Origin of the sequence: Trichocoleus desertorum ATA4-8-CV12 (genome assembly GCA_019358975.1) — a bacterium.
Taxonomy (GTDB): domain Bacteria; phylum Cyanobacteriota; class Cyanobacteriia; order FACHB-46; family FACHB-46; genus Trichocoleus; species Trichocoleus desertorum_A.
Genome location: JAHHIL010000001.1, coordinates 229918 through 568850, shown reverse-complemented (window position 1 = coordinate 568850; position 338933 = coordinate 229918). Strand labels below are relative to the sequence as shown.

287 protein-coding genes, 1 tRNA gene, 1 other RNA gene and 1 pseudogene (1 of these 290 running past the window's edge) are annotated in these 338933 nt (G+C 50.0%); 116 read left to right on the top strand and 174 right to left on the bottom strand.

Annotation, left to right across the window (positions count from 1 at the left end):
* Positions 1-184 precede the first annotated feature (184 nt).
* Both KME12_02550 and KME12_02545 read right to left on the bottom strand, forming a co-directional pair.
* Positions 185-745, bottom strand: coding sequence for a glutathione S-transferase family protein (locus KME12_02550; protein ID MBW4486650.1), 561 nt, complete (start codon positions 743-745; stop codon positions 185-187).
* A 94-nt stretch (positions 746-839) separates the two neighbouring features.
* Positions 840-2447, bottom strand: coding sequence for a pentapeptide repeat-containing protein (locus KME12_02545; GenBank protein ID MBW4486649.1), 1608 nt, complete (start codon positions 2445-2447; stop codon positions 840-842).
* 507 nt (positions 2448-2954) lie between these two features.
* Between KME12_02545 and pheT the strand changes: the two genes are divergently transcribed.
* Positions 2955-5387, top strand: a complete 2433-nt coding sequence (gene pheT / locus KME12_02540) for a phenylalanine--tRNA ligase subunit beta (protein MBW4486648.1) — start codon at positions 2955-2957, stop codon at positions 5385-5387.
* Between the two features lie 6 nt (positions 5388-5393).
* Positions 5394-5663, top strand: coding sequence for a YciI family protein (locus KME12_02535; GenBank protein MBW4486647.1), 270 nt, complete (start codon positions 5394-5396; stop codon positions 5661-5663).
* 171 nt (positions 5664-5834) lie between these two features.
* Here KME12_02535 and KME12_02530 read toward each other — a convergent pair whose 3' ends face one another.
* The 3 genes from KME12_02530 to KME12_02520 all read right to left on the bottom strand — a co-directional run bounded on the left by KME12_02530 (position 5835) and on the right by KME12_02520 (position 7747).
* Positions 5835-6701 (bottom strand): precorrin-6A/cobalt-precorrin-6A reductase, encoded by an 867-nt coding sequence (locus tag KME12_02530; GenBank protein ID MBW4486646.1) that lies wholly within the window; start codon positions 6699-6701, stop codon positions 5835-5837.
* Between the two features lie 64 nt (positions 6702-6765).
* Positions 6766-7515: a class I SAM-dependent methyltransferase gene (locus KME12_02525; protein MBW4486645.1), complete on the bottom strand. Its 750-nt coding sequence runs from the start codon at positions 7513-7515 to the stop codon at positions 6766-6768.
* 52 nt (positions 7516-7567) lie between these two features.
* The gene (locus KME12_02520) at positions 7568-7747 is read right to left on the bottom strand and encodes a hypothetical protein (GenBank protein MBW4486644.1); all 180 of its coding nucleotides are present in this window, start codon (positions 7745-7747) and stop codon (positions 7568-7570) included.
* A 513-nt stretch (positions 7748-8260) separates the two neighbouring features.
* On the opposite strand from KME12_02520, the gene KME12_02515 reads away from it, so the two are divergent.
* Positions 8261-10813, top strand: a complete 2553-nt coding sequence (locus KME12_02515; protein MBW4486643.1) for a mannose-1-phosphate guanyltransferase — start codon at positions 8261-8263, stop codon at positions 10811-10813.
* A gap of 199 nt (positions 10814-11012) precedes the next feature.
* Positions 11013-11531 carry a single-stranded DNA-binding protein gene (locus tag KME12_02510; protein MBW4486642.1) on the top strand — a complete coding sequence of 173 codons (519 nt, stop codon included), beginning with the start codon at positions 11013-11015 and terminating at the stop codon, positions 11529-11531.
* Between the two features lie 98 nt (positions 11532-11629).
* On the opposite strand, the gene KME12_02505 is transcribed toward KME12_02510, so the two are convergent.
* From KME12_02505 to lipB, 3 genes are all read right to left on the bottom strand, one after another.
* A complete protein-coding gene (locus tag KME12_02505) occupies positions 11630-12100 on the bottom strand; it encodes a hypothetical protein (GenBank protein MBW4486641.1) in 471 nt (156 codons plus the stop codon).
* A 398-nt stretch (positions 12101-12498) separates the two neighbouring features.
* Positions 12499-13287 carry an acyltransferase family protein gene (locus KME12_02500; GenBank protein ID MBW4486640.1) on the bottom strand — a complete coding sequence of 263 codons (789 nt, stop codon included), beginning with the start codon at positions 13285-13287 and terminating at the stop codon, positions 12499-12501.
* A 159-nt stretch (positions 13288-13446) separates the two neighbouring features.
* Positions 13447-14187 (bottom strand): lipoyl(octanoyl) transferase LipB, encoded by a 741-nt coding sequence (gene lipB, locus KME12_02495; protein MBW4486639.1) that lies wholly within the window; start codon positions 14185-14187, stop codon positions 13447-13449.
* Between the two features lie 159 nt (positions 14188-14346).
* On the opposite strand from lipB, the gene raiA reads away from it, so the two are divergent.
* Complete coding sequence (raiA, locus tag KME12_02490; GenBank protein MBW4486638.1) at positions 14347-15006, top strand: ribosome-associated translation inhibitor RaiA; 660 nt, start codon at positions 14347-14349, stop codon at positions 15004-15006.
* Between the two features lie 133 nt (positions 15007-15139).
* Here the strand turns inward: raiA and KME12_02485 are convergent, their stop codons facing one another.
* The 3 genes from KME12_02485 to KME12_02475 all read right to left on the bottom strand — a co-directional run bounded on the left by KME12_02485 (position 15140) and on the right by KME12_02475 (position 17359).
* A complete protein-coding gene (locus tag KME12_02485; protein MBW4486637.1) occupies positions 15140-15625 on the bottom strand; it encodes a peroxiredoxin in 486 nt (161 codons plus the stop codon).
* Positions 15626-15725: 100 nt separating this feature from the next.
* Positions 15726-16616: a metal ABC transporter permease gene (locus KME12_02480; protein ID MBW4486636.1), complete on the bottom strand. Its 891-nt coding sequence runs from the start codon at positions 16614-16616 to the stop codon at positions 15726-15728.
* The gene (locus KME12_02475; GenBank protein ID MBW4486635.1) at positions 16616-17359 is read right to left on the bottom strand and encodes a metal ABC transporter ATP-binding protein; all 744 of its coding nucleotides are present in this window, start codon (positions 17357-17359) and stop codon (positions 16616-16618) included. The genes KME12_02480 and KME12_02475 overlap by 1 nt, the downstream gene beginning before the upstream one ends.
* 149 nt (positions 17360-17508) lie before the next feature.
* Between KME12_02475 and KME12_02470 the strand changes: the two genes are divergently transcribed.
* Positions 17509-18552, top strand: a complete 1044-nt coding sequence (locus KME12_02470; GenBank protein MBW4486634.1) for a metal ABC transporter substrate-binding protein — start codon at positions 17509-17511, stop codon at positions 18550-18552.
* 69 nt (positions 18553-18621) lie between these two features.
* On the opposite strand, the gene KME12_02465 is transcribed toward KME12_02470, so the two are convergent.
* Positions 18622-19182 carry a Rieske 2Fe-2S domain-containing protein gene (locus tag KME12_02465; protein MBW4486633.1) on the bottom strand — a complete coding sequence of 187 codons (561 nt, stop codon included), beginning with the start codon at positions 19180-19182 and terminating at the stop codon, positions 18622-18624.
* Between the two features lie 228 nt (positions 19183-19410).
* On the opposite strand from KME12_02465, the gene deoC reads away from it, so the two are divergent.
* The 4 genes from deoC to KME12_02445 all read left to right on the top strand — a co-directional run bounded on the left by deoC (position 19411) and on the right by KME12_02445 (position 24140).
* The gene (gene deoC / locus KME12_02460; protein ID MBW4486632.1) at positions 19411-20115 is read left to right on the top strand and encodes a deoxyribose-phosphate aldolase; all 705 of its coding nucleotides are present in this window, start codon (positions 19411-19413) and stop codon (positions 20113-20115) included.
* Positions 20116-20171: 56 nt separating this feature from the next.
* On the top strand, positions 20172-21218 hold the full coding sequence (gene recO, locus KME12_02455) for a DNA repair protein RecO (GenBank protein MBW4486631.1): 1047 nt from the start codon (positions 20172-20174) through the stop codon (positions 21216-21218).
* Between the two features lie 80 nt (positions 21219-21298).
* Positions 21299-22951 (top strand): MFS transporter, encoded by a 1653-nt coding sequence (locus KME12_02450; protein ID MBW4486630.1) that lies wholly within the window; start codon positions 21299-21301, stop codon positions 22949-22951.
* 16 nt (positions 22952-22967) lie between these two features.
* Entirely contained in the window at positions 22968-24140 is a 1173-nt protein-coding gene (locus KME12_02445) for a glycosyltransferase family 4 protein (GenBank protein ID MBW4486629.1), read from the top strand.
* Between the two features lie 192 nt (positions 24141-24332).
* Here KME12_02445 and KME12_02440 read toward each other — a convergent pair whose 3' ends face one another.
* The 41 genes from KME12_02440 to KME12_02240 all read right to left on the bottom strand — a co-directional run bounded on the left by KME12_02440 (position 24333) and on the right by KME12_02240 (position 53765).
* Positions 24333-25067 carry a peptidase gene (locus tag KME12_02440; protein MBW4486628.1) on the bottom strand — a complete coding sequence of 245 codons (735 nt, stop codon included), beginning with the start codon at positions 25065-25067 and terminating at the stop codon, positions 24333-24335.
* 167 nt (positions 25068-25234) lie between these two features.
* On the bottom strand, positions 25235-25468 hold the full coding sequence (gene secG, locus KME12_02435; protein MBW4486627.1) for a preprotein translocase subunit SecG: 234 nt from the start codon (positions 25466-25468) through the stop codon (positions 25235-25237).
* Positions 25469-25510: 42 nt separating this feature from the next.
* A complete protein-coding gene (gene gpmI, locus KME12_02430; GenBank protein ID MBW4486626.1) occupies positions 25511-27109 on the bottom strand; it encodes a 2,3-bisphosphoglycerate-independent phosphoglycerate mutase in 1599 nt (532 codons plus the stop codon).
* Positions 27110-27207: 98 nt separating this feature from the next.
* Positions 27208-28926 (bottom strand): ATP-binding cassette domain-containing protein, encoded by a 1719-nt coding sequence (locus tag KME12_02425; GenBank protein ID MBW4486625.1) that lies wholly within the window; start codon positions 28924-28926, stop codon positions 27208-27210.
* A 701-nt stretch (positions 28927-29627) separates the two neighbouring features.
* The gene (gene prfA / locus KME12_02420; GenBank protein MBW4486624.1) at positions 29628-30731 is read right to left on the bottom strand and encodes a peptide chain release factor 1; all 1104 of its coding nucleotides are present in this window, start codon (positions 30729-30731) and stop codon (positions 29628-29630) included.
* Positions 30732-30825: 94 nt separating this feature from the next.
* Positions 30826-31074 carry a 50S ribosomal protein L31 gene (rpmE, locus tag KME12_02415; protein ID MBW4486623.1) on the bottom strand — a complete coding sequence of 83 codons (249 nt, stop codon included), beginning with the start codon at positions 31072-31074 and terminating at the stop codon, positions 30826-30828.
* 138 nt (positions 31075-31212) lie between these two features.
* Entirely contained in the window at positions 31213-31626 is a 414-nt protein-coding gene (gene rpsI, locus KME12_02410; protein MBW4486622.1) for a 30S ribosomal protein S9, read from the bottom strand.
* Positions 31626-32081: a 50S ribosomal protein L13 gene (rplM, locus tag KME12_02405; protein MBW4486621.1), complete on the bottom strand. Its 456-nt coding sequence runs from the start codon at positions 32079-32081 to the stop codon at positions 31626-31628. Before rplM ends, rpsI begins: the two co-directional genes overlap by 1 nt.
* 59 nt (positions 32082-32140) lie before the next feature.
* On the bottom strand, positions 32141-33037 hold the full coding sequence (gene truA, locus KME12_02400) for a tRNA pseudouridine(38-40) synthase TruA (GenBank protein MBW4486620.1): 897 nt from the start codon (positions 33035-33037) through the stop codon (positions 32141-32143).
* Between the two features lie 19 nt (positions 33038-33056).
* Entirely contained in the window at positions 33057-33407 is a 351-nt protein-coding gene (rplQ, locus tag KME12_02395; protein ID MBW4486619.1) for a 50S ribosomal protein L17, read from the bottom strand.
* A 110-nt stretch (positions 33408-33517) separates the two neighbouring features.
* The gene (locus tag KME12_02390; protein ID MBW4486618.1) at positions 33518-34465 is read right to left on the bottom strand and encodes a DNA-directed RNA polymerase subunit alpha; all 948 of its coding nucleotides are present in this window, start codon (positions 34463-34465) and stop codon (positions 33518-33520) included.
* Between the two features lie 141 nt (positions 34466-34606).
* A complete protein-coding gene (gene rpsK, locus KME12_02385; GenBank protein ID MBW4486617.1) occupies positions 34607-35002 on the bottom strand; it encodes a 30S ribosomal protein S11 in 396 nt (131 codons plus the stop codon).
* Between the two features lie 84 nt (positions 35003-35086).
* On the bottom strand, positions 35087-35470 hold the full coding sequence (gene rpsM / locus KME12_02380; GenBank protein MBW4486616.1) for a 30S ribosomal protein S13: 384 nt from the start codon (positions 35468-35470) through the stop codon (positions 35087-35089).
* Positions 35471-35557: 87 nt separating this feature from the next.
* Positions 35558-35671, bottom strand: a complete 114-nt coding sequence (gene rpmJ, locus KME12_02375) for a 50S ribosomal protein L36 (protein ID MBW4486615.1) — start codon at positions 35669-35671, stop codon at positions 35558-35560.
* Between the two features lie 107 nt (positions 35672-35778).
* Complete coding sequence (gene infA, locus KME12_02370) at positions 35779-36006, bottom strand: translation initiation factor IF-1 (GenBank protein MBW4486614.1); 228 nt, start codon at positions 36004-36006, stop codon at positions 35779-35781.
* Positions 36007-36234: 228 nt separating this feature from the next.
* Positions 36235-36789: an adenylate kinase gene (locus tag KME12_02365; protein ID MBW4486613.1), complete on the bottom strand. Its 555-nt coding sequence runs from the start codon at positions 36787-36789 to the stop codon at positions 36235-36237.
* Positions 36789-38093, bottom strand: a complete 1305-nt coding sequence (secY, locus tag KME12_02360) for a preprotein translocase subunit SecY (GenBank protein MBW4486612.1) — start codon at positions 38091-38093, stop codon at positions 36789-36791. The genes KME12_02365 and secY overlap by 1 nt, the downstream gene beginning before the upstream one ends.
* Before the next feature lie 80 nt (positions 38094-38173).
* Positions 38174-38626, bottom strand: a complete 453-nt coding sequence (gene rplO, locus KME12_02355) for a 50S ribosomal protein L15 (protein MBW4486611.1) — start codon at positions 38624-38626, stop codon at positions 38174-38176.
* A gap of 81 nt (positions 38627-38707) precedes the next feature.
* On the bottom strand, positions 38708-39229 hold the full coding sequence (rpsE, locus tag KME12_02350) for a 30S ribosomal protein S5 (GenBank protein MBW4486610.1): 522 nt from the start codon (positions 39227-39229) through the stop codon (positions 38708-38710).
* Positions 39230-39339: 110 nt separating this feature from the next.
* On the bottom strand, positions 39340-39702 hold the full coding sequence (gene rplR / locus KME12_02345; GenBank protein MBW4486609.1) for a 50S ribosomal protein L18: 363 nt from the start codon (positions 39700-39702) through the stop codon (positions 39340-39342).
* Positions 39703-39704: 2 nt separating this feature from the next.
* The gene (gene rplF, locus KME12_02340; GenBank protein MBW4486608.1) at positions 39705-40244 is read right to left on the bottom strand and encodes a 50S ribosomal protein L6; all 540 of its coding nucleotides are present in this window, start codon (positions 40242-40244) and stop codon (positions 39705-39707) included.
* 83 nt (positions 40245-40327) lie between these two features.
* Positions 40328-40729, bottom strand: a complete 402-nt coding sequence (rpsH, locus tag KME12_02335) for a 30S ribosomal protein S8 (protein MBW4486607.1) — start codon at positions 40727-40729, stop codon at positions 40328-40330.
* Positions 40730-40760: 31 nt separating this feature from the next.
* Positions 40761-41303 (bottom strand): 50S ribosomal protein L5, encoded by a 543-nt coding sequence (gene rplE, locus KME12_02330; GenBank protein ID MBW4486606.1) that lies wholly within the window; start codon positions 41301-41303, stop codon positions 40761-40763.
* A gap of 77 nt (positions 41304-41380) precedes the next feature.
* Positions 41381-41734, bottom strand: coding sequence for a 50S ribosomal protein L24 (gene rplX, locus KME12_02325; protein MBW4486605.1), 354 nt, complete (start codon positions 41732-41734; stop codon positions 41381-41383).
* On the bottom strand, positions 41734-42099 hold the full coding sequence (gene rplN / locus KME12_02320) for a 50S ribosomal protein L14 (GenBank protein MBW4486604.1): 366 nt from the start codon (positions 42097-42099) through the stop codon (positions 41734-41736). Before rplN ends, rplX begins: the two co-directional genes overlap by 1 nt.
* A gap of 17 nt (positions 42100-42116) precedes the next feature.
* Entirely contained in the window at positions 42117-42368 is a 252-nt protein-coding gene (gene rpsQ, locus KME12_02315; GenBank protein MBW4486603.1) for a 30S ribosomal protein S17, read from the bottom strand.
* A 7-nt stretch (positions 42369-42375) separates the two neighbouring features.
* The gene (rpmC, locus tag KME12_02310; protein ID MBW4486602.1) at positions 42376-42612 is read right to left on the bottom strand and encodes a 50S ribosomal protein L29; all 237 of its coding nucleotides are present in this window, start codon (positions 42610-42612) and stop codon (positions 42376-42378) included.
* A gap of 3 nt (positions 42613-42615) precedes the next feature.
* Positions 42616-43059 (bottom strand): 50S ribosomal protein L16, encoded by a 444-nt coding sequence (gene rplP, locus KME12_02305; GenBank protein MBW4486601.1) that lies wholly within the window; start codon positions 43057-43059, stop codon positions 42616-42618.
* 76 nt (positions 43060-43135) lie between these two features.
* Positions 43136-43867 carry a 30S ribosomal protein S3 gene (rpsC, locus tag KME12_02300; GenBank protein MBW4486600.1) on the bottom strand — a complete coding sequence of 244 codons (732 nt, stop codon included), beginning with the start codon at positions 43865-43867 and terminating at the stop codon, positions 43136-43138.
* A 72-nt stretch (positions 43868-43939) separates the two neighbouring features.
* Positions 43940-44296, bottom strand: coding sequence for a 50S ribosomal protein L22 (rplV, locus tag KME12_02295; GenBank protein ID MBW4486599.1), 357 nt, complete (start codon positions 44294-44296; stop codon positions 43940-43942).
* A gap of 97 nt (positions 44297-44393) precedes the next feature.
* Complete coding sequence (gene rpsS / locus KME12_02290) at positions 44394-44672, bottom strand: 30S ribosomal protein S19 (protein ID MBW4486598.1); 279 nt, start codon at positions 44670-44672, stop codon at positions 44394-44396.
* Between the two features lie 90 nt (positions 44673-44762).
* The gene (gene rplB / locus KME12_02285) at positions 44763-45626 is read right to left on the bottom strand and encodes a 50S ribosomal protein L2 (protein MBW4486597.1); all 864 of its coding nucleotides are present in this window, start codon (positions 45624-45626) and stop codon (positions 44763-44765) included.
* Between the two features lie 95 nt (positions 45627-45721).
* Positions 45722-46024: a 50S ribosomal protein L23 gene (locus tag KME12_02280; protein MBW4486596.1), complete on the bottom strand. Its 303-nt coding sequence runs from the start codon at positions 46022-46024 to the stop codon at positions 45722-45724.
* Positions 46017-46649 carry a 50S ribosomal protein L4 gene (gene rplD / locus KME12_02275; protein MBW4486595.1) on the bottom strand — a complete coding sequence of 211 codons (633 nt, stop codon included), beginning with the start codon at positions 46647-46649 and terminating at the stop codon, positions 46017-46019. Before rplD ends, KME12_02280 begins: the two co-directional genes overlap by 8 nt.
* A gap of 83 nt (positions 46650-46732) precedes the next feature.
* Positions 46733-47374: a 50S ribosomal protein L3 gene (rplC, locus tag KME12_02270; protein MBW4486594.1), complete on the bottom strand. Its 642-nt coding sequence runs from the start codon at positions 47372-47374 to the stop codon at positions 46733-46735.
* A 537-nt stretch (positions 47375-47911) separates the two neighbouring features.
* Entirely contained in the window at positions 47912-49687 is a 1776-nt protein-coding gene (locus KME12_02265; protein ID MBW4486593.1) for an ABC transporter permease subunit, read from the bottom strand.
* A gap of 10 nt (positions 49688-49697) precedes the next feature.
* Positions 49698-50459 carry a phosphonate ABC transporter ATP-binding protein gene (locus tag KME12_02260; protein MBW4486592.1) on the bottom strand — a complete coding sequence of 254 codons (762 nt, stop codon included), beginning with the start codon at positions 50457-50459 and terminating at the stop codon, positions 49698-49700.
* Positions 50456-51373 carry a putative selenate ABC transporter substrate-binding protein gene (locus tag KME12_02255; GenBank protein MBW4486591.1) on the bottom strand — a complete coding sequence of 306 codons (918 nt, stop codon included), beginning with the start codon at positions 51371-51373 and terminating at the stop codon, positions 50456-50458. Before KME12_02255 ends, KME12_02260 begins: the two co-directional genes overlap by 4 nt.
* A 104-nt stretch (positions 51374-51477) precedes the next feature.
* Positions 51478-52695, bottom strand: coding sequence for a bifunctional phosphopantothenoylcysteine decarboxylase/phosphopantothenate--cysteine ligase CoaBC (gene coaBC / locus KME12_02250; GenBank protein ID MBW4486590.1), 1218 nt, complete (start codon positions 52693-52695; stop codon positions 51478-51480).
* Positions 52696-52795: 100 nt separating this feature from the next.
* Positions 52796-53008, bottom strand: coding sequence for a DUF2555 domain-containing protein (locus KME12_02245; GenBank protein ID MBW4486589.1), 213 nt, complete (start codon positions 53006-53008; stop codon positions 52796-52798).
* Between the two features lie 91 nt (positions 53009-53099).
* Positions 53100-53765 carry an alpha/beta hydrolase gene (locus KME12_02240; protein MBW4486588.1) on the bottom strand — a complete coding sequence of 222 codons (666 nt, stop codon included), beginning with the start codon at positions 53763-53765 and terminating at the stop codon, positions 53100-53102.
* 135 nt (positions 53766-53900) lie between these two features.
* Here KME12_02240 and purH point away from each other — a divergent pair, with 135 nt between their 5' ends.
* Complete coding sequence (gene purH, locus KME12_02235) at positions 53901-55463, top strand: bifunctional phosphoribosylaminoimidazolecarboxamide formyltransferase/IMP cyclohydrolase (protein ID MBW4486587.1); 1563 nt, start codon at positions 53901-53903, stop codon at positions 55461-55463.
* Between the two features lie 115 nt (positions 55464-55578).
* Here the strand turns inward: purH and KME12_02230 are convergent, their stop codons facing one another.
* Entirely contained in the window at positions 55579-57057 is a 1479-nt protein-coding gene (locus KME12_02230; GenBank protein ID MBW4486586.1) for an ankyrin repeat domain-containing protein, read from the bottom strand.
* A 110-nt stretch (positions 57058-57167) separates the two neighbouring features.
* On the opposite strand from KME12_02230, the gene KME12_02225 reads away from it, so the two are divergent.
* Positions 57168-57644 (top strand): DUF4079 domain-containing protein, encoded by a 477-nt coding sequence (locus tag KME12_02225; protein MBW4486585.1) that lies wholly within the window; start codon positions 57168-57170, stop codon positions 57642-57644.
* Between the two features lie 91 nt (positions 57645-57735).
* On the opposite strand, the gene KME12_02220 is transcribed toward KME12_02225, so the two are convergent.
* Entirely contained in the window at positions 57736-58404 is a 669-nt protein-coding gene (locus KME12_02220) for a DUF1997 domain-containing protein (GenBank protein MBW4486584.1), read from the bottom strand.
* A 616-nt stretch (positions 58405-59020) separates the two neighbouring features.
* Here KME12_02220 and KME12_02215 point away from each other — a divergent pair.
* Positions 59021-59680, top strand: a complete 660-nt coding sequence (locus tag KME12_02215) for an SDR family oxidoreductase (GenBank protein MBW4486583.1) — start codon at positions 59021-59023, stop codon at positions 59678-59680.
* A gap of 225 nt (positions 59681-59905) precedes the next feature.
* Entirely contained in the window at positions 59906-60508 is a 603-nt protein-coding gene (locus KME12_02210; protein ID MBW4486582.1) for a glycoside hydrolase family protein, read from the top strand.
* On the opposite strand, the gene KME12_02205 is transcribed toward KME12_02210, so the two are convergent.
* The 7 genes from KME12_02205 to KME12_02175 all read right to left on the bottom strand — a co-directional run bounded on the left by KME12_02205 (position 60476) and on the right by KME12_02175 (position 73305).
* Positions 60476-60841 (bottom strand): metal-sensitive transcriptional regulator, encoded by a 366-nt coding sequence (locus KME12_02205; GenBank protein ID MBW4486581.1) that lies wholly within the window; start codon positions 60839-60841, stop codon positions 60476-60478. The genes KME12_02210 and KME12_02205 overlap by 33 nt on opposite strands.
* A 96-nt stretch (positions 60842-60937) precedes the next feature.
* Entirely contained in the window at positions 60938-61414 is a 477-nt protein-coding gene (locus KME12_02200) for a hypothetical protein (GenBank protein MBW4486580.1), read from the bottom strand.
* Positions 61415-61626: 212 nt separating this feature from the next.
* Positions 61627-64215 (bottom strand): UDP-forming cellulose synthase catalytic subunit, encoded by a 2589-nt coding sequence (bcsA, locus tag KME12_02195; protein ID MBW4486579.1) that lies wholly within the window; start codon positions 64213-64215, stop codon positions 61627-61629.
* The gene (locus KME12_02190) at positions 64216-66771 is read right to left on the bottom strand and encodes a cellulose biosynthesis cyclic di-GMP-binding regulatory protein BcsB (GenBank protein MBW4486578.1); all 2556 of its coding nucleotides are present in this window, start codon (positions 66769-66771) and stop codon (positions 64216-64218) included.
* A gap of 27 nt (positions 66772-66798) precedes the next feature.
* Positions 66799-68106: a glycosyl hydrolase gene (locus tag KME12_02185; protein ID MBW4486577.1), complete on the bottom strand. Its 1308-nt coding sequence runs from the start codon at positions 68104-68106 to the stop codon at positions 66799-66801.
* Between the two features lie 79 nt (positions 68107-68185).
* Positions 68186-70525 carry a tetratricopeptide repeat protein gene (locus KME12_02180; protein MBW4486576.1) on the bottom strand — a complete coding sequence of 780 codons (2340 nt, stop codon included), beginning with the start codon at positions 70523-70525 and terminating at the stop codon, positions 68186-68188.
* A complete protein-coding gene (locus tag KME12_02175) occupies positions 70522-73305 on the bottom strand; it encodes a hypothetical protein (GenBank protein MBW4486575.1) in 2784 nt (927 codons plus the stop codon). The genes KME12_02180 and KME12_02175 overlap by 4 nt, the downstream gene beginning before the upstream one ends.
* A 454-nt stretch (positions 73306-73759) precedes the next feature.
* On the opposite strand from KME12_02175, the gene KME12_02170 reads away from it, so the two are divergent.
* Positions 73760-74545 (top strand): hypothetical protein, encoded by a 786-nt coding sequence (locus tag KME12_02170; protein ID MBW4486574.1) that lies wholly within the window; start codon positions 73760-73762, stop codon positions 74543-74545.
* Between the two features lie 112 nt (positions 74546-74657).
* Here the strand turns inward: KME12_02170 and KME12_02165 are convergent, their stop codons facing one another.
* Positions 74658-75485: a hypothetical protein gene (locus tag KME12_02165; GenBank protein ID MBW4486573.1), complete on the bottom strand. Its 828-nt coding sequence runs from the start codon at positions 75483-75485 to the stop codon at positions 74658-74660.
* Positions 75486-76095: 610 nt separating this feature from the next.
* On the opposite strand from KME12_02165, the gene KME12_02160 reads away from it, so the two are divergent.
* Positions 76096-77817: a cellulase family glycosylhydrolase gene (locus tag KME12_02160; GenBank protein ID MBW4486572.1), complete on the top strand. Its 1722-nt coding sequence runs from the start codon at positions 76096-76098 to the stop codon at positions 77815-77817.
* Between the two features lie 110 nt (positions 77818-77927).
* Here the strand turns inward: KME12_02160 and KME12_02155 are convergent, their stop codons facing one another.
* From KME12_02155 to rpsT, 5 genes are all read right to left on the bottom strand, one after another.
* The gene (locus KME12_02155) at positions 77928-81920 is read right to left on the bottom strand and encodes a DNA-directed RNA polymerase subunit beta' (GenBank protein MBW4486571.1); all 3993 of its coding nucleotides are present in this window, start codon (positions 81918-81920) and stop codon (positions 77928-77930) included.
* A gap of 124 nt (positions 81921-82044) precedes the next feature.
* Positions 82045-83919 carry a DNA-directed RNA polymerase subunit gamma gene (locus KME12_02150; protein MBW4486570.1) on the bottom strand — a complete coding sequence of 625 codons (1875 nt, stop codon included), beginning with the start codon at positions 83917-83919 and terminating at the stop codon, positions 82045-82047.
* A 124-nt stretch (positions 83920-84043) separates the two neighbouring features.
* Positions 84044-87343 (bottom strand): DNA-directed RNA polymerase subunit beta, encoded by a 3300-nt coding sequence (gene rpoB / locus KME12_02145; GenBank protein ID MBW4486569.1) that lies wholly within the window; start codon positions 87341-87343, stop codon positions 84044-84046.
* Between the two features lie 397 nt (positions 87344-87740).
* On the bottom strand, positions 87741-88565 hold the full coding sequence (locus tag KME12_02140) for a TatD family hydrolase (protein MBW4486568.1): 825 nt from the start codon (positions 88563-88565) through the stop codon (positions 87741-87743).
* A gap of 182 nt (positions 88566-88747) precedes the next feature.
* Positions 88748-89053: a 30S ribosomal protein S20 gene (gene rpsT, locus KME12_02135; protein ID MBW4486567.1), complete on the bottom strand. Its 306-nt coding sequence runs from the start codon at positions 89051-89053 to the stop codon at positions 88748-88750.
* Positions 89054-89236: 183 nt separating this feature from the next.
* Between rpsT and hisD the strand changes: the two genes are divergently transcribed.
* The 4 genes from hisD (at position 89237) to KME12_02115 (ending at position 94801) form a co-directional block, all read left to right on the top strand.
* Complete coding sequence (hisD, locus tag KME12_02130; GenBank protein ID MBW4486566.1) at positions 89237-90553, top strand: histidinol dehydrogenase; 1317 nt, start codon at positions 89237-89239, stop codon at positions 90551-90553.
* Positions 90554-90708: 155 nt separating this feature from the next.
* Positions 90709-91137: a universal stress protein gene (locus KME12_02125; protein ID MBW4486565.1), complete on the top strand. Its 429-nt coding sequence runs from the start codon at positions 90709-90711 to the stop codon at positions 91135-91137.
* A gap of 267 nt (positions 91138-91404) precedes the next feature.
* Positions 91405-92367 (top strand): glycosyltransferase family 2 protein, encoded by a 963-nt coding sequence (locus KME12_02120; protein ID MBW4486564.1) that lies wholly within the window; start codon positions 91405-91407, stop codon positions 92365-92367.
* 109 nt (positions 92368-92476) lie between these two features.
* Positions 92477-94801: an ABC transporter substrate-binding protein gene (locus tag KME12_02115; protein ID MBW4486563.1), complete on the top strand. Its 2325-nt coding sequence runs from the start codon at positions 92477-92479 to the stop codon at positions 94799-94801.
* Positions 94802-94826: 25 nt separating this feature from the next.
* On the opposite strand, the gene KME12_02110 is transcribed toward KME12_02115, so the two are convergent.
* The 5 genes from KME12_02110 to KME12_02090 all read right to left on the bottom strand — a co-directional run bounded on the left by KME12_02110 (position 94827) and on the right by KME12_02090 (position 99559).
* Entirely contained in the window at positions 94827-95240 is a 414-nt protein-coding gene (locus tag KME12_02110; GenBank protein ID MBW4486562.1) for a hypothetical protein, read from the bottom strand.
* Positions 95241-95432: 192 nt separating this feature from the next.
* Positions 95433-96347, bottom strand: a complete 915-nt coding sequence (locus KME12_02105) for an ABC transporter permease (GenBank protein ID MBW4486561.1) — start codon at positions 96345-96347, stop codon at positions 95433-95435.
* Between the two features lie 53 nt (positions 96348-96400).
* Positions 96401-97420, bottom strand: coding sequence for an ATP-binding cassette domain-containing protein (locus tag KME12_02100; GenBank protein MBW4486560.1), 1020 nt, complete (start codon positions 97418-97420; stop codon positions 96401-96403).
* A 58-nt stretch (positions 97421-97478) separates the two neighbouring features.
* A complete protein-coding gene (locus KME12_02095; protein ID MBW4486559.1) occupies positions 97479-98474 on the bottom strand; it encodes a heme o synthase in 996 nt (331 codons plus the stop codon).
* 107 nt (positions 98475-98581) lie between these two features.
* Entirely contained in the window at positions 98582-99559 is a 978-nt protein-coding gene (locus KME12_02090) for a heme A synthase (protein ID MBW4486558.1), read from the bottom strand.
* Positions 99560-100059: 500 nt separating this feature from the next.
* On the opposite strand from KME12_02090, the gene KME12_02085 reads away from it, so the two are divergent.
* The 8 genes from KME12_02085 to KME12_02050 all read left to right on the top strand — a co-directional run bounded on the left by KME12_02085 (position 100060) and on the right by KME12_02050 (position 111379).
* Positions 100060-101187, top strand: a complete 1128-nt coding sequence (locus tag KME12_02085) for a cytochrome c oxidase subunit II (GenBank protein MBW4486557.1) — start codon at positions 100060-100062, stop codon at positions 101185-101187.
* An 89-nt stretch (positions 101188-101276) separates the two neighbouring features.
* Positions 101277-103043 (top strand): cytochrome c oxidase subunit I, encoded by a 1767-nt coding sequence (gene ctaD / locus KME12_02080; protein ID MBW4486556.1) that lies wholly within the window; start codon positions 101277-101279, stop codon positions 103041-103043.
* A 49-nt stretch (positions 103044-103092) separates the two neighbouring features.
* Positions 103093-103725, top strand: coding sequence for a heme-copper oxidase subunit III (locus KME12_02075; protein MBW4486555.1), 633 nt, complete (start codon positions 103093-103095; stop codon positions 103723-103725).
* A gap of 148 nt (positions 103726-103873) precedes the next feature.
* Positions 103874-105043: an esterase-like activity of phytase family protein gene (locus KME12_02070; GenBank protein ID MBW4486554.1), complete on the top strand. Its 1170-nt coding sequence runs from the start codon at positions 103874-103876 to the stop codon at positions 105041-105043.
* Between the two features lie 98 nt (positions 105044-105141).
* A complete protein-coding gene (locus tag KME12_02065; protein ID MBW4486553.1) occupies positions 105142-105732 on the top strand; it encodes a chromophore lyase CpcT/CpeT in 591 nt (196 codons plus the stop codon).
* 182 nt (positions 105733-105914) lie between these two features.
* Complete coding sequence (locus KME12_02060) at positions 105915-107066, top strand: NAD-dependent epimerase/dehydratase family protein (protein MBW4486552.1); 1152 nt, start codon at positions 105915-105917, stop codon at positions 107064-107066.
* 95 nt (positions 107067-107161) lie between these two features.
* Positions 107162-108295 (top strand): glycosyltransferase family 1 protein, encoded by a 1134-nt coding sequence (locus KME12_02055; GenBank protein ID MBW4486551.1) that lies wholly within the window; start codon positions 107162-107164, stop codon positions 108293-108295.
* A 453-nt stretch (positions 108296-108748) separates the two neighbouring features.
* Complete coding sequence (locus KME12_02050; GenBank protein ID MBW4486550.1) at positions 108749-111379, top strand: GAF domain-containing protein; 2631 nt, start codon at positions 108749-108751, stop codon at positions 111377-111379.
* A 77-nt stretch (positions 111380-111456) separates the two neighbouring features.
* Here KME12_02050 and KME12_02045 read toward each other — a convergent pair whose 3' ends face one another.
* The gene (locus KME12_02045; protein MBW4486549.1) at positions 111457-111714 is read right to left on the bottom strand and encodes a hypothetical protein; all 258 of its coding nucleotides are present in this window, start codon (positions 111712-111714) and stop codon (positions 111457-111459) included.
* Between the two features lie 626 nt (positions 111715-112340).
* Here KME12_02045 and KME12_02040 point away from each other — a divergent pair.
* From KME12_02040 to KME12_01995, 10 genes are all read left to right on the top strand, one after another.
* Positions 112341-112529 carry a DUF4089 domain-containing protein gene (locus tag KME12_02040; protein MBW4486548.1) on the top strand — a complete coding sequence of 63 codons (189 nt, stop codon included), beginning with the start codon at positions 112341-112343 and terminating at the stop codon, positions 112527-112529.
* A complete protein-coding gene (locus KME12_02035; protein MBW4486547.1) occupies positions 112526-113929 on the top strand; it encodes an AtzE family amidohydrolase in 1404 nt (467 codons plus the stop codon). The genes KME12_02040 and KME12_02035 overlap by 4 nt, the downstream gene beginning before the upstream one ends.
* Before the next feature lie 22 nt (positions 113930-113951).
* Positions 113952-115130: an FAD-binding oxidoreductase gene (locus KME12_02030; GenBank protein ID MBW4486546.1), complete on the top strand. Its 1179-nt coding sequence runs from the start codon at positions 113952-113954 to the stop codon at positions 115128-115130.
* Positions 115131-115365: 235 nt separating this feature from the next.
* Entirely contained in the window at positions 115366-116040 is a 675-nt protein-coding gene (locus KME12_02025) for a DUF305 domain-containing protein (protein ID MBW4486545.1), read from the top strand.
* 128 nt (positions 116041-116168) lie between these two features.
* Positions 116169-117800, top strand: coding sequence for an efflux RND transporter periplasmic adaptor subunit (locus KME12_02020; GenBank protein MBW4486544.1), 1632 nt, complete (start codon positions 116169-116171; stop codon positions 117798-117800).
* 19 nt (positions 117801-117819) lie between these two features.
* Positions 117820-120930, top strand: a complete 3111-nt coding sequence (locus tag KME12_02015; GenBank protein MBW4486543.1) for a CusA/CzcA family heavy metal efflux RND transporter — start codon at positions 117820-117822, stop codon at positions 120928-120930.
* The gene (locus tag KME12_02010; protein MBW4486542.1) at positions 120914-121390 is read left to right on the top strand and encodes a hypothetical protein; all 477 of its coding nucleotides are present in this window, start codon (positions 120914-120916) and stop codon (positions 121388-121390) included. The genes KME12_02015 and KME12_02010 overlap by 17 nt, the downstream gene beginning before the upstream one ends.
* A 25-nt stretch (positions 121391-121415) precedes the next feature.
* On the top strand, positions 121416-122129 hold the full coding sequence (locus KME12_02005; protein ID MBW4486541.1) for a response regulator transcription factor: 714 nt from the start codon (positions 121416-121418) through the stop codon (positions 122127-122129).
* Positions 122107-123444, top strand: coding sequence for a two-component sensor histidine kinase (locus tag KME12_02000; protein ID MBW4486540.1), 1338 nt, complete (start codon positions 122107-122109; stop codon positions 123442-123444). Before KME12_02005 ends, KME12_02000 begins: the two co-directional genes overlap by 23 nt.
* Positions 123445-123784: 340 nt before the next feature.
* Complete coding sequence (locus KME12_01995; protein MBW4486539.1) at positions 123785-125974, top strand: sensor histidine kinase; 2190 nt, start codon at positions 123785-123787, stop codon at positions 125972-125974.
* Positions 125975-126016: 42 nt separating this feature from the next.
* Here KME12_01995 and KME12_01990 read toward each other — a convergent pair whose 3' ends face one another.
* The 10 genes from KME12_01990 to rimI all read right to left on the bottom strand — a co-directional run bounded on the left by KME12_01990 (position 126017) and on the right by rimI (position 137528).
* The gene (locus KME12_01990) at positions 126017-127090 is read right to left on the bottom strand and encodes a Gfo/Idh/MocA family oxidoreductase (protein ID MBW4486538.1); all 1074 of its coding nucleotides are present in this window, start codon (positions 127088-127090) and stop codon (positions 126017-126019) included.
* Between the two features lie 41 nt (positions 127091-127131).
* Positions 127132-127863 (bottom strand): ribonuclease III, encoded by a 732-nt coding sequence (gene rnc / locus KME12_01985; GenBank protein MBW4486537.1) that lies wholly within the window; start codon positions 127861-127863, stop codon positions 127132-127134.
* Positions 127864-127950: 87 nt separating this feature from the next.
* Positions 127951-128541, bottom strand: a complete 591-nt coding sequence (locus KME12_01980; GenBank protein ID MBW4486536.1) for a hypothetical protein — start codon at positions 128539-128541, stop codon at positions 127951-127953.
* Between the two features lie 331 nt (positions 128542-128872).
* An RNA gene (gene rnpB / locus KME12_01975) (RNase P RNA component class A) lies at positions 128873-129327 on the bottom strand.
* Between the two features lie 59 nt (positions 129328-129386).
* A complete protein-coding gene (locus tag KME12_01970) occupies positions 129387-130028 on the bottom strand; it encodes a hypothetical protein (GenBank protein MBW4486535.1) in 642 nt (213 codons plus the stop codon).
* 3 nt (positions 130029-130031) lie between these two features.
* The gene (corA, locus tag KME12_01965) at positions 130032-131231 is read right to left on the bottom strand and encodes a magnesium/cobalt transporter CorA (protein ID MBW4486534.1); all 1200 of its coding nucleotides are present in this window, start codon (positions 131229-131231) and stop codon (positions 130032-130034) included.
* Between the two features lie 157 nt (positions 131232-131388).
* Positions 131389-133083, bottom strand: coding sequence for a chaperonin GroEL (gene groL, locus KME12_01960; GenBank protein ID MBW4486533.1), 1695 nt, complete (start codon positions 133081-133083; stop codon positions 131389-131391).
* 151 nt (positions 133084-133234) lie between these two features.
* Positions 133235-134131, bottom strand: a complete 897-nt coding sequence (locus tag KME12_01955) for an SDR family oxidoreductase (GenBank protein MBW4486532.1) — start codon at positions 134129-134131, stop codon at positions 133235-133237.
* Between the two features lie 96 nt (positions 134132-134227).
* Positions 134228-136696, bottom strand: a complete 2469-nt coding sequence (locus tag KME12_01950; protein ID MBW4486531.1) for an ATP-dependent Clp protease ATP-binding subunit — start codon at positions 136694-136696, stop codon at positions 134228-134230.
* 223 nt (positions 136697-136919) lie between these two features.
* Positions 136920-137528: a ribosomal protein S18-alanine N-acetyltransferase gene (gene rimI, locus KME12_01945; protein ID MBW4486530.1), complete on the bottom strand. Its 609-nt coding sequence runs from the start codon at positions 137526-137528 to the stop codon at positions 136920-136922.
* A 103-nt stretch (positions 137529-137631) separates the two neighbouring features.
* Here rimI and lysA point away from each other — a divergent pair, with 103 nt between their 5' ends.
* The 3 genes from lysA (at position 137632) to KME12_01930 (ending at position 140881) form a co-directional block, all read left to right on the top strand.
* The gene (lysA, locus tag KME12_01940; GenBank protein ID MBW4486529.1) at positions 137632-139038 is read left to right on the top strand and encodes a diaminopimelate decarboxylase; all 1407 of its coding nucleotides are present in this window, start codon (positions 137632-137634) and stop codon (positions 139036-139038) included.
* A gap of 173 nt (positions 139039-139211) precedes the next feature.
* Complete coding sequence (gene cdaA, locus KME12_01935) at positions 139212-140135, top strand: diadenylate cyclase CdaA (protein MBW4486528.1); 924 nt, start codon at positions 139212-139214, stop codon at positions 140133-140135.
* Positions 140132-140881, top strand: coding sequence for an isoprenyl transferase (locus tag KME12_01930; protein MBW4486527.1), 750 nt, complete (start codon positions 140132-140134; stop codon positions 140879-140881). Before cdaA ends, KME12_01930 begins: the two co-directional genes overlap by 4 nt.
* 35 nt (positions 140882-140916) lie before the next feature.
* On the opposite strand, the gene KME12_01925 is transcribed toward KME12_01930, so the two are convergent.
* From KME12_01925 to KME12_01910, 4 genes are all read right to left on the bottom strand, one after another.
* On the bottom strand, positions 140917-141180 hold the full coding sequence (locus KME12_01925; GenBank protein ID MBW4486526.1) for a DUF3143 domain-containing protein: 264 nt from the start codon (positions 141178-141180) through the stop codon (positions 140917-140919).
* 62 nt (positions 141181-141242) lie between these two features.
* Positions 141243-141842 (bottom strand): J domain-containing protein, encoded by a 600-nt coding sequence (locus KME12_01920; GenBank protein ID MBW4486525.1) that lies wholly within the window; start codon positions 141840-141842, stop codon positions 141243-141245.
* A 75-nt stretch (positions 141843-141917) separates the two neighbouring features.
* Positions 141918-143339, bottom strand: a complete 1422-nt coding sequence (locus KME12_01915) for an O-antigen ligase family protein (GenBank protein ID MBW4486524.1) — start codon at positions 143337-143339, stop codon at positions 141918-141920.
* A 9-nt stretch (positions 143340-143348) separates the two neighbouring features.
* Entirely contained in the window at positions 143349-144206 is an 858-nt protein-coding gene (locus KME12_01910; GenBank protein ID MBW4486523.1) for a hypothetical protein, read from the bottom strand.
* Positions 144207-144324: 118 nt separating this feature from the next.
* Here KME12_01910 and KME12_01905 point away from each other — a divergent pair, with 118 nt between their 5' ends.
* Both KME12_01905 and KME12_01900 read left to right on the top strand, forming a co-directional pair.
* On the top strand, positions 144325-144453 hold the full coding sequence (locus KME12_01905) for an FAD-dependent oxidoreductase (protein ID MBW4486522.1): 129 nt from the start codon (positions 144325-144327) through the stop codon (positions 144451-144453).
* Between the two features lie 38 nt (positions 144454-144491).
* On the top strand, positions 144492-144863 hold the full coding sequence (locus KME12_01900; GenBank protein ID MBW4486521.1) for a hypothetical protein: 372 nt from the start codon (positions 144492-144494) through the stop codon (positions 144861-144863).
* Positions 144864-144961: 98 nt separating this feature from the next.
* On the opposite strand, the gene KME12_01895 is transcribed toward KME12_01900, so the two are convergent.
* Both KME12_01895 and KME12_01890 read right to left on the bottom strand, forming a co-directional pair.
* On the bottom strand, positions 144962-145144 hold the full coding sequence (locus tag KME12_01895; protein MBW4486520.1) for a hypothetical protein: 183 nt from the start codon (positions 145142-145144) through the stop codon (positions 144962-144964).
* A gap of 244 nt (positions 145145-145388) precedes the next feature.
* The gene (locus tag KME12_01890; GenBank protein ID MBW4486519.1) at positions 145389-146762 is read right to left on the bottom strand and encodes a CCA tRNA nucleotidyltransferase; all 1374 of its coding nucleotides are present in this window, start codon (positions 146760-146762) and stop codon (positions 145389-145391) included.
* A gap of 116 nt (positions 146763-146878) precedes the next feature.
* On the opposite strand from KME12_01890, the gene KME12_01885 reads away from it, so the two are divergent.
* From KME12_01885 to tsaB, 3 genes are all read left to right on the top strand, one after another.
* Positions 146879-147127: a Ycf34 family protein gene (locus tag KME12_01885; GenBank protein ID MBW4486518.1), complete on the top strand. Its 249-nt coding sequence runs from the start codon at positions 146879-146881 to the stop codon at positions 147125-147127.
* Between the two features lie 114 nt (positions 147128-147241).
* Entirely contained in the window at positions 147242-149140 is a 1899-nt protein-coding gene (locus KME12_01880) for a serine/threonine protein kinase (protein MBW4486517.1), read from the top strand.
* Between the two features lie 34 nt (positions 149141-149174).
* Complete coding sequence (gene tsaB, locus KME12_01875; GenBank protein ID MBW4486516.1) at positions 149175-149843, top strand: tRNA (adenosine(37)-N6)-threonylcarbamoyltransferase complex dimerization subunit type 1 TsaB; 669 nt, start codon at positions 149175-149177, stop codon at positions 149841-149843.
* A 676-nt stretch (positions 149844-150519) separates the two neighbouring features.
* Here tsaB and KME12_01870 read toward each other — a convergent pair.
* From KME12_01870 to KME12_01860, 3 genes are read right to left on the bottom strand one after another with little or no spacing between them, the layout of a single operon-like run.
* The gene (locus KME12_01870; GenBank protein MBW4486515.1) at positions 150520-151584 is read right to left on the bottom strand and encodes an ABC transporter permease; all 1065 of its coding nucleotides are present in this window, start codon (positions 151582-151584) and stop codon (positions 150520-150522) included.
* A 53-nt stretch (positions 151585-151637) separates the two neighbouring features.
* On the bottom strand, positions 151638-152831 hold the full coding sequence (locus KME12_01865) for an AI-2E family transporter (protein ID MBW4486514.1): 1194 nt from the start codon (positions 152829-152831) through the stop codon (positions 151638-151640).
* Positions 152832-152856: 25 nt separating this feature from the next.
* Positions 152857-153699 (bottom strand): metal-dependent phosphohydrolase, encoded by an 843-nt coding sequence (locus KME12_01860; protein ID MBW4486513.1) that lies wholly within the window; start codon positions 153697-153699, stop codon positions 152857-152859.
* Positions 153700-154132: 433 nt separating this feature from the next.
* Between KME12_01860 and KME12_01855 the strand changes: the two genes are divergently transcribed.
* From KME12_01855 to KME12_01830, 6 genes are all read left to right on the top strand, one after another.
* The gene (locus KME12_01855; protein MBW4486512.1) at positions 154133-154852 is read left to right on the top strand and encodes a tetratricopeptide repeat protein; all 720 of its coding nucleotides are present in this window, start codon (positions 154133-154135) and stop codon (positions 154850-154852) included.
* 88 nt (positions 154853-154940) lie between these two features.
* A tRNA-Gly gene (locus tag KME12_01850) sits at positions 154941-155012 on the top strand.
* Positions 155013-155036: 24 nt separating this feature from the next.
* Positions 155037-155342, top strand: a complete 306-nt coding sequence (locus KME12_01845; protein MBW4486511.1) for a nucleotidyltransferase family protein — start codon at positions 155037-155039, stop codon at positions 155340-155342.
* On the top strand, positions 155332-155670 hold the full coding sequence (locus tag KME12_01840; protein ID MBW4486510.1) for a DUF86 domain-containing protein: 339 nt from the start codon (positions 155332-155334) through the stop codon (positions 155668-155670). The genes KME12_01845 and KME12_01840 overlap by 11 nt, the downstream gene beginning before the upstream one ends.
* A gap of 316 nt (positions 155671-155986) precedes the next feature.
* Entirely contained in the window at positions 155987-156469 is a 483-nt protein-coding gene (locus KME12_01835) for a hypothetical protein (protein ID MBW4486509.1), read from the top strand.
* Positions 156470-156660: 191 nt separating this feature from the next.
* Entirely contained in the window at positions 156661-157215 is a 555-nt protein-coding gene (locus tag KME12_01830; GenBank protein MBW4486508.1) for a Uma2 family endonuclease, read from the top strand.
* Between the two features lie 82 nt (positions 157216-157297).
* Here the strand turns inward: KME12_01830 and KME12_01825 are convergent, their stop codons facing one another.
* Positions 157298-157456 carry a hypothetical protein gene (locus KME12_01825; protein MBW4486507.1) on the bottom strand — a complete coding sequence of 53 codons (159 nt, stop codon included), beginning with the start codon at positions 157454-157456 and terminating at the stop codon, positions 157298-157300.
* A gap of 461 nt (positions 157457-157917) precedes the next feature.
* Between KME12_01825 and KME12_01820 the strand changes: the two genes are divergently transcribed.
* The 4 genes from KME12_01820 (at position 157918) to KME12_01805 (ending at position 163590) form a co-directional block, all read left to right on the top strand.
* Entirely contained in the window at positions 157918-161043 is a 3126-nt protein-coding gene (locus tag KME12_01820) for a PAS domain S-box protein (protein MBW4486506.1), read from the top strand.
* A 409-nt stretch (positions 161044-161452) separates the two neighbouring features.
* Entirely contained in the window at positions 161453-161788 is a 336-nt protein-coding gene (locus KME12_01815; GenBank protein MBW4486505.1) for a hypothetical protein, read from the top strand.
* Positions 161781-162869, top strand: coding sequence for a helix-turn-helix domain-containing protein (locus KME12_01810; protein MBW4486504.1), 1089 nt, complete (start codon positions 161781-161783; stop codon positions 162867-162869). Before KME12_01815 ends, KME12_01810 begins: the two co-directional genes overlap by 8 nt.
* A 184-nt stretch (positions 162870-163053) precedes the next feature.
* Positions 163054-163590, top strand: a complete 537-nt coding sequence (locus KME12_01805; GenBank protein ID MBW4486503.1) for a cysteine hydrolase — start codon at positions 163054-163056, stop codon at positions 163588-163590.
* On the opposite strand, the gene KME12_01800 is transcribed toward KME12_01805, so the two are convergent.
* The 3 genes from KME12_01800 to glyS all read right to left on the bottom strand — a co-directional run bounded on the left by KME12_01800 (position 163587) and on the right by glyS (position 167567).
* Positions 163587-164951: a UDP-N-acetylmuramoyl-L-alanine--D-glutamate ligase gene (locus KME12_01800; protein ID MBW4486502.1), complete on the bottom strand. Its 1365-nt coding sequence runs from the start codon at positions 164949-164951 to the stop codon at positions 163587-163589. The genes KME12_01805 and KME12_01800 overlap by 4 nt on opposite strands.
* An 84-nt stretch (positions 164952-165035) precedes the next feature.
* Complete coding sequence (locus KME12_01795; GenBank protein MBW4486501.1) at positions 165036-165260, bottom strand: hypothetical protein; 225 nt, start codon at positions 165258-165260, stop codon at positions 165036-165038.
* A 132-nt stretch (positions 165261-165392) separates the two neighbouring features.
* The gene (gene glyS, locus KME12_01790; protein ID MBW4486500.1) at positions 165393-167567 is read right to left on the bottom strand and encodes a glycine--tRNA ligase subunit beta; all 2175 of its coding nucleotides are present in this window, start codon (positions 167565-167567) and stop codon (positions 165393-165395) included.
* 553 nt (positions 167568-168120) lie between these two features.
* On the opposite strand from glyS, the gene KME12_01785 reads away from it, so the two are divergent.
* Both KME12_01785 and KME12_01780 read left to right on the top strand, forming a co-directional pair.
* Positions 168121-168279: a hypothetical protein gene (locus tag KME12_01785; protein ID MBW4486499.1), complete on the top strand. Its 159-nt coding sequence runs from the start codon at positions 168121-168123 to the stop codon at positions 168277-168279.
* A 487-nt stretch (positions 168280-168766) separates the two neighbouring features.
* Positions 168767-169891 carry a helix-turn-helix domain-containing protein gene (locus tag KME12_01780; GenBank protein MBW4486498.1) on the top strand — a complete coding sequence of 375 codons (1125 nt, stop codon included), beginning with the start codon at positions 168767-168769 and terminating at the stop codon, positions 169889-169891.
* Between the two features lie 105 nt (positions 169892-169996).
* Here the strand turns inward: KME12_01780 and proB are convergent, their stop codons facing one another.
* The 7 genes from proB to KME12_01745 form a co-directional block, all read right to left on the bottom strand.
* Positions 169997-171169 carry a glutamate 5-kinase gene (gene proB / locus KME12_01775; protein ID MBW4486497.1) on the bottom strand — a complete coding sequence of 391 codons (1173 nt, stop codon included), beginning with the start codon at positions 171167-171169 and terminating at the stop codon, positions 169997-169999.
* Between the two features lie 245 nt (positions 171170-171414).
* Positions 171415-171936 carry a YqeG family HAD IIIA-type phosphatase gene (locus KME12_01770; protein MBW4486496.1) on the bottom strand — a complete coding sequence of 174 codons (522 nt, stop codon included), beginning with the start codon at positions 171934-171936 and terminating at the stop codon, positions 171415-171417.
* A gap of 127 nt (positions 171937-172063) precedes the next feature.
* Positions 172064-173194, bottom strand: coding sequence for an endolytic transglycosylase MltG (mltG, locus tag KME12_01765; protein ID MBW4486495.1), 1131 nt, complete (start codon positions 173192-173194; stop codon positions 172064-172066).
* 56 nt (positions 173195-173250) lie between these two features.
* Positions 173251-173802 (bottom strand): DUF3727 domain-containing protein, encoded by a 552-nt coding sequence (locus tag KME12_01760; protein ID MBW4486494.1) that lies wholly within the window; start codon positions 173800-173802, stop codon positions 173251-173253.
* Between the two features lie 201 nt (positions 173803-174003).
* Positions 174004-174474, bottom strand: a complete 471-nt coding sequence (gene ruvX, locus KME12_01755) for a Holliday junction resolvase RuvX (GenBank protein MBW4486493.1) — start codon at positions 174472-174474, stop codon at positions 174004-174006.
* A gap of 65 nt (positions 174475-174539) precedes the next feature.
* Positions 174540-175934: a GNAT family N-acetyltransferase gene (locus KME12_01750; protein ID MBW4486492.1), complete on the bottom strand. Its 1395-nt coding sequence runs from the start codon at positions 175932-175934 to the stop codon at positions 174540-174542.
* A 156-nt stretch (positions 175935-176090) separates the two neighbouring features.
* Positions 176091-177290, bottom strand: a complete 1200-nt coding sequence (locus KME12_01745; GenBank protein MBW4486491.1) for a F420-0:Gamma-glutamyl ligase — start codon at positions 177288-177290, stop codon at positions 176091-176093.
* 481 nt (positions 177291-177771) lie between these two features.
* On the opposite strand from KME12_01745, the gene KME12_01740 reads away from it, so the two are divergent.
* Both KME12_01740 and KME12_01735 read left to right on the top strand, forming a co-directional pair.
* Positions 177772-178740, top strand: coding sequence for a carotenoid biosynthesis protein (locus KME12_01740; GenBank protein ID MBW4486490.1), 969 nt, complete (start codon positions 177772-177774; stop codon positions 178738-178740).
* A 29-nt stretch (positions 178741-178769) separates the two neighbouring features.
* On the top strand, positions 178770-179984 hold the full coding sequence (locus tag KME12_01735; protein ID MBW4486489.1) for a glycosyltransferase: 1215 nt from the start codon (positions 178770-178772) through the stop codon (positions 179982-179984).
* A gap of 171 nt (positions 179985-180155) precedes the next feature.
* On the opposite strand, the gene cimA is transcribed toward KME12_01735, so the two are convergent.
* Positions 180156-181820 (bottom strand): citramalate synthase, encoded by a 1665-nt coding sequence (cimA, locus tag KME12_01730; protein ID MBW4486488.1) that lies wholly within the window; start codon positions 181818-181820, stop codon positions 180156-180158.
* A gap of 108 nt (positions 181821-181928) precedes the next feature.
* Here cimA and KME12_01725 point away from each other — a divergent pair, with 108 nt between their 5' ends.
* From KME12_01725 to KME12_01705, 5 genes are all read left to right on the top strand, one after another.
* On the top strand, positions 181929-182267 hold the full coding sequence (locus tag KME12_01725) for a (2Fe-2S)-binding protein (protein ID MBW4486487.1): 339 nt from the start codon (positions 181929-181931) through the stop codon (positions 182265-182267).
* 32 nt (positions 182268-182299) lie between these two features.
* Positions 182300-182713, top strand: coding sequence for a hypothetical protein (locus KME12_01720; GenBank protein MBW4486486.1), 414 nt, complete (start codon positions 182300-182302; stop codon positions 182711-182713).
* Positions 182714-182753: 40 nt separating this feature from the next.
* Positions 182754-184787: a glycine oxidase ThiO gene (gene thiO, locus KME12_01715; GenBank protein ID MBW4486485.1), complete on the top strand. Its 2034-nt coding sequence runs from the start codon at positions 182754-182756 to the stop codon at positions 184785-184787.
* Between the two features lie 113 nt (positions 184788-184900).
* A complete protein-coding gene (locus KME12_01710; protein ID MBW4486484.1) occupies positions 184901-185080 on the top strand; it encodes a ssl1498 family light-harvesting-like protein in 180 nt (59 codons plus the stop codon).
* A 264-nt stretch (positions 185081-185344) separates the two neighbouring features.
* Positions 185345-187837, top strand: coding sequence for a tetratricopeptide repeat protein (locus KME12_01705; GenBank protein MBW4486483.1), 2493 nt, complete (start codon positions 185345-185347; stop codon positions 187835-187837).
* Between the two features lie 12 nt (positions 187838-187849).
* Here KME12_01705 and KME12_01700 read toward each other — a convergent pair whose 3' ends face one another.
* Positions 187850-188701 (bottom strand): universal stress protein, encoded by an 852-nt coding sequence (locus KME12_01700; GenBank protein ID MBW4486482.1) that lies wholly within the window; start codon positions 188699-188701, stop codon positions 187850-187852.
* Between the two features lie 829 nt (positions 188702-189530).
* Between KME12_01700 and KME12_01695 the strand changes: the two genes are divergently transcribed.
* Both KME12_01695 and KME12_01690 read left to right on the top strand, forming a co-directional pair.
* Positions 189531-192188, top strand: coding sequence for an RNA helicase (locus KME12_01695; GenBank protein ID MBW4486481.1), 2658 nt, complete (start codon positions 189531-189533; stop codon positions 192186-192188).
* Positions 192189-192491: 303 nt separating this feature from the next.
* Positions 192492-195437, top strand: coding sequence for a family 10 glycosylhydrolase (locus tag KME12_01690; protein MBW4486480.1), 2946 nt, complete (start codon positions 192492-192494; stop codon positions 195435-195437).
* 13 nt (positions 195438-195450) lie between these two features.
* Here KME12_01690 and KME12_01685 read toward each other — a convergent pair whose 3' ends face one another.
* A complete protein-coding gene (locus tag KME12_01685; GenBank protein ID MBW4486479.1) occupies positions 195451-196755 on the bottom strand; it encodes a response regulator in 1305 nt (434 codons plus the stop codon).
* Between the two features lie 86 nt (positions 196756-196841).
* Entirely contained in the window at positions 196842-199670 is a 2829-nt protein-coding gene (locus tag KME12_01680) for a response regulator (protein MBW4486478.1), read from the bottom strand.
* A 159-nt stretch (positions 199671-199829) separates the two neighbouring features.
* Here KME12_01680 and KME12_01675 point away from each other — a divergent pair, with 159 nt between their 5' ends.
* Entirely contained in the window at positions 199830-200444 is a 615-nt protein-coding gene (locus KME12_01675) for a lipase (protein ID MBW4486477.1), read from the top strand.
* Positions 200445-200566: 122 nt separating this feature from the next.
* Here KME12_01675 and KME12_01670 read toward each other — a convergent pair whose 3' ends face one another.
* Positions 200567-201268 carry a response regulator transcription factor gene (locus tag KME12_01670; GenBank protein ID MBW4486476.1) on the bottom strand — a complete coding sequence of 234 codons (702 nt, stop codon included), beginning with the start codon at positions 201266-201268 and terminating at the stop codon, positions 200567-200569.
* A 74-nt stretch (positions 201269-201342) separates the two neighbouring features.
* Here KME12_01670 and KME12_01665 point away from each other — a divergent pair, with 74 nt between their 5' ends.
* On the top strand, positions 201343-201987 hold the full coding sequence (locus KME12_01665; protein ID MBW4486475.1) for an ATP phosphoribosyltransferase: 645 nt from the start codon (positions 201343-201345) through the stop codon (positions 201985-201987).
* Positions 201988-202084: 97 nt separating this feature from the next.
* Positions 202085-203896, top strand: a complete 1812-nt coding sequence (locus KME12_01660; GenBank protein ID MBW4486474.1) for an ABC transporter ATP-binding protein/permease — start codon at positions 202085-202087, stop codon at positions 203894-203896.
* A gap of 2 nt (positions 203897-203898) precedes the next feature.
* On the opposite strand, the gene KME12_01655 is transcribed toward KME12_01660, so the two are convergent.
* From KME12_01655 to rfbF, 9 genes are all read right to left on the bottom strand, one after another.
* Positions 203899-204384 (bottom strand): hypothetical protein, encoded by a 486-nt coding sequence (locus KME12_01655; GenBank protein MBW4486473.1) that lies wholly within the window; start codon positions 204382-204384, stop codon positions 203899-203901.
* 383 nt (positions 204385-204767) lie between these two features.
* On the bottom strand, positions 204768-204920 hold the full coding sequence (locus KME12_01650) for a hypothetical protein (protein ID MBW4486472.1): 153 nt from the start codon (positions 204918-204920) through the stop codon (positions 204768-204770).
* A gap of 287 nt (positions 204921-205207) precedes the next feature.
* Positions 205208-205858 (bottom strand): rhomboid family intramembrane serine protease, encoded by a 651-nt coding sequence (locus KME12_01645; GenBank protein MBW4486471.1) that lies wholly within the window; start codon positions 205856-205858, stop codon positions 205208-205210.
* 1028 nt (positions 205859-206886) lie between these two features.
* A complete protein-coding gene (locus KME12_01640) occupies positions 206887-207834 on the bottom strand; it encodes a glycosyltransferase family 2 protein (protein MBW4486470.1) in 948 nt (315 codons plus the stop codon).
* Positions 207835-208044: 210 nt separating this feature from the next.
* Positions 208045-209367, bottom strand: coding sequence for a Gfo/Idh/MocA family oxidoreductase (locus tag KME12_01635; protein ID MBW4486469.1), 1323 nt, complete (start codon positions 209365-209367; stop codon positions 208045-208047).
* Complete coding sequence (rfbC, locus tag KME12_01630; GenBank protein ID MBW4486468.1) at positions 209364-209915, bottom strand: dTDP-4-dehydrorhamnose 3,5-epimerase; 552 nt, start codon at positions 209913-209915, stop codon at positions 209364-209366. The genes KME12_01635 and rfbC overlap by 4 nt, the downstream gene beginning before the upstream one ends.
* Positions 209915-210940, bottom strand: a complete 1026-nt coding sequence (locus tag KME12_01625; protein ID MBW4486467.1) for an SDR family oxidoreductase — start codon at positions 210938-210940, stop codon at positions 209915-209917. Before KME12_01625 ends, rfbC begins: the two co-directional genes overlap by 1 nt.
* 13 nt (positions 210941-210953) lie before the next feature.
* Complete coding sequence (gene lhgO / locus KME12_01620) at positions 210954-212168, bottom strand: L-2-hydroxyglutarate oxidase (protein ID MBW4486466.1); 1215 nt, start codon at positions 212166-212168, stop codon at positions 210954-210956.
* A 58-nt stretch (positions 212169-212226) separates the two neighbouring features.
* The gene (rfbF, locus tag KME12_01615) at positions 212227-213000 is read right to left on the bottom strand and encodes a glucose-1-phosphate cytidylyltransferase (GenBank protein ID MBW4486465.1); all 774 of its coding nucleotides are present in this window, start codon (positions 212998-213000) and stop codon (positions 212227-212229) included.
* Positions 213001-213270: 270 nt separating this feature from the next.
* Between rfbF and KME12_01610 the strand changes: the two genes are divergently transcribed.
* The gene (locus KME12_01610; GenBank protein MBW4486464.1) at positions 213271-214938 is read left to right on the top strand and encodes a GMC family oxidoreductase; all 1668 of its coding nucleotides are present in this window, start codon (positions 213271-213273) and stop codon (positions 214936-214938) included.
* A 163-nt stretch (positions 214939-215101) separates the two neighbouring features.
* Positions 215102-215872 carry a hypothetical protein gene (locus KME12_01605; GenBank protein MBW4486463.1) on the top strand — a complete coding sequence of 257 codons (771 nt, stop codon included), beginning with the start codon at positions 215102-215104 and terminating at the stop codon, positions 215870-215872.
* Positions 215873-215882: 10 nt separating this feature from the next.
* Here KME12_01605 and KME12_01600 read toward each other — a convergent pair whose 3' ends face one another.
* From KME12_01600 to KME12_01590, 3 genes are all read right to left on the bottom strand, one after another.
* A complete protein-coding gene (locus KME12_01600; protein ID MBW4486462.1) occupies positions 215883-216596 on the bottom strand; it encodes an acyltransferase in 714 nt (237 codons plus the stop codon).
* A 65-nt stretch (positions 216597-216661) separates the two neighbouring features.
* Positions 216662-217663: a glycosyltransferase family 2 protein gene (locus KME12_01595; protein MBW4486461.1), complete on the bottom strand. Its 1002-nt coding sequence runs from the start codon at positions 217661-217663 to the stop codon at positions 216662-216664.
* Between the two features lie 124 nt (positions 217664-217787).
* A complete protein-coding gene (locus KME12_01590; protein ID MBW4486460.1) occupies positions 217788-218972 on the bottom strand; it encodes a glycosyltransferase in 1185 nt (394 codons plus the stop codon).
* Between the two features lie 64 nt (positions 218973-219036).
* Here KME12_01590 and KME12_01585 point away from each other — a divergent pair, with 64 nt between their 5' ends.
* Positions 219037-219237: a hypothetical protein gene (locus KME12_01585; GenBank protein MBW4486459.1), complete on the top strand. Its 201-nt coding sequence runs from the start codon at positions 219037-219039 to the stop codon at positions 219235-219237.
* Here the strand turns inward: KME12_01585 and hpsE are convergent.
* Positions 219234-220223: a hormogonium polysaccharide biosynthesis glycosyltransferase HpsE gene (gene hpsE / locus KME12_01580; GenBank protein MBW4486458.1), complete on the bottom strand. Its 990-nt coding sequence runs from the start codon at positions 220221-220223 to the stop codon at positions 219234-219236. The two genes, KME12_01585 and hpsE, sit on opposite strands and share 4 nt — an antisense overlap.
* A 615-nt stretch (positions 220224-220838) precedes the next feature.
* Entirely contained in the window at positions 220839-222311 is a 1473-nt protein-coding gene (locus tag KME12_01575) for a leucyl aminopeptidase (protein ID MBW4486457.1), read from the bottom strand.
* Between the two features lie 249 nt (positions 222312-222560).
* Here KME12_01575 and KME12_01570 point away from each other — a divergent pair, with 249 nt between their 5' ends.
* A complete protein-coding gene (locus KME12_01570) occupies positions 222561-224771 on the top strand; it encodes a transglycosylase SLT domain-containing protein (protein ID MBW4486456.1) in 2211 nt (736 codons plus the stop codon).
* Positions 224772-224861: 90 nt separating this feature from the next.
* Here the strand turns inward: KME12_01570 and KME12_01565 are convergent, their stop codons facing one another.
* Together KME12_01565 and KME12_01560 are read right to left on the bottom strand one after the other, a co-directional pair.
* Positions 224862-225842 (bottom strand): apocytochrome f, encoded by a 981-nt coding sequence (locus tag KME12_01565; protein MBW4486455.1) that lies wholly within the window; start codon positions 225840-225842, stop codon positions 224862-224864.
* An 88-nt stretch (positions 225843-225930) separates the two neighbouring features.
* The gene (locus tag KME12_01560; GenBank protein MBW4486454.1) at positions 225931-226470 is read right to left on the bottom strand and encodes a cytochrome b6-f complex iron-sulfur subunit; all 540 of its coding nucleotides are present in this window, start codon (positions 226468-226470) and stop codon (positions 225931-225933) included.
* Positions 226471-226764: 294 nt separating this feature from the next.
* Here KME12_01560 and KME12_01555 point away from each other — a divergent pair, with 294 nt between their 5' ends.
* Entirely contained in the window at positions 226765-227082 is a 318-nt protein-coding gene (locus KME12_01555) for a DUF3067 family protein (protein MBW4486453.1), read from the top strand.
* Between the two features lie 849 nt (positions 227083-227931).
* The gene (locus KME12_01550; protein MBW4486452.1) at positions 227932-228147 is read left to right on the top strand and encodes a hypothetical protein; all 216 of its coding nucleotides are present in this window, start codon (positions 227932-227934) and stop codon (positions 228145-228147) included.
* Between the two features lie 96 nt (positions 228148-228243).
* On the opposite strand, the gene tatC is transcribed toward KME12_01550, so the two are convergent.
* Entirely contained in the window at positions 228244-229083 is an 840-nt protein-coding gene (tatC, locus tag KME12_01545; protein MBW4486451.1) for a twin-arginine translocase subunit TatC, read from the bottom strand.
* 304 nt (positions 229084-229387) lie between these two features.
* Positions 229388-230218 carry an MBL fold metallo-hydrolase gene (locus KME12_01540; GenBank protein MBW4486450.1) on the bottom strand — a complete coding sequence of 277 codons (831 nt, stop codon included), beginning with the start codon at positions 230216-230218 and terminating at the stop codon, positions 229388-229390.
* Between the two features lie 167 nt (positions 230219-230385).
* Here KME12_01540 and KME12_01535 point away from each other — a divergent pair, with 167 nt between their 5' ends.
* Complete coding sequence (locus tag KME12_01535; protein MBW4486449.1) at positions 230386-233433, top strand: SMC family ATPase; 3048 nt, start codon at positions 230386-230388, stop codon at positions 233431-233433.
* 68 nt (positions 233434-233501) lie between these two features.
* Here KME12_01535 and KME12_01530 read toward each other — a convergent pair whose 3' ends face one another.
* The 4 genes from KME12_01530 to KME12_01515 form a co-directional block, all read right to left on the bottom strand.
* Entirely contained in the window at positions 233502-233645 is a 144-nt protein-coding gene (locus tag KME12_01530) for a DUF952 domain-containing protein (protein MBW4486448.1), read from the bottom strand.
* A gap of 30 nt (positions 233646-233675) precedes the next feature.
* Positions 233676-233828 (bottom strand): hypothetical protein, encoded by a 153-nt coding sequence (locus tag KME12_01525; protein MBW4486447.1) that lies wholly within the window; start codon positions 233826-233828, stop codon positions 233676-233678.
* A 106-nt stretch (positions 233829-233934) separates the two neighbouring features.
* The gene (locus tag KME12_01520; protein MBW4486446.1) at positions 233935-234447 is read right to left on the bottom strand and encodes a hypothetical protein; all 513 of its coding nucleotides are present in this window, start codon (positions 234445-234447) and stop codon (positions 233935-233937) included.
* Between the two features lie 99 nt (positions 234448-234546).
* Entirely contained in the window at positions 234547-235386 is an 840-nt protein-coding gene (locus tag KME12_01515; GenBank protein MBW4486445.1) for an SDR family oxidoreductase, read from the bottom strand.
* 171 nt (positions 235387-235557) lie between these two features.
* Here KME12_01515 and KME12_01510 point away from each other — a divergent pair.
* Positions 235558-235958 (top strand): annotated as a pseudogene (locus tag KME12_01510) (Uma2 family endonuclease).
* A 10-nt stretch (positions 235959-235968) separates the two neighbouring features.
* Here the strand turns inward: KME12_01510 and KME12_01505 are convergent.
* From KME12_01505 to KME12_01495, 3 genes are all read right to left on the bottom strand, one after another.
* Entirely contained in the window at positions 235969-237573 is a 1605-nt protein-coding gene (locus KME12_01505) for a CocE/NonD family hydrolase (GenBank protein MBW4486444.1), read from the bottom strand.
* An 81-nt stretch (positions 237574-237654) separates the two neighbouring features.
* On the bottom strand, positions 237655-238113 hold the full coding sequence (locus tag KME12_01500) for a cupin domain-containing protein (protein ID MBW4486443.1): 459 nt from the start codon (positions 238111-238113) through the stop codon (positions 237655-237657).
* A 41-nt stretch (positions 238114-238154) separates the two neighbouring features.
* Positions 238155-238934: a cysteine hydrolase gene (locus KME12_01495; protein MBW4486442.1), complete on the bottom strand. Its 780-nt coding sequence runs from the start codon at positions 238932-238934 to the stop codon at positions 238155-238157.
* 299 nt (positions 238935-239233) lie between these two features.
* Between KME12_01495 and KME12_01490 the strand changes: the two genes are divergently transcribed.
* From KME12_01490 to KME12_01475, 4 genes are all read left to right on the top strand, one after another.
* Complete coding sequence (locus tag KME12_01490; GenBank protein MBW4486441.1) at positions 239234-240655, top strand: amidohydrolase; 1422 nt, start codon at positions 239234-239236, stop codon at positions 240653-240655.
* 671 nt (positions 240656-241326) lie between these two features.
* A complete protein-coding gene (locus KME12_01485) occupies positions 241327-242007 on the top strand; it encodes an FHA domain-containing protein (GenBank protein MBW4486440.1) in 681 nt (226 codons plus the stop codon).
* 121 nt (positions 242008-242128) lie between these two features.
* Positions 242129-244246: a serine/threonine phosphatase gene (locus KME12_01480; protein ID MBW4486439.1), complete on the top strand. Its 2118-nt coding sequence runs from the start codon at positions 242129-242131 to the stop codon at positions 244244-244246.
* Positions 244247-244323: 77 nt separating this feature from the next.
* The gene (locus KME12_01475; GenBank protein ID MBW4486438.1) at positions 244324-245556 is read left to right on the top strand and encodes a protein kinase; all 1233 of its coding nucleotides are present in this window, start codon (positions 244324-244326) and stop codon (positions 245554-245556) included.
* A 19-nt stretch (positions 245557-245575) separates the two neighbouring features.
* On the opposite strand, the gene KME12_01470 is transcribed toward KME12_01475, so the two are convergent.
* The 3 genes from KME12_01470 to rnhA form a co-directional block, all read right to left on the bottom strand.
* Positions 245576-245794 carry a DUF4327 family protein gene (locus KME12_01470; GenBank protein ID MBW4486437.1) on the bottom strand — a complete coding sequence of 73 codons (219 nt, stop codon included), beginning with the start codon at positions 245792-245794 and terminating at the stop codon, positions 245576-245578.
* 187 nt (positions 245795-245981) lie between these two features.
* Positions 245982-246899: a hypothetical protein gene (locus KME12_01465; protein ID MBW4486436.1), complete on the bottom strand. Its 918-nt coding sequence runs from the start codon at positions 246897-246899 to the stop codon at positions 245982-245984.
* A gap of 31 nt (positions 246900-246930) precedes the next feature.
* Entirely contained in the window at positions 246931-247872 is a 942-nt protein-coding gene (gene rnhA / locus KME12_01460) for a ribonuclease HI (GenBank protein MBW4486435.1), read from the bottom strand.
* 167 nt (positions 247873-248039) lie between these two features.
* On the opposite strand from rnhA, the gene KME12_01455 reads away from it, so the two are divergent.
* Complete coding sequence (locus KME12_01455) at positions 248040-248654, top strand: Uma2 family endonuclease (protein ID MBW4486434.1); 615 nt, start codon at positions 248040-248042, stop codon at positions 248652-248654.
* A gap of 233 nt (positions 248655-248887) precedes the next feature.
* On the top strand, positions 248888-252385 hold the full coding sequence (locus KME12_01450) for a class I SAM-dependent DNA methyltransferase (GenBank protein ID MBW4486433.1): 3498 nt from the start codon (positions 248888-248890) through the stop codon (positions 252383-252385).
* A gap of 48 nt (positions 252386-252433) precedes the next feature.
* Here KME12_01450 and KME12_01445 read toward each other — a convergent pair whose 3' ends face one another.
* Complete coding sequence (locus KME12_01445) at positions 252434-255286, bottom strand: amino acid permease (protein MBW4486432.1); 2853 nt, start codon at positions 255284-255286, stop codon at positions 252434-252436.
* A 364-nt stretch (positions 255287-255650) separates the two neighbouring features.
* Between KME12_01445 and dnaX the strand changes: the two genes are divergently transcribed.
* Positions 255651-259415, top strand: coding sequence for a DNA polymerase III subunit gamma/tau (dnaX, locus tag KME12_01440; GenBank protein MBW4486431.1), 3765 nt, complete (start codon positions 255651-255653; stop codon positions 259413-259415).
* A gap of 81 nt (positions 259416-259496) precedes the next feature.
* Here dnaX and KME12_01435 read toward each other — a convergent pair whose 3' ends face one another.
* Together KME12_01435 and KME12_01430 are read right to left on the bottom strand one after the other, a co-directional pair.
* Positions 259497-260963, bottom strand: a complete 1467-nt coding sequence (locus KME12_01435; protein MBW4486430.1) for a glycosyltransferase family 2 protein — start codon at positions 260961-260963, stop codon at positions 259497-259499.
* The gene (locus KME12_01430) at positions 260917-261891 is read right to left on the bottom strand and encodes a radical SAM protein (GenBank protein ID MBW4486429.1); all 975 of its coding nucleotides are present in this window, start codon (positions 261889-261891) and stop codon (positions 260917-260919) included. Before KME12_01430 ends, KME12_01435 begins: the two co-directional genes overlap by 47 nt.
* Positions 261892-262270: 379 nt before the next feature.
* Here KME12_01430 and KME12_01425 point away from each other — a divergent pair, with 379 nt between their 5' ends.
* Positions 262271-262645: a hypothetical protein gene (locus KME12_01425; GenBank protein ID MBW4486428.1), complete on the top strand. Its 375-nt coding sequence runs from the start codon at positions 262271-262273 to the stop codon at positions 262643-262645.
* A gap of 86 nt (positions 262646-262731) precedes the next feature.
* Positions 262732-263823 carry a phosphotransacetylase family protein gene (locus KME12_01420; protein MBW4486427.1) on the top strand — a complete coding sequence of 364 codons (1092 nt, stop codon included), beginning with the start codon at positions 262732-262734 and terminating at the stop codon, positions 263821-263823.
* Positions 263824-263832: 9 nt separating this feature from the next.
* On the opposite strand, the gene KME12_01415 is transcribed toward KME12_01420, so the two are convergent.
* Positions 263833-265293: a carotenoid oxygenase family protein gene (locus KME12_01415; GenBank protein MBW4486426.1), complete on the bottom strand. Its 1461-nt coding sequence runs from the start codon at positions 265291-265293 to the stop codon at positions 263833-263835.
* A 272-nt stretch (positions 265294-265565) separates the two neighbouring features.
* On the opposite strand from KME12_01415, the gene KME12_01410 reads away from it, so the two are divergent.
* From KME12_01410 to KME12_01400, 3 genes are read left to right on the top strand one after another with little or no spacing between them, the layout of a single operon-like run.
* Complete coding sequence (locus KME12_01410) at positions 265566-266069, top strand: DNA recombination-mediator protein A (protein MBW4486425.1); 504 nt, start codon at positions 265566-265568, stop codon at positions 266067-266069.
* A gap of 19 nt (positions 266070-266088) precedes the next feature.
* Positions 266089-266502 carry an MAPEG family protein gene (locus tag KME12_01405; GenBank protein ID MBW4486424.1) on the top strand — a complete coding sequence of 138 codons (414 nt, stop codon included), beginning with the start codon at positions 266089-266091 and terminating at the stop codon, positions 266500-266502.
* A gap of 35 nt (positions 266503-266537) precedes the next feature.
* Entirely contained in the window at positions 266538-267029 is a 492-nt protein-coding gene (locus tag KME12_01400) for a YajQ family cyclic di-GMP-binding protein (GenBank protein MBW4486423.1), read from the top strand.
* Positions 267030-267149: 120 nt separating this feature from the next.
* Here the strand turns inward: KME12_01400 and KME12_01395 are convergent, their stop codons facing one another.
* Together KME12_01395 and KME12_01390 are read right to left on the bottom strand one after the other, a co-directional pair.
* Positions 267150-268007 (bottom strand): slipin family protein, encoded by an 858-nt coding sequence (locus KME12_01395; protein ID MBW4486422.1) that lies wholly within the window; start codon positions 268005-268007, stop codon positions 267150-267152.
* Between the two features lie 90 nt (positions 268008-268097).
* The gene (locus KME12_01390; protein ID MBW4486421.1) at positions 268098-268481 is read right to left on the bottom strand and encodes a hypothetical protein; all 384 of its coding nucleotides are present in this window, start codon (positions 268479-268481) and stop codon (positions 268098-268100) included.
* Between the two features lie 161 nt (positions 268482-268642).
* Here KME12_01390 and KME12_01385 point away from each other — a divergent pair, with 161 nt between their 5' ends.
* Entirely contained in the window at positions 268643-269029 is a 387-nt protein-coding gene (locus KME12_01385; protein ID MBW4486420.1) for a VOC family protein, read from the top strand.
* Here the strand turns inward: KME12_01385 and KME12_01380 are convergent.
* Both KME12_01380 and KME12_01375 read right to left on the bottom strand, forming a co-directional pair.
* On the bottom strand, positions 269026-270363 hold the full coding sequence (locus KME12_01380) for a hypothetical protein (protein ID MBW4486419.1): 1338 nt from the start codon (positions 270361-270363) through the stop codon (positions 269026-269028). The genes KME12_01385 and KME12_01380 overlap by 4 nt on opposite strands.
* Positions 270364-270502: 139 nt before the next feature.
* The gene (locus tag KME12_01375; protein ID MBW4486418.1) at positions 270503-271222 is read right to left on the bottom strand and encodes a hypothetical protein; all 720 of its coding nucleotides are present in this window, start codon (positions 271220-271222) and stop codon (positions 270503-270505) included.
* A gap of 226 nt (positions 271223-271448) precedes the next feature.
* On the opposite strand from KME12_01375, the gene KME12_01370 reads away from it, so the two are divergent.
* The 4 genes from KME12_01370 (at position 271449) to KME12_01355 (ending at position 276645) form a co-directional block, all read left to right on the top strand.
* The gene (locus KME12_01370; GenBank protein ID MBW4486417.1) at positions 271449-273038 is read left to right on the top strand and encodes a glycoside hydrolase family 57 protein; all 1590 of its coding nucleotides are present in this window, start codon (positions 271449-271451) and stop codon (positions 273036-273038) included.
* A gap of 248 nt (positions 273039-273286) precedes the next feature.
* Entirely contained in the window at positions 273287-274567 is a 1281-nt protein-coding gene (locus tag KME12_01365) for an ARC6/PARC6 family protein (GenBank protein ID MBW4486416.1), read from the top strand.
* Between the two features lie 29 nt (positions 274568-274596).
* Positions 274597-275022, top strand: coding sequence for a hypothetical protein (locus tag KME12_01360; protein ID MBW4486415.1), 426 nt, complete (start codon positions 274597-274599; stop codon positions 275020-275022).
* Between the two features lie 363 nt (positions 275023-275385).
* Positions 275386-276645: an S-layer homology domain-containing protein gene (locus KME12_01355; protein ID MBW4486414.1), complete on the top strand. Its 1260-nt coding sequence runs from the start codon at positions 275386-275388 to the stop codon at positions 276643-276645.
* Between the two features lie 112 nt (positions 276646-276757).
* Here KME12_01355 and KME12_01350 read toward each other — a convergent pair whose 3' ends face one another.
* On the bottom strand, positions 276758-277633 hold the full coding sequence (locus KME12_01350) for an ATP-binding protein (protein MBW4486413.1): 876 nt from the start codon (positions 277631-277633) through the stop codon (positions 276758-276760).
* A gap of 964 nt (positions 277634-278597) precedes the next feature.
* Here KME12_01350 and KME12_01345 point away from each other — a divergent pair.
* Positions 278598-278915, top strand: a complete 318-nt coding sequence (locus KME12_01345; GenBank protein ID MBW4486412.1) for a DUF3155 domain-containing protein — start codon at positions 278598-278600, stop codon at positions 278913-278915.
* Positions 278916-279112: 197 nt separating this feature from the next.
* On the opposite strand, the gene KME12_01340 is transcribed toward KME12_01345, so the two are convergent.
* Entirely contained in the window at positions 279113-279646 is a 534-nt protein-coding gene (locus tag KME12_01340; GenBank protein ID MBW4486411.1) for a cofactor assembly of complex C subunit B, read from the bottom strand.
* 157 nt (positions 279647-279803) lie between these two features.
* On the bottom strand, positions 279804-280166 hold the full coding sequence (locus KME12_01335) for a PadR family transcriptional regulator (GenBank protein ID MBW4486410.1): 363 nt from the start codon (positions 280164-280166) through the stop codon (positions 279804-279806).
* 568 nt (positions 280167-280734) lie between these two features.
* On the opposite strand from KME12_01335, the gene KME12_01330 reads away from it, so the two are divergent.
* On the top strand, positions 280735-281313 hold the full coding sequence (locus KME12_01330) for a DUF3611 family protein (GenBank protein ID MBW4486409.1): 579 nt from the start codon (positions 280735-280737) through the stop codon (positions 281311-281313).
* On the opposite strand, the gene KME12_01325 is transcribed toward KME12_01330, so the two are convergent.
* The 3 genes from KME12_01325 to KME12_01315 are packed head-to-tail and all read right to left on the bottom strand — an operon-like array spanning position 281303 to position 283827.
* On the bottom strand, positions 281303-282232 hold the full coding sequence (locus KME12_01325; GenBank protein MBW4486408.1) for a fructosamine kinase family protein: 930 nt from the start codon (positions 282230-282232) through the stop codon (positions 281303-281305). The two genes, KME12_01330 and KME12_01325, sit on opposite strands and share 11 nt — an antisense overlap.
* A 20-nt stretch (positions 282233-282252) precedes the next feature.
* A complete protein-coding gene (locus KME12_01320) occupies positions 282253-283560 on the bottom strand; it encodes an insulinase family protein (protein MBW4486407.1) in 1308 nt (435 codons plus the stop codon).
* Positions 283561-283584: 24 nt separating this feature from the next.
* Complete coding sequence (locus KME12_01315; protein ID MBW4486406.1) at positions 283585-283827, bottom strand: hypothetical protein; 243 nt, start codon at positions 283825-283827, stop codon at positions 283585-283587.
* A gap of 249 nt (positions 283828-284076) precedes the next feature.
* On the opposite strand from KME12_01315, the gene crtD reads away from it, so the two are divergent.
* The 4 genes from crtD to KME12_01295 all read left to right on the top strand — a co-directional run bounded on the left by crtD (position 284077) and on the right by KME12_01295 (position 296197).
* Complete coding sequence (gene crtD, locus KME12_01310) at positions 284077-285603, top strand: C-3',4' desaturase CrtD (GenBank protein ID MBW4486405.1); 1527 nt, start codon at positions 284077-284079, stop codon at positions 285601-285603.
* 35 nt (positions 285604-285638) lie between these two features.
* Positions 285639-287966, top strand: a complete 2328-nt coding sequence (locus KME12_01305) for a tetratricopeptide repeat protein (GenBank protein MBW4486404.1) — start codon at positions 285639-285641, stop codon at positions 287964-287966.
* A gap of 63 nt (positions 287967-288029) precedes the next feature.
* Complete coding sequence (locus KME12_01300; GenBank protein ID MBW4486403.1) at positions 288030-290276, top strand: tetratricopeptide repeat protein; 2247 nt, start codon at positions 288030-288032, stop codon at positions 290274-290276.
* Positions 290273-296197: a glycosyltransferase gene (locus KME12_01295; protein ID MBW4486402.1), complete on the top strand. Its 5925-nt coding sequence runs from the start codon at positions 290273-290275 to the stop codon at positions 296195-296197. The genes KME12_01300 and KME12_01295 overlap by 4 nt, the downstream gene beginning before the upstream one ends.
* A gap of 20 nt (positions 296198-296217) precedes the next feature.
* Here KME12_01295 and KME12_01290 read toward each other — a convergent pair whose 3' ends face one another.
* Together KME12_01290 and hslO are read right to left on the bottom strand one after the other, a co-directional pair.
* Positions 296218-298311 (bottom strand): chromosome segregation ATPase, encoded by a 2094-nt coding sequence (locus KME12_01290; GenBank protein MBW4486401.1) that lies wholly within the window; start codon positions 298309-298311, stop codon positions 296218-296220.
* 207 nt (positions 298312-298518) lie between these two features.
* The gene (gene hslO, locus KME12_01285) at positions 298519-299415 is read right to left on the bottom strand and encodes an Hsp33 family molecular chaperone HslO (GenBank protein ID MBW4486400.1); all 897 of its coding nucleotides are present in this window, start codon (positions 299413-299415) and stop codon (positions 298519-298521) included.
* 190 nt (positions 299416-299605) lie between these two features.
* Here hslO and KME12_01280 point away from each other — a divergent pair, with 190 nt between their 5' ends.
* Together KME12_01280 and KME12_01275 are read left to right on the top strand one after the other, a co-directional pair.
* The gene (locus KME12_01280; GenBank protein ID MBW4486399.1) at positions 299606-299995 is read left to right on the top strand and encodes a hypothetical protein; all 390 of its coding nucleotides are present in this window, start codon (positions 299606-299608) and stop codon (positions 299993-299995) included.
* 53 nt (positions 299996-300048) lie between these two features.
* Positions 300049-300624 (top strand): GNAT family N-acetyltransferase, encoded by a 576-nt coding sequence (locus KME12_01275; protein ID MBW4486398.1) that lies wholly within the window; start codon positions 300049-300051, stop codon positions 300622-300624.
* A gap of 15 nt (positions 300625-300639) precedes the next feature.
* On the opposite strand, the gene KME12_01270 is transcribed toward KME12_01275, so the two are convergent.
* The 10 genes from KME12_01270 to KME12_01225 all read right to left on the bottom strand — a co-directional run bounded on the left by KME12_01270 (position 300640) and on the right by KME12_01225 (position 311400).
* A complete protein-coding gene (locus KME12_01270; protein MBW4486397.1) occupies positions 300640-303972 on the bottom strand; it encodes a PAS domain S-box protein in 3333 nt (1110 codons plus the stop codon).
* A gap of 143 nt (positions 303973-304115) precedes the next feature.
* Positions 304116-304508, bottom strand: a complete 393-nt coding sequence (locus KME12_01265) for an S-adenosylmethionine decarboxylase (GenBank protein MBW4486396.1) — start codon at positions 304506-304508, stop codon at positions 304116-304118.
* A gap of 34 nt (positions 304509-304542) precedes the next feature.
* Positions 304543-305136 carry a DUF4178 domain-containing protein gene (locus KME12_01260; protein ID MBW4486395.1) on the bottom strand — a complete coding sequence of 198 codons (594 nt, stop codon included), beginning with the start codon at positions 305134-305136 and terminating at the stop codon, positions 304543-304545.
* A gap of 16 nt (positions 305137-305152) precedes the next feature.
* The gene (locus tag KME12_01255; GenBank protein MBW4486394.1) at positions 305153-306769 is read right to left on the bottom strand and encodes a polyamine aminopropyltransferase; all 1617 of its coding nucleotides are present in this window, start codon (positions 306767-306769) and stop codon (positions 305153-305155) included.
* 1 nt (position 306770) lies between these two features.
* Positions 306771-307001 carry a hypothetical protein gene (locus KME12_01250; GenBank protein ID MBW4486393.1) on the bottom strand — a complete coding sequence of 77 codons (231 nt, stop codon included), beginning with the start codon at positions 306999-307001 and terminating at the stop codon, positions 306771-306773.
* Between the two features lie 41 nt (positions 307002-307042).
* Positions 307043-308032 carry a hypothetical protein gene (locus tag KME12_01245; protein ID MBW4486392.1) on the bottom strand — a complete coding sequence of 330 codons (990 nt, stop codon included), beginning with the start codon at positions 308030-308032 and terminating at the stop codon, positions 307043-307045.
* 175 nt (positions 308033-308207) lie between these two features.
* Entirely contained in the window at positions 308208-308951 is a 744-nt protein-coding gene (locus KME12_01240) for a Crp/Fnr family transcriptional regulator (protein ID MBW4486391.1), read from the bottom strand.
* A gap of 217 nt (positions 308952-309168) precedes the next feature.
* Positions 309169-309534 carry a VOC family protein gene (locus KME12_01235; GenBank protein ID MBW4486390.1) on the bottom strand — a complete coding sequence of 122 codons (366 nt, stop codon included), beginning with the start codon at positions 309532-309534 and terminating at the stop codon, positions 309169-309171.
* A gap of 224 nt (positions 309535-309758) precedes the next feature.
* Positions 309759-310286 (bottom strand): hemerythrin domain-containing protein, encoded by a 528-nt coding sequence (locus KME12_01230; protein ID MBW4486389.1) that lies wholly within the window; start codon positions 310284-310286, stop codon positions 309759-309761.
* Positions 310287-310356: 70 nt separating this feature from the next.
* Positions 310357-311400 (bottom strand): hemerythrin domain-containing protein, encoded by a 1044-nt coding sequence (locus tag KME12_01225; protein ID MBW4486388.1) that lies wholly within the window; start codon positions 311398-311400, stop codon positions 310357-310359.
* Positions 311401-312162: 762 nt separating this feature from the next.
* Here KME12_01225 and KME12_01220 point away from each other — a divergent pair.
* The 4 genes from KME12_01220 (at position 312163) to KME12_01205 (ending at position 316058) form a co-directional block, all read left to right on the top strand.
* On the top strand, positions 312163-313857 hold the full coding sequence (locus KME12_01220) for an NAD(P)/FAD-dependent oxidoreductase (protein ID MBW4486387.1): 1695 nt from the start codon (positions 312163-312165) through the stop codon (positions 313855-313857).
* A 154-nt stretch (positions 313858-314011) separates the two neighbouring features.
* Positions 314012-315127, top strand: a complete 1116-nt coding sequence (locus KME12_01215; protein ID MBW4486386.1) for a saccharopine dehydrogenase NADP-binding domain-containing protein — start codon at positions 314012-314014, stop codon at positions 315125-315127.
* Between the two features lie 120 nt (positions 315128-315247).
* Positions 315248-315616 (top strand): hypothetical protein, encoded by a 369-nt coding sequence (locus KME12_01210; GenBank protein ID MBW4486385.1) that lies wholly within the window; start codon positions 315248-315250, stop codon positions 315614-315616.
* Between the two features lie 145 nt (positions 315617-315761).
* On the top strand, positions 315762-316058 hold the full coding sequence (locus KME12_01205) for a hypothetical protein (protein MBW4486384.1): 297 nt from the start codon (positions 315762-315764) through the stop codon (positions 316056-316058).
* On the opposite strand, the gene plsY is transcribed toward KME12_01205, so the two are convergent.
* The 4 genes from plsY to KME12_01185 form a co-directional block, all read right to left on the bottom strand.
* The gene (gene plsY / locus KME12_01200; protein MBW4486383.1) at positions 316055-316753 is read right to left on the bottom strand and encodes a glycerol-3-phosphate 1-O-acyltransferase PlsY; all 699 of its coding nucleotides are present in this window, start codon (positions 316751-316753) and stop codon (positions 316055-316057) included. The genes KME12_01205 and plsY overlap by 4 nt on opposite strands.
* Positions 316754-316898: 145 nt before the next feature.
* On the bottom strand, positions 316899-317978 hold the full coding sequence (locus KME12_01195) for a DUF3086 domain-containing protein (protein MBW4486382.1): 1080 nt from the start codon (positions 317976-317978) through the stop codon (positions 316899-316901).
* Positions 317979-318093: 115 nt separating this feature from the next.
* The gene (locus tag KME12_01190) at positions 318094-318528 is read right to left on the bottom strand and encodes a DUF3119 family protein (GenBank protein ID MBW4486381.1); all 435 of its coding nucleotides are present in this window, start codon (positions 318526-318528) and stop codon (positions 318094-318096) included.
* Between the two features lie 23 nt (positions 318529-318551).
* Positions 318552-319349, bottom strand: coding sequence for an MlaE family lipid ABC transporter permease subunit (locus KME12_01185; GenBank protein MBW4486380.1), 798 nt, complete (start codon positions 319347-319349; stop codon positions 318552-318554).
* 333 nt (positions 319350-319682) lie between these two features.
* On the opposite strand from KME12_01185, the gene KME12_01180 reads away from it, so the two are divergent.
* From KME12_01180 to KME12_01165, 4 genes are all read left to right on the top strand, one after another.
* On the top strand, positions 319683-319976 hold the full coding sequence (locus tag KME12_01180) for a hypothetical protein (GenBank protein MBW4486379.1): 294 nt from the start codon (positions 319683-319685) through the stop codon (positions 319974-319976).
* Positions 319977-320377: 401 nt separating this feature from the next.
* Complete coding sequence (locus KME12_01175; protein MBW4486378.1) at positions 320378-321901, top strand: insulinase family protein; 1524 nt, start codon at positions 320378-320380, stop codon at positions 321899-321901.
* Between the two features lie 96 nt (positions 321902-321997).
* Positions 321998-323476, top strand: coding sequence for an insulinase family protein (locus tag KME12_01170; GenBank protein ID MBW4486377.1), 1479 nt, complete (start codon positions 321998-322000; stop codon positions 323474-323476).
* Positions 323477-323813: 337 nt separating this feature from the next.
* Positions 323814-324560 (top strand): tetratricopeptide repeat protein, encoded by a 747-nt coding sequence (locus KME12_01165; protein MBW4486376.1) that lies wholly within the window; start codon positions 323814-323816, stop codon positions 324558-324560.
* Between the two features lie 31 nt (positions 324561-324591).
* Here the strand turns inward: KME12_01165 and KME12_01160 are convergent, their stop codons facing one another.
* Positions 324592-325707 (bottom strand): EndoU domain-containing protein, encoded by a 1116-nt coding sequence (locus KME12_01160; protein ID MBW4486375.1) that lies wholly within the window; start codon positions 325705-325707, stop codon positions 324592-324594.
* Positions 325708-326094: 387 nt separating this feature from the next.
* Here KME12_01160 and KME12_01155 point away from each other — a divergent pair, with 387 nt between their 5' ends.
* Both KME12_01155 and KME12_01150 read left to right on the top strand, forming a co-directional pair.
* On the top strand, positions 326095-326526 hold the full coding sequence (locus KME12_01155) for a MarR family transcriptional regulator (GenBank protein ID MBW4486374.1): 432 nt from the start codon (positions 326095-326097) through the stop codon (positions 326524-326526).
* 172 nt (positions 326527-326698) lie between these two features.
* Positions 326699-328048 (top strand): efflux RND transporter periplasmic adaptor subunit, encoded by a 1350-nt coding sequence (locus KME12_01150; GenBank protein ID MBW4486373.1) that lies wholly within the window; start codon positions 326699-326701, stop codon positions 328046-328048.
* Positions 328049-328071: 23 nt separating this feature from the next.
* Here the strand turns inward: KME12_01150 and KME12_01145 are convergent, their stop codons facing one another.
* Positions 328072-329064: an AEC family transporter gene (locus KME12_01145; protein ID MBW4486372.1), complete on the bottom strand. Its 993-nt coding sequence runs from the start codon at positions 329062-329064 to the stop codon at positions 328072-328074.
* A gap of 69 nt (positions 329065-329133) precedes the next feature.
* A complete protein-coding gene (locus KME12_01140) occupies positions 329134-330420 on the bottom strand; it encodes a trypsin-like peptidase domain-containing protein (GenBank protein MBW4486371.1) in 1287 nt (428 codons plus the stop codon).
* Positions 330421-330800: 380 nt separating this feature from the next.
* On the opposite strand from KME12_01140, the gene KME12_01135 reads away from it, so the two are divergent.
* Positions 330801-331550, top strand: coding sequence for a plastoquinol terminal oxidase (locus KME12_01135; protein ID MBW4486370.1), 750 nt, complete (start codon positions 330801-330803; stop codon positions 331548-331550).
* 2 nt (positions 331551-331552) lie between these two features.
* Here KME12_01135 and dusA read toward each other — a convergent pair whose 3' ends face one another.
* Together dusA and KME12_01125 are read right to left on the bottom strand one after the other, a co-directional pair.
* The gene (dusA, locus tag KME12_01130) at positions 331553-332602 is read right to left on the bottom strand and encodes a tRNA dihydrouridine(20/20a) synthase DusA (GenBank protein ID MBW4486369.1); all 1050 of its coding nucleotides are present in this window, start codon (positions 332600-332602) and stop codon (positions 331553-331555) included.
* A 330-nt stretch (positions 332603-332932) separates the two neighbouring features.
* Positions 332933-333415: a hypothetical protein gene (locus KME12_01125; protein MBW4486368.1), complete on the bottom strand. Its 483-nt coding sequence runs from the start codon at positions 333413-333415 to the stop codon at positions 332933-332935.
* Positions 333416-333649: 234 nt separating this feature from the next.
* Here KME12_01125 and KME12_01120 point away from each other — a divergent pair, with 234 nt between their 5' ends.
* Positions 333650-334081 (top strand): S-layer homology domain-containing protein, encoded by a 432-nt coding sequence (locus tag KME12_01120; GenBank protein ID MBW4486367.1) that lies wholly within the window; start codon positions 333650-333652, stop codon positions 334079-334081.
* Between the two features lie 97 nt (positions 334082-334178).
* On the opposite strand, the gene map is transcribed toward KME12_01120, so the two are convergent.
* Together map and KME12_01110 are read right to left on the bottom strand one after the other, a co-directional pair.
* Positions 334179-335003, bottom strand: coding sequence for a type I methionyl aminopeptidase (gene map / locus KME12_01115; protein ID MBW4486366.1), 825 nt, complete (start codon positions 335001-335003; stop codon positions 334179-334181).
* A 105-nt stretch (positions 335004-335108) separates the two neighbouring features.
* Positions 335109-337796 carry an insulinase family protein gene (locus KME12_01110; GenBank protein MBW4486365.1) on the bottom strand — a complete coding sequence of 896 codons (2688 nt, stop codon included), beginning with the start codon at positions 337794-337796 and terminating at the stop codon, positions 335109-335111.
* A 533-nt stretch (positions 337797-338329) separates the two neighbouring features.
* Here KME12_01110 and KME12_01105 point away from each other — a divergent pair.
* Positions 338330-338933: the 5' portion of a metal ABC transporter substrate-binding protein gene (locus tag KME12_01105; protein MBW4486364.1), read on the top strand. It continues 467 nt past the right edge of the window; the window shows 604 of its 1071 coding nt (coding positions 1-604); the start codon lies at positions 338330-338332; its stop codon lies beyond the right edge, outside the window.

Sequence of the window (338933 nt, the reverse complement as noted above, 5' to 3'; positions counted from 1 at the left end):
CCTCTACGTCTAATCCCCAGGCAACTGGAGGATGGAAGCAAGCGTGGGAGAAGAAACGTCAAAAACACCGCAGCTTGGAGGACTCAGGGTTAGAAACCCCGTCCTCCTGTGAGGCGGGGTAGTTCATTTGCTTTTCTTGAATTTTAATGAGAAACCCTGGGAACGTGCGTGATTTCACCCAAGCTTAGGCTGCGCGAGCAGACATCACCTTTTGGTAGGCGGGTCTTTCTGTAACTCGCTTCAGATAGTCTTGGATGCCAGGATAAGCATTGAAATCTAGCTTCAGCATCATGGGCATATAAGCCAACATTGACCCCACCGCCACATCGGCCACACTAAAGTCGTTGCCAACCAGGAAGGGGCGTTGCTCAAAAATTTGATTTAATGCTGGAAATAGACGGGCAGATTCCCGTTCTCGGCTCGACTCGACAAAGATTCCTGGCCCTAGCGTCGCATTAGCAAACAAAATCCATTGAGCAATCTCACCTCGCTGTTCCGGTGAGATAGGTGTCTGGCTATATTTCTCAGCTAAGTACAGCAAGATTGCACCAGATTCCCAAAGTTTATAGTCTCCATCCACGATCGCTGGCACTTTCCCCATCGGGTTGATCGCCAAAAAATCGGGCTGCAAATGAGCCCCTGCTGGCATATCCAGCAAGATGAATTCGTAGGGAATGCTAATTTCTTCTAAGTACCATTGCACAATGGATGCCCGACTGCGGGCTCCACCATAAAGCTTCAGCATGAACTGACTCCTCATCTGATCACAGGGCGATCGCGGCCCATCTCAAATACAGCCGGATCTACCCCAAATCAGACTTTACCTCAGTTTCAGTTTGTTACCAAAGACCTTTTCGGCCACCTGGGCGTATCGTTGCCCAATTAGTCCGAGCCGCCGACAGTTGCTCCTCTGTCACTTTCGCGCCCGTCAAGTTAGCGCCGCAGAGATTAGCACCTCGCAAGTTGGCATTGGCGAGATAGGCGTGGCTCAAATCGGCTCCCCGCAAGTCAGCTCCTTCCAGGTCAGCATGGCTCAAATAAGCTCTAGAGAGGTTCGCATCTCGAAGATTCACACCGTTTAAGCTCGCTCGCCCAAAATCGGCGTTGAACAAGTTAGCACCTTGAAAGTTGGAGCTATCTAGCTTGGACTGATGAAAAATTGCTCCGACTAAGTTGGCACGCTGTAAGTTGATGGAACTCAAGTCGTACGCTGCAAAGTCACGTCGGCCCTTGGAGTAGGCTAATTGTAGAGCTTGTGTATCTAGTTTAGGGGGTGCTTTTGCCCGCTCACCCGTCGATCCTTTAGTACGTAAGACGGTCATGGATGCGGGTTTGGCAACTAACACTCGGTTACGAGCGGTTCCTGATTGCAGACTGGTGGAATCTGATTTTGCTTGCCGTGCTCGGATGGCCATTGCGACCCGTGCCGCTGGAGAGGCAGTGACAGAGCTACCCGTTTCATCCGTGCGATCGCCAGAGTGGGGCCGAGTCGGATTTTGCGGATTCCCCTGATTCTGGCTCGACATCCCCTTAGCAAGACTATCTAGGTAAGGTTCGAGATCTAGCGCTCTCAAGATTTCAGCCGCAGATTGAAAACGATGGCGCACCGAGACTTCTAGGATTTTTTTGAGCACACCCGCAAAGTGCTCACTCACATGCACATGCTTTTCCCAAAGCAACTCGCCTGTAGCAGGGTCATAGTCAAGATCTTTGGGTGACTTTCCGGTTAGCAGATAAATGCAAGTCACCCCGATCGCGTAAATATCACTGGCATAGACCGGACGCATTGCCATTTGTTCGGGCGGGGCATAGCCTGGAGTACCAATCGCGTAGGCAGTCAGTGCCGTTTGTTCGGACACACTCATTGAGGTTTGGCTGACTTGATCTTTCACAGCCCCAAAGTCAATCAGCACCAGTTTGGCATCCTGGCTCCGCCGAATTAAGTTGGCAGGCTTAATATCCCGGTGAATCACCTGCTGGCTGTGGATATATTGCAAAACAGGCAATAGCTCACTCAAAAATTGCTTAACCCCTGCTTCACTCAAGGGGCCTGCTTTTTTGACTTCCTGTTGTAGGGTTGAGCCGCTAATGTACTCCTGAACTAAGTAAAACTCTTGATTCGCCTCAAAGTAATCAAGTAAGCGAGGCACTTGTGGGTGGCTACCGATTTTACCGAGGGTTTTTGCTTCCCGTCGAAATAATTCCCGTGCCATTTGCAAGACATGAGGGGCAGTTGACGTGGGACGTAACTGCTTCAACACGCAACTGGGTTCGCCTGGTAGGGATTCGTCAATGGCTAAAAAGGTAGCTCCAAAACCACCTTGTCCTAGCGCATGACTAATGCGATAGCGATCGCGAAGCAATAGCTTAGAGCCACAAGCCTGACACGATTCAGTGTGGGTTATATTCTCAGGATTAGGACAGGCTGGATTTATGCAGTAGCTCATTCAGCATCACCCACTACAACTTCGCTCACTTAGGAATATTGCTACTCCACTTCAATTATCTGGTTAGAAACGACGAAGCGTAGTGTAGGTCATGCGGGAAAACCCTTGAAGACTTGCTAAAGATACTTGGTTGTTTTTTAAAGCATCTGTAAATCCCCAAGTATCCACGGTCATCGTCGTTACTTCAACCATGCATTCTGACTAAAGAATGCCCTGAATTGGCTGGCAAGCAACTCACAATTCACGTAAATTAGCCGTTCCTACCTTGATGTGGCATTTTAGTTGTCAGTTACTTAGCTTCAGACTTACCTGAGAAGCGCGATCGCTCCTAACCCTACCAGCTAATTGGTAACTTGCATCCCAGCAAAACTATTCACGCTTGAGTCAGTTCTAACAAATTTTGTCACGATTTCTTCTAAACTGACAATCGCAACGACAGGCATTGTCATCCTTGAGCGCTACAATAATCTGGCTGACATCGGTTGACATAAGTATTTAAGCAGGGCAATGCGTATTTCTCTGAACTGGCTGCGGGAACTGGTGGACATTACAATGACCCCAGAGGAACTGGCTGAAGCCCTGACAATGGCTGGGTTTGAGGTTGAAGACATTGAGGACCGCCGAACTTGGGCAGACGGGGTGGTCGTGGGCAAAGTTTTGGAGTGCCAACCTCACCCCAATGCTGACAAATTGAGGGTTTGCCAAGTCGATATTGGTGCAGATGAGCCTTCTAATATTGTCTGCGGGGCGGCGAATGTCCGAGCTGACGCTTATGTACCAGTAGCAACCTTAGGCACTTACCTCCCTAATATTGACCTGAAAATCCGTCCAGCCAAATTGCGGGGTGTGCCTTCTGTAGGCATGATTTGTTCACTAACGGAGTTGGGTCTCGCTAAAGAATCGGAAGGGATTCACATCTTTACCCAAGCAGACTTGAAGCCTGGTAGCGACGTACGACCGTTGTTGGGCTTGGAAGATGTCATTTTAGATGTTACTTCGACTGCTAACCGAGCGGATGCCTTGAGTCTGGTGGGCATTGCGCGGGAGATTGCGGCTATTACTGGAGCGACGCTGCGGTTGCCAGAGTCTGCTGATATTTCAATACCAACGAGTCAGACTCAATTAGCACTCAGAATTTCTGAGCCTCAAGCTTGCCCAACCTACATCGGTACGGTGATTGAGCAAGTTAAGATTGCACCGTCCCCAGCTTGGTTGCAGCAACGACTTCAGGCATCGGGGGTACGCCCGATTAACAACGTGGTGGATGTGACTAACTACGTCTTGTTGGAGTGGGGCCAACCTTTGCACGCCTTCGATCGCGATCGCTTACAGGCGATCGCTGGAGATTCTAACCTCACTATCGGGGTTCGATTCGCGCAATCAGGGGAATCGCTTAAGACCCTAGATGGTCAGCCACGCACGCTCCAAGAACAAACGCTGTTAATTACGGCCAACGATCGCCCTGTGGCTTTAGCAGGGGTCATGGGTGGAGAGTCAACTGAAGTCCATGAAGGCACCCAGAACTTAGTGCTGGAAGCAGCGCTATTTGATCCAGGCGCAATTAGGCGATCGGCTCGGAGCCAAGGGTTACGCACCGAAGCTTCGGCTCGTTATGAGCGAGGAGTTAACCAAGCCGAGCTTACGGTTGCTTGCCGTCGCGCTTTGCAGTTACTCACAGAGTTGGCTCAAGGTACAGTCGTTGCTCAAGAAACAGAAACGCGAGCGGATCAGTCTTGGACCCGTTCGATTGAGCTGCGTTTAGATCGCGTCAATCAGATTTTAGGCCCAATTGATGCTGGAGATGACGTCGCTGATCTGCCTGCATCTGAGGTGGAACGGACTTTAACTAGTCTGGGATGCAGCTTAACTCCAGCTGCTGAGCCCGGTGTGTGGACAGTAACCGTACCCCCCTATCGCTACCGCGACTTAGAGCGAGAAATTGACCTGATTGAGGAAGTGGCCCGCCTTTACGGCTATAACAAGTTCTGTGACACGCTGCCCAACAAGACCGAGCCTGGATATCTCTCAGCAGATCAAGTCCTGACTCGCAGAATCCGCGAAAGCCTACGAGGAGCTGGTCTAACTGAGCTGATCCAGTACTCTCTCGTTAAGCCGGGTGACGATCGACAGGTTGCGATCGCCAATCCTCTGTTCACGGAGTATTCAGCCCTTCGCACGGATTTGATGGCTGGCTTAATTGATGCGTTTCAGTACAACCTGGAGCAGGGTAACGGTCCCCTAAATGGCTTTGAAATTGGTCGCATCTTCTGGAAAGAAGAGGACGGATTAGCAGAGGCCGATGCGCTGGGCGGTATCCTCGGTGGTGACCCCAAGGAGGGCAAGTGGCTCCAAAGTGGGCGGGATCTACCCCTATCTTGGTTCGAAGCCAAGGGGATTCTAGACAGCATTTTCCAACGCCTAGATGTTGCGGTGGAATATCAACCGGATCGGCGTGATTCTCGCCTCCATCCTGGGCGTACTGCCTCACTATGGATTAAGGGCAACCGTTTAGGAACGTTTGGCCAACTGCATCCCCAACTACGGCAAGAGCGAGGCTTACCTGAGTCTGTCTATGCCTTTGAGTTGACGCTGGATGTGCTGTTAAACGAACTAGACCAAGACGAGAATATTACTCCTGTCTTCCGACCGTTCTCGACGTATCCGCCTTCGGATCGCGATATTGCTTTCTTTGCTCCAGTGCAAGTCTCTGTAGCCGAGTTGCAACGCACGATTATTAAGGCAGGTGGAGCGCTCCTCGATCGCATTGAACTTTTTGATGAGTACCGAGGTGAGAGTGTACCGACTGGGCAACGCAGTTTGGCTTTCCGTTTGGTGTATCGGGCTAGCGATCGCACTTTGACGGATGCGGATATTGAGCCTGTACATCAGAAAGTCCGGGAAGATTTGGTAGAAAAGTTCCGCGTTGAGTTGAGGAGTTAATCGTTTATGCCTAAATATGTGATGCAGGGGCGTTACTGTGAGAATGTCCTAGAGAAGCGCGCTCCTTTTCGCCAAGCTCATTTAGATGGTCTTGCGGCTCAAAAAGAGTCTGGGACTTTGATTACAATTGGGCCAACGAAGGATTTGACTCAGTGCTTTGGTATTTACGAAGCGGAGGATGAGCAGGCGGTTCGTCAGTTGGTTGAGGCTGATCCTTATTGGCAAAATGGGGTTTGGACGGAGTACAACGTTTATGAGTGGATTCAGGCGGTTTAACGCTTGTTGCTAACTGTTTGGATCGCTGGTCTTAGATCGCTGGTCATAGTGTCGCTCTTGAAATCCGAGCCTTGGGGGATATCCCCCAAACCCCCTTGATGGAGGACGGTTGCGTCCTCCAAACCTCCTCCAAAAGGGCGCTGGGGCCTAAGATTCGCTCTCTTCAAAGATTTAAGAGCTACGACTAAGGTGCTGTTGGCAGAATTCTAGGGCTGTTGTTAGGTCGCTTGTTTGTTGCGGGTAGGTGATTGGGGGACGGGCGATCGCAATCAAAGGGATACCTAATTCCATTGCGACTTGTCGCTTTACGTCTTCTCCACCAGCAATGCCGGAGGATTTGGTCACGACTAATGAGATTTGCCAATGTTGCCACAACGCTTTCTCTAGGTCAGGGGAAAGGGGGGGTCGCATGGCGAACAGGCGGTCGGGGGTGAAACCTGCGGCGATCGCGGCTTCTAGGGCTGTGACGGAGGGAAGCAAACGCGCAAATAAGGTGGCACGGTCTTGCCAGGGCTGGAAAAGGGTTAGGGGCCGATAGCCCACAATCAACAACACCCGCTGCCCCTGAAGGATATCTGTCGCCACAAGCTCTGCAAAACTCTGCAAAACTAATCCTTTCTCTTTCTTTTCTCTTTCATCCCACCCTACAGGAACGTCAGAGGCGTATATCTCTCCTCCTTCATCCCTCATCCTTCCTCCTTCATCCTTCCCTCTTGCCTCCTTCCAATCTGGCCGCTCAAACCGAAGATAGGGAATACCTAACTGGGTGGTGATGGCGATCGCAAGTTGCGAAATCTCTACGGCATAGGGATGGGAGGCATCCAATACTGCCACAATTTGTTGCTGTTGCAGGAAGGATGCGGCTGTCTCTGGGGTTAATCGTCCGACCCAAACTCTTAGGGGCGCATGGTTCTCTGCCTTTTGTACAGAGAAAACATAGAGCTGTTTGGCGGTTTCTGTTGTGACTGAGACGGTGCAAGCAAGCTGAGCTTCAGCGATCGCAACGGCTAACTGAGCACTTTCTTGGGTGCCGCCGATCAACCAAATTCGTCCTTTTGCCTTCACTCAATTTGCTTATCTTTTAGGAAGTCAGATGGAGGGCTCAAAACTGCACTTTGTAGAGTTGAAATAATTCACCAGCTTGGGTTTTAGTGATTTTTCCACCTGCCGCTTGAATCGTTTTTTTCCAATCCTCTAGCGATTCTAAGAATACTTCTGCGCCTAAATAGGTTTCTAGAATGGCCCAGTTTTCTGCTAGAGGTGTGTCTGGATTTAATACGTCGAAGACAAAGGAGGCTCCTGGTTTGAGGACTCGCTTGACTGCGGTCATGACGGCTTGCCAGTAATCTAACGGGTAGTAGCAACTGAAGCCAGTGGCGATCGCTAGGTCAAAGAAGGCAGGCTCGTACTTGAGCTGATGTGCGGGAGCCAGTTCTACCCCTTTGAACAGCTTGGAGTTAAGTTGCGGCCCACGAGCAATCAGCGTATCGCGGGCAAAGCTGCTCATCTCCTGCCCATAAAATAAAGCGCCCCAATCACGCCAGGGATAAATCAAAAAGCTCACACCGCAACCTAAATCCAAACAGCGTTGATTTTTCTGGGGTTGAGCAATTTTCCAAAACGGAGAAGCAGTTTTTGTTTGCAGGGTTCCTGCGGTCCATTCTTGAAAGATAGGCATTGCTTCTACAGCTTCTGGCAACTCAAAGGCTTCTCGGCGATATTCACGATCGAAGCGCTGGACAACCCCAGCGATCTGAGCTTGCCAGTTGCCGCTAGATGGACTCAACACATTAGAGAGCAGGTCGCCTGATGAAAACGCTTTGGATGAATGGTTACTACGTTTCTCAGACATTACCTAGTTCCTCTAATAGGGCTGAATTTCTGTAAAACACTACGCTTAATTTTTAACCCTTCAAGGCTTTGGTAAAGTTTTGGCGATAAGACTTGTTGACGATCAGCACTGGCCAGAGTAGCCCTAAGTAGATTCGTCCCTGGCTAAAGTTCGTCCGCCGAAAACCGCTCCAGAACTTCCAAAGCCCACCTGCGTAAGTACCTAATAACAACAAGCTAAGCAGTGTAGTCATGTATCCATCTCTCCGATTCACACATCAACTTTAGCTGAGTGCCCACTCTACATCCAATGTAACTTCGATTTGCTGGAAACGTAAGTTCTACTACTAACCTGACTCGGCCTGACTTGGCGATCGCCAGAAAACTTAATGAATTAAGAAGTTTATGCAGCAGCAAATCGAAGATTTCAGTATTCTGTAAGAGCATAGATGCTGTCTAAAGATGCCACTCCAATCGCAAGCAGAATCTAAACTGCTTTTCTCTCTGCTATTAGTTAGTTTCTAATGCTTGAGTTGATCAACCATCACAGTCCACAAGATGGTTGATGCAAAGATGGTTGATGCAAGGGCACCCAGGTAGTGCCCAGATGATTTTGTTGGTTTCTTTGTCTAGGTGGATGGCGCTAAGCCCCATGAAGCTTACCTTCTGGAGGATACACGCAGTCCTGCTGCCATAGGAGACTAGAGAGCACGAGTCGTTTGACGACTGAGTACAGCGCGCAAGTAGAAAACTAGGAAGGAGGATTTATGCGAGCAGTGCTGATGGCCGGAGGATCAGGGACGCGGCTCAGACCGCTAACCTGTGACCTTCCTAAACCCATGGTGCCGATCCTAAATCGACCGATCGCTGAGCACATTGTTAATTTATTAAAGCGGCATCGGATTACTGAGATTATTGCGACGCTGCATTATTTACCTGATGTAATGCGAGATTACTTCCAAGACGGCAGTGATTTTGGCGTACAGATGACTTATGCCGTGGAAGAAGATCAGCCGCTAGGAACCGCAGGCTGCGTTAAAAATATTTCTGAATTACTTGATCAAACATTCTTAGTCATTAGTGGTGATAGTGTCACCGATTTTGATTTAACGGCTGCCATTGAATTTCATAAACAAAAGCGATCGAAAGCCACTTTAGTATTGACTCGTGTGCCCAACCCAATTGAGTTTGGGGTTGTCATTACTGATGAACAAGCTCGCATTCGGCGCTTTTTAGAAAAACCTTCAACCAGTGAAATTTTCTCGGACACTGTTAATACTGGCATCTACATTTTGGAGCCAGAAGTTTTAGATTACCTGCCTGACAATCAAGAGTCTGACTTCTCTAAAGAGCTGTTTCCCCTCTTACTCGAAAAAGACGAGCCGATGTATGGCTATATCGCTGAGGGATATTGGTGCGATGTCGGTCACTTGGAAGCTTATCGAGACGCGCAATATGATGGTTTGCAGCAACGGGTCAAGCTTGATTATGCCTATGAAGAGCGATCGCCTGGTGTCTGGATTGGTCAAAATACTCACATTGACTCCACTACCAAAATTGAAGCGCCTGTTCTAATTGGGCATAACTGCCGGATTGGGTCTAGAGTTCAGATTAGCGCTGGCACGGTGATTGGCGACAATGTCACAGTGGGAGCCGACGCTGACCTGAAGCGGCCTATTATCTGGAATGGGGCGATCGTTGGAGAAGAAGCTCATCTGCGGGCTTGCTGTATTGGCCGTGGCACTAGGGTGGATCGTCGCGCTCATGTGCTGGAAGGAGCGGTGATTGGTTCGCTCTCCATCATTGGGGAAGAAGCTCAGGTCAGCCCTAACGTCCGCATTTGGCCCAGCAAGAAGGTTGAGTCCGGAGCGACTCTCAACATCAACTTAATTTGGGGGCATGCGGCTCAGCGCAATTTATTTGGGCAACGGGGTGTTTCTGGTTTAGCCAATGTCGATATTACGCCAGAGTTTGCGGTGAAACTGGGTGCAGCCTATGGTTCTACCTTGAAATCAGGCGCACAAGTCACGGTTTCTCGCGACCAGCGCAGCATTTCTCGGATGGTGTCGCGATCGCTGATTGCTGGCTTGATGTCTGTCGGCGTCAATGTCCAAAACCTAGAAGCAACTGCCATTCCAGTGGCTCGGACAGCGGTTCCTACCTTATCGGTGCGGGGTGGCATTCATGTGCGCGTGCATCCAGAGCGGGCAGACCACATCTTGATTGAGTTCTTTGATCAAAAAGGCATCAACATTTCTAAGGCGCAAGAGAAGAAAATTGAAGGCGCTTATTTCAAAGAAGATTTTCGGCGTGCCTTAATTCACGAAATTGGGAATGTCGTCTACCCCAGCCAAATTATCGACATCTACAGCACTGCCTTTGAGAAGCACATCAACATTGAAGCGGTGCGGCACAGCAGTTCCAAAGTCGTAATCGACTACGTGTATGCCGTATCTGGCGCAGTTTTACCACAGTTGTTGGGCAAGTTTGGCTGCGATGCGGTGGTGCTGAATGCCAGCCTCAGTCAGAATTCACCAACTACAGCCGATCGCGAGGGCTTGTTAAACCAGTTAGGTCATGTAGTAGAAGCATTACGGGCTACCTTTGGTGTCCAAGTTTCGGCCAATGGCGAGCAGATGATTTTGGTGGATGAAGCAGGCATTCCAATTCGAGGAGAAATGCTCACGGCCTTGATGGTAGACATGATGCTGACCAGCAATCCACGCGGCACAGTAGTCGTGCCAGTTCATGCCTCCAGCGCCGTTGAGCAAATTGCGCGTCGTCACGATGGCAAGGTCATCCGCACCAAGGCTAACCCGACCGCTCTCATGGAAGCCTGCCATACCAACTCTCATGTCATCCTGGGTGGGAGTGGCGAGATGGGCTTTATCTTCCCGCAACTGCATCCTGGCTTTGATGCCATGTTCTGCATTGCTAAAATGATTGAGCTATTGACTTTACAGGAGCGCTCCATTAGTCAAATTCGGGCCGACTTGCCCCGGGTTTGTCATCGCACTTATACCGTTCGTTGCCCCTGGACGGCCAAAGGAGCACTGATGCGGCACTTGGTAGAAACCCATTCAGCCGAAAACTTAGAGCTGGTAGATGGTGTCAAAATCTTTAACAATCAGCACGAAAGCTGGGTTCTGATTTTGCCAGACGCTGGGGAACCATTAGTCCATATTTTTGCCAACAGCGATGACCGGGGTTGGGTAGACGAAATTCTGCGCGAGTACCGTGGGCGAGTTCAAGACTTTGTCGATCGCGAGGAAGGAATGGAGGATTCTAAAGCCGAATCTTACAGCCTCTTGCAAATGTAGAACCCCAATCCAAGTACGAATGTACTAAAATTAAGATTAGAGAACTGGTAGCTGAGATTGAGAAGAAGCTGTGTCTAAGCCCCAAACCATCACTTAACTCTTAGGATGTAGATCTACTAGGGTAAAGCATGAGTCACGATTGATATCACAGTTCCTGTCGCCCTAAACTTACTCCCTGGGATTAGGAGAATTTTGATTTATGAATAGCTGTATCTTGATGGCAGAAATTATCCAAGACCCTCAGCTGCGCTACACATCTGATACTCAAACTCCGATCACGGAAATGATAGTGCAGTTTTCTGGGTTGCGGCCAGATGACCCCCCAGCCACCCTTAAAGTTGTGGGGTGGGGTAATCTCGCTCAGGAAATTCAAGAGCGTTATCACCAAGGCGATCGCGTGGTGATTGAAGGTCGTTTGAATATGAATACAATTGAGCGGCCCGAAGGCTTTAAGGAAAAACGTGCTGAACTAACGGTACAGCGCATCCACAGCCTAGATGGCACTTCTAGTAGCGCTGCTGTTCCTGCCGCAGCCACAGCCGCTAGAGTAGCCTCTGCTCCCGCTGCTGCCCGTACGCCTGCTACTCCTGCGACCCAAACTGCGCCTGCCATGAGCACAGCTGACGCTGCCCGTACGCCTGCTACTCCTGCCGCGACCCGCTCTAAGCCTCCAGCTCCTCCAGCGGTAGAACCAGACTACGATGACATTCCGTTCTAGCAACCCCTAGAACCATCAACCCTAGAACCATCAAACAGTTCTGTTCAGAGCATCAGTTGTATTTCTGGTGCTTATTTTGCTTTGTCTATTTTGTTTCCTCAGAGGAACTCTTGCAGAAACTCAAAGGGGTCATCATCCCAGCAGGGTTCTGGCCAACGGGTGAGCAGATTGCGGATGATATCTGTCTCAACGTCGTGAATATCGTCTCGCTCAAATAGACCCCCAAGAGCCGTTAAATCTCGTTCTCGCATGGGCGCTAAAGGAGCCGCGTAGCTATCGATCAGGCTAGAAAAACCGTATCCTGCCTCGGACTCAGGCGATCGCCGATTTCTTGCTTCTGAGGTTTGGGCAGGCACAAGCCCTAACGGCCCCAATCGCTCTGAAGCAACGGATGAGGTGGACTGGCTATCTCCAAATCTTGATTTAACAGCGTTCAGTCGTCGAGCGGGGCTAGAACGAGCCGCTTGAGCACGTAAGAGATTTAACTCTGCCGGAAACGAAGTCGCATCGTCCGTGGGTGAAGGATTAAACATGGAGTGCACCAAATAGCCGCCTGAATGCAGTCGCACCGTCGAGCGGAGGAGAAATTCACTGAAGCATGGCTTACAGGTCTAGGCACTAGAGGTTAACCAGGTGCAGCCATGTTGCGTTTTTTCAGTAGATGCACAACCCTAATTACTGTTACAGCGTCTTGACTAAGCTCACACCCAAATTTTGTTTAAGTCAGTTGTGCAGGTTTAGCGCTGTGATGGCTTGATTGATTTCGTACTTACCCTGTTCTCAACCTTACATCCCCTTACTGGGGTGTAATCAACCAAAATTTACGTTTTTTCACGCGTTCTGGTTGACAAGGCTGTTACCAGGCATTGTAGTAGTCCTACTAGGTAAACTGGCTAGGGCTGCGGCAAAAGCATTAGATTCAAGCTTAATTGAGAACCCAGAGCAGTGAACTCTGTCTAAAGTAGAGCTACTTCTGAGGCGATCGCTTAGCTGCTGCGACTTCTGCCACCAAGTGGTCTAGCTCCGTCTGCATCTGATGACAAACTTGCTGGTAACAAACTTCTACGTAAGCGCGATCGCTAGCAGCGGCTCGACCAGAGCGCTCAAACACAATGGGCGCACAAATACGAGTGTGAATTTGTATGGGGAGCGGAATGTGGGGCAAAGGCCCAATTCCTAATCCCCAAGGCAATCCTAAGTACAGGGGAAACACCACCGGATCAATCCCTAGTAACCAGGGCATCCCCCACTCGTGTAATTGCTGAGCCTGCTCGTAAAAATCGCCGAGGACGAAGAAGGTATCATGTGCCCCTTCCGAAATCACCGGAACCATGGGTACACCTTCGCGCAGGGCTAATTTTATAAAGCCTCGTCGTCCAGCAAACTGGATTTGGTGGCGTTGGCTATGAGGCCGAAAGACATCTTGCGGTCCGCCAGGATAAACCAGCACCGCAGCCTCCCGACGTAAAGCAGCGATCGCCATTTGCGGGTGGGCAATCACAGCCCCAATCTGAGCCGCAGCTTGAGCCACCCAGGGAAGAGGTGCTTGCCAAACACTGGGATGCATCAGGCCATAGGCTAAGCGCTCTGGGCCAAAGCGTTGCACCCAGTCATACAAAAGCATAAACATATCCGGGGCAACCAACCCGCCATTATGAGAGCCCACAATGAGCATTGGGCCTTGCTGAGGCACGTGCTGCCAACCGTCTGTTTGAACTTGGAAATAGTGATGGTATAGCCAACCCCAAATCGGCATCCAAGCTTGAAGAACTTGTGGATCGCGTGCTGCTAAAGACCAACCATCAAAGCGATGGGTAGCATTTAGGCGATCGCCTGAGGGACGGTAAAGAAAAGGGTTTAAATCGGGAAACAATGGCTTCTAACTGCTCTATGGAATCAAATTGCGTTCTTTAGCCTAGTCTAGGGTCGCACCCGTTGCCAAATCCAAATGAGTGCGGTCATCGGCAGCAGATTGGACTAGCGTCACCCCAAACACCTGAGCAAATGCGATCGCGACCTGTTGTTGCACTTGCTCTAGCTTCACGTCAGGCACAAACTCAGCCAAACTGCCCACAGGTTTGTCAACGATGCCACAGGGCACAATGTGTTGAAAACCAGATAAGTCAGGACAAACGTTGAAGGCAAAGCCATGCATCGTAATCCAACGGCTGACTTTAATCCCAATCGCTGCCAGTTTGCGGCCTTCCACCCAAACTCCTGTCAACCCAGCATAGCGCTCTCCCTGCAATCCATACGCTGCCAGCACTTGCAGCAACACTTCTTCTAGCTGCCGTAGATACCAATGCAAGTCTTTGCGATAGCGGTTCAGGTTCAAAATGGGATAGCCCACCACCTGTCCTGGGCAGTGATAAGTGACTTCTCCGCCCCGCTCCACTCGACACAATTGGAAATCGCTTTGGGCAGGATTAAACTTGAGAAAATCTAAACTAGCACCTTGGCCGAGGGTATAAACGGGGGGGTGTTCTAACAGCAGCAACACGTCGCTGAGTTCTGGGTTTTCGCGCCGTTGAGCGACGAGCGATCGCTGCCAACCCCAAGCCACCTCGTAAGGTACCAACCCCGGTGTGTAGAGCCGACAGTCAGCAGGGGTCAGATCTGGTACGGAGACCTTGAATGGGGGTGTACTCAATTCCATTAACAAAATCAAGCGAAATTTAACGCAATTTCAGGATTTATGTGACGTAGCGAAATCAAGAATTATCAATAGATGCAAAAGATTTTAAAGGCCCCTGTTCTCCAGAATACAAAGTGCTAGGGTGAAACTAACACCCAAATTCCAAGGGAAGGAAGCTTTATGAAGCTTGTTATCCAGGGCAAAAACATTGAAATCACCGATGCGATTCATGAGTATGTGCATCAGAAGATTGAAAAGGCGGTTAACCACTTTCAGAATTTAACGACCGAAGTTGACGTGCATCTGTCTGTGGCCCGCAACCCTCGGATAAACCCTACCAAACAAACCGCAGAAGTCACAATTTACGCCAACGGGACTGTGATTCGGGCTGAGGAGAGCAGCGAAAACCTCTACGCAAGCATTGACCTAGTTGCTGACAAAATCGCCCGCCAACTCCGCAAGTTCAAAGAAAAGCGGCAAGACAAGAATCAAGTCCAAATCCGTACAGGCGTTGTAGTAGAGCAGCGACCTGTGGAGACTTTGATTGGCGATCGCACGCCAGAACTCCCAGAAGACGTAGTGCGAACCAAGTATTTCGCCATGCCACCGATGACCATTCACGAAGCACGGGAGCAGTTAGAGTTAGTCGATCATGACTTCTATATGTTCCGGAATGCTGAGACGGGTGAAATCAACGTGGTTTACGAACGGAATCACGGTGGCTACGGGGTGATTCAGCCTCGCAACCCTAACGGCCAGACCGCTACGAATGGCAAAAATGGTAAGACTGCCCATAGTGATCATGCTGCGGTAGAAAAGCTGAATTCTGTGAAGCTATAACCTGCCTCTACTAGCTAACTAGTTCCCATACCAAAACCAGGAGGGAGGATGAAGTCACCATCTTTCCTCCTTTTTGCTATTCCCCTATGTTGGTTGTTCTGGTTAAGGTTTTGTGCCCCACAAATACGGCTGATTAGGCTTTTTGGCTGTCTGTGGGCAGTTGTCGCAAGGCTTTTAGAGACTCCTCAACATGAGCCTGGAAGTTGAGTTGAGAGTTAAAAATATGGCGCACAATGCCTTGGCGATCGATTACATAAGTCACACGACCAGGCAGTAAACCCAACGTAGCAGGCACACCGTAGAGCTTTCTAGCCTGAGAGCCACTGTCACTCAGCAAGGTAAAAGGCAGTTGGTACTTCGCTGCAAATTGTTGATGAGATTCGGGAGAATCAGCGCTAATACCGATCACCTCTGCGCCTGCGTCTTGAAACACAGTGTAGCTATCCCGAAACGCGCAGGATTCTTTGGTACAGCCAGGAGTGTCGTCTTTGGGGTAGAAGTACAGCACAATGTTCTTCTGGCCGATCAAGTCTTTGAGGTTGACGGGTGCTCCGGTTTGGTCAGGTAGCGTAAAATCGGGAGCGACACTACCTACTTCAACTTTGCCTTTGGTTTGCATCACTTTAAAGGGGCGATCGCGATAACTTTATTCACGTGTCTTCACAATTTGCAAGACACTTTTGTTATCCTATCGCGACCCAGGTCATCGACAGCTGACACTATCCGCGCAATAAGCCCTTCAACTCCCGCCATAACAGCGGTTCTCCTTGTTTGGCAGCGGGATACGTGAACACCCCTTGCGTGGGACTAAACAGTAGAGCCAACAAAAACAGCCCCGACACCACCAAAACAATCGCAGGCCCAGAAGGCACATTGTAGAAATAGCTGAGATACATGCCACTGACACTGGCCGTAATGCCAATGCCCGCCCCCAATAACATGACGTGGTGTAGCCGCTGCACTAGCAGATAAGCTGTAGCTCCCGGCGTAATCAAGAGCGCCAAGACTAGAATGACACCCACTGTTTTCATGCTGGCGACAATCGTCAGGGCAATTAGCACCATCAGCCCAAAGTTGAGGAGATTGACAGGTAAGCCTGCGGCTTGCGCTCCTAAGGGGTCGAAAGTGTAAAACAGTAATTCTTTGTAAAGTAGGACGACGACTAGTAAAACAAAAGCTGAGATCAAAGCTGTGTCTAATACTTCCTGTCGGGTTACGCCCAAAATATTGCCAAACAGAAAGTGATTCAGGTCAATCTTGTTATCTTTCTGAATCAGCGTAATCAGCGTGACTCCGAGGGCAAAAAAGGCCGAGAACACAATCCCCATCGCTGCATCTTCTTTAATCGGCGATCGCGCTCGAATCCAAGCGATCGCCATCGTACTTGAGACACCCGCAATAAACGCTCCGACAAAAATATTGGCTCCCACTATAAACGCGATCGCCAAACCAGGCAGCACCGAATGACTAATCGCGTCTCCTAGCAGGGCCAAGCGTTGCACCATCAAGTAGCTGCCCACGACCGCGCAGATCAGCCCGACCAAAATCGCAATCACCAGCGATCGCTGCATAAACTCGTACTGCAAAGGCTCTAGCAGTGCTTGCAACATTAGGCGGCTGCTCCAGCATGGAATACAACTTTGCCACCATAAGCTCGGTAAAGGTTTTCGCTGCTGAGCACTTGTTCGCGAGGACCACTGGCAATTAATTCTGTGTTGAGCAAAATCAAGTCATCGAAATGGGTAATCGATTCGCCCAAGTCGTGATTAATCACCACCACCATTTTGCCTGCATGGGCTAGCTCATGAAAAATCTGGAAAATTACATCCTGCGTTTTTTGGTCAATACCCACGAAGGGCTCATCGAAGCAATAAATGTCTGCTTCCTGGGCTAGCGATCGCGCCAAAAAGACTCGCTGTTGCTGCCCCCCGGAAAGCTGACCAATCGGACGATGCCGATAAGCGCTCATCCCCACCCGCTCTAGAGCTGCTGCTGCTAAATGACGACTCGTGGCCGAAAAGCGGCGGAACCAGCCTGTTTTACGCACACGGCCCATCATCACCACATCCCAGACAGTGGCAGGGTAAGTCCCGTCAATCTGCGATCGCTGGGGCACATAAGCGACTCGTGCCAATTGATCGGCTAGCGGCTGATTGCCTAATAAAACCGTACCGTGGTTGCTAGGAAGCAAGCCCAACATCGCTTGCAGCAGCGTGCTTTTACCTGCGCCGTTCGGACCAATAATCCCGACTAACCGCCCAGGCTTAATCATGAAGTTGATATTTCTGAGTGCCTGCACCGCTCGGTACTGCACCGCCAACTGACGCACCGAAATTGTGTCATTGCCATTCATATAGACTATTTGCGCATCTGATCTCTGGGTTGAACCTATATCAAAAGGCGGGGGTTGCGTCTTCATGGCAAGATCTCCAATGGCCTGAGCAAAAATGAAAGGAATATGAAATTAGGGTAACTTAAAAAGTGAAAGAAATATGAAAACATATGTCAATTCTTGCTATAGCCTCCACTTCATCCCCCGCCTCAGGTCTTGATAAACAGGGTTATCGATATCGACAGGCGATCGCTGGCTTCTTGCTTAGTTTTCTTTTAGGTGGCTGTGCTCTAGAGTCCCCGTCTACCCCGAATCGCTCTACTGCCAATAGCACGGCTAAGCCTAGCGTGGTTTCTACCAGCACTATCCTCACAGACTTAACCGCTCAAATTGCTGAAGACGAAATCCAGCTAACTGGCATTCTCGAGCCTGGAGCCGATCCTCACGTTTATGAACCTGTGCCAGCCGACAGCCGAGAATTAGAAAAAGCCGACCTGATTCTCTACAACGGCTACAACCTGGAGCCTAGCCTGATTAAGCTGATGAATGCTGCTGGGGGAGGTGCGCGGAAAGTGGCAGTGGGCGAAGTTGTGAAACCGCTACAGCTCCAAAAAGGAGAACGAGAAACAGTCCCCGATCCGCATGTTTGGGGCAGTGTCAAAAATGTGATTCAAATGGTCGCAGCGATTCGAGATGCCTTAATTGAACTCTCCCCCGACGATCGCGATCGCTTTACCCAAAATGCCACTCAACTTACCACCCAGCTCCAAGAATTAGATGCCTGGATTGCTCAACAAATCCAAACCATTCCACCAGAGAAACGGCGCTTAGTCACCACTCACGATGCCTTCCAGTACTATGCCCGCACTTACGACCTCGACATTATTGGTACCCTAATCGGCATCAGCACCGAAGAACAGCCCAGCGCTCAGACTGTGCAGCGGCTAGTCGAGGCGGTGAAGTCCGCTCAAGTGCCTGCTATTTTTGCCGAAACCACAATTAATTCAGCTCTGATCAAAACCGTGGCTCAAGAAGCAGGCGTCCAGCTTGCCCCGCGATCGCTCTACTCAGACTCGATTGGTGCTCCTGGAAGTGACGGTGACTCCTACATCAACATGATGGTGATCAATACCCGCACTATTGTCGAAGCGTTAGGTGGCAAGGTAACACCGTTTCAGCCAAGTCGCCCATCTCAAAGCACCCCGCAAAAGTAGAACGTAGAGCAGGCATCCTGTCCACTCTTCAAATGTTTTAGATCAGCGGTTCCACTAGCTAGCTTTGCCCTAACGTGAACTTGCAGGTTGGCAATCTGCAAGGCGTACTTGGTTGCCAGTAATAGCCACGGTGACAAGAGGTAGAGCCGCCTTTGCAGGCCCTTTAAGTACGCGCCCCTTCGCGTCAAACTCGGAATCATGGCAAGGGCAGAAAAAACGATTTTGTTGAGGTTGCCAATCGACTACACAACCTCGGTGAGGACAAACAGGCTTAATCGCATAGGCTGCGATTTGAGCTTGCTCATTGATCACTAGATAGGCTGTGGCTTGCTTAGGCAATCCTTTGACCGGAATGCGGCTACCTGGCTTGGCACTACTTAGTAGCGATTTCACTTGAAGGGGTTGCCCTTTGCGATCCAATGCGACTTGACTAGGCGAGGTACTGGAACAAGCTGGAGTCATAGCAGTGGTTAGATCATGCTGATGCCCTTCATGCCCCTGCGCCAAGGGAGGACGCAAGTAACCCAAAGTGACTGAGGCGATCGCACTGCCAGCCAAGTACTTCAGAAAATGCCGTCGATTGCCTAACTCAGTCCAAGTTTGCGAGTTTTGGGATGCACGGCCTGTCATAGAAGCACCTAAAATACAGTTTTATTTACAAATCTTCACACCATTTCAACATAGCTAAGCTCAAAGAATTGGGCAACAATACTGAGACTCAATTAGAGCGAATATTGATGAAGTTTGCATAAACTCACCTACCGATCGCGAAACTTTCTCCACTCAAGTCCTAAACCTGAGCGAATGGCTTAACTTTCTGATACAAGTGGAGGATAAGCTGCTAGTGAAGAACCAATAATGGCTGCATCTGATATAGATATTGACCTTGCGCCGTTTATTGACCACACCCTTCTCAGCCCCATCGCCAGCCCAGAGAAGGTTGAGCAGTGGTGCGATGAGGCCATACGCTTTAAGTTTGCGGCGGTTTGCGTCTCTCCCATTTTCGTGCGTCAAGCGACCCATCTTCTCCACAACCAGCGACCCAAAGTTTGCACCGTCATTGGCTTTCCCACAGGCGCTACCACCTCTGCTGTCAAGCTCTACGAAGCTCAAGAGGCCGCAGAAAATGGAGCCACTGAATTGGATGTGGTGCTGAATCTAAACTGGCTCAAAACTGGAAAAACCAATGAGCTGTTTCAGGAAATTGCCGCCATCCGAGAAGCGACTGATCAAACAATCAAGGTCATCTTAGAAACCACCCTCCTCACCCCTGCCGAAAAGCAGTTAGCGGCGGAGATTTGCATGGACGCTGGAGCGGCATTTCTCAAAACGAGCACCGGATGGCATGGGGGAGCAACGGTTGACGATGTCCGCCTATTAAAAGAAATAACGCGGGACCGAGTAGGGATCAAGGCATCGGGGGGCATTCGTACTGCTGATCAAGCCCTAGATTTAATTGTGGCAGGGGCAACTCGCTTGGGTACGTCCCACAGCGTCGATCTCCTACGTCAACGCGATACCCTAGAAAGGGTGAGAGGTACGGGGCAAGAAGCTGATGGGTAGCGACCCCAACTTTTTGTTGCTGCTCTCTTGCCTGTAACCCTTGCCTTGACTTCTGTATGAGTCGAACTTATAAAGCCACTGGAATTAATCTCAAGGGTGCCCCTCTCGGCGAGTCCGATCGCTTGCTCACCATCTTGACGCGGGAACATGGATTGATTCGGGTTGTGGCACCAGGGGCACGCAAGCACCACTCCAAACTGGGGGGGCGGAGCGGCCTGTTTGTCGTCAATGAACTACTGATTTCAAAGGGGCGATCGCTCGATAAAATTAGCCAAGCAGAAACCTTGGAATCTTACCCAGGGTTAAGCCAAGACTTAGCTAAGTTAACTGCCAGCCAGTACTTAGCAGAGTTGGTTCTCTGTCAGGCGCTGAGCGATCAACCCCAAGAAGAGTTATTTTGCCTATTCAATGAACACTTGTGTCGCTTGGAGAGCTTATCTAGTAGCAGTGCGGGTAAGGGTTTAGCATCGTTTGGTGTTTTGGCCCGTTTAACTCAAGCGATCTTCCACCTACTCGCTTTGGCAGGGGTCGCACCCCAGGTACAAATCTGCTGCATCACTCAACGTCCTCTCACTCCAGCCTTGAACGATGACAACTGGCGGATTGGCTTCAATATAGCAGCAGGGGGTGCGATCGATTTGGCAGAACTAGAGCGCTTAGGAGAACGAACTGGATCACCGTCTCGCGATAAAAATGCTGGATTTTATTCTGCTAGAGGCACGCAGGACAGCCCTGCAAAACCGATCCTGCGCGATCGCCACTCCTCTACTGTGACTGCTATTGCTCCATCTACAGGTCAGGCGATCGCTGCTGCTGCCAACTATCACATCGTGAACCATCAGCAAAAACCTGCTGTTGCCAGTCTCCAACTCAACGCAGTTGAACTATCTCTTTTGCAACAACTTGCTCAACCTGAACTCCTTCAGTTAGATGCGTTTTCTGTAGAATTTGAGCAAAATGCGTTTAATACCTTGGCTTACCAAGCTGCATGGCTCAAGGTCGAGCGGATTCTACGCCAGTGTGCCCAATATCATTTCGAGCGTCCGATTCGCTCCGCTGCCTTGATTGATACCTGTTTCCTGTCTGTGCCAACTGCTCCCTAACTGCCTCAACTATGATGCGATTGTCGGATTCTGATTTGCAACTGCTGGCTTTGCCATCCCTCAACCATGCCAACTCTGGGATGGAAGTTGGTAACCGCTATCATTCCCACTCCAACGGCGATCGCGACGCCTTTGCGGGAGAAGATCAAGCTAGATTTAATCCAGCCACTAGTCGCCTTTCTCAAGAAGATTTAGCTGAGGTCGTTAAAGCAGAGCAGCACAAGGAAGTGGCAGACGAAACTTCTCAATTTTCTGCGACAGAAGATGAGCGATCGCCAACCGTCGATCATCATAATGGCCCTAGCAATAGTGGCCCTAGCACCTTAGCAGGTTTAGCCCCTGCCCCTGGAAACAGCCATTTAACGCCTAGCAATGGCAATGGCACTACTCTCCACAGCGAACCTCCCGATGTAGAGCCAGACTTTGAGCAGGGGTTTCTGCCAGTTCTCAAAAATCGTAATTTTCTAGCCTTGTGGAGCGGCCAAGTTTTTTCGCAATTGGCCGACAAAGTTTACTTAGTGCTAATGATCGCGCTGATCGCGACTCGCTTCCAAGCGGAAGACCAAACGATTAGCGGCTGGGTCTCTTCGATCATGATTGCCTTTACGATTCCAGCCGTTTTGTTTGGCTCTGTCGCCGGAGCGCTAGTCGATCGCTGGCCGAAGAAGCCTGTGCTGGTCATTACAAATTTGTTGCGGGGTGGTTTGGTCTTAACCTTGCCCCCACTGCTCTGGATTTCTCAAGGTTGGGCACCGCTCGGAGGCTTCCCCATCGGCTTTGGCCTCTTACTAGGCGTGACTTTTCTAGTCTCAACCTTGACTCAGTTTTTTGCCCCAGCGGAACAATCTGCCATTCCCTTGATGGTAGAGCGACGGCATTTGTTGTCAGCCAATTCCCTCTATACAACCACCATGATGGCTTCTGTAATTATTGGCTTTGCCGTGGGGGAGCCGCTACTAGCGATCGCTGACCACATCATGACGCAAATCAGTGGCGGTCTCAGTATTGGCAAAGAGCTTGTGGTAGGCGGTGGCTATGCGATCGCGGGTTTAATTTTGCTATTGCTGAAAACTAATGAAAAAGTAACCGTCACTCAAGAAGAATCTCCCCACATCTGGCAAGACGTGCGTGAGGGACTGGACTACTTGAGGCAGCATACCCGGGTCCGCAGCGCTCTGATACAACTGGTAATTCTATTCTCAATTTTTGCCGCTCTAGCAGTGTTGGCAGTTCGTTTGGCAGAAGTCATTCCAGGGATAAAATCTTCGCAGTTTGGCTTCCTACTGGCTGCTGGTGGTGTCGGCATGGCGGGTGGAGCGGCTGTTTTAGGGCAATTCGGTCAACGTTTTTCTCACAATCAGCTGAGCCTGATTGGCTCGATTGGCATGACAGGTTCTCTACTCGGACTCGCGGTGTTTACCCATCAGCTTTGGCCTGTATTGCTACTACTTACCGCCCTAGGTGGCTTTGCCGCCATTATTGGGGTGCCCATGCAAACCACGATCCAAGAAGAAACCCCGGAAGAAATGCGAGGGAAGATCTTTGGTTTGCAAAATAATGCCATTAATATTGCTTTGAGTTTGCCCTTGGCTTTAGCGGGTGTGGCTGAGACATTTCTGGGTTTGCGGGCTGTATTTGTCAGCTTGGCACTGTTGGCGATCGCAGGAGGGCTCCTGACCTGGTATATTTCCCGTACAGGATCAAATCCGTTAGCCAACACTGACAAATCATAAGTTGACACTCATCTGAATGCACATTGCTTGGCTTGGAAAAAAATCGCCCTTTTGCGGCAACGTTACTTATAGCCGGGAAGTTACCAACAATCTGCTAGATCGGGGATACCAGGTTAGCTTTCTCCACTTTGCCCAGGAAGAAGACACCGCAGCAGCCTGGTCAGACTATCAGGAAGTCTCCATTCCCTTTCTTTACAAATCTCAGGTTTACACCATTCCCACCCTCAAATCCAGCAAAGTTCTGGCGCAGGCGCTCCGGGAACTCAAGCCTGATATTGTCCACGCTTCCTTAACGCTATCGCCCCTCGACTTTTTACTGCCAGAGATTTGTGCTGAGCTAGATTTGCCCTTGGTGGCTACCTTTCATCCTGCTTTCGATCGCAGGCGTAGGCTAACTTCGAGTACTCAGCACTTGACGTACCAGCTCTACGCACCTTTTCTCGCCAACTACGATAGTGTCATTGTCTTTTCTGATATTCAACGAGATTTGTTGGTACGCTTAGGCGTTTCTCCGGACAGAGTGGCGGTGATTCCGAACGGAGTTGATGTTCAAAAATATTCTCCAGGTTCTTCCCGTCTCAAAGCGGAGTTAGATGCCCAACAAGTCTATGTTTATCAAGGCCGCATTGCTTTAGAGAAAAACGTTGAGTCTTTACTACGTGGCTGGAAACAGGCGAATATGGGACCGGACTGCAAGCTAGTCATTGTGGGAGACGGCCCCCTGAGACCCTCACTAGAACCGTTTTATGGCTCAGATGCAGGCATTCTATGGTTAGGGTTTGAAGCCAACGAGCAGCGCCGCATCGAGATTTTGTGCGGTTCAGATGTATTTATCTTGCCTTCTTTTGTAGAGGGGTTATCGTTGTCTCTGTTAGAGGCAATGGCCTGTGGCGTTGCTTGTATCGCGACCGACGCTGGGGCAGACGGGGAAGTTTTAGCGGGAAGTGGAGTCAGTGGGGATGCGGGCGTCATTTTGAAGCCCCAAGGCGTGCATGGTCAATTACGCCACATTTTGCCCATGTTCCGTAACTTACCGGAACTGGCGGCTTTGTTAGGCCAAAAGGCCCGCCAACGAGTTCTAGAACGCTACACCCTGAATGGCAACATCACACAGATAGAAGAGCTTTACGCCCAGGTATTACAACGAGGGCGGGTTCAAGTTGGTAGCCGAGTTGAATCAGCCTATTAGAGGGCAGGGCTGTTTCATACAACGAAAGCGTTCCGAACCAGGCCCCCCTAGCCCCCCAAATTTGGGGGGAACAAGACTCAAAGTCCCACAGAATTGGGGGATTTAGGGGGCAGTGCAGGGAGTTGAACCACATTTCAATTTTCCTCTTGTAACATGAAACAGCCCTGCTATTAGAGGGGGTTGGTTCTCAGCTCAGGGTATTGCCGCAGAAGGTAGAGGCCAACCTAGACGGGTGGGCTGCTGATAAACTCGCTTCAAGGTGTTGACATCTCTCGGAGAAATAGCGGCTGGATTGCGCACTTGCGAAAAATAAAGGGCGTCAGTTTGCAGAGGGCTATGGCCCCAAAGACCCAAGGCGTGACCTAGTTCGTGGCGAGCTGCGGCCTGGATGTATTGAGGAGTTTGGCTAGGACGCAACCAAATTGTGCAGTAGTGAAGTAGAACAGGTAACGCATTACCCGCTTGCTTGGTGTAAAGTTCGTAGCGGGTTTCGGCGGAGCGGACTCGGTAATTGCGATCGCCAGGTTTCGATCCCCCTTTGGTTAAAGGAGGCGGCGATCGCCAAATCGTAATATCTGCTTGCTCCGAGTGTTCAACTAATTGCAAGGGTAGGTAAGCTTGCCATTCCACCACTGCTTGTTTCACTGCCTGCGTCCAAACCTGAGCTTGAGCATTTAGTTTTGCTACTCCTAGCGTCGATGCTGTAGCAATCGGTGACTCAACATAAACCTTGACAGGAAACTGGGACCAAATTAAGCCCCCTACGGGCAGCGGTTGCATTTGATCAAAGTAGCCACCCTGATTTGAGCGATCGCGCCAGTCGGCCAGTGCCCTCGGCAAAGGGTGAACTTGGAGAGGCGGTAACTCTAGGCTAGATGAGGGGCTAGACGGAGCGGCGCTGACCCAAAGCGCAATAGTCACAACCATCCCAATGGTGCCTAAAACCAACCCTAAACTGCGAAGCTGCTTCAGTTGGCGATCGCACGACCTCTGACCATTTTTTGTATACGAAAAAGGCGATCGGTTTCTACCCAGCAGTAGCAGCGATCGCCTCTGTAACCAATGCATGACCTTCAACAAAATGCCAGACAATTCTATCGATTAAACCATCCAGCACTAAGACCCACCGTTAAGGACATAAAGACCACCACCAAAGTCCAGGTGACTCGGTTCAATGTGGTTTCAGCACTCTTGGTGCTCGTGAAGAGTTGGGCTTGCCCACCAATACCACCAAGGCCATCTCCCTTAGGACTGTGTAGCAGAACTAGGACAATCAGGCCCAGCGCTGACAAGGCCCATATTACTTGAATGATCGTAGTCAGTGTCATTGCAGCCAGCTCAATTGCAGTAGGTTTAACGAAATAGAAATTCTACAGAGACACCCGGACAGGGGTTCGATTCGCCCGCACATCAAGAGTAGCTGGCTGAATCATGGAACGACCTGTCATTTCCGGTGGCTGCGGTAGTTTCAGAATATCCAAAATTGTTGGGGCAATGTCTGCCAAACAACCATCCGAGCGCAGGGAAACATCGGTTCCATGACCCGGAATTTTCAGCCCTTCCCCTTCTACCAGAATAAAAGGAACTGGATTAGTCGTGTGGGCTGTCCAAGCGCTACCCCGCTCATCCCGCATATACTCGGCGTTGCCGTGGTCAGCCGTAATCAAGGCGGTGCCGCCAGCTTTGCCAATACTCTCTAACAAGCGGCCCAAACATCGGTCCACTGTTTGCAGCGCCTGCACTGTCGCTTCAATCTGTCCCGTATGCCCCACCATGTCGGGGTTGGCATAGTTGATCACAATCAGTGAGTAAATCTGCTTTTCAATTGCGGCGATCGCCACATTTGTCACTGCTTCGGCTGACATGGCAGGGGCGCGATCGTAAGTAGCCACCATCGGACTGGGAACAAGCTCTCGGTCTTCCCCAGCAAATGGTTCTTCAATCCCGCCGTTGAAGAAGTAGGTGACGTGAGCGTACTTTTCCGTTTCAGCGGTGCGGAACTGGTTTAAGCCATGACTTGCAATAACTTCGCCTAAGATATTGCTAAGGTTCTGCGGCTCAAACGCTACTAAGACGGGCAGATTTGAGTCGTATTGCGTGAAGGTAGCAAAGGTTAACGGTTGAACTTGCTCTCGCTCAAACCCCTTAAAGTTGGGATCGACAAAAGCTTGAGTAAGTTGACGAGCCCGATCGGGACGGAAGTTGAAGAAGATCACGCCATCTCCCGGTGCGATCGCGCCTGGCGCAATCCGAGTAGGGAGTAGAAACTCATCCGTTGTGCCTTCTGTGTAAGCAGCCAGCAGCACTTCCAGAGCCGAGCGACCATCTCCAGAGCCATCCGTTGTCATTACGTCATAGACCCGTTGTACCCGATCCCAACGGTGATCGCGGTCCATACTGTAATAGCGACCACAAAGAGTGGCAATACGACCCACACCAATGTGATCGATGTAGGCTTGGAGGCTAAGAAGGGTCTCCTTACCATCGTTCGGTTGGGTGTCCCGACCATCGGTGATGGCATGGATACAGACATCCGCGATCGCTTGGTGCTTAGCTAAGTCCAGTAGCCCAAACAGATGGCTGAGATGAGAGTGAACTCCACCTTCGGAGCAAAGTCCGACCAAGTGCAGCTTAGTACCTCGCTGCTTCACCTCTTGACAAACCTTAACTAGAGCGGGATTGCTGAGCAGGGTACCGTCTTCTACTGCATCGGAAATTCGCACCAACTCTTGCGGCACAATTCGCCCCGCTCCAATGTTGAGATGGCCGACTTCAGAGTTTCCCATCTGACCTTCAGGCAAACCCACATCCTTGCCCGAGGTCCGAATCAAAGTTTTAGGATAAACGGCCCAAAGGCTATTCATCACGGGTGTTTTGGCGGCGGCAATGGCATTGCCATCAGTTTCTTCCCGGTATCCCCAACCATCTAAGATGACTAGCACCACCGGAGAAACAGGTGCTTGCGCCATACTAAGTTGCCCTTTCATTCAGTGATTTCTCCGCAATCATACCATCGAGTTCTAAATCTAAAATTGCTGATATTACGAGAATCTTAAGTAAGGCTGGATTAAGCTTGCGCTTGGGTCTTTTTAGATTTCTCTTTTTCGCGTTGTTTTTCGCGTTTCGCCGCTACTTTAGCCGCCTTCTCAGCTTCTATAGCAGCCAGCTTAGCTTTTTCTTTTTCTTCAGCAACCTTCTCTAAATAGTAATGATAATCTCCCAAATAAACTCGGAATTCTCCATCTCGAATTTCCACAATTTTATTAGCGACCTGAGAAATAAAATAGCGATCATGGGAGACGATAATTGCTGTTCCATCATAATTTTGGAGCGCTTCTTCCAGCATTTCTTTGGCTGGAATATCCAAATGGTTGGTAGGCTCATCCAGAATCAAGAGGTTAGCGGGCTGGAGCAGCATTTTAGCTAGAGCTAGACGGGCTTTCTCGCCCCCACTCAGTGCTTCTACACGCTTATAAACGGTATCGCCGCTAAACAAAAATCGTCCTAATAATGTCCGGACTTCCTCATTTTTCCAGTCAGGCACCTCATCATGAATTGTCTCCATGACGGTCTTATTGAGATCCAAAGCTTCGGCTTGATTTTGCTCGAAGTAGCTAGGAATGACGTTATGATCCCCTAACTTAACGCTGCCCTCGGTCGCTTGCTCCATGCCCATAATTAAGCGGAGAACAGTCGATTTGCCAGCTCCATTCGGACCTAGAAAAGCCACGCGATCGCCACGCTCAATTAAAAGCTCTGCCCCTAAAAACAGAATCTTCTCGTCGTAGGTATGAACCAAATTTTCGATCATCACCACTTCCCGACCACTCCGGGGGGCAGGGGGAAAGCGGAAGTGTAGGGTGCGGACATCCCCGATAGGAGCTTCAATTCGCTCAACTTTTTCTAGCTGCTTTTCACGGCTCTTAGCCTGGGTACTGCGAGTTGCGCTAGCGCGGAAACGATCTACAAAAGCTTGTTGCTTATCGAGTTCTTTTTGCTGCCGTTCGTAGGCACTAAGTTGGGCATCGCGCAGCTCAGACTTCTGTTGCAGATAGGCTGAGTAGTTGCCTAGGTAGGTGGTCGAAACTCCACGCTCGGTCTCTACAATTTGGGTGCAAAGGCGATCTAAAAATTCTCGGTCATGGGAGACAATCACCAGAGGGGTGGTCAATCCTTTGAGATAGGTTTCCAGCCACTCGATCGTTTCTAGATCTAGGTGGTTCGTCGGCTCGTCGAGCAACAGAAGATCAGGGGACTGGAGCAAAATTTTGCCCAAACTCATCCGCATCTGCCAACCCCCACTAAAGGCGCTGACTAAGCGATCGCTATCTTCAGGTTCAAAACCAATTTCTGGCAAGATCTTTTCAATCTGCGCTTCTAATCCATACCCATCTAAAGCCTCAAACTGCCGCTGGAAGCGATCCATCTTGCGGATGAGAACGTCTAATTCTGCGGGAGTAGCAGTTTCCATTTGCCGATGGATTTCTGACAAGGCGATATGCGCTTGGTTCGCCTCTTCAAAGGCTTGCCACATCTCTTCTCGGACAGTCCGAGTTGGATCTACATCAAACTCCTGAGTTAAATGGGCGATCCGCAAGCTCGCAGGTCGAATCACCTCGCCCGCCGTTGGCTCGATCTCTCCCACAATAATCTTTAGCTGGGTCGATTTCCCTGCCCCGTTTACCCCGACTAAACCAATGCGATCGCCTGGTTTGACTTCCCAGCTGACATCTTTTAGAACTTCGCCAGTGGGGTAAATTTTGCTAATACGCTCTAACCGTAGCATTCAGAGCCTCCGAGGCAGGTAGGGTGGGGAGAGTTGGCACAAGGCAGGAATGCAGTTTTTCTAGCGATCGCCAAGCGCTGAATCTGCAACAAAATTTAATTATAGTTGGCGGTCAACGATCCTTATCAGAACCTTGGGTCTAAAACCCCGTCCTTCTAGGACGGCTTTTGATAGAATTGTGCTAGCTGCCAAGGTGAAACTCCTTTGCCATCGTGAAACGGTTAAGACACACTTTTAGGCATAAAGTAGGGGCACCGAGCGTCGAAAACTCGTTAAACAGGCAGGGAAAGCCACGTCTTCCCACGACAGAGAAAACCAAATACTTAGTTGCCCAGAAACGTAAGGCGGGGCACGCCTTAACGCTAGGCTCGTATCCTAGGACGCTTGGGGAGACAGGCCCCTCTGGGGTGGACCAAGTTAAGCTCGTCAATTCGTGTACTCACGGTTGGTTGGTTTAAGGATTGCCGCAAGGATGGTTTGCTTTAAGGTTTGTCGAAGATCCAAGAATCCCCGTGCGTTCACGCCGGGGAGTGTCAAACATCTGTAAGTTTGATCCCTCTAAGACTCAATCATCAGACGTTGACAGTCACCGCCTGCGCGACACTTTTGTTAGCAAATCAAAAAACTAAACGCCTGCACCGTTTCCTTACTAACAGTACAGGCGTAGATGCGCCACTCGTACCTTTGACGACTTAGCCCACTTAGGCAGGCGCAGAAGTTGAAGCTGCCAACTCCTCCAAGCGCTCCTGCTGATCCTGACCAATGCAGGTCTGAATCAACAACTCCAGATCTCCTTCCAGAACTGGTGTCAAGGTAAAGTTTTGGCCGAGACGATGGTCTGTGATTCGATTGTCTTTGTAGTTGTAGGTGCGGATTTTTTCGGAACGAGAGCCAGTCCCGACTTGAGAACGGCGCATTGAAGTTACCGCTTCTTGCTGTTCTCGCAACTTCATCTCATACAACTTCGCTCGTAGAATTTGCATGGCTCGTTCGCGATTTTGCAGCTGCGATCGCTCCTCTGTACAAAAAATGCGAATTCCTGTTGGTTTGTGAAACAGGTCAACCGCTGTTTCCACCTTGTTGACGTTTTGTCCGCCTGCTCCCCCAGAACGAGCCGTCGTCAGCTCAATCTCTTTGGGATCAATATGAACTTCTACTTCATCGACTTCTGGCATAATAGCCACCGTTGCAGTCGAGGTATGCACACGGCCCGAAGCTTCTGTCAAAGGCACCCGTTGAACTCGGTGCACTCCTGCTTCAAACTTTAGCTTGCTGTAAACTTGTTCGCCTTGAATTTCCAGAACGGCTTCCTTGAAGCCTCCCATATCTGCGGTAGACTCGCTCACTAGCTTGACTCGCCAATTTTGGCCTTCTGCATAGCGCGAGTACATCCGGACCAAATCACCTGCCCAGATACTAGCCTCATCACCCCCAGTACCCGCTCGGATCTCTAACATGATGTTTTTATCATCATTGGGATCGCGGGGTAGCAACAAAATTTTTAGGCGACGCTCTAGCTGTTCAGTTTTTGCTTCTAGTTCTGCCACCTCCAAAGATGCCATTTCTTGCAACTCCGGATCACTCGCCGTTTCTTTCCAAACTTGACGAGCCCCTACCAACTCCTCTTGAGTCGCCTTCCAATCGTCATAGGTATTGACTACCTCTTCCATTGATGAGCGTGCTCTGGCCACCCGCTGAAACTCGTTCGGGTCAGTCGCAACATCTGGGTCCGCCAATCGACGAGTTAATTCATTGAAGGTTTGCTCAACGGATCTTAGTTTGTCTAACAGGTAGGTCTCAGCCATAGAACAGCTTCCGCGTTACTCAAAAGTAGAGGTGTTGAGAAAAAAGTTAAACGCCCTAGCAGCTCATCCAGGGCGATACCAGCCAACCACCTATCTACTTCTTCTTTTTCGTCTGAGCTGCATCTTCTGGTTGGCCGTCCATCATGCCGTACTTCCGTAGGAAGCGCTCAACGCGACCCTCGGTATCAATAATTTTTTGGGTTCCGGTGTAAAACGGGTGGTTACCAGACCAAACATCGACGTGCAACTCTGGCTTGGTAGAACCCACTGTCATCACCACTTCCCCGTTGCAGTACACTTTGGCTTCTGGGTACCACTCAGGATGAATCTCCGACTTAGGCATGACTCTTTCTCTCTGAAACTTGGCTATCTCTCTACAAATTTTAGCTTTTAGTTCTACAGCTTTGGCCAGTAAAAACTAAAGCTAGGAATTAACTACACTTCTTTCTCTAACAGTCTCTTGGCTAAAAGACTGAGGTGATTAACGCTTGGAGAACTGAGGAGCTTTCCGAGCTTTGCGCAAACCATACTTCTTCCGCTCTTTAGCGCGGGGATCGCGGGTCATATAGCCTTCGATTTTCAAAGGCTTCCGGTTTTCTGGATCGAGCTGGCACAGGGCACGGGCTACACCCAAGCGAATAGAGTCAGCTTGACCTGTCAAACCGCCACCTTCGGCGTTGACGAGAATGTCATATTCGTTCTCCAAACCCAAAGTCTCCAAGGGAGCCTTGGCAGCTGACAAATAGGCTGCATTAAATTGCAGATACAAGTCGCCAGGTTTGCCGTTGATCGTCAACTTGCCATTGCCTGGAACCAGACGCACACGGGCAATAGCAGACTTGCGGCGGCCTGTACCCCAATAGACAACGCGATCGCTTTGGTCAGTTGCTTGCATTACTTCTGTCCTCCGGGAATAGTTTGAATTTCTAGTACTTGGGGCTGCTGGGCGGCATGGGGATGATCTGGCCCTGCGTATACTTTAAGCTTTGTGAACAGCTGACGACCCAAAGTATTCTTTGGCAACATACCTTTCACTGCCTGCTCCAGAATTCTTTCCGGCAAACGGGCTTGCAACTTGGCAAAGGTTTCCGTTTTCATACCGCCTGGGCGACCGGAGTGACGACGATACAGCTTTTGGGTCCGCTTCTTGCCAGTAACAGCAATTTTTTCAGCGTTGACAATGATGACGAAATCGCCAGTATCCATAGAAGGGGTGTAGGTCGGTTTATTCTTACCGCGCAACACCATCGCCACTTCAGTGGCTAGTCGGCCTAATCGCTTGTCAGTAGCATCTACGACATACCACTTGCGATCCAAGTCATCCTGAGGAGGAAGATAAGTTTTGTTCATAACGGTCTTTGTATCCTTGACAAAGGGTTGAGTCTACAGCGGTTGTGCAGCAATTTAGCTCAAAGTGAGCAGGGTTCTGAAACAGCCATAGCTGGCAAAACCAGCTTAGGTTGAGTGTCGAACCAAATATCCGGTGGAAAGGGATGATCTGGATATCCCACTCTCAACAGGCAGAGCCCTTGAGGGGGTGCAGCATACTTCACTTGGTCTCGACGCTCAGATTGCCAGAGTTCGGTGAATTCTTCTGGCGATCGCATTCCCGTACCTACTTGCACCAACAAGCCCATCAGTAAGCGCACCATGCCATACAAGAAACCACTCGCTTGAATCTCCATATGGACAAATGGTCCTTGGCGCTGGCAAATAACATCCTGAACCTCAACCCAGGAGTGAGCCCGCTTAGATCCAGCTCGGTGAAAAGCAGCTAAATGATGTCTTCCGAGCAGCGGATCGAGAGCCGACTGCATCAGTACATCATCCAAGGGAGCGTAGTAGTAGTGCCAAGCTAATGGCTGCACAAACAGGTTGGGAACTGCATCGGTGTACAGGGTATAGCGATAGCGCCGCCAGGCCGCTGAAAATCGAGCATGCCAATCAACACCCACTGCCGTTGAGGCACGAATCAAAACATCTTTGGGCAAACGTGAATTGAGAATAGTAGCCCAACGGTAAGCAGGAATCGATGAGCCTGGAGCATCAAAGTGCGCGACTTGAGCAGCCGCATGCACTCCTGCATCGGTCCTACCTGCTCCCGAAAGAGCGACAGGGTAACCTAGTACTGATTCCAGTGCCTTTTCTATCTCTTCCTGCACGGTTCGATGATGGGCCTGTCGCTGCCAACCATGAAAATGAGTGCCCAAGTATTGAATTACCAGGGCGACTCGCTGAGATGAGCTTGACTTGAGTTCAACAACTGAATCAAGCGCATCAGATGGCAGAGGCAGTACAGAGGACATCAGAAGTAGGTTAGTCCGATCAAGTCAGCTCAATGATTGCCATATCGGCGTTATCTCCCCGACGAGACACAGTACGCAAAATCCGAGTGTAACCACCCTGGCGATCGCCGTACCGAGTACTCGCCTGTTCAAATAACGCATGAACTAACTGCTTGTCATACAGATAGCCCATAGCTTGACGTCGAGCTGCTAAGGATCCATCCTTAGCCAAGGTGATCATGTGTTCCACCTCAGAGCGGACAGCTTTAGCCCGAGTTTTAGTAGTTGTAATCCGACCATTCCGGATGACTTCAGTCGCGAGCGCTCTCAATAAAGCTCGACGTTGATCGGCAGGTTTGCCAAGTTGATGAACACGACAACGGTGACGCATGACATTCTGTAAAAAGTAAACAGCCTAACTAATTTCAGACCTCAGCTTTTAGCTTCCAGAGCCTGATTGCAAATGAGGTCAACCAGACACTGGAAGACAGTGGCGGCCTCTTAACTAGTCTTTGCAGACTTTTCTTGGGGCAGAGTAATCCCCAAACGTTGCTGCAGGGCTTCAATCACCTCCTCAGCAGATTTTTGGCCGAAGTTTTTGATCTCCAGCAAATCTTCTTGGCTGTAATCGAGCAAGTCCGCAACAGAGTTAATTTGAGCCCGCTTCAGACAGTTGTAAGCCCGTACTGAAAGCTGTAGTTCTTCAATAGGAATCTGACTAATGGGATCCTCATCTGGAAACTCATCCTTGTCCATGGGCTCGAAGGTGATGTCCTTCAGAGGATTAAACAGATCCACCAAAATATTTGCAGCTTGGCTCAGCGCCTCTTGGGGCGTTAAACTGCCATCCGTCCAGACCTCCATGATTAGTCGGTCTTTCTCTAGTGAACCACCTACACGAGCATCTTCGATACTGTAGTTCACCTTGCGAACAGGCATAAAAACTGCATCAATGTGGAGAAAATCTAGCGCAGCCGCTTCATCACGCCCACGATCAACAGCCCGGTAACCTTTACCACGCTCAGCTCTAAACTCCATTTCTAGAGTTGCTCCTGCAGACAGCGTGGCAACATACTGATCAGGATTCACCAACTCTAATTCAGAGGGTAGATCAAATTGAGCAGCTGTAACTGTCGCAGGACCATGCACTAGTAACCTGCCCAGCTGGGGTTGAGAAGAATAGCTTTTCAGAACAATCTGCTTCATATTGAGCAGAATATCTAGCACATCTTCTCGTACACCTGGAATGGTGGCAAATTCGTGGTTCACACCAGCAATACGAACAGCTGTGACTGCTGACCCTTCCAAGTTAGATAGCAAAACTCGTCTAAGGGCGTTCCCAACGGTAGTTCCTTGACCACGATCTAGTGGCTCCAGAACAAACCTGCTGTACTGACTCTGATCGTTTTCAGTATTAGACTCTACACATTCAACCTGAAACTGCGCCACGGAGCGACCTCCCTTCTCCATATCCCCGGAAGGCATAACCTTCCCAATCCAAAACCCTGCACGAATTCTCAGTCATCAGTACGGAGTCAAAACATTTCAGCTGAACTGAGAGCTGAAGTTCCTTAACGACTCAACTCGAAATTAGACTCGGCGACGCTTGGGCGGACGGCAACCGTTATGAGGAATTGGAGTTACATCTCGAATGAGAGTAATTTCCAGCCCAGCAGCTTGGAGAGCACGAATCGCGGTTTCGCGTCCAGCTCCAGGGCCACTGACCATCACCTCAATTTGGCGCATTCCTTGGTCGGTAGCACGACGAGCTGCACTTTCAGCTGCAGTTTGAGCTGCAAATGGAGTGCCTTTTTTAGCTCCTTTGAAGCCGCTTGAGCCAGAAGATGCCCAAGAGATCACCTCACCCACTGTGTCTGTAATGGTAACAATGGTGTTATTGAACGTTGATTGGATATGAGCCATACCACTGGGCACATTGCGCTTTTGTTTACGAGGCCCAGTTTTTTTGGTCGGTTGTCGCGCCATATGAGTTTCTTGGATTGAAGTGTTGACTTGCTGAATGAATTACGACATGGGGAGAAGTGCGTCGCGACGCACTTCATAGGGTCACTATTTCTTGCTAGGTGCCTTCTTCTTACCTGCAACAGTGCGACGGCCACCCCGACGAGTACGAGCATTAGTACGAGTTCTTTGACCGCGTACTGGCAAGCCCATACGATGACGACGTCCTCTATAGGTGCCAATGTCCATCAAGCGCTTGATCGACATTGCTTCGAGCCGTCTCAGGTCTCCCTCAATTTCGTAGTTGGTTTCTACGTTTTCTCTAAGGGCAGCAACATCAGCGTCGCTCAAATCCTTGACTCGCGTATCAGGGTTTACACCTGTCGCAGCTAAGACTTCCTTTGAGCGCGTTAACCCAATCCCATAAATGTAAGTCAGACCAATCTCAACGCGTTTGTCGCGAGGAAGGTCTACCCCGGCAATCCGTGCCACGTCTTCTACTCCCTAATTTTGCTTTCCTGCTGTGATCTTCAACAACAAAGATGCTGGTTGGCATCTGTACTGTATAAGATGAATCAATTAGCCTTGGCGCTGCTTGTGTTTTGGATTGGAGCAGATCACCATCACTCGACCGCGACGGCGAATCACGCGGCACTTCTCACAAATTTTCCGGACAGATGCTCGAACTTTCATGCCTTAGTCTCGGCAGCACTACAAAAGTGATATTATATCAAATTTCTATAATTTGCGTCAAACAAATTATCTTAGCAACCGCTAACTTCTAGGGAAGTTATGATTACTTACTTCTTGTTACGCAGACGATAAGTAATTCGACCTTTAGTGAGGTCATAAGGGGTCAGTTCAACTTTGACGCGATCGCCTGGCAAAATTTTGATGTAGTTGCGACGAATCTTCCCAGAGATATGGGCTAGGACGTTGAATCCATTGTCTAAGTCAACGCGAAACATAGCATTAGGCAAGGATTCTGTAACAGTTCCTTCCATTTCGATCAGATCTTGTTTAGACAATTCACTTCTCCTAAAAACTTGGATTGTTTTAGATCCACAGACACAAAGATAGGTTAATTGCCTACCCCAGAAAGGAAACATCCTGAGCATAGATAATTAACCTTTCATTCCCAGGCTATCAAATCTAGAACAGAGCTGTTGGAAGTTGCAGTCCTACCAACTCTACCTACCATGCTGCGCTATACCTAATCGGCGATCACCCTAGTAATTGCGGTAACAGCGATAAGATCATGGCTTCACAGCTGCCTGCAAAGCGTTAGTAACTGCTTCCATTGATTGATTGCCATCCACTGAAACCAGTTGCTGGCGATCGCGATAGAAGCTGATTAGAGGAGCTGTTTGCTCGTGGTAAACAGCCAGACGATGCCGAATCACAGCTTCTGTATCGTCCTTACGGAGCCGCTTTAGCAAACGCTCGACTAAAACTTCATCTGGAACTTCTAGACTTATTACCCGATCGTAGGACAAACCGATCTTTGTGAGTAGTTCGTCTAGAAATACGGCCTGTGCTACGTTGCGAGGAAAACCATCTAAGATCCAACCTGATGACGCATCCTCTTGACTTAATCTTGCCTGGATCATGTCAAGAATTAGTTGATCGGGAACTAACTCTCCTTGGTCCATGTATGACTGGGCTTTTTGACCGAGATCGGTCTGCCGAGTCACATTATCTCGCAAAATATCGCCTGTAGAGATATGAGGAATTTGCAGAAGATTGGCCAAGACTTGAGCTTGAGTCCCCTTACCAGCTCCTGGTGGACCCAGGAAGATCAATCGCGTCACTATTGCTTCACCATTCCTTCGTATCGCTGAGAGATGACGTAAGTTTGAATTTGTTTCGCCGTGTCGATCGCCACGCCTACTAAGATCAGCAGAGAAGTTGCTCCTAACCCTCGAAAGGTAGGAACTCGAGTTGCGCTTTCAACCGCAGTAGGAATAGTCGCTACCAAACCTAAGAAGATTGCTCCTAGGAAAGTTAAACGGTTAATAACTCGTTCCACATACTCACTAGTAGCCCTGCCAGGACGAATACCTGGAATGCTAGCGCCCATCTTCTTTAGGTTCTGAGCCATGTCAACAGGGTTGACGATCAAGGAAGAGTAGAAATAGCTAAAGAAAACAATGAGCACCAGATACAGAACTACATGCAACCAAGAGGTGGGACTGAGATAGGTGGTAATAAACTGACTAAAAGCCTGGTTCTTTATAACCTGAGTCAAGAAAGCAGGTAGAGTCAAAACGGCGGATGCAAAAATAATTGGCATAACACCGCCCTGATTGAGACGCAGCGGCAAATAGCTACTCTTCTCTAAGTACATCCGGCGGCCTACTTGGCGACGAGCTGAGATGATTGGAATTCGGCGTGTTCCTTCTTGCACGAACACAATTCCCACAATCATCGCCAGGAAGACCAGGAGCAAGATAATGACACCGCCGACAATGTTGCGATCGCCACCTTGAGCTAGCTCAATCGTCTGCCCTAAAGATCTAGGTAAGCCAGAGACAATATTAAGGAAGATCAAGAGAGAGGCGCCGTTACCAATGCCCCGCTCTGTAATCACCTCACCCGCCCACATCACAAACATCGATCCTGCGGTCAAAGCTAGGACTGTTTGAACCACAAACAGGGGACCCCAGTTTTCTGCATAAGGTCGAATCAGACCAACTGTGATGCCAACACTTTGAATAATGGCCCAACCTAAAGCCACGTAGCGAGTAATCTGAGAGATTTTGCGTCGCCCAGCTTCGCCTTCGTTTTTCTGTAAATCTTCTAAAGCAGGAATTGCTGCCGTCAGCAATTGCAAAATGATAGAAGCATTAATGAAAGGTAGAATACCTAACGCAAAGATACCAAGCGCCATCAGTCCGCCCCCGGCGAACAAGTCTAGAAATCCTAGCGCTTGGTTATTCTGAATATTTTGAGCAAATGCGACTCGATCGATTCCTGGTATTGGAAGAAAGATGCCCAAGCGAACTAAGATTAACAAGCCAATAGTTAAAAGCAGCCGACTTCTCAGGCCAGCAGCTTGAGCCATTTGGGCAAAAGTTTCTTGGGCGCTTGGAGTTTTGTCCCGACTAACAACCATGAAGGGCTCCCTCTACAAAGCTAAATGCAATGCGGCAGAAGCAACTCTGGCTCGAATTACTTCTGCACTCATGCTAAACCTTATTCTGCCTCTAATGCCTCGCAGCTGCCACCTGCAGCTTCAATCTTTGCTTTCGCAGATTGTGTAAAGGCTGCAGCCTGAACTCTCAGGGAAACATTCAGTTCGCCATCCCCTAATACCTTCAGAGGACCATCATCGGATGTTAGCAAACCTACTTCCAGCAAAGAAGACAAACTAACTTCTGTGTTTGCTGGCAAAGATGCCAGCTTGCTAACATTGATGGTGGTATATTGCTTACGATTGATTACAGTAAAGTGCTTCAACTTAGGCAAGCGGCGATAGAGAGGCATTTGCCCCCCTTCAAAACCAGGGCGCGTACTGCTTCCTGATCTGGACTTTTGACCGCGCATGCCAAATCCACCGCTTGCACCCTGTCCAGCAGCAATCCCTCGCCCGATACGACGACGGCGCTTCTTAGAGCCCTGCTGGGGATGAGCATCTTCTAGTCTCATGATTTTAAACCCGTTAACAAGTTGTATAAACGCGATCGCGCCGCGTGCCTACAGCAGCTAAACCGTTCGTTAAAGTCCGGCTTAAGCGTAGAGATTTTCGATGGGAATGCCCCGCTCTTCGGCCACTTCTGAGAAGGTTCGTAGAGTACCCAAAGCTTCAACAGCAGCTCTAGCATTGCTGAGTGGGTTACCAGATCCTAGCTGTTTCGCCAGGATATTACGAACGCCTGCCAGCTCTAGTACTGTCCGTACAGCACCCCCAGCAATTACCCCAGTACCAGGTGCAGCAGGACGCATCATGACCTTAGCTCCACCACCCTCGCCAGTTGCGGGGTGAGGAATAGAGTTGGCCTTGGTGAGAGGTACCTCAACAATGTGCTTCTTCCCATCAGCGACACCCTTCTTGACTGCGCCGATCACGTCGCTGGCCTTACCGACACCAACACCCACTTGGCCTCGTTCGTTACCAACAACGACGATCGCACGAAAACTGAGTTTTTTACCACCTTTGACTACTTTAGTCACGCGGCGGATTTGCACAACTCGCTCTTGCCAGTCGGCCTCTTTTTCACGAGTGCGGTTGCTTTTACGACGATTCGCCATGTTTCTGTCCTGAGTTTTGATAACCTGAAGCGATATCTAATTTTGAGCTTTCTACTTGTAACCTAGCAGACTATTGTTGGCCTTCAGCTCTAACAGCAATGACAGGATCTTTAGAAGTCCAGACCACCTTCGCGAGCTGCATCTGCTAACGACTTCACGCGACCGTGGTACAGATTCCCACCCCGATCAAAAACTACTTGCTTAATGCCTTGCTCTAGCGATCGCTGAGCAATTAGTCTACCGACTTCAATAGAAGCATCACAAGTAGAGCTAGACGACAACTTCGTCTTCAGGTCTGGTTCCAAAGTTGAAGCAGATGCTAGGGTACGTTGCTTACTATCATCAATAACTTGGGCATAGATATGTTGATGGGAGCGGAAAATTGACAGCCGAGGGCGCTCTGCTGTACCTACTACATCTCGCCGGATTCGACGATGCCGACGACGTGTTGACTCTTTACGATTAAGCTTCATATCTATTTCTTCCCTGCCTTGCCAGCCTTGCGTCTGACGAACTCACCTGCGTAGCGAATACCCTTACCCTTGTAAGGCTCCGGCGGACGAACAGCACGGATGCGTGCTGCAATGTTACCAACGATCTCTTTATCGATACCGCTCACAATCACGTTAGTGTTGTTTTCTACGGCCATTTGAACCCCATCGGGAGGCTCAATTTGAACGGGATGGCTATAGCCAACGCTCAGAATCAAGTTTCGGCCTTGAACTTGAGCGCGGTATCCAACCCCTTGAATTTCGAGACGACGCTGGAACCCTTGAGAAACACCCTCTACCATGTTGGATACTAGGGTGCGGGATAAGCCATGACGCTGACGAGCCGCACGGGATTCATCACGACGCTTCACTAGCAGGGTTTCACCTTCCTGCTCTACAATCACTTCATTCGGTAGAGTCCTAGAAAGTTCACCTTTTGGGCCTTGAACGGCAACTTGTTGCCCCTCAATTGTGACAGTCACTTTCTGAGGAATACTAATGGGACGCTTACCAATGCGAGACATGACTGAATACTCCTGGTTGATGTAGATGAACAGGATCTAGGGTTTCCCGTACATCTCGACAAGATTCTGCTTGGTAGATTGGCTTACCAAACATAGCAAAGCACTTCGCCGCCAACACCACTACGACGTGCCTCACGATCCGTCATAATGCCGCTTGAAGTAGAAATGATCGCAATGCCAATGCCGCCTAGCACTCGCGGTAGTTCTCTACGATTGGAGTAGACACGCAAACCTGGCTTGCTAACCCGTCTTAAGCCTGTAATAATCGGTCGACGATTTTTTCCTTTATATTTCAGGGCAATGACTAAATGTCGCTGAACCCCGTCACCAACTTCTTCGAAGTCAGAGATGAAACCTTCACTTTTGAGGACTTTGGCAATATTTTGAGTCATTCTAGTTGCCGGAACCTCTGTAGTCTGATGCCGCGCTAGATTTGCATTCCGAATACGCGTCAGCATGTCTGCAATTGTGTCGTTAGCCGCCATAGTTCCCTCTTTATGAAACCGTCTGCCTTAATTACTCCCGAAAGGGCATTCCCATTTCTTTCAGTAAGGCGCGGCCCTCCTCATCATTGTTTGCAGTTGTAATGATTGAAATATCCATCCCACGAATCTGATCGATGCTGTCATAGCTAATCTCTGGGAAGATGAGTTGCTCGCGCACGCCCAGAGTGTAGTTACCACGACCATCAAAACTCTTGGGACTAATGCCACGAAAGTCACGAATTCGGGGCAGTGACAGATTAATAAGCCGTTCTAGGAAGGAATACATGCGATCGCCCCGTAGGGTAACCATGACACCGACAGGCATTCCTTCGCGAATTTTGAAACCAGCGATCGCCTTCTTGGCTCTCGTCACAACTGGCTTTTGACCTGTAATGACTGCGACTTCATTGACAGAAGCCTCAAGTGCTTTCGCATTTTGAGAAGCTTCTCCCAGACCGCGGTTAATAGTGACTTTCACTAGTTTCGGCACTTGATGGATGTTTGTATAACCAAACTGATCCATCAACTTCGGTACGATTTGTTCTTGATAAGTGGTTTTTAGCTTTCCCGCCATGATTTCGTCCTTTGCCCCTGGGCTTTGTCAGGGAAATGAAGCCTAGTGATTTACCTGGAGTTAAAACTTGACTCTATCTAGTCAATAATCTCGCCAGTTTTCTTGAGCATCCGTACTTTACGACCGCTGTCGTCAAAGGTATAGCAGATGCGGCTAGCAACTTTTTGCTTGGTCGAATAGAGCATGACGTTAGAGCTATGGATGGGGGCTTCAGTCGTCACAATTCGGCCTGATTCACCTTCTTGCTGAGGCTTAACGTGCTTGGTCTTGACGTTGACCCCTTGAACCACCACCTTGCTGAGCTTGGGATAGGTCTTTAAGACTTCACCAATCGTTCCTTTCTCTTTGCCAGCGATAATTTGAACTGTGTCGCCTTTCTTCACATGCATTCTGTGACGAACTGGCGTGGTTACTTGATTTTTGCTTGCCATTACAGCACCTCCGGAGCCAGAGAAACAATTTTGGTAAAGTTTTTGTCGCGTAGTTCACGGGCTACGGGGCCAAATACGCGAGTTCCCCTGGGGTTGCCGTCAGCGTTAATAATGACAGCTGCATTATCATCAAAGCGAATGCTCATGCCGCTATCGCGTCTCAGTCCTTTCTTGGTTCGAACAATCACAGCTCGAACTACATCGGACTTTTTGACTCCCATGTTAGGAATTGCATCCTTAACGACAGCGATAATGACATCGCCAACACCACCGTAACGGCGGTTACCCCCTAAAACGCGGATACACATCAGTTTGCGCGCACCGCTATTGTCAGCCACATTAAGGTAAGACTCTTGTTGAATCACGTCTGGTCTCCCTGGTTCTAGACTTGTGAAGCACTATTAAGGATGTCACTGACAATCCAGCGCTTGGTGCGGCTGAGAGGTCGAGTTTCACGAATGCGGACGCGATCGCCCACATGACATTTGTTCTCTTCATCATGGGCTTTGTAACGCTTGGTGCGTACCATGATCTTGCCGTATTTGGAGTGAGGTGCTCTATTCTCTACCGCCACGACTACTGTCTTGTCCATTTTGTCGCTGACAACCAAGCCAACTCTTTCTTTAACTGCCATTGATTGCCTACTCCTGTTCTGTGGCTGACTGCGTGGTTGAGGATGCAGCTATCTGGCGCGCTCTTTCCACTGTCATAAGTTGAGCCAGCTGGTGCCGAGCATGCTTAAACTGATGTGACTTATCCAACTGTCGAGTTGCTTTTTGCATGCGCAATTCAAACAACTGACGCTTTACAGCCAGAATTCTGTCATTGAGTTCTTCATCACTGAGGTTTCTTACCTCATCAATCTTAGGAAGAGACATAGCCTAGGACTCCTGAGCGGGCGCTTCTGCTTCTGCCGCTACTTCACGAACAATTACTTTAGTCTTAATAGGTAGCTTGAAGGAAGCCAAGCGCATCGCCTCACGAGCGGTTGCTTCTGGCACCCCACCAATCTCAAATAAGATTCGACCTGGCTTCACAACAGCCACCCAAAATTCAGGGTTACCTTTACCAGAACCCATCCGGGTTTCAGCAGGACGCATCGTTACAGGCTTATCAGGGAAAATCCGAATCCAGATTTTACCGCCCCGGCGAATGTAGCGAGTCATGGCTCGACGACTAGCCTCAATTTGGCGGGAGGTAATCCAAGAGGGTTCCAACGCTTGCAACCCGAAATCACCGAAGTTGAGCGTATTCCCTTTAGTCGCCATACCGCGCATTCGACCGCGCTGTTGCTTTCTAAATTTAGTTCTTCTGGGACTTAACATGATTCGATTCCAATCTGTAGGCGATCAACTTAAAGCTGATGTTTAGCAATCCTATGTCTATGCTCAGACTTCGCAATCAACCTTCATTAGAGCGGTCTTCAAATTGCTGACGGCGGCGTTGCTGACGACGACGAGGCTGAGTGTTTCCTGCGGGAGCGGGTTCTTCTTGCCCAGGGATGATTTCACCCTTGAACACCCAAACTTTGATCCCTAACACTCCATAGATGGTTTGAGCGGTGCGATAGGAATAATCAATATCGGCACGTAGGGTATGAAGGGGAACTCTACCTTCACGAGTCCACTCAGGACGAGCAATTTCTGCTCCATTCAAGCGACCGCTCACTTGAATTCTGATCCCTTCAATCCCAGCTCGTTGCGCTCTTTGGATTGCTTGACGCACTACTCGTCGGAAAGAGACCCGACGCTCTAGCTGTTGAGCAATATATTCAGCGATCAGAGCTGCGTCGGCATCTACACGAGCAACTTCTACAACGTTGATGCGGATTTGGCGATCGCTGCTGCCCAGTGCTGCTTGTAGCCCAGCGCGCAGAGATTCGATCCCAGTACCACCACGTCCTACAACGACGCCAGGACGAGCAGTACGAATTTCTAGGTCAATTTGATCGGCTTTGCGCTCGACTCGAATTTCAGAGATGCCAGCATTGTTCAGATTTTTCTGGACAAACTGACGAATTTTGTAATCTTCCTGCAAAAGCTCTGGGTAACGGTTAGGTTCAGCGAACCAACGGGAGCGGTGTTCTTGGGTTGTACCCAAACGAAAACCAACTGGATGAATTTTCTGTCCCACGAATACGTCCTCAATAAAAGCAGTAAAGGGCTAGCTAAGTTAAGGGGATAGAGATACGAAGAAGCGTCCTATCTATGCATCCCCTTGAGGCGCAACCGCTACAGTAATGTGGCAGGTAGGTTTACGAATTTGATAGGCGCGACCCTGAGCCCGAGGTCTGAAGCGCTTTAAGGTAGAACCTTGGTCAGCAAAGGCTTGGCTAACCACCAAGGTAGCTGGGTCGAGTCCAGCATTGTGCTCAGCATTAGCAACAGCAGAGCGTAAAACTTTAAGTACAGGCTCACAAGCCCGATAGGGCATAAATTCCAGAATAATCAGCGCTTCTCGATAAGACCGACCCCGGATTTGATCTAGAACCCGCCGAACCTTGTGGGGGGACATGCGGATGTAGCGTGCGATCGCTTTTACTTCAGTTGTATCAACAGCCATAAATTTACCCTTCTATCCCTCTGGCTAGCAGCCTGCAAAATAGGTTTCCAATCTCCAACTCACAGGCTGAAGCAAACGGCTAAACCCTCACATCTTTTTACCGACGAGCCTTCTTGTCACTCTTAGAGTGACCGCGAAATGTGCGAGTCGGAGCAAACTCTCCTAGTTTGTGACCCACCATTTGCTCGGTCAAATATACAGGAACATGTTGACGACCATTGTGAACCGCCACGGTATGACCAATCATTTGCGGCAGAATGGTGGAGGCTCTAGACCAAGTTTTGATAACTTGCTTTTCGCCCCTAGCATTCAATGCTTCAATCTTGCTCATTAAGTGGTCAGCAACAAAAGGGCCTTTTTTTAAGGAACGAGACATAGCTCAGTCAACCTATCGGTGATTACAAATCGTTCTAATCAAGAGTCGATGCAGACCCAGCTTGAGAGCCTACATCAGAAGCCAAGAGATTTAGGACTCCCGACCGCCACGACCCCGCTTGGAAGACTTACGACGGCGACGGACAATCAAGGCATCGCTTAGTTTCCGCTTCTTGCGAGTCTTGTATCCCAGAGTTGGCTTACCCCAAGGAGTAACAGGCCCGCTTCTACCAATGGGAGCGCGACCTTCACCACCACCGTGAGGGTGATCCACTGGGTTCATGACGCTGCCTCGCACTTCCGGTCTACGTCCTAGGTGGCGCTTACGGCCTGCTTTACCCAAGCTGATATTTCTAGCTTCGGCATTGCCCACCTGACCAATCGTGGCGTAGCACTCTCGGCGAATCAAGCGAACTTCACCAGAAGGCAGCTTCAGGGTGACAAAAGCCCCTTCTTTAGCGACAACCTGAGCACTAGCTCCGGCAGCCCGGACAATTTGTCCGCCTTTCCCTGGTGCCAACTCAACGTTATGTACGGCAGTACCTAAGGGGATGTTGCTCAGGGGCAGCGCATTACCAACTTCAATCGGGGAATCAGGGCCAGCAACTATTACAGTGTCAACTTTAAGACCTAGGGGATGAAGAATGTAACGCTTTTCGCCATCGCGATAATGGAGAAGGGCGATGCGAGCATTGCGATTGGGATCGTATTCGATCGATACAACCCGCGCCTGAATGCTGCGCTTGTCACGACGAAAGTCAATAATACGGTAGAGGCGTTTGTGACCACCACCCCGATGGCGAGTGGTAATTACACCCCGGTTGTTCCGACCTTTAGCGCGGTGAACTGAAACTGTTAAAGATTTTTCTGGCTCGCTACGTGTAATCTCATCGAAGTCTGAGACGGTACGCTGACGAGTTCCAGGGGTATATGGCCGATAAGAACGGATGCCCATAACTCAAACTCTTGGTTGACTAGTAGACCATTCAACAATGTCGCTAGTACGGGCTATATCAAAATACGCCCCTACCGACAGTACAAGGAAGAACTCTAAACTTCAGGGAACAGAGTAATAGAATCCCCTGCTGCTAGAGTTACGATCGCCCGCTTGTACTGGGGGCGATGACCCATAAACTTGCCAACTCGACGCTGCTTTAAAGGAGGTCTTTGGGTGTTGACACCAATGACGCGGACTTCAAATAGTTCTTGGATCGCCGCTTTGATTTGTGGCTTAGTAGCTTGAGGAGCAACTTCAAAGGTGTATTTGTTGTCCTCTAGCAGTCGGGTTGCCTTCTCAGTTACCAGAGGACGGCGAATCAAGTCTGCTAGGGAGCGAGGATTAGCCTTAGTCACCGTAGACCTCCTGGATTTTCGTAAGAGCAGATGCTGTGGTCACAATCTGGTCCGCAGCAAGGATGTCGAAGACATTCAAGTTGGATGCAGAGATGAGTCTCAGGTTAGGGATGTTGCGAGCTGAGAGATAAATAGTTTCGGCACGCTCAGGCAAGATCAGCAGAACTTTAGCGGCTGGATCAACTCCCCAACGAGCGATCGCGGATACCAATTCCTTAGTTTTTGGCCGAGGCAGTTGATCAGCAAAATCTTGCACAATCACCAAATCTTCGAACCGACTTTGTAGAGCAGTTCTCAAAGCCAAACGACGCTCTTTCCGATTCATCTTGATCGAGTAATCTCTTGGCTTCGGACCAAAGATTACACCGCCACCCCGCCATAGGGGGGAACGGTTCGAACCAGCACGAGCACGACCTGTACCTTTTTGGCGCCAGGGCTTACGACCCCCTCCACTCACCTCTGCACGGGTTTTGGTACTCGCAGTTCCTTGACGAGCATTCGCCAGTTGACGAACCAAGGCTCGGTGAACTACGTGAGAGGCTGTCCCTTCTTTTGCAACGCGGAGCTCTAGGGGAGCCTCTCCGACTTCCTTTCCTTCCCAGTCTCGAACTACACAGTTAACCATATCTCTCTTTAATCCCTGTCCTGTAGCCTCTTGTCTGCGATGGCCTGCGAGCAAAGTCAGCCAGCATAACGCCTACAGAGCTTTTACTTTGAACGACCTACTTGCTTAGCAGGAACGATGCTCAGCAACGCACCCGGCTTACCAGGAACCGCCCCTTGGATCAGCAGTAGATTGCGCTCAGCATCTACGCGAACCACTGTCAATTTACGAATCGTGACTTGCGAGCCACCCAAACGCCCAGCCATCCGCTTTCCTGGATAAACGCGTCCTGGCGTAGTACCAGCTCCGGTAGAACCCGGTGCGCGGTGGTTTTTAGAACCGTGGGCCATAGGACCACGAGCAAAGTTGTGACGCTTTTGATAGCCAGCGAAGCCACGGCCAATGCTGGTGCCAATCACATCAACAATTTGACCAGCCGAGAAAATATCAGCATTGATTTGCTGACCCAGCTCAAATTCACTGGTGCTGTCTAACCGATACTCCTGTAGATGGCGTAGCGGCGCAGCATTTGATTTAGCCAAGTGGCCTAGTTCAGGTCTATTTAGCGCTTTTTGGCTCACTTCGCCAAAGCCGACCTGAATAGCAGAGTAGCCATCGGTTGAGGCTGTTTTAATCTGCGTAATAGAGCATGGACCCGCTTGAACGACAGTCACAGGAATTGCTTTACCTGTTTCGTCGAAAATTTGAGTCATGCCAAGTTTGGTGCCGAGAATACCCACAGACACAGCAACTGGTCTCCCTTTTGTACACACTACAAAGGAGCTGAATCAAAAATGATTCATAACTCCGATGAACCTTAGTCAGAGACCAGCCAAGAGTTGAACCTGAATGAACAGAATCTTTCTCTTGGAAGTCCTGCAATACTTGAGGCTAGCTTTGTTCAATGCCAAACCGATGATGGTTCGACGCTGCCTACTTTCGCCGGGACTTAAGCAAAATAGCTCAGTATCCATAGGGCACAAATCAAGCTATTGCCCGAAGCTCATGTTAACACGCTTTGCTTCAGCCAATGTCAGCTTAACCTCAACTCTCGATTAACCGACCCAGAAACCACGTTTCTTCGCTTGAGTTATCAACTCTAAGGCAAAGACAGCAAAGCTTTCGCTTTATCTAGAATTCTGGGGAGAATTTGTTAGCCCGGTTTTTTGGCGACAATAAAACATCTTAGACAATTTGTTTGGACTTGTCTAGTCAATTTCTAAAATTAATTAATCTAAGATTCAATTTACTATTCTTTAGCCCCAACCAACCTGTCACAGAGCCTAACGCAGAGCTTTGCGGAGGGTGGCGCTAATTAAATCAACCAGGAAGGTTAGGCCAATAAAGCAACTCAACGTAACTAGTAATCCTGGATAATCGAAGCTGCTGAGTTGTTCTGTTAGTAATCGACCGAGGCCGCCTGCGCCCACCAAGCCCACAATCACAGTTTCTCGGATACAGACTTCCCAGCGATACAGGATATAAGCGACAAAGCGAGGCAGGGTGGGCGGCAAAACCCCATATAAAAAGATTGGAGTGGCTGCGGCACCTTGAGCTTTGAGCGCTTTTAAGGGACGCTCATCCAAATTTTCTGTCACCTCAGCCATCAATCGGCCCAAGATACCCAGATTGTGTAGGCCGAGAGCGATCGCACCTGGAAGAATGCCAGGAAACAAGATAAACAGCCACATCAAAGCCCAAATGGGAGCTGGAATGGCTCGACTAACGAGCAAGCAGAAGCGAGTGAGTAATAAACCAGCGGTACTCCAGAATTTGGCGGCTTGACTGGTTTTGCTGGGATTGAGCAAGCCACCGGGCAAAAAGAAGTTATGAGCGGCTGGGAAGGAAAGTAAGATACCACCAACTCCAGCGATCGCCATTGCCAAGATCGACATGGCTAAAGTTTGCGTTGCTAGTTCCCAGAGCTGAGTGACAGAAATGCCAGTTAAGTGAGGTGGCCAAGCAGTCCGAGACACGTCACTCAGAAGTTGCAGAGTCCGAGGTTGCCACAGCTTACTCACATCGGCTTGGACATACCAAAACGAAAACGGTAGCAACAGCGCTACGCCCAACCAAGAACCGACTACTACTGGAGCATGCTGGTGGAGAGAAGGGCGTTGAGCCAAATTAAGAGTATTGAGATCAAGCCGATTCGCTAAACCTAAGCGGTGGCGCAGGAGAGCACTCCAAAAGTCAATCGAGCCATTGAGCAGAAACAGAGCGAAGAATAATGTCCACAATTGCTCGTAGCGCAGCGATTGCAGACTCAGTAGGATTTGGTAGCCTAGACCGCCAGCGCCAATAATTCCTAGCACAGCCGCAGAACGAATCGAGCATTCAAAGCGGTAAAACGTATAGGAGAGTAGATTGGGAAACGCTTGAGGAATCAAGCCATAAGTCAATGCTGACAGCGGTGCAACTCCACTGTTCAGAAGCGCTAACAGGGGTTGACGCGGCGTTTCATCCAGAATTTCGGAGAAGACTTTGGCGGTAATTGCCCCAAAGGGAATGGCGATCGCGAGAACGGCTGTGAGCGGGTCTAAACCGAAAATGTTGACGAAAAACAGTCCCCAAATAATTTCATGAATCGCCCGTGGCACTGATAAAGCGGCTCTAATACTGAGCCAAGGCCAGCGATCGCCCTGGGGGAATGATACTCGGTGCAATTTTTTGCGCCAGAACTGGAATTGAACTGTCTGACGCTTAGAGGGAAAAACGGATTGCCACCAAACCTCAGAAGCCAGGACACCTCCTATTACACCAACCACCACACTGAGGCTTGTCCCACAAACTGCATAAGCCAGGGTTGTCAGTGTCGAGCGCCAGGTGAGCCAAAGAAATTCTGGACTGAGATCCGGGTGTAGGCTGGCTGCGAGAAAACGCTTTACCAAAGCCCAACCATCTGGATTAAACAGACTGCGACTAAAAATGCCAGTTTGCTGCACAGACCAAGCGATCGCGGCAAGACAGATCACCCCCCACAGTGTTTGTTGATTTAGAAGCGAGGGGCGAGGAGGTAAGTTTGTAGAGGCTTTAGAGGAGCGATCGCGACTAGGCAGCACAGCAAGCTTAATTTAATGGCTCAATTCGGTATAACGCCGCAATCATGGCAGGGGAGATAGTGGTTGCAGGGGCATCAAAAATCATGCGGCCTTGTCTCAAGCCAATGATGCGATCGCAGTGGCTCTGAGCCAGCTCAATCGAGTGCAAGCTCATCACTAGGGTTTTGCCTGTGCTTTGGCTGAGATGGCGCAACAAATCCATGATTTCTCGACTGCGCTCTGGGTCGAGGCTAGCGATCGGCTCATCCGCCAAAATCACCGCTGGATCTTGCACCAAGACACGGGCTAAAGCGACACGTTGTTGTTGCCCGCCAGAAAGTTGGTCGGTGCGATCGTAAAGCTTTTCGGGAATGCCAACTTGAGTTAAAGCTTTCGCAGCACCTTTCACTTCCAGAGGCCAGAGGAGAGAAATTGCTGCCTTCAACCAAGACCAGTGGCCTAAATGTCCTGCGTTGACGTTATGTACCACTCGCAGATTATCAACCAGATGAAACTGTTGATAGACAGTGCCAATCTGTTGCTGCACTCGGCGCAAAGTACGAGGGGGAAGTGTAGCTAAATTGCGACCAATCGCCCAAACTTCCCCTTGGCTAGGAAACAGGGTGCCATTGAGCAAGCTGATTAAGGTACTTTTGCCCGCCCCACTAGGGCCAACCAGAGCCACCCGCTCTCCCGTTTGAATTTGCAAGTTGATGTCAGCCAAGGCAGGAAACGCACCAAACCATTGGCTAACTTGTTTCAACTCCAAAATCGGGACAGCCACACTCATCTAATCTTGCCAATCTCACGACCCACGGCTTCAATTTTGGCGTAGTTACCGTTTTGAGTGGCAATAAACTTCTGCGCCCCGAACAAATCCAAAATTTCCTTTTGCTCTGGCACCTTGGAATCTAGCTTCAACAAAGCTGCTTGCACCTTCTGCGGAAAGTCCTCGCCATAACGCTGCTTGACCTGGGGATTCACCACCCAGTGATAGTCGTAGTAAGTAGGGGTTTGCCACAACACCACAACCTTATCTAGATTGACTTCTCCCGCCTTAACGCGATCGCGCCAGACTTGCTCATTCAACACGCCAGCGTCGTAAGTTCCCGCCTCTACCAATTTGATCGTGGCATCGTGAGAGCTAGAAAACCCTGGTTGGCCTTGGAAGTCATTTAGAGTGATGCCAGCTTGCTGGAGGAAATATTGCGGCATCAATCGCCCCGACGTGGAAGATTCACTACCAAAGGTGAACGTGTGCCCCTTCAACGCTGTTAAGCCCTTTTCGTCTTGAATGGGAGTTAGACCGCTGGATTTATTGGCAATAAAGATGCTGTGAAACTTTTCGTCAATGTCGCGTTGGGCGATCGCTTCCGCCCCTGGCACTTGTAAGCGAGCTTGGACCCCTGTCAGCCCCCCAAACCAAACCAGGTCTAAATCACCCACCTTAAAAGCGGTTACGGCTGCGGTGTAATCGGTCACAGGCTTGTATTGGACGGGGACACTTAGCTCTTTAGTTAAGTAATCTGCTAGCTTGCCATACAGCCGTTGTAACTTCTCTGGATCTTGATCTGGGATGGCCCCTGCTATTAACGGCTGCACCTTACTAGTCGCATTCGGTGTGGATGTTGTCGAGTTGGTCTGGGGTGAGCAAGCCACTAGGGGCAGTAACAAAAGGCATAAACCAACCAAACCAGTTTTCATACGAGCTTCCATCTTTTCTAAATCACACCAGACCAGAGAAGATAATAATCTGAATCCACAACCAAGCTGACTGTTGCGGATGTAGTTTTTAGTGGAGAGTAGTTTTAGGCAGACGGCATTGTTTGTACGAAGTCGAATAGACGGTGAGCCATTTCCAACTTGCTGCACTGGGGAACGGGAACTCGACGACCGTTGACATCCAGCAACACTGCTTGATTGGTATCTGTGCCAAAACCGCTATCCGGTTGATCAACCGGGTTGGCCGCGATCGCATCTAGTTTCTTGCGCCGCAATTTATCTAAAGCAGGGGTGATAATATCTCCGGTTTGGGCTGCAAAACCGATCAGACGCTGGTGCGGTTGTTTGAGGGTGCCAATTTCAGCGGCAATGTCCGGAACTGAAGCTAACAGTAGAGTAGACGGGAGCGATCGCTTTGGCAGTTTTTCCGCGTGATATTCAGCAGGTTTGACATCGGCTACTGCGGCTGACATCACAATCCAATCTGCATCTGGTAGGCATTCCAGCAAAGCTTGGCGCATTTCCTCAGCACTAACAACTGGGAACGATCGCACTCCCGCAAAACCTCCCCCAACCCCAAGCAAAGGGGCATGCACCAGTGTAACCTGAGCACCTCGATGGAGTGCCGCCTGGGCTAAAGCCAAGCCCATTTTGCCAGTGGAAGGATTGCCAATAAAACGAACGGGATCAAGATGCTCACGAGTACCACCCGCGCTAATTAATATCTGCTTACCAGCTAAATCTCGTTGGCCTTGCGTATGCAACAAGGAGAGCAAGTGCGGCAAAATTTCCCCTGGTTCTGCCATGCGGCCTGCCCCAACGCGATCGCAAGCTAACAGCCCTGCTCCTGGCCCAACTGTGTGATAGCGGGAGTCAGCTTGAACTTGCTGCCAATTTCGCTGAACTGCCTGCTGTTCCCACATATCTGTGTTCATCGCTGGAGCTAGCAGGACTGGGCAGGTAGAAGCCAGAACCGTATTGGTGAGTAGATTGTCTGCTAACCCATAAACCAACTTAGCTAAAGTGTTGGCGGTGAGGGGAGCCAATAGCAGCACTTCAGCCCATTCCCCCAACTCAATATGAAGGGGGCGACCGTGGACTGGTTGCCAAAAATCTTGATCATTATAGGCAGGATGACGAGATAACGTGGCAAATGTCAGGGGACTAACGAATGCCTGCGCCGACTGCGTCACAATTACCCTGACTTCTGCACCTGCTTTAGCGAGGCTAGAAACCACCTCACAAATTTTGTAAGCAGCAATGCCCCCACTAATACCGATTAAAACTCGTTTACCTTGAAGCATGAAGCGATTGACTTGAGCGGACCTCTCCCCCATCCCCTCTCTTAGCAGGAGAGGGGTGCCATAGGCGGGGTGAGGTTTGGATTTGAGTTAAATCACAATTCTAGGCTTCGTCGTAAGCTTCTAGGTCTAGTAGGTGCATGTAAGGTTCAACTAATTCAGGACGTTGAAAAGCGATCGCCCGGAGGAGATGCCAATCATTCAACCCATCGAACGGGTTAGTGTAGTTGTCCTGCTCTAGACGTGTTGCCAAATCTGCAACATCAGACTCAGTCAACGCTTCAATTTGTTGGCTCGAAATACTCAATGTGGTCATAGCTCGCCCCTCCCATCAGCAGCACCAACATGTAGTCGATTGGCTTGATCCAACTACCCCTCTATACTACTGAGTTCAAGTAGTTTCCCTGTCAAACTTTATAAGAAGTTTTTGCCTGATTTTGTGACAGGACTTGAAGCACAAATGTCCGCATGAGCTGCAACACTTCTGGTCGAATATCATGCCCCATCTGGAATTCTTGGTATTGCACTGAGACTCCCAGCGCCAATAGCCGATCTCTGGCATCTCGTGCAGCACTGAGAGGGACTACGGTATCTTCTAAACCATGTGCCATAAACACAGGTGGAAAGGGATCATTTTTGGGTTGGGCCGATTGATGCCAATAACCACTCAGAGAAACCAAACCTGCCAGCGGCAAGTTAAGCCCCACATCCAACGTCATCGCCCCACCTTGAGAGAAACCACCGAGAACAGTTCGTGATAGGGGGACTCCTGTCTTCGCTTCTAGAGACTGGAGCCAATCGGTGAGCAGTTTGCGGCTTTCTTCCAGACCAGTCCCTGCCCCAACTGGAAAGGTTGGCGTTTGACCAAAGCTATACCACATACGCCCAGAAGATGGGTTATAGGGATGAAGCAACGGCCCATCCGGACAGAGAAATTGATAATTGGGCAAGTTCAGCAGAGGCAGTAAAGATGCTACATCTTGAGCATTTGCCCCCCAGCCGTGTAACACCACAACTAGTCCTTCGGGAGCTTGACCTGTTGTGGGTGGAATCGAGATGGCCTGTAGACTCAAAGCGGCTCCTTCTAAGATTGCGATAAATTGCGATCGCTGCCTTGACCATCATAATTACGCATCGGTGCAAATTCCCTTTATCCTGAGTAAGGCAAGTTTTCTGACTATTTGTGCACTAGGGGAGATTTCGGCGTCATGGCGCGTCTAGCACTGCTGAGTACATCGGATAAAACAGGTCTGATTGACCTAGCTCGCAGCTTAGTAGAAGAATTTGGGTTTGACCTAATCAGCAGTGGGGGTACCGCTCAAGCACTGAAAGACGCTGGGCTACCTGTCACTAAAGTGTCAGATTACACCGGGTTTCCGGAGATTTTGGGTGGGCGGGTAAAAACACTGCAACCTAGAATTCATGGGGGCATTTTGGCACGGCGAGATGTGCCCCAAGATTTAGCTGACTTGGAGGCGCACCAGATTCGCCCCATTGATCTGGTGGTGGTGAATCTCTATGCGTTCGAGCAAACGATCGCGAAACCAGGGGTGACTTTAGCCGAAGCGATCGAGCAGATTGATATTGGCGGGCCTGCCATGTTGCGAGCCTCCGCTAAGAACCACGCGCACCTGACCGTACTCTGCGCTCCTGCTCAATACAATACTTATCTACAAGAGCTACGCCAAAACAACGGCGAAGCGTCTCTCGAATTCCGTCGGGCTTGCGCTTTGCAGACCTTCCGACATACCGCCGCTTATGACCAAGCGATCGCTACTTATTTGAGTCAATCGGGTTCGGTTCAGGGTGAGTCAGCGGATCTGCCCCAGCAATTCTCCCTCTCTGGCCAGCAGTTGCAGCCGCTACGTTATGGAGAAAACCCCCACCAACCCGCAGCTTGGTACCAAACTGGAGCCACTGCAACCGGATGGGCCGCAGCAACTAAACTCCAAGGCAAAGAGCTGAGCTACAACAACTTAGTTGATCTAGAAGCGGCGCGGCGGATTATTGCCGAATTTGCCGACGCTCAAAGTCCTGCTGCTGCCACCATTATTAAGCACAACAATCCTTGTGGGACTGCGTTGGGTAACAGCCTGGTGGAAGCCTATCAAAAAGCCTTCAATGCTGATTCCACTTCTGCGTTTGGTGGCATTGTGGCCCTGAACCGACCCATTGATGCGGCGACTGCTACCGAGCTAACCAAAACTTTCTTGGAATGCGTAGTTGCGCCAGGTTGCGATGTGGAAGCTCAGGAAATTCTGGGCGCTAAATCGAAAGTTCGGGTTCTAACCCTGCCTGATTTGCGGAGCGGTGCCAAAGATAACGTCAAAGCGATCGCTGGAGGCTTCTTAGTCCAAGCGTCAGATGATGCGGTGGAAGATCCTGCTCAGTGGCAAGTGGTGACAGAACGCAAACCCACCGATGAACAGTTAGAAGAACTCCTATTTGCTTGGAAAGTCTGTAAGCACGTCAAATCCAACGCCATTGTGGTGACACGCGATCGCGCCACATTAGGAGTTGGGGCAGGCCAAATGAACCGAGTGGGTTCCGTCAAGATTGCCCTAGAGCAAGCAGGCGAAAAAGTTCAAGGAGCGACCCTAGCCAGTGATGGCTTCTTCCCCTTCGATGACTCCGTGCGAACCGCTGCCGCTGCTGGCATTGTGGCGATCGCTCAACCAGGCGGCAGTATGCGGGATCAGGATTCTATTCAAGCAGCTAACGAACTAGGCATCATCATGGTACTAACAGGCGTGCGCCACTTCCTCCACTAAGCACCAACTTCTAGCACTTACCTCTACTTCCCCTCCCCTGGCCTCGTGCATATCCGCACATCCTTTGAATCTGGCTCCCCTTCCCTGGCAGGGAAGGGGTTGGGGGTTAGGTTTCTCATTCTTTTGCCCCTGCTTGCTTCAGAAGCTGCACCACCTGATCAAACCCATTAAATTCAGCAATCATCAGCGCTGTGTAGCCACCTCGATTCCTGAGGTTAACCTCTGTTCCAGCCTTAAGTAATGTCTGCACTGCTTCAACTCGCCCTCGATGAGCTGCCCACATTAAAGCAGTGGCTCCTACCTGATCCTGAAGATTGGCATCAGCTCCCGCTTGCAAAAGTTCCTGCATAATGTCTACATAATCGCGATCGCAAGCCTTCATCAATGGGGTTTTGCCATCATCACCTTGGGTATTGGCATCAGCACCATGAGCCAGCAAGACTTGCACAACAAGCGTATGGCCTCGCATAGTAGCAATGCTCAAAGCCGTTTCCCCGAAGTTTCTTGCTGCCGCATCCGCTCCATGACGCAGTAGAACGATCGCAATCTCGCGGTAACCGTGAATCGCCGCCACCATCAACGGCGTATCGCCTAAACGATTACGGGTTTGGCAGTCTGCACCCCGAGTTAGCAGCAACTTCACCATGTCGGTATGCCCCTCAACCACTGCTAGATTCAAAGCTGTCTCGGACTCTTGATCTTTGGCGTTGATGTCAGCTCCAAAGTTGAGTAAAGCCGTGGCGATCGCGGTTTCTCCACCAGCAGCTACAGCCATTAAAGCGGTACTACCATCGCGATTCTTAGCATTCACCTCTGTACCCTGAGCTAGCAGGGCTTGAACCACTGGCAAATGTCCTTGATCAGCCGCCAAGGTCAGAGCTGTTTCTCCCTCTCGATCTTGAGCATTGACATTGGCACCTTGGGCTAGCAGCACTTGCACCACATCTACAAAACCTAATTCCGCTGCTTGCATCAGGGCAGTTCTACCGTCTTGAGTTTGGCCGTCTATCGCCGCTCCCTGCTCCACCAAAACTCTCACAATCTCTCCCTGGGCTTCACTGGCAGCCAAAGTCAGAGCGGTCTCACCGTAACTCGTTTGGTTGGTACCAGCGCCAGCAGCTAACAACGCTCGGACAACTGCCGTGTGTCCCTGGACAACTGCTAAATTGAGTGCAGTGTCCTCATCTTGATCCTGGACATCAACCTCGGCTCCCGCTTCCAGCAGAAGTTGCACAACATTGATATGCCCCTTCAGCGCTGCTGCCATTAGTGCTGTACTGCCATCATCATTACGGGCATTCACATTCGCACCATAAGCCAACAACGCTTGCACCACGTCTCTTTGATTGTTTGCCGCTGCCAACATCAAAGCCGTAATTCCAAAGACTTTCCGTGCAGCACTGGCGTTGGCTCCTGCTTCTAGTAAGAGCTTCACAATTTCTGTGTAGCCACTTTGAGCCGCAAACATTAAAGCTGTCGTGCCATCTTTATCTTTGGCATCAGCAGTCACGCCATCCACTAGCAAAGCTTGGACTTGATGGACATCCCCCCGTCTAACCGCCTGAAGAAATGCAAGATTGTTAGCAGCGGTCATTTTTTGGCATTACCCCGTTCAAAACGTAAATTTTCTATCAGTAGAGAGTTGACTATTATGCTAACTTTTATGAAGTCCCTAGCCAATCCTTAGATTCCCCTGAGCACACTATGAGCTTTGAGATTCCTGCATCGACAAAATTCTGGCTCAACTTTCTACATCCCGTCATGATGTGGGTTCTGTTAGCGATCGCCTTTTACGCAACCTATTTAGGCTTCCAGTGGCGGCGGGCGCGTAAAGCCGAAGGGGACGAGAAAAAAGAATTACTCAAAGGTCGGTTCAACACTCGTCACCACCAGTTCGGTGCGCTGTTGCTGGCTGTTATGGTGGTTGGAATGCTCGGCGGTATGGGTGTCACCTATATTAACAATGGCAAACTATTCGTCGGACCTCACCTTCTAGCAGGTTTAGGTATGACAGGAATGATTGCGGTCTCTGCGGCTCTCACCCCGCTGATGCAGAAAGGCAATGATCTTGCTCGTTATACTCATATTGCTATTAACATCGTGCTCCTAGGACTGTTCAGCTGGCAAGCAATTACTGGCATGCAAATTGTTCAACGCATCTTGAACCCTGCTGAAACTTAGTCAAAGACTTAGTCAAACCTGATCTCAAAAAATAACCAAAAAGAAGGGGCGCAAGTTGCACCCCTTTTTCATGCCTGTTTGCCCAATTAACTTAAACCGATTTCCGCTTGAAGTGTTTTGGAAACGGAACGCCAATCTCATTATGAAAATCTTCTTGCACTTTATAAGTAAGGCGACGAGAAATTTGCTTGACCACTTGATAAAGCAAGCGATCGCCTGTGCTCTGAATAATATGTTGCGGTAGCGTTTGAACAAACTTAGGAAACTGTAGCGATACTACTAGATCGAGTTGCCACTCTACTCGCGTCATGACTGGGGGTAGATTAGAGAGCAGCGATCGTTTGATTTTCATTGTCTCAACGACTTGATCGGTTGGCACTTCTACCAACTCCAACTCAGCTTGGAAATCTACGTCGTAGCCCTGGGGTACATAGTCAGGGACAGGAATGGTTTTGATGCGGTAAACCCCTTGGTCTTGAGGTAGCAAATCTAGACCCACTCTTGGCTCTACTTGATAGCCAAACGAGCCATAGGGTCCCAAGATTAAGGCGTAGCCGTTTTCACCTAAAGCTTCAACTTTAATCGGATGAGCACAGCGGCGAAACCAACCGTGATGAGTATCTAGATAGTTAGCAACGGTGGCTTGGTCAGCCAACATTTCCATGCAGTCGATAAACCGACTCTGAAATTGAGTCGTTTCCGTCTGGCCCTGAGCGGTATCTTCTGAATTCAAATAAGTCGGCTCTATAAACCCTGTCATTGGATGCAAAATAGCCTCAGCGGGATCAGCAGGTGGATGTTCAACAAAATTTGACTGCATAGCAAGCGTTCCTGCACTAGTTGCCCATCGCTCAACTCTAAGACTCGCAAAAAGTTATTGGTCTTTCCCATTCTATGGAGAACTCGTAAAAACCAACCTTACTTTATCGAAGATTGAATCTTGGCGTGGGAGGTAGATGTGTGAGTTTCAGCATGATTGTCCCCTCAGCATAACGCCCACTATTCTGGCTCAACATGCCTAATGCTACGGATTAAAATTTGGACTTGTGCGCTGAATCACTCCTAAATTTAGGTATTTTCCAGTTTAGTTGCTTTACTTCTAGTTAACGAAGCCGCCGATCACATCTGGGATGAGATCAAGATCAACCTGGGCCAAAAATCTACCTTGAGCTATCTGGCTACTCCACAGCTTGCATTGAATAGAAAACCCTTAATTATACACCGGGGATCAATTCATTCCACAGAAGGGTAAGGAACTACAGAAGTTCCACTATAATCGTGTAGGTTTGTCATCAGTCTGTCTCAAGCGATCGCGCCTTTATAGACAGCCTGACGCTGAAAAGTCTACGTAACTAACAAGGAAAGTAGAAACAGCAATGAAAGCGTTTGTAGCTGGAGCCACAGGCAAAACAGGTCGCAGGATTGTAGAAGAACTACTCAAGCGCAACATTCCCGTCCGGGCATTAGTTCGCGATGTTGCCGCAGCTCGTGACAGTTTTTCATCTGAAGTCGAGTTAGTGGTGGGGGACGTATTGAAGCCTGATACCTTATCCACTGCTTTAGGAGACAGCACGGTGATCTTATGTGCCACAGGTGCCAGACCCAGCTTCGACTTGACAGGCCCCTATAAAGTGGACTACGAAGGTACTCGCAATTTAGTAGAAGCTGCTAAAGCCCAGAGAATCGAGCACTTTGTCTTTGTCTCCTCTCTGGGTGTCTCGAAATTCTTCCACCCTCTAAATTTGTTTGGTCTGATTTTGGTTTGGAAGCAAAAGGCAGAGCAGTATTTGCAACAAAGTGGTCTCACTTACACAATTGTGCGACCAGGGGGGCTAACGGAAGCAGAAGATTCTAATGCCGTGGTGATGAAGCCAGCAGACACTTTGTTTGATGGCAGCATTCCCCGCCGTCAGGTTGCTCAGGTTTGTGTTGAAGCGTTGTTTCAACCCAGCGCTCGCAACCAGATTGTGGAAGTGATTGCTGAGGCAGCCGCACCAGCAAAAGCGGTTGAGGAACTGTTTACCAGTGTGGCCTAATTGAACGAAAGCAATACTATCCGGCGATCGCCACGTCGCACTCGTCGCCTAGCTTCAGTAGTTGTTCAGCAGAGAAAACGCCAAAACCGGAGAGTTAAGGCTATACAAAGGTTTCTAGCTACCTGTCTGGCTCTGGTGGGGCTGCTATTGGCTCTCTCGCATTGGCCCACGCGATCGCCACTGCCACAACAGCCCCAAGTTCTGAGCAACTTGCCACCTTTAGCCATGCAGGGGGGAGATCCTTACATTCGAGCTTTGATGCGAACCATCTCTGCTAGCGAGTCGAATGATGACTCTCCTTATTCGTTGCTTTATGGCGGTCGGCACATTTCCGACCTGAGTAAGCATCCAGACCTCTGTATTAAAATCGTCAACGGCCCTAACAAAGGTAACTGCACGACAGCAGCAGGTCGCTATCAGTTCCTGACTACCACTTGGGCCGAAAAGTCTCACCTGTATCATCCCCAACCAACACGATTTCTGCTTTGGGAGGCTTATAGCTTTGAGCCGCAGTATCAGGATGAGGTTGTTTATGGTTGGCTGTATGACGCTCAAGCTTGGGGGGTAGATATCCCAACCTTGTTACGAGCAGGTGAGTTGAATCAGGTGCTGCAACTTTTATCGGGCACTTGGACGAGTCTCGGTCATGGCATCGAAGACAATGTCATGACAGAAGTCTTGCCAGAGATTTATCAAGAAATGCTCCAAGAAGAACTACAAGCCATCAGCCTCTCGCGTTATAGCCAAGCTAGGCCCGTACTGCATTGGTCTGTTTGGAACTCGATCAGTCAGTCCCTAGGGCAAGAAGCGATCCAGAGCAGCTTTTAGTTCTTCAATTTCAACTTCAATGTTGCCTTCTAAGGCAGCACGAGCCACACATTGTGTCAAATGCTCATCTAAAATCATCCGGGCCACTCGATCCACAGCTCCTCGAACTGCGGCCAGCTGTACCAATACATCTGGGCATGGGCGGCTTTCTTGAACCATGACTTTAACACCACGTACATGGCCTTCAATACGGGAGAGGCGATTGACGATGCGACGCAACGACTCTTCACTATGTACATGGGGATGATCTGCTAAGCCGTTTGCATCATGGGAGTGATCGCCATGAGCTACATCCTTAAAGATCAGGTTGTTTGTCCCTGGTGAGGACAGCATTTCATTAGGATGGGGCTCAGATTTAGTCATTGTGCTCAACAAGGACAGCAGAGGTATGTTTCATTCTAGCTTAGGGTGGATCTTCTAAGGGTCTGGTTAGGGGTTCGCTTCTACACTTGGATTGTTGACAGAGGATGGTTTGTAACCTGACAGAGCCGCCAATTCTAAAAGCGATCGCGTCCCTGGATAAAAATAACCTTCAATCTCCCAAGTGGGATACCCTTCAATTTGTTTGGCTTGGCACAAATCTGGCTGCGGTTTTTCTCCCTTCGGGTCGCATTCTACATAAGGCACCGCAGTCACCGCAGACTCAAACAAGGCTTTTTGATCAGCACAATGAGGGCACCAGTAAGCACCATACATCTTGGCTCCTGTCTGTTGCAGGTGTTGAGCTAAGCTTTGCTCGAAGGCGATCGTTTCAGGCAAGGCGAGAGGATTAGCCGCCGTTAAATCGTCACATCCTCCTAAAAAAATGGCCAAGCTGAGGGCGATCGCGACACTCCACACTTTTGCTTGTTTGAGTAATGCTACTGAGTTCCAACCATGCTGAGCGTTTTTTTGGCTGAACCACATCTCCTTACTTCTCCTCTGGTACATCAAACAAAGCTTGCCATCAAACCAAGCCTAGGAAGCATCTTACTACCCGCGATCGCCCCTTGACATGCCTGCCAAAAGAACAATTGGCGCTTAAGACAAATGCCACAAAATCCCTTTTCCAAAGATGGAATAAAAGGCTTTTGTGGCATTCATTGATAGGGTTGGCAGAATCTCTGAACTAGTCCGAACTAGAGTGTTGCCAAAAGTTGCTTGATGCGACCTTCTTGGCGTTCTTGTAGTTGTTCAGGAAAGCTCAATTCGACCACAGCACTAGCAGCTCCTTCACTGCCTGGAGCAGCTAACGGTTCTATAGTTCGCACCACTGCTAGTAGGCGTTTCGGTAAGGGATGCCCATCTTCTAGCAACACACCGACGACGGGTTGATCGCGTTGCAGCGATTCCAAAGCATGAATCGGTTCGTTAAATTCTAACCGCAGGCTGCGGACTCCCATTTCAGTTGCAGTGGCTGTATAGAAATGACCTTCCCAATACAACTGAGCAGGGGCTTGAATTCGTTTGCGCACCTTCTGGCCTTGCATGGGCGTTGCCTCTTGGAAAGACCGGGTCAAGGTAGTCGCAATAAAGCGTAGAGAATCCAAGGGGTCATCTAGTTCTTGGCGATTTTGCGAATACCACTCTCGCACATCGGAGTAAAGCACGATCGCGAGAGCATCTAGCTCGGATTGGCTGGGGTTAATAAAGTCAACCACTAAAATGGTTTGAGCATCATTCAGTGGTACCCCTCGCACGATCCGGGCTTTAAGAAACGCTCTGGCTCCGTAGTCACCCACCAGCTCCAGTTCGATCTCGTCCGGTAAATTGGGCCAGGAATCTAGAACAATTCGCGCCCCAGATTCACTGACATCCTCAGTTTTGCCTCTCCAGGTTTGGTCTGGACCATAAATAACGGCGGTTAGCTTGCGGTTGAGGCGGTGAGTTCGTCGCAATTGCGGCTGCTCAAAGGCCACCAGAATTGCGGCCACAATTAGCACCAAGTTAAAAATGCCCCATAGCATGTTTACGAGGACAGCTTCGGTGTCTTCTGGCCGCAAAATCAACCAAAATGGCACCGCTAACAACGACAGCGCCACGAGAACTGCTACCGCTACCAATGGACGAGCTGATTCCCAGTCAAAGTCTCGCTTAGTGACCGACAACCCTTTATCGGTGACGTTGAAAGACCCCATTTTAGGGTTGATCAAGGCCATGAACGTCACTGCACCTGCATAGAACGACATGGCAAATTCATAGATTTCGTTCCAGAATGAAAAGCGCACATTCTTGTACGTGATGAAGTTGGCGTACATCGACAAGAGAATGTGGGGCAGAGCGTAGGCTAGAGTTTCTAATCCCAATCCTCGAATCGGGTTAATGCTAAACAGCAGAAACAGAGTCGGGGCGATCGCGTACATTAAACGCGGAAAGCCAAAGAAAAAGTGCGAAGTGGCCGAAAAATAGCAAATTCGTTGCGGGATCGTCAGGTTGAGCTTGCGGTTGAGGAGCGGGTTTTCTAGGCGCAGAATTTGGGCCATGCCTCTAGCCCAGCGCACCTGCTGACCAATGTAGGAAGAGAATTTCTCTGGGGCTAACCCCGCTACCATAATCTGGTCGTAATATACCGACTTGTAACCCAAGGAGTGTAGCCGGAAAGCAGTGTGGCAATCTTCTGTAACCGTTTCTGTAGCAATGCCGCCAATTTGTAGGGCATAGTCTTTGCGGATTACCGCCGCAGAACCGCAGAAAAAGGCCGCATTCCAAAAGTCATTGCCTTTTTGCAATACCTTATAGAAAAGTTCGTTGCCTACAGGCACTTTGCCACGAGTGAGCAAGTTACGCTCGAATGGGTCTGGGTTATAGAACCAGTGAGGTGTCTGTACAAATGCCACCTTTGGGTCCAGAAAAAAGCCCACCGTGGTTTGCAAAATCGGTCGGGCTGGAATGTGGTCACAGTCTAGAATCAAGACCAAGTCGCCATCAGTGCGGTTAAAGGCTGTGTTAATGTTGCCCGCTTTGGCATGGTCGTTATTGTCGCGAGTCAGCAAGGTGCAGCCAAGTTCCTCGCACATCTTGCGCAGAGACTCCCGTCGGTCTTTATACTTCTCAGCCCGACCGTCATCCAAAATATAAACCCGCTTTTTGTCCGCAGGATAATCGATTGCCAAAGCTCCCAATACCGTTTTGCGAACAATTTCCACATCCTCGTTGTAGGTAGGAATGTAGACATCTACCTTAAACAGGCGATCGCTAGGAATGGTAGACAGGTCAATCGGTTGGCGCTCTTTGATTTTGAGGGTTTGAAAGTAGGCCAGAAACAGGGTGATGATCGCGTATAGCTCTGCCCCATACAGCACCACCGAAAAAAAACCGTTGAGCCAACCGTCAAAGTTAAAGGTATAGGCAGTGCGATAGTACAGGTAACGAGCCGTCGTCACCGAACTTAACCACACTAAAAACAGATGCAAATACTCGCTGGTCTGCGCGTCGTTGCGCTGTTGCTCAATGCGTACAACCAACCAACCAATCAGCATCAACAACACAGCAACTACGCCTTGTTGCCAAATCTTCAGCGGTGTAGTGATTAAGGGCAAGGACAACCCGAACAGGAGTAAAGCCAGCAACCAAAGCTGACGGCGGTTGAGGGAGTCTAAAACCCGATCAAACCAACTGGGAACTCGATCGACTAACCAATCGGTCAGTTTATCCAGGGGCGATCGCCGCCTTGCTACAGTCGCTAAGGACTCTGGATCTGGCCGTAACGGGGGAGAGGGATTGGCCATTTATTTATCCTGCTTTGCTACACGCTTTAGATAAAGCTGAGTCACACCGTAGAGACCCAGAGCGAACACGACGATTCCAGTAGGCAACACGAACCAATTGTCTTGGAGAAAGCGAGAAACTTTACTAAAAGGATTGCTGTTATCCAACCGCCGCGGGGAGCTTTGCTGGAGAAACTCTAAATTGTAAGCATCCGGATCATAGCCAGAAGCCCCTGCTTGGTTCGCACTGACCAGCGCTGTATCACCATTGAGCTGGAAGAACAATGGATCTTGGTTGAGCACATTCTGGACTTGTTGCAAGCCTGTCTCCGTTTGAGCACTCAAAGCCAGCAGGACGCGATTGGGGTTCCAAGGAGAAATCACTTCTTTAATCACCCCTTCAGCATCCGGCAAAGCTTGAATTTGGCTTTGATTCCACTTGCGAGAGAACAGATCTTTAAGGACAAAGCCGCTTGCTTGGAAGGCTTCTGGGAAAGGGAATTGCGATCGCTCTCCAATTGCCACTAGGTTTTGCTGTTCCCTTACATCTTCAGGTAGAGTATCGACCGTGTAGGCTGCCACCTTCACCGTATCCGCTTGGCTCAATCGGCCTAGGCGCTCACTAAACTCCAGGAAGGTACTCAAGGCGGTGATCGATGGGGTAGTAGGTAGAACGATCGCGGTGGTCGAGAGGTCTTGAGGGGCCGTAAAGGGATATCCCGTAGACAGCAACTTCAAGTCAGGAATTTGGACGACGTTCTGCCGCTTGAGGTTAAACCGGGTATCGGCATGGACTTTCCCCCACAACTGCTGGTCATTGACCCGACCACAGTTAGCAGGTTCGCGGGGGCTGAGATTAAACACCACCTGAATTTTGGAGTCCGGTTTAATCAAATCAGCCGGGAGGTTGACGTTTAAGGTCTCTCGGGTAGCTCCTTGCTCTGCGGTCAACCGCTTACCGCCAATCGGCGCACCATCCAGACGCACTTCTACCGTAGAGAGTCGAGGATTAACCTGCGGGCCATGGCTATACACCAAGTTCATCGAGCTACCGCGCGTAAACTGATCGTCTGGCAAAGCTCGGAAGTTCACTTCCACCGGTGGGGCATAGGCACCTCGAACGGTCACATCCTGAAATGGCTGATCGTCCGCAGTTTTCAGGTCACTGAGCTGGAAGGAATTCTTATCTGGGAGATAACCGGGCCATTGTCTAGGAGATGGCGTGGGTACAGGCGTAATGTCATTGACCACGACATAGTAGCCAGTGCTAATCTGACGGTCTTGCGGCTGTACTAAAAACTGCACAGCTTTGTTGACACCTTCAGGCCCGTTACCTGTGGCAATCAACACGGGCACCCCATTACTCCGAGTAGTGGCTAGCATCAAAATGCCTGCATCTGGAGGCAATGGGTTGCGATTGCCGTCTAAGACTTGATTGCCTGCGATCGCCAGCGGCAGTTTGAGTGCCTTCAGCCCAGGTTGTGCTTCGGGAGTCCCGATCATGACCAAGCGCTCATCAGCTCTCGCCTGATTAATATTTTTAACCAGTCGAGTTTCTAGGGGTCGAAACTCTGCTAAGCGTCCTAGCGAGGCTTGGAAACGAGCCGCAGAGGTCAACCAGTTACTGTCTACCTGGTTAGGTAACAGATACGTCACTCGGTTAGGGTCAAGGCTGAGATTGTCAAAGAAAGGATAGGGATACCGAGCAAAGTCCAACTTGACGGGTTTGGGTTGGTAATTAAACAGCAGCTTGGAATCAGGTAAGATTTCTGTCCACAAAGTTGGGTCAGCGGGATCAGTACAAGTCGCTGAATTATTCTGCTGAGCCACCAATGACACTTCATTAAAGTCTTGAATTAAGTTAGGCGGTACATTGAGCAGAACTTGACCAATTTCAGACTGCTTGCGGTTCAGTGGCACACTGCCGATACTGGTGCCATTGACTCGAACGGTTAGGTTAGAACGATTCGCTAAGAGGGCGGGCGAGTGCTGAAATCGTACCAATACTTTAGCGGAGCGCAGGTTCCAGTTCCGGGGCCGCGTAAAACCTAAGCGAGCATCAGAAAATACACCTTGTAGTCGTAACCGATTCCCTACCACAGGGCTGCGATTGAATTCCATTACATAAGGAATGGTTGGGCCTGCGCTAACAGGTGTATCGGGTGGGGGGCTGGCGCTTGGAGCCGTAGTTGGCTCTGACGGGGTAGAACTAGTAGGTTCTGGGGCCGCTGGAGCGGGAGCAGGCTCAGGATCAGGCTCTGGGGCAGGCTGATAGGGGGCAGGTTCTCTAGGAGCTGGAGCTTCTACTGGGCCAGGATCAGGGGCTGGGGCGGGCGCGGGTTGGTATACCGGAGCTTGCGGGGGCGGCTCTGGCAGCGTGAACTCCTCAATGATCTGATTTTCTGCTTCTTTAATATCGCGATCGCTCTGTTGGGCTACGGCTAAGCTTGCCGTCACCCCAATGGCTGTGCCCGCAAAGCTGAGCAATAAAAGCCAGATCATAGGGCGCTGTTGGCGGCTCCCTGGGCGGGACTGGCGGCGGGAAGATGGAAGAAAGGGACGGAAGATGCGTGGCATGGATGAGTAGGTTTAGCGGGTGGGGCTTTAACGAGATTGCAACAGTTGAGAAGAAATGGTGTCGGGCGGCAGCAAGCCTAACCAAGCCAGGTTTTGCACATAATAAGCGGAGTTGTTATCCCAAAAACCACCACGGTATCGGAACTGCAACTTCTGCTGCCAAATTTGCTCAGCGATCGCAGGTTCGTGCAGTCGCCAAGCAGGATACAACATGGCATATTGAGCGGTAGCTTCATAGCTCACGGTGGGTGCCCCTGAAAGATCGAAAATGGCGGGAATTTTTTGTTGCGATCGCCATTGTTTTTGTAAAAATCCTAAATGCTTTTGCAGATACGCTTTAGCAGGTGCAGAGTCAAATAACTCAGCGTCCCACGCCACCCGCCACCAAACCCGGTAAGCATCAAAACTGTACCGACTTTGCAGTGGCCCAGAGAGCGGTAATGGTTGAAACTCCCCTGTAGTCGTATCCAGCGCCACCCAATCACTCGGCAAGCCAACAGCCGAAAGCTTGGCTGAATTTTCCAACACTTGATAACTACTATCTACCAAGCTCAGCCAATCGTGGTTGGGGTCTACTTGAGCGAAAAGACGAAACGAATAAGGCGCGAAGTAGGACGGATTCAGTTGAATTACGCTCTGCTGCTGAAAGGCTGCGGCTGGCCCTGGCAGTAAATAGCGCTGCCCACCCGCGGCTACGGTGGAAAATCGCCACAAGTCCTGCAGCTTGACTTGCGCTAACTTCAGGTATTCTGGTTTCTGCCAACGCCGGGAGGCCCAGATCAGAGCCGTAATGGCATCTACATCGGCGTCACTGGCAAAGTTGGGGTCGATCGCACCCCATTTTGCTGGCTGGTTAGGGCTTTGTTCGAGACGGCCCCACTTCCACACCCAGAGCTGGTCAGTCCGCTTGCCGTTGGCTTGACGTTGCAGATTGTTTTCTGACCACTCCAAGGTTTTGGCGAAGGTGGTGGGATCATCAATTAGTACGGCTCGTAGCATGGCATAGGCTTGCCCTTCTGAGGTGGAGCGATCGCCCGCTTCCCGGTCAATCACCCGCCCATCGGCTTGGATAAAGCGTTGTCGATAGGCAGCCCAACTTTGTTCTAAAAGCTGCTCAGTGGGAATTGCTGCCGTGGTTGAACTTGTGGTCGGGGAGGAATGGGTAGCAGGTGCCGTTGTGGCTGGAGGGGTGGCTGGCGGAGATTGCCTCGCGTCACTCGAAAAATTAGAGCATCCGACCAAACCCATCGCACCGCTCAGACTAACCGATGCTGCTACCCGACTCCACCAGGACCACGAGTACTTTTTTCGTTTAGTTTCGGGGTACCGTAACATCTCAATTGGCCCTGCACAAGGTAGTAAAGCTAGAGGCACAAAATTGAACCGCATGGCGACAACACCATCCCTTTGGCAGTTAGTAACGTTCCCACGGAGGTTGAAACCCTCGCTGTCTTAATAGATCTTCCTTAATCTGCTGCACCCTGCGAGACAAACTACTATCCGGGGTTCCGGTGGTCGCTTGCTGTACCTGAAGTTGCTCAAGTTGCTGTAAAGCGGTCAGAGGCATCCCTTGAGCCGCCATCAGCTCAGCCAGCGATCGCTGCGCCCCCACATCAGTCGGATTGAACGCCAGCACTTGTGAATACAACTCTTCTGCCGCTCCAAAGCGACGTTGTTGGAACCGCACCCCGCCCAAAGCAGACAGCGCTTCAGCATTATTCGGTTGTAGCTGTAAAAGCCGCTGGTAAGCATCGCTGGCTTGATCCAAATCTCCTAATGCTTGGGCTACCTGGCCTTGCAGTTGGTAAGCACTCGGATTGTTGGGGTTACGAGCGACCAGTTGGGCGGCGATCGCTCTGGCTTGGGCAGGGCTCCGAGCCGCAATCACTTGGATCGAGCGCAACTGCAAAACAGAATTGTTCGGATCAACTTGCAGCAGCGCGTTGTAAAGCGGTTCGCGGCGGGGATCAGGGGGTAAGACTCCCACCAAAGTCACCAATTCCGGAGGCGTATCGCTGGGGGGGCGGGTTTGCAGCCAAGTATTCAAAACCGCTTCCGCCTCTGCCAAAGAAATCCGTTGAGCCTGATAAGCCAAAGCGGCTCGACCCAGCTGAATTTGTAAATCTTGCGGATTTAGAGCCACTAACTGGTTATAAATCGCGATCGCCTCATCTGTGCGTCCCTGAGTTTGGCGGACACTAGCTAAGCCTTGCAAGGCATTATTGATAATGTCGCGATCGCTGGGGTTACTGGCCAAAATCGCTTGATAGCGTTGTGCACTCGCGTCCAAATTACCTTCACGCCGTTCAATTTCAGCTAGCAGCAGTTCTGTGGCTCGGTCTTGAGTCCCCGCCGGAGTATTCGCATAGGCAGCCAAGGCACTTCTGGCCGCTGGCAAATTATTTTGCTGAATGAAGATTTGAGCAATGCGGAAGTTAAGGAAAGGAACACTCACTCCTGCTTGCAGCAGTGTTTGGTAAACCGGAAATAGTTCGGGGTCAGCATCTATAGCCGATAGCGCTTGGGCCAGTTGCTGTAGCTCAACCGGATTGGTGGGGAGCGGTTGCAAAACAGTTCTCAGTCGTTGCCGCACTTCAGCTTGGGAAATCACCCCTAACTGACTCTCCAAGGCTAATTGCTTCAGCGCCAAAATTTGACTATTGGGTTGCTGCTGCGTCAGTTGCCGATACAGTTGCAGCGCATAAGGACGCTCGGCAGGAATACCGCTGAGCACATCGGCCACTTCTTGCACCAAGGTAGGAGTGGGATTAGTTTGGCGTTGGAGTTCTTGACGGTAAAGTGCTGCTGCTTCTTGGGTTAGGGTCGGAGCATTAGCTTTACGGCCTAACTCGTTAAGTGCCCGCGCCAAAGGCAATACCGCTTCAGGACGGCCTCGGAGCGGATCTAACGCTGCTAGCGCTTCGGCAGATTGCTGGTTGGCCAAATAAGCTTGAGACAGTTCCGAGCGGGCCTGAATTGCGGTGTCGTCTAGCTGGCGAGAGGCTTGCAGTTGCGTTTGCAGGATGGCGATCGCTTGCGTTGGATTGCCCGTTTCTCGCAGGGCACGGGCATAGGCGATCGCGGCATTTCCTGTAATCGATCTGCCTAAAGCACGGTAACGGTTGAAAAGGGCTAGCCCTTGTTGAGCATTTCCGGTGTAAGTATAGATTTGCGCTGCTCCCAGAATCGCATCCGGGGGGGGATTGTTCTGGAGGACAACTTGGTAGTCAGCCAAGGATTCGGCAAAGCGGCCTCGGTAGCCTAGCAAAAGCGCCCGCTGTGCCCGCGCCTCCAAATCGTTCGGATCCAAAGTTAGAAAGGTGGTTAAGGCGATAATGCCTCGTTCTTGCCACTCAGCGCGGTAAGCTCCCAGCAAACCCAGCGTTTTCAGCGCCAAACGGTTGTTGGGGTCTTGCTCCACCACGCGCTCATACGCTTGAAAGGCATCAGCATCTCGTCCCGCTCGTCGATAGGCGATCGCCAAACCCAACTTGGCTTCGATCGATTGGGGAGAACTGCGAATGGCTCGCTGAAAAGCCGCGATCGCATCATCGACCAAGCCACGATTGAGCAAAGTATAAGCTTGTCGCACCGCAGCAGGCACCGTCTGCGCTTGAACAGTGGGAATTTCCCACTGCCAGAGGTCTATCATCAAGCCACCACTCAACCCCAAAGCCAGCAAGCAAGAGCATCCTAAGCGCTTCAGCCTCACTCCTTTGCAGGCATTTTTACAGGTGTCATGCCGTTGGTTCATTGCAGCCTACCCTTCGGTGTGACATCAAATTCAGTTTTGAGGCGGAATCCCGCAATCGTCTCCGAGAAACCATTCAACTCCTGCAAGGTAAAACCTAGCCGCAAGTTGGGCAAAAAGCGAAAATCGTAGTACAGCTCTAGAACATCTGGGTTGCGATCGCCCTGCTCACGACGCAAAGCCGCATTAGACAGTTGACGACCATAAGCTAGACCCAAGCGATCGTCAGGAGCAAACACATCTAAAGCGGTAACTCCCACGTTGTAAGTATTACCCTGCTCGCCGATGCCTCGGTTGTTGTACTCACCGTAGCGACCAAACAAACCCATATTGAGGCTAGGGATAAAGACTTCTGCGTTAATGCCAAAGCCTTCCTCGCGATCGCCCCGTTGAGGCCCAGTTATCCCATCACCTCGATTCACCTGAAAGATTTCTCGGAAGCCATCGCCTGCACCAGTTTCTCGACCCGTAGTGTAGGTAGCCCGAATAATGGCGTTGCCGTAGCGCAGTCCCAGTTCACCCGCAAAGCCATCCAAGCTGAAATCTCCGATACTCCGGGCGGAAGAAAAGGCCGCAAATCTCGCTTCGATGTTGTCAGTCAAAGACCAATTAACCAGCGCTCCAGGCCGAGAGCCGATTCCTGTGGCCGTTAAAGCGGAGTTGGTCTGAAACACGGGGTTAAAGAAGTGGCTGGCTCCATCCTTGGCAAAACTGTTGCGATCGAAATAGGACGTTAAGTCCAATTGCCCCACCACAAACCGCAAGTTTGGCAAGTCCCGGGGAGAGGTAGCAACAAACAGCTCATTCAAGCTCAGACCTTCTTGCTGAGAATCTGCCAACCCTTGGCCCGTGGTCAAATCCAACGTTCCACCAAACAGAATATTCGGTGTCAAGGGGTAAGCTGCTGATAAGCGAGCCCTAGCAGATGAGTCATCTCCTTGATACAGATATACGCCTTGCAGTTGCACAGCGGGTTGGCTTAAAGCCGTACTTCGCAAAAGTGGTCTAGAGGTTTCTGGCTGAGTTTCCAAAGCAGCAGCGGGCGCTAAGTTACTCGGAGGCATCGTGGTGCTTTGAGGCGCTGTCGGGGTTGGTGTGTTTTGGAATGGTGGAAAAGCTGTCGGCTGCCCCGCTGGATAACCACTGCCATAGGGACTTGGAGCACCATAGGGACTTGGAGCACCATAGGGACTCGGAGCACCGGAGGGGACGTAGGGTGCACTGGGATAAGGGCTGCTGGGAGCAGGGTTTCCAGAATAATTGGGCGCAGCGTTGTAAAAGTTACCAGGATAGGTTGGAGGCGGGGCTGCAAAATTGCTGGGATAACCCGGAGCGGGTGGGTAGGCACTAGCAGGGTAAGGAATAGCAGGATACCCTACCGTAGGCCCAGGAAAATTAACGGGGTAGCCAGGATTGTTGGGATAAAAATTGCTCGGATAACCAGGAACTGGCGTATAGGAATTATTGGGATAAGCAGTACCGGGATAACCTACCATAGGCCCAGGAAAATTACTGGGATAACCTGGATTTTGGTTATAAATGTTACCTGGATAACCAGGTGGGATAGGGCTAGAGAAATTAGTCGGATAACCTGGATTTTGGTTATAGAAATTAGTCGGATAGTTAGGGGCTCCATTCGAGAAATTGTTTGGGTAATTCGGCGCTCCTTGATAAAAATTACTGGGATAGCTAGGCGCTCCTTGATAAAAATTTTGCTCTACAGGTGGCGCACTCAAATTAGGCATTGAGGGCGTAGCTACAGGCGCTGAATTAGGAGAGGGGGATGGAGCAAATCGATTGTAGAAATAGACATTATTCGAGCTATTAGAAGGGTTAGAACCGCTACCGGGAGCCATTGGAGCGGGCATCGGCGCAGGAAGTGACTGCCCCATCGGGTAGAAACCACCATTGGGATTCCAACCATAAGGACTCCCATAAGGATTCCATCCTCCAGGTGGTGGCATAGGTGATGGCTGAACAGGAGGCAACTGCCCAACTGCATAGGGATAGGGGTAAGCATTACCATAAGCATTACCATTGGCAACTCCCCACCCTGGCGCGGGTACAGGCACTCCAGACATCCAGGGCAATTGCTGAGGAGAAAAATTACTGCTGGATGCTTCTGAGCGAACCGTAGGCAATGGAGTTGGAACTGGCAGCGGTTGTTCGGTGGTAGAAAGCGTGGGTAAATTTCTACCCTGCCCTAGGGGTTGGGGCCAACTATTGCAATTATCTCCGCACATTCCAGGGCCATAGGGTCCAGTTACACCTAAACCCGTACCGTTCATCTGCCAGTAATTATCAGCCGTCTGGATAGGAGCAGTAGGGGAGATGCTAACAGGAGCGGTAGGAACCGATGTGGCTTGAGCAGAAAGCGATCGCTCAGGAGCAGTAGAGGTGGCCGATCGCTCAGGAGGGGCACTAATTTCCAGATCAGTAGTTTTTAGCTCAAGCGGCTGAGTTAGATCCACTTCAGCCGTAGACAAACTTTTAGGGGCATTGAGGGGAGCGGCCATAGCCACCCCGGAGCGAGCCTGAGGTGTAGCGTTTTTGCCTCTGATCTTTTTCCTTTCTTTTCTTTCTGGGTCAGCTTGTCTCTGAGTACCTGGGGCTGGATTCGGAGAGGTTGCTTGAGGCGTTGGCTCTTGCTGACGGCGAGAGTTTGCCAAGCTAGGCTTTGCCTGAATTAACCCAGCAGCCAAAAACAATGAGATTGAGCCAGATGCCAGGACTCTAACAGAGAATAAATAGCTACGAAAGATAGACCAACGAGAATCAAGCATGATATGGCTCACACCTACTGTGCTGTCTGATGCGGTCTAGCGAATATTGAAGCTAAGACTGTCGAAAACACTGAGACTGCTGAAAACTTTAGCAGAAGCAGCGGTCATAAGGAAAATAAAAATCTTATTTAACTGCTTCATCTAAACGCTTCGCTGATATTTGGATCTGAATTCATCCAAATGCTGATTAGAATCAAAATGGAAGTCAAATAACTTAGACAGCACCCACCCCTTGAACGGCCTCAAAAAGGCCTATCTAAGGAAATACAATACTTCGAGATCTAGTGGTACAACAATCTGCTGAAATTCATTAATTTTTCACACAAAAAACCCGAATATTAAAATACTATTTTTATCAGGAATATCAGGCTCAATAGTAGTTGATGCTATTCTAATTTTGCTTTCATCAACTAATAGGATTTGTTATTTTATTAACAACTTACTCGCGATCGCCATGCCACATCAGTTTCTAGATCTCACCTTCCAAGCCAAGCAGGTTTGGCAGAAAGCGCTACCCTATTGCCTGAGCGTCCTAGCTCTTGCTGGCACTGGTTGCTCGGAGGCAAAAGCTCCTGTCGCTGATTTGAGCTTCCAAGTAAAACCCGCCGGGCGATCGGGGGTCTATGCCGTCTCAGGCAGCACCAATCTACCCGACCAAAGCCAGATCACCGTTGCTGCCATTCGCTATCTTTCTGCCAGCAACACAGCACCCATAGCCGCTGGGCACTTGTCATCAGAACTCTCATCTCAGCTAACTTATACAGTCTTGAGTCGGCAAAACGTTGCAGTCAACCAAGGCAAATGGCAAACCTCGCTGAATCTTTGGCAAGTTGCACCCAATGGTCAAGTTCGTGAAGGATGGCAACTCAATCAACCGGAACTCAAACTTCCCATGACTCCCGCGCCTGATGTCGTCTTCTTAGCAACCTTCGAGCCTGCGAATCAACCAGCTACTATTTCCCAAAAATTACAAGAGCAAGGCCTGCAACTAGAAGGTAACTTAGCCCGCTTTACCACAGATGGTCAACGTTACTTGCAAGTGAGTCAAGCATTACCCGTAGCCCTGCCAACAGGTAAAACAGTTCCTCCAGCCATTACCGCAGCTGATATCAACGGTGGATGGGGCGATCGCGCTGGGAGCACCCCTCAACAATCAAACACAGAAGATCTCAAACCAGCAGCCAGCGCCAATATTAGCCAAACTACTGCCCCACTCTCACCCGACCAGCAACTTCGCTAGTAGATACCCATCTGAAACCGGATCTACAATATCGAGTCCAGTGGGATCAAGGGTTTGAGGAAGCAGTAGTTAAGATTGCCAATGCCATCAGTACAAAAGCAAAACTTGTAGCTCAGGAAGCCACTCGCTGTTGTACGTGGACAGGCTCCACCTTTTGTGAGCGAGGCTGATGGCTCATATTGGAATGAAATCGATTGAGGCTAGTAGCTCGTCCAGCATCTAATTGAGGTAAATCTTGGAAGGCTCCTTGCAACACTTCTAACTGAGACATAATTTGTTTCAGTTGAGTTTGTAACTCATCTACTTGGGCATGAGCTGCGGTGGCTTGCAACTGTGCTGCCTCAGTCGTTGCCCCTGCTTGAGCAAAGCTGAGGAAAGCTTGAGCGGGATGCAAAGCAGAAACGGCAGCTTGCATCGACATCGAACGAGGTGCATCAGTTTTTACCTCGACCGTTGGAGTCGAAACTGTTGCAACTTCAGCTGCGCCTGCATCTGAAGCGGTAATTACTACAGGTTGAGCTACATTAACGACAGTTGCTGTCACAGCCTGTGCAGGTTTGTCATGCAGAAAATCAGAGAGTCCCGTAGCTGCCAAGCGAACTTCAGATAACTTCAGCTCTTCTAGCTGGATCTCTTTTACTTGCAAATTCTCTTTGAGGCTAGACAGTTGTTCCTCGGCTTGAGCAGATTTACGAGAAGAGTGCCGCCAACCCGTTACCGCGATACTTGCAATTCCTGCACCCAAGCTCAGCGCCGCTGCAAACCCTAAATAGGGAGCTGCTACATCTTTTAGCTGACCACTAAAAACAGGTTCTTGTTGCATCCGAATATCAACTGGTTGTGAACCCAACACAACTAGTGGCAACGTCAAGCTAGAAAACACCGTGCTAGAGAGAAGAACAGCAGGTAGTAAAAAGCTCTTAAGTGGCGATACAGGCATATTTTGAACTCCAAGCAAATACGGGTTTCAAAGGTCGTTAGTTTCGTCGTGGAAATGATGTTTACTGTTTTCATTTCCCTGGCTCTTCTATAACTCAGGGCTAAAAAAAAGCAGCGGCTGACTGGGTGAGCAGAGAATTAACCCTAGAAAACTTAAGTGGAGTAACTGCTCTTCTTTATAAACATTAATAGGTATCTCAGTAATTTCCGTATAGACCTGATAAAGACACCCCTAGACGCTGATGAAGATGATGTAAATTTTGCCTTAGACCCTCTAAGCTCAAGCATCTACCTACGTCTATCCCCTTAGAGATAAGCTGCGCCTTCATGGAGTTAGGCAACTCCAAAAAGTAAATAACTCAAAAGGTATACTTTTTCTAGTAACAGGTCTGGACTGCAAGAAGTTTAGATAAAGCTGACTGATGAAATTGTGAATTTTTCGATAAAAAGACACTTTCGGCTTGGGTCGGCGTCGTAGGGCGTAGTTTTTACTACCTGCTTGTTACGGTCGAATCCCTCGGAACTATTTATTAGCTCAATGACCATTAAGCTGCTATTTCCAGCAATTTCTTCAATGAGTTTGATAGCCAAACGAAGCATTGACTAAAAATATGAGCGAATTCTTCCAGCAAGTCTCAATTTTTTTTGGACGGCATTACCAAAGAGTGGTTCATGTCCGGAACTACTGGCGATCGCGTCCTTTACTCCAGTGGTTAGCCTTAGCTCTGGTTGGCTTATGTCTCAGTTTGGGACTACAGTTCTATCCAAGCTTAGAGCCAGCGAATGCTACCCCCGCGATCGCTTTCCCCCTAATGACCAGAGGTGCTCAAATTATTGATGGCAGAGGTCGGCCAGTCTTACTGCGGGGGGTGAATTGGTTCGGCATAGAGACAGAACTGCACGCTCCTCACGGTTTATGGGCTCGTGACTACCGTGAGATGTTGGCGCAAATCAAGGGTTTAGGCTACAACATCATTCGCCTTCCTTTCTCAGTACAAGCCCTACGCTCTGCTGAGGTGAGCGGGATTGATTTTAGTATTGGCGCAAATCAAGCCTTGGAGGGTAAATCGCCTCTAGAAATTATGGATGCTGTGATTCAAGCAGCGGGGCAACAAGGATTGCTGATTTTGTTGGATTGTCACCAGCTTAACGATCAACGCATTCCGGAGCTTTGGTATGGTGATGGCTTTACCGAAGCAGATTGGATCGACACCTGGAAAATGTTAGCAACTCGCTACAAAAACCAGCCGCATGTGATTGGAGCCGATCTTAAAAATGAGCCGCATGGTCGCGCCAGTTGGGGCACAAATAACTCAGCGACGGATTGGCGACTGGCGGCTGAGCGAGCAGGCAATGCCATTTTGGCGGTGAATCCTAACTGGCTAATTGTGGTCGAGGGAGTCGAAAACAATGTACCAGGGCAGAAGCTAGCAGTTCACTGGCAAGGTGGCAACTTAGAAGGTGTCAAGCGTTTCCCTGTTCGCTTAGCGCTCAAGCATAAATTAGTTTACTCGCCCCATGAATATGGCCCCGGTGTTTACGACCAACCTTGGTTTTCAGGAGCAGCTTTTCCTAAAAACCTTTATAGTCGCTGGGAAACTGGATTTCATTACATTGCCACTCAGAAACTAGCGCCTATCTTGATTGGAGAGTTTGGGGGGCGACAGGTAGACCGCAACTCCCCTGAGGGAATTTGGCAACGGCAGCTGGTTGACTTTATTCGGCAGAAACAACTGAGCTTTACTTACTGGAGCTGGAACCCCAACAGTAAAGATACTGGAGGCGTCTTACAAGATGATTGGCGCACGGTGGAACGTAACAAGCAAGCACTCCTCAGCCAGCTCTTACCCAAGCCTAATTCTCCGGCAGTTTCTTTCCCGACTAACCGTGTTACTTCTCCCTCCAGAACTCAACCAACTCCGAGAGGTCAACGTCCAAGCTCGCGATCGCCCGCCACATCACCTACCGCATCTTTACCTGCTCCGTCTTCACCTGCTTCATCTGCAACCACAACAACTCGACCGACTAACGCTCAGCTGCAAGTGAAGACAGCGATCGAGTCAGATTGGGCTACTGGCTTTTGTACCAGGTTCTTAGTGACGAATTCCGGTAAGATTGCAGCCCAGAATTGGCAGTTGGCTTTTCGGATGAACCAAGCCAGCATTAACAACAGCTGGAATGGTAGCTTCAATCGTCAAGGTCTACAGTATCGAGTCACCCCACCTGATTGGGGAAAGATATTACAGCCGAATCAAACTATGGATCTGGGCTTTTGCGCTACTAAGTCAGGCTCCGATTACCGCCCCCAGCAAGTTTCTATTTCCAGTCCTTAAATTTTCATTAGAAAAGAAAAACCGGAGGTGCAGATATTTCTGGAGCCTCCGGTTTCACTTAAGCCGTAACGTGAGCCTTAATGCGGATTGAACACCGTGATTAGAGGAAATTAATCTTCATCGTCATCATCCACGACATCACTAAACTCATCATCAATCAGTTCATCATCGTCCAAAATGGCAGATGTAGGTTTCTCCTCTCCAGGAACAGGCACGGTGAAACTTTCAAAACTGAAGTTGGGGCGATCGTCAAACGCACCATCCAAGCCGTAGCTACGGGCTGTGCGATCGTCTAAGACCACATCCCGCAGGTCTGCATCTTCGTCAAAGACATTGGTGCTATCAAAGCTGAGGTCAATGTCCGGACTGCCAACTTCTTCATAAGCATTGAAACCAGTACCCGCTGGAATCAGGCGTCCGATGATCACGTTTTCCTTCAGACCTCTCAGCCAGTCAGACTTACCTTCGATCGCAGCTTCTGTGAGAACCCTGGTGGTTTCCTGGAAACTAGCCGCCGAGATAAAGCTGTCTGTGTTGAGCGATGCTTTGGTGATACCCAAGAGCACAGGTGTATACTCAGCGGGAGCCCCACCCGTAATCGCCATTGCCTCGTTGACCTGCTGAACTTGATAGAGTTCAACCAATTCACCAGGCAACATGGTAGTGTCACCCCCATCGTCAACGCGAGCCTTAGAAGTCATCTGACGCACAATCACTTCAATGTGCTTGTCGGAAATATCAATTCCCTGAGACTGATATACAGATTGGACTTCGTTCACTAAGAAGGTTTGTACCTTCTGCAAACTGATGAGAGATGCGTCATGAACTCCCAGTGTTTCTCGGTTGACCTTGAAGACGATTTCTAGGATTTCGTGAGGATTGGATGGACCATCCGTCAGGGGTTCTGATGCGCCAACTTCCTGACCATCAGACACAATCACATTCTGACCAGGGCCAAGAGGGTAATCTGTCATCACCCCGTCCGCTTCGATGACTTTGACTTCCGCCACATCATCGTCACTGTAGACCACTTGAGCCGTGCCAGGACGTTCTGACAAGACGCAGGCTTCCTTAGGTTTGCGAGCTTCCAGCAATTCTTCAATTCTGGGCAAACCTTGGATAATGTCTCCAGTTTTCGTGCGCTCAAACACCAGCAGCACTAGGTTGTCACCCCGCTGCACCAGATCGCCATCATCAATGTGCAGCACTGCTCCAGGAGATACCCGATAAGGACGGGCAATGCGCAAAGTGACTTCAGAATCAGCCACGCCAACCACTTGACCAGAGTCTTCTAGTTTGGTGCCAGCAGCGATTTCGGTTCCAGCAATTAGCAAGTCACCTTCTTGCACCTTGGGAGCCTTACCTTGAGTGCTAATGACCACTCGGTCAGCATCCCTCACTACCAGCACTCGGCGAATTGCCTCAGCACCTTCGCGAATCCCTCGAACTTCACCCGCCTCTTTACACTGAATCTCAGTCCGCGCGACCACAGCACCTGGAGCAATTTGCTCGCCGTCTTTGACCAAAAGCCGAGTATGCGTACTCCCCTGAGTGGTGTCTGCGGCAATGTCACGACGAATGACCAAAGACTCCAGAATCACGAGTTGGAGACGCATGATTTCTGGGTCAGTTTCGTCTGGAATTAGCTCAATATCGGCAGCTAACTGAGGTGCATCTTGATCAATTTCTAGCACGAGCTGGGTGCGGAGCAACTCTAAGCCTTCAACAGACTTGACCCGCTCTCCATCCTTGTAGGGTAGGCGCTGTACCGCTCGTAGCTGAATGGTACGGCCCGATTCTTCGCTAGTGGAAGCTTGGCTCGGCACAGAAGGTTCATCAGGAACGACGAATTCAGTCACAGGTCGCAACAGCACCGCTGGACCTTCGGGTGTCTCCACATACTCCATGTAGCGCAGTTCGCTGAGCGTCAAGCCAGGAAGCACTTCTTGCCCAGGATTAGCCAGAGTGGGTTCTTTACCCATGAATTCTTCGGGGTTATCAATCATGTGCAAGTCCCCTGGCTTGATCACGATTTCCCGTAGAATGTCATTCTTCTGGATCACTTCGACCACACCATTGCTTTGGCAGAAGATGTCCTTAACGACTTCAGTTCCTGCCTCGACGTACTGTCCGTCCTCCACAAGGAGCAAAGAAATATCTTTGTTCACTTCGTGCGCTTCTTCTGGAATCCAAAGCAGCGTACCGCCTTGAACCACTTCGTAGCCTTGCTTAGCTTTGCCTCGCTTCGCTACTTCAACGCCAGAGTAACGGATGATCCCGCCTGTTTGAGTCCGGTAGCGATCGTCGATCAGCTCTGCGACGACTTGGTTGTTCGTTACTTTAGTACCAGGCGTTGCTTTGAGGGAGAACGACTGGTTGTGGTTGGTTTCAACTAAGTAGTGATCGCGGCCTTGATAACTTTCTACCCGCACCCGCGCTTCATCTAGCAGCACAGAAGCTGTGATGATTTCAACTTCACGGCCTCCCTTGCCTTCAGCTTCTTGCTGAGGTAGACGCACGGTTCCACCATGCTCTGTGATCAGCCTAGTTTCAGCTAGGACGCTATTAGCATCCACGCGATCGCCGTTCTTCACGATCGGTTCAGCACCCGGCGGCAAGTTGTAAACTTCACCCGACAGAATCCAGATCAAACCACCCCTTTGAGCGATCCGAGTGGTATTGCCCTGACGGTCTTTCTTCTCTTCGGGCACAATGTCTGCAAACTTGACTTCTCCAGCCAAGTCTGAAGCCACATCTTTACTAGCCTTCTCAGTTGTGCGCCGAGTCCGACCCGCAAGGGGAACTTCTGCCAAGAATTGATCCTTCTTGACATGCTCACCATCTTTAACCAATAAGGTGGAGCCTTGAGGAATCGCAAAGGATTCTTTCTTAGAACCCGACTCTAGGGTCAGGTCAGTATTGCTTTCCGCAATTAAAGCTTCATCTCCATGACGGGTCCGGTAGGGACGAGTCCGAAAACGCTTAGCGTAACGAATGGTGCCTTCAAAGGTAGCCCGCACTTGGCGCGCCATTTCCCCTGTGAATACCCCTCCTGTGTGGAAGGTCCGCATGGTTAGCTGCGTTCCAGGCTCACCAATGGATTGCGCGGCAATAATACCTACTGCTTCACCCAAGTCAACCATGTGAGCGTGAGCCAAGCTCCAGCCGTAGCAGTGCTGACAGACGGAACGAGTTGCTTCACAAGTCAGGGGCGATCGCACCACGACTGTTGGGACGCCCGATTGACCAATAAGTTGGCAGAGGTCATCTGAGAGGTCTTGGTTCCGGGCTGCAATCACCTCACCAGTTTGAGGATGCACCACATCTTCTGCCACCACCCGACCAAACAAGCGGTCTTTTAGGGGAATCAAGACGCGATCACCATCGGTCATGCTACGCACTGGGATACCCCGTTGGGTGCCACAGTCAATTTCACGAATGATTACATCCTGGGCCACGTCAACCAGACGACGGGTGAGGTATCCAGAGTCTGCGGTTCTAAGGGCGGTATCTACCAATCCCTTCCGGGCTCCGTAGGAGGAAATGATGTACTCAGTGACAGTCAAACCTTCTCGGAAGTTGGTTTTGATCGGCAAGTCAATAATTTCACCTTGCGGATCGGCCATCAGTCCACGCATACCAACCAGCTGGCGAACCTGGGAGATATTTCCTCTAGCCCCAGAGAAGGCCATCATGTAAACCGAGTTCAACGGATTGGTGGTTTTGAAGTGCCGAACCACCTCGTCCTTCAGTTCCTCACTCGTACCATTCCAGGTGTCGATAACCTTCTGAAAACGCTCTACTTCAGTAATCTCACCACGGGTATAACGGGTTTCAGTGTCTCGAATCTCTTCTTCCGCTGCGTCCAATAGCGCTCGCTTGGTCGGAGGTACTTGTAGGTCGTCTACACTAATTGAAACCCCTGCCTTGGTAGCGTAGCGAAAGCCCAGATCCTTCAATAAGTCAGCCACCTGGGCGGTCCGAGCCGTACCGTAGTTGGTAAAAGACCAAGAAATTAGTTTCTTGAGCTGTCCTTTATCAACCACTCGATTCCGAAAAATCACTGCTTCTTCAGGCTTCTGGTTTGAATTTTGCTCTGCCATTGTTGCTCTCTGTCCCTCTTTTAATGCAGGAAGAGACGCGTATAGACGCGACTGGGAAGTCGCGCCTACTCATCACGTCTGTATAGGCTTACGCCATAAAGTTGCAGCTTCTACCGTCATGAAGCTAGTTAGTCAAGGCGTCTTGAATCGTCTTGTTGTAGATAATTCGTCCCGGAGTCGTTCGAATGTACTGCGAGATCAAATTCCCTTCATTGTCCTCACGAGTTCTGCGGAACTTATAAACTTTGGTGACCGTACCATCTGTGGACTCTTGGACTTCTACAGGTTCCGTATCCGGTTCGTTAGATTCGACAGCGCCATCGAATCGCACCCAAACATAAGCATGGAGGTCAACCTGTTGCTGTTCATAGGCAGTAATGGCATCATCCAAATTGGCAAAATAGCCACCTGACCCCTTCTGGTGAGTCGGATTCTCAGCCGTCAAGTAATAGCAACCCAATACCATGTCTTGGCTCGGTGTCACAATTGGGCGACCTGTCGCTGGCGACAAGATATTGTTAGAAGCTAACATCAACAGCCGAGCCTCTGCTTGTGATTCTAGCGAGAGTGGCACGTGAACCGCCATTTGGTCACCATCAAAGTCAGCGTTAAACGCAGGGCAAACCAATGGGTGCAATTGAATCGCGCGGCCTTCTACTAGGATCGGCTCAAACGCCTGAATCCCCAAGCGGTGGAGGGTTGGCGCTCGGTTTAGTAGCACCGGGTGACCATCAATCACTTCCTGGAGGACATCCCAAACGCTCGGATCGCCCCGTTGAATCAGCTTCTTGGCAGCCTTGATGTTGTTCACTAACCCTTGGCGAATCAACCGATGAATCACGAAAGGTTGGAACAGCTCGATCGCCATTTCCCGTGGCAGACCACATTGGTGAATCTTGAGCTTAGGGCCTACCACAATGACAGAACGGCCAGAGTAGTCTACCCGCTTACCCAATAGGTTTTGACGGAATCGCCCTTGCTTACCTTCAATGATGTCTGACAGTGACTTCAAAGGACGGTTATTAGCCCCGACGACCGTTCGGCCCCGACGACCATTGTCAATCAGGGCATCCACTGCTTCCTGAAGCATTCGCTTCTCGTTACGAACGATAATCTCAGGAGCCAGGATTTCTTGCAGACGCGCTAGACGATTATTCCGGTTAATGACCCGCCGATACAAGTCATTCAGGTCAGAGGTTGCGAATCGGCCCCCATCTAGCTGCACCATCGGGCGTAAATCCGGCGGAATCACCGGAATCACCGACAGCACCATCCATTCTGCTTGAGCACCCGTCGCAATAAAGTTATCAATCACGCGCAGACGCTTAATCAGCTTGGCCCGCTTCTGACCTTTAGAGGTAGCAATTTCCTCTCGCAGCTGCTCAGCCTCTGTTTCTAGGTTGATGTCTTGCAGCAACCGTTGCAACGCTTCGGCTCCAATGCCAACCTCAACCCCTTCTAGAGGCGAATCTTCGCTGTAAATTTGGTCTTCAATCTCAATCCATTGGTCTTCTGTCAGCAGTTGCTTATAGGTTAAGTTTTCTGCATTGCCCGGATTGAGCACTACATAGGCGTTAAAGTAAACAATCTGCTCCACATCCCGCAAAGGCATATCGAGTAAGATCGCCATGTAGCTCGGAATACCCTTGAGGTACCAAACATGAGCGACAGGAGCCGCCAGTTTGATATAGCCCATGCGATGCCGACGCACCCGCGATTCTGTGACTTCAACGCCACAGCGCTCACAGACAATTCCGCGATGCCGAACTCGCTTGTATTTACCGCAATGGCATTCCCAATCTTTAGCTGGGCCAAAGATCCGCTCACAGAACAAACCATCCATTTCTGGCTTTAGCGTCCGGTAGTTGATGGTTTCCGGTTTGGTCACTTCACCAACCACCTGCCCATTAGGTAGAGTCCGCTCCCCCCATTGGCGAATTCGATCCGGAGATGCCAGACCAATTTTGACGTAGTCAAATCGCTGTTCTAGCTTTGGCATCGCTTGCAGCTTCCTTAGTGTCTATTGTTGAGATCTGTTGTTGGGCTTAGTTTCTGGTTGATGGGCTGCTAGCTGTCAGCTTAGTTAACTGACTATTGACTCTAGCAACCCATCTTGCATTAACTTAGGCGTCTTCTTCTTCCAGTTCTTCTCTGGAGATAGATTCGTAGGTGGGCCGAGAGGGAGCTCGACGGCTATTAACATCTGCCATCAGGTCTACCTCTACGTCTCGGCTAGTTCCATCCTCCTTCGTCTCTACCTTATGGACTGCAATATCTAGGCAGAGGGACTGCAATTCTCGCATCAGTACCTTGAAGGATTCTGGCGTTCCCGGACGAGGAATGGCTTTTCCTTTGACGATCGCATTGAGGGCTTCATTCCGACCCTGCATGTCATCCGACTTCACAGTCAATAACTCTTGCAAGGTGTAGGCAGCACCAAAGGCTTCCAACGCCCACACTTCCATCTCTCCGAAGCGCTGGCCCCCTTGTTGAGCTTTACCACCCAAGGGTTGCTGCGTTACGAGCGAGTAAGGTCCAGTAGAACGAGCGTGAATCTTGTCATCAACCAAGTGAACCAGCTTCAGCATATAAGCTTTACCGATGGTCACAGGTTGATCAAAGGGTTCGCCAGTACGACCATCGAACACTTGAATCTTGCCAGCATTATCCGGGTCAAATAGCCAATCTTGGCCCTTCTTCTTACTGGCTTCTAGAAGCTTGCCATGCACGGTTTCACGAGACTTCTCCGCTCCATGCATTTCGTCAAAAGGGACCACCTTGAAGCGGGCATCCAGATTCTCTCCAGCCCAAGCTAAGAGACATTCAAAGACTTGGCCGACGTTCATCCGGGAAGGCACACCCAAGGGATTGAGCACAATATCCACGGGACGGCCATCTGGCAAGTAAGGCATGTCTTCAATCGGCAGAATCCGGGAAATAATCCCTTTATTACCGTGGCGACCTGCCATCTTGTCACCCACTTGGATCTTGCGCTTCTGGGCTACATACACCCGCACAACCATGTTGGCACCCGGGGGCAGTTCATCCCCTTGTTCACGAGTAAAGACTCGGACATCCACAACTCGGCCTTTTTCACCGTTGGGGACGCGCAGGGAGTTATCGCGAACATCTCTAGCTTTTTCACCAAAGATGGCTCGTAGCAGCTTTTCTTCCGGAGGCTGATCTGATTCCCCTTTGGGAGTCACTTTCCCAACCAGGATGTCTCCTGCTTCTACCCAAGCACCAATCCGAATAATGCCGCTTTCGTCGAGTTGACGAAGGGAATCTTCACCCACGTTAGGAATTTCACGGGTGATTTCTTCGGGTCCGAGTTTGGTCTGACGCGCTTCAATTTCGTATTTTTCAACGTGAATTGAAGTGTACACATCATCAGAAACTAGGCGCTCGCTGATCAGGATCGCGTCCTCGTAGTTGTAGCCTTCCCAAGGCATGTAGGCTACCAGAACGTTTTGTCCTAGGGCCAGTTCTCCGCCTTCGGTGGCTGAGCCGTCAGCTAGGACTTGACCTGCCACGACGCGATCGCCCACAAAAACGATGGGGCGTTGATTCAAGCAGGTATCTTGGTTAGACCGCTGATACTTCTGCATGGGATACTCAATTTCGCGACCTTGAGGATCTCTGACTCGCAGCTTATCAGCCGCCACATAAGTCACTTCACCAGCGGTTCGGCTGACCACAACCATACCGGAGTCACGCGCCGCCTGAGCTTCCAAACCTGTCCCTACCAAAGGCCGCTCTGGCCGCAATAGAGGTACAGCCTGACGTTGCATGTTGGAACCCATCAAAGCTCGGTTCGCATCGTCATGTTCCAGGAAAGGAATCAACGAAGCTGCCACCGAAATGATTTGTACCGGAGAGACAGCCACGTAGTCTACTTGGTCAGGCGTAGTAGTCGTGAAGTCCTGACGGTAACGCACTGGAACGGTCACACCTTGAATGAAGCCTTCCTCATCCATCGGGATGTCACCTGGAGCAACTCGCAGATCGTCCTCTTCATCTGCGGTCATATAGATGGGCGGCTGGTCCTTCAAGACTCGTCCCATCTCAACCGGATAAAAAGGAGTCTCAATGAAACCGTAGGAATTGACACGGGCATGAGTTGCCAAAGAGCCGATCAAGCCAGCGTTAGGGCCTTCTGGAGTTTCAATCGGGCAAATCCGTCCATAGTGGCTAGGGTGAATATCCCGCACCGCAAAGCCCGCCCTCTCCCTGGTTAAACCCCCAGGGCCTAAGGCACTGAGACGACGCTTGTGGGTCAACTCAGCCAGAGGATTGGTTTGGTCCATGAACTGAGACAGTTGGCTAGAACCAAAGAACTCTTTAATCGCGGCAACCAAAGGTTTGGGGTTCACCAAAGACGCAGGTGTCAAAGAATCTGCATCCGAAACCGTCATCCGTTCCCGAATGATTCGCTCTAAACGGTTGAGGCCAACTCTGACTTGGTTTTGCAGCAACTCACCGACAGAGCGCACCCGACGGTTACCCAAGTGGTCGATATCATCAATGCTGCCAATATCAAATTCCAGGTTGATCAGATAATCAATGGCAGCCAAGATATCCTGAGCCGTCAAAACTCGAACGGTATCCGCCACATTGAGTCTGAGCTTCTTGTTGAGCTTGTAGCGACCCACTCGACCCAAGTCATAGCGCTTAGGATCAAAGAAGCGAGAATCCAACAGTTGCTGTCCACCAGAAACAGTCGGAGGCTCACCTGGACGCAGTTTGCGATAAAGCTCCATCAAAGCTTCTTCTTCGCTAAACTGGCCTTCTTTCTCAATTGTTTTCTGAAAGTACTCTGGGTGACGTAGCGCATCAAAAATTTCGTTGTCGCTGAGACCTAATGCCTTCAACAGCACCTGAGCAGACAGCTTGCGGGTTTTGTCGATCCGCACCCACACCAAGTCATTTTTATCAGTCTCAAACTTGAGCCAAGCGCCTCGGTTGGGAATCAAGCTGGCATTGTAGGTACGACGACCATTTTTGTCAGTTTCAGATTTATAGTAGACGCCAGGGCTACGAACAATCTGATTGACGATAACCCGCTCAGCACCGTTAATAATGAAGGTACCGCGATCGGTCATCAAAGGCAGGTCACCGATGAACACTTCCTGCTCTTTAATTTCACCCGTCTCTTTATTGATTAGGCGAGTGGGGACATACATCTGAACAGCGTAGGTACCATCCCGGCGCTTCGCTTCATCAACGTCGTACTTGGGCCGCTTCAGTTTGTAATTCTTACCTAAGAAATGTAGCTCCAGTTTGCCTGTGTAATCGGTAATAGGCGAAAAGCTCTCTAGCTCTTCGATGAGTCCCTCTTCTAAGAACCAGCGAAAACTGGATCGCTGAATCTCAACTAAATCTGGAAGGGTGAAGGCCAGTGCAGTTTGAGTCTGATTAGTCATGCGTCTCCTCAGGAGGGTCACGCCCAGCGCGAGTCCCAGATGTTATGCGATCTGCACAAAAATGTCAATAGAAAACTTTGGACCCTGACGAGAAGGACCCAAAGGCGTAGTCTAGCGAATTAAATGGGCAGTTGAGAGATTTAAGGTAGTCTCCAATGGGCTGTTTAGCTAAGCAGCTGAAATTTTTTAGTTAAGGTGAGGAAAACTGTCAGCACCTTCCAAAATCAAGGAAGAGGCAGGAGCAGTTTCCCAATAGCGTCTACTCAAGGGGTTGTTAACTGACGCCACAAAATCGCTACTGTTGACACTCCTACCATTATGACGTAAGCAGAGGCAATTTGTGGGCTGTAGTTTTGTACATAGCCATCAAATTCTAAAGCTTACTTATGAGTAAGGGTTAGGAGTAAGGGATAGCAGGGGCTCCAGTTGCTTTCGGCGGCAGTTGAGGCAAACCAAAAAGCTGACAAGCGTTCTGCGTCGTCTGTGCTGCTAGCACTTCTAGAGGCACAGACCGCAACTGCGCAACTTGCTCCGCCACATAGCGCACGTAAGCAGGTTCATTTCGTCGCTCTCCTCGCTTGGGAACAGGAGCCAAAAATGGGCAATCTGTTTCTACTAGGAGGCGATCGCTGGGCACCATACGGGCAGAGGCTTGAATCCCAGCCGCATTTTTGAAAGTCACCGTACCACTAAAACTGATATAGAACCCTAATTCTAGGAACCACTCAGTTTCGGTCGGTGTCCCTCCCCAACAGTGCATCACGCCGCGAACAGGACCTTGGTCTTGCCAGAAATCCCTTAACAACTGAGCCATTTCTGGTGCAGCATCTCGACAATGAATAATCACTGGCAAGCTTAACTCTTGAGCGATCGCAAGTTGACCTTGAAATGCTGCTATCTGCTGTTGCCGATTATCTGCTTTGTAGAAGTCTAAGCCTGTTTCACCAATCGCCACCACTCGCGAATCAGAAGAGGCCAGCTCTAAGATTTGAGCGCGAGAATTAGGTGTCCATTTGTCTGCATCCAGTGGGTGCAAACCCACCGCAAAAGACAACTCAGGAAAGCGATCGGCGATCGCTTGAATACTGCTAAACTCCGTTGGCTCTACGCAAGAGTGAATCAAACGAACCACTCCAGCCTCCCGCCACCGTTGAGCTACAGCCTCCAAGTCAGGCTGAAACGTTTTAAAGTTGATATGGACGTGCGTATCAATCAACTGCATAAGCAAGCCGCTGATTGGTTCTAATGGGAACAATCTCACTAAATGAGGTTAAAGCAGAATGCGGAATTGTATCTATCAAGCTTACAACCCCCTAGCAGCAAAATTGTCTGGCGCTCAGGCACCAGACTACCGCTACCCAAAGTTCAGTTGTCAGCAACGAACCTCAGCCCTTAGGCTACCAACTAGGAGGCAGCAGAAACGGGAGAGTTCTTGCTTTTTAGCACTTTAGCCAGATTCGACTTTTTGCGAGCGCCATTATTAGGATGCAGCACGCCTCGCTTCACAGCTTTATCAATTTTGCTGTAAGCGTTGGCCATGTGCTTTTGTACTTCTTGCATTAGCTCAGGGCTAGGATCGGCTGCATAGGTGTCTACAGCTGCTAAGTACTTTTTCATCAGGGTTTTAACCGCTGATTTGTAGGTTTTGTTGCGCAAACGGTTGCGTTCTGCGATCTTGACGCGTTTGATAGCGGACTTAATATTCGCCACAGCCAGTCCTAAGGAAACTCTCTACAACTACTTGGAAAGAAATAAAATACCAGAAAAACTAATATAGCATCTCCTTACCGTATTCCGATCCTTCAAAAATCCAGGTTAAGCTAGAGAGGCGAGTACGGGTTTGTCAAACCCGCTCTCCGACGGGTAATTCCTAAGAGACTGCATTCTGACTCCATGCTGCGAATTATTACTCAGCGAACTGAGGCACGAACCGAACTACGGCGTATTTGCGATCGCACTCACGATGACCAAGTGTTTCACAAAGAAGCCACGGTTCGCGAAGTGTTACAAGCTGTGAAGCGTCAAGGCGATCGAGCCCTGTTACACTACACAGCCGAATTTGATCAACAAGAATTAAAACCTGAAGAATTACGTGTTAGTGGCTCAGAGTTAGATGCTGCCTATCAGCAGGTATCGAAGGAGTTACTAGATGCGATTCGTCTGGCTCGTAAACAAATTGAAGCGTTTCATCGGCAACGAGTCCCCAAAAGCTGGGTGCAGTTTGGTGAAGATGAGGTCGTTCTAGGAAAGCGCTACACACCAGTCGATCGAGCGGGCCTTTACGTACCAGGGGGTCGAGGGGCTTATCCCAGTACAGTTTTGATGAACGCGATCCCGGCGATGGTGGCTCAGGTGCCTAGAATCGCGATCGTGACCCCACCAGGACCAGAAAAATCGGTCAACCCAGCCGTACTGGTGGCGGCTCAAGAGGCAGGCGTTCAAGAGATTTATCGAGTGGGGGGAGCACAGGCGATCGCCGCTTTAGCGTTTGGCACCGAAACCATTCCCAAAGTAGACGTGATCACTGGCCCCGGCAATATCTATGTGACTCTCGCTAAGAAGTTGGTTTACGGCACTGTTGGCATTGACTCCTTAGCGGGTCCCTCCGAAGTATTGGTGATCGCAGACGAAACTGCCAACCCAGTCTATGTAGCGGCTGATCTGCTAGCTCAGGCAGAACATGACCCAATGGCAGCGGCGATTTTAATTACTACAGACTCTTCTCTAGCTTTAAAAGTGGTCGCAGAAGTAGAGCAACAACTAATCGACCACCCCAGACGTACCCCCACAGAGAAGGCGATCGCTCACTACGGCTTGATCATCGTGGTCGATTCTCTGGAAACTGCAGCCGAGTTGTCTAATGAGTTCGCGCCAGAACACTTAGAGCTAGAAATCGCAGACCCGTGGGCCTTGATTGATCAGATTCGTCACGCTGGTGCTATTTTCTTAGGGTCCTCGACCCCAGAAGCAGTAGGAGACTACTTAGCAGGCCCAAACCACACCCTACCCACCTCTGGCTCGGCTCGCTATGCTTCCGCCCTCGGTGTCGAGACCTTTATGAAGCACTCCAGCCTGATTCAGTACAGCCCAACAGCGCTGCAAAAAGTTTCCGCAGCCATAGATGTTTTAGCGACCGCAGAAGGGCTAACTTCCCATGCCGACTCAGTTCGCCTCAGAACCCAACCCAAGCAGATAGATCCACAATCCTAAAAAAAGCAAAATTTAGCCACTAACGCTGGAAAGACCGCTAAGCTAGCTGAAAGCGCTTCTCGTACCCACTGCAAGCTAGCTCTTTTCAGCGTTAGAAGTTTATGCCTAACAGTAGGGCATGACCAAGGCTGCTTTGCATTGTTAGGAGGCCCGTTGTGTTGAAAACAATTGTGATCGCCCTAGATAGTTCGGGATTAGCTGAGCAAGTCATGCAAGCTTTGCAAGCATTAGTACTGCAACCTTCGACCAAAATCGTCTTAGCTCATGTTATTTCTCCTCCAGAAGAGGAAACAGAATTAGCCGCTGATCAGCCTCATCCAAACTTTGAACCACTTCCCTACCGTAATTTAGAGAAGCAATTACAGTCCTATCAAGTGACTCTGACTTGTCCTAGTGAACTAGAAATTGTTAGCGGCGACCCTGCCGAAGAAATCGTGCGGCTTGCCAATATCTATGAAGCAGACTTGATCATAATCGGCAGTCGAGGTCTGACAGGCTTAAACCGGATCATTCAGGGATCGGTAAGCAGCCAGGTAGTAGAAAGCGCTCCCTGCTCAGTCTGGGTCGTAAAGCCTAAATTCTAGTAGTTGGCTAGTAATGGGTAGAAAACCTAAACCCGATGACGGCAGGTTTAACCTTGCATGTCAAACTTTCTCATTCCTTCAAGAAAGGTCAGGCTTGATGAATTTTATGCTTGACTCTGCTCGCGCAGCGATCGCAGGAGGTACTTACACAGTAGACAGGTCAGGGCTTTTGGAGTCAGACTGTGAAAACTTGCTCAGGTTGCGGAGTCATCCTGAACTCTAATACACTCCTAGCCAAGACCAGTCATCGTTACCTTACCCCTTGCCATGTTTGCAAGTTCAGACAATCCTGAACTCTCTATCGTTATTCCTTTCTATAACGAGGCGCTCAACATTGATCACCTGTTTGAGCGGTTGCTCTCGGTACTCGATCAACTTCAAGTTCAGTACGAAGTTATTTGCATCAATGATGGCAGCCAAGATGACACGCTGAAGTGCTTAGTGGAGCATCACCAGCGTCGTCCTGAAATTAAGGTGATTAACTTATCCCGTAATTTTGGTAAGGAAGTGGCCCTCACCGCAGGTCTAGATTTTAGCCAAGGGGCCGCTGTCGTTCCGATTGATGCTGATTTACAAGATCCGCCCGAATTAATTGGAGATTTGATGGCGAAGTGGCGGGAAGGCTACGATGTTGTGTTTGCAACACGGCGATCGCGTCAGGGAGAAAGTTGGCTCAAGCGCTGGACTGCGGATGTGTTTTATCGCATTATCGGACGCATGAGCCAAGTTCCGATTCCCCGAAACACCGGAGACTTCCGCTTGCTCGATCGCCGTGTCATTGATGCCCTCAAGCAAATGCCAGAAAGAACTCGCTTTATGAAAGGGCTATTTGCTTGGGTCGGCTTTAAACAAGCAGCGGTGTTTTACGATCGCCCCCAACGCTACAAAGGCACAACAACCTGGAACTACTGGCGCTTGTGGAACTTTGCCGTAGATGGCATTACTTCTTTTAGCTTCTTACCCCTTAAAGTTTGGAGCTATTTGGGTCTATCTCTCTCTATTCCCTCATTTTGCTACGCTACTTTTCTAGTTGTGCGGACTTTAATCTTCGGAATTGATGTGCCTGGTTATGCCTCTTTAATGGTGGTTGTCTTGTTTTTAGGTGGCATCCAACTCATCACGCTCGGCATCATTGGTGAATACCTAGGTCGAGTTTACGAAGAAGTCAAGCGAAGACCACTTTATTTAGTCCGCGAAGCCTATGGCTTTAAGACCACTAACCCCGAATAGCTTCATTTAACTTTTTCAGCAGCGATTGACAACGAATACAATGCCAATATCGTGACTCCTATATTTTGGAGCTAGCGATAGGTAGACTCTGCTGTATTCTATGAATGCAATGCTAGGAAGACTGTTAGGGACGCGCTACAAAGTTATACAAGCTCTAGGCTCAGGCGGGTTTGGTCAGACCTACATTGCAGAGGACATGCAGCGACCTGGAAATCCTCCCTGTGTGCTAAAACACCTCAATTTTTCGACACATCATCTACAGGTGTTGCAGCAGGTGAGGCGCTTGTTTTATGCAGAAGCAGAAACTTTAGAAAAGCTAGGGAAACACCATGACCAAATTCCTCAACTCCTAGCTTACTTTGAGGAAGAGCAAGAGTTTTATTTGGTGCAAGAATTTATACCTGGAAATCCTTTAAGTGTGGAATTACCTGGGGGCACCAAGCTATCAGAAGCCCAAGTCATTGCCATCTTGGAAGATATTTTAGGAGTCTTGGCTTACATCCACTCTCAAGGAGTTATTCACCGAGATATCAAGCCAGACAATTTGATTCGGCGACAACAAGACAGCAAGTTAGTTTTAATTGATTTTGGTGCGGTCAAAACCATTACCAACCAAGTTGTCGAAACGACAGGCCAAACCCAGTTAAGTGTACCGATTTACACCTCTGGTTACGGAGCCAGTGAGCAATGTTTAGGGAAGCCTCAATTTAGCAGCGATATTTATGCGTTAGGCGTGATTGCGATTCAGGCCCTAACGGGAATGCGGCCTTCCCAGTTTCCTCTCGACCCAGAAAGCAGTGAAATCGTTTGGCACGATCAAGCTCGTGTCAGCCCTCATTTGCGAAACATCATCGACAAGATGGTGCGCTATCACTTCAGCCAGCGTTACCAGTCGGCAGCAACAGTTTTACAAGACCTCCAACAAATTGCTGATTCGCCTGTTGCTACTAGCGATCCTGTTAAACCTGCGGCAACTCCCATCGCAACTCCCATCAGACCTGTTAAAAGCGATCGCTTTCGTCGTTTATGGCCAGTTTTAGTTGGAGTTGGCGTTGCTGCAATTGCTAGCTTCGGGGTCGCGGCTCTGTTTAGAAAGCCTTTGCCTCAACTTTTCATTGATGCGGCTGTAGAAACCCCAACAGAAGCCCTCAACCCAGTACCTAGCTCTGATTCCGCGATCGCGACCACCAATATGAGCTGGGGCGAGAAAATTCTGACGCCGGGAGTCGCCCCACCTACTAAGCAGAAAGGAGTGGATGCGTTTGCCGCTAGTGCTTATCCTCAAGCAGTGACAGCTCTAGAAGCCGCACGTCAGGCAGAGCGTAACGATCCCGAAACACTGATCTATCTCAACAATGCTCGGATTGGGACAACTCCTGCTCATGCGATCGCAGTGGTCGTTCCTTTGGGCGACACCCTTTACTCATCCTTAGAAATTTTACGAGGGGTGGCCCACGCTCAAGCACAGGTAAACCAGAAGGGAGGGATTAATGGCGTACCACTCAAAGTTGCGATCGCCAATGACAGCAATCAAGCTGAAACGGCTCAAGCGATTGCTAGCACTTTGGTCAATCGCTCCGAAGTTCTAGGAGTTGTAGGGCATGGCACTAGCGATACCACCTTAGCAGCGGGTCAGGTGTATCAGACAGCCGAATTAGTCATGGTGGCTCCAATCAGTTCTGCCGTTCAACTCTCAACGCTGGGCAACTATATTTTTCGCGTGATGCCCAGCGATCGCTTCACTGCCCGTGCCCTCTGCAACTACATGCTGACTAAACTGCAAAAAAAACGAGTCGCGATCTTTTTCAGCTCTGGAAGTAGCTACAGCGAATCTTTAAGCAGTGAATTTAAGAACGCTTTGTTTTACGGAAATCAAGGCCAGGTTGTAGGGGAATTTGACTTGGCTGGCCCTGACTTCAACGCTTACGAAACAGTTGAGCAAGCAATTGAGCAGAAAGCAGAAGTGATTATGCTGGCAGCACCCAGTCAGGTAAGCGATCGCGCCTTGCAGGTGGTACAAATGAACCGTAGACGGCTTCCCGTTCTAGCCGGGGACAGCATCTATACCAAGAAGACTTTACAGGTAGGGGGAGAGGCAGCAGTCGGCATGGTCGTGGCTGTTCCTTCCAATGTTTTGGGGAATACTCGCCTACCCTTTCAACAGCAAGCCCAGAAGTTATGGGGGCATGAAATCGACTGGCGCACGGCTCTTGCCTATGACTCAACCCAGACTTTAGTCGCAGGAATCCAACGCGATCCCTCTCGTCGCGGAGTTAGACAGACCTTAGAAACACCTAATTTTGCTGCGACTGGTGCCCTAGGTGCCGTGTCTTTTTCTCTGACAGGCGATCGCGAAGGGGCAGTGCAGCTAGTTCAAGCCGCGCCTGTTTCTAAACAGCAACCTCAGGTTTATCGGTTCAAGCCAATCAATTAGTCCTGAGCGCTAGCAAGCATCTTGCCTACTTAGCAGGAGAAATTTCCAGAATAGTTGCAGGAGCAGAAGTTGAACTAGCGGGAGTACTGGGTTGCTGCTTCAGGCGCTTCAATTGCAGTTCCCGAAATTGAGCTGCGGCATCATTCAAATTTTGTTGTTGCTCAGCTCCGTAGTCATCTGCACTCCGCATGCCGCTAAAAGCAGCCCGGTGCATTAGATTAAACAAGCTGGAGGCACCGTTGCCAGAACGATCAGAAAAGAGATCGGTACCTCCATCCTTATTTTGAAAATCCTCTAATGGCTGCACAGCCCCAGCGGTTTGAGCCAAGGTCACTTGAGGCAATAGCCAAGGAGCGAGAGCAACCCCGACTAGCAGACCCAGGGCGAGCCGAGCCTGGAAATGAGGAGAAGCTAATTTAGTCTGAGGCTGCATCTTCATAAGCCGTTCCGAATTCGATATTTACTAAACTTTGACTGAGATTTAAGACGCTAGCAAAATAGAAAAGCTCCCACACCAGAGCATGAGCCGATATTGCTTTCTAGTTTGACAGGTTCATTTCACTGACCTAGAGACAGTCTAACCTTGCCGCCCTGCCCTCGCAACGGCCCCAAGAAGCGACCCCAAGATTAGTTAAGCAAAGGTGCGCCGGAGCAGAGGTTGAATACTCAATAGAGCGACGAGATCAAAAGCAAAGAGCACCAGTAAGGCTCCACCCAAGCTGACTGCTCCCCAAGGCGCTTGCATCACCACACTATTTAAGGCCCAGTCGTTGTGTAGATAGAGATAGCGAATTGGCTCGATCGCATAGCTGAGGGGATTGAGCGTCGCTACAACCTGCAACCAGCGGGGCATAAAAGACAGAGGAGCTAGGGCTGTGCTAGCAAACAACAGCGGTAGATTGGTGACAAAAATTACAGCAATTAGCTCAACATGTCCAGGTAAGGCAAAGGCCAACCCTAAGCTTAAGCCTGTGACGCCCAAAACTAAGGCAAACACAATTAAGGTGACAACACCCAAACCGAGGAGATTAGGTAAGCCAGCGCCCAAAAATGCGATCGCGCTGACAATCACCGCCGTCTGAATCAAGCTGAGCGTGGTGATAAAAATCGCTGAGGCTACCACAATCGAAAAGCGAGAGGCCAGAGGAGCCACTAACAGACGATTTAAGAAACCAAACTCGCGATCGAACATCACGGGGAGCCCTGCATTCAACGCCCCACCAAAAGCCGTGAAGACAATAATGCCCGCACCTAAAAACTGACCATAACTCTGGCTATCCCCAAACAAACCCTGCGGCACATTTTGAAACAAAGCGCCAAATAGAACCAGCCACATCAACGGCTGGATAATGCCAGCAATCAATGTAGAAGGACGGCGTTGTAACTGAATAAATAGGCGACGGGTAAGCGCTAAAGTTTCTTGAACAAAGTCACTCAAAGCGCTGGTCTGAGGCAATGCTGGTTTTGCAGCGAGTCCAACGGCATGACTAGGTACTGTATTCTCAGAAGGTACGCTGGGTTTCGGGGGAGTTACACTACGGCTCATTCAACTGTCCTTAGTTAGCTTAGAAATTAGGGCTCAGGAATTAACGCTCAGGGTTAGCGCATATTTTGTTTACGTTCAGCCTTGGGATCACGACTGCCTGCCGCTGCCAGTTCCGCGTCTACGAGGGTACAACCTGTCGCCGCTAGGTAAACATCATCTAAGCTGGGACGGGCTTGAGCAATGCCAAAGGTGGGTAAACCCGCCTCTTTGAGGGCTTGCTGTACCGTATTGAGTGCTTCGCTTTGGGAGGCCACCACCAGATTGAGCGAATTGCCTTGAGCCTCGTTGATGATCACTTCCTGCACAGTCGGCAGGCTTTCTAACATTGCTCTGGCTGTTTCGGCTTCTTCGAGTGGCGTAAACTCGCGAATTCGGAGGGTAATGCGATCGCCCCCGACTTGATCCTTGAGATCTGACGGAGTCCCTGTGGCAATCACCAACCCGCGATCGATAATGGCAACGCGATCGGCTAGGGCATCGATTTCTTCTAAATAATGGCTGGTAATGAGAACTGCGGTTCCTGCGGCTCGCAACTGGCGGAGAAAGTTCCAGACTGCTACGCGACTCTCAATATCCAAGCCTACGGTAGGCTCATCCAAAACCAAGACATCCGGCTGGTGCAGCAAGCCCGCTGCCAGATCTAACCGCTTGCGGAGACCGCCAGAATAGGTACCTGTCTTTTTGTCGGCCCATTCTGCTAAGCCCAGTAATTCGATCGCTGTAGCAATTCGTGCTTTGGCGATCGCACGAGGCAAATGATACAGCGCCGCTTGCAGTTGCAGCAGTTCCCGTCCCGTCAAAACCTTATCCAGCGCCACCTCTTGAGCTACATAGCCCAGCAACTGTCGAGCTGCCCTGGGATTTTCAGTCACGGAAACACCAGACACCTCGACCTTGCCAGCATCCGGTTGCGCCAGAGTGCAAAGGCAGCGAATTGTAGTGGTTTTACCCGCACCATTCGGTCCTAGGAGACCAAAAATTTCTCCTGGTTCCACCTGAAACGAAACGTCTTTAACCGCTTCAACCTGACCGTAGTGCTTCTGGAGATGTTGAATCAGAACAGCGGGAGGCATAGCGATCAATATTCCTTGGCAATTTATAACTAAAGTTTAAGCAGCATCTCCTTTTATTCTAAACAGTTAGGCTTTGCAGCATTGGAACTGCACTGATCAAAGACTGGAGATGTTCGGTACAAAAGCTCAGCAATTGATGGGTCAAAGGCAGACTATCTAGTACCATGCCAGCACAGAGCAACATCAGATAGAGGATGGAGTACTTGAACAGCGATCGCGCCTGATCTAAGTCAGCCGGAGCTTGCATAAGTTGCCATGCTCTCTGAGCAAAGACACCGCCCAATAGCAAGGCTACAGCCGCGTACACCGCTCCCATCACATGTAAGGGATAGACCAACAAAAGGGTCACGGGGATCAAGAGCAGGGTATACCACCAAATTTGCCGTGCCGTTTCTGCTTCTCCAGCGACCACGGGCAACATTGGCACACCTACACTGGCGTAGTCTTTACGAATCATCAAGGCTAAGGCCCAGAAATGAGGGGGCGTCCAGAAAAAGACGATCGCAAACAACACCCAAGCTGCCCAACTTAGATCACCTGTCACCGCCGCCCAACCCACTAAGGGTGGGATCGCACCTGCCGCACCACCAATCACAATATTTTGGGTACTATGCCGTTTGAGCCAGTGGGTATAGACCAAGACATAGACCACAATGCCCGACATCGCCAGCAAGGCACTGAGCAAATTGGCGAAGACCACCAATAAAGAAAAGGAAACTGAAGCCAGGGCGATCGCAAAAATCAGCGCGTCACGAGGATGCACCCGACCCGAAGGCAAGGGGCGATGCCGCGTCCGCTCCATGATGTAGTCAATATCGCGATCGTATAAACAGTTGATCGTGTTGGCAGAGGCCGCAGCCAGAGCACCACCTGTCAACGTTACCAGCAGCAGCAGCGGATTCACTTGGCCTTCTGCCGCAATCCACATCCCGCCTGCGGTGGTAATCAGCAGCAGCAAGATAATGCGGGGTTTAGTGAGTTGGTAATAGCTCTGAATAACTTGAACTAAGTTTTGGTTTCGGCGGGGGGCTTGAGTCCAAAGCGTTTCTTGCATTATTTAGTTCCTATAAAACTTGCAGGCTACAGCAGCGGGGACACGACCCTACTTATCGTTAGCCATTCATGGCCTTATTAGGCTCTACAGTCTTACCTGAAGCGGGGCTAGGCAGGTTCAGAGTGAATGCTAGGCGAGGGTTGTACCAATAAAGTAGAGGTTGGCTCAGCCGCTTTAATCGTGGAGCGATCGCGCCAAGCTATTACGGTGAATGCCACCAAGGTTCCGAGTAAGGCCGCACCAATGGCTTGATGAGCCACGGTCAGCGGTTCCACCTGTAGGTGTAAACGAAATGTAGCGATCCCCAAGGCAACTTGCAACACGAGCAGACCTGCAATCCAGTTGGCAAACTGGCGCAGAAGCGAGCTTAGGGCAGGAGTTCGCCAAGCCAACCAGACAGTTGCGATCGTCGCTAAGCTAGCTGGCAGCACTCCAGCAATATGGCTATTCATCACTTGGCAGAGTTGAGCGGTTCCTAAGCATTGGTGTAACGCCCACTGAGAGCCAACTAACGCCCCTAAAATGCTTTGAGCATAAACAAAGATAGCCGCACTCAGACTAACCCAAGGTAGCTTTCCGACAGTGCCAGTGCCTTGATAAGGCACCAACGCCATGCGAATCACGAGCAACGTCGTGAAATACAGCAATGCCGTTCCTAGGTGAGCCGTGACAATGTCGAAGCGTAGAAGTTCAGTGACTGTCAGCCCTCCCAAGGCTCCTTGAAACACAATCAAGCCTACAACTAGCGTGGCGGCCCAAGGCAACCAAGTCGGCAATTGGCGGCGATTCCACCAAGTAACGCCAAATAAAGCGATCGAAGACAAACCCAGCAGGGCGGCATCTAAGCGGTGAAACCACTCTAAGAAAACTTGCAGATTCATCTGCTGGCGGGGCACCAACTCGCCATAGCACAAGGGCCAGTCAGGGCAGGCTAATCCAGCATTCATCACACGGGTAGCACTGCCAATCGCCATCAACAGCAACGTCGCGATCGCCATCCGCATCACAAACCGTGAGATCCATTGAGCTAGCTGGGAGGTCTCCGTCGCTGATTCAGGGTGGCGAGGTAAGACAGAATCTGTCATAAGCGGTACCCTAACAAAAATCAAAATTTACTGAGATTTGGGCCAACTCTCATCCTCACCCTAGCACTGGATTTCCAGGATGAAGGGGTCTACTTACTACTTTAAGGACGCTATCCTTAGAGAGAGGTAGGTTTAGGAATTTCTTCGGATTGTCAAGTAGGCTGCGAGTTATCACATTTGGCTTTCAAAAGTTAAACCAGTGTAAAAATTCAGACATAGGATAAACACTTCCAGCGCTTGATTCATCTCTCTTCGGTGCGATCCCGAAGAAATTCCTAAAGATATACAATGACGACCGATCTCCCTAACTCCCTGCTTTACCTTAGTAGGTAGATCGAACTGATAAAGCTTCGTGATCCTATTTGCATTTAGCAAATTAATTCAATTTTGTGGGAATCCTTTGAGCTGAATTTCCTAAGTTAATGAGATCTCAACTCATTAAAAAGCATTAATTGCCACTTAATCTCAAAGTTAGTTTTGATAGGAAGCTCTAACTAGCCGTGAAAATCCCAAGCGCTATTTCAGCCATGATTGCTGGCATCCTACTGACACTTGTGAGTGTTTGGTACGGCCAAAATCATGATTTGTTGCCAATTGCAGCTTCTGAAGAGGCTCCTCTTGTAGACGGACTGTTCAATGTCATGATGACCATCGGAACTGGCATTTTTTTGCTAGTTCAAGGAATCATCATTATTTCCATTATTCGATTCCGTCGTCGTGAGGGGGACGATACAGACGGGCCTCCCATCCACGGCAATATCCCCCTCGAAATTCTTTGGACTGCGATCCCTGCCATCATTGTTTTAGGTATTTCGGTCTATAGCTTCGAAGTTTATCTACGCGAAGGCGGCGTTGATCCGATGAATCACGCGGCTGCCCATGCCCCTAAAGCCGAACGAATGGCTCAAATGCCTGGAGCGGCGATCGCGGCCACTCTGACTGAGACGCCTGCCACCAAAAATCGCAATCAACTGGAGCAAGAGCAAGCGCTGCAAGATCCAGCGACGGCTGCGGTCCGGAATGAAACCATTCCCCAGCGCAAGGATGCTCCGGGTGAAGGCGTTACCGCAGGTCGGTTAGGACCCACCCCTGATAAGCAAGGCAAAGCTCCCGAAATAGTGGTGAATGTCACAGGTCTGCAATTTGCCTGGATCTTTACCTACCCCGATAGCGGCGTGGTTGCGGCTGAGTTGCACGTTCCCAATGGCCGCGAAGTCAAGCTCAATATTTCGGCCAATGATGTGATTCATGCCTTCTGGGTACCAGAATTTCGCTTGAAGCAAGATGCGGTGCCAGGGTTGCAAAGTGAACTGCGCTTCACCCCTAATCGAATTGGAGAATACCCGCTGATTTGCGCCGAACTTTGTGGGGCTTATCATGGCGCGATGAAAACTAAAGTTTTAGTGCAAGCTCCTCAAGACTTTGACAATTGGATTCAAAGTCAGAAGGTGGCGACAGCCGAAGACTTGACCCAGGCGATCGCGGCTAACCCAGCCAATCTCTCTACTGATGAATTTTTAGCGCCTTACACCCAAGATTTAGGCATCAGCGCAGCAGCCCTTCAGGAACTCCCCCATAGCATGCATCAGATGCATCATGCAGATCCTGTCAGCAGTACTGCTAGCTAAATCACGCTTAAACTAAGGTCCAGTTGAGTTTTGCTTTCAGAGAAATTTAGAGACTGTCACTTGGCATCTCTCTGTTGTGAGAATTGGCTATGACACAAGCACAGCTTCAAGAAACTGCTAACATCCCCGCCCACGGCTCTGAGCCTAAAGTGACCCATTGGCGCGAATATTTTGGCTTTAGTACTGACCACAAGGTGATTGGGATTCAGTACCTGGTCACTACGTTTATCTTCTATTTAATTGGTGGTGTCCTGGCGACTGCCGTCCGCACCGAACTGGCAACTCCAGAAGTTGATTTTGTCAGCCGTGAGGTTTACAACAGCTTATTTACGGTCCACGCCACGATCATGATCTTCTTGTGGATCGTACCTGCCGGAACGGGTGGGTTTGGCAACTTCTTGATCCCGCTGCTGATCGGGGCTAGAGACATGGCCTTCCCCCGGCTGAACGCGATCGCCTTCTGGATCATTCCCCCCGCAGGCTTATTGCTGCTCAGTAGTTTCTTAGTTGGGGCACCGGGTGCAGGTTGGACCTCCTATCCACCGCTAAGCACGATGAGTGCGGGCAAGGCTGGAGAGGCGATTTGGATCATGAGCGTGCTACTGCTCGGAACCTCTTCGATCCTGGCAGCAGTGAACTTCATCGTCACGATTGTGAAGATGCGGACCCCCGGCATGGGTTATAACCAAATGCCCCTGTTCTGCTGGGCCATGCTCTCGACTTCAGCCTTAGCGCTGATCGCGACTCCGGTTTTAGCAGGCGCACTCATTCTCCTGGCCTTTGACCTGCTGGCAGGTACAGCATTTTTTAACCCGACAGGTGGCGGTGACCCGATTGTTTACCAGCATTTATTCTGGTTCTACTCCCACCCCGCCGTTTACATCATGATCTTGCCCTTCTTCGGCATGATCTCGGAAATTTTGCCCGTCCATGCTCGCAAGCCAATTTTTGGTTATAAGGCGATCGCTTACTCCAGCTTGGCAATTAGCTTCCTGGGCCTGATCGTGTGGGCACACCACATGTTTACCAGCGGCACCCCCGCTTGGCTCCGCATGTTCTTCATGATCACGACAATGGTGATTGCGGTTCCCACGGGGATCAAGGTCTTCAGTTGGCTAGCTACCATTTGGGGCGGAAAGCTACGGCTCAACAGCGCCATGCTGTTTGCAATGGGCTTTGTCTCCATGTTTGTCATCGGTGGCATCAGCGGCGTTATGGTGGCGGCTGTCCCCTTTGATATTCATGTTCACGACACCTACTTTGTCGTCGCCCACCTGCACTACGTCCTGTTTGGCGGCAGTGTCTTCGGCATCTACGCTGGCTTCTATCACTGGTTTCCCAAAATGACGGGGCGGATGCTGAATGAGACCTGGGGCAAAATTCACTTTGCCATGATGCTAGTTGGCTTCAACATTACTTTCATGCCCATGCACAAGCTAGGCATGGAAGGGATGAACCGACGCATTGCTGAGTATGACCCCAAGTTCGCTACCCTGAACTTAATTTGTTCGGTCGGTGCCTATTTGCTGGCTCTCTCTACGATCCCCTTCATTGTGAATGCTTGCTGGAGTTGGATAGCGGGTCCAAAAGCACCGGACAACCCCTGGCAAGGTCTCACCTTAGAGTGGATGACGACTTCCCCACCTCCTGTGGAAAACTTTGAGAGTGATCCCGTCTTGGCTACAGGCCCCTATGACTATGGAATGGGCAGTCGCGCCACTCAGGTAGATGTGCCCTTCTCGGATGCCCGCGATCCAGCTTTATCGGCGGGTCCCAGTTCCGCGCTCAGAGCTGAGCCTGATCCGGCGGTTGCGGTCCATCCTGACGATCGCCAAGGCGAAAGCCATAACCGCTGATCAACCCAGATCAACGCACTTGTCGTTGCGCTAAAGGCATTAGAGATTCATGCAAGGTTCCACGATTGATCCGTCAAAAGCTGAGCTAAATTACCATCACGAAGCCGAAGTGTCAGAAGTTTCGGCACATGGAGTTGAGCATCACGACTATCGCCTCCTAGGTGTGATTGTGTTCCTGATTGCTGAGGGCATGATCTTCTTGGGCTTGTTTACGGCTTATTTAACCTTCCGGGCCGTAGCTCCGAGTTGGCCCCCCGCAGGGACACCCAAGTTGGAGTTACTTTTGCCCAGCATCAACACGGTCATTCTGATTGCTAGCAGTTTTGTCATTCACCAGGCAGACACCGCCGTCAAAAAAGACGATGTTAAGGGATTGCGTACTTGGTTTGGTGTCACCGCTTTGATGGGAGCCATCTTCCTGTGCGGTCAGATTTACGAGTACAAGCACCTAGAATTTGGCCTCACTTCAAACTTGTTTGGCAGCACCTTCTATGTCTTGACTGGCTTCCACGGTTTACACGTTTGCTTTGGCTTATTGCTGATGCTGGGTGTACTGTGGCGATCGCTCAAGCCGAACCACTACTCGAAGGAGCATCACTTTGGCGTCGAAGCTGCCGAATTGTATTGGCACTTTGTCGATGTGATCTGGGTTTTGCTCTTTCTCTTGCTCTACTTGCTCTAAAACGGGCGACCCATTCGTGATTTTTACCCCCTCCCTAGGGGGTTTTTAATTGCCAGCAACTGTAGATAATGCGTTGTATAGGAGCCGAGGGTTGGCAGTGAAGTACGATAAATCTTTTCTTCCAGAAGTTTTTCCAGAAGTTCTTTCAGTGGTGGGGGCACGTTTTGGGACTTACCGTCGAGCTTTGGGTGCACTAGTTTTAATCATCCCTCTCCTGCTCACTGCTTGCGGTGTGCCTAGAATTTCTGCTGAATCTAGGCTGTTTTTGGACCGTTCCCTGGAGTTTCTGGGGGAGTATCAACTGCCGCAGTTTACGTACAACAACACTCCTGTAGGAGGTCTGTCAGCCCTAACTTACGATCGGCAGCGCGATCGCTTTTATGCCGTTTCTAATGATACTAGTCAGCAAGCACCTGCTAGGTTTTACACCTTCAAGCTCAGTGTTGATACGAGTGATCCGGAAGCTCCCAAAATCCAGCAGCTAGAAGTTGAGCAAGTCACCATCCTGAAACAGGACAACGGTCAACCCTATCCGCCTAATACGATCGCTCCTGCTGGCATTGGTCTGTCTCCACAAAATTCTGTCTTCATTGCAAGCGACAACTTAGATGCGGCGGGTACCACGCCTTTAGTCGGCGAGTTTGATCTAGCCACTGGTAAGTTACGGCAACGGCTACCGATCCCAAATCGATTCTTACCCAATACGGGTACACCGGAAGAACCTGTCGGAGTTCAAGCGCATGGAGCATTCTCAGCCCTGACCCTTAGCGCTCCTAGTGTCAGTCCTGCCAATTTAGAACCGTTTCGCATCTTCGCCGCCACTCAATCAGCCTTAGTGCAAGACCGAGAGACAGAAAACCAAACTGCTAATAATCGCTTACTTCACTATCTGATCGGAGACGGCCCCCCAGTGCTGATTGCAGAGCATGTGTATCCCATCAAAGCTCCTCCCGTCGGAGCGATCGCCCCGCAACTGACAGAACTAATGGTGCTCGACCAAGGTGGGCATTTCTTGAGCTTGGAGGAAACCCTAGATGACTCCAACCCCTCTGCGGAAATTTTTCAACTAGCAATGGGCAGCGCTACAGACACTTCCAGTTTGGCCAGCCTCCAAGGGGCAGAAGGAATTCAACCGATTCGTAAGCGATCGCTATTGGATTTGAACAAGCTCGGAATTCCACTGGGTGACTTAGCCGGAATGACCTTGGGGCCACAATTACCAGACGGTTCTCAGAGTTTATTGCTGGTCAGCAACAACCATCTGCAAGCCGAACAACCAACTCAAGTGCTCTTATTTCGTCTCAAAAACACGGATTAAGTCACGTGAATCAACCTCAGAAAAACTCGCGGCTAAAAATCAGCTAGATCCTAGACAATAATGGGGATCACTTTTAGATATGCGGTTTTAATTTTTCCATGACTCACGCGACTGATGTTGGCACCTTGGCCCGCTGGATGGCAGCAGACTTTAGCAACCAAGAACAAGCATTTGAGAACCCACCCTTCTTCGCCCATATCCGGGTTTGTATGCGTCCCATTCCCCAACAAATTCTATCTGGCGTCAGCCTGCTGGTTGAGCAAGCCTATGATTATCAGCTGAATGATCCCTATCGGGTGCGAATACTCAATTTGGTGGTGCAGGGCGATCGCATTGAAATTGAGAACTACACTGTCCGGGAAGAAGCGCGGTTTTATGGAGCCTCGCGAGACCTAGAGTGCCTCAAAACCCTCCAAGCTGAGGATCTAGAAAAATTACCCGGATGCAACATGATTGCCGAGTGGACAGGCAACAGCTTTAAGGGCTATGTAGAACCCGGCAAAGGCTGCATCGTCTTTCGCAAAGGCCAAAGTACCTATCTCGATAGCACATTTGAGATAGACGGCGAAAGATTTATTAGCCACGATCGCGGTCGAGATCCCGAAACCGACGAGCACATTTGGGGTTCTGTTGCAGGCCCTTTTTACTTCGTACGCTGGGCCAATTTTGCCGAAGAAGTGAGAGTTTGAAATTTCTGTTCCAGAGGGAGGTTCAATGACCCCTATTCCTGGTACGGTTGGTAGAAGGTTCTCGAAGTTCATTCCAGCCTTGGGCTGACAGTGAACTTAGAACTTAGTCTAGTCTGTCCCCAGGCGGAAAAGCTCTAGACCTGATGGATTCAGCGAACACTACTCGTGCAAGATTCAGCAAGATGAAAGTCCTGGTTATTGGCGGCGATGGTTACTGCGGTTGGGCAACTGCGCTCTACCTCTCCAATCGAGGTTATGAAGTCGGCATTCTGGACAGCATGGTGCGCCGACACTGGGATACGGAACTTTGCATCGAAACCCTAACCCCAATTGCACCGATTCAGCAACGTTTGCAGCGTTGGAAAGATTTAACCGGAAAGTCCATAGACCTCTTTGTTGGTGACATTACCAATTACGAGTTCTTAAGCAAGGCACTTCATACCTTCGAGCCAGAAGCAATTGTGCACTTTGGGGAACAGCGTTCTGCCCCCTTCTCCATGATTGACCGCGAGCACGCTGTCCTGACTCAGGTCAACAATGTGGTCGGAACGCTGAATCTGCTTTACGTGATGCGTGAAAGCTTCCCAGACTGCCATCTCGTCAAGCTGGGCACGATGGGTGAGTATGGCACACCCAATATTGATATTGAAGAAGGCTATATCACGATCGAGCACAACGGTCGTAAAGATACCCTGCCCTATCCCAAGCAACCTGGCTCGTTCTACCATCTCAGCAAAGTTCACGATAGTCACAACATTCACTTTGCTTGCCGGGTTTGGGGTCTGCGTGCTACCGACTTGAACCAAGGCGTTGTCTATGGCGTCCTCACCGAAGAAACCGGAATGGACGAGTTGTTGATCAACCGCCTAGACTACGATGGCATTTTTGGTACAGCACTGAACCGTTTCTGTATCCAAGCTGCCACTGGGCATCCAATCACGGTTTATGGCAAGGGTGGTCAGACTCGCGGCTTCCTAGATATCCGGGATACGGTCCGCTGTGTGGAGTTGGCGATCGCGAACCCTGCTGATCCGGGTCAATTCCGAGTCTTTAACCAATTCACCGAACTCTTCAGCATTGGCGACCTAGCCACAATGGTGAAGCAAGCAAGCGCTTCCCTGGGGCTGAATGTGGAAGTCAACCACATCGACAACCCCCGGGTCGAGCTAGAAGAGCATTACTTTAATGCCAAAAACACCAACTTGCTCAGCCTCGGACTCCAGCCTCACTTCCTCTCTGATTCCTTGCTCGATTCCTTGCTGAACTTTGCCGTGAAGTATCAGGATCGCGTGGACCAAAATCAGATTCTACCCAAAGTTTCTTGGCGTCGATAACCATCTCAAGCAGAGCTGCTTCTATCTGCTTCTAGGGGGGCTCTGCTTTTTTCAACCCTAAAAAAGTTGTCAGCAATTAAATATTTCTAGACTTTATGCGAATTGCTCTATTCACTGAAACCTTTTTGCCCAAGGTTGATGGAATTGTCACGCGCCTACGCCATACGGTTGAGCATTTACAGCGTGCTGGCGACCAAGTACTCATTTTTTCTCCAGATGGAGGATTGACGGAGTACAAAGGTGCCAAAATTTATGGGGTACCAGGAATTCCACTGCCGCTGTACCCGGAGCTGAAGCTGGCTTTTCCTCGTCCTTCGATTGGGGAAGCCTTAGAGCGATTTCGGCCAGATCTGGTTCATATCGTCAATCCGGCTGTCCTAGGATTGGCAGGTCTCTACTATAGTAAAACGCTAAAAATTCCGTTAGTTGCTTCTTACCATACCCATCTCCCCAAATACTTAGAGCACTACGGCTTGGGCATGCTAGAAGGTTTGCTGTGGGAATTGCTCAAAGCGGGGCACAACCAAGCTCAACTAAATTTATGTACCTCCACCGCCATGGTGGAAGAATTAACCGCCCACGGGATTGAACGGGTGGACCTCTGGCAACGAGGCGTAGACACAGAAACCTTCCAGCCTGATTTGGCAAGTCAGGAAATGCGATCGCGTCTCAGTCAAGGCCATCCAGAAGCACCGTTATTGCTCTATGTCGGTCGTCTTTCCGCTGAAAAAGAAATCGATCGGATCAAACCCATCCTAGAAGCAATTCCTAACGCTCGCTTGGCTTTAGTGGGAGATGGCCCCTATCGCCAAGAACTAGAAAAGCATTTTGCTGGCACCCCCACCCACTTCGTTGGTTATCTCGGAGGCAAAGAGCTAGCCAGTGCCTTTGCCTCTGCTGATGCCTTTGTCTTTCCTTCTCGAACTGAAACTTTAGGGCTAGTGCTTTTAGAAGCAATGGCCGCAGGGTGCCCCGTAGTTGCGGCTCGCTCCGGCGGTATTCCTGACATTGTGACCGATGGCGTCAATGGCTACCTGTTTGATCCCAGCAATGAGCAAGGGGCGATCGCGGCGACCCGAACTTTGTTAGATCAAGTGGAGCAACGCGAAACTCTCCGGCACAATGCTCGTCTGGAAGCAGAACGTTGGGGTTGGGCAGCAGCGACCCGTCAACTTCAAAGTTATTATCGCGCTGTAGTTACCTCCCAAGCCCTGCCTTCAGCCGCTTAGCAACTGAGACCTACCCCCCGCCCTTGCCTAGTAGGGAAGGCGAACTAGAGGCACAACTACAGTTTTGTATAAGCTGCTGCTTGTTGGACTGTAAACAACCAGTTACATTCGTAGTGGTTCTGTTATTGCCAAGTATTGTGAGGGGATACTAACCTTGACTAAAACAGCGGCCTGTTTTAGCGAGACTGCTCTCTTGATTAATCGGTGATACCTCACGACACTATAGATATAAACCAATCAAAGAATCTGAGAGAGTTTTGCCATGCCAACAACTCGACCAAGTTTTCTGACTGGCTCTCTGTGGCATCACCTAGACTAGAGCAAGCTACGCTAATCAACAGAAGATGGGCTTTAGTGTAGTGTCTATAAAAACATCTAATCCTCCTGCGATCGCCTCGCTCAGAATCCATCTACCAAGCATGGGCTTCCCTGCCCCTTTTATCGGTCATGACTATGACACTCCATAATTCTGGCGCTGTGCCTCAATCGGGTGGCATGCTGGCTACCCTGACTCAAGCCAATAACCGCAAAGGTAGCCTCACTCATCGCGTCAAGGATTTACCGATTCCGCAATTCATTGATTTGCTGGAGCAGATTACTCGTGAGTTTGAGCACTTTTTACGGGCGATCGATTTAATTAATAACGAAACTCTAGAGACACTACTAGAGCAGATTCTAGAGGCATTCACCTTAAAAATTGGCCAAATTCTCCAGGCCGATCGCACTACCATTTTTTTAGTAGATGAAGAAAAAGCGCAACTTTGGGCCAAAATTGCTCAGAGTGATGACGGCAAGTCTCCTGAGATTCGGATTCCGATTGATAAAGGCATTGCAGGGCACGTTGCTACGACCGGAGAGTGCCTGAATATTCCCGATGCCTACAGCCATCCTCTCTTTAATAAAGAAGTGGATAAGCAAACGGGCTACCACACTGAGAACATCCTTTGCATGCCCATTTTCAATAAGCATGAGCGAGTGGTGGCAGTCGTTCAGTTGCTGAACAAGATGGGCGGGATGCCATTCGACGCTACAGATGAGCAACATTTTCGGGAATTTGCTTCTTCTATTGGCATCATCCTAGAGAGTTGTAATACGTTCTACATTGCCGCCCGCAACCAGCGTGGGGTAGCAGCGTTACTAGAAGCGACCAAGATGTTGGGGCGCAGCTTAGATCTAGAAACCACCCTGCGGGCTGTGATGAATCAAGCCCGTGACTTGATGCAAGCCGATCGCAGTACTTTATTCCTATTGAGCCGGGAAACCAATGAGCTGTGGACCAAAGTTGCCGCCGCAGACGAAAAAACAATTCTAGAAATTCGTATTCCTGCCAATAAAGGCATTGCTGGGTACGTCGCCTCTACGGGTGAGACGCTGAACATTCCTAACGCTTACGAAGACCCACGCTTTGATCCCAGTACTGACAAGAAAACAGGCTATCACACCCGCAATATCCTTTGCATGCCTGTGTTTAACTCGGGTAGCGATTTAATTGGAGTGACGCAGTTAATTAACAAGCATCAAGGCAGCTTTACCAACTCTGACGAAGAGTTTATGCGGGCCTTTAACATTCAGGCAGGCATTGCTTTAGAAAATGCCCAACTGTTTGAGAATGTGCTGCTGGAGAAACAGTATCAGAAAGACATGCTACAGAGCTTGTCGGATGCGGTGATCTCCACCGACATGCAAGGCAGAATCGTCACTATTAATGATGCTGCGATCGAGTTGCTCGGTTGCCCAGTTCGCAAAGCCAGTGGCAAGGTGAATAAATTGCACTGGCAAGACAAGCTAGTCGGGCGCTATGTCTGGGACATTATTCCGATCGAAAACTTGCAAATGCGCTTGCAAGACAGCTTGAAAACTGCTGCTAAACACTATGTACCAGAGCAGAGCTTAACCGTGGGGCTGCATATTGCCACGACTGCTGTGGGTGAGGGCATGCTGGAGGATGACGGCAACACCGTATATACCTTGGCGATTAGCGATCGCACTGAGGCCAAATGCTACATTGCTTGGAATGAAGTCCCAACGCCACCCGAAGCTGACACTAGTAATGGCAACCATGGGGCAGTGCCAACCTATTTCACCAAAGACCAAATCCGCGAAATTGAGCGCAGTATCAATCTCACCGTAAACCCCCTCACCAACCCAGAAGGCGGCGTGCGGGGTGGCTTGGTGGTGTTAGAAGACATCAGCCAAGAAAAACGGATGAAGACGACCATGTATCGCTACATGACCCCTGGGGTGGCAGAGCGAGTCATGGCTTTGGGCGAAGATGGCCTCATGGTGGGTGAGCGTAAGGAAGTTACGATTCTGTTCTCGGATATTCGCGGCTACACCACGTTGACGGAAAACTTAGAAGCGACCAAAGTCGTCGAGTTGCTGAATCAGTACTTTGAAACGATGGTGGAAGCGATCTTCAACTATGAAGGCACCCTGGATAAGTTCATTGGGGATGCAATCATGGCGGTCTTTGGGGCACCGCTTCCGCTAAACGAAAACCACGCCTGGATGTCAGTGCAATCAGCGCTGGATATGCGGCGACGGTTGAAGGAGTTTAACGAGTCCCGGCGGATGGAATCGCAACCCCAAATTCACATCGGGATTGGGATTAGTTCTGGAGAAGTAGTTTCTGGCAACATCGGCTCCCAGAAGCGCATGGACTACACCGTGATCGGGGATGGTGTGAACCTCAGCTCTCGCTTAGAAAGTGTGACCAAGGAATACGGCTGCGATATTGTGCTGAGCGAGTTCACCTACGAACTCTGCCGCGATCGCATCTGGGTGCGAGAACTCGACAAAATTCGCGTCAAGGGCAAGAACAGACCTGTCAGCATTTTTGAGTTGATTGGCGATCGCCGAGAGGCTTTACCCGCCGACAGTGAGGAATTTCTAGATCTATATATAGCTGGACGCACCGCGTACAAACAAATGGAGTTTCAGCAAGCTCTCCAGTACTTCAATGCCGCCCAAGAGCTGCGGGACACAGATCAAGCAGTAGAAGTGCATCTCCGTCGCATTCAAGACTACTTAACCAATCCGCCCCCAGAAGATTGGGATGGTGTGCACACCATGACAAGCAAATAGCACGAGTAAATAGCAAAAGAGGGGCAGCAAGCCTACCCCCCGACATTGATAAATATAAAAACTGAGAGTTGAAACTGCTAAAGACCTTCTTCCGGCTGATGAAAAGGTTTCTGACCGATTCCCAGTTGCTTTTTGGTCCGCTTTAGCTGCTTCCAAAGCGCTTTTACCTTTTTGTAGGATTCCTCTGGCGTGAGTTTGCCACCTGTTTCTAAGCAACAGATATAGGTAACTTGCTGAGAGAATTCTTGCAAATTGGCGTTGAAAACTAGATTCTCTGGCTTAACTTCGCCGTGGTAGCGACTACGCGGATAGAGAAAGTTAGAGCGTTCTGTCACGGTTTCCTCCCTGAGATTGTTAAATTGTTATCTTTTCTAAGTGATGAACCCTGTAGCGTCAAATACAAGTTCCTGCCGCGATCGCTGGCTTCAGGTCTGAACAGATTGACGAAACCAAGAGTTCTGTTAAAGGACTAGCAAGGGCTTTAATTGCTTATTAACCAGATCTTAACCAAAAAGTGTTTTAGCTCCAGCAGTCCTCAACATATATATTTAAGTTTCTCTGCAATACCAGCCAAAGACAGTGATCCGTAGCAGGATTCATTAGAATAACAAAGTTTTGCTGTGGTTAAGACAGGATTAAGAAAAGCAAGTCCCACTGAGATCACTCATCACCAGCTTGAGCTTTTTCAGTAGCAATTGGCACCTATCGCAGGAGAGATTACGGGCAAGCAATTGAACCTGAAGCGTGGGTTAAATGGCCCAGAAGACTTGAACGAAAAACTCGCGCTGACAGTTCTGCTCCCTTAACTCTTTTGCCGATTTTGGCAGTAGAGGCGCTCTTTAAAGGATATTAAGGGAGCTGGCCTCTTCGTTGAACTCGTCACGGGCCAGAACCGGAATTTGCATCCCCTGTAGCGGAATCTTTCAGAGAAAATATAGTTTCAAGTAGCATCCTGCCAGGCATGTCAAACTCAACCATTGACCCTACTGATTACGTTCATGCTGCTGCTAGCCTGATTGATTTGCCCCTCGACCCCGATGGCATTCCTAGCATCGTCACCAACTTCGCCCGCATTGAAGCGATCGCAGAGCTAGTTCTAGAGTTTCCGCTGCCCGATAATATTGAAGCTGCGCCTATTTTTGAACCATGAGCCAATGGCAAGCAGATGCAACCAGCATTGCAGCGGTGATTCGAGGGCAAGAAGTCACGGCCAAAGCAGTTATGGCAGCGACTCTAGCGCGAATTGCTGAGTTCAACCAGTCCCTCAACTGCTTTACAGCCGTGATGGCCGAGACCGCTTTAGCAACTGCTGAGCAAATTGACCAAGCGATCGCCCAAGGACAAGATCCTGGCCCTCTAGCAGGCGTGCCCTTTGCAGTCAAAAATCTGTTTGATGTTGAGGGGTTAACCACCTTAGCGGGTTCCAAGATTAACGCGGAACATCCCCCAGCCACCCAAGATGCAACAGCCGTGGCAAAGCTGCGGCAAGCAGGAGCCATTTTGCTCGGTACGCTCAATATGGATGAGTATGCCTATGGCTTCGTGACGGAGAATAGCCATTACGGTCCTACACACAACCCCCATGACTTAGCTCGGATTGCGGGAGGTTCCTCTGGTGGCTCGGCAGCAGCAGTAGCAGCGGGTCTCGTCCCCTTAACCTTGGGTTCTGATACTAACGGCTCGATCCGAGTCCCTGCGGCCTTATGTGGCGTGTTCGGTCTCAAACCCACTTATGGGCGTTTGTCACGAGCTGGCGCAGTGCTGTTTTCTAGTAGCTTTGACCACATCGGCCCTTTCGCCCGTTCGGTGCGAGATCTGGCCACAGTTTTTGATTTGTTGCAAGGCTCTGACCCCCGTGACCCCATTAGTAGCAATCGCCTCCCTGATCTGTGCCTACCCCAGCTAAACCAAGGCATTGACGGGGTGAGAATCGCGATCGCAGACGAGTACTTTGCTCAAGGGGCCGAACCAGAAGTGCTAGCAGCGGTCGAGCAAGTTGCCACAGCTTTAGGCGCAACTCAGCGCGTCACCATCCCAGAAGCCCATCGAGCCAGAGCTGCCGCTTTTGTGATTACAGCCGCAGAAGGTGCCAATTTCCACTGGGCCAATTTGCGATCGCGGTCTCAAGACTTTGACCCTGCCACTCGCGATCGGTTTCTGGCTGGTGCTTTGATCCCTGCTCATTGGTATCTCCAAGCCCAACGCTTCCGCCAATGGTTTCAGCAGCAGGTGCGCGAGATCTTCCAAACTGTCGATCTGATCTTGGCTCCCACCACTCCTTACCCTGCTTCACTGATTGGTCAGCAAACGATCGCGATCGATGGTGAAGAGATCCTGATTCGACCTAATTTGGGGTTATATACTCAGCCGTTATCCTTTATCGGGTTGCCAGTAGTATCAGTACCGCTTCAGCGATCGGGCCAATTGCCGCTTGGCGTACAACTCATCGCCGCACCCTATAATGAAGCCTTGATTCTGCGGGCGGCGGCATTTCTAGAACAAGCTGGAGTTGTGTCTGCGCCCATTGTTCAACCACAGCTTGGGGCCTGAACTTGGGGTATAAATTGAGGGCATGAGTACATACGACTGGATTGTAATTGGCGGCGGTGTGACCGGAGCAGCCTTAAGCTACGAACTGGCCCAGAAACAGTTTTCGGTGCTGCTGATTGAGCAATCTGCCACAATACAAGGCGCAACTCGTTTCAGCTACGGCGGCATTGCCTATTGGTCTGGTACGACTGAGTTAACTCAGCAGCTTTGTCAAGAAGGCAAGCAGCGTTATCCTCACTTGGCCGCAGAGTTAGGCGCAGAAATTCACTTTCGAGAACTAGACTTGTTGCTCACGGTCGCTGCCGATCGCGACCCTGCTACTATCGCACCTAGTTATGCCAATTACGCCATTTCTCCGCATTTACTGAGCGTCACTGAAGCTTGCGAGTTGGAGCCTTTGCTCAATCCTGAAGCGATCGCTGGAGCTTTTACCGTTCGCCACGGTCAAGTAGACCCAGAAGCCCTAACTCAAGCCTATCGCCAAGCCTTTGTGCGATCGGGTGGCAACATTGTGATCGATCAGGTGACAGGATTGCAGCGACAAAACCAGCGAGTCACAGGAGCGATCGCCACTCAACAAACTTACCCCGCTGGCAATGTAGTGGTTTGTGCGGGTGGCTGGAGTCGAGATTTGCTAGCAGCAGGATTACCCGTGCCCCTCTACTTTACCCAGGCTGAACTGGTTGAAACGCTACCCGTAGAGGTCAAGTTACGGACGCTAGTGATGACGGCAGAGATGCAGCGCTTTCAGCTAGAGGCACAAGCAAGCACAGCAGCTAAAGAGCAAGAGTGGCAGGAGCCTGGCTTAGAGATAGTGCCTTGGATCTTGGATGCGGGGGCGGTGCAATTAGCAAATGGCAGTCTGCGGTTGGGACAAATTAGCCGAGTTCTGAGCGATCCGCAAGCGGTAGTTGACGCGATCGCCAGTGAAACAGCGATTCGGAAGGCGGTAGGCCAGGTGTTACCCGCACTGCAAAACTTGCCTGGTCAATGGCAGCAATGCTTAGTAGCCTTTAGCCGCGATCGCTTACCTTTAATTGGCCCTGTTCCAGACACAAGCGGATTGTCCGTTTTCTCTGGCTTTAGTAACCCCTTCGCGATCATGCCGCCTTTAGCCCAACGATTTGCTCAAGCTGCCTCAGGCCCAACAGACCCAATCTTGGAACAACTTTCACCAGCTCGCTTCTCCGCGATCGCTTAGTAAGAGCGCCACAACACAATTTCCTGCCTGAAGGTTAGGGCTATTTCATCCTGATTTCATAACTGCATGCCACCCTGAATGGTTGAGCAGCGCCGATTTCTACAGATGCAAAGCGGCTGCTCTAACGGATTTCGTTTGCCTAGTTGACACTCCAGTTCACAGGAGACTTCAGAATAGCGACATAGACCTCTGCAACTTTCCGAAGGCACGAAGACTTATGACCCGCATATTTTGGATGAGAACTCGTTCTATTGCTTTATTACTAGGGGCGATCGCCACAGCTAGTTTGCTCAATGCCTGCTCTACACCTAGCCAAACCCAGGCTGAAGCTCCTAGCCCCACCACCACATCCGGGATGGATCATGGCAACGCGCATCATGGCGGCATGATGAACCACAGCACCAGCATGGAGTTAGGCCCAGCCGATGCCGACTTTGACTTGCGATTTGTGGATGCCATGACTCCACATCATGAGGGAGCAGTGACGATGGCGCAAGAGGCTCTCAGCAAGTCCAAGCGCCCCGAAATTCAAAAACTGGCTCAAGACATTATCGCGGCCCAAAACAAAGAAATTGGAGAACTGAAACAGTGGCGGCAAGCCTGGTATCCCAAGGCCAGTGCTCAACCCGTCGCTTGGAATCCTCAGATGGGTCATGCTATGCCTATGTCACCGGATCAAAGAAAAGGCATGGCAATGGAGATGGACTTAGGCGCAGCCGATGCCGAATTTGACCTGCGCTTCATCAATGCCATGATTCCGCACCATGAGGGAGCAGTGACGATGGCACAAGAGGCTCTCAGCAAGTCCAAGCGCCCCGAAATTCAAAAACTGGCTCAAGACATCATTAAGTCCCAAGAAGCTGAAATTCAGCAGATGCAGCAATGGCGACAAGCTTGGTACCAACGCTGAAAACAAGTTGGTACCAAAACTGCATTTTGCCTGACTTAGTAAAAGCCTAGCGATCGCCCCCAGATCGCCACAGGATAGCCCCCAAGCGAGAATTGCCCTCCAGCAAGCGCTGTACTCAGGAAACCGCCATGACTCCCCTACCTCAATTGTCTATTTTTCAGCTTACAAGCACTCTCCTAACCGTGCTGCTGTTGAGTGCTCCCATCCAGAGCTTGGCGCATAAGGGGCATGGAGACAACGAATTTCAGGGCGGTAGCCAAGCAACGCAAGCGGCTGGGGCAATTCCAGTCGATGCGAAGACAGCTCAGCTAATGGGGCTAAAAGTAGAGCCTGTGACTCGTCAGCGGTTGGCCTTTGGCCTCAAAACTACGGGCCAAATTGAACCTTTGCCCAATCAGCAGGTAGAGGTAACAACTCCCGTAAAAGGTACCGTAACTCGGCTGCTCGTCAGTCCCGGCGATCGCGTCAAAGCGGGGCAGACGGTGGCAGTGATGACGAGTCCGGAACTGGCGGAACTGCGAACTACAGCCCTCGATCGGCGTTCTGAGGCGATCGCTTCGGTGCAACAAGCCCAGGCAGATTTGCAACTGGCGCAACAGAACTATGCTCAGCAACAAAAAATCGCGGCTACCGAGCTGGCTCAAGTTCGCAGTGAAGTCAGTTTTGCTCAAGAGCGTTTTGACAAAGATCAGGAGCTATTGGCTAACGGCGCGATCGCCAGACGGACGTTTCTAGAGTCAGAAACAAAACTGGCTCAAGCCCAAGCAGCGCTGACCAAAGCTGAAAGCCGCTTAGAAGTTTCTGAAGCCACCTCCCAACTGAGACATGCTGAATCAGCAGTGCAGGTGGCTCAGTCGCGGGTCAATCTGAGCGAAGAAACTTATCAAACCCGATTGCGACAACTAGGCGCGAATGCCAATGGCGATGGCGCGATTACCATTACGGCTCCAATTGCAGGAACCGTGGCCGATCGCGAGACCACTCTGGGCGAATCAGGCGAGGACGCAGGCAAAAAGGTGATGACAATCATCAACGATAGCAGCGTGCAGGTCAGCGCCAATATCTACGAAAAAGACTTAGATCGGATTCAGACGGGGCAAAGAGTGCAAGTGAAAGTGGCGAGTCTAAGCGATCGTAGCTTTACAGGTCGCATCAGTGTGATTGGCGCGGTCGTACAAGGGGAGACGCGTATTGTGCCTGTCAAAGCTGAGTTGGACAACCCTGACGGGCTCTTGAAATCGGGGATGTTTGCAGAATTAGAGGTTCTAACCGATCGCACCTCAGCCGCTGTGCTAGCTATTCCCAAGTCGGCGTTGGTGGAAACTAATGACAAAAAGCAGATTATCTTTGTGCAAAACGGCGATGCCTTCCAACCGACCGAAGTGACCCTGGGTCAAGCCTCCGGGGAATTAGTGGAGGTCAAAAACGGACTCTTTGATGGCGATCGCATTGTCACTCAACGCGCCATGCAACTCTATGCCCAATCGCTACGTGGCGGCAGCAACACTGCTGAGGATCACGAGCATGGGGAGACAGTTACCACAACTTCCCAACCCGCAATCCCTTGGTGGCTGGTAATTCCGGCGGGAGGGGCGATCGCGGCGGGTACGTTCGGAGCAGGTGTGTACTGGGCCAATCGCCGTCATCGCCAAGGTTTCAGCGTCCCTCAGGATTATGGCTTACAGGATATTCAGGAGCATGACACGACTCGTGTTCCTGTAGCTTCACACGATTCAAAGTCGGATCGTTCTCTTCGTTAGCGACGTTGAGCCAACTTTTATGCTAAGTGCCATCATTAAATGGGCGATCGCCCGACGCTGGCTGGTGATTCTAGGCGCGATCGTCATCACGATTTGGATTTTTCGGACGATCATCCAAATGCCATTGGATGTGTTTCCCCCCTTTGCACCACCCCAAGTCGAAATTCAAACCGAAGCGCCTGGACTAGCGCCAGAAGAAGTCGAGACATTAGTCACATTGCCAATCGAGAGTGCAATCAATGGGACTCCAGGGGTTGCTACGGTTCGCTCCTCCAGTGCGGCCAGTATTTCCGTGGTACGAGTGATTTTCAACTGGGGCACCGATATCTATCAAGCCAGGCAGTTGGTCACAGAGCGCTTGCAATCGGCTCAAAGCAAGTTACCGGAAGGCGTGGAAACCCCGGAAGTTGCTCCGATTAGTTCTCCGATTGGCACCATTGTCACTTATGCCTTTACCTCCCAAACCATAGATTTAATGCAAGTGCGACGGCTGGTAGATTGGCAAGTCACCAATCGTCTCCTCGCCGTACCCGGAGTCGCTCAAGTCATCATCTTTGGTGGAGATGTGCGGCAGTACCAGGTCTTAGTAGCACCGGAAAAGCTCCAAGCTTTTAATGTCTCTTTGCAGGATGTCACGGAGGCAGTAGCAGCGGCTAATGTGAACGCACCGGGAGGATATTTAATTACTCCCGATCGCGAAAAACTGATTCGCGGGATTGGCCGCATTGAAGATATTGAAGCGTTGAAGCAGTCGGTGATTACGGCTCGCAATGGCACTCCAGTCAGAATCACAGAAGTCGCCGAGGTCAAAATTGGTGCAGCGGTAAAGCGAGGGGATGCCAGCGTCAATGGGCAAAAAGCGGTCGTGGCGATCGTGAACAAACAGCCTGCTGCTGACACGCCCACCGTAACTCGTGCAGTTGAAGCGGCAATGGCAGAGGTAAAGGCGGGTTTGCCATCGGATATTCAAGTGGCGACGACCTTTCGGCAAGAAACCTATATTGATGCCTCAATCGAAAACGTCCGCGAAGCTCTGCTAGAAGGCAGCATTATCGTCGCCCTAATCTTGATTCCGTTCCTGATGAATTGGCGCAATCTAGCCGTCTGTTTAGCCGCTCTGCCGCTCTCCTTACTCATCGGGATCTTGGCACTGAATTGGTTAGGGCAAGGCTTGAACACGATGACCTTAGGCGGCTTAGCCGTTGCCATCGGTTCTGCGGTCGATGATGCGATCGTCGATGCCGAGAATGTCTACCGTTGTCTGCGCGAGAACAAATATTCTCCCAACCCCCGTCCCGTTCTAGAAGTCGTGTTTGAAGGTTGCCAGGAAGTGCGGGATTCGGTATTTGGAGCCACGATCATCACCGTTGTCGTCTTCTCTCCCATCTTTGCGCTAACGGGAGTCGAAGGCAGTATTTTTATCCCGATGGGGTTGGGTTACTTAGTGGCAGTACTGGCCTCTAGTGTGGTTGCCTTAACCGTTACTCCAGCTCTATGCGCGATTTTGCTGCCCTATGGTCGCTTACCAGAACGGGAACCTTGGGTGGCTCGCTTTTTCAAAGGACTCTATCTGCCGCTCCTGACGTTCTCCATGCGACGATCGCCCTTAATTCTAGGCTTGGCGATCGCCAGTTTGGTCGCTACCACAATTATCGTGCCGTCGTTTGGGCGGATCTTCTTACCGGAGTTTCAAGAGCAATCGCTGGTAAACACGCTGCTGCTCTACCCTGGCTCCTCTCTAGAAGCGACGAACAGCGCCGCCTCAGTATTAGAGCATCAGCTCAGGGATGACCCTAGATTTGCTTCCATTCAGGTGCGGGCGGGACGGGCTGAGGGGGATGCTGATGCTGCTGGTGTGAATCTGGCCCATATCGATGTGGAGCTGAGTCCGGAGGGTATGCAAAATCGCCCAGCCGCAGTGGAAGCATTGCGCCAAGAATTCAATCAGGTTCCGGGAGCGGCTCCCAATGTGGGTGGCTTTATCTCTCATCGTATGGATGAGGTGCTATCAGGGGTAAGAAGTGCGATCGCCGTCAAAATCTTTGGCTCAGATCTGGAAGAACTCCGCACCCTGGGTCAGCAGGTGAATGACGTGATGCGATCGGTTGAAGGCATCGTGGATTTGCAACTAGAACCACAAATCCCGGTGGAGCAGATCCAAATCCAATTTGATCGGGGGACAGCGGCGAGATACGGCTTGAGCATGGGGCAGCTCTCAGAAACGATTGAAACGGCGCTGAATGGACGAGTCGTTTCTCAAGTTTTAGAACAGCAGCAAACCTTTGATTTGGTGGTTTGGCTCAACCCAGCAGCCCGCCAAAGCATAGATGCGATCGCTAACTTAAGGGTCGATACGCCCAATGGCAATAAAATTCCGCTGGCTCAAGTGGCAACAATTCAGGAAGGCACAGGCCCAAACACCATTAACCGGGAGAATGTCTCGCGCCTGATCGTGGTGGCTGCCAACGCTCAAGGAAGAGCCTTGCGATCGGTCGTGAATGACATTCAGGCTCAAGTGCAGCAACAAGTTCAGTTACCACCCGGCTATTACATCCAGTACGCAGGGCAGTTTGAAGCCGAAGAACGCGCCAGTCAAAACATTCTCATCTTCAGCGCGATCGCCTTTGTGGTGATTACGATCATCATGTATCTCTCCGTGAAGTCGATTCCTTCCACTGCCGCGATCATGATTAATTTGCCGCTGGCTTTGGTGGGAGGGGTAATTGCCGTCGCTCTAACCGGAGGAACTTTATCGATCGCGTCGTTGGTGGGCTTCGTCACCCTATTTGGAGTCGCAACCCGGAATGGTCTGCTGCTGGTGGATAACTACAACAGCAAGTTTGCCGAAGGGATGCCACTCAAAGACATTTTGATCAAAGGTTCAATGGAGCGGCTAAACGCCATTCTGATGACCGCGTTTACTTCAGCGTTGGGGTTGGCTCCCTTAGTCGTGGCAGGCGGACCCGGAAAGGAGATTTTGCAACCTCTAGCGATCGTGGTTTTAGGCGGGTTATTCACCTCTACAGCTTTAACCCTCCTGGTCTTGCCTGCTCTCTATGCCAAGTTTGGCAAGCATTTGTTTCCTAACCTCTCTACCAAACAGGAGAAAAATTATGCAGCTCAAAGTTAGTGCGATCGCGACTGTCACCCTCGGACTTCTCTTTTTGGGGGCTTGCAGCAGTGGTAATCAGACCAGTAATCAAGCCACCAATTCAACCAGTAGCCCTGCTGCCTCTACAGCCACCAGTCCCAGCTCTGCCCCAGCAGGTGCTCACGGAGGGCAAGGAGGACAAGTGGTTGAGTCTGGCCCTTATCATTTGGAACTCGTGACCGCCAAAGAAGCGGCAGGGACTCACATCGACTTCTTCTTGCAGAAGGGAGACAATCATGAGCCTGTTGCTAATGCTAAAGTCACCGCTCAAGTGCAGTTACCCGATGGCACTCAGAAATCCTTAGACATGAAGTATGACGCGCAAGGTCAGCATTACGCCGCCATTCTGCCTGAGACTAGCACTGGAGAATATAAGGTCGCCGTCCTGTCTGACATCAGCGGCGAAAAGGTGAATGGTCGCTTCACATTCAACCAGTAGGATACGAGGCTAGAGCTATAAGCCAATGCGAATTCTACTAGTGGAGGATGAACTCGATCTGGGTAAAGCGATTCAGCGTGTCTTAAACCGAGAAAAATATGTAGTGGATTGGGTACAAGATGGCACTACCGCTTGGGAATACCTGAACACTCAGTGGGTCGAATATACTCTGGCAATCTTTGACTGGATGCTCCCAGGCTTATCTGGCGTGGAACTGTGTCAACGGCTCCGTGCCCACAAACAGGCTCTTCCGGTCTTACTGCTAACGGCTAAAGATCGCATGGAAGATAAAATTGTAGGCTTAGATGCGGGTGCAGATGATTATTTAGTCAAACCATTTGGCATGGCAGAACTTTTGGCCCGAATGCGAGCCTTGCAACGGCGATCGCCCCAAATCCAACCGTCGCAACTGCAAGCGGGGCATCTGGTGCTAGATTACGGGACGCATCAAGTGTTTCTTCAGGTTGCTAACGGAGAACCAAAGGCGATCGCTTTAACTGCCAAGGAATTTCAAACGCTGGAATACTTCATGCGGCATCCTAACCAAGTGGTTACTAGCCAACAGTTAATGGATCAACTTTGGGAAGTAGGAGCGGAACCCACTAGCAATGTGGTAGCGGCCCAGATCCGTCTGCTCCGGCGTAAGCTGACAGAGGTAGGCTGTCATGGCTTGATTGAGACGGTTCATGGTCTTGGCTACCGATTCCACATATCTGATGCATCAGAATCAGCTATTTAATCGCACTCGCGTCCAGCTTGCGGGGTGCTACGCCGGGGTTATGGGCCTCATTCTCAGCATCAGTGGCTTGGTTGCGTATGAAATGTTGGCATATACCCACTGGCAAGCAGTAGAACAAGAACTCCAATCGATTTCAGGCACGCTACACGACACCCTAGAACCTAAACTGCAACAACCCAATCGCCTAGAACCTGTGGTGAAGCAAGTTCTGCCAGGGCTATGTGTGGTTGGCACTGGCTGCTCCCAAGACTCGCGATCGCGGCATGTTCTGGGCATTGTGCAAACAGGCAACTACTACGTGCGCTTCTTTGACCAGTCGGGGCAAATATTGGCTCAACTCAGCTCACCACGGCCAGGACTACCACAACCAACGACTCAGGAAGGCTGGCAAACGGTTCACGATCACAACGACATCCGCTACCGCCAAGTCACCTTGTTGCTGAAAACAGCGACAGGCGCTCCTTGGAGTTACATGCAGATTGGGCGATCGCTCCAAGAATTTGATGACCATCTCGCCACCCTGAGATTATTGCTAGCAGTCGGATTACCACTCTTGATGTTGATGGTGGGAGGCGCAAGTTGGTGGCTCGCAGGATTAGCTATGCAGCCTGTTTTCCGCTCCTACGCCCAAATGCAGCAGTTCACCGCTGATGCTGCCCACGAATTACGCACCCCGATCGCCGCTATTAGAGCCACGGTAGAAGCGGCAGATGCTACTGATATCTCCCCTGAGGAAGTCCAGGAAACCCTAAGCGCGATCGATCGCCAAAACCACCGACTAGCAACACTGGTTCAGGATCTCCTGCTGATCTCTCGAATGGATCAAACAAAGTTAACGCAACGCCAGTCCTGCTGTCTCAACGACTTGATCAGCGACCTCGTGGAGGGTCTATTAGTCCTTGAGATTGCCGCTGCGATCCAGTTAACCACACAGATTCGAGGAAGCGAACTCTTGTACGTCACAGGCGATGAAAATCAGCTCAGTCGCTCGATCTCTAATCTGATTGTCAACGCCCTGCAATATACCCCTAGCGGCGGAAGGGTGACGGTCACTCTAGAGCGAATAGACTCCCAAGCCCTGATTCATGTCCAAGATACAGGAATTGGCATTGCTCCAGAAAACCAATTACATATCTTTGAGCGCTTCTATCGCGTCAGTGGCGATCGCTCTCGTCAAACGGGAGGGGCTGGATTAGGGCTAGCGATCGCCAAGGCCATTGTCGAAGCACATCAAGGCAGCTTGAAAGTACAAAGCAAATTAGGCAAAGGTAGCATATTTACCATCCGCTTACCTCTGAAGGAAAGAGGCTCTTAGGTGAAAAACCTCCTACAGCAAAGAATTCCCTACGGGCAAAAGTTCGGCACCCTAGCTTGAGCCAAGAATTGCTAACACAGTAGCCCCCGCTTAAATCGAGTTCCTTTAGAATGGGTGATTATACCAATCACTGCTTTGTCTGACTAACGTTCTGCAACTACTTGATTGTGTTACTTCTACTCAGTTAGTCCACTGGTAGTTTCACTGGCATCATCCATTTTGTAGCATAGGTATAGATCCTTAATTTACATCTATCCTGTAAAGCACCTTTATCGCTTTTGCATCTATCCTGCAAAGCACCTTCATCGCTGGGTCTTTCACCTCAGGTTAAAGATTTCCTATGGCTAAGCTAGGTCAATCCTCTTTCCGCCGTGTTTTGCTGTCATGTATTTTGCTGCTCAGCGTCCCAGTGCTGTTATTAGGGGAAGTTGTGACCTATCGCAAAGCCCGCTCTAGTCTCCTAGAAACAGCTCGCCGCAATCTTACCGAAAGTGCTGTCAGAAAAGGGAACGACATCAAGGATTCCATTAAAGCGTTACAGGCAAACTTAATTATTGCGAGTGAAACATCAGCTCTACAGTCAAACTCCCTGGAACAGGCGCGGCGATCGCTATTGCAGTTGCAGCGCACACTTCCGACTCAGGTTCAGTGCATCCAGCTGACAGATCTCCAAATCCAGCGACTAGCAGTGAGTACCTGTGGCAACCAATTGCAGCTACTATCCGCTGCCGCACTCTCCACCTCGACCCAGTTTGACCAGCCTAGCTCTAACACTGCTCCAGGCACTTCCAATGCTGCCGCTAGTGCCTCCGGGTTGTGGCCGCGCGCTCAAAGCCAGTTAAGCTCTGATCAATCCCTAGTTTATGTCACACCTGCGAGCCAGATTGACCCAGTCAGTCATCCTCAAGGACAACTCAGCTTGGTTTTAAGTGTCCCTGTCTATAGCGCTACAGGCCAGCTCAAGTATGCTCTGAGTGTCCAAACAGCGCTCCACCAGAAAGAGAGCGATAAACCTGGTTCCCTCTCTGGTTATACCGTTGTGGTCGATCAAGACGGCACCATCCTAGCCCATCCCGATCCAGCGCGAATTGGGAGGAATATCCGCCAGGAGGCAGATTCTACCCGTTTAGTCGATATTGTGCGCAATGCGATCGTGAGTGGCAACTCGGATGTACGACACCTGTTTGGCTTTGTGGAAAACGGCACTGAGTGGTTAGCAGGGTACAGCCCGATCCAGGTTCCCTTTACCCAATCAGCAAACCATACTTGGGTCGTGCTAGCGGTCACCCGCATTGATAATGCTCTCTATGGTCTGGTTGAAATTAAGCAAATCCTGGTAGTCCTGACCTTGGGACTCGTGGCAGCCAATTTGCTAGCGACTTTATATGTAGCGAGAGAATTATCACGACCGCTAGAGGAATTAGGCAACTATGCTCTGCATATTCAGCAACGGCATACTGCTTTGGATTCTCCACAGACGGATGCAGCGATCGCTCCTGCTACGACTGCATCCAATTCCAGTACAACAGATGCCTCTTCTGAGAGTTTGAGTAGGGGCGAGAACATCAGCACCGCCTCAGTTGTCACTACAGCCTTAAGCATTAGCGATCGCGCTCCCACCGATTTTCGCATTCGCGAACTTAATCAACTAGCTAAAGCTCTGAACAGTATGGTGGAGCGGCTAGAAGAACGGGCTGAGGAGTTAGAAGCAACTTGGCGAGAAGCAGAAGCTGCCAATCGTCTCAAAAGCGAATTTTTGGCTAATACTTCCCACGAGCTACGCACTCCCCTAAACGCCATTATTGGCTGCATTCGCCTAGTCCGGGATGGCTGCTGTGACGATCGCGAAGAAGAATTTGACTTTCTACAACGGGCCGACGATGCAGCCATTCATTTGCTCGATGTGATCAACGATTTGCTAGATATTGCCAAAATTGAGGCAGGTACCCTTTCAGTCGATCTGCAACCCCTCGATTTACGCAACACTCTGCATGAGGTGATCGATCTGCAAACCGTTCCCATCCAACAAAAAGGGTTGGAGCTAGATTTCCCTCAACTCAAAGAACCTCTTGCTGTTTACGCAGACCCCGCCAAACTGAAGCAAGTGCTGCTCAATGTAGTCTGCAATGCAACTAAGTTTACAGAGGAAGGCAAGATTGCGATCGAGCTTCGAACTGAACCGACTACAGGTAGCCAAAATGGGTATCGAGGCACACGAGTGATCATTACCATCCGGGACACAGGAATTGGCATAGAACCCAATCAGCTACCCAAGCTCTTCCGCCCGTTTGTCATGGCTGATGGCACTACAACCCGACGATTTGAGGGTACAGGTCTGGGACTGGCTATTTCGCGTAACTTTATGGAACTGATGGGAGGCAATATTACCTTAGATAGCGCTGGGCCTGACCAAGGCACCACGGTCGAAATCACCTTGCCTATGATTGATGTGGCCCAACTCCCCATTCAGAACTTTAAGGAACCGAGCCATAAACTCAGCATTGCTAAAGCCGCAGATACCTTCCGCTAACGCTTGTAATCTTGGGAACTTGTGAGATTAGGAAGAAAAGCGTCAGGATAAGTTAATCGGTTGGCCTGACTGATTGAGAGACTCAGTTAGAGCATTCAGCACCCGTACCAATTCAGTCCCCACGCGGCCCGACGAAATGGGTGAAGGGGTGTTGTCGCGTACGCAGTGTAGAAAATGAGTGCAAACTTGTTGTAAAGGTTCACCAGGTTCTAGGCTTAGCACTTCATGACGCTGCTCTATCGGTGTGTAATAGATTGGCTCAGCCGTTGCTTCGTTCGATTGGCTATTGGCAGTAGGTTGCAGTTGCCCATGTTGAATCGTCAGGGAAGCCTCAGGCGATAATTCATCAAAGACTAAAGTCCCTTGAGTGCCCACCACACCCAGCCGTCGCTGCTTATCTGGATTCAGCCAACATAAATGTACTACAGCCTGAAACCCACTTGGGTAGAGCAATGTTACCCAGACTAAATCTGCCAAGCCTTGCGGAAAGTAATGGTGATCGGGCGATCGCGTTTGCAGCCAGATTTTACCTTGCGTCTGGACTTGAGCGGGGGTTTCTCCCAGCCAGGAATTAAAGATGGCAATGTCATGGATGGCTAAATCCCAAAGGGCATCGACATCGGGGCGCACAGGTCCAAGATGAGTGCGAGCTGCATAACCGTACCTCAATCCACCCAATTCACCCGATTGCACAACTGCTCGACCCCGTTGCACCGCCGGATGAAATAAGTAGGTATGGTCAACAACCAACTGCCGTTGTTGGGCGGCAGCTAAGCGACAGAGTTCTTGCGATTCAGCAACGGCTAGAGTTAGGGGTTTCTCTGCTAAGACATGGTAGCCCTGCTTTAGAGCAGTCGTAATCAGTGAATAATGGGTGGTCGCAGGAGTCGCGATCGCTAACGCCTCAATTACGGGTGGCGGAGGCAGAGCAGACCAGTCAGTAGCCAAGATCACTTGCTCGTCGAAATCAAACCGTTGCTTTAAGCTAGCCAAGCGTTCTGGGTCAGGATCGATCACAGCCACCAAGCGAGCCTGGGGATGCTCCAAGAAATTCCGCACCAGATGCACGCCCCAACGTCCAGCCCCTATGACAGCAATTCCGATCTGATTTGTCATTCCAATAATCCTTTTTCGTTAGCCCAGCGTTCAAACGCGACTTAATCCTCTTGAACAGAGGCAGGCTGCGTTAGCTGCAAAAACGCTACCTGTGCGGCGGCTTGTTCCGCAGCTTTAATAGAACGACCCATTCCTTGTCCCAGAAGTTGTCCTTGCAACCAAACTTCAGCCGTAAAGCGATGGGGATCGCCATGCGTCCAGCCAACCTCTTGCGTGCGATAAGTTGGTAGACTTTTATGCTGAGCTTGCGTCCATTCCTGCAAAGCTGCTTTGTAATTTTGACGCGCCGGATCAGTCCGAATCTCGATCGCGAATTCCTTGAAGTGAGAGTCGAGCCACGGGCGAACTAGGGCCAGAGTATGAGTACTCAAGTAGAGAGCGCCAACCAAGGCTTCCAGTGCCTCCGCTAAGCGAGATTCCTCCCCAGCCTTGTCTCCCATAGCACTACCCGCCACCAAAAGATACCGTTCTAGCCCGTAGGATTGGGCAATGCGGGCCAGAGAGCGATCGCTCACCAGCATCGACCGAATTGCCGCAAACTCGCCTACAGGACAGTCAGGATAGGTTTCAAATAGAAGTTCAGATGCCGCCAATCGAACTACGGCATCCCCGACAAATTCCAGTTGTTCGTAATTGGCAGCGGCTGAAATTGTGGGATGCGTTAGTGCTAAATCCAGCAGTGACCACTGCACAGGGGCTGTTTCAGGTAGAGCCAATTTTCGCAGAAGGCTTTGGAGCTGCTGCTGACGATGAGGATAGCCCAAGGTTGTCATTTCAAACTCAATCAATTACTGAAGCGCACTTGCTACTCCCAATTGCAGGGAGTGATCTAAGTATGTGGCTAAAGGGGTGAGACCCCCTTAGGCAGAGCAAGGCAGCTGTTGAATACTCTGATTGAAATTGTAAACGCTCAAATAGGGGCTTGTGGAGTCAGAAAAACAATAATTAGTCACAGGACTAACCAGTTCAGGATGCGATCGCGAAACGAGCGCTTGCTTGGGCAACTGCTTCCAGCTAGACGCTTGCTGTTTATGATGGGCATACCACAAACCATATTGTTGTAGTCGCACTGCATTAACTGTTTGAGGCAGCACTCCCACTAATAGCGCCAATACTTCATCGGGTAACTCAATGACTACTTGGCGGCTAAAAAACGCTTCAAATCCAGCTAGCAGCTTCTCAACTCTGACAATTGGGTCAGGATAGCTAGTAATTCTTTCTAGCCACCGCATCCATTGAATTCGCCGTCCATAAGCTTTGTAGCGCTCCCCAAAGGTTTCCACCGGAATTAATTCGGGTGAACCAATTGCAATGACAACGTTATAACCTTGCTCATCTCGGCTACCCACAGCGGCACCAGGCCCAGCGAAGTCAGCATGATAAGTTTTGCAGAGGATCAGTCCACATTTTTTTTGTTCACTCACAGCGAGGACGGGGTTGCAGTGTGGCACAGGTTTTGATCCACCTCATTAAAACTAGGGCTGATAGGTCACATGTCCGTATGGGGAGAACAGCCATGTGTCCATGCAAACATTCCTAAGCCAGAATGCCTTTATCGTAGAGCAGAGATAAATCCTTGCCTAGCAACGCAACCCAGACTTCTAGTAATCTACACAATGGCTTGGTAAATCTAAAAAATCCGTAAACTCCCAAGCCAAAGGCTTTGAGATTGAATCGTTCTAATAGCGAGGAAGCTACACAACTTCACAAAACACACAAGCTTCATCAGAAATCGATACACCTTAACTCAATCACAAGCCCAGCAGACAAGCTTTTAAGAAGCGGAAGAGTTGGACATAAGCCGGGTTCTGTTTTCCTCAGCGCCATGCACCTCAGAAGGCGGTTATCTATCTGGGACGTTTGTTACCAAACGCCTCAAGCGGTATTTGCATTGGGAACTGGAAAAAGACCAACCCTTGTTCCCGCGACCTTGCTCCCAACCGGGGTTTACCGAGCCAGCACCTCTCGATGCTGCTGGTGCGCTCTTACCGCACCCTTGCACCCTTACCTGTGATTTCTTTTATTTTTGGTGAACAAGTCCACCAAAAATAAATAGATCTCCATTGGCGGTATGTTTCTGTGGCACTTTCCTCACGGTCGCCCGCACTGGGCGTTACCCAGCAAGTCTGGTCTTTGGGGAGCCCGGACTTTCCTCAGACTGGCTTTAAGCGTGATGCCTTAGCACGCTGGCCTGATCTCTCAGGCCCACCAAGTCCGCAACCACCTACACCAACTCTTCCGTACAATTCAGTTTACCAACCAGCGGAGCCAGCAAAACCATCTTCCTGTTTTCGGGTCATGTTTTCAGGTGCTTCCAAGGGAGGGCATCTGTCCAGGGCAACCGTCTAGCGGCGAATTTACACGACAGCGAATGAAAGCGATCGCCCCCACCACCGCCAACGGGATCAAACACTCGGAGGACTAATCTCAAGGAAAATTCTTTTTTATCAGCGGCAGTCTTTAAACTTCCTAGATTCACTAAAGGGCCACCAATTTTTACGGCATCTGATTCTCGCTTCAGAGCATCTTCTGCGGTCACGGCTTCTTGGAGCGTCTTACCTGGAGCAATGACGCTAAAGACTTGGGGCTGAAATAAATCAGTCGTTAATCCTGGCATCAACCGGATCACCCGTCGCGATCGCCCACCAAAGTCTGTGAAGGAGCTATGGTCCCAATCCACATAAATAGAGTAGCGGCTAGAACGATTACTAATGATGATAGGCAGCTTTTGCAGTTCATCTGGCTTGGTATAACGCGAAGCCAAGCCAAAACCAACCCCGATAGTGTCTTGTAAATTTTGGTCTTGCAGTTGCTGCTTCAAATCATCTGACTCAAATCGCACGGTGAATCGGGCATCCAGCGATTTGATCGCCTCGTTGATCACATAGGTGACACAAATGATATAAATCGCCAAAATCAGCAGATCAAACTGATTCATTGCTTAATCATCTTTAAGCGTAGAAATATTTTCGAACCAGCCTCTTTTCCAGAAAAAGGTACAAAGGCCCGCTGTAATCGCAACCATTAAAGCTAAACAAAGCGGATACCCCCAATACCAATTCAATTCAGGCATATTCCAAGGTGATCTCTCTGTGTTGAAATTCATGCCATAAATCCCAGCCACAAAGGTCAGGGGAATAAAAATGGCTGAAATCACAGTGAGGGTTTTCATGATTTCGTTCATGCGGTTGCTGACCGAGGACAGATAGACATCCATCAAGCTAGAGGCTAGTTCTCGATAGGTTTCTACCATGTCCAGTACCTGAACTGTATGGTCATAGCAGTCCCGTAAGTAAATCTGCACATCCTGGCTAATGAGATCACTACCATCACGAATCAACATGTTGACGGCATCTCGTTGAGGCCAAATGGAGCGGCGCAAGGTCAGCAGTTCTCGCTTGATACCATGAATTTTCTCCAGGGTCTGTCGCGTAGGGTTAGAAACAACTTCGTCTTCTAATTCCTCAATTCGTTCTCCATAGGCTTCTAAAACGGGGAAGAATCCATCAATAATCGAGTCAAGCAGGGCATAAGTGAGGTAGTCAGACTTTTGCTTACGAATACTTCCTTTATTGCAACGAATCCGCTCCCGGACTGGCCCGAAGGAGTCATGCTCTGGTTCCTCTTGTACAGTCAGCAGATAATGCTTTCCTAAGATAAAGCTCACCTGCTCACTGACAAAGCTTTGCTTGTTTGCTTGCAGCGTTACCATCCGAGCCACAATCAACAGTTGGTCTTCGTACTCTTCAACTTTGGGGCGCTGCGGCACATTCACAATATCTTCTAGGACGAGCGGATGCAGATTAAATACCTGGCCTAACCGCTTTAAGATATCCTCACTTCCCAGTCCTTTCACATCTACCCAAGACACCGATTCAGTATCTAAGTAGGCTTCACAGCTTTCCGGCGTTTCAAGCTCTACCTTTGTGGCCTTGGTTTCGCTGTAGTCGATCAAAATAATCACCGAAGGCGGTGCATCGGCCTCAATTTTGAGTGTTCCTGGCATACTGCCAGGCTGGTCATAGAAGTAGTCAATATAGGACGGTTCGTCTGCTAAAGCACTTGCTTCAGACAGGTCGAGGGTGTTTTTAGGAGTTTGAGGATTGAAACCATGCAATGGCTGACTCGACTGGCTAGGCATAGGAAGTTTTGAGCAAGACGCGCACCGCCATCTTAAGCAATTCAACAGTGATTGAGTACTCTTTAAAGCTAAAAAAAGCAGCAGCTTGTGATAGCTACTGCTCTCCAATTAGTTCGGATTAGTTCAGATGGTTCAAATTAGGGTTGTGGCAGCAGGCTTACATCATGCCCATGCCACCCATGCCACCCATACCGCCCATGCCACCCATACCGCCCATGCCGCCCATGCCACCCATGCCGCCCATATCGGGAGCACCAGCCGGGGGATTCTTCTCAGGTCTCTCGACAATCACAGCTTCTGTGGTCAAGACCATGCTGGCTACAGAAGCCGCATCTAGCAACGCCGATCGCACGACTTTAGCGGGGTCAATCACTCCAGCTGCAATCATGTCCTCGAATTGCTCAGAAATGACGTTGTAGCCCATGTTGAAGTCCATGTCCCGCACTTTTTCCACGATGACAGAACCTTCAACCCCTGCGTTGTCAGCGATTTGACGCAAAGGTGCTTCCAAGGCTTTAATTACGATATCTGCCCCAATTTTCTCTTCATCATTCAACTGGGCTTTGATTTCTTCCACCTTTTTAGTCAAGTGGATTAAGGTAGCACCACCACCGGGTACTGTGCCTTCTTCCACGGCTGCTTTGGTAGCGTTCAAAGCATCTTCGATCCGCAGCTTCCGGTCTTTTAGCTCGGTTTCAGTAGCGGCCCCAACTTTGATCACAGCCACGCCACCTGCTAACTTAGCAAGGCGCTCTTGCAGCTTTTCTTTGTCATAGTCAGAGTCGGTTCTTTCTAGCTCTTGGCGAATTTGGCTGACCCGCTTTTCAATGTCAGCTTTGGTGCGATCGCTAACCTCAGCCACAATGGTGGTGTTGTCCTTGGTGATCGTTACTTTCCGAGCCGTGCCCAACATCTCTAGAGAGACGGCATCCAAGGTCAGACCGACATCTTCAGAAACCATCTGACCACCAGTTACCACGGCAATATCTTGCAACATGGCTTTGCGGCGTTCACCAAAGCTGGGGGCTTTTACAGCAGCAGCATTCAAGACACCCCGCATTTTGTTGACTACCAAGGTAGCGAGGGCTTCTCCCTCAATGTCCTCAGCAATAATCAATAGCGGCTGACCAGAGCGAGCAACTTTCTCCAGAACAGGCACTAGCTCTTGGATGGAACCAATTTTCTTGTCTGTGATCAAAATGCGGGCGTTTTCATAGTCCACCAGCATCCGTTCGCCATCGGTGACGAAGTAGGGAGAAATGTAGCCCCGGTCGAACTGCATCCCTTCTACGACTTCCAGCTCGGTAGACAGAGACTTAGATTCTTCTACGGTGATGACGCCATCTTTGCCCACCCGGTTCATGGCTTCGGCAATCATGGCTCCGACTTCTTCATCACCCCCCGAAGAAACAGTGGCGACTTGAGCGATCGCGTCTCCTTCGACTGGTTTCGCGACCGCTTTGATTTCTTCTGCTAAGCGAGCGACTACTTTTTCGATACCCCGACGGAGGCTCACCGGATTAGACCCAGCTGCCACGTTCTTTAAGCCTTCTCTAATCAGGGCTTGAGCCAGCACTGTGGCAGTAGTGGTGCCATCTCCAGCAATATCCTTGGTTTTAGAAGCCACTTCCCGAATTAGTTGGGCTCCCGTTTGCTCTAGGGGATCTTCAAGTTCAATTTCTTTCGCGATCGTGACACCGTCATTGACGATCTGAGGTGCCCCATACTTTTTCTCTAGCACCACGTTGCGGCCTTTGGGTCCTAGAGTGATCCGAACGGCATCTGCTAACGCATTCACACCTCGTTCTAACGCTCGCCGAGATTCTTCGCTGAATGCAACAATTTTTGCCATATTTCGTTCCCTACGCTTCCAACTAGAATTTAGCACTCTATCGGAATGAGTGCTAAATCGATCGCGTTCTTTGTGAGGTTAAACCAACCATTTCTCAATGAACCTACAGACTGAAGCCTGAGGTTACAGATACCAAGCCCACCTTCGCGGGCTACACTTGCAGCTCTGGATAAATAAATTGATATCCGGCGGATTTCAGTTTTTGGTTAGATACCTTGGCATTGTAGGGGCGGGCACTGGGTTGCGATTCGTCCCAATTCACAGGGGCTAGGTTGTAGCGCTGACACACCTGCTCAATCAGTTCTCGACTGGTTAGCGTCACTTCTTGCACCAGATTATAAATTCCCTGGAGTTGGTGCTCTTGGGCAAAAGCGATCGCGCCCACAATGTCATCCAGGTGAATCCAGTTACTCGGTTCTGCCCCTGTTCCTGGTCTTGTGGTGCCCGCAGCTCGCCCAAAAATTCGCTGGAGTTCTCGTCCTGGGCCATAGATGCCACCCAACCGCAAGACACACACCTTGACAGCACTTGTCGCCCCCCTAGCCCCCCAATTTTGGGGGGAACCAGAATTTTCAGGGGCAACAGATTCCTGTGAGAACGGCTGTAACTGAGCATTCAGCAATACTTGTTCAGTTTCGGCCAAAATTTCACCGTTGCGGTTAGCAGGTTTAACGGGTGAGGTTTCATCTACCCAATTGCCCTGCTGGTCACCATAAACCGCATAGCTGCCTGTATAGATAAGTTGTTGCACGCTCGGTGTTTGAGCTAGAACCTTCACTAAAGTTTTGGCTGTTTGTAGATAGGTTTCTTCGTAACTGCTAGGGCTACGCGCCCCCACACTCAGCAACACGACTTGTTGATCCGCTAAAGCCTCAGCTAGTGAGGTTTCATCATTGCCTTGGGCTAAAACGGCATGGTCTGCGATCGCTTCTAGTTCTGACAAGCGCGGCACGCTAGTTGTGGTAGCGGTAACGGTGCAACCTGCTTGTCGCCAGCATCGAGCGGTTGCCATGCCGACATATCCACAGCCAATAATTGCAACTTTCACAGATCCTCCTTGCTTCTTCCTTCAGCAAAAACAAAAAAACGGTAGAGGATTTAACGCTCTACCGCTTAACTATTAATTATTTCTCGGAACTAGAAGTTACTCAGCTGCTTGAGGCAACAACTCGCGCTTTTCACCTTTCAACACCTTCACCTGACCTTCATCCACATCCATAATGGCAGTGTCGCCATCCTGGACGCGGCCAGAGAGGATTTCCTCAGCAAGGCTGTCTTCCAACAACCGCATGATGGCTCGACGTAATGGTCGGGCACCATAGCTGGGGTTGTAGCCTTCTTCCACTAACCGATCCTTGAACCGCTCAGTGACTTCCAGCGTGATGCCTTGCTCGCCGAGACGACGGAAGACCTCGTTCAGCATGATGTCGGCGATTTCCTTGACCTCGTCCTTCGTCAGTTGACGGAAGACAATAATCTCGTCGAGACGGTTGAGGAACTCTGGGCGGAAGTACTGCTTCAGTTCTTCGTTGACCAGAGAGCGGATGCGGTTGTATTGGGAATCAGCTTGGCTCTCGGCAGAGAACTCGAAGCCAAGACCACCACCACCCTTCTCAATCACCTTGGAACCGATGTTGGAAGTCATGATCAGCAGCGTGTTCTTGAAGTCTACTGTGCGGCCCTTGGCATCGGTCAGGCGACCATCTTCCAAGATTTGCAACAGCATATTGAACACGTCGGGGTGGGCTTTCTCGATTTCATCGAAGAGCACCACGGTATAAGGCCGACGACGCACTGCTTCAGTCAACTGACCGCCTTCGTTGTAGCCAACGTAGCCCGGAGGCGAACCGATCAGCTTGGAAACGGTGTGCCGCTCCATGTATTCCGACATGTCAAGCCGGATCATGGCATCCTCGGAACCGAAGAAGTAAGCCGCCAACGACTTAGTCAACTCAGTTTTACCTACCCCAGTAGGACCAGAGAAAATAAAGCTGGCGATCGGACGGTTGGGGTTCTTCAAGCCAACCCGTGCCCGACGAATGGCACGAGACACGGCCTTAACCGCTTCATCCTGACCAATCAAGCGCCCATGCAAGGTGTCTTCCATGTGGAGCAGCTTTTCAGACTCAGATTCGGTGAGCTTATTAACAGGGACACCTGTCCAAGAAGCGACGATATGAGCAATGTCTTCTTCATCCACCATTGGAGAAGCGTCTTCATTGCCAGGTTCGGCCTTCTTGGTTTGAGCGATCGCCCGGATTTCAGTTTTGATTTCCATTTCGCGATCGCGCAACTCACCCGCCCGATCAAAGTCCTGTGCCCGCACTGCATCATCTTTCTCTTTCAGAACTTGACGAAGTTCTTTATCGAGTTCTTTAGCAGCAGGAGGTAATTGCGAGTTAAGTAAACGAACCCGAGAGCCCGCTTCATCAATCAAGTCAATTGCCTTGTCAGGCAGGAAGCGATCGGAAATGTAGCGATCCGACAGCTTAGCCGCAGCATCTAGGGCAGCATCAGAAATTTTTAGCTTATGGTGCTGTTCGTAGCGCTCACGCAAACCGCGCAGAATTTCGATGGTCTCATCCACGCTGGGTTCACCCACCATCACAGGCTGGAAGCGACGCTCTAGCGCTGCATCCCGCTCAATGTGCTTGCGGTATTCATCCAAAGTGGTGGCACCAATACATTGCAGCTCACCTCTTGCCAAGGCAGGTTTGAGGATGTTGGCTGCGTCGATCGCGCCTTCAGCCGCCCCTGCGCCAATCAAGGTGTGAACTTCGTCGATCACCAGGATGACATTTCCGGCAGAACGGATTTCATCCATGATTTTCTTCAAGCGTTCTTCAAACTCACCTCGATACTTGGTGCCTGCTACCAGCAAACCAATATCGAGCGTGACCACGCGCTTGTCTTCCAGAATGTCTGGAATATCGTTGTTAGCAATGCGCTGGGCCAAACCTTCAGCGATCGCCGTCTTACCGACCCCTGGCTCCCCAATCAAGACTGGGTTGTTTTTGGTCCGACGACCCAAGATTTGGATGACGCGCTCAATCTCTTTCTGACGACCCACAACGGGATCAAGCTTCCCTTCCGCCGCCATTTGGGTCAGGTTAGAGCCAAATTCATCCAGGGTAGGAGTCTTGGTGCGACCGCCCCCTGGCGTGGTGGAAACCTCTGCGGTTTCACCCAGCATGCGAATGACTTGAGTCCGTACCTTGGAGAGGTCAACTCCAAGATTTTCCAGCACTCTAGCTGCAACGCCTTCGCCCTCCCGAATCAGACCTAAGAGCAGGTGTTCAGTGCCAATGTAGTTGTGTCCCAACTGCCGAGCTTCTTCCAAGGACAGTTCCAAGACACGTTTGGCGCGAGGAGTGAACGGAATTTCTACAGCAACGAAGCCAGAACCTCGACCAATGATTTTCTCTACTTCAATCCGAGCGTCTTTGAGATTGACACCCATAGACTTGAGTACTTTGGCGGCGACGCCGGTCCCTTCTCCAATTAGACCCAGGAGGATCTGTTCTGTACCTACAAAGTTGTGCCCAAGGCGGCGAGCCTCTTCTTGGGCCAACATGATTACCTTAATGGCCTTCTCTGTAAAGCGTTCAAACATGGCGTGTATCCATCACCTGCTGCGTTGCCGGTACGCTGATTTTAGCATAGGGAAATTTTGCTGCTATCATCCGCAAGATAGCAGCAATACAGACAGAGCGATCCCGAATCAGGGTTGCGATCGCCTAAATTTTTGAATATCTACATCCGAGGGGAGATTTTCGACAAAAATCTACTGCAAAGTCAAGCCACAAAGCCAAGAGTTAAGCTCAAACTCCCTAACTTCAAGAGTTGCCAGATTCAGACAGGCACCAACCCGCTTGGTTCAATCGGGCTTGAACTTGGTGTTGCCAATTCGTTAGCGCTTGATCAAACTCAGGTGATTGTAGCCTACCTCGCCACAAAATCAAGGCATCTTCCCCGGTATCTTCGTAATAACGCCGCCGCCGCCCCGCTTCTCGGAAACCAAACTTCTCATAAAGTAACAATGCAGGTTGGTTAGAAGCGCGGACTTCTAAAGTGGCCCGCTCTAAGCCACGCTGCTGGGCCTTTTGCAGCAACGCATAGAGGAGTGCTTGCCCCAATCCTTGGCCTTGAAAGTCGGGATGCACCGCCAGGATAGTAATGTGAGCTTCATCCACGATCGCCCAAAAGCAGCCCAAACCGACTAGCGGAGCGGTGGGATCAACGGTAGGTATCAGTTCTACTGGCTGTCCCCCCAGTCTGTTGGGTTTAGTTGGCCTAGTTTGTAAAACTAACAATTCACTATTCGGGCTATCTAATTCTCTTTGGTAACCCTCTAAGGTCCACAAGCCCCCAAAGCACAACTGGTCGAGGGCTAAGGTGGCAGGTAGCAATTCTGGAGTTAAAGTTTTGAGATCCAGGAAATTCACAAGAAGTCTGGGTTGAAAGCTCTGGATGCACAGCCCTCAATTGTACACTGAGAGACAGGACGCACTCATGCCTGTCAACTAAGCCAAGGACAACTACTAAGCAATGGTATCGACTTACTCTGTGGAGGTTCAGAACTCTGGCCGTCAGTATTTACCTGCCCCTGGAGATGCTGCGGCTACCCGATCCCCCAACCAATTTCTTCTGCCCCTCACGGCTCAAGTCAACGAGCAAGATCACCTGGAAATTGGGGGTTGTGATGTTACAAACTTGGTGCAGCAATTTGGCTCGCCACTTTACATCGTGGACGAAGAAACGCTGCGGGCAACTTGCCGTCAATACCGCGAGGCTTTTAAGCAATACTACCCTGGTGAGTCTCAGGTTCTTTATGCCTCCAAAGCTTGGAGTTGTCTAGCTATCTGCGCGATCGCGGCCAGCGAAGGATTGGGCATTGATGTGGTTTCTGGCGGTGAGCTGTACACAGCGCTGCAAGCAGGAGTCAGCCCTGACAAAATTTATTTTCATGGCAACAACAAATCCGTGGCAGAACTAGAGTTTGCCGTGGATTCCGGCTGCAACATTGTGGTTGATAACTGGCTAGAGTTGCAAACCCTCGCAGGCATGCCTGCTAGAGAAACACCCATCCGCATTTTGTTGCGCTTGACCCCTGGAATCGAGTGCCACACTCACGAATACATTCGCACTGGACATCTAGACAGCAAGTTCGGCTTTGATCCTAACCAACTGGATGAAGTATTCACCTTTGTCAGCCAGCAACCCACCCTAAATTGTGCTGGTTTGCATGCTCATATTGGCTCCCAAATTTTTGAACTGCAACCTCACCAAGATTTAGCAGGGGTGATGGTGCAATGGCTGAGCAAAGCCGCAGGTTACGGTCTCTCCATTCAAGAACTCAATATTGGGGGTGGTTTAGGCATTCGCTACACCGAATCGGATGATCCCCCCAGCATCAGTGCCTGGGTAAAAGTGATTAGTGAGGCGATCGCGGCGGCTTGCCAAGCGCAAAATATCGCTCTACCCAAATTGCTTTCCGAACCAGGGCGATCGCTCGTTGGCCCAACCTGCGTCACCGCTTACACAATGGGTAGCCAAAAGACTGTGCCCGATATTCGCACCTATGTCACCGTAGATGGTGGCATGTCTGACAACCCCCGCCCCATTACGTACCAATCGGTTTACCGAGCTGTGGTTGCGAACAAAATGTCAGCAGCGATGTCTGAGACAGTGGCGATCGCAGGGAAGCACTGCGAATCAGGCGATATCTTGATCAAGGAAGCCCGCCTTCCCCAAACAGAACCCGGTGACACTCTCGTCGTAATGGGCACAGGAGCCTACAATTACAGCATGGCTTCTAACTACAATCGGTTGCCCCGTCCGGCAGCAGTTTTAGTGAGAGCTGGAGAAGCCAACCTGATCCTGCAGCGGGAAACTTACCAAGATTTAATTCGACAGGATCGCCTACCAGAGCGCCTAGGCGGATTGACGGCCTAACCCCGCAAACCTGATTGGGAGCTAGCTTGTTGGCTAGTTCTTCCACTCTCAGGAGACCACGCAGTGAGTTACACAAGGCTCAACCGAGATATTCTTGACTGGCAACTGGGAGGCTAGAAGACTGCAAGCCTCTCAGTTCTCCACGTTGAGGCACAAGCGTCATTCAGGTTCTGATGGGACAATTGTGGAAGCGATGGCTGGCTGATCCAAGTTGGACTCAGTCTTTGCTGCTTCAAATTATTGATATTGGATTAGTACTCGTCCTGACGTATATGGTGCTCATCATTATTGGCGAGCGCCGGACACTCTGGATGGTACGGGGATTCATTATCCTCATGCTAGCCGCAGCCGTCAGTGCCAACTTGAAGCTCAAGCTCTTGAGTTTCGTTTTAAACAGTTTGGTGATTGGCTCTGCTGTCTCGATGGCATTTATTCTGCAAGCAGAATTTCGCCGTCTCCTCGAACAGTTGGGGCGGGGTGAAATTCTGCAATTATTTCAGCCCTCACGTCGGGCCATTCCCAAACCTGACAACGTGATTGATGAAATTGTGGATGCTGTGAAGGAGCTGTCTCAGAGCCGTATTGGTGCCTTACTGATTCTAGAAACCAGCGGCCCCATCGATGAGCGTGATTTCTCAGTACCAGGGGTGAGGCTGAACGCCGAAGTCTCGAAAGAACTGATCCAAACTCTATTTCAACCCACCACCCTGCTCCACGATGGTGCCGTTTTAATCCGAGCCTCTCGCATCGTCGCAGCGGGTGTCATTTTGCCAATTTCTGAACGCACTGCTTCCCGGCAGTTGGGGACACGCCACCGAGCTGCAATGGGGATCACAGAGCGGATCGAAAATTGTATGTGTATTGTTGTATCTGAAGAAACAGGTTCAATTTCGTTAGCGGAACGGGGAACACTGAATCGGCCTCTGACCAGCAGTAAACTGAAAGAATTATTAGAAGCGAGCTTCTCTCCCTCAGTTGATCGTGAAGCAGTCGCCTCAGATTTACGCAACTTTGGTCGCCAAATCAGGTCTCAAGGATTGGCCATCATTTCACGTTTATTTCGTCTGCCCTCGTCGGCTCCTCGGGAGAAAAAATGACTGCAAAGCCAACCATCTTACAAGATCTGCCCACTGATCTAGAGCGAGAGCGGCTACCTAAGCATGTCGCTGTGATTATGGATGGTAATGGTCGCTGGGCCAAGCGCCAGGGCCTACCGCGCATTATGGGGCACCGCCGAGGAGTTGACGCGCTGAAGGATCTGCTGCGCTGCTGTCGAGATTGGGGGGTGCAAGGTCTCACAGCTTATGCCTTTTCTACCGAGAATTGGGGACGCCCGTTCGAGGAAGTTGACTTCTTAATGACGCTGTTTGAGCGGGTGCTGCGGCAAGAACTCCGCGAAATGATGGAAGAAAACGTGCGGATTACCTTTGTGGGTAATTTGGACGCTCTGCCGCAGTCTTTGCGCACCGAAATTGAGCGCTCTATGACTGAAACCCTGCATAATTCGGGAATTCACTTTACAGTCGCCACTAATTACGGAGGGCGGCAGGAAATTGTGCAAGCTTGTCGGGCGATCGCCACTCAAGTCCAGCAGGGACACTTGCAACCAGAAGATATTGATGAGGCGGTGTTTGAGCGCCACCTTTATACGGCAGGAGTCGGTGATCCTGACTTGCTGATTCGAACCAGCGGCGAGATGAGGTTGAGCAATTTTCTGCTCTGGCAAATGGCGTACTCTGAGCTTTACGTGACAGAGACACTCTGGCCTGACTTCGATCGCGCCGAGTTTCACCAAGCTTTATGTGCCTACCAGCAACGACATCGCCGCTTTGGTAAGGTCTAAATTGCTAGCCTCAATCAACCGGAGTTTTGATCTCCCTAGGGCCCAGAGAAAACAGCATCTTCAATATCTTGCCGACTGAGCAAATATTTGAAGGAGCGCTGAATCTCTTCTCCTTCGGTCAAGTAGCGCACTGTCAGTTGGTCTACGTCTAAACACAACTCCGCTTTCCAAGCAGGTCTTGCTAGACGCCAGCAGTGGAGTTCTGCGGGGTCTTGTTTGCAACCCTGTTCAGTCAGCCAAGTCTCAATATCGGGTAGGGAGTGGTTATAAAGAGGAGTGTCACTAGAGGGAAGAGGCATAAATCTCAAAGATTGCGTAAACCAAAAGTTTGCACTGAGAGTAGCTTAAAAATCAGCCATCACTATACAGGGGGAATCAGCTTAGGTTTAGAGACAAAATCTGCTGCGGATTCTTGATTGGTGTCAGAATCTAAAACCTTAGCAGATGGGGCAACCTGTTGTGATCTAACCACCTCAACTCGCTCAATGGGAGCGGTCTGGGTCTGTAATTTCAAGGGTTGAAAGGCAGCATCTCCTCTGGTTAAACCAATCGCGATCGCCAACACTAAACAAGCCACAAATGTGACGCCCAAAATAAACAAGGCAAAGATTTCTCCAGGGGATAGGGGCCGATCTGTGGGGTCCAAATAGGCAGAGGAGGAATAACGCCGAGATTGGGAGACGGGGCCGTTGAGATCAGCAGGGGCTTGCATCACATGCAAACGCGAATAGCCGATTTTGCGATCGTAAGCGAGACGACGCTCCGGATTACTGACGACAGCGTAGGCTTCATTGAGTTGCTGGAATTTCGCAGTCGCGATCGCGGGAGGCAGGGTCGTGGTATCGGGATGAAGCACCTTACTGAGTTCTCGATAGGCGCGACGGATCTGTTGGGGAGATGCCGAAGGATGTAGCCCTAGCAGAGCATAGTAGTTTGGAGCCGCAGACTTAAGAGGGGGCACTCCTGAATTAGCTTGATGTGGCGTTGCTCCGTCTTGAGTCACGCGAGTTCCTACTTTACCTAGCTTTTGATTATTTTAACCAGGTTCCTCGCTAAAATTCTTAGATCCCGATTGCTGCCGCTCTACCAAGCCACAAATTGCAGCTAATAGCAACCAGCCAAGAACGTTGATGCGGATATCAAACAAAGTCACATCAAATAAGTTGAATAAGCTACAACCTAAAAATGCCACTAGGTAGGTGAATAAGATCAAGCGATCGCTTTCTTGTAAAGGTTCTGAGGCAGGAGTCCAAGACTGCAATAACCGGACGCCACGATAGACTATCCAGCCCACCAGACCTACGAATAGCAATGTGGCGGGTAATCCTGTCTCTGCGATCAACATCAACGGCAAGTTGTGAGGATGCCCCATAAAAACTTGCCACTTGGCTTGATACAGCGGCGTAAAGTTGCGTAAGCCCCAACCCGTGAGAGGACGCTGCTCAGCTAAAGACCAAGCAAATTGCCACTGAGTCGCGCGGAGGGTAGCTACGGGGCGATTGGGATATGACTCATCGGATAACCTCGCCCAAAAAAATGCTGGAACGATCAGCCTGAGTGGAGCTTTCACAATTGCAGGGCCAAACGCCGCTCCAGCGATACCTGCTCCCACCGCTCCAACCGCAATCACCAGCCAGCGCCAACCAAGATATAAAGCGTAGGTTAGGCAAGCCAAGCCCGCTACAACCCAAGCATTGCGAGAGTTTGTCAGGAGAAGTGCGATCGCATTCCCCAGCACTACCACAGTTAAAAACCACCAACGCCACCATGTTTGAGTTGAGGCCCTAGGAGAAGTGGGTAGAGCGTTAAGAGCAAGCTTAGAATCAGAAGATGTTTCTACCGCTATCCCTTCTACACCCTGATGCAACGGGCTGCGGCGACCTGAAAACGCTTCCATCCAGAGGCCCAGCCCCAAAATAAATACAATTACCAGGTAATTAGCCAGGACGTTGGCATAGGTAAAGATCGAAGACATCCGACCTAATGGATTGCCACCTCGTTCTAGGGCTAGATCAACCACAATTCCCAGCAGGCGTAGATGCCCTGCCCAACCCCAAAACTGCTGCCCCAGGCCAATGATGACTACAGGCACCGAGGTCAAAACTAGGAGCCAAGCCAGTTGCCGTAGCTGAGCAGGAGTTTGAATCAGCACACTCAGGGCGGCAAACAAAAAGAATAGCGGCAGAAAGTTAGCTAAGCCCAAAAGTGCAGCGGTGCGATCGTAGGCTAGAAAAGCTGACACCAGAAACCACAGGCTCAGAATTGCCAAGCCTTGATTAAACCGACGCCGCTTAATCCAGGCAGCTCGTTTAACCCAAGTGGCGATCGCCGCCCCCAACAAGCTCAGACCACCCACTAAAGGGCTGAATGGAAACAGGAACAAACCAATTTGAACCCAAACCCAAGGCGTTTGCAGAGACCGTTGGGGATGTGACTGCAACTGAAAAAACCTGTTCAAAATCGCTCCCTACACTGGTTCCCAAGCAGCTTCGAGACAATCTGCACGAGTCAGGCGAATTTGTGCCAAAGCAAACACCGTGGGAATGACTCGGCCATAGTTAGTCGCGATCGCCCGCCAGCCTAAATCCGCAAAAAACAACGCCCACATGGCTGGTCCCACAAAAGCTAAAATACTGCGAGTCACGCCATAGCGAGCTGTACTGAGAGCCATGCCACGTTTTGCGGTTTGTAGTGCCACATAACCCTGAAACTGAGTTGCTGCTACCGCTCCACCCTGAGCGATCGCTTGCTTGGCTACTTGGTAAGTTGCAAAGTGGTAGGCAAACTGTCGCGCGATCAATTGCAGGAGCATCGGACGCACAATCGAGCTCATTGCTAAAGCGCTACCTCCCTTAACCAACAATCCCATTGGATCTTGCTGCACCGCTAGAGGTAACTGCTCCCGAATGTCCGAGCAAGCCAGCGATTGTTGCACCCGCAGAGTTAGAGCCCCTTTTTCTTTAGTTGATAGTTGTTTCCAAGCACGACCTAGCAAATTGAGAAAGATTTCTGCTTCCAGGTCAGTGGTCGAAAATTCTTGGGAGTAATGAATTTTCAAATAGCGGCAGACTTGAATTAAGCACTGACGATAGGTAACGCGATCGGCTTGCCCTTGCAAAACTGTGATGCCATCTGCGGCTAAAAACCGAAAGCGTTGCTCTAAGGCATCTAGCCAAGCTTTTCGCCCTTGGCTTTGCACATCCACTGGGTCGGGGGTGTACAGGTAATCGATTGGGTTAAACTTACGGCGAAACAAAATTTCAGTTAGCTCCCCCAATTCTTCTTCGGTTGCTAACTCTAAGGCTGCTCTTAGCTCGTCCGCCATAAATCCCTCCACAACTGCACGATTAACCCCGCTGTCCCATATTCTACTCTTAGCGATCGGCTGTGCGCTGTGGCTTTGTTCGCTGTTAGCCCGATGCAGTATTGGAGACCCAACATTCGTGTTCGATGTGGCTGTGATTGGAGCTGGCATTGCAGGGATTAGTTGCGCTCAGCAGTTGCGGCAGTTGGGCTATCGTGTTGTTGTAGTAGCTGCCCTAAGAACCCAATTCTCGATTGGATCAGCCTAGAGAATAGCAAAAGCCCAGAACAGCCGCCACCTACTTTTGTGTTCCAAAGCAATGCTAGCTTTGCCCAGAAAAACCTAGAAACTTCTGATTTACCAGCGATAGGGCGTCAACTCTTAGACTACACGGCTCAAATGTTTTGGCCCTGGCTCGACGCCCCCGACTGGTTACAAGTTCACCGTTGGAGTTATGCGCTTCCTGATCAGTTTTGGCCAGCACCTTGTTTGATTGCTCCAACCACTCCACCACTCGTTTGCAGTGGCGATTGGTGTGGGGGGATGCAAATCGAGAGTGCCTTGGACTCTGGGCTGGCAGCAGCAGCCGAAATTAATCGTCAGCTTCGGAATCTACCCCTGCCAGAAACCAGTTTTTGGCATACCATTTCCAGCCGCTCTGTCGATTTCACAGGCTGAAGCAACATTCAGCCATGACCCGGAATGTCTTGCCACCAGCCACTCATGCCTAGGCTGTCAGCAATCTTGACTGCATCGCAATGGGAAACCCTGGGAGACTAGTCTGTAGCTTCAGCGCCGTCTCTTGCGCCCTCTTGATCGGTTTCAGTTTCTTCAGCCCGGTTGTCATTACCGTAGCGTCTCTTGCCAAAACGGCCCTTGTTAGTGCGCTTACGGAATTTGCGAGCGTAAGCTTCGTTACGGAGAGCTTTTTCTTTTTTTAAGTTGCGGCGTTTAGCCATGTTTACCTCGTTGAATCTATCTGCCACGCGAAAAGCGATCGCTTTCCCAAATTTTTAAGAGAAGCGATCTCAAACAAGCGATCTAAAAACCAGAACGCCTAGAAAAATTGGTCAGATGTTTACTCTAACCTAATCTGTGACTCTCGCCCAAGCAGCTCTGCCTTAAATTTAGCTGGATTGCTGCTGGATTGCGGTTAACAGAGCTGTTGGCAAAAAGTACCCAAGCTTTCAAAGCCAAGCACTGTTACAGTTTGGCAATTTTGGCAGCCCATTCTAGTGCATCGGTGGGAGTGGTGATCCATCCCTCAGCCCTCGCCAATTGAATTTCAGCTAGAAGTTGCCCAATTTGAGGGCCAGCAGCTAATTTCAGGCGTGTCATCAGGTCTTGACCGCTGACGAGAGGCACAGGATGCGCCACCGGATCATCAGGGGTTAGAAAACGCTCGATCAGCGCTGACAGCACTGATATCGGCACACCTGCGGCTAAAGCTCGCACCATCAGGGCTGGAAATACCGGACCCACTGATTGAAACAGAAAATACTGCTCTCGACAAGACAAACCTGTCATCGGTCTGACAGCTTGCAACTGAGGCAAAAACTTGAGGATTGTTAATGCAGCTTGAATCTCAGCTCGACTGTATTTCAAGTTCAATAACTCTAACTCAGCCTGCGCTAGGTCTGGAGATAACAAACTAGCCAACTTGGCCACCGTAATCCAGGTGCGATGATCACCTGCGAGTTTGGCTTTAGCAACTCCAGCCTCAGCACTACAGTTGCTGGTAGCAGACTTGTTTCCTGTAGTGCCAGATGAGTTTTTACCGCCTTTACGGCTAGCTTTGGTTGTGTGCCGTAGCGAAGCATAAAGTTCAGCCTTAAAACTTGGACAAGCTGCTACCAAACTGAACACCGACTGATCAATCGCAGCGACTTGAGCCAAACTTTGGGCCGTGGCGTAGGGAAACCAAGCTCGCAGCAGCCCATCTTGCCAAGCGGCAGTCAACCACGGAGTTCCTTGAGCGCTGCCAAACAAATAGTTAAGTTCTGACTGGATACGTTCGGCAGCGACTTGGCTTAAATAAGGAGAAAACTGGCGAATCACAGCCCGCGTCTCCGCATCGAGAGTAAAGCTCAATTGGGCTGCTTGGCGATAAGCCCGCAACAGACGTAAGGGGTCTTCCCGTAAGTTTTCGGAAGCCACCATACGAATTGAGCTTTGTTTCAAGTCCACAAAGCCTTGTAATGGATCGATCAACTCTTCCGTATGTGGGTTGTAAGCGATCGCATTCACTGTGAAGTCCCGCCGCTGTAGGTCGATTTCTAGGCTAGACCCCATTTGCTGAGCAAAATCTGCTGTGGCTTGCTCAAACACTACCCGCGCAATTTGGCGCTCCGAATCTAATAAAACAAAGCCTGCCTTATGGTGGTGAGCGATCGCCTGAGCCGTTTCCACTGCCTTTTCGGGCATGACAAAGTCGAGGTCTAGGTAGTCGGCATGGCGACCGAGCAGCGCGTCACGGACGATACCCCCCACCAAATAAGCAGGCTGTGGCAACCACTGCAAACCAAAAGGCCAAGTTTGGGGCGATAAAACAGATAAAGAAATTGAAGAAGCGTGCATGGAAACAAAAATCAATCGAGCGGCTAGCCAAGAATTGACTCGCCTAAGCTAGAGTAACAGAAAGACATGCGGGGTCTGGTAAACCCACCTTGTCAACCTACGGAGAGGTTCTGATCATGTGCATTTGTGTGAACTGCCACTACGTAGATCGCTGCACTACTTATCATGCAGTCGAAGGGCAGCATCAACAGCCTCACCTGACAAATACACCAGATTTTGAAGCGGTTGAACCAACTATCAATGTAAATATCCGTTCATCAGAGGATGAAATCCAGATGGAATGGGATGTGGTTGGCTGTCAAAGCTTTAAGCAAGAAACAGGCAAGTGGGCTAAATTGCGCCCCGGTGAGTTAGTCCCAACTTAACTTGGCAGCTTAAATTTTGCGCTCAGTTTAATTTTTTGCTAACGCAAAAGCTCATTCAGCTACTAGGAAATCTAGGGGGACGGCGTAGGATAAACTCAATGGACTTGGGTTCCTATGGGTATGCGCTACTGCCTCAATCCGGTTTGTCGAAACCCGCAAAATGCAGAATCCGCTAAGTTCTGCGAAGCTTGCGGCTTTAAGTTGGTGCTGGGCGATCGCTACTGCGCCATCGAACCCATTGGGCAGGGAGGTTTTGGCAGAACTTTTCTGGCTTTAGACGACTACAAGCCTTCCAAGCCGCGCTGTGTAATCAAGCAGTGCTTTCCTCTGCCCCAAAGCATTCGCAACCCCATTAAAGCCGCCCAGCTATTTCGCTTAGAAGCAGTTCGGCTAGAAGAATTAGGCCACCATCCGCAAATTCCAGAGTTGCTGGCGTACTTTCAGCAAGACCAGTTTCAGTATTTGATTCAAGAGTTGATTGATGGAGCCACTCTGGAGCAAGAACTGGCTCAAAACGGTGTGTTTAGTGAAATGCAAATTCGCCAGTTGCTGAGTGATTTGTTACCAGTGCTGCAATTTGTCCACGAACACCATGTCATCCACCGCGACATCAAACCCACCAATATTATTCGTCGTCGCCTTGACCAGCAATTAGTGTTGGTAGATTTTGGGGCGGCAAAGTCAGCTAGCAGCGCTGATCTCTCTCGCACGGGTACAAGCATTGGTAGCCCTGCGTTTGTGGCTCCAGAGCAAGCAATGGGTAAAGCTATCTTTGCTAGCGATCTCTACAGTCTGGGGGTCACTTGTATTTATTTGTTGACTCATACCCATCCGTCAGATTTATTTGACACCGAAGAAGGCATCTGGCTGTGGCAACCCCACCTCAAACACCCCATTAGTGGTAATTTGGGCCAAATTCTCGATCGCTTGCTTCAGAGTGCGACCAAGAAACGCTATCAATCTGCGATTGCCGCCTTGCAGGACTTACAGGCTCCAGCATTATCACTAACACCAGCTCCGATCGTAGCGATCGTAACCCAACAGACAGACTCAATACCACCTAAAATTCCAGCCCAAACCATACCTAGCGCTCCAACATCCCCTGGCTGGCGTTGTGTGCAAACTCTGACTGGACATTCTCGCTGGGTGCGATCGCTAGCCATTAGTCCCGATAGCCGAGTAATGGTGAGTGGCAGCGGAGACCGTACCGTCAAGATTTGGGACTTAACCACTGGACAGTTGCTGCACACTTTATTGGGTCATGAGCACTGGGTGCGATCGGTGGCGATTAGTCCGGATGGTCAATTAGTCGCCAGTGGCAGCAATGACAAAACAGTAAAAATTTGGCAACTCAGCACTGGAACCTTATTAAAAACACTGAGCGGCCACACCGACTGGGTTCGAGCCGTAACCTTTAGCCTCGACAGCCAGTATCTAGCCAGTGGTAGTCAAGATAAAAGCGTCAAGCTGTGGCAGATTACAACAGGTCAACTGCTCCAGACGTTGGTGGGACATGAGCACTGGGTACTAGCGATCGCCCTAGCAACAGGAACAGAGAATTCACCCACTACCAAACCACCTTTACTGATCAGTGGTAGCCGCGACACCACGATCAAGATTTGGCGGCTCGAAACAGGAACAGTGCTCCACACTCTGACAGGGCATGCTGCGGCGATCAACTCTCTGGCGCTTAGCTCTGACGGAAAACTGCTGGTGAGCGGTAGCCAAGACAAGACCCTCAAGATTTGGCAACTCAAAACCGGAGATGTACTGCATACCCTAACTGGTCATGCAGACGCCGTTAATGCTGTCGCTATCAGCCCTGATGGACAGCTACTAGTGAGTGGCAGCCAAGACAAAACCCTCAAAATTTGGCAACTTGAAACCGGAAGCCTACTGGAAACATTGGTGGGGCATGTGGCTTGGATTTGGTCAGTCACGATCAGCGCCGATGGCCAAGCTATTGCCAGTGCTTGTGATGATGGCAGCATCAAGATTTGGCGGCGTGATTAAATGACTATTGGCACTTGTGATTCCTGAACTAACTTTGACTCCTAAGCTTTCCTCCGCTTCTACCGCCCCATACGGCTTAGCACTACATACCAGCACCCCAGAATTGGGTCTAGCTTTAGGCAACTTCACAGGCGATCGCCGCCATCAAGTTTGGAGTTTAGACCGTGGGCTATCTACTCACCTACATCACTATCTCGGTGAGTTCATGCCACCACAAACTTGGTCAGATTTAGCTTTTATTGCAGTAGCACGGGGACCCGGTGGCTTTACAGGTACCCGCATCGGCATGGTCACGGCTCGTACCTTGGCACAGCAGCTCGACCTTCCCCTATTTGCAGTTTCGTCACTTGCTGCCTCCGCTTGGGTTTCTGCCTACCAGCACCCTCAACTTGCCCTTGAGCCACAGGTGATTGCTGTGCAAATGCCAGCCCAGCGGGGGGAAGTGTACGGGGCTATCTATCAAGTAGACCCAGAGACTGGTTTAACGACTCTCTTGGCAGATGACATCCAGTCCCTAGCCGATTGGGAAGCAACTTTAGCTAGCTGGCCCACGACCTATGAGTTAGTCAAAGCAGAGGGGGGGCTTGGTGAATCGGTTTTAGGAGTTTTAGCACTGGCTGAACAGGATTGGAATCAAGGGGTGCGATCGCACTGGTCAGCAGCACTGCCTTTTTATGGTCAACACCCAGTCACTAACCCATAAAAAAGACAGGAAGTGCCTGCTTCCTGCCTTTGTTGTTCACCCAGTATTTGCCCTATCAGTCAGCTCACGAATTGCAACCCAGTAGTATTTCTGGGACGCTTTGCATGACCGATACAGTCACATAGAGAATATACTGAGCTAATTCTAGAAGAGCCGGGAAAATAAAAGTCAAAAATGTGACAAAAATCAAGATAAGGCAGATCTTTACAGAGATCGCCGTAAAGCCCACATGCTTTAGCCGTGGGATATAAGGCGGTGAGCCGGAGGCGAACAAATGAACCATGTGTTCTGATAGAATTCAAGCAAGTTCTTCAACATACTTGGGTTTCGGCGGGTTCTGAACAGAAGTTGTTCGGGTAAAGACTCAAACGTACCGCAGGAATGTAGACTTGGCAGTTTAATTGGAAAACTCGAATCGCTAGGGGTAAAATCCAGGATAAGCCTTCGGCACGCTTCGCTACGCATTGTCTGTCAGTCCTAAAGAGAGAAAACCAATTCTGGTTGTTTGGAGCAATCCAACTAGGCAGGGCGTTGTCTAGAGCGAGAGAGCAAGTCAGACGGGGTTCGCCTCGCATTGTTCGCTAGTATCGCTGAATCCCACGTGCTTTAGCCGTGGGAGTGCGTCAAGTGGATCTTCTGAATTCAGCTCAGGAAAATTACTGCCCCTACCCCCTGACTATCGCTGTAAACTCCGAGGATCGAGGGCATCCCGTAAACCGTCGCCCAGGACGTTAAACGACAGCACCGTCAGAATAATCAGCAGCGCTGGAGGCCAGACCAACCAAGGTTGCAGCACCAAGATAGAAGCATTAGTCGCAGCAGAGAGCATGTTGCCCCAAGAGGGGTCAGGCTGCTGAATTCCTAAGCCAATCAAGCTCAGCACCGACTCCGCCACAATAAAGCTAGGAATGGCGAGCGTGGCTGAAATGATTACGTAGGTCGCGGTTTGCGGCAAAATGTGACGCACAATAATGTAGAAAGGTTGACCGCCCATTGCTGTAGCAGCTTGGACAAATTCCCGTTGTTTGATAGAGAGCACTTGCCCTCGAATCACCCGCGCTAAACCTGCCCAGCTAATGAACGACGTAATCAACACAATCAAGAGAAATCGTTGAGCACTAGTCAGTCCAGGCGGTAACACTGCCGCGAGTGCCACCAACAAATAAATGCTGGGAATCGTCATCAACACTTCTACAAGACGCATCAAGAAGCTGTCAGCCAAGCCCCCAAAGAACCCAGAAATGCCGCCGACTAACATGCCCAGGGGAAAAGAAATTGCGACTCCCACCAGACCAATGCTGAGGCTAATACGTCCGCCATATAGCAACCGACTAAACTGATCGCGCGCTTGCTCATCAGTGCCGAGTAGATTGAATTTGGCTGGCCCGACTGCGCCGAAGAGATGCCGCCTCAACTCCAGCCCCAAGATCTTGTAAGGATGACCTGCGACGAAGGGGCGCAACGGTGATGGCTGGCTACGGTCAATCACTAGCTGGCGATCGCCCGTATTCAAATCCACCGGACCCTGAACCGTGGGATAAACGTGAGGCCCAATAAATTGACCTGTCTGATTGCGCCAGTAAATTTGAGTCGGGGGTAGCAACGCTCCATCCGGTTGTGAAGCATAGGGGTCATAGGGGGCAACAAAATCAGCAGCGAGCACCGCGAGATAGAAAACCAACAGCACTAAAGCCCCAAATCGAGCCAAAGGATTCTTTTTAAGTTTCTGCCACCAATCCATAACACTGCTACCTAATGCGAACTGACGAAAACTCCAGTATTGAGCGATAGAACTTAGCGATCGCGCTGGGTTCCTACGGAACTCACCATAACAGGAGCCGCTTCCCCATCACCAACTCCAGCCACATCTACCACAGAGTCTGAGTTAGCCAATTCTAGCGTTGGAGCAACAAGCGGATCAGGGTTGAGAGGATTGTAGAAAAATGAACCCGTTTGCGGCGGCAGGGTTGGGTCTAGAACCACCTCAGCAATACTTTTCACAACTCCCGTCAAGGGAATCGCCAAAATCACCCCCAATAGGCCCGCCACCTTCGCACCAAGTAGCAACGACGTAAAGATAATCACTGGGCTTAAACCCGTTAAATTGCCCATCAATCGGGGAGCTAGCAAGTTGTCTTTTATCTGTTGCGTCGCGATCGCCACCCCCAAGACTTGCAGCGCCAGCCACCAATCAATAAATGCCACTACTACACTCACCGTGGCAATGCCCAAGGTCGCCCCGATAAACGGGATCACTTCCATCACCCCAATAAACACGGCAAACAACAAGAAAAATGGCACTCGCAGCCACAAAAAGGCCAGGGACAGCACCACAGCCATAAACAACCCTAGCAGGAGTTGCCCCGCAAAAAATTGCCGCAGATTTCGTCGTAACGAATCGGTTAAGCAAGTTCGGATCTGAGGCGAAAACAGGCTGACCAGTCCTCGCCACACCCGCTCTCCATCCAAGAGCATATAAAACGAAATCACCAAGATCAAAACTAGATCCAGCGTCCAGTTGACTGTTCCTAGGACTAAGCCAAACCCTTGAGCTGCGATCGCCTGCGCCCGCTCTCTCACTTCTGCCGACAACTGCTGCTCTAAAATCTGGACGTCAAAGGGTAGATTGTGAGCCTCACTCCAAAACTGGAACTGATCTAACTGATTGCGTCCCGATTCCAGCAAGCTAGGAAAATTAGTTGCCAGTTGCCGCGCTTGCTCAGAGACAGGGGGCGCGATCGTCAGGCCAATCAACGTAACCCCAACCCCTGCCGCCAAGTAGACCAATGCTGCGGCTAAACCTCGTGGTAAGAAAGCTTGCAGCTTAGCCACCGCGTAATTCAGCAAAAAGGCAATTAAACCTGCTGTCACCAAAATACTAATTAGATCGCCAAAATAATTAAGAGCGTTGAGTGTAACCCAACCCGCAGCTAGTACCAGTAACCAGGTGATTAGGAGTTGTTGCACAGGAGAAAAAACTCGATTCATGGGTGTTAGAGCTATCTCGTTTCTACTAGCCGACCGGAACCGGGTCTTCGTGTTCTACCACAAAGACATTAGAGTACAGGTTGGCAATAATCTGCTTACCTTGCTGAGTTAATGACAAATAGTGCAAGGCATCTTTGACATAAGGATGGACTCCATGCCAATAGAATTTGGGATAGTTTTTGCGTAGGTCAGCAGGATTGCGATAGCCCAAGGCTTTGTTAACCCCTGTCTCTTCAAACTCGTAGTAGAGCGCACAAATTTTCTTCAAATAACGGGGGTCGCTGAGTTGCCCAATCAAGTCAGAGGCTCGGATTAAGCCTGGGTAGTTGACTGTATCTTGATGATCTTCCACCGAAGGCACCGGGAAACGAGTCAGCTCAATGTTGTACTTGATCACATCGGCATCGATCAGCTTATGCCCACCAAAGCGCTCATCTATGAATAGTTTGGCGCGATCGACATGATAGGGGGTCAGACCCGCATCCGAAGATCCAGGTGCTAAGGGCACCATTGCTCCATCTTTACCCGTGGCATAATAGCCGTCTTTATCTTGGCGACAGACTCCTTTAACGTAACCAATGTCGTGGCAGACCAGCGAGATAATGAAGTGCAGCCAATCTTCACAAGAAACACCTCCCTCCCGAATATGCCTACCTCGCAAGATTTCCTGACCCACTAAAGTCACGAGGATGGTGTGCTCGACGTTGTGATAGAGGGCATCACTGTTGGCAATATTCTCCAAGGCCATGCTGCCTGCCCAACCAATAATGTCTTCGTAGTCTGGCTTCCACCCGCCATAGGTCCGTCGATAGCCTTCTTTAAGTCTTTGAACAAAATTATCGATCAGGATTTCAGTGGCATTAAACATGCTAGATACTCGCTTTTACTGCCTTGCAGGGTAAGAGGGGTGAAGTGGGGTGGTCAGGACATCACGAATGCTTATTTTTTCTAGAGCAATACACTTAAACCAGTAATGTAACTGTGCCGATTTTTGATGAAATTGTCACCTATAGCAATCCTAAATGGATTGGAAACAGGGGGTGGGGCGAAGCCCCTACGCAAGGGTTTTACCCCTGCACCCCATTCAAGAATCAAAAAGGATTGCTATAGATAGATTAATTAAATAGACCAATCCCAAGCTGGGCATGAGTGAAGATTACAAAATCTTGAGCCAGCTGCTCGATTCATAAATATCTATAATCCGCTGGACATCACCTCTAGCTTTCCCGGTTATGGTGGTGGCATACGAGTCTTAGTACAGACTTTTTCTATTTATTTCCACTCAAGAGTAGGTAATCCCCATGAGGCACGCCCCAGTTCGTTACGCTAGGCAACTGCTTACTGTGGGGATAGCAAGCTTGGTTTGGGCCACCGCGATAGAACCAACTTTCGCTGCACAAGACAGTTCTAAACCCAATCAAAACCAAAGCGTCCCATTGGATTCTAACAATGCTGCTTCTTACTATCAGCAAGGAAACGAACTTTATCACCAAGGAAAGCTAGCTGAAGCGATCGCCGCTTATCGCCAAGCAATCAAACTAAATGCGAAGTATGTGGAAGCTTATGTCGGTTTAGGCAATGCCTTGGATGACAACGGAGATACAGAACAAGCGATCGCTGCTTATCAACAAGCCCTACGCCTACGCCCTAAAGATGCGATCGCCCATTACAACTTGGGTGTCACTCACTACCGTCTCAACAATTATGCTGAAGCCGTAACCGCTTTTGAAAAAACCACCCAACTTGCTCCACAGTTTGTCTCAGGTTTCATCAGTCTGGGCAACGCTTTAGACGATCTCGGAAAATTTCCACCCGCGATTGCAGCGTATCAAAAAGCGATTGAACTAGAACCCAACAATGCCAGTGCTTATCTGAATATGGGCATTGCCTACGCTCGGCAAAAGCAAACTAAAGCGGCGATCGCAGCCTTGCAAAAAGCCAAAACCCTCTACCAAACCGAAGGCAATCTAGAAGCAGTTCAACAAATTGAGCAGATGTTGCAGCAACTCACGACCTCCTAGCCACCACCTCAGATTCCTCCCACCTCTAGCATCCTCTCGCGCGATCGGTCTATAATAAGCGTTCAGCAATTAATTAGCTGAGCCTGTTGCGGGTGTAGTTCAGTGGTAGAACGTCAGCTTCCCAAGCTGAATGTCGTGGGTTCGAGTCCCATCACCCGCTTTTAAGAGAGCTAGAGCAAAAACCATGATGGCTCAACCTTCTTACCGTCAAGTGGTACTTAAGCAACTACGCGATCGCCTAGATACCATTCGTGGGTTTGGTGTGCAGTCTCTTGCTCTCTTTGGTTCGGTTGCTCGTGATGAAGCTAGCGAAATCAGCGATCTCGACTTTCTGGTGGAATTTGAAGGCGCTGCTACGTTCGATCGCTACATGGATCTGAAGTTTTTTCTAGAAGATCTATTTGGCAAACCTGTCGATCTCGTTACTAAGCGATCGCTCAAACCACAAATTAGCCAGACTGTCTTAGAAGAAGCGATTGATGTCACGTAATATTGCCCTTTACTTGGATGACATCCTCAACAGCATCAGCAAGATTGAACGTTACACCGATAACCTCACACGAGAAAGCTTTGCTGCCGATGAGCGGACTTTTGATGCGGTGGCCTATAACCTACAAATGATTGGCGAAGCGGTCAAGAATATTCCAGATGGACTGCGCGATCGCTACCCTCAAATAGAATGGCGCAAAATTGCTGGCTTACGAGATATTCTCGCTCATGCTTATTTTTTGGTTGATGATGAGATTATTTGGGATATTGTCCAAACGAAGCTGGCTAGACTGCACGATTGCATCACGGCACTGAAAGCAGATCTCTGAGCTAATCAATCATCATTGACCAATCTGGATACATCTCCGGCCCCACGCTTCGATTACCATTCTCTGCTGTAACCTAAAATTCCCGATCGTCCCCTGCATTCAACTCCATCTCTGCTGAGCGATCGCCCTTTGCCAAATAGGGCTGAGTGTGGGAAGAGCGATCGCAAATTTTACCGCTGTACGAAATGAGGCAATGAGTTGTGTAGTTCTTATCAGCGACTAACAGCTCTGGCTAATTCCCGAAGTGGGGTTGAGCTATGAGCTGATGTTCTTGTCGTTGAACCAAACACTTCAGCATTGCCATCAAGGACTCACTATGCAAAAAAAGCTTGCAACCATTACGCTCTCCCTAACCTGCGCTCTATTAGGCTTAGGTGCCAACCTTGCCTTAGCCATACCTGCACCTAACCAACAAGGAGACTACCCAGCCCCGGTTCAAAGACAGCGAGGGGCTAGGCATGTCAATTGGCAAGTTGTCGATTCAGACCCCAGGGGACTCAACTGCCGAATGGCTAGACAATTTCAAGGCATCTCAGTAGATGGCTCCGATGCTCCACCAGAATTGTATACACGCAACAAATACAATATCTCGCAGTGGTCTGTGGTATTTGCCTTTAAGCGAGGTCAGCGCTTGCAAGCAGTGACTGGCAATATGGACAATCACATCACGTTGACCGACCAACAAGGCAAACCTTGGATGGCTGTCTACACTAGCAAGGGCCATTGCTTCGTCCGTGCCAACAGCAATTTTGTTAAGCCGCTTCGAGAAGATCCTGTGACCCTCAAGCCGCTTGAGTAACTTTGCAATTTGGCCATAAAGCTCGCATTTACTGCCTGATCTTTTAGCTTTGAGAGCTTGCGTTAAGGGCGATCGCGAGCTAAGAGATCAAACCGCTTCTATCAACGCTAACTGTCCGGCTGTAAAAAACAATAGCTTTGCCATCTGGTCATAGGTAAAATCGACGTAAGGTAATTTGTTGAAGGGATGCCATGAGCACGCTCGCCCAACCCATGACTCTGGAAGCGTTTCTGCAACTACCAGAAACCCAACCCGCCTCAGAGTTTATCGACGGAGCTGTGATTCAAAAGCCAATGCCACAAGGGGAACATAGCCGAATTCAAAGTAAATTCTGCGCAGAGGTCAACCAGGTAACAGAATCACAGAAAATTGCCTACGCCTTCCCAGAGTTGCGCTGTGTGTTTGGTGGTGATGCGATCGTTCCAGATGTTGCTGTGTTTCGTTGGGAGCGTATTCCCCGCACAACATCTGGGCGCATCGCCAACCGTTTTGAGCTGCATCCCGACTGGGCTATTGAAATCCTTTCACCTGAACAAAGCCAAACCAAGGTGCTAGGCAAACTGCTACATTGCTCCCAACACGGAACAGAGTTAGGCTGGCTGATTGATCCAGAAGACGAAAGCATCCTGGTTATCTTGCCGCAACAAAGAGTCCAGATCTTGCAAGGAGAAAGCCAGCTACCAATTCTCAGCGGCATTGGATTGGAGCTGAAGGTGAATCAGATATTTGATTGGCTAACCCTTTAAATATGCTTGAGGTCGTGTTTAAGCATATGCGGAAGGACTTGATGAGCTGCGATCGCAACATTTACGAAACTCGAAATTAGATTCATTCAATTTCGTCTGGGTTTACTCCTCGTTTTCGCAATGAAGCTAGCATTTGCTGCCTGACTTGAGCGGCCCAAGAGTCAAAGCCGATCTTTTCTACATTGCTATCTGCCACTGCCTCGTCGGGAGGAGTTTGCGGTTTCTTAGTTTTGGTTTCCATGGAAATCGGTGCCTGGAGAACTGACAAAGAGCGTGCAGCGAACTACTCACCCTGTCCACATCTTAAAAGGGTTAGCCAAGAAGCTCCACCCGGAAATGCGCTAAGTACATTAGATCCTTGCAGTTCCTGAATCAGAACCTTGAAGCTGTTATTTAGATAACAATTAGGCCGCTTGACTTTTAATCATGCTTGACTTCTGACAATGGCAGTGCAACTTGCGATCGCCAGTATCGCTTCCCAGACGATCACAGTTACAACATCCAAAAAAATTAAAATTTGTCAATTTTCCCCCTCTAGACGCCCGCTTCGCTAGTTTAAAGAGGCGCTTCAGGGTGTAACTACTTTAACAAAAGGGAACTTTATAGTTAAGAAGTGACAGGTAAGAAGCTGCGAGCTTCTCAGGCTTCTTCATTAGAGTTAAGAGAACGAAAAAGTCATTACAGAAACTTGCTTGAAGCACCATGAATCATGGCTTGACTGGCAGCTATAGCTTCAGCCTAGTTGCGCTTTCGTTCGCGATCGCCGTCTTTGCTTCCTACACAGCACTCGACCTGTCTGGACGAGTACGGCCAACCGCAAGACCGACCCACTGGATTTGGTTGTTGGGTGGAGCTGTGGCAATGGGCACTGGCATTTGGTCGATGCACTTTGTGGCTATTCTAGCTTTTCACCTCTCTGTGGTCGTTGGCTACGATCTCCTGAGCACCTTGGTTTCGCTGCTCTATGCCATTATTGCTTCTGGCATTGCTTTGTGGCTCTGGAGCCGTCCTGATTCAAAGCTACCGTTACTACTGTGCGGCGGTGTTTGCATGGGCGCTGCGATCGCTTGGATGCACTACACAGGGATGTCCGCAATGCGACTTCCAGCCAAGATTGAGTATCACTCTGGCTTAGTGGGTGTATCAGTAGCAGTTGCCATCTTTACTTCTCTCACAGCTCTTTGGCTAGCCTTTCGACTACAAAACAAATCCCTCCAAGCACCCTTCTGGCAGAAGTTAGGCAGTGCTTTTGTCATGGGAATCGGCATTAGCAGTATGCACTACACTGGCATGGCCGCGACATGCTTTGTGCCCGAACCCGTATTTGCTAGCGGCAATTCTTCTTCCACAGTTCACGCTTCCTCGGTGGCGATCGCCGTTGTCATTGGCACGCTATTTGTTCTGAGCTTGAGCTTGATTGCGTCTTTGGTTGATCAACAATTTACAATTCAACTGAACCGCCAACAAGCGTTGCTAGAGAGCGAAAAGCGGTTTCGAACTCTAATTCGGGAGATGCAGGTGGGTGTGCTGTTCTTGAATGCTGATGCAGAAATTCTCATCAGTAATCAAGCCGCGATCGCACTTCTGCACTTGGAGCAATTGGAGCAAAGCGATGATTCCCCGTCTGTATTTGGGACTAGCCAGCGTTGGCTGCGCGAAGACGGCACTTGCTTCGCCACGGCAGAACTACCTGTACAGCAGGCGATCGCTCAATGCCAACCGATCCGGAATGTGGTGATGGGCATTGAGCAGACCCAGGATTCCGAGCGCACTTGGATGCTAGTCAATGCCGATCCGCAGTTTACAGAAAATGGAACTCTAGAACGAATTGTCTGTACGTTTAGCGATATTACTCAACAAAAGCAAGCGGAAGAAGACTTTCAGCAAAGCCAAGACCAATTTGCCAAAGCTTTTCACTCCAACCCTGTCGCGAGTTGTATCACGACTGTCGCCGAAGGCCGCTTTGTCGATGCCAACAGCAGTTTTCTCAAGTTGTTTGGTTACACGCGCGAACATTTGATTGGCTGCACTTCGAGGGAGTTACAGATATGGGCCGATCTCAAAGACCGCGATCGCGTGATTCAAATGCTGCAACGCGATCGCTCAGCTCAAATGGTAGACGCCCCCTTTCGCACTAGTTCAGGCGAAATCCGGGAAGGACTCTGTTCGTTTGAAATGATCGAAGTGAGAGAGGAAGCTTGTCTCCTCAGCATCGTTAACGACATCACTGAGCGCAAGCGGGCCGAGGAAGCTTTACAACAGGCCAAAGAAGCAGCAGATCAGGCAAACCGAGCCAAAAGTGAGTTTCTGGCCAACATGAGCCATGAGTTACGCACGCCCCTCAATGCCATTCTTGGCTTCACCCAACTCATGAGTGGCGACACTGATCTGTCAGCTCAAAATCAGGAGCATCTCAGCATCATCAATCGGAGTGGCGAACATCTGTTGCGGTTGATCAATGACATTTTAGAGATGTCGAAAATTGAAGCAGGACGCTCGATGCTCAATGACAACGACTTCGATCTCCATCGTCTGCTGCAAAACCTCCAAGAGATGTTGCAACTTGCCGCCACCGCTAAAAGCTTGAAGCTGATCTACGACTGCGATCCTCAAGTCCCTCAGTACATCAGAGCTGATGAGAGCAAACTGCGTCAGGTCTTGATCAATCTTTTAGGCAATGCCATCAAGTTTACGCAGCAAGGGAGTGTGACCTTGCGAGTCAAGAGAGCAGGGAGACAGGAAGTTAGAATCAGGAGCCAGGATTTAGAAGGCAGAAGTCAAGACACTGAAGCCACGTCCCTCATGAACTCAGGCGGCGGGAATGCTAGCAGCGAGCAACCCCTAGCGCTCTCTTTTGAAATCATCGATACAGGCCCTGGGATAGGGTCTAGCGAACTGAACAATTTGTTCACAGCTTTTGCCCAAACCACTACTGGCCTAAAATCCCAGCAGGGAACGGGTTTAGGCTTGGCTATTAGTCAGAAATTTGTGCAACTCATGGGCGGAGAAATTACCATTAGTAGCACGATCGCTCAGGGTTCTCAGTTCTGCTTTACATTGCCTGTGTATCTAGTACGAGCCGATCAGGTAGCTATCTCTCATCGGACTCCTCATAAAGTCATTGGCATTGCACCCGATCAGCCCACTTACCGCATTCTAATTGCTGAGGATCAGCGCACCAATCGGCTTCTGCTCAGCAGGCTCCTCAGTGCTGTAGGGTTTGAGGTCAGGGAAGCGACTAACGGCCAAGAAGCGATCGCTCTATGGGAAAGCTGGGCTCCACATCTGATCTGGATGGATATGCGGATGCCAGTGATGAGTGGCTATGAAGCCACTCAATGTATCCGGGCTTCGCTGAAAGGAGAAGCAACGATAATCATTGCCTTGACTGCCAGTGCATTTGAGGAACAGCGTCAGTCAATCTTATTGGCTGGATGCGATGACTTTATGGGCAAACCTTTCAATCGAGAAGAGTTATTAGCCAAAATCAGCCAATATCTAGGCGTGCAATACATCTACGCGAACCCTGCGGATAGCCATTCTGTAGTAGCTTTTCCTCGCACTACTCAGGCAGATGGATCTGTCATTCACTTAGCTTCGGGACAACTCAGCCTAAATAGCCTCAAAATGATGCCGCCAGATTGGGTAGAACAATTACATCTTGCGGCTTTGCAAGGAAGCGATCTCCTCGTCCTGAAACTCATTCAGCAAATTCCTGGAGAGCATGCTGCTCTTAGCTGTACTTTAGCTGAGTTGGTTTCAGATTTTCGCTTCGACCAAATCGTTAAACTAGCGCGATCGCTCCACAGCGAAACCAGCCAGGGCTAGAGAACCTATAAGCGTTACGGTAGCCACGGGAAAGTAGATATCCTCGCTGTACAAATTACTCCAGATAACATTCGCCACTAGATCAGGGCGCAGAATTTGCCGGTGCTATTCCAGCACACCAGTTTGGAGTAACGCCACTACTGCCAATTTGCGAAAACCCTATTAGGTTGTATCAAAATTTACGCAGAAATCCGAGTTCCCAAAGGCCCAAGTTTCGATTCATCAAGAACTTAAGATAATTTAGCCGTAGCCTATCAAAACTTGGAAGAAACGAACTCACATATCTAGCGTTTAACTCTAAATTTCCTAGCTTAAAACACTAAATATACATTTTTTACTTCAGAGATTAGTTGTGCTACGAAAAATCTGTTAACCTTATGGGTTAATAATACTAGCTCGCCCTGGTAAAATGGATATAGTATTTAAAGACAGTAAATTTGAGGAGGAGTGTAACAATCAGAATCTCCTAGAAAAACGGCATGGTCAAAATCGCGCTAAACGAATTCGGCGACGGCTTGATGATCTCCGTGCTGCTACTGTGCTTGAGGATATGCGATATCTGCCAGGGCGCTGCCATGAACTGAAATATGATCGTGCAGGGCAATTATCACTGGATTTAGATCATCCCTATCGGCTGATCTTCGAACCAGCAGATGAGCCTATTCCAACTAAGCCAGATGGAGGTCTTGATTGGACGAAGGTAACTGCCGTCACAATTTTGGGCATAGAGGATACCCATGAGTAAAGCAGTACAAAATAGGTACACACCAGATTATGTTTCCCCTCCGGGTGAAACATTGTTAGAGATTTTAGAAGAGCAAGGAATGACTCAAGCTGAACTGTCAGAACGAACAGGTCGGCCTAGGAAAACTATCAACGAGATTATCAAAGGTAAAGCAGCCCTCACTCCTGAAACAGCAATTCAATTAGAGCGAGTTTTAGGCATACCAGCTCAATTTTGGAATAAGCGTGAACAGCAGTATCGAGAAGCTTTAGCAAAGAAGGAGGAGCAGGAACGCCTCAAAAGTAAAGTGGAATGGCTCAGACAAATCCCATTGCAAGAAATGATTACGAGGGGTTGGATTGACTCTAACAAAGACAATATTGCTCAGTTAGAAATTGTCCTAACTTTCTTTGGAGTTGCTTCACCAGAGCAATGGCAGGAATTTTGGAGTACCAGAACAGTTGAGTTTCGTAAATCTGCTGCCTTTGAAAGTGATCCTGGCGCTCTTTCTGCATGGTTACGTAAAGGAGAGCTAGAAGCACAAAAAATCAACTGTGCTTCCTATCAAGCAGACCAATTCAGGCAAGCTCTACATCAAATCAGAAATTTAACTATTGAGCCACCAGAACTTTTTCAACCAATAATGGTTCAGCTATGTTCAGAGGCTGGTGTTGCTTTAGTTTTCGTACCTCAATTACCTAAAACTAGAGCAAGTGGAGCAACTCGATGGCTAACGCCAGATAAAGCACTTATTCAGCTCAGCCTACGTTACAAGTCAGATGACCACTTGTGGTTTTCCTTTTTTCACGAGGCAGGTCATATTCTTTTGCATGGTAAAAAGGAAATTTTCCTTGAACTGAACAACAAGGCAGGAAAGTTAGATAAAGAGGAAGAGGCAAACCGATTTGCCGCAGATTTTTTAGTTCCTCCAGCGGAATTGAAACGATTTGTTGAGTTAGGTCAGCGCAGCAAGCTAGCTATTCAAAAATTTGCAAGCGAAATTGGAATCACTCCCGGAATTGTGGTGGGACGACTTCAGCACGAAGGAATTCTTCCTCAAAACTACTGCAATGACCTAAAGAAATGGTTTGAGTGGGCGTAAAAGACTAGCTACATCTGGCAACAATTCTGTCCCCTTTTCTGAAACAAAAATTCGGAATGGGGGCTTTCTATTTTGGATGATCAAAAACTTCTAGAGACTGGCTACCATAACTCATCTCCTGACTGATGTATCACCCCAACCTCAGCAGTAGGTTGATTGGTAGTTAGTTCAGCAGGGTTTCACCATGTCCGTGCCATTACTTGTCGTTGATGTGCAGCAAGGGTTTATCAACGAATTTACACACCATATTCCGCAGCGTGTCGCTCGCTTGATTAAGCAAGGAGATTATGCGCCCATCCTGTTTACTCGGTTTGTGAATCAAGCTGATGGGCCTTACTCTCAGTTACTAAACTGGCATAATTGCGATCGCGAACCCGAAACCAGCTTGGTTCCAGAGTTGCAACCTTACACCAAACCAGAATGTGTTTACACAAAACCGGGGCTTTGTGGCTTGCCCAATAACCTGATTCAATGCTTGGAGCAGCGCCAGATCCAACGGATCAATGTGGTGGGCATCGACACCGATATGTGCGTGCTGAAGATTGCAATGGATTTGTTCGATCGCGGCATTGAGCCAATTGTCCTTACCGATTGCTGTGCTAGTACCGCCGGATTGCAAGCTCATCTCGCAGGATTGGCGGTGCTGAGTCGTAACATCGGAGCCCAAAGACTTTGTGATGCGGGTCTGAGTGAAGGCATGTTAGCGGCTCCATCTGCTTAGGCTGCGGGATGTTCTGCCACAAAAGTTTCACAGAGCTGGCGGAAGTGGTCGCCACGTTGCTCAAAGTTAGCGTATTGGTCAAAACTGGCACAGGCAGGTGAGAGTAATACGACTTTGGCTTGATATTTTTGAGCTAGCTCTGCGCCTCGCACCACCGCCCGATCCATCGTTTCCACAATTTCAAATTGGGTATAACCCACTTGCTCCAAGCGCTGAGCAAACGTAGGGGCAGCAGTACCAATTAGCAGCACAGCCACCGCCTTCGTTTGGATGACTCGCAACCAACCTTTGTCCTCACCTTCTTTAGCTTCGCCACCTGCGATCAAAATAGCGGGACTCTCCACTGAAGCTAGCCCTACCTCAGCCGCATCATAGTTCGTGGCTTTACTGTCATTGATAAATTCAATACCCCGCCAATCACAAATATGTTCTAAGCGGTGGGAGACACCAGGGAAGTTAGCGATCGCCTGAGTAATGGCCTCTTTGCCAATGCCTGCTAGCCGAGCCGCCGCTACCGCCATCAACAGATTTTGCTGATTATGCGCTCCGGGCATCCGTAGAGTGTGAGCAGGGAGAATCGGTTCTCCTTGGGCAATTACCCAGCCATCCTCAATATAGGTACCTAGAGCTAGATCGCCAATCAAGTCAACCTTCCCGCTCACACTTGTCCAACCCGCATTGGGCCACTGACTAGGCCCAATCTGCCTCAGAAAAGGATCATCCCCGTTAAACACTTGATGCTGAGACTGGCGCAATAGATGAGCCTTGATGTTGTAGTAGTTCTCCAGAGTCTTATGGCGGGCTAGATGGTCAGGGGTGAATGTCGTCCAAACACCGATCCGAGGAGCCACAGCGGGAGAAGACTCAATTTGGTAACTGCTCAACTCAGCGATCGCCCAATCAGGTTGCGGATCAGCGATCGCCACCTCACAGGCTGCATAGCCAATATTGCCAAACGCAGGTGCATTAAACCCAGCCGCCTGAAAAATCGCTGCAATCAGGGCCGTCGTTGTCGTTTTGCCATTGGTGCCCGTGATACAGACCCAAGGCTGTGGCAGATAGCGCCAAGCCAACTCAATTTCACCAATCGTATCAATCCCCAGCGCTCTCGCCCGCACCAATCCAGGCACATCCCAAGGAACTCCAGGGCTGACCACCACCAACTCAGGAGTCACAGCATCTGGATCAAAACTGCTCCCTAACTCAACCGCAATCCCCTCACTGACAAGAGCTTGCCGCTGCTGTTGTAAATCCGAAGAATTGCCGCGATCGCTTACCGTTACCTGCCAACCTTCCCGCTGTAAAAGCTTTGCTGAAGCAATCCCCGATTTTCCCAAACCAATCACATAAGCGTTAGGCATATTGGCAGTAGGTCAGCATTCCTAAAAGAGCAACCCTTATGGTACTGCGGAACGGAACCCCCAGGGAGAGCTACAACATCCCCCTCAATCTTCCGCTTTCCGCTGAGGCAAACCCGCCATTGAAGCAGCCCGATAGCGACGCACTTGATAAAGACCCAAGCCAATCAGCGCCCCCAACAAAACCAACTTCGAGTCCGTCAAAGCGATCGCCCCAGGCACCAGCACCCCACTGCCCACAATTAACAACCACAACCGCCACCGCGATCGCCTTCTACCCTCAAACTCAGAACCACCCATAAACCTACCCATAACTCGCCCTATCCTTCACCTCCAACCCTCAATCCCCTTTTGGAGGAGGTCTGGAGGACGCAACCGTCCTTCAGCGGGGGTTTGGGGGCGAGTGCCCCCAAGGCTCGGTTCTTGGCAGCAAAGTAGAACCCCCTACCCCTTCACAATCGCCCCAAAATCCGCCAACACCCGCGCATGATTCCGCAGCAAACCCAATAGATTCAGCCGATTCCGCTTAATCTCAGGGTCAGGGTCCATCACCAAAACACTCTCCGGGCCATCAAAAAAATTGCTAACCGTCGGCGCAATTTGGCTTAACCCCGCCACCAACTTCTGGTAATCTCGCTCCACCTGAGCCGTTTGAGTTTGCGGTACAAGCTGCACCAACGCTTGATAAAACGCCTGCTCAGAAGGTTGCTTGAACAAACCAGAATTAACTAGAGATGCTGGATCTAACGACTTCGTATCTAGATCTCCCTGAGCTGCCAAACGCGAAGCCCGATTTACTGTCTCGTAAATCTTGGCCAGCGTGCCATCGTTGCGAAGAGATTGCAAGAAGAGGGCGCGATCGCGGACATCCAGCAAATCTTTCAAGGCCCGCTCTGTATATTCGGGGTCATTTTCTCCCAGCACCGCATTCACCAAGTCGTAATCGATGTGGCGGTCTTCTTGCAGCAGCGTCCGAATCCGTTGCAAGAAAAAGTCCTTGAGCTGTTGAAAGAGTTCTGGTGCTGTCACCTTCAAAACCGCTGTATGACTGGCGGCAAAATCAGTGGTAACTTGCTCTAGTAATTGCAGCAAATTCAAAGGTAAGCTAGCCGCCCAAGTAATGTTCACCACCGCATTGGCAGCTCGACGCAGGGCAAAGGGGTCAGAGGAACCACTGGGCATCATTCCCAAGCTAAAAATGCCTACCAGCGTATCCAAGCGATCGGCCAAACCCACCACTTGACCCGCCAGAGATTGCGGCAAGCGATCGCCTGCTCCCTTGGGTAAGTAATGCTCCACAATCGCCGTCGCCACTGCTTCAGGTTCACCGCTGGCTAGGGCATATTTTTCGCCCATCACCCCTTGCAGTTCCGGGAATTCGCCCACCATCTGAGTTACCAAATCTGCCTTACACAGAAGCGCTGCTCGCTGGATTTGGCTGCGATCGCTTTCCTGCACCTGCAACTGCTCGGCAATGCGATCGGCAATCTGACAAATTCGCGTGACTTTATCCCGGACTGAACCCAACGCTTCTTGAAAAGTGACGGTTTCCAGACGTAGCAGATAACTCTCTAAAGGATTGGCGCGGTCGGCATCAAAGAAGAATTTGCCATCAGAGAGCCGCGCCCGAATCACCCGCTGATTCCCCGCCGCGATAATATCAGCTTTGGCAGGGTCACCATTAGAAGCAGTGATGAAATACGGCAGGAGTTTGGACGAACCTTCACTTTGAAACACCGGGAAGTAGCGCTGATGGCTCTCCATTTCGGTGATACTCACTTCCGAGGGTAGCTCCAAAAACTCCGCATCAAACTTCCCGACCACAGCGGAAGGCCATTCCACTAAATTCGTCACTTCTGTCAATAGACTGGGCGAGATTGAGGCCCAACCGCCAACCTTTTGGGCTGCTGCTTGCACCTGTGATTGAATTGTCGCTCGACGCTGTTCTGGATCAGGCTCCACCGAAGCAGCCCGCATCGTGGCTAAATAATCTCCAGGCTGCTGAATCGTTACAGGTTGGGGATGCAACACCCGATGACCACGCGAAACGCGATCGCTCGTCACCGCTTCTGAACCACTTACAATTTGGAGAGGTAATACAGTTTCATCTAGCAAAGTCACCAGCCAGCGAATCGGGCGGGGAAACTTTAGGTCACCATCTCCCCAGCGCATAAATCGCTTACCTTCGAGACTGTTGATCCAGCGCAGCACTAGTTCTGTTAGCAGATCAGCCGTGGGTCGTCCTGGAATCACCTTCTGGACAAAAACAAATTCTCCCTTCTCCGTCGCCCGGATTTCCAGCGCTTCTAGAGACACCCCTTGCTTCTGGGCAAAACCTTCTGCGGCTTTGGTGGGCTTGCCATCCTTAAAAGCTGCCTGAACCGGAGGGCCTTTTACTTCTTCTTCTTGGTCCGGTTGTTGAGTCGGTAAACCTTTAATCAACACAGCTAAGCGCCGGGGTGTGCCATAGACCTCAACCGCTTCAGTCGCTAAGTCTTTAGTTAATAAGTGGCGCTCAGTCAGGCTTTGAGGAATCCGCGATCGCCACTGCTCCAAAGCTGAATCCACAAAACTTGCAGGCAACTCCTCCGTGCCTACTTCTAACAAAAACGTCGCCATAGCGCCCCATTTCAAACGTCAAGCGGCCAAGTACCAGCCAATTTCACCAGTTTACCCTGGGAAGAATCCGGGCGGACGCATCCCAAACGGATTTGAGGAAATCCCTACTTTGGCGCTACAGCGATCGCTGCCCCTTGCCACATCCTCAACTACATAAAGAAATCTTTTTTAAATGCATTTAAACATCGACTTTTCATCTATAACAGTGCGGATTAGCTCTTACCATTGCGGAATCTAAAGATAGAGATCTGGTTTTGATTCCTTCGGAGCGATTTATGAAATAGAACTCTCACAGCATGACTACAGACAGCCCATTTAGTGCAGTTCAACAGCATTACCCACCACCGATATTTCAGTATTGTCGCGTTCTTTACCTCGTGAAAATACGGAGCCTGAAAAAATAGCCTCTAAGATTCCGCAATCCTCACTAGGAAATTTAGTAGTGACTTCTGGCATGTTAATAACAACACCAAACAGCGCGGCAGAATAAAACGTCGGTATCTTCTGACACCTGCTTCCTTACCTCCGCCCTACACCTCAAGAGCACAACCCCATGAAAATGAGTTTCCCCTTCTGGCAATTCCTCAATCAGCCCGTCTTCTCCTCCAGCCATAAAGTAATTTTGAACCCCCAGCGTTTCTGGCATGTGCATAAAGTTGAAGTGCTAGAGCGCTGCTGGTCTAGAGCTTATGAACCAGAAGGCCGTCGTTAGAAGGGTTTGCTCTCAGGAACTGATCATTTTTCCGAGCAGCCATAATTTTTTACTTATGATTAAAATCGCCGCATCTGCCAGATTTTGATTGTCATCATTCATACACTCCCTAAACTAGGGATGCGGTTTATAAATACAGAAATGCGAGTTCTGAGTCTTAGTGATCTCAGGGCTCGCATTTTGCTAGGTCGCGATCGCCAAACTTCACAGCTAAATCTCACAGCTAAATCCACAACTGATAATAATCTCAAGGCTTGTCCGGAATTAGTACCAGCTGAGCGAAGAAATGATTGGATAGAGGGTCGATGCACTGACACCTGTGACTGATTGAATCAACCTTTTGCCAAGATTGATTGTTCCCCTGCAAATATCTTCTGCAAAAAGTTAATCAACAGGACCAACACACGGGGGCTGAGTCCCTTGCTGCATCCTGATCGCTTAGTCAGTTCAGCCCTATCTCTACTTAAGCAAGGAGATTCGAGACATCGTGGTACTAAAACCTGTGTATTGCTCAGACGCTACTGGAAATATCGCAATTGAGATTTCCCAAGAAGAATTGCGAACCATCCTCAGCCAAATAGAGTCCGAACTCTATCACAGTGAAGTCTATCGTCGAGTGTTAGCTGGCCTACAGACCATGCTGGGCGAAACTGCTGGCGGGGCACAGACCCTCGTCAAAGCAGTGAGCAGAGAAGCCATTCGACTTGCATTCCGGCAATTTTTTAAGCAATATCGAGCCATTTCTGCTTCGCTCAAGCAAGACGACGCGATTCCAGATGAAGCCGCAGGCGCAGTAAGTGACTTACCCTCTACAGTTGCCTCTACTGACCCTATTGCCAACCCTATGGAACTTGAAGCCTTAGCAACTTCTACCACCACTGACGAGAACGCCACTCACCAGGACACGATTGTGGTCGTAGAGGACGCTCCTCTAGAAGCAGCCCCAATTGAAAGCATTAAATCGACTCCCGTAGAAGAGCCACCCATCCTTTTAGGAATGATGGGTAAGCCAGCGAAGAAACTTACCAAGGCAGAGTTGGCAGCGCAGAAGTTTGCTCAAGAGAGAGAGGAAAGCCTGCGCCAAGTTGGCCACGATATTCGGACGGCTCGACAGGCGCGATCGCTCTCGCTGCACCAACTCCACAACCTAACATTGGTACCGATTCATCAACTTCAAGCCCTCGAAGCAGGTGATATTGATCGTTTGCCCGAAGATGTCTATGTCCGGGGCTTCATCCGGCGCATTGGCAACGCCTTAGGCTTAGATGGCAATAATCTTGTAGCTGCAATCCCAGCCCCTGATCCCGTCAAGGCAGTTTTACCATCTTGGTATCATCCGGAAGCTGAGTCCGGCGGATTATGCCTGCGTCCAGTGCACTTATATGTGGGTTATGCAGCCCTCATGGCGGGTGCAGTGGGTGGCTTAACCTGGCTGTCGCACCAAAATGCCCCAGAAGCGGCTATTGACACCACTCAGGTCTTTCCAGAACAAGCTTCAGTGACGCCTTCCGCTCGTCAGCAAACGCCTAAGACTACTCCTGGTCTAAAAGCGAGCAAGATTGGGGCTGTGGCTGGACCAGATATTGCCCCACCCGAAGCGTTCTCTAACTGATACTCAGCAGCACTCAGCACAGGGCTATGGAGGGGCGGATCACCATTCGCCCTTTGTCACATCTTCTTCGTCGCATTTTATAGAGGTGAGAGGTAACCTAATTCGCTAAAGGGTAATATCCGGTTCTTCGACCAGCGAACTAAGCGAAGGAGAGCGATCGCTGGGTTGTCCACTCAGCACTAAGTTGTCTCGATGCACCACAGTCTCCGGTGCATCGTAGCCCAAAATGCCAGGAATCGCTTCGGAACGACAGCCCCGAATTTGTTGTAGTTCTGTGCTGTTGTAGTTGACAAGCCCTCTAGCGATTTCACGGCCATTGCGATCGCACAACTGCACCGCGTCTTGACTCTGAAACTCCCCTTCCACCTCCACAATCCCAGCGGCGAGTAGAGATTTGCCTGACTGACGGATCACCTTGACGGCACCATCGTCTAAATAGAGCTTGCCTGCGGGCAATAAACCGTGAGCAATCCAACGCTTGCGAGCACTGGCCGCTTGAGGCTGAGGCTCGAAATGGGTGCCAATCGGTTCTCCCTGCAAAATTTTGAGTAGATTCTGGGGCGATCGCCCTTCTGTAATCACCGTCCGTACTCCTGCGCCTGTGGCAATACGGGCTGCTGTGATCTTGGTGACCATCCCCCCTGTTCCCCAACGAGAGCCGCGATCGCCGACTTGCACCTGTAGCGCTTCTAGTTGTTCGATCGATTGCACCAAACTAATCGGTTGGGCATCTGGATTGCTACGGGGATCAGCTGAGTACAAGCGATCGACATCGGTTAACAAAAACAGCCAATCTGCTTCTACCAAGCTAGCGACTAAAGCAGACAGCGTATCATTGTCGCCAAACTTCAACTCGTCCACGGCGACGGTGTCATTTTCGTTGACTATCGGAATCACGCCCAACCGCAGCAGTTCTTGGAAAGTGCCGTAAGCATTCAGGTAGCGACTGCGCTGCACTAAGTCAGTCCGAGTCAGCAGCACTTGAGCGATAGGCTGTTGTAGAGAGGTGAAAAAGTCATCATAAACCCGCATCAATCGGCCCTGACCTACGGCAGCGACTGCTTGCTTGAGCGCGATCGTGCGGGGTCTCTCGGTCATCCCTAAGCGCGCACAGCCAACTCCAACAGCTCCCGAAGATACCAAAATCACGGAGTGGCCCAGTTGCCGTAATTGGCTTAACGTTTCGACCAAAGCCGCGATCGTAGACAGAGCTAAATACCCAGTATCGGGATTCGTCAAGCTCGAAGTTCCAATTTTGATAACTAGGGTTTGAGGCATGGAAGCAGACGGGATTTCGCAGGCATCACTAGAGAAAGTGTAAAGCGCCAGGTCCTCTATTCATGAGGCTGGCGCTCTACATAATTATTCACAGGGATTTATGGATTAGGGTCTTTATCTTCGCTGACCCCAATTGAACTTTATATAGAATGCCAGAACTTTTTAGCAGAGCTCGGATCTCATAATATTTTCTTTATATTTTTGATTTATTAGATTTATCACGCTCTACAAAGATTTGTGGACAGCTATTGTTTCGACGCTAGAGAAGCACCGAGCGCTTGCGAAAGCCAAACTTCAAACGTACGCACAGGATGACGACGGACAACTTGAGTAGGGTCCACCATCGGTTCTACCAAAATGGTAAACATCCCAAATCGATTCCCTGCTAGAACATCGGTGAACAAGCGATCGCCCACCATTGCCACCTGTTCTACAGGCAGATCCATCGCGGTCACAGCTTGCCTCAACTTGCGACGAGAGGGTTTGCCCGCTCCAAACAGGTAGGGCAATTTCAGCGATTGAGCAATGCCACGAATGCGACTCTCACTCAGGTTATTGCTTACCAGCCAAAGCGTGGTGACTTCTTGGATATCTTCTACCCAACTCAGCAATTCTGTCGAAGCTTGCGTCATTCTGAACGGCACGAGAGTCTCATCCACATCCAGAATCAAACCTTTCAGGCTGTACTGCTGCACAATTTGCGGTGTCAGCGTCAAAATCGAGCCTTCCAAAACCAAATCAGGCTGTAACAGGGAACCCCAGGACATAAATCAAAACAGGATAGCGCTAACTAAAATACAGATATTAAAAGTGAAAGAGTAGGCTGACAGATCTTAATCAGCGCTTGACTCGCTCTAACCCAACTGACGGCGTGTGAGAAGGCTACTCACGGCTCTAGGGTGTTTTCGAGGGGTTTTCTGCCTCGGCATTACGTGCAGCAGCCCGCCCATCCTGAATTTGAGCTTGGGCAGCCTCATGCTCTGCTAACGTACGGCTGAACACATGCGTGCCATCATAGCGAGCCACGAAGTAGAGATACTCCGTTTTTTCAGGCTTCAGAGTTGCCTCTAGACTTGCTAGGCCAGGACTGCCGATGGGTGTGGGTGGTAGTCCTGCATTGAGGTAAGTGTTGTAGGGCGACGCTGTATTGACTTGAGCTAGCGTCAGGGGCTGGTCAGGTGTTTGTTGAATTCCCAAGCCGTATTCCACCGTTGGATCAGCGCCTAGGGGAATGCCTTGTTGCAGACGCTGAGTAAATACCCCAGAAATCCGGGGCCGTTCGGCAGGAATCACTGCTTCTCGTTCCACAATGCTGGCTAAAGTTACCCACTCCAGCAAACTCAGTTTGGTTTGTTGCTGAGTTCCTTGGTAAAGGGGTAAGGCAGCTTGCTCAAAACGGTTGAGCATCTGTTCCAACACAGCTTGAGGCGTAATTTGGTCGTCCGACAACTGATAGGTGTCAGGGTACAAAAAGCCTTCCAAGTGGGGCAACCCTACTGGCAACCAAGGATATTGATTTTGGGGAATTTGGCTAGCAGCGGTGAGAAATTCTTGAGCTTTGAAAAAACCCTGCGATTCAAAGTAAGCAGCCATTTGTTGGAGCGACCAGCCTTCAGGAATGGTAAAGCTAGCTTGTACTACCTCCCCAGCCCAAATTTTGTCGGCGATCGCGGGCAAAGGCTGTGCAGGCGACAGCTCATAGGTTCCTGCTTGAAAGCCACCCTGACGATTTTGGAAAGATAACCAGCGCGTCCATAAATCCCAAGCAGTGGCCGAACGAATTAATCCTGCCCCCTCTAAGTCGCGGCCAATTTGTTGCGCTGGCGTGCCAGGTGGAATTTGAATTCGAACCGCTTTATTACCTTCTACAGCTGTGGTCGAAGTTGGGGTTGAGGCCGTCACCTTCAAGGGCGGGGCGCTGGCCCAACTCCACCAGGCCCACCCCTGCCAGGCAGACAAACCTAGAACTGCAGGCAGGAGTAATAAGTAAAATGACCACTTGGAAATACGTTGGACTGCTTTCATGGTTTGGTTGAGTGAATCACGTTTCCCGGTAGGTGCGTGCAAGGCTCAACTCAGCCTTATTCCATCTCATCAAAGAGTTGATCTTCGATCATGGGCAACATCGGTTCAATCTTGCTTAATTCTTCTGGAGAGAGTAATTTGGGCTGCCCTTCGGCATCCATCTTAGCCAGAATAAAAAATGGGTCAAGCGGTGCATAAATGGCATACTCTTGCTCTTCATCATAGAAGCTAGCAAGCAGCTGCAACTCTTCGTGCTCACCCGAATCCCCTTCGTCAGCCACCTCTACATCTTCCTCATTGAGTTCGGGCAAATCTCCCTCAACCGTAAGAGTGACGGCAGTCCGCTTGAGTTCCAAGTTCTGCTCTTGCAAAACCGCACGGGCGATGGGAAAAATTCGCTCGATTTCTGCCTCGTCTTCGACTGGAATGGCTTCTTCCTCATCTCCTTCTTCTTGCCAAGCAAAAATTTCGACGGGAGAGTCAATGGGGAGAAGAAATACGTACTCTTGTTCCTCAATATCGATCGAATGCTCGATATAGCAGTTTAGCGATCGCCCGGTGTCATCTGTGAGAACGACAGTAGGAGCATCAAAATCTTCTTCGGGCATGCCTGCGCCTTCTCGATCCATATTTGACTCAGTCATCGGATTTCTCCTGCAATTATTCGCGCTTTCCTCTGAAAAGTATCGCCTACGCAGACACTTTGCAGCATGGTTGACCGCCATTGAGCCGCCAGCATTTTAAGTCCAACCCTATGAATGAGGTTGAAAAACCAAGTACTGCAACGTAGAAGTGGCGAAGCCAGCATACTACATCAGTGCAGAGTTTGGGGTTGTCATGGCAGAATCCAGGAATTTTTGGGAGCGGCGCTGATCTAACCATTGTTGCAGAATTATGGCCGCAGCTTTGCGATCGATTAATGCTTTATTCCGCGATGGGGAAATATTTTCAGCCTGCAACAACTGCTCCGCTTGGAATGACGTGAGTCGTTCATCCATATATTCCACTGGCAGTTGCAGAGCAGCCGTGAGCCGTTTGGCAAACTTTTGCACCTGCTTGGCTTGAAAACCCAAGCTTCCATCCATCGAATAGGGCAAACCTACAACTAAAACTTCTACCTGACGCTGCTGGATTAAGTCTCTCAGCTGGTCTAATACCTGAGCAAAGGATTTGTACTCAATCGTCGTTAGCCCAGTTGCAATCAGCCCCGTGCCATCACAACCCGCCACGCCAATGCGTTTTCTACCGACATCTAAACCTAGAGCTGAAATCCTCGCCATGCTTGGTTAATTCCTAGGGCAGCCTTAGCGATTTGGCTGGAGTGAACTGCATCAACTCAGCCAGCTTAGCACCAGGAATCATTTTGATGTCCCTGAGGAAAATGAATTTCTGGCACCGGGTTGAGCTTTAGCTCTTTTTTGCTAGTGAAGATGCGGCGTTTGCCCCAAAAGTTTCGACCGATCGAAAAGCCTAACTTGCGGGCAGGTGCTTCTGGAACAGGTGGAGATGGAGGTGTTACGGCAGATAGCTCTGGTGTAGAAAGCGATCGCGCTGCGGTTTCAGCGTCAGGAGTCTCGCTGTAAGCTAAAGGAGCTTCGGCTGGATCAGCAGTTTTGTCGCTTTGCCACAGGTTGGGGAGAGACATCCGACCAGGCACAGGCTTACGCGCAGGTTGAAAGCCTTGCAAAACATCGGATAGCTGCAACCCTTCTAGTGAGACTGGTTTAGCTTCTCGCAATTTGTGCCAGACAGAACGCGACATCATCAGCGTATGCTCGGTGCGAGTTGCGCCAATCCGCTCTAAATATTCTTCGCGTTCGGGTTGGTAGTCAGCCGAAGACAAGAGCAACGCTTGCGCCGGAAAATCTTGGGCAATCCGGGCCATCTGAGATAATAGCTCTGGATACAGCCAGGTGTAGGCGGGATGAACAGTTAACTGCCCCTGGTGGTTTTGGGAACTATCGCGACACAGTTGAATTTGGAAATAACCAATCGCAGCTTTGCGCTGGGGTTCAAATACGTAACCGCTGACCACTTCAGTCTGATTAACCCATTGCTTGACGCCTTCTAGCAGCGCCCCAAACAAGCTGGTTTTGAAGTCGTGTAGGTGGCGATCGAACACCTGTCGTACCAAAGGTGGCATTGCTGCTGTATCAAGTTGGTACAGCAACTGCGCATCAGCATTACTCACAGGTAGCAAGTTAGGTAGATCCGGTTCGCGCTCAGCTAGCTCTTGCAGTAACTCTGGCGCGATCGCCCAGTGAGTCAGTTGAGCCAACGGCTGAAACCCATTTTGGCGATAGAGGGCTAAAGCCGTTTTGTTATTGACGTTGACTTCTAGCAGCCAAGTTCGCGCTTCCCAAATCGCCTCAAAGCAAGACCGCAGCAGTTGGGAGCCTGTCCCTTGAGTCTGAGATTCCGTCTCCACCACTCCCACTCGCTCTACCCGCCAAGTGCTACGAGTGCGATTAAACGGCGACACTTGAATGGCACCTCGCACTTGATGATCTTGCTCCGCCACATAGGTAAAGAAACGATATTGAAACGGATTGGGAAACAAGCTGAGAAATTTGAACAGCCCATACCAACGCCGCACTTGCTGCAAACGTCGCTGCACGGCATCCAAGTTGCTGTGATTGTCTGCGATCGCAGCCTCCACAAACAACGGCTCAACAATATCCAGGTCTTGGTGCTGGACTGGACGAATCACAGAGTTGGAGTTTTGGGAGACTGAAGTCATGACAGGTAAGGCTACAGTTAAGCCTAGGGTAACAGCTAAGGCCCGAAGTCTTCATCTACCCCTGTAGAGCTTTTTCATCAACCCAAACTCACGGCTCTAAGTCGCCGAGACAACCAGACTGAACGAATAGAAGCAGTCAAAGAGCCATCAATTGACTCAGCTAACTGCTGGCTTGACGCTTCCGTTGGCATCAGTGGGTCGAATCAAAACGATGGGCGTTTGTTCGTCAGAATTTCCGGCGGGATTACTGATTAATGCCTGCTCCAAAAAGGTTTGAGTTAGGCCAGGGGATGCTGCCAATATCTTAACTGCTTTTAAATCGTTCACGTCTACGATCGCAGCCAGTAACCCTGTTTCCCGGTAGATCTCGTCAACCACTTGCTGCGGGTTTTCTGGCCCCATGACAATAAATTGGTCGTAAGGAGGCAGAGTGCCCGTTACATCGTCGATCAGGCGAGCTTGCTCCCCAGCCAGTTGGTAAAACATCCCCGGTTTACCAAAGATTTTGGCGATCGCGCCCACCACAAACGCAAAGACCACTCGCCCAGGCCCCACAATATCCACCAAGGCTTGCAACCCACAAGCAGTCGCCAAGCTAGAAGTGGGCAAGAAGAAGTAACACAATCGCTTAGCAACCCAACCAGGCTTAACTTGTGTGGGGTGTCGAAATCGCCCTTGCATAATTGCCACTGGGCTTTCTCCGAGGGTAACCACATCTCCGGGTTGCGAGTAAGGCGCGACGTAGCGCTTGATCACCTCAACCGGATCATCTAAGTGGGTCAGAAGATGCGTACGGATGGGTAACACATCGGCATTGGTGGCAGGTCGCCAGCGCGAGGGAGCGGTTTCAGGGGTCGGGAATTGCAGAGGCACAATCACATGCCGCACTTTAGGAATGCGTCCCTCTGGACCATAGGTGACGTAGCGAATTTGAATCCAGGCAACTTGAAGGGGTGTTAGGTCTTCACCTTGCATCTCCACAACAACTTGCAGACGGGTAGACTTGCCAATTTTAACGATGTAGCCAAACCAGTAGTCATCAGGCCTAGCGGGGACATCCGCATGATTGGGCACCACCCTTGTGGTGTAGGTCACGCCCTCTAGGCTCGCCTTGGACAGCAATTTCACCTGAGCCTGAACTTCTGGCACCATAATTTCTAAGCTGCGAGTACGATTGCACAGCTCCAACTCACCAACCAGAACATACCGTTGAGGTTCGTACACCTCTAGTTGCCAGTTGCCTGAGGTCAGATCTAGGTCATTTCCAGGACGACGACGGTATTGACTCTCTAGCGCTAAGCCTCCCAGGCCAACGAGTAGCGCTGCTGCTCCTAAACCAATTCCGATACTCCCCACAGTCGCCCAACCCTCGATCAATTAACTAAATCAATTAACTAAAACTAACTAGTGCAAATTGGTTGCAATCAAACCACTTTAAGGCAGCCTGAGATCTAACCAAGGCCACGAACTCAAGCAATGCGTCTTTAAGTCTATAGAACAAATGAGTTCTTGACAGTGGGAAAAATCGCAATCTTTGGCAAGTTTCCCCCTAGACTGAAGCCTTTAGCGGATAGCCTCATTATTCAAGCCAGTATCAGATGTTCCGAAACGAACAGCTTTTTTCTCGCCTTAGGTTTACAAAACTTATTATGATGAGTGAATCAAGTTTGAGCGGCTGGAGATTGCTATAACTAGCAGAGCTTGGAGTTGATCCAAATTTGTCCGTATAGCTTCTGTGCTGGCTCGAACCTGGCGAACTGAGTCGATAGATTTTTCTTAAACGTTTGTAAACTTTTAGGATGCACTCACAGAGTGCTTTGGTTTCTGAGGAGTCTGTATGAAGCAACTTGTGACTGCTGAGCGCTCCAGTTTAATTGCCCATGTCGTAGCCATGGCCTTTGGACTAGCTGGATTGCTCTTGGTTTTACCCCACCCAGAGTTTGTTCTGATGTTACCTCCGGCAGGGCAAACCCTGTTTCAGTGGAGTATGGCTGGGGGCGGCGTAGTTTACATTCTGCTAGGAGCGATCGCCGTTGCCATCTACACCTATCGGACCTTGGGCTGGCAGCGTTGGCTGGCGTTTATGGTGCCTTCTGTCTGCATTTCTCTTTCTAGTGAGCTTTTGGGCACTAGCACTGGTTTCCCCTTTGGTGACTACGGTTATCTGAGCGGTTTAGGTTACAAGATTGCGGGCTTGGTGCCGTTCACGATTCCTTTGTCTTGGTTTTACCTCGGTTGCGCTTCTTATTTATTGGCCCGCGTGGGTTTGGAAGCCAGCCAACAGACCAAGTTACCCAGATGGGTACGGAGTGGGTTAGCGATCGCCCTAGGTGCCTTGCTGCTTACCTCTTGGGACTTTGTGCTAGACCCTGCCATGAGCCAAACGGCAGTTCCTTTCTGGGAATGGAAGCAACCGGGCGCGTTCTTTGGCATGCCTTACCAAAACTTTGCGGGTTGGTGGGGAACTGGAGCGGTCTTCATGAGTGTGGCAGCTCTACTGTGGGGTAAAGCTCCCATCGCCTTGAATCGGCAACAGTTACAGCTACCTTTGGCTATTTACCTCAGCAATTTCGCCTTCGCGATGATTATGAGCTTGGCCGCAGGCATCTGGATTCCAGTGCTATTAGGCTTGGCGCTTGGCGTAGCTCCAGCATTGATTCTATGGCGCATGGCCCCCGCTACTAGCATTGCCCAGCTTGGGGATACGACAGAGGCAGTGCTACCTTTTGTCGGCGAAGTCAGCGAACCAGCGATTAGTCTGGCAAGTGACTTGTCTGTTGCGCCTATGGAACTCGGCTCGAAGTGAATCTCAGTTTCGTTTTGTATGGATTCGCTTTGACTCCGGTAGCGTTCAGTGGACAAGGAGATGGTTCTGTTACCGGAGCGATCGCCCTTGTCCTGCTACTGCTACAAGTTCCTGCTGTCGCGATTTTGCTGTCCCGTTTGCTGCGCGGTCCCAATCGTCACCCTCCCTTACAGCCTCAGAAACCTAGTCCAGAACTGCTGGGAAAGGTCAGCATTGTCGTTCCTACGCTCAACGAAGCAGAACGAATTGGGCCTTGTCTCGCCAGTTTGAGCCAGCAAAGCTATGAAGTGCGAGAAGTTTTGGTGGTGGACAGCCGTTCTCAAGATGGCACTCCAGATCTGGTTAAACGAGCGGGTCAAGCAGATCCGCGCTTCCGGTTGCTGACGGATGATCCGTTACCTCCGGGTTGGGTAGGGCGGCCTTGGGCTTTACATACGGGCTTCGTCCAAAGCTCGGAACAAAGCGATTGGGTAGTAGGGATAGATGCTGATACTCACCTAAACCCTGGCTTAGTTAGCAGTTTGGTGAAGACCGCGATCGCGGAAGGCTACGACATTCTTTCCTTGGCACCCCAATTCATCTTGAAGTATCCGGGAGAGCTGTGGCTGCAACCCGCTCTATTGATGACGTTGGTGTATCGCTTTGGTCCTGCCGGAGAAACTAACAATTCAGCCGAGCGAGTCATGGCGAATGGGCAATGCTTCCTGAGCCGTCGATCGGTTTTGGCAGCGCTAGGCGGTTACAGTAGTGCTCGCAACTCCTTCTGTGATGATGTCACGCTGGCTCGTTATGCGGCTGCCCAAGGCGCCAAGGTGGGATTCTTTGATGGCTCCAAGTTGCTGAAGGTACGAATGTACGAAGGAGCAGCGGAGACTTGGCGCGAATGGGGGCGATCGCTCGACCTCAAGGATGCAGCAGCCCGTGGTCAGATTTGGGGTGACCTATGGCTACTCGCCGCTGTGCAGGGATTACCAGTGCCCTTAACGCTGATTTTGCTGAGCTGGGTCAGTCTGGGAATTGGTTCTTTACCTGTGGTTGCGGCTTTAGGCTTAAACCTGGGCTTGCTAGTCATGCGGGTTGGATTGCTCTGGGCGATCGCACCTTCTTACGATTTCACCCAGGCTAAAGCAGCTTGGCTATTCTGGCTCTCTCCCTTAGCCGACCCCTTGGCAGTGCTCCGCATTTGGTTGTCGTCTACCCAAACCTCAATTCAGTGGCGCGGGCGGACTTACAGTCAAACGTAGCCGACTTCCTTGAGTTCCTCTAGCTTTACTGCCATGCTCCAAAGCCTAAAGCCTCGCTCAACTGCCTGTGTTTTATTTGGGAGTGCTCGGTAGCCTTGTAGCGGGGCTAGCACCAGGGGTTGGAGCCTTTCCGATTTTGTTTCTCAACGAAGTTACCACTACTTCACCCCGTTAGATTTGTGGGGCTGTGGGGAGCGCTAGCTTAGCGGGGCATTGCAGTAGCAGGCCGTACTCTAACCCTTCCACCACAGCCTGGTAAGACGCTTGCAGAATATTGGTCGAGACGCCGACCGTCGTCCAGCGTTGATAGCCGTTGCTCGATTCAATCAGCACGCGAGTTTTGGCAGACGTGCCCGACCCGCCATCCAAAATCCGCACCTTGTAATCGGTGAGGTAAAAACTCTCAATTTCTGGGTAAAAGTTCACCAAGGCTTTACGCAGAGCGGTATCGAGAGCTGACACTGGACCATTTCCCTCTGCTGCTTCTAGGATATCTTGGCCATCTACTGCTAATTTCACCGTCGCCAGAGACAAACTTTGAGCGGGATCGGTGTCAGGCATCATGTGGTAGTGAACTTGCCAACTCTTTAGTTGAAATGGCTGCTGTCGTTGGCCTAGCGCTTCCCGCATCAATAGCTCAAAGCTGGCTTCGGCGGCTTCAAATTGATAGCCTTCATGCTCCAAATTTTTCAGGTGTTGCAGAATTTGGCGATAGGTGGGGTCTTGAGGGTCAAGTTCAATGCTGAGGCTCCGGGCCTTCGCCAAAATATTGCTCAGCCCTGCTTGGTCAGAGATGACAATCCGGCGGTTGTTGCCGACTAACTCTGGCTGGATATGCTCGTAAGTGATGGGATTGCGCTCTACGGCGCTGACATGCAAGCCCCCTTTATGGGCAAAGGCAGACAGTCCTACATAAGGAGCATGGTCATCGGGAGCCAAGTTCACCACTTCACTGACAAACCGACTCATCTGAGCCAAAGTTGCCAGTTTTTCCGGTGCTAGGCAGGAGTAGCCCAGTTTCAGTTGCAGGTTAGGAATCAGAGAGCAAAGGTTGGCATTACCGCAGCGTTCGCCATAGCCGTTGATCGTACCCTGTACCATCTGTGCCCCTTCCATCACTGCTGCGATCGCATTGGCTACGGCCATCTCTGTATCGTTGTGGGTATGAATGCCCAAAGGGGGTAAGGGAGCATTAACACCTTGGCCACTAGCGACCTGCCGTTCCCTTAAGCGCTGTTTGACCTCTCGCAAAGTTTGACTAATTTCGTGGGGCAAGCTTCCACCGTTGGTGTCACACAAAACCAACCACTCAGCCCCCGCCGCGATCGCTGTTTCTAGAGTTTCTAGGGCATAGTCGGGGTTGTGCTTATAGCCATCAAACCAGTGCTCCGCATCGTAGATCACTCGTCGCTCTTGGCTGCGGAGGTAGGCGATCGTGTCCTGGATCATCGCTAGATTTTCTTCTAGCGTCGTTTTTAGCCCTTCAGTCACATGCAGATCCCAGGATTTGCCCACAATCGTCACCCAGTGAGTGCCTGCGGCTAGCAAGGGTTGCAGCATCGGGTCAGTGGCCGCAGTTTTTCCGGGACGACGGGTAAAACAAAACGCCACCACTTCCGCTTGAGCCAGTGGTGTTTCTTTGATTTGCCAGAAGAACTGCACATCCTTGGGATTCGCTCCGGGCCATCCTCCCTCAATAAACGGCACTCCTAGTTGGTCGAGTTGGCGGGCAATGCGGAGTTTATCTTCTAAGGATAGAGATAGCCCTTCGCGTTGAGCCCCATCTCGCAAGGTAGTGTCGTAGATCCAAAGCTGGGGAGAAGATGGTGAGGTCATGGAAGAAGCCAAAGCTGAGGAAGGATGGAATTAAAATGTTTCAAAAAGCGTAGAGAAATTTAAACTTTAAAGCTGTAAGGTGATCGTTGGTTCACGTAGCTCAAAATTATGCCGCAGATTACAGCTCAAGGGAAAACATTTATCTGCGATCGCGGAGCCAATCTCCGTCAGGTTTTGCTTCAAAATAACGTTGCTTTGCATAATGGCAACGCCAGCTTCATCAACTGTCATGGTTTAGGTAGCTGCGGTACTTGTGCCGTTGAGGTTGAGGGCGAGGTTGCGGAACCCAACTGGCGCGATCGCACTCGGCGGTCTTTGCCACCCCATGACACTAGCCAAAATCGCCGACTGGCCTGTCAAACCAAAGTGCTAGGGGATATTCGAGTCACCAAGTTTGATGGATTTTGGGGCCAAGGCACTCAACCGCTGTGGACTCCAGAAGGATAGACTGAAGAAAGGTTTGGGGAAGGAAAACACCAATGAATGACTTACTAAAAGCGGTAATTGGACTGATAGTTTTTGCTATCTTGCTGGGAGCATTCATTGCCTTGCGCTCTCGCAACTCGGCTCAACAGATTGGAGGGCCAGCCGATCCTTCTTCCAGTGCTGCTCCTGCGGGTCAAGTGCGGAGTGTGGGCCAAACTACTCAAGGTTCAACGAATCAACCCACCCGATCAGTCCCTGCCAGCCAAACAGGTACTTCTAATACAGGTGCTTCTGGTACCGCTGCTTCTGGTACAGGTACTTCTGGCACCACAACCACCACAACGACCACCCAACCCAGTGGTACATCCGCTACAGGCACCACCGGATCGAGTGCTGGTGGCGGCACTACTACAACCGCTCCTAGGGCTGTAGGTGCAGGTAGTAAGCCAGTTCCAGCGCTTTGGTAATCCTAACTTGGTTAATTGTGACTCAATTTCAGCTTGTTGCATGAATACAACCAGTGACGTTCTTATCATTGGCGGCGGCATCGTTGGCCTTGCGATCGCGATTGAGCTGAAATTGCGGGGAGCAACGGTGACAATTCTCAGCCGTGACTTTAAGCAAGCCGCCGCTCACGCCGCTGCGGGGATGTTAGCACCTCAAGCCGAAGGCATTCCTCCAGGGGCAATGCTGGAGTTGTGCTTGCGATCGCGCCAACTTTACCCAGAGTGGATTCGCAAGCTGGAGGAACTGACGGGTGCCAAGACAGGCTATTGGCCTTGTGGCATTTTGGCTCCCGTCTACGCAACAGATGCCAGAGCAGCTCTAAGAGAGGCCGCTGCGATCGCCCAAGCCTCCGGAACCGAAGCGCAATGGCTAGATCAAGCTGTAATTCACCAATACCAGGCAGGTTTAGGCTCAGAGGTAGTGGGCGGTTGGTGGTTTCCAGAAGATGCCCAAGTCGATAACCGCGCCCTCACCCAAACTTTGTGGATTGCCGCCCAAACCCTCGGCGTGAATATTCAGGATGGCGTCAGCGTCCAAGCCATTCAGCAGCAACAGCGCCAAGTCGTCAGCGTCCAAACTTCTGTAGGAGATTGGCAAGCCAAACATTACGTCTTAGCCACAGGGGCTTGGTCGAATGAACTACTGCCGATTCCAGTGCAGCCTCGCAAAGGCCAAATGTTAGCGGTAAAGTCACCTGACTCACCTCAGGGCTTAGCATTACGACGAGTTCTGTTTGGCTCCGATCTTTACATCGTGCCGCGCCAAGATGGTCGCATTATTATTGGAGCTACCAGTGAAGAGGTTGGTTTTACTCCCAACAATACCCCCGCAGGCATTCAGCAGCTACTTGCACAAGCCATCCGACTGTATCCAGCCTTACAAGAGTTCGCCTTACAAGAGTTGTGGTGGGGTTTTCGGCCCGCAACGCCTGATGAGCTGCCAATTTTAGGAACCAGTGGTTGCGCTAACCTGCTACTTGCCACAGGGCAATACCGGAATGGTATTTTATTAGCCCCAATCACCGCTCAACTGATTGCCGATGCGATCGCCCAACAACTCGATCCATTGCTGGAGCATTTTAGTTGGCAGCGCTTTCATCAAACGAAACCCTCGACTCCCCCTGTTTCGTTAGCAGCTTTAACTCCTGCTGCCCTTAGTTCTTCTACCCACGTTCTCCCAAGGTCTAATTCTGTGTTAACTCACGCTGCTCCTCCTTTACCCCAAGCCGATATCACGACGCTAGATAGCCCCTTAGTAATTGCTGGGCGATCCTTTCGCTCCCGACTGATGACGGGGACTGGCAAATATCGCAGCATTGCCGACATGCAGCAGAGTGTCGTGGCGAGTGGTTGTGAAATTGTGACGGTGGCAGTGCGACGAGTGCAAACTAAAGCCCCAGGCCATGAAGGCTTAGCCGAAGCACTGGACTGGAGCAAAATCTGGATGTTGCCCAACACTGCAGGCTGCAAAACGGCAGAGGAAGCGATTCGGGTCGCCCGTTTAGGCCGAGAAATGGCAAAACTCTTGGGCCAGGAAGATAATAATTTTGTCAAATTGGAAGTGATTCCAGATACCAAATACCTGCTACCCGACCCCATTGGCACTCTAGAAGCGGCAGAGCAACTGGTCAAAGAAGGGTTTGCCGTGTTGCCCTACATCAACGCTGACCCCCTTTTGGCTAAACGGTTGGAAGAAGTAGGCTGTGCCACGGTAATGCCTTTAGGTTCCCCAATTGGCTCTGGGCAAGGCATCAAAAATGCTGCCAATATCCAGATCATTATTGAGAACGCCCAAGTGCCTGTCGTGGTAGATGCAGGTTTAGGCGCACCTAGCGAAGCCGCTCAGGCAATGGAAATGGGAGCTTCAGCTTTATTGATTAACACCGCGATCGCCGAAGCGCAAAATCCGGTAGCAATGGCGAGAGGCATGGGATTAGCAGCGGAAGCAGGTCGGTTAGCTTACCTAGCAGGCCGTATTCCGGTGAAAAGCTACGCCAGCGCTAGCTCACCTCTCACAGGCACCATTACTCAGTAGATCTGAAGTAAATTTGAGCATTTTTCAGTTTCTAACTCTTTCTAACTTAGGAGCGAGAGTATTTTCCTAATTTTTGTTACAGTTAGTTAATACAAAAACTGAGGGTTCTATTCATGCGTTATACGACCGAGGAAGGTGGACGCTTAAATAACTTCGCCGTTGAGCCAAAGATGTATCAAGCAGAACCCCCAACTAAAACCCAGCAAAGAAACTTCTTTATTTTGGGAGTTGTAGGAGCGGTGTTAGTTAGTGGGTTAATCTTCGTCGCCTTCTCTGTATCCAACCTAAGTTAGTAAAAAACTAAGCTTCAAAGCTTACATAAAATATAAAGATAGGTCAGGTATTGCTTATTTTGGGCGACCTGGCTTTTTGCTATGGGTTGCCACCCCAAGTTTATTGATTATTGCGATCGCATTACGTTAAAACTTCGTCAAAATCAAGCTTTAGTCCTGAATCGAGCTTGAGGAATTTGAAGAGTGTTATACCTCCAGATTTCCTCGCCACGATTAAGGGTATTGTTGGTGCAACTAGCTGATCGCCACTCCCCATTGCTCCGCATGACTGGGCCGAATCAAACCAGTTCACATTTGAATCGGCAAAGTTATCAGCGTTTAAAGCGAGCGCTGAGTTTACACTTACGCCGTCAAATTTTTGTGGCGGTCTGCGATGATCTAGCCCTACGGAATCGCTTAGCAGCTCGGCTCCATGCTGAACTCGCCTATCCTGCTGCCTCGGCAACCGCACGTCACCCTGTAGAGGCTGGGCCTGCTTCAGATTACCCTCAACTCGTCACGCTCAACCTCAACCTCAACGACCCCAATCCGATCGCTCAGGTGGGTCAGTGGTTAGCTCGTCATCCGTTACCGAAAGGATCGGGAACAGAGTCATTGACCCCCAGCTTCCAGATTTTGGGGACTGAGCGCCTGACGCGACAATCGGCTGCGGTACAGCGGCTGTTTCTCAGCTACCTCCAAGGGTGCGATCGCAGCTTACCCACTTTGGAAGCCAGCTTGTTGCTGTGGGTGCCTCATCCCTGGTTTCGAGCAATTCAACAGTCTGCTCCAGAATTTTGGGGTTGGCGTACTGGCGTATTTGAGTTTGTCGGAGAACCCACACCGCTTTCAGTCATTGCTTCCCAACCCAAACACAGTCATTCAGGCCAGTCAGCCACTCTCCCCGCTCAGCCCACTCCAAAGCGCTCCCAACCCGCGATCGCAGCTCCCGCTACGCCTCTTTCGGTCACACCTGCCAACCAGCAGCCCGCAGATGCACCAATTAGTTTACGGGATTTATTGGCGGAAGAGTTAGCCTTTGGCAACTTGGGGGACGAGTCGGATGCAGCCCCAGAGGCAACGACAGGAGAAACGACAAACGATCGTTTAGCTACTGCTCCAGTCTCTTCTGCACCCAACTCTTGGAGCGTTCATGTTTCTAGTGGTGCCACGCCGACGAGCCAGTTCACAGTCAACAACCTACCCGCTCGCTCTGGGTTCCACTCAGAACCACCCGCTTCAGAACCGCAGCCAGTTCCTACGGTTGCACCGGAGCCTAAATCTCAAGCGTCTGTTGCCCCGACAGCAAGCCCAATACCAAGCCCAACAGCAAACCAATCAGAGTTAACCAATTCCGCGCCGGAGGGTCTGCTCCCAGCGATTGCCACCGAACTTGTCAATTTGATTCTGACAGCGGCGATCCAAGAGATAGGGGGAACGGCAGCGCTACCAGCCAATACTCCAGTTCCCTCTCTCTCCCGCCTCCACACTACTTTACCTGCTCCCTTAGTTGCCGCTTTAGAAGACTTTCCACCTTTACGGATGTTGCGGCATCTAGAGCAATTACATCAGCAGCAAGCTGAAACTACCGCACTAGCCGTTAACTATCGCACTCTGGGTAATTTTTATCGCGATCGCATTGAGCAAGGACACAATTCTCCCCAACAGTTGGCGATCGCAATTCAAGCCTACGAACAAGCTTTAATTCATTTGGAAGAATCTTCGGCTTTAGTTCCCGATATTCTCAATGACCTAGGCAATCTCTATTGGATGTTGTCTCGGTTTCCTCCCACCCCCGAACAACGGTTGCTTTATTTGGAGCAAGGCATTGCTGCTTACCACTTAGCGCTGACTCACATTAGTTCGGAGCAGCAGCCGCAATCCTACGCCATGATTCAGAACAACCTAGGGGCAGCCTATGGAGACTTAGCCCGCTACCGAGAACCAATCGAGAATTTGCAATGCTCGATTACCGCCTACGAGGAAGCACTGCGCCATCGCAAGCCAGAGTCAGAACCGTCAAAGTATGCTTCAACCCAAAATAATCTGGGTACGGCTTACTGGCACTTGGCGCAACACCATCAACCCGCCTTGCATCTCAAGCAAGCCATTGTCGCCTACAACGAATCGCTCAGCTTCTACAATCCAGAGCAAGAGCCATTGCACTACGCCATGATCCAAAACAATTTGGGCACGGCTTACTGGAATTTGGCCCAGCACGAGCAACCGGAAGAGTTTCTCAATTTGGCTATTAGTTGCTACCGCATTGCCCTGATTTATCGCACTGCCGAGGTAAATCCCGCCGCCTATGCTGCGACACAAAACAATTTAGGCACAGCTTACTGGCACCTCGCTAACCGCTCTAAAGACCAACCTGAAGCTTATCAGGCAGCATTACGATCGGCGATCGCAGCTTATGAAACCGCTTTAAGCACCGTAGAACAACTGAACCAAACTCCTCAGGGCGCTGGCACTAAGCTCACGTTTGATTTGTATGCCACTCACAACAATCTGGGTTTAGCCCACTACCAAGTGGCGACTAACCAAGCAGGTGCTATCCCTGTCCCTGCTCGGTCTGCTCATTTAGAAGCATCTCTGCGCCACCATCTCCAAGCCTTACAGGGATGGCAGCAACAACCTGAGTTTCACCAGACAGCGCTAGGCTATGTTCTACAAACAGTACGGGCTTTTTACAGCGAGTGCGGTCTGCAAGGCCAGAACTTAGCGCTATCTCTATTGCCAGGTCATTTGCTACCCGAAATTCTGCCACGACTGTAGATACCAATCAGCTTAGGCATCAAAGTAGCGATCGCGGTGGAGTGCAGGTGGCACCCCTAGCACCGGGCAAGGGCTGTTAGCACTTAGAGTCCGCACGATAGGATTCTTGGGGGAATCACAACCTAACCACAACAGCACTGCCGATTCTGCTTTCGCGACACTCCGCAACTCTTGAGCGACCTGCCCAAAGCGCAGGTGCGTTTTGAGGGAACCGCGCCACTCATTGGCGAGACAGCGAGCTTGCCACAAAATCTGGTCTGCCTGCTCAAATTGCTGCGCCTGACCCATTGGGTACTTGCTCAGGGGTAGCCCAGCATCCTCTAGGGTTGGTTCATTCAAAGTAGCGATCGCTCCGACGCGAGCCAAAGTTGCACTATCACTATAAGTATCGGAATAGGTATCGGATTCCACCGCTAGGCCAGACCCTAAGGTAGGCATTTGGGCAGCACGTTTGGCAGCAGATTTTTTGCTAGCTCTGACTTGACGAAAATCAGTCGTAGTGGGAATACTATCTAAACAATCGGCGGGGTTGATGACGTAAACCACCTGAACTGTCACTTGCCGACGAGTTGCTAAGCGGGTTTGGTGAGCGATCCAAAGGGTCAAGTCCAGAGCTGTCTGACTCTTGGGAGAGCTGTTATAGCCCACCACTAAATTAATTTCGGCATCGGCTCCAGAGACTACTTCTGTAGCGTGGTTGGCTTGTACGTGTCGTTTGGCAGCACGCCGAGTTCGGCCTGGGAGATGCAGCTTACTAGAGGAGCGATCGCCTTTGGGTCGCTGAGGCAAAAGCAAAATTTGATCGATTAAGTCAGTTGAACCCAGTGCGCCTTGGAGCCGCACCAACATTGGCATAATATTCACGATGAAAACCTCTCCAGACTACTTGTTTCGAGAGGTGGGCCAGGAAACAGACATCATCAACTTCCAGAGAAATCTGACATCTGCTAGGAGACCGCAACGACCATTGCTATCAAAAGCCTGCGTCCTAGGTACTCCTCCCACTGCCGACGGAGTTAGCTGACGGGCTAAGACTGGAAGGTGTCTCTCTCAAATTGAATTTTGAGATTAGCCCCAAAAATCGGTTCCTCCGTTCCAGACCAAACTGCACCAGGTTTTCACCCTAACGCCTTTTGATCCGGATTAGGCTACCCACTGAATGTTTTAATCAACGCCCTTTTGATGGGGAAAATGTCATCAAAAGACGGTTCGATTTCAGAGCAAAGATGATGTTTGAGTGTTATCTAAATAACATCAAGAAATTCCTACATCAACACAGTTGCATTAGGAATTACTTACTCAGGTTGATGGAACCCTTCATCCTTGAGACACTATAGCCCACGTTCAACTTCATGGTCATCTACCTAAAAGCAGTAGCCAAGTTTACGATCAATTAACTATTTACTGCTGTATCCTTGGTTGCTATTCCTTAGGAATCCAGTCAGGCAGTGGCGATCGCGCTTTAATTTGTCCTAGATTAAGCTTCATAAAGGTCAGCTTTTAATCACAATCAATTATTAAGATTATTGAATGTAACAGTTGGCTCAGCTTGGCTCTCTCTTAAGGCAACGATGCCGATCCTAGCAAACAGCTTTAGTAGCTGCGGTTTACAATTAAAAAGATGAATTGTAGGCCAATTTCGCAAGAAATTTTGCCGCTTGAGATAGATCGCAACCTGATTGGAACTTAGTGCGTGAACGTTTCCTCTACTCTGCCAGAACTAAATTTACGAGAGCTGTTTCCCTTCGAATTAGATGCGTTTCAGTATCAAGCGATCGCAGCTCTGAATGCAGGACGCTCGGTCGTGGTCTGTGCGCCGACGGGGTCAGGCAAAACGTTAATTGGCGAGTATGCCATCTATCGCGCTTTAGCCCAAGGTAAGCGGGTGTTGTACACAACTCCCCTTAAAGCGCTATCTAACCAGAAGTTGCGAGATTTTCGCGATCGCTTTGGAGCTGAGCAAGTCGGCCTGCTGACGGGAGATGTGTCGATCAACCGAGAAGCCCCGATTTTAGTCATGACGACCGAAATCTTCCGAAACATGCTCTACGGCACTCCCATCGGAGAAGTCGGCACCTCAATGGTGGGGGTAGAGGCGGTAGTCTTAGACGAGTGCCACTACATGAACGATCGCCAGCGGGGCACGGTCTGGGAAGAATCGATCATCTATTGCCCCCCAGATGTCCAGTTAGTGGCGCTATCGGCCACCGTTGCCAACAGCGATCAACTCACAGACTGGATCGGTCGGGTACATGGCCCCACAGAGCTGATTTACTCTGACTTCCGACCTGTTCCCTTACGCTTTCACTTCTGCAATCCCAAGGGCTTATTTCCTCTCCTATCTCAAGACCAAAAAAAAATCAGCCCTCGCCTAAAACCTAAGGGGGGCCGAGGTCAGCGCAAGCGTGAGGATGAACCGAGTCTGGCTTATGTGGTTAGCCAGTTGCAGCAACGGGACATGCTTCCAGCAATCTACTTCATCTTTAGCCGCCGCAACTGCGATCGCGCCATTACCCAAGTCGAGCATTTGTCGCTGGTCAACGAGGCAGAAGCAGCAAAGCTGAAACACCTGATTGATGAATTTTTGATGCGACATCCTGATGCAGGGCGGGCTGGACAAATTGAGCCGCTCTACCGGGGTATTGCCGCTCACCACGCCGGAATTTTGCCTGCCTGGAAGGGCTTAGTCGAAGAGCTTTTTCAGCAAGGGTTGATCAAAGTGGTTTTTGCCACCGAAACCTTAGCTGCGGGCATCAACATGCCTGCCCGCACCACCGTGATTTCCAGCCTCTCCAAGCGCACTGACTTGGGACATCGTTTGCTCAATCCTTCGGAATTTCTCCAGATGTCAGGTCGGGCAGGTCGGCGGGGCATGGATGAGTTGGGGCATGTGGTGACGGTGCAAACTCCCTTTGAGGGGGCTAAAGAAGCGGCTTACTTGGCCACCATCGGGGCTGACCCGTTGATCAGCCAATTCACCCCCAGCTATGGCATGGTCTTGAACTTGCTGCAAACCCACACCTTAGAGGAAGCGCAAGAGCTAGTGGAGCGCAGTTTTGGGCAATATCTGGCTACCCTGTCTTTGCGACCTCAACAACAGGCGATCGCGGACCTGAACAAAGAACTGGAGCAACTCCAAGCCCAACTCGAACTTGTAGACCCACAACTGTTTTCTAGTTACGAAAAGCTGCAAGAGCGCCTGAAAGAAGAACGCCGCCTGCTCAAAATCTTGCAGCACCAAGCCCAGGAAATGCAATCGGGTGACATCGCAGTCGCGCTTTCATTTGCGATCGCAGGCACCGTGTTAGGGCTGAAGGGAGAGAACGTTCCTACTGCCGAACCGATACCTGCCGCCCTGGTGATGAAAACTCCAGGTTCGGGCCAATTCCCTTATCTCGTTTGCCTGGGGCAAGATAATCGCTGGTATGTCGTAGCGGTCGGAGATGTGGTCAGCTTGCGAGCAGAGATCCCTCGCATTAAGGCAGTAGACAACCTGATGCCCCCAGCCGAGATGCCGTTGAAACCGGGACAAAGCCGCAAAGGCAACGAAGAAACTGGAGCGATCGCGCGGCAAATTCCCCCTGTGCCCTCCCTTGCAGAAACCGCCCCCGAAGTCCAGGCCCAACTCGAACGCTTACAAGCTGTCCAGGCTCAAGTAGAAACCCATCCTCTGCATCAATGGGGTAATTCTGCCACGCTGTTAAAGCGGCAGCGCCGAGTGCAGAATTTGCAAGAAGATATTGCTCAGCGCCAAGCCAAATTAGAGCAGCTCTCCCATCAGCACTGGGAAGAATTTGTCCATTTGATCGAGATTTTGCAAACCTTTGGGGGTCTAGATGGCTTGATACCAACTCCTTTAGGGCAAGCAGCAGCAGCGATTCGGGGCGACAACGAGCTGTGGCTAGGTCTCTCTCTAATGTCTGGAGAACTCGATGATCTAGACCCACACCATTTGGCAGCCACTTGTGCGGCATTAGTCACGGAAGTTTCTCGTCCTGATAGTTGGACTCGCTATCATGCTTCCCCAGAAGTCCAGGAAGCTTTAGGCGGGTTGCGGGGCTTACGACGGCAGTTGTTCCAAGTACAACGACGGCATCAAGTCGCGCTCCCCGTTTGGCTAGAAGACGAGCTGATTGCTTTAGTTGAGCAGTGGGCTTTGGGGGTGGAATGGGCGGAACTGGGAGAAAACACCAGCTTAGATGAAGGCGACGTGGTGCGGATTTTGCGGCGAACTTTAGATTTTCTGTCTCAAATTCCCTATGTCCCACATGTGCCAAATTCACTACGCCAGAATGCCTATCGAGCTATCCAACTGATCGATCGCTTCCCGGTTAATGAGGCAGTCGCCTAGTAGGCACATGGCAATTGGTCAAAACCCTGAGTGTTTGATGTCAAGCTCTGCTTGGGCGATGCTACGGTTTGCACCCAGGAACTAGCAAAGGTAGGATAAACGACAGGGTAAAGCTCTATACAGAGTTTAATTAGACAAGGGTGCAGGTATCTTTTTGAGCTTTTAACCCCCTTTAGGGAACCCTTCATATTGAAACAAGTCTTGAAATCTTGCTCTTGAAAGGCTCCAGTTTCTCTTTAGCTGCAATAGCTGAGAGAAATGGTTTAGGACTGCCATATCTGCTTTAGGAGCCGATTTTTCCGCATGCGTGGTTTTCATAGCAATCTGCAACAGAAGCTGTGGCCCTGGTTCCAGCGATCGCTTTGCCCTCAGTCAGTTGTTTTGGATGTTGCCGATCTGATGCATCAAAGACGCTCAACTAGTTCAACTCGTTTTCTTCTAAATCTAGCAAGCACGAGTCGGCTAGCGACCAGTGTTTGTTTGGGCTTGTTGCTGCAATGTCTCGTGCTGCTTTCTCCGGCAGCGGCTGAGCGAGTGTCACTCGGAGTAGTCCGTAGCTCAGATAACGCGGCTGACTGGGAGAGTATTACCACTCGACTGCAAGCCGCTAAAGTCGGCTATCGCGTGGTGGATTTTCAGCAGGTACAACGAGCCGCTGACCTCAACGGCATCAGCGTGCTCTTTTTGCCCAATGTAGAGACCGTTACGGAAACCCAAGCGATCGCCTTAGAAGAGTGGATGAGCCGAGGCGGTCGGGTTGTCGTAAGTGGCCCGGTTGGTCGGTTGTCGCCTTTGGGGGTACGCCAAGCTTTGCGATCGCTCCTGGGGGCTTATTGGGCCTATCCTCTCTCCGAGCCCAACAGCTTACAGACTATTACAATGCAACCCCAGTCTTGGGCTCGTAAAGGTCAAGCTGCTACTGGGCTCTGGGGAGGGGTGATTATGCCTTCTAGCCTCAGCAGCCAAACCATTGCCACCTGGAAAAATGCCACAGGCACTAACCCCGCCGCCACTGCCACTGGGGCTCCTAGTGATACCCCCCCAGCGATCGTCACCACCGAACGCTCCACATTCTTTGGCTGGAATTGGGGACGGCGTTCCTCAGGGTCGCCTGAGTTTGATGGCACCTGGTTACGGGCCGCTTTGAGTCGTTATGGTGAGGTGCCAATCGTGACAGTTCCAGTCGCAGCAGCGCCATCCCCCGCAACTACAGCGAACAGCACCGTGCCTAAACCAACGGTGGGTACCAGCACCCTTAGCATTCCTCTCACTTCTGTCTCACCCACAGGGTCTACAGCGCTGCGTCAAGCACCTGCCACTGTTTTTCAACCCCGCGCGCAGTCTACTAACGACCCAGCTGAGCAGGTAGCGCCTCCAGGGATAGAGGTGGAGGCTGGTGCATTGCCGATCGCCACCCTAGAAGCGATCGCGATGCGCCAGGAGTTAGAAAACTTGATCGGTAGAGTCTCCAGTGCTTTGCTTGCTGCTGATGCTATCAACAGCACCAACAACTCCACTGCGAACTTAAATCTGCCTGCCAATTCCTCTGAGGCCAATTTAGTCGCCAGCTCCCAAGAACTGGGTGTGGCTACCGCCGCTGAAGCAAGCAATTCTAAGGCCATTTCCACCACTGAGCAAGTTGTGGCTGAAGCACGGCAAGGATTGCGAAAGTTTTCTCAGCTAGTAGCTCAAGGAGATTACCGCAATGCTCGCTCTCAATGGCTGCAAACTCGGCGTTTTCTTTGGGATAACTACCCCACTGAGCGCTTACGCACCCAACCCGAAGTTCGTGCCATCTGGCTAGATCGAGGCACCATTGTCCGGGCTGGCTCTGAGCAAGGACTGAGCACCTTGTTCGATCGCTTGGCAGCATCAGGCATCAACACGATCTTCTTCGAAACTGTCAATGCGGGCTATACAATTTACCCCAGCCAAGTCGCTCCACAACAAAATCCCTTAACCCGTGGCTGGGACCCATTGGCGTCGGCTGTAAAGCTGGCTCATGCTAGAGGGATGGAATTGCATGCATGGGTTTGGGCTTTTGCGGCTGGCAACGATCGCCACAACGCCCTGTTGAATCTTCCTCTGGATTACCCAGGGCCAGTCATTTCTGCCCATCCAGACTGGGCCAATTATGACAATCGAGGCCGCACCGTTCCCGCAGGCCAAGGTAAGCCCTTTCTCGACCCTGCTAATCCAGAGGTTCGGCGCTACTTACTACAGCTCTTAGGAGAGATTGCCAGCCGCTATCAAGTCGATGGCATTCAGTTAGACTACATTCGCTATCCTTTCCAAGATCCCAGCGCTGGCAGGACTTACGGCTATGGCAAGGCGGCTCGGGAGCAATTTCAGCAGTTGGCAGGTGTTGACCCCCTGAAGATTTCCCCCAGCGATCGCAACTTATGGCAGCGCTGGACTAACTTCCGCACCCAACAGATTGACAGCTTTGTGGCAGAAGCCGCTCAGAGCGTACGTCGGGTGAAACCTAGTTTAGTCATGTCGGTTGCAGTGTTTCCGCTACCGCAGCATGAACGCATTCAAAAACTACAACAGCACTGGGAAGTCTGGGCGGAGCGAGGAGATATCAATTTGGTCGTGCCAATGGCCTACGCGATGGACACCAATCGCTTCCAACGTCTGGTTCAGCCTTACTTGACTTCTAGCAAACTCAATTCCACTTTAATCCTGCCAGGAATTCGGTTGCTGAATTTACCAGAAGCCGTCGCGATCGATCAAATTCAAGCGCTGCGGGACTTGCCCTCCGGCGGTTATTCTCTATTTGCGGCTGAGAATTTCAACGATCGCCTGCAAACGATTTTCCAAAAAACTCAGGGACCCGTTCAGCGCATTCCGAGAGAGCCTATTCCCTATCGTCAACCCTTTGCCGCTGCTGCTGTCCGTTACGCCACCATGCAACGGGAGTGGAGTTTTCTGCAAGCACAAAGGCAACTCTGGATGCGTGAACCCACATTGAGCCGCTGGCAAAACCAATCTAAAGCCCTAAACCAGTCTCTGCAAGCACTGGCCGAACGACCCGGACGCGATCGCTTAAAAGTAGCCAGACGAGAATTAACCAATTACCGCGCCCAGTTCCGCAGTTGGATGAATCTATACGCCCTAGAGCACGGTTACCAAGTGGAGGCCTGGGAACACCGCCTAGAAAGTATTGATACTCTCCTCAATTACGGAGAGCGAGTCACCTTTAGTTCCTCTTCCAACCGTGCTGCCAATCAATCCCTAAGGCCCTAGAGGAATTCACTGTTCAACTCACGGGTAAGGCGATCGCAAACTCTGTGCCTTGCCCCAGTTCAGAGGTCACGCTGAGTCGGCCTTCGTGTTTCTCTTCCACAATTTGTCGAGCGATTGAAAGTCCTAGGCCCGTACCCTTCCCCACTCCTTTAGTCGTAAAAAAAGGTTGAAAAGCTCTCTGCTGTATTTCCGCTGGTATCCCTCTGCCATTATCGGAAATATGGACGACAATTTGTTGATCCACAAAAGTTGTTTGAATCGAGATTTGGGGTGTGGTTGGTAAAGCTTCCTCCAAAGCATCAATCGCATTAGCCAAAACATTCATGAAGACTTGGTTGAGCAACCCCGGATAGCACTCTAACTCAGGCAACTCTCCATAATCTTTCACAATTGCGATCGCTGGACGAGGCCCTACCGCCTTTAAGCGATGACGCAAAATCGTTAAGGTGCTTTCTAACCCATCATGCAAATTGGCTCGCATCTTCGTTGTGGCATCAGAACGTGAAAAATTTCTCAAGGAAATCGAGAGGTCTTTGATGCGCTCGGTGCTTAATCGCATGGAGTTAAGCAGCTTCGGCAAATCTTCTAAGGCAAAGTCGATATCAATATCCCCTAAGGCTCGATCTAGTTGCGATGCGGCTTCGGGACAAGACTGGCGATAAAATTCAATCACCTTCGTCACATCGCTCACATACTCAAACGCCGGAGCTAGGTTGCTAGCAATACAGCCAATGGGATTGTTGAGTTCATGAGCAATACCTGCAACTAATTGACCCAAAGCAGACATTTTTTCGCTTTGCACGAGTTGCAGTTGAAAACGTTGCAAATCTTCTAAGGCTTGGGTCAGTCTCACTGTTCGTTCAGTGACGCGCTGCTCTAGAACCTCATTCCACTGCTGGAGTTCTTGATTTTTCTGTTCCAGAGTTTTTGTCAGTCGTCGTAACTGCAAATGATTGTTGACTCTAGCAATGACTTCCTGTTCTTCAAAGGGTTTGGTGATGTAATCGACTGCCCCTAATGACAACCCTTTGAGCTTGCTATCACTGTCTGCCAAGGCCGTCATAAAAATCACGGGCACGGATTGGGTAGATGGATGCGCTTTCAAGTGAGCACAAGTTTCAAAACCATCCATCCCTGGCATTTGAATGTCTAACAAAATGAGTTCAGGCGATTGTTGCTGAGCAATATTTAGGGCGATCGCTCCATCCATTGCCACCCGCACTTTTAGACCCACTTGTTTAAGCGCTTGAGACAACACCGACAAATTAGTCGAGTTGTCATCCACAATCAAAATGAATCCGGTCGATTGGTCGTACATAGCGAATAAGCACTGCTTTTTAAGGTGAAGCTGTTAAAGCGGAGAAATGAATCTAAGTGCTCAGTCGAGATGCTCAGTCTGGGTCATCAGTCTGGCATTAACTGCTTGAGCACAGCCGTGAGCGCGTTCAGTTCACAGCCTTCGGCTAGCTCCGTTATCTTGCGGGCAAAGGGTTGCAGTTGAGAATCGGCCTGTTCTAGTCGCTGGGCCATCTCCACAATGCCGTCCAAATCTCCCATTACTAACAGTTGGTGCAAGTGTTGTAAGTCTTCTAGAGATGGTGGCTTGCAAGCCGCATCTAACCCCTCAGAAGATTCGATAGTTATACTTAAATGCTCCGTCTTGTGGTCATAAATCCACTCCAGCTCCAGATAGCGCTGCATCCACTGCAACAAGGTTTCTGTCTGAATCGGCTTGGGTAAAAATTCATTGGCACCTGCCGCAACGCTCTTAAACTCATCTGTCTCAAAAGCGCTAGCAGAAGAAGCAACGACAGCCGTATCCTTAAACTCAGAAAGCCGTCGTAAATGTCTGAGCATTTCAAAGCCATCCATCACGGGCATGACCAGATCAGTAATGATCAAGTCAGGATGCATGGCGATCGCTGTTTCTAATCCTGTTTGGCCATTGTCCGCTTCAATTACTTCAAAGCCAATCGGTTCCAGTAGACTCACAACCACAGAACGATTTTCCCAGCGATCGTCAATGACTAAAATTTTGCGTCTCGCCCCCTGATACCCCACAATCGTGCCTTGCTGAGCGGTTCTAGAAGCAGCGGCCCAATTTTCAGCTTCGGGCAAGTCTACATCCAACCAAAAGCGGCTACCTCGGCCAAACTCACTTTGCACTTCTAAGGCGCTACCCATCAACCCCACAATTTTTTGGCTAATTGCCAATCCCAATCCGGTTCCTTCCGCCTGCTTTTTGACATCTCCTACTTGCTCAAAGGGCAGGAAGATTTTATTGACTTGCTCCGGTGTCATGCCCACACCCGTATCTTCTACCAGAAAACGAATCCGCCACGGAGAGGCAGCCATCCTGGCTCCTGACTCCTGACTTCTGACTCCTGGCATTGCTTGTGCTTGCACTGCCACCCGAAACGTAACGCTACCTCTATCCGTAAACTTGACGGCATTGCCTAACAGGTTGATCAACACTTGGCGTAGCCGCTTTTCATCGACTCGAACCCCAGATGGCAAGTCTGCATCTGGCTGATAAATAAAGGCAATCTGCTTTTGCGCAGCCCGAATCCGACCAACTTCGGCAATACCTTCGAGAAACGACGAAAAATGGAACTCGTTGGCACTTAGGTCCATTTTTCGGGCTTCAATTTTGGCTAAATCTAGGATGTCGTTGATCAGCATCAATAAGTGAGAGCCACATTGATGGATGATACTGATGCCCTTACGCCCCTTATCAGTCATGGGTTCGGTGCGCTGAAGGATCTGGGTATAACCGAGAATGCCATTCAGGGGAGTGCGTAGCTCATGACTCATATTCGTGAGGAACTCGCTCTTGGCTTTGTTGGCGCTATCTGCAACTTCTTTGGCATTTTTGAGTTCTGCGGTGCGCTCTTCCACCCGCAATTCCAGAGCTTGATTGGTGCTTTCTAGTGCTGTAAAAGAGTCTCGTAGCTGCTGGGCCATGCGATTGAAGGATTGAGCCAGAACAGTAAGTTCTTTGACTCCAGAAACTTCAATGTTTTGGTCAAGTTCACCTTTGGCAATTGCTTCTGAAGCCTGACTGAGCTGCCAAATCGGTCGAGTAATCCAGCGAGACGTGTAGATGCCTAAGAGAGTTGCTAACCCCAATGCGCCAACACAGAGCCAAATCGTGTTGATGGTATTGGCATTGATCTGACCCATGAAATCTGATTCGGGCATAGCAACAACAACGAGCCAGTCTAGTCCCCACTCGTCCTGCCAGCGGTTCACTTGGACAAACTGACGCTGCCCATTGAGTTGGAAATCTAACTGATGCTGATTTTGAATCGTTTTCAGATCACCAAAGCGATCGCTTAAATATTTCGAGGTGGCTTGAATTAAAGCATCTTGGCTTTCTACACCTCGCAGTCTTTGCGGTTTTTGGTTCACGACAGAGAAAACTGGGCGATCGCTAGAACTCGCTACCAAGAAGCCATCCCGCTCTAAGATGAAAATCTTGCTGGATTGGCTCACTTTGATTTGCCTCAGAAAATCTCCAACCTGAGAAAGCCGTTGCTCTACACCAACGCTGCCTACCAATTGGCCTGTTTTGTCATAAATAGGTCGGCTAGTGGCGATCGAAAGTGGATAGGAGTTGGTTTCCCATTGGTAAATTTCGCTCCATCCTGGTTTACCAGTTTCTACACCTTTGGCGTACCAGCCTTCTTTCTGAAATTGGTAATCTTTTGTCCCTGGAAAGGGTCGAATCGGCTGGCCTTGGCCATTAGTTGCATAGTTATACAGGTCTGTATTGCCGTAGCGTTTTGGCAAAACTAGACTGATATCGGGGTTGCCGTGATTCGGGATGCTGGATTCGCGATAGTACCCGGAGGCGATAAATTCTCCAGTTTTAGACCCGTAAAGAATGTAGCCAACGTTGTAAGTTTTTACCTGTTTGGAGAAAAATTGCGCTAAACGGTCAGCATCAGATGGATTTAGCAAACCCAAGTCAATTTGTTCACCATCGATTTGAGTCAGATACCGAGTTGCGGCTGCATAGTTATCAAGGTGCTGATTAACTCGATTACTTACCTCTGTTTGTAATCGGGTTGCTAACTCATTCACCGCTTTTTGTCCGTTTCGCAGTGACAAGTAGCCTGTCAGTCCCACTGCCACAAAAATTTGCAAGATAAATGGGACTACCAAGACTGTTCTGAGCGGAACTTTGCCAGAGGCTTTAACTACGGCACCAGGTATAGACTTAGACAACATAACTCAGAAACCGCTGGAGTCAAGATGTGTGCTCTATAGTTCCCTACAACTTTGAAGAAACCTCACGATCAAAGAATTCTGTATTATTTGTTACTTTTTGGTTTGAGCCACTCTATGCTCTAACCGCACCATTCAGATTTCAAATTTCTCTTCAGATTCATGATTGAACCGTCTGATATTCGCATTTGTTTTGTAGGAGACTCCTTCGTCAATGGCACAGGTGATCCAGACTACCTGGGTTGGACGGGGAGAGTTTGCGCTACGGTTGCTCATCAAGGCTTCAACATCACGTATTACAACTTAGGCATTCGGCGAGAAACTAGTGGAGAGATCCGCGATCGCTGGCAGCAAGAAGTAGCTTGCCGACTCCCAGGAAACTGCGATCGCCGAGTGGTCTTTTCGTTTGGGGTGAACGATACCACGCTAGAGAATGGTAAGCCGCGAGTTGAGCTGGGAGAATCTCTTGCCAATGCTCGCCAGATTCTGACTCAAGCTAAGCGATCGCTTTCTGTGTTGATGGTGGGGCCAGCACCTGTGGCTGATGCGGAGCAAAATCAGAGAATTTGTGATTTGTCGGTACGCTTAGCTGAGCTTTGTCAGGAGTTTGATGTACCATTTTTGGCAATTGCGGGTCCGCTGCAAGCTTCTGCGGTTTGGATTTCAGAGGCGATCGCCAATGATGGAGCGCATCCAAGGGCGACGGGTTATGCGGAGTTAGCGGGGTTGGTGCAGGGGTGGTCGGCTTGGCGGGATTGGTTTCCTGAGAGGGGTTAAGTATTTGTTTGTGACACGGTTGGGATTGCTGGAACCGAACCTTGAGGGATTCTCCCCCAAACCCCCGATTGAGGGACGGCTGCGTCCCCCAAACCCCCTCCAGAGCGCAAAGCTGTCTCAAGCTAAACTGAGTTTTCTGGAGTTGAGCCAAAGCGGTAGCCTCGACCGTAGACGGTGTGAATTAGAGGGGTTTCGTTTTCGGCTTCGATTTTGCGTCGTAGTAAACGAATCTGAGCAGCTAGGACGTTACTGCCTGGTTTTTGATCGGTATTGCCCCAGAGATATTCGTGAATTTGTTGGTGGGTCAGCAATTGACCTGGATGCCGCATCAAATATTCCAGCAACTGACTTTCTTTCTCAGAGAGATCGATCGAGCGGCCTTGGCGGTAGGCTAACTGGTTCTCGCGGTCTAGTTCTAGGTCTTCGACTCGGAGACGGGATGGGGCGGTGGCGGGTTCTAGGGTGACAGGGCGACGGAGTAAGGCGCGTACGCGAGCTAGCAGTTCTCGGAGTTCAAAAGGTTTGATTAAATAATCATCTGCGCCTGCATCTAAGCCCTGCACACGATCATCTAGGGTGTCTTTGGCAGTGAGAAATAAAACTGGGGTGGTGTCACCTTGCGATCGCAGCTTCTGACAAATTTCCAGCCCTGTTTGCTGTGGCAACATCCAGTCCAAAATCAGCAAATCATAGTGCCCTTGCGTCGCCAAATTTCCTCCTGCGGCTCCATCATAGGCTACATCAACACCGTATCCTTCCCGTCGCAAAACATGGCTCAGCGGATCGGTGAGTTCGACTTCATCATCTACTAATAGAATTCGCATGAGCAACCAACAGCGATTCGCGATCAGCTTTCAGCTATTATTATCCTGCTGACCGCTGCAAGCTGAACGTTTCTATGATTACCGTCGCATTACCGAAAGGTGCCCTGCTCAAGGATGCTATCCGTCTGCTGCAATCGGTTGGACTCGACTTTAGTGCCTTTCTCGACTCGGCCAATCGCCAATTGCAAATTTCAGACCCAACAAACACAGCCAAAGCGTTACTGGTACGAGCGCAGGATGTTCCGGTGTATGTGGAGTACGGGCAAGCGCATTTAGGCATCGTAGGTTATGACGTGCTACGCGAGAAAAAGCCGCAGGTAGCTCAACTGATTGACTTAAAGTTTGGCTATTGTCGCTTATCAGTGGCAATGAAAGCATCTAGCCTTTATCGGTCAGCTTTGGAACTGCCACCCAACAGCCGAGTTGCTTCTAAGTTCGTCCACTGTGCTCATGAGTATTTCCAAGGTTTAGATTTGCCTGTAGAAATTATTCCGCTGTACGGTTCGGTAGAACTAGGCCCAATTACAGGCATGTCTGAGGCGATCGTGGATTTGGTTTCGAGTGGCAAAACCCTACGGGAAAACGGCTTAGTCGAAACCGATATTCTGTTTGAAAGCACAGCTCGGCTGATCGCTCACCCCCTCAGCTACCGTACCAATACAGGCAACCTGCATGATTGGATTGAGAAGTTACGGGCTGCAAGCTTAGTTAGCGCCTAGTCTGTAGGATTTATCCCTGGGCTAAAATTCGTGGCAAGCCCGACTGCGCTAAATTTGGAGGATATGCCTTTTCTGGAACTAAAGTTTAGGGTTTAGCATGGCTGGTTCATTGCCTCAGACGGAACAGCGGCGATCGCGCGAAAATGACTGGCGGCTGTTTCTCAGATTGGTGCCTTATGCCCGACGCAGTGGTCGGTTGCTCGCTACTTCTATGGTGCTTTTGGTGCCGCTAGCGATCGCAGGAGCCATTCAACCGATCATTATTGGGCAGGCCATTTCTTTCATTAAGCAAGAGCCAGCTACTTTTGATTTTCTCCAAGGCAAGCCGCTCCTAGACGGCATCAATATCTTGGCGGGTCTGCTGCTGCTAACCATTGTGGTGCGGCTAGTTCTGGACTCGATCCAAGGTTATCTAGTGCAAAACTTGGGCCAGCAGATTACGGCTGATATCCGCAACGATTTGTTCGATCATGTCACCTCCTTGGCAGTGCGCTTTTTTGACCGTACTCCGGTAGGCCGCTTGATCACCCGCCTAACTAGCGATGTGGAAGCGTTGGGTGATGTGTTTGCCACCGGAGCGGTAGGAATTGTCAGCGATCTGTTCAATATGGTGGCGATCGCGATCGCCATGTTCAGCTTGCAATGGCAACTCGCCTCAATTTTGGTGGTGATGCTGTTGCCCGTGACGGGACTAATTATTTATTTTCAGAAAGAATATCGCCAAGCCAACTACAAAGCCCGGGAAGAACTTTCGGCCCTCAACTCAACCCTACAAGAAAATATTGTTGGGATTGGCGTGGTGCAACTATTTCGGCGGGAAAAATTCAACTCAGAACTATTTCGTACTACCAATCAGCGCTACGTCAAAGAAGTCGATCGCACCATTTTTTATGACTCAGCGGTTTCGGCCACTTTGGAATGGATTTCACTGGTCGCGATCGCGGCAGTCCTTTGGTTGGGTGGCACCTTGATCTTGCAAGGTAACCTAGCCCTAGGCACGCTTTCGGCTTTCGTGATCTTTGGTCAGCGTCTCTTTGACCCACTACGGCAGTTTGCCGAAAAGTTCACAGCGATTCAAGCGGGCTTTACGGCGGTAGAACGAATCAGCGACATTTTGAATGAACCGATCGAGATTCGTGATCCGGTCGGAGTCACGCCTAAGCTACCCGATGCAGCTACCAAGGGAGAAATTCGCTTCGAGCACGTCTGGTTTGCCTACAAAAACGATGAGTACGTGCTAAAAGACCTCGACTTTACGATTCGTCCTGGAGAGAAAATTGCCCTGGTTGGCCCAACAGGAGCAGGTAAAAGCTCGATCATCCGGCTGCTGTGCCGCTTATATGAACCGACCCAAGGCCGTATTCTAGTCGATGGTATTGACGTTCGGAATTTGCCCCAACATGAACTGCGGCAGCACATTGGCGTGATTCTGCAAGACGGCTTCCTCTTCGCCGGAGATGTCAAAGGCAATATTTCCCTAGGCGAAGATTATCCTTTTGCAGATATCCAAGATGCCGCCGAGCGCACCAACGTTGCCAAGCTGATTGAGCAATTGCCCCAAGGGTACGACACCATTTTGCGGGAGCGGGGCACCAACTTATCGGGGGGCCAGAAACAGCTTTTAGCCTTTGCCCGTGTTGCCATTCGGAGTCCTCAAATCTTGGTGCTAGATGAGGCGACAGCTAGCTTAGATGTCAATACCGAAGCTTTGATTCAAGAAGCGTTAGACCGCTTACTAGTAGGGCGTACAGCGATCATCATTGCTCACCGCTTGTCCACTATTCGCAACGTCGATCGCATCTTTGTGCTCAAACGTGGTCAATTGGTGGAATCGGGCAGTCATGACGAATTGCTAGAGCTAGGCGGTTTGTATGCTAGCTTGTACCGACTGCAAATGCTGGAGTCGTAATGCTACTGATACGCTTGAGGATTTTGGCTTAGGAGTTTAGCGCCCAAAAGTTGGATCGGCATGGAAAATTGTGCTGATACTGCTGAAATTGACGGGGCTGATGCAGTAGAAAACTCTAGCCCACAGGCAGCTGAGAAGGTCAACTTGGAGTTATACACATTAGAGCAAGTGCTCAGATCCGATTCCCAGGTTATATCGGGCAGAGACAACTCTTCTAGGTTGGCCGAGCGCTGGCTAACGACGGTCGGCTCTAGAGACTGAAACCAAACTACATCAGCCAAGTCACTCGGCTGCAAAGGTTCTAGCGCTACTGTCGTAACTTCTAGTTCAGTTGCAGTTCCTGCTTCTACAACAGGTAGCCCTAGAGAGATAGAAATGCGCTGAGGTGCAATATCAGATTGGAGAGCGATCGCGATCATGGTCGTGATTGAAACGGTGCAGCCGAGGCCCGCAAAGACTGTTAAACACTGCTCCCAGTTCAGGTTCATTCTGACTTCCCAATCACAGGTAGATATCTATTGTAGATACAACACCTGCACTGAGTCATTCTGTATTCAAGCGCCTCATTTTGTAAATTTTTACGTCTTTGGACTGACGAGTTCAGCGATCGCTTTTAGCAGATGATCACGTTCACAGCCATTACGGCCTACAAAAGTCCGCGATCGCTTTAGCCACGATGTTTACGGCTTTGCTTCTCAGCCTCACCAATCAACCAATAAGCATAGGAAGTGGTGGCAAAGAAGGTAATCAACAATAGCCAGTTTGTAGAATTAAATACGAAGTCCATGATTTCTACCACAGTTCAAGTTCAAGAGAATCAACGGTTTGGGCTAGCAACTTGCAGTAATTTTGCAGCACCCCACCCAAAGTCTTATGCAGCAAACTCAACCTTTTCCCGACCTGCTTCTAACAGGTACTCTCCTGCAACGCCCAAAAAGTCTAGGCTGACAGGTGCAACTAGCATCAGTGCTTCTAGGATTAACTCCACAAATAGCCGCTTCCAATGCTTACGTTGCAGTTTCATGGCCTACCTACCTTCTGGGGGCTTGAGGGGGAGGGGGTGAGAGGAGAGGAGAGGAGGCTTGAGAAGATCGTTATCTGCTTCAAGCTGAGTTCATAGTAAAAATTTCAGCTCTAGGTTAAATGCGAACCTTTACTGAAATCTTTAACTCCCCTCAATTAGCTCCCGTAGAATCACGAGCCGTATTCTCCGCAGCCTTCACTCCAGAAAAATACCAAAGGCGATCGCTCTCTACTGAGACAGTTGCGATCGCGAGGCCCTTTATTGGGGCAAGCCTGATTGAAACAGCCTTATTGAGACAACAAGCGGGCCGCGAGAATTCCGCCTACAAACCCAAACAAATGTCCTTGCCAAGAAACGCCCTGACGCGATGGCAAAATTCCCCAAATCATGCCGCCATAAAATAAACCAACAAAGAGCGAAATCATGCCAGTCCAGAGACTCCGCTCAAAGTAGCCGTACAGGAGCAGGAACCCCAAGTAACCAAAGATTAAGCCACTTGCTCCCAAATGCACGGAGCGACTCGCGCCAAATAACCAAACACCAAAGCCGCTGACTAGTACAGTTACTGCGGTCACGACAAAGAAGTAGTGAATGTCTTGTAGCATGACCAGCCAACCTAGAGTCACCAGTGGCACAGTGTTAGCTGCTAAGTGCTTGAAGCTGCCGTGCAAAAATGGAGCGAGAAAGATGCCACTTAGACCTCTAAGGCTGCGCGGTCGAATGCCATAGCGATTTAAGGCTCCTTGGAAGAGAAGAAAATCGATGATTTCCAAGACCCAAATCAGCAGCAGTAACCCACCCAAAATGCTGGCCTGGGTTTGGAAGTTCTGTTCTAAGCCAGGCACCCTTTTAGATGCAACTTCTTGTAGGAGGTCATAGATCTCCCGCGTCCAGGGTGAGAGGTTATTCGTAACAACCCAGTACCGTGCTGGTGGCATCTTGTCCACTACCAACTCCTTACCTCCAAACCAGCCCAGCTAAACACAAAACTTTTGTACTTAAAATCACAGGGATTTAGATCAATAACTCCATCTACAGACCAATTTCCTTGGGTAGAAGAAAACCGAAAGCGAGTCAAGCTACAGTGTATTCAACAAAGGGACGGGAAGCGAGCCCAGACCTCCTCATAATAGATACTCAGTTAGCCAGATTTCTCCAATACAAAACCAGTTAGCCTCTAGACGCCATCTAGAGGTTATTTTTTGCTTAGGCAACCTGGAACTATAGCAATCCTAAATAGATTGGGAACAGGGGGTGGGGGCAAAGCCCCCACGCAAGGGTTTTACCCCTGCACCCCATTCAAGAATCAAAAAGGACTGCTATAGCTACTGAATCAAAAGAAAAACCCCGGTCCCTGCCGAGGTTTTGGAGAGGAGAAAGTCCGAAATACTCAATGCTCTAATTACTCATACAAGCTGAGTTGCGTCAATTCCTAGAAAATTTTCTAAACTTTTCAATTTGGTACGAACATCTACTATGGCGAAGCGCCAATTGACAGTGAATTGATGTTGATTGCGTCTCTACTCTCATACCTCTATCTCTTGTTGCAGCTCGATGATGCTTGGAATGCGTGGCTTGAGATATTGAGGAGAGAGCACTGCAACCTCTAACTCAACCATATTCAGCCAACTGCCAGGTTGGGGCTGTAATGAAACTGAAGCTTAAAGAGGATGCGAAGCGCCTGTGAGGGTGATAACGTTCGCTAGAGCGCTGCTGGGATATGTGTGTTGCGATTATCAACTATTAGATGAATCAGTCCTGCATCGCGAGAGAGGACATCCCCCAAGGAGTACATACACAACACAAAGTCTTGAGCAGTAAACTGTTTAGTCACTTTAATGTAGCGCTAGCCGAGTCGGGGTTGGAAGAAAGCAAACAAGTTACAGGTCCCTTCTCGTTTGTATTCATAGTCATAGGGTTGAAGCTTGCGCGGCTCTACCGAGAGGGGTTGACTCGATTTTCAATATTATGAGGCCCTAAAAACATCTTGAAAAATCTTTTTAGCTTTTCTTCTCGCTCGCAAAATCAATCCGGGTTGGGAAACTTCTGCAAGCTTCCTTTGTATTAATTTGTCCGCTTGTGCATCTCGAATCAAAAACTCTGGATGCTTAAGCGGAAAAATCATCTCCTCAAGTGGAACTTTAGCGCGCGAGTCATCACTGTTTCTTGTATTGGTTGCTTCAGGACCAAATCCAATATTTCTAATCAGGTTTCTATTAGGGAGAATACTAAGACCACTTTGAATCCAGCAGGCGAATCGCCACGGATAGGCCCATGTCGCTCTATATTTACCATCTACACAGGATTGAAAAACTTTGGTCCAGAACTTCACAGTTTCAGGATCTTGAAGTAAATCTGTTAACCAGTCCGAATCTCGAATCTCTGGCCACTGTTTCATTTCAATATCTGAAAATTGGAGCCAAGCGCGACGCCACGAAGCCCATCCCCAACAACTACCGTACCGAGAAAAGCGATAGCTATATCCACCTCGCTCACTTTTAACTTGTTGGTTATTTCCAGAAATGGTCATAACCCGCTCATCGTCTCTATACCGTTCGAGAAGTTCTTGGCAGAAGCGGAAAAATGTTAGATCTGGCAAAGTGTCATCCTCTAAGATGATCGCTTCATCTACTGTTTGAAAAGCCCAATCTAAACCTGTTGTAAATCTCTCCCTTAAACCTAGATTAGTGTCTGAGTAATTTTTCAGGACTTCGCAATCCCAATCAACTTGATCGACAATAGCGCGGGTCAAGGCACATTGCTCCGCTTCCTCAGGACGATTGTCCCGAGGACCATCCGCAATCACCAAGAGCTTGGGTGGCTTCGCTTGACGAATTACTTCAAAAATTTTTTCACTAGTATTAGACCGCTTGAAGATAATAAAGACAACTGGAGTTGTTAACTGCCAATCCATTAAGTCACTCCTCAAAGCTTTTTATTGATACGAAATAAGCCTTTCAAGACATGATGCTTTAACTCCATCTGTTCTAACCTTTAGATTGCTGCCATATAGTTTGCCATAGAAACTACTTTACTGAAGGACGTTCACGCAACTTTCAATTAACACTTTTTAATTGAGATTTGATCTCATGTACTGTAATCAATACTCGGAATATTGTTGCAATTAAGCCCTAGCTCCAACATTTATGAGTGTTTTAGGCATACCAAAGTGTGCGCCTTGCTCAGTCCGAAGTTTATCGCACAATCTTCCTCTAGGTAGCTCTACGTCATCGTAGGTGAGCACTTGGTCTTTGGGCACATCTCGCTTGAGACGGCAACCTTCCGCTAAGCCCATGGGTAAGAGGTTTTGGGCTTGAGTGACATCAGAGTTCTCGCACTGACCGTAGGTCATGTAGAAGCCAATGCCATCCAGAGTTTCTCCCGCTTTCAGGTCAATCTTGGCAGTGGTGACCACATCTACGATAGGACCACCCAAAGGAGCCATGACTGGATCTTGGAACAGCACCGCGCGAGCTACTGACAAGGGCACTTCAAAGTGGCAGAGGTGATAGGGGGTGTAGAAGCTGTAGAGGGGGCCTTCGCCTAGCTTGTACAGATTCAGGTAGTGCTGCTGTTTCGGGTCATCATGAGTCCCGAAGACGAAGACACCCGGACCTGGCTTAGTACCAACGACATAATCCACAATGCCGCCCAGTTCTTTGAGCTGGTCTACGTCGTACATGTGGGTCATTTCGTCTACATGACCTGTGTAGTCATAGCCCAACATGCCCCGCTTGGCGACTTTCATCCCCGTTGCGTTGGCTACGATCGCCTGCTCAAAGGAGATCTTGCTGCCATCAGCAAAACTGGTCACCATATGGGCTTTCTGGCCCCAGCGCTTAGCAAAACCTTCTTGAGTGGTAGGGTTGCGGTAGGGGTCTTGCAAACCTTTGATGTTGCCGCACAGCAAGGGAGTCAGGCCAAGGCTTTTGACGAAGCGGTAGAGGTTCATCTGCACGCCGGGTTGGTCGCCATCACAAGCAGAGAGGATCACACCTTCCCGGTCGGCATGGACTTTGAGGATGGGGCCGATGGTGCCATCGAGTTCGGCGTTCATCAAGATCACATGCTTGCGGTGGGCGATCGCTTCTAGCACCACTTGCGCGCCAAATTCGATCGTGCCTGTGACCTCGATTAGGGCGTCAATGCCTTCGGCTTGGCACAACAGCATCGCGTCTTCGGTGACAGCACACTGACCTTGGGCGATCGCCGCTTCTAAATCAGCTACGGTGTTTACCACGCGAACATCGGTGATACCTGCTTCGGTGTAAGCGCGTCTGGCTCCGTCCAGGTTGCGGTTAAAGATGGCAACCAATTCCATCCCTGGCACTGAGTTAGCAATTTGGTTGGCAATGCCTCGACCCATGAATCCAGCCCCGATCATGCCGACTCGGACGGGGTTGCCTGCTTCAGCGCGGGCTTGTAACGCGCGATCGACAATAATCATGCTTGTGCTCCTACCATTACCGTTTCAAACAAGGGCCAAGATTGGTCTTTTTCCGAAATTTCCGTGACGGGCAAGGGCCACTCAATGTTAAAGACAGGGTCGTTATACCGCAGACCTTTCTCATAGCCCGGAGTATAAAACTCACCTACCTGGTAAATCACCTCCGCGCCATCGGTCAGCGCTTGATAGCCGTGGGCAAACATTTCTGGCACATACAGCGCCCGACGATTTTCCGCACTCAATTCAATGCCGAAGTGAGCCAAATAGGTGGGAGAGTCCGGACGCATATCGATGATGACGTCGTAGATGGCTCCTTGAGTACAGCGAATCAGCTTAGTTTCAGCAGCGGGAGGGGTTTGGTAATGCATCCCTCGCAATGTCCCCTGCTTATGGTTGTAGGAGAGATTGCACTGAGCCACAGTGGGCTTGAGTCCGTGGTCTTCAAACTCTTTGGCGCAGAAGGTGCGAGCGAAGAAACCGCGATGGTCGTTGCGGTGTTCTAAGTCAATAACAAAGGCACCCTTGAGTGGCGTTTCGGTAAATAGCATTACTGTCTCCAGAAGAAATCTAAATCAATTTGCTGCGTCCGCAGGAGATATTCCAGCTGTTTTAGGCGAGTGAAGCCTCTAGATAGGAAGGTGGCTTCATCCATGTCGATTTGGTTAAACAAATCAAACAGTTGTTGGGCACCACGTCGGGCATCCCACTCACACTTAAAGCCAGGAAGGATGGAGTTAATTTTCTCGAAGGAGACGCGGTAGCTGCGGTTATCCGCCACATTGGCTCCAAAGCTGAGCTGACAGCCTGTAAAGATCTCCGCCACAATTTCCGCAATCTCTTTCACACGGTAATTATGAGCCGTATCTCCGACGTTAAAGATCTGGTTGTGGATAATATCGCGCGGAGCTTCTAGGACACAGAGAAGGGCTTTGGCAATGTCTAGGGCATGTACTAGAGGTCGCCAGGGAGTGCCATCACTGATCATCTTGATCTCTTTAGTCGTCCAAGCTAGACCCGCCAGGTTGTTCAGCACAATGTCAAAGCGCATCCGGGGAGAAGCTCCGAAGGCCGTGGCGTTCCGCATGAAGGTGGGGGAGAAGTTGTCGTCTGCCATCGGCTGCAAGTCCCGCTCTACCAAAGTTTTGCAGATGGCGTAAGCGGTTTGAGGATTCACTTCCGACTCCTCCGTAACATCTTGACCCGTTGCCACTCCGTAGACGCTGCAAGAAGACATATAGATAAAGCGACGTACACCAGCGGCTTTTGCCAGTTCTGCTAAGCGCACAGAGCCTTTGTGGTTGATGTCATAGGTGATGTTGGGCGAGAGTTGCCCGGTGGGGTCGTTGGACAGTTCCGCCATATGAACCACTGCATCTACGCCTTGGAGATCTTCAGCGGTGATGTGACGGATATCCTTATTGAGGGTTTTGGCAGTGAGGTCGGTAGCGTTGTAGAGCCAGCCAACCTTGTAATATCCAGTGTCTACGCCAATCACTTCGTGGCCGTGCTTCATTAACAGCGGCGCAAACAGGGAGCCGAGATATCCTTCTGTGCCAGTGACCAATACTTTCATGGGTGTCGAAATCCTATACGCTTAACGCTGCCTGAAGATGTTGCGGTTGGGGAATTTGAGCGGCGATCGCTTTACCAATTTCTAAAGAAGAGGTAGCCGCCGGAGAAGGAGCATTGCAGACATGGATGGAATTGGGACCAGGGATAATCAGAAAATCATCCACTAGTTTCCCGTCATCCATCAGGGCTTGTGCTCGAACACCAGCATGGGTAGGAATCAAATCCTCGGAGCGCACTTCCGGAATCAGCTTTTGCAAACTACGGACAAAGGCAGCTTTGCTAAAGGAGCGAATAATCTCCTGAATCCCTTCATCCGCATGTTTAGCGGCTAGCTTCCAGAAAGCAGGATAGGTCATGACTTCGGCAAAATCCCGCAAGTCAAAATCGGTTTTCTTGTATCCTTCGCGCTTGAGGCTCAGAACCGCGTTGGGGCCAGCATGGACGGTGCCGTCAATCATCTTGGTGAAGTGAACCCCCAAGAACGGAAACGCTGGATTAGGGACGGGATAGATTAGCGTTTTGACCAAGGAGCGCTTTTCTGGCACCAGTTCGTAATACTCACCCCGGAACGGCACAATCTTAGCTTTCGGGTCGGCTTGGCCCATTCTGGCAACGCGATCGCTATGCAGCCCCGCACAATTCACCACAAACCGAGTCTCGAATTCTCCTTGATTGGTTTCGAGGACTTGGCGATCGCCTGCCTGGACAATCTTGGTCACTTTAGTATTCAGCCGTAGGTCACCACCCTGGAGCCGAATCAGCTCGACATACTTGAGGCAAACCTGCTTATAGCTGACAATGCCCGTCGTGGGAACACGAATCCCTGCAATGCAGCTCACATGCGGCTCAACTTCCCGGACTTCCTCAGCCGTGATCTTAGTGACATTCAAGCCATTCTCTAAACCGCGTTGGTAGAGATTTTCCAGCCGAGGAAGTTCGCTCTCATCCGTGGCGACAATTACCTTGCCACAAACTTCGTGAGCGATGCCGTGCTCTTGGCAAAACTCCACCATCGAGCGGCTACCATCTCGACAGAATTTTGATTTAAAGCTGCCTGGTTTGTAATAGATGCCAGAGTGGATGACTCCACTGTTATTGCCTGTTTGGTGAAAGGCCCAATTACTTTCTTTTTCTAAAACTAAAATCTTGGCATCTGGATATTTTCGGCCTAATGCCATCCCGGTAGAAAGGCCAGCAATGCCGCCGCCAATTATCGCGAAATCATACATAAAGCTACTTGCCCCTGAGCTGAGCCTTTAACGTCTGTATCTGTAAGGTAAGCAGTGGCTACCACACTTTCCAAGGAGCCTTACCACTCTTCCACAGCTCTTCTAGATATTGCTTGTCGCGCAGCGTATCCATCGGTTGCCAAAACCCATTGTGTCTGTAAGCGGAAAGCTCTCCATCGGAAGCCAGCTTCTGGAGCGGCTCTTTTTCCCAAACTGCCGAGTCCCCGTAGATGTAGTCAATCACTTCTGGCTCTAAAACAAAATAGCCACCATTAATCCAAGCGCCATCCCCTTCCGGCTTCTCCTGAAAACTCTCAATTTTGTTTTGCTCTGAACCTAAGCAAATGGCACCAAAGCGTCCGGGTGGTTGGGTAGCAGTTAGGGTAGCTAGGGTTTTTTGGGACTTATGAAACTCCACTAACTCTTGCACATTGACATTACTGACGCCATCGCCATAAGTAAAGCAAAAGGTCTCGTTACCAATGTGCTCTCTCACCCGTCTCAGTCGCCCGCCCGTAAGCGTTTCCTCTCCGGTATCTACCAAGGTCACCCGCCAAGGCTCGGCATAGCCACAATGCACGTTCATTTGGTTAAACCGCATGTCAAATGTGACATCGGACATGTGTAAAAAATAGTTGGCGAAATACTCTTTAATCACGTAGCCTTTATAGCCACAGCAAATGATGAAGTCATTGATGCCATGAGCTGAGTAAGTCTTCATAATGTGCCAGAGGATAGGCCGACCACCAATTTCCACCATCGGTTTGGGCTTAATGGTCGTTTCCTCGCTGAGACGAGTTCCGAGTCCGCCAGCCAGTATCACGGCTTTCATAGGGTAACCCCGTAGTTTTCAAGAAGACTAGTTGGTATTTTTTATACTTTCACGTAAGCCGAGGAGCGTTGAGGCGGGAACAAGTACCAGAAGCCTATGCCTCTACGTAGTAATACTAGTCAAAGGTTAAGCCATAAACTGTAAAAATCCGATAAACCAGGGCATTATTTATGTAAAAACTCAAAGAAACCATTTACACAAGCTCGTAATTTTATGTAGAACCTATAGTGGTCGCCCCAACTTGAAACACTCTCACAAGGTGATTGTTGAATGTTAATTGATGCGCGCACCCTGCCTGCAGGCACGACAATTGAATCTGATATCTGCATTATTGGTGCTGGACCCGCAGGGATTACCCTGGCACGCGAATTTATGGGACAGGACTTTCGCGTTTGCCTGCTAGAGAGTGGTGGTGCTGAGTCTGATCAAGCTACGCAGTCTCTGTGCCAAGGGGAGAACAGCGGTGACCTGTATCAAGACTTGTGTAAGTCGCGCCATCGTCAATTTGGTGGGACAGCCAATGAGTGGCATATCACCATTACGCCAGAAGAAATCGGTGGGCGTTGTGGCCCTTTAGAGGCGATCGATTTTGAAAAGCGGGACGGCATTCCCTATACGGGCTGGCCTTTCGATCGCGCCTACTTAGACCCCTTCTATCAAAGAGCCCAGCAGCTTTGTCAGATGGGGCCGTTTGCTTACAGTGCTAACGCCTGGGAAGACGATAAAAACCCTCGCCTACCGTTTCTAGATGGCAAGGTAGCGACGACGGTTTATCAATTTACGCCTCGTGGTGCGTTCACGCAGGAATACCAGGAAGAACTGCGACGAGCTGACAATATCACTACTTATCTCCACGCCAATGTAGTAGACATTGAAACCAATGAAGTCGCGAAAACCGTGACTCGTGTGCAAGTGGCTTGTTTAGAAGGCGATTGCTTTTGGGTGAGCGCCAAACTATTTATTCTAGCTACAGGCGGGATTGAGAATGCGCGATTAATGCTGCTAGCAAATGAGACTCAGAACGTGGGCTTGGGCAACCAGAACGACCTAGTAGGGCGATTCTTTATGGATCATCCTGGTCTCAGCTACATGTTTTTCCCTAATCAACGACAAATCTTTAACTCCACTGCTCTGTACGACTTGCGCCGAGTTAAAGGAACTGCAATCAAGGGAAAACTGGTGCTGACGGAAGAAGTTAAGCGTCAGGAGAAACTGCTAAATAGCGGCGCATTGATTCATCCCAGACCTAAAGGTTTCCGTTCTCAGGCTGTGAGTTCTCTGAAAACGCTACTCTCCTCCGCTCGAAAAGCCCAAGTTCCCTCCCAACCTTTCAAGCACTTAGGCAATGTGGTCAACGGAGCGGATGAGCTAGCTCTCTCTACTTATCGACGGCTGAGAAAGATTCAGCCGATCCTGCCAAATGATATTGAGGGCGGTTGGTCGCATCTTCCCCACAAAGAAAAGCAGTTCGCGTCTTTCCAGATTAGCCAGATGATCGAGCAGGCTCCGAATCCCGATAGCCGCGTCCTGCTCAGCGATGAGCGCGATCGCCTAGGTCGTAGACAGGTCAAACTGCATTGGAGTTGGCATGAGCTAGATGTCTACAGCGTCAAACGCACTTATGAAATTCTGGATGCAGAGCTGAGAAGGTCAGGTATTGGCAGATTAGAGAGCGATTGGCAGTTTGAAGGCAAAGATCTAACCGATACCAGCGCCCACCACCACATCGGCACCACCCGGATGCACGACGACCCCAAGCAAGGCGTAGTAGATGCCAATTGCCAAGTGCATGGCATGTCAAATCTGTTTGTAGCAGGAAGTTCTGTGTTTCCGACGGGTGGCTACGTCAATCCCACCCTCACCATCATCGCTCTAGCGCTGCGCTTGGCTGATCATGTGAAGCAACAGATGGCTGCCCAAATGGCAACGATTAACTAACCAAAAAGGCTACTCCTGCTACTTGGAAGAGCTTGTAGCTTGTAACATCTAGTACTAGTCAGGAAGCTTGGGAAGTATTTCCAGGTTAGTTTATTGATGACGACAATATCAGGGGATGCAATCGGTCTATGTCTATATGTAATCCTCAACCACCGATATCACAGTGAACCAACTATTCTCCGTCACCTTTGCAATTTCACTACTGGTCAATATTCTTGGCTTTTTATTAGGAATCTGGCTATTAGCTAGAAAAGGAGGTCTGCCTCACACATTTACAAAGCTTCCTTTCATTCCACAACCAAAGCTTAAAAATCCAATTGTTTATCCAATCCGCTATTTTTATCGCAGAAGTCTCTTTGAGGTTCTACCTGCTTCCGCAGATAAGGTGATTTTCTTAGGAGATAGCAATGTAGAGAACTGTGAGTGGGCAGAGCTCTTCAATAATCCTAATCTGATCAATCGTGGCTTAGGTGGTGAGACCACAGAAGGGCTTTTGACTCGCTTAGCAGATGTTTTGAAATGCCATCCATCTAAACTATTTGTCATGGTTGGCGTAAATGACTTTAATGCGGGATTATCTGCAGAGCAAATAATCTATAACTATCGCAGAATTCTTCAAGAGACCAAAGCGAAAACACCTCAGACCCAAGTGTTTGTCCAAAGCGTTCTACCAGTTAACAAAAACTTCGATCATAAGAAGGTTAAAGCCAACAATAAAACCATCATTGAGTTTAATTCAAAGCTACAGGCACTAGCTGAAGAGTTTTCTTACCAGTACGTAGACTTATTTCCAGCTCTTGCAAATGATTCGAATCAATTAGACCAGCAGTACACATTAGATGGCATCCATTTGACTGGCTTGGGTTATCTAGCTTGGAAACAAGTCATTCAGCAGTGGCTCACAGAGTCAACCAAACCTTCGACCCCAGTATAGCCTAAGGATCTCAATTGTCTCCAACGAGCATTTCCACCATTGGTACTGGGTACTTTTGTCGTTGACCAATTACCTTAGCAGGAACTCCTAGCGCGATCGAGTAGGGAGGGATATCCTTCGTCACCACCGCACCTGCTCCAATAACGCTGCCCTGGCCGATCGTAACTCCATCGATGACCTTCACCCCCGCTCCTAGCCAACAATCATCTCCGATCGCGATGCCCTGACAAGTCAAACCTTGTTCCCGAATCTTGCAATTTGGATCAGCAAAGATATGATTGTTGGCATAGATTCCAACATGAGAGGCAATTAAGCAATCCTTGCCAATCGTGATTGAGCCAGGACCATGAATACAAGTGTAAGGATTCACAACCGTATGTTCGCCAATTTCGATCTGGCAATTATCTCCAGTCGTACGAATATCTACGCCCCTATCCAAGTGAACCCAATCTGCCAAAGAAATACGGTTATTTTGGCCTTTGCTATCCACTCGGACACCCCGCTGAATGCTGACTCGATTACCTACTTCAATGCAGTCAGCCCCAACAAATTCGGCTCCCGGTCGAATAAACACTAGGCTGCCCAGTTTGGCAAAAATGGAGTGATAGAGCTTTTGGCGTAGGGAGAAACCGGGAGACAACGGCACCCAACCTACAAGCGCGGTGATAAAGGCCTCTTGCCGGTGCGATCGCTGAGCAGTAGATGGAGCAGAGTCGGCATTCATAATCTTGACCTTAAAGTTTAAAGCAAGTCAGAGGAGGAAGAAGCCCAGTTAAATTAGAGGCTGAGCTATTCTCGAATTAATTGAGTAATCAGCGATCGCAGATCCCCCTGATGATCGCCTCGACGGAAATCTTGCATCAACTTTTGAGCGCGTCGGACTTTGCGTTTAGCTCTCTCCCCCAGAGTCCGTTGCTTCGCCAGCCAGTTGTAATATTTTTCTTGAATGGCTTTATCCGCCTGGACATCCCGAATCACAAATTCCGGATGCTTTAAAGGAAATGGTATGGATTGCACAGGCATCGCCGCTCGCCAATCAAAGCTGTCTTTGGTATGCGTCGATTCGTTACCAAAACCAATGTTAGAGACCAGATTTACATGGGGAACGATGCTAAGACCGCTTTGAATCCAGCAGTTCAAAACCCATTGATCATCCCAAGTGTCAAACCCGTTGTAGGTCCGCTCGAAGGCTCGGCTCCAATGGTTTGCCGTCTGCTCATCTCCTAGGCAATCCACCAACCAACCAGAATCGCGGATTTCTGGCCAGAGTTTCATGTTCACATCGTAGTGCTGCCAAGCGCGCCGCCAGGTAGCCCAACCCCACAGGAGGTTGTAGTGAGAGAAAGAGTAACTATACTGCGATCGCGATCGCTGCACCTGATAACTGGTACCCGCAATACTCGCCACTCTTTCATCGTCTTGATAGCGATCTAATAACTCATCACAGAATCGAAAAAAAGTCGGATCTGGCACACAATCATCTTCTAAAACAATGGCGCGATCGACCGTCTCAAACACCCAATCTAAGCCGCTGGCTATCCGATCTTTACAGCTCAAAAAACTATCCGCATAGTTTTTGAACACCTGACAATCCCAGTCAACTCGGTCAATAATAGCGCGAGTTTCCGCACATTTCTCCGCTTCACCCGGTTGATCGGGACGAGGGGCGTTAGCGATCACTAATAGTTGAGGTGGCTTCGCTTTGCGAATTGCCTCAAACACTTTCTCTGTCGTACTAGGCCGCTTGTAAATTAAGAGAGCAATGGGTGTTTTCAAAGACCAATCAGCCATTACAGGTTCCACCAATCATGATTCAGGTCAACTGAGTTTACGTAACCAATTAATACTGAAGAAACATCGCTGAGGTTTAGATACCCTTCTCAGGAGAATCAACTTCATAAAATCTAAGCCTTCCCTACCCACTTTTAGCTAGGACGCTATCGTAAATAGCCTCCAGCTTGGCTGTATTGTGCTTTAAGTTGAAATGTTGGATGATGCGCTGTCTACCCGCAGCCGCAAAGCGCTGCCGCAATTGGGTTTCTTGCAACAAAGTCAACAGATACTTAGCTAATGTCTCCCAGTCTCCTTCTGGAGCAAGAAACCCTGTTTCGCCGTGGGCGACTGCTTCAGGCACACCTCCCGTAGCAAAGCTCACCACAGGCAATTCCATTGCTTGAGCTTCGGCAAATACCATGCCAAACCCTTCTGCATCTCCGGTGCGAGCAGTAATACTAGGCACGCTAAAAACGGCTGCCCGGTTCATCCAGCCTTGTACTGCTTCTGGAGACTGAGCTCCTAAAAAGCGATAGTGTTTGAGTAAGTTGTCAGCTTGTTGCTCCAAAGTAGAACGCAAAGGGCCATCACCAATCACCACGAGTTCCACAGTGGGCAGGGTAGTTTGGACTTGGGCGATCGCTCGAATGAGATGCCCACAGCCTTTTTTCTCTACCAAGCGGCCCACAAACAAAACCACAGGTTCACGGGCGATCGCTGGGTTCGGAGTAAATTTGTCTACATCCACGCCGATGTAGTGAACTGTGACTTTCTCGGCTGGGCAGCCTTTTTTAATCAATTGCTCGCGGATAAACTCCGAGACCGCAATCACACAAGCAGCTTCGGCAAATAACTGGCCCCGCCTGCTGACATAGAGGTCTCGAAAAAATTGCCCACGCTTAAATAGAAAGTCCAGTGGATTAACCCGCACCTGACCTGAGGGGTGGCGATCCATACCTGTAGCGTCATTGCCGTGAAATGTCACAACTAGAGGCAAGCCTAGTTTTCTGGCGAGGAATAGGCCCCAAATACCATCAATGCCAAAGTGGGCATGAATTAAGTGAGCCGATAATTTTTGCAGCGATCGCAACCATTGCGACTCGACTATCCCACCCAATTTGAGCGCCATCTTCCAGAATGCAGGGGAGGAAACGCGATCGCTTAAGGTAAGGCTTCTGTCAGGTGGGATTAAAGCTGCCGCATTAGTAGTGCGTGAGGTGCCTACGTAAAAACCCGTGTAGGCAGTCAAACTTTCCACCTGAGCAGGAATAAAGGTTTCCGAGTAGGGAAGTAGCAGATCCCGATAGATGATTACTCTTCTCTGCATTACGTGGACTCCAAGTCGCAGACCCCTACTCTGCAATTAAATCGGTAATCTTGCGCAACTGGCTATGACTCGACCCATCAACCTGGCAATTTTTAACAAAACTGCCCCTCTCTGTCAGGTTTATGTGAAGCGATGTAGCGATCGGCACCATGAAGTTGCCTGGAGCGATCGCCAAACTGTCAGCTTAAGTAGCACTCCCTTACGGCTTAGTGGCACTCAACTTAAGCAGACCAACCCATCGACTTTGAAATGTGGTTTCAGTTAGACCGAGGTAGAAAGAGAGTCAGGGCATTTACTTGCTGCTTTCACCTCTAAGTACTTTTCCCGCCAAAGGAAGAAAGGACTAATCAAAATTCCTAGCAGTAGCTCCATTTCACAAGCGGCAACTACATCGGTTTTAATCACTGGGTAGTACTTGATGAAGTGCAGCAACAGCTTACGCACATCATTGGCTAGGTAAATCGGGAAGGCAAAGGGTCTTTGCCAAGGCTTGAAGCCAATCATCCGAATGTGGTGGCGACCTAACCCCGCCCCTCGACACAAGTTGAGCAAATAAGCTTTTTCTAAACGAGACTTAGGAATCTCGTGATAAATACACATGGCTGGGTTATGCCAAATTTCCCAACCTCCCCGCCTGAGATAAGCCAGGGCTTCAATATCTTCACTTTTAGCAGATAGGGATGTACCGACAGGACCCCGTAATAGCAGGCGTGAAGGCACATTCTCTAACCAAGCTTGCTTACGCACTACTAGTCCTGCGCCAGGAGGCAGAACCTTGGTGTTGTACCGAAATACCTGCTGACCCCGGTCAATAATGGCTAAGAACGCCGCAATTCGTTCAAAGTTTTGGGGAGGCGCGACTTCAAAGTTGCCTCGAATCTGACCACCATAAGCTCCGGCTTGGGGGTGCTGTTGGCCAAAAGCACAGGCTTTCGCTACCCAATCTGGAGTGGGTAGATTGTCGTCGTCTAAAAACCCAATGAAGGTGCCTTGAGCTTCGCGAATCGCCCGCTGTCTAGCAAATGCTGCACCTTGCTCCGCTTCAAAGGCATATCTGATCGGATAAGCTTGGGGCCAGTTGGCTTGGTAAGCTTGAACAACCTTTTTAGTGTTATCGCTGCTGTTATTATCAACAATCACCACTTCCCAGGAGAAGTCCTCGGTTCCCACCTGCGATCGCAATCGATCCAAAAGAGCAGGCAGACGCTTTTCCCCGTTATAAGTGCGTATGGCGACAGTAAAGTCAATCATATGGTTTGCGATCGCTCTAGGTATTCCTGTCTCAACTTAGGTGGAACCTTTCAGCCTGATGCTGGCTAGCCCCTAGTTCATCCGTTGCTCCCCAAAATATTGGGCCGAATTAAAAGTGAATTAAGTATGTGTAATTCAATACTTATCTGTGGAAACCACGTAAGCCAGGGTTTTGCGATGAGATAGTTAACTCCATTAGCAAATTCTAGATCTGTTTAAGGTACTTAATATCCCTCTAAAAGTATATTCGGGCTTACGTAAATCTGCGGAGCACAAATGCAACTATATTCCAGATGTTTCAGGCACTGCTATTCATAGGGTGGCATCTTCATGCCAAATTTAAACTAGCAGCTTAGTTCCGGGATCAATATAAAGCTTAAGTAAGAATTCCTAGCTTAGGCGATCGCGCTGTTAGTTCTTGTGATATCCCACCCCTAGCAAATTTCGCTTGATAAATATGGTGCTGGGATTGCAGCTGCTACCTGAACAAAGACTACCCCCGATTGGGTGAGAGTTTTTTAGATACGGCCTAAAAAACTCCCATCGTAGGTTGCCCAGGTTTACCGAGGGTTTTGACAGCCCAAGTCGTTCAGTGCTGCGATCGCGATAGTCGGGTTAAGCAATGACCCAGTTGACTAAAGTGCGAACCCCGTAGCCAGTAGCTCCAGCGCTGTTGTAGCCGTTTTCTTTGTCTGCCCAGACAGGGCCAGCAACATCTAGGTGAGCCCACGGCGTTTCTTTCACAAACTGTTTTAGGAAGAGGGCAGCGGTAATGGAGCCACCAGGACGAGGACCCGTATTTTTCATGTCTGCGATCATCGATTTCAGACCATCAAAATATTTTTCTTCCATTGGCATTTGCCAGAGCTTTTCGCCAGCGGATTCAGCCGCGTTTAGTAGCTCCGAAGCCAAGGTATCGTCACTACTCCAGAGACCCGCAATATCATCACCCAGGGCAACGACACAGGCTCCGGTGAGGGTAGCCAAATCGACGATCGCATCTACATCGAGTTTTTCGGTAAACACCAGAGCATCGGCTAGGGTGAGACGACCTTCCGCGTCGGTGTTGTTCACTTCAATGGTTTTGCCATTGGAGGCAGTCAGCACATCCCCAGGACGTAAGGCTCGACCGCTGATCATATTCTCAGTTGCGGCGCTGATGAAATGCACTTCTACATCGGGTTGAATTTGAGCGATCGCCTTAGCAGCTCCCAGAGTAGCCCCTGCTCCCCCCATATCGGTTTTCATCATTTCAATGCCACTTCCTGCCCCTTTAATATTGAGGCCGCCAGAGTCAAAGGTGAGTCCTTTACCCACGATCGCGACTTTGCGCCGAGGAGTGCCGTTAGGCTTGTAGGTGAGGTGAATGAACTTGGGCGGAATATCAGAAGCTCTAGCCACGCCGAGGAAGGCTCCCATACCCAGTTTTTCGCAGTCTTCCTGCTCTAGAATCTCAATTTCTAGGCCGTATTCTTGGGCGATCGATTGAGCCGTTTCCGCCATCGTAATCGAAGTCACCACATTGGGAGGAGCAGCGACCAGTTCTCGCGCCAGGATAACCCCAGAACAGATTTGTTGTGCCCGCTGAATGGCTGTGCTTTGGTCGCTCACACCCAAAATTTCAATGTGTGCTAATTGGGAGTTTTTGTCTTCCGACTCTGACTTAAAGCGATTGTCTTGATAAGCCGCTAGTTCCGCCCCTTCGGCGATCGCTTGGGCACTGGCTTCAGGTTGGCCATGCCACACCGGAAAGTGTATGGCTAAAGTTTTACCCTTTTCTTTTCTGGCTTGCCGCACACTCACCGCTGCCGCCCGTCGCAAGCTCTCTAGCTTTAAGGAGTCCGGTTTCCCTAAGCCTACTAAAAGCACTTTACGAATGGCACTGCCACCCCCTACACGAGTCAGGGCGCTGCTCCCTTCTTTCCCTTTAAATTCAGCTTCAGCAATTAATTCTTTGAGGGTGCCTGCGAGTTTCTCATCTAAGGTCGCCAGATCACCCGTCAGTTCCACCTCATCTTCAAACAACCCTAGAGCTAAAATGTCTCCCGCCCAGTTTAAGCATGAGGTATCTGTCGCACGAACATCCATCCCTTCTTGTCCTTATCAATCAAAGACTTCTCTTCTCTTCAGGCTACTAGTTAGGAGGGAAAATTTTTGGAGTTAGGCTCAAAAAAGTGCTGATTTTTGGCTGACTTTTGGCTAATTGGCAGAGGGCTTTGGCACAATTGTCGGATCTGAAAAGATTTCTGTGTTTAAAAGAACAAGACCTAGGGCGGAAACTTAACTAAAAATGCTAGAGTCTCATGGGATTCGGTCCAAATCTTCAAGCGAGGACGCATGCTAAAGCAACGAAGCACGCAAGTTTCTTTGGCCATTGGCGCAGGGCTGTGTGCTTTGCTACTAGGGGCGACGTTGTCGGTGACGACCCGTGGGTTTACGCGCAAGTGGCATTGGATTCAACCGCAGCCCGCGTCTGTGCCCGTGGGAAACCAAGCAGTAGATTCTGCCATCCCTGCCTTGACGGGGCTATCTCCAGCCCAACGAGCCACCAAGCTGGAGGCGATCGCTCAAGGCAAGAATGAGGTCGATCGCGCTCGGGCTCGCTATTTGCTTGCTAGCGACTTGATTCAGCAGCGCCAAGGAGAGCAAGCCCTAAAGTGGCTGCAAGACTTGGAATCCGATTATCCAACGCTCGCGCCCTACATTGTCTTTAAACGCGCCCAAGCTTATACCCTCAGCGGCAATCTTGCCCAAGCAGAAGCAACTTGGAAAGCCTTGTTGCAGAAGTATTCAGATCACCCGGTTTCAGCCGAAGCATTATCCGCTTTGGGGCGTCAGAATCGGCAGTATTGGGACCAAGCGATCGCCAAGTTTCCGACTTATCCCCAGACTCAAGACATTATTCGGCAACGCCTACGCCAAAATCCCAGTCAGCCAGAACTCCTGTTGATTTTGGCTAAATATGGGGTTAATGCGCCAGGCATCGTCCCCGTGCTCAATCGGCTCACCGAAAACGCCAGCTTTAGCGCTCAACTGCAACCCGAAGACTGGGAAGCGATCGCCTTTAACTATTGGGAACAGCAAGAATATGGCAAAGCCGCAGAAGCTTATGCCCGTGCCCCCCGAACTTCCCTTAATGCTTACCGGGTTGGGCGTGGTTTACAACTCAGTGGGCTAGAATCTCAGGCTTATCGAGCTTACCAACTGCTAGTCATTGCTTTCCCGAAGTCAGAGGAAACAGCAACAGCATTGATTCGCATGGCTAAGCTGACACCCAAGCCCATTGATGGCATTCCTTATCTAGATCGAATCATTAGCCAATTTCCCGATCATGCGGCAGAAGCACTCATGGTCAAAGCCGATATTCTAGAAAGTCTCAATAGCGGTAAATCAGCCGCTCAAGCTCGCCAATCCGTTTTAACTCAGTATCCTAAATCAAACGCTGCCGCCGAAATCCGCTGGAAACAAGCCCAACGTCAAGCCGCTACCAGAAACTTTTTAGCTGCTTGGCAGTGGGCAGAACCGATCACCAAATACAATTCCGAGAGTGAATTCGCTCCAGAAGCCGCTTATTGGGTAGGTAAATGGGCGAGTCAAATTGGACAAGAACAGGATGCCAAAACTGCCTTTGAGTATGTATTAGCCAGGTATCCGGAGTCCTACTACGCTTGGCGTTCTGCGGTGCAACTCGGCTGGAATGTAGGTGATTTTGACAGCGTCCGTCAATTCCAGCCTCAAGTGGTACGCTCTAGCCAACCCACCCCCTTACCCGTAGGTTCGGCTACCTTGCAAGAGTTGTATCAACTGGGACAAAGTCAGGATGCTTGGGCGCTGTGGCAAGTGGAGCTTAAAACCCCAACGAAGCCAACTGTAGCCGAGCAATTCACTGATGGGGTGTTGCGCTTGGGGGTAGGCGACCATCTAGATGGCATTTTTATGGTGTCGAGCTTGGCTTGGCGCGAAAAACCGGAGGAGCGATCGCAGTATCAAAACTTGAAGCAACAACCCGCCTTCTGGCAAGCGCTCTATCCTTTTCCTTTCTTACAACCCATCGAAGCTTGGTCACAAGAACGGCAGCTCAATCCTCTACTAGTTACGGCCTTAATTCGTCAAGAATCCCGCTTTGAGCCAAAGATTCGTTCTGCCGTTGGGGCCGCTGGGTTGATGCAAGTCATGCCCGAAACGGCTGCTTGGATCGCCTCCCAAATTAAGCTGAAGCAGTACAAACTGGACAAACCTGAAGACAACATCAAGCTGGGCACCTGGTATTTGGCCTATACTCACCGCGAGTACGACAACAACTCGCTCTTTGCGGTTGCCAGTTACAATGCGGGTCCCGGTGCTGTGGCTGGTTGGGTAGATAAAAACACCTTTAGCGATCTCGATCAGTTTGTAGAAGCAATTCCCTACGGCGAAACCAAGGGCTACGTGAAGTCAGTATTTGAAAACTACTGGAACTATCTACGCCTCTATAATCCAGAAGTTTCTCAGCAGGTCGCTCAAGCTTCCAAAAATCACCAACCTGCATTCAAGTTCTCATTGAAATAGCTGACACAGAAATAGCTGACACAAAAAAGACACCTCTGTTGAAATGCTCAAACAGAGGTGTCTCACAGCCATGATTTGTGAATCGCTGCTTTAGAAGTTCATTTCAGCAGCTTGCACTTTCTCAACTTGCTTCTTCTTCAGGACAAGCATGATTTGAGAGAGGGTTACAGCAGCAAAGAAGGCAATCAATCCTTGAATGCGAGCAGGGCTTTGCAGCACGATTTCTGCGTCAACCTGACCGAAACCACCCACGTTAGGATCAGTCGTGAGCGCTTCACCCGCTTTGACTTCCTGACCTTCAGCCGCCACTAGCTCCGGACCCGCCGGAATATTGTCTACAGTTGTGTTGCCGTCTGCGGTTTGAATCGTGACCGCATAGCCGCCGCTTTCCGCCTTGGCAATTTGGGTGATTTTGCCTGTCACAGAAGCGTTGTAAATTGTGTTGTTGCTCTTGTCGCCTGTGGGATAAACCTGTCCACGACCCCGGTTGCCACCCACATTGATTTGGTACTTACCAAAATGCACAGACTTATCAGTATTGGGGTTGGGGGAGAGGACGGGGAAGGTCAGCTCTTGGTATTGCTCACCTGGCAGCGGCCCTACCACCACAATGTTGTCTTTTTCAGCACTGTAGGGTTGGAAGTAAAGCCCACCAATTTTTTCCTTCATCTCCTCTGGGATTCTGTCCTCAGGGGCGATCTTGAAGCCTTCGGGCAAGATCAACACAGCACCCACATTTAAAGGGCCTTTTTCACCGTTGCCCAGCACCTGTTGTACGTTGGTGTCGTAAGGAATTTTGACGACTGCTTCAAACACTGTGTCGGGTAGAACTGCTTGAGGCACTTCTACTTCAGTCCGCTTAGCGCCTAGGTGACAGTTGGCACAAACAATGCGTCCGGTGGCCTCACGAGGATTTTCGTAGGCTTGCTGCGCATAAACCGGATAAGCGGCAGCAGATTGGGGCAGTACCAGATCACTACCCAGGAAAATGGCGATCGCACTAATAGCGGCAAACGTAACGCGCCAGAGGTATCGCGGAGCGAATATCGCTGACAAAAAAGTTTTCTTCATCTGTAGTGAGTCTTCAATAGCAAAGGATCAGGCAGTCAATACACAAGACAGGATTCAACGTCTCACGATTGGTAAAAACGATCAATTCCTAGGACCACCAGGGGTCATCACCTGTACGGAAGTCAGTTTCGGTCCAAGGTGTAAAGGCAACTTTGTCATCCTGGACAGTCGCGTGAACTAAAGCGAGAGACAGTGGTGCTGGACCCCGGACTACCTTACCAGTGTTGTCGTACTGTGAACCATGACAGGGGCAGATAAACTTGTTTTCTCCGCTATTCCAGGGCACGACACAGCCCAAGTGAGTGCAGACCGCATTGATGCCGTAGCTAGCGAGCGCTTGATCGCCTTCCACCACGATATAAGTGGGGTCGCCTTTGAGACCTTGAGCTAAGGCGCGTTCACCAGTCTTGTGGCTGGACAGGAAATCACTCACGAGGATGTCATTGCCGAGCGCATCCTTCGCAGTAACACCACCACTACCGCTGCCACTAGATGGTGGGATGAAGTATTTGACCACAGGATAAAGTGCGCCCAAGGCTGTGCCTGTGACTGCACCAAACGTGAGGAAATTCATAAATTGGCGACGACCCATGCTAGGTACGTCTGCAGATCCAGAGACTTGAGCCATGACCTATGCTTACGTATGTGTTAAGTTATGTGTCTTAGCCAACAGTTTGGGCTAATCCTAGAACCCTGTTAACCCCGCATTTTTAAGTCTGTACGCCTAGACAGCAACCATATCGATAAGTGAGTCTAATGCAACAGGCACGGCGTTACAGTCCCTTCGAAGCAGCGGTTTTACCGCTTCATGGGTATTATTACATTTCTTGACGCTAGCATCATATCTGAGTCGGGGAGCGTCATTGCTATACGAAATGTAAACAGAAGGCTTGATTCTAGATCGGTTGATCCAGAGTAAATCATGACAGGACAAGATTTACATCAACTCATTCTCCGTAAATGGGGCCGCTCCTACGATGTCCAAGTGCGACGGACGCAGGGCAAAATCTTTGTTCAAGTCATGTGGAAGTATTTAGAGCAGGCTTCTTTCCCCCTCACAGAAGCTGAGTATTTTGCCCATTTGGAAACCATCAGCAGTTACTTAGAGGCTTGGGGTGGTTCCAGCCAAGTGCAGCAGTTTATTGAGCAGACTAAAGAGCGGCCTCGCTTAGGTAAGGCTGTGAGTATTCCCCTCGACTTAGGCGATCGCGCTTCTGAGTGGTTGCTAGAAGAATTTTAAGGCCAAAAACTTAATCTCACCCTTTTGAGTGATATTCGATCGCTCTCTAGACAGATGGATGATCTAAGCGATCGCGAAACACTAAGAACATCTAGTAGTTACAGCACAGTAATTTGTGTTCTTTATTACTAGGATGCCAAACATTGCAGGTTTCTAGAATTTTTCTGGAACCTATTTCGTAGTTATTAAGTCAATTTTTAAGCTTAAATTCTAAGTGTTATTAGACACCAAAACGTCTCAGTGGGCTTCACTAAATTACGGTGGCTTATTTAAGTATTTCATTAGTTTTTTAAAGCACATTCTTTATTAATAAGAACCTCAGCGCTCATAAGGTATTAATTTTTACGCGACTATATTTACTATTCAGGTATAAAAATATAAACATAACCTGAAACGCTTTTCTGGCAGGCGTTTTGGGAAATAATTGTATTTACGCTTTAATCAAATCAAGCTTGATTTCGTATTCATAAATTCACACTTCCTTTAAGGATTATTCTCCACACTTTACGGGTTCTATACGAAAATTCACAGGCATCCCTATTAGAGTCTGTAAATAGTAAACCTTCTTGGAAACTAACCTGCAATCCAGATTTCAAACGTCAAATAATTCAGGCTAGTAACTAGTAATGTTCCTGAATTGAGGCTTGATTAAATCTCAAGCGATCGCCTTCAGGTTTAGCTGCATGTTTCTGCCGTTTAATGATGTGTCTGCCTGATTTCAGAACCCACCAAAGCCTCTGTTGATTTGTTTTTTAAGCTACTTGAGAACCACCTGACTCCTCACACTCAGGGTTCCTTGATAGTTGTTGACTCACCCAGTCCTGCCCTCTCGTCACTCAAAGAGCCTCCATGGTAAAAACCCCAACTAAGCCCCTTGGCTTCCAAGAGTTCGTTGCAGTTCCCCCAGATGCCGATTACAGGTTGCCTGACTTCACGAAAAAGCAGCGAGGGCGGCAGGTCTGTGGAAAGGTCGCAGAAATGTCAATTGTCGGTGTAGTCGCTGAGCTAGCTGCTCTAATTTATGGAGCTAAGACAATTTTAAGTTCAAAACGATCGCACCAATAGAATCGACGGCACAGTGCTAACTCATCAATTCCTGTTTAGTCAAGGGTGATGCTGCTTTAGGGGCGACGCACTTACTTAACCCTCAAAATCAAACTTCTAGCGACCGAGCAGTTTTACGCAACCGATGCCACTAAAGTAAAGTCCCACAACCGCACCCCCTAAGAGGCTTTGTGTCAGCGGATCGGTGGAGGGGGTCAGAACGGCACCGAGAATGGCAGCGCCTAGAATGACATATCGCCAACCTGAGAGCATTTGAGCTGAGGAGACGATACCGATTAGACCCAGCAGTAATTGGATCACGGGAATCTGAAAGGCTAGACCTGTGCTAAACAGCAGCAGCAGGACAAATTCGAAGTAGCGATCGATAGACCAAAGCTGCTCCACGACATCTGCGCCGTAGTTAATGAAGAAGTTAAGGGCAGCGGGAATCAGGGCGATGTAGGCAAAAGCAAGACCTGCCGCAAACAGGACACTGGAACCCAGCACAATCGGCCCAATGAATCGTCGTTCACGCCGAGTTAAACCGGGCAAAACAAACTGAATAATTTGGTAGAGGATGAAGGGACTGGCCACTAGCAAACCGCTGTAACCCGCAACTTTGATGGAGACAAAAAAGTATTCGCCTGGAGCGAGTTGCAGAAATTTGACCCCTTGAGCAGGAACTTCAAGTAACTGGACGATGGGCTTGACTGCGGCGAAGCAACCGATAATCCCTATGACTGCGGCAATTAGGGAGTAGAAGATCCGTTGCCGCAACTCTTCTAAGTGATCGAACAAAGACATTTCGACTTCGTCGGGTAATTCGTCGAAATAATCGGGTTCGTCTTCACTAGCGGGGGGGTTGGGTGCAACGCTCAGGTCTTGTGAGGCTGCGGGGTCTGAATTCAGGTCCAAACGCTGCTCGGATGCAGTCTCTAGTTCTGAGGGAGCCGTCATGGGTTTGCGTCAGTTCAGGGTTTGTTGACTATTGTATCTGGTGTCTCTGGGTGATTCGTCTGTGACACTCTGGGGTTGTAAGTAATGATTTATCAGAAATCCGAGCCTTGGGGGCACTCGCCCCCAAACCCCCGCTGAGGGACGGTTGCGTCCCCCAGACCCCCTGCAAACGAACGTAAGTGTGGGTGTTTCGAGTCTTTCTTGTTTCTAACTCTAACTTCTGGCTCCTGACTTCCAACTCCTTACTTTCATCCCTCATCTTTCATCTCTCATCCCTCATCTTTCATCTCTCATCCCTCATCCCTCATCCCTCATCCCTCATCCTTTTCAACTCTGTCGGGTCATGAGCGGAAACGATTTCTACCGTACCTATCTGGTGTTGTTTCAGTTGGCGCAAGCGGTCTTGGTTGTGGAGGCGGGCTGGGTTATCGACTGCGCCAATTCGCTGAACTAAGGCTAGACCGAATGGGCAATGGTGATCGGTGGGGTGCATTTCTTGGTGGAAGTAGTAGGCGTCACCTACATGTAATAACCAGCCTGTTGGAGTTTGGACGGCGACGCCTGTATGTCCGTGAGTATGACCGAGGAGGGGGATGAGTAAGATTTCTGAGGGTAATCCAGTCAGTTCCTGAATGCACTCGAAGCCAAACCAGCGATCGCCTTGGATTTGATACCGTACCCAATCGGGATTATGTTGCCATTGCAAGGGGCGATAACGATAGCGATCGCGTCTGGTTTTGGGTTGGGTGGCGGCGAGGTATTCGGTATCGAGTAGATGCACTTTGGCTTGGGGAAAGTCAGCGATGCCGCCTGCGTGATCGAGGTCTAAATGGGTGAGGATGATATGCCGCACGTCATCGCGGGAGAAACCTAATTGCTCTACCTGATGAACTGCTGTTTCTTCTGGGATGAGTTGTGGCCCCGCTAAAAACAGGAAAGTATTGCTTAGTCTCTGTTGAGGTTCAGCAATGTCTCGTAAGCCTAAGCCAGTATCGACTAAAACTAAACCAGCCTCGGTTTCGATTAACAGGCAGTGGCTTACGATGGGGACACGGTGGAATAAACCGCCTTTACCACCGATTAATCGACCACCCAAGATACATTGCGTGGCACAGTTGAGGTGATGGATTTTCATGCCTTCAACCTAGCGTTTCGTTGATAGATCGGATCAGTTTTAAGGGGATGGCTGGTAGTCACGATTCTGGCATTGAGTAGACAGAATTGCTTGGACAACCGCTAGACTATGAGACAGTGCAAATGTACTCTGACTCTCCAGTAAATGAGTGTTGCATTGCCGTTTGAATGATCCCGTTGCAACTTAGCCTCAAAAATTTTCTCAGTTACCGCGAAGCGACTCTGGATTTTCGGGGTCTGCATACGGCTTGTGTCTGTGGCCCCAATGGGTCGGGGAAGTCTTCACTATTGGAAGCGATCGCTTGGTCGTTGTGGGGGCAAAGTCGCGCTAGCTCTGAGGATGACATTATTCACTTGGGTGAGAAGGAAGCTCAGGTGGATTTTACGTTTCAGAGTCATCAGCAGATCTATCGGGTGATTCGGACGCGATCGCGAGGGCAGGCGAGTTCTCTGGAGTTTCAGGTGGCGATCGCGGGACTAAATGGTGGCAGTGCAACCCCAATGTTTCGGCCTCTGACGGAGCGGGGGATGCGGGCGACGCAACAGTTGATCTTGGATCACCTGAAGCTGGACTATGAGACGTTTGTTAATTCTGCTTATTTGCGGCAGGGTCGTGCCGATGAGTTCATGCTGAAGCGGCCCAGTGAACGCAAGCAGATTTTGGCCGACTTGCTGAAGCTGGATCAGTATGATGAGTTGGCGGAGCAATCGAAGGATTTATCGCGGCAAGCCAAGGGGCAAATTGACTTACTAGAGCGCAGTTTGGAGTCGATTCAAGAGCAAGTGCAGCAACGAGAGGCGATCGCTCAAGAACAAGCGTTGCTGGAAGCAGATTTAGCGGCGATGCAGGCGACACAAACGGTGAACCAGGAGCAATTGCAGCAATTGCAGGCGATGCAACACCAGCGCCGCACTTGGGAACAACAACTGACTTGGCAGCAGCAGCAACAACGCAACCTCGGTCAGGATTATCGGCGGTTGCAGCAAGATCTACCCAGTGCTCAGCATCAGGAGCAGGAGTTGGCGGCACTTCTGGGGCAAGAGGAGGCGATCGCGGCAGGTTATGCGCAGTTTCAAAGTTTGCAAGCGCAAGAGGAGGAGCAATCGGCTAAGTTTCAGGCGCACCAGTCGGCGCAGACTCAGCGGCATCGCTTGCAGCAGCAGCAAGTGCAGCAGATTGGTGAAATTAAAGATCAACTGCGCCAAGTGGAAGCTCAGCTAGAGGCGTTGCGGCAACAAGATCAGGACGTGCAGCATGTCTTGAGCAAGGCGGCTGAGGTAGAAACTGCGATGGAGCGCTTACGGCAGGCCCGCGCTCGGCTGACAGAAATGGATCAGTTACAAACTCAAGTAGCGCCACTGCTCCAGCGCCAACACCAACTCCAAAGCCAGATTGAGCGCGCCCAAGACCGTCTCACCGCGCGTTTGGAAGAGTTGCGAACCACAGCGCGGCAGTTTCAAGCCCAGCAGGCTCGCCAACCAAAGTTACAGCAGGCGGTTCTGGAAGTGGCGGAGCAGATTGACTATCTAGAGAAACGGCAAGTTTACCAGCAACGGGTGCGGGAGAAGGGACTAGAACGGCGCAGTTTCTTGGAACGGTTGCAGGTACATCAGCGCGACTACGAAGTGCAACTGGCAGAACTAGAGAACAAAGTCCAACTGTTGCAGCAACCCAATGCGGCTTGCCCCCTCTGCGATCGCCCCCTAGATGAGCATCACTGGGAGTTGGTGCAGCAGAAAAATCAAGCGGAGCATCAGGAAATTATTGATCAGCTTTGGGTGGTGCGAGAGCAGCTCGCTGTCTCAGATCGTGAAATTCACGTGCTACGCCAGGAATATCGCGACTTAGACCGAGAACTGGCTGAGCACAAGAGTTTGCTGGAGCGACGGGGGCAACTGCAAGAGCAACTGCAAGTCAGCTTAGAGATGCAGGAAAAGCTGCAACAGGTGCTAGCGGAGCAGGAAAAGCTGCAACAAGCCCTGAGTGCAGGTCACTATGCTACCGAGCTTCAGGAAGAATTGGCGCTTTTGGAGCAGAGCTTGCAGCAGCTCAACTACGACGATCGCAACCATGCTTTAGCCAAGGGAGAGGCAGAACGCTGGCGCTGGGCGGAAATCAAGCAAGCGGAAATTAAGCAAGCCCAACGTCGCCAGGCCAACTTAGCGGCTCGTCAACCAGAGCTAGAAGCCCAAATCGCGACCCTACAACAGCAATTGGAGCAACAGCAAACCGATTCACCACTGCAACAGTCGATTAATGACCTTGATCAGGCGATCGCGGAAATTGGTTACGACTTGGAGCATCACAATGCCCTGCGAGTCCAGGTGCGCCAAGCCCAAGGGTGGCAGTTTCGCTATCAATCTCTGTGCCAAGCGCAGCAGCAGCAGCCGCAAGTGCAGCAACGCATCACCGAGCTAGAGGAATTGCTAGAGGGGCGATCGCAACAGCTCCAGCAGGCCACTACGCAACTGGATCAACTAGTCCAGCAGTTAGAGCAAATGGCTGATCCAGCTGAGCAAATTCGCGTCCTGGAGCAACAGATTCAACAGCAGCAAGCTCAACTCAATGGCCAAATAGCTCGGATGGGTCGCTTGCAACAACAACAGCAGCACTTAGAAACGTTGCAAGTGCAGGCGGAATCGCAGCAGCAGCAACTCCAAGCGTCAAGGCGGCAATATCGGGTCTACCACGAACTATCCCAAGCTTTTGGTAGAAATGGCATTCAAGCGTTGATGATCGAGAATGTTTTGCCACAACTGGAAGCAGAAACCAACCAAATTCTGGCTCGACTCAGCGCCAATCAATTGCATGTGCAGTTTGTGACGCAGCGGGCAGGACGCGGTAAGGGTACTAAAGCTAGCTCTAAGCTGATCGACACCCTGGATATTTTGATTGCGGATATTCGGGGCACCCGTCCCTACGAAACCTATTCGGGGGGTGAAGCTTTCCGGGTGAACTTTGCTATTCGCCTTGCTTTGGCCAAACTCCTAGCGCAACGCTCTGGCACCGCTTTGCAGATGTTGATTGTAGATGAAGGCTTCGGCACTCAAGACAGTGAAGGTTGCGATCGCCTGATTGCTGCGATCAATGCGATCGCCTCGGATTTTTCCTGTATTTTGACTGTCACCCATATGCCTCACTTCAAAGAAGCCTTTCAAGCTCGGATTGAAGTTCACAAAACCGAGTCTGGCTCTCAACTACACCTGTCGCTCTAAGGACCGACACCCTCAAGGGTGCGGCTACTACAACAAAGGCTGCCTACGCAGCCTCGGAAAATGTGGTTCTATGAGTTGGCGATCGCGCTGGGTAACGCAAAGGTGCCATCCGGTTGTGGGGGCCAGGGTAACACTTGGGTAACGGCATCTAAATTAAGGGGGCCGTAAATGTGAGGGTACGCTTCATCCCCCGCGATCGCTTCGTATTTGATCGCGGCTGAGCGCTTCCCTAAACTATCGGCCTACATATTATCAACCGCAACCAAAGCGCCATATCCCAAACCCAGAATTCCCACAAGCAACAAGACTAGGGTGAACAAAGGGTTGAAGATCCACAAAGCATTGACTAACCAACACAGCAAGCAAGTCAGCAGGAACAGGACCACCAGTTCCATGAAAAATGTGAAATACACCATAACCCCAATTCCATACCAGCAAAAAACGCTAGAGAGAGAACTATCTCCTCTAATCCTAGAAAGGGGTTGGTAGTAATGCCTTCATCTAAGCGGGAGAATTATTGGGATCATTTTGAGGGTGGTTCTGGGGGAGATACTCTGGGGGAATCGGTTTGTCGCTCTGCTCATCGTCCCACAGCAGGTTAGTAATCCACCAGCGATCGCCATAACGCATCAACTGAATACTATGAATGCCACGAGCCGAGGATGAGCGATAGTCAGTGACTAAGCGAGTTTCAAAGGTGCTGAAGACTTGAGCAATATTGCCAAAGGTTTCGGTGCGACGAGCCAACTCTGCCTCGATAAACTCAGTCAAGATACCAGCTTGAATTTGCTGGATCAAACGGGCTATGAAGGTTTCCACATCCATCGTATCTATGACATCTGTTTTGACATGAATCAGATGGGCTCCCGGCATAAACAGAGAGCGCAGACGGTTCGAGTTGGGCTGCTCCCCAGCGCCAAAAGAAATCGAATCGTAAAGTGCCCGAATGATGCTGTCTATTGAATCAACATCAGCAAACTCAGAAGTTGGGATAGGCTGTGGTTCCTGCACCATAGTTTTAGTCCACACTCGTAAGCCAATAGATTGGATAGTTCTGTTCTATCTCTTCTGCCTGCCATTAGCCAAACCGGATAGACAAAATCAGCTATGTTATCAGTCCTTGGAGGCAGCAGGAATGTTGGGAGCGTAGCGATCGCTCATGCCAAACACCCGCCGCACAATTGGCTTCATCACTCCGGGCACCACATGAAAGGCAGCAGTCCAGAAGTTGGCCGTTCCCACCAAAACATCCTTTTTGCGATGCTGAATCGCCTTGCGGATCGCTTTCGCCACATCTTTCGGTGTTTCCAGTAATGGGCTGTGAAATGTTTTATACATAAACTCATGGCGATTGTCAGCATCTTCACCCCGAAACAAGGCGCGTTCATATAACTGAGTGTGAATGAAACTGGGATAGATGCCACAAACATGAATACCTTTTGGCGCTAACTCCGAGCGCAGCGACTTGGTGAGGCCAGTTACGGCATACTTGCTGGTGGTATAAGGCACTTGGTAGGGAACTGGGTCGATGCCACCAATTGAGCTGAGGTTCACAATCATGCCACTTCCCCGCTCTAGAAAGTGGGGCAGGATCGCATGAATGGTATAGATGTAACCCCAAAGATTTGTTTGAATCACCTGATGCCAATCATCTAGCGAAGCCGCTTCTACAGGCCCCATATAGTAGACACTGGCATCGTTGATCAGCACATCAATCTGGCCAAAGTGAGCGATCGCCTTCTGCACCAAATTCTCTACTTGGTGCGGGTCGCGCACATCGGTGGGAATTGCCACTGCTTGCTGACCCAAACCTTGCACCTCTGCGGCTGCGGCATTCAAGCGATCGGGTTCACGAGCCGCCATCACCAAGTCGTACCCATGACGCGCCAATTCCAACGCCGTCGCCTTGCCAATGCCTTGAGAAGCACCCGTAATCAGAGCCGTTTTTGCCATAGCAGTTAGCCAGAGAAATTACCTTAAACTGCCAGTATCAGCAGCCTCAACTGCCTAGCGTATCGAAGCAACAGACTGATTTCCTTAGCCTCAAGGTGGAATAAACTCAGTTGTGGAACTTCTACTGGTAAACTTGCTTAAACTTAAAAGTATTGAACCGGAATATCAGCAGTGGTCGCCAATTTCAGTAGCAGCTATATTTCTCCAGAAGCTTATTTAGCAGAAGAAGAAAATAGCCCTGTGAAACACGAGTACAGGGATGGGCAGATCTATGCAATGGCAGGTGCATTGTGCGCTACCCTCGATTGATCGTAGAAGTCCTATCAGACACGACTGAAGCCTTCGACCGAGGTGATAAGTTTGCAGATTACCGCCAGCTTGAGAGCCTTCAGGAATATATTCTGGTGAACCAAAAGCGCATGAGTGTAGATGTCTTCCACCGCAACCAAGCAGATCAGTGGGTGCTAACTCCCTACACCAAGGGTGCGGGGATTCAACTCGCTAGCATTGATTTTCAGCTTGCGATCGCGACTCTCTATGAAGACGTGACATTTACGAGCAATAGCCCCTAAGCGCAAGATTTTATTCTGCGGTGATGATGGCTATTTTGCCTGAGGCGATCGCAACTGTAATAATCTGCGAATCAATCAAACGAGCTTCAGCCGGGAAAGCACCTGTGCCAGGGTTGACGGGATAGGCAGGGAAGCAAGCTGCACTGATGCTGAGACGCAGAGCATGGCCTTGGGCAATTTGTACACAAGTCGCTTGCAGCGGGATGCTCAAAGGGGTGGTGGTTTGGCCCGGATTCACCCGGATGTAACCTTGGGTCAGATTGTAGACACTGCCATTCGATTTGACTTCTGATAGCACGACACAAAGGTCAAAACTGGGTTGATCAGCGGTGCAGTAGATTTCTGCGATCGCCTCACCCACAATATGCAAGTCTGCGGTTAAAGGGGCTGAGGTGTAGGTGACGACATCAGTACGACAATCCAAAGCAGAGCGATCGCATGATCCCGCTGGGATAGAAGCGTGACCCCCTAACGCTGGGACAGGTCGCCAAGGATCATGGACAAAGACATCGGGTACATTTGGAGCGATCGCGGTGGGAGGAGTTTCTACCAAAGCCCCTGCTTGGTCATCCAAATTAGCCAGACCATTACTTGTCAGAAAGTAAACTTTTGGTTTTCCTTCAGGCCATTGCTCAAAAAAGCTCCACTCATTACTACCCATCTCAAACAAGCGGACAGGTAGTTCGTCCTGCAATCCTGTGTCGATGCCTTTGAGGAAGTGGTCAAACCAGCGGATTTGTAGGGTATCAATCGGGCTGTTGGCTTCCGGGCCATAATCGATCGCGCCCAACTTACGGCCCCAAGGCAAATGTGCCCACGGCCCCACCACCAAATGCTGCGGAGATTGGCTGCGATCGGCCAAATCTTGATAGAGGTGAAGCGTCCCTCGCAAGTAGGGGTCAAACCAGCCACCAATATGCAACATCGGCAAATCAATATTTTGATTCTGCATGTAGGTTTTGGGCGAAAGCTTGGCCCAGTAGTCATCCGGTGCGGCATGCTCTAGCCAAGCGTGGTAGAAAGATTCCGGCGCTAACTCTTTCAAAATATTGGGACGAGCGGGGATTGGATCGTGCAACGGTAAGTTGCGAGCAGCAGCGTAAAGCTTTTGGAATGCCGCTTCATCGCCTCGCAATCTGGCAGTTTCAGCCGCAAGTTGAATCGCCCAGCCCATGTTTGCCTGTAAGCAGAATGTCCCATTTTCATAGGCCCAATCACTGTAGAGGTCGTAGCCAATCATGCTAGGGCAAAGCGCTTTCAAGGCAGGGGGACGGGCGATCGCGGCATACAACTGAGTCATCCCCTGATAAGAAAAGCCATACATTCCCACTTGGCCATTGCTTCCAGGTAATTCTGCCGCCCAATTGACCGCATCAAACCCATCCTCAATTTCGTGGGCAAACAAATCAAACGTACCTTCAGACGTGCCTCGCCCTCGCACATCCTGAATCACCACAATGTAGCCCTGGGCCGCATACCAACTGGGATGAGCATAAACCACCGTTGAAGCGATCGCCCGCCCATAAGGTTGCCGCATCAATAAAACCGGAAACTCACCCGTCGCCTCAGGCCGATAGATATCTGCATCCAACCGGACGCGATCGCGAGTCAACATTGAAGCGGTTTCTTTTGACTTCCAACTCCTCACTCTCTCCTCACCTTTTCATCCTTCATCCCTCATCCTTCCTATCCTCCCTCATCCTTCCTCTCGCCCTACCAACACATCCGATCGCTGCAATACTGCCCAATCTTCTTCGTCTAGCTCAACGGGAATGCCGCTGCGAATCAGTTCGGCAAAGTCTTCGTTGGGTACCATGACACAGAGGGCGTACAGCCGACCCGGGCCTATGTTTTCAATAGCGTGGGTACCTGTGGGCGGGACCAAAATACTGTCACCCGTCCGAATCGCGACAGCTTTGCCATCACAGTGGGCTAGTCCTTCCCCTTTCAAGATAAAAAACATCTCTACGGCAAATTGATGTCGATTGGGTGGGGTTTTGCCACCAATATCAAAAATCTCCACACACATAGTCACAGATGTATTGGCAATATTGGGATCAAACACGATCGCCAAGCGGTTAGTATCTTGAGGACTGATGCGAAAAGCTTGATAATCGCTGGGGGTTTTAGCAACCGGAATCACACAAGCATTCATGACGTTAGACTCCAAGGTTGAGTGGGGAAGATAGCTATTAACTAGCTGCTAATCGTTTTAATGCCATCAATCAGGGCGTGAGAGTCACTGACGAAACCGAAGCACTGCTTGACGTTGTAGAGGGTGGCTTGCCAGCAAAAATCGGGAGAGGTAGTGGCCGTACAGTCTTGCAGCAAGATGCAGTCATAACCTAGAAAGTTGGCATCTTGCAGCGTTGCCATGACACATTGATCGGCATTGACTCCGGTAAAAAACAGGGTAGTTCGACTCAGGTTTCGCAGGACACTATCGAGCGGGGTATCCCAAAAGCCGCTCATGCGGTACTTATCAACGGCAATGTCTTCTGGTTTGGCTTCTAGGTCATCGACAACGGCTGCGGCCCAACTGTCTTTCATCAGCACCGGGGCACCATTGGGCAAGCGATCGCCCAAGCCGACACCGTCACCCGTGGGGTTGTAGACGTGGCGAGTCGCAGGACTGATGTTCGCCAAATCAGGGCGATTGCCCCAGTTGAGCCAAATCACTGGAACTTTAGCGTTGCGTAAGACGGGCAGCAATCCTTGCAACGGGGCGATCGGCTGTCGCGCTGGGCTAACGTCTACGCCAATAGAGGCCAGCCAACCGTCGGGATGACAAAAATCATTCTGCATGTCGATCACCAGGATCGCTGCTTTAGTGAGGTCTAAGCGTAAAGTTTTGGTGGCAGTAGTCAGTGTAATCGGTTGGGGATCAAGCGAGGGACGGGTGAGGTCAGCGATCGCAGCATCTACATACCAAGCATTGGGGGGTACTCCGAGCGATCGCAGCAATGGATGATTCATAAATAGTTAGCTATCAAAATAGTTTGCCAATAACCTAAACAGACTGGGATGAATCGAGTAATGATAGCCTCACCTTAAACGGCTTTCCTGGTTGAGACAGCACTTTTTAATACAGGTTGATTTTTAACAAAGACTGAATTCTATCTCTCTGCACTATAGGCAACGAATTGCAGTTCCAGGCATAAAAAAGCGTTAAGCTTACAGCCTCAATCAGCAGCGAGCAAGATACATTCTTGCCTCTTGTTCCCTAAGATCGAAAAGGAGTTGAGCGCCCGCAAAACATTATTTGGGTCAGGCCTGTGAGCTTTACAATTCAAAATGTTTTAAGTCCAGTTGACCAAACTTATGAGACAGTTGATGTCCAAATTACCGCAGGACGAATTGCGGCGATCGGTTCTCAACTAGAAGTGGTCGGGACGGCGGTGGATGGTCGGAATAAACTGCTGTTGCCAGGGTTTTTCAACGCCCATACCCACTCTTCGGAAATGTGGCAGCGCGGCATCATTCCGCCCGTCCCCTTAGAGTTATGGATCGCTGAACTCTATGAGTTTTCGCCGCTCAACCCCGAACAAATTTATCTGAGCGCTCTGGGCACTGCGGTTGAGACCCTACTTTCGGGGGGTACCAGTGTTGTTGACCACTTAGTTTTAATCCCCGGACAAGAACTAGAAACTGTGGCTGCGGCAGTTCGAGCCTATCGAGAAGTTGGCATCCGAGCCTTTGTTGCGCCTCTGATCCAAGATGAAGCTCTCAGCGCTGGAGTCCCCTCTGGAGGAAAAGCCATCGAGCACGACTCCTACCTCCGCTCTACAGCAGCAACACTAGCATTGGTTGAGGAGATGGTGCGGCAGTTTCATCAACCAGAATCAGGCATCAATATTTTGGTGGCACCGACTGGGATTCAGCTTTGCTCCGATGCGTTGTTTCAAGGCTGCATTGAGTTAAGCGATCGCTACCATCTCTGTCGTCATGCTCACCTACTCGAAACCAAAGCCCAAAAGCTATTGGCGCAAGAAAAATATGGCTGTAGCGCGGTCGAACATCTGCAACAAATTAGCTACCTCAGCGATCGCACCTCCTTGGCCCACTGTGTTTGGTTAGAAGATACCGATATTAAAATTCTGGCGGAAACGCGCTCAACTGTAGTTCACAACCCTCTAAGCAACTTACGCTTGGGCAGTGGCATCGCTCCCATCCTGAAATATCGCCAAGCTGGGATCAATGTCACGTTTGGTTGCGATGGTGCGGCCAGCAATGACTCCCAAGATTTACTAGAAGCGATCAAGATTGGCTCTCTTCTCCACAACATTACCGATCTCGACTACCAGCACTGGATTACCCCCCGCCAAGCGATCGAAATGGCTTCTCTAGGAGGCGCAAAAGGGTTGAATGTTAGCGATCAACTAGGTTCTTTGACTGTGGGTAAGCAAGCAGATTTGGTAATGTACGACCTCACCAGCTTGTCCTTGCTGCCCCGCACTGATCCCATCGGGTTATTAATTTTGGGACGGCCTACGAATGCAGTCGATAGTGTGTGGGTAAAAGGCGATCGCATTGTGGCAGCGGGCCAAGTCACCACTATTGATGTGAACGATCTGCGACAACAGTTATTCCAACACAGCGAATGGATTACCCAGCGGCGATCGCAGAGTTTGCAACAAGTAGAAGCTCGTTATCGCTCAGTCATGGGGCTTTCAAAGTCATCACCAGGTTACTCGTGACTTCTGTTAGCCTCCTAGCCCACAGCCTAGACAGAAACGAAGTTCTAACGCGAGCTAAGCCCAAAATTCAACTAATCCTAATCTTTGCACCGCTCAAAAAATATATCTTTAGGTAGTAGCAAGACCTCATAAATATAGCCGCTTAGAATTCAAGCTGTTTGTTTTGGTTCCGTGTTTTCCCGTACAATTTTGAGCCGACTCTCTCCGGAAGTTACTTATCTCGCACGTGTATCTATAACTATGTTGGTGCCGAGCTTGGTTAGGGTAAAACTTTCTCTAGCTACTTCTACGCCTAGCACAACTGCCAATCTAGAATATAGCAATCCTTTTTGATTCTTCAATGGGGTGCAGGGGTAAAACCCTTGCGTGGGGGCTTCACCCCCACCCCCTGTTTCCAATCCATTTAGGATTGCTATAGCGATCGCGGTTCAGACTGAGCTTAGGATTTTTCCCATCGCATTCTGCGAACCGAATCTCTCTCCGTATAGGTGTATTCGTAAAGTATCCTAAGGCATTCTGAGTTTGTGCAAGTTACATACCATACTGACTGCAATGATGTAGAAGTAATGCGGAATCTTCAGCTCTTCTACGTACGAATGTTTCTGTCAAGCTTTCGGTGCCTATTTCTGTAAATTCTATTAACGATTGCCTCTCATTCGACCTTGCCACTTATGATTAACTGTCCGAATTGTGCTCACGCCAATCCAGATGGAGCGACTCAGTGCGAGGCTTGCTATACACCCTTGCCTGAAACCATAGCTTGTCCTAACTGTCAGGCTGCTGTTTCTGCGGGAGCTGAGTATTGTGGTCAATGCGGCTATGCCATGCAAAGTGCTAACCCCGCTAACCAACCTGTGCCTCAAACCATTGTGAACCCACCAGCGCCAGTTCCAGTCGCTGAAATACAGCACAATCCGGTGACTCCTGCTATGGCTCCACCACCGCCGATTGCAGTTATGCCCGATGCTACCTCAGCGCCACCACCCTTTACTCCGCCTGCGACGGCTGCTAAGACTCAGTTACAGCAGTTCATGGCGCGGTTGCTCCATGTTCAAAGTGATACGGTGCTAGAATTGCCCCTTCACTTGGATGTCATCCACATTGGGAAGCCCAACGATCGCATTCCTCCAGACTTAGATGTATCGGGTTTTGCAAATTCTGATATTGTGTCCCGTATTCATGCGGATATCCGGGCTGAAGGAGATGCCTACTATATAGAGGACGTGGGCAGTTCTAACGGTACTTATGTCAACAACTTGCCTTTGCGCCCCGGCGATCGCCATCGGTTACGGGCAGGCGATCGCATCTCGCTAGGTAAAGGCGATCGGGTCACCTTTCTGTTTCAAACGTAACCTCTCTCACAGGTAGGGGCTGCAACCTAGATAAGAGAAGTTAGGAAGCTAGGTACCCATAGTCCCATTTACATCATCCTAGAGCTTGGCAGCAATGACGGGAATTTGAGGCAGTTTGATCATGCTTGTTTGTCCCCAATGTCAGTTTGAAAACCCCGATAGTAATAACTTCTGTCAGAAATGCGGTACTTCTCTAACCCAAAAAACTTGCCCTGAATGTGGTAGTTCAGTTCCATTTGATGCCAAGCAATGCCCATCTTGTAGCACGACGACTGCGACTGTGTGGCAAGCGATCGTTTGCGGACAAACAGCAGCCAAAACAGACGATGTCCCGACTTGGGGCTACCTAGATGCAAAACAGCGTTACCAACTGCTAGAGCCTTGGCCTCCTCAAAATGGGTCGCAACAGGATATGGCCGTGAAGGTACTAGACTGTCAACCGTTTCAGATGTCGATCTTAGAAACGCTGTTCTATCAGGTTTACAGTGACACTGAGAGTGACACTAAGGCCAATGCCGCAGCGACTGAAACTGCTACTGAAATTAATGCCGACGCAGCTTCTGAGGTGTGGGTAGAGGAGAGCCAGCCCGCCACTAGCGCTGTCACAACGACCCCAACAAATCTAGAAGACATAGCCGCGATGGCAATTCCGGCGATCGCCGAACCTTATTTAGCTTTACAAGCAGAGTTTTATCACACCCTGCCTGGCGTACATGACGCTTGGCAACAAGACCAGCAGTCTGTATTACTGCTAGAAGATCGCTCTCACTTGCCGCTACTCGCTGATTTATGGTGTGAGAGCCAAGTTTCGCCATTACAGATTTTGTATTGGCTTCGCGAGATTTCCGAGATTTGGGATGTCTTAGCAGCTTGGCATTGCTGTCAGAGCTTGCTAGAACTGAGCAACTTGCGAGTTGATGAAGACCAAGTATTCTGTCTACAGCGCTTATATGGCGACCTTGACGGCACCTCTCCCACACTGCAAGATTTAGGCAAGTTCTGGCAGGAGTTGTTTGACCAATCGCAGCGCACTCAAGTAGCTTCATTAGCCCTTTTGTTGCGTGACTTGCAAGAAGCTAGTATTCAAACAACCAACCAGCTCCGTGTCCGCTTACAAGCGATCGCTCAAGAACTCCAAAGCGCCTTTACCGCACCTATGATGAATCCCGAATTGTCTGCTCCCGACTTCATGGATGATGCTAGCCCAGAAAACCCAGCGGATAGTGTTTCCCCTCATACCCTGGCAGCAGACCCAGATGGCACTTCAGAGAGTAGCCACAACAGCCCCCTCAAACAGTTGTCCACTCTAGCGGACTTGGAGGACAGTAGTGCCGATGACGCACCCACCGTGGTCTTACCCATGCAATTAGTGAGCCTCGAAGATGCAGGCCGCACGGATATTGGTCGGCAACGAGAGCATAACGAAGACTACTTCGGCATTCATACCAAACTGAACAAAATTGAGAGCCCTCAGGGATGCACAGTGCAAGCGAAGGGGCTGTACATCCTATGTGATGGCATGGGGGGTCATGCTGGCGGAGAAGTTGCCAGTGCACTAGCAGCCAATACATTACGAGATTATTTTCAAACTCTTTGGCTAGAGCCACAAAGTTCAGAAGCAGAAGCGGAGCGACGAGAGCAATCACTACCCACAGAAGCAGAAATTCGGGAGGCCGTTCGTCTCGCCAACCTAGCTCTGTATGACATCAATCAACAAAACGCCCGCTCTGGCAGTGGTCGCATGGGAACCACCCTCGTTTTAGTTTTGATTCAAGGGACAAACGCAGTAGTCGCCCATGTCGGTGACAGTCGGATCTATCGCTTGAGCCGTCGCCAAGGGTTAGAGCAGGTCACTGTTGACCATGAAGTCGGCCAACGAGAAATTCAACGAGGCGTTGAACCGGACATTGCCTATGCTCGCCCCGACGCTTATCAACTGACTCAAGCTTTGGGGCCACGAGATGAAAACTTTATTAATCCCGATGTGCAATTCCTCGACCTAACTGAAGATACCTTGCTGCTGCTCTGCTCAGATGGTCTCTCAGACCATGATTTGATAGAAACCCACTGGCGTAGTCACTTAGAGCCTCTACTCAGCTCTCAGGCCAATCTAGAGCGGGGAGTGACTCAGCTGATCGATTTGGCAAATCAATACAATGGGCACGACAATATTACGGCGATCGCTATTAGAGTCAGAGTACGGCCCAATCTCGCTCAACTGCGGCAATCTGCTGGTTGAGTCACAAGCCTAAAACATAGCTCTTACCTTACAATAGGAGCCTAGATTGCTACCTATCGCGGCAAGGATTTCCCGATGTGGTTACCTTGACCTTATTAGACCTCCAAGCTCTGGTTCCCCCGCAACGCTGGTGTTTTGAGCACGAGTCAATGATTCGCATTGGTCGCTCTCCTGACAACCATGTGGTGCTCAATAGCACCCTTGTCTCTCGCTATCATGTAGAACTGCGACGAACAGACACGGCTAATCTCAACAGTTCCTGGGAAGTAATTAACCAAGGCAGAAATGGGACCTTCCTCAACGGAATTTTAGTCACCCAAGGGTTGCTGCTAGATGGGTCTGTGTTGCAGTTGGCTCATGGTGGTCCCACGCTAAAGTTTCAAATTCAGATCACCACAGCTCAACCCTATCGTCCTGCGGTGCTGGGGTGTCCTCACTTGGGCAATCCCTCGGAGAACCTTTTTTGCATTCACTGCGGTCAGCCTTTGCAAGTGGAGCGACAGATTCGCCAGTATCAGCTTCTGCGTCCCCTAGGGCAAGGAGGCATGGGTACTACGTATTTAGTTTGGGACGAGGCTCAAGCTGCGATCGCTCAAACGGCTCAGGGCCAAGCCAAGAAATCACCTTTGCGGGTGCTCAAGGAAATGAATGCTGATATGGCCAAGATCGCTAAAGCGCAAGAACTATTTGAGCGCGAAGCCCGAATCTTGCAAACTTTACGTCATCCTGGAATTCCACAGTTCTTTGATTACTTCGTGGAGAATGACAGCAAATACCTGGTCATGGAAATGATCCAGGGGCAAGACTTAGAAAAACAAATTTATCAGCAAGGCCCGGTGAAACTCAGCCAAGCCCTGGAATGGATGATTCAAACCTGTCAAGTTCTGGACTATATGCATAGCCAGCACCCTCCCATCATTCACCGAGACATTAAACCCGCGAATTTGATGGTGCGCCATCACAATCAACAAATTGTGGTGCTGGACTTTGGAGCGGTTAAAGAATTTGGCACCCCGTTGGGCACCCGGATTGGAGCAGAGGGCTATAGTGCTCCAGAGCAAGAGCGAGGGCACCCTGTTACCCAATCGGATTTGTATGCGATCGCTCCAACTCTAGTATTCCTAATCACCGGAGAACCTCCCTATGGGTTCTACCGAAAGCGAGGCTCTGAGTACCGCTTTCGCCCAGAAGGAATTCCCACGATTACACCACGCTTACAAGCGGTGCTGGAACAAGCCACTCACCCGAAAGTAAGCGATCGCTACCAAACAGCCCTAGAGCTGGCACAAGCGTTGGCTAGGTGTCTTTAAGTCGATTACGCTTCGTCTATCAGTCTTCGTCCCAAGCTTCAACCTCTAATAGGTCGTTGACTGGGTCTTGCATAGTGAAGTCGTAAGCTTGGAGTTCTTGCTTCCAGTAGGGCCACTCGTCGCCATAAAGAAAGGCAATTTTCCAGATGCTGTCCGTTGGCTTAATCAGATTCGACTCCACCAGTGAGCGCACCTGACGCTGCAACTTCACCATCGGCTGAATAACCTGTTGGTTCATAACACTTTTCGTCATCGATAAATTTTGCAAATACTTCTAATCAGCAACTTCCCAGATAAAATCAGCACCTACGCGTAGATCTCCGTGCCGAGGGAAAGTCTTATTCCAATTTCTTAATATAGCACAAGTGTTAGAAAGTGCCAGCCCTTAGCCAAAGATTTTTGAGTAATCTAACTTAATTTCTAACCTAATTAGCGATCGCAGTGTCTTCTGGGTAAGCGCGAGTGCTGGGAGCCAGTGTAATTAAGTCTTCAATATTGAGGAGCATGGTGCTACAAATAGCGTCTAGCGGTAGGTCATTGGCATCGCGACCAAAGGGATTCTCAATCTCAATGCCAATTTCCTCAATACCAAACAAAGTAAAGCTAATCAGCGCCACGATGGGGCCTGTAAACCAGCCAATCTCGCTCACGAGGGGGAAGGGCAACAACAGGCAATAAATTAATAGCAACTGTTTTAAGTGGATGGCATAAGCCATTGGAATCGGAGTTTTAAGAATACGTTCGCACCCTCCTAAAGCGATGACCATTTCATCTAGTAACCGATGCATATTAGCCAGTTGGTAGGGGTTCAGGCGATCGCAACTGAATTGGTCTTGTAGATAATCCCCAATCCAGAAGGCAACTTCTAGCGGGGGATGGTTCATTTTCTGAAGCTGGAGATATTGCGATCGCTGCATCAAAGGCTCTAGTTCGCCGTTAATCGGTTCTTGGCGCAGATGCAGTTTGGTGGTCACGGCGAAAGCAACGAGTAAGCGTAGGGCCGCAATTTTGTTGGTACGGTCTTGCGGGCTTTCCTCCACCACACCAATCCAAATTTGACGGGCCAGATTTCGCACTGTATTGACCAAACTACCCCAGCACTTACGCCCTTCCCAGAAGCGCTCGTAGGCAGTGTTCGTCCGAAACACCAGCAACAAACCTAAGACAATGCTAGGAATTACATTGGCGAAAATTGGCTGGGCGACAGGTAAACCGAAGCGAAACAAAACAGAAATGAAAACGCCGAAAAAACCACATAATAGGGTGCGAGGAAAGACAGACGGAATGACTGAACCTTTTAGCTGCAAAGCCATTCGCAGCCAACGTCGTTTTTCCAGTGCCATGCAGCTTTAACGTTGTAATAGTTACATTCAGCTAGTCTACCCGTTCTAGCTGCCAGAGAATCTGGTTGCCTTCTCGACGCACCCGTGAGACCACCCAGTTGCGCCAAACCCAGTTATCACCTCGGCTGGTAACGGCGCTGGCATTGACATCCATCAAGTCTGCCAACTCGGAACTACTAATTAGATAGCCTTGCTTGGCAATCTCGTCTGAGATGCGGAGCGTTTCAATTAAGTTGCGAAGTTGGGCAACGCGAACCTCGCGGGGCAAGTTATCGAGGTTTTCTACAGGAGCGGGGGCAATGGAATCTGTCATGGTCACATCCATCGTAGAAAGCTCAGCAAGATTGACACTGGATTGTACGGTGTTAGGGCTAGCAATGTCAGTTGTGTCTGATTCAGATGTGGTAGTTGTGGGCAACCCTGGGGCTGTAGTCGTAACTAAGGCTAATTGTCGATCTTTCGCATTATGAGAAGCATCATGAGCGTTGGATGTTTGCGGCGATCGCTGCTTGAGGGCAACGGGCTTGCCTAAGGAAAAGCTACGAGCGATCACATCGCAGCGTTCATTCCCTACATCTCCGGCATGACCGCGAACATATCGCCACTCTACCTGCTTCGAGTTCAGTTCATCCAGGGTTTGCCACAAATCTTGGTTCAAAACGGCTTTGCCTTGCGCGGTTTTCCACCCTTTTTTCTTCCAACCTACGACCCATTTGGTGACACCGTTTTTGACATATTCGCTATCGGTGTAAAGGCTAATTGGTTCAGTTTGTTGTGTAGTAGCCAGAAATTCTAAAGCGGCGATCGCGGCTTGCATTTCCATGCGGTTGTTGGTGGTTGCTGCGGCTCTGCCCCCCAGTTCCTGCATTGAGCCGTCGCTGAAATAAGCGACAACACCCCAACCACCGGGGCCAGGATTGCCAGAGCAAGCTCCATCGGTGTAAATGCTTTGAATTTTGGCAGAGTCAGACATGAGCAACGCACAACGCAAAGGATGATCTTAATCGAAGATCTGAACAAAGAGAGGGGCGATCGGATGCTACCCCGTAAGCTTCACCAGCACCTCTGTAACTAACTCAGTGCAGACTAGCATTGATCTATCACCTCATTGCCAGCAGTCTAATCGGAGACAGTGACAAGATGCTAGCGCAACTGATCCAGGAATTAGAGCAAGAGTATCAGGGATGGCTGGAGCAGGATGTTTACCTCCTAATGAGCGGAGTGAGTTGGCAGCACTACGAGCGATTGCTCCAAAAACTAGAAGATAATGCTTCGCTACGCCTGGTTTATTTGGATGGAGTGCTGGAGATTGCGTCACCGAGTCGCCGTCACGAAGGCATTAAAAAGCGGATTGCCACTTTATTAGAAGCCTATTTTGAGGAAACTGATACGGATTATTTTCCCCTTGGTTCAACCACGTTTCGTAGTGAGGAGCAGCGGGGTGGTAGTGAACCAGATGAGAGTTATTGCATCGGGGCTGAAAAGCCCATCCCGGACTTGGCGATAGAGGTGGTGTTGACAAGTGGAGGAGTCGATAAGCTGGCAGTTTACCAGCGCTTGGAGATTCCTGAAGTTTGGTTTTGGCAAGACGACCAGCTTGTGGTTTATTGCTTGCGAGGAGAGCAATATGAACACAGCGATCGCAGCCAGTTACTTCCTCAGTTGAGTTTAGAAACTTTGACCACCTACATCAACCATCCCCAATCTCTTGAAGCAGTTAAGGAATTTCGGCAAAGCCTTCGCGCAAATTTATAGATTAGCCCCATCAGTTCCCCAATTCTGGGGCAGGGTGGTTTCAAGGTGGAGAGAGAAGTTGAAATGCGTTTTGACTCCCTGCACTGCCCCCTCAGTCCCCCAATTCTGGGGGAAGTAAGAATCCAGTTCCCCCCAGAATTGGGGGGTTAGGGGGGCTGGTGCTGAGGCGATCGCTGCCTATCGAGCTTGGGCAAGCTAAAACAGGATTGACGGCCAGATTTGAGAATTGCGGCATGAATGAGTCTGATTTAGCGCGAGTTCAGGCATTTTTGAGCAATTGGAAAGGCTCTAGTGGCGACGAGAGAGCGAATAAAGACTCATTTTTGCGAGATTTGTGTGTAGCGCTGGGAGTTGTGCCGCCGCCCCCCAAAGGAAGTGTGGCAGGCGATCGCTATTGCTTTGAGAAAGATGTAAAAATCCCGCATCCTAGTGGCAAGGTGACGACGGGGTTTATTGACTTTTACAAAACTGAGCATTTTTTGCTGGAGGCGAAGCAAGGGGGCACGATCGCGGGGAAAGGGATGGCAAAGCGGGGCACTGCCACCTACCGCAAGGAAATGGAAAAGGCGTTTGTGCAGGGGTTGGCTTACACGCGCAATTTAGACTCGAAGCCGCCGTTTTTGCTGACTTGCGATATTGGTTCACACTTTGAGGTCTGGTTGGGGTTTAGTGGTGACTATGGCGGATATGGGGCGCGGCGCGAGATTTTCCTTGACCAACTGTTAGAGCCAGAGACGTTTGATTTCTTTGTAGATGTTTTTACTGATCCGCAAAAACGCAACCCCGAAAAGATTGCCGCACGGGTGACGCGAGAGGTGGCGAGTGATCTGGCGGAGTTGGCAAAGCTGCTAGAAAAGCAGCATGAACCGCAGTTGGTGGCGCATTTCTTGATGCGGTGTCTGTTTACGATGTTTGCGGAAGATGTGGAGTTGCTGAAGGAACACATTTTTACGCAAGCGTTGGAGGAGCGTTGGCTCCCAAAACCACGCACTTTTAAGGCAGAAGTCGAGGCTTTCTGGCAGACGATGAATGCTGGGGGTAACTTCGGGTTTAATACGATTCCCCGGTTTAATGGCGGGTTGTTTGCCGATGGCTCAGCGTTGGATTTGACGGCAGAGCAGCTACAGGTACTGCTGAGAGCAGCGAAGAAGGATTGGCGGCATGTGGAGCCTGCGATTTTTGGCACGTTGCTAGAGCGAGCGCTAGACCCGAAGGAGCGGAGCAAGTTGGGGGCACACTACACGCCGAGATCTTATGTGGAGCGGTTGGTGCGTCCGGTGGTGATGGAGCCGTTGCGCGATCGCTGGGATTTGGTGCAAGCGGAGGTAAAGCAAGCGCTGGATAATGGCGACCAAGAACCGACGAAAGCTCAGAAAAACAAAGCGATCGCGCTAATTCAAGATTTTTTGCGGGAGCTGCGAGAGGTGAAGATTCTTGACCCTGCTTGTGGTTCGGGGAATTTCTTGTATGTGACGCTGGATTTGCTGAAAAGTTTGGAGTCTGAGGTGTTGCGGCGTTTGGCTGATATTACGGGTCAGGCGCAGTTGGTGTTGGATTTTGAGCAGGTAAACCCGTCGCAGTTTTTGGGGATTGAGCTAAACCCCAGAGCAGCGGCGATCGCTGACCTCGTAATCTGGATTGGTTATTTGCAATGGCACTTTAAGCGTTTTGGTGAGGTGGCTCCACCGGAACCGATTCTGCGGGAGTACCACAATATTGAGTGTCGGGATGCAGTACTGGCTTATGACGGTAAGGAACCCGCGATCGATCCGGTGACGCAACTACCTCGAACTCGCTGGGGTGGTCGCACGATGAAGCATTCGGTGACAAGTGAAGCGGTGCCTGATCCATCAGATCAAATCCCAATTTATCGCTACCTCAATCCTCGCTCTGCAACCTGGCCCCAAGCGGATTATGTGATCTCAAATCCGCCGTTTATTGGCAATGCCCGAATGCGGGAAATGCTGGGGGATGGCTATGCTGAAACGCTGCGATCGCTCTACAAAGATGTGCCTGAAACGGTTGATTATGTGATGTATTGGTGGCACAAAGCGGCTGAATTAGTGCGATCGAGTGAAATTCAACGGTTTGGATTTATTACCACCAATAGTATTCGGCAAGTCAGACAAAGAAGCGTTATTGATTTTCACCAAAATGAGAAGAATCCGCTTAAGTTGTTTTTTGCAATTCCTGATCATCCTTGGACAGATCAAGGGGCTGCTGTCAGAATTGCGATGACTACTGGAGAAGCGGAAGGCACTCAAAAGCTTATAAGAATTTCTCAATTAGGAATTGTTGTAGCTGAGGCTGAGGCAAGGGTTCCAGAAGATTCAGCTGACAAAATCAGCATTCAATGGCAAAATGTCGGAAAGATTTTTAGTGGACTACAAGCTGGGGCAGATATTTCTAATACTCATCTATTAAAAGCTAACAGCAATATTTCCAGCCGTGGGGTAATGCTATTTGGGTCAGGATTTATTCTTGATGAAAATGATTTCTTAAAAGTTGAATCCGAAGTGCTTTTTTCGTATATCAATGGTCGAGACCTATTGCAGAAATCCCGTAATGCTAAGGTTATTGATTTATTTGGACTAACTCTTGACAAAGCTCAAAAGGGTTATCCCAAAGCGTACCAGTGGATATTAGAGAAGGTTAAACCAGAAAGAGACGCTAATCGAGACAAAAGCCTACGTGAAAACTGGTGGATATTTGGTCGCCCTAGAACTGAAATCAGAACAGCCTTAAAGGGTTTGAGGCGATACATTGCAACTGTGGAGACTAGTAAACATCGAATATTTGTCTTTCTTGATGCAAGCATACTTGCAGACAATATGTTGGTAGCGATCGCTCTAGAGGATGCTTACTTCTTAGGTGTACTTTCGAGCCGAGTTCATGTTATTTGGTCGTTAGCAGCAGGTGGAACACTAGAAGATAGACCACGCTACAACAAAACTCGTTGCTTCGATCCGTTTCCATTTCCTGACCCAACGCCAGAGCAAAAACAAAAAATTCGAGAATTGGGTGAGAAATTAGATAGTCATCGGAAGCGAGTTCAGGCAGTGCATCCAGACGTGACCATTACCGGGATGTATAACCTGCTGGAAAAGCTGCGATCGGGGCAAGCATTTACCGATAGCGATCGCGCCTACAACGACAAAGCCCTCGTTTCCACCCTCAAACAAATTCATGATGATTTAGATGCAGCAGTATTCGAGGCGTATGGTTGGGCAGCAAACCTCTCCGACGACGAAATCTTAGAAAAATTAGTCACCCTTAACGCCGAACGCGCCGAAGAAGAACGCAACGGGTTAATCCGCTGGCTACGGCCTGAATATCAAGCACCGCAAACCATCGGAGCCGCGACTGAAACTACAGTTCAAGGTGAAATTGCTGGAGTTGAAGTTGAGAACAGCAGCGCAGAAAGCCCCCTAAATCCCCCAATACTGGGGGACTTGGAAGATCCGGTTCCCCCCAGCATTGGGGGGCTAGGGGGGCAAGTCGCGTGGCCCAAGAAACCCAAAGACCAACTCGCTGCCATTCGAGACTTGTTGCGAACCAACGGCGGTGAATGGACAGTGGAGCAAGTCGTGGCGCAATTCAAAGGAGCTGCCCGGAAAAAACAAGCGATCGCTGACCATCTGGAAAGCCTAGAATCCCTCGGCATTTTAGTCAGCCACACCGAAGCGAATGTCGTCCGTTGGCACTACGCCGAACTACAACAAGCCAGTTAAGAAACTTTCTATCTTGCTCCCCTTCTCTGCTAGGAAAGGGGCTGAGGGTTAGGTTGCTTCTCGCGACAGGTGTGCCGTTTGGCTTAGGGGAATTTCGATTACAAATTCGGTGCCTTCACCGGGAGCTGAAATGCACTTCAGATTGCCACCATGTTTCTCAGTGATGATGCCATAGCTAATCGATAAACCTAAGCCAGTCCCTTTGCCGATCGCTTTAGTTGTAAAGAACGGATCGAAGAGCCGAGGCTGGAAATGCAGTGGAATTCCTGGCCCATTATCAGCAATGCAAATTTGCACCTGTTGATTTTCTGTCATCAGAGTGCGAATGCGAATGGTGCTAGGCTTTTGTTCTCGTGCCGCTGAAGGGCGTTGCTTGTCGTACTCCTCTAAAGCATCGATCGCGTTGGTCAGAATATTCATAAACACTTGGTTGAGCTGCCCCGCGTAGCATTCCACCAAAGGCAAATCGCCGTAATCTTGCTCAATTTGGATCACAAATTGGTCAGACTTCGGTTTCAAGCGATTTTGCAAAATCATCAGCGTACTTTCTAATCCAGCGTGAATATCGATCGCTTTCATATCCGCCTCATCCATGCGCGAGAAATTCCGCAAAGCTAAGACAATTTTCTGAATCCGCTCGGTGCCCACCTGCATCGAACTCAGCAATTTGGGTAAATCTTCAGCCAAAAACCCTAAGTCAATCGTGTCAATCTCGGTCTCAATTTCTGGTACCGGATCAGGATAGTGCTTTTGGTAAAGCTGGATTAAATCGAGCAGGTTTTGCGTGTACTTGTCGGCGTGGCTGAGGTTGCCATGAATAAAATTCACGGGGTTATTAATCTCATGCGCTACCCCCGCCACCAGTTGCCCTAAAGAAGACAGTTTCTCGGTTTGGATGAGTTGCGCTTGGGTTCTTTGCAATTCCCGCAGCGTTTGTTCTAGGGCTTGGTTCTGCTGTCTAGATTGCGCTTCCGATTGGCGCAGGACTACTTCAGCTTGCTGACGCTCCGTGATGTCTCGCAAAATCACTACATACTCTCTTAGCTGAGAATTGACGCGATCGCTAACCGAAACATCTAACAGCTTGGTTTGGGCAGCCTGTATCAGCCTTTGCTCACTGCGAATCGCCCAATGCTGCGGATACTCAGCTAGACCCGCTAAATATTGGCTTAAAGGATGTCCTAATACATCTCGTGGCTTCATTCCGAACAAACCTGTAGCGGCTGGGTTCAAGCGCTGAATCAGCCCAGCTTCATCTACGACTACGATGGCATCTTGAGCAATATTAAAGAAATGTTCTGCCGCTTCCTGGGCCTCCATCACCTCTGCTACTTGGGGCAAACTGGTCCAGCAAGCGATCGCCACTCCGACAAAGGCGATCGCCAGCAGCAGCACCACAAACAAATTGGCATTACTGTCGAAAGCAATACCATCTAATAAAGTCCGCACTCCCCAGCCAATCGTGAGCGCACTACAAATGAGCAAGATCAGAATGCAAATCTGCGTCAGCATCAAGTCCGAGACTTGCCGATGGGGCCGCCTCTGATAGCGTCGTATCCACCATTCCGCTCGTAACCCAGGAATTGCCGTACGACGTAGCCCTTGATCCAGCAGCAAAATACTGATGGGCAACAGCAGCCCCATAAACAGGTCTTGCCCATTCCAGGCCAGCCCCCCTATCACTAACACCAAACTTTCTACGATACAAAAGACCAGGGACCAGCGCGGCCACAAGGCTTCTGGATGTCCTCGCCGTAGCCACATGCCCAAATGAATACCAATCATGCTGCTCAAGTAGCCTGTCCCCGTCACCATGACGACTCTGGTCACATCCCCCCAGATCAGGCAGGCCACGCTCAAAAGCCCTGTAAAAGCCAAACTCGGCCCCAATACACCCCGCCGAGAAACCACCCCAAACACAGGAGCCAAGTAGCCATCTAAGGCAAGTTGGTATAAGACTCGCGGCGCATTAGAAACGGCTGTCGCAGAACTCAATAGACATCCAGAGGCAATTAAAAAAGTAACCAAAACTTGGGCTTGTTGACCCCAAAAAGGTTGAGCCGCTGCGATTAAATTCAAAAAGGCGCTGTCTCCTACGCCTGTAGCAGGGGTCAATCGCATCAGCACCCAAGAGCCACCGATATAAACAATGGGTAAAAGCCAAGCAGCAAACGACAAACATTGCAGCGTAGAAGCAGGACGACGGCTATCGGCCACAAACGAAGAGGCCGTTTCGCAGCCATACGCCGCATAGATCGCCACAAAAACCCACTTAGTCCAATCTCGCAGATCCAAGCTAGACCACTCTGTCGGAAACAGCCCAGGACTATTGGGAGCTAGGGTTAGCCAGCCGCAGCCTTGGACACAAAACGCCAACAAGAAACCAATCGCTGGTAGCACGAAAAATAAATGCAGAATGCCTAAAGCCCGCGTGCCACTGAAGGCCACAACAAAAGGAATAGCTGTAAATACAATTTTCAGAGCCATCTCTGGACAAGTCAGGCCCAACGGTTCTAAGTTGGTTTTGATTAAATCGGTCAGAATGATGGCATTCATGGCGGGCACCGACACCCAACCCAGCCAATACCCGATCGCTACATATTGAGCTAAGCCCGGATAATGCTTCAGGAGCCGAGTTGTATAGTTGGGTGTACCACCCGAAACGTCGGGCCAGCGAGTTCCCAAATGCTTCACCTGGAGATTTAGCATCACGCCCACAATGGCAGTGGGTATCCACACCCAAAGCGCTTGTGGCCCCATGTCTAGATGCATGGCAGGAGCCGTGCCTAACCACAACAGCAGCCCACTGAGACCAAATCCCCCTGTTTCTAGAGAACTCAGGCTACGGGTGAGGCGAAAAGAGGTATTTAAGCTGGGATCGGTACGACCAAAACTGTTCATGAAACACTGCTTAATCAACAGGCGAAACATCTAGGTAGTGTTCCCTAAGCTCGCAAGCCCCAACATGACAATTGTCAAAGAAATTTAATTTAGTTGCTTGCCACTGAGATCAAAACTGGTAGCGGTTCTAAGGTAGGGCGATCGCACCTCATACACAATCTCGAAATCACTACGATAAAATAGACCAAAACGCTTGTACTATTAAACCCTTCAAACCATCTTCTGCGGTCTAGTGTTTGTCCACGCGGAAACCTTACGCTCGAACTGTAGGATTGCAGTGGTTGGAGTATAGAACTCTATATAATATCTGCTCTGCCCGTGCCGCAAATTTTGACTCCAGAGCTTTGGGACTGCCCGTAAATCGATGCCCTACGAACCGCTACACCACAAATATCGTCCCCAAACTTTTGCAGAACTGGTGGGGCAAGAAGCGATCGCGACCACGCTAACCAACGCGCTACGGCAACAGCGGATTGCACCTGCCTATCTGTTTACAGGAGCGAGAGGAACGGGCAAGACCTCCAGCGCCCGAATTTTGGCTAAATCTCTCAACTGCCTGCAAAGTGATGCCCCCACAGAAACCCCTTGCGGCAAATGTGAAGTCTGCCGAGCGATCGCCAACGGTTCAGCCCTTGACGTAATCGAGATCGACGCGGCTAGTAACACCGGGGTCGATAATATTCGGGAGTTGATCGAGCGATCGCAATTTTCACCCGTCCAGTGCCGCCACAAAGTGTATGTGATTGACGAGTGCTTAACTGGAGACTCATTAGTACAAACTAGTCAGGGACTGATTCGCATTGACAGTCCTGAGATTCAAGGCAAACAAGTTCTCAGCTACAATGACCAAACCGGAACCTGGGAATTCAAACAAGTTTTGCGCTGGTTCGATCAAGGCGTTCGCTCCACTTACCTGATCAAAACCACCAATCGAGAAATCCGCTGTACCGGAAACCACCTGATTCGGACTGATCAAGGATGGAAACCAGCCGCCGAACTCAAGCCAGGGATGAAGATTCTGTCGCCTCATCCTGTGAAAAATTACAGGCCAAGTGGGCCGAGTTGGAGCCACTCAGACCTGAATGTGCCTGTGGCTGTGGCGAGAGACTACAAATCCCCACGATCGCTGGCAAAACTAGTGTCGAATACATCCAACGCTACTGGCAGAAACACCCTACAAAACAAAACCACTACAAAGTCCTTAGTCTCACAGAGAAGCTGGCAGAACTGGAAAAATACGAACCCTGTTGTGCTTGTGGGTGCGGAGAACAACTCAGCATTCCTCAGCATATGCTCACGCGATCGCAACCAGCAACCGTTGCAGGTATCCAAAGCCATTGGCGACGGCACCCCTACAAGCAAGGCCACGGCATCTGGGCAACTCGTACCCACAACTTCGTTAACAACCTCGACCCCCTGTCTCCAAAAACCTTGGGCCTCATCTACGGCACCTTACTGGGCGACTGCTCCATCACCTACCCCAACCGCCACAGCCGATTCCCCCGCTTGTCCTGGACTCATGGTATCCAGCAGCAAGCTTGGTTGGAATACAAAGCTGAGCGTTTGGCAGGATTACGCCCCAAACTTAGAACCGCAACCAATCAGGGATACGGGCAAGAGTCAGCCTGTGGCAGTACTGCCTGTCACCCCCAACTCGCAGAAGTTTTTCAGGTCGTCAGACCATCCGGCAATCAGAAACAAGTTTCTCGAAACTGGCTCCAGCGCCTCACTCCTGAAGGATTGGCCTGGTGGTATATGGACGACGGCTCACTCACTCTCACGCCCCAAGGTAGCCCGCAAATTCAGCTCCATACAGAAGGCTACTCAACCAACGAAAATCAACTTATTGCAGAGTGGCTTACGGAAAGCGGCTACCCAGCCAACGTTAGAAGTTACACAAGAGCCAGTAGAGGCAAAATCTACTCCTACTTGGCAATGGGAGCAGATACTAGCCGAAAATGGCTCTCAGACTTGCGGCAGTACGCCCTCCCATCAATGGACTACAAATTTGGAGCAGGTCGAATCTGTCCGCCTCGATGGGGCTGAGGCAGTTTACGACATTGAGGTTGAAGACAACCATAACTTTGTGGCAAATGGGCTGCTGGCACATAATTGCCATATGCTCAGTACCGCCGCATTCAACGCGCTGCTAAAGACGTTGGAGGAACCGCCCGATCGCGTGGTGTTCGTGCTGGCGACGACTGATCCACAACGAGTATTGCCTACCATTATTTCGCGGTGTCAGCGGTTCGACTTTCGGCGGATTCCGCTAGAGGCAATGGTGCATCACTTGAGCGCGATCGCCCACAACGAATCAATCAATATTGCTCCCGATGCAGTGCAGTTGGTGGGGCAAATTGCTCAGGGTGGGTTGCGCGATGCCGAGAGCTTATTGGATCAACTGAGTTTGCTGGAAGGGCAAGTAACAGTTGAGCGGGTCTGGGATTTAGTCGGAGCGGTGCCAGAGCGAGACTTGCTAGCTTTATTGCAAGCGATCGCCACCAATGACCCTGCCCAGGTTCTAGATGGGGCACGTCACTTAATGAATCGGGGCCGAGAACCCCTGATTGTCCTGCAAAACTTAGCCAGCTTTTACCGTGACCTACTCATTGCTAAAACTGCGCCAAGTCGAGGAGATTTAGTCGCGATTACGCCGCCGACTTGGGCACAATTGTGTCAGTTTGCTCAGCAACTCCCGATCGCCCTAATTTTAGAAGGGCAAAAGTATCTCCGAGCGGCAGAGGTGCAGATTAAAAACTCGACTCAACCCCGTCTGTGGCTAGAAGTCACATTGCTGGGTTTGTTGCCTTCTGAGTTGGGAGTAGAACCGCCCGTTGTGACTGCTGCTCCCATTGCGCCTGCTCCCATTGCGCCCCAGTGGGTTCCAACTCCACTAACCATTCTACCCGTCCCAACATCCTCAGCTCCCTTACCCGCTACAACAACAGCCAGCTCTTCTAATGGCAAAATGCCCAGTGTGGCTAGTCAGTTGCAGCAATTGTTGAGTCAAGTTGCCAGTAAACATCAGCTATCTACGCCAGCGGCAGACTTAGAAGTACTAGCAGGTGCGATCGCCCAAGCTCTTTTGCATGATCAGGAGTTCCGCAGTGCCTTGAGTGCGTTAATTTCTGCCCCTCAGCCCACTGTTGCATCGATTTCAGAAACGGTAGCAACCAACAGTCATACTCAAGTGGCAGTCGTCACTGAAACTGTAGTCCCTGCAACCGCTCAAAATGGCAGAGCCGAAGTAGTGGAAACAAGCCATGTAGAAGTTGATGAAGCGATCGCGGTTGTAGAAACCGCAGCAATCGAATTTACAGAGCCTGATCTCATTACATCAATTGGCGAACCCAGTCCCTGGCAAGAAGCGGCTGCCCAGGAGCCAGAATTGCTTGAGCCGCCAGACAACGAAATACCAGCGGTTGAGGCAGCACCAGCATTGAACTTAGAGCAATTGTGGCAAAAGGTTCTAGGTTGCATCGAGTTGCGGGGTACGCAGGCATTATTGGGTCAACAGTGCTACTTGCTAGGACTCGATAAACAACAAGCCAAGGTTGGAGTGCGATCGCAACCTCTGATCAAAATTGCTCAACGCAGTTTGCCAATCGTGGAGGAAGCCTTTCACAAAGCTGTAGGTTATCCTGTCAAAGTATCTTTAGTCGTAGCGTCCGCCGCTGAACCTGCACCTGCCATCCCAGCAGCTCCTGAGGGTCATGCTCAACCCTCTGCGGCGATCGCACCACAACCCCCTCGGTTAGCAGAAAGAACACCATCGAGCAGCTCTCAAGCGCCAGACCCAGGGCCACAAGGCGCTAGTCCTCCTGCCATTGCTCACGAAACGAACCACTCCCACTCGTCCCCAACATCTACAGCAGCTACTCCACCAGAACCTATTACCTCAGTGGACGCGATCGCAGCGATCGACCCTCCATCGCTGCAAAACATTCCTTGGCAAGAAGAAGACGAAGTGACACGAGCAGCCAAGCGACTCGCAGAGTTCTTTGGAGGCAAGGTCGTGGATTTAGAAAGCGGTTGGACTTCTGACGGTAATGAGCTAGTAGTCGCGCCCCCAATCAGCGAGTGGGATGAAACCGACTCAGGCGCAGAAGCAGATGAAGTACCCTTCTAAACAAAAAACGGCTGGCTCCATACCAACCGTTTTTAGAAATTCATTTGCAGCGATCTAGATAGCGATCGCCCTTTACGCTATTTAGGTTTGCTCTGGCAGATCTAGCCAAACTTCATCTTCAGCACCCTGATGGATAGTCTTGATCCACTTCAAGCGCTTCGGTCGCACTGAAATACGGGCTGTCGTACTAGCTACAACCACCAACCAATGGAACATATAGACCGTTCCTTGCAAAGATTGAGACAGCGTCGTCCAGAAAGAAGCGTCTAAATTTGCCTGAGCCTCCCCTGGAGTTGCAGCTAGTTTAGGTTGTTGGTAGCGGCGTAAACCGACAAACATGCCCATAAACGAGAGCATCACCGTCAAGCTAGCCAGTGGGCTGAGGAGAGGTGAGCTATTGCGGGCGATCGCCATCAGCAAGTCGGGTACGGAAGCGGTCGGCAAAATGTACTGGATCAGCCAAAAAACGAATAAATCAAACGTCTTTCGAGGGCTGAGCCGACGATTGCGAGCCAGGAAACGCCAGTAATCTAAATACCGTTGATAACCTCCCTCCGCCCAACGATTGCGTTGATGCCAAAGCGCTAGCGATCGCGTCACCCCTTCTTCCTCAACCGCAGGCACTGCTAGAAAATCAATGTCCCACTGATCGAGGTGTAAGCGGAAGGTGAGGTCTAGGTCATCCGTGATGGTTTCCTCGTTCCAACCACCACACCGCTCTAGAGCTAAGCGCCGGACAAACTGACCATTCCCCCGCAATTCGCCAATGCCACCCAGAGCAATTCGTTGTTCTTGAAAAAAGGCATCCAACGCCATTTCAATCGATTGCCCTTGAGTTAGGAAGTTGGTGTCCGCATTCGCGATCGCCTTCCGCACCTGTACCGCACCCACTTGAGGCCGTTGGAACAGAGGTAATACACGCTTCAGCAAGTCCTGAGACACCTGCGCATCTGCATCAAAGACAGCCAGAATTTCCCCTTGGGTTAAGGGCAGAACCTGATTTAAGGCTCCCGACTTGCCACCACCCGCGCCCGCCGCTCGGTGCAGAACTTTAAGTTGTGGGTACTCCCTGGCCAACTGATCGAGCAAAATCGGGGTGCGATCGGTGCTGCTGTCATCAATCACCCAAAGTTCGTAGCGATCGGCAGGATAATCAAGATCACACAGCGTCTTTACCAGCTTGCCAACCACTGCCTCTTCGTTTTTAGCTGCAACCAACAAAGAGACAAAAGGCCAATCTGCTTGATCCGCTTCGGCTAAAGGTTCTGGAGCTACTAGAGGTCGAGCCAGCATAATCCGCAGGGCGTGGATGCCCACCACTGTGGTTAAGCCAATCACAACCCAAATGCCCCAAGAAAATAAATGGAGGGCGATCGTGCCACTCCAAACCATTGTGAGCGTAAAAGCTGCTTTACGTCGCCGCCCTCTAAAGCCCTTATAAGAGGGAGTTTCTAGATCCTCTTCTACCTCCGATAAGTCAGTCAAAAGAGAGCCAAGGGACTCAAGCTCGCTGAAGGAATCGTTTCCGGGCCAGGAATTCTCCCGCATAGGTTATTTGATTCAACCACCAATATTTATCGACACCCTTGAAGAAGCTGGGAATGAGATAGCACCAAACCGTACAGCCTTCACATACAGACAGTTTGCCCTGCGACTGGCGATATTCTTCCACCACCTCATTTTGGCGATAGAGTTCATACAGCCGTCCCTCAATCGAGACACCCGTTTGAGAAAAGTGATAGCAGGGTAAGAGCAATTTGTCGTCGGGTGAAATAGCGATTACAGCATCCACCGCTTTACAGCGAGGATTTTTGGTGTCATTACCACCAGCCTCAATAAAAGCCAGTGCAGCCTTATTGTAACCAACATTGTTAAATTTCTTAGCAGCCGCTTCGATCGCTGCCACCATATCAGGCGTTGGGTTTTTCTTATCGTTATAGTTGCTGTGAGCGGTGAAAGCAGGGTTGAGCCAAACGCGCGCCCCTAACTGAAGACCCAGTTCACCTACTTCGCCAATCCGCTCGTAATTTTGAGCGGTTACAGTGTGGTTGAGAACCGGATGCTCTCCCAAGGAATGAGCGAGCTTGACTGACTCGACAAGAGTGTCAAAAATTCTTACACCCCGCGATTGATCATGGGTGTCAGCGTCACCCCCATCTAGTGAGAAATTGAGAAAATCAACCAAACCTTGAATCTCTTCCGCCTTCTTAGGATAGAGAATCGTGTTTGTCGTCATGCTGGTCTGGAAACCCTGCCGCTTTGCTTCCGTATAAATCTGCGCTACATCGGCTCGTAGCAGTGGTTCACCACCCGTAAAGTCTACATACCGCACTCCCAATCGTCGCAGATCTTGTAGATTGTGCTTGATGGTCTCAAAACTCGCTTCTTGAGGCGGCTCTAATGCCCAGATATCACAAAAGTGGCAACGGGCATTGCAGCGGTAGGTCAAGTAATAATTTGCAACCAGAGGTGCCATAACTTTAATTCTGAAGCAGGTATTAAGTATCAGAATAGGCAATCTTGCTCCAGATGCGGAAAAAATTCAGTAGGGGCATCTGGAATCCGGGGAAGTTGGCCTGAATCGAAACGTTTGAATCAAAGTGCGTAAGGTCAACTCAGAATACTACAGCAAAGCCATAATTAACGGCCAGCTCTGCCGTAATTAAACCGTAAGTAGATAGCGTCTTGGTCGAGCTGTGAGCCAAATCAACGAAGAGTGGTTGTTGGAGGTGTTTAAATACTGAGAGGAATTGGGAATACTATCTACTGGCAGTCATCAACTTACCAAGATATTTTCTGGGTATGCCGTCTGCCACGGGGTTTGAATAGAAGCCGAAATTAAGGAAAATTCGAGCATGTCCATCGAACAACTCCAGCCAGCTGCTAGCCGGGATGTCAACGTCTATATGCCCTACTACCAGGGCAACAAGCGGAATGTGCTGCCCCTTGCCATCAGCCTTTATCAGAAGGGAGCTTTAGAAGGACAACGCAAAATCGAGGGCGGTGATGCCATTCCCTTTATTGCCACCTGGAACGTGTCAACGTTGCCCGCAGACTTAACTCGTTGCCGCATGCAGTTTGAAGGCAATGCTGAACTGAGCTACGAAGTGATGATGGCTAGCTTTGAGTTTGTCGATTGCTTGATTGACTTGCTAATGACCTTTAAGCGCAGTCGCAACGCTGATTTCTCGCAAGCCTTTTACCGTAAGCTTTTGCGCCTAGAAGACTAACCTAATTTCAGAGTTGGGGAATGTATCACCCTACAATGAAGGGGATAGCAAGCGAAGTTCAAAGCGGTTAATTCAGGAGTGAGGACGTGCCAAAGTCCCCGAAGTATTTGTTAGTAGGATCAACGGAAGCTTACAGTGGTAAGTCAGCCATGATCCTGGGTGTGGCTCACCAATTGAAGGAGCGAGGGCTAGACATCGCCTATGGTAAACCTTTAGGCACCTGCTTAAGCGAATCGCGAACAGATGCGCTGGATGAGGATGTGCGGTTCTTCTCTCAAGTCCTGAATTTAGCTGAAAATCGCTTGCAGCCTACGTTACTTGCGTTAGACGAACAGACGGTACAAAACCGCTTGCAAGGACTGGATCGAACGAACTACCGCCAAACTCTCAACCAGTACTTACAGATGCAAGGAGGAGACCTGGTGCTTTTGGAGGGGCCAGGTACTTTAGAGGAGGGGAGTCTATTTGATCTCTCTCTGTCTCAGGTAGCAGAAACCGTTGATGCGGCTGTGTTGCTGGTGGCTCGTTGTCACTCGTTGTTGCTAGTCGATGGCTTGCTGGCCGCTAAACAGAAGCTGGGCGATCGCCTGATTGGGGTATTGATTAACGACATTCCTAAGGAGCAGCTAGAGACGGTGGACAAGGTGATGCGGCCATTTTTGGCACAACACGAAATTCCCGTACTAGGTCTATTTCCGCGTAGTGATTTGCTACGCAGTGTCAGCGTGCGCGAACTGGTCCATCAGCTCAATGCTGAAGTGCTCTGCCGAGGCGATCGCTTAGATCTCCTGGTGGAAAGCTTGACGATCGGGGCGATGAATGTCAGCTCCGCTTTGAAGTATTTCCAGAAAGCGCGAAATATGGCGGTGGTCACAGGGGGCGATCGCACAGATATTCAGCTTGCCGCCCTAGAAACCTCGACGCAATGCCTGATTTTGACTGGGCATTTGCCGCCTACCCGCACCATTATTAGTCGGGCAGACGATCTAGAAATTCCTATTCTCTCGGTAGATCTCGATACCCTAACCACGGTAGAGATTATTGATCGCGCCTTTGGTCAAGTACGCCTGCATGAGCCGATCAAGATGCAATATGTTCAGCAGATGGTGGCAGAACATTTTGACATTGACCAGCTCATGGCGAAACTGAATCTAGAGCCTGCCGTAACCCTGCAATAATTTGTTGGCCTAGGCTGGCTTCCAAGTGCCATGAAAGCCTAAGGGAATGATGCTGGGCAATGCTAACCGACAAACCGGGGCCTCATTCAGGCGATCGCTAGCGAAAATTTGCACTTCACTGCGATCCGTTTTGCCATCAAACACCACAGTCAGAATCCAGCCTTGATCAGGACTCTCGCGATCGGGTGCGTAGATGGGTTCTGTAGGGTAGCAGCGATCGCCTAAATCTGCGGTCATTAGTTGCCCAGTTTGGTGATCAAAACGAGCGATCGCGCCAAACATTTCTTGACGGGTATCAATGTCAGGACGATGAACCGAGAGATAGGTAAAGCGAGAAGCTTGCCCTACTTCTTGAGGGTTTACTACCGGAAATTCGCAGCCGCGATCGAGCATTTCTGTCATAGCTTCAACCTTTCCTGATTCAGGCTGGAGTCGCAGTTGCCATAAAGTTCCTTGCGCTGTTGTGTGAGTTTGTCCGGTCGCCACTTCCTTTAGGTATTGATTGGTTTGAAAGTCTGCATAGCGGACCATATCTACGACCACTGCACCGCTGGTATCCATGCAGCCATTCCCAAAGTGCCACTGATACCAAGGGTCGGCTTCACCACAGCTCACAACGCTGAGAGTCTCTCGATCCACCACTAAAATTTGGGTGCCCAACTGCGGCTTCCAGGTGAGGGCATCGCTGTAGCTTTGCAGTTTTAGCAGGACAGGAAAAGGATTTAGCCGCACAGGTGGAATGCAAAACACTAAATACGGTCCCGCTAGGACAAAATCGTGAATTAACGGAAAACCATCGAGGGCGATCGCATTGTGCTGGCGGATTTGGCCCGTTTTATCACTACGGTAAATATGCAAGATACCCGTTTTGCCGTAACCCACCCCAAAGTTAAAAATCTCGCCAGTCTGTGGGTCGCGTTTGGGGTGAGCAGAATAGCGCTGTTCGCCACCCAGTTGGCCCAAATTTTCCAAACCTAAAGTTTCTAGGGTTTGAAGATTTAGAGCGTGAGGCTGCCCCCCTTCCCAGAGCGCTAAAAGTTTGTCTGATAGAGCCAGCACAGAAGTATTGGCAACGTTTTTCGTCCCTTGGGTCAGCCGATTCCATAGAGAGCCTGAGGGCATGGTCCCATAGCCGCCATAGAGCAAACAGCCTGCTTGAGCTTCTGCTTGGTAGCCTGTGCTTTGGACAAAGCGGTAGACCCCATTTGCCCCCCCATCGCTGAAATGGACGCCGAGAATTGCGCCATCGCCATCGAACCAATGCTGAGCATCGTAGCCACCTCGTTCTAGCCGAGCAGGGCCATTCCGATAGAGCGAACCTCTCAATCCGCTAGGAATTGCCCCCGAAAGCACAGGTAAGGGGGTGAGATTAAACTCTTTTATCGGTTGGGCGATCGCATTCGTACTCGTGGGTGGAATGGCCTTAGACCATGCGGCCTGAGTTTGTGTCGGTTGAGCGGTACTAACCATCGGACAGTTGCTCCTGATTTGAGATGGCTGAAATTTGAGATTCAGGCTGGGGAGAAAACGAGTGCTCGATGTCACTGGCCCTCATGCGATCGCCCTTAAATTGACTCCACATATATCTTCGCAAAAGCATCGGGTTAAGAGACAGATCGGTTGGGTTGGTAAAAGGAAGCGATGTAGCTACTTGGTTGAGTTATGTACGACTTCAGCGTCCAGGCATCTAATTTCAGGTTCTGTCTGGTAAAATAGCGAGGTTGTTCAGCCTGAGACTGGCTTTGAGTCAATCGATAGATCTGCCTAAAGTAGACGATTTTTTACAAGAGCTGGCGACCATTCAGCAAACAGGGTCTAAACGCATCGCCTTGCTGGGGTCACGTCATGTTCCGATTACTCATCAACACTTAATTGAAATGATGAGTTATGCCTTGGTGTTGTCCGGTAATCGTCTCATTACCTCTGGTGCAACCGGAACTAATTCTGCTGCGATTCGGGGTGCCATGCGGGCTGATCCGAACTTGCTGACAGTCATTCTGCCTCAGAGCTTGGAACGTCAACCTCGCGAATCTCGCGAACAATTGGCTCAGGTAATGCACCTGGTAGAGAATCCGGAGCATGACAGTTTAACTTTGGCTGAAGCAAGCGCGTTGTGCAACCTGGAGATTGTTTCTCGCTGCCAGCAGCTCATTTGCTTCGCCTTCCATGACAGCCAAACGTTGCTCAAGACTTGTCAAGATGCTGAGGAGCAGCGCCGAATTATCACCCTGTTTTACTTTGACTAGCTCCTTGTTTAGGTAAACAATGTCTGTGCCATTGCCAGTTTCAGCACTTTTGCTCTACAGCATTGCCGGGGCTGCATTGCTTGTTTATGTTCCCTTTCTCGTCGTCGCTTACGGTCGGCTACAAGTTGGGTATGATTCGCGGGCCCCAAGAGCCATCTTTGAGAAGCTGCCAGCCTATGCTCAGCGAGCAACTTGGGCGCACCAAAACTCATTTGAATCGTTTATGTTGTTTGCGGCAGCAGCCTTGATGGCTTATGTGACGCAACAAGATTCGATCTGGGTGGCGGGAGCGGCGATCGCTTATTTGGTGGCGCGGTTGCTGTTTTCGCTGTTTTATATTCTAGATATTCCCCTGGCGCGATCGCTGATGTTTGGCATTGGTACCCTTTGTATTGCTACATTGATGGGCACAAGCTTGACATCCCTGCATTAATCTAAATTCGAACATTTAATATTCTTTGTGGTTCTATGGCTGCTACTTCTTCATTTGATGTTGTGAGTGACTTCGATCGTCAAGAGTTGGTGAATGCGATCGATCAAACAGTTCGTGAAATCAAGAGCCGCTTTGACCTAAAGGACACCAAGACGACGATCGAGCTTGGTGAAGATGTCATTACGATTAATACAGATAGCGAGTTTACGCTAGATGCAGTCCATACGTTGCTACAAACGAAATCTGCAAAGCGTAATCTGTCGCTCAAAATCTTTGACTATGGCACAGTGGAGTCGGCGAGTGGCAACCGAGTTAGGCAGGAAATTAAGTTGAAGAAAGGAATCAGCAAAGAGATCGCAAAACAAATTTCTTTGCTGATTCGCGACGAGTTTAAGAAGGTGCAGGCATCAATTCAAGGGGATGCGGTGCGAGTGTCTGCGAAGGATAAGGATGATTTACAAGCAGTGATCCAACGGCTAAAGCAGGAAGATTTGCCTGTGGCTTTGCAGTTTAATAATTATCGCTAGAATTAAATGCCTTGGGGGCGCTTGCCCCCAAACCCCCGCTGAGAGACGGCTGCGTCCCTCAGACTCCCTCCAAAAGGGCAGGAATGGTGTGAAGCCCAGCAAAGGAGTAGAAAGCGTTTTTTAGGTGGATCGATCGCTTTCTAGAGGAGTTTCTAAGGGACGTTCTACTGGTGGCACGAAGGGGATAGCGGTGCCTTGATAGGGTTGAGGGAAAGGCGGAGCACCCTCCAAACCACCTTCAGCCCAGCGTTTAGCAACGGCTACAAAATCTGACGGCATCATAATGATGGTGGTGGTATTGTTTTCGGCCCCAATTTCTGTCAGCATTTGCAGACGCCGCAGTTCTAGAGCAGAAGGATTTGCAGCGATATTTTTGGAGGCTTCAGCTAACTTAATGGAAGCTTCTTGCTCTGCTGCTGCTTTAATGATCCGAGCCCGTTTTTCTCGGATGGCTTCGGCTTCTTTAGCCATGGCTCGTTGCATGTTGGGCGGAATTTCTACATCTTTCATTTCTACCCGCTCAATCACCACGCCCCAAGGCTCGGTAATTTCATCAACGATTTCTTGAACTTTGAAGTTGATTTTGTCGCGGTTTTGTAGCACATCATCTAGAATGTTTTGGCCTACAACATTGCGTAAAGTTGTGAGAGCAATTTGATAAACTGCCATCTCATAGTTTTCAACTTTATTAATGGCTTTGGCAGGATCGATAATTCGATAGTACAAAACTGCATTCACTTTAATAGTCACACTATCAGCGGTTACAGTTTCTTGGGGTTCAATATTAACCGTTTTAGTGCGGATATCTAACTGAGATTTTTGGTCGATCCAAGGAATAATCCAATACATTCCTGGGCCTTGGACTCCTCTAATTCGGCCCAAGCGGAAGATAACCCCTCGCTGGTATTCGCGATCCATTTTGAGGCCAGAAGCAGTCAAGAAGAAAAGAATGCCCAACAGTAAGAAGGTCTGTCCCATGATGGACTAATCCAAACTTGGATACCTGTATTCTAAGCTGGGCGACCAAGGGACAATTCCGAGAAATTGCTTAAGGATCGAGCGCAGTTTTCATCGTCGGAACCAGTTTAAGGAGTGAACTTGCAAAGCTCCACTTTTGATTTTGCACTGTCCTTGATTTAAGGTTGGGTAAAGGGCGCGATCGCTAGACAGCTTGATTACTTGTCCTAAATTTTGATTAATGTTGATATTTAATGCTTTAGTCACTCTACTGCTGGAGTTGGAAATTTGGATGCCAGTATAAAATTTGTTGGCTTCTAAAGTGATCGCGGCACTGCCATCCCATTGGCCTAATTGAATACAAGCAGGGCCGTTATAGTTACCTGGTAAACCTAGAGAGGCTGAGTAGCTTAAGGAATTGTCTGTGGCTTGAGTCAGCGCTGATGGGGCGATCGCTACAACCAAACCACCTGTGCATCCGATCAAAGTACTCAAAAATTTCACGTTGGCACCCTTAGAAAATTAGCTCATGAAATAAGATTCCCGAAATTACAACACAAATTTTCGTTTAATAAGAATAAACAATGAACCTTTGATAAAAGCAGCGTAAAGCTCTAGCGAGAACTCTTTCACTACTTAGTCAATTGGAGCTTGAGATGAAAATAAATCAATTTCATCACGTGGCAATTATTTGCTCTAACTATCAAAACTCAAAGCATTTTTATGTAGAGATTTTAGGATTTCCGATTATTCAAGAAACGTTTCGGCCTGAGCGTAATTCTTATAAGTTGGATTTGCGGGTAGGCGATCGCGACCAAATTGAACTATTTTCGTTTCCCGAACCGCCTCCTAGACCTAATAGTCCTGAAGCGCAGGGGTTGAGGCATCTTGCTTTTTCGGTGACCGATTTAGAGCAAGCGGTAGCGCACTTAAAATCTCAAGGAGTTGCAGTGGAGGAGATTCGTCTCGATCACCTCACCGGAAAGCAATTTACTTTCTTTCAAGACCCAGATAGCTTGCCCCTAGAACTATACGAGCGCTAATTAATGTCGCCTTCACAGGTAGCATTAGCAGGAGGTTCAAGCTCGAATTTTTCGGCAATGCTCTCTAAAATCTTGGCTTCTTGGGGTGTCACCTTGCCATTTCGACAGGCGATTTTTCGGCTTTGGGTTAATAAGGGTACGGCAAAATCGGGATTGAGTTGATTGAGCAGAAGATATAAAGGCTTAGGAGTTTGCAAGTTTTCGCTGATGGTCTTGAGAGAAGAGGGATGCAAATTCAGCGTTTTTAAGGTGGGTAAAATCTCGTCCCAAGAGCGTTTGTCGGTTCCTGCCAAAATCATATGCACCAGAACTTGATCCATAATTGCTTGCTGAGCGAGCGCCACTTGCAGATACTCTTGGCTCGCTTGCTGAACTTCAGACAGCTTGGCATCTGAGAGGTCTTCGTTGAGTTTGGCTTCGTAAAAGCGGCAAGCCGCATAACCTAGGGAGTAAAGCATGGCGGCATTAGCACTCGCGCCTACCAAAGCTCCAGCGATCGGCGTATTCCGCAGTAAGCCCAACCCTAATTTGATCGCGCGACCGCTCCCTAGAGCTACCCCAAAAATTGCTAAAATTTCCCCTTTACGAGCTGGATCACGGAGATCCAAACCATAAGCTGAGGCAATTTGGTAGATCATTTCGGCCTGCAAAGCCATATTGGCTGCTAAGTCTACTGTTAATAGCGCTGTAGCAACCCCCGGAATCATGCTAGTTGCCAGACCTACCCCACCCGCGTACACCGCTTTCTGCACCATGAGGGTATGGGCAATTTGGCTAGGGGTATGGTCGGGGTGCTGGCGTTGCAAGTCCTGAACGGCAACCTCAGCTTTAACTAAATCAACTTGATTGGTAGCATCCAGCAACCAACCCCAATTGAGGCGAGTGCCAACCTTGCGTAACACTGGGTTATTGCCGACGAAAGCTGCGGCTTCTCCTGCCCCTTGGGTTGCCTGAGTCAAGAGCTGCTGAGTTTGTTTAACTGTGGCCTCCCCCAGCTCTACGGCAGCTTTACCCGCCTGTAGGGTCGTGTGGGCGATCGCACCTCCAACTCCAGTTGCTGTGTTTCGAGCCGCTTTTCCGACTTGCGTGGCTCGACTACCCACTGTATCTCCTAGATTGTGCAGATTGTGAGTCATAGCTGACCACAGCGAGGACTGCGGTTGTTCAGGAGAGCCTGCTTCCACGTCTTGCACGTCTATGGGTGATGCCTCTACTATCGCTTCGGTAGCAGGTAAAGCCTCCGGAGGCGTGGCGATCGCTTTCGGTTGAGTGGCTGGGTTCTGAGGAGTAGCATTGATGGGAGGAACAGAAGAATTGGCGGAATGATCAGTCATGATCAAGGGTGCTCCAGACAACTAAATACGCAAAACTGAGCATCGCTCTCACGACTGCTAGCTATATCGGCGACTCTCACAGATCTATTAAAGGTTGACACAGACTACCTTTTCATCTCCTTTGAGTCAGAAAAAGTACCTAGTCTAATACTACTTGCGGTGGCTGGGCCGCTTTAGCAGCTTCTAATACACGACTGTCTAACTTTTGAGCAACTTGATCCACTGAAATCACAGGCTTGTCACCATCAAGATACATAGTCCATAGAAACGCGCCGACTTGGTTTCGTCGGAAGACGACTAGTTCAATTCGGATTGGAATGCTTTGAATATTGCTCGTAAAGCCTAAACCTGCGATCGCATCCCCAATACCCTCTAAGTTCTTCAAAGCCCCCGTCTTAGAGATCTCAATGCCTACCGAACCTTGCTGGAACCCTTGGGCAAATTCCTCTAGAAAATTAGTTTGACGGAGTTCGGCATCAAAAGCGGCCTGCGCTTCTGGTGTCGCTAGCAAGGTTGTAAAGCCCATGATGTACTGAAAATGCTCGTCTTCTTGAAAAGCAAATAGGCTTTCAGGTTGATAGTCCCCGTCCGATAAGCTTTGGCTGAACTCACCCAAGTCTGGCCCGGAAAGCGGCTGAAACCCCGTCGGTAAGTCCTGCAAGAGTAGAGTTGGTTTGCTAGTCTGCGCTTGAGCGACAGCCACATCGACGGCAGCGAAGAGCGATCGCGGCTGAACTTGGGCTGGCAATGGAGTTGAAACTAAAGCTAGAAGTGCCTTGTGAGTTTGAGCTTGAGCCGTTTGCCCTAGCCATAGACTGCTCATTAAAACCCAAACCACAGAGAGAACAGACTTTTGCATGTGCGGAAAACTCCCCTGCGCTACAACAGGTGGGTGAACAATTAAAAAACAGCGATCGCGCTAAGTTGGTACTCCTCAACCGCTCCGTTGCTTCTCAAAATACTTTTCTAGGTCTAGACAGCACAGCCTTTCCTGTAAGCTACCTGTTGTTGTAGTTTCGCTTTACAATCTTTGCATCCTGTAAGTCCGAATTCAGAATCCAACAACGGTCTATCCCAGAATTTCTATGAGCATCGGATATCTCGCCCTCGTCCTGCACGCCCACCTACCCTTTGTCAGACATCCCGAAAGTGACTACGTTCTGGAAGAAGAGTGGTTATATGAAGCAATTATTGAAACTTACGTGCCCTTGTTGCGGGTATTCGAAGGCTTAAAACGGGATGGAATTGACTTCAAAATCACCATGAGTATGACGCCACCCTTGGTGTCCATGCTCCGTGACCCCCTGCTACAGGAACGTTTTGATCACCACCTAGCTCAACTAGAAGAGTTATTAGAGAAAGAGATTGATCACAACGAGCACAACGGTCATATTCGTTACCTCGCCGAATACTACTCCAAAGAATTTAAGGAAGTTCGGCAAACCTGGGAGCAATACGATCGCGATCTAGTTAAAGGATTTAAACAGTTTTTAGATAGCCATAACTTAGAAATCATTACCTGCGGCGCGACTCACGGCTACTTTCCCCTGATGAAGATGTACCCACAAGCCGTGTGGTCCCAAATCAAAGTCGCTTGTGAGCATTACGAAGAAAACTTTGGTCAACCGCCCAAAGGTATCTGGCTACCAGAATGTGCCTACTACGAAGGCGTAGAGCGGATGCTGGCTGACGCAGGGCTGCGCTACTTCCTCACCGATGGCCACGGGATTCTCTACGCTCGTCCTCGGCCCCGGTTCGGTACTTATGCCCCCATCTTTACCGAAACTGGGGTTGCTGCTTTTGGGCGTGACCACGAATCTTCGCAACAGGTGTGGTCTTCAGAAGTTGGTTATCCTGGCGCGCCAGAATACCGCGAGTTCTACAAAGACTTGGGCTGGGAAGCAGACTACGACTACATCAAGCCCTACATCATGCCCAACGGCCAGCGGAAAAACGTGGGCATTAAGTATCACAAGATCACTGGGCGGGGTCTAGGCTTAGGCGACAAAGCCCTGTACGACCCCTATTGGGCGCGGGAAAAAGCGGCAGACCACGCCAGCAACTTTATGTTCAACCGCCAGCAACAGGTTGAGCACTTACATGGCATCATGCAGCGACCTCCCATTATTGTGTCGCCCTACGATGCTGAGTTATTCGGGCATTGGTGGTACGAAGGCCCCTGGTTTATCGACTACCTGTTCCGCAAGTCTTGGTACGACCAGCAATCTTACGAAATGACTCACTTGGCCGACTACCTGCGGATGAACCCGATGCAACAAGTTTGTAAACCCTCGCAGTCGAGTTGGGGCTACAAAGGCTTCCACGAATACTGGCTGAATGAAACCAATGCCTGGATCTACCCGCACTTGCACAAGGGGGCGGAGCGGATGATCGAGTTGGGCAAACGGGAGCCTGCGGATGAACTAGAGTGGCGTGCCCTCAACCAAGCGGCCCGCGAACTGTTGCTGGCTCAATCTTCTGACTGGGCCTTCATTATGCGGACAGGAACAATGGTGCCCTATGCAGTCCGCCGCACGCGATCGCACTTGATGCGCTTTAACAAACTCTACGATGACCTCAACCAAGGCAAAGTTGATTCTGGCTGGTTAGAAAAAGTCGAGGAGATCGACAACATCTTTCCCAACATCAACTACCGCACCTATCGGCCACTTTAATCAACTCGTGTAATCAATAGTAATGACCTGAATTCATTTGTCCTGTAGGGGCGGATTTGAGCACAGCTCTCCTTGAATGATCAGAGAATGATCAGAGTTCTGTGATTAAATCTGCCCCTTTTTATATAGGTATCCATCAGGAACTTAGTAATCTCCTTCAGGGTCTGTCTGATGATGGAAAGACAAATTTGTATAATTACGTTAACTTCTACTATTGCAAATTGCTTAGAGTTGGTGCGAGGCAAGCTATGAAGTTACTACTGGGTGGACTGATTGTCAGTTTGGGGCTATGGACATTGCCAGCGCAAGCGCAAGTTTCTAATGCCCAAGTCAATGCACTCGTAGAAGCAATTCGGCAAGCAGCCCCACAAACCGGAACCTCTAAGGATGGTTTGTACAGCGATTGGCAAGTACTGCCTGGTAATATCCCTCGTTGGGCAAAGTTTTGTACGGGCCGAGAAGTGACTCCAGAACAATTTGGAGCCAATGCTAGCACGGCGCGGAGCATTGTCACTTGCATTGTCAAAGATGCCCTGCAAGATGAATACCCTGCCAGTGGCAATAACGAGGCGATCGCGGTGCAACGAGTCGCAGCCTGGTGGATGACGGGCGATCCAACTCGCTATACCAATTCTGCAACCAGCCCTTACACCAACAAAGTCCTCAGTTTCTATCAAAAACTGAAATCTCCCAACGCTGCTTCTAGACCTGCTACTTCCTCCACTGCCCCTGCCACCTCTACCACTGCTTCTAACTCCTCTACTCCTGCTAGCGCTGCTGCCCCTGCCTCGCAAAACGAATATGAACGGTACATGCAGGCTGGCTATGCCGCAACTAAGAAGGGAGACTATCCTCTCGCGCTGTTGCACTTTAAGCGAGCTGTGGATGAACGTCCGAATGATCCCTATGCTCAAAAAGCAGTTCAGAACGTGGAGAGATATCTGACTCGGAGCCGTTCTGGTTCTGCTCCTGCCAGCCAAAACTCTGCTCCACAGCCAACTCCGCAACCTGTGAAGAACGAAAATGGCTCTGCACCTAAAACCTCAGGGGTAGTCGTACCCACCCAATCAATCGCAGCCAGAAACAATACAGCTATCTCCCAAAACCAAGCTGTAGGTCTAATTACAGAATGGCTACAAGCGAAGTCACAGATTTTCGCTCCTCCTTTCGACCAGCAACCCATGAAGCAGTTCACGACAGGCGAACTGTATGCTTCCCTAGTGAGGGATGATGGCGCGATCGCTTGGCTCAAAGACAATCAAGCTTACTATCGCTTTGGGGTCCAGAAAGTAGAGTCGGTCGAGCGATTTGTGGCAGATCAAAACAAGGCGACGGTCGAGCTAAAAATTACTGAAGACCGCACCCTATACCGCGACGGCAAAGTTGATCCGACTCAGACTGACTTCAAAACCAGATTGGTGCGCTATAGCTTGGAGTCAATTAACGGAGCCTGGAAAATTGCTGACTATAAAACTGTGGATGGTTCAGTTTTAGAACGTGCAGTTGGCACCAATACCCAGAACAATTAAATATAGCCGTTCCTGAAAACTTGACACTTATGAGACATTTTCTAAAGCTAGCTGTGATCGCAGCTCTACTAGCTCACGCGCCCGCAGCCTTTGCAGAAAAGTGGGTTCAAGTCACCGTGAACTCAGTAGGCGATCGCTTTTTAGTCGATGCCAGCTCCATCGCAAAGCGAGGCGATAGCGTCTGGTATTGGGAGTACCGCGACTTCAAACAACCCAACAATGTGTTTCTTGATTCTCCTGTCAACCAACCTGTTTACGGAGCTGTGATCTACCGTTCTGTAGACTGCCAAGCGGGCACTACGCGGCTGCGACGACTCACTGCCTATGATCAGAGCCGCAAAGTGCTCCAGAAGTTTGACTATAGCGATCGCGGTAGACTTGCTAACCCTGCCCCAGGTAGTAGCGCCAAAGCAGTTCTAGATTACGTTTGCACCAATGCTCCTCAAGCGGGATAGCGCTTAGAATTTTGGGCTAAAGGGCGATCGCTCGCCTACCAGTGGGAGTTGAACTTGATTCAGCTCCCATTTTTGCGTTGGTGCCCGAATTTAGGTCGCAGCACTTGTATCCCTTTTATTAGCACCCTGAAATTGACCGCTTAAATTCTCTATATTGATGAAACTAATTAAGTTCCCTATACGTCCATAACCTAAGAATGTCAAACGTCAACTTAGGCCAGAAATCACGGGATTTTAGGTAATTTGTGATTGAAACCACCAGATTTCTACCCGTAGATAGTTTTAGGAACAAATTAGCTTCCCTAAGGTCTAATTGATTAAGATAACGGATTTGCTTCTTGTTTTTTGGAGAACGCCCTCAATATGTCTAGCTTCAACCATTGGCAGTCTGGAACCGCTGCATTTTTAGCCCTGACCACCATTGCAGGTGCATCTGCCCCAATGGTCGTAATGATGCCTGCCCAAGCTCAAACTACTAGCTTTTCCGACGTTTCCTCTAGCTACTGGGCTGCAAGCTTCATTAGTGAACTAGCCCAGCGCGATGTGATTGCTGGATTCCCCGATGGCACCTTCCGCCCCAATGACCCTGTAACGCGGGCACAATTCGCCGCCATGATCCGTAAAGCCTTCAACAGGCCCCAAGAGCGCTCTGGCACGAACTTTGTCGATGTGTCGCAGAACTACTGGGCTTACAGTGCAATTCAGGAAGCCTACACAACAGGTTTCCTATCTGGATACCCCGGTAATATCTTCCAGCCCAACCAGAATATTCCTAGAGTTCAAGTTCTAGTTTCCTTAGCAAATGGTTTGGACTACTCCGTCAGCACTGAAGTAGAAACCATTTTGCAGCAGTACTACAGTGATGCGTCTCAAGTTCCTAGCTACGCTCGCAGTAGCGTGGCAGCAGCTACAGACGAACAGATTGTGGTGAACTACCCCAACATTCGACTGCTGAACCCCAACCAAGTCGCAACCAGAGCTGAAGTCGCAGCCTTTATCTACCAAGCTTTGGTTAGCTCTGGGCAAGCCACCGCAATCACTTCTCCCTATGTAGTGGGTCAGCGTCCTCCTGTCACAACGCCGACTCAAGTCAGAATTCCTTCTGGCACCACGATTCCGGTGAAGTATGACGAAGCCGAAAGAATTTTGGTCACACCAGATGAGACTGCACCTCTCACTCTTACCGTCGCTCAAAACATCACTACTTCTCAAGGCACCATTTTGATCCCCGCTGGTAGCCAAGTGGTAGGTCAGTTGCGACCTGCTCAAGGCGGTTCTCAGTTCGTAGCCCAAGAGCTAGTGTTGACTAACGGTCAACGGATTCAGATGAGTGCTACCTCTGAAGTGATCACTACCACTGAGGACATTCGTAAGGGTGCTAGCACAGGCGCAATCCTTAAAGATACGGCTTTGGGTGCTGCGGCTGCGGCTGCGGTTGCGGCTGTCACGGGCGACCGGGCGATCGCTACTGAGGAAGTCTTAGGTGGAGCAGGGATTGGAGCCTTAATCGGACTCTTCCTAGGCCGCGATCGCGTTACCCTCGTGCGGATTGATCCCGATCAAGATCTCAACCTGACACTAGGTTCTGATCTAGTACTGCCCACAGGCTCCACCAATCAGTAGTTTCTGTCAGTGAAGTCATTAAACATAGTTAAACTGTAACCTTTCAGTTTGACTCAAGCCCTCAAGCTTGACAGCGATCGCGACTTTACAGAGTTGCGATCGTTTTTATTAGCTAAGCGAGCGGCAACCAAACCACAAAAGCGGTTCCTGGGCCTGTCGTAGGCGGCATGGGCAGCACAAAATGAACAATGTTACTCTGCTGTGCGGGACTAAATACCTGGATCTCTCCCTGCATTTGCTGCATCAAGTCACGAGCGATCGCTAAGCCTAACCCAGTACCAGGAATATCTGTCTGAGCCTGCACACCCCGGTAGTGGCGCTCAAAGAGATGAGCTAAATCCTCGGCTGGAATCCCTGGCCCTGTATCCCAAATGGCGATGCCTAGCCAGTCAGATTGCCCCTGAGGCAATGGAGCAGACCAATGGGTAATGACTTCTAAATAGACCTGTCCTGAAGCGGGGGTATATTTCAGGGCGTTATCTAGTAGATTGCTCAGCACCTCTCGCAGCGCTTTAGCATTTGCCTTCACGAGCGGTAAATCAGACGGCACCTGGGCGTAAAATGCTAAATCTCGTTCTTGGGCGATCGCGCTGGCTGAAGCAACAAGAGGGTCCAAAATACTGGCGATCGCACAGGATTCTAAGCTAAGGCTCGCACCCGCCAGAAACCCCGAAGCTGGTAGCAAGGGCAGCGGTGATACAGTCACAACATCGCCAGCATTGGTCAAAGCATCGGGTGTAGGCTCAGATCCAACGGTAGAGGAGGCGGCTAAGGAATTGACTCCTCTACCGTTGGCTGGCTCGCTAGTCGATGGCGTTGACTGGGGTGACCCAGCCGGAGGCAGCGTCAAAGGTGCTAAATCGCGCCTCCCTACATGAATGGCTTGGTCAAATTGTTGCAATAACTCCTGTAGGCGATCGCTCTCCCGGACAATACTAGTTGCCACATCTCGGTTTGGGTCTCCAGTTCCGAGTCGCCGCAGCAGCAGTTTACCAAAGGTTCGCATTGCGGTTAAGGGATTGCGGAGTTGATGGAGCAAATTATCAAACAGATTGTATTGCTGGGCTTGGAGCAACCGTCGTTGATGCTGTTCCTGCTCTAACCATTGGCCCCGTTGATCTAGTACACAGCCTAGCGCCAAGGTATGAGCCACTCGCTCAATTTGCGATCGCTCTTGCTCACTCCAAGCGCGATCGTCCCTTTCACTCACGAGCAGGCCCATCACCATACCTTCATGCATCAGAGGCAACACGACTTGGCGCTGGTGCTGCAACCCATCGCTATCCAATCGCTCTGGCTCAGTGCCAACTTCGTCCTCTGGCAAAAAGTTTGGGCTTAAGGCAAACTGAGTGGGCGCAAGGCTAGCATCTGCCGCTCGTAATCGTGGCAACCTTGCTTCTGCCGCAGGCAACAAAAAAGGCTCCTCATCCCAAGCAGCAACGCTCTCAGGATAGGCAACCACTGGAATCAGCTTGGCCTCAGTACCATCTGCCATTTCCTCTGTCAGGTAAACCACGCTAAGAGACGCTCCCAACCCCTGGGTCAAGAGTTCTACCTGAGCGCGACAAAGCGCCACAAATTCTGGGCTAGTAGGTATCAACATGCAGACAGTTGCAGATGTTCAAATCAAAACGGAGCTCTTTCTAACTCCCAGGGCTGAGATCTCCTTCTCAATCATGGCCCGCTAATTTACACCTTTATCTGCTCTTAGATGAGTTTTAAACCTAACTTTATGTATTTGACATTAAGAAGTTTGAATTTTTATTAAAATTATCCGAGCTTATCTACCGACTTAAATGGGACTAAAGGTTTGCCAGATATAAGCTTAGGGTATTCATGGAGTTTTGTATCAAGGACTTAAAAGAAGTTGAAATTTTGGACTCAAGCCGATATACTTGCGACGGTTTTGTAACTATGAATACACCTGTCAGCAGAAAGAGGAGGTACCGAGATTGGCAAGGAGACGCAAGCGTAAGAGCCGTCGTCGCCTAGAAGGGCGTAGGATTCTGGAGTTAGTGCCTCAGTTTAGCATTGAAAGTGGCGAAGAAAAACCAGTCACAGCTGCTCGAAAGTTCATTCAAGCGCAAGCTATTCTTCCGCCCGCTCTGCTACTTGTAAGGCGGAACGAGCACACCACAGACCGTTACTTTTGGGCTGAAAAGGGGCTCTTCAGTGCTCAGTATGTCGAAGAGAACCATTTCTTGTTTCCCAGTCTGAGAGTATTGATTGGTGATACAGAAGATGCACCTGTGGCTGTCACTAGCCGCTAAAGCTCGACCGATTGAGCTTGCAAATGAGTCTGTTGGGAACATTTAATACTTTGCTGACTAGGGAAATCAGGCGAACTGATCTAAACAAAAACCCCATTCAAGCGTTGTTGTTTGAATGGGGTCATTTAATCGAACCTTAAATGATCAAGTACGACTACAGCAGAAGCTGCTTCCAAACGGGGTAAGTTACTGGTAAGTTACTTACAAGCCTTGAGGTTGAGGGCCCGCTGCAATTCAGACAACTCATCTCGATGAGCTTTGACAGTAACGAGGCTCTGGGACTGAGATTTATCGGAGTGAACTGGTTCAATCTTGAGGGAAACTTGTTCGGGACGTTTCGCTTTTTGCCAATAAAAACAGCCTGCTAGGGGTGCCAGAAGCACTGCTCCTAACAAAAGTTGGGTCAGTCCCGGTAGGACCATTGACAGCACCAGAGCAAGACACAAAATGCCTGCCGCTGCCAACAGCGTTAAAAACACCGCCAAAAACCAACTAGGCCGCACCACCCCTTGAAACGTTACCTGGTTTTGAGCCGCATCTACTGCTGCAACTTTGTAGGCCCGTTGGTCAAAGTATTGCTGTAGGCGATCGAGTAACGATTCCTCTGCCAGTTCTGCAACCAATTGCACTTCTTGCGTTCTGTCTTTGACGGAGGCTCGAATGAAAAACATTAGACCCACCATCATTAGCAAGGTCATCACAAATATAGATGGCAGAATGGCAGCATTCATAAAGGGTGTGGCAGAAACGACAAACAACACTACCTATACTTTAGTTTACATAAGTATAGAAAGCTTTAATCTACTTGGGGTTGCTAGAGCTGGAATGCTCAAGAACCGATCGCTTGGGTTTGGGTTAGCGCGATCGCTTGCAACGGTTTAACGCCACCTAGTTTTTGTCACTAGCGGGGAGATTACCAGTTGCATATCCTTGCCAAAGACGAGATAATTCTTGAGCCCGCTCAGACCACTCTGGACGAATTTGATACATCCGACGTGGCCGCCCCCGTCCTTCTACTTTGCGCCAATACCCCTGGATGGCTCCCTCATCCTCCAGAAATTTTAGAGCGCTATAAAGGACTGTATCGGAAAGGCGGTAAGTGCGATATTCGTTTTCTAGAAGCTGGATCAATTCTGTCCCGTAAGAGTCCCCTCGTTGCAGCACCGACAAGACATAACAAACGGCGAGTTCTTTGTTGAGGTAAATGGGTGGGGGATCTTGGAAAAACTGGTAGATATCTTCAAATCGCATGGTTAAACCCATAATTAATCAATCCACATTAAAGCTAGGGTGTTGACGTTACCGCCGTGGACAACGGGAACAGAGAGTGAGCGACCATCAATGTAATGAGTCCTCTATGCCAACTATTTCCCGTCATGATGTAAGCCTGTGCTGCCTAAGCTCGCGGCCAGCCTTTAGAACAGTGAGTTTGGTCGTTACCTAGTCGTTACCTAAATGGCAATAGATGCATACTCAAAAAGCTCTAGAAGGTGCCGTTAACTCTCACACCGAGTTTAGAGAGCTGATGCTGAATGTTGACTCTGGTGATTGACAGACTAGATGGTCTGCCCTCGAACTACTCAAGCCAAATAATTAGAGGGCGTAATATTAATTCTAGACATTTAATTCTGACTTCGGTTGCTAGATCTCACAGGGATTTCACCTTTCATCCAACTGGGTGATCTGGGTGGATCAGAAGGGGCGGATTTAGGAGTTAGGACTCAACTTAATCAATGGCTGAGCCTGAAGCAATTAAAGTTATGCTTTGAGTTAGCTTGGATAGATGAATAGCCAGGTAATTACGCCCGTTTAAAGCACCATGTTGAAGTCAGATTCTTCCGAAATTCCTCCTGCCATTCGTCAGATTGCCACCTATTTTCGCTGGACTGGATGGATTAGTTTTTGGGCTCAGTCGGTTCTAGCCGTTGTTTCCACCATCGTCTTGATTGTGGCCAACTTTAGCCGGGAAACTGGAGGTACAGCGGGTACCAGTAGGGTCGGAACTGGCTTTGGTGTCTTTTTCGCAATTTGCGGCTTGGTGGTGTTGGGGATCAATATCTACTGGGCTTTTCGGTATGTTCGTATCGCTCGACAACTAAAAGCTCCCAATACCAGTTTGCGTCCTAGCAAGGCCGATACAATCCAGCTGTTACAGTTGGGTATCATATTTAGTTTAGTTGGCATGTTGCTGACAATCATTGGAGCTCAAGCTATTGTAGGTGGCTTGATTGCCCGTTCGATCGCCCAGCCTCAGGCTTATCCTCTTTATGGCAACAATGCCATTCCCATTATTCGGCCCCTCGACTTTTTTGTCGTACAAGCTAATACCAATACGATCGCTGGTCACTTTGCGGGATTGGTTTCGTCTTTCTGGCTCCTGAATCGAGTCAATCGCTAGGAAGTGCCAGAGTGGGTATGGGCAGTTCCTCAGCTAAGATTTGCTCAATCATGCGGTTGGCTTGCGATTCATAACTGCCGCCAAACAGATTGAAATGATTCAGGATGTGGTAGAGGTTATAGAGATTTTTTCGGCGTGGATAGCCTGCGTCGAGTGGCAAAGTTTGGTTGTAGCCTCGGTAGAACTCAGGCGAAAACCCTCCAAATAGCTCGGTCATGGCGATGTCTACTTCGCGATCGCCAAAATAAGTAGCGGGATCAAAAATTACTGGCTCTCCCGCTTGACTCACCGCAGCATTCCCTGACCACAAGTCTCCATGCACTAGGGTGGGCTGAGGTTGGTGATTGGCTAGCAGTTCAGGAATGGCGGCGAGTAGCCGATCCTGCTTGGGAAAGTGCCCCCCTCGTCTCTGAGCTAGTTTTAGCTGATAGCCAATCCGGTGCTCGACAAAAAATTCTGCCCAATCTTGAGTCCAAGGATTGATTTGGGGTGTGGAGCCAATGGTGTTATGGCGATCCCAGCCGAAACCTGCTGTAGTCATGACTTGGTGCATGGCGGCTAACTGACGACCCATTGCTTCCCAAGCTTGGCGATCGCCCCGTCCCAACTCAATCCACTCCAAGACTATATAAGCGGAGTTTTCTGCCACGCCCCAACAAATCGGTTCGGGGACGCGAATCGTTGGCTTGGCTCGCATCTGCTGCAACCCTAAAGCCTCTGCCTCAAACATGGCAACTTGAGACGGTTGATTCAGCTTCACAAAGTAGGTACAAGCTGCATGGGTGCCTTGGTTTCTAGTTGGGCTACCTTGCAGCGCATACCCTTGGTTGATACAGCCTCCACTAACCGCGCGATGACTGAGAGCTTGAAATTCATATCCTGTCATTTGAGTGATATGGGCAGCAATAGTCGTCCACATGTGGCTGATTAAAATTTTATTCAGGCAGAAGGTTTGAGGCTTACGACTCCATAGGCATCAGTTGAGAGATAGCGTTGGGCAGAGGCTTGCAAACTGGCAGCATCTAAAGCTTGAATGTGAGCGGGGTAGTGGAGGGCTGGAGCTAGATCTCCCACCATGGCTTGGTAGTAACCGTATAAACTAGCGCGATCGCTGGGTGTCTCGTTGCCAAAGATAAACCGATTCGCGACTTGAGTCCGAACACGGGCGATTTCCGCTTCTGTCACTGGCTCAGTCTGGATTTTGCGGATATGGTCTACGATCGCGGCTTCTACAACCGGGATATTTTCTGCGGGAAGCTGAGCCGAGATGTAGAAGGCTCCCTGCATTTCGTAAGTGATGTTGCTAGCAGCAATGCTGCTGACGAGTCCTTTCTCTTCTCGCAAGTCTCGGATTAAACGGGCAGTGCGGCCTTGACCAATAATTGTTGCTAAGATATCCAGCGCATAGGTTTCTTGCAAATCGGCTAATCCGGGAGCACGCCACGCCATAACCAAGCGAGCTTGCTGCAAGCTGTCATCTACAAACTCTTGCCGCACAATGGTGTCAAAGGCGGGCTCTAGGCTGTAGCTAGGCAGATCGTGGAGGGAGGACTGAGCTGCGATCGCCGGACGATTGGCCTGCACTTTTACCAATGCTGCCTCAACAATCTGAATCAATTCTTCTACAGGCAAATTACCTACCACAGCCGCAGTCATGGAATGAGGTTGGTAATGCTGAGCGTGGAAGTCCCGCATTTGCTGAAATGTGAGTTGCTCAATGACTGAGGTAGGGCCGAGCACTGGACGGCGATACGGTAGTTTCTCAAAAGCTACTTCCATCGCTTTAGCAAAGGTACGGCGACGCGGATTATCGTCTGAGCGGCGAATTTCTTCTAAAATCACCGATCGCTCTCGTTCAAAGGCTTCATCAGCGATTTCTGCATTCAGCACCACGTCCATTTGCAAAGGTGCTAGCTCTGCGAAGTCTTTGGGAGCAGTGGTGATGTAGTAGTGGGTGTAGTCTTGGCTGGTAGCAGCATTTGTGACTGCGCCCCGCTCCTCAATCAAGCGCTCAAATTCTCCACTCGCCAGTTGTGCGGTTCCTTTGAAAACCATGTGCTCCAGAAAGTGGGCCATCCCATTAATGGCATCGGTTTCAACTGCGGAACCTACATTCAACCAAAGGTTAAGGTTGACCGCTTCGATCGGGAGCTGCTCTGCAACGATCGTCAGGCCATTCGCTAAGCGACGAACCGTAGGCGCGTTCAGTCGGGGAGCATGGGGCGATTTGATCAGGGTTGGGGTCATGGATCTTCCGAACAGGCTGAGTTCTTAATCTATCTTAGTAAGCGTAGGAGTACTGTTAGCTAAATGATTACAAGTCCACAACAATTCGTGAAATTGCTCGTGGCACTGAAGCGATCGCCAAGCGGCACCCATCCAACGCTCAAGAAACTGAGTAAATAACGATATTGCATCGGCCAAGCAGCAGCCAAAACCACGACGGTGAAAAGATGCGATGGCTGTCTGAGCGATCGGTGTGAGTCTAGCAAACCCTGAGTTTAATTGGGGCACCGATTTCTACCGTCACTATAGTCTGAGAGACCCCTGAGAACTGAACTGTTTCTTCAAGATTCCATGTAGGAATGATTTGTATTTGTTGAAGCTAGCTTGCCTGAATGGCTCTAATGCAGTAGCAGCAAGGCTAGGACTAGTTTTGGCAAAAATTAAGCAGGCTCGTCAACCACAACCTTGTGATTAGGAACAAGCAGCCACCGCCTATAATTTATTAAGAAATATGAAGAAGTTAAGAATTTAGCGTTTATGGGCAGCAAGGGCGATCGCGTCGTCGTGGTAGGAGCAGGGATTGGGGGCCTGACCGCAGCCGCCTTACTGGCTCATCGCGGTTATCAGGTTCTCGTTTTAGATCAAGCTTTAGTGCCGGGGGGTTGTGCTTCTAGCTTTAAGCGACGCGGCTTTACTTTTGATGTGGGAGCCACTCAAGTCGCGGGGTTAGAACCGGGTGGCATTCACCATCGGATTTTTAGGGAGTTGGAGATTGAGCTACCAGAGGCGACTCCCTGCGACCCTGCCTGTGCGGTCTATCTTCCAGGTGAAAGCGTCCCCATCAATGTCTGGTGCGATCGCGCTCAGTGGCAAGCCGAGCGCCAACGACAATTCCCTAATAGTGAGCCATTTTGGCAGCTTCTAGCAGATTTATTTCGCCATAGCTGGTCGTTTCAAGGTCGCGATCCCATTCTGCCGCCGCGCAATATTTGGGATTTTTGGCAGCTTACCAAAGCGGTGCGTCCCGATACCCTCTTGACTCTGCCCCACACCTTTTCGACCGTGGGGGATGCGTTGCGTGGCTATCGCCTCGCCGATAACCTGCGATTACGAACTTTCCTAGACTTGCAACTGAAGTTGTACTCCCAAGTAGACGCGGAGAACACAGCTCTGCTATACGCTGCTACTGCTTTAGGCGTTTCTCAAGCCCCCCACGGGTTGTTTCACTTACAAGGCAGTATGCAAGTGCTGAGCGATCGCCTCGTGCAAGCCCTAGAGCGTGACGGGGGTCGTTTGCTGATGCGCCACAGCGTCGAGCAGATTCACGTAGAAGCAGGTGTGGTGCAGGCGGTCACGATTCGCAACCAGAAAACAGATGAGACCTGGACAGAACCCGCTGATCAGGTGGTGGCAAATGTGACCGTACAAAACTTAGTGCCCTTGCTAGGCACAGCCATGCCCTCTGGTTATCAGCAACGAGTTGATAAGTTACCTCAAGCTTCTGGAGCTTTTGTGATTTATCTCGGTGTGGATCAAAGTGCTATCCCGAAGGGGTGTCCGCCCCATCTCCAGTTTCTCTACGATTACGATGGGCCGATTGGGGAAAATAACTCGTTGTTTGTCTCAGTCAGTCATCCGGGTGATGGCCGCGCTCCTGACGGTCAGGCGACGATTGTAGCTTCTTCCTTTACCAATCCGACGCTGTGGTGGCAGGGTTCGGGCTATGGCCCTGACTATGAAAGTTTGAAGCAACAGTATACTGAAACGGCGATCGCTCGGCTGGGGCAATTCTTCCATCTCACCCCAGAAACCATCCTGCACCAGGAAGCAGCGACACCCCGGACTTTTGCCCACTACACTGGGCGGGAACAAGGCATTGTGGGCGGGATTGGGCAACGAGTCAGCACCTTCGGCCCCTTTGGGTTCGCCAACCGCACGCCCATACAGAAGCTCTGGCTGGTGGGCGACTCGACTCATCCAGGTGAAGGCACTGCGGGAGTTAGTTACTCAGCCCTGACAGTTGTTCGGCAAATTGAGGCACACTCAAAGGAGGGCAGGCCATAGGCTTGTCATGATTTCTCCGGCGATCGCAAATTCTTATGGGGACAACTTGGGCAGCGCTGCATCGTGAGGCAGTTTCCCTCCAAGCACAGGGACGCTTTCAGGAAGCAGAGCAGCAATATCAAGCTATTTTGCAAGCACAGACTCAGGCAGACTCAGTTTGGCAGGACTTAGGCTGGCTCTATTACCAAATGGGGCAATACCAATCAGCCGCCCAAGCACTGCTGAAAGCTCTAGAACTCAATCGGCTGCAAGCCAACTATCACTACAAGTTGGGGTTAGTTTGGGAAAAGCTAGGCGATCGCACCCAGGCCATGCAAGCCTACCGCAACGCGATTCAATTGGATGAACAACTGAGTGACGCCTACAGCGAGCTAGGGCGGTTATTGGTGGCATCCGGCAAGCTGGATGAAGCTGAGCGAGTGTATCAGCAGGCGATCGCCGTTCATCCCCAGCAAGCTCAGAGCTACTTTCAGCTAGGTCAAGTTTTAGGCGCTAAAGCCCAGCTACCAGAAGCGATTAAAGCCTATGAGGTCGCTCACCAACTCAATCCTACTAATCCCCAGATTTTGCAGGAATTGGGCCAAGCTCTGGAGCTGCAAGCCAACTGCTACCAAGCACGAGCTGCTTTTTACTTGGGGGCCAGTTTCTACTGTCAAGAAAAATATGCAGCCGCCGCAGAGCAGTACCAAGAATTTATCAACATCCCCAATCCAGAAGCGGCAGCGGCAACGATGCAGCGGGCTTATAAGTACTTGGGAGAGTGCTTTCAAAAACTAGAGCAGCCTACTGAGGCGATCGCTCTCTATGAGCAAGGCATTCAACGCTACCCGGAAGCCCAGGCGTTTTACTACGAGCTGCTGGCCCTACTGCAAAATTCTGGGCAAGTTGAGCAGGCGATCGTGGTTGCGACTCAAGGCTTAAAGCAACTTCCAGACGATCTACATTTGTTGAGGGCTCAGCAATTGATGCTGCCGATTCTCTATCAGAATGCAGCTGAAATCGAGTATTGGAGAAATCACTTTATTTCGGGGTTAAATCGTTTAAAGACAAGGTTGGATTTAGAAACACCTCAAGGTAAGCAAGCAGCGTTATTAGGAATTGGTTACCAAACTAATTTCTATTTGCAATATCAAGGTCAGAATGATTTGGCGTTGCAGGTTCAGTATGGGCAACTAATGAATCAAATCATGGCTACCAATTATCCTGCCTGGGCCAGGTCAATTCAGATACAACCTCGTCTTCCCGAACCTAACCAGCAGCGAAAAATTCGAGTGGGTTATATTTCAAGCCTGCTATGGCAGCATACAGTTGGAAAACTCTTTATCGGTTGGATTCGCCACCACGACCCAGAAAAATTCGAGCTGTATTGCTATCACCTAGGTCAGCCAGTTGACCAAGCGACAGAACAAATTCGTCAACATAGTTATCAGTTTCATCACTTACCCCTACAAGAAGTTTTAGAGGTAGACTTTAAAGCCGTTGGAGCGACAATTCGAGCTAATCAACTCGATGTTTTAGTGTTTCTAGATATTGGCATGCATCCTTTTGTAACCTCACTCGCTGGATCGCGCCTGGCTCCCATTCAATGCGTCACTTGGGGACATCCCATTACATCCGGTTCCCCCACCATCGATTATTTCCTCTCTAGTGATTTGATGGAACCAGAAGGAGCAGAAGCCCAATATTCAGAAAAGTTAGTTCGTCTACCCAATATTGGTATTAGTTATAGCAAACCAGAACTGCCACCCTTATCCAAATCACGGGCAGATTTCCAGATTCGGCCAGATGCGATCGCCTATTTATGTTGCCAATCATTATTCAAATATCTACCTCAATATGACTATATTTTTCCAGTAATTGCTCAGCAAGTACCAGAAGCCCAATTTATTTTTATTTCTAGTTTCAATCCTGCATTAACTCAGCAATTTGAAAAACGCTTAGAAACTGCCTTTGCTCAATATCAACTTAATTACCGATCGCATTGCCTTATTTTGCCAAAGCAGAGCCAGACAGACTATTGGCAAATCAATCTGCTCTCCGATATTTTTCTAGATACTTTTGCCTGGTCAGGAGGCAATACCACGTTAGAAGCGATCGCTTGCAACTTACCCATCGTGACTTGTCCAGGTGAGTTTATGCGAGGACGACATTCTTACGCAATTTTACAGATGTTGGGTGTAACTGCAACAATTGCTAAAGACGAAGCAACATATATTGAAATTGCCGTTAAATTAGGCTTGGATTACGATTGGCGAAACAGGATCATTCAGGAAATGCGCGATCGCCAACCATTTCTTTATGATGATTTAGCTTGTGTTAAAGCTTTAGAGAATTTCTATCAGCGAGTCATTGAGCATCACTAAAGCAGTGAGTCGTCGTCACTATAACTACTTCTGATTCAGGAATAGCTGGGGTACGAAAACAGCATGGGAACTTGGCAAAATTTATATCAAGAAGCAAGAACTCTGCAAAAGCAGAACTCCTTTATAGAAGCAGAAAAAAAATATCAGCAAGCTTTACAACTGGACCCCAAGCAAGCAGAAATTTGGAGTGATTTAGGGCATCTTTATTACCAAATTGGTCGCCCTCAAGATGCTTTATCAATGCTCTTGCAAGCAATAGAAGTAAGCCGCTTTGTCCCTCTCTATCACTACCGTTTGGGACTTGTGTTTGAGCAGCTCCAGCAAACCGAGCCAGCGATTCAAGCTTATCAAAATACAATCAAACTAGATGCCAAATGGCTAGAAGCCTACTTAGCATTAGGGCGTATCTTTTTAGCACAAGCTCAGTATGATTCTGCAATTCATAACTATCTGACCGCTCATGACCTCAATTCTCGTGATGCCAAAATCCTGGTTGAGTTAGGGCAAGCCTATGCATCAAAAGCCCATGACTCGGAGCTAAAATCTGCCTTCTACTTAGGCTTTAGTTATTACCGCCAAGGAAATTACCTAGCAGCTAGTGAACAGTATCAGAAGTTTTTAGAGTCCCCTGCGCCTGGAATTGCATCGGAAGCAATTCAGCGGGTTTATCGTTACCTGGGTGACTCGCTGCAACGCCTGAATCAACCTGAACGTACCGCCGAAATCTACGAGGCTGCGGCCCAACGTTATCCCCAAAGTGCTGACTTTCACATTAATTTGATTGCGGCCTTACGGAGTAGCGGTAACACCTCAGCTGCGATCGCCGCCGCCAATACAGCTGCCCAATTTTTTCCGGATATGGTACTGTTTGAGCGCGATCGCCACCTAATTTTGCCTATTCTTTATGAGTCAACCGCAGAAATCCAAGTTTATCGCCAGCAATTCACCCAGGGTTTAGCCCAACTGATTCAACAAATTCAGTCAAGTCCTGATATTAATAGCGAAGAAGTTTGCACCAGCCTCTTAAAAGGGCTAGGGGCACAAACCAATTTCTACTTACATTATCAAGGCCAAAATGATGTTGAATTACAAATTCAATTCTCTCAACTATTACATGAATTGATGTCTGCCCAGTATCCTCAATGGACAAAACCTTTAACAGCTACGTCATTAGATAACAACAGAAAAGTTCGTGTTGGGTATATTTCCACTTGTATGTGGAAGCAGACAGTTGGAGTGCTATTTTCTGGCTGGTTACGATATTGCGATCGCCAAAAGTTTGAGGTTTATTGCTACCACTTGCATCCTCACACCGATGATTACACGGCTGAATTTCGCAACCATTGTGATGTATTTCACCACCTACCTGTCAAAGAAGTTATTGAACTGGATTACATCCGAGCGGTAGGTGAGCAGATCAGAACCGATCAGCTTGATATTTTGGTGTTTCTGGATGTGGGTATGCATCCTTACATGAGCTTGTTTTCTAGTCTTCGCCTTGCTCCCGTTCAGTGTGTCACATGGGGGCATCCAGTGACTACAGGTTCTCCCACCATTGACTATTTCTTATCGAGTGAACTGATGGAGCCTGAAGATGCAGACGAACACTATTCAGAAAAGCTTATATGCCTACCTAATATTAGTATTGCCTATAGTCCGCCTGACTTAAGTGAAGCCACAAAAACTCGCGCTGATTTTAGGTTGAGAGAAGATGCAGTTTCATATTTATCCTGCCAAACTCTATTTAAATATCTGCCTCAGTATGACTATATTTTTGCAGCGATCGCTCAACAAGTACCACAAGCCCAGTTTGCGTTTATTGCCCACAAAAACGCCGCGATTACTAATAAATTCTCTCAGCGTTTAGAGCAGGCTTTTGCTCAGTACGGGCTTAAGAGTGCTGACTATTGTATGATTTTGCCTCGCCAAGGTCACAATGGCTATTTGAGTTTAAACCGCATTGCTGATGTATTTTTAGATACTTTTAATTGGTCGGGCGGAAACACGGCGCTAGAGGCGATTGCTTGTCATTTACCTATCGTGACTTGCCCTGGAAAAATGATGCGGAGCCGTCATTCTTTTGGCATCTTAAAGCAGTTAGGTATAACCGAGACCATTGCGTATACAGAAGTTGAATATATCAAAATTGCTGTGCAGCTTGGTTTGGATGCAGATTGGCGACAAACCCTTCGAGCCAAGATTCAGGCAGGACACTCCTGTGTGTATAAAGATCAAAGCTCCGTAAGAGCGTTGGAACAGTTTTATCGGCAAGTGATTGAGCAAAATTCCAAGACTAAATTTACTGTATGACTAACGAATTTACAAACTCCCAATTAAACTACCTCATCCCCCCTGAAATTAAGGATGATGAGTTCTATTACGCGATTAAAAATCTAGTCCAAGAACCTACGATTAAAACTGTTTTAGAAATTGGTTCTTCTGCTGGAGGAGGAAGCACAGAAGCGTTTGTCACAGGTTTAAGGCTTAATCCCAACCAGCCATTGCTTTTCTGTATGGAGATTTCCCAAACTCGTTTTGCGGCACTCCAACAACGATATGCCCAAGATAGCTTTGTTCAGTGCTATAACGTTTCCTCGGTCAGTTTAGAAGGTTTTCCTTCCGAAGCAGAAGTAATTGAATTCTACCAAACGCAACCCACAGGACTTAATCGCTATCCTTTAGATCAAATTTTATTGTGGTTACGCCAAGACATCGATTATGTAAAAAACTCTGGGGTTCCTGATGCTGGCATTGATCGAATTAAACAGGAACATCAGATTCAATATTTTGATTTAGTCTTGATTGATGGTTCAGAATTCACAGGCGAAGCTGAACTAAAAGAGGTTTATGGCGCTAAATTTATTCTTCTAGACGATAGTAACACGCTAAAAAATTACAAAAACTATCAGAAGCTACTTAAAGATACTAACTACGAGTTAATTCAAGAAAACCAACAAGTTCGCAATGGCTATGCTATTTTTCGCCGAGTCAAAGAACCCAAATCCACCCCTAATACACCACAGCAATTCACATTAGGAGATACTGATCCACAAGTCTCCTTGCGAGGGCCAATCTTTTTCTTTTGTGGTCTTTCCAGCGATCCTCATAAAGTAGCTTATCTTCATGCTTTTGTTTGCTTAGCTGAGGGCTTAAAAGCATTAAATATTCCTTTTTACTCTAATATCAACTATTGGCAAACTGCTCCAGGCTCAGATTATCTATTTCGCCACGATCCATCCGTTCGCCTGAGTGATTGTTCCATCGTCATTCTCGATCACCATTGGTTTCGTTTCCACCATCCCCTCCCCGACAACTTATTTCACCCAGAACGGTCTTATTTGACGGTTTACATGGACTTCGAGGATGGTGCAGAAACCCCCGCTTATGATCCGCCTTTCCGACAATTTGATCTAATTTTTCGGCCACACTACAACCGCAAAGCTGATTATCCTAGCAACTTTGTACCTTGGGCTTTTGGGCTGTCTAACCGGATTTTGCGAGCGACTCAAGCAGCCACAGATTCTATCGATCGCGATCGCCACCTGTTGCTGAATTTTCGACATGCTCATCCGCTCAGAGACACGATTGAACAGCAATTTCTGCCTCAAGTTCAGTCAATTTTGCCCGTTGATACCACGGTTGAAAGTTTCAACGATATCCCGTCAACACCCGAAGACCTGTTGCAATGGCAGCAAACAGGCCGACGCCATTACCCTCGCTACTACCAACGCCTACTCAAGGCGATCGCTTGTGCCTGCTTTGGCGGTCGCCTTGAGTCACACCCTGTCACAGGAGAACCGATCGGGCATTGGTGGGACAGTTGGCGGTTCTGGGAATCGCTAGCTGCGGGTTGTGCCACTTTTCATCTAGATTTCGACAAGTACGGCATTACCCTGCCCGTCATGCCAGAAAACGGGCGTCATTACGTGGGGATTGACTTAGATAACATGGATGCCACGCTGGTTCGGCTGCAACAAGACCCCGATCTCTTGGCTGAGATTGGTGCAGCAGGCCGAGAATGGGCCTTAGCCAACTACAGCCCCATCCCAACCGCAGAGCGCTTCTTGCAGACAGTGCTCACCAGTCCTGCCGCTCATCAGCGCCAAATAGCGGCTCGTAAAGCTGCGATCGCCGCTCAACCATCTGCCCAGCCAGCCGATCCGCTGCCTGTGGAGTTTTTCACGATTGTTCTCAATGGTGAGCCTTTCATTCGCTATCACATCGAAGTTTTTAAACAGCTTCCATTCCAGTGGCATTGGCACATTGTGGAAGGAGTCGCAGATCTCAAGCACGATACCGCTTGGAGCTTGCCCTCCGGTGGCAAGATTACAGACCAGTTGCATCGCCAGGGCCGCAGTTGCGATGGCACCTCTGAATACTTGGACAAACTAGCTCAGCAATATCCAGATAACATCACAATTTACCGCAAGCCCAACGGTGTCTTCTGGGATGGCAAGCGTGAAATGGTGAGTGCGCCTTTGTCCAATATCCAGAATGAATGCTTGCTTTGGCAGATTGACGCGGATGAACTGTGGACAGTGGAGCAACTACGCAAAACGCGGCAGTTGTTTATCGAGCATCCAGAGAAAACCGCAGCATTTTATTGGTGCTGGTACTTCGTCGGCCCCAACTTAGTAGTGACGAGCCGCAATTGCTACAGCCAAAACCCTCGTCAAGAGTGGCTACGGACTTGGCGCTATCAACCAGGAGCCATTTGGTTATCTCATGAGCCACCTCGTCTGGCTCAACCCGCCGCCAACGGCCAATGGCAGGAAGTCGCTCGGATTAATCCTTTTCGACACCAGGAAACGGAGCAGCAAGGCTTAGTCTTCCAGCACTTTGCCTATGTCACGCCAGAACAGTTGCGATTTAAAGAGCAGTATTACGGCTACACCCAGGCCGAAGCGCAATGGCGTAAGTTACAGCAACAAAGCCAGTTTCCAGTTTATCTGCGCGACTATTTTGCTTGGGTGCAAGACAATACCACGGTGGATCGGCTGGAAAGGCTGGGGATATCGGCGATCGCTCAACTCACTCCCTCCAACACTTGGCAATTTGTCCAGCCCCAGGTAGCAGCAACTATACCTCCAAAAATTACCAAACAACCGCTGATCATAATTGATGGGGTCTTTTTCCAACTGATCAACACGGGCATTGCCAGAGTTTGGAGCACGTTGCTCGCAGAATGGTCGCGGAGTAATTTTGCCCCTTACCTGTTGGTGCTCGATCGCGCTGGAACTGCTCCCAAAGTTGAGGGCATTCGCTATCGCACGATTCCGCCCTATAACTACCGCAACACCTCGCTAGACCGAGCCATGCTGCAACAGATTTGTGATGCAGAGCAGGCAAGTTTATTCGTTTCTACCTATTACACGGCTCCAATTTCTACGCCTTCGGTGTTCATGGCCTATGACATGATTCCAGAGCGCATTGGCTGGAATGTAGACCAATTTATGTGGCGGGAAAAACACTATGCCATTCAACAGGCTTTCCGCTACTTAGCGATTTCACAAAATACGGCCCGCGATTTGGTCAGATTTTTCCCTTACGTCGATCCAAAAGCGATCACCGTTGCCCCTTGTGGCGTGCAACCCCACTTCACACCAGCCACTGAGGCAGAAATCGCTGCATTTAGACAGAAGCATCAGATTACTCAGCCGTATTTCTTGACTGTAGGCACTAGAAATGGCTACAAGAACACGATTTTGTTCTACAAAGCCTTTGCCAAACTCGCCAACGCCACCCACTTCAGTCTTGTCTGTACCGGAGGAAACCCGACTCTAGAGCCTGAACTCAGTGATTGCTTACCGATTGGTACAAGAGTGCATCTACTGAAACTGGACGATGCCGAATTACGCATGGCCTACGCAGGCGCGATCGCTCTGGTTTACCCCTCGCAGTACGAAGGCTTTGGCCTACCGATTGTCGAGGCAATGGCCTCTGGTTGCCCAGTCATTACCTGCCCTAACGGCTCCATTCCAGAAGTGGCGGGTCAAGCGGCTATTTATGTTAACCACACAGACGTAGAGGGGCTGGCAGCGGCTCTGCAAAAGGTTCAGCAACCGCAGGTTCGTCACACTTTAGTTCAGGCAGGACTCGCCCAAGCCAAGCAGTTTTCTTGGCTCCAGATGGCCAAAACTGTGTGTGAAGCGCTGATGGCAGCGGTGCAAGCGGCTCCTACGCCTGAGCCTTACACGCCCCCTCTCGCGATCGCCTCGGTAGATGAGCGACAGGTTATCTTTCGAGAAAATGCTTTGAGCCGGGAGGTGGCTCAGCCGGAACCCACGCTAGTTTCAGATCCCGTTCTCCCAGCCGAAACCTCTGAACATTACCAGCAAGTGGGCAGAAGCTTGTTAGCCGAGCACCAACTCGAAGATGCGATTCAAGCTTTTGACAAAGCCCATCAGTTGAGCCCGCGTGATCCAGCAGCTTTGCATGATCTAGGCACCGCTTACAAAGCCAAGGCAGATGAATCTCGCATGCGGGCTGACTTTTACCTAGGGTTTGCTTTATACCGTCAAGGCAAGTATCAAGCTGCGATCGAGCGGTACCAGAAGTTCTTGGCAAGCGAGAAAGTAGGGGTCGCCCCAGAATTGATTCAGCGAGTTTACAAGTGCTTGGGTGACTGCTTCCAGCGCTTAGGCCAGTACGACGCAGCAATTGAGGTTTATCAGCAAGCGGTGCAAGCTTACCCGATCGCCAAGCTTTATTTTGACCTCATTTCTGCGCTGCGAGACAACGGCCAAACGGAAGCCGCGATCGCCACGGCCACCCAAGGCTTGAGCTTAATCCCCGACGATTTTTCTCTCAAGTTGGCCCAGCAGATGACTCTGCCAATTTTGTATGAGAGTGTGACTGAAATTGCCGAGTCGCGGCAACGCTTCACCCAAGCTTTAGCCCGGATTAGCGCGGAACTGGATTTATCTACAGCAGAAGCCAGCCAAAACGCTCTCAATGGAGTTAGCCGTTACGCTAACTTCTATCTGGCTTACCAAGGTGAAAATGATCGCCCGCTGCAACAAGAGTATGGGCTGCTGGTGCATCAGATTATGGCCACCAACTACCCACAGTGGGTGCAAGATCGACCCATGCCACCTTTAAGCCCTAGTGGCAAAATTCGCATTGGCTATCTCTCCGACTGCCTCCGACAGCACACGGTAGGCAAATTGTTTTTGGGTTGGTTGCGCCATTGCGATCGCCAAAAATTTGAAATTTATTGCTATTCTCTGAATCGAGAACAGGATGCGATCGCCCAGGAAGTTCAACACTACAGCGATGCGTTTCATCAGATTTCTGGGGATCTAGAGGGCATGTGTCAGCAGATTTTGAACGATGAGTTGCATGTGCTGACGTTTCTCGATATTGGCATGCATCCCAAAGCTAGCCAGATTGCCAGTTTACGCTTGGCTCCAGTGCAGTGTATGACTTGGGGCCATCCGGTGACATCGGGCTTACCCACGGTTGACTATTTTCTCTCTAGCGACCTGATGGAGCCTGAAAACGGTGAGGAACACTACTCGGAGCAATTGGTGCGGCTACCTCAGCTCGGCATTGCTTACGCGAAACCTACGATTCCAGAACTGACCAAAACCAGAGCTGATTTGGGATTGCGGGAAGACGCGGTGGTGTATTTATCTTGCCAGTCGCTGTTCAAGTACTTACCGCAGTATGATTTTGTGTTTGCTGCGATCGCGCAACAAGTTCCCCAGGCCCAGTTTGCCTTTCTGGCTCACTTTAGCGCGGCTGTCACCGAAAAGTTTCGCCAGCGCTTACAACGAGCTTTCGCAGCGGTGGGCTTAAATAGCGAAGACTATTGCATCATTTTGCCTCGACAGAACCAAGTGGGTTATTTGCAACTCAATCTACTGTCCGATATCTTTTTGGATACCTTTGCCTGGTCCGGCGGCAACACCACGCTAGAGGCGATCGCTTGCCATCTACCCGTTGTCACGTGCCCTAGTGAATTTATGCGAGGACGACATGCGGCGGGAATTCTACAAGCTTTGGATATCCCTGAGGCGATCGCGGCTAGCCCAGAAGACTATGTGGCGATCGCAGTTAAGTTAGGGCTGGATTCTGCGTGGCGGCAGGAGATGGGAGCGCGCGTTACCCAAGGCCATGCTCGGCTTTTTGATCATCCAAACTGTGTTAGAGCGCTAGAAGCGTTTTATCAGCAGGTGGTGCAAGAAACATTGCCAGAGACGGCGTCAGGCGATCGCAAATCATCCTAAACAAATCTACGTACCAATCCCTAACGACCCAGCTCTGGAGGGCGAATTTGCGGGGGACTGGGTTCTAGGAGGACTCTGGGAGGTTCAGGGGGCTGTAGCGCCTTCCGCCACTCGCCAATTTGGAGTTGGGCTGGGGCATAGGCTTCTGTCTGGGGAGGAACCTTTTGGGCGATCGCGATCGCGCTGGGCAAGTTGTAATTCGCTTGATTTTGCGCCAAGACTAAAATGGATTGGCTCCACTGATTGATCGCAGCTTCAGCATCAACTCGCAAGGAACTAGAGGCAGGAATTTGATCCGCTTTTTGAATGGCTGCGGCTAGGGCATCTGGGGTCGCGGCAGTCGCTAAGCTTTGGGCTTCCTGCCAATTTTGCTCTGCCTGAATTTGACCACGCCAAGAGCGAATTTCATCTTGGGCTTCATCATAGAGAGAACGATTAGAAGTAATTTGTTCAGCAGTAGCGATCGCGCTAGGCAAATCTCCAGCACTTGCAAAAGCGCGGGCTTGGTCTAGATAGGGTTGGTCTTGCTGCCGTTGTATTTCTCGCGTCCACTGACCAATCTTGTCTTGGGCTTCTCTGTAAAGGGCACGGCCTGGACCCACTTGGCTTGCCTCATTGATCGCGGATTGCAGAGAAGTGGCATCTCCAGCGAGCGCATATTCATCGGCTCGATCTAAGTAAGGCCGATCTTCTGTGGTTTCGACTTGGCTGCGCCAACGTCCAATTTCTTTCTGCGCTTCATCCCAGCGAGGATTGGAACGATTAACCAAGCTAGCCTCAGCGATCGCCGCGCCTAAGGCATTGGGAGTCCCCCCTTGCGCTAATTGACGGGCTCGATCTAGATGAGCCACACCCTCAATTTCTCGTTGCCAGCGGGTAATTAACTGCTGGGCTCTGGCGTACATGGGGCGCTTGGAATCAAGTTTTTGGGCTTGAGCGATCGCTGCTTCTAGATCTGCGACTGTGCCTTGCCACGCCTGAGCTTGAGCATCAGCTAGATCAATAAAGTCCTGGGCTTCTGCTTCTAAGTTGGCACTTGTAGGGATCTTGCGGGCAATGGCGATCGCTTCTGTGGCGTTGCGTTGCTCTAGGGTGGCTTGCGCGAGGTTCAACATTTTGCGACCAAACTTGCCAATCGCCGTTTGCGCCTCTTTATAGATGTAGCTGTTAGGGCCAATGGACTCGGCCAGCTTAATCGCTTTAAGCAAATTGTCGAGACCGCCAATATCTGCTAGTTCTTCGGCTTTGGCTAACTTGTTGCCTTCATCCCTAGCGACCCGAATCCGTTCATTCAGTTCTTGATATTTTGTGGTTTCCCAATAGGTATTACCCACATAAAGCAGGCGCACCGCCTCAGTAAACGCTTGGTGCCACTTGCGCTCTCGCAGGGCTAATTCCGATTTTTGATAAATTGCCTCTGCTTTCTGCCAGATCGATTGCCAGCGGTCGATGCGTTCATTCACCAGAGCATGAGCGGCTGTATTTTCTGGAATCTTGCGGGCCGTCGCGATCGCCTCGTCAAGCTTGCCTGCGTTGAAGGAATTTTCAGCCAAGTTCAAAATATCTGATGACCACTGCTGAATCGAGCGATCAATATCGGAGCGCAGCGGGTGATCAGCAGGCAAACTATTCACTAGGGCGATCGCTTCTAGCAAGTTCTTCAGGGTTTGCTTGTTGGCCGCAACTTGGGCGCAGTAGAGCCGCATGGAAGCAGAAGCCATCGGCCAGAAAATCGAAGGGCAATTGGGTAGCGCCGGCGATCGTACCAATAGCGCCACAGAGAAAACTGCCGCTCCTCCCGTAAAGAGCAGGGTAGTCAGGCCCCAAAACCGTAAACTGGTGGGCAGTTGTAATCCTTTGCGATCGCGAGCAATGGGGGGCTTAGCCAGCGGTGGAGTAGCAGGCCCCGATACCGCATAGGCAGGTTCCTCCGTCTGGCCCAGTGACGAAACGACAGGCCGAACTGATGGAGGCACAGCTCTGACCACAGGACGTGGCATCGGATTGGATGAGGGACGAGGAGCAGGAGGGCGATCTGGCAAGTTGCTTGAATTCTTCCTGCGGGGAGGCCGATCGGCTGGCCTACGGTCTGGAGTTCCACGATCTCTGGTCATAGCCCACCTAACAACTCCCACCTAACAACTCGTAGCGCAACGGCTCTGGCTACCCCAAAGCAAATGCAGTAGTTGCCATCCTACCCTCCTCAAGCCCTAAAAAGTCAAATTTTTAGTTTTAGATGACACTAACGCCTAAAGGACATGCTGCCTAATAACCCTACGTCTAAAGTAATTCAAACCTCCCCATCCATCACCAGGATGCTGCTAAGATTCTGCTCGCAATTCTAAAATTAGCTGGGCTAGCTGGTCGCTGCTAGCTTGATAGACCTCATTGCAGAAGTGACAAGTCGCCTCAGCGCCATTGTCCTTTTCGATCATGTCTTGCAGTTCCGTTTCTCCCAGAATCTTGAGAGCGCCTAGCATGCGATCGAAGGAGCAACCACAATGAAACCGCACCAACTGAGTTTCTGGAAAGATTTCTAATCCCATATCACCCAGCAGTTGCTCAAACATTTCTGGCAGCGATTTGCCTGCTTGCAACAGGGGGGTAAACCCAGCAAGTTGACCAATGCGAGACTCTAGAGTTGCCACTAGTTCTTCGTCGCGAGCCGCCTTAGGCAGGACTTGGATCAGTAATCCACCTGCCGCAGTCACGCCTTCTGCACCGACAAACACACCCACAACCAACGCTGAGGGGGTTTGCTCCGAAGTGACTAAATAATTGGCAATATCCTCTCCAACCTCACCCGAAACAATTTCTACAGTGCTGGAGTAGGGATAGCCGTAACCCACATCCCGCACCACATACACGTAGCCTTCGTGACCTACAGCCCCGCCCACATCCAATTTGCCTTTGGCATTAGGAGGCAGCTCAATCTCTGGATTATCGACATACCCCCGCACGGTACCGTCTAAGCCCGCATCGACTAAAATGCCGCCTAGGGGCCCATTTCCCCGAATGCGGATGTTGATTCGCGATCCAGGCCGTTTCATACTTGATGCCAACAGCAAACCGGATGACATGGTACGCCCTAGAGCCGCTGTCGCCACATAAGAGAGCTGATGCCGCTGTCTAGCTTCCTCGGTAAGACGAGTGGTGATGACCCCTACCGCCCGAATGCCTCCATCAGCCGCAGTTGCCCGCATTAACTGATCCGCCATGAAAAAACCTTACATTTCTTAATTCACTGTTTCTATTCTAAGTTGTGGGTTGATGGGCTTGAGAGCGATCGCGCTGATTCTGGCACGGGTTACACAAGGCGATCGCGTTTCTCGTGGCTCGGTCAAGAGCTACTGGGACTTGGCATACTGAAAGAACCACTGTTAATTTGCGGAGCAACTACTCAAGCCTATGTGGGGTACTTTTCAACAAAGCAATTTGCGAATTGAGGTCAATGCCTCAGCTACTACCATTCGGGATAGTTTGCTCCAACCCACTCAACTGCAAAAGTGGTTGTGGCCAGAGCGCATCGCCCCTGGACTGCCAGAACAGTTGCATGCTGGGCTATCGTTCACCAGTTGGCTTGGTCCGATCGCAATTCAGCATCAAGTAGATGTAGCGGAACCGAATTGTCTGCGCTTGCTCCTAAGCCAAGGGGTAGATGGCTTCCATGAGTGGTGTTGGGGTGATGGCTGGCTGCAATCGCGCCTAGAAGGGGTTTCGCTCTTACCGCTTAATGCGGGCCAAACGGTGGCGCTTTTGAGTTTGCGGCAATTTCTAACTAGACAGGCTGACACTTAATGTCACTCAGCGTCAGGTTGGCAGCACCAACAGGCAGCGGAGGGCAGTAAGCCATGTTGGGCAAAACTTCCCTATCTGGCGATCGCGTGCGATTAACGAGCTGGATGCCCCAAGACTTACCCGCTTTAGCCCGGTGGTATCAACAATCTGACTTCCTACGGTTGTTAGATGCTCAGCCCGCTTACCCCTACTCCGAAACGTTTTTAGGCCAATGGCTGGAAGAACGCCAGAAATCTAATCAGGCTTTTATTTTTGCTGTGCGTCCTGCCAGTCCAGCCGCACCTGTCGTGACAACCGACGACACTTTATTGGGATATGTAGAACTAGACGGGATTCTGTGGAATCACCAAGTCAGCTGGATTAGCATTGCCATTGGGGAGGAGCATTGGGGACAGGGTTATGGCTCCGCAGCGATGCAACTGGCGCTGACCTTTGCCTTCGAAGAGCTGAATCTGCACCGTATCCAACTCACCGTTTTTAGCTACAACGATCGCGCGATCGCTCTATACGAAAAGCTCGGTTTCCAACGCGAGGGAGTCTACCGAGAGTTTGTCCACCGCAGCGGCGATCGCTACGATATGTACCTTTACGGTCTCCTCCGTCCCGAATGGAAAGCTAGATTTGGCTGAGCGTCCTAGCGTTGATTAGTTGAGGTGAGCGGCTTGGTGCAACGGAATGGTAATCACGAATTCAGTTCCTTGGCCCAGTTCCGAGGTGCAAGCCAGAGAGCCACCATGCTTTTCGGTGACAATCTGATAGCTAATCGATAGCCCCATGCCTGTGCCTTTACCCACCGCTTTAGTCGTGAAGAAAGGATCAAATAATCGCTGCTTGATCTGGGCGGGAATACCCCAACCATTGTCTGTAATCCGAATGATTGCCTCCTGATGAGGAGTCAGTTCGGTCTGAATTTGAATCGTAGGCGTAAACTGCTTACCCTGCTCTAGGGCCTCTTCTAGGGCATCGATCGCATTACTCAAGATATTCATAAACACCTGATTGAGTTGCCCGACATAGCATTCTATCCGGGGTAAATCTCCGTAGTGCTTGATCACGGGAATTTCAACGCGATCGCTCTTGGCCTTAAAACGATGCTGCAAAATCATCACGGTGCTATCGATGCCGTCGTGTAGGTCTACCGCTTTCACCTCCGCTTCGTCCATGCGCGAGAAAGTCCGGAGGGAGGTCACAATCTTTTGAATCCGCTCGGCTCCCACCTGCATCGAATCGAGAATCTTAGGCAAATCCTCTAGCAGAAACTCTAGGTCAATAGCTTCAGCTTCAGCCGCGATCGCCGGAACTGGAGTGGTGTAGTGTTCTTGGTAAAGCTGCACTAAGCCCAGGAGATCTTGCGTGTAGGTACGAGCATGACTCAGGTTGCCATAAATGAAGTTGACTGGATTATTAATTTCATGGGCGACTCCTGCCACTAGCTGCCCCAAGCTCGACATCTTTTCGCTTTGTACCATCTGGGCTTGGGTGCGCTGGAGTTCTTGCAAGGCGGCTGCGAGGTCTGCGGTTTGTTGCTGGAGTTGCGCTTCGGCTTGTTTGCGCTCATCTTCAACCAGTTTGCGTTCGCTAATATCCGTCACAGTGCCGACATAGCCCACCACTTCGCCCTCAATGCCTTTTTCCGCCACCGCCTGCCCAAAGACCCAGGAAATGGAGCCATCAGGACGCTGGAAGCGATACTCTAGGCGGAAGGCTTGTTTAGCCTGGACTGATTGCTGCCATGCTAGCGAGACGCGATCGCTATCTTCAGGATGAATCGCCCCCACCCAACCGCTGCCCTTAGCTGTGGAAGGAGTCAGACCCGTAATCTGGCACCAACGCTGATTCACATAAATACAGTGACCCACCGCATCGGTGCGAAAGATGCCCACTGGAACGGTGGCAGCTAGGGTGGCATAGCGTTTCTGGCTCTGGCGCAAAGCTTCTTCCGTCTGTTTACGCTCGGTCGCATCCGTGCCCACCGAAAGAACTTCAATCAGCTGGTTTTGTTCATTCAGGATCGGTTTATTCGCCCAGGCAATCCACACCCGTCGCCCATCTTGGCAGCGGTTCTCATTTTCGTTGTAGGCGTAGTCTTCGGGATGCTGATGAATGGCGATCATCAACATTTGCAGATCTCGGCCAGAAGTTTCGGTCTCAGGAACAATGGTGCCAACTACATTCTGTCCCACCAGTTCGCCTGTAGCGAAGCCAAAAAAACGGGCTCCGTAATCATTGATAAACCGAATCGTACCACTTGTATCCCAGCGGAGAATAATACAATTGGCCGTCTGTACCAAGTCGCGATACTGGGATTCACTAGCTTTGAGCGCCTCTTCGGTTTGTTTGCGCTCGGTAATATCGCGAGCAGTGGCGTAGATTAGCCCTTCTTGAGCGTAAGGTGTGGAAGTCCAAGAGAGCCAGCGGTAGGAACCATCCTTGCAGCGGTAGCGATTCTCGAAAGAAATGCTGCCTTTATCACTTAAAAGTTGGGCAGTCTCGGCAGCAGTCGTTGATTGATCCTCAGGATGGACAAAATCAATGAACGGCTGAGCGGTTAACTCTGCGGCTGTGTACCCCAGCGTCTGCTCGAAAGCAGGGTTGATCCGCTTGAAGTGGCCATCGACTCCAGCAATGCCCAACATATCCCCAGCCAGGGTAAAGAAGCGATCGCGCTCTGATTCCGCCTGTTTGCGCTCATCTTCTGCCCGTTTGCGTTCGGTAATATCCTCGACCAGCGCCACAAAAAATTGAAACTGTCCCCTCGGATCTCGAATCGCTGAAACGGTTAAGTTGGCCCAGACTAGGCTACCGTCGGCACAAAGAAAACGACGTTCTCGCTGGAAGCTGTCTCTCGTGCCCATGATGCAAGCCAGACACAAGGGTTCCTCGATCGCCCAATCTTCCGGCAAGGTTAGGTCTTGGGGGGTCATGATGGGTAATTCTGCTTCGCCGTAGCCAATCAGTTGTTGCCAGCAAGAATTGGCTTGGCGAAACTTCAGGTCTGGCCCTACTACCGCAATCCCCATACCAGAGTTTTCAAAGATGGCTCGGAAGCGTTCTTCACTGGCTTCGCGATCGCAAATTTCTTGCTGGAGTCGAGCGACGAGCTGCTGCAATTTAGCGGTTCGGACTTCGACGCGAAACTCTAATTCTTCGTTGGCTTGTTGCAGAGCCAATTCTGCCTGTTTGCGCTTAGTGATCACCTGGGTAAACATGATCAAGCCGCCCACTTCTCCACTGCGGTCATACCAAGGCCGTACTTCCCATTTCAGCCAATCTACGGTGCCATCGGCTTGGAGAAATGCTTCTTCATCACAACACTCCACAGCCCCGGCTAGACAACGTTGGTGAATCTCCCGCCAGCGATCGGGGATTTCTGGAAAAAGATCGTAGTGACAGCAACCTTGAATGTCGCGATCGCCTAAACCGTAATCATCGAGCCAGCGGCGACTAACCATCAGGTAGCGCAGTTCGCGATCGAGCATTGCTACTGCCGCAGGGGTATGTTCGACAAACAGGCGTACTTGCTCCTCCCGCCGTTGGAGAGCCAGTTCTGATTGTTGGCGTTCTGCTTCGATTTGCTTGCGTTCGTTTTCGTCGCGCTTCGCTTCGCTGATGTCACGAATGGTGCCAATCAGCAGGATGTTGCCTGTGTCATCTTCAAAGACTGATTTCTTGGTGGCGACAATATACGTTTCTCCACGGGCGTTAGTAAAGCTTTCCTCGTTTTCCTGAGGGATGCCCGTCGTAAAGGTCAATTCATCTTGCTGCCAAAAGACTTCTGCTTGCTGCTGGGGAAAAAATTCATAATCTGATTTGCCGAGCAAGGTCTCACGACTACGACCCAAAAAGTCGCAGAAGGCATCGTTGAGAAAGAGCCATCGGTGTTGACGATCCTTGATAAAAATGGGGTCGGGCATCCCATTGATCACTTTCATCAGAAAGCTTTGGGACAAGGTTAAATCGTTTACCGAAGTCTGCATGGTTGGTTTTGCCGAGAAATCGCTAGGCGGATGCTGTATCTCATCATTCCCCCTAAGCGCAGACTGGCTTACACATTCACAACAGGTAAAAAATACTACTCGGGTGATTTACCTTTTCTCCCACAGTTTTCTCTACGACAGGGTTAACTTGTGATTGATAAACAGTGCCAATGCTCTACACCACTCTCCCCTGTAATTTGCAAGCTCAGCAGTTGCGCTAACTGTTCAGCTTTGATCTGGTTGCCTTGCTCAAAATCGCAGACGTGAATGTCAACCGTGATCTTGGCTTTCTCTGGCCAGAAATGTAGAGCTACGTGGGATTCCGCTAACAGGGCGATCGCAGAAACACCGTGGGGCTGAAAGGTAAATGCCAGCTCTCCCACTATCGTCAACCCTACTTGCCCAACGACACTTTGCAGCAAACTGAGAAAATCAGCTTCTGTCCATTGGTACACAGCAGCGGCAGCCGGAAGAATTGCAGAGAGATGGTGAGAGCTAAGTGTGGAGGGGGTCATGAGCGATCGCCAATCATCCATAAAAATCGGAAAAATCAGAGAAACCTAAAAGAGACTAGACACCATAAACTCGGCGGCCATCTCCAGGTAGCAGAGTGAGAGCCGTAGGGTGAATCCGATTGCCCACCGTGATTTCCAGCTCTCCTTCCCAATCTTCAACTGAGAGCACTTGGTGATCAGAGGCAGCGTAGTCAAAGTAACGGCATTGTTCAGCTTGGCGGTTCAGGGTAGTGCCCACCCGAGTCATCCGGGCTGTGCCCGCTTCCACTTGCCGATAAGCGACACCGCCAAACGTCAGATGAGTGGGAGGAGTGCTAGGAATATCTAACCCTTGCGTTGGCTCCAAGAAATTCACTTCTACCTGATCATCTTCTTCCACGGAAAGCCAGCGGAGGCGATCGCCATCTTGCAACAAGTACTCTAACCAGGTGTAGCCGTTGCTGTCGTAGGTAAGCTTGCCCTCTACGACCCAATCTGTGCTCATGTATTGCACAATATCTCCCACCTCTAAGGTGAAGATGGTACGAGCCAGGGAGGGGAGTTGAGCGCGATCGCCCTGGTTGGGTAAACGCCCCTGCGACTGGCGCACGACCAAAACGACACCAACTACCACCACTGCGATAACGCCAAGCCAAACTAATGTGATCATCCCCCACCTCTCTTCCTTAGTGATAAGCGGCCCAACGTGGATCAGCTTGATACTTCACCAGCACTGGGTTCGCTAAGCGATTGATTTCTACATTGCCAAGTTGCACATCTTTAGGCAGTTGGAATAGTTGTTGCAACAGTGGCTCCGTCAAAAACTTGGTGGCAACAGGTAACCTTAGAGTTGCAGCTTGCAAGGGGGCACGCATTGCCAAAACAAAGCCCCAAGGCCCAAAACTCGGTACATCCGTGACGTAAGGATGCACCGATAAACCAACCGACTCCAGCGTCGCGGCAACACAAGCAAAAGCTCGCGGGGCAAAAAATGGACTCGATGCCTGCGTCACCAATACTCCAGCAGGCGCTAAGCGTGGTAACAGACGTTGATAAAAGCCTTGAGCATAGAGTTTGGCGAGTGTGTCTCGGTCGGGGTCTGGAAAGTCTGCAATAATCACATCAAAGGTTTCGGGCAGCGTCGGTACAGTTAAGAAAGCGTCCGCCTGTCTGACCTCTACACGCGGATCATCCAAAGCGTGAGCATTGGCTTGCACGAGAAAAGGATGTCGTCGCGCCAAATTAATCACTGCTGCATCTAGGTCAATTAACAACACCCGCTCTACCTCTGGCCATTTCAGCACTTCCCGCAACGCCAAACCATCGCCTGCGCCCATGAGTAATACCCGACGGCGATCGCGACTGGCACTCATGGCGGGATGTACCAGGGCTTCGTGGTAGCGGTACTCATCTAGAGTGGAGAACTGCAAATCTCCATCCAGAAACAGGCGCACATCTCCCGCTTGGCGAGTCAGCACAATCCGCTGATAGGGTGACTGGATGCGGCTAATCACCGGAGCATTGTAGAGCGTGTTTTCCAAGCGATCGCCCAATGGTACCGTCAGCGGAGCCAAGGCAAAGAGGCCAAAACAAACCACTAGCCCCCAGCGTCGCCAACGTCGTAGTTGGGGAAAAGTTCGACCGAGGGCAAACACCATGAGAGCAGGTAACGCCCCAATCAACGCCGCCGCAGGAAACATCCCTACTGTAGGTAACAAAACCACAGGCAGCGCCAACGAGCCTACCAGTGCGCCCAAGTAATCCAGCGCTAAAACCCCAGAGAGAGCATCTCGTACTCCTGCCTCTTGCTCCAGCACCCGAGTCAGCAGCGGTACTTCCAAGCCTGCCAGGGTGCCCAACAGCAACGTCACTAGAAACAAACCAATCCAGACAGGCCCATTGACCACAAATAAAATGAATAGTCCTAATGGCAACAGCGCACTCAGCGGAGCGATCGCGAGTTCAATCTGAGCAAAAGCATTTAGGAGTTGCTGCTGCTCCTGTCGCAGGCGATCGCTCTCTGACTCAACACCGACTAGCTCCTTGCCTGATTCAGGAACTGCAATGAATCGGCTCAAATAAGACCCAACTCCCATTGCGGCTAAAAAGCCACCCACTGCCACCCCATAAGCGAGCGCTTGATTGCCGACTAAGTAGCTCGCCAAAGTGCCCAGCAGCAGTTCAATCGCTAATCCGCAACTGGAAGAAATCGCCGTCGCCGCTAACAACAAATGCCGCTGCCGCCGACTTAGACTGAGTTCTGGCTCCCCAGCCTGCATGGTCGCTTGCCCTAGAGATGCCATTTTATTTGCCTGCTCCGGGTCCACCCCCACGAAACTCACCATAGCTAGTGCGTTCGGGGCCAGGAATCCAAGTGCGGTTATGGTAGCGACCCGATAAGCTGGTGCCGTATCGGGGCCAATACATCGGTTGCCGTTCTTCCCGGAGGTGCAGCGAGGAACTTTGGGTGTACCCAGCGGTGAGCGTAATACCTGTAACCAGGACAGCCGCGATCGCAAATGCAGGAGTCATAATATACAATCTCTAACTTGCAAAAAATATCTACCGGAACTACGTCAAGTCGTCTTCAGGTGAATCACTTTAGGCCAGCCCAAGGTTTTGGCTCCATCCCTTACCACTAATGTGGTTTTATCGATGGGGCCGTCGGGAACCACTTCAGCGTAAAAGCCATAGGAACTGCGCGGCTCTAAAACAAAAAACACGGTGAGGGTGCCAGTACCTTCATCTACTTTGCCGTTTTCTTTGGACAAGCTGAGCTTGACTGGAAACGAATTGGTATAGATCTGCTCACCACTCTGGTCTTTGACAAACAACTCGACTTGCAATGCTTTTGGAGAAGTTTCATCAGAGGTAATGTCCACTGTGACCCGCACTAAGCGATCGCTCCCACCCATCACCGCCCGATCGCCCACATCGCTATCCGGAATGGTCTTGTCGATGACCTGAGCGCCTGTGATCGGAACAGCAAATAACGACAACAGGGCTAAACTAGCGGTGCCAAGGAATCCAGCCCAGAGATAGCGGCCATCCACCACCCCATTCTGCACCGTGATGCTAAAGTTCACGGGCTGATCAATTTCTTGCCCAGAGGTGCTGGTATAGTCCAAGACTTGAATAGCGATCGTCATGGGTTCGGATTGGTTAGGGCGCACATCCAAACCACCTGCTAAATCCGATTCTTGCCAAGTGCCTGATTCACCCTCCTCACTCCAGGTGCCGGACTCATTCCAGGCTTGCTTAATACCGCTCGCCAGTAAGTTACCTTGGCGATCGCGCAGTTGGATTTCGTAAGTAACCCAATGGTTGTCTGGAATCGTCGCTTGGGTCTCGATTCGCAAAGCTCCAATCGGTGTTTTTTCAACCTGAATGGGTTGGAGTTCTGCCGCTTCTTCTGGGTCTACATTCAGGCTAGTGGCGAGCAACGTCTTGCCGACAAAACCAGCATTCATTAACCCCAGCAACATCACCACCGCTGTAGCTAAGGTCAAGTAAGGCCAAGGGTCCATAAAGCGGCCCAATCGCTGGGTTTGTACTTGTACAGACATAAGCTTTCCTCAACTTGCAGTGATTCACCAAGGCCACTCAGGCACTCCACGCGAAAGCACCCTAGTAAAATCTAGAGTTCCCAGCCGCAATGCTGCCTGCTAATAGTGCCAATACAATTTCAGTAGCCCCATTTCCGCATTTCTCTAGTGAAGCGGGAGAGAATGCGATTAGCAGCTAACTTAGGTGATCACTTTTCAGGCTCAATAGGCGACTAAATTCCTTTTTGACTGCCTTGTAGCACTCGCAGGCTGATGCTTCTAGGCGATCGCGGTCTAGAATCTGGATCTTGCCGCGACTATAGGTAATCAACTGGTCTTGCTGTAGTTGTAGAGCTGCTTCCGTCACTCCGGAGCGCCTCACTCCTAGCATCGTTGCCAAAAACTCCTGAGTTAAAGCCAACTCGTCTGAACCCACTCCATCACTACTCATTAGTAGCCAGCGACAGAGCCGCGTTTTTATGGCGTGATGGCGGTTACAAGCGGCTGATTGAGAAGCAACAACAAGGACGGTGTGGGTATAACGGTGAATCAGGTCGTAGAAGCCTCCCCTGCGATCGAAGGCCGCTTTGGCAATGTCTGACCTAACTCGTATGCCTTGACCGGGAATCTGGACCATGTTCTGCATCGGAGTTATGCCAGCATCCAAGAAGACAGGCAAACCCACAACGCCTTCACAGCCGACCGAACCAGACTCTACACTTGCCCCATCCTCCAACACCGTCACTAAAGAAGCGAGTGCCGTAGTTGGAAAGTAGATGTAGGGAATCGGCTCATAGGGCATAATCAGAGGCTGACCATGAGTCAGCTCAACCTCTTCTAGATGCGGACGCAGAAGTTCCAGCTCTTCATTGGATACTTTAGCCAGCAAGCGATTTTTGATTTGCTGGCCTTTTAGGAGTTGAGTCGATGTTGAATCCATCTGTCTTCTTAGCTAGGAAAGGGACAGAACGCTAAACTCGGCCAAACTGAAAACTTTGAGCCATCTGAATTCACAGTGGCCGTTAAGCCATCAAACTCTACTGAGAGTTAAATGGCCTCGGTGAAGCAGACATTTCCTACTCTTACTATAACTAGCGATCGCAGCAAAACTGGCCTTAAGTACTATTGCAGCCTCTGTGATCGCCTATACAATTCCATCAAAAAGTTTGATGCAGAATCAACCGATTGCCTTCCGGATCGTAGGCATAGATTTCACGACCATGAGCAGCCACGATCATTTTGCTGGGTGGAGGAGCGGCGATCGCCTCTAGATGAGAAATTGCTGCTTCTAAATCTTCTACTTCCAGACATAAGCTCATACCACTATGCTCTTGAGATTGAAACTCTGGCTGATGGCTAGTTTTCGGCTGAAAAATTCCTAGTCTTAAGCCAGGAAGCTGAAACTCGGCGTAGCTATTAGGTAGGTGCAGGTGAGGGTCTTGCTGTAAGAGTTGGCAATAGAACTCCAGCAAGCGATCGAAATTAGTAGCAGCGATCGTGACCCAGGCAGATTTGCAACGCATCATGCTTTTGTGCTCCCCTCAACCCGCCGATCTGTCAGCTTAAGCCAGAATTTCTAATCGTATGCAGTGCGATCGCCTTTTTCCATAAAATAAACCGCACGAGGCGTTGAGTTTAACGCTTCATACGGCAAGCAATATCAAGCTAGATTACTGAACGCTCAAAATCTTTGCTGGAGTTTTAGCTCGGATGATTAACCAAGCGATCGCCCCTTGAGCCAGCAGATTTAGAGGGATGCCGCTTCCACAACCTCGTCTTCTAATTTAGTTTTAGCTTGCTGAAATTCTTGACCGAGTTGCTTGAGCTGCTGGTCATCCATGCAGTCTCGCGCCGCCTCAAAGAGTTCAGACTCTTCTTCCTGCACATGATGCAGAACCGCTTCCTTCAATTCTGCAATTTTTGCCTTAAATTCAGGCAAGTCAGGACTGAGGGCTTTAATTTCTTCTAAGAGTGCAACCGCCTCGTCGTGCTCCGATTCCGCTTCCTGAATCATTTCGTCCGTATCTTCATATTCTCTTAGACCCGGATAGAAGACGAGTTCCTCAGCCCGAGAATGTAGATTGAATTCTTTATAGAGTTGGTTAAAGAACTGGTACAACTGCCCTAAATTAGCTGCGCTCTCGATTTTAGAAAAGAGCTGCTCAACTTCGCGGTGATCCGTTGCGATCAATTCCAAAATGTCTTGGTTCTTGCCCTTGGCCATCATTTGCAACTCCTTGAGTGTTGCGACTTGCAAAATTGAGAAAATTCCCACCACCGAAGTAGTGGGAACGTGAGGTTATTGAGGTTTGCTATACAGGTGATATTTCAAATGCAACCAATGACTACTTCATAGAAGCAGACATTTGGTCTTGCAATTGGCTCTTCGCAGACTTAAATTGGGTCGCCAATTGCTCAGACTGATCACTGCTGAGGTTATTGCGAATGGCCGCAAACATGGTGCTCTCTTCTTGACGGATGTGGTCACCCACCGCTTCCATCAGTTGACGCACTTTGTCCTTGAACTCAGAAGAAGCAGGGCTGAGCGCCTTGATTTGATCAAGCATGCGCTTCATCTCAGCTTGCTCGTCGTACAGTTCCTGGGTGTCATTTTGACCGTAGAAGGGACGGACAGCCGGATAAACCACGCGCTCTTCTGCTTCAGCATGAACGCTCAAGTCTTTGTAGAGCTGACCGAAGTACTCTTGGATCTTTTGAGGATCGTTAGAACCCAAGATTTCGGTAAACAGGGTGTTGGTCTTGTTGTGATCCAAACGGATGACATCCTGGACATTCATGTCGGATTTGTCAGAGGATTGGGTCATCACGCTGCCCGCTACACCAGAGAGGGCTGCAACTGCGTCTTGTACTCGCGCCCACAGACCTTGATCGGCTTCTTGTCCGGTGAGTTCACGCACACCCAACACTTCTAGCACACCCTTGAGTTGTTCTTGGTGAGCCCGACTTTCAAAATTGATGGTGTTAAGAGGCCCGATTGCGAGTTCAACGTCAGCTCCTACTTTTTGAGCCGCTTTATGAACAATTAAGCCGCTCATGACTTGTTGGTGCTTCAGTAGTTCATGCTGGAACACTTTCTCAAAAATGCTCAGCTCAGAGCCACCCATCAACTGCTGTAGCTTGTCTACAAAACCACGAATGGTTTGCTTGGGCTCAGCTTTGATACCGTATTGCACAATCACGGTTTCCAGAACGCCCATGTTCTTCTGGTCATCCTTGAGCATTTCTTGGAAACGATGGCGAATATCTTGGTCGTTGATTTCGCTGATGAATCTTTGCTCATTAGCGATGAGCAACTCTTGAATAGCTTTAATATCAGCTAGCTTGGTACCAATCATCATCCGCTTTGTATCATCAAGCGTTGTTACCATTTTTAAGCTCTCCTCTTAAGTAATCATAGGATCAGAACTATCCTTGAGATTACTCAGACGCTTCAAGGGCTTCATCCTTCTCTCGACTGACTCGACTGAGAAGAATAGTGATTCAATGGGTAGAAGACTAGTTTTTGAGCTGCACAAAGGCAATTAGATTCTGATAGATTGATAAGAAATAATTAAAGTAATTTGTATAACTTATTAGCACTTTTAAGTCTGTAATTTTAAGTTACCCTACCCGCCTTTAGAATCATGAAGTCATAGACCGACAAGACTGATTAACCTAATCTATCCGTCATCTGCCCAAAGGGGTAATATAGGCAAAGCAAATCTATATTCTTTTGCTGATACTTCTTTTTGGAGCGATATTCATAAACTGTAAAAAGTTATTTTTTGCTGAATTTAATCCGGTTTTTCTAGCAAGTTCTTAAATTCTGATTAAATGCTGATTAGATGCTGCACCTTATCTCAAATTTATTAGTTGGCTAGCTAGATATAGCAATCCTAAATGGATTGGGAACAGGGGGTGGGGCTTCGCCCCCACGCAAGGGTTTTACCCTGCACCCCATTCAAGGGTTTTACCCTGCACCCCATTCAAGAATCAAAAAGGATTGCTATATACAACTCGGTTTTAGGAGAGCTGTCGGTTATTTTTTGCTCACTTCAAGAAGTGCCTTGCGCGATCGCCAAACCTGAGCTATTCCCCATCCCCTCATCTACTTCAATTGATTTAGGATTACGCCCTCGGAGCCCGATTTCATGGAAACATACGACGTTGTCATTATTGGTGCAGGCCACAACGGTTTGGTCTGTGCCGCTTACTTACTCAAAGCTGGCTATAGCGTTCTCCTGTTGGAAAAGCGTTCGGTGCCTGGTGGGGCGGCAACAACGGAGGAAGCGATACCCAACGAAGCCCCTGGTTTTCAGTTCAATCTCTGCGCGATCGACCATGAATTTATCCATTTAGGCCCAGTTGTCGAGGAACTGGAACTAGAAAAATATGGCTTGGAGTACCTCTATTGCGACCCCGTTGTCTTCTGTCCCCATCCTGACGGCAAGTACTTTTTAGGCCATCGCTCGGTCGAAAAGACTTGTGCAGAAATTGCTCGCTACAGTGAACGGGATGCCCAGAAGTACGCAGAGTACACAGATTTTTGGCAGCGGGTGATTGGCTCAATGGTGCCAATTTTCAATGCGCCGCCTAAATCCATCATTGATATCGTGGGCAACTACGACATCAAAAAGATGAAAGACCTCTTTTCTGTCATTGGCTCTACCAACAAAACACTGGACTTTATCCGCACGATGCTCACCAGCGCGGAAGACATTCTCAACGAATGGTTCGATTCTGAGTTTTTGAAGGCTCCTCTGGCTCGATTAGCTGCCGAGTTGGGTACTCCGGTTTCTCAGAAGACTAATGCGGTAGGCGCGATCATGATGGCAATGCGCCACAACCCCGGTATGGCTCGGCCTAGAGGGGGTACTGGGGCGTTAGTCAAAGCTTTGTTGAATCTTGTGACTAGCTTGGGCGGCAAAATCCTAACTGACCAGCATGTAGAAAAAGTCCTGATCGATGGCGGGAAAGCAGTGGGCGTTCGAGTTGCAGGGGGTACCGAATATAGAGCGACCAAGGGCGTGATTTCTAACATTGATGCAAAGCGGCTGTTTCTACAATGTATGGATCACTCCGATGTGGATAGTGCTGATCCAGAATTACGAGAACGTCTGGAGCGGCGGATTGTCAACAACAACGAAACAATCCTCAAGATTGACCTCGCGCTCTCGGAGCCATTACGGTTTGAGCGCTATAACCATCAGGATGAATACTCGATCGGCTCAATTTTGATTGCTGATTCTGTTAGGCATGTAGAAATGGCTCACAGTGAAGCGAGTGTAGGCAATATCCCCGATTCTGACCCATCGATGTATGTGGTCATGCCCTCGATGCTTGACCCCTCATTAGCTCCTGAAGGCAAACACACCGTCTGGATCGAGTTCTTTGCCCCTTACCAAATTCATGGTGCAGAAGGCACTGGGCTACGCGGTACGGGGTGGACGGATGAGCTAAAAAATAAAGTGGCCGATCGCTGTGTAGAAAAACTGGCAGACTACTCTCCCAACCTGAAACACTCTGTCATTGCCCGTCGGGTAGAAAGCCCTGCTGAACTGGGAGAGCGCTTAGGCTCTTACAAGGGCAACTACTACCACATCGACATGACCCTGGATCAAATGGTGTTCTTCCGCCCGCTTCCAGAACTCGCGAACTACAAAACACCGATTGATGGGCTGTTCCTGACTGGAGCAGGGACGCATCCGGGTGGATCTATTTCTGGGATGCCTGGGCGTAACTGTGCCCGCGTCTTCATCCATGCTCAACAGCCGTTTGCCTCAACTATCTCGGATGCAGGCAATTCTCTTAAATCAGTTGCGAAATCAGTGTTTCGGATGTCTTAAGGCCTAACCCCCAACCCCTTCCCTATAGAAAACGAAATTCAGTCTTTAAGAGGAGAAAAAGGTCGTTCTCTCTACTGAGGTAGAAACTCCTCGTAGCTGGTGAACTATAAGGATGGGGTTGCGTACCTCTGCTGAGTTAATTTGTGTTGGGTTGATGACGGAGCAAATTTTAATCTTAGGTGGCAGTGGGCGCATCGGCAGCAATGTAGCAGCGGATATCGTGGCTCACACCCAAGCGCAGGTGACGATTACAGGCCGTGACGCGATCGCTGGACAAGCCGTAAGCGATCGCTTAAGTTCTCAGGTACAGTTCTTGGCTCTCGACTTAGCGGAATCGGATAAACTCCGAGAAGCGATTAGCCAATCCCAGTTGGTGATTCACTGTGCGGGGCCGTTTCCCTACCGGGATGCCAGTGTGCTCAAAACCTGTATCGACTTGGGCGTGGATTACTTGGATGTGAGTGATCACCGCTCTTTTACCTGTCAAGCTGTGGAATACAAAGCGGAAGCTACAGCCGCAGGCGTAACCGCGATCGTCAATACAGGAATTTTTCCGGGCATCTCGAATAGCATGGTTCGCCGGGATGTGGAGCAACTAGATCAACCGGAGCGGATTCACTTGAGCTATGTGGTCGGTGGCTCTGGTGGGGCTGGAATTACGGTGATGCGAACCACATTTCTAGGGTTGCGTCGCCCCTTTGATGTCTGGAAGGACAACCAATGGCAGCAGATCAAGCCTTATAGCGATCGCGAAGCCATTCAGTTTCCCGCCCCCTATGGTCGCACCGGAGTCTACTGGTTTGATATGCCCGAAGCTTTTACGCTGCCTGATACCTTTCCTGAAATCAAAACCGTAGTGACCAAGTTCGGCACAGTCCCAGATTTTTATAACTATCTAACTTGGAGCGTGGCTCATTGGTGGCCTTCTAGTTGGCTCCGTAACGCTGGGGTGATTGAGTTTTTATCTCAAGTTAGTCATGGCATGACCGACGTGACCGATCGCTTTAGTGGCATTGGAGTCGCGATTCGCTCTGAGGTGAGTGGGCAGAAAGCAGGCGAAGCGGTGCGTTGTTGCTCTACCTTGGTGCATGAAAATACAGCGATCGCAGCGGGCTACGGCACAGGCACTCTCGCAGAGTTAATGTTAGCGGGCAAACTAAAAAAACCAGGAGTTTGGCCTGTAGAACAAGCCCTGCCAACTGACTTATTTGAGCAGGTTATGGCAAGCCGAGGGCTGAAAATTGAGCAAACTTGGGAGCCGATCAAGTAGCGCTGTAGGAGGGTGAAAAGGATGGCTGGAGCCAGAATGTTCCCTCTGACAGAAGGCAGCGCGATCGCAGGCTTGTAGGATTCCTTTCAGTTTGAATTAATAGATAGTGAGGGAATTTTAATGCAGCGAATTTTCTTAAAGTTAGGCAAAACCCTACTACAACAAGCACTTGTTCTAGGATTGATTACATTAATTAGTTTGTCTGGTTTATTTACATTTTCACAGCAACCTAGCTACGCTTCTGCTCAGACCAGCAATTCTCTAAGCCCCGAAGAGAAGATAGACCGTGCCTATAGCATCCGAGTGGGCACGGGTATCCGCGAAGAAGAGTATCAGCAGCGACGACAACAGGGTGAAGACCCCACCAAAATGAAAGATCCCTATACGAGAGAGATCAAGGCGGATCAAGAAGCGGTTCCACAAACGAGCGGCTTTGAAAAGAAAATCGATCGCACCCGTAACTTAGCTGGGAAAGCAGCAGGGAAGTAGTAACTGCTGATATACAAGAAATTTAACTGCTAGGAGGTGCCTGCTAAAGGTGCCTCTTTTGCATTTTGGTGGCTTTTGCTAGTTTCAGAAGCACGAGTGGTAGTTTAGAAGCAAATCTTTCACGAAAAATGACCGAGAGGTTTGGATGGATATCTCTCACCTATTTGTGCAGCTAATGATTGCGATGGTTTGTGCGGGAGCGGGCAACATGCTGATTCCGCGCCAAATCCCTGGCAAGATTTTTGGTTTGCTGATTGTTGGGTTGGCAGGGGTGTGGCTTGGCGAATGGACCACCAACCTATTGAAGCGGCAATACAACCTCAGCTTCGGTTTTTTAGAGTGGCGAATTGAAGGCGTACCTATTATCCCCGCCGTTATTGGCTCCGCGATCGTGCTCTATATCGTGACCACCTTACTTAGATGGGGCCGCTACAACAACTAGGGATTACTCTCCAAACCTTGCTCAGGCTCTTGAGACAGCTTTTGCCCAATTCTAGGTTCAGTACCTGCCAATAGCCGCTGGATATTGGTGCGGTGCCGCAACACTACATATAAGCCACCTGCGATCGCAAATAACTGGTAGGGCAACGGTTGGCCGAGCAGCAACATGAATACAAATACCGCGATCGCCGCTGTAATGGAGCTGAGCGAGACAATCCGCGATACTGCCATCACCACCCCAAATACAGCCAAAGTAGACAGACCCACTTGCCAGGAGAGCGCCAGTAATACCCCCAAACCTGTTGCTACCGACTTGCCACCTGTGAAGTTTAGCCAAATAGATTTGCTATGCCCCAGCAAAGCTGCTAATCCCGCTAGTGTTACCATCCAATCCAATGCTGCGCCACTTGCGAGTGCTCCTGCCCCCGTTGCTAAGTCTTGAGCGATCGCCAAGGAGTAGCACCAACGCACCAGGACAATTGCTGAGACTCCTTTCAAGATGTCAATCAGCAAAACTGCGATCGCTGGCCCTTTACCCAACGTGCGTAAGACATTGGTGGCCCCTGTAGAGCCAGAACCATGCTCCCGGATATCAATGCCTTTGAGTAACCGACCCGCCAAATACCCAGGTGGAATTGACCCCAAAAAATAAGCCACCAACAACAGAATTGCGTTCCCCGCTAGCCATAGCGCCATGCCTATTTCCCCTCACCCAGTTAAGACTACAAACCAATCAACTGCACCATTTTCCCCCTTGCTAAACTTCTACCCGACACAGAGAAGCACTTGTAGCTTTCTCCTCCTTCCCTAGAAGAGAAGGGGACTGGGGGTTAGGTCATCTCTAGAAAAATCTTGGCATCTGAGGATCTGGTGCAAAAGCCAGCCACAGCGAAAACTGCAATAAAGACAGGCTAATTTGGTCTTCTGTGTCATCCACAATGATCAGCGGCAGTTGATTTTCTTGCACCAAGCGATCGGCTTTTTGAATCAACGGCTCTGGCGCTTCAAACAGCACAATCCCTTGCTCTGGGCCAAAGTCGGCGCGAGAGATGCCTAAGCAGTCTTGCAAACCGCGTCGCCACTCACCCAATCGTTCTGGGGTATTAGCCAAGATGAGAGTGCGTAAGCGATTGCCATACAGCCGCCGCAAAATCGAAACAATAGCAGCAGAAACCAAAATATTTTGCAGGCGGCTCCCCATTGTCCGTAGCGCCCCCCGTCCCCCTTGGGTAAAGAACCAGTTGGACACGCGCTCCGCATGGACAGGCTCAAAGGTGCGCCGCAACTGCCAAGGCGCGCCATAGTAGTCGGGTGAATTGCGATAGCGATCGAGCAAGCTACGAATTTGCTTGGTTTGGTCTTGAAAAGATTGCTCGGCAAACTGTGGATTAGAGGCAGCTTGGCGCTCTGCGGGTCTGGCTTCCGTCACTGCTACAGGTGTCACTGCTTCCTCTGCTTCGGGTACCAGTGGCAGTTCTTCCGCCGCATTGACTAAATCTTGCAGACTACCCACTAAGTAGTCCTTAAAACCTTGAACGCGGATTGCTAAGTCCTGCGAAACGCCCGCAAACGTAGTCCGCATTTCAGTCCGCACCCGCTCTTGACGGCGCTCTAGCTGCTCCACGGCAATTTGTAGCGTTTGCTTGCGCTGCTCCAACTCCCGTAGCCCTTCTTGTACCAACCGCCCCATCGTGGCTTGGGTTTCTGCCAGTTGGTCTTGTTGCTGCTGCAAAGTGGCTTGCAGCACTTGAATCTCTTGCTGCAACGCTTGCTCTCGACGCTCCAACTCAGCCACTCTTTCGGCTGGGTCTGCGGTGCCATTGGTTGCTGTCTCGGCGATCGCGTCCCCAAAATTCAATGGCTGCGAAGATAGCTTGACTTCAAAGGTAGGTTCTGGCGTTGGCAGTTCGTCTGAGTTCATGAGATTACAAGCAACGAATAATTCTAAATTTTTACTCTGAGTTAACCTCATCCCGCCTGCGGCACCCCTCTCCCGTGGGAGAAGGGATGGGGGAGAGGTCTAGCTTTACTTAAACTTATATTCCTGAATTGGAATCAACTCTCGGGCAATGCTGCTCTAGACAAGTTTGCAGCATTTTGGCGTCAAATAAGATAGGTAGAAAGTGAATGCTCTTGACTTCTTTGAAGTAAAACAAAATGGGAATTTGGGGCCAAAATATCTGCCAGTTTTGCCAATCTTGGTAAGGAAAACGGCGAATCAATGTTTCACCGCGATAAATATCTAAATCAGTAGCGGTAAAACGTAAGCGCAGGGTTGCGGCTTGGACCAGCAAAAAGAGGCCAAATAGCGCGATCGCCAAGCCAGCCCAAACCTGAACCAGCAAAAGCGGCACTGCACCCAAAACCAGTACCACTGGCAAGACATAACTAGGTGACAGTTCTACAACGGTATTCGATTGGGTGGAAGCAGGAGTGGCAGTCACAGGTGCTAACCCTCTTGTTGAGTGCATTCCCATTCTAAAGGGTCACGGCTTTACAACCCTTCTAGAACTGCGCTACCTGTGCCACGAAACAGCAGCCACGACAGAAAAAAGTTAGAGATAAATATAGCCAATAGCGCCGTCACTACAGCAGTCGTCGTAGATTGGCCGACCCCTTTAGCGCCACCTGTGGTCGTTAGTCCCCAACTTGTACCAATGACTGCAATCAGTGCTCCAAAGACAATTGACTTAATCACCGCACTCAACAAATCGCCTACATCCAGGAAATTACGGGCCGAGTTCAGAAAGGTGGATTGCGAGAGATCATATAGATTCGTCGCAATTAATAACCCGCCTGCCATGCCCGTCACAAAGGACATAATGGTTAAAATTGGCAGCATCAAGCAGCAGGCAATCACTCGCGGAATGACTAAATAATCGATGGGGTCAGTCTTGAGGACATAAAGCGCGTCGATCTGCTCAGTGACTTGCATCGTGCCAATTTCTGCGGCAAAGGCAGACCCAACTCGCCCTGCCAATACCACCGCAGTCAAGACAGGGGCGAGTTCGCGAGCTAGAGATAACGCCAAGACGCCTCCCACCGCATTAGTTGCACCGAAGGTAATAAACTCACGCGCTACCTGAATTGTGAACACCATCCCGACAAAAGCAGCGGTAACGAGGGCAATCATCAATGACTCTGGACCCGCCACTGCCATTTGATCGAAGGTGTTGCGGCGGTGAATTTTACCTGCTAGGAGATGGATCAGTACTTGTCCACCTAACAGAATCGCTGCCAGCAATCGCTGACTCCATAAACCAAGACTAGAACCGGGTGTCGTTTCGCTCAAAGGGAAGAGGTAACAGGCAACAACCTTATCCAGAATAAGCGGATAAAGCCCGATTCGGATAGAGACTGCCTCAAGTGCTACAGCCGAAGTTGTCTTTACCACTGGTAGAAGCCCTGCGAATTTAGTAAAAAATTGTTAAATTCCTGAGCGATCGCCACCCTTAAAACGACTCAAAACAGCGAGATTAGCCACAGATCTTCAACAAGCTTCTTGATGGAAATTTAAGATTTTTGAAATCTGCCTTTAGGCTGAGCGATCGCGACTATTGTAGAAGCCAGTAAGTATGCTTAACCCCATCTTCATTGTCAGTTCAACCGGAGTAGCCTTCTCTGCATGAGTACTTTGCCTCCTTTTCTCCGTTCACTGCTTCTGACAAGCATCTTGAGCTTTACAGCGCCTTTGATTTTGGTAGGGGCAATTTTAGTCAGTCTTTCTCTACTAGGCTATGTTCCCTTGCTAGGGTCGCTTGGCGAAACTGGACTGCAGCAAGTTTTACAGTTTCTCGCGACCTTTGGCAGTGGGCATCCGTTTCAAGGGCTAGTGATTATTGGCTTTACTTGTGGCTTGGTCGGCGGTTTGTTCGACACTTTTAACTTTTACCGCTACCAAAATTTGCGCAATCACTAAGCCTGGTCATCTCTGCTCAAGAGAAAGCCCAACCATAGGGCTGGGCGGGACGTCACGCAAACTTAATTGCTATTTCTAGCTTCCCTTGATCTCAAGGAAATTGTGAGGTTCACCTCTGTAAGTTATTAAATCTTTTCGGAGCAATCTTCGCCGCCACTTTGCAGCAGGAAGTTTAGATTTCGCAGCAGGAAGCTTAGATTTAAATTGCTAAGAGGGGAGAGGCTGCGGAAACGAGCGGGATAGCTGAGCAGTCTCTATCCTGTAGATCAGTGCTGTTTGCTTCAAAGTTCATGATTCAGTTCCATCAAATTCTTCGAGTTTTCAGGTCGCTCGTAAAACCACAGGCGATCGCACGCTTAAGGCTGCAAAAGTGGCCACAAGCGATCGCGATCGGTTTGGCGATGTTGTTAAGCTGGACCACGCTAACCAGTGGAGTCTTAGCTGCCACACCTCAAGCGCCCCCAGCAGAGGCTAAAACGCCTACCCCTGCTCCCTCCATTCAGCCCTACCTAGACCGAGTCATGGATCGGGTGACTGAATTCCGTCTCGACAATGGCTTAAAGTTTATTGTGCTAGAACGGCACCAAGCTCCGGTAGTTTCCTTTCTTACCTACGCCGATGTGGGAGGAGCCGATGAACCTGAGGGCAAAACTGGAGTGGCCCATTTTCTGGAGCACTTAGCCTTTAAAGGCACTCGGCGGATCGGCACCAAAAACTATGACATTGAGCAAGTTCTATTAAGTCGTTTGGATCTACTGGCCGAACGTATTCCAAAAGCTGAGGCAGAAGGAAAAACTAGAGAAGTTGCCAAGCTCAAACAATGGTTTGAGGAAGCCGAAGCCGAAGCAGCCAGCTATATTCAACAAAACGAATATGGTCGGATTGTGGAGCAGGCGGGAGGCGTTGGCCTCAATGCCACCACTTCTTCAGATGCGACTCGCTACTTCTACAGTTTCCCTGCCAACAAGCTAGAGCTGTGGATGTCCCTGGAGTCCGAGCGCTTTCTAGAGCCTGTGTTTCGCGAGTTCTACAAAGAAAAAGACGTGATTTTGGAAGAGCGGCGGATGCGAGTGGATAACTCTCCGATCGGCCAAATGATCGAGACCTTTTTAGATGCCGCCTACAACAAGCACCCCTACCGTCGGCCTGTGATTGGTTATCCAGAAGATCTGAAAAACCTCACACGCCAAGATATTGCTGATTTTTTTGACACTTACTATGTCCCCAACAACCTCAGCATTGCGGTGGTGGGAGATGTAAATCCGCAAGAAGTCAAACGCTTAGCTCAAACTTACTTTGGTCGATACAAGGCTGGTTCAGCACCACCCAAGCTAACAGTCGTGGAGCCACCCCAAACCAAAACCAAAGAAGTGACGGTACGGCTACCGACGCAGCCTTGGTATTTAGAGGGCTATCACCAACCTGCGATGAACCATCCCGATCATGTGGTGTATCAGATGATCGGCAGCATTCTGAGCGACGGTCGCACTTCGCGGCTGTATAAGTCATTGGTAGAAAAGCAGCAAATTGCTCTCTCAGCTCAAGGGTTTAGTGGTTTTCCGGGCGATAAATATCCCAGCATCATGCTGTTCTACGCCCTCACCGCCCCCAACCATACTGTCGATGAAGTGGCAACGAGTTTGCGCTCCGAAATTGAACGACTAAAAACAGAACCCGTGTCTGCGGAAGAACTCGATCGCGTCAAAACCCAAGCTCGTGCTGGCTTATTGCGATCGCTCAGCTCTAACTCAGGCATGGCTAGTTTGTTGTTGGAGTACGAAGCCAAAACAGGCAGTTGGCGAAACTTATTCAAGGAATTGGATGCGATCGCCACAGTAACTCCTGCCGATATTCAGCGGGTAGCGCGAGAAACCTTCCGACCCGAGAATCGCACCATCGGACGGCTACTTCCTCAAGCTTCATAGCGACTCTATGGCCCTTTTTATCTCAATGTTCATTAGTATGCATAGCCACAGGAGGCTCGATTGATCGTGCGGCAGTTTCCATTGCCCAAGGCAAAGCTGGGTAGAAAATTAGTGCGTCGTTTGTCGGTGGGGTTCGCTGTCCTAGCGCTACTGATTTTGGCTTTGCGGCCTGCTCCTGCTTCAGCTCTCGCCCCCAAGCATTATACTGAGCTGACCTTTCCAGCCCTGCCAGAAGTTCAAATTCCCAAGTACAACCGCTTTCAGCTCAAGAACGGCATGATTGTGTACTTGATGGAAGACCATGAGTTACCCCTGGTGAGCGGCACTGCTTTGATTCGTACAGGCGATCGCTTAGAACCTGGTGATCAAATCGGTTTAGCAGGATTGACCGGAACTGTGTTGCGGACGGGGGGGACTCAGCAACGCTCTGCGGATGAACTCAACCAACTATTAGAGCAGCGAGCTGCTTCCGTAGAAACCAGTATAGGTAGCGCCTCAGGTAGCGCTAGCTTTAATGCCTTGACTGAAGACTTAGGAGACGTGTTTGGCTTGTTTGCAGAGGTGATTCGCCAACCCGCCTTCGCACCAGAAAAACTAGACTTAGCTAAAACTCAGACCACAGGCGGCATCGCTCGTCGCAATGACAGCCCAGATGATATTGCAGGACGCGAGTTTAGGCGGCTACTTTATGGAGAAACCAGTCCCTACGCCCGCATTGTAGAGTACGCCACTCTCGACAATATTTCACGGGATGATGTGGTCAAGTTCTACCAAACCTATTTCCACCCCAACCACATGATTTTGGGGATTGTGGGGGACTTCGACAGCCAGAAAATGCGATCGCTGATCCAAGCAAAGTTTGGCGACTGGAAACCCACTAAACCCATCTCGCCTACCTTACCAACCGTCACGCAAGCGAATCAGAGCGGTGTCTTCCTAGTCGATCAACCCCAATTGACCCAAAGTTACGTCCAAGTAGGTCATTTGGGCGGTCAATTCAATAACCCCGACTACCCAGCCCTCACAGTGATGGATGGAGTGCTCAATGGCTTCGGTGGACGCTTGTTCAACCAAGTGCGATCGCGTCAAGGCTTAGCTTATTCGGTATATTCGGCTTGGAGCGCGCGGCACGATTACCCGGGTGTGTTTATCGCCGGGGGGCAAACGCGATCCGATGCTACTGTCCCGTTTATTCGCTCTGTATTCGCGGAGATCGAACGCATTCGCACCACCCCTATATCATCGGCAGAGCTAGCTTATGCCAAAGACTCGGTGCTGAACTCTTTTGTGTTCAACTTCGAAGATCCAGCGCAAACCCTAGGGCGGCTCATGCGGTATGAATACTACGGCTACCCAGCCGACTTCATCTTTCGCTATCAGCAAGGCGTGGAAGCAACCACCGTTGCAGATGTACAGCAAGTGGCGCGGACGTATCTCAAACCAGAGAATATTGTGACGCTAGTCGTGGGCAACGCCAAAGCGATCGCGCCACCTCTGACCAGTCTAGGTCCCAAGGTCAAAGTTACTCCTGTAGACATCACCATTCCAGAACCCCAAGCCACAAGCCGCACATAAACAGAATGATCGGTAGGGGTAAAGCATTCGGCAGTTGAGATAGCAGCAAAGACCATCAAGCTCAATCTGAATGCTTTACCCAGTGCAAAGGAATTACTTTGGACACTGCTAACTTTGTATTCCAAAAGGGTTTAGCATTTGGAGCAGCCATCAGCGGTTTGGTTTCCTAGATCTTGATCCAAATGCTAAACCCCTACAATTTTTAATCACTGGTGGGTAATAGGCTGCCCCTTGAATTTTTCGCCCTTGGCTTCCGAACCAGAAGCAAAATTTGTTGTAGGTAAAACCTGACTGGGAAAAATAAGATAAATCTTTCCAGAAGGGGGCAGTCGTTGGAATGTTTACACAGATATTAGGGCCTGTTGGTTTATTCACAACTGCTTTCTGGATTTGGATGATTTACGACTGCGTCCAGTATGAGCGCGATCGCCAAACTTGGCTCTGGCTCTTGATCTTTCTCAACTTTCCTGGCGCTTTTGTCTACTTTATTGCTCGCTGGCTACCCCGTGCCTCTTTTCCACTGCCCAGCTTCTTAAACCGTTGGACTCGTAAAGATCAACTGTGGCAAGCTGAAGCCGCTGCCATGAATATCGGCAAAGCTCATCAGCTCGTCACCCTAGGCAACATCCGCTGTGAAATTGGCGATTTTGACAAAGCCGCACAAGCCTACCAGCAAGCGATCGCGCAAGAGCCAAACAACCCTCAAGCCCTCTGGGGAGCAGCATCTTTGGCCATCCGCAACAAAGACTTTACAGTTGCTAAAGACTATCTAGAAAAACTCATTCAGGTTGATCCAGAACATAAGTATGGAGATGCTTCTCTAGCTTACGGACGGGTTCTGTTTGAACTGGCAGAACATGAAGTAGCCCAAAGCCACTTAGAATCCCACCTACGAAACTGGGGCACACCGGAAGCTTATGTGCTGATGGCTAAAATCCAACAAAAGCAGGGAAATATTCCAGCAGCACGGGAGTACTTGGAAAAACTGATTATGAAAGTGCGAGGAGCACCGCCTTACCACTACCGCAAAAATCGCCACTTTGTAGGGCAAGCGGAAAAGATGCTCCGCACCTTGAGAAACTAAGTTGAGACGATCGGATCTGCTCACCTAAACCCTAGCGACGACAAGGCTTGCCGCTGGGTGTGGCATCTGGATAAAAGGTGACGATCGCATTGCGGTCTTTGACAAATACCGCTTGGTAAGACTTGCCTGTGGGTTGGTCTTGCACTCGATATAAGCAGGCTCCCTGACCATTGCCTTGCGCTTTCAAGGCTTTGGTCGCATCCAACAACATTTCTTCGGCGTTGCTGATCAAGGGGTAGCCTTTGAGGGTATCAGTCCAAGTTTGGTTGCCTCGCTTGATTACCACTCCCAAGGTATAAAGCACTCCAGGCTCTACTTCTTCACGGTTGAGATTGTTCACTAAGCGGCCCCCCATCTTCTCGTTTTGCAACTGTAGATAGCGACCGACAAAGTGTAACCCACCAATTTTCTGGGGGCCTTCTAGTTCACCGCAAAAGATATGCTCAAACCCACCTCGATCTGACCAGGCTGCTGTGAGATCAGTGAGAAATTCTGCTTGTGTTTTCCGCCTTGGCAGGAGTTCACCTCCTACAGCAGTTTGAATTTGGCGCAACACCTCAGGGTGACTAGCCATTAGCTGCTTGAAGCTGTTGGCATTGACTGTGCTACCAATGGGGCCGCAAGCTTGCAACACGGCTAGGTCAAATGCAGTCAAGCTGGGTGTAGGTGGCGTAATATCCGCTGGCCGACCTGCGGGAAAGCGACGCACTTCCAAGTTGTTTGCTTGGTCAAAAAACGGAAGCAGTGTTGTATTGCCAGGAGGTGCGGGGCGAGTTCTGGCCTCACGGTCATTGCTATTTGAGGCATTTCTGTTGGCAGAAGAGCCTGCCTGGAACGTACCGCAGTTGACACTAACCCAACGACGCTCAGGAGTAGCATTGGGGACTTTGATCAAGACAAATCGCCGCTCGGCGCTATTAAACCCAATCACTTCATAGCGCTGATTCTGCGCGACTCGGATATTGCCAGGATTAGGCCCATTGATGGCGCGTGTAGCTGGACAAGTCTGAGTGATAGTGAGAGTTCCGGGTTGGAGCACTTGAGCTTGGGCTGGAGCGATCGCTGGATGGCTGAGCGTCAAACCAAACAAGACCGATCCCAGAGCCAGACTAGCGGTAAAGGAAAGCCAACGGGTGCGTTGTTTCATAAACTTTAAGGGCCATTAAAAGCAAGCAGAAGAATTTTGCCCGCAATCCTCCTTCCACTTACGAACTGCTGTTGGGAGTATCACCGAGCCAACCTTCCGGAAGCATCACTAAATTAGCTCAAAAATTGGCTGGGTCAACTCATTCCCTTGGATGAAGCGATGGAGTGAGGTGCGATCGCTATCCTGGGCCTAGACTAGAAAAAGTTAGGCAATTCTTTATCCGAAAGATTCAATCTTTACTGAACATTCAAAAACTTGTTAACTTAGAAATATCAGGAAATTACTCAGCCTTACCTAACGCTGGTTCATGCCCAACGCTGCCCTGTGAAAGAACAACGCCAGTTTGAAGAGAAGCACTTTATTGAAGAAAGCGGCATCCTATTCGAGATGGTAGGGTTACCACGGATGGCAGGGCGGATCTTCGGTTGGCTGCTGATCTCAGACCCACCGCATCAATCTCCGGGTGAATTAGCTGAAGTGTTACAAGCCAGCAAAGGCTCAATCAGCACGATTACTCGTCTATTGATGCAAATCGGTTTAATCGAACGAATCAGCTTACCAGGTCAGCGCCGGGATTACTTCCGCATCAAACCAGATGCCTGGTCACAACTCACCAGACAACGAGTGGCCCAAATGACTGCCTTTCGCCAGCTAGCAGAGCGGGGTCTACAACTGATGGCAGGGCAAGAAACCGAACTTCAGCAACGCCTCGAAGAAATGCGAGACATGCACGCCTTCTGCGAACAAGAACTACCGAAGATGCTGGAACGCTGGGAGCAACGATGCACTAAAACCCAACCTGCTCAGCCAGATGCCTAACCCTGAGCCTGGGGCGTCACTCCCTTTAGTGGGATGAAGTGAGCCCCCCTCGATGTCAGACTAGAACATGTCACACTTCGTTATATTTCGCCTTGTCATCTTCGCTATCTCTGCGTTGGGCACGGCATTACATCTGTATTCATTTTGAGCGGCTGAATCTTAGGAGCACTTCATGCAACTTCCCATGATTGGCAAAGTTGGAAAACCTACCCCCTGGATCATTGGGCTGATTGTGGCTGGAGTGCTTGGTGTTTCAGGGACTGCGGTTCTTATCAACCGAGCCACAGCCCCACGAGAAGATCTTGCCGAGTTGACTATCCCCGTCCAGTCCCAAGATTTGCGGGTTCGGATCACTGCCAATGGCACGGTGGTACCGATTCAAAGCGTCAACCTCAGCCCCAAATCGGCAGGAATTGTGAAAGAACTGTACGTTGAGCAAGGCGATCGCGTGGAAGCAGGCGATGTGGTCGCCCGGATGGACAACAGCACCTTCCAGGCAGAGCTGACTCAAGCCCAGGCCAATTTAGCGCAAGCGCAAGCCAATCTGGCTAAGGCAAAAGCGGGCAATACGACTGCCGCAATTGGTCAGATACAAGCGAGTGTGTCACAGGCAGAAGCTCAGGTGCGCGAAGCAGAAGCCCGCTTAGCTCTCGCGAACGATCGCGTCCGCCGCAACGAAACTTTGGCTACAGAAGGAGCGATTTCTCGCGATCGCCTGGATGAAGTGATCAGCGAAGCCAACCGATCTAGAGCCAGCGTGGAACAAGCCCAAGCAGGGGTGCGAGAAGCTAGAAGACGGCTAGAAGATTCACAAAATGGCTCCCGCCCAGAAGACATTGCCGTAGCAGAGGCTCGCGTCAAGGAGGCCCAGGGTCGAGTCCAAGCAGTGCAAACTCAGATTGAAGATACTGCTGTGCGAGCTCCTTTTGCAGGCATCATCACGCAGAAGTACGCCACTGAGGGAGCATTCGTCACCCCGACCACTTCAGCTTCGACCAACTCTTCTGCCACCTCTACTTCCGTGGTTGCCCTCGCTAGTGGCTTAGAAGTACTAGCTGAGGTGCCTGAAGTAGATATTAACCAGGTGGCGGAAGGGCAGGCTGTAGAAATTGTGGCCGATGCTTTTCCCGATCAAGTGTTTCAGGGCAAAGTTCGCCTGATTGCTCCTGCGGCAGTAGAGGAGCAAAATGTCACCTCCTTTCAAGTGCGGGTGGCTCTGGTGACGGGTAAAGATCAGCTGCGATCGGGCATGAATGTCGATCTCACCTTTCTAGGCAAGCAGTTGGATCAAGCCTTGGTTGTTCCGACAGTCGCGATCGTCACTAAGGAAGGTGAAACTGGAGTCTTAGTCACCGATGCCGAGAATCAACCCACCTTTAAGCCTGTCACCATTGGCCCTACCATTGGCAACCAAACTCAAGTGTTGGAAGGGTTAGCAGCAGGTGAAAAAGTGTTTGTTGAGTTGCCAGAAAATAAGAAGCTAGAAGACTTCACCAAACCTAAAGGTCAAAAGAAGCCATAACTAACGCAGTTTCAACTAAACAATTAACCAAACCAAGTCAGCCACAGCGGTAGTACTAGCAGCAACCCGATAAAACTCAGAGCAATGCTACCTGTGAGCAATTCGCGATCGAGATTGTAAACTTCTGCCAGAATCAACACTGACAACCCCGTGGGTGTCCCAGACATCAGCACCAAGACTAATCGAGGTACGCCTGTCATGCCTAAGCATGTCGCCCCTAACCCCACCAGCCCAGGTACAATCAAAACTTTGAGCAGGGTGGGCAAAACAGCACGTTGGAGACTGCGCCAGCCTTTAATTGAGCCAAGGCGTAAGCCCACTAGCAACAAAGCACTCGCCATCACAACCCATACCGCTTGATTAAGCCCAGTTTCGATCGCTTCTGGTAGGGCGATCGCGCGAGTACTAAATCCTAAGAGAAAGGCCCAAGTACTCGGAACAGTCACTACGTCCCGTAACTGAACCCACCAATGGTTCTTGGCCGCACTATGGCCAAAATAGCTAGCAATAAACACAGCAATGCCATAGTTGCCCACCACGTTGCTGGTGACGCTAAAGAGGACTGCCCAGCCTAAATCGTCTATGCCAAACAACACTTGAGCCAAGGCTAAGCCAACAAAGCCTGTATTCCCCAACATTGCCGCCAGAATAAAGCTGCCTAGCGTGGCTCGCTGGGAGACAGGGGTATTGCTCGACACTAGGTTAACGGGGAGCTGAGAGGAGTCAGCGATCGCCACTGGAGTTGGTTCAAACTGCTTCTGCAACCCCCACCAACAAACTAAGGACAAAACCAGGCTCAGCAGTAATACTCCGACTGCCACGGCTGGAATAAAGCCCACGCGATCGGACAACTCGGTTTGGCGTCCTAGCACCAAGAGCTGTAAAGGGACTCCGACCCAATACAACGCTTGTCCCAGCAACCGGGGAAACCGATTGGGTACCCACCGCAGGAGCAATAGCCCTAACCCTGGCCAGATTAGCAAAGGAGTGTAAGCACGGAACAGGGTATCCAGCATCAGAGGACTCGGTAGGGCTATTAATCAAGCGGAGCCGCCTTAAATTCAGACGGCTGAATGGACTTAAAACTAGCGCTCTAGCTTAGGACGAGGCACATCTTGTAAATCACCAGGTCGAATGGACAGTTGCTGAGTTTGTTCTCCCCGTTGGGTTTGCAATTGCAAAGGCTGATTGACTCGGCTTTGTTCGACTGCCCGCTGCAATTGCTCAGCAGTTTTGACAGACTTGGCTTCGACCGCAGTAATCACATCACCCCGACGCAAGCCTGCCGCTGCTGCTGGGCTATTGGGCATCACCTGCATTACCAAAACGCCATTCACTTCCGGGACAGGGAAGGGGGAATTGGGGTTACGGTTAGATTCTTTCGCTAGTTCTGGGGTGAGGGTAAGCAATCGCACTCCAATATAAGGATGCGGAACTTTGCCGCCGCGAATTAGCACATCTTTGATTGCCTTGGCTTTGTCAATGGGAATGGCGAAACCAATACCTTGAGCATCGGCCCGGATAGCAGTATTAATCCCAATCACTTCACCGCGATCGCTCAACAATGGCCCCCCAGAGTTGCCAGGATTGATAGCTGTGTCGGTTTGGATAAAGTCTAGGCGCTTGTCTGGAATGCCAACCTGGGCGCTGGAACGGTTGAGGGTGCTAATGATGCCCAAGGTGACGGTGTTATCCAAACCTAAGGGGTTGCCGACTGCGATCGCCCAATCTCCCACCTGCACATCGCTAGAGTTGCCTAGCGGAGCCACAGGTAGATCTTGGCCGTTGATTTTCACCACTGCCAAGTCAGACGGCTCATCAATGCCGCGCACTTCTCCCTTGAAGGTCCGACCATCTTTGAGCGTGACGCTGACCGTATCTGCTCCACTCACCACATGGGCATTGGTCAAAAGAATGCCGTTGCGATCGATGATGAAGCCCGAGCCCTGACCGCGTTGGTGATATTCCTGTGGGGCGCGTGAGTAGCCATCGCCAAAGAAGGGGCTAAAGAAAGGATCATCAAATAAGGGGTCTGCCGGACGAGTTGTGATTGTGCGATCGGTATCGATCCGCACCACGGCTGGGCCAACTCGATTGACTGCGGCAGCCACAAAGTTACGACTAGTTTCTTGGCTAGGTACGATGTTAGGCGCGATATTGGGCGTGATATTGGGCGCGATCGCAGCGGCAGGTTCTTCCACCGTTGCTGGGCTGAGCAGCGTAGATTGATTGAGCAGCGCTGAAACCTTGGGAAGCCAAGCCAATGGAAAAGTCCAAAGCACAGCCAAAGTTAAAGCAACGCTCAGAACAACCACCAATACGTAGCTACTAATTTGACGAAGCGGAAAAAAGCGTTGCTCCGAGGACGACATCACAATTCCTCCAGGTTCCTCAATCACTTGTTAGAACTGCAAAAACAAAAGCAAGATAGGACAAAACGCCCGGTGTAGTCACAATACCCCCAACCCAGCAAATGCTGTTGCAGCCCCAACGTTAATTATGCTCTGGCAGCGTATAATTTCCGCCGCGTTTGGAGCTAGGTTGGAAGCTAGGGATGGTGACGACAACGACCAAGCCTCTGTACTCGTATTCTAATTTTTCCATCCCTAAAACTTGAACATTTCACTACTTGCCGACGCTCTGTGTTGCGGAATACAAAAACTACCGAGCCATGATCTTGGTTCCTTCCTAATATTGATGCGAGTTGGCGTCTCATCAGTTTCATGGAAGAAGCTGTAGAAATTGCCCCTTTATGATTCGCCTGCTGGTTAGCTTTCTGGTCGCTGTGCTGAATACGTTTTATAGGGAAGATGATGGCCCTGATTTATCAGTGCAGGTCTATCGTCGCTTTTTCGTGTTGGAAACCGTGGCGCGGGTGCCTTATTTTGCCTACCTATCCGTGCTGCATCTCTACGAAACAATGGGCTGGTGGCGCAAATCGGACTGGTTGAAAATTCACTTTGCCGAAGCTTGGAATGAATTACATCATCTCCTGATTGCCGAAGCGCTGGACGGCGATCGCTTTTGGATCGATCGGTTTGTGGCGCGGGCAGGGGCGTTTGTCTACTACTGGATTTTGGTGCCTGTCTATATGATTTCGCCGCGATCGGCCTACCACTTCATGCAGTTGGTGGAAGAACATGCCTACCATACCTACGACACCTTTTTGCAAAAGCATGAAGCAGCGCTAAAGGCTGAACCTGCGCCTGCTGTAGCTGCTAAGTACTACCAAGAAGGTGATATGTATCTGTTCGATGAGTTCCAAATGGCGGCAGGATCGGAGCAGCGCCGTCCTCAAATTAAGACGCTCTATGATGTGTTTTTGGCGGTGCGGGACGATGAACTAGAACATGTCAAAACGATGATCGTCTGCCAGCAACCCGATGCTCAAGCCAACTTCCAAAGTCCCCACAATAGCGAAAAATCGGCGCTTCCAGAAGCAACTCAAGTCGCGATCGCGGCTACTACACAGCAGTTAGTACGAGAAGAGGTGAAATGCTAAGTCTATCTAGGAGCGATCGCCCTTAAGCTTCCGGAGCTTCTGGATACCATCGCTAAAGCTTCACGGACGACTTCAGAACCAGCACCCGCGAGACAAGAATTTTCTGTGAGATGTCGTTTCCAAATTCGGCTTCCAGGTTGCCCCGCAAATAGTTGCAGCATGTGTCGGGTGATTTTGTGGAGCTTCAAACCTTTAGCGATCCAAAAGTCAATGTAGGGCAACATTGCTTCAGCCACTTCCTGAGGCGTGGGAGGGGTAGTTTCTTGAGCGTAAATCAGGCGATCGCTCTGAGCAAACAAGTAAGGCTGATCGTAAGCGGCACGACCAATCATCACCGCATCTACTAAGCACAACTGTTCTTGCACTTGAGCCAAGTTAGTGAAGCCGCCGTTGATTTCAATGAATAGGTTTGGGAAGTCTTGCTTCAGCCGATGCACGTCTGCGTAGCGAAGCGGCGGGATATCTCGGTTTTCTTTGGGGCTGAGTCCTTGCAACCAAGCTTTGCGAGCATGGACAGTGAAGCGCTCACAGCCTACGGCGGCAACGGTTTGGACAAACGCCACCATGTCCTCGTAGCGATCGCGGTCATCAATCCCAATGCGGTGCTTGACGGAGACTGGAATGCTGGTTGCTTGCATCATGGCAGCGACACAATCGGCGACTCGCTCTGGTTGGGCCATCAGGCAAGCGCCAAAGTTACCGTTTTGGACGCGATCGCTAGGGCAACCGACGTTGAGGTTGATTTCGTCGTAGCCTAGGTCGGCGGCAATTTGGGCACAGATGGCGAGGTCTTTGGGGTCATCTCCACCCACTTGCAGCGCTAAGGGCTTTTCTTCGGGGGAAAACGCTAGTAATCGTTCGCGATCGCCATGCAGGATTGCGGGGCTTGTCACCATTTCGGTATACAGCAGGGTTCGCTGGGTGATTTGCCGCATGAAGTAGCGGAAGTGGCGATCGGTACGATCCATCATGGGGGCGACGCTGAGGGGGTTGCCGATGGGAGGGCGATCGCAACGTTGGGATAGGCTGGGTGCTGTAGTCGAAGCGGTCATGGTGCAGGTGTTATATTTTCTAGGGCATTTACCCTGAAATTTTTATTTATTTGAAGGAACCGAGCCCTTGGGGGCACTCGCCCCCAAACCCCCGCTGAAGGACGGCTGCGTCCTCCAGACCTCCTCCAGAAGGGTAAGGCTGTAGGTTTAACCTCTCTGCAGTGCTCCCTAATAACTCCCCGAATTTATCGCTCTAACCGACATACCCAAAAAGAGGACTTTGGTTAGGTTCCTCCCAGAATTGGGGGGGTAGGGGGGCTTGGCTCGGAACTCTTTTATTGTATGAAACAGCCCTGCCAGTATTGAGGGGGCAGTGCGAGAAGTTGAAGGTTAGGAGGCAGCGGCGGTTTTGTCTGCTTCGCGGGCTCCGACGGCTAGTACTAAGCAGAGGGCGGCGATCGCGGTTTGCCATTCTTGGCGAACGCTGGTGTCTTCTACACCGTCAAATAAGCTGACTAGGCGTGGGATGGAGCGTTCCATTGCGGGACGGGGTACAGGTTGGTGCAGTTCGACTAGGCGAGTTAAGCTTTCTTGGTTGTTGAGGAAACTGACAACCCAGCGAGTGGCATGGTCGGGGCTATCGGGAACTCGCTTCACATCTAGCTCTGTTTTTAACCAGATATAGAAGGGGGGCAGGTTCTCTGCTAAGACTTGACCTGCGGTGGGTAAGGTTTGCCGTAGTAGCTCAACGTTCAGGCTAGCTAACTTTTGTTGGACTGTGGGGTTCGCCAACAACTCGGACAAGTTGCAGGCTAGCAAAGCTTCAACATCAGCAGGAGCAAGATTGAGGTTTTGGGCAAAGGTATTCAGCATGATTAATTGGCTGGGAAATGGATTAGGACTGACTCATAGAACTACTGAGACTCAAAGAGAACCTCAAGCAATCTACGTATCTCTAGAACTTAAGCATGAAGCCCCTCGGAAAGAGTCAGTAAAAACGCCAAATTGGCGACAGCCGTTGCTAACAGCGGTGTTGTAACGGGAACTCTCGGCCCTCAACTAAATTCTGATCAGCTAAGGTGGAATTAGTGGCAAGGAGCAGCAGCGATGTCTAGAGTTGCGTTTGTCGGTCAATCAATCAGGTTTTCTTTGGGAATGGCGATCGCCCTTGGAGTAACAGCGATCGCCTCGTCGCCCAGCCCAATACTGGCTCAAACTACTCCGACCAACGCCCCGAATAGCAATCCACAACCTCAATCTGGCTGCATTTCTGGCTATCCCGATGGCACCTTTCGCGGCGATCGCCCAGTTACTCGTTACGAATTTGCGGCTGGCTTAAATGCTTGCCTGAATAACATTGAGCAACAGATTCCCGCAAACCGCGCTAACTTAGCGACTAAGGCCGATTTTGAGGCATTGATTCAACGCCAACGGGAGCTAAATGCTCAGGTCAAAGATTTATCGAGCCGCGTAGATGGCATTTCTACTAAACCCATCACTCGTCCTCGCCAGCCTCTCAGACATGGCCCCAAGCTATAGACTCATCAGGCCATAGAGTCATAAAAAAGCGATCGCTTGCTTCTAGGGTTCTCAAGAGCGATCGCTTTTCTATTGGTTCGTCTAAAGGTTCGTCTATTTAGATTTTGGTGCGATCGGTGAGGATTTCGTAGCCGTCTTCAGTCACCAAAACGGTGTGCTCAAACTGAGCTGAGAGCGAGTTATCCACTGTCACCACCGTCCAGCGGTCTTGTAAGGTGCGGGTGACTTTGGAGCCAGCATTCAGAATCGGTTCGATCGCCAGGGTCATGCCTGCCCGCAGCTTGACGTTGGGCATTTGACGGGTACGGAAGTTAAATACAGACGGTTCTTCGTGCAGGTTACGACCTACGCCATGTCCGGTGTAGTCTTCTACGATGACAAAACCATTCGCCTCAACGTGGTCTTGCACCGCACCCGCCAAGTCCAGCAAGTACTTGCCCGCTTTGACTTGCTCAATACCTTTGTAAAGTGCTTCTTCAGCCACTCGGATTAACTTAGCTGCTTCTGCGGTCACTTCTCCCACACCGATGGTGATGCAAGAGTCGCCATGAAAGCCTTGGAAGTAAGCTCCCGTGTCAATCTTGACCACATCTCCGGTGCGAATCACCTTTTTGGCATTGGGAATCCCATGCACTACTTCGTTATTGATGCTGGAGCAAATAGAAGCAGGGAAGCCGTGATAGCCCTTAAAGCTAGGAGTAGCTCCCATTTCGCGAATCCGCTTTTCTGCATGAGCATCTAGATCAGCAGTCGTCATCCCCGGTTGAATAATTTGGGAAATTTCTTTCAACACGGTCGCGACAATTTTGGCTGACTCCCGCATAATCTCAATTTCGCGCGGAGACTTGAGCTCGATTCCCCGACGTTGCTTAACACGGGGCGGCTGAGACGCTTGAGGAATCAAATTGCTGAGGATGTTCATGGAGATCGAGGAGTACTGATAGGAGCTTATCTTTAGATCTAAGTTAACCCAATTTGCTCTAGGACAGCAGAGCGATCGCTGTCCTAATTCTGCTGTCCTAATTTCTTAGGGAGCGGTTGACGCTGGCGCACCTGCGGTCACTACCACTAAGCGATCCGGTTGGAGCAATTCTTGGATAGCTTGGTTCACTTGTTCGACTGTTACGGCTTGAATCTTGTCGCTCACCTGTTGCAACTCTTCTCGCTTGAGGCCATAAACCTCATTCATCAAGATTTGTTCAACTAGGATTTCGGGGTCAGCCAGTTCAACCGGATAGCCGCTGGCTAGAGATTGCTTCGCGATCGCCACTTCAGAGGCACTCACTCCCTGTTCGCGCATCTGCTTCAACAAAGCCAACGTGCTAGCGATCGCCTGTTGGGAGTCTTCAGGTGCAGTTTGCATTGAGATCAAGAACGGTCCCGCAGAGGTGCCAGTTTGGAAGTAGCTATAAATGCCGTAGGTAAGTCCTTGGCGATCGCGAATTTCTGTTCCTAGACGGCTAGAGAGTGTACTCCCTCCCAAAATTTCATTTAGCACTAAAGCTGGGTAGTAGCGGGGATCTTGGCGATCGATGCCCTGGTAGCCCAAGTAAGTGACTGATTGGGTTTTTCCGGGCAAAGGAGCCGCTAAATAAGTCAGTTTTTGGGGAGCAGACACGGTTGGGAAATTTAGCTTCGGAGCTTGCCCAGCCGCTTGCCAAGTCCCTAGTTGTTGCTTGAGGAGCGATCGCACCTGAGCAGGGTCAAAGTTACCCACTAAAGCCAAAACGGTTTTGTCCGGTCGATAATGAGTGCGATAAAACTGCACTACGTCATCACGGGTAACTTGCTTCAGGCTTTCCGGGGTGGGGAAACTATGGAAGGGATGATTGGCTGGATAAATAGCTTGCTGAAACTGGCGGCGACCCAAGGAGCGGGGATCATCTAATTGCTCTTGCAAACCAATCAAACCTCGTTGCCGACTCAACTCCAGCTCATCAGCAGGGAATGAAGCGTTTTGTAAGACATCGGCCAACGTTTGCACCAGCAAGGGCAAATCGGTTGCTAAACCATCACCATCAATCGTGACCCCTTCGCGATTGGTATCAAAGGATAAGTCAGCTCCTCGATCTTCCAGTGTTTCAGCTAGCGTTAAAGCATCTTTGGTTTTGGTGCCGTTCATCACATTCTCGGCGGTCAAGTCAGCCAATCCAGCCTTCTTGATGGAGTCGTACTCGCTTCCAGCGCCAATGTGGCCACTCAGCGTGATGGTTGGCGTACTGGTGTCTGGTAGCAACAGGATGCGTAAACCATTCTCCAGCGTCACCGCTTCTGGCAAGGCTTGGGTGTTCTCGGAGGTAGTTGTCTCTAAGCGAGGCAGATATTGTTCTAGCTCCGCCGGATCAACGGGTTCACCAGCACTAAAGTTTTCGGTTGTTTGGGTCGCCCCAACTCCTGTCCCTCCGGTACCTGCTTGCAGTTGAGTCGGTTCAAAGAAGCCAACGGTACGGCTAGCTGACTGGAAATAGGTTTTGGCGACACGCTGCACATCCGCTGCGGTGACTTGGGCGATCGCGGCTAACAAACGATCGCTATAACGGTAATCTCCCGCTACGCTTTGGTCATCGGCCAACTGCATCGCCTGACTCGTAACATCTCGGTTTTGCAGCAATCGAGAAGCGCGTAGTTGAGTTTTGGCCCGCTGGAGTTCTGCTTCGCTCACGGGCTTATCTCGGAGGTTGGCAAGCGATCGCTGCAACACTCGATCAATCTGGCTCAGCTTCTTGCCAGGGGCTGCGGTCACAGAGAAGCTATACCAACCAGAGCCGAGTAAGTTGGCCGCATAGCCACCCGCGTCACTGGCTAAACCCGATTCCACCAAAGCTTGGTACAGCCGAGAACTACGACCTCCGGTCAAGATGTAGTCCATCACCTGGAGCGCAGCCACATCCGGATGACTCAGATCAGGCAAAGGATAAACCGCTTGCAGTAGAGATGCACTTCCCGGCTCTCGCAGCATAATCGGTGCTTTCTGAGCTGTAGCGGCGGGTTTTAGGGTGGGGGGCATCGCTGAAGCTACAGGTTTTGCGGTTCCCACCTGCTCCTCATTTGGAATTTGTCCAAAAGCTGATCTGACGACTTGCAGAGTGGGTTCAGTCTCAAAATCTCCCACGATCACTAGCGTGGCATTGCTAGGACTGTAGTATTTGCGGTAGTAGTCTCGTACCTGCTCAACCGTAAAAGTTTCCACCTCAGCTTTCGTGCCGCCTATGGGCAAACCATAAGATTGCTGGGGAAAGGCCGCTTTCCGCACTGCTCGTTCTAGACGGTAACCTGGCTCATTTTCGTACCCTTGCAGCTCCGAGATTACGACTCGCTTTTCGCTCAGCAGCTGCTCAGGATTGATCAGGGCATTTTTCATGCGGTCTGCTTCCAAAACCAGCAGAGCTGGCAGCTTGTGACGTTCTACGGTGCCGTAATAAGCAGTTTGGTCATAAGCAGTAAACGCATTCGACTGGCTACCCAGCGCACTAAATAAACGACCAAATTGCACAGGGCGATTGTTGGTGCCCTTAAACATAAGATGCTCAAGCAGATGAGAAATTCCGCTCAAACCTGCGGGTTCATCGTACGAGCCGACTCGGTACCAAACCTGGACGCTCACCACCGGAGCTGTGTGGAGTTCTTTGGTTAAAACCGTCAAACCATTATCTAGTAATGTTTTTCGCACACCATGAGTTAAGGCAGCAGGCATAGCAGTAGGTGACTGCTTCATATCGATCTTAGTCTTATCGTTAGGGGTAGCAGAAACAGCGGGAAGCGCTAGGGTAGCGGCAGTCTCGCCTGAGACAAACACAACAGCCATTAAGCAGCAAGCAAACAACAGAGTGACTCTGCCATAGCGACGCATAGAACCTAGCAGTGACATGGGGCAAAATGCAATAACTGCATTAATTCAGGAATCACAAGTTAAAAATTCAGACGCACAAGGCTCTATGTAAGCCTGACATCTACTCTAGTTCACTTCCCTGAGACTCAGCTAAGCCCCTTAGCTCAGCTGTAAGTCTTTGGTATGTGTCTTTGGCCTAAATGGGCTAGAAACAAAAGATTGTGATTCAGTTGACATAGCACTAAAACATTAAGAGCATTACTTAAAACAAGGTCTTTCCTTGGAAAGATTTTTGACAAAAAAAAGCAAATTTATTCTTAAAAAGCGAAAAATTAGCTTTCAGATGCCCCAGCGGGGCATTGCTTGTTTAAGCAAGCTAAAGCTCTAATTTTCTATGCCCCTCGCAAAGGAAAGCCAGGATGAAGCCCTTTATCGTTCTGTCACTTCTTAGTTTGATACTGGTAGGCTGCAACGCAACTCAGAATTCAACTTCTCCTAGTGCATCCCCTACCAATTCCCCCGCTCAATCTAGTCAGTCGAGCGATCGCCAAGCTCAAGGTAAGCCGACTGTTGTCACCACCGTTGCCCCTTTAACGAACATCGTCAGCAATATTGCGGGCGATCGCGCTGAAGTGAGAGGCATCGTCCCTGAAGGCACCGACTCTCACACCTTTGAGCCTCGCCCTTCCGATGGTGAACTGCTCAAGCAAGCCGATCTAATTATTGCTAACGGTTTGCAACTAGAAGCTCCCACCTTAAAGTTAGCTGAGGCGGCTAAGCCAAGAGACGCAAAAATTCATGAAGTTGGTACCAGCACGATCGAGCAAGGCGAGTGGATCTTTGATGCCAGCTTTCCCAAAGAAGGCGGCAAGCCAAATCCTCACCTCTGGGTTAACCCCAAATATGCAGCGGCCTATGCTCGTCAGGCAGCTGAGCAGCTCACCGCTCTAGATCCCGCTGGAGCTGACTATTACGCCACCAACCTCAAAAACTATCTGCAACGATTAGATCAACTCGATCAAG

Excerpts from the sequence above, each read along its gene's own strand:
- KME12_02550 (MBW4486650.1), bottom strand. The coding sequence starts at position 745 with ATGCTGAAGCTTTATGGTGGAGCCCGCAGTCGGGCATCCATTGTGCAA.
- KME12_02545 (MBW4486649.1), bottom strand. The coding sequence starts at position 2,447 with ATGAGCTACTGCATAAATCCAGCCTGTCCTAATCCTGAGAATATAACC.
- pheT (MBW4486648.1), top strand. The coding sequence starts at position 2,955 with ATGCGTATTTCTCTGAACTGGCTGCGGGAACTGGTGGACATTACAATG.
- KME12_02535 (MBW4486647.1), top strand. The coding sequence starts at position 5,394 with ATGCCTAAATATGTGATGCAGGGGCGTTACTGTGAGAATGTCCTAGAG.
- KME12_02525 (MBW4486645.1), bottom strand. The coding sequence starts at position 7,515 with ATGTCTGAGAAACGTAGTAACCATTCATCCAAAGCGTTTTCATCAGGC.
- KME12_02520 (MBW4486644.1), bottom strand. The coding sequence starts at position 7,747 with ATGACTACACTGCTTAGCTTGTTGTTATTAGGTACTTACGCAGGTGGG.
- KME12_02515 (MBW4486643.1), top strand. The coding sequence starts at position 8,261 with ATGCGAGCAGTGCTGATGGCCGGAGGATCAGGGACGCGGCTCAGACCG.
- KME12_02510 (MBW4486642.1), top strand. The coding sequence starts at position 11,013 with ATGAATAGCTGTATCTTGATGGCAGAAATTATCCAAGACCCTCAGCTG.
- KME12_02500 (MBW4486640.1), bottom strand. The coding sequence starts at position 13,287 with ATGCCGATTTGGGGTTGGCTATACCATCACTATTTCCAAGTTCAAACA.
- lipB (MBW4486639.1), bottom strand. The coding sequence starts at position 14,187 with ATGGAATTGAGTACACCCCCATTCAAGGTCTCCGTACCAGATCTGACC.
- raiA (MBW4486638.1), top strand. The coding sequence starts at position 14,347 with ATGAAGCTTGTTATCCAGGGCAAAAACATTGAAATCACCGATGCGATT.
- KME12_02485 (MBW4486637.1), bottom strand. The coding sequence starts at position 15,625 with ATGCAAACCAAAGGCAAAGTTGAAGTAGGTAGTGTCGCTCCCGATTTT.
- KME12_02480 (MBW4486636.1), bottom strand. The coding sequence starts at position 16,616 with ATGTTGCAAGCACTGCTAGAGCCTTTGCAGTACGAGTTTATGCAGCGA.
- KME12_02475 (MBW4486635.1), bottom strand. The coding sequence starts at position 17,359 with ATGAATGGCAATGACACAATTTCGGTGCGTCAGTTGGCGGTGCAGTAC.
- KME12_02470 (MBW4486634.1), top strand. The coding sequence starts at position 17,509 with ATGTCAATTCTTGCTATAGCCTCCACTTCATCCCCCGCCTCAGGTCTT.
- KME12_02465 (MBW4486633.1), bottom strand. The coding sequence starts at position 19,182 with ATGACAGGCCGTGCATCCCAAAACTCGCAAACTTGGACTGAGTTAGGC.
- deoC (MBW4486632.1), top strand. The coding sequence starts at position 19,411 with ATGGCTGCATCTGATATAGATATTGACCTTGCGCCGTTTATTGACCAC.
- recO (MBW4486631.1), top strand. The coding sequence starts at position 20,172 with ATGAGTCGAACTTATAAAGCCACTGGAATTAATCTCAAGGGTGCCCCT.
- KME12_02450 (MBW4486630.1), top strand. The coding sequence starts at position 21,299 with ATGGAAGTTGGTAACCGCTATCATTCCCACTCCAACGGCGATCGCGAC.
- KME12_02445 (MBW4486629.1), top strand. The coding sequence starts at position 22,968 with ATGCACATTGCTTGGCTTGGAAAAAAATCGCCCTTTTGCGGCAACGTT.
- KME12_02440 (MBW4486628.1), bottom strand. The coding sequence starts at position 25,067 with ATGGTTGTGACTATTGCGCTTTGGGTCAGCGCCGCTCCGTCTAGCCCC.
- secG (MBW4486627.1), bottom strand. The coding sequence starts at position 25,468 with ATGACACTGACTACGATCATTCAAGTAATATGGGCCTTGTCAGCGCTG.
- gpmI (MBW4486626.1), bottom strand. The coding sequence starts at position 27,109 with ATGGCGCAAGCACCTGTTTCTCCGGTGGTGCTAGTCATCTTAGATGGT.
- KME12_02425 (MBW4486625.1), bottom strand. The coding sequence starts at position 28,926 with ATGCTACGGTTAGAGCGTATTAGCAAAATTTACCCCACTGGCGAAGTT.
- prfA (MBW4486624.1), bottom strand. The coding sequence starts at position 30,731 with ATGGCTGAGACCTACCTGTTAGACAAACTAAGATCCGTTGAGCAAACC.
- rpmE (MBW4486623.1), bottom strand. The coding sequence starts at position 31,074 with ATGCCTAAGTCGGAGATTCATCCTGAGTGGTACCCAGAAGCCAAAGTG.
- rpsI (MBW4486622.1), bottom strand. The coding sequence starts at position 31,626 with ATGCAAGCAACTGACCAAAGCGATCGCGTTGTCTATTGGGGTACAGGC.
- rplM (MBW4486621.1), bottom strand. The coding sequence starts at position 32,081 with ATGAACAAAACTTATCTTCCTCCTCAGGATGACTTGGATCGCAAGTGG.
- truA (MBW4486620.1), bottom strand. The coding sequence starts at position 33,037 with ATGTCCTCTGTACTGCCTCTGCCATCTGATGCGCTTGATTCAGTTGTT.
- rplQ (MBW4486619.1), bottom strand. The coding sequence starts at position 33,407 with ATGCGTCACCGTTGTCGTGTTCATCAACTTGGCAAACCTGCCGATCAA.
- rpsK (MBW4486617.1), bottom strand. The coding sequence starts at position 35,002 with ATGGCGCGACAACCGACCAAAAAAACTGGGCCTCGTAAACAAAAGCGC.
- rpmJ (MBW4486615.1), bottom strand. The coding sequence starts at position 35,671 with ATGAAAGTTCGAGCATCTGTCCGGAAAATTTGTGAGAAGTGCCGCGTG.
- secY (MBW4486612.1), bottom strand. The coding sequence starts at position 38,093 with ATGGTTGTTAGTCGGGACAAAACTCCAAGCGCCCAAGAAACTTTTGCC.
- rplO (MBW4486611.1), bottom strand. The coding sequence starts at position 38,626 with ATGAGACTAGAAGATGCTCATCCCCAGCAGGGCTCTAAGAAGCGCCGT.
- rpsE (MBW4486610.1), bottom strand. The coding sequence starts at position 39,229 with ATGGCGAATCGTCGTAAAAGCAACCGCACTCGTGAAAAAGAGGCCGAC.
- rplR (MBW4486609.1), bottom strand. The coding sequence starts at position 39,702 with ATGAAGCTTAATCGTAAAGAGTCAACACGTCGTCGGCATCGTCGAATC.
- rplF (MBW4486608.1), bottom strand. The coding sequence starts at position 40,244 with ATGTCTCGCATTGGTAAGCGTCCCATTAGTATTCCTCAGAAAGTGACT.
- rpsH (MBW4486607.1), bottom strand. The coding sequence starts at position 40,729 with ATGGCGGCTAACGACACAATTGCAGACATGCTGACGCGTATTCGGAAT.
- rplE (MBW4486606.1), bottom strand. The coding sequence starts at position 41,303 with ATGGCGGGAAAGCTAAAAACCACTTATCAAGAACAAATCGTACCGAAG.
- rplX (MBW4486605.1), bottom strand. The coding sequence starts at position 41,734 with ATGGCAAGCAAAAATCAAGTAACCACGCCAGTTCGTCACAGAATGCAT.
- rpsQ (MBW4486603.1), bottom strand. The coding sequence starts at position 42,368 with ATGGCAGTTAAAGAAAGAGTTGGCTTGGTTGTCAGCGACAAAATGGAC.
- rpmC (MBW4486602.1), bottom strand. The coding sequence starts at position 42,612 with ATGTCTCTTCCTAAGATTGATGAGGTAAGAAACCTCAGTGATGAAGAA.
- rplP (MBW4486601.1), bottom strand. The coding sequence starts at position 43,059 with ATGTTAAGTCCCAGAAGAACTAAATTTAGAAAGCAACAGCGCGGTCGA.
- rplV (MBW4486599.1), bottom strand. The coding sequence starts at position 44,296 with ATGGCTGTTGATACAACTGAAGTAAAAGCGATCGCACGCTACATCCGC.
- rpsS (MBW4486598.1), bottom strand. The coding sequence starts at position 44,672 with ATGTCTCGTTCCTTAAAAAAAGGCCCTTTTGTTGCTGACCACTTAATG.
- rplB (MBW4486597.1), bottom strand. The coding sequence starts at position 45,626 with ATGGGCATCCGTTCTTATCGGCCATATACCCCTGGAACTCGTCAGCGT.
- rplD (MBW4486595.1), bottom strand. The coding sequence starts at position 46,649 with ATGGTTAACTGTGTAGTTCGAGACTGGGAAGGAAAGGAAGTCGGAGAG.
- KME12_02260 (MBW4486592.1), bottom strand. The coding sequence starts at position 50,459 with ATGAGTGTGGCTGTCCCGATTTTGGAGTTGAAACAAGTTAGCCAATGG.
- KME12_02255 (MBW4486591.1), bottom strand. The coding sequence starts at position 51,373 with ATGAAAACTGGTTTGGTTGGTTTATGCCTTTTGTTACTGCCCCTAGTG.
- coaBC (MBW4486590.1), bottom strand. The coding sequence starts at position 52,695 with ATGCTTCAAGGTAAACGAGTTTTAATCGGTATTAGTGGGGGCATTGCT.
- KME12_02245 (MBW4486589.1), bottom strand. The coding sequence starts at position 53,008 with ATGACCACATTGAGTATTTCGAGCCAACAAATTGAAGCGTTGACTGAG.
- purH (MBW4486587.1), top strand. The coding sequence starts at position 53,901 with ATGGCGCGTCTAGCACTGCTGAGTACATCGGATAAAACAGGTCTGATT.
- KME12_02230 (MBW4486586.1), bottom strand. The coding sequence starts at position 57,057 with ATGACCGCTGCTAACAATCTTGCATTTCTTCAGGCGGTTAGACGGGGG.
- KME12_02225 (MBW4486585.1), top strand. The coding sequence starts at position 57,168 with ATGAGCTTTGAGATTCCTGCATCGACAAAATTCTGGCTCAACTTTCTA.
- KME12_02220 (MBW4486584.1), bottom strand. The coding sequence starts at position 58,404 with ATGACAGGGTTTATAGAGCCGACTTATTTGAATTCAGAAGATACCGCT.
- KME12_02215 (MBW4486583.1), top strand. The coding sequence starts at position 59,021 with ATGAAAGCGTTTGTAGCTGGAGCCACAGGCAAAACAGGTCGCAGGATT.
- KME12_02210 (MBW4486582.1), top strand. The coding sequence starts at position 59,906 with ATGCAGGGGGGAGATCCTTACATTCGAGCTTTGATGCGAACCATCTCT.
- KME12_02205 (MBW4486581.1), bottom strand. The coding sequence starts at position 60,841 with ATGCTGTCCTCACCAGGGACAAACAACCTGATCTTTAAGGATGTAGCT.
- KME12_02200 (MBW4486580.1), bottom strand. The coding sequence starts at position 61,414 with ATGTGGTTCAGCCAAAAAAACGCTCAGCATGGTTGGAACTCAGTAGCA.
- bcsA (MBW4486579.1), bottom strand. The coding sequence starts at position 64,215 with ATGGCCAATCCCTCTCCCCCGTTACGGCCAGATCCAGAGTCCTTAGCG.
- KME12_02190 (MBW4486578.1), bottom strand. The coding sequence starts at position 66,771 with ATGCCACGCATCTTCCGTCCCTTTCTTCCATCTTCCCGCCGCCAGTCC.
- KME12_02185 (MBW4486577.1), bottom strand. The coding sequence starts at position 68,106 with ATGTTACGGTACCCCGAAACTAAACGAAAAAAGTACTCGTGGTCCTGG.
- KME12_02180 (MBW4486576.1), bottom strand. The coding sequence starts at position 70,525 with ATGAACCAACGGCATGACACCTGTAAAAATGCCTGCAAAGGAGTGAGG.
- KME12_02175 (MBW4486575.1), bottom strand. The coding sequence starts at position 73,305 with ATGCTTGATTCTCGTTGGTCTATCTTTCGTAGCTATTTATTCTCTGTT.
- KME12_02170 (MBW4486574.1), top strand. The coding sequence starts at position 73,760 with ATGCCACATCAGTTTCTAGATCTCACCTTCCAAGCCAAGCAGGTTTGG.
- KME12_02165 (MBW4486573.1), bottom strand. The coding sequence starts at position 75,485 with ATGCCTGTATCGCCACTTAAGAGCTTTTTACTACCTGCTGTTCTTCTC.
- KME12_02160 (MBW4486572.1), top strand. The coding sequence starts at position 76,096 with ATGAGCGAATTCTTCCAGCAAGTCTCAATTTTTTTTGGACGGCATTAC.
- KME12_02155 (MBW4486571.1), bottom strand. The coding sequence starts at position 81,920 with ATGGCAGAGCAAAATTCAAACCAGAAGCCTGAAGAAGCAGTGATTTTT.
- KME12_02150 (MBW4486570.1), bottom strand. The coding sequence starts at position 83,919 with ATGCCAAAGCTAGAACAGCGATTTGACTACGTCAAAATTGGTCTGGCA.
- rpoB (MBW4486569.1), bottom strand. The coding sequence starts at position 87,343 with ATGACTAATCAGACTCAAACTGCACTGGCCTTCACCCTTCCAGATTTA.
- KME12_02140 (MBW4486568.1), bottom strand. The coding sequence starts at position 88,565 with ATGCAGTTGATTGATACGCACGTCCATATCAACTTTAAAACGTTTCAG.
- hisD (MBW4486566.1), top strand. The coding sequence starts at position 89,237 with ATGCTGCGAATTATTACTCAGCGAACTGAGGCACGAACCGAACTACGG.
- KME12_02120 (MBW4486564.1), top strand. The coding sequence starts at position 91,405 with ATGTTTGCAAGTTCAGACAATCCTGAACTCTCTATCGTTATTCCTTTC.
- KME12_02115 (MBW4486563.1), top strand. The coding sequence starts at position 92,477 with ATGCTAGGAAGACTGTTAGGGACGCGCTACAAAGTTATACAAGCTCTA.
- KME12_02110 (MBW4486562.1), bottom strand. The coding sequence starts at position 95,240 with ATGAAGATGCAGCCTCAGACTAAATTAGCTTCTCCTCATTTCCAGGCT.
- KME12_02105 (MBW4486561.1), bottom strand. The coding sequence starts at position 96,347 with ATGAGCCGTAGTGTAACTCCCCCGAAACCCAGCGTACCTTCTGAGAAT.
- KME12_02100 (MBW4486560.1), bottom strand. The coding sequence starts at position 97,420 with ATGCCTCCCGCTGTTCTGATTCAACATCTCCAGAAGCACTACGGTCAG.
- KME12_02095 (MBW4486559.1), bottom strand. The coding sequence starts at position 98,474 with ATGCAAGAAACGCTTTGGACTCAAGCCCCCCGCCGAAACCAAAACTTA.
- KME12_02090 (MBW4486558.1), bottom strand. The coding sequence starts at position 99,559 with ATGACAGATTCTGTCTTACCTCGCCACCCTGAATCAGCGACGGAGACC.
- ctaD (MBW4486556.1), top strand. The coding sequence starts at position 101,277 with ATGACACAAGCACAGCTTCAAGAAACTGCTAACATCCCCGCCCACGGC.
- KME12_02075 (MBW4486555.1), top strand. The coding sequence starts at position 103,093 with ATGCAAGGTTCCACGATTGATCCGTCAAAAGCTGAGCTAAATTACCAT.
- KME12_02065 (MBW4486553.1), top strand. The coding sequence starts at position 105,142 with ATGACTCACGCGACTGATGTTGGCACCTTGGCCCGCTGGATGGCAGCA.
- KME12_02060 (MBW4486552.1), top strand. The coding sequence starts at position 105,915 with ATGAAAGTCCTGGTTATTGGCGGCGATGGTTACTGCGGTTGGGCAACT.
- KME12_02055 (MBW4486551.1), top strand. The coding sequence starts at position 107,162 with ATGCGAATTGCTCTATTCACTGAAACCTTTTTGCCCAAGGTTGATGGA.
- KME12_02050 (MBW4486550.1), top strand. The coding sequence starts at position 108,749 with ATGACACTCCATAATTCTGGCGCTGTGCCTCAATCGGGTGGCATGCTG.
- KME12_02040 (MBW4486548.1), top strand. The coding sequence starts at position 112,341 with ATGTCAAACTCAACCATTGACCCTACTGATTACGTTCATGCTGCTGCT.
- KME12_02035 (MBW4486547.1), top strand. The coding sequence starts at position 112,526 with ATGAGCCAATGGCAAGCAGATGCAACCAGCATTGCAGCGGTGATTCGA.
- KME12_02030 (MBW4486546.1), top strand. The coding sequence starts at position 113,952 with ATGAGTACATACGACTGGATTGTAATTGGCGGCGGTGTGACCGGAGCA.
- KME12_02025 (MBW4486545.1), top strand. The coding sequence starts at position 115,366 with ATGAGAACTCGTTCTATTGCTTTATTACTAGGGGCGATCGCCACAGCT.
- KME12_02020 (MBW4486544.1), top strand. The coding sequence starts at position 116,169 with ATGACTCCCCTACCTCAATTGTCTATTTTTCAGCTTACAAGCACTCTC.
- KME12_02015 (MBW4486543.1), top strand. The coding sequence starts at position 117,820 with ATGCTAAGTGCCATCATTAAATGGGCGATCGCCCGACGCTGGCTGGTG.
- KME12_02010 (MBW4486542.1), top strand. The coding sequence starts at position 120,914 with ATGCAGCTCAAAGTTAGTGCGATCGCGACTGTCACCCTCGGACTTCTC.
- KME12_02005 (MBW4486541.1), top strand. The coding sequence starts at position 121,416 with ATGCGAATTCTACTAGTGGAGGATGAACTCGATCTGGGTAAAGCGATT.
- KME12_02000 (MBW4486540.1), top strand. The coding sequence starts at position 122,107 with ATGCATCAGAATCAGCTATTTAATCGCACTCGCGTCCAGCTTGCGGGG.
- KME12_01995 (MBW4486539.1), top strand. The coding sequence starts at position 123,785 with ATGGCTAAGCTAGGTCAATCCTCTTTCCGCCGTGTTTTGCTGTCATGT.
- KME12_01990 (MBW4486538.1), bottom strand. The coding sequence starts at position 127,090 with ATGACAAATCAGATCGGAATTGCTGTCATAGGGGCTGGACGTTGGGGC.
- rnc (MBW4486537.1), bottom strand. The coding sequence starts at position 127,863 with ATGACAACCTTGGGCTATCCTCATCGTCAGCAGCAGCTCCAAAGCCTT.
- KME12_01970 (MBW4486535.1), bottom strand. The coding sequence starts at position 130,028 with ATGAATCAGTTTGATCTGCTGATTTTGGCGATTTATATCATTTGTGTC.
- corA (MBW4486534.1), bottom strand. The coding sequence starts at position 131,231 with ATGCCTAGCCAGTCGAGTCAGCCATTGCATGGTTTCAATCCTCAAACT.
- groL (MBW4486533.1), bottom strand. The coding sequence starts at position 133,083 with ATGGCAAAAATTGTTGCATTCAGCGAAGAATCTCGGCGAGCGTTAGAA.
- KME12_01950 (MBW4486531.1), bottom strand. The coding sequence starts at position 136,696 with ATGTTTGAACGCTTTACAGAGAAGGCCATTAAGGTAATCATGTTGGCC.
- lysA (MBW4486529.1), top strand. The coding sequence starts at position 137,632 with ATGGTATCGACTTACTCTGTGGAGGTTCAGAACTCTGGCCGTCAGTAT.
- cdaA (MBW4486528.1), top strand. The coding sequence starts at position 139,212 with ATGGGACAATTGTGGAAGCGATGGCTGGCTGATCCAAGTTGGACTCAG.
- KME12_01930 (MBW4486527.1), top strand. The coding sequence starts at position 140,132 with ATGACTGCAAAGCCAACCATCTTACAAGATCTGCCCACTGATCTAGAG.
- KME12_01925 (MBW4486526.1), bottom strand. The coding sequence starts at position 141,180 with ATGCCTCTTCCCTCTAGTGACACTCCTCTTTATAACCACTCCCTACCC.
- KME12_01910 (MBW4486523.1), bottom strand. The coding sequence starts at position 144,206 with ATGGCGGACGAGCTAAGAGCAGCCTTAGAGTTAGCAACCGAAGAAGAA.
- KME12_01895 (MBW4486520.1), bottom strand. The coding sequence starts at position 145,144 with ATGGCTAAACGCCGCAACTTAAAAAAAGAAAAAGCTCTCCGTAACGAA.
- KME12_01890 (MBW4486519.1), bottom strand. The coding sequence starts at position 146,762 with ATGCACGCTTCTTCAATTTCTTTATCTGTTTTATCGCCCCAAACTTGG.
- KME12_01885 (MBW4486518.1), top strand. The coding sequence starts at position 146,879 with ATGTGCATTTGTGTGAACTGCCACTACGTAGATCGCTGCACTACTTAT.
- KME12_01880 (MBW4486517.1), top strand. The coding sequence starts at position 147,242 with ATGGGTATGCGCTACTGCCTCAATCCGGTTTGTCGAAACCCGCAAAAT.
- KME12_01870 (MBW4486515.1), bottom strand. The coding sequence starts at position 151,584 with ATGGATTGGTGGCAGAAACTTAAAAAGAATCCTTTGGCTCGATTTGGG.
- KME12_01865 (MBW4486514.1), bottom strand. The coding sequence starts at position 152,831 with ATGAATCGAGTTTTTTCTCCTGTGCAACAACTCCTAATCACCTGGTTA.
- KME12_01860 (MBW4486513.1), bottom strand. The coding sequence starts at position 153,699 with ATGTTTAATGCCACTGAAATCCTGATCGATAATTTTGTTCAAAGACTT.
- KME12_01855 (MBW4486512.1), top strand. The coding sequence starts at position 154,133 with ATGAGGCACGCCCCAGTTCGTTACGCTAGGCAACTGCTTACTGTGGGG.
- KME12_01845 (MBW4486511.1), top strand. The coding sequence starts at position 155,037 with ATGATGGCTCAACCTTCTTACCGTCAAGTGGTACTTAAGCAACTACGC.
- KME12_01840 (MBW4486510.1), top strand. The coding sequence starts at position 155,332 with ATGTCACGTAATATTGCCCTTTACTTGGATGACATCCTCAACAGCATC.
- KME12_01835 (MBW4486509.1), top strand. The coding sequence starts at position 155,987 with ATGCAAAAAAAGCTTGCAACCATTACGCTCTCCCTAACCTGCGCTCTA.
- KME12_01830 (MBW4486508.1), top strand. The coding sequence starts at position 156,661 with ATGAGCACGCTCGCCCAACCCATGACTCTGGAAGCGTTTCTGCAACTA.
- KME12_01825 (MBW4486507.1), bottom strand. The coding sequence starts at position 157,456 with ATGGAAACCAAAACTAAGAAACCGCAAACTCCTCCCGACGAGGCAGTG.
- KME12_01820 (MBW4486506.1), top strand. The coding sequence starts at position 157,918 with ATGAATCATGGCTTGACTGGCAGCTATAGCTTCAGCCTAGTTGCGCTT.
- KME12_01815 (MBW4486505.1), top strand. The coding sequence starts at position 161,453 with ATGGATATAGTATTTAAAGACAGTAAATTTGAGGAGGAGTGTAACAAT.
- KME12_01810 (MBW4486504.1), top strand. The coding sequence starts at position 161,781 with ATGAGTAAAGCAGTACAAAATAGGTACACACCAGATTATGTTTCCCCT.
- KME12_01805 (MBW4486503.1), top strand. The coding sequence starts at position 163,054 with ATGTCCGTGCCATTACTTGTCGTTGATGTGCAGCAAGGGTTTATCAAC.
- KME12_01800 (MBW4486502.1), bottom strand. The coding sequence starts at position 164,951 with ATGCCTAACGCTTATGTGATTGGTTTGGGAAAATCGGGGATTGCTTCA.
- KME12_01795 (MBW4486501.1), bottom strand. The coding sequence starts at position 165,260 with ATGGGTAGGTTTATGGGTGGTTCTGAGTTTGAGGGTAGAAGGCGATCG.
- glyS (MBW4486500.1), bottom strand. The coding sequence starts at position 167,567 with ATGGCGACGTTTTTGTTAGAAGTAGGCACGGAGGAGTTGCCTGCAAGT.
- KME12_01785 (MBW4486499.1), top strand. The coding sequence starts at position 168,121 with ATGAAAATGAGTTTCCCCTTCTGGCAATTCCTCAATCAGCCCGTCTTC.
- proB (MBW4486497.1), bottom strand. The coding sequence starts at position 171,169 with ATGCCTCAAACCCTAGTTATCAAAATTGGAACTTCGAGCTTGACGAAT.
- KME12_01770 (MBW4486496.1), bottom strand. The coding sequence starts at position 171,936 with ATGTCCTGGGGTTCCCTGTTACAGCCTGATTTGGTTTTGGAAGGCTCG.
- mltG (MBW4486495.1), bottom strand. The coding sequence starts at position 173,194 with ATGAAAGCAGTCCAACGTATTTCCAAGTGGTCATTTTACTTATTACTC.
- KME12_01760 (MBW4486494.1), bottom strand. The coding sequence starts at position 173,802 with ATGCCCGAAGAAGATTTTGATGCTCCTACTGTCGTTCTCACAGATGAC.
- ruvX (MBW4486493.1), bottom strand. The coding sequence starts at position 174,474 with ATGGCGAGGATTTCAGCTCTAGGTTTAGATGTCGGTAGAAAACGCATT.
- KME12_01750 (MBW4486492.1), bottom strand. The coding sequence starts at position 175,934 with ATGACTTCAGTCTCCCAAAACTCCAACTCTGTGATTCGTCCAGTCCAG.
- KME12_01740 (MBW4486490.1), top strand. The coding sequence starts at position 177,772 with ATGAAGCAACTTGTGACTGCTGAGCGCTCCAGTTTAATTGCCCATGTC.
- cimA (MBW4486488.1), bottom strand. The coding sequence starts at position 181,820 with ATGACCTCACCATCTTCTCCCCAGCTTTGGATCTACGACACTACCTTG.
- KME12_01725 (MBW4486487.1), top strand. The coding sequence starts at position 181,929 with ATGCCGCAGATTACAGCTCAAGGGAAAACATTTATCTGCGATCGCGGA.
- KME12_01720 (MBW4486486.1), top strand. The coding sequence starts at position 182,300 with ATGAATGACTTACTAAAAGCGGTAATTGGACTGATAGTTTTTGCTATC.
- thiO (MBW4486485.1), top strand. The coding sequence starts at position 182,754 with ATGAATACAACCAGTGACGTTCTTATCATTGGCGGCGGCATCGTTGGC.
- KME12_01710 (MBW4486484.1), top strand. The coding sequence starts at position 184,901 with ATGCGTTATACGACCGAGGAAGGTGGACGCTTAAATAACTTCGCCGTT.
- KME12_01705 (MBW4486483.1), top strand. The coding sequence starts at position 185,345 with ATGACTGGGCCGAATCAAACCAGTTCACATTTGAATCGGCAAAGTTAT.
- KME12_01690 (MBW4486480.1), top strand. The coding sequence starts at position 192,492 with ATGCGTGGTTTTCATAGCAATCTGCAACAGAAGCTGTGGCCCTGGTTC.
- KME12_01685 (MBW4486479.1), bottom strand. The coding sequence starts at position 196,755 with ATGTACGACCAATCGACCGGATTCATTTTGATTGTGGATGACAACTCG.
- KME12_01680 (MBW4486478.1), bottom strand. The coding sequence starts at position 199,670 with ATGTTGTCTAAGTCTATACCTGGTGCCGTAGTTAAAGCCTCTGGCAAA.
- KME12_01675 (MBW4486477.1), top strand. The coding sequence starts at position 199,830 with ATGATTGAACCGTCTGATATTCGCATTTGTTTTGTAGGAGACTCCTTC.
- KME12_01670 (MBW4486476.1), bottom strand. The coding sequence starts at position 201,268 with ATGCGAATTCTATTAGTAGATGATGAAGTCGAACTCACCGATCCGCTG.
- KME12_01665 (MBW4486475.1), top strand. The coding sequence starts at position 201,343 with ATGATTACCGTCGCATTACCGAAAGGTGCCCTGCTCAAGGATGCTATC.
- KME12_01660 (MBW4486474.1), top strand. The coding sequence starts at position 202,085 with ATGGCTGGTTCATTGCCTCAGACGGAACAGCGGCGATCGCGCGAAAAT.
- KME12_01655 (MBW4486473.1), bottom strand. The coding sequence starts at position 204,384 with ATGAACCTGAACTGGGAGCAGTGTTTAACAGTCTTTGCGGGCCTCGGC.
- KME12_01650 (MBW4486472.1), bottom strand. The coding sequence starts at position 204,920 with ATGAAACTGCAACGTAAGCATTGGAAGCGGCTATTTGTGGAGTTAATC.
- KME12_01645 (MBW4486471.1), bottom strand. The coding sequence starts at position 205,858 with ATGCCACCAGCACGGTACTGGGTTGTTACGAATAACCTCTCACCCTGG.
- KME12_01640 (MBW4486470.1), bottom strand. The coding sequence starts at position 207,834 with ATGGATTGGCAGTTAACAACTCCAGTTGTCTTTATTATCTTCAAGCGG.
- KME12_01635 (MBW4486469.1), bottom strand. The coding sequence starts at position 209,367 with ATGATTATTGTCGATCGCGCGTTACAAGCCCGCGCTGAAGCAGGCAAC.
- rfbC (MBW4486468.1), bottom strand. The coding sequence starts at position 209,915 with ATGCTATTTACCGAAACGCCACTCAAGGGTGCCTTTGTTATTGACTTA.
- KME12_01625 (MBW4486467.1), bottom strand. The coding sequence starts at position 210,940 with ATGAAAGTATTGGTCACTGGCACAGAAGGATATCTCGGCTCCCTGTTT.
- lhgO (MBW4486466.1), bottom strand. The coding sequence starts at position 212,168 with ATGTATGATTTCGCGATAATTGGCGGCGGCATTGCTGGCCTTTCTACC.
- rfbF (MBW4486465.1), bottom strand. The coding sequence starts at position 213,000 with ATGAAAGCCGTGATACTGGCTGGCGGACTCGGAACTCGTCTCAGCGAG.
- KME12_01610 (MBW4486464.1), top strand. The coding sequence starts at position 213,271 with ATGTTAATTGATGCGCGCACCCTGCCTGCAGGCACGACAATTGAATCT.
- KME12_01600 (MBW4486462.1), bottom strand. The coding sequence starts at position 216,596 with ATGAATGCCGACTCTGCTCCATCTACTGCTCAGCGATCGCACCGGCAA.
- KME12_01595 (MBW4486461.1), bottom strand. The coding sequence starts at position 217,663 with ATGGCTGATTGGTCTTTGAAAACACCCATTGCTCTCTTAATTTACAAG.
- KME12_01590 (MBW4486460.1), bottom strand. The coding sequence starts at position 218,972 with ATGCAGAGAAGAGTAATCATCTATCGGGATCTGCTACTTCCCTACTCG.
- KME12_01585 (MBW4486459.1), top strand. The coding sequence starts at position 219,037 with ATGACTCGACCCATCAACCTGGCAATTTTTAACAAAACTGCCCCTCTC.
- hpsE (MBW4486458.1), bottom strand. The coding sequence starts at position 220,223 with ATGATTGACTTTACTGTCGCCATACGCACTTATAACGGGGAAAAGCGT.
- KME12_01575 (MBW4486457.1), bottom strand. The coding sequence starts at position 222,311 with ATGGATGTTCGTGCGACAGATACCTCATGCTTAAACTGGGCGGGAGAC.
- KME12_01570 (MBW4486456.1), top strand. The coding sequence starts at position 222,561 with ATGCTAAAGCAACGAAGCACGCAAGTTTCTTTGGCCATTGGCGCAGGG.
- KME12_01565 (MBW4486455.1), bottom strand. The coding sequence starts at position 225,842 with ATGAAGAAAACTTTTTTGTCAGCGATATTCGCTCCGCGATACCTCTGG.
- KME12_01560 (MBW4486454.1), bottom strand. The coding sequence starts at position 226,470 with ATGGCTCAAGTCTCTGGATCTGCAGACGTACCTAGCATGGGTCGTCGC.
- KME12_01555 (MBW4486453.1), top strand. The coding sequence starts at position 226,765 with ATGACAGGACAAGATTTACATCAACTCATTCTCCGTAAATGGGGCCGC.
- KME12_01550 (MBW4486452.1), top strand. The coding sequence starts at position 227,932 with ATGGTAAAAACCCCAACTAAGCCCCTTGGCTTCCAAGAGTTCGTTGCA.
- tatC (MBW4486451.1), bottom strand. The coding sequence starts at position 229,083 with ATGACGGCTCCCTCAGAACTAGAGACTGCATCCGAGCAGCGTTTGGAC.
- KME12_01540 (MBW4486450.1), bottom strand. The coding sequence starts at position 230,218 with ATGAAAATCCATCACCTCAACTGTGCCACGCAATGTATCTTGGGTGGT.
- KME12_01535 (MBW4486449.1), top strand. The coding sequence starts at position 230,386 with ATGATCCCGTTGCAACTTAGCCTCAAAAATTTTCTCAGTTACCGCGAA.
- KME12_01525 (MBW4486447.1), bottom strand. The coding sequence starts at position 233,828 with ATGGAACTGGTGGTCCTGTTCCTGCTGACTTGCTTGCTGTGTTGGTTA.
- KME12_01520 (MBW4486446.1), bottom strand. The coding sequence starts at position 234,447 with ATGGTGCAGGAACCACAGCCTATCCCAACTTCTGAGTTTGCTGATGTT.
- KME12_01515 (MBW4486445.1), bottom strand. The coding sequence starts at position 235,386 with ATGGCAAAAACGGCTCTGATTACGGGTGCTTCTCAAGGCATTGGCAAG.
- KME12_01505 (MBW4486444.1), bottom strand. The coding sequence starts at position 237,573 with ATGTTGACTCGCGATCGCGTCCGGTTGGATGCAGATATCTATCGGCCT.
- KME12_01500 (MBW4486443.1), bottom strand. The coding sequence starts at position 238,113 with ATGAATGCTTGTGTGATTCCGGTTGCTAAAACCCCCAGCGATTATCAA.
- KME12_01495 (MBW4486442.1), bottom strand. The coding sequence starts at position 238,934 with ATGAATCATCCATTGCTGCGATCGCTCGGAGTACCCCCCAATGCTTGG.
- KME12_01485 (MBW4486440.1), top strand. The coding sequence starts at position 241,327 with ATGATTAACTGTCCGAATTGTGCTCACGCCAATCCAGATGGAGCGACT.
- KME12_01480 (MBW4486439.1), top strand. The coding sequence starts at position 242,129 with ATGCTTGTTTGTCCCCAATGTCAGTTTGAAAACCCCGATAGTAATAAC.
- KME12_01470 (MBW4486437.1), bottom strand. The coding sequence starts at position 245,794 with ATGAACCAACAGGTTATTCAGCCGATGGTGAAGTTGCAGCGTCAGGTG.
- KME12_01465 (MBW4486436.1), bottom strand. The coding sequence starts at position 246,899 with ATGGCACTGGAAAAACGACGTTGGCTGCGAATGGCTTTGCAGCTAAAA.
- rnhA (MBW4486435.1), bottom strand. The coding sequence starts at position 247,872 with ATGTCTGACTCTGCCAAAATTCAAAGCATTTACACCGATGGAGCTTGC.
- KME12_01455 (MBW4486434.1), top strand. The coding sequence starts at position 248,040 with ATGCTAGCGCAACTGATCCAGGAATTAGAGCAAGAGTATCAGGGATGG.
- KME12_01450 (MBW4486433.1), top strand. The coding sequence starts at position 248,888 with ATGAATGAGTCTGATTTAGCGCGAGTTCAGGCATTTTTGAGCAATTGG.
- KME12_01445 (MBW4486432.1), bottom strand. The coding sequence starts at position 255,286 with ATGAACAGTTTTGGTCGTACCGATCCCAGCTTAAATACCTCTTTTCGC.
- dnaX (MBW4486431.1), top strand. The coding sequence starts at position 255,651 with ATGCCCTACGAACCGCTACACCACAAATATCGTCCCCAAACTTTTGCA.
- KME12_01435 (MBW4486430.1), bottom strand. The coding sequence starts at position 260,963 with ATGCGGGAGAATTCCTGGCCCGGAAACGATTCCTTCAGCGAGCTTGAG.
- KME12_01430 (MBW4486429.1), bottom strand. The coding sequence starts at position 261,891 with ATGGCACCTCTGGTTGCAAATTATTACTTGACCTACCGCTGCAATGCC.
- KME12_01425 (MBW4486428.1), top strand. The coding sequence starts at position 262,271 with ATGTCCATCGAACAACTCCAGCCAGCTGCTAGCCGGGATGTCAACGTC.
- KME12_01415 (MBW4486426.1), bottom strand. The coding sequence starts at position 265,293 with ATGGTTAGTACCGCTCAACCGACACAAACTCAGGCCGCATGGTCTAAG.
- KME12_01405 (MBW4486424.1), top strand. The coding sequence starts at position 266,089 with ATGTCTGTGCCATTGCCAGTTTCAGCACTTTTGCTCTACAGCATTGCC.
- KME12_01400 (MBW4486423.1), top strand. The coding sequence starts at position 266,538 with ATGGCTGCTACTTCTTCATTTGATGTTGTGAGTGACTTCGATCGTCAA.
- KME12_01395 (MBW4486422.1), bottom strand. The coding sequence starts at position 268,007 with ATGGGACAGACCTTCTTACTGTTGGGCATTCTTTTCTTCTTGACTGCT.
- KME12_01385 (MBW4486420.1), top strand. The coding sequence starts at position 268,643 with ATGAAAATAAATCAATTTCATCACGTGGCAATTATTTGCTCTAACTAT.
- KME12_01380 (MBW4486419.1), bottom strand. The coding sequence starts at position 270,363 with ATGACTGATCATTCCGCCAATTCTTCTGTTCCTCCCATCAATGCTACT.
- KME12_01375 (MBW4486418.1), bottom strand. The coding sequence starts at position 271,222 with ATGCAAAAGTCTGTTCTCTCTGTGGTTTGGGTTTTAATGAGCAGTCTA.
- KME12_01370 (MBW4486417.1), top strand. The coding sequence starts at position 271,449 with ATGAGCATCGGATATCTCGCCCTCGTCCTGCACGCCCACCTACCCTTT.
- KME12_01365 (MBW4486416.1), top strand. The coding sequence starts at position 273,287 with ATGAAGTTACTACTGGGTGGACTGATTGTCAGTTTGGGGCTATGGACA.
- KME12_01360 (MBW4486415.1), top strand. The coding sequence starts at position 274,597 with ATGAGACATTTTCTAAAGCTAGCTGTGATCGCAGCTCTACTAGCTCAC.
- KME12_01355 (MBW4486414.1), top strand. The coding sequence starts at position 275,386 with ATGTCTAGCTTCAACCATTGGCAGTCTGGAACCGCTGCATTTTTAGCC.
- KME12_01340 (MBW4486411.1), bottom strand. The coding sequence starts at position 279,646 with ATGAATGCTGCCATTCTGCCATCTATATTTGTGATGACCTTGCTAATG.
- KME12_01335 (MBW4486410.1), bottom strand. The coding sequence starts at position 280,166 with ATGCGATTTGAAGATATCTACCAGTTTTTCCAAGATCCCCCACCCATT.
- KME12_01330 (MBW4486409.1), top strand. The coding sequence starts at position 280,735 with ATGTTGAAGTCAGATTCTTCCGAAATTCCTCCTGCCATTCGTCAGATT.
- KME12_01325 (MBW4486408.1), bottom strand. The coding sequence starts at position 282,232 with ATGTGGACGACTATTGCTGCCCATATCACTCAAATGACAGGATATGAA.
- KME12_01320 (MBW4486407.1), bottom strand. The coding sequence starts at position 283,560 with ATGACCCCAACCCTGATCAAATCGCCCCATGCTCCCCGACTGAACGCG.
- crtD (MBW4486405.1), top strand. The coding sequence starts at position 284,077 with ATGGGCAGCAAGGGCGATCGCGTCGTCGTGGTAGGAGCAGGGATTGGG.
- KME12_01305 (MBW4486404.1), top strand. The coding sequence starts at position 285,639 with ATGGGGACAACTTGGGCAGCGCTGCATCGTGAGGCAGTTTCCCTCCAA.
- KME12_01300 (MBW4486403.1), top strand. The coding sequence starts at position 288,030 with ATGGGAACTTGGCAAAATTTATATCAAGAAGCAAGAACTCTGCAAAAG.
- KME12_01295 (MBW4486402.1), top strand. The coding sequence starts at position 290,273 with ATGACTAACGAATTTACAAACTCCCAATTAAACTACCTCATCCCCCCT.
- KME12_01290 (MBW4486401.1), bottom strand. The coding sequence starts at position 298,311 with ATGACCAGAGATCGTGGAACTCCAGACCGTAGGCCAGCCGATCGGCCT.
- hslO (MBW4486400.1), bottom strand. The coding sequence starts at position 299,415 with ATGGCGGATCAGTTAATGCGGGCAACTGCGGCTGATGGAGGCATTCGG.
- KME12_01280 (MBW4486399.1), top strand. The coding sequence starts at position 299,606 with ATGTGGGGTACTTTTCAACAAAGCAATTTGCGAATTGAGGTCAATGCC.
- KME12_01275 (MBW4486398.1), top strand. The coding sequence starts at position 300,049 with ATGTTGGGCAAAACTTCCCTATCTGGCGATCGCGTGCGATTAACGAGC.
- KME12_01270 (MBW4486397.1), bottom strand. The coding sequence starts at position 303,972 with ATGCAGACTTCGGTAAACGATTTAACCTTGTCCCAAAGCTTTCTGATG.
- KME12_01265 (MBW4486396.1), bottom strand. The coding sequence starts at position 304,508 with ATGGATGATTGGCGATCGCTCATGACCCCCTCCACACTTAGCTCTCAC.
- KME12_01260 (MBW4486395.1), bottom strand. The coding sequence starts at position 305,136 with ATGATCACATTAGTTTGGCTTGGCGTTATCGCAGTGGTGGTAGTTGGT.
- KME12_01255 (MBW4486394.1), bottom strand. The coding sequence starts at position 306,769 with ATGGCATCTCTAGGGCAAGCGACCATGCAGGCTGGGGAGCCAGAACTC.
- KME12_01245 (MBW4486392.1), bottom strand. The coding sequence starts at position 308,032 with ATGTCTGTACAAGTACAAACCCAGCGATTGGGCCGCTTTATGGACCCT.
- KME12_01240 (MBW4486391.1), bottom strand. The coding sequence starts at position 308,951 with ATGGATTCAACATCGACTCAACTCCTAAAAGGCCAGCAAATCAAAAAT.
- KME12_01235 (MBW4486390.1), bottom strand. The coding sequence starts at position 309,534 with ATGCGTTGCAAATCTGCCTGGGTCACGATCGCTGCTACTAATTTCGAT.
- KME12_01225 (MBW4486388.1), bottom strand. The coding sequence starts at position 311,400 with ATGGTAACAACGCTTGATGATACAAAGCGGATGATGATTGGTACCAAG.
- KME12_01220 (MBW4486387.1), top strand. The coding sequence starts at position 312,163 with ATGGAAACATACGACGTTGTCATTATTGGTGCAGGCCACAACGGTTTG.
- KME12_01215 (MBW4486386.1), top strand. The coding sequence starts at position 314,012 with ATGACGGAGCAAATTTTAATCTTAGGTGGCAGTGGGCGCATCGGCAGC.
- KME12_01210 (MBW4486385.1), top strand. The coding sequence starts at position 315,248 with ATGCAGCGAATTTTCTTAAAGTTAGGCAAAACCCTACTACAACAAGCA.
- KME12_01205 (MBW4486384.1), top strand. The coding sequence starts at position 315,762 with ATGGATATCTCTCACCTATTTGTGCAGCTAATGATTGCGATGGTTTGT.
- plsY (MBW4486383.1), bottom strand. The coding sequence starts at position 316,753 with ATGGCGCTATGGCTAGCGGGGAACGCAATTCTGTTGTTGGTGGCTTAT.
- KME12_01195 (MBW4486382.1), bottom strand. The coding sequence starts at position 317,978 with ATGAACTCAGACGAACTGCCAACGCCAGAACCTACCTTTGAAGTCAAG.
- KME12_01190 (MBW4486381.1), bottom strand. The coding sequence starts at position 318,528 with ATGCACTCAACAAGAGGGTTAGCACCTGTGACTGCCACTCCTGCTTCC.
- KME12_01180 (MBW4486379.1), top strand. The coding sequence starts at position 319,683 with ATGAGTACTTTGCCTCCTTTTCTCCGTTCACTGCTTCTGACAAGCATC.
- KME12_01175 (MBW4486378.1), top strand. The coding sequence starts at position 320,378 with ATGTTGTTAAGCTGGACCACGCTAACCAGTGGAGTCTTAGCTGCCACA.
- KME12_01165 (MBW4486376.1), top strand. The coding sequence starts at position 323,814 with ATGTTTACACAGATATTAGGGCCTGTTGGTTTATTCACAACTGCTTTC.
- KME12_01160 (MBW4486375.1), bottom strand. The coding sequence starts at position 325,707 with ATGAAACAACGCACCCGTTGGCTTTCCTTTACCGCTAGTCTGGCTCTG.
- KME12_01155 (MBW4486374.1), top strand. The coding sequence starts at position 326,095 with ATGGTAGGGTTACCACGGATGGCAGGGCGGATCTTCGGTTGGCTGCTG.
- KME12_01150 (MBW4486373.1), top strand. The coding sequence starts at position 326,699 with ATGCAACTTCCCATGATTGGCAAAGTTGGAAAACCTACCCCCTGGATC.
- KME12_01145 (MBW4486372.1), bottom strand. The coding sequence starts at position 329,064 with ATGCTGGATACCCTGTTCCGTGCTTACACTCCTTTGCTAATCTGGCCA.
- KME12_01140 (MBW4486371.1), bottom strand. The coding sequence starts at position 330,420 with ATGTCGTCCTCGGAGCAACGCTTTTTTCCGCTTCGTCAAATTAGTAGC.
- KME12_01135 (MBW4486370.1), top strand. The coding sequence starts at position 330,801 with ATGATTCGCCTGCTGGTTAGCTTTCTGGTCGCTGTGCTGAATACGTTT.
- dusA (MBW4486369.1), bottom strand. The coding sequence starts at position 332,602 with ATGACCGCTTCGACTACAGCACCCAGCCTATCCCAACGTTGCGATCGC.
- KME12_01125 (MBW4486368.1), bottom strand. The coding sequence starts at position 333,415 with ATGCTGAATACCTTTGCCCAAAACCTCAATCTTGCTCCTGCTGATGTT.
- KME12_01120 (MBW4486367.1), top strand. The coding sequence starts at position 333,650 with ATGTCTAGAGTTGCGTTTGTCGGTCAATCAATCAGGTTTTCTTTGGGA.
- map (MBW4486366.1), bottom strand. The coding sequence starts at position 335,003 with ATGAACATCCTCAGCAATTTGATTCCTCAAGCGTCTCAGCCGCCCCGT.
- KME12_01110 (MBW4486365.1), bottom strand. The coding sequence starts at position 337,796 with ATGAAGCAGTCACCTACTGCTATGCCTGCTGCCTTAACTCATGGTGTG.